We start from the raw sequence: 461,373 nt of genomic DNA on the forward strand, positions 1-461,373 counted from the left end.
GCGATGAACCGGTAGCTCCAGAGAACCCTTATGAGCCAGAAGTGCCAGTGGAAGCCGGACAGATTTCTGTCGACGGTACTCTCTATAACGATATAGCAGCGGCGCAGTCAGCCATTCAGCCCGGCAGTCTGGTGGTACTGGGGAGCGGGGTTTATAGCCAAGGGCTGTACATCGGCCATGATGATGTCACCGTTCAAGGCAGCGAAGGCACCCATTTCAAAGGCGCTGCAATTCAGGGCAAAGGGACGTTCGTGGTTGACGGCAACAACGTCGTGATTGAAGGCATTGAGTGCAGCGGCGTATCTGTGCCGGATCAGAACGGAGCGTGTGTGCGCCAGCAGGGGCAGGATCTGATGCTGAGCAATGTGTATTTCCACGACAGTGAGCAAGGCGTGCTGTCGGCGCAGGGAAGTGGCAAACTGACGATCGAATACAGCCGGTTTGAGCAGTTGGGCAAGGCGGGACGCGCCCATGCGGTATACAGCAATAATGACAGCCTGGAGATTCGCTATAGCCGCTTTTACAGTTCAAAAGATCAGGGACATGAAATCAAATCCCGTGCTCCGCGCACACTGATTGAGTACAGTGAAATCGCTTCGCTGTCGGGCGTTGACAGCCGTCTGGCTGACGTGTCGAACGGTGGCGCACTGACGATTCGAAACAGCGTGCTGGAACAAGGGCCCAATACCTCAAACTATCAGCTGATTGGTTTTGGTCTTGAGGGCATGACCAACAGTGTGGCACCGTCGGTGGTGCTGGAAAACAACATTGTCCTGCTGGAACGTGCCAATGGTAACGTCTTCCTGGGACTGCCAAGTGATAGCAGCGGTATCTCAATCTCTATTACCGGAAATGACTTTATCGGTGAGGCTAAATTCAACGACAAAGATCAGCACAATATTCCGGCCAACAACCGCCTGTTTACAGACCGCACCAGTTACGGGCTAGGGGCTTTCCCTGAGCTGCCGGATATTGGTGTGCAAACGCCGTAAAGGCACAAGCCGGAGCCGATGATGCGGGCTCCGGCTCTTATTCTGCCATGTTCGCTGTGGCGACTTTGTCTATTATGGCAACTGTGGTGATTGTGAACAGTTTGGTTAACATTGATCTTCAGTGTTGTGATGCGTAAATGAACCCGCCGGGCTAACCGCCGCGTTGGGAACGGGTGATCGCTTTCTCAGGCGATGACTTTTTTCATTGGAATGCAGTCCAGACAGACCCCTCGCGGTGTACGGTAGGTGGCGACGTTGTCGCCCACAAAACCGCATGAGCGATAGAAAGGAGCGGCGTTTAACGTGGACTCTAATTGGAGTGAGGTCAGGGCGTTTTCTGCTGCCAGTGTTTCCAGAAATGACAGCATGCTTTTGGCCGCTCCTTTTCCAAAATATGCCGGGTCGACAAAGATGGCGTCGATCATTCCGTTTTGAGTATTCAGTTTACCGCTGCCGACCACTTTTCCGTTAATTTCCGAAACGTAGAAGGTATCAACGATATCTTTGATCAGTGCTGTTGAGATACCGCCGTGGGTCCACAAGTTGAGTTGTTCCGCAGTATAAAAGTCGGAGCACTTTTCAATTATTGCGTTTTTTCTTAGTTCATAAATGGCGTGAACATCCGATTCGACGGCTTTCCTTATTGCAATCATGTTTTTTCCTTAAAACGGTTGGATATGGACGAGCGTTTTTTCTCTTTTATCAATCAATGCGCTTTGATAGCAATAACTGTTTGTTAATAAATCCCATCTTTGCGTAGCAACGAATAGCATCGGCATTGTTCGGCCATACATGGAGCTCAACAGAGGTCGCTTTTTTTGCCCGGGCCCAGCACTCAAAATGTGCGACCAGTTTTTGGGCGATGCCTTGTCGTCTTGTTCTGGGCGCAACGACAATGTCCTCGATGTAGGAGTAACAGCGTGGCGCGGTCCAGCGTCTGCAATCCACTTGCACTACGTTGCCCAGCAAGGTTCCTACTACGGTATCGTGATGTTCTGCGACGAATAAGGCACTGTTGTCGTCGACCAAGATGGCATCAAGCTCCTCAACGGTTAAAACCTCGGTCGTCTCTCGGACGGTATCCGGCGCTAAAGCTGCATTATGTTTGTTTTCTATGATAAAGAGGCTGACAAGGGCCTCCCAATCTTGGCCTCTGGCTTTGCGTATCATGGTTTCTCTAAACAATGGTTTTCCTCGACGATGGTTTTTGCTCAACAAGGGTTTTTCTTAATAAGTTTTTTCTTAACAATGGGTTTTGCTGAACAATGTGTTTCTTCAGCAGAATACTCGCACGCTGCCCATTAATCTGTATGCCCGCATACTGGAGCAGGTTGCCTGATTTTGTCGGCAGTTGTTTGGTTTTAAAGGGTAATCGCACGTATAAAGAGTAATAGTACGTAAAGCGGTGGCGCATACCCAACATAAAAGTCTGCAATTTCGGGCAGATTATCATTTGTTCGTTTGCTTCTTATTGCCGCTGGGTCGGGGCGTTTTTTCGTTAAGCGGCCGGGTTTTGCGTCAAATAGCTCAGTTTGTCGTTAAGTCGCCGAGTTTTCGTTAAGTACACGTGTATAAAGAAGATTCAGCCGTGGTTTGTTCTAATCTGGTAAAGTGCCTCTGCGGTTCGGTGACGCGGTCATATTGCCGTGCAGGCCGAGTGGCGACAGCAGAAATACAAAACGGACAGGCGTGATGAAAATTGATGATTTAAAGTTGTTTGTACTGGTGGTGGAGCTGGGCGGTTTTTCCAGTGCGGCAGATGCCCTGAATTTACCGCGTTCGAATGTCAGCCGCAGGATCAATGATCTGGAGAAAGAGCTGAATATTAACCTGCTGACCCGAACCACCCGTCGCCTGACGCCAACGCCTATCGGACAGGAGTATTACAACAGCCTCAAGGACATTTTGCCTGAACTGGACAGAGCCCATGAATTGGTGAAAACCCAAAGTCAAAGTCCGACCGGTAAAATCAAAGTGGGTCTGCTGCATGAGGCCGACATTCTCTTGCACGATGTCATTCACAGCTTCCTTCATGACCATCCCAATATCAGCCTGGAAACCCATCTGAGTGCGTTGGGGTATCACGATATCCTGACTTATGGTTTGGACGCGTGCGTTCATATTGGTGCTATCAGTGACAGCTCTTTTATTGCCCGTCGGGTAGCGCCTATTAAGGGAAAACTGTACGCCACACCTGAATATGTCAGTAAATACGGTCGGCCAGGCAGCCTGGCGGATCTGGACGAGCATTTCATGGTTTTGCTGCGCCGTCCGGATGGCAGGCTGGATAACCACTGGGTGTTCAATAAAGGGGAAGTCACTGTGAACAGCCGGTTGGTGTCAAACAGTGCCTATTATATCCGTCATGCGGTGTTTCAGGGGGATGGCATCGGCATGTTTGCTGAGCTGATGATGAAACCGTTTGTCGAGCGCGGTGAAATTATCGATCTGCTGCCGGACCATGAAACCTTCTTTGATGAGGTGTCTTTGGTGTACCCGCGACGTAAAGGATTATCTTTCGCCGCTCGGCTATTTATTGACTACGTTCTCGAAGAAGTGGAAAAGATTCAGGGATTGTCCTGAAATTTGAGACAGTGTTAACAAAATCTGCCCGATTATCTCTTTGAGTAGATTATTTAGAATGCAACACCACAATTAATAGCAATGGTTTGTATTCATGAAATCGACTCGTCCAGCGAAACACTGCCTGGCTACTCTGATAATGGGCACTTTGCTCGTTGGCTGCGGCTCTGAAGCCGTCAGCGTAGCGCCTGATACGGCACGTCCTGTCAATATCCTCCAGCTTAATGCCGCCAATCAGCGCGATGTCATGCGTTTCAGTGGGGAGATTGAGTCTCATCAGGCATCGAAGCTGGCCTTTCGGGTTCCCGGGACGGTCGAGCAAATTCTGGTTCGTGAAGGGGAGTGGGTGAAGGCCGGCCAGGTCATCGCCCGGTTAGACCCGCACGACTTCCAGGTCAACGTGAATGAAACGAAAGCCCGGCTGAGTGAGGCGCGGGCAGCCCACAAACTGGCGCAGATTGAACTGAAACGTACCCGCCTGGCGGCGGCTGACAATGCGGTGTCCGGGGTGAACGTCGATCGCGCAATCAGCGCCGAAGCGCGTGCGCGTGCCAACGTCACCATGCTTCAGCAATCTCTAAAAAAAGCCAGTGATGCGCTGCGATACAGCCAGCTGACGGCGCCTTTTGATGGGGTGATCGGCCAGCGGTTCATTGATGAGTTCGAGCAGACGGCACCGGGGCTGTCGGTGGTATCTCTGCATCAGCCAAACCAGCTTGAAGCTGTGGTGGATGTGCCGGAGAACCAGATCGCCATGCTGAAGAAAGGCATGGCGGCGCAGGTGCAATGGTATCAGCAGGACAGCCAGGTCAAGGCTGTGATCACGGAAATCGCCACCCTGCCGGATACCCTGAAACAAACCTACGAGGTCACTCTCGCGCTGACCGAACCTACTTCTTCGCTGTTTCCGGGCAAAACCGTCAATGTCCAGTTTGAGCAGGCTGAACTCAGTGGCGGCTACTGCTTACCGACGGCGGCAGTTAAAGTGAAAAACGGCGTCACGCAGGTGGTGACGGTAAAGCAGGGCAGTGCGGTGCACGTGCCGGTGAACGTGGTCTCCCAGCGTCACGACAGCCTGTGTGTTGAAGGGGCGCTGCAAAGCGGTGACAAGGTGGTGACGGCAGGTAGCATGTTCCTGAAAGAAGGCGATGCCCTGACCCTGCTCAATGACACAGGAGCACAGTCATGACCTTGTCGACGTTCGCCCTCCGGCAGAAAACCTTTGTGATCTTTTTCACCGTACTTTGCACCATCGCCGGTATCTATTCCTACTTCGACCTGGGCAAACTGGAAGACCCGGCCTTTACCGTAAAAAGTGCCGTGGTGATGACCATCTACCCGGGCGCAACGGCGCAGGAGGTGGAAAAACTGGTCACCGATAAAATCGAAACCCGGTTGCAGGAGATGGGCTCGCTGTGGAAGCTGCGCTCCCTGTCCCGTCCCGGCAGTTCGCTGATCTTTGTCGATCTGCAGGAAAAATACAGTTCCGACGAGCTGCCTCAGCAGTGGGACTTGTTGCGCCGTAAGGTGCAGGACGTGAAGCTGGAGCTGCCGCCTCAGGCGCAAATCAGCATCGTGCAGGACGAATTTTCGGAAGTGTACGGCATGGTGTTTGCGGTTTACGGTGATGATATTCCGATGCGTGATCTCAAAGACTACGCCCGTGAACTGCAACGCCGGATTAAAACCGTCGACGGGGTGAAAAAAATTGAGCTGCACGGTGTGCGTGAGCAAGTGGTGAACATCGATATTTCCGATGAGCGCCTGGCAGACAGCCATATTTCACTGGCTCAGTTGATTGAACAACTGAACAGCCAGAATATCCCGGTGACGGCTGGAGACTTTGACCTGGGCAACGAGAACCTGCGGGTTGAGCAGACCGGGGCGTTCCGCAGTGTGGATGACATCAAAAATCTGGTGATCCGAACCGGTGTTCCGGGTATTGGTGACGGTGTGGGTACGATTCGTCTGGGCGATGTGGCTGAGGTGTATCTGGGGTATCAGACTCCGGCACTGACCGAGAGCCGCTATAACGGCCAGCAGGCCATCACATTGGCCGTCAGCCCGGAAAACGGCATCAACGTGGTCAGCATTGGCGACGATCTGAAAGCGGTGCTGAACCAGTTCGAATCTGAGCTGCCGGTGGGTGCCGGTGTCGGTATCGTGGCGTATCAGCCGGATGAAGTGACCAAATCGATTAACAACTTTGTCGCCAACCTGGTGGAAAGTGTAGTGATCGTGGTTGCGGTGCTGCTGGTGTTCATGGGCTGGAAGGAAGCCACCATTGTGGGTGTCAGCCTGCTGCTGACGATTCTGTTTACGCTGGTCTACATGAATGTGGCCAATGTGGATTTGCAGCGGGTTTCGCTCGGCTCCTTCATTCTGGCACTCGGCATGTTGGTGGATAACGCGATTGTGATTGTTGACCTGTTCCAGACCAAGCTGCGCAACGGGGTGGCGCGTTCCGAGGCGGTGAAAGAGTCGATTCAGGAAATGGCCATTCCGCTGCTGGGAGCCACCGTGATTGCGGCACTGGGAACCGCGCCGGTACTGTTTTCTCAAACGGACTCAGCCGAGTTTTCCCTGTCGATCGTGCATGTTCTGTGCAGCTCACTGCTGCTGTCGTGGGTTGTCGCCATGATTGTGACCCCGCTGATGTGCATGGTGTTTTTGAAAGCACCTCAAGGCAATGCCCAACAGGCGCGTGAAAACAAAGCCTATGTGGCTTACCGCCGCGCTGTATTCTGGACCGTCGATAATCCGAAAAAAGCGCTGCTGCTGGTGGCTCCGATGCTGGTGGTGTCCTTGATGGCGGCGCCGCTGCTGCCGGTAAACTTTATGCCGGGTTCGGACCGGGCAATCGTATTTCTAGATTACTGGCTGCCAAACGGCGGACGGATCGACAACGTTTCGCAGGACATGAAGCAGGTTGAGCAATGGCTGCTGAAACAGCCGGAAGTGGAGAGTATTTCCAGCTATGTGGGCGAAAGTGCGCCGCGTTTCTCGGTGACGGTAGAGCCTGAGCCACTGGATGCCAGCTACGGCCAAATCCTGATCAATACCCGTTCATTTGACGATATTGAGTCTCTGGTCGCGCGCGGTGATCAGTGGTTGGCACAAACGTTCCCGCATGCCGAGCCCCGTTTTCGTGACCTGAAACTGGCCACCAAAGACAAGTTCAGTATTGAAGTGCGCTTCGAAGGGCCGGATCCGACGGTACTGCATCAGCTGTCTGATCAGGCACAGGCAATCATGCGCGCCAATCCGCATACCAAATATGTGCGTGATAACTGGCGTCAGGAAAGCAAGGTGCTTGTTCCACTGATCAATCAGGAAGCGGCCCGTCGCGCCGGGGTTAACCGGGCGGATATCGCACTGGCACTCAATCGCGCCACGGAAGGGCTGCCGATTGGCACCCTGCGTAAAGACGATGACCTGATTCCGATCAAGCTCAACAGCACCAACACGTCGCTGGAATTTATCAACAACATTCCGGTGCGTTCTGTACTGGGCGCACACAGTGTTCCGCTAGGACAAGTCGTGGATGATGTTCAGATCAAAGGCGAAGAGAGCATGATCTGGCGCCAGAACCGACTGCCGGCCATTACCACGCAGGCCGGGGTAACGGGAGCGACGGCGTCAGACATTCGCAAACAACTGGCACCTGAGCTGGAGGCCATTGCGCTGCCACCGGGTTACAGCATGAAATGGGGCGGGGAATATTACGATGAGAAGCGCTCGGTCGACGATTTGGTGACGCAGAACCCGAAAGCATCGATTCTGATGTTCGTGATTCTGGTGGCGTTATTTAATGCATATCGCCAGCCGATCATCATCTTTGTCACGCTGCCGCTGGCTTCTATCGGCATCATCTGGAGCCTGCTGCTGCTCAACAAGCCGTTTGGGTTTATGGCGATTGTCGGCATGATTTGCCTGAGCGGGATGATCATCAAAAACGGTATCGTTTTGATGGATCAGATTGAGCTTGAACGCCAGCGCGGACGGAAGATGGCCGATGCGATCAAAGCGGCAACCCTGAACCGGACAATGGCGATCTCAATGGCTGCCCTGACAACGGTACTGGGCATGGTGCCGCTGCTGACCGACCAGCTGTTTGATCAGATGGCTGCCACGATCATCGGTGGTCTGGTGGCGGCATCTGTCCTGTCACTGTTTGTGATGCCGGCGATGTACCGTCTCTGCTTTGCCAAAGAGGAAAAGCAGGAAAATCAACCACAGTTAACGACGCAGCAGGACGCCGCATCACAAGATTACGATTCAGAGGTAAAAGGTCATGAATAAGCGTCAATTAGGGCTGATGATCGGTGCGCTGCTGTTATCCGGCTGTTCCATGGCGCCGGACTACGATGTGCCGACGGTCGCGATGAACGATGTTTACCTCAACCAGGTCGATTCGGCGACACAGCCCGGCAGCCATTTCCACGCGGCCTGGTGGGAAGCGTTTCAGGATGCTCAGCTGAACCGGTTGGTCAGCGATGCCCAGCGACAGAACATCACCCTGAAAATCGCCAGTGAGCGAATTCAGGCCGCGCAGTCATACCACAAGGCGGTGGCTTCACTGAAAGTCCCGACCGTGTCGATCAGCGGCGGGGTGGCGGATATCCGGCTCAGTGAAAATGAGGCCATGATGGGCGGGATGGTGCGTGACCATACCTTGCCATCTGCGCTGGGCGGCGGTCAGGTACGTGTAATGGACCGCGACCAGACGGATTATTTCCTGGGACTGAATGCGTCCTGGGAACTGGATGTGTTTGGTCGGATCGACAGCATGAGCCAGGCTGCAGCGATTCGTGCCGAACAGGCCGCCATCATGAAACAGGCGGTGACGACGCTGATTACTGCTGATGTGATTAATAACTATCTGCAATATCGCGGGGCGCAGGAGCGGATTGCGATTGCCGACGAGAACATTCGTGATCAGGAAGAGATGCTGCGGCTGGTGGAATCCCTCAACCGGCACGGCTACGGCTCTGAGCTGGATGTAGCCAATGCCAAGGCCAACCTGGCGGCAACCCGGGCGATGGTGCCGAAACTGGAAACCGCCAAAAGCGTTCACCTGAACCGGTTGGCCATTTTACTGGGGGAAAACCTGCATAAAACCGAAGCGCGTCTGGCCGGGCAGTCAGCTCAGAGGGTGATGCCGTCAATGCACGGTGTGATTCCGACCGGGCTGCCGTCAGAGCTGCTGACCCGCCGTCCGGATATCGCTCTGGCCGAGCGGGAAATTGCTGCCCGTAATCAGGAAGTTGGTGCCGCGATTGCGAATCAGTATCCGCGCTTTTTCCTGACCGGATCGCCGGGCGTGATGGCCGGTGATTTTGGTGACTTGTTTGATTCCGGCTCTGACACCTGGATGCTGGGTGCCGGGTTCAGCTGGAATATCTTCGATGCCGGTCGTAACAAAGCGATGGTGGACATGCAGGAAGCCGGATTCCGCCAGTCTGTACTGAGCTATCAGGACACCGTGAATGCGGCTTTCAATGAGGTGGAAACTGCCCTTCGTGCCTACGGCAACAGTCAGCAGTTTGAGCACTATCTGAAGGAAGCGGAGCAGCAGGCGGAAACCGCGCTGGGTAAAGCCAACTCGCTGTACCAGTCCGGACTGGTGAACCATCTCTCGGTGCTGGATGCCCAGCGTCAGAAAAATCAGGTGCAGGATGCGGAAGTGCTGGCAAGGCTGAATACCGCCTCTAGTGTGGTGATGCTGCACAAAGCATTGGGTGGTGACTGGAATTCGCCGGCTGCCCGGCTGCCGTCAGTACCGCGCACCTGACACTAAAGGGTGTATGCCAGAAGAGGGCGGCTTGGTTCTGATTACAGATGACTGTGCGTTGTTCCTGCTGCCATTTTTATTGCCGTTTTCGTTGTCACCCTTGTTGCCGCCTTTGTTGTTACTTTGGTTGTTGCCTGAACGGGCAACAACAGCGGCGAGACTTTGCGACAGGCGGCGACGAGGCGACACTCTGCCTGCTTGTTTTCCGTTTCGCATGAATGAATGCGCCCCTACGAAATTTCATGGAGTGATGTTATGACCGTTCCCTTTGGCCTGCTGGGTTTTCTCGGGTTGTTTGGCCTGGTCTGGTATTTGTCGTTTAAACCGAATGCCGCTAAGCCGCCGGATAACCGCCGACCTTGTCATCGCCAGTCCTTCCGCTGGCTGGGTGAGGCGATACTCAGTTTCTTCTGGCTGATTGCCATGCTGGCCTTGGTGGATGCCGGGTTTGACAACCTGCGCCTTGACCTGCGTTTTTAGTGATTATTGTCTGTTTTCGCTTATCCTGGTGCGCCTACTGAGTGTACGTCTGCTGAGTGTATGTCTGCTGAGTGTGTGCCAGTCCAATGCATGCTGGCTGGCGTGAGAAATGTGCCGCTGGACAGAAACAGAACGTGATTTTCACTGCTGTTGTTTGTTATAACGAACGTTTTATGCCTTTAAGGGCATATGTCTGGCCTGTTCCACCGGTCAATACGCCAGCGGACGTTTACTACTCAGCAGAAAGGAAGATTGATGGAAAACCGTGCTACCCCCTCTACCGAAAATACAACCGAGCCCCTGCACCCGGCGGTAAGGTTGCTCAGTACAACGCTGGTCATCGATACTCTGACAGAGCAGGACTGGCCGGTCTTCTTGCGTTTGCATACCGAACCTGCGGTGATTGAAAAATGCTTTGATCCCAAACCTCAAACTGAACTTCGGGCCCGTTTCGCCACGCGTTTACAGGGCTGGCAGCCGGACAGCAACGACTGGCTGACCGTCGCAGTCAGGGAGCGATCGTCGGGGAATATCGTCGGAGTCACCGGTTTTTGTTTTGACGGACAGACTGCAGAAGTCGGTTATCTGTTTCTGCCTGAATATTACGGTCGGGGGTTTGCAACGGAATCACTCAACGCCATCATCGACTGGGCGGTGCAGTGCCATAGCATTACTCGCTTTCAGGCGGTGGTCACTGAAGGTAACGTGGCCTCTGAACGAGTGCTGGAAAAGTGCGGATTTCGCTGTGTCGAGATCGTACCGGATGCCTACAGCATCGGCGGAAAACGCTATGCTGATCATATCTTTAACCTGAATCGCCAGTCTGGGACTGCGTAGTCTCCACTTCCACGTAGTTTCCGTCGCTACGTAGTTTCAACCACGCAGTTTCAGCTAAGACGTCGTCTCAGTTCCCGTGTTGCCTCAGACCTCGTTTCAGCCTCAGCCTAATCTTAACGCTACGTAATTAGCGTCTGGATGTGACCGGTCAGGCCAATCTGTGATGCCGTATTGCGACTATCGTAAACAAGGATGTAAACCATGAAACCAAAGACAGAATCTCAGAAGTCTTCACATCTATCTTCAGCGGTCTCTTCACCCGTTTCTGAGCGGGTGGTGGTCGAAGTGGTGGCTTACCGCCCCGACTGGCAGGCGGATTTCGATCAGGAACAAGCTCTGATCACAGAGCAGTTATCGTCGCACAATGTGGCCGGGATCCACCATATCGGCAGTACATCGGTGCCAGGACTCTGGGCCAAGCCCTTGATTGATGTCCTGCTGGAAGTGCATAGCCTGGCGCTATTGGATCAGGAAACTGAAAGGCTGGTGAGGCTCGGGTATGAAGCGATGGGGGAGTTTGGTATTCCTGAGCGGCGTTTTTTCCGAAAAGGCAGTGCCACTCAACGTACTCACCATCTTCATGCTTTTCTGGCGGGGTCGCCACAAGTGAAGCGGCATCTTGCGTTTCGTGATTATCTCCGGGCTTTTCCCGAAATTCGTGATGAATACGCGGCCGTTAAGCGCGAAGGCGCACGGCTGTGCCAGAATGAAATGGCACGTTATATCGCCCATAAAAATGATTTCATCCTACATCATGAGGCGCAGGCCCTTTGCTGGCAGGCTGCTGAACCGGAAAAAGGAGACATGCCATGACCTCGACTTCACGCGTAGCACTGGTTACCGGGGGCAGTAAAGGTATCGGCTTGGCGATGGTGAAACATCTGGTGGCGCAGGGCTGTCAGGTGATCACTTGCTCAAGGCATGCTGATACCTGGCTAGATTGTGTGGCACAGGAACCGGCGTTGGCCGGGGTGGATTATACCCCGTTGGACATTGCGGAAACGGCGCAAACGGAAGACTGGTTTAAAGCCATTCAGATCCGTTACGGCCAGCTCGATGTTGCGGTGAACAATGCTTCGCCCATGCTGGCTTCCAAGGGAACCTTTGAGCAGGTCGAAACTGCCGATTTGCAGGCCACCTTGCAGCAGGACTTCTGGTCGCACGCCCTGTGTCTTAAGCTTGAATTGGCGCTGATGGCAAAAGGGGGAGCGATTGTGAATATCAGCTCGGTCAATGGACTTCGTCCGACGCCCAATGCCGCCATGTACAGTGCGGCGAAACATGCGCTGGAAGGGCTGACTCGTTCGGTTGCGCTTGAGGCGGTCAAGAAAGGTGTCAGGGTCAATGCGGTCGCGCCAGGTGTCACCTGGACGCCAAGGTGGATTGCCCGCCAGCAGGATGAGCCGGTGATCCGCGAAAGTGTATCCGAGGTGGTACCGATAGGGCGCTTTGCCGAGCCGGAAGAAATAGTGCACGCGGTTGATTTTTTGCTGTCAGACAACGCCCGCTATATTATCGGGCATACGCTGGTGGTGGATGGTGGGTTAAGCCTGACGTAGAATGGCGCCTTGCACATTTACCCGGGGAGCCTGTGATGAAACAGTCCATCATCCATATTGCACTGGTGGTTCGCGATTACGATGAAGCCATTGATTTTTATGTAAATAAGCTTCATTTCGAACTAATTGAAGATACTTATCAGCCTGACCAGGATAAACGCTGGGTCGTGGTGTCGCCGCCAGGTTCGAATGGCGTCGCCTTGCTGTTGGCGCGTGCTTCGAACGAGGAGCAGCAACAGGTCGTAGGCAATCAGACTGCAGGACGCGTTTTCCTGTTTCTCAGCACCGATGATTTCTGGCGCGATTATGAGCGGATGGTCAAAGACGGTATCCACTTTGTCCGCGAGCCGAAAGAGCAGGACTACGGTACGGTCGCTGTTTTTGAAGATCTGTACGGTAATTTATGGGATCTGCTGCAGCTACATCCCGATCACCCTATGGCAGGAAGATAGCGGGGCGATAGCGAGGTGAGCCCGCCGCTAAAACGCCACGGCATACCGTGGCGTTTTGTTGTCGGTTACTGGCAGCCAGCCGCCCCGAGCGACTCCCATACTCCCCATTGACCCGTTGTGCCCGGTTCTTCACCACGAGTCCACCATTTCGCCCGCCACAGTTGACCGTTGTGAATGGCGCGATCGTCAGCAACATAAATGGTGTTGCTGTTCCAGGCATTGCTACAGCCCGGTTGACTGTCGTCGAACACTTCAACGTTGCGTGTGATGCTGAGGCTCTCACCGTTACCGTATACCACTGTATAAGTAAGTGCATACGTACCGGCTTGCCCGGTGTTGACCTGGCCACTCACTGTCGTCTGGCTGGTCAGATCCCCGTCCACAGGATGGGTGACGGTAACCCCGGCCATAGGATCAAACGTACTGTTGAGCGGAATGCGGACATCACTGACGCCATCGAACACCGGTTGGAGGTCATAGACCGTCACTTTTCTGGGTTCACTGGTGCTGTTGCCCTGATTATCAGAGACTTTGTATGTCAGTACATACTCACCGGAAATGCTGGTATTAACCTGACCTTCCACCAGAATATTGCTACTGATGTCAGCGCCGTTGCTGTCTTTGGCCACCACGCCAATCAGTGGCTCAAAGACCTCGCCGCGCAGTACCCGGACATCGGTCAGGCCGGTAAAGATCGGAGACAGATCCGGCAGCGGCGGTTGCTGGTTATGGATAAAGCTGCCGTAGTCTTTGATGAACTGCTCGTGATAAGGCTGGCCAGCAGCATTTTTCCCCATGTCCCAGTTGACGGACCAGGTCATTACACCGCGCAGTGGCTGACCTTGTTGGCTGAGCTGTTCGAATGCGCCGTACAGGGCGTTTGGATCCTCGATAAAACCGTTGGCCGCGCCGTCAATGTTGGCCGGGATGCCGAACACCAGTTTGTCGTGTGGAATGGTCGTGTAACCGCGGGTGCCGTTAATCAGCGAATCAGCCATGTAATAGATAAACTGCTGTTTCTGAGGGCTGTTTTGTGAAAGCCAGCCTACGCCGTCCACATACACACCATCGCCGCCCTGATTATAAAACTGCGGATTGATAAAGTCGTAATAGCCGTTCAGCGCTTGGATATAAGGCAAATATTTTCCGTTCGCTATGGACAGATAAGGGAACTCTGGCGCCATGGTGATCATGAAATGCTTGCCCTGTGCCTGATAGTGATCTTTTACTATTTTCAGTGCCGCCGGAATGACCGTCTGGTTGGCCGCAGCAGTAATGGCCGTTTGTTCAAGATCGATATCAAGCCCGTCGAAGCCGAATTTGTCGGTCAGGCGGATAATTTCATCGGCAAAGGCTTGTTCATCGCCCGCTTGCAGTTCGATGTGCGCATCTGCGCCACCCAGAGCAAGTAACACGCTGCGTCCTTGTGAATTGAGGGTGGCAATCTGATCGATGAATTCGGCTTCAGTCAGGCCGATGGCCGGATCCAGACGGAACGTCGGAATGCGCCCTTCAGCGGTGTTGTACACCTTCATGAAAGAGACATCCACCACGTTGTAGTGCGGGTGAACAGCTGTCAGGTCAACACAGGGCGCCACCCCGCCTTTATAGCCGGCACCGTCGCACCAGTTGTGCCAGTAGCCGACGACTACATTGCCGGTTTGTACCACCATGTCGTTAGCCAGCGCGGTTGTCGGGAGAGCGGAGGTTCCCAGTGCCAGCGCCGCTGAAAGCATACTGAATGTCAGTCCTTTCATGTTCACTCCTGTTTTTAGGGTTAGATTGGGGGAAGTGCTTGTTGGAAAGGCTTGTTGATATAGCCTGCCGATAAAGCTGATTAGTGACGATTTATAAAAATCTTTGTATAAACCACGTGTTAGAAGCCGCCCGGCGATCGCTGCCAAGAGTGTTTCAGCCTTACCGCCTGACTGAAAAATGATGCATTGATTACTGGGCGTTGATGTACGTTAATCTGTTGTCGGAGGCAGGAATATAATTTTGATCGCAAAAAAAGAACTGGATTCAGGAAATGATTTTTGATGGTGTAAGTGATTTTGCTATCAATAAGGTGGCGAGTTACGCCTTGTCACTGTATGTGTTTTTTCTGATGTTTCCGATGTTTATGATGTAGCTAATGTCAGAGCTGCAACTGGAGAGCCTGATCAAACCGGCGGCAACGCGCACCGGATATCCTGCGGCCAGGTTGCGGCCAGAAAATCAATAAACTGACGTACTGCTGGTAACTGATAGCTGCGTGACAGGTAGACGGCCCACAAACTGCTGCCAGGCGTGTGATAGTTCTCCAGTACAGGTACTAATTGTCCGCTTTCAATCAAAGGGTTAGCCAGATCACACGGCAGCCTGATCACCCCATATCCCATTAAGGCCGCCTGGGTCAGGGTTGCCAGCTCATTACCTTTAATATTGCCTTTTACGGCGACCCGCTCAGGGGTGTTGTCTTTGATCAACTCCCATTCACTGGCATCAAGGTGGACGAAGCAGTTGTGCTGCCTCAGGTCTGCCGGGATGGCTGGCTGGCCATATTGCGCCAGATAGGCCGGGGCGGCGCATATCACAGCATCAATAGCCATCAGGCGTCTGGCGATCAGGTTGTCGGCGGGTTGCTGAGTGTAGCGCAGGGCGATATCAACCCGCTCATCCACTAACTGTGAAAAACGATCTGAGGCCAGAATATCTATCGTGACTTGGGGGTGAAGACTCACAAATCGGGTAATGGCCTCGATCAACAGATTTTGTGCCAGGCCAATTGGTGAAGACACCCTGATCGTTCCGGATAGCGACTGGCTGTGGGTCAAGGCATCGGTTTCCAGGGCTGTGGCTTCATTGAGAATGCGTTCGCACCGTATCAGTGCCTCTTCGCCGGCTAAGGTAAGGCTGACCTTGCGGGTCGTTCGATGCAGTAAACGTTGCTGAAGCCAGGATTCGACCTCCTGCACATGGCGGGAAACCTGTAACCGGCTGAGATCGAGGTTCTCGGCGGCTTTGGTAAAACTGGCGGTGTTGGCGACTTCAACAAAACTGCGTAAGGCGGTTAGTCGATCCATGGCAAGCCTCTAATTAGTATCTTTATTTGATACAATGTACATCAATTTCGTGCGTTTATCACAGTATTGCCTCCTATTACACTGGCCCTGTCAGTCACCAACAGGCTTAACGACTTAAGCCTTATCGGTGGGTAACAGTTAATGTCTTACTAAACAGGAGCAGGACAATGAAAGTAGCAGTACTAGGCGCAACAGGCTGGATTGGTCGTCATATCGTTGAAGAAGCTGCATCGCGCGGGCATGAGGTGATTGCACTGGTGCGTGACCTGGCCAGCGCCGATCTAAACGCGGCGGCACTGCGTCGGTTCGACTTGCTGGATGGTTCACAGGAACTGGCTGAGGCCGTAGCGGGTGCCGATGTGGTGATTTCTGCCATTGGTGGGCGTGCCGCGGGTAACCACGATATTGTTGCCCGTACTGCACAACGCCTGCTGGCCGAGTTGCCAACAGCCAGAGTAGATCGCCTGTTGTGGGTGGGTGGCGCAGGTACCCTGGAAGTTGCACCGGGGGTTGAACTGGTGACGTTGCCGGATTTTCCAGAAGAGTACAAACCGGAAGCGGTGGCGATGAGCGAAGCGCTGGCCGTATTTCGTGGGACTGAGTCGACCGTAAACTGGACGTTTGTCAGCCCGGCCGCTGAGATTTTTCCGGGTGAGAAGCTGGGCACTTACCGTATTGGCGGGGACGAATTGCTGGCAGATGAGCAGGGCGCGAGCCGGATTTCGGTCAGTGATTACGCGGCTGCGATGATTGATGAGCTCGAAGCCGGGCACTATCCGAAGCAGCGCATAGGTGTCGCGTACTGATTATGACTGATCTTGTTTGCTAGAGACGTTGTGTGTCATAGAAGCCATGTGTAGCCGAGGTCATGTGTAATCCGGGTAATGTGAAATAGACGTCATGTGAAATAGACGCTATGTGAAATTGACGTCATTGGTTGCAGGTGAAAATGTCAGGGTTGCCTCTGGACGGAGGCGACCTTTCACCGTATTCGAGTGGCACCTTGCGCACTTTGAGAGCACCTTCTTGTATCTTTAGCTATCGATATTTTTATTTTTAGCCATTTCCCATCCATCACGCTTTTGTTAACTACTTGCCATATAGGCATTTTTCTCACATGTCAGAATCAAGACATGCTTATCCCCACTAATGTTGATGATATAGGCAGAATACTAAGAATTTGCTGCTGAGAGTGATATACCCATTGGGCTAGGATGGAGTGTCTGCATGAATGCCTCTCGTTATATCTGGGCGGTCGTGTTATTAGCGACTGTCACCGCTTGCCGCGATGATTCCGGTGATGAGCTTAACCTGGCAAATAACACCGGTAGTGTCGAAGAACCTGTCAACAATGACACGTCGACGCCTGATAATAATCCAGACGGAACCGGCGACCCGACGGCACCGCCTGCGACTGAAAATCCGCCTCCGACGACACCTCCCACCACCGAAGAGCCTGTGCCAGAAGATCCGCCTCCGCCACCAGTGCCGAAACTGGATATTGATGGCCTGCCGCTGCCGGACGTGTCAGTCACTCACGATTATGTGGCTTATCTGGCCGCCCAGCCTCAGTACTACACACGTATCTCGTCACCGTTTGGGGATGTGGCTTCACAGGACAACACACCGTTTGACAACAAGGTCACCAATCCGGCAGCGAATCTGGGGCGGGTGCTGTTTTACGATGTTCGGTTGTCGAAAAATAACAGTGTGTCGTGCGCATCTTGCCACATTCAGGAACACGGTTTTACCGATCCGAAAGTATTGAGTGACGGCTTCGACGGCGGAAAAACCGGTCGCCATTCCATGAGCCTGACCAATGCGACGTATTATCAGAACCGGAAATTTTTCTGGGATGAACGTGCCCGTACGCTTGAGGATCAGGTGCTGATGCCGATTCAGGACGGGATTGAAATGGGCATGAACCTGTTTGATCTGGAAACCAAACTCGGTGAAACCAGTTTTTATGCTGATCTTTTTACTCAGGCGTTCGGCGATGAGGCCATTACCAGCGAGCGGATTTCTAAAGCAATGGCGCAGTTTATCCGCAGTATGGTGAGTTATGAGTCCAAATATGATCAAGCATTTGCTGCCGGAGAATGGAATAACCCAAATTTTGCCTCGGTATTTACCGAGCAGGAAATGTTGGGACTGAAGCTGTTCTCGGGTTTCCCTGGCTCAGAACGTGAATCCCTGGGCTGCATTTCCTGCCATCAAACCTCGGCGCACACCATGGATCAGGCACATGTTAATGGACTGGACGCGAACACCAGTGCCGATCAGGGGGCGGGGAACGGTTTCTTCAAATCGCCGTCGCTGCGCAATATCGGTGTGGGGGCACCTTATATGCACGATGGCCGTTTTGCGACTCTGGATGACGTAGTGGAGTTTTACAACAGCGGGATTCAGCGCCATCCAAGTCTGAGTCCGATTCTTACGACGAACGGGCAGGTCGGCGGCCCACCCGTTAGGATGGAGCTGACGCAGGAAGAAAAGGATGCGCTGGTCGCCTTTATGAATGCCCTGACGGATGAGAATTTCCTGACCAATCCAATGTTTGGCACCCCCTTTACCTTGATGACACAGCCGGATAGCACTGGCTCAGAGTAAAACCCAAGGAGAAAACACCGATCGAAAAAAAGGCCTGCACACATGTGCAGGCTGGCTTAGGTTAGAAACTTAAGTAGAAAATCAGACAAAGTGAACGAGTCACAGCAATACATACGTGCGGGCTGCATCGTTCGATCACTGTTTTTTCGATCACTGTGTTTTTGTGATCACTGCGTTTGAGCGATCTCTGGGGCAGAATCTCCGGTTGGTGATCGTGATGGGTTGCCTTTAGATGAGCTGGATAGGGAGGACAAAAGGTTAAAAGGACGAATGGGCAAGTGGGCGGAGCAGCAACGGCCCATATGGCCTGAGTACGCAGACGAAACATATCGTTGGAATATACAGGCGTAAGCGGCAAACAAAAAAAGAGAGGCGAATGCCTCTCTTTGGTGATGAGTTTTTTACTCATGTCATCTTAGCCGGGGATCGCTCAGGGTGCCGAATCCCGTTCTCCGGTCTTAGCCGGTGCTCACCGTCAGTCGCTAGGGTGAGTACAGCTGGCGAACCGGGTTGGGTTCAATGTACTCAATTGCCGCCTGATTTTCTGCCGTGTGGGCTTCCAGTTTGGCGAGTCCCTGAGAATCGATAGTGACCACCAGAACCTGATGATCAGCCATGACCTCGGTGATTTCTCCTCCTGCTCGGGTAACCAGCGCTTTCGCACTGGCTTCCTGTGTCGGCAGATATTTCACGTAGAAGCTGCCTGTCCCGTGGCTGTCTTCGGTATTACCCGTGACCACAGGGTGTTGAACCGGCCCCACTTTGATCTGCCCCATCGCTGGGACAGAAACCGGGGCAACTGGTTGTGGCTGCTCGTTTTGCGGCAGGCTCTCATCAGCAGAGCAACTGGCGCTGAGCATTACCATCGCAAGCGGAACGCACAGTGTCGGGATTCGGTGCATCATAGTGATTCCCCTGATTAGTTAAAATGAAGACCCCAGCTGTTCAGGGTGCCAGTGTCACGACGGGCATTATCGTAAACTTTCAACTGCCAGGTACCGTTGGCTTCTACGCCGCTGAAGTCAGCCTGGTAAGATTGCACGATATTGTTGGTTGAGCCGCCGCTGTTGCTGTGCAGTACCACATAGTCACCGTTTGGCGCGAGCAGTGTCACATTCAAGTCACCAATGTAAGTGTGTGTGATGTTCAGATCAACGGTCACGACACCGGCATCGCCCTGATGGCTGACAGCCAGCGTGCTGGTGATACCTGTCGTCTGGTTATCAGGAATGCTGACAGACTGGGTATTTTCGTAATCCATACCGGTTCCGGTCTGGCCGCCGTCCGGACCGTTACAGCCTGCATCCAGGTACTCTTTCGCTGCTACCGCATTGATCAGACCATGACCGGTACGGTCATCACGACCGGCAACGTCGATGTCTTTCGCCGTGGCGCGCAGCGCCTGACGCACCTGCTGGGCTGTACATTGAGGGTGGTAACTCCACACCAGGGCTGCAACACCAGTAACGTGTGGCGTCGCCATGGATGTCCCATTGTAGTACTCGTAGTCTTCATTGATCGTACTGGAAACTGTCAGCTGCTGGCCAGCCTGGTTCGCCAGTTCGAGACCCAGCGCGCGGTCTACCGAAACGGAGATCATGTTGTAGCTGTCGTAGCGGTCAACCAGGAATGGGTTCTGCAAGCCTGCCAGCTCATTGTTACTGTATACGACAGCGGCTGATGCGCCGGCGTTGTAACAGGCGGCAACGGCATCAACTTCCGGATAGACGCCAGAGCTCTGGTTGCCGATACGTTCGGTCAGACAGATCTTGCCCGTCATATCGCCACAGTTGAAATTGCCATTGCTGGTGTCACACACGGCCAGCGGTGCTGTCACACTGCCCGGAACCGGTTCAGGGACAAATGAGCCGCCACGGTTAACCAGGCGGTTATGTGGCACAATGCCGCGGTCGAAAAGGCTTTGACCGTTCAGAGTGATATTCGCCAGACGGCCTTCACCCAGTGTGACCGTCGACAGAATGGCTTCACCCGGTGCCGCGATTTCAACCTGGTTTGTGGCCTGAGAGAAGTCAGCGTGATGCTCCTGGTTATCCACGGCGGCAACAGACACGACAGAATCGTATGAAGCTGGGTAGCTGTGTGCGGTATTGCCATCGTTACCCGCTGCTGCAATCAGCAGGACGCCGTTGTTGTAATGGTTGGCCAGTGCATTTTCTTCGGTGCGGCTCGACTGGCTGCCCCCGAGGCTCATGTTGATCACGTTAGCGCCATTGTTCACACAGGTGTCGATGGCTTTCACCAGCCCTGATGAATACCCCCAGCCGGATTCATTGAACACTTTCACGATGTGCAGGTTCACGTTCTGGTTAGGCATTACCCCCACCACGCCTTCATTGTTAGAAATGGCGGCAATCGTGCCCGCAACGTGCGTACCGTGTGCGTTGTTGTTGCCCGGTACTGACCAGCTGCCGGTACCGCTGTCGTTGGTACCGTTCACTCTGTTGCCGCTCAGGTCGTTATGCGCCAGATCGTAACCCGAATCGATAATACAGACGGTACGGTTACCGGTCATTGAATCATCCAGTTGCGTCGCGCCGACAAACGTCTGGCCCCAAGGCAGGGTTTCACTCAGCAGGTAACGAGGTGGATCGACTTCGACGTATTCCACATCCGGATTGTTGCGTAGTTCGGCCACTGACTGAGAATCCAGTTCGGCACTGTACGCGGGATGAGAACCAATCTTTTCAATGCCTTTGGCTTTATGGCGTGTCAGTAGTGCTTCGCCTGCAACCCGAGGACCGGAAAAGAGTGAGCGGAAACTGAATAATCCCGTCTCAGGCTGATCTTTGAATTTGACAATGTATTTCACCGGCATATCCGGTTTGCCAAAATTCGCCAGTTCATCCGCCTGTGCCGCCGTACTCATACTGACAGCCATCGCCACTGCTGATAGTGAACATCCCAGCCAACCTAGGGTGTGTGTCCTTTGCATGTGATTTTATCCTTTTTTGTTGAATATATTTTTCATTTTATAAATGTGTGTTTGTTGCTCGGATAGCGAAATAGTGCTCGCTAAGCAACGGCTTACATATAGTTCAGAGGCGAACGAAAATGGAGTAAGTTTATAAAATACGTTCAAATCTTGGCGATAAGGTCAAATTATCAACTGGATAGGTAAACATTGAAAATGAGAATTAATCTCTTTTGTTGTAATTCGAAAGAAGTTTATGCTGTGAAAATTATGTTTTTGAATTGATTGTTTATGCGGTGTTGGGCGCGATAAGGAATATTATGCAGCGATGTATTCATCTGCCGGGGGATGGCACACAGGTAAGGTGTAAAAAGGTATAAAAAAACCAGCCGGTTGAACCGGCTGGCTTAAAGGTCGTTGGGGGCGGCGTAATGCCACTCCGGGGTGCTGACCGTAACGCGTTATCCGCCCCAGCTCCCTGAAGAGCGGCTACTGCTGCTCCAGCTGGATTTTGCGGCGACAGTTGAGCCAAAGCCACCACGGGAAATTGTACGGGTAACCGTGGGTTTTGGTTTCATATGGTCGCGGCTGACGATTACCTTGGACTTTTTATAACGGCTATTGCCGTAGTCATAACCGTCTGCCGTCGTCCAGCGGTTGTAGAAAGTGCTGCCCGGGTAGTAGGACGAGAACATGGGTTGTGAGTAATACCCGCGGTCCCGGTCCATCATTCGGCCAAACATGAACCCTGCCATTGCAGGCATAAACCAGTTGTTGCTCTGGGACTGCACGCAGGCATTGGCCCCAAATTCTGATTCACAGTCATACCGGCTGTTGTATTTCGGCGCGGTGCGGGCGGCTTCGTCCAGTGCATTCTGGTAGGCCGCTTTACACTCTTGGGTATAACTCGGATTGTCACTTTCACAATCTTTCAGCGTTTCGTAGATGGTTGCTTCCTGGCCGTTGTCACTGCAGCCTGACAGCGCGAAGCTGGCAAAAGCGACGGTAACCGGCACGGCACTGGCTGGACGCCAGTTTTTGCGCATACTGGCCAGTACGACATTTTTACTGCGTTTCATGTCAGCCCCCTTAGTAGGTCATGCACGCTGCATTGAGCAGACCGACTGAAACCGATGTTGCCGCCATCATGATACCGGCCGGAATTTCACCCGCTTCGATACGTTCAACGATACGTGGCATGAAGCCAAAGCGCAGAATCCAGAAAGCCAGCATTTGTGCCAGCAGTGCCACAATACCCCATAGCGCAAAGTCGATGAGACCCACGGAGTTACTGGCAGCACCAGCAATAGCCAGACAGTAGCCGATGATCGAACCTGACAGACCAATCGCCGCCGCGATGTTCTGTTCTTCTTTTACCAGTTTCCATTCGTCATGCGGGGTGAAGCGAACATAGACGAATTTAAACAGCAGCAAGAACACCAGAGACAGTGAAAAATACAGCAGAAATGAGCCAAGGCCAGCAAGAGATTGAGCAATTACTTCCATGTGGATTCCATTTGGTTAAGTTGATTAAGTGGTGTCATTGACAAATTATCCGATTAATCGGAAGTCGGTCGGAGACAGGTCGAAACCGGTGCTCAGCGCGAGGCAACGTTCAGCCTGATTGCGGTAGATTTTCTCTTCTCCGGCAACCATCAGGGATTCAAACTGCCCGTCACCGGTGTCCCGCTCGTAGACCATTACAAATTGATCGGTTTCCGAGACAGTACCGTTTTCCAGCCAGGTTTTTTCCGTCATGGCCACTGGGCGGGTATTTTCCCACACTTTGTCAAAACGATGGCCTTCCAGCTCCCAGTGCGACTGGACAATCTGGTTATCCAGCATCGACTGCCACTGGGACGGCGAATCAATCGGGCGAGATTCATAGAAGTAATACAGTTTCACTTCACTGATATCAGCCTCGCTATCACCATGCGTCAGCACCTGAATGAAGCCGTCGTCATCGGTGTAGTAGCGCAACAGCCGGGTTTGTGCATCCAGCCGGACTTCCCCAACCGCCTTGATCAGCTGAGTGCGCGAGGCACCTTCGATAATGAGTTGAGGCTCAATCAGCTTGAGCTTGAGATCATCCAGTTCGAAAGCGCCACCCAGGCGAAGTCCCATGATCTCCGGACTAGGGTCCGGTTGGGCTTCAGGGGCTTTTTTCTTTTTAAACCAGTCAAACATAACGACTCCGGTCGGTCATGAACTCGCTGTAATGCGAGACCAGTTGAAATGCTCAACCCGCTCGTCAGCGATATAAAAGATTTTTGCACCTGGAGGTACAGAAATATCCAGTGACGGATTCAGCGCCACACCCTGACCACTGTCCACGGCGATAAGAATCGCGTCGTAATCGGTTTTAAAGATGCCGAACAGGGCACCCACTGTAGTGGCCGGCTCGTTCTCGGGATAGTGAACGGAATACTGCGTCATTCCCTTGTGGGTGCTGAGCAGCTCATGATGCAGTTCACTGGATCCCGGATCGATTGCCGATTTTGCCAGCATCTCGACTGCCACAGACGGAATGCACTCCGCATTCGGACAGTGGTGTTTCAGCAGCACGCTGAGCGATTCGTCGTTGAAATAAGCCAGCAGATGCGCCTGCGGATTGCGGTTGGCACAGAATAAGGCGGCCGACAGAGTGATGTCGTCTTCCGGGTTATCGATCAGAATGCAACTGGCGGTGTCAACGCCGGCACGCGCCATGCCATCGCTGTCGGTAAAGCTTGGCACACGGACAAACTCGATTTCACCCGGCAGCGGGTTTTCAATATCGGCACGTACACACAAGACAATCGCTCGGTGGCCTTTCTCTTCGTATTGCAGCATTTTAATTAGGTGCAGGGTGCGCTGCTCGTTCCACCCCAGCAGCAGAATGTGGTTATTCACCGTTACTTTCCTTCTGCCTAACTGGCCTTGTTTCCAATATTCAATGAGGACACTGGCTACCCGACCGAGAGTCAGAGCAAACAGACCCAAGCCGCCTGGTATCACAACCAGCATGACAATCCATTTTCCGGCCGTTGTCGACGGAGACATGTCACCGTAACCGACTGTGGACGCTGTGACGACCAAATAGTACAGGTAATCGGTTACAGGCGAGACAAGCGCCTGCTCACCGGCAAGGGTGAGCAGGAGATAACTGACTACGGTGTAGCCAAGGATCATCAGCAGGAGGTTTCGACCACTCAGGGCGTGAAACTGGGACGCAGCCCAGCGACGGAACACAAGCCACAGAGACATTGTTCCTCCTTAATGGTCTGTTACTGGCCGAGGATACGTTTCAGCTCGTCTTCCGCAGAGGCCGATTTGCCTGAAGTAATCCCCGCATCAGCCAGCTTCTTGTCCAGGCTGCTGCCTGACTGGGCTTCGGCCATTTCTGCCGCGGCTTCCAACTGGGCGGCTTTCTCAGCCTGACGCTGTTTGATGCGTTCCAGTGATTCGACTGCCGTGTGCATTTTGGTGTTAGCACCGACATTGGTGGCTGAAACAGCAGACTGAGCTTTTTGCACGGCTTCGTTGGCTTTCACCACATCAACCTGTTGCTCAAGCTGACGCAATTTGTCTTTTGCCTGGCTGATGTTAGAGCGCATTTTCTGCTCAGAGGCGACAAATTGATCCAGGTAAATCTGTTCAGCTTGCTGTTCATTGCGCAGGTTTGCAACCTTCTGGGCACATTCCAGCGCCAGATCCTGCTGGCCTTTTTCCATGGCAGAACGGGCATGGCCTTCATACTCTTCAATACCTTTGCTGAAGCTGTCGACCTTTTGCTGAGACAACTTACGTTTGGCCACGATGCCGACTAATGCTTCATCAGAGCGGCGCAGCTCGTTTTTCGCTTCACGAATTTCCTGATCCAGAATTCGCAGTGCCTGACTGTCTGCGACCGCTTCGGCTGTTTCGTTGACACCGCCTTTAAGGGCCGAGAACAGTTTTTTCCAAACGCTCATTATGCGATCTCCTGCAAGTGATCCTGATAAAGTTCAATGAAAGCTTCGACGTTGCGGAACAAGGTCGCCACTTCAATCACTACACTTTCGGCTTTTGACTGTGAAGACAAAGAACCAAATGCGACGTAATAGCTGGTGTGATCAATCTCGTTAATCCCGATGGTCGAGAGTGGGAACAGCTTGTGAGTACGCAGGATCTCTTCGTTCAAAGCCGCAACGTCTTTGACCTGATGCTGGGCAAACAGCAGGACTTCAACCAGAATCTGTTCACCGGCAATGGCCAGAAACGCTTCAATGTTGTCTTCGTTGCGGATAATCAGAGTTTGCTCGTTGGCTTCAACCTGCCATCCTTCGTGTTCACTCAGGAGAGTATGAAGCTCAGATAATTGCCATGTCATATTCGATACCTATCCTTTATGGCTTTGTGTCTGTTTGGAATAAAAAACAGATTTCATATTATGAAGTGTGACGGTCTAATTACCATAGTGTGCTACGCATTTGTTGCGATTTTTGTGAGGTAATAAAGAGAACGTAACTTTACTGACTGTAATTCCGGACGTGAGTTCCGAGGCAATTGGAATCGAAGGGGTGTCCTGTGTATGTTTTTTCACCTTCACCATCACCAAAACAGGGCAAGCTTGCTCAGCTTTGGTGAGCAGGGATCCACCAATCGCACTTCTATCCCGCCTCGTTGGCCTCATGTCCCCCCGACTTGAAGCGCTTGCTGCTGGCACGTAACTGTTTTCGACAACCGATGGGTGCTGGTGGCAGCAGCGCTGGGAGGACGGTGAGAATGCCTGATGGCCTCTTAATGGCGGATGTTGGCTTGAATCATGCATTGTCAATCAGGCGAATGAAACATTAACTTTAACCATGTCTTTCGTTTAACCACTATTTCGTTTAACGATGTCATGCGTTCAGTAATGAAGTCACTTGCATAAAGTACATACAATCTCAGGTTATGATTTTCAGGCAATGCGGCCACGCCCTTTACGGGGTGTGGCTTTTTTTTGCCTGTTGGTTGCGTCAAAGGAGTGGTTATGAGCGGGAAGAACATGGAACAGGTAACGCCGCTAACGATTCAGTCTGCCTGTCCCTATTGCGGGGTCGGCTGCGGGGTTAACATCGACGTGGATAAGGGGAGATTACGCGGTGCTGCCGGGTGTACCGAGATCCGTGGGAATGATAATCACCCGGCAAATCAGGGGGCATTATGCGTAAAAGGGGCCACCCTGAAAGAGAGTCTGTCACTACCTAACCGTTTGCTGTATCCGAGGTTGCGTCAGCAGGCAAATGTCCACAACATCAGTTGGGATCAGGCCATCAGTACCATTGCCGAAAAGCTGACTTCGACCATTGCCGAACATGGCCCGGATAGCGTCGCGATGTATGTTTCCGGGCAATTGCTGACGGAAGATTACTACGTGGCCAACAAGCTGATGAAAGGCTTTGTCGGTTCAGCCAATATTGACACCAATTCCCGCCTCTGTATGTCCTCTGCGGTTGCGGCGCACCAGCGTGCGTTTGGCGAAGATCTGGTGCCGGTTCATTACGATGATATTGCGAAAGCGTCGTTGATCGTGATTGTCGGCGCGAATACGGCCTGGACCCATCCAGTGCTGTTTCGCCGGATTCAGCAGGCAAGGGAACGCAACCCGGCGCTGCGCCTGGTTGTGATTGATCCAAGACGGACCATTACCGCTAGGCAGGCTGATTTGCACCTGCCTATTGCTAATGATGGCGATGTCTTGTTGTTTAACGGCTTGTTGCGTTACCTGCATGAACAAAACCAGCTGGATACGACGTTCATTGCTCAGCATTGTGAAGGTATGGCGGCGCTGGAGCAGGAGATTAACCGCAAAGTGTATCAGCTCACGGCGGCGGCCGATGCGCTGGGAATCACCCGCGATACCCTGGAGGCTTTTTATCGGTTGTTTCGGGATAACCCCAATACGCTGACACTGTTCTGTCAGGGCGTGAACCAGTCTGCCTCGGGGACGGATAAAGCCAATGCGATCATTAACTGCCATCTGGCAACGGGGCGGATCGGCAAGCCCGGCACCGGACCGTTTTCGCTGACCGGGCAGCCCAATGCGATGGGGGGGCGAGAGGTAGGCGGGCTAGCCAACCAGCTGGCAGTGCACCGTGGTTTTGACCCGGATTCGGTGGCAGCGGTGCAGACATTCTGGCAGGCGCCGAACATGGCGGAGCGTCCCGGTCTGAAAGCGGTCGATCTGTTTGATGCCATGTATGACGGGCGTATCAAGTTTGTCTGGGTCATCGCAACCAATCCGGTGGTCTCGCTGCCGGACAGCCGAAAAGTGGTGGAGGCTCTGCAGCGCTGCGACTGTGTGGTGGTTTCTGATATTTCACCGGATGCTGACACCGCGGCGTATGCGGACATTTTGCTGCCGGCGGCGGGCTGGGGGGAGAAAGAAGGGATGGTGACAAATTCTGAGCGCATGCTGACCCGCCAGCGGGCATTTTTGCCCGCACCGGGACAGGCTCGCCCGGACTGGTGGGCAATCTGTGAAGTGGCCAAGAGGGCGGGGTTCAGAGGGTTTGATTTTCCCGGCGTTTCCGCCATTTTCCGTGAATTTGCGGCACTGAGTGGCATCAACCGTGACACTTCGTTGCAGTTTGACCTCTCCGAACTGGCGACACTGAGCGATGACGATTATGCCCGCTGGCAGCCACAACGCTGGCCGTTGGGCCGGAAGTGTCATTTGTTCAGTGATGGGCAGTTTCCGACGCAAAGCGGTCGTGCCAACTTGGTGGCAGTGCGGTCTGACGTCCCACCTGTATCTGTTGAGGGTGCTGCGCATGCTACATCGGTTTTTGGGCGCATTATCAGCAACAGCAGCGATGTCAGCACCAGCAGCAATGGTAATAACGTTGGCTCGGAGAGTTGGTGGCTCAATACCGGGCGGCAGCGGGATCAATGGCATACCATGACCCGTACCGGCCATATTGCCCGGCTGGCTGAGAATGAATCTGAGCCCACGGTGTACATGCATCCGCTGAGCGCCCGCCAGTATTATCTCGATGCCGGACAGCTGGTTCAACTGAACCTGAATGACAGCTCGGTGCTCGCTAAGCTGGCCTATGACGAGGGTTTGTCAGCGCGGCAGCTGTATATGTCAATGCACTGGGCTGGTGATTTCGGCTTTGCCAGCCGGGTTAACCAACTGGTGCCACCGGTTGTGGATGTGGTATCCGGCCAACCGGCATTTAAGTCGGCACAGATCAGCCTGTCCGTACCTGAAGTGGCTAGTTATGGCTTGTGGATTGGCGAGCAACCACCGCCATTTGAAACGGATTTCCTCAGTTTTCAGACCGGCTTCAGCGCTAACATCTGGCGCTTCGCCTGTCGCTCGCCATTGACCAAAGCGAGCCTGTATGCCGGATCGCACCACCGTAACCCTTATTCTCAGGCCAGCTCGCATCAGATACTGATACTGGACGGACTTGGGCAAAGTGTCAGTAATCTTGCTGAACCGGCGAGTGAGACAAATCCATCATGTTTAAACAGCCCGGCGAACAAGCAGACGAGTGACAGGAGCTGGGCTGCCTTGTTACTGGCAGAGCAGACACTGAACGCTCTGTGTCTGGTTAGCGCCCGACCGCTGACGGCTGAGCCGCAAGCGTATGCCGCCCTGTTCGATAAAGCGTTTTCGGTGAGTGCGTTTCTGGCGCTGGCTGCGACCGGGCAGGTGCCAGCACAGTTGGTGTGCAGCTGTTTTCGGGTTACCGACCGGCAGATTCAGCAGGCTGTCAGCCGGGAGGGTATCGCCAGTCTGAACGGGCTGCAGGCGAAACTTAAATGTGGATCCAATTGCGGCGCGTGCCTGAGTGAAGTCAAGGCACTGCTCAAACAGGCACTGGATAATCAGCCATTATCAGAATCGGAAGGAGAGAAGTCATGAGCATGGAAAGCAAGCCTCTCGGGGATACTGTCGTTACCGTGACGGTGCAGGAAGCCAGCCCGGCAATCACGGCTGACTCGTTACAAAGAGTGCCCGGCCAAGGGCGGCATTTAGATCCAATGGTCAGTTTGGTCGGTGCCGGTCCCGGCGATCCTGAGCTGCTAACCCTGAAAGCCTATCAGGCCATCCGAAAGGCGGATGTGCTGGTGTATGACCGGCTGGTCAGTGATGAGATTCTGGCAATGGCAAACCCGGCTGCAGAACGGGTGTATGTCGGCAAGCGTTGCGGACAACCAAGTTTGCAGCAGACGGCGATTAATCAGATTCTGATCGATAAAGCCCGCAGCGGACGGTATGTGGTGCGGCTGAAAGGCGGTGATCCGCTGATTTTTGGTCGTGGCGGCGAAGAAGGGCTGGCGTTGTCCGCCGCCGGGATAAGGTTTGAATTCATCCCCGGGATCACGGCCGCTATCGGCTGTGCTGCGTCCGCATCCATTCCGCTGACACATCGGGAAGTTTCCCGCTCGGTCACGCTGGTTACCGGTCATGTGGTGTCCGGCGCATTGCCTGCCTGGGCTCAGCTGATTGGTGCCGGGCAGACCATCGTGTTCTATATGGGGCTGGAGCAGGCTAAGGAGATCCAGAGCGGTCTGACGTTGGGAGGGCTGCCGGGCAGCACCCCGTTGGCCGTGGTGGTGAAAGGCAGCACACCGGACGAGCAGGTGCATGTGTCGTCATTGGGCAATCTCACCAAACTGGGGCAACAGCTGAAGGGGATATCTCCGGCGTTGCTGATTGTGGGTGACGTTGTCTCCTTGCGAGAAAGCTTAAATCAATCAGTTACGTTAGCAAAACAACACCAGCTTACCCCTAAAGAGGTGTTTTTTGCCTCAGTATGAGGAAGTGGCGAACTGCTTGCTTAGATCTCTGTGAAGGCCAAGAGTCAGGGCCGACAGGATAAGTGGTGGTTCATGGCGAAGTCTGAAGCGAAACATATACTGGTGTGCAGTGATTGCACCCGGGAGCAGGCCAGGCTGACCGGTAAACTGGCCGTGGAGTACGACAATGTGATCGGTTGCCGGTTTAGCCAGTTGCCGACGCTGCTCACCCAGTTGCCACACAGCGTGTTGGTGCTCAGCTGGTCACGGGCGGATGCGGAACTGCGACTGCTGGTTGAAGAGGCGGGAGAGCAACGCTGGCCGCTGGTGGTGATGGTGCGCAAGCTGGATCATCACGACATAGATCGGCTTCCCCGGCCAAATGGCTACGTGTTACTGCCTGGCGACTCGGCAACGGCGCTGAGTGTTTGGGTGGAACGGGCCATGCAGGTCAGAGCCGTACAATGTCAGCTGGTCAAAGAGCTGGCAACCGTCACCCGGCGGCTGGAAGAGCGGCGACGGGTAGAGCAGGCCAAGGGACTGTTGATGAAATTACAGGGGCTGGATGAGGCCGAGGCGTATCAGCTGTTACGCCGAACCGCGATGGAAAACAATCAAAGTCTGGGTCAGATCGCGCAAAATATTTTGGTGGCCCTCGGTCAACAATAGTAAGCCGAAGGGTTCCTGAGTGGGACACGCGAAGGCTGGGAATATTAATACTGACTGGCAAAACATGACCGGTAAACGCAGTTTTTCAGGCTGCCCCCGTTTCAGCTAGGCATCATTTCAGTCAGGCAACACACAATTCAAACACATTAAGCGACGCCGCTTCCCCCGCTGGGGAAGCGGCGTTTTTGTTTGCAGTGACGTTGTTTGACCTGTTGGTGGATTTGAGCTTTTAGCGGGTGAGTGGTGAAGCAGGTTTGAATTAACGAGCTAAGGAAGAGGAAAAGGTATGGAAAAGGTGAATGGCTGGATGTTAGCCGGTGTGATCAGCGCCGGGCTGTTTTCACAGCCGGTGCTGGCTAAGGTAGGGCCACCGGAAAAAGACGAGCTGAAGTTCGGCTTTATCAAGTTGACCGACATGGCACCACTTGCGGTGGCCTATGAGAACTTCTATTTCGAAGACGAAGGGCTGTACGTCACGCTGGAGGCGCAGGCGAACTGGAAAGTGCTGCTCGATCGGGTGATTGATGGTGAGCTGGATGGTGCTCACATGCTGGCTGGTCAGCCGATTGGCGCGACCATCGGCATCGGTACCAAAGCCGATGTGATCACGGCATTCAGTATGGATCTGAACGGTAATGCCATCACCGTGGCCAACAGTGTCTGGGACGCGATTAAACCGCAGATTGATAAAGCCGCAGACGGCAAACCCAATCATCCGGTCAAAGCCGATGTGCTCAAACCGGTGATTGAAGCTTATAAGGCTGAGGGTAAGCCGTTCAATATGGGCATGGTCTTTCCGGTCTCAACCCATAACTATGAACTGCGTTACTGGCTGGCGGCCGGTGGCATTCATCCCGGCTATTACGCCCCGCAGCAGGGTGACAACAGCGGCCAGCGTCAGGCGGATGTGTTGCTAAGTGTTACCCCGCCGCCGCAGATGCCCGCCACGTTGGAAGCCGCCACCATTCAGGGGTACTGCGTGGGAGAGCCATGGAATCAGCAGGCCGTGTTCAAAGGCATAGGGGTACCGGTGATCACTGATTACGACATCTGGCCGAATAATCCGGAAAAAGTGTTCGGAGTCAGCAAGGCCTGGGCAGAAGCCAATCCGAATACCCATATCCGGGTGGTGAAAGCGCTGATCCGTGCCGCGTACTGGCTCGACGAGCAGGAAAATGCTAACCGGACAGACGCTGTAAAAATGCTGGCCCGCAGTCAGTATGTCGGAGCGGATGCCAAGGTTATTGCTAACAGCATGACGGGCACCTTCGAATACGAAAAGGGCGACAAGCGCCCGGCCCCCGACTTCAACGTGTTTTTTCGTCACCACGCCACTTATCCCTATTACAGCGATGCGATCTGGACTCTGACGCAGATGCGTCGCTGGGGACAGATTCCCGAAGCTAAGCCTGACGACTGGTACATGTCGATAGCGAAAAAAGTCTACCGACCGGATATCTACCGTCAGGCCGCTGAGGCGCTGATTGATGAGGGCAAAATGAAAGCCGCAGACTTTCCGGATTTTGTCGCCGAAGATGGTTTTCGCGACCCGCAAACGGGCTTTATCGACCGGATCACTTTTGATGGCCGTTATCCGAACGCCTATCTCGATCAATTCACGATTGGGCTGAAAGGCAACGACAAACTGTAAGGAGACTCATCATGGCGTCAATCATTACACTTCCGGCATTGCCGAAACCTGCGCGGATGATTCAGCACAGCCGCGGGATCGCTCTGCCATTACTGGGAATCGCGATTTTCTTACTGGTCTGGCATCTGGCGGCAAGTCAGGTTCAGACCTCGCTCGGGACGTTACCCGGGCCAATCCAGACCTGGCAGCAATTCCGCGGGCTGGTGGAAGAGCATCAGCGAGAGCGGGATCAGGAAGCCGCATTTTATGAACGACAGGAAAAGCGCAACGCAGCGCGACTGGCTCAGGATCCTCAGACGGAAATCCGGGTGCGCGAATACACCGGAAAACCAACATTTTTCGATCAGATTGGCACCAGCTTGCTGACCGTCGCCGCCGGTTTCCTGCTTGCCACGGTGATTGCTATCCCGGCGGGGATCATCCTCGGTCTGAACAAAGGGCTGTATGCCGCGTTCAACCCGGTGATCCAGCTGCTGAAACCGGTCTCACCACTGGCCTGGCTGCCGATTGTCACCATGGTGGTGAGCGCGGTGTATGTCAGTGATGATCCGCTGGTGGCGAAATCGTTTCTGAATTCCCTGTTTACCGTCGCTATGTGCAGCCTTTGGCCAACCCTGATCAATACCGCCGTCGGTGTCACCGGTGTTGATAACGATCTCCACAACGTCAGCCGGGTGCTCAAGCTGTCGCGCTGGCAGCATGTCCGTACCATCGTGCTGCCGTCGGCGGTACCTATGGTGTTTACCGGGCTGCGCCTGTCGCTTGGGGTGGCCTGGATGGTGCTGATCGCAGCGGAAATGCTGGCCCAGAACCCGGGTCTTGGCAAATTCGTCTGGGATGAATTCCAGAACGGCAGTTCGGCGTCGCTCGGGCGCATCATGGTCGCCGTTGTGACCATCGGTTTTATCGGGCTGTTGCTGGATCGCGGCATGCTCAGTCTGCAACGCCATTTTTCCTGGAATAAACAGCTCAGCCTGCGTTAGGCAGCGGAAGTAAGGAGAACACTATGTCACGCGAATATTTGTTACTCAGTTATCTGGGAATGCGCTTTCCGACGCCTGGCGGTGAGTTTGTGGCACTCAAAGACGTCAATTTCACCATCAACCAAGGCGAGTTCATCTCTCTGATTGGCCATTCCGGGTGTGGTAAATCGACCGTGCTGAATCTGGTGGCTGGACTGCTGGAGCCGACAGACGGCGGGGTGATCCTCGAAGGGCGGGAAATCGACGGGCCGGGACCTGAGCGAGCGGTGGTATTTCAAAACCATGCGCTGCTGCCCTGGCTGACCGTGTACCAGAACGTCGAGCTGGCGGTGAAGCAGATTAGTAAAGGCAAGCCCGCTGCGGCGATCCGGGAAGCGGTGATGCACTACCTGACACTGGTGCAGATGGAGCATGCCCATGACAAAAGGCCGGACGAAATTTCCGGCGGGATGAAACAGCGGGTCGGTATTGCTCGGGCACTGGCGATGCAGCCCAAAGTCTTGCTGATGGATGAACCGTTCGGGGCATTGGATGCTCTGACCCGAGCCCATTTGCAGGATGCCCTGATGGCGATTCAGGCCGAACTGAACAACACCGTCATCATGATCACCCACGATGTGGACGAGGCGGTACTGCTGTCTGATCGCATTGTGATGATGAGCAATGGCCCGGCGGCCACCATTGGTGAAGTGTTGGATATCAACCTGCCTAGACCGCGTGAACGGGTCGCGCTGGCGGACGATCCGGTTTATCAGCGCCTGCGCCAGAGCGTGCTTCGCTTTCTTTACGAAAAACAGCGCAAGGTCGAGGCGATTGGCGACAAGGCCGGCAAGCAACGTGTGGCGTAATGACTGCCGATTGGGATACGGAAAATCCGCGTTAAGGCAGAGTGGCTGATGGCAGCCAACAGGCAGGAGAGCAAAATGTTGATGCAAAGAGAAAAATTACTGGTGGTGGGTAACGGCATGGTTGGCCATCACCTGATTGAGCAGTTGGTGGCGAAAAATGCCCAGCAACGTTATCAGATTGTGGTGCTGGGCGAGGAACGCTTTGTCGCGTACGACAGGGTACATATGTCCTCCCTTTTTTCCGGCAATGATCATCACGCGCTGCTGCTGAGCAGCGAAGCCTGGTATCAGGAAAACGGCATTGAACTGCTGCTGGGCGAGCCGGTCGTGGCTATTGATTGTGAGAAAAAGCGGGTCACGCTGGCGGGCGACAGCCAGCTGGCCTATGACAAGCTGGTATTGGCAACAGGATCCTACCCGTTCGTGCCACCTTTAACCGGCAGCGACAGGAATAACTGTTTTGTCTACCGGACTTTAGACGATTTATCGGCAATCAAAACCGCGTGTACCGGTGCCAGAAGCGGCGCTGTCGTAGGGGGCGGGTTGTTGGGGCTGGAAGCGGCCAATGCCCTGCGGTTGCTCGGGCTGGAAACCCATGTGGTAGAGTTCGCGCCGCGCCTGATGCCGGTACAAATTGATGACGCAGGTAGCGCGTTGTTGCGCAGCAAAGTGTCGGAGCTGGGTGTGCAGGTTCACACCAACCGGGCGACCACTTCTATTTCGGATGGGGAGACGGCTTATCACCGAATGAACTTTAAGGAGCACGATCCGCTGGAGGTGGACGTGATTGTGTTCTCGGCCGGGATCCGCCCGCAGGACTCCCTCGCCCGGAAGGGCGGGCTGGCGGTGGGTGAACGCGGCGGTATCGTGATCAATGATGCCTGTCAGACCAGCGATCCCAATATTTACGCAATTGGCGAATGTGCCTTGTGGCAGCAGCGTATTTTCGGCTTGGTCGCCCCGGGGTACAGTATGGCGCGTATTGTGGCAGATCAGATCCTCGGCGGTGATGCGACGTTCGGCGGTGCTGATATGAGCACCAAACTGAAGCTGCTGGGCGTCGATGTGGCAGCTATTGGCAACTCGCTCGGTCAGGGCGACGATTGTCAGGAAATGGTGCTGCAGGACATGCGTGCCGGCGTATACAAAAAGCTGGTGGTCAATGAAACGGGTGATCAGCTGTTGGGGGCTATCCTGATTGGTGATAATCAGGATTACGACGCTTTGCTGCAATGTTACCTGAATCAGATGCCACTGCCTGCTCACCCGGCGGAGCTGCTGTTTGACTGCTCGGTGCTGAAAGGCAAACAGGATCCCGGAGCCATGATCTGTTCCTGCCACAACGTGACCCGGGGTGATATTACGGCGGCGGTGCAGGCCGGGATGCATGAGCTGTCAGAACTGAAAAGTTGCACCAAGGCCGGCACCGGTTGTGGCGGCTGTAGCACCATGGTGAAAACCATTCTCGATGAAGAGTTGGCGGCGCTCGGAATGGAAGTGAACCAGCATCTTTGTGAGCACTTTGCCTTTACCCGTCAGGAATTGTTTCATTTGGCTCGGGTAGAAAAAATCCGCAATTTTGAAACACTGATCAGCCGTTATGGCCAGGGCTCGAATCTGAATCATCACCAAAACACAAGTCATGCGCTGGGCTGTGATATTTGTAAGCCTGCCGCAGCGTCCATCTTTGCCTCATTGTGGAATGAGCATGTGCTGGAACCTCAGCACCAGCCTTTGCAGGACACCAATGATGCATTTTTGGCAAATATGCAAAAAGACGGCAGTTATTCGGTTGTGCCGCGTATCCCCGGCGGGGAAATTACCCCGGACAAACTGATCGTGCTCGGCGAAGTGGCCAAAAAATATGACCTTTACACCAAGATCACCGGCGGTCAGCGGGTCGATCTGTTCGGAGCTCAGCTTGAGCAACTGCCGGATATCTGGCAAGCGCTGATTGATGCCGGTTTTGAAACCGGCCATGCCTACGGCAAATCACTCCGAACGGTGAAATCTTGTGTCGGCTCGACCTGGTGCCGTTACGGGGTCGATGACTCCATCGGCCTCGCCATCATGCTCGAAAACCGCTACAAGGGACTGCGCTCACCCCATAAGCTCAAATTTGCTGTATCGGGCTGTACCCGCGAATGTGCCGAAGCGCAAAGTAAGGACATTGGTGTGATTGCCACAGACAAAGGCTGGAATCTGTATGTCTGTGGTAACGGCGGTATGCGGCCGCGCCATGCGGATTTACTCGCTTCGGATTTGTCGACGGAAGATCTGGTGCGGCTGATTGATCGGGTGCTGATGTTTTATATCCGGACGGCAGATCGTTTACAGCGCACCTCCGTCTGGCTGGAAAGCCTCGACGGCGGGCTGGACTACCTACGTCGCGTGGTGGTGGATGACAGCCTGGGGATTCATGCCGAGCTGGAGCAGCAGATGGCCCATGTGGTGGACACCTACCAGTGTGAGTGGAAAACCACGTTATCTACACCGGATAAATTGGCCCGGTTCCGCCGTTTTGTTAACGCAGAAAGTCAGGAGGCAGACGGGCAATCTCAAGCATTGATTTCCCCCCCAGCGTATCAGCGCGAACGCGGGCAGCGTATCCCTGTCCGGCAGCTAGACCTAAAGACAAAAGGTAGCAAAGCGGCAGACAGTGCGGTTGCAGCGGCTGCCAGGGAGGAAGTATGAGCTGGATAAAAATCTGTGGTTTGGATGCGCTGGTGGCGAACACCGGGATGGGCGCGATTGTAAACGGCCAGCAACTGGCGCTGTTTTACGTACCGACTCAGGATCCTGCTGTTTTCGCGCTGGATAACTGGGACCCTATCGGGAAGGCTTATGTGATGGCGCGGGGAATTGTTGGCGATCTCAAGGGAGAGCTGTGCGTGGCCTCGCCCCTCTACAAACAGCATTTCAATTTGCGCACCGGGCAGTGCCTGGAACAGCCGGCGATCAGTCTTGCAACCTGGTCGGTCAAAGTGGAAGACGGCAGCATCTGGGTGAGGTCGTAGTATCTGGGTGAAGTCGTAGTATCTGGGTGAAATCGTCGCTGTGTTGACACTTGCCCCGCTGCGGTTTGATGGCGAGCGGGGCGAGTGCCATACCTGACTTATCGGTTGGGAGTTTGATCGGCAATGTGAAAGAGGGTGCTCAACCTGACGTTACAGCTTACCCCTCGATAATTGTCAGCTCCGCAGGCCAGGTTTGCCGGAAGTCGTCAGCCTGCTGGCGGATCCATTCGCAAAACTGGATGACTTTCTCGCGGCGGAAATATCCCTCAGGCGCACACAGGTGATAGCGAAAAGCCGGCCTCACGGCAATGTTGCCTATTCTGACCAGTTTCCCTTCTTCCTGATAGCGGTGGGCCAGACTGTGGCGAGCCAGTGCCACTCCCTGAACCGATAATGCCCCTTCAAGCACATAATTGGCACCGTCATAGGCCAATGCTGAGCAGCCGCCTCTGGCACCGACCAGTGACAGCCAGCGCCCCCAGTCCATATCCGGCCAGATATCGCCAATCAGGTGAGCGCGTTGCAAGTCATCGACCGTGTGGAGCTGATGCTGCGCCTGATAAAGCGGGTGGCAAACCGGGTAAAGCAGGTCGTCCATCAGCCATTGACTGGTTAGTCCGGCATACTGGCCTTTCCCGTAGCGAATACAAAGGTCAACGGATGATTTTTCAAAGGAATTCAGCTCATTTTTGGATTCCACCAGAACGGACAGCGACGGGTGTGCTTCCCGGAAACTGGTCATACGCGGAACCAGCCAATGTTGGGAAAAGGAGGGCAGGGTCGAGAGTGCCAGTCTGTGCGGCTCAGGGTCGTTATTTATCAGCCATACGCCATTCTGGATCGAGCTAAATCCTTGTTGCGTGTGCTCGAACAAAATCGCCCCCTCAGGGGTCAGCACCACCTTGCGGTGCTGGCGATAAAACAGGGGCGTTCCCAGCCATTCTTCCAGCAGCCGGATTTGCTGGCTGATGGCCGCCGCCGTCACGAACAGGGCATCCGCTGCGGCTTTAAAGCTGCCAAGGTGCGCCGCCTGATAGAAATAATACAAACCTTGCAACGGGGGCATACGTTTGTGCGGGTCACTCGGTATTGACATAAGTTTTCCTTAACTGAGTGCCAGAATCAATCGTTTGAGCATACGTCGTCGGTGAACAAAAATAAATCATACATTTTAGATGAATAGGCGATTAAAAGATGATGACAATGTATGACCCTGTATTTCCGACCGTTAAGCAAGTGGTTAACTCAGTTAAGCGTGGGTTGTCTTTATTGAAAAGCTGGCGACAGCAGCGCCGAAATTTGCAGTATCTGTCAGATATCCCCGAGCACCTGCGCGATGATCTGGGGCTGGACGGAATTGCTAATGCAGCGCGGCCGACCGCGAGTGAGATGGCGCACAAGCGACCTTAAACCCACTGTCCCAGAGAGTCGTTTCACAGAAGTGCGATCAGAATCGGTATTCGCCAGCAGGGAGCAGAAGATAAAAAGCAGCAAAAATAGATGCAAAGAAATCAGTAACGAAAAAAAATCAGGTGAAATGCCAGAGGGCATAGGAGGGGGAATAAGATGGGTATGAGAAGGAAAGTCGAAAGGGGATAAAACCGGAGGCCCAAACCGCAATGACCCCGCGGCAGAAAAACAAACCCGGCCAGTAGCCGGGTTTGATTCTTTATTTTGAAAGTCGGCGTGCTGACGCCAACCGGGAATTACGCCAGTAGCTCTTTCGCTGTGCTGACGACATTCTCAGTGGTAAAGCCGAACATTTCGAACAGTTGGCCAGCCGGTGCAGATTCACCGAAGCTGGTCATGCCGATGATGCGGCCGTCGAAACCGACGTACTTGTACCAGAAATCTGCGATACCCGCTTCGATAGCGATACGTGCTGTCACGTCTGATGGCAGCACTGTTTCGCGGTATGCCGCGTCTTGCTTGTCGAACGTGTCAGTCGATGGCATAGAGACCACGCGAACCAGCTTGCCTTCGGCAGTCAGTTCCGCTGCTGCGTTCACAGCCAGCTCCACTTCAGAGCCGGTCGCGATCAGGATCAGCTCAGGTTTGCCAGCACAATCTTTCAGGATGTAACCACCCTTCGCGATGTCAGCCACCTGAACCTCAGAGCGCTCTTGCTGCGCCAGGTTCTGACGCGAGAAGATCAGCGCTGATGGCGCGTCTTTACGCTCGATAGCCAGTTTCCAGGCAACCGCAGACTCAACCTGGTCACACGGACGCCATGTGCTCATGTTCGGCGTCAGGCGCAGAGACGCCATTTGCTCAACCGGCTGGTGCGTCGGACCGTCTTCACCCAGACCGATAGAGTCGTGCGTGTACACTTGGATGTTCTGAATTTTCATCAGAGCGGCCATGCGCATTGCGTTACGGGCGTATTCCATGAACATCAGGAAGGTGGCACCGTAAGGCACGAAACCGCCGTGCAGGGCGATACCGTTGATGATCGCAGTCATGCCGAATTCACGTACACCGTAATGGATGTAGTTACCCGAGAAGTCACCCGCTTCCAGAGACTTCGAGCCAGACCACATGGTCAGGTTAGACGGTGCCAGGTCAGCTGAGCCGCCCATGAATTCCGGCAGCAGTTTACCGAACGCTTCCAGCGCGTTTTGAGACGCTTTACGGGATGCGATGTTCGCTGGGTTGGCTTGCAACTCAGCAATGATTGCGCTGGTCGCTTCTTCCCAGTTCGCTGGTAGCTCACCGTTGACACGGCGCTTGTACTCAGCAGCCAGCTCAGGGTAAGCCGCTTGGTACGCCGCGAACTTGTCGTTCCAGGTCGCTTCTTTGGCAGCGCCCGCTTCTTTTGCATCCCACTCAGCGTAGATGTCTGCCGGGATTTCAAACGGACCGTGGTTCCAGCACAGGAATTCACGGGCAGCCGCGATTTCGTCGTGGCCCAGTGGTGCACCGTGACAGTCGTGTGAGCCAGCTTTGTTTGGTGAACCGAAACCGATGATGGTCTTAGTACAAATCAGGGTTGGACGAGGGTCGGCTTTCGCCGCTTCGATTGCCGCGTTGATCGCGTCAGAATCGTGACCGTCAACCGCTGGAATAACGTGCCAGCCGTATGCTTCAAAACGTTTTGGTGTGTCGTCGGAGAACCAGCCTTCCACGTGACCGTCGATAGAAATGCCATTGTCATCCCAAAATGCGATCAGTTTGCCCAGGCCCAGAGTACCGGCCAGTGAGCACGCTTCGTGAGAGATGCCTTCCATCAGACAGCCGTCGCCCATGAACACGTAGGTGAAGTGGTCAACGATGTCATGGCCGTCTTTGTTGAACTGCGCAGCCAGTGCTTTTTCCGCAATCGCCATACCTACGGCATTGGTGATGCCCTGACCCAGCGGACCAGTCGTCGTTTCGATACCCGGTGCGTAACCGTACTCAGGGTGACCCGGGGTTTTCGAGTGCAGCTGACGGAAGTTTTTCAGATCATCGATAGACAGATCGTAACCGGTCAGGTGAAGCAGAGAGTAAATCAGCATCGAGCCGTGGCCGTTCGACAGGACGAAACGGTCGCGATCAGCCCACTGCGGGTTCTGAGGGTTGTGGTTCATGTGTGAACGCCAAAGCACTTCGGCGATGTCAGCCATACCCATTGGGGCACCCGGGTGACCAGAGTTAGCTTGTTGCACACCGTCCATGCTCAGGGCACGGATTGCATTGGCCAGTTCTTTACGTTCCATATTGGTTTCCACTATAGAATTTGAGTCGATAAAAAAGGAAGAAAGCGGCGATGAAGGGCCGCTTTCTGAAATTTCATTAACGCTTACAGGCGCTCAGCAATCATTGCTTCCAGCTTGCCCTGGTCAACCGCGAAGTTGCGGATACCTTCGGCCAGCTTCTCAACCGCCATTGGGTCTTGGTTGTGATCCCACAGGAACTCAGCGTGTGTCATTGCTGCTGGACGCTCTTTAATGTTGGTCGCCGGAGTCAGTTTCTGTACAACGTCGCCTTGAGCTTCTTCCAGCTCTTGCAGCAGTTGCGGGCTGATGGTCAGGCGGTCACAGCCTGCCAGTTCCAGGATTTCACCCGTGTTACGGAAGCTCGCACCCATTACCACAGTGTTGTAACCGTGTTCTTTGTAGTAGTTGTAGATGCTGGTTACAGACAGTACGCCTGGATCTTCTGATGGCTCGAAATCACGGCCTTCTTTGGCTTTGTACCAGTCCATGATACGGCCAACGAATGGCGAGATCAGGAAAACACCGGCTTCTGCACACGCACGTGCCTGGGCAAATGAGAACAGCAGGGTCAGGTTACAGTTGATGCCTTCTTTTTCCAGTACTTCTGCAGCGCGGATACCTTCCCAGGTCGAAGCCAGTTTGATCAGGATGCGGTCATTCGAGATACCGGCATCATTGTACATTTTGATCAGTTGACGGGCTTTCTTGATGCTGCCTTCAGTGTCGTAAGACAGACGAGCATCAACTTCAGTCGAGATACGGCCAGGAATCACGTTCAGGATTTCTTTACCGATGTTTACTGCCAGCATGTCACAGGTATCAGCAATTTGCTGTTGTTTGTCATCGCTTTGTGCTTTTGCGTAAGCAATGGCCTGTTCAATCAGCGGGGCGTACTCTTCGATTTGAGCGGCTTTCAGGATCAGTGAAGGGTTAGTGGTCGCGTCCTGAGGTTTGTACTTGCTAATAGCATCGATGTCGCCGGTGTCAGCAACAACAGTAGTCAGCGCGCGCAGTTGTTCCAATTTAGTGCTCATATCTCTCGACCTTAATCTGTGTGGGCTTGTCTCGACCTAGCCTAAAGTGTAGCTAGTAAATCCGCGATTACGTTTCCTTCATATTCCGCCCCTAACCATCATATCCTGATGTTGAGCAAATGGATCTATGAAGAACAATTGATGCTTCGATAATTAGCATTTTATGAAACTTTGTCAATGAAAATTCCAGATAAACACCGATGGGATCTCATTACAGCCATATAATCCTCAGTGGGTGAACGAAATATGGTGAATTTATGTTGACTGTTTATCGGTGTTCAGGAATTACCGCTGCGAACATATGATCTATCTTGTGATCAAATGCTCACTCTCTGACGGCAGGTTTGGGTGGTGAGCGCCGGGCTGAGAGTTTTCACTACCCGGCGTAATATGCTCAGTACAAGGGCTGGCAGGAGGAAAAACCGATTTGAAGCGCGCGGTGATAGCTGTGCGCACCAGTAACAAAAATAAAGCAGTTACTTCGCCTGAATAGTCGATGGGGCCTGATGTCGGGGATGTCAGGCCATTACTCGATTCAAAGTGTTTTCTTTACCCAGTTTTTAATTAACTGGTTTTCATAGGCAAAAGGCCGATCTCTTGCCGGGCCGATAACGCTATTGAGGTAGTTGATGTCGGAGAGTTTTTCGTCACCCTGCTTGAGCACCTGCTCACCCTTCATCATTTTGTAGCTAAATGTGATGCGGGGAGGCGTCAGGTCATCCAGAATGCGCAATTCGCGAGTGACTCCCGGCCGAAATCGTACATCACCAGCCAGATCCAGGTTGGTGACTTCTATATACAGTGTCTCTTCGCCGGTCAGTTTGGATTTGGCGGCCTCACCGAAAAACGCTGATATTTGTTTAAAGACCCGCTGCTCAAAACGCGACTGCACTTCGTCGACGGCTTCAACATCGCGGTATGTGTCGGTCTGGCTCCAGACAACGACGGCAGGGGGAGATTGAAAGGTGAAATCTGGCTCTGCCCATGCTGAAGAGCTTAACCCGGCGAAGAATGCGCCAGACAATAAACAGGCTGTCAGGTGAATACGTTTGTTCATGGTTGCCTCCCGGAAACTGAAGATGTCCGGCTACTGTTTTATTACCTTAGTGCAGTGCGCCGGCTTCATCGAGTATGCCAGCTTTCAGGACAGTGTGTGATGAAAAAACAGACAAGTTCAGGCGAGATTCAGTCAGAAAACAACCGCACCGTCCTGACAAGGCTGGGACGGTGCGGCGGTGGTGCGTTTTACGTTATTGCGTTAATGCGCTACTGCATAGATGCATAGGCGTGTGGTTTATGCTGTGTGGTACTTTGCCTTTCCAGATAAACTGCCAAGCGACATCAATGCTGGTGCCAAGGCTTCTCTTATTTTAAAGGGTTGCGCCGATTGACAGTACAATACCGTTCAGTACCACGAAGAATGCGACCAATGGACCGATAAACTTCAGCCAGGTGATGTACGGAATTTTGGCAATCGCCAAGCCGCCCATCAGTACCCCGTAAGTGGGGGTGATAAACAGAACAGTCCCGATGCCACTCATGAAGGCAGTCACGACCAAATCACGGCCGGTGTTGGCAAAGTCACTCAGTGGCGCAAGGATTGGCATACTCATCACGGCCAGTCCGGATGTTGACGGCACAATAAACGACAGCAACATTTCAATCCAGTAAACCGTATTGATGAACAGAATACTGCTTTTACCGGCGACCAGCGTTTCCGCGTAGCTCAGAATGGTATCGGTAATATTCCCCGCTTCCATGACCACGACAATCCCGCGGGCAACCCCGACAATCAGTGCCACCCCAATTAGGTCGGCAGCCCCGGCAACAAACGAGTTAATCAATTCGTCTTCTTTCAAACGTCCGACCAGACCGCATAAAATCCCCATGAAAATAAACAGAGTGGCCATTTCTGCCATCCACCATCCTTGGACGGATACCCCGTAAATCATGATGGCGAAGGTCAGAATGAACAGAACAAGTACACCTTTCTGTGCCAGAGTCAGAGGGGCCAGGTTATCGCCAGTAGGTTTGCCCGCCAGAAAGTGGGCTTCATGGTCTTTACGTAGGTGGGCAATCAACGAGGCGTTCGGATCACGCTGCACTTTGCGGGCATAGTGCATGACGTAGGCACAACCCACAAACAGGGCGACAGCCAGAATCACAAAACGCAGTTCGATACCGCTGATAAAATCGACGCTGGCCGCGTTGGACGCGATAACGGTGCCGAACGGGTTGATGGTAGAACCAAGGGTGCCAATCCCTGTCCCGATAAAGATCACGGAGACGGCAACCAGCGGGTCAAAACGCGCGGTCATAAAAATGGGTATGAGCAAACCATAAAAGGCGAGGGATTCTTCGGCCATGCCGTACGAGGTGCCACCTAAAGCGAACAGCACCATCAGGATCGGGATCATATAGATTTCCCGCCCCTTGAGCAGCACCATGATACGGGCAATCCCGGTATCAATTGCCCCGGTTTTGGTGACGATTCCGAGGAAGCCGCCGACCATCAGGACAAACAGGCTGACATCAATCGCGCCGATGACGCCTGACACTGGATCGTAAAAGCCGGAAATAGGTGCCATCAGGGTATCAAATAGCCCCTGCGGGGAACTGTCAATGACATGGTAAGAACCGGGTACCGGCACTTCTCGCCCCAGTTGAGGGTTCATTTCACGAATGTATTTTCCTGCTGGCAGCATGTAGGTCAGCATGGCAAACATGGCGATCAGGAAGAACAGGATAGTAAAGGTATTGGGAAACTTTTTTATTTTTAACATGGTGCTTCCTTAGCAGCCCGTTCCGGGCTGCGGGTTCAGAGGTCAGTTGCTTGGTTTACATCGATTAAGTGACATCGCTTGAGTCTCGGGTTCTGAACAGCGGCTTGGATAAACCGCTTTGTTAGATCATGTGCTTATACACATACTCCGAGGTCATGCACTGCAGCACGGCGCCGTATGACAGGTTGAATTTAACGGTACTGCCGATTTCGTAGTGCTGCTCGCAGTCGTCAATATCCAAAATGAGGTGGTCACTGCTGCCCCCCACAATAATGATCTGGTTATCAACCGGCATCAGTTCATGGATATCAACATCCTGCTTGCCGATGGCACACAGGGCCCGGCGACGCAAGCCGCGGTCGACAAACTCCGGCTTGTTACCGAAAGCATCAAGCGCAGTGGAATTAACCGGTACAGACGGCTTGACTTTGATCTCAATGATCTCGGCCTCAAGTTGAAAGGTGTCTTGACGGGTGTGCGGTACCGGATCGTCATTGAGGCCTATGCCCATCAGCAGGGACGCTCCCAGCCGTAGCTGATTGATGCCGGCGGGCAGTTCGTGGCGCATCATCAGGCCCAGTCCGGCTGAGCTGGCCCCGGAGATATAGCTCAGGTGCAGGCCATTTTCTTTTTCGACCTGACGGGCGAGGGCGAGCAGTTGGTTTTGATTGGCGGTTGTCGGTTCGACCCCCCCATAGCAAGCCAGGTTGGTACCCAGCCCGACGAGTTCAATACCCGGTAAACGGGTGGCCTCCCGGCACAGTGACAGAGTTTCTTCTTCATAGAAACCACCTTCCCGCAGATCCCCGAGGTCATGCATCACGATAACCTGATGGCGTTTTCCCAGAGCCCGTGCTGCCTCGGACAACGCCTGAAGAGTGACGCGTTCAGAGTTCAGGGAAATATCGGCAAATTGCACAACCTCTTCCACTTCGCTCAGGGCCGGCAGGCGCAAAAGCAGGGTCTGGGCACGCAGCGGCTGGAGTTTTTTGAGGTTGCTGAGGCGTGAATCTGCCAGCAGGGTAATGCCACCGGCGAGGATAGCATTACCGACTTCAGGCAGAGCGCAAGCCAGTTTGGTGACACCGGCAGGTGTGACACCATGAGCGGCACATGCGGTGACCATCTGACGGGTATTTTCTGTGATCGTATCTAAATGAATGTTGATTCTAGGGTAAGAGCGCATTGAATCACCTTTTGTTTTCTTTTTGTTCTGGTGGTTATTTAGCGCTTTTCTTGGACGGGGTTAAATGACGGAAATGGCAAGAATACTTTGCCGGATTTTAATGTTAATGGGCAGAAGGCAAAGTACACCCGCGCTGAAACTGGGCAGACCAAGAAAAAAGTGCCGCATAGGTGAAAAAATAGAGAGGGGACAACGTGTAATGACTGATGACCTTGCTGGCGGTGAAAGCTGACAGCTTGCAAATCTGAACCACCAAAAATGAGGTAGAAAAAAAAACGTAAGTGCTTTTGTGAGAACGGATTTTCTTCGGATATGAAAATGAATGTTAGAGTCCTAAATCCTTGTGAGCTGATTCTGACTCGCTAAACGCAAAAAAATATTTACAATACGCATTTTTCAAACACTGAGTAGAGAACCACCTTGAACCAGAGCAACCGATTGAAGCTTAGCAACCGATTGAAACTAGTTGAACAAATGGTAGAGCCTCACTATACCCACATTTGGGATTGTTGCTGTGATCACGGATTTCTTGGTGCTTCCTTGCTGTCTAAACAAGCTGGGGCCAAGGTTCATTTTGTTGATATTGTGCCGGATTTAATCGATTCGCTCGAAAACAAATTGAGCCGTTACTTTACTGATTCAGCGTGGGAAACTCACTGTTTGGATGTCTCACAGCTCCCTTTACAACGTTATGAGGGCAGCCACTTAGTGATCATCGCTGGTGTTGGAGGTGATCTCACCGCTCAGTTTGTTGAGGCTATTTGTACCCAACACCCAACCTTAAACATCGATTTTTTATTGTGTCCGGTACATCACCACTTTTCTCTGCGACAGAAACTCATAGAACTTCAGCTTGATTTAAAGCAAGAAGCTTTAATCAAAGAGAATCATCGCTTCTATGAGGTTATTCTTGTTTCATCGGCAAGCGAGAATACGGAAAGCATTACGCCAGTCGGAAGCCAAATGTGGCGTCCTGGTTCAATCAAACAACTTGAGACAGCCAAAGAGTATTTGAATCAGACGTTAAATCATTACCAACGTGTACAACTGGGTCGGAAAATTGATGTTCAGCACATTATTGACGCCTACAGTGAGGTGAAAATTTCCATGTGTATCTCTAACTGTACTGATTGAGCCTAACACCCGGCGAAGGGGCTGGCAACGCATAGTCTCCAAACTCAATTGTGTCGATCGTAATCACGAAGGTTCAAATTGACTGAAAATGCTGCGTGTTGGTAGCCCCTCTGCATGCCTTTTAACTATCTATGAACTCACTGCTAATTAACCCAAAACACTTTAAATCATGGAACTGATTTTTCCAGTATCCACTCTGACGCCGAATACCTTCTTCTTTAAAGCCTAGTTTGAGCAGTATTGATTCTGAAGCTATGTTGCCTGGTATGGTATCAGCCTGAATCCTATTTAATTTCCCACATGGCAGTGCACCCCAAAACGCTTGATTTACAATCTGTTTAATGGCTTCAGTCGCAATTCCTTTACCCCAGAAAGAGGGTAATAAGTCATAACCAATAACCGCTGATTTCATCCCGATATTCCATGAATTAAAGCCACAAGTGCCAACCAATTCATTGGTGTCTTTCAGCCGAATCCCCCACCGAATACCAGACTTTGATTCAAATCTCTGCTGCATGTGATCAATCAAACGTATCGACTGTGATGAATCGGTAAAGGCTTCAATATCATAGTATTTGACTACATCATTATTGGAAAATAGTAGGAAAATACGCGATACATCCTGAGAAGCTAATTGCGAAAGCGTTAAGCGTTCTGTTTGTAGTTCTGGAAATTTCAATCAGTTTCCTCCATGAAAGTTATCACCGCGATAAAAGGTTATTCGTAAATTTCACGCATGTATACCACACTTGAAAAGTTTAGTTAGGTAAAATGCAACTCCATAATTGTTTCATCGAATTCATCTTGCTAAATGGCGTTGAAATTAAATCGATCGAAAAAATTTTCATTACATCATGACCTTTGATGTAACAATAGAGACTGAGTTAATGCCTTCAACTTTTTGATTTCCGCTAGCACAAGTTTTACAGATTCTGACTAATAGCCTTGTTCTTGAACACTTACGTCAATGAGCAATTGGTCGATGAAAATTTCGTTGTACTTCCCATCATTGTAGTTTCGATGATACTGGATAAAACCAATTGGTTTGTCTCCAAGATAAACACCACGGTTAACGTAGTAGTCATAAAATTTGGATGCTGCAATCGCCTCTGATGGAAGAGCTACGTATTTTTCTTGTTCTGTCGCTATTTCAAGGTCAATCATATCGACCCAATTGTCTTTCGTTATTTCTTGTAAATTCACGTCCACCGCAATCTTTCTATGGCATTGGTTGAACAAAATATAGTTTAAGTATCCCCGGTGAGGAGCACCAAGGCAATGTGTTAATTCACAAAATAATAACACGTTCGAAAGTTCTCCTCACCGATATCCAGCGTACGCAAAACAACCGGGAGCCTATGTAACCGTGTTAGGGGCATCAACGTGTTACAAGCCCGTCTAGCCCTTGTTTTGTTTACAGATGAAACTGAAGCACAATACTGGTTATGCTTTTATGTAAGGGGTTTAAAAATAAGGGGCTCAATAAAGTATTTAGCATCCAGACCCACGATATCGACTTCCTTAGTCTGATGAGTCTTTAAATATTCAGAAACCAAATTAAAACCAATCCAATACCCTGCATATTTCGGATATTCTTCTGGGTGAGAACCTAAAAATAGCTTATCTAACGAGAAGTCACTGACGTCTAACAGGTGGCTCATTTTTTTTAGTCCACGACGCCAATCATAATCTTGCAAATCTTTAAATAGAAAGGATTGTTTGCCATTGGTAACAGTGTGCTCGAAATGACAAGCCAGTCCCTCCATGACCAACTGTTGAGAGAGGGTGACAGAAGGTACATGGAAGCTCATCCTCAAGCAATGATGAAGTTCATGCGCCAGAACCTCCATCAACTCCGCTTCAATCACCCTATCCATATCATCACGATTGCAATCAATGAGTAACTCGACTCTATGTTCGCTTAAAGCATAACCTCCCAAACCGGACGGTGACTCTTCACCTTTCTGGAAGGGAGAAACAGTGATATCAATTTCGGACAATTCAAAAAACTCACCGACCCTGGTTAGCGTTTTATCTATTCCTTGATTTAATGAATCTGTGTATTTACTTAACTTTCCTGAAGAGTTAAGAAATGTCACTTTGATCGTCAAAACAGACTCCTTTTGTTTGACTAAATTTTAAAGAAGGGCAGAACGAATGGTCTGGACGCCCTTCACGAACACTTTGTTATGTATTTTTCAACTAGTGCTTCTGAGCCTTTCATGGGTTTCCCACAAAGCAATTCTGTTTGAGTCGTATTTCAGCAACTTATTGGCTTCTTGGTAACTACACCAACGATATTCTGTATGTTCGTTTGATAATTGAGGTTCGCTAGTGACTTGAACTGAAAAAGAATATTCAGGGATCACATATTGATGGCCTGCCCAGTTTTCGTGTCCGGAATAGAAAACTTTGGGAAGCATGCACATTGAGTCAAGTTGCTGCCAATTACTGCCAACTAACTTAGTTTCTTCGGCTAATTCCCGCTTTGCTGCCTCGACTAATGACTCACTATCTTCACCGCCACCTGAAATGGCTTGCCATACGCCATTATCACTTCTAAGTGCAATTAAAAAACGAGGTACGTTATCGGTCATTTGATAGGGTAAGACTAATACTTGAAATGGTGCCCTCATTGATTTTCCTCCAATGATATAACCCTCTATTAAGGGCGAATAACGCAATACCTAAGCCTCTGAAAAACACCTTACACACAAACTGTGAGGCAAAGTAAAAATGTCCTCGCGTTACGAGTGATTTTAAACAGTTGGTTAAATGCGCTTGACCATGAGTAAACATGGAGTGCCTTTCCCCCAAAAGTCAGGAATTTCCTCAAGCGGGTAAAAACCTAATGCCATATAAAACTGCCGCGTTTTTTCATAGTTAAGATCATTCATTGAGACACCTAAAGTTTTCACTTGAACAAACTTTATTGCTTTAGCCTTTAGGTCAGACTCTACGGCTGAGTATAAGGCACTACCAACACCTTGGCGATGATAGTCCATACTCACAGCTAATACATGTAACTCTGCGGAATGCTCATTATGACAATTTACCGAAAAGAATCCGATTAATTGGCCTTTGAACCACGCTGTATATGTATCTAGCTCGTCAATCTGACCTACATATGTGAGCAAAACGTCCTCTCTACCAAACCAATCAGGTACTGTTCTAAGTACGGTTTCACATTCTTTCCCTAATCCTTTAGCTGGATCTCTCAACTCTACATTTTTCACCATTTCTTCCCTGATCATTAACGCCTTGTCACGGTGTAAGCAATACCATACAGCCCGCAGGAAACGCCATAAACACAATGCATTGCAAACGTCACATGTATTACGAATCCCTCTTGAATAATTTATTAAGCGCTTTGTTCCAATCTCCATGGGGGATTAAGGCGATTTTCTCCAGCCCAATACAATTTAATTTTGTTACCAGAAGGATCACTTAAAACGGCTTCTTTCCAAAGATATGGCTGCATTATCGGTTCTTGTTCGAATTTGATTCCTTTTCTTTTTAAGTCCGCAACAAGCCCATCAAGTTCTTGATGTTCAAAGTAAACAACTCCCCGGCAATCTAACCCCTTTTTGTCTTTATCTAGGTAGATAGAGAAAGTTGATTCTCCCTCTGGAAATGAAAAGCGTGCATAGTGTTCATCTTCAACAATCTGGATTAATCCAAGCTTTTTATAAAAATCAACAGCTAAGTCGATATCATGAACCGCTAAAGTGGCTTGATTAAAGTTCATTCATACTCCCTGTAAACTTATGCTTTGTGCTATTTTTGATGCCTATTGGCTTAATGATATTGAACCACTGTCATTAACATGCGTTTCCAGGCTATTGGGTTTCGCTAAATACTCAATACGCCCCGAACCATTCACCTTCGCATCTAGTTCGGAAACTACATTTATTTTAACTAAACCTGAGCCACTTACATTTATTTTTCCGGATTGTGACTCTAATGATGACGCTTCCACTTGAGCGGCACCATTTAACGAAACAATGAAATGTTCAACATGACCGGATAGTAATGACTGACCAAAGCCATTAATTGCAAGATGAAAGTATTTAGCATCTAACTCAGTAATGTAAGCATTTTGCTTTCCATTAAACGTTAGAGTATTGATTGAACCATTGACAAACTCAAAGATAAAACCTTCTTTTATTTTAATCTTGGTATTAGTGCTGATTTCTAGCTTGTCATTATCACACGTATATTTCAGAGTATCTAACTCTTCACTGACACCTTTGACGCTACCAGACGACACACCTCTGGCAACTACTTTGACAGTTGACGGTACATTAATCATGAGGCTAGTGTAATCGCACATTGGAATTTTTCTTTCAACTAGATCTTCATTTCCGAATGCCCAAGAACTACATGTTAAAAGTATAACTAAAGTACTAATACATCTGAATTTCATCGACTCTACCTTAAATAATTTAACGCTTTATTACGTTTATAAGTTCAGTTTCGCCCCAAAACCCTTTGCTTTCACCTTGAATATTCCAACCACGTTGTTTCAATTCATTCGCAACTAGACGGTTCAAGATACCATGCCCGAAAACTGCATTGTCATATGTTCATGCCAATTGAGATAATTACGTCAACCACGGATATTACACGCCTGCGACCTGCTTTATAAGATTCACTCTTATCAGATAAACCCAGAAACCAACACAATCGCGATATAAAAAGCCAGCGATTAACTGACATCGAAAACGGGAGTTTGCGTCTAGGAATATCCATTTCTCTCAGCCACTCAGAACTAGATCTTCGCCAACACCTAAACAAATGTCTGATAAAAAGTTAGAGGTGGTCGACGATCAGAAAGGCAAATTAATGCTTGTAAGCCCGCCCCCATTTTGCCAAACCAACCGCTGTAACTTTAGGGGTAGAACTCGCTACCGGCTTTCCAGGCCGAACCAACGTAATTTTCACCGAGCCTCCTTGTCCGTAGACAAACTAAACCGATCCAAAAATGCCAAAGTTTAGCCGTCACTTTTAAGCTATTTGTTAGACGCTGCCTGCGGTTTCAACGACTAAAATTCTTGCTTCTCCTTGCGGATGAGCCACGTGTTCAGTACCAACAGAAGCATAGAAAATATCACCTGTCTGTAAGATTGTAGTTTCCTCTTTCCCATCAATGCGATATTGCATTTCTACAACACCATCTAGTACGACAAAAACTTCTTCACCATCATTGATATGCCATTTATACGGTTGATCTGTCCAATGTAAGCGGGTGGTGATGCCATTCATGTTCGCTATGTCTTTAGCACCCCAAGCTCGTGATGCTTTAAATTCCTTACTTCTTATAATTTCCAAAATTCTCATCCTTGACTAAATCGTATAACTCCGCGTTAAGTAGTGATCAACGCCTCCACTTAACTTAAACCATTGCACCGTAAACACGCACATTACCCACACTACACCTGAAAAATGTTTTAATTTAAAGGCTTACCTTGGATTATGACGCCTAGCCCATTCTTGAACAGCATCACCTATTGTCAATCCAGTCGCATTATTTATCCAATTCATAAAGTCACGGTCGAACTTACATTGCTCGAAAAATTTGGATTTGAAATATCTGCGAACATTCTGGGTGGTGTTCTAGGTAGCTATCTGTGATTAGCGTGTTGTCATCAATATGATTTTTATGCTAATCAACCTTTTCCATGGTTTTTAAATTTTCCTTTTGTATAACAATGTATTATTTGGCTCTGTGTATGATTAATCCGTTTTAACGCTGCCGTATAGTTTTCAGTAATATAACACTTTATAAAAACGCCTAAAATTAAACAATGACTTAATTTATTAAGTATCAAGTAACTAGAATGGGTTCACGCTTCTTACCATATAGTCTGATGATTTTTGACGATATCTCTGGCTAGTATTTACAAACGGTGATTTTGTACGGAAGTTACCACTTTGGTGGTCTGCGTGCATAAATTTTGGCGCTATAATTTTCTTCATTTTCGCCTTTTTATTGAGCGAAGATCTTGGTATTAACACTTCGAAATGGCAGAGTTATATTTTATTTTCAAATACCCTGTATATATAGTGTACCTTAAAGGTATTTTTACTTTTTTGATGATTGCTTTTTAGAATATTACGAATGCTGAGTTTAAACCTTGAGTAGTTTGATGTTAATAAGATAACGGGTGATAACTTGTGTGCTGCACTTCTTGGCAATTATGCCTTTTGATTAAAAACTATCTTATCAGTGTCAGACCGAATTTGAGTCGATGCAATTAATGTAAATAGTGGGAGTTGCCAGTCGTTTTGAAAAGAAACCGCTACAAAAATAGCGCGAAAAACGAGCGACTGGAACCGATGGCAGGTCGCGTTGGCCATCCTGTCATCGGTGGAGTCTGAACTAGACGCTATGAGGTTGCCAGGTAAGCTTTGTGGTCGATATGGTTTTCCACAATAGCTTCAATCAGCTTGGTAGCAGCCAGTGAGTGCTCTTTGTTATCCAGCGTAGTGAGATGAAAATCGGCCTTGTATTCCCAATCAGGTGCCACGATTCTGACTAACTCGCCCCGGTTAACCCAGATTGCCGCATAGTGATCCGGCAAATACCCGATGAAGTTGCCGGACAGCAGCAGGTGCGCAGTTGCTTCCATATTGGTGCTACTGGCCAGATGCGGCATAGCTTCACAGTGGCTGAGTGGGGTGATGTGGTGGGATAGACCGCGGTCAACCAGCGGATACAGCATCAGATCGTCTTCGGTGATTGGGCTAGGGTGCTGCAGGATAGGATGGTCGCTGGCGCAGTACAGGCTCTGATGCTCGCTGAACAACGGTGTGTAGGTTAATCCATCTTTTTGTACCTCTGATGAGGTAATGCCCAGCTCTATTTTCCCCTCCAAGAGCATCATCTCAATCTGATAGGAGTCCCATACCACGGTTTCCAGTGTGACTTTTGAGTAGCGGGCACAAAAAGCGCGTATGGCCTGCTGAACGTGACAATCAGGGTTCGTGGCCAGGTTATCGGTCAGTGCCAGCGTAATATGCCCGTGAGACACTTTGCGGATACCGTCGATCTGATTTTCAAAGTGGTTGATGTGCTGAAACAGGGTCTGACACAGTGCGTAGACTTTTTCGCCATCCGGCGTCAGCCGAAAGCCGCGTCGTCCGCGTTGGCATAAGGTCATCCCCAATCGCACTTCCAGGTCATGCATGCGGGTACTAATTGTTGACTGATGCATATTCAGGGCAAACTGGGCCGCAGAAAATCCCCCGGTTTCCACAATGGTGGTAAAAACCTGCAGCAGTTTTAAATCAAAATCACTTAATTTTCGCATGGTGATCGTATCTCTCTTCTTATTGTTATGTTTGTTATTTTTTCCTTATCTTAATGGTATCTGGAAAGAGATTCTGAGAATGGGCTCAAGGGGTGACGAGGAAATATCTGATTCCTGTTTGTGGCAGGAAATAGGAATCATTTTGGGCTGGTTAACAGGATCTGGATTGAAAAAAGATAATTGAAGAAAGGGATGTAGGGTCGCCTTGCTGTACTTATTGATAAGACTGATAAAAACCGGGACTGGTATGCTTTGATCGTTATTGATATTCAGGTAAATTCCTTACCCTTTGTAAGTGATATTGATAATAAAATGAATAAAAACGATGTGGTTGCCGGTCAGGCCATTTACTCAAAAGCGGTGCTGGCTATTTATGATTGGTGGGTGTTAGGGGTTTCCAACCACTATTTATGGAAGTGTCCGACTCATCTTATCAGCAAGCGGTTTGCAGAGCAGGTATCGGCAAACCATCTGGATGTGGGAGTGGGAACCGGGTTTTATTTAAAACACGGGCTGTCTGCAAAGACCCGGCGGGTCGCACTGGTGGACTTGAATGAAAACAGCCTGAGCACAGCCGCCCAGGCGATATCTCACCTTAATCCGGAACAGTATTGCCGAAATGTACTAGAGCCTTTCAACCTGCCGTGTGAAAAGTTTGATTCAGTCAGTATCAACTACCTGCTGCATTGCCTGCCGGGGGATATTGCCGAGAAAGGAATTGTTTTCTCGCATCTTAAAGCGGTGATGAATGATGGTGGCGTGGTCTTCGGCAGCACTATTCTGGGGCAGGGGACGCCAAAAAATGCCTTCGCGAAGAAGCTGATGGCTATCTATAACAAAAAAGGTATTTTCAGTAACGAGCTGGATGACGTCGTGGCGTTGGAGTCGGTCTTAAAAACGCATTTTGCTGAGGTGAAGATTGACGTGATCGGTTGTGTGGCTCTGTTCTCTGGTCGTAAGCCCTGATTGTGCCTGAACGATGGCGCAGCGCTGAAGCGAATGCCTCTAACAACATGAAGCTGCAGTCCAACTGAAAGTCAGACCTCATCTAAAAGATGCCCCAAATGAAAGTCAACACCGCTGAAAGCTTGTTTCGCCTTCAGCGGTGTTGAGTACTCAGAAGCCAAGCCATCCCAGAATTTCAGGATGTATGAATACCGTTCAGTGTTATCAGGGCTGCACGAATTATTGCAGTGTCAGCTGAGTGCGAATCTCGCTTACCAGTCGCTGTAATGCCTGTTCCATAGCCTGGATTTCGTCTTCAGTCGGAATCCGTTGCTTTTTGACAGCCAGCTCAACGGCCTTGGCGGCATTGTGCAATGGCATGGCACAGATACTGCCAGAAGCGCCTTTCAACGAGTGGCTGATTAGTACAGCCAGATCAAAATCCTGTTTTTCAACAGCGTCACGGAAGCGCTTGGCATCATGTTGGTGCTCATCACTGAACATCGTCAGGAAATGCGCCACGATGTCGTGATCGTCATCCATCATATCCAGCACTCCACTGACATCCAGCTCCTGAAAATGCTTATCAGCCAGCGTCACAGGTGGCGACATCTCATCTAGATTGTTATTCATGGCATCCTCTGATGTGTCAGCAGTCAAAGTGCGTGGCTTGTCAGCCAGTGCACATTCACAGTCTGATCCTTCAGGCTCAGATTGCGTTTGGCCGTATGACGGGGAAGACAAGTGTGATCCGGCTGTTGCGGTCGGAAACACAAGTGTTTGGTCGTTAGTTTGCTGCTGGTCTTGCAGCGGCTCGGATGCCGTCTCAGGGGGGAGGTCGGCATAGTGCAGTGTATTGGCCTCAGCATGCAGCGTAGCCATCCGGGTGATTGGGTGTTGGTAACGTTGCAGGGCATCAACCAGCTTACGTTCATCCAGCGGTTTGGTGATAACGCATTCAGCCCCGGCGTTAATCATGTTGCGCTGTGTTTCGGCAAACACATCGGCGGTACAGGCAAAAATTGGGGTCGCGCAGGCCGGAGGCGGCAGTTTTCGGATACGTTGAATCGCTTCAATCCCATCCATGACCGGCATGTGGTTATCCATCAGCACCAGATCAAACGCGTACTGCTGCATGGCATTGAGGGCATCGGCACCGTTTTCGGCGATAGTGGTAATAAAGCCCCGCTGTTTGAGGAAGGTATCGATGATCATGACGTTCAGATGGTTGTCTTCTACTATCAGTACCCGTAACCCGGCAAAAGCCTGGCGATCCAGCTCGATATCTGAGGAGTCTTCTTTGACGTAGTTGCCTTCACGGACCTTGAGTGTGACGGTAAAGCACGAACCGACACCTTGAACACTGCTCACGGTCACGTCACCGTTCATCAGGCTCGCAAGCTGTTTAACAATACTCAGCCCTAATCCGGTGCCGCCGAAACGACGGCTGGTGGATGCCTCTGCCTGCGCAAACGGGTCGAAGATCAGCCCGATCCTGTCTGCCGGAATGCCAATTCCAGTATCCTGCGTGATGATCGTGAGGATCAATTCCTTATCGGTGTCGGTCGGTGCCAGTTGCAACGTGACGTCGACTTTTCCCTTTTCCGTAAATTTGATGGCATTGCTGATCAGGTTGAACAGAATCTGGCGAATACGGGCCTTATCGGCATAGAACCATTGCTGCCGTTTGAATTGACACTGAATGGTAAAGTCGATGCCTTTTTCTTTGGCCAGCGAGAAGTAAGTACTCTCAATGGCACCCACCAGATCGGTAAAGCAGAAATGTGACGGGTCCAGTTTCAGTTGCCCCTGCTCAATTTTGGAGAAGTCCAGAATATCATTGAGCAGGGCCATCATGTGTTTGCCGGAGTCGAGCAGCGTGCGCAGATGTTGCTCCTGCTCTTTGCTCAGCGGTGTTTTGAGCAGTAACTGAGACAGCCCCAGCATACCGTTCATTGGGGTGCGGATCTCATGGGACAGGTTTGCCAGAAACACCGATTTGGCCCGATCAGCCGTTTCTGCTTTATGCAGTGCCTGATTGAGTCGTTGAGTATCCAGCGAGATTTTTTGCGCGCCCTGATTCAGCGCATCGTTCAGTACCTGAAATTCGTGCGGGCCACGGAAATTATCATTACGATCATAATTTCCGAGCTTGAACTGGGCTGCGAAACGGGACAGCCTCGCCAGCGGAACCGTGATGCGGCGGGTCAGTGTCAGGGCGAGAATAATGACCACAACCGCAGTAGCCAACAGTGCCAGCAGGAAGTAATGCTGCAGATAACCGATCACGGCTGTGACGGTATCTCTGGGCGTAATGGAAACCAGCGACCACTGCGGCAGGCCTGTTACACCAGCATGAACGGTGTCTAACGAGGCCAATGACACCACCATGGTTTGTCCTTCCGGCGTCTGGTAGCTCAGGAGTTCCGTCATCTCTTCATGGCGTTGACTCAGGCCATTTTGCTGGTAAAAGGCGGTGAATTGACGGAAAACAGCCAGCTTCTGCCCCTGATGTCGACCGGTCAGTACTGGCTTGCCCTGAGCATCAACCAGCAAGACGTAATCAATGTTTCGGATGTGTTTTTCCAGAAAGTGCAACTGACGATTGATTTCATTCAACTGGTAGCGAAGTACCAGAAAGCGGGAAACCCTGCCCGGGATGGTGTTGGTATCGATCTGCTTAATCGGATGGATCAGGTAAAGGAAGGCGTTGTCTGCATCATATTGGGGGGCAGACACGGCGATGGTCGGGGCAGCGTTCTGGTTATTCTGATTCTGAGTCTGGTTTAGCCCTTGGTTTTCGCTGGCTGGTGCGCTTATGGAGGAGAGCTGAAGCTGCGTGGAATCTGTTCCGGTTACTTGGGCAGATAGCGAAAGGGCATTCAGGGTTGATGTCAGATCAGGAAAGCCTGCCTGGGCCAGTGAGGCAAACAAAGCCTGCTCTGTCTGTTGAGCGCTCTGTGGAATATCGTTTTCGGTGGTGACGGAGCTGGCGGTCAGCGTTGGTTTACCACCTGTGGCCTGTTCCAGCACGTACAACTCACTCAGCGCCGGATCAACCCGGCTTTGCTCCGCAAGGTAAGCTGTAATGAAAGAATTCGGATCTGACATGTGCTTTGGAGCGAGTTCAAACACCGGCGAATGTGCCAGTTTCTGGATACTGATCATACGCCGGGACAGTAAGTCATCAATATGATGACCGGCCAGATTGGTACGGCTGTTCAGCCCCTGAGAAATCTGCTCAGTGGCGACGATTTTAAGTTTTTCACTGCTGACCCAGCTGTAGAGCAGGGCGGGAACAATCCCGATGAATAACATACTGCCCAGTAAGATAGGCTTAATTCGGTTGGGTAGAAAATTTACCAAGGCACACCCCAAAGTCCATTTCTGTGATGACTGTTGTCGTTTTTTTCGCCAAGACAACTCTATGGAGTGTGATACATAGTTCCGCAAAGGATCAATGTAATTTGTTGCTTTAGGGGGAGAAATACGATCTCCCCATCATTATTGTGCGGTCAGTCGTGAAATTAACTGAGCAGCTGCTCAAGAGTAAGGGGGGCGCAGATCAGACCGACTTTCTGGGCCGGAGTCAGGCCGCTTTTGTCCTGATGGCACAGGTTGTGCCAGGCGCGGTAAATATCCATGAGAGGTAACAGGCCGCCCGGTCTGAGTTTACGGCGTGGCTCATTGATCAGCTGGCTGAACTGATCCTGGAAACGTTGCTGGTAATCTGTGATCACATCATGGTGTGCGATAGCCAGCCACTTGGCCTCGTTGTCTTTTTCACCACCCAGATGGCAGATTCCTTTGCTGATATCACCGTGACGGGTAAACGCCCAGCGATCGCGCCACCACCCCATCAGCACGATATCAATTTTACCGGCGGTCTGGCCGTGCTCCCAGTCCGGATCGGTTTCCACATAGACCGGATGAATGGTCTTGTTTTTGACCCGCTCTCGGAAAACTGAAATACAGGCAGAGCGCAGCAGGGGTTCCTGTGGCATGTAGATGGCCAGTTCTTCGTTATCTTCCAGCATTTCCTGCAGGTGCATGTAATGGGCATACACTGTGTATTGCGGACGGATCAGACAGCCTTTGGTCGGGTAGTTCAGGCGGGCTTTGTCTGACAGCGGGTCTTCCAGGTTAGGACGGGACATGACCTCGCGGTAAATGGCATCAATGCGTGCCAGTAGCGCAAGGGGTTTTGGTGTCGGTACAATTGCCAGCCGTGCTGCCGGAGGCGCCATAAAACGCGTTCCGTTGGTGTAAGGGTCATGGTGTTCGCTGCGGCTGTCCGGGTCGGTTGCCTGATAGTTGATGTCCTGCGCCAGCACATAGCCTGAACGCGCTTCACAGCTGGCAATCCACTGCACGCCGTTATCACTTTTGGGCTGCAACTCACTGATATCAGATGCCAGGGAAAGGTGAGCACTATGCTTGCACAGGCGGGCATCAAACATCGCCAGTTGGCGGCGGCAGCGACTGGCAATATGGGAAAGCTGATCGTAAAACGATTTGGGATTAAGGCTCAGGCGGCGACAGATGTCGCGAACGCTGTAGCCGGTAAACAGCATGGCCAGCAGCTTTTGCTGGGTCTGATTTTTGGCGTTAAACCCGGACCAGCGGTCAACGAAGGTTGCCTGGCAGCATTTGCAACGATAACGCTGGCGATCACCGCTGAAACCAAACGCATGATAAAGATGGCGGTGGGTCAGTACCGGGAGACCGAAGTTTTCGCAGTCCGGATGACTGCAGGCTGGCAGGCCGCTGTTCTGCTGCTGTTTAAGGCGCATCACTTCAGCGATAACATCGTGATTATTGATAATTGGCGGAAACGCACCGCATTCCCGGCACACCAGAATCGGCTTGTTGGGATTGTTGCGCTGCAGCACATAATGCTCTGTGTCGGTTGAGCCAAAGTTGACGCAACTTACCGTTTTGCAATGATTCAGCTGGTGCCCGTTACATGATTCAGGCAGCAGGGACGTGTGATTGTTGGTGCGGCACATATTCTTCATGTCTACCTAACTAATTCCTTCAGCTCGAGCAACAGACAAGTGCCTGTTCAGGGTCAGGTGTCGGGGGGAGGTGTCGATCCGGAGTGGGTCCCCGGCTCGACACCATTAGTGCCTACAAGTCGCAGTGGTCATTTCGTCCGCACGGCGGCTGATTGCCACCGTTCAAATTGTGTAAGACGCCACATTTTACAGAATATTGAGCAGCGGAGTCGTGGCCCCTGCATCCTTGTAGAGACTAACTATTCTGCGTTTCAGTCATATCCATACTCACAGAAACACCGCTTCAGCAGCTTCCACGCTTCTATGGTTATGGATATGCCTTCCCAAGGGGAAAATGTGGTCGACGTATCGGGGGGAACGTCGACCACTGGTGAAGACTCTTCGCCGTTAAGCTGTTATCGATAGACTGCTACCGATAAGCATCTTGGTTGGGATTACAGCTTGATCGCTGTTTCCAGTGCGACATTCATCATTTGGGCAAATGATTTCTGACGCTCTTCTGCACTCAGTTTTTCACCACGCTTAATGTGGTCAGATACCGTCAGAATCGTCAGGGCTTTTGCGCCCAGTTCTGCCGCTACGCCGTAGATACCGGCGGCTTCCATATCCACACCCAGGATGCCCAGTTTTTCCATCTTGTCGAACAGATCCGCTTCCGGGCTGTAGAACAGGTCAGCAGAGAAAACGTTACCGACACGCACAGGCACGTTTTGCGCACGTGCTTCGCTCACTGCAGTTTCCAGCAGACCGAAATCTGCAATGGCGGCGAAGTCATGGTCGCTGAAACGGATACGGTTAACTTTGGAGTCTGTAGATGCACCCATACCGATGATGACATCCATCAGCTTCACGTCATCATGCACGGCGCCGCAGCTGCCGATACGAATGATGTTTTTCACACCAAATTCTTTAATCAGTTCGTGAACATAGATTGAGCACGAAGGGATACCCATACCGTGGCCCATAACAGACACTGGCTGGCCTTTGTAAGTGCCGGTGTAACCGAACATGTTGCGCACATCACAAACCAGTTTGACATCATCAAGGTATGTCTCGGCAATGAATTTTGCGCGCAGTGGGTCGCCTGGCATCAGGACCGTTTCTGCAAAATCACCACGTTCAGCATTAATGTGTGGGGTAGCCATAGTTCACTCCAGATTCTGTTGTCTTTTCGTCAGTGACGGAAATTTAAGAGAAAAATCGTTCAACGATTGATTGATACGCGATACCGCCAAGGTAAACACCAACAATGCCCATGATTCCCGGTAGCACAGGAGGTGCAGGAAGAGGCAGCTTAACCGCCGAGAAAAATAGACCAACAATTAATCCTGCAACCATTGCAAGCAGAATCTCGCTCATGTGTTTACCCTCTAGCTTTGTGTCGTACTAAATAGTCGGCTTAGTGTGGCTGCTGTATCGCGCCTTTGTAATGTTCGCCGTTGTTGAGAGAAGTGTAAGCAAGGCTGTCACCCCTTCTCGCGATCACGATCACATTTTGCTGTCCTTTTAAGCAAAAATCACCCATTGATTACTAATTCTGTTGAAAAGGCGAGGGGTATCGTTTGCGCAAAACAGCCTGAAAAACCGCCATCTGGAGGCGGTAAATATTATTATTCTTTTAATTTTCATATCATTAATGATTATTGTGAATCTGGAAAGTAATGTATGAACCTGAATGTAACAAGGATGAAATTTTGTGATCTTGTAATGCATTTCATTTTTCTGAAGCACATGAATTGAGTTAAAACTGCCCATTAATTGACCGGAGGGATAGAGCTATGCCCAGCCGCAGGTGGTTCTGAAGTGTCTGTTTCGGTGGCCTTTTCGGTATCTTTGGCGGGCAGAGCGGTATCAGATATCGCACTGGCCGGGGCGGCGGTACGCTGACTGAAAATGGTTTTTCCTTCCTTTATTGTTTCCAGTACTCGGATCTCCCTCAGCATGCCCGGGGCGATGGTGAGTGGATTGTCGGACAGGATAACCATGTCAGCCAGCTTTCCCGGGCTGAGGGAGCCTTTGGTGTCGTCTTCAAAAAACTGATACGCCGCCTGAATCGTCAGGGCTTTCAGGGCGGTGTCCGGATCAATTCGCTCATCCGGTCCGAGGATCACTCCGCTTTGGCTGAGTCGGTTTACGCTGCTCCAGATCGCCAGCAGGCTGACTGGCAAGTGCTCAGTGGATTGAGGAGCGTTGTTGCTATTGTTATTACCGCTACCGTTACCGTTATCGTTACCGTTACTTTCGCTGTCGCTGTCGCTGTCGCTGTCGCTGTCGCCGTCGCTGCGGGGCGGGTTATTACCGTTTGTGGTGCTGTCTTGTGACTGTGGTGGCAACTGGCAGTGATTAGAAAAAGGGAGGTTCAGGGTTTGCGCTGACTTCATCGGGCTCTGAAACTCACCTGATGCCTGGCCAACGTACTGTAAATCGGCATCGCCCTGCAGGTAAATTTGACTGCTGTTGAAGCAGGGAATGAGCCCCAGTTTGGCAAACTGCTCAAGCTGATTACGCCGCATAAACCGCGAGAACAGCACAACATGGCGCTGGTTTTGCTCGGCGCTGAGTTTTACTTCATAGGCAACCTGAATAATCGCGTCAATGGCAGCGTCACCGACTGCATGGGTAAACACCTGCAAATGACGTTTTATGGCCTGACGGTAAAAGGCGGCGAGTTCACTGAAGGGGATGAGCGGTTCGCCGCGCCAGTTCTCCGGTTTACCGGGTGCGGAATGGTAGGGCAAGGCCAGCCAGGCCGATAGATCTCTGCTGTCACCGTCCAGTACCAGTTTCACGCCTCCCAGTTTCAGCCGGCGTCGGTAACTGCCAAAGGACCAGCTTTTGTCTTTCAGTAAGGCTTCTGCGTCGCTGTACAGTGGCAGTGCGATGAAATCCAGGCTCAGCTTGTCACTCAGTGCCGCATCTTGCAGTTGTTTCACACTGGCGGTATCAGCATAGCCGTCAACCACCGTTGTGAAGCCTTGACTGGCATACGCATTTTGCGCCGCTTCCATTGAACCCATTGTGGCCACTTCTGCTGCGAGCAGGGTGTGGGAGGCATAAAAACCCGGCAGCAGGGTTTGCCCGTTTAAATCGACGACGCGGGTGTGATTGCCCTTGTGCCGCAAAACCCCATCCTGGGTCCCAATGGCTTGGATTTTGCCATCCCGGACGGACAGGGCGTTGGCGGTAGGAGGATCGGCCATGGTCAGAATGGTGCCATTGAGATAAATCGTGTCAGCGTCCGGGGATGGGCCCAGGTCGCAGGCATTGAGTAGAGCAAGAAAACCAAGCAGGCAGGTAAACCTGAAAACTGCGAGCATCAGAGAAGCTACCTCAGGAACCATAATGGTATAAGCATAGGCGATGGTTTCGCAGTGAGCACCGGCAAGGAAATTGTCTGTGAAATTGGTAATTTGGCATGATTGGAACTACCAATTAAGGGGACGAGACGTTCCCGTCAGCGTGGTCTGAACCGTTACCACACTCCTGGCGATATGAAGATATTTTTAGCTTTTCAGCTTGTACCGCAGCATTTCGAGGGAAAGAAATCATGAAACAGTACGCAGCAGGTTTGTTGCTGATCGCGGCGATGCCCGCCTCAGCCGATATTTGGGGATTCAGTGTCGGCGCCAGTGCTGGGGCCGCCAGAATTGAATATCAGGGGAACGACGATTACGGTTACGAATATGGGGTTCACGCTTCGTATCCGTTCAACGATTTTCTCAGCATCAATGCCGGAGTGGTGCAGGGCAGCGCAGAAGTCGATGCCCGGGGGCAGTCGGCTAAAAATGACATTGACTACACCGCTTTTCCTCTCACGCTGCGGGGCGATATTCCTCTACTGATTGGCTCTGTGTACGCCAAAGCTGGCACGAACTACTATGACTACGATGTGGACAACCCGGTCACAGGCAAAAGTGATGACGGCTGGGGCTTTACCGGCGGTGCCGGTGTGGTCTTTACCTTGCTGCCGATTGTCGACATTTCCCTTGGCTATGAGTACCGCGAAATGGGGGCTGTGAAGAACAATGCGATCCTGCTGGGAATTGGTGCGAGCCTGTAATGTCCCGCGCATAGTGAGTATTCCAAGGTTTGGCTGAACTCCTATTATCAGAAAGCGGTTTCAAAAAGCCGGTTCACAACGTTGGAACGGTTGCGAGTTTGTGCCGTTGCAGTTCGCACCGTAAGCGAAGCCGGTCTTTGTGCTGAAGGCCGTTTTCGAACAGTGGCATGGGGTAATGACGAAGAAAATAGTCCGGTTCTACCGCAATAACCCGGAATCCGGCGCGCTGATAAAAGGTCAGCTGGTGGCCGAACGTGCCGGTTCCCAGTTCCAGGTAGCGAATCCCCTGAAGCTTCATGGTTTCCATGATTTTCTGCAGGAATACACTGCCCAGCCCCTGATTCTGAAACGCCGGTTCGATGGCGATGTTCATCAGCTCAGCCTGTTGTGCCGACTGCATTTGGATAGCGCAAACCCCAATCATCACAGTTGGTTTCGCATCTTTTTGCAGTTCCGCTCCCCAAATCAGGCAGTCAGGCAAATACGTCTGAATCATGGCCGTTGAAGGATCGGCTTCCAGCAGTAAGTTCATTGGTGCTTCTGCCGGAGCCAGGGCGCGCAGCTGTAATGATGATACATCCACTGTGGGTGGCTGAGCGTTGTGATTTGGCGTTGCACCTGGCTGCGATACAGCTTTTTCAGCTGAGTCAGAAGAGTCGCGATTAATCGGTGGCATAGTCGTCGTTTCCCGTGCGGTGACATAAAGTATCCGGATTCTGAGCTGACACATCAGAGACAGAGTACGGCGTGTATAATGACAGGTATTCAGGACAGGTTCAGCGAAACGCCGCAATTTGTGACATTGTGACGTAAAGTCATGATGTAAAACAAGGTTTTGATCAATGATGCCCGACACGCACTCTTATACAATAATCAGAAAGAGAAGGCGCTCACCGGAGGAAAGCCATGACCAACTATGAACACTATCAATCCACAGTCGACCAGGTAAACCGGGTGATTCTTGAGGAAGTCAGTCAACCCTGGAAAATCCGGCATCATGATGCGTTAGCTGCGGATGAATGTGTGGTTAGCATGGTGGCACCAACTGGGACGGTTTGCCAGCACCTGAACCTTTCTGCGGAGCAGGCCCAAAGTTGCTGGCCGGATCAATCGGTTGTAGGCAGGCAGGTCATTGAATATATCGTTCGCGGAGCAGCAAGGCTGGCACCACTGCGTCAGAGCGCTTTTCGAAATAACTTCCCTCACTGGCTGGATCATGGCCTGCAACAAATTCACGATTTGACGTCGTCTAAGTCCAAAATTGAAACCTTTCTGGATGATCCCGGTTATCCCTATCCGAGTCAGGTCAATATTGGTGGCAACTACCTGCCTTGTTGGGTGTGGGGCGCTCAGGGTAATGAGCTGGCGATTTCAGTGATTGACCGCCGTACCGGCCATTTTGCCGACCCTAAAAATATTGCGCCGGAATTGCTGATTGATCGTGAAAAATGGTTGGGCGCACAAGTGATCGATTCGGTAGATGAATCCATTGAAACTATCCGTCATTACATTTCAGAGTTAATCCATCAACAACGGGAAAGCTTGCCTGATGAGCCAACGCTGGCAGATGCGATCCAAAACCCGACCACATCAACTCTGAGCCCGGTGCTGAGTGTGGCGTTGTTTATGGCGATCGTCGTCGGCTTTTTTGTGACTTTTAAATGGCTGCTCGGATTCTGAGTCCGCAACGCCGTCATGTGAGTGTGGTGATAATTGGCATTGGTGACAATTGGTATTAGTGACTTTTTTCGCTAAAATCGCCCGGTTATAGAGATTTAATCATGCAGGACATGACTCATGCATAATTTGACACTGCTCTCTGATGCAGAGCGAAACCGGATAGAGTTGGACAAACAAGCCGCTTATGCCGTTTGGCAGGTGAAACAGGCCAAAGTCGGATATGAGGTATTTGCCGAGATCGCGAATAAGATTGACGACGATGACGAACGCGAGTTTTTCGAACAGGCGGTCATGAAATATAAGCAGCAGATGGGGCTGTAAACCGTGTTGCAGCGGTATCGCTAGCTTCGGTGTGAACACTTTCGTACTGCTGCATGGGGGATTGCCGCGTGCAAATCAGTAGATGCTAACCGTGGAATGCAGCTTGTTGAGTATTGTCCATCTGGTTGCATTTACACAGATCATGATATTAAGGCGCTACAGGCGCCTTTTTTGATGCAGTTTGGTATGTTACTGCCAGGGTTTCGATACCATTCCGGTTTTTAGAGCATCAGCCCGAACCGTGTAAACAGGGCAAGGAAAAAAGAATGAGCACAACCAAGAAAGTTCTTGTTGTCGATGACGATCAGGACATCCGCGAACTGCTGGATGAATATCTGACCAAAGCCGGTTTTAATGTGACGACGGCAGCGGAAGGGGAAGAAATGAAACGCCGTCTGGCAATGGGATATCCGGATCTGATTTTACTGGATGTCATGATGCCGGGGGATGACGGTTTCACCCTGTGCCAGTACATTCGCAAAACGTCTGACGTTCCTATCATTATGCTGACAGCCGTCTCTGATGAGATGGATCAGATCATCGGGCTGGAGCTGGGCGCCGATGACTATATTGCTAAACCGTTTAGTCCCCGCCAGCTTATGGCACGTATCAAGGCGTTGTTGCGCCGGGTAAAGCCAACCGAGGCACAGCAGATGCCGACCGCTCCCAAGTCGATCCGTTTTGCCAACTGGCGTCTGGATACGGCGGCACAGCGACTGTATGACCTGGATAAAGGCAAAGATTATGAGCTCAGCGGCGGTGACTTTGCGTTGCTGATGCTGTTTCTGACCCGACCGAATGAGGTGTTGGATCGGGATACCATCTCTTTTGCCACTCGTGGGCGAGAAGCCACACCGTCAGCTCGCGGCATCGACGTGCAACTGAGCCGACTGCGTCAGCGTCTGGGTGACAAAGGCAACCAGCAGCGACTGATCAAAACCATCCGAGGAAACGGCTATTCGTTCAACGCCGAAGTGATTTACGAAGAATAAGTACGGTACAAAGCATTAGCACGACTGTGCCCGCAACGAAGGCCTGAGACGATGAATTTGCGAAAACTGTGGCCAAAATCTCTGTTGGCTCGCACCCTGTGGTTCACCTTATTGGCGGTCTTTCTGGCCCAGATGATCGCCACGATTATCTGGTACGGGCAGTCTAAACAGCGCGATATTGCCGGTCTGGAATCCGCATCGGCCAGCATGGCGAACATGTTTGCCTCGACGGTCACTTTCTTCCAGTCCCTGCCGCTTGAGTACCGTCATATTGTGCTGGATCAGCTGCGTAATATGGGAGGCACGCGCTTTTTCGTCTCCTTTAACGAAGAAGAAATCCGGATTGACCCTATCCCGGATTCGCTGATGAAAACCACGGCAGTCAGGGTGTTCGAAGATGTTTTACATGAAAAACTTCCCCGCCTGGATGTGATTCGGGTGGAGTTCTCTCGTCCGGAAACCTTACATGTCCTGAAAAATGACATTCTGTTGAGCGATCTGCCACGCTCCTGGGCGCACTATACCCTCAGTCTGGAGCCGTTGAATCCACCGATTCTGGTGGTACAGCTTGAGCTGGCTGAAAATGAATGGCTGTATATCGCAGCTTTGTTGCCTGCGCCGTATGTCAGCCTGAAAGATGAGTTTATTACCAGCCAGCAGGTGTTGTTTATGGTGTTTATCACCACCCTGTTGTTGCTGTTTACCTTCTTTATGATTCGTCGCCAGACCCGGCCGCTCAAACGGCTCGCCTATGCTGCCAACGCGATGAGCTTTGATATTTATCAGCCGCCGCTGAAAGAAGAAGGGGCCAGTGAGTTGGTGACGGCGACTCGCGCTTTTAACCGGATGCAGTTGCGTGTTCGTCGATACATTGATGATCGCGAACACCTGTTTTCTTCTATTTCACATGACCTTAAAACCCCCATAACTCGCTTGCGCCTGCGGGCTGAGCTGATTGATGATGAAGCCAAGATCGAGAAATTTAACCGCGATCTGGATGAGCTGGAGATGATGGTGAAAGGGGCGCTGCAAACGGTGAAAGATACTGATTTGCACGAGAACCTGACCGAAGTGGATGTCAACGAGCTGCTCCATAGCATTGCCGAACGTCATAACCGTGGCCATGTCAAAGTGCATCTGCCGGATACTCCGATTGCCCCATTGATGGGTAAACCGCTGGCGCTCAAGCGTTGTTTCAGCAACCTGATTGATAATGGGGTGAAATACGGCCATGAAGTGCACTTGATCATTAAAGACGAGAAAAGCTCGCTGATTCTGATCATTAAGGATAACGGACCGGGTATTCCGGAAAAAATGCTGGAAGCGGTCTTTGAACCCTATGTTCGTCTGGCAAAAGATGACGAGGGGCACGGTCTCGGTATGGGGATTGCGCGTAACATCATCCATGCTCATGGTGGCGATATGGCTATCCACAATGCTGTGGATGGCGGTTTAGAAGTGAAGGTGTTTATCCCGCGCCTGATGAAAGAAGAATAACTGAACATGAAACGACCTCGCACTCTGCTTGCATTGTGGTTGGCGTGTAGCACGACCAGTGTGACTGCCGGTGATGTGGAGATTCTGCACTGGTGGACATCCGGCGGAGAAGCCAATGCCGCAACTTATCTCAAGGACAACATTGAAGCGCGCGGCCATCACTGGAAAAACTTTGCCATTGCCGGTGGTGGCGGTGAAAGTGCCATGACGGTGCTGAAAACCCGTGCGGTATCGGGCAATCCCCCATCGGCAGCCCAGCTGAAAGGGCTGGATATTCAGGAATGGGGACGCTTAGGTTTTCTGAGTGATCTCAGTGTTGTGGCCGACGAGGCGCACTGGCCGGAAGTGGTGCCAGACGTGGCACGCCGGATCATGCTGTACAACGATCAGTATGTGGCTGTCCCGGTCAATATCCACCGGGTTAACTGGTTATGGGCCAATCCGGCCATACTGGCCAAAGTCGGAGTGGAAGTCCCTCGTACCCTGCCTGAGTTTTTTGCTGCGGCAGACAAAATCAAACAAGCGGGATATATTCCGCTTGCGCACGGTGGTCAGCAATGGCAGAACGTGACGCTGTTTGAGACAATTGCATTGGCGGTGCTGGGCGCGGAGGGGTATCAACGGGCCTTTGTGGATTTGGATATGAGTGTGCTTTCCAGCCCGAAAATGGTCGAGGTGTTTCGCCAGTTTCTGCGGCTGAGGGACTATATTGATCCGGGCTATCGTGGGCGGGACTGGAACAGCGCCACTGAAATGGTCAGTCGGGGCGAGGCCGCGATGCAGATTATGGGGGATTGGGCCAAAGGGGAATTTGCCGCAGAAGGGCTAAAGCCGGGGCAGGATTATCTGTGTGTGGCAGCGCCCGGCACTGTAGGACAGTTTACCTACAACATTGACAGTTTTGCCTTTTTCAAGCTGACGAACGAGGCCGATATCAAGGCCCAGCAGGATCTTGCCCGTATCCTGCTCGACAAAACGTTTCAGGTTGGGTTTAACCAGCGCAAAGGGTCGATCCCGGTTCGGATGGATATGGACATGACGCCATTTGACCAGTGTGCCCGAGACTCCATGACAGTGTTCCGGGAGAGCTTAACAAACGGTGGCCTAGTGCCGAGTCTGTCGCAGGGTATGGCCTCGACCAGTTATGTACAGGCCGCGATTTCTGATGTAGTCAGTGATTACTTCAATGCCAAGGCGGCCGATCCGGAGCAAGCGGCACAGCGTTTGGCTCGCGCGGTCAAATCCGCGATGTAGCCAGATTGAGCTGGAACTATTTGGTGGTAATTATTGTAAACAACACACGCTAGTTGCCTATTTTCCTTATACTTATAGCCAGAAGTCGTCAATGAATGCCGTTGCGTTTCCGTTGCGGAGAGTGCCGGGATACTGGCGCGAGTTTGGGGAGAGAAGGCAATGAAACTGTTGTTTTTGCTTCGTCATGCAAAGTCGTCCTGGGATGATCCATCGCTCGAAGACCATGCCCGCCCGTTGAGTAATCGCGGACTGAAAAATATTCCAAAGATGGTACACCGCCTCAATGCATGGCAGTGGGGACCGCAGCTGATCCTGACCAGCTCCGCGCTGCGTGCGAGTGAAACGGCCGGGTTATTTGCCCAGACGCTGTACAGCCGTCCGAAGCTTGAGGCTCGCGAGGAACTTTATACTGAATCGGCGTTTGAGTTGATGGATGTGATCCGTTCCTGTACCAATGTCGCCGATCGGATAATGCTGGTGGGCCACAATCCGGCGATCACCAACTTGGCACAGATGCTCGGGCTCAAAGCCGATTCGATTCCGACGTGTGGTGTGGTGGTGTTTGCGTTTGAAGTTGACTGCTGGAGTGCGATTGATTCCGGGCAGGCGACAGTCCTCTATTTTGACTACCCAAAGCGCGCCCGTCCTCAGCCGGAAGAGCTGATGGGTGACTGATTTTTACCAATCATTGGTGTTATTTGGCTGAAAGTTGCGCAAGCGGTTGGTTTTTCTAAAATTCAGGGTTTACAAGCTAGCCGTCCCCCGTTATTATTCGCCGCAATTACGGAGAGATGGCTGAGTGGTTGAAAGCACCGGTCTTGAAAACCGGCATACGTTAATAGCGTATCTAGGGTTCAAATCCCTATCTCTCCGCCACATTCTGGAAATTGGGCGAAAGCCGAATTTCACAAAGAATTGGAGCGGTAGTTCAGTTGGTTAGAATACCGGCCTGTCACGCCGGGGGTCGCGGGTTCGAGTCCCGTCCGCTCCGCCACTACAACGAAGCCTCGTCAGAAATGACGGGGCTTTTTTGTTTGTGTTGGGGGTTAGGTTTGCCCTGCGGTCAAATGAGTCCCGCTGGATCGCCAGCCCGGCCGTTCCGCCACGACAGCGAAGCCTCGTCAGAAATGATGGGGCTTTTTTGTTTGTGTTGGTTTAGGTTTGTCCTGCGGACAAATGAGTCCCGCTGGAGCGCCAGCCCGGCCGTTCCGTCACGACAACGAAGCCTTGTCAGAAATGACGGGGCTTTTTTGTTTGTGTTGGGTTTAGGTTTGTCCTGCGGTCAAATGAGTCCCGCTGGAGCGCCAGCCCGGCCGTTCCGCCACGACAACGAAGTCTCGTCAGAAATGACGGGGCTTTTTTGTTTGTGGTGAGTTTAGGTTTGTCCTGCGGACAAATGAGTCCCGCTGGAGCGTCCACCCGGCCGTTCCGCTACGACAACGAAGCAGGATCAAGCCGTTTTAAGTTAAGTGGCTTGGTTAGGAGCTGGCTTACCGTTATGATTCGGCCATTCTCCTGGTGGGTGCCGGAATAAGGGTTTGCATGAAATCAACGATGACATTGTTAGGTTTGGGGATGTTGTTGGCCGGTTCAGTGATGGCGGCTGATACAAATGTCTCTGTTGAGTACCTGGCAACAAAAGGTAAAGAAGACAAGGCTGCGCGGCAGCTTATAGAGAAAAGCGGTATCAATGAAACGCTGACTGGGCTTTCTGACGCTTATTTTCCGTTTAAGGAAACGTTGACGGTAAGGTACGGCGGAGAAGAAGGACCGCTGTACGATCCAGAAACACATATTGTTTATATTCCTTACTCATTTGTGACCGAATCACTGCATTATTTTCGGGAAAATGACTACGAAAAACGGTTTGGAAAAGCGCCGAAGCTGGGGGCGATTGATACGGTGCTTCATACTTTACTCCATGAAGCCGGGCATGCATTTGTCGAAGACCACAATATTCCAGTGTTGGGCAAGGAAGAAGATGCTGTCGATAACTTTGCAACCCTGATGCTGATCAATTACGTGGAAGGTGGAGATGACGCCGCCATCAGTGCCGCAGATATGTTTGCGTTTGAGTCTGACGATCGCCCGGATTATTACGAACTCAGCGAATATATTGATGAGCACAGTTTCGACTTACAACGGTATTTTTCAACCTTGTGTCTGGTTTATGGTAGCGACCCTGAGAAACATAAGAATTTGCTGGATGAGGTCGAAAAAGAGGATCTTGCCGAGCGAAAAGAGTTATGTATAGCGCTTTTTCAGCAGTTGGATCACAACTGGCATCGCTATCTTGTCAGCAAATAGCGGCGTTATAGCTGAACATCACAGCCCGTTTAATGACCGTCCCCAAGCGGAGACGGTCTGAGTGCCAACGACTTAGCTTTTCAGAAGCTGCCAGTATTTTTCGTAGATATGGATGGCCGCGCCAATGTCATTGGTGAACTCGCCTTTTTCGATATCTTCGTCAGTTGGGAAAATGGTCTGGTTGTCCCGGACGTCCTGAGGCAGCAGCGCTTCTGCTTTGTCGTTGGAGGCAGGGAAACCGTACTCTTCGACGATTTTCACCTGATTTTCCGGCCGGTAGATAAAGTCGATGAACTTGTGCGCCAGGTCTTTGTTATCGCTGCCTGCCGGGATAATGAAGTTATCCATCCATAGAATCGAACCTTCTTTCGGGTAAATGAAGGCCAGCTCTTTCATCTCTTTCTGCGCCAGATAGGCATTACCGTTCCACTGCATGCCAATGTTGGCTTCACCGGTAATAAACGGGACGTGCGGGGCATCGGAGTTATAAACCACCACATTCGGGCGAAGTTTCAGCAGGTACTCATAGGCGGCTTTGACTTCGGCTTCATTGGTCGAGTTGATACTGTGTCCCTGTGCTTTCAGTGCCATGCCAAAGACATCACGCACATCGTCCAGCAGCATTACCTGCATGGCGAACTCTTTCTTCCACAAATCGTTCCAGCCTGAAACCTGCTCAGGCTTGATTACGTCAGAATTGTAAGCAATACCGGTCACGCCCCAGACGTATGGCAATGAATAGTCGTTGTTCGGGTCGAACTGCTGGCCCAGCAAACCCGGCTTAATGTCTTTCAGGTTTGGCAGTTTGCTCTTGTCAATTTTGGCCAGCATGCCTTCGCGCGACATCTTCTGAATAAAGTAAGTAGAGGCAAACGCCACATCGTAGCCTTTGTTATCCAGCAACTTCAGCTTGGTATACATACTCTCGTTATTTTCGAACGTTGAGTAGTTGATTGTGACGTTGTATTCCTTTTCGAATGCTTTCAGTACCTCAATCGGCATATATTCCGCCCAGTTGTACACATTCAGTACGTTGCTGGCCGCAGAAGCATTCAGTGTGGACAGTGCAAATATAAGTGCAGTCACCCCTTTAATTACTTTATGCATGTTTTCATAGTCCTTTTAACAGGCAGAGTCCGTATTGACGAGGCGAATGATAGGATAGGGGGGATACCTGTCAAAGGCGATAAGTCATTATTTTGAATCTCGTCTCGATAATAAATTGCTTGTCTGGGTAATGAACCCGTGACACCATGCGCGCCAATTTTCATAGGCACAATTTTGCGAGCAGCAGACATGGTTAAAGACAGTCAGTACATTGATAGTTATTATCAGGCGACCGTGACCCCTTTCCCGCAGCAACCTTCTCTGGATCAATCGGTTGAAGCCGATGTCTGCATCATCGGTGGTGGCATGACAGGTCTTTCCGCGGCCATTGAATTGCGCCAAAAAGGCTATTCGGTCGTGGTGCTGGAATCCCGTCGTCTGGCTTGGGGCGGATCTGGCCGAAACGGTGGCCAATGTCTGGTGGGCTATTGTCTGGGGCTGCGTGAAGTGGATGAAACCTATGGTCCGGAATGGGGCAAACAACTGTGGGATTTATCCTGTGAAGCCGTGGATATCGCCCGCGAACGCATCGAAACATTCAAGATTGACTGTGATTTCCAGCAAGGATACATCGAGTTAGCTCTGAATAAGAGTCAGGAAGCGGAACTGCAATCCTGGCTGGAGCTGAAACAGAGCCGGTATGACTATCCAAGCGCCAGCTGGTGGGACAAGGACGACATCAATCAGGTTGCCCACACCGAGCATTATCTCGGGGGATTGTTCGACGCCAATAGTGCGCACTTACATCCTCTAAACTATACCCTGGGTCTGGCTCGTGCAGCGCTGGAACTGGGGGCAACCTTGTACGAAAATACATCGGCGCTAAAAATTGAAAAAGGTCAGCCCCATGTAATTCACACCGATAAAGGCAGGGTAAAAGCCCGTCAGGTGTTACTGGCCTGCAATGCGTATCTGGATGGATTAGACAGAAAAGCGCAGAGTGTGGTGCTGCCGGTGGCGTCCTATATCGCAGTGACGGAGCCGCTGGGTGATCGCCAGCCGATCAGTAACAAGATGGCGATGTCTGATCTGAATAATTGCCTGGATTATTATCGTCCTACCGCGGATGGGCGGATTCTGTTTGGCGGCGTGAACCACCCGTTCAATGGGGAATATGCCGACTCTATGGAGCGACTGCGTCAACGCATGATCAAGGTGTTCCCACAATTGTCAGATGTCAGGATGGACTACCACTGGGGCGGGTTGTTCGCGGTGACCCGTTCGTACATGCCGCAGATCGATCATCTGGGTCACGATATCTACGTTGCACACGGTTACACCGGTCATGGCGTCGGACTCACTAACATTGCCGGTCGGGTTGTGGCCGAAGCGATGTCGGGCACTGCCGAGCGTTTCGATGTGTTTGCCAGAATCAAGCATGGCTGGATTCCGACCCCGAAGGTGCTGCGAACACCAGCGTTAGCACTGGCGGTGTGGAAAGCTAAGCTGGAAGATGCGCTGGAGCGCTGATCATTCCACGGGCACAGAGGGCAGCATGGGCTGCCTTTTGTCTTCTTGTTGCCCGGGTTTGTGCGTTGCCCTAAGTGGCCGGTTACTGGTTATGCGGCGAGTTGGCAATTTCTTCGCTCACCCAGTGCAGCAACTGTTTGATTGCCCGCGAGAGCACCTGATTCTGCCGCACAATATATCCCAGGCTGGTGGTCGGAAAATCCGGCAGTGGCGTAATGGTGCTTTTAAGGTTGAGTTTAGGGTGCAGCGAGAAAGCCGGTACAATCGCAATGCCAAACCCCGCCTCGGCCCAGTCAATCTGAGCATCGACACTTCCGACTTCCATGACCCGGTATTTGGGCAATTTCAGGCTCGGCAGCGCCAGATCGATCAGGTCGCGGGTACGGGTATCGTGCCCCAGCAGAATCAGGGTGGGTCCATCTCCCGAAGTATGGGGCGATTGCCCCCTGGCTTGCTGTTGCCAGTCAGCCAGTCCGTTTCCCAGGGCACACCAGCGTACCTGGCGTAATTCAGTAAAGTGCAGCGGCTGACTTTCTTTCTGAGCGATGACAAACCCCAGATCGGCCCTGGCACTTTTAACCAGCTCAGCAGCCTGACTGGACGTGGTGTTAAACAGCGACAGGTCGATCCCCGGAAACTCCCGCTTAAAAGACTGAAACGGTTTGATCAGCAGCAGGCGTGAAATAATGTCACTGGCGGCAATGGAAAGGGTGCCTCGACACAGGTCATTGATCGCGTTCAGATCGGCCTGACAGATCTGCAACTCCTGCAACGTTGACTGAGCACTTTGTAGTAAGCGCTCACCTGCTTGCGTCAGTCTGAAGGGGTTCCGTTCGATCAGTTTGACCCGGGTCGCCTGCTCCAGTTGTTTGATATGCAGACTGACATTGGGCTGGGTCATGTGCAGTTCGGAAGCGGTTTTACCAAAGTGCTCCAATCGTGCCAACGTCACAAATGTATTTAACCAGTGTAAATCGAGCATGCTTCCTCGCTTAATGTCCGTCGTTAGGCCGTGTACGCCGCCTCCTATTCTACCTTTTGTCCCACAAAATCCCATATGGAATTCTTATTAGCCCAATAACGATTATTAATTTTTCTTATTGGCTGAGCGGGCATAGCATAAGGGCTTCGAGATTAAGGAGAGTTAATTATGTCGTCTATCGTTGTTGTTGGTGCAAACTGGGGTGATGAAGGCAAAGGCCGCATCGTGGATTTTCTGGCTGAGCAGGCATCAGCAAGTATCCGTTTCCAGGGCGGTAACAATGCCGGTCACACCGTTGTGAATGACCTGGGTACGTTCAAGCTGCACCAGCTGCCGAGCGGCGTATTTAACCCTGACTGTCTGGCGGTGCTAGGCCCTGGTATGGTGATCAGCCCTGAGAAGCTGTCTCAAGAACTGGCGGAAGTTGAAGCTGCAGGCGTAAAAGTGAACCTGTGCATCTCTGACCGCGCGACTCTTTGTCTTCCACTCCACGCTTTAGAAGACACCCTTGAAGAAGAGCGTCTTGGTGACGGTGCTTACGGTTCAACACGCCAGGGCATAGCGCCGGCTTACGGTGACCGTGTGATGAAAAAAGGCATTCTGGTTGGCTGGCTGCAGCAACCTGAGGTGCTGAAAGAACGTATTCAGTTCCTGCTGGATTGGAAACTGCCTCAGCTGAAAGCGCTGTACCCAAGCTGTGATTTTAACCAGACTGCAGAAGAGATGACTCAGTGGCTGCTTGAAGTGTCTGAGCCATGGCGTCACGCAATCACTAACGTGACTCTGCCGCTGAAAGCGCTGCAGGCAAAAGGCGAGAACCTGCTGTTCGAAGCTCAGTTGGGTGCCGGTCGTGACCTGGTTTACGGTGAATACCCTTGGACAACGTCTTCGAATGTTGTGTCTATGTATGCTGGTATTGGCGGCGGTCTGCCTGCTCTGCGTCCGGAGCGTGTGATTGCTGTAGCGAAAGCGTTCAGCTCATCAGTAGGTACCGGTACGTTGATCACGGCAATGGAAGAGCAAGATGCCTTCCGTGAAGCGGCTAATGAATTTGGTGCAACCACGGGTCGTCCACGTGACATGGGTTATTTTGATGCTGTTGCAACACGTAACGGTGTTGAACTACAGGCTGCAACTGAAGTGGCGCTGACTAAGCTTGATTGCCTGAGTGGTCTGGAAGATCTGAAGATCTGTGTTGCCTACGACGGTAAGCACAGTGAAAACCCAATCTGGCCTCAAACGGCTGCACTGGCACCAGTTTACGAGAAAATGGAAGGCTGGAGCGAAGACATTACGGGTTGTCGCGCATTTGAAGAACTGCCTAAGGCTGCACAGGCTTATGTACTGCGCGTTGAAGAGCTGATGGGTGTTCCGGTGAAAATGGTTTCTGTTGGTCCAGGCCGTGAACAGATGATCATGCGTTAATAGTCACAGAAACTTATTCTGTTAGACCTAGACATGTTAGACCTGGGTTTGTAAGACGGATTTATTGATAAATAGATTATGTAAGAAACATATTCGTTAGGTATATAGTCCTAAGGCACAAGCCAGTACCGATTTGGTACTGGCTTTTTTTTCGTTCAGTCTGCAGGACAAATGCCACTGGCAGAGTGTTTGCCCCAAAGTATCACGAACCGCGCTTAAATCTGATCAACAACGGCATGAACAGCAGCCAGCACATCCTGACCAAAAGCCACACTGCGTTCCGGAGACCAGCCGTAGACTTCATCCGCATGGCTGATATGATCTTTAAATGGCATTTCAACGGTGTAAGACAGGCACTTAAATTGCTCTGCGACCCAGTTTGAACCAATGGTCAAATTTGCCTGGCCCGGCGCATCTTTGTCGTAACCGTGCTCATCCTGAAACTCTGGTGTAATGGTTAGCAGTGCCTGTTTAAAGGCATTCTCCAGTGCGGCATGACGCTCGTCGTAAGACGGAATGCCCTCGCTGCCTGCAACAAAGTTATACGGAATCGCTTCGTCGCCGTGAATATCCAGGAACATGTCGACTCCGGTTTGCAGCATACGCTCACGGACCAGAAAGACTTCAGGGCTTTTCTCCATTGAAGGCGTTTGCCATTCGCGGTTCAGGTTGACGCCGACCGCATTCGTGCGCAGGTGACCTCGAATACTGCCGTCCGGGTTCATGTTAGGAACCACATGGAATACGGCTTTGTTCAGTAGCGCACGGCCCAGGGTATCGGTGTCATCCAGCAGGCGTTGCAGCATGCCTTCAATGAACCATTCCGCCATGGTTTCGCCCGGATGCTGACGACCGATAATCCAGATGTTCTTTTTCCCTTCCTCCGGCTCACCAATGGTCAGCAGGCTCATATCATTGTTGTCCAGTGTCGCCCCTAGTGTTTCCAGGCGGCAGGCAGGATGCAACTGAGCCTGATGCAACAAATCCTGGTGGCGGTCGTACGAATACGGTGCGAAGTAGGCGAAGTACATCGAGCCATATTCAGGGTAAGCGGTGAAGCTCAGCGTATCACCGTCAAAATCTGCCGGAATACGGAACCACTCTTCACGATCATATGAGGCAACGACATCGTAGTCTTTCCATCCTTCCGGATAGGCAGATTTCGCCAAATTAAGCAGTTTGAAGTGGTGGGGAATTTGCGGCTCGCTTTCCAGGCGAAAGTGAAACCATTGGGCAATGTCAGATTGATTGTCAGCAGGAATGGCAAGTTGGATATCGTCTGGCGTTTCTGCTTTAACGATCTCGATATTCCCGCTTTCGAAGTTACTGAAAATTTTCATTGTTATCATTTTGTGGTTTGAGGTAATGAAGAGGTTAGCAGTAACCCTGATGACTTTAAAGAGCCGTGCAGTCGATGTGGTTTAATCCGATGTCTGAGTTGGGATAGAATCTGGGAAAAAGACAAAACAGGAGAGTCGAGTGAGTTTTCATTACCTGGCGCGGGGGATCATTCGCTCCGAGGGCCATATTCTGCTGGTGCGGGCGATTGGCGATACTATGACCTTTCTGCCTGGCGGCCATATTGAATTTGCGGAGCCTGCGGCATCAGCGCTGGCCCGTGAATTGTGGGAAGAAGCCTCGATCGAGGCCACTGTCGGTCGATTTGTCGGAGCCGCTGAAAATGAGTGGTTTGATCATGGTGTGACACAGTCTGAGATTAACCTGATTTTCGAGGTAAACACGTCTTTGACACATTCTCAGCCAATCACTTCGAATGAATCCCATCTGGAGTTTTTCTGGGTGCGCTGTGAAGATATTGAGCAGTGGAATCTTTACCCTGAAGCGCTGCGGGCATTGGTTAAGCAGGAAAGACTGCCACAGCAGGCGTTCTGGGGTTCTGGCGTTAGTGGCGAAAACACCGTTTCGTGCTGATTTCTGACCGGCAAGTAAGAAAAATCAGAAAATATGGTCGATATGTAACCACTTGAATCATTGAGGGGTTTACAGTTAAATCCTGAATGCGTAATATTCGCCGCACTTACGGAGAGATGGCTGAGTGGTTGAAAGCACCGGTCTTGAAAACCGGCATACGTTAATAGCGTATCTAGGGTTCAAATCCCTATCTCTCCGCCACATTCTGGAAATTGAGCGCAAGCCGGATTTCACAAAGAATTGGAGCGGTAGTTCAGTTGGTTAGAATACCGGCCTGTCACGCCGGGGGTCGCGGGTTCGAGTCCCGTCCGCTCCGCCACTACAACGAAGCCTCGTCAGAAATGACGGGGCTTTTTTGTTTGTGTTGGATTAGGTTTGCCCTGCGGTCAAATGAGTCCCGCTGGAGCGCCAGCCCGGCCGTTCCGCCACTACAACGAAGCCTCGTCAGAAATGACGGGGCTTTTTTGTTTGTGTGGGGTTTAGGTTTGCCCTGCGGTCAAATGAGTCCCGCTGGAGCGCCAGCCCGGCCGTTCCGCCACTACAACGAAGCCTCGTCAGAAATGACGGGGCTTTTTTGTTTGTGTGGGGTTTAGGTTTGCCCTGCGGTCAAATGAGTCCCGCTGGAGCGCCAGCCCGGCCGTTCCGCCACGACAACGAAGTCTCGTCAGAAATGACGGGGCTTTTTTGTTTGTGTTGGGTTTTAGGTTTGTCCTGCGGACAAATGAGTCCCGCTGGAGCGCCAGCCCGGCCGAATACGGTCTTAGCCGTTCCGCCTCGACATCACAGCCTCTGAGTAGAACGTTAGGTGTATCGTCAATACTTGTTGGCAATCATTTTTCAATATTTCTTACCATTTCCCTGCTGAATTCCACCTTTTAAACCATAAGTCCCGGCGGATACTTCGTTAATGATTACACTTATGAAAATGAGTTAGTCAAAGAAGGGAGGGAACATCATGAGTAATGAAGCGCCAACCACTGAGCTGCACTGTGAACGAACGGACAGTTGCGATGAAATCAAGCAGCTGCTGTTTCCGAAGGATAAAGACTTGGGCGACTTTATCGTGCGTCGGGCTTTACCGAGTGCCTTTCTGAAGAAAGTCGGCCCGTGGGTGTTCTTCGACCATATGGGACCCGCTCAGTTTGACGCAAATAACGGGCTGAATGTCCGGCCGCATCCACACATTGGTATTGCAACCGTGACCTATCTGTTTGAGGGGGAAATTTTGCACCGGGATTCGCTGGGGACAGAGCAGACGATTAACCCGGGTGACATTAACCTTATGGTAGCCGGAAAAGGTATTGTTCACTCTGAACGTGAACGCCCGGCTGTGCTTAACCAGGATCGCACACTTCACGCCCTTCAATTGTGGCTGGCTCTGCCGGAAGATGATGAAGATACAGAGCCAATGTTTTACCACTACGAAAGCCAGACCATTCCGGTTGTAAAGCAGGATGATGTGACAGTCAGGGTGATGATGGGGAGCGCCTATGGTGCCACTTCTCCCGTTAAATGTTATTACGACACATTGTATCTTGAGGCGGCCATTCCGGAAGGTCATACGTTAGTCTTGCCCGAGGCGGACGAAAAAGCCGTGTATGTACTGGATGGTGAACTGACGCTGGGTGGAGAAACGCTCCCTCGCTTCGCGTTTGCGGTATTGCCCGGTGACTCGGAATGCCCTTTGCAAGCGGTTAAGGACTCGCGCATCGCTGTGGTTGGAGGGGAAACCATTAGTCATCGGTATATTGAATGGAATTTTGTTTCCAGTGACAAAGAAAAAATCGCCCGTGCCAAACGTGACTGGCAGGATCAGCAATTTGATAAAGTCCCCGGCGACGAAGAAGAGTTTATCCCTTTACCCAAATAAAATAGCCAAATAAAACGATAGATGAATCTGTGAGCCATTCCCCAAGTGACCATGAGGCCTGCAAAGGTGTCATGGTTTTTTATTTGTCTTTGTACGGTATAGCGTTGCGCCGACGTAATGATGAAGTCTCACTTTGTTAATGATGGTAAACTTAGTGCTTATTAAATGGTGGGTTGTCAGGCAACGTATGCCAAGCACAGCTGCCAGGATCGGATTTTCAAAGGGAGAACATTGTGAACCAGAAGTTTTACCTGAATGGGGTTTACTGTGGCCAGATCGCACAGCGGTACGGTCTGGAAACGGCGATTGATAAATCGCTCGTTGTGGAAAAAGTTTACCTCTCTTTGACCGGTCTGGACGGCGATGAATGTGCTGATAAGCGTCATCATGGCGGACCAGAGCGAGCGCTGCATCAATACCCCAGTGAACATTATGCTTACTGGCAACAGCTGCACCATAAGGAGGGAGAACAAGATGCGCCAAAGTGGCAAGCTCCGGGAATGGGAGAGAACATCAGTTCAGAAGGCATGACGGAAGAAACGGTCTGTCTCGGCGATCGCTATCGCTGGGGTGAAGCCGTGATCGAAGTCAGTCAGCCTCGTTCACCCTGCTTTAAACTGAACAAGCGTTGGGGAGTGGAAGAGATCTCGGTCAATATGCAGGCCATCAGCCGTTGTGGCTGGTTATACCGCGTTATTCAACCGGGTTTGGTCAGTGTGACCGATCCACTGGTGCTGATTGAGCGTGAACCCAATGCCATGACTTTGAAGGCTGTGTGCGACATCTTTTTCGGTGACCCGCTAAACCATGAAGGGTTAAAACAATTGCAGCAACAGCGAAAATTGTCCCACAGCTGGATGAGTAAGGTAGAGCAGCGCCTTGAAACCAACCAGGTAGAAAACTGGAATTTCAGGCTGTTAGGCCATGCCTGAAAATAAGCTTTGACAGCGTGAGCTCTGATTGCCCCCGTCAGCAACAACGGGGGAAATCGAAGGGGAACAAAAGAAAAAGGGCTAATGGATCCAACCGGAATCAGTTACCCCAGATCGCAGTGACAAATTCCGGATGGTCCACAAACGGATTTCGGTTGCCCTGAAATTTATATACCGACTGATTGCGGTCGAGCTCTTTTTGGCTGACCGGATCGTTGGTGTGCCAGCGTTTGAGCATGGCCAGTAGCCAAGGCTCAAAGACTGTGGTGTTGGTGCCATCTAGAACGGCATCTGAGTTTGTGGTGTTGCCTTCCCACGACGCGATTTCATTTTCGTAGCGGGTTGCTATATAGAAATAGGCGCGGGCAAAGTCCCCTTTAAACTCGTCTACAGGCTCGAACACTGTCCCGTTAAAGCCGAGTGCAGCTTTTGCCTGCCCAAGCTTTGAACCGTTGCTTGAGGTATACGTCACGGAGCCTACCTCACCAAATGGCCAGTTGCTTCGTTTGGCATTGACGTATCCATCGGTGGCAAAGAGGTGATGACCATCTGAATTCATCGGTTCAACCTTGCCGCCAAACCAGCTTTTCGGGAAGGAATGCTCCCGATTGTAACAATCGCCTTCCTTGCTGTACTGGCCGCACTGGTTCGTGACTTTGGTGAAGGTAACGGCATCTGAATCCGAAGGATTCTCTGAATACATATCCAGAATTGAACCGTCTTTTTCATAGTAGTTATCCAGATCTGCCTGTTTCACCAGCTCCCAAATCGCCGTGTAACCCTGGCTGTTATGCTGACGAATGATATTGTGCAGCGCGGTTTTTAGTGCAAAACCGGTTTTACCTTCTGCGGCCTGATAGTAGGCCTCCAGATCCTCTGTACCGGCTGGCGGATCGACCGGATCGGTAGGCGGCTCAACGGGATCTGTGGGTGGTTGCGGTATTGCCGTGCTGTCCGTCGGACGGAAATGATCAACATACACCACTTCAGTGCCGTCAAACCCGGAAACATCATAAAAGCGCAGGCCGACCTGAATATCTTTCGTGGTGGTGGCGGTATAGTTGAAGCTGATGTCCTGCCATTGCTGTGGTTTGAGATTATCGGAATAGCCCTGATAGCCGTCAGCGACCAGACGGGCTTTCAGGTTCCCTTCGGTATGGAAAACTGAAACGCTGAAATCATAACTTTTGCCTTGCTCGACATGCACGGTTTGCAATAAATCGGTATTGCTCTGTGTGCTGGTGCTTACGAGCACTTCTGCAGCTAATCCACCTGATTTTACCTGGGTTGAAGAGGGAGCGAGGCTGATCCCACTATCAATGACTTGCCAGCCAGCAGGCACATTGCCATTCCATTGCTCAAAGTCGCCATTCACGATTTGAGCAACACTGTTATGAGACATCAGGAGAGCAAGCGCACTCAAAGTAAAAGTTTTACAGTTCAAATAGCCTTTCATATAGCTTTTCATATAGGTCCGTATATAGTCTTCTGATTTTATTGGTATAAAAGTGCCCAAAGCATAATGGTTAACAAAATGTTGTTACTCGTCGAACATCACAAAATCTGATGACCAAACAATGATGTTTGCTGTAAAGCTGAATGACGATCACAGAATGTTGGGCAGGTCGCACCATGGTGGAAAGTGCATCAATCTTAAAAGAGCCATGCCTTAGGTTAAGGGGCATGATCATAACGAGAAGGCAAGAAGCCATTGGCTGGCACCAAACCGGAGGCAACCGTGAAAAGTCTGTTATGGTTGGTAATCATCGTGTATCTGGTCAGTGCAGTGATGTTGTCTGTATTCCAGAGAAAAATGCTCTATTTTCCGCAACCAGCGATGTCGATGTTGGGTGAAAAGAATAGCCGGTTTACCGTAAACGGGGTGACGTTAAGCGGCTGGGTGATCAATCCAGGGCAGCCTGAAGCCTTGATTTACTATGGCGGTAATGCCGAAGCGATCGAGCTGACGATTCCCTTTTTCCGCTTTCTGACGGGGTTCACGCGCCAGATGGAGTGGGCCTTGCCATTCCCGCCATTGTCAGAGCGGCTGACCCATGTCAGTGTTTATCTGATTCCGTATCGGGGTTACGGCGATAATCCGGGGCACCCAACAGAACAGCATTTATACCGTGATGCAGTCGCTCTGTTTGATCAGATTGCGCCCCGCCATCAATCTGTCTCACTGATGGGGCGAAGCCTTGGCTCGGGAGTGGCGACATATGTCGCGGCTGCGCGCCCGGTAGAACATCTGGTGCTGGTGACCCCTTTTGACAGTATTGAGCGGGTTGCCAGAGACTTTTATTGGATGTTTCCCGTTTCTTTATTGCTGAAAGATAAGTTCGCTTCGGTGGCTCGTGTTGAAGCGATTACGGCACCAACGACCGTGATAATTGCTGAACATGACCAGATAATTTCCCGTGCCCGTACTGACGCCTTGATAACACATTTTCCCCTCCGGCAAGTCGCAGTGTTCGTCATTGCAGGTGCTGAACATAATAATCTGCAGCTATTCCCAGACTACGCCACGGCTGTTATCAGCGCATTTCTTTCTCGAACATAGCTTCCCGAACTTAGATTTCTCGAGAATAGCTTAGGTGCAGAAACGTCAACCCGCGATGTCTCATTCGAGCCGATACATAAACATAATAAAAGGTTATAAATACTTCCTGAATGACGGCGGATGATCATTGGATGCTGTCAGGCCAATGTCTCGTTGCAGGTGGCTGTTTATCGGCAAGACACTGAGGGATGCGCGTTTTTCTCGATGGGGTCTGATCCCGATTATCTCCTTATTAAAAAGGGAAAGATGAAAATCCAGGTGCCATTTTAAAACCAGCTTTACCATGATGTTGTCCTTAGTTGGGGTGGCTTGATGGTCTCAGTATGCGTAATATTGCCTATTGTCACGAACGACGATTTATTACACTTACTATAAGCAGGAGTTATGGGCTGAAATGGATTATCGGCTGAGGTGGTTAGCAGGACTGCGTTACTTTGAAGTGGCTGCCAGACTGAGAAGTTACAGTAAAGCTGCGCATGAGCTGTGTGTCAGTCAGGCGGCGGTGAGTCAGAAAATTCGGCAGCTTGAAGAAGGACTCAACTGTAAATTGTTTGCCCGCCAGGGAAGGGAAATGGTGCTGACTACGAAGGGACAAACCCTGTTTGAACAGGTCACTCGCGGGTTCAGCCATATCGTGTCTGGTCTGAACGCTATCCAGGCCGAACCGCTGGAAGGGATGCTGGCCGTTAACACAACGCCGTCCTTTGCTTCTCGCTGGTTGATGCCCAGATTATGGAAGTTCACGATGCAACATCCCGGCATTCCTATTCGGGTATATTCGACCACCGACGATCCGGTGATTCGGTATGGTCACATTGATGTTGCCATTCGTCAGGGGTATGGCAAGCAACTTGGCGAGGGGATATTGTCGACCTTTTTATATGAAGAACCGGTTTACCCAATTTGCTCGCCGGAACTGGCTGCCTCCCTGTCACTGCAACATCCGGAACAGTTACTCAACTGTTGGCTTATTCACGGGGTCGAAACCAGAAATTTTACCTGGCGAAAATGGTTTGAGCTGGCAGGTGTAAATATGGCCGAAGACAAAGTGCAATGGATGGAAGTCAGTACCTTTGATATGGGGTTAAGCGCAGTGATGGCCGGTCATGGTGTGTGTCTCGGGACGGAAAGTCTGGCCGGGGATTTCATTGAGCGCGGGTTGTTGGTGAAGCCCTTTGATATCGGTATGACACCGGGTGTGCGCTATACCCTGCATTCTGATCCGACCTCACCGCGCGCCGAGCGAATCGCCGCATTTACGGATTGGTTGCAACAGGAAGTGGGTCGGCATGAAAAAGCGCGATGACGTCGGTATTTTTACTCGGTAACCAACGTATACATTGTCGTGTGCTGCCCGCTGGTTAACGATCTTGATTGCTGCTGCTTTCGCCTGTACAGGTTGTGCTGTCCAGACGACATGTCTGGCAGTATGAACGGCCCGTCAGCAGATAGGAAAAACGATAACGGTGTTGGGCAAAAAAACGGTATCCGGCATCGGCCAGGAGCCGAATCACGGGTAACCGGAGTAAGCCAATCCAGCGTTTTTGGCCAACCAGAGACCATGCGGCATAGGTCGCATCCAGCCCCAGCAATAGCTGACCGTTGGCGGTTTTACCATGCAGAATTTCCCGCGCTTTGACCGGGTCGATGTCTGGGTACCGTGTGCCGAAACCGTCTTGTTGAATATCTTCCAGACAGAGGCGCTGCAGCTGATCGGCATGGTGCAATCGCTGCATTTCAGCCACGCACAGTGGGCAAAAGCCATCATAAAACAGGGTCAGTGCAGGTGGTGTCATTGTCATATCCCTAAGCGCGGACTGTTATTTGGACTGTTCTGAGTATACGGCCTGCAAGGTAAAAAGAGATCACTGCATTGTAATTGCAAGGCAATCAATTAGTTAAAAAACCCCATTCAAAAAAGGTATTTTTACTTAAAAATTATCATACTATTTGGCATAATCGGCGGGTTGCTTTTTTTTGCTCTTATGTTGAACGCTGTTTTATTTTGTGTAGGTAGGGGTTATGACCAAAATTGTGCTGGTGGAAGATGATGCCAAATTATGTGACTTGCTGGGGGATTACTTTCGGCAACAACAGTTTGAAGTAATAACCGTCACCGATGGCAATGAGGCACCAGCTGTGATTATTCGTGAACAACCGGATTTGGTCATACTGGATTTGATGTTACCCGGCATGGATGGACTGAGTGTCTGCCGGAAAGTGCGTGCGAAAGTGAAGAGTAAAATCATGATGCTGACCGCCAGTGACGATGACATCGATCATGTGGCTGGGCTTGAAGTCGGGGCTGATGATTTCGTTAATAAACCCATTAAACCGCGCGTGTTACTGGCGCGGATTCGAATGTTGTTGCGTCGTGATTTGAATATGCCTTCCCCTGCAGAGTTCAGTGCATCTGGGGCTGGTGTTCAAGTGGCGACGGATCCCCAGTATCGCTATGGTGCGCTGACAATCAATCAGCGTCGTCGTACTTGTGAACTGGCTGGCCAGTCGATCTGTCTGACTGACAGCGAGTTTCGTCTGCTCTGGTTGCTGGCCAGTCAGCCTGATGAGGTCCTCACCCGCGATTACCTGGTAATGGAAACCCGGGGGATTCAGTACGACGGGTTGGATCGCACGATTGATAACAAAATTGTCAGCCTGAGAAAGAAGCTGGACGATAACCCGTCACTGCCGAGAAAAATCATTACCGTACGGGGTAAAGGCTACTTGTTCGTGCCGGATCGCTGGTGACACGGAGCGCAGAAATGAAACGGCTTTACCTGGAGTTTTTTGTTGGCCTGTCCGGGCTGTTTTTCCTTTGTGTGGTCGCTGTTTCCTACGTCACTGAGGAGCTGACACCGGACTATGAAGCCGAAATAGAAATTAGTTATGTCGCCAGTGTAATGCAGATTCTGGGGGATGTGGCGGCGCAGCGGGGGCAGGAGCAGGCTGAGCAGCTTTTTGAGGGCTTTGTTGAGCGAAGCCATCTTAAGGCAGAACGCTATAGTTGGGGGCATCCCACGCTGACTGCCATTGAAGCAGAACAACTGTTCAGACACGGTGCCGTTTTTGAGGATGAAAATCAGTATTGGGCGACATTTGGCAACAAGCAATGGATTTATTATCTAGAGCCAGACCGCACCCAGACGATCTGGCAATACCTTGATTATGAAGTCGGCTTCTTGTGGTTGTCGTTTGTGGCGACCTTTGCCCTTTACAGCGCACTGATGCTGAAAATTCTGGCGCGCCGCTTTCACATGCTGGAAGAAGCAACCATGGCTTTTTCTGACGGTGACTTCAATGTTCGCGCTTCGGAAAAGCCGGGCCATCGGGTCGGGCGGCTGAATGAGCGATTTAATCAGATGGCGGATAAAATCGCTGAGCTGATTGTCAGCCACAAGCAACTGACCAATGCGATCGCTCATGAGCTACGCACTCCGATTTTTCGGGTGCAGTGTCAACTTGAAATGCTGGAAGATACATCGCTGAACACCACTCAGCAGGGGTATGTGGCTGGTATTATGGATGATATGGAAGAGCTGGAGCAGCTGATTGATGAGCTGCTGTATTACGCCCGAATGGAGCGCTCCGGTATTACGTTGGCAATGAAAGAACAGGATGTCGCTGAAGTGCTGGCTCTGACTGTGAATCAGTGCCAGAAAGACACCAATAAGACGTTGCGTCTGGAGTGCCCGACCGACTGTACGTTTACTGTCGATGCGCACCATCTTGGGCGCGCGGTGTCGAATCTGGTGCGCAATGCGTTTCGCTATGCGGAAGACACCATCATCGTCCGCTCATACTGCCGACAAGGCAGGTTATATATCGATGTCGATGACGATGGATGCGGGATTCCGAAGGATGAACGGCAGAAAATTCTCCAACCCTTCTATCGTATAGGTACGGCGCGTGATCGGCAGAGTGGCGGGCACGGCTTGGGGCTGGCGATTGTCAGTCAGGTAGTGTCCATGCACCGTGGCGAATTGCGGGTCGGTGACAGCGATACGGGTGGGGCGAGGTTCACCATTATTTTGCCTGGGGCGTGTTGCTAAAGGGGGAAGCTGGCAAGGCCTGCGGTTTAACTGGCCAGCGCGATCAAATGCAACAGAGCAACGATGCCGGTCAGCCGATTTCGCATCGGCTGGTAGCTGGCGGGCTGCCCTTCTTTTTCAACTTCACGGATCTTTTTTTCGGCAAACCAGATAGCAATGAAGCCAAACAGCAAAGCCAGCAGTGACCAGACATAGTGTTCCGGTGATCGTAGCAGGACTCCCCAGGCGATCACTGCGAACAGAATACTCAAGAGTAAGGTATTTCGGCTCAGGGTGCTTTTGATATGATCAATCGCATTTCCCCACAAAATCCCGGCCAGAAAACTCAAAATAACCGCACTGTAGGCAATAAACACTTGTCTGGCCTCTAGGCCGAACAATGTCTTATCCAGCCAGATGCAGAGCAGGGTAATCACAAAAGGCAGCAGACCAAGGTAGGCCAAGCGGGACATCGTCTGATCGGGAGTCTGGGTCATCAGTGGCTTCCTTCAACGGAACTGGATAACAATGCAGGATGACAAAAAACATCATGTAAAAAAGCATAGTAGATTCTGACGGTTACTTCGTCTTGTTTGGGGGACGTAATGTCGCCCTCAGGTATTACGTTGGCTATGGTACTAGCACAAAATCGCAGTTAGTTCTGATAAACTCAATCATTCAGGCGCGCAAAAACTGACCGATATCAGGCCATTGCCGCCATCAATTTACATGATTATTACCAATTTTTTTTGTGAGGTATTACCATAGGATGTCAGCTGAAAAAGAATGAGAGAAAGAATGAATACGCCTTTACTGACTATTGTGGCCATGCTGCTTTTACCTGTTGGTTATATTCAGGCTGAGACGACGGAGAGCACGCCGGTTGTCTTTCAGTCAATTCCAGAAGTGATGACGGCGTTAGAAAGTGCTCCTGAATACCGAAAAAAAGCCGTCACGCTGGGCCGTTTACCGCATGCAGTCGAGATGGGCAAACCTTTCCCAACCTATGTGGCGGGTGAAGATGGTAAACCTAAACTGGAAACGGAAAATGTGGTTTCCGAAGGTATCGTGATTGCCCGAAACCCGGAACCGGTGATTGGCGCTGTGTATAACGAATGGCTGGTGCCGCAGGATATCTGGACAAAAAACTACGGTGAATTACCGCTGTTTGACAGTTTTATGCCGTTTAAACGAGTGAAAACTATTAAGGCCATCCCGATCACGGAAGAAGTTTTGAATTGGTTGGGCAGTCAGGACGGAAGTACCGCGATCATTGCGGTTGACTGGAATGAGCAGGGCATGACGGTGTACAAAAATGGCTACTTGTCAGATGGCGGGTATGGCATTGCGCCGGATGAAATGGAAAAGACGTACGAGCGTGTTGAATAACCCTGTTTAAAGTCGCTGAGGATTTCATCGCATTACCCGTCAATCAGCGGTCAATACCCTCGAAAATTTCGATAACACAAATTAAGAATTAAAAGACTGCGCGCCATTACGCGATTTTCGTCTGAGCTTAACCCCGATACAGGAAACGAACACATGCACGTTACTCACACCACTTATCATGACCAGAAATTTACCGGTGATGATCTGCAGCAGGCAACTTTTGAGCACTGCATTTTCATCCGGTGTGATTTCAGCCGGGCAGATTTGAGTGAGGCGCAATTTGTGCATTGCCAGTTTATTGAACGGGGTGAGCAGGACGGCTGCTCATTCAGCTATACCAACCTGAAGGAGGCGAGCTTCAAGCACTGTAATCTCAGCATGGCCAGCTTCTATGGCGCTGAATTGTTTGGCGTCGAAATGCGTGACTGCCAGCTTCAGGGGGCATCGTTTCAACGTGGTCGCTTTGCTAACTATCTGACACAAAATACTTATGTGTGCTCGGCGTACATCACGCGCTGCAATCTGTCCTATGCCGACCTGGAAGATGTTGCTTTGGATGAATGCGAGCTGTTTGAAAATCGCTGGACTGGCGCCAACCTGCTGGGGACATCAATGAAAGGGGCGGATTTGACCAACGGGGAGTTCTCTCAGGATGTCTGGGGGCAGTTTGATGTAACGGGGGCAAATCTCAGCCATGTTGATCTGAGCGGACTGGATGTCAGACGGGTCAACCTTGAAAATGTCACTATCTGCGAATGGCAGCAAACTCAGCTATTGGAGAACCTGGGTATTTTAGTGTTGCAGGGGTAGAAAGAGAGCCCACTAAATGAGAGTGGGCTTATTTAAATTAAGCCTGCTTTAAGCAAACAAGTGGAACTGTGAAACCTTGGCTTTTTTCAGCGATCTCAGATGTAGTGACTTTTTTCTTGTTAGTTGAGTTTTGAATTCGTACTTCTGATTCATTCAGGAACAAGTTGATCATAGAGGATTTAATTGCATCCTTATTAATATTAGTTATAATTCCTATTACATCACCATATTCAGAGACAACAGGCCCACCAATGTTTCCATTATTTATCTCATTGGTTGTTTTCATGAAGCGAATATCATTATTTTTACCTAGCGCTGAACTGATAATCCCATCTGTGATCTTTCCTTGATAGGATGGAATTTTTGAGTTTACAACATCGGATAGGTCATACCCAAAGGTGTAGGTTTTATCACCTTGTTTTGTTTTTGTTTGTGAGCTGATTTTTGCATAGTTACTGACAGGCGAGTTTAGCTTTAGCACGGCTAGACCATTGTTTTTGTCTGCTCGTAAGACGGTTGTATCGTGAAGTTGACCATTACGTTCAAAACTTATTTTAGTACATGAGTCAACCATCTGGCTGGTTGTAAGTAGGTGCTCGCTACTGATAAAGAAACCTGATGCTCTCTTATTTAGATCTGGAACATAACTTATGCCTTGGTAGATATAGTTATAATTATTGACTGTGGGTTTATTATAAGGAGCGACATCAAAACTTTGTAGAGCTCCGTTTGACATTGGAATCCCATTTACTTCAGTGACGTTACAATTTTTACCACCAGACTTAATACATGTTTTATTTGCCATCTGAATGGCTTCTTCTTCTGTTTCTGCTCCCCATGCTGCTCCGGCAACATTGTTAGTACCAATTGAATAAGCCTTGTTGTTTGGCTTAGCTCTATATTGATTATATAAAAAATCGGCACTGGTCATTGTTGTTTGACAGCCAGTTAAAAAGAAAGCAGCAGTGATAAACCCAATTGTTATTTTATTTTTATTCACACTTATGTCCCGATAATATAATGAGAAAATAAATAGGGATGACTATTTATTCCTATATTAATGAGAAATTTACTTTTAGAGTATCTCTGAAGATTAAAAATGTTAATTGCTGAACAAAAAAAGAGAAAATAGCGGTCTGGAATCGTCGAATGAAGTCGTTTTTCATTTGATAATTACAGTCCTTATCCTGATGACCTAAAGGACGATGACAATCCCATACATTGTCACAAACTAAAATCTCATACTATTGCGCACTTGATTAAATTGAACGCTGTTCCTATATGTGCATATCAAGGCTGTGGATATGAGATACCGCTTAAGTAGCTCCACGTTTACCCTCATTGTCGCCCTGTATTTTACGCTGTTTCAGAATATTGCCTTGTGGCAACACCTGGCGGTGCTCTTTTATCAGCAGCCGGGGTGGAGCTGGGGTTTTGCACTCAGCTTGCCATTAGTCATTCTGACCCTGATGAATCTGGTTTTTACCGTCTTGATTTGGCCCAGAGGGTATCGCTGGATGCTGATGGTGCTGGTTGTGGCATCTACGGCGGTGACCTATGGCATGAGCCAGTTTGGTGTGGTCTTCGATTACGGCATGATGGTGAACATTTTCGAAACAGACTTCCATGAAGCCACCAGTTATCTGTCCCTGTCTGTATTGTGGTGGTTTTTGGGGCTAGTCGTATTGCCGCTATGGGCGGTACAACGGGCAGAGGTTCGTTTTCCTGAAACAAAACGGCGATTGCTGATATCAAAATGCTTGAGTTTGAGTGCATCGGTGCTGATTCTAGTCGTAATCGCTGGGGTGTATTACAAAGATTATGCTTCGTTGCTGCGTAACCATAGCGAAGTAAAATCATTGATTAACCCGACAAGCTACACCAGTGCCGGATTTCGGGTGCTCAAGAACCGGTGGTATGAATCAAGGGTTCCATTCACTCAAATCGGTACCGATGCGGTGAATCTGAATGCCGGTAACACGTCGCGGAATGTGATGGTACTGGTTGTCGGGGAGACCGCCAGGGCCTCAAATTATGCCCTCAACGGGTATTCACGCAATACCAATCCTTTTTTAATCCACGAAGATGTTCACGCGTTTCGTCAGGTCGCGTCATGCGGGACTGCCACTGCGGCTTCATTGCCTTGCATGTTTTCCAATATGCGCCAAGAGGAGTATAGTGCTGCTCTTGCCCGGCGACAGGAAGGGTTGTTGGATGTACTGCAGCATGCCGGAATTGATGTGCTGTGGAAAGACAACAACAGTGGCAGTAAAGGGGTCTCGGATCGGGTGAGGCATATTCAGATCACACCGGATCAGGATGCTGCCCTCTGTCCTAACGGGATATGCTTTGATGGTATCTTGCTGAAAAATATGGATAAGGAGCTGGCAGCACTGAAAGGTGACGGAATTATTGTTTTGCACCTTTTAGGAAGTCACGGTCCGACTTATTACCAGCGTTATCCGGAGTCGTTTGAAGTGTACAAACCCGTATGTCGAAGCAGCGAAATACAACATTGTTCGGCGGCAGCCCTGCTCAATACCTACGACAATACGTTGGTGTACACCGATTACATTCTGAGCCAGGTCATTATCAAGCTAAAAAGGATGGGCGATACGGTGAACACCGCGATGCTTTATCTGTCTGACCATGGGGAATCGCTGGGTGAAAAGGGCATTTATTTGCATGGAATGCCTTATACTATCGCTCCGGAAACTCAAACCCGAGTGCCGATGATTACCTGGTTTTCAGCGTCGTATCAGCGGCAGCACAAGATAAACAGGGAATGCGTTAGCAGACTGGCCAGAAAAGCAGACTTGTCGCACGATAACCTGTTTCACACTGTGCTGGGCATGATGCAGGTACAAACCCGTGAGTACGATGCTCATTTAGATATTTTTGCTATTTGTAAGGAATAACGTTCATCATGAAACCCGGAGCAACAGGCGTAAAAAGAATTTTTAATGCAGCAGGCTATTCGGCAAAAGGACTGATGGCAGCCTGGCGGCATGAAGAAGCCTTCCGATTGGAAGTGATGATTCTGGTGGCTGCCGTGGTGGTCAGTTGGTGGTTACCGGTGACCCCGATTGAGCGTCTGGCTATGATTGCCAGCGTCGTGCTGGTCATAATTGTGGAGCTGCTGAACTCCGCCATTGAAGCGGTGGTCGATCGCATCAGTGATGAATACCATGAGCTGTCAGGTCGGGCGAAAGATATTGGCTCTGCGGCGGTGATGGTCAGTATGATTCTGTGCGGACTGACCTGGCTGGTGATTTTACTGTTCTGAAGCTGAGAAAGTTAACAGACAGCTTCTCGTTAACTATTCCAGCAATAGCGTTCAACGACAAAAGGCTGCCTTCGGGCAGCCTTTTGTCTCTAAGTGGCTTATACGCTTCGTTTCGCCCAATGGCGTAGTGTGCGCGATATACCTCGCGACTCCCCCCTTAATGAGCGATCACCTTAGTAAACATCATATTAGTAAACGATTCGCAATTAGCTACGAGAGATTGTCCATTGCTCGTCACAATCGCGGCAGACCAACGTGGCATCGCTGATGCTCTTGCTGGTGATATCCGTATTGGCAGAATCACACTTAGGGCAGTGAGTACGGGTCGGCGGACAATTAATGTCGACACACTGATTCTGGTTATCTTTCGTTTTCACCATAGGTTGGTTGCATTCTGGGCACAACATAAATAAACACTCCTTATCAAGCGGCTGACACCTTGTCAGCGATGCTTTTCGTTATGTGTATTTTATTTTCCTGACTGGCGTTGGCAGGATGCTAAGCGACCAAAAGTGCGGAAAATAAAATACAGCGCCTTTATTATCACTCTTCATCCGGTATGACCACTTTCCGGGGGATGTGATTACCGGTTTGTTGATAAGCTTCATAAAAACGACAAAACAGAGGATTATGCTGCTATCCGTCTGGATATGCTTTGAATTTCACGTATTTTGTTCATGGTTAATTTTCCCTTGTGTCATCATAGTGTCTTGCTGATGTAACTTTACTGTCAACTGGTTGCATTACTTTGCCTGTTTTTTAACGAGGGTAAAGGATGTTGCCTCCACTACGTGCACTGGTTGCATTTGAAGCGGTTGCCCGGTTGGGTTCCATTGGTGCAGCGGCGCGCGAACTGCACGTTACCCAGGCCGCTGTCAGCCAACAGTTGAAGAGTCTGGAGCAGTTTCTCGGCTGTGAACTGTTCGAGCGCAGCCAGCGTGGCGTCAGCCTTACGTCGGCCGCTCAACAGTATTTGCCTGCGGTAACGGGATCCCTGCAACACCTCAGATTGCAAACGGAAATGCTCTTCGGTAAACAGCAGCCCGATGTCTTGCGGGTTAAAGCTAATCATTCTATCGGCCATAACTGGCTGATCCCCAAACTGAAAGATTTCACCACCAAGTTTCCTTTTATACGCCTCGATTTGTCGCTGGTGGACTGGCCATCCCGCGAACCGTGTATTGAGGCAGATGTGGAAATTACCAACGGATTTATCGACAGCAAACATACCCGGGCAGAGAAGCTGTTTCAGGAACAATGGCTGATGGTGTGTTCGCCGACCTTTAAAACACAGCACAGTGAGGCGCTGGCTCGTGGTGATGTGTCCAGCCTGCCGGCTATTCAGGTCAAAGGTTATGAAGAAAGTTGGATGCAGTGGCTGACACATCACAAGCGGGTAGCGGTGGTCCCTAACGTGCAGTTGGAGTTGAGCAATTCCCTGCACGGACTGGAAGCCGTCAAACAGGGGATTGGCATGATGCTAGTGCGCTCGTTAGTGGCGGAGCGGGATCTGCTGGCCGGAAGGGTGGTGCTGGCACTCGAAGGGGCAATGCCTTCTGAATCCGGCCATTATCTGATCACCCCTAATAAACGTGCGGCCAAAGTGAATTTTTTCTGTGACTGGCTGCATCAGCAAACCCAGGTCACGGAAGAAGCTCATCCCCTTACTTCGACTTATCTGTCGGGATATACCCCCTAAGAAAAACTTATGGCAGGCAAAGGAAAATATGACGCTGGTTCAAATATACCTGTCACAGAGCCTGCCTAGGATAGCCCTATCTCGACACAGAACGACTCGAATCATGAAACTTACGCTGCAAACATTTCAAAGCAATGCCAGAGTGCTTCATAGCAATGCCAGGGTGCTGCTGTTCATTGCCCCTCTGATGGTACCTTTGCTGGCATTCTGGATCATTCCTTTTGGCTGGAGCGTGTATATCAGCTTTACGGACTGGGATTATATTTCACCTGCCTATGATCTGGTTGGCATCGAAAATTACCAGTACATGCTGGAAGACGGCGACTTTCATCAGGCGCTGATGAACACATTCCTGTTTGCTTTGGGGGTAGTCATTCCGACCGTCGCGTTGGGATTGATGTTTGCCTTGCTGTTGCAGAAGAACTTTTCCGGCAGCCAGCTTTATCGGGCGGTCATTTTTTCTCCCTGGATCACCCCGACTGTCGCTATATCGATTGTCTGGTCGTGGGTGTTTGAGACCAAAGCCGGTCTGGCTAATTTGCTGCTGGCCAAATTGGGCATGGCACCCATTACCTGGCTGGAAAGCGGTGACAGCGCCATGATTGCAGTCATCATTGTCACCGTTTGGCAGGCCATCGGCTGGACCATGCTGTTTTACATTAGTGCGCTGAATAAGATTCCGGTTTCGCTCTATGAAGCGTCGTTGATTGATGGTTGCAGCCCGGTAACCCGTTTTTTCAAAATCACGCTGCCGCTGATTTCCCCCACCACGTTTTTTCTGGTGATCGTCAACATGATCACTGCGATTCAGGCCTTTGATCAGTTCCAGATCCTGACACAAGGTGGGCCGAGCGGCAGTACCCGCACCTTGCTTTATCTCTTCTACCAGCAGGCATTTGAGCAATATGACATGGGGCCGGCGGCGGCTACGTCGTTAATTATCCTGCTGATAACTGGGGTGCTGACACTGGTTAACACCATTATGGGTAAACGCTGGGTGTATTACTGAGGAATTCGCGATGGTTATGCAATCGACATTTGAATCTAAGCCTTTTGAATCTAAGCCTTTTGAAAATAAGCCACTTGAACAGGGCACCCCATCGGCTGACACGGCAGCCACGAAGCGACTGTGCTCATCTTGGCGGGCAGCAGGCATAACAGCGGTAAAGCATGTGTTTCTCTCGTTGTCCGGCATTGTGATGGTTTTTCCCTTCATCTGGATGCTGTCCGGTTCAATGAAATCGAATGACGAGATATTTGCCAATCCTCTCAACATCATTCCGGCTCAGATCCGCTGGGAAACATTTTCCGAAACATTCGCGCTGGCGCCTTTCGGGCAGTACATCTTCAACAGTTTTTCGGTCGCATTGATGACCACTTTACTGGTACTGGTCACCTCTTCGATGTTTGCCTACGCCATTACGCAGTTGCGGTTTCGAGCCCGTGGCGTGCTCTATGTCGTGGTGATGGCCTGCTACATGCTGCCGGGGGCGGTGACATATATCCCATCCTATATCACGCTGGCGCGTATGGGGCTGCTCGACAGCCATACCGGGCTGGTACTGTCCAATGCAGCCAGTGTGTTCGGGGTGTTTTATCTGCGTCAGGTCTTTCTGAAAATTCATCCGTCGCTGGTTGAAGCTGCGCGTATAGACGGTGCCGGGGAGCTGAAAATTCTGTGGGCTATCGTGTTGCCGCAGTGTAAGGCAGCACTCGCGACCTTGTTCCTCATCACGTTTATTACCAACTACAACAGCTACATGTGGCCGAGCTTAGTGATCACCTCGCAGGAGCTTCACCTGATCGCTACAGGTATCCGTCAGTTCTTTATTGCTGAAGGGAACTATGGCCTTAACTGGTCGCAAATTATGGCTGCCAGCACGATTGCGGTGTTGCCGCTGCTGATCCTGTTCATGATTTGTCAAAAAACAATTTTGTCCGGCATTGCCGATAATGGTGTGAAAGAGTAAATGGATATGAAACTAAAAACACTCGCAATTGTATGTGCAGGCTACGCAACCAGTTCATTGACTTTAGCAGGCAGTGCCATGGCGCAAACGGAAGTCAATTTCTGGTACTCCGGTGGAACCAAGCCGCAGCAAATGATGGCCAAGCTGATTGATGAATTTAACAACAGTCAGGATGAATACGTTATCAAAGGTGCGTTACAGGGTAACTACAAAGAGACCTACCAGAAACTACAGGCCGGGATGGCATCAAAAACGGCACCGGAGTTTGTGCTGCTGAACTCGGTGCAGGCGGAATCTATGGCTGGCCGAGAGCTAGTTCGCGATCTGCGCCCGTACATGAATGCTTCATTCAACTTTGAGGATTTCATTCCGGCGTTTCGTCAGCAGGTGACATACCCGGACGGAACGGTCTACGGGCTGCCGGCCTACGGAACGACTCAGGTGTTCTACTACAACAAAGCTAAGCTGGCTGAACATGGCTTTACGGAGGCCGATCTCTCCACTTGGCAGGGCGTAGCTAAAGTTGCGGCTAAAGTGGCTGAGAAAGATGGCAAAGGGAAAACTTCCTACTACGGCTGGGAGCCAATGTGGGGTAAAGACAACCTGATGGATGCCGCTTTTTCTAACGGCGCAAAAGTGATCAGTGATGACGGCAAAACGGTGCTGATTGACTCGCCGGAATGGGTTGAAGTGTGGGAAAGCTTCCGTAAGTGGATTCACGAAGACAAGACCATGCGCATTCATCACGGTGGTCAGGGTTGGGAATACTGGTACAAAACGATCGACGATGTGATGAAAGGCCGCGCGTTGGGCTATACCGGATCTTCCGGTGATCAGGGGGATCTTGATTTCACCCAACTGGCAGCAACCACACAGCCGGGCTGGGGGGCACATCCTGCCGCCCCTCAGGCGGGCGCGCAGATTTTTGTGATGCCGACCGGCACCGATGAGAAAGCCGCAAAGGGGGCGTTTGAGTTTATGAACTTCTACACCAATGCGCTGAATACGGCACGTTGGTCAATGTTTACCGGTTATATCCCGGTACGTGAAAGCGTGAAAAATGTGGATGAATATCAGACCTACACGAAGAAAAATCCGCAGGCGCTGATCCCGCTGAAACAAGCGGCGACAGCCAGCATGGACTTCTTGGATCCGACAAACGGCAAGATCATGGATGCGTTGGCTATCGCGGCTGATCAGGTGCAAATCGAGAATATTCCAGCTGAAAAAGCCCTGAAGCAGGCTGCAAAACGTGCACAGCGTGCGTTGGATCGGGCGAATCGTTCTTAGCCGTAATCACGACCTCTTAATACAAAGAGCTATCCACCACTAACTATCTACAAAGAGCTCTCAAGAAGATCTACCAAACAAACCGGTAGTAAGGCTTGTCTGTTCGAGGCAATGCCTTGCTGCCGGGCGCTCTGTGACCATCCTGTTGAATGAGAAATGATGATGCTGAATTTTTCCGGTGAACTGACCTTTGGCCGCCGTATCGAAACGTTTGAGGTACTTGAAGGTACGACAGCGATTTCCCTCAGAGGAACTACGGTAAAAAAAGGGTTTCTTTACGCCTACCTGTTTGATGCCAACCAGCACCTGCGTGCCGGAATTCTGTGGATGAAGCCAGAAAAAGACGTAGTGATTACCCATGATTCCGCCTCGTTGGGCGGCTTGGCGGGGGAGTTGCCCGCTGGTACCTGGTCACTTCACTTGTACAATCTGGAGGGGGAAGATCGCTCTCATAAACCGATGCAGTACCAGGCCGAAATCCGGTTTGATGTTGCGCCGGTGATGATGGGGTTGCCAACGGTACCGAATTTGCAACCGGATAACCGGATTGCGTTTGATTACAGTGCGCTAAAAAAACCGGCGGCAGGCTGGTACAAAGGGGACTTGCACGCTCATACCCTGCTGTCGGACGGGCACAATACGCTGGAAGCCGCAGCCGCAATCATTGAAACGCAGGAACTGGATTTTATGTTCCTGACCGAGCATAACCTTTGCCACCCGGCGTTGCCGGATAGCGAACACACACTGATTCTGCCGGGTGTCGAAATCACGACGGACAAAGGTCATTTCAATGTGCATGGTCCATGTCGGGGATTGGCGATGTTTGAGGCCAAACACGCCAGTGCTGACTTGATTGAGCAGGGCATTGCCATGGCAGGAAAGAACATCCCAGGCGCGTCCAGCCACCTTGGGAACATCAGCATTAACCATCCGATGATGAAACCCTGGCATTGGCAATATGCCGATATGCCGCTGGCGCAGGTCGATACGATGGAAATTTGTTGCGATCCGACCTGGTCGACTTCACCGGCTTCCACTGAGCAGGCACTTGAAGTGTTAACGGCTATGTGGCAGTGCGGTCACCGGATTTACGGCGTCGGCGGCAGCGATTCACACCTTGAACCACACGAGCGTAACCCCAAAGCGACAGCACCGTCGATTTACGGTGATCCGGCGACATACGTGTTTTCACATGGCCTGAGTGGTGAAGGCATTTTGGCGGGACTGCGTAACGGGCATGTGTACCTGGAACGTCAATGCGGGCTGGTGGTCAGTATTAATCTTGGTAGCGTGCTGCCGGGGCAGGATGTCGGCGACAGCGTCGTGCATTTTCAGCTGACGGTGAAGGACAAGGTGAATGACTATTACGCGGAATTTATCGCGGACGGTGACGTCATCGCCCGCCAGGCATTACAACTGGAAGGGAGCGGGCTCAAGACCGAGGTTGAAGTCGAGATGGCACGCTACCACTGGCTGCGGGTGGATATTCGCCGCGGGACTGTGCCCAGCGATACGCAGCTGAGCCGCGGTGAACGTGGGGAATTTGAAGGGCTGATTAATCCCGTTTTCAACGGGCAGCACGTTCTCTTTGCTGAGCCAGTGGTGACTACCTGGGGGGAACTGATGGCCAGCGACAGCATGGCTGCTATCAAGCAGGCAAATCATCTGGCCACGCAACAGAGTACGCAGAGTAAACAGCAGAAAGTCAAAGGCGTGTTGTTTGATAAAGACGGCACCCTGCTGGAGTTTCATCACATGTGGCTCAAGGTGGCGCAGGGGGTTGTCAACGCGTTGTTGGCGGCGTACCCGGCCCGCAGTGACATAACCGATGAAAAAATCGATGCAGAAACTGATGATGCATCAAGCGACGTGACGGCGCAAAGCCTGCTGACAGCAATCGGCGTGTTCGGTGAACGGGTCGATAACCATGGTTTGCTGGCATCGAACCCGGTTGAAGACACTGCCGATGCCTGGTATGCCATGTTACAACCTTCCTGCTCTCGTGACGCTTTTACGTGTCAGGTGAAAACCTTGTTTAATCAGCAAGTCGAAGCGCAGCCAGAGCTGATCCAGGCTCTGCCGGGGATTGAAGAATCGCTCATTAAACTGAAACAAATGGGCTATAAGCTGGGAATCGCCACCGCTGACACCAAAGCCGCCACGCTGTACTCCTTAGAGCAATCTGGTCTGCTGGGATTGTTTGACTTCATTGGTTACTCCGACGGCGATATTGCCCCGAAACCCGCGCCAGCGTTAATGAATGCGTTTTGTGCCCATTGTGATCTGACGCCGGATCAGGTGGTGATGTTTGGCGATACCGTGTCTGACATGGTATTCGGCCGCAATGCCGGTGCCCGTCGGATTGGCGTGCTGACCGGAACCGCGACTGAGGAAGAATTACGCCCTTACGCCGATTTTGTCCTCCATTCAGTGGCAGACTTTTCACCCAGCCTGCTTGAAACGGCGTAAGCCGTGATGCATCGGCTCCAATGGCCCTATGTGCAAGCCTAGGGCCAGTTGGGGCTGACAACATGAAAAACAGAACAGAGACGGAAAATAAACATGGCTGAAGTAGTGCTTCGGGACGTAGCAAAAACCTACCCGAACGGATTTAAAGCAGTGAAGGGGATCGACCTGACGATCAAAGAAGGTGAGTTTATGGTTTTTGTCGGGCCGTCAGGGTGCGCCAAATCAACCACATTGCGTATGATCGCCGGTCTGGAAGAAATTTCCGGTGGCGATATCCTGATTGGCGACAAACGGGTGAACGATTTGCCGCCAAAAGATCGGGGGATTGCGATGGTGTTTCAGAACTATGCTCTGTATCCGCATATGTCGGTGTACGACAACATGGCCTTTGGCCTGAGGCAGCAAAAGCTGGATAAGCACGACATAGACAGTCGGATCCGAGAGGCTGCAGAGACGTTGGAAATCAGCCATTTGCTGGAAAATAAACCGGGTGAAATGTCTGGTGGCCAGCGACAGCGGGTTGCGCTGGGACGGGCAATGGTTCGCAAACCGGATGTTTTCCTGTTCGACGAACCATTGTCTAATCTTGACGCCAAATTGCGGGTGTCCACTCGGGTCAGTATTGCTCAGTTGCACAATGATCTGAAAGCGGAAGGGCAGACGGCCACCATGATTTATGTCACGCACGATCAGGTGGAAGCCATGACTCTTGGCGATCGTATCTGCGTGCTTAATCAGGGAACAATCATGCAGGTGGACACGCCCATGAACCTGTATCGTTACCCGGCCAACAAGTTTGTCGCCGGGTTCATTGGTTCACCGGCGATGAATCTGGTGAAAGCCAGAGTGCAGGCAGAATCCGGTATGACATTTATCGAGCTGGGAAATGGCATGAAATTGCCGCTTCCTGCGGATAAAGCACAACAAGTTACGCATAAATTAGGGCATCAGATCTGGTTCGGGTTGCGACCGGAGCACATTCATGTCGTCAGTATGTCTGAGAATGATTTGAATGATGCAACGGTGCCGGATGTCAATCCACGCGAAAAGGCGCCCCAGAGCCAGAAATGGCACCGTATCGATGTTGTTGAGTCGATGGGCAATGAACTGTACCTGTATTTTCAGACCGGTGACGATAAGCTGGTGGCCAGGATCCCGTTTGATCCGGCGCAGGACATCCGCCATGGCGACAACAGACTGATGCAATTTGATATGAATCATTGCCATCTGTTTGATATCGACACCGAGCAGGCTTTGTTGCTTGGCTGATAGGCATCTGGCGACCGGCATCTGGCTGATTAACGAATCAGTTCGGTACTTATCTCGTAGGATGATTTCTATCAGGGCGTTTATCGGGTGGTTTCATGTGCCAGATCCGGCTCACCACATTGGGCGAGAATCTCTGCCCGGGCTCGGTTTCTCAGGGTCAGGACGGCATGCCAGTCTTCCCCGTTCGGATAAATCGGTTGGCCGATGATGACGTCGATTGCGCTGCGCCGCGGAAATAATGACTGGTCACGCAGCATGGATCGGGTGCCGCGCAGCGTAACAGGGATCACGGGCAGTTGCTTGTCCACCGCAATCTGAAACGCGCCGAGATGGAAATCATGCAGCCCAGCCATGCGGTAAAGGGTGCCTTCTGGAAAAATGGTCAGGGGGCTGGGGCGCATGGAGGCCTCGGCCAGCTTCTGGCTGTCACTCAGGCTTTTTTCGGTATCAAACCGTTCAACGAAGTGAGTGCCCAGCTTTTCCAGAAAAATACGGGCGAAGGTATTCCCCAGTAATTCCGACTTGGCCACAAACTGTAATTCGCGGTCTGTCGCTGCAATCACCATGATACCGTCGAGATAGCTGGCGTGATTGACCACCAGAATACCGGGTGTACCTTTCGGTGGCAGGTGAGATTTGCCCTGCACCGTAAACGGCGTCGCGGTTAGCCAAAGCAGAGTACGCGCGCCCCAGCGGGTGACCCGCCAAGCGAGGTGGCTTGGCAGCAGGGCAACCAGCAACCACACCGGCGGAGCCAGTAATCCCAGTATCAGCCACATATAGCCGGCAAACAGGTAACTTTTTGCCTGACGAACAAACTGGTTCAGGGTCGGCTGCATACCCGCCACCGCAACCCGAAGGGTCTGCCACCAGACGGCACGCTGTGGGGCATTGAGTGTGCCGGTGTCATACAGATGGCGGCAGGAAGAACGGCGAATTTTACCGCTGGAGGTTTTCGGGACGGTATGGGGCGGGCACAAGGCAATATCGTCAACGGGAATGCCCAGTACCTCCTGAGCCGCGGCCTGAATCCGGTTACGAAGCGCCGTTTTATCCTCTTCCGTGCGCAAGTTCGTTTCGGCCAGCACAATCAGTTGCTCTGTGCCGTTTCGGGTGTTGGTATGAGCAAATGCTGCCACACATCCTTTGCGTACCCCGGGTAGCTGGCTGACGGCAGCCTCCAGCTCATGGGGATAAATGTTACGACCGGCTTTGATGATGATGTCTTTGCAGCGTCCGGTCAGAAACAGTTCTCCGTCGATGGTCAGGCCGCGGTCGCCGGTCCTCAGCCAGTCCTGGTGATATAACTCTTGCGTTTTTTCCGGTGAGCGGTAATAGCCCTGCGTGGATGACAGTCCTTTAAATTCCAGCTCTCCTTCCTGGCGTTCCGGCAGCTCCCGCCCTTGGCTGTCAACAATCCGGATCTGGTGCCCCGGTAACGGATGGCCCAATCCGATTAAGGGCAGGCTATCGGCAAAGGTATGATCGGGGTGAGGGGTCGGGCTGGTGTGAGGCGTTGAGCCAGGTTGGTGTTGAGGCTTCTCTGGTTTGTTGGATGTTACCGCGATGGCTTGCCCGGAGCGAAAAAAGGTATCGCGGTCAATATATTCCACCCGTGGGGCTCGGGGTTGCATCGGGAAGGTCAGCCCGACGGTAGATTCCGCCAGTCCGTAAACCGGCGCCATCGCTTCCGGGCGAAAACCGTACCGGGCAAAGCGTTCGGTAAAACGGGCCATGGTATCGGCACTGATGGGTTCGGCACCGTTCCAGGCCCGGCGCAAACTGCTGAGATCCAGCCCTTGCAGATCACGCTCATCGATTTTGTTGACGCACAGTTCATAGGCAAAATTCGGGGCGGCAGACAGGGTGCCTTTGTGATGGTGGATCGCCCACAACCAGCGCTGCGGTTTGGCCAGGAACAACAGCGGCGACATAATAACCAGCGGAATGGCATGGTAGAGACTGCCAAACCAGGCTCCGATAAGTCCCATGTCGTGATAGACCGGCAGCCAGCTGATAAACACGTCATCAGGCGTCGCGCCGACGGCCTTGCCCATGGCCCGGACGTTGGTCAGCAGGTTGCGATGTGTCAGGGTGACGCCTTTCGGAGTGCCGGTACTGCCGGAGGTATACTGTAAAAACGCGATATCATCTGCTTTGGCTTGCCCGACATGCACATAGTCCTGATCGGGGGCGATTTCATCCGGTGTTACGATGTGCTCAATGCTGGTTGCCTGCATGCGCAGCAGCTGGGATAGCGGTTTGGCTTCGTTGACGGTGATCAGCATACGCGCGTCTGCATTCTGCAAGATTTTAGCATGGCGCATCAGGTGATCTTCCAGCTGAGATGGCCGTGCCGGCGGATATATCGGAACCGGAATTGCCCGTGCGTACAAGATGCCGTAAAAGCAGAAAAAATACTCGTTGCAGGTTGGCAGCATAATGGCAACGGTATGCCCCGGCTCTATCCCCGCCGCCAGCAGCCCCTGCGCGATTTTTCGCGCACGTTCATGAAGCACCTGATAACTGATGATTTCCACGTCATCGGCATTTTGGTAGACATACAGGTGAGGGCGATCCGGATGATGCTGCACATGCCAGTCCAGTAGCTCCTGCAAGGTTTCCACTTGTTCCGGGGCTTTTTCTGCTTTTTCCAGATGAATTTCGCCAATATTGGCTTTTACTGCACTGGGAGCCTGGAGGGCACTGAACACTTCGTTAAGGAGATCGCGCGGGGTTTCTATGGTCGCCAGTGCCTGATCAGACAAAGGTACGGCAAAGCAGACTTCTGTACGCTGGATGAGCTCAGCCCGGATTAAACTGTCAAAACCCAGATCGCTGTCCAACTGACTGTCCAGCTGTATCTCGGGTAAGGCCGATGTGCCTTGATTGGCTTCACTGGCCAGTTGTTCGATGAGTGCCAGCAACTGTTGGGCAGCCTGTTTAGGATCCAGTTCCGCAGTCGAATGGGGGATATGGCTGTCCGGCATCGTGCACACCCTGCTAATGGTATTTGATTTCAATTATCTGCCTACAAGTGTAGACAACAGAAGGGAAAATGCAGGAACGGACGGTGATGGCTACAGAAAGTCGCAATGACAGAGTAGGGATTTTACAGTGTAAAACCCCTACCAACTGCATGTCTGTTGGATAATTACCACGGCAGACATGACATGATAAATGATGCCAAGCGAAGACAAGCGAATGGGTTACAATTTCGCTCTTATGCTTCTTTCACAATGCGGTTACGGCCACTGGATTTGGCACTGTACAGGCAGGCATCAGCACGTTGGATAAGTTCATGAATCCCGGTTTCAGCGTGTACCACACCCAGGCTGATGCTGTAACGGATTGGGTTGCCGAGAATAGTGAGTTCCGTGTTGGCAATGTCTTCGCGCAGAATATCCAGCCGACGCTCAAAAATTTCGGCGGAGTTGCCATATAAAATGCAGAACTCTTCGCCACCGAAGCGGGCGACCAATGCATCCGGGAAATAAGCTTCCAGCCGTTTGGCCAGCTCAATCAGTACCATGTCGCCAATGTGGTGGCCATAGGTGTCGTTAAGACCTTTGAAGTTATCAATATCCAGCAGCGCCAGACAGCGCGGCCCGCTGTGCTTCTTGACCTGCGGGTGTTCAAAGAAATAGCGGCGGTTCCATGTCTGGGTCAGGTAGTCTTTGTTGGCCATCTGGAACAGGTTGCGCTCTGAGTCCATGATGTTCAGCGTACTGTGAAGACGGCAATAGAACTCTTCCTGATTAAAGGGTTTTTTCAGGAAATCATTGGCACCGGCTTTCAGAAATTTAGCGGTCAGGGCATTTTCATCGCTGGCGGATAACCCGATGATGGCCATCTGCCCCGGTCGAAATCTGCGGCGCAGTTCTTTCACCAGGCTGACTCCATCCCGTTCAGGCATGCTGTAATCCGTGATCACCAGCGAGATTCCTTTTTCCTGTTCAATCAGTGCCAGGGCCTGATTGACATTACTTGCTTCCAGCACCGTCAGATATTGGCGCTCAAGCAGACTGCGCGTGTATTTACGGGCGGTAGCGGAATCATCCACGACCAGAGCTTTGTGGCCCGCATTGTGTTCCAGGCGCTTGAGAATTGGAATGATACTGCTGATACAGGTTGGGCTGTCCTTCGGGACATAATCGATGACGGTTTTAGCCAGCACCCGTTCACGCGTCAGTTCGTCCATCATGGCGGTGAGCACGATCACTTTCACGCCGACTGACAGGCAGACGTCAATGATTTCACCGTCCTGACCGTCCGGTAGGCAGTAGTCAAGAATGGCACAGAGAAAGTGGGTGCTTTCGTCAAGAATCCGTTCCGCTTCCGCGATGGTTTCAGCAATCACAGGCGTATAACCGGCTTGTCTTAGTTCGCTTTCAATGACTCGTCGAAATGGGCGGCTATCTTCTACGACTAATACTTTTTGCTCGTTTGCTTCAAAATTTGTCATGCCTGTTTAATATCGCGGATACACGGTCGCATTATTATGATTTATTTTATTTTTAGATACAAATAACAGTTTTGATAAAAGTGATTATTGCGCTGTGAAATGTATTTTCTGCCAATTTTCCTGGAATAAAATAACGGAAGATAATTCGGACAACACTCTCTGCTCTGTGACGTGAGTGATTGTTAGCAGAATAAAAGACCTACTCCGGTTGTTAGGCCGGTCGGTGTTTGCTGACTTTTTCACTACTGGCGTCTTAGTTAAAGTTATGATTTTTATGTTTTATTGTTGGGGTTTGTTTGGATTTTATATGCTTTTGAGGTCCAACATTCTCTGAACTTATTTATTGTCGCAAAGTGAACAAAAGCCGGGTAAATATTCCCCTATATTTTTAGCGTTTTTCTTACGGCAATATTTTTGTCGTGAAAAAATACGGATTAAGAGAAAGATTATTGAGCTCATTCATGTTGATGAAATGCGTCTAATTGAGCGGGATTCATTCACGGCACGGCCTTTTTTCTAAAAAGTGTTGTGTCTGAATGAGAGTCAGAAAAGAGGTAAGCATTTTAGTGCTTGTTATTTTACCCTGTTTTTTCCGTACCTGTTTTTCCGTAACAGTAAATAACGTAAAGCGAACAGGTGCCCTGGAAATGTGGACGGTAGGTACCAAAAAGCCAGCCCGAAGGCTGGCTTTTGTATTATGAATTATAGTGTTGCCAGATTTGTTCGCACTGTTGGCTGCCATCGGCAGGCAGGGGTTTTTCAACCAGCCAGCGAATGGGGGATATAACCGGGCTGGTTGTAAAACGGACGGACGTTTCCAGGATCGCTGACATCGGAACCGAAAAATCAAATTTCTCAAACTTACCGTATACCTTTATCGGCGTTTGCAGACTGAAAATCTGGGCGCGTTTCGATTGTGGTCGCAGGAACAGCGAGAAATCACGGTTTGCGTAACTGGCATCAAATTCCCCCTGAACCTGAATCCGCGAGGTGTCCAGTAACATCTCTTTTTGCTTCAGCGCGCCCTGATTCACATCGATCGCTGCCGCGACACAATTGAGCACTGATGGGTCATTGTTGGTGAAGTTAGGGATGATCGCATCGGTCAGGCTGACTGCCCAAAGGTCAATCAAATCGGCTTCTAACTGTTTTGGCCACGCTGCAACGCCGATGTGTCCGTTGGCATTGTTCATCAGGGTGTCCGGAGAATTGGCCAGACTGCTCAGGCGAAACTGAGTGCTCAGTTTGCCGTACATACCACTGTCCGGCGCCAGACGACGGGCCAGAATACCGTAATCGAAGTTGTCTATGTTGCCATTCAGACGGATGTCAAACATCTCGTCTTTTGCTTTGATTTGACTATCGAGCTGAATATTCCCGCCCGGTAACTGAACGAACATCGGTTTGAGTGTAAACAGGCCATTTTCCAGCGTCCAAGCCAGCTGACCGGCACCCAGCCAGTCTTTTCCGGAACGAACTTCGCCCACATTAAGGTTAAATTGCGCATTGAATTTATCGAGTCCCTCCGGGCTGATGAACGGGGTCGTCATGGCCGTGCCTTCATTGTCTTCAGTGGCGCTGGTATCGCTGGTTTTCCCTTTCGCGGCAGTCTGCTGTGCCGTGTCTTTTTCCGTCACAGGAACCCCGGCTTTTGCCCATGCGGCCCAGTCACCCACTTTAAAGTCATCCAACTGTATAAACGGGGCTTTCAGCGCTAATTCAAGACGCGGACGGGAACCGGCTTTCAGCGGTGGGAGAAAGGCACCCTGACCGGTCAGCGAACTTTCGTTTACCTGTACCAGCAGGTCACGCAGATGGTAACCCACGGCATCCAGATCCAGCTGAGCTGTCACATTGACCGGACCGTAAGGCGGCATGTCGATGCTGGTGAAAGGCTCCAATCTATCCAGATTCGGCAGTGAAGCGTCAAATGTCAGTGACAGATCCCGAGGGTTGATCGGCAGCGCAAGGTGGGAGCGGGCATTGAATGCCATGTCACCCAGCGAAGCGCGTACAGTAACCGGCAGTTTTTCCCGACCATCGTTGACTGCCTTCAGCGACAGCGAATCCAGGCTGAAGCTGGCAACTTGTCCGGCCGCCATGCCACTCAGGGTCAGGCGGGTTTGGGTGTCCGGCCCGGTGACAAAGTGGCCTCGGTCGAGTTTCACCGCCAGCGCTTTACCGGTGTAGCTATCAGCAATGCTTGCGCGACCGCCGCTCAGCTCGGCGCTGACTTGTGCATGCTCCATCAATTCGAGTACGGTGCGGCCTTCCAGGCTGACAGCCAGACGGGCTTGTGCCAGGTGCATATCAAACGAATCAGTGATGTTAAACTGGTGCAGAATGGTACCGATATCCGGATTGTTGACGGCCAGATTGAGCTGGGCATCAATATTGGCGGCATTGATGCCAAAGGCGATGTCCCCTTTATACAGGCTGCCGGCGTAGTGAGCCTGAATCGGCGCCGCTGCCATACGTCCGTTGCGGACTTTGCCACTGAATGACAAGGCGTCCATTTTCTGATTGGCCCATTTTAAGGTATCAACACTGACGTTTAGATCGGCATCAGCAATCACCATCGCCTCTCCCAGCAGGGGAACATCCAGATTGACCCCTTGGGTTGGGACGGTCTGCTCTACTTCAGGCAGGGAATCATCATTTATAAATTGGCCGAATTGGGTAAAATCTAGCTGTCTGAAACGCGCGTCAAGGGCCAGGAAGGGGCGCTGTTCATCCGGTTTCCAGCGCAGATTGACATTGCCCCGGCTTTTGAGCAGGGTCAGATCGGGCATGGCCAGGTTGATCCAGCCTTCACGATAATCCATTTTGCCGCTGAAACGTACCGGGCCGCTGATCTGGGACTGTGTGCCCAACCACGGGCTTAACCGGGCGGCATCCGGGCTGTTGACGTTCAGATTCAGCCAACTGCCGTCACGCCAGCGGGACTGTTTCAGCAAACCGTCTGCCCGTACTGTCACTGCCGGACTGTTGATTTCCAGCTGTGCCGGCCAATCGCGTTCAGCAAGCACATCACCCAGTGTGCCCCCTTGTGCCTGAATGCGAGTGGGCAGTCCCATCAGCTGACCATCAAGCGTTGACGAAAACGGCAGGTTCATACCGGCTTCCAGTCGGGCCGTCGCTATGCTGAAGCTGGCGCTTTCGCCCCATTTGACCAGCGCTTCATCAATAGCCAGACCGACCTTGGCGTTGTCCAGCCATTCGCTCAGTTTGGTGCCTTGAGTGTCAACCGATAACGCGGCATGTTTCAGAATACCGCTGGCGTGCGGGATCCCGGTCAGCCATTGCGCCATTTCCCCCAGCGGAGAATTGTCTGCACCCAGTGTAATTGCCACTGTCGAGGTCCAGTCGGTAGCATCCAGTGTGGCCTGTCCCCGGAACGGCACTTCGGCAATATCCGCGGTCATTGGCGCTGACAAAAGGCCGTCTTTTCCATTCACAGACAGCGACAGGTTTTCGACTGAGGTCCCCAGCCCTTTTACTTCATGGATGTTGAGATCCAGCCGGGTGGAAGTGTTGACCAGCCACTGCTCAAGCGCCCGCTGCAATGGAGATTGCTGAGGGGCCGAAGCATAGGCGCGCATCATCGGCTCTGGCTCCGGGGCCAGCCACGGACGCAGATCAATCAGCGGTACGGTGAGCTCACCGTCAATGGTGGTGTGATCGCCAAGAGTGACAGCCAAAAAGCCCTGTCCCTGCGTGACCGGACTGTCAATGTTCAGGTCGTTGATTGCCAGTCGCTCTGAAGAGCCTTTCAGCGACGCCGTTACGGTCAGCGGTGCGGCTGGTTTGACGTCCAGACCCAGCAATGCGGTAACAGGGCCGGTATCACGCCAGTGCAGGCGGATATCGGCCTGAGAATCTCCGCTGTGCCAAGGTACAATATCGGCATCAACCGTCAGGGAGGCGCCGGCCAACTCACCGTTGACCTGCAACTTGCCTTGCTGCTGATTGAGCAGTTGTAGCAGATCGCCACGCAGATCAAGCTGATATGCTTGTCCCATGACCGCGCCCTGGGCCAGCAGCTGCCATGCGCTATCGTCCTGATTCAGAGAAAGGCTTTCCAGATAGCTGTCATAGAACAGGTTTTCCTGGCGGTCCTGATAAATCAGCGAGATATTTTTGGCTGAAATCTTATCACTCAGGGTGAGATGCAGTCCGGCAGATGCAGAGTCTGGTGTTGTTTGAGGTGCTGGCTGGGATACAGGTTGAGCTGCGGCGATCCCGTTGCCGAGTAACCAGTTCGCATGCCCGTCTGCGTCTTTCCCCAATTGGACCTGGATGTCTTCCAGCTCCAGATAATCTACCGCCAGCGTACCGGTCAGCAGTGGAAGCAAGTTGACCCGGGCGTTGAGCTTGCCCGATTGCAGCAATGGCTGCCATTGAAATGCCTCGGTGTTAGCAACAGAAATGGCTTCGAGCTGTATTTCCGGGCTGAATGAGAGCGCCAGGCGGATATCTCCCTCGATCCGGGTTTCCCGCGCCAGCGTATCGGTCAACCACTGACTGATTCTGGTTTTATGTGGGGTCAGATCGACGTCAATGCCGACGCTCAGCAGCGCAGTCAGCGCCACTGTCGGTGTCAGAACGCCAATACCAGTCCATTTGGCCCATTTCCTTAATTTAAACTTGCGTAAAAGGGTTTGCTTCTCTGGCGAACCGGCGTTGTTGTTCGTTTGAGCGTCAGGAGAAGATACTGGTTTTTTTGATTGCATAATCTTATGAAGGATGACGTTGGGTAAAGGCGCAGCGTTATCGCCGCAGCCGCCTACGAAGGCGTTCCCGAATGCTTGTGACGTTGACGTGAAACGCGTACAGATCACTGCCAATACCGTAATTTGGCGGCACCTTAACACAAATCAACGGGTAGTGGCAGGCAGGCCAACATATCTGACAGACACTTTGCTTTTTAGTTTCAGATGTCGGGAGTTGCATAAGCGATTTTGCCCCTGTTGAGGAAAAAACGCGCTTTTCCGGATCTGCTCGGGCAGTAATTAAAACAGGGTGAAGCAGCCTGACTGCAGAGGATTTAGGCAGTGTGAAGAGGGCTGCGCGATGGGGTGGCTTGGAGATGGCTGATGAAGAATGCGCGCAGCCAGTCAGTGATTGAAGTATGGAATCAGCATGATTGATGTTTGTTATGATTTTCAATCATTTGTGTCTGAGGTTGGGTTTATCTAGACTTGAGTTTTCAGGATCCTTTTCGTCTTGTTAACCTTTCGCTTGTGAAGGGAAGATTAACGTTTGCACCAGCCCTTTGCTCTCCGACTATTGGGTAACAGGAAAATAGTATGACGACACACCCGCCTTCTATTCTGACCATCCACGCTTTAGCCGCCGGGCGAGGGAGCGGAACGCCCGATACGCTGAACGCATCATTGCACCCCGGCCAGCATCTTGTGGTTTCCGGGCCATCGGGGTGTGGCAAAACCAGTCTGTTACAGGTGCTGGTGGGATTGCGTCCCGCACATAGGGGAACCGTAACCTGGCAACAGCAGGTTGTTCAGGAATCCAATCTGCACTGGTGGCGGCAACAATTTTGCTATCTGCCGCAGGACCCGGTGATGGGGGCAATGTCGCTGATTGAAGCGTTGTTACTGCCGTGGCGGTTAGGCGCCTGCAGCCATACGTTGCCTGTGCGCGAGCAGTATCAGCCGTTGCTGCACAAGCTGGGTTTACATCATGATGACGAGACAGCGGTGACTCGCCTTTCCGGCGGTGAAAAACAGCGCCTCGCAATTGCCCGGGCAGTGCTGATGAATCGCCCCTTGTGGTTTATGGATGAGCCGACTTCCGCCCTGGATCCGAATAATCGCGACAACGTGCTGGCATTGTTGGCACAAGAGTCTGTCACGGTTGTATCTGTCTCACATGACCCGGCCTGGATAGCGTGCGCTGACCAGCAGTACACGATGCACGGTAATGATCACAAGGAACCGTAATGATCAAAAGGAGCCGTAAAGATCAAAAGGAACCAATAGATCGGACCGCAAGCCAGGAAGGCACGTCAAGCAAGCTGAACATGAACAGTAAAGAAGAAGCAGTAAACAAAGAGGGCGATAATGGGTAGTGCACTGACACTCAGTCCGTGGGCATTGGCAGGATTTTATCTGCTTTGTCTTTTGCCTTTGGGGCTGTTCTATCGCTGGCAGTTGGGGCTAGGTAAAGACCTGCTGATGGCCTTGCTGAGAATGACGGTGCAACTGTCGGTCGTGGGACTGTATTTGCAGGTTGTGTTCTCTTTTCAGCATCCCGGGCTTAATGCGCTCTGGTTGTCGGCCATGGTGCTGGTGGCCGCGGTAACAATTTGTCGCCGCTCGGGCGTTTCGCTCAGGCGGACGATGCCTGCCGTGATGGCTGGTCAGGTGGTGGCTCTGGGGATTGTACTGCCGCCGTTGCTGATTGGTGTGATCCAGACCAACCCCTGGTGGCAGGCTCAGTACCTGATCCCAATCTCGGGCATGCTGCTGGGTAACTGTCTGGCGGCCAATGTACTGGCGCTGGAGCGGTGGTACAGCCAACTCAGCGAGAATCACCGAGAGTACCAGTTCTATCTCGCGATGGGGGCGCCACACCCGGAACGGCCGTTTCACCGCATAGCCGTGAAAGCGGCACTGGCACCACAGCTGGCGTCTATGACAACCCTGGGTATTGTCAGCTTGCCGGGCATGATGACCGGCCAGATCCTGGGTGGCACCGAGCCGATGCTGGCAGTGAAATATCAGCTGGTCATCATGGTGGCGATCTTCATTTCTGCCACCTTGTCTGTCACAACCACACTGGCAGTTGCGGCGCGGTACGCGTTTGACCAATACGGCGCACTCAGGCTGTAACGTTAGCGGACAATGTATGTTCTTCTGACATTCGTCGACCGGTCTGCCACACTTAAAAATGCAGACTTTATTGACGATTGGTTGTTAAACAACCGGGACATTATTCGCGGAGGCAACCATGAACAGGCGGCGTTTCCTGGCAGTATTCACTCTCGCAGCATGTATGCTGGAATCGGTGGGGAACCGGTTTCGGACTGCCTTGGCGGCCGGTAAACTTCGTTTGACACCCTCGCAAACGGAAGGACCGTTTTATCCGGTGGAGGCTATTCCGCTTCGCGAGAATTTGATCCTGAATGCTGATGCGGTGAATGGTTCACCAATGTGGCTGAGTGGCCGGGTACTGAATACCGAGGGTGAGCCGCAGGCCGATTGTCGGGTGGAGATCTGGCAGTGTGATGGTGCAGGGATTTATCATCATCCGAACCAACCCGGTCAAGCGCGGGTTGACCCGTATTTCGCCGGTTTTGGTGCGGTGGTCACCGATGCGGAGGGAAGATACCGATTTTATGCCCTTTATCCGGTGCCATACACAGGAAGGCCGCCACATATTCACGTCAAAGTCTGGCGTGATGAACGGGAATTACTGACGACACAATTATACCTTCGAGGTCAGACTGGCAACGAATGGTGGGGACGAAACCGCGATGAATTGCAGATGGATCCCAAACCCATTGCTTCCGGCTCACGAGACGCCGGACAAGACATGGCGCAGATGGGTGCCGTGTTCAATTTTGTGGTGTAACGAGGTCAGGGCAGTGCCGGTTTGACTCATTCTTCAAAGGCCGAGGGTGAACAAGTTGCGTGGTTTTGCTTAAGGTATTTTTACGGTATTTAGTACAAGCGTGCAACCTGTTCCTTGCTCTTCCTATCTTCCTTGCTCTTTCTGTGTTCCATGATTTCCCTGCCGCCAGTTCTGTCTTTTAGCTGTTTCGCTCATCCGTATCTCCGGTTACCACATGGTCGGCCGTCAGTCGAAGGGGCGTCTGTTGTTTTGTTTTTCAGTCTATCGCTTCGCAAACCCGTTTTTGGCGATGGCGGCGCAGGTATGTTGACCACCTGACTGGCATCATCGGCACGACAATCAGCACGATGCCCACCAGAGTCAGCACATCCGGTATTTCATCAAACCACATCACTCCCATGACTGTGACAAACACTAGGCCTGAGTATTCGGCCAGAGCAATACGGTTTGCTTCCACACCTTTGTATGCCAGTACCACTAGGGCGTGATAACCGAGCACCAGCAGGTTAATCAACATGATCCAGCCCAGATGCGACCAGGAAAGCGTGCCCCATTCAGGTATCGCCAGAATGAAAGCCAGAGGCAGCGTCATTACCCCGGTCCAGAACAAGGTAGAAATTAACGGCTGATCGGTGGGTAAGCGACGAATCAGGATATTGCCTAATCCCATTGAGAGCGCGCACCCCAGTCCGGCCAGTGCTGCCCAGTGAAACTGCTCAGGTCGCAGGACAACCAGTACGCCGCCGAAGCCAACCAGTGTGGCGATGATCTGTTTCAGAGCCGGTCTCTCTCGTAATAAAACCACTGACAGCGGCAGCATCAGCAGTGGGCCGACGTAAAACATCGCATTAGCGGTCGCCAGCGGCAAATAGGTAATAGTGATCATCGCGCAGGCGCTGCCAAGCAAAATAAGCTGAGCCCGGGAAAATGTGATGAAGCAACGCCCTTGCATCCTTTGTGCGCGGGGAAGTCTCAGCCACAGCGGCAGCAGGATAAGGGTGCTGATAAGCTGCCGAATAAAAACATACTGAAATGTCGGTACTTCTCCGTTGAGAACTTTAAGCGAAACATCGGAAAAAGAGGCCAGCAAATTGGCAAGCACTAAAAGTGCAACCGCTCGGGAAATGGAATTCGACATTAAACTATGCCTGCAGAGGAAACGGCGATGCGCCAATAAACGTGGCGTCATTGTAGTGCAAATCTCAAAGTTGAAAAGGTGTTTTAAAAATTATTTTTCGATTTGGGGTTTTTATGATGGCACGCTAAAAAACAAACCCAGCTGACTCTCATAAGTAATAAGTCTGATTTGCCTGACAGGGTCGCAGCAAGTCACTGACTATACTGTCATTGGCTGACTGATAGGTTGGGGAAAAGGTGAAGGTGAGTTGGGTAAAGCACGTACTTTGTGTCATTGCTCCGCTTAGTTCGGGGATGACGATGGTCCGGAAAAGCGGCAGATTTTTCGGCCGCTCTCTCGTGGGAAGGATCAGGCCGCGGGCTTGGCAGCCTTTTTGGCTGTGGGCTTTGCTACTCCTGTGGCTGATACTTGGTTGGCGACCGCTCACTGCGCATGCGGAGGAGGGCGGTGGCGGGCATTATCAGCCGGGAACCTTAGCATCGGCCATTGACATGTTACCGCTGGTGACACCGGTTACCGCGCCCAGAGCTTCCCCGTTCAGTGTGCGTCTGGACAGCTTCGGCTATGACGGAAACATCGCCAAGCCAGAGCAGGCCGTCCCTGTGGGGGGCATGCTGGCGACCCGTCTCGATATTGATATGAAGGTGCTTGCCCTAAACCTGATGTGGAACCCCGGCCGGGAATTTGGTGATGGATGGGCGTATGCTCTGGGACTGTCACTGCCTTATGTCTCGCTCGATGTCAGCGCGAATGTGGAGGATGACCCGGTTTCCGGGCGTACCGGGTTCCGACATGACAGTGAGGATGGTATCGGCGATGTTCTGTTGCTGCCGGTGATGCTATCGACTTCGCTGGCTGACGACTGGTACAGCGAATGGCGGCTTGGAATTTATGCGCCGACCGGGCGCTATGAGGTGGGCCGTCTTGCCAATCCTGGCCGTAATCACTGGACGTTTTCCCCATCGGCTTCAGTGGTCTACCTGCAGCCAATGACCGGGCAGGAGTTTGTAGTCTCCGCCGGCATCGATGTGAACACGGAAAATGCAGAGACCCACCATCGCTCCGGGGTGCAGGGGCATCTGGAATCAACGCTGATTCAGCATGTGATGTTGCTGGGTGGCTTTACCGGAATCGGCCTGACCGGTTACTGGTATCAGCAACTCAGTGCTGACAGTGGCGACGGTGCCAGATTCGGGGATTTTAAGGGTATGGCGGCCGGAGTGGGACCAGTGCTGACCTATCGAAAGCAGTTTGCCAACTCGGAAATTGTGTCTGAGCTCAAATGGCTGAATGAGTTTACAACCCGTCGGCGGCCGGAAGGTAACACCTTCGCGTGGAAGCTGCGGGTTAATTTCTGAACCAACTTTTTTGCTCACTCTGCGTTAGCGCAAAGAAAAAAGATGTCGCTCAAAAACTATCTATCTCCCAAAATGAAAAAAGCAGGGCTGAGCCCTGCTTGGATTGTTGGCCATTTCGGAGACGTCGGCGGTTTTCACACTTTCGCTAAACGGCTTAGTTAAACGCCTTAGCCAAACGCTTGGTATTGGCCTGATAGCGGCAGCTTCTGCGAGAGATTAGCCCCACACCGCCACGTCTGGCGCAATCACCTGACTGCCCTGATAAATCAGGCCGTTGTCACGGTCTTTGCTGAGCAACAGTGGTCCGTCGATATCGACCCAGCGCGCTTGCTGCGCCAGCAGCATTGCCGGTGCCATTGCCAGCGACGTTCCAATCATGCAGCCGATCATAATGTCAAAACCCAGCGCCTGAGCGTCTTCCAGCAGTGCCAGCGCTTCGGTCATCCCACCGGTTTTATCCAGCTTGATATTGACGATCTGATAGCGTCCGACCAGTTCAGGCAGCGAACTGCGATCAATGCACGACTCATCCGCAGCAATCGGAATGATTGGGTCGATTTGCTCCAGCAAATGATCCTGACCCGGAGGCAGAGGCTGTTCAACCATTTCGACCCCCAGCTCGGCCAGTTTAGGCAGATAGTCTTTCAGTTGCTCCAGACTCCAGCCGGTATTGGCATCAATCACCAGTCGGGTGTTTGGCGCTGCGGCACGCACCGCTGCCACACGCTCGATGTCGCCTTCACGGCCCAGTTTGAGCTTGAGGATCGGACGGTCCTGATTCTGCGCTGCCATTGCGCCCATGTTTTCAGGCGTATCCAGCGACAGGGTGAAGACCGTGGTCACCGGTTGCGGCGCTTCACGGAACCCGGCCATTTGCCAGCCAGTGTGGCCTTTTTGCTTCGCTTCGAGCTCGAACAGGGCACAGTCAACCGCGTTGCGCGCACACCCGGCCGGCATCAGCGACAGGAGATCTTCACGGCTGGCGCCACGTTCTACGGCCTCGCGAGCCGCCTCAATGCCATCGGTGACGTTCGGGTAATCCGGTTCGAACACATCGCTGCGTTCACATTCCCCGCGTCCGACAATGCCGTTTTCCTCTATCTCAACGACCACCACTTCGCCATGCAGCATGGGATCCATTCGAGAGATAACGAAAGGCTGTTTCAGCGGCCACTTTTCAACGGTGACAGTCATCTTGCGCATCATCAGCCCTCCAGCACGTCAACAATTGCTGCCACGCCGGTGCGGACCGGATCCACCACGGGTACCCCAAATTTGGCCTGATAACGTTCAATGGCTTTCAATGCATCGTCTTCAGACAGTGATGACGTGTTGAGCGCGATACCGCCCAAACGGATGTTCGGGTTGGTGATGCGACCCAACGCCAGATTAGTTTCGATCAGCGTGTCAAAATCCGGCACTTCAAAGCCCGGCATTTCGTCCATCTGAATACGGCCTTCTTCGTGACACAGAATAATCACATCGGCTTGTGCACCGTGCAGCAGACCCAGGCTGACACCGGCATAAGCCGGGTGCAGCACCGAGCCCTGACCTTCGATAATATCCCAGTGATCGGCATCGTTGGCCGGGCTCAGTTGTTCAACCGAACCAGCAATAAAGTCAGAGACCACGGCATCGACCGGTACGCCGGAGCCTTCAATCAGGATCCCGGTCTGGCCGGTGGCACGGAAGGTCGCGTTGATGTTACGTGCGGCCATTTCCTTGTGGATCGCCAGTGCGGTAAACATTTTGCCAACACAGCAGTCGCTGCCTACTGTCAGCAGGCGCTTACCGCTGCGAGGCTGGCCTGTACCGCATTGCAGGGTTTTCGGCGGGTTACGGACGTCAAACATCCGGCGTCCGGTGCGGTTGGCCACCGCGACCAGATCTTCGATTTCGTTGAGGCGGATATGCAGGCCGCTGGCAATGTCCATACCGGCTTCCATCGCTTCAATCAGCAGCGGGATCCAGCTCTGGGGCAGGGTGCCGCCCATAGGGGCAAGACCCAGAATCAGGGTTTTGGCTCCGGCTTCTGCCGCGTCACGGATCGACATATCCGGCAGGCCAAGATCGGCTTTGGCATTGTCAAAACGGTTCTGCGCCAGGCATTTTTCCGGACGCCAATGGGCAACACCTTTCGCCACTTTGGCCATCAGCAGATCCTGAGCATCGCCCAGAAAAACCAGATACGGGGTTTTCAGTTCATTCATTGTCATGGTGTTGTCCTTCTGTCATTTATTCGCAGTGTTCCATCAGCATGTTTTCAAACCATGCCAAGGACGGTTGTTTTCAGGCTTCAATACATTCAGTACTGGGAGGATAAAAATCGTTGTAGATGTTCCGATTGCGGGTGGTTGAACAGCTGTTCCGGTGGCCCCTGTTCGGCAATTTTTCCCTGATGGAGGAAGATTACGTGCGTGGAGACATCACAGGCAAAGCGCATCTCGTGCGTCACCATAATCATGGTGCGGCCTTCTTTCGCCAGCTCGCGGATCACGAGCAGGACTTCACTGACCAGCTCCGGGTCCAGTGCCGATGTCGGTTCATCCAGCAAAATCACGTCCGGCTCCATCGCCAGCGCACGAGCAATGGCGACGCGTTGTTTCTGGCCGCCGGACAGTTGATCCGGGTACATATGGCATTTTTCCAGCATGCCGACCCGATCCAGCAGTGACTTGGCCTGCTTCTCGACTTCGTCTTTGTCGCGTTTGAGCACACAGCATGGCCCCAGCATGACATTTTCCAGCACCGTCATGTGGCTCCACAGGTTGAACTGCTGGAACACCATGCCCAGATGGGCACGGGTACGCTCGATCTGGCGTTGCAGTGCCTTGTCGGCCTGACCGGCGGCCGCCTTGGACAGATCCAGCTCCTCGCCGTGTACCTGTAAAGTACCGCTGTCGGGCATCTCCAGCAGGTTCAGACAGCGCAGGAAGGTGCTTTTGCCTGAGCCACTGGAACCAATGATGGTGATGACGTCATGCTTACGAGCTGCCAGCGAGACGCCTTTCAGCACGTCGATATTGCCAAAGGCTTTGTGCAGATTGTCGGCCTGCAAGGCGATTTCAGCGGTATTAACGGACATGGGTAGCCTCCTTGGCTTGCAACGGTTGAGCTGCGACTGATGTGTTCGTTTGTTGCATGCTTGGCTGTTGTGTGGCCGGCCGTGTGTCTGCCTGAGAGCTGGCCGGACGGCTCACAATATTCAGTCGCAAGTGACGCGTTAAGCGGTGTTCAATCCGGCGCCAGACCAGCACAAACAGTGTAGTGATTAGCAGATAGATCAGGGCGGCCCAGACGTAGACGGAAATATCAAATGTCTGTGAAAACGCACGCCGAGTTTGTCCCATCAGATCCAGCAGTGTGATCACACTGGCAATCGCCCCGCCTTTGAGCATCAGGATGATTTCATTCCCGAGCGCCGGAAACGCGATCCGATAGGTGTGGGGCAGAATGATCTTGCGATACAACAGGTGCGGCGGCATGCCCATAGCCACCCCGGCTTCCACTTCTCCGGGTGGAACCGCCTGCAACGCGCCGCGCAGAATCTCAATCTGGTATGCCGTGGAGTTCAGCGCAAAGGTAAACAGGGCGCAGTAAAACGGATCACGGAAAAACCACCACAATCCTGCCTCCATCAGTTCGGGACGAAACTGACCGGAGCCGTAATACACCAGAAACAGTTGCGCCAGCAGTGGGGTGCCGCGGAAAAACGATACATAAAGGCGTACCGGATACTGAAACAAGCCTTTTTTACTGCGGCGCAGCATTGCCAGTGGCAATGACAACAGCAAAGCAATCGCGACCGCAATAAAGGTCAGCTTCAGGGTCATGATGGCGCCATCAAGCAATTTGGGCCCGTAGCTGATTAACATCTCAAACATGGGTATATGTCCTTATCCGGTGCTATGAGGCGCGAATGCCGCGGTTAGCCCGCTGCTCTAGCTTGCCGATACACCAGGCAAAGCACAGGCAGATAATCCAGTACATGACGCAGACCGCGAGGAAAAACAGAAACGGTTTCTTTGTGACCCCAACCGCGACGTTCGCCATGCGCATCAGGTCGTTCAGGGCAATCACGGAAACCAGAGCTGTGTCCTTGACCAGGTTGATCCACAGGTTACCGAGGCCGGGCAGTGCCAGGCGCAGTAGCTGCGGAAGCTCAATGCGAAAAAAGATTTGCCTGCGGTTCAGGCCGATCGCCAGGCCGGCTTCGAGCTGGCCGCGATCCAACGCCTGCCAGGCGCCGCGCAGCACCTCACCGGCATACCCGGCAAACACCAGCCCCAGCGCGACCGTGCCCGCCACAAAAGGGCTGAGTTCAAAAAACTCGGCCTCCGGATTGATGGCTTTCAGCAGGGTGTTAATCAGAAGACCCGCGCCGTGGTAAATCATGAACAGGGTTAGCAGCTCAGGAATCCCGCGGATGGTGGTTGTAAAGGCGGTGGCCACTGCACGAGGCAGCGGTTTGCCCGACACCGAGGCCGCCGCCACTATAAAACCCAGTATCAGGCCAATAGGCAGCGTGACCAGAGCCAGACCCAGAGTCACCCCCAGGCCGCTCAGTAGTTCATCGCCCCAGCCCTGCTGGCCAAAGCTCAGGTAATCAAACCATTGCATAAACATTTCTCCGAAATCACTGCAAGTCGGGATGTCTGCCGGTTTATTCCAGCGTCAGGATGTTCAGAGAAAAGTATTTGTCGTTGATTTTCTGATAGGTGCCGTCAGCCACGAGAGCTGCCAGTGCCTGATTCAGTTGCAGGCGCAGTTTGTCGTCTTCCTGGCGAACGGCAATCCCGACGCCTTCACCGACGTATTTCGGATCGGTAATGAGTTCACCAGCCAGTTTGCAGCAGTTGCCATCCTGCGATTTTTCAACCCAGTTCAGCATTGGAATGATGTCACCGACTTGTGCATCGAGACGGCCGGAAACCAGATCCAGATTGACGGCATCCTGTGTTGGATAGAGGCGGACATCCGAGTCAGGGTACAGTGCCGACAGGAAATCCCCCTGTGTGGTTGCACCCTGTGCACCGATGGTTTTGCCTGCCATGGCAGACGGTGAGAAATCCGTGAGTTTAGACTCTTTCGGCACCACAAACGTCATGGCTGATTTCTGGTACGGTTCGGTGAAGTCTACCTTCTCTTTGCGTTTTTCGGTGATAAACATTGACGCAATCACGGCGTCATACTTGCCAGCCAGCAGCGCCGGAATAATCCCTTCCCAATCCTGTGCCACGAAGGTGCATTTAATGGCCATTTTGTCACACAGTGCGCGACCAATATCGATATCAAAACCTGCCAGCTGACCGTCCGGGGTGTAGTAGTTGAACGGAGGGTAGGCGCCCTCGGTCGCAATTCGCAGGGTTGTGTCTTTAGCCTGTGCCTGATGGACAGGCAGTGACGCAAGCAGTGCTGTCAGTGCCAGCGAGCAGAATGTATTTCGCATTGTGGTGTCCTTTGATTTTTTATTGTGATGTTGTGTTTGCGCGTTGCATCCCTGTCGTGTGGTGACTGGCTTGCTGCCTCCTCTTCTACGTTCAGGCAGTCAGTGCAACACTCTGAGTGTTATTAAGATGTTAAATGTTTACAAATGAAGAATTGCTATGCTATTCATAGCTTCACGCTATGTGTTGCACGTAAAACTTGTAAGGAATGCTGAATGCTGACGTCTCACGAACGGCTGCTGCGGAATCTGGACTGGAATTTGTTGTATACCTTTCTCACGATCGTGGACGAAAGCAGTATTACTGGCGCCGCCCGTAAACTGTCGCTGAGTCAGCCGAGTGTCAGCAATGCCCTCAAGCGACTGGAATGCCATTTGGGGGTAAAGCTCATTACGCGGCGTAAAGGGGTGTTTACCCTGACCAGCCAGGGGCTGAAAGTGTACGAATACGCGTCATCCACCCGTCGGGTACTGGCGGATATGGCGGCACAGTTTTCTGAAGACGAGCACGCTATTCACGGTGAAATCGATATTCAGATCGCCAGCCATATTCACTGCCCGGCGTTTGACCAAACGCTGGCCGACTTTCACCAGCTTTACCCCAATGTGCTTTTCACCATTAATACCCAGCCGAGCGCGGAGATTGTGCGCGCGGTAAAAGACGGTGAGATTCATATTGGGATCTGCAATAAAAAAACCTCGCAGACAGGGCTCAGCTTTGACTTGCTGGGTTATGAGCAAATGGGGTTTTATTGCAGTCGTCGCCACGCGTTATATGGCCATACGGATCTTTCCATTGAAGATCTCAGCGGGCTGTCTTACGTCTCGTTCGAAAGCGACCAGCCGGGTGAGGGTCTGAGCGCCATTGCTCAGCTTCGATCCCAACAGCCGTTCTGGGGAAAACTGGTCGCAGTCTCTTCTAACGAAGAAGAAATCCGGCGTTTCATCCTGGCCGGGGTAGGATTCGGCGCCCTCACCGTTGAAGGTGCAAGGCCCTATGTCGAGCAGGGGGCACTCTGGCAACTGCCGCCGTATCAGCAATTGCCGGTGGCAGATATTTATCTGGTCACACCGGAGAACGTGCCGCTCAGTGATGTCGAATCACGGTTTGTTGCGATGCTGCGTCAGGCCAACAGCCGGGTAGTGGAACAGATACATTTTGCTCATTAAGCATTAAGCACTAAGCACTAAGCACTAAGCACTAAGCACCGAGCATGAGTACTTTGGCACTTGGCACTTGGCTCTGAGAGAGTGAGCCTGTGAGCGTTAAGCCGCTTTGTTTTCGCGGGCAGGGAGCGCTTGTTACCAATGGTTGATGCCGCCATTAGATGCAGCCTATCGGCAGGGGGAAGTGTGTCGAAACGGCATGACAGACTTTTTTCCTGATTGAAACTATCACTCAAACATCACTGAACGGTCGCCGTTTTGAGCTATGTGGCCCGATGCCGCTCTTTCGCTGGCGTCAACGCAGCAATAAAGTGGGAGCAATCTTTAACTTTATGAATTTAAACATTAAAAATGGTTTTTGTTACGTTCTCTTCTAACATGATGTAACTGCCTGAACCGCCATCGTTTTTTTGTCGCACTTGTCTTTTCTTTCCTGAAACTATCACGCTGGTCATGGCCAAATGAGGGTGTACTCACTTTTTATTTTGCGTGGCGAAATTAACATGTCGGTCAGTTGGGACTGCCTCAGTGTTTGAATACTTCACCTTGATGAATCGAAATCAGCAGCAATTAAAACTGAAAGTTAAACGGTGAGTGGTGCAGTCTGAGTGGCATATCTTAAGTGGGATAGTAGCTTAAGTGGAATAGTTTGAGTGGTACAGCAAAGGAAGGGTTATGAAAAAAACGATTTTGCCCGTGATGATGATGGGGATGTGTGCGGCGTCGGCGATGGCTGGCGTGACCGGGAATGCGCCAAATACGGATCTGAACCTGATGCCTTACCCGCAATCGGTGGAACTGCATCAGGGGCGAATTGCCATTACCAGCGATTTTAAGGTGTACATTCAGGGCTACCAGTCTGAGCGCATCACGTTTACTGCGCAGCGTCTCATTGACCGTCTTGCCCGTCAGACCGGGTTGCCGCTGCTGTCGCCTTTCGCCAGCCAGGCATCTGAAGCGACGGTAATCATTGAGGTCAAAGAAGCGGCCAAGACGCCAGTCCAGTCACTGGATACCGATGAATCGTACACGCTTACGGCTGAAAACGGCCGGATTGTTTTATCTTCAGCCCGGCCTTACGGGGCTATTCGGGGTATTGAAACTCTGCTTCAGCTAGTGGAAACCGACCGTGACGGTTACTTTGTACCGCAAGTGACGATCTCTGATGCTCCGCGTTTTCCCTGGCGCGGAGTGTCTTATGACACGTCGCGCCATTTTATTCCCGTCGCGGTGATTAAGCGCCAGCTGGATGCGATGGCATCAGCCAAGCTGAATATTTTCCACTGGCACCTGTGGGACGATCAGGCCATTCGTATCCAGCTCGACAGTTATCCGAAGCTGTGGCAGATGACGGCAGACGGGCACTATTACAGCAAAGACCAAATCCGTGATGTGGTTGCCTACGCCCGTCAGCTGGGCATTCGGGTTATTCCGGAAATCTCCCTGCCTGGCCATGCCTCAGCTGTCGCGCACGCCTATCCGTCGCTGATGTCTGGTGAAGAAGGACAAACCTATCCGCATCAGCGCCATTGGGGCGTTTTTGAGCCGCTGATGGATCCGACCAACCCGGCGCTTTATACCTTCCTGGGGAAAGTGTTTGACGAAGTGGTGGCTTTGTTTCCGGATGAGTACGTGCATATCGGGGGAGATGAACCAGACTACAGTCAGTGGACGAATAATGCGGGCATTCAGGACTTTATCCGGTCACATCAGCTGGACGGCAACCAAGGCCTGCAGTCTTACCTGAACACCAAGGTAGAAACCCTGCTGGCTGAGCGCGGCAAGAAGGTGATGGGCTGGGATGAAATCTGGCACAAAGACCTGCCTAAATCGGTCGTGATTCAGAGTTGGCGTGGACACGACAGTATCGGCCGCGCGGCGCAGGAAGGCTATCAGGGAATTTTGTCTACCGGCTATTATCTGGATCAGCCGCAGCCCACCAGTTACCACTACCGCAACGACCCGATGCCACCCGGCATCCAGGTTGATGACACCCTGCATCCCGGCGAAACCTTTGTGACCTATGAGTGGGTGAAACCCCGAACCAAAGGGGGCCCGCGCAAAGGGTTGCTGACAATTATCGAAGGGAAAGACGGCACGGTGCGGGCTTTTACCGACTATAACGGCAAATCTCGGGCGAAGGTCGAGGTGCTGGACTATGTACCGGGTACCCGCTTCCGGGGCCATTTCGATAACTTTATGTCCTACACCGAGTTTAATTTGCGTTTTGCCGACACTCAGCTGGCTGAAGGCAGCTACCAGCTGATCGGCAATGTGCGCTGGCCGACAACCGGCACGCTGGTGGCGGGCACAGCCATTAAAGGCTCCGAGATTCCGGCCCCGACCGGCGGGTATCCGGCTGAGCTGAACGCCCGGGAGCAGCAACGTATTCTGGGCGGCGAACTGACGGTCTGGGCGGAAAATCTTGATGGTATGACAGTCGAAAACCGGATCTGGCCACGCAGCTATGCCATTGCCGAGCGGCTTTGGTCTGATGCTGCACTCACGGATGAGGCGAGCATGTACCGGCGCATGGCGGTGGTAGATGACTGGGCGGAGCTGTCTGTCGGCCTGCAACATCATGTGAATGCCCGCCTGATGTTGCAGCGGTTGGCTAACGGGCAGGGCCCAAGCAAGGCTGACGGTCAGGTTCAAGGCACTGCCACTATGCAGATACCGGGGACGCTTCAGGCTGTCACGACATTACAAACTCTGGCCCGTTATACGGAACCGGCGCAGTATTATGCCCGCAACTGGGAAAAGTGGATTCAAACCACACCTTCCGGCCAACTGTATAACCAGCACGAACGCCTGAATCGCTTTGTGGATGCCCTGCCGGTCGAAAGCTTGACCGTGTACGGAATGAATGCGCTGGTGCAGCACTATCAGGCGGAGCGTCAACCGGAAACGCTGGTTGCGCTGCGAGCCCATTTTGAACTCGCCGCACAGGCAGCGGAGCAGGCGAAAACGATATTTGCGGAAAATACCGCGTCTGTGGCGACGGTACCGTTGGCCGATGCCACCACTGATGTCGCCGAGATAGCTGGCCATCTTATCACTGCACTTGAGCAGGGGCAGGCGCTAAGCCAGGCTGACAGCGATGCCTACCGTCAGCGACTGAGTCAGGCGGCAGCCATTTATGATGAAGCCATTGTGGCCACGGTGAAACCCGCAGAAAGCTTGCTGGTACTGGTTGAACAAATGCAGCCCAGCACCTGAGGCGAATGTGGCAGAAACGGTATTGCCAACGAAGAGACATTTTTGAATGTCTCTGGGCGTGAAAAAAACCGGCGAAAGTTTCGCCGGTTTTTTGTTGCTGTCAGCTGGTTAACTGTTGTTTGCGCTTCATCAGCAAGAGGCTGATAGTGAGTGCTTAGTGCGCTGTCAGAATGGCCTCGCTGTCACTGACCAAAGGGATGAGAACCGCCACCTCAATACGATTGTGACCCAGCAAACGAATGTTCCACTCGAAATGGTTGGCCCGGCACAGGTTATCGACAATCGCCAGACCCAGTCCGTGCCGGTCACGCTGGCTGCGGGAAGGGTCGGCCTGATACAGCGGTTTGCACAATTGTTCAATATCCTCCTCACTGAGCGGCGAGGAGAGGCTGTTTTTAATGCTCAGCATCAGCAAATCCGGTTCGCGGTGCGCCATTGTGATGTCAACCCTTGACGCCGCGGGGCTGTAAAACAGGCCGTTATCCAGCAGGTTGGTCAGAATGGTGTCCAGACTGAACAGATCGGCATAGACCGTCGGCTCATCATCGTAATGGAGGGCGACCCGCTCCCGGCAGTCATCGTATTTAAACGCCAGCTTGCCCAGCACCTTATCCAGCAGAGGCAGCAAAGGTTGCGGATGACAATCAATATTGAATGCGCCGGTGGCGGAGTGTTGCAACAGCATCAGGTTGTTCACAATCTCTTTCATGCGCAGGGCAATATCCAGCATGTCTTCTTTGTAGCTGGCACCGATACGCTCATCGTGCGGATAGCGAATATAGACTTCACTAAGGCTGATCATCTCGGAGATCGGCGTTTTGAGCTCGTGGGCGATATCCGCGGTCAGGCGTTTTTCGTTGGCCAGCAGCTGGCAGTTAGTCGAAATGAAGTGGTTAAGTTCTTTGCGAATCGGGGTGACTTCCGCGTAATCGACAGCAGGCTCTGGAATATGGGCGTGGGAGGCCGAAATATCCAACGATTTAATGTTTTGGTTTAAGTCCTGTAGTGGCTTCAGCCCTGCATCAACGATGCGGGTGACCAAAACCCGCACCCCAATGATGGCCGCAACAAAGCTGAGGATCAGAGAGATATCTATCAGGATCAGTACGCCACTGATGCTGTCAGTGCTGGCAGCCACAGAGATATAGATGGCATTTTTCTGGTGAATGACATCTGGGTTTTCGTTAGTTTGCGCAGGGGGCAGGTAATACGTGAGAACCGTTTTACCGTCCTGACCATTGGGCAATGTGACCGGCACGATCACCGAAGTGTTGAGCGGAATCTCCGTTTTCAGCAAATTGGTGCCCGGATACGCATCCAGAGAATGGGAACGGGCTATTTCGGTACCTCCCTGCCAGATCTGGAAATAGTCAGAGTCTGAGTGGAGGTCAAACAACATCATGGCATCTTTGTTGTAATTGAACTTGGCGTGCTCATCTTCCTCCTTCAGAAAAGCTCTCAGGTAGTTGGCTTTACTGGTCAGAGACTGATCAAACTGATTGTCTACCCAGTCGTCCACACTTAAGTCGACAATGAGAAAAATGGCAAACAAGATCAACCCGATAACGATGGTGATGGCCTTCACCAACTGGGTACGAATGGACAGCATTAGACACTTCCTGCGATGTAGCCGAAGCCACGTTTGTTTTTCACTGGGAGGTTACCGCCTTTTTCCCTGACTTTCCGTCGGATTGCGGAAAGGTGAGATTCGATGGTGTTTTTCGCCAGCAAATCAAATGATCCGACGACCGCTTCACTGATTTGTTCCGCATTGACTACCCGGCCTTTCGACTGAAACAGGTACTCCACAATTTTATACTCGTTCTTGGTCAACTCGATGAAATTGCCCTGATAGCTCAGGGTTTTGGTCGACAGATCAAGACAGAAACCTTCTATTTCGAGCAGGTTACTGGTTTGTGCGGTTTGACTGCGGCGCAGCAGGGCCAGAATGCGGGCATGCAGTTCTTCAAATGAAAAGGGTTTGGTGAGGTAGTCGTCGGCACCTGACAGCAACCCGTTAACCTTATCTTCGGTTAATGAGCGAGCGGAGAGGATCAGTACCCGTGATTGCTGCCCGGACTGACGAAGACTTTTGAGAATGCTCATGCCATCGACATTGGGCAGCATCAGATCCAGCACAATCAAATCGTAATGGTTTAGCTGCGCCATAGTCAGTCCTTTAGAGCCGTCGCCGGTACTGTCGACCGTAAACCCGAGGTTGTTCAGGCCGATACTTAAACTGCGGCGAAGTGGCTCAGAATCTTCAATGACTAATAATTTCATGGCATACCTGTTTGTCAATCTGTGGTTCAGTGCGCTGCTTACCGCGCTGCCTTACGGACAGTGGGCATGCGGCTGTTTCAGCTCTCCCGAGTTTACCCGATATGGTGAGATCCCCCTCATCATTATTGGTGTATCTGGCCAGTTTACCACTCACTTTAGCGTTCAGATTAGCGTCGGGTTGGGTCCGGTACATACCGGTTAAGTCTGTCCACATGGTGGTTTTTCGAAAAGAAGGCTTCAATTTCGATTAAAACCCCAGGGTTGAGCTTGTGACTGAATTCCCGTGGGGTATCCAGTTGTGGGGTAATCGATAAATATAACCAGTCCTTATAGATTTTTTGCCGCCAGGACGCCGAAATCCAGAAGTTAGTGAGTGGATCGGATTCATTCGTATCAATACTGACACCGGTTGAGTATTCCATCAGATGGTGGTCGTTTAGGCGGTTAAACAACTCAATCTGGTTTACCAACTCCCAGCCGCTTTCATCGAACAGGTACTGGGCGCTGGAGCTGAATTTGTAGATACGGGCTGGATCGTTGTTGTTGCCGTAGTAAAAGTTAAATTCGGTCAGAGAGCCCAGTCCTTTAGAATCGAAATAGAAGAGCTCTTGCTTTAGCTGCGTGGTCCAGTTTTCTGATAAGTTATCGACCCGGCGTAAATTCGCTCGCACAAAGGGATCCAGCGGCAGTTTGAATTTTACCCCGACATCAAAGTGGGTTTTCCACTCGCCCCAATGCGCATTCTGGAGGCGAAACCCGGCAATTGCGTCACTGCCGGACGTTGTGCTGCTACTTTTTGGGGTCAATGCCCGTTGTTTACTCTCCAGCGAGTCATAGTCATCCGGATCCGTTTCCAGGATCAGCTTCCAGTCGCGTTTGGTATGGGGCAGGTCGATTCGCGCAGAAATTTTGAAATCTGAATCAAAATAACCGCGGTGGGTGTATTCCGGTTTGTAGCGAATCCGGACATAACTTTTATTCATTAACTCTTCTTCGTTTTCCTCCTTGGCGAGACTGTGATCAATATAGGTACTGAAATCATGCACGGTGTCAGCCACATAGGTTTCGGTTTCGTCAGCCCAGTAAGTGGTTTGATCCAGCCAGGAGGACTCATCTGAAGGCTCTGTCTCTTCAGCATTAATCGAAAACGGGGAAGGCGGCAGACGAGATTCATACTCCGGCATGACCGGTTCGATATCCGCATCCGTTCCGTTAGCCCATGCCGGGCATACCGATAAACTGGGTAGCAGTAAAAAAATGGCCGGAGGACGCTTGCAATCATGCATGACTGCCAGCGAATACTGCAGAGCTTTGTTCAGCGAGCGATACCGAATGTTCATAAGCGATCCATTGACTATGAAAGCATGGCCACTGTGCAGATATGTTATTTTTATTGTGCTTTTAGTATAGGTAAAAATAAAAATATCACAGAGGTAAAAATAATATTTGTCCGTTTTTATCTAATGACATTGAATATTTAATGTGTAACGAATGAATAAATGTTTCATTCGTTACACAGGTCTTTATTTCACTGATATTTAGGAGATATTCAGTGAATCTTTAGCATTTGTTGATATTAATGTTTTTGGATAACAGCCTCACAATATTCATCCTCTATTTTCAAAACAATTAATATCACTTGCTTAAATATATCCTCTATTGATATATCGCCTCAGGAGTTAGCTGATAACGTTTAATCGTTTTGGGTGGTTCACATTCTGGTAATAACGAATTCTCATCCAACAAAATCCATTCACGGCGGTGAGCAAAGCCCATCACTTGCGATTTACTGGTATCAAAGCAAATTATGTCACCGTCATTCTTAGCCAGAATGAATCGGTTAGGGCCTTCTTTCATCCATAACCAAGCATTTTTATCCTGTTCATGAACATTGCTTAAATAACTGAAATGCGTCATGGGAACGGATGAAAATAACAGAAACTGCTCTTTAAACCGGGTCATGCCCAGCTCGCCATCCTGACCGACAATGGAAGAAACGTCAGCCATGATATCTTTCGCCGGGGTACGAATCGGGTTCAGCAGGGTATAGCCCCAGGTGCTGTACAGCAGCCAGGTCAGAGCTAATGCCAGGCCGTATACCGGCAGGTTTAACCTGAATTTGCGCAGCCATAAAATTCCGCCCCAAATCAATGCCGCAACGGCGAAAAAGGCGGCAAAGGGCAGCAGATTGTCGCCCAGCTCTTTGGTAAGCACCCGGGCGTGGAACAGCGCGAGTACAGTGGCTGCGGCCATGGCGACGGTCACAATACCAGCCACGCCGGTAAACAGACGATTTATCCATTGCGGTATGCCTGATTGTGTTATCAGTGCGCCCATCACCATCGCCAGCATTGGCAGCGCCGGTAAAATATACACGCCACGTTTGCCTGGGCTGATGCTGAAGAAGATAACAACACAGACCACCCAAACCAGAATGGCCTGAATAACCGGTGAGTTGAAGATCTGCTTCCAGTTTTCTTTGTTGAACAGAAAAAAGTAGAGCGGGAACCACAGTACGGGAATCACACTGACAATGAAGTAATGCCAGGGTTTGAGGTGGCCGGTTGGGTTGGCATAGCGCTCAGCGGTTTGCTGGAGCAGGATGTTATTCCGGTACGCGATGTAATCCGGGTTATCTTTGAAGAACGAAAAATAGAGCACGGGCAGTAGCCAGAGAATCAGAACCCCCAGCATGGTAGCCGGGCCGAGCAAGGCTTTGGCTTTCAGTTGTTGCTCGAACCGTTGCCGCCCGGTGAGGTGCAGCACGGCGATAGGAATGAGGACAAAAACCGGCAGGAATCCGACCCCTTTGGTCAGAATCCCCACGGCCATGCATGCCCAGCTGAACAGGTACCAGCGTGGGCTGGGTTGCACGAAGAAATGGCGAATCAGTCCGTACATCGACACGGTTATCCAGCAGGCGACCATGGCATCGATTTGTGCCGCTTTGGCTTGAATCACAAACTGGGGCGTAATCAGCAACAGTACCGCTGCATTACGTGCAGTTTGCACATTCCAGAGCTTGGCGGCCAAGTCAAACACGCACCACACCATGACCAGACCCGCGACCGCGTTAGGGATCATGAAAGTCGACGAGAGACTGCCAGTCAGCTTATACAGCAGCGCCATCAGCCACATGAATACTGGCGGTTTATCCGGATAAAGTTCGCTTCCTCTGAGCGGGAAGAACCAGTTGCCTGATTCCACCATTTCCTTTGCCGCTTCGACAAAGCGAGGTTCGTCTGCTGGCCAGGGATCGCGTAACCCGATACCGGCAAAAATGACAATGAAAGCAATCGCCAAGATGGCGAATAAGTTGGCATAGTAGCTGTTGCTCAAAGAACCGGCGTTACCACTGTGGGGCACTGTGATGTTTTGGTGCTTTTCTATATCGGGGCGCTTTTTGAAAAAGCTGAATCCATTCATGAGTGATTTTCCATTTTCAATGGTGCAATGCGCTGACGGATATGATCGCGATAGATCACACCCGTCAGAATGAAACTGATTAGGGTCAGCAGAATGCTGGCGTAAATCATGGCATCGTTGGCGGCACTGATACCGCTGCCAATCAGGCAAAAGATCAACGTCTGCGGAATGTAGCCAAATAAGCTGGCGGTAATAAAAGGCTTAAACGGCACGCCAATACTGCCTGACAGCAGGTTAGTCAGCACATTATTGCCAACCGGAAATAAACGCAGCATCAAAATTTTCAGGAACGGTGTTTGCCGGACAAATTGCTGAAACTGGTTCATTTTTTTCGGGAAGGTACGGCACAATGTCTGGCTTAATAGGGTGTTGGCAACGAAGTAATTCACACTGGCGGCGAGGATGCAGGTCATTAACGCAATTTGCAGGCCAAAGACAATGCCGTACAAGTAGCCGTTGAGTGCGGCAACAACCTGTCGGGGGCCGCCCAGTCCGACAAACAGAAAGCTGATGCTGAAAATGGCCAGATGGCCAGATAAGCCGTTGGTGAGAACATAGTTATTCAGCCACAGCTTATCCGTCATGTGGGCAAAAACCGGCGTATTAATGCCGGCGATTAATATCAGAAACACGGAGCAGGTTAAGAGAGGCTTCATCACTGTCATAAGCGCTACTCGTCAGACATTTGGCCGGTATGCAAAGTGACCGATGGAGGATACTTCGTGCGTTTGCGCAGCCACAATACCCCCATTAAATCAATGATGCCCGCCCAGGCGCGGTTCCAGGCGTTGTAGTTCGACTGACCAGCTACGCGGTTGCGGTGGTTCACCGGACATACCACAATCTCACCGCTCAGTCGTTTGATCAGGCAGGGCAAAAAGCGATGCATGTGATCAAAATAGGGTAGTGCAAGGAAAGTCTGTTTCGGGAAGAGCTTCAGGCCACAACCTGAATCCGGGACGCCATCGCGCAGAATCGTCTGGCGGATCGCATTGGCAACTTTGGACTGAAAGCGCACCCAGGAGGTGTCTAGGCGTTTCTGGCGGTATCCGGCGATACAAAAATGTGGTGCCTGACACTGGTGTGCCAGTTTGAGCAGTGCAGGTATATCAGCCGGGTCGTTCTGGCCATCTGAATCGGCGGTGACAATCCATTCGCCACGGGCATGGCTGATGCCGGTATGGATGGCGGTACTCTGTCCACAGCTGACAGGATGCGATAAAACGGATACCCGGCTTTTCCGGGATGAGGGTAACGGAGTGTGAGAGCCATGAGCGACTTGATGCTGGCAGAACTCTTCGGCGATGCATGCCTGACCGGCTCGCAGTGCCTCTTCGACGGTGTTGTCTGTGCTGCCGTCATCAATCACCAAGATCTCAAACTCAACGTTCCCTGTTAATGCGACATGTAGCTCTTCAATGAGTTGTCCAATGTTGCCCTGCTCATTTTTAGCTGGCAGGACGACTGAGATCAATGGGTACATACAATCTTTCCCTAAAAGAAAACAGGATATTTGTTCTACTTTTAATTTGTATTGCAGGCAGAAATAAAACTGAGAAGTTTATCCAGCGACATATCCAAGCCCTCTGCGGTTTGAAATTGGCAAGGTCCGGTTAACCTGTTTCAGCTTTCTTCTGACCGTCGATAAATGTGCTTCAATCGAGTTTTTTGAAATTGAAATTCCTTCATTGGTTAAATGTGCTTTGATCTGCTCAACACTTTTTAATTTGCCGTGATCGGTAAACAGGAATTCAATGATGAGAAATTCAGTCTTTGTGAGTTTTATCACGTCACCCTGACAGTACAGGCATTTTTCTGATTTATTCAGCATGCATTCGTCGATCAGAATAAGGGCGTCGTCCATATGGGACTCTCTGCGTCTGAACAATGACTGGATGCGGGCATACAACTCATCAAACGACACCGGCTTCGCAATAATGTCATCGGCACCGGATGTTAAGGTGCTGACGATGACCTCCGGGGTGTACTCCGTGGTCAGAGCCAATAGTCGAACAGAGAGCTCCAACTTTCTGATACTGCTGATAAAACCATGATGCTCAGGGTTATTTTTATCATAGTCCAAAATAATCAGGTCGTAGTGCTCACTCAACAACATTTTGAGGCCATCATGGTGATTCTGTGCAATGTGTACCAGTAATCCCATTTCCACCAGTTTGCTATGGATACGTTTTTGCAAACAATGTGATTGATCGATGATAAGCAGTTTCAGCATGTTGTTTAAATCTCTGTTCTGTTTATTGTTCTGATTTAAAAGGAGTCATTGTTCAGTTTATTGAAAGTATGACCGCCAGCCAGAGAATGCCGGCGATCAGAAAACTGATAAAGACACAGGCTGAGCCAATGTCTTTAGCCAGACCGGATAACGGGTGATAGTCGGTACCGATTCGATCAATCGCGGCCTCGATGGCGGTATTGGCCATTTCGGCAAACAGGACGAACAACAAGCTGCAAATTAGCAGGGCTTTTAGCAGCACAGATATTGGAAGCCACACTGCGACTGCCGTCAGCGGAATAAACAGCATCAGTTCCTGCTGAAAGGCCGCTTCATTTTGTGCCATCCAGCGAATACCGCGATAACTGTTGGCAAAGGTATAAATAATTCGATTCAGGCCTGTGCGCTTTTGTAATGTCTGGGTTGTCATAGGTGGTTAACTCATCGAAGCCTGGCAGCGGCTGATAATATCCATGTCGTTATTTTTATCCTGGGTGGTGACACCAAAGAAACCAATCAGGGTGTGGAAGAAGTTATCGTGCGAGTATTCGCCAGTTTTCGCGCTGGCTGATAAACATTCACGATCAATCTTTCTCTGCTCAGAATATTGATCCGGCAGCCACATCAACCACGGCACCTGAGTTTGCTCTTTCGGCGCGATGGCATACGGTGTGCCGTGCAGATAAATGCCGTTTTCACCCAGCGATTCGCCATGGTCGGAGATATACATCAGGGCAACGTTGTATCGATCCTGATAGGTTTTCAGCTTATTAATCATTTCCGCCAGCACAAAATCGGTGTATGCGATGGTGTTGTCGTAAGTGTTGACGATTTGCTCATCGGTACAGTGCTCGATGTCGCTGCGCGGACAATCCGGCAGAAAACGCGCTTTATCTTTCGGGTAGCGTTTGTAATAGGTCGGGCCGTGGCTACCCATGATGTGGAAGGCGATCAGCTTGTTGCCGTCCGTAGCCTGAATTTGCTGGTCAAGCATTGGTAGCAGTACTTCATCGTAACAAGCGTCATCCTTACACAAATCGGGATTTGCCGTGTGATCAACGCCTAACAGCCGGAAGTTTTTGGCAATGCTTTTGTCACCGCCGTCATTGTCAATCCAGGTGAGGTCTACGCCGGCACGGCCAATGACATTCATGGCATTGTCACGGCTGTTGGCCTGCGCTTTGTTGTAGCCTCCGCGATTCATATTAGAAAACAGGCAGGGAACTGAAACCGCCGTCGCTGTGCCACAGGATGAGACATTCTGAAATGCAATCAGGCCCATTCCTTCGGTATAGGGATTCGTATTACGGCTATAACCGTTGTAGTGATAATTCATTGCGCGCGCGGTTTCACCCACAACCAGTACAACCAGATTCGGTTTTCCGTTAGGAACCGAAACCAGTTTGGCATCTTCTCCCAGTGGCTGATAAACCAGCGGCTCAGTCAGGTAGTTACGCTGAACATATTTGATGGTGTTGTAGGCAAAAGCCGGGTTAATCATCTTGTTCAGGTAGCTGTTATTGCGTCCTACAGAGGCGTAGTCTTTATAAAACAACAGTGCAATGAGGGCGATACCAAGAATCGCTACCAGAACAGCAATGAGTCGTTTCAGAACGGCTTTAAAATGAGACTCAGCTTTTTTGACTGTGATGCTACTGAAAAAAAGGGCCGGCATCAGGCCGAAAACAACAAAATACAGCACGGAACTCAGGCTTAAATAAGAGGTCGCCTCACCAGAGTTTGTTTCGAAAATATTTTCAATCATGCCGTAGTCAAAAATGACGTTATATTTCATCGAGGCATAAAATGCCATTGACGATAATAATGTCAGAATGACGGAGAAGGGCTTTAGCACAAATGGCAAAGAAAAAAGTGTAAAAATAATAATAAAACAGAAGAAAAGCAGTAGCGGGCTACTGGCAACAAAACTCAGCGAACTTTGAGCTGCCAACTGATAGATTTTGCTGGTTACCGGCAAGTTGAGCACCAACGCAAAATAGGCGGCAACCATCACAATGTAAGTAACGGCACTCATTTCCATTTGAAAAGGTTTGCGAAGTGTCGCGGTCAATGTATTCAAGCTAAGAAATCCAGTTTTCATTCAATAACCTGATATTAGAATTCAAGACTTAAGATTTACTTAAGATTGATTGAGGGGAAACTGAAATTTTTGCCACTATGCTTACTTGTGCTTATAAGCTACGTCGTGAAGAAATATAAAACCGTAGGTTAGATGAGAAATGCCTGAAAAATAATACGAATAAAAATCACATTGTATTAACCCGACAATATGTCACTGCGTTAATAACCTTAGAACAATACTTAGACTGTCTTGAAATTGATGCATTAATTTCAGCGTTTCTTAAGAAAAAAGTGCAATCCTTACCCTTGAATAACGACAACATGGGGGAAAGATTATGCCTGTCCCAACCTCAGTCTTTGTGACCGCGTTTCTGACCGTTATGGCAGCGTCCACTCACTCAGATTATTCGTGTTCGACTCAACCGGAAGAGACATGGGTACCGATGGATCAGGCGAGAGAACATTTAATTCAAAGGGGTTATCACATTCGTTCGTTCAGGAAAACACGTTCGAACTGTTACAAACTGTACGGATTTAATCAGGAAGGGAAGAAAGTGGATGTTTACTTTAATCCCGTCGATCTAAGCAAAGTCAAAGAGCGTAAAAATGGATAAACATTACAAATGGGATGTAATTGTACGGATTACACATTGGGCAGTGGCTGGCCTCTTTTTCGCGAATTATTTCGTGACCGAAGAAGGGAGTGAAATTCATGAATGGGTAGGTTATTGCATTATCGGTTCGATTGTTATCAGGCTGGTTTGGGGAATTGTTACCCGTTCCCCGGCCAGGCTGTCTGCTTTCAAGCCGTCGGTGACTCAAGCGGTGACACACTTGAGTGAAGTCATCTCCACTCGGGTCGATGCGTCAGTCGGTCATAACCCGGCCGGCGCGGTGATGATCTGGCTGATGTGGTGTGGCTTGCTGGCAACGGCAGTAACCGGCTGGATGGCGCACGTTGAATTGATGGGTTACAAAGATGGGTTGAAAGAGATCCATGAAGTATTCGCTAACCTGACTTTCATTGCTGTGGCGGTCCACATCTGCGCCGTGATTGTGATGAGCCGTTGGACAAACCGTTCTTATCTCAGCGGAATGCTCAAATAAGCGCTACGAGTGTGTGCCATAGGTAAACGGTGAAGCACCGTCAAAAGCCGTAAAAACCAATAGAGATGCCAAGAGATGCCGGGTATGCAACAGATACCCGGTTTGGTTTACTTGAGGACAGCGCTTCAAGCCAAACCTTCAAGTGGATGATTCAAACAGCCCTGTCAGATAAGCCAGAGCAGTCCGGCGTGCTCAATACGCTTAGAGTTTGTGAACCCGGCGTGTGACAACCAGTAATACTGGCCGTCACTCATGTCCTATGATTAGCGATTCAGGATAAACTGCTCGATCACTTTGGCGACACCGTCGTTGTCGTTGGTATCGGTAATGTGGTTCGCCAGAGCTTTGGTGTCTTCTGTCGCGTTGCCCATAGCCACTCCCAGTCCGGCATAGCGAATCATGTGGTGATCATTTCCGGCATCGCCCATGCAAATGACTTCGCTGGCATCAATGCCCAAATGCTCGGCTAACATTGCGACACCTGTCCCTTTATTGCTGTTTGGGTTAAGCAGTTCCAGGAAGAACGGGGCACTCTGTACGACGGTGTATTGTTCAGTGACGACTTCCGGCAGTTGGCGAATTGCGGCTGACAGTATTTCTGGCTCTGCCACCATCATCACCTTGATAATCTCTTCATCATCCGGCAGGTCGGCAAAATCGATCACGGTGGCACTTACCTGATTGATGTCTGCCTCATGGTCAGTAAAAGCGTTGCTTTGCGGCGTGATCAGGCCGCGAGTCGTTGAAAATGCATGCACAAACGTACCCAAATCGCGAGCCAGGGCAGCGATGTTTTTCGCATCACGGCCTGTCATGATTTGCTTGCGCAAAATCGTCCGGCTTTTCACCTGTTGCACCAGGGATGCGTTGTAGCTCAGTACAAAATCCTTGTCGCTGGTCATGCCCAATTCTTCCAAATAACGGAGCATGCCTTCTAACGGTCGTCCTGATGCCAGAACAACGTGTACGCCTTGGTCACGAGCAGCGGCAATGGCTTGCTTCGTCCGGGGAGAGAGTGTTTTCTGTGAGGTCAGCAGGGTGCCGTCCATGTCGAGAGCAACGAGTTTGTACATCTGAAAATCCACCGTAAAAGTCTTGGGAGCGTCGAGGTCAACGGCGTCTATTGTAATCAACTTTTGTGATCAACTCGACACTCCCATGAAACCTATATGCAGATGGATTAATGTAGACAGGTATGCACCCAGACATCGACGATGCTGATTGGGGAAATACTGAAGAGACAACCTCGTGGCAAAAACCACTTAAGATCTCGCGCAGCCGCCACTGCGCGAGAGGTTATCGTTGCCAGCGCAAGCGATTCAGCCAGCCGGGTTGCTTTAGTTTCCCCTTAAGGGGAATGAGTTCGCTGGCTGCCAGCGCGCCGCAGATGATGCAGCTCATTGCCAGCAGCGTGGTTGTCGATAACGCTTCATGGAATATGGCCGCTGCCAGCAGTGCGGCAACCACAGGGGTAAACGAGCCCAGCGCGGCGCTCATCTCAGCGCCCAGTCGTGAAATGGCAAAGCCATAGCTGAAGTTGGCCAGAACGCCCACAGCCACACCTTGAATTAGCAGATGCACCATAATGTCGCTGAGCGGTGCAGAGAACAGATTGAATGTTACCCAGCCCAGACCATGAAACACAGGTAGCAGCAGGCATGCCGAACCTGCCAGTACCAAGCCGCCGGTGACAGGCGTCAGACCGCTAACCCGCATGGCGACGGTAAACCAGGCCCAACTGAAACTGGCCAGTAACAGCAATCCATGTCCCTGTACGACGTCGGTTTGGCCACTGAACAGTGAATGGGTCACGAATAAGCTGATGCCTACCACAATCAGACCGATACCGGTTTTACGGGAAGCTGAAATGCGTTCTTTATAGCAAAACGCGGCAATGGAGGAGACAAACAATGGCAAGATGCCCGGAATCAGTGATGCGCCATCGGCAACAGGGGCCAGATGCAGGCCATTAGCGGCCAGCATTAAGAAGGGTAAACCGGCTCCCCAGCCGATAGCCAACAGGTAGCGTTTCGGGGTGGTTTGTATTTTTCGCAGAGAATGGCGGCTGAGATAGCCAAAGACGAGAGCTGCCGGTACAAAGCGCAGCAGGGCAATATCCCCAATGGTCAGGTCAGATTCGCTGGATGCGCGCAATGAGATAAAAAAGCTCGACCAAATCAGGAGAGTGGCCAGCATGGCCGTGATACCTAACAAGGTATCCTTAGTGGTTAAACGTTCCATTGTTTAGTCCTGATGTTATTTCTATAAGAAGGTGTCAGGAACTTATTATGGAAAATGTAAACGGGTTAATGTTGGCAAAAAGTCTGCTTTGAACATCTAATATTGATGATGATTACCAAAATAAGATTATTTTTTGATAATTATTGCCAAAATATGAGATGGAACTTAACGATGGTGTCGAAATGGACAAGAAAGACAAACAAATACTGATGGAGTTGCAAAGCGATGTGCGCAAGACGACGGCGGATATTGCCGATGCTGTCGGGCTCTCTGTTTCTCCCTGTGCCCGCCGTATCCGCAAACTGGAATCGGATGGCGTTATCGCAGGCTATCAGGTCAAGCTGGACAGGAAGAAAATGGGGCTGATGATGACCTTTTTTGTCAATGTCCGGCTCAGTAATCACCGGGATCAGGTTATTGATGCGTTTGAAGAAGCAATCGCTGAGATGACAGAGGTGATTAGTTGCCACGTGATTTCCGGCTCATACGATTACCTGTTGGAGGTTGTCAGTAAGGACTTACCTCACTATGAGTCTTTTATGCGTAAGCTGCAAACCCTGAATATGGTGCAGGACATCAATACGAACCTGGCGATTCGGGCCGTAAAGCAGGGGTCGCCACTCACTATCGTTTAATCGTTGCACTCGGAACACGTTGTGATTGTTACCTGCTGGGTTAGCCATGCCGTGGTGGGGAATCCCTGCGTGATTTCAGCGAACAACCTACGCTTAAAAATGGGCGGGTGTTTATTGTTTCTCGGGGCGAGGCCCCGGAATGAGGAGCTTGGTTGTATGCTCTGATTGCTATGTCCTGGATGCCATGCTGAGTTCAAGTACGTCGTGGGTTTGTGTGTGTCAGCGCAGCAATTAGCGGATCAAAGAGTCGAGAGTAAAGAATATGGCAATGCAAAACGAAGATAAGAGCACTTGGGCCATTGGCGGCGGTGTGATCATCGGTTTGGGTGTAGGCTTCTTTTTTCTACCGGAATCCGTTTTTGGATTTGTTGGTTCGCTTTTGGTTGGGCTGGGTGTGGGACTGGTGGTGACGGCAGTGTTATCTGTTATTCGTAAGCCGTAAGCCGTAAGCCGTAAGCCGAGGCCTGATGATGCTCTGTTTGATCAACACGCTTGGCTATTGTGGTTTTACATACCGTTTGAATTTTCATAAGGTTTGAATTTCAGATACAAGGCGAAGGGCACGCCTTTAAACGGGAAAATGACCTACATGGAAACAAGAACGGAATCTTGTCTGGAATGGGAATCACTGGCGGCGAAGTTGCGCCTCGTGCTGGCTCATTGGCCGCAAGTGCCTGAGCACAGCATGCTGGAACCCGTTGCGGTTGGCGCAACGAATCATGTTTTTCGGGTACATGGTGAGCCGGAGGCCGTATTGCCCGTCTGGTATCTTCGGCAATATCGCACTCAGGATGTCTCGAAAATTCAGCGCGAGCACCGGCTTTTGTGTTCCCTTGCCAGTACTCTTGAGACTGTTGTTGTTCCCGTGACGTCGTCTGCGGGCGAAACGCTGGTTTCGCTGGATGGCCATTACTTCGCCTTATTTCCTGAAGCGCGGGGCCAATCAGTGCCTGCTTGTCAGCTGACGCTGGATCATGCCTGTTCAGCTGGGGAAGCGTTGGGACGGTTGCATTACGCATTAAATCAAGCGTGTTCTGAAAGCGAGCTGTCTGAGTATTCGACGATTACTCTGCGCTGGCCGCAGCGGGAATGGGTCCGCCGGCTGGAAAAAGTTATCGAGGCAATCGAACAGCGCTTACCGTCGCGAGCTCTATTCCAAGCGCTCTTTAAACCGCTCTCTCAACCGCTATTGCCAATCCAACCGTTATCGTTAATCCAGCGGCAAGCGCCTATAAAACCGCTGCCGTTAAACCCATTGTACCGCTTACCGCGTGGGACTGATGCTTGGGCGTTACGGCGCGCCATCCGACAGAAAGCGTATTTGGCAAGTTCGCGAAGCTTACACTATCATACCCCGACCTCTCCGCTGAAACTGATTCATGGTGATTATCATCACTACAATGTCTTTTTCGACGGTTCGAATCAGGTATCGGGGATTATCGACTGGGATTTGGTCGGACGAATGCCGCTCGGGTATGAAGTTGTCAGGGCCTGTATGTATATGTTCCAGATGGATGTTGAACGCTCACTGGCTTTCATTCGATCTTATCTGACGGTGATGCCGCTTTCTTTTGCGGAGCTGAGCGATGGGGCTAAGTCCTGGGGGATCTATGCTGATCACCATGTTTGGGCCTTAGAAGAAGTGTATCTGAAAGGTAACCTCTCAGCGAAGAAATTCATTCCGCACCATGACTTTGAAGCCTTTCAGGAACGCTGGAAACCTATCGGAGACCAGCTTTCCTCTTCCATCTGTTTCCAGCACCGCTAATCCGGTCGTTAACTTATAGTAAGTAAGGATGAATTACTGATAAGTCAGATTACTCAGCTCGACATAATTGGTGTTCCAGGGTCGGCATGTGCCGTCCAGTTCAATTTCAAACAGGATTAGCTCGCTGCTGTCGATAGCCCGAATGACGACCCGACTAGGGTTGTCATTAGTGCGATCAACGGCGGAGTAGGTGATCAGATAATTGTCCCCGCTTTTGTATACGCTTGAACAAATATCACTGAAAATACCGGCATCGTATATCCAGGTGGCGTCTGCCGTCATGGACGATTCATCGATGGCAAAGGACATGGCTAAACTGGAGGCTAATGCAATGCCTGTCGGCGCGCCAGCGGGTTGATTGAAACTCAGTTGCCCATTGTTAAACAGCATGAGTTCACCATTGACAATCGATAACGCGTGCTGGCCAATAGGTTTCGTGTCGCTCGAAGTTAGCGACAGAGGCTGCAGTGAAGGATGATTGACGAACCAGTGTTTAGTTTCATCGCCCAGTAACCATTTCATTTTTTTGCTGGCGTAATCGATTTTAACGACAAAGTTTTCCCGGCTGGACACTATAATACTGTCATCGTCAGGGGAATAAATCGCAGAGTTCATGTGAAACCAGTCAATACCATTACGGATGAAATCTGACGGATCTTCGCTGTTTTCTGTCAAATGCGTTGAAATGATTTCGCCAAAATCCCAGTGATCAATTTCATTCCCATTCTGATCGACTTCTAATAACACGGATTCGACCAAATTATTGCCGTTTTTTGTGGTGTCTACATTTAAGAAATAGCCGGTTTTTCCTTTTGAGGTTTCGTGGTGTGGTCTAATCTGTGTCAGTTGACTGGAGGTAATTTTTAACCTTTCTTCATCACCGGTCAGGGAAAGATACACCAGCTCATCATTATCCTGAATGATAAAACGTCCGTTTTCAAATAATGCGTAACGATAATCACTTGTTGGAGTATTGGCTGTCCAGCGCACATTGCCGTCAACATCCACTATGATAGGGCCTTGATCCGTATTATTTTCAAGATGGAGATAGCTAAAAGCGATGTTGTTGGTATCCAGTTTTTTGTTGATTTGCAGATTGTCGTAACTGCCATTGGGATCAATATATTCGCTGGTTGTAATCTGTGTTGACACGGAGCGCGTGGATCCGTCGGTCAATGTAATATCAACAGTGACCTGGTTGTCATAGCCGCTGTAAAGCCCGAAAACAGGCAAAAGAAAGCCACTTTCTGTAGCTGTGAGGGCATCAGGCGTGAAGGTGGCCTTGATGGGTTTGGAAAACGTACCGGGCATGGGCTGAATGGTAAATGAGACGCTGGAAAGGAAATCAATGTCTAACCCGACGTCTAAATCAGAAATAAACACTGATGAGTCGGTATCTTTTTCAGTTACATTAATTGGGGATGTGGTGTCTATTGTGTCATCGGTTGAAGACGTATTCTCAGATGAATTATCTGAGTCGTTACAACCTGTCAATAGCAGCAACAACACAGCAGCAGGATACCTTTTCATAAGCAATAATCAGTTAATTTCGTTATGAAGATTTTAAATGATCAGTCACTCTTATTTGTCTCAGTTTTAATAATAAGGAATGGCGAAATTCTCAATCATATTGGTATAACTTTTTAGTGGTTAAGTATTGTGGTGGATTTATACTTCTATTTTATGGGAATGTTTTTAAATTATTGTAAAGTGACAACTTTAAAATAACGTATCTTGCGTTGGGAAATTTTGATGGTGATGAAAGCAAATAAAGGCATCAATGTTGATGCCTTTATTTATCATTGTTTTTTGTTGTTACTTTTATTTTTTCTAGCGGATACTTTCTGTTTGGCTTAGGGGCGATTTAATTATTCTGACTTGTTTACGATAGTTTATCACTTGTCAGGGTTTCGCTTTATTGGGCTATTAACACTGGGTTTTATCCATTACAGTGAAAACGGTGACAATTTTAACTGATTCAACTGGCTAATGTGTGTGTAATGGCTAATTTTACGCATTGACTTGGCCAGCAGCAGTAAAGACGTCAGCAACTGATAACTTTGATCGGCTTGCGCCGGCGTTAAGGTCAGTTGCAAGACGGAGTGTTTGTCAAAACCTGCCAGATACTGCTGGAGTTTGTCTGACATTGCATCCAGTTTTTGTTCGTGCTCGTTGATGGCACTCGCTTCAGCATGATGAGTGTGCACTGATGATAGATCATGCTGAGATTCATTCAGCAATGGTGTATCCAGCAAACTGGCCAACTCCTCAAGTGTGTGTTTGAGTAATCGCTCGATACCGGTATTGCGGCTATGCGCCAACCATGTCTGGTAACTATCCTGGAATGCGTGAAAGTGAACGCACAAAGTGTAGCTTTCTTCAATCAGCTGGCGAATATTTGCTGGCGCAACATCAGGGAAAGCTGGCCAGTTCACCCGGGTAGAGGCCACTTCAGCCATCGTGGCGGAACGCAACGGAGTCTGACTGAAAGCCAGCCAGGTAGGTTGTGGCTTATCGGCGGCACGGCTCATCACTGTGAGTCGATGCAACAGACCAAGGCGAAACCGTTTCAGTTCCCGTAGCAACACATGCTCCGCGGTGGCTGGAAACAAGGTATGGTTAACCAGAAAAATGACCAACATACTGATTGCAATCAGCATGAGTTGCAGCAGAGCCAGATTAATGTCATAGACCGGATTCAACTGCATGGCACTGCTGGTCATGATCGCCAGAATCTGAGAACCCAGTAAGCGCTGAATAATCTGCTGTGGCTGGTGGAAAACATACCAGATCAGGAAGGCATTCAAAAAGTAGAAGGCACCCAGTTGCCACACCTCTGACATCAATGGCATCAGAAAAACATACTGCGCCAGCATGATTCCAGACCACATCATAATGCTTCTGAGCAGCACGCTGGTGCTGATAAACGGCAGTGTCAGGATCACACTACCCAGAATTCCCCCCAGTAATACGATCAGCGCGCCACCCGGCATCGGGACATACAGCCATAACACGATACATATCCACAAAATCACCGTGATCTTTAATGCATTGATGGCATTTTCAGGCATAAATCGCCATCCGGCAGGCTTTGCTTTTGTCGCTGGTTGCGCTCTTGCCTTATCCAGCATGATGGCTTCAAGGGTGTTTAGCATCTCGTGGTGCAGCCGATCAATTTTGGTCAGGACATTTTCCAGCATTCGCAGTGCCCCGTGATGATGAGACAGCTCCTGTGGCTGCTGGCTAAGGGTACTTTGCTGTGGCAGGGGATTTACGCCTGCGCCGCCGCCAGACAGCAAGCTCTCGGCACGGCGGGTACGTTGCTCAAGCCGTAGCAACAGATCGTGAATATCCGCCTGAGCACTTTCCGGCAATGGCGTAGGCAGAAGTGCTGAAGCTTCGGATAAGTGGCCGCACAGTAAAGCCCATTGGTTCATCTGTGCCAGATAGTGCTGCCAGAGCTGTTTGGTGCTGGCGATATGGTAACTGTCGGCCTGGGCCGCGGAAATCAGATCCTCCAGTCGGGTCAGGCGCTTAATGCTGTCACCGACAGACAGGCTGTGACTGAATGTACCGGTTTCTGCCAATTGCTCTAACGCGGCTTGGAGGTGTGTTGCCTGAGTAGCGTAATACCCTTGCAGCGTACTGGTCAGCACCTGACGGCTGGAGCTAGGCCAGAGCAGACTGTACACCAAGGTAAACGACAGAACCCCCAACACGGTTTCCTGCAGGCGCAGAACCGCAATGTTGAAAGTCTGATCACTGGAAAACTTCCCCATCACCAAAATCAGGGAAGCCACCATAAAGGTCATTGTCCAGACGTAGCCGTTTTTCGGATTGGTCTGATGATAGACACACAGGGCAGTAAACAGTGAATAACTGATCAGAAACGGCAGTTGCTGCTGGGCAAACAGGCCGGCCAGGGTAAAAGCAGCCACCATGCCGAGAACTGTGCCCATAATACGGTGGCGGCCTTTTTGCAGCGAATGGCCGGTTGTTTCCGTTGCCGCCATCACAAAGACGGCAAATGCGGCCCAGTACGGGCGCTCCCAACCGAGCCATAAGGCACTGACAATTGCCAGTGTCAAAGCGGAAGCAACCTTAATCGGCCGCTTGCTGCGTTCGCTGAAAAACATGATAGCTCCTGACGTTAACGCTGAGTCTTAAGGGCGATTTGTTCGATGGTCACCGGTGCCACTTTATGGATGATGATTGAGGCGGAAGTGCCGACCCGTAACTGGATGTTTGGCGGCAGCTGCTCAATCTGCACGCGAACCGGTATCCGCTGGGCCAGACGAATCCATTGAAATGTCGGAGTAACATTTGGCAGTAGCGACACCCCGGTGCTGCCGTCTTTATGGGCAATACCGTAGCCGATACTTTCGACGGTAGCCTGCAGAGGCTGATCCGGGTATGACATCAGAGACACGGTGGCTTTGTCGCCGGTAGAAACGTCACGGATATCTGTTTCTTTGAAAAAGCCTTCAATCCAGAAACTGTGCTGATCCACCAATGCCACCACCGGCTGGTTGGCGACCACCTGAGTACCGACGCGCATGTTCAGATTGGTAATGAAGCCGTCAACCGGTGCCGACACTTTGGTAAAGCCCAGATTCAGACGGGCTTCCTCGACACTGGCCTGAGCCACTTTGACGCCCGCGCGTGCGGCTTCTACACCGTTATTAAGCTGGGTAAGCGTTAACTGGGAGACCGCGCCAGGCTGACGGCGGGCAAGTGAGTGCCCGCGATGGGATTCATCCTGTGCCTTTTTCAGTATTGCGTTGGCCTGAGCCAGGCTGGCTTCCGCTTTTTCCAGCGCAGCCTGATAGGTACGCGGATCTATCTCAAACAGCAGGTCACCGGCTTTGACAACACTGTTGTCTTTAATGTGAATATGGGTGATAGGCCCGGTAACTCGCGGGGTGATCTGGATAACTTGCGCACGAATCTGACCGTCCCGGGTCCAGGGATTGCTGAGGTACTGCTGATATTTCCAGCCAATCGCAGCCAGGGCGGCAAGTAATAAAATAGTTGTCAGGGAAACACGTTTAAGCACAGGCATACTCTCAACAGTCAATCATGAAGGAAAAACAAACGTGCCGAACCAGAGGGTATAAAGCACGGTCAGAGCCAGTTCGACCAGCGGTGGACTGGCAATAAACCGGTGCCATCGCACTTTATTCAGCAGCCGTACGGTGAGGGAAGTGCAGACTAACCCCAAGATGCCAGCTACCATCAGCGGTGGCAGGTACACATCACCAATAGCGACCTCTTTGGGGACTTGGGGTATCGCGAGAAGATCAAACATCACGTCGTACACTCTTAAGCAGAATCAATGGAATTTGACGAGCCGGTCGACTCAGGATTAGATTTCCAAGTGTGATGTTAATCACATGTTGGTAAAGGATAAAGTCGTCAATATGGAAAACACTTGAAACTATTGGTTTCAAATTAGTGTTAAAATTATCCAAATTTTGTTTCCAATCGGGGCTGGGTGTGGATCGGTTAACCAGTATTGAAATCTTTGTCCGGGCGGTCGAACTGGGCTCATTTACCGCTGTTGCCGAGGAAAAAGGCATCAGTTCGCAGATGGTCGGAAAGCATATCCGCGGGCTGGAAGCCTCGCTGGGCACAAAGCTGTTGAATAAATCAACTCGGTTTCAGAGTCAGACCACTGCCGGAGAGCAATACTACCGGCGCTGCAAGAACATCTTGTCGGAGCTGGCCGCCGCAGAGGAAGACATTTACCGGGAAATGCATGAGCCCCATGGTCACCTGAAAATTGTGTCCGGGGTACATTTTGGTATTTCTTTACTCTCCCCGTTACTGGCCCGCTTCCAGATGAAATATCCCTCTCTGACGCTGGATCTTGTCCTTGATAACCAGCCGGTAGATGTGCGCAAGGATGGGGTGGATGTCATTTTTCGTGAGTTTTCCAACAACTACGAGAGTCTGGTGGCAGTAAAAGTCGGGGCGTACCCGGTCATACCGTGCGCCTCGCCGGAATACCTGGCCCGATACGGCAAGCCGAGCCATCCGGAGGAGTTGGTCGGGCATCAGTGTTTTCAGCATAACCAGTTGCATGTGGTTACGCCCTGGAGCTTTAGTGACAAAGGACGCATGATTGAACCGAAAGTGTCATCCCGAATGACGTTTAACAGTACTCAGGCGATGCTGGCGGCGGCACTGGAAGGTGCCGGTATTGCTCTTCAGCCGATTTTCCAGGTTCAGGAACTTCTCGATCGGGGCCGTCTGATACCGTTACTGGAAGAATACCCGATACCCCAGGTAGAAATGTACATGTTCTACCAACCGACGCTGCGGCACACGGCGCGGCTGACCTTGTTACTTGAGCATTTGCGGGAAGAGTTGGTGTCGCACGTATAGCCGGATATTTTCGCCCCAAAGCTGCTCCGCTCCGTATTCCTGAACCCTTGTATCGCTGTATAAAAATTGGGGTTGGAGGTGAGCCATGGGGCAATATTGCTGGGGCAAACAGTCTGGGATTACAGTGAAAGGCCATTAGAAAGACAACGCGATGCCAGCAATATGCCGTCATCGCGTTGGATTTATCGAAGGGGATTACTCGCCGTAAATGTCGAATTTAAAATATTTGCTGGCGATACGGTCGTAAGTGCCGTTTTCACGAATGGCCTGAATGGCCTGATTGAATTTCTCAGCCAGTTGTTTGTCCTGCTTACGCAGTGCCAGGGCAGTGCCTTCGCCGATGTAAGCTGTGTCCGTTACCGGTTCGCCAACAAAGGTGTAATCAGCGCCACGAGGCTTGTCTAAAAACGCAAGGGCAAGTTGATCCGAGTTGCCAAATACGGCATCAAGACGGCCTGACTGGATGTCCATGTACACTTCATCTTGTCCGGTATAGCGCTGAATTTTAGCCACATCCCCGAACATGTCAGTGACGTATCGGTCGTGAATCGTGCCAAGCTGAACACCGATCGTTTTTCCGGTCAGTCCTGCTTTATCAATCACCAGATTTGCGCTTTTGGCCGCGACGAAACGTGCCGGAGTCTGATAGTACTTGTCGGTAAACAAAACGCGCTGTTTACGTTCTTCGGTGATACGCATGGAAGCCATGATCACATCTGCCTTACGGGCCAGCAGCGATGGGATAAGGCCATCCCAGCTCTGGGTGATCCACTCGCACTTCAGCTGAGCTTCGGTACACAGCGCATCGGCAATTTCAATATCAAACCCTTTTGGTGTGCCTGTCTCGTCTTTGTAATTAAAAGGCGGATAGGTAAAGTCCGATGCCAGTCTGACCGGACGCTCGGCGGCCTGGGCATTGGCAAACAGGGTGGTAGCCAGTAACAGGCCCATTCCAACGTATTTTTTCATATTATCCCTCTTCATACCGTACTGTTTGTTGTTATACGTTTATGTCTCGTGATTTGTGCTTCTTCGCCGTTCACGCCGCGTTTTGTGGTGAAGCTGCCTTGAACGCTTTCAGGGCGTTGAGTGTTTCCTGCATGCTTGCCTGAGTACCGACAGAGATCCTGACGCAGCGCTTCAGCTGAGGTTCGTGGGCCTGATTACGTGTCACTATGCCGTGTTCCAGCAGATAGCGATAGAGGCAGTCGTCAGTATTAAATCGGATCAGGACAAAATTGGTCGCTGACGGATAAACCGCTTCCACAAACGGCAGCAAGGCCACTTCGTCGGCAAACCAGTCACGCACTGAAACCAGCGCTTCAGTTTGATTCCGCATCGCTGCAATGCCGCTGTCAGCCAGCGCTTTTTCGGCGATGCGTGCGCTAGGATCCGGAATCGGGTAGGGGGCGATAAGGCGTGATAAATAAGTCATCACGCTGCGATCGGCCAGGATAAATCCAATGCGAGCCGAAGCCAGTCCGAAAGCTTTCGATAAGGTACGGATGACGATAAGGTTCGGGTAGCTGGCAATCAGTTCCGCTACCGTCGTGTGCGGCGCAAATTCAATGTAAGCCTCATCGACCACAATCAGGGTTGTCTCTTTTGCCGCTTCAAGCAACTGGATGATGTGACTGTGCGGGATGACGTTGCCGGTCGGATTGTTCGGTGAGCATAAAAACAGCATTTTGCTGTGTGGCAAATTTTCTTTGATTCCATCCAAATCAAGGCCAAAACCCTCGATCAGCGGCACCTTGATGGTCTTAAGTGCAAATGCATCAGCACAGAATTCGTACATGGCATAGGTTGGCGGACAAACGATGATGCGATCCTTGCCAGGTTCACAAAATGTTCGGATCAGGAGATCAATGCCCTCATCTGCACCTCGAACAGCACGGCTCTGACAACTGAGTGGATTCCCCGAAGGCGTAAAATGGCTGCTATAGTCAAGATAAGCCTGCTCAATAACTTGCGGTAAAAAGTCCGGATATCGATTGTAGCCCTCTGATTCACCGTAAAGCTCGCTTTCTTCCAGCTCATTGGCATTTAGCCAGATGTGTCCATTCCCGCCGATACGACGTGCGGACTGATAGGGTATGAGGTTTTTTACTACCTCTGGCGCTAATTTATCTGCAAGTGACAACACAAACCACCTCGCTAATATGCATGATTATCAATCAGAATCCAATCTTTATGGTTGGATATTCATAATTGGCTTTTTAATATTCCCGTTTACATAAATTAAACAACTTGGATTGAAATAAGAATCGAAAAGTCGGCATACTAGCTATGAGAAAAATGCATGGCTAAAAAGGATGTTTAAATGATGCGGATGCCTTCGACCCGAGAGTTGCAAGCGTTTCTTGTAACGGCAGAGCACCTAAATTTCACCGTGGCGGCAAAACACCTGAATGTGACGCAGGGAGCCGTCAGCCGTCAGATTCTGACGTTGGAAGATCAATTGAAGGTCAAGCTGTTTCACCGGCACGCGCGCGGGTTGAGTTTGACGCGTAAAGGTAATGAGTTTCTGCCTTTGGTGCAGCAGGTAATGATGCAATTGCAAAAAGCGGTGGAGCAGGTCGCCAATGAAAAGTTAAAAATCAAACTGAAGGCACCCAGCTGCGTCACGTCATGGTTGTTGCCAAAGTTAATGTCATTCCAGCAGGCTCACCCGGATATTGATGTGGAACTGACCTCAGCCATTATGCACAGTGTGAATTTTTCGACAGAACCATTTGATGCCGCTATCTGTTATGCAGATCGGGCACCGGGTCGGGAAGGGAAAAACTATTTGCTGTTTGAAGAAGTACTGGCTCCGGTTTGCTCCCCGGTGCTGCTGCAGGAAACCGTAGCGTCAGGTGCGCTATCGCTTACATCGTCTACCCCTACACCTCAGCCCCTGCAACTTGATATTGATGGGCTTACCCAGTTTACCTGGCTGCATGCTACCCCGCAGCAGACTGACTGGCAATTGTGGTTGGAACAGGCCAACGTTACCGGGCGCTTTGCGACTCAGAACCAGCACTTTGCGACGCTGGATTTGGCGGTTAGTGCAGCCATTCAGGGGTTCGGCATTGCAATTGGTGATGTTGAGCTGGCCAGGCAGGATCTGGCGGCAGGACGATTGGTCAGGCCCCATCCTCTGAGTGTGCCTTCGGGGAAGGGATACTACCTGGTGCGTCCTGGCCAGAGCAGTAATCCCTCACTCGATTTATTGTTTGACTGGTTACTGGCCGGCCGCTGAACGCAGGAAATCCAGGCGTTGCTGCTCTTCGGCACTCGGTTGATAGGGAGCCTGCTTCAACAAACGGGTATTGAAGGTACCTAACGGCCAGATTGCCTGACGACTGATTCCGTATTGCGCTTTTTCCCCGGGAAAGCCCGACATCTTTTCAACCTGCATGGTGCGCAGCTCCAATGTATCGTTGTGACCGTTCAAGACACTGTAGTGTGCTTTCAGTGTCAGAGATTGTTTTCCTTCTCCCAATCTCTGTTTCTCGGTCAGCACTGCGATGGGTTGACCACTTTGGGTGAACAAATTGGCACGAATGCGATAGATACCGCTTTGTTCGACCTGAATCTGGACCGGAATGGCTATATCGGAACCGGCTGAGGAAGGTGCTTCAACCTGGGTGATTTCAGCGACTGGCTGGTAATAGTGAAAATCTGCCGTTAACACATCAGTGCCAGAGGTAAAATCAATGGTTGCTTTGACCCTTATTTCCTGCGGCCAGTCTGTTTTACCTGGTAATTCAAGGGATGCTTCGTTAACCCGTTGCTTGAAAAGGATGTGGTGAGTTTCAACATCCAGCAGCTCAATGGTCATGGCCTCCACAGGTAAGGTTCCTGAGACTGAAATAGTGATCGGCTCCGGGTAAATAAAGCGATATTTTTCAAGGCTCAATGCCGCTTGGGCGTCGCCATCCAGTACCGGCAGACTGACAGTGCTGTAGCGTTCGGGCTCAAGCCATTGGGTATCGTGCGGATTTAAAGGCTGAGAGTAAGAGGGGTAGCTAAGCGCATCAGCATAGGCGCTGGATAAGATAGCAAACTGTTCGGTCATAGACTCTGTCATCACATCGTCTGTTACTGCTTCAGAAATGGCCTCTGCTATCGCCGGTTGCTTAGGTGCGCCTTCATTATCCTGACGTGTTTGATTGATATGGGCCGGTTTTTCGTTCAAAGACGTGTTATTACCCAGAGAAGGCGAGTGTTCGGAAGAAGCAACGGTTGCGGATGAAGCCGAAGCGGAAGATTGGCTCGCCAGTTTGTCCTGAACCAACAGCATGCCTGCACCGACAGCCACGCCGGTAAGAAGAATAAGAGGTTTCTTTTTCATAGTTTTCGATGTCCAGCCCTTGGTGAAGGGCTTTGAAAAAACACTTCTGGTGAATGGCGCAAGGTAAAGCGACCGGTAAAAGTGTCACATAAAAGCGAGGGGAGAACAGCATTAGGCAAACGGATTTTATAATTTGTTAACTGTTTCCGATGAAAAATACTGCAGGCTCACCGTACCACTGAAGTTATGTCCGAAAGCTAAATTTTTAGCCGCTTGCATACAGACACGAACAAAGGCTTTGGTCGTAACCAAAGCCTTTGAGATCAGCTCTATCAGCAGAAATTACAAATAGGAATGTGCAATTTCTGATATCGATTGCGACTCAGAACCGTTGACGTAGCGATAGTAACTGCCATTGAGCCAGTACCATTCATCGCTGGTTTCCGGTTTTATCGCCTGACCACTTAGCATGGTGACACTGTCTGTTGCCGTGGTCACCTGACCTTGGTGGGCCTGTTGAATCAGGCTGCTGTGACTGTAGTCCGAGCCCATCAGCAGAGGGTAATGGAAGGGCATGAACTGGCTGACGCCACCGGATTGCGCGGTCAGCTTGCCGTTAAATGCCACTTTTACCGAGCAACTGCTGTAGTCTCCCGCGACACTGGCCCCGCAGGATGAATGGCTGGCGACGACCCCGTCATCGTTGCCTGGCAAAAAGCCGGAGGTCGTTCCCAGGTAGTCAGAACTGTCACCGGCGAAACGGATGCGGGGTACGCGGCTGTCTGGCAAAGCCGCCAGTTGGCGGGCATTGGCAACACGCAAATCGTTGAGCACGCCGGTATTGTCTTTGGTCGGCGTTTCTCCCAGCCACATGGCAATGGCTGACTTCATTAAACTGTTCCAGGTCCCGCTGCCTTCGGCAATATTAACGGCTAAATCGCCCAATTCGGAACCACCGCCAGCACCGGCAAAGTCAAACGTTGCGACAATATTCAGTGGCTGCAGTCCTGCATTTTCCAGCCAGTTAGCTTGATTATCCAGCAGGTATCGGGCAACCAAATCCCCGGTGGAGTGCGTCACTAATACGCAACCCGGCTGGCAGGTACCGTTCTGGGACAGTTCCTTCAGCTTTGGCCAGAGATAATCGGTGGATATTTTATCGGCAATGCGCTCGTGTGACGGCCAGTCAATTCGGGCATCAGCCTGACTGAGCCAATAGTTTTGCCAGTAAGCGGCGCCATCCTGAGTTACCGTTGTGGCATCAGGTTTCGATTGCAGTTGCCCCGGTTGGAAGCCGTGAATAAGCACAACGGCGTAATCCCCGACGTTTGCGTGTACTGCTCCAGACGCCAGAGCAGAGGTAACGAGAAGTGAAATAGCTATCTTTTTCATAATTGATTCTGATTATTGTTGTTGGTTTATTGTCATGGGTTATGTATTTCCGGGTACCGGTTTTGCTCGATACCGGTCATACCATTAACTCATGGTTATGGGTGGTGCATTCGCGAGGCAACGTAACAGGTGAACCTCGTCATGATTGCTGTATGACCACATTCCTTGCCAGTCAGCAATATGCAGTTGGCACAGCCAAACATCTGAAAGTCATCCTATTTTGCGAACGTGACAACCTCGCGAACCTTATTAAAGAAATCACGTAATGGCAAAAAAACGCTATTTGGTGTTGAGATCTGGGCACATCATCACACTTGTTCTGAACGAAATGCGACCAAAGTGATTAATCAGTTAATGGCCAAGGCAATAGCGGTCGAAGAATTCATTTTGATGAGGAAGACCAAGCGATGATGTCTGCCGCTGACATTGCTGATGAGCGTCGCTGTAACGATGTGCTGATGGATTTCCACGGGTTTCATGCGATGTTGAAACCCGTGGGGAGACGAGTCGTGTATAACCGTACGGGAGGTTTTACCCAGAAAGTCTGAGCTGCAAGTTTATTGATAAGTCAGCCACACAGACAGCATCATTTTGAGGGCCAGCAGGCTGAGAATGATTTTTATCAGCAGCAGGACATGTTGGTTCTGGCTGCGGTGGCGTACCCGTGTGCCCAGCCAGGAGCCAAGAATGGCGCAAAGTACTAAGGTGGTCAGCAAGGGCCATTGCGACAGGTAATTAAAGCCCACTAAGCCAAACAGAATCAGCTTTAGTCCGTGGGCAATGGTCATCATCATGGCGGTGGTGGCCACAAGGTGGTTCTTATCGGACAGTTTCTTCATCATCATAGGATGAAAGAGGGGACCCGGCGCACCGACCAACAGTGACAGGCCGCTCAGAATAAACCCGGCCAAAAACATGGATTCAAATCGGCTCACCCATCGCATAAATCCCTGATGCCAGATGTTCATCAATATATAGCTGCCAATAAACAAGGGAAGGTATTCGGTTGCCAGACTAACGGCAGTCAATCCGACGAGAAGAGTACCGGTTATTGCACCTATGAGGTACGACGGAAGCAGTGACCAGCACACCTCGCGCCAGGAAAACATCGCCCGGCTGATGTTGCTGACCATTTGTGTGGCACCGTGTACCGGAATAATGGCAGCAGCCGGCAGGTAGAATGGCATGATCGCGATTAGCAGCATGCCTCCGCCAAATCCTAATACCGCGGCCACGACAGAGGTCATGATGGTGAACGTGCCTAAACTGAGCAGGTCAGTGACAGAAAGGGCAAAATTAGCCAGCATGTGATCTCCGGGGCTTTCATTGAAATTGAAGTGGACAGCCTTACAACGGTTTGAACAGACTGAAATGTGAACAGTGAAGTCTAAATTCACATACACCTGGAAACGTGTCAATGTGACGTGCTTGTTATTTTTTCTGTGAAAGTAAGCGTTGCTGCAGGAGATAGAACAATAAATATTTGTATCACTTAAAGTGATTGGAAATCATTTCCATTAACATATAGCGATTTAATGCTGTTGGTGACTTGGAAGGTGCCGATTACGCAATAAGATATATTTTGTAACAAATATATTGATAACAATTCATTTTATTTTGCATGGTGTTTGTTTTTTGCTCATCGTCTGTTTGATAGACAGTGATTATTGAAACCCACTCAATATATGGAAGAAGAATTACAGAACGTGATAATTTTCTCTAAAAATTATTAATAATTTATTTAATTGGAATTTATCTTTTCAAATAATTGACGTCGTATGATGTTTACAGAATGATGTTCTATGGCTGAAGTATGCTTTATGTGCATGATACGCTTTGCAATTTTATTAGCCTAACATATAATTTTCGTTAATGAATACTTGAGATTATGTATCGCTGCACGTTTGCACAACGCATTTCTTACGTTCTTTTCACTTACAAATCATATTGATATTTAAATTAAACCACCTAAACAAGTAGAGACTTGGGTGGGAATATCTATCTTCAATCAACGCCGACCAGAGAAGCATTCACCTACATTGATTTAAATAAACCGTGGGAAACAATATGAGTTACCCCCTAATGGGTATTTCTGATAAGCAACGTTAATTCAGGATACAGTCAGCCAGAGACATCAGGATGAATAGATTTTTTATTTTATTTCTTATCTCCCTCAGCAGTTTTGTCAGTAATGCTTCCGTTTTTCCGACACCGAAAATGGATGTGATTTTGTCGGTGAGCGGTGCCATTCATCACACGAATCTGAACCGCGCTGCGCAGTTTGATCGTGAGATGCTGGAACAGTTTCCGCAGACCCAGGTAGTCACATTGACGCCCTGGACGGATACCCTGCATCGGTACGATGGCGTATTACTGACCGATCTGCTGGATCAGTTGCAGGCCGAAGGGCACAGGGTTGTGGCAAAAGGGCTGAACGGTTATCAGGCCGAGTTGAACATGGAGGTCCTGGGCAAATACCCGGTCATTATTGCCATTAAAACCGATGGTGAGTACATGAGGGTTCGGGATAAAGGCCCGTTATGGCTGATTCTGCCGTTGTCGGATTACCCTGAATTAGATACGACGCTGTTCCATGAAGATATGGTCTGGCAACTACACGAGCTGGTTGTGTATTGATGTATAAGATAAAGATACTGCTGTTGTCGATGACGGTTGCCATTTTTGCAATCAGCTCTGTGGTCAGCTCTCTGCGCCATCACCATGTCACGGAACTGATCACCGGTTCAATGAAAGCGGTCAATTGGGCGGTGTCGGAACTGGATCGTGAACTCTACCAGTTTATGCACTCGTTGCAGCTGGTTGCGCTGGATTTTGAAGGTGCTGCGGACGTTCAGCTTCGCTTTGACATTCTTTGGAGTCGGATTGATGTACTGGCGGTTGGTGAAGAAAACCGGATGTTCCGAGAACGCCACGGTGCGGTCGAGCTGCTGGAGAACCTAAAACATGAGCTGGAACGGTTTGAACCTGAGGTATTTGCACTAACCGGTGGTGACCCGGCAGCGGAAAGGCTGATGCGTGAGTTTGCTCCGATTCAGAAACAGGTGCGGGAATTTTATGTTAACAATTTTTCAATCAAGTCGACTCGTGACAACCTGACCCGTATCTTTGATGCCCATACAGGAGAAGACTACTACTTATACGGTTTGTTATTGAGTGGTGCAATGCTGATTTTGTTGGTGATTCGGGAAAGCCGGATTAATCGGCGTCAGGCGTTTCGTGACCCTCTGACCGGATTGCCAAACCGTGCCTGTTTCAACGGGTGTCTGCAAGACGCCATCATATCGCTGGAGCCGGGGAAAAATCAGCAAATGGCCCTCTATACCCTGGATCTGGATAACTTTAAGGGCGTGAATGACTACCTTGGGCACGGTGCGGGAGACATCTTTTTAAAAGAAGTGGCCAGACGGCTGTCAGAATTACCTGCACGATGTAAAGTTGCCCGCTTGGGGGGCGATGAGTTTGTCATTCTTCAGCCTGCCGTGCAGGGAAGGGGCGAGTGCCTGCAGCTTATTGAACGAATCAAACAACAGTTTGACGATGAAATTGAGGTTGACGGGCACCGCCAGTTAGCCCAGATGAGCATCGGTATCAGCCTTTATCCGCAAGATGCGGCTGAGGCAGAGCAGTTGATGAGCCATGCAGATACTGCGATGTATACTGCGAAGAAGACCCGCGGAACCTCATACTGCTTTTTTGAGCCGTATATGAATGAGAAGGCCATTCGCCAGCGGGTGCTGACAGATGCGTTAAGCCAGGCGCTGATGCGTGGTGAGGTGAGGCAGGTTTATCAGCCGATTGTGTGCCTGCAAACCCGGGACATCAAGCTGGTTGAGTCACTGGTTCGTTGGCATCATGACATTTACGGCGATATTTCCCCGGCAGAAGTGATCGATATCGCAGAGAAATCCGGGTTGGCGCAAACGCTGAATGAGTGGGCGCTGGAACAGGCTTGCCAGCAGAATGTTCGCTGGCGACAGGCCGGGCTCCCGGCGATCCGGGTGGCAGTGAACATTTCACCGACCATGTATTCGCATTGTGATCTGGCGGAGATAGTCCAGCGCTTGCTGACTAAAACCGGGATGTCGGCGAACGATCTGGTACTGGAAGTCACTGAAGATACGGCATCGCATGATATTGAAAATTCTGCCAATGTGTTGCCAAAGCTGCGGGAGATGGGGGTAGAGCTGGCGCTGGATGATTTTGGTACCGGGTATTCCTCGCTCAGCCATTTACAGGAAATGCCGTTTCAGATCCTGAAAATTGATAAAAGCTTTATCTGGAAAATTCATCAGTCCGGCTACGATATTCGCTTTATCCGCGCCATTATTACCCTGGCGAAAGGACTGGGTATGCGAGTGGTGGCCGAAGGCATTGAACAGCAGGCGCAATACGCTGAAATGTTTGCTGAAGGCTGTGATTACGGTCAGGGCTTTTTGTTCAGCAGGCCAGTATCCGGCGAGGAAATGGTAGTAAAGCTGAGTCATATGCAGCAGCAACGGGTGGGCTCATCCTCGTTGTCCGCCTCGGAACGTTTGGCGGAAACACTGCCGACATCTGTCTAGTAGGCTATGTGGCTGAAGCACACTTTTTTAACAAGCTAAGCGTTAGCGATGACGTTTAACGAAGACATCCCCAAGGCCTCAGTTGAGGCCTTGTTCATCTATAACGGCAGAAACCGGACGTTTGAACAGTTGCTCAGGGATGACAGACAGCCATCCATGACTGCGTGCGTACTCAATCAGAGAGGCGCGGTTAGTAACGCCATAATCAGCAAACTTGGTGATCAAGTTGGCGATTTGCTTTTCCACCGCCTTCGGAGTGCGATGGATCAATTGTGCAATTTGTTTAGTCTGGCGTCCCCTTAACAGCCAGAAGAGCACGATTTCCTGGGATGAGGTTAACTGTACATCCTGTAGCGTCAGGGTACAGAGTGAGGCGTTTGTTTTATCAAGAGCAAACACTTCGGCAAACGTTGCCAGATTTACCCACTTTTTCAGGTTTATGGCATTGAACTGGATCCCCCATGTCTCACCATTAATCACTATCGGACGTTTCTCGAACGTGTAGGCATCAAAGCCATGCGCGTAGTGATGGATGTCAATTGTGGTGATTGTCTTGTTTTGTGCCATTGCCTGTCTGTCTTGTTGGACAAACACGGGCGCAAATTGAGCCGTATCACATGGTAGATCACCGTCTGTCAGCCCTTCGATGTTATCCGGTGCGTTGACCAGAGTGCGGTATGCCTGGTTAGCGTACGCAAACACGCCGTTTTTTGACTTCAGCCCTGCTGGCGTTGGGGTGTTTTCTAGCATGTGAATAAGGACAGATAAATATGTATTCTGATCGATTTTCACAGGCTTATTTTAGCAATTTGTAATTTAAAAAAAGTAGGGGAATTTCCCACTTTTGTTGGGGAAATTCCCCCGAGAGTTGCAGTTTTGATGACTTTGTGACCTTTTTGCGGTTTTAGTTGCATAATTTTGCGTAGCTGGTAGAGCCAGTAATAAAAAACAAATCTATTCAAATGCAGTCTGTTATTATTAGATGTGAGAATGAATACAAAGATAATGACAAAGTCGTAAACACAATATGCTTAAAAAACTTCTCTGCCTGTTGTACTTTCCTGCTGTAGTTCTGGCGAGCCCGAGCGAGTATGCAGAAAAGTTAGCCAAGGATGTGTATCAGTCTGCAAGATTGCAGGGGGTACTGGACTATAGCCTGCTTGAAGAAGGTGTTGACGCCTATCTCAGCCATGGCTCCGGCGCTAATCACCATCTGGTGCTCATCGATTTTAACCGTCCATCCTATCAGCGTCGTTTTTACGTGATAGACCTCTTGGAAAAAAAACTGAAGTATCATACTTTCACCACCCACGGTATTGAAAGTGGTGGCGCTTTCGCGACCAAGTTTTCCAACACGGTCAATTCTCGGCAAACCTCATTGGGCGTGTATAAGACCGCAGAAACCTATTACGGTAAATATGGTTACTCCTTGCGCCTGGACGGTTTGTCGGAAGGGGTGAACGATAATGCTCGTCGACGTCATATCGTGATCCACGGGGCCAATTATGCATCGCCGGACTTTCTGAAAAATAACAATTTTATTGGTTGGAGTTGGGGCTGCCCGGCACTGCCACCGGAAAAAAACCGTGAGATTATCGATGTGATTAAAGGTGGCAGCATTATTCTGGCCTCCCGCTACACTCAGGGACGGCAACTTCCGTTGGCGACAGCTAAACTGGACGCTACTCATTTAGCGGGTAATAAGCCCAACGAACACCAGTCTCAGCTGGCGGCTCAACCGGTGTCGGCCGGGGAAATGCTAGCGCGGGTTGAGCCTGATAGCTTGTAGCGAGCCATGCATTGAATATGCAGTAAGTTGATATTTCGGTGGGGTTGAAACGGCTCCGGATAAAAAACGCCCGAGGCTGATACAGCCTCGGGCGTTTTCATTGAGGTACAGGAGCGTGTTTTTCAGGCACCTAGAGTCCCAGCAAACTGGCGTTTAACCTGTTTCTGTCAGAGTGCGGCTTCCAGAATCGCTCGGCTGTCGTTCAGAGTGATGTTGCCGTGTTCACCCAGTGCTGTCATACCGTGGCTTTCAAGGCTGCTCATCAGCACATCAATATCGCTCTCGCCCAGTTTCACGTCGGCAAGACGAGTTGGCACCTGCATTTCTTTGAAGAAAGCAATGGTTCGCTCAATGGCCGCGTCGATGCGTTCATCAACAGAACCTTCACGGATACCGAAGATACGCTCAGCATATTGCAGCAGTTTTGCTTCTTTGTCGGCACGGCGTTCTTTCATGACCGCAGGCAGCACGATGCTGAGGGTACGGGCATGGTCGATACCATAGTTACCGGTGAGTTCATGGCCAATCATGTGAGTTGCCCAGTCGTGAGGCACCCCCACGCCAATCAGACCGTTTAATGCCTGAGTGGCGGTCCACATGATGTTGGCGCGCACATCCAGATCATCCGGGGTAGCCAGTGCTTTCGGGCCTTCTTCAATCAGATTGAGCAGCAGGCCTTCTGCAAAACGATCCTGTACTTTGGCATTCACCGGGAACGTCAGGTACTGCTCCATGACGTGGACAAAGGCATCGACAACGCCGTTGGCAACCTGGCGCGGAGACAGGCTCAGCGTGGTGGTTGGATCAAGTACCGCAAACAGTGGCTGGACTTTGTCAGTCATGAAAGCCAGTTTGTCTTTACCGCGTGAAACCACTGCACCTTTGTTGCTCTCTGAGCCTGTGGCAGGCAGGGTAAGTACGCAACCCAGTGGCAGCGCAGCTTCTACCGTATGCTGCTTGGCCAGAATGTGCCACGGATCTTCACCTTCATAGCAGGCTGCCGCAGCGATGAACTTGGTACCGTCAATCACAGATCCTCCGCCAACGGCCAGCAGGTAGTCGAATTTCTCATTGCGGATTTTCTCTACTGCTTTCATCAGGGTGTCATATTGCGGGTTAGGCTCAACACCGGCAAATTCAGCCCATTCATGACTAGCAAGTGCTGCGCTGACTTGTTCGTACACGCCATTCTTCTTGATGGAGCCACCACCATAAATCACCAGTACCTTCTTGTCTTTCGGAATGTCATTGGCGATAGCGGCGATTTGGCCTTCACCAAAATGGATGCGAGTTGGGTTCTGGTAGGTGAATTTTTGCATGATACGTCTCCAGGGTAGTGACTGCCTCACTGATAAGGCGAGTGAGGCCTGTTTTAGTACGCCAACAAGTTTACGCCAGTTAAGACTGAAAGGTGATGCTCGATCCTGTTTAATGCTTGCCTATTTCTCTCAAAATAAGTGAGGCGTGTTTGTCAGAAAATACTTGTGGTTTGCCAGATTTCATATTGTCTTGGTTAGGGTCCTGCTTTGTGAGTCACTCAGTCATTTACCTTGTTTTCCGCCCCAACCCTGCCTAAGATGGCGGTGAAACTCAGGTTCAGAGAAAGCATCCAATTTGGGAATACCACGATGAAAAAGTGTCAGGAAAAAGGTGAACAGCTTTGCCATTACTATGGTTTGAGCCATCAGGCCGGAATTGTTGAGACCGAGGTTCCTGGCGTTCGCCTGTTCAGAATCAACAAATACCACAAAGTGACACCTCAGATGTATCAGCAAGGGGTTGTCGTGATCTTACAGGGGAATAAGATTGGTCATCTCAACGATTATCGTTTTGAGTACGATACCGAACATTGCCTGATTGTGGCAACGCCATACCCTATCGCCTGTGAAACTTTTGCATCTGAAGACGCGCCGTTGATTGGCATTGATATTGATTTCGATCGAACCCTATTGCAGGAGCTGGTGGATAGCGTCGAACAGCATGACGATGGTACGCTGTGTTGGCGTGAAGAGTCTGGCCGTGGGGTCGCTGTAACGCCAATCACGTCGGGAATTGAAGACAGTGTCTGTCGACTGCTCAGTTGCCTGGATAAACCGTTGGATGCCAAAGTCCTTGGGCGCCAGTTACTGCGAGAGTTTTATTTTCAGTTACTGAAAAGTGAGCAGGGATACCTGCTGTCACAATATTGTAAGCAGGACAGTGCTCTGTCGAAAGTCTCGCGGGTGATTAACCATGTTCAGGTTCACTTCGATCAGAAATTGTCGATTGAAGAGTTGGCGGAAATGGCAGGGATGAGCGTTTCAGCATTTCACCGAACCTTCAAGCAAGTGGTGACCGATCCACCGTTACAGTACATCAAGAAAATTCGCCTGAACAAAGCAAAAACTCTGATGATTCAGGAAGGGATGCCCGCTAATGTGGCCGCGATAAAAGTCGGTTATGAAAGTCCAACCCAGTTTAGTCGGGAGTTCAAGCGGTATTTTGGCTTGCCGCCGAGCAAGGCGGGACAACTGGCGCTGGCCTGAGGAGTGGGCTCGCTAATGCTGCGCGGTGGCTTTGATCGAAAGCGGTCATTTTGCCTTTTGAGCATCAGATGTCTTGCGCAACGTTTGGTATACCGTTTCGTATGATTCATAAAAGTGGTGGCGAAAAAAATGTGCCGTTCAGCGTGCATTCAGATTAAAAACGATGTTTTATATTTTAAGTTGTGGTTAAGGTTGCAGGTGTAAGGTGTTTAACGAAGACAAACTTTACACACAATTTTTTTTCAACAGGTCGGTCAGGTGTGACCGGGCTGAGTGGAAGAGATAGGAGCAAAAAAGATGAAAAAAATCACTGCAATCTCAACACTGGCACTGGCTGTAATGGCTGCTTCTCCTGCATTTGCTGCTGACACTGAATGGTTTGTTGGTGGCGGTGTTGGTTACCAGAACGACAACGTAAAAGGTCAGTACGAACAAAACGGCGAAGATGCGACTTACCAACTGCGTGGTGGTGCCATCATCAACGATCACCACCGTCTGATGGGTACTTACAGCTATATGGATAAGTCAGAGCAAAACATGTTCTTGGCTTCATACGATTACCTACTGCCAGTTCATCAGAAAGTGAACCTGTTTGCGGGTGTATCTGCCGGTTTTGCTGACAGCGAAATTAACAACGACAGCTCATCTGACTTTGTATGGGGCGGCCAGGTAGGTGCGATGTACAAAATCACCGACAACTGGTCAACAGATCTGACTTACCGTTACCTGGATCAGGATTACAAAGAGAACAACACCAAGATCGACTACTCCCAGCAAGTTGTCTGGTCTGTGGACTACCACTTCTAATCCCATCCCGGATATGAAGACAGGGGAAGCATTGGCTTCCCCTTTTTTGTGGCTTTTGCTTACCACGAATACCTGCTATAACTGATTGTAATCAAATAAATATCAGGAGTTAAACGGATGCGGTTGGGTAAAGCTGTACAGGTGATGGTTTTTCTGTCTGGTTTGGCAGGTTCAGGTATGGCCGGCGCAACCAGTCTGGAAGGCGGCACCTGGCGTTGCCTGCGCCCTGATACGCCTGACAATATCCGGGAATGGACAACGTATCATTTCAATCACGACGGCACGATCCACTCTCAGGAGTGGGTGCAAACCCGCCAGGGTGATGAGATCGCGCTGGATTTTACCATGACGGTGGATTATCAACTGTCTCACAACGGTAAGCAGTATGTGCTGAAACCGGTTTTGTTACAACGTAACATCAAGGTGGACCGCGACAACCTCAACCCTTTTGACGCGGATGCACTACGTGATTTACTGGGATACCGAATTTTCTTTGAACCTGAATTCGGGGATGAAAATCACGCACGCTTTGAAATGCGCCACCATATCACGCCTAACCAGCGGTTTATCCTCCACTGTAGCCGCCAAATCTGAGTGGGTTAGCCTCATCTGAAGAATGTGCAGCCTTTGATTTTGGTCGCGTTCATTTTCTGATTTAACCAAAAGTCAGTCGCTGCCCAATATCTAAATCTAAATCTAAACCTAAACCTAAACCTAAACCTAAACCTCAAATCCTACTCTTAAAGGGGCATGAAACCATGCCTTGGTTGGGTTTTCTGTGTCCAGTTCCTTGCACCTCATTTCTTCTGGCAACGACAGCGCAGAGAGTGATGCAGGCGAGAGGCTTCAGTGGCGCATCCGCTCCAGCAATTTTTCTTTGTACTGGGTTGGTGTCTCTCGCCGCTGACGTTGAAACGCCTTGCTGAAACTTTGCACGTTCGAGTAGCCCAGTTTGGCTGCAATTTCTGCAATGGGGATATCCGCCTGCATATACTGTATAGCCTGATTACACAGCACATAGCTGGTAATTGACGTGAAGTTCCAGCCATAAAGACGCAAACGTCGCTGAAATTGCTGAGGTGACAGCGAGAATTTTCCGGCCACGGTATCCAGTGACGGAAAACCGAAACAGCGCGAATAATTGATCATTTCATAGACCGTTTTTGCGGCATCGTGGGGCTGGGGCATATTGAGAAATTCATCCAGCTCCAGGTTAGACAGCATCATCGGGCGCTGGCTCTGATACAAATGCTGATTACTCTGCTCCAGCACAGAAACATACAGCCAGACTTTGGTTTTAGGGGCATTCCAGCGAATGTCGCAACCGAAAAATGCCCGCAGTGCTTTCTCACCACAGGGAGGACCAGAGATCTCGACATTGAGGGGTTGGTAATTATGACCCAGAAAGTCGCGCAGGGTATTGGTGAACATGATTGCCATGCGCAGGCTGTCATGCAGCCGTCCTCGACCGTGCGAAAAATGGTTGTCGTAGCACCATTTGATGAACTTCCCGGACTGTTCGCCGTAAAACGTCGCTCCGGCCTGCAGACAGCTGGTACCGTAATTGATTCGGCGAAATGATAAGGCCAATTCCGGTGAGGATAAAAACCACTCGCCGAGTCTATCCATCTCTCTAAACGTCAAATCTTCAGCCAGCTTGACCATAAACGCCGGGTCACCGGTTTGTCTTTCCATGTTTTCTAACCAGCGATTGATATCGGAGAACGGAATTAACCGCATCGGTTCACGATACAGGACTTCTGGGATATCCAGTTGAGCCGGCGACAGACTGTAATGGCGGTTCAGTGCTTTCAGTAACGGCTGAAGAAAAATGGCCCGGGTAAAGGCAGCATTGAACAGGGGAGGGGACACAGACATGGTTTGAGTCTTCAGGGCTGATTGGCATGGTTAGATTATTTCATAGATCTGCTTAATTTGAATGAATCTGTCCGTATTTATTACAGCAGCCCACCTGATCTCACAAAATCACCTGCATAAAAACAATGTATTACATCTGACTTTTTGGTTCAGAACAGGAGAAGAAATGAGTCTCGTCAGCATGCCATTTGTTGATACCGGGGTGGATACTACCCTGCATATCGTGGCGGGCGTGGTACTGGTAGGTGCCATTGTTGCCGCTGCATACGGATTTTGGCGCATTCATGAATTACCTATTCAGAAAGCCCACAAAAAAGAGCATCGCCAGCTAGGGCTGATTACAGCCCTGACCTGGATTGGATTTATCTGGCACTGGGTGTGGGTGATGGCGGTGATCATTGCGTTTGTCGATGGTGAAGCGGCGCTGCGCCGGATCCGTGATATCTGGTTCGGTCGCGATGAAGAAGCGGCGAAGCACCCGGTAAAGAGTGATGCGTTGTCAGCAACGGCGGCACATGCACCACACTCTTCGCGTCAGGTGGCGGCGGGAGAAAACGTGTCGACGGAGGCTGATCATGCTTGAAGGATTAGCGGTATGGGCGCTGTTTATTTACCTGTTACGTATGGTCGGCATGCCATGGAACAAATACACCCAGTCATTCGCCTATCTTGGTGGTGGCGGCTGGCTGATTTTTGTCTGGATCGGACTGATTACGTTTGCGCCGATGGACATGTCTGGCGGGTCGGTCGTGCAGTCGCCGTTTATTCAGCTTCGACCAGCCTCCAAAGATATTCGTGGTCATGTGGACCAGATTCTGGTGAAGCCAAATGAGAAAGTGAAGCAAGGGCAGTTGATTTATACCCTAAATAGCGAACCGTACCAGATTGCGCTGAACAAGGCGGAAGCCAAACTGGCGTCGACAGCAGCGACCCTGTCGATTGCTCGTGAGGATGTCCGCATCGCCCATGAGAATAAACTGGCCGCTGAGGAAGACATCGAGATTGCGGAAAACCAGCTCATTGCGGCGAAAGAAGATTTGACGTGGAAACAGACGACGCTACAGCGTTATGTCGAGCAGAACCGTATTGTGCAGCATACCATCACTGAAACTCAGCTAGATGAACAGCGCACGGCCGTTAATGTTGCCAAGGCTGAGCAGGTAACACTGGTCTCCAAAGTTGAGCAAGCGAAGCTGGCAGCGAACCGCGCGACGCTGGCTTGGGAGAAAGCCCAACTGGAAGTCAGCAGCCGGGAAGCGGCTTTGGCAGAAAAGCAGGAATTGGTCGCACAGGCTGAATGGAATCTGGACCATACCCGTATATATGCGCCCGCCGATGGTTATTTGACCAACTTCATCATGCGTGAAGGGCAATATGTTGGTGTGATTCCGCGTATTCAAATGTATACCAACGAAAAATACGTGTTGATGCGGGTAAATCATCAGGCGATTCGCAATGTGAAAGTGGGTCAGCGAGCTGAGTTTGCGTCTGCGGTGTATCCCGGCACTATTTTTAATGCGCAAGTGGAAGGCATTATCGAAGCAACCGGCGAAAGTCAGGGCAACCTGATTGGACGGGATGAATATGTGCGTATGACAACGGGTCAAAATGCTATGAACAAGCACCATTTTGTTCGTCTGAAGCTGGAAGAATCTGCGGGGTATGACATTCCGGTCGGCTCAGCTGGTATCGCATGGATCAGTGCTGAAAAGCCTAACAGTTTCCTGCAGTTTCTGGATGTGCTGCGTGGCATCATCATTCGTATGAAATCTCAGATCTTCTATATCTGGTCCATGTAATCCTGAGGCAGTGGATAATAGACAAACGGATAAAAAGAAAATGTGAGAGAAGAAACCGAGTAGGACTTGGATAGACGCACGCCTTAGCCGCAATCCCGGCTAAGGCCACAAGCGCAGCCAAGTCTGAAAAACACTATTCAACGATTTCTACGTTCATGCTGACCGTAGTTTGCTGCAACCCTTGAGGCTGGGGTTGCAGCTTTTTTTTGTTTAATTCAGCAGGGCGGATCGGCTGAGCCACAAGCGCGGGAGGACACACCCAAGTGAATACCAGTTATCAGGAGGATTCCAGTTATCAGGTGGATTCAAGGTAAGAGCCGATGTAAAGACATCAGTCCTGACGTAACGTTTTGACCGTGGAGATGGGGGTCGGGTAGCGCTTCACGACCCAGTAGGTCGACAGAATAAAGGTGGCCATAGTCGCAAACTGAATGAACAGCGCTGCCTGATTGGACAGCATGCCGGTCTCCATGGCGGCATAAGCGACCAGGAAGGAAAACTCACTTGCCTGACTGAGCCGGGCACTGAGTTCCTGATGCATACTGGGTTTCTCTTTGGCCAGCTGCAAGGCAACTTTAAATCCCCAAAATTTCACACCAACCAGAATAACCCCAAATGCCAGCCCCAGCAGGCTGTAGATATTGGCTTGCTGAATATCTATTCTGGCCCCGATGGCAAAGAAAAACAGGATAAGGAAAAACTCCCGCAGCGGTTTGAGGTGGACGGCAATAGCCTGTGATACCTGACTGACCGCAATGGACAGCCCCGCGATAAATGCGCCGCTTTCGTAAGACAACCCCACCTGATGTGCGAGCTCTGACCAGAAAAAACACCAGGCTAAGGTGGTCACAAAGCTGTATTCCTGAATGACATCGAAACGCCGGAACAGGGGCAAAATCACAAATCTTACCCCCAGAAAAGCCATCACACACATCAGAGCAAACTCGCCCAGCATCATCAGGAAGCTCAATGCCATTGCCTCACCGCTTTCCATGTTGAGGAAAATAATGACGCTGATCGCCAGAATATCCTGTACCAGCAAAATACTGGTAATCACTTCCCCCATACGTTTGTGGTGCAGAGTGGTGGTCGGAATGAGCTTTAGTCCGATGACGGTACTGGAAAACATCAAGGCCGCGGCAATGATTGCAGAATCCAGTAGTGGCAGTCGGATCAGCAGGCAAAATCCGAGGGTCACGGCAAAAAAGAAAGCGCTGGTGCACAGAGTGATAATGGCGCTTTCATGAAACAGACTGAGCAGCTTTTTGGGTTGCAGGTTCAGGCCGATCAAAAACAACAGCAGAATGACCCCCAGATTACCGAACTGAGTAATATTTTCGGCACTGGTGACCAGATTGAGCCCGTGTGGCCCCAGCAGCAGACCGGCCGCAATGTAGGCAAGAATGATGGGCTGGCAGGCATATAGAAACAGGGTGCCCAACAGGGCTGCGCTGATAATGATCACGCAAAGCTCAAAAATCAGGGGAGCTAAGTCAAGGGACATACAGGCAGTACCACAGTCTTTCAGAGGGCAGTCTTTATTGTGGTTCAGAACCTCAGGGTGTGCTTAGGTGCCAGATTGCGTATCATGTCTGGGTTTCTGTATAACGCTGTATGTGCAAGTTGCTGAAATAAAGTGCGGATGCAATGCGTCCATACCAGCAGACCAGAACAGCTTGAGACTGACAACTGACAGAAGACTTGGTTGCCCTGTGGGAGGGTTCAGGCACGTGTTTGACATTAGCTGTGCTTGTCAGATAAGGAGACTGGTTGTTTTTTAGAGCTATTGCTCTAGAATTGGCAGTTTCAATCCGTCTCTATCGTCAACGGTAAACGGCCAGGAATGGTTTATAGGTAAAAAAATGAAGAAGAAGCGAACAGTCTGGTGGCCGGGCTGTGCCTCATTATGGCTCTCGGTTGCCTGCGTAGCCTCACCGGTTTCTCAGGCCTCACCGGCCCAGATAGCAGTATCTGGTGCGTCGGCCACTCAGGGGGCCACGATGACAAGCCGCATCGAGAGCGGACATACACAGCAGACCATCAGTTTTTGGGATGCCTGGCAGAAAGTTATCAGCGAGAACGATGGCCTGGCCGCTGAGCGAGCAAATGTGGACCGGTATCGCCATATGCAGGATGCCGCCAGGGATCTCTACCTGCCGAAAGTCACTGCGTCAGCCAACTACACCCGGCTGGATCAGGCCGTTGAAATTAAGCCATCGGATCTGGCTGCTAGTATGCCGGCTGGCGAGGCGATTCAGGGCATAGCCCAGATGCTGGGGATCAACCCGGCTAATATCGATCGCTTGTTTACTTCGCAACTGACAGACAGGGATGTGTTTACCAGTTCGATCCGAGCGGTTTGGCCGATTTTTACCGGTGGCCGAATTACCGCTGCGCAGGATATTGCCGAAGGACAGACGGTTGAAGCGAAATCCCTTTTGGCGATGAAGCAGCAAGCGACGTTTGAAGACCTGTCCAAGTTTTATTTTGGCGTCGTAATGTCAAAGCAGGTGCTTGATACTCGTATTGATGTAGAGAACGGCCTGAAAAAACATTGGGAGCATGCCCAAAAACTGGAGCAGCAAGGACAGATCGCTCGTGTTGAACGTCTGCAGGCAGAGGCATCCTATGACAAAGCGCGGGTTGATCGCCAAAAAGCCCAACGGGATTTGGAAATTGCCCAGGCAGCATTGTCTCGGTTACTGAAATTCCCGGGTGCCGTGATGCCGTCTACGGCGCTGTTCATCAATCCGTCGCTGCCGCCGATGCACACTTTTATCGACAAGACGCTGGCAGACTACCCGGGTTTACAGATTCTTGACGCCAAACGCCGTCAGGCGCGGGGACTGATTGATGCGGAAAAAGGCAAGTACTACCCGGAAGTGTTCTTGTACGGCAATTACAGCCTGCATGAAGATGACACCTTGGCCGCGAAAACGGCACCTGACTGGGCGGTTGGCGTTGGAGTATCAATTCCGCTGGTGGATAACGGTGGTCGCTCCGGCAAAGTTAAAGCTGCGCACAGTGCCGTGACTCAGGTGAACTATCTGCGGGCCCAGGCTGAGCAGGATCTGTCGGTGCTGGTTGAAAAAACATACCGCGAAGCGATGCAGTCGCTGGAGGAATACCATGGTCTGGCGTCCAGCCTGTCTTTGGCACAGGAAAATCTCAACCTGCGTGAAAAAGCCTTTAGTCAGGGTCTGTCGACATCACTGGATGTGGTCGACGCAGAGTTATACCTTGCCGGTATCCGAACCCAGCGTTCGGCGGCAGCCTATCAGTATGTCATGTCACTGACCAAGTTGTTGGCGGTCAGCAGCGATATCAATCAATTCAGTCAATATCAGCAATACCAGGGGATTAAGGTTCAGTCATGAGTAAGTTGAAAACATTGGCCGCGGTTATACCGGCTGCGGCATTGGTCGGATGGCTGGGTTACTCCTTCTGGCAGGCTTATCAGCCGTCTCCCGTCCGTTTGCAGGGGCAAGTTGAAGCCCAGCAGTACAATATCTCATCCAAAGTGCCGGGACGTATTGAACATGTTCTGGTGCGTAAGGGGGATACGGTTGCGAAGGGTGATCTGATTTTTACTCTGCTGAGCCCGGAGCTGGACGCCAAGCTGGAGCAAGCCCGTGCCGGTGAAGAAGCCGCGGGCGCGCTGGCACAGCAGGCAGAAAACGGTGCGCGTTCTCAGGAAATCGCAGCAGCGAAAGATCAATGGCAAAAAGCTAAAGCCGCCGCCGGATTGATGGAAAAAACCTATCGCCGGGTCGACAACCTGTACAAAGACGGTGTGATGGCCGAGCAAAAACGGGATGAAGCCTTTACCCAGTGGCAGGCAGCGCTTTATACCGAACGCGCCGCTTATCAGATGTATGCTATGGCCACAGAGGGGGCGCGGGAAGAAACCCGTCGTGCCGCGCAGGAAAAAGCCCGCATGGCCGCTGGCGCAGTGGCGGAAGTGGAAGCTTACGCGGCGGATACCCAGATCACCAGTTGGTACAACGGTGAGGTTACCCAAGTTTTGTTGCATGAAGGAGAGCTGGCACCGCAGGGTTTCCCGGTGGTCAGCGTGGTTGACATGCAGGATGCGTGGGCTGTGTTCCATGTCAAAGAAGATCAACTGAACAAGTTTACCCCCGGGGCAGAGTTTAATGCGGTGATTCCGGCGCTGGGTGATAAAGCCCATGCGTTCAAGGTTAGCCATGTGGCGGCCATGGGGGATTTCGCTACCTGGCGTACCACCGATCCGGCGCAGGGTTTTGACATGCGTACGTTTGAGGTGGAAGCGCGCCCGATGAAGCCGATTGAGCATCTCCGTGTCGGGATGAGTGTAATTATCGAGTAATGACAATGGCACATTCCGATTTATCCGTTACGCCACCGACATGGTGCAGACGACAGGCACTGAAACAGGAATGGCAGCTGATCCGGCGTGATGGTTGGCTTTTCGCGATGGTGAGCTGGGTACCGGTGCTGGTGTTCCTCCTGCTGTGGGGCGTATTTTCTGCCGGGATCGCCAGAGATTTACCGATCGGGGTGGTTGATGGCGACCACAGCCGTCTGTCGCGCCAGTTGATCCGTGATTATGACGCCAGCCCGACGCTCAGTGTGACCAGATCGTTCACGTCGGTTGAAGAGGGGGGCGCGGCACTGCGGGGCGGTGATATTTATGCGCTGGTGGTCGTACCGCGGGATCTGGAAAAAGAGACCCTGACCGGCAAAGCGCCCACGGTTACGGTGTTTTACAACAGCCAGTTTATTCTGATTGGCAAACTGGTGAACTCGGCGGTGTTGCAGGCGCAAGGAACACTGAACGCCAAAGTGGAAGCTTTGCAGCATATGGCATCGGGAGCCTCGGTTCCGTTACAGGCGCTGGGGCAGGCCGTGCCGGTGCAAAGTCAGATCACGCCGCTTTATAACAGCAACAGCCACTACGGCCAGTTTCTGGTGGCGGCTGCAATTCCTGCCGCATGGCAGATTGCGATAGTGATCACCACCATCATGGCCCTCGCCGCAGAACAGCGTGGACGGGGGATAAGCTCATGGCTGGAAAGTTATCCGGTTCGCCGCCTGTTGGCGAAATTGTTGCCCTATACCTTGATATTCACGTTGCATGGTGCGCTGTTCCTTTGGGGGGTGTACGGCGTACTGGACTGGCCGATGCACGGTCACTGGGGCGTTCTTTTGTTGGCGCAATGCCTGACGGTTATTGCCTGTCAGGGCATTGCCAGCCTGCTTTTTCTGATGACCTTGGATGCCACCAAAGCAATGAGTCTGGCGGCGGGGTTTACCGCGCCGGCCTTTGCGTTTGTTGGGGTGACGTTTCCGGCGACTGATATGCCGGGGTTTGCTCAGTTCTGGCGTGCGATGCTGCCAGTATCGCACTATCTCGATATACAGTTACATCAGGTTAACCATGGACAGAGCTGGTCACAGGCCATGCCGCAGTTGTTGGTGTTGGCCGTCTTTTCGGTGACGCTGTGCCTGGCCGCCTGGCGGGTGACTCACCTGGCGAAGCCGAACAACCCCACGCCGCCTGGTGTCAGTGACATTAATCGCGTCAATGACATCGGCGCAAGCCAGAGCGAACAGGAGGGGAGTCAATGAGCTGGCGTACCTTGTTTAAGTTTGAGTTGCGCGCCATTTTTACCAATCCGTCCATTCTGTTTACGGTTTTTGGTGGCGTCCTGATTTACTCTTTTCTGTATCCGATGCCTTATGCCAATCAGCTGCCGCGGGAGCAGGCAATTGTGGTCGTCAACCAGGATAAAACCCCGCTCAGCCGTGAACTGGAACGCATGGTGGATGCCACGCCGCAAGTAACCATTGCCGTCAGGGCAGAGTCTCTGGCTGAGGCCCGGCAACGCATCAATGCCGGGCAAGCTGAAGGCTTGTTGGTGATCCCGCCGAATTTTTACCGGGATTTGTTGCTGGGGAAAAGCCCGACACTGGTTTACGCCGGTGATGCGGCTTATTTTCTGGTATATGGCACGGTGGTGGAAGGGTTAGCTTCTGCCGGAGGCACACTGGCCGCCAAAGCCAAGGTCAGCCGTATGGTCATGTCCGGTGAAAACCTGACTCTGGCTGCCCAGCAATTTACCCCGATAAAGCTCAATGCCCAGCCGGTTTTTAATCCGGGGATGGGGTATGTCAATTATGTGGTGCCGGCCGTTTTTGTATTGATTCTGCACCAGACGCTGCTGATTGCGGTCGCCTTGCTTGGAGGCGGGCAGAATGAGTATCGTCTGGCCGGAAAAACCGGCTACTGGCTGCAGTATCCGGCCTGGCAAGTGGTGGTGGTTCGGGGAATCTGCTTTTCGCTGATTTATCTGCCGCTGGTCATGTACTATTTCGGCTTCAGTTTCAGCTATTACCACATCATCCGACTGGCCAATATCTGGGATTTGCTGGCGGTTACGCTGCCGTTTTTACTGGCAGTGATTTTCCTGGGAATGATTCTGGGACAGCTTATTCCGCGCCGGGAACTGGCCACGGTTGTCGTACTGCTCAGTTCGTTACCGTTAGTTTTTTCGGCAGGTTTTATCTGGCCGCCGGAAGCGATACCGGCACCGATAACGGCACTGGCACAGTTGATTCCGTCGACACCTGCGATTAATGCTTTTCTGCGTCTGAATCAGATGGGGGCGGATTTCCATCAGGTCGTTGGCTGGTGGACGCAGTTGTGGTTACAGGTGGCGGTTTATGGGGGCATCGCAGCAGCAATGATGTTGTCTGTTAAACGTCAGCGGAAGCAACAGGTGCGGGTGGCAGGGAGCACTCAGCATAAAAACGAAAACAGCCATTAAGCAGCATTCTGTATTCCTGTCAATAAAAGAGCGATAGGGTTTCCCCTATCGCTCTTTGTCTTATCAGGGCATCAGCCCTATGAGAGGACGCTTCTCATTGACGTTGTTTTTGAATCAGAAGAAACCCAATGCGTTGTCGCTGTAGCTGACCAGCATGTTTTTGGTCTGCTGGTAATGATCAAGCATCATTTTGTGGGTTTCACGGCCAACACCAGACTTCTTGTATCCGCCAAAGGCTGCGTGTGCCGGGTAGTGGTGATAGCAGTTTGTCCATACACGACCGGCCTGAATCGCACGGCCCATGCGGTACGCCAGGTTCATGTCGCGGGTCCAGACCCCGGCACCCAGACCAAACTCAGTATCGTTCGCAATGGCGATGGCTTCCGCTTCGTCTTTGAACGTGGTGACTGCCACAACCGGACCAAAAATCTCTTCCTGGAAAACACGCATCTTGTTGGTGCCTTTCAGCAATGTTGGCTGGATGTAGAAGCCGCTACCCGGCAGACTTGATGTTTGATCGATACCGCCACCGATCAGCACCTGTGCGCCTTCTTCTTTACCGATTTCCAGGTAAGACAGGATTTTGTTGTACTGCAGCTTTGAAGTCTGCGCACCTACCATGGTCTCGGTATCCAGTGGGTTGCCGCGTTTGATTTCCTGGATACGAGTAATGATACGAGCGATGAATGCGTCGTAAATGTCTTCCTGAATCAGCAGGCGCGACGGACAGGTACAGACTTCACCCTGGTTGAAGAAGGCCAGTACGGCACCTTCAACACACTTGTTGATGTAGGCTTCGTCCTGATTCATGACATCAGAGAAATAGATGTTCGGTGACTTACCGCCCAGCTCAACGGTCGACGGAATGATATTTTCCGCGGCACATTTCAGGATGTGGGATCCGGTAGGCGTCGAACCGGTAAAGGCAATTTTTGCAATACGTGTGCTGGTTGCCAGCGCTTCACCGGCTTCGGCACCAAAGCCGTTAACCACATTCAGTACGCCCGGTGGCAGTAGGTCGCCAATGACTTCAACCAGTTTAAGGATAGAAACCGGAGTCTGCTCGGCAGGCTTTAGGATCACACAGTTACCTGTGACCAGTGCCGGCGCCAGTTTCCATGCTGCCATCAGTAGTGGGAAGTTCCAGGGGATGATCTGACCGACAACACCCAGCGGCTCATGGAAGTGATAGGCCACGGTGTTTTCATCGATCTCACCAATCGAGCCTTCCTGGGCACGGATACAACCAGCATAGTAACGGAAATGATCGACGCAAAGCGGCAGGTCGGCAGCCAGAGTTTCACGCACGGCTTTACCGTTATCCCAGGTTTCTGCCACAGCCAGCATTTCAAGATTAGCTTCAATGCGATCAGCAATTTTTAGCAGGATATTGGAGCGGTCTGCGACCGAGGTTTTGCCCCATGCATCTTTTGCATTGTGAGCAGCATCCAGCGCCATTTCGATATCTTTGGCGCAAGAGCGAGGAATTTCACAGATAACTTCGCCATTTACAGGGCTGATGTTCTCAAAATAGGTGCCTTCAATCGGGGCAACCCATTCACCATTGATGTAGTTTCCGTAGCGGGATTTAAACTCAACAATACTGCCTTCTTGTCCAGGGCATGGGTAAATCATATTGTCTTGCTCCTTGTTTCGTTATTATCTGAGAGTGTGGACTGTTGCTGGAGTCACACTGTCGTTGGTAAGCAAGGTTAATTTAGTGTTAAAAGCGTGTGCTTTCTTTCATCAGAGTACAGACTAATTGACTGTGGGTGCATATTTCACCATGATATGAACTCAAACAAATTAACAACTGGTTAACAATGCATGGCAAATATCTCTGTCGCAGTACCCAAAAAACTGGTTGAAAACCGCGTGGCCGTTACCGGAGAGCACTCTCAGGTCTGTATGTACGATACTTATCTGCCGGAGGATGCCGTTGGATTTTCGGTCAGCGAGCTGACACTTTGCGCCATGATTACTGGCACCAAAATCATGCATCATGTTAATGACCAGAAGTTGTTTCGTCCGGGTGAGTCATATGTGCTGGCGGCGGGGGAGTCGGTGAATATTGATTTTCCGGAAGCCAGGCTGGATCAGCCGACTAAGTGCCTGACGATCGAAATTTCCCGTGAGAAAGTGCGCCAGGTGGCGAATCAGTTGTGCCTTGCTGACAGTACGTATGAACAAAGTAGTGATATGCTGCCGATGGCCTGGCATACGCCCAATGCTCCCCAGACTCAGGCGCTGATTCATAAACTCAGCCATGTGTTCGAAGAACACAGTCGAGATCGGATGCTGGTGGCAGACTTAGCCATTACTGAACTGGTGTTGCGTCTGCTGCGCCAGAACACTTGCCATTTTGTGTTGCAGCACAGTCAGGATGAGCCGGATTCGCACGGTCTGAATGCCGCACTGCATTTGGTGCGTAAGAATGTCACCAGCGACCTTGATATCGATATGCTCTGTAAAGCGGCCTGTATGAGCCGCACCAACTTGTATCAGAAGTTCAAGCTACTGCTGAACTGTACTCCGGCGGAATTTATTATCAACACGAAGCTTGAGGCTGCAGCCCGGCTACTCAACGCCGGTGGCAATATTACCGAAGTCAGCTACACCTTGGGATTCCGGCACCCAAGTCATTTTACCCGTCGGTTTAAGCAAAAATTTGGGTTGAGCCCGCGGCAGTACATCGGCCAGTCGGCGGCTAACCACTAATTTAAGATGCATTGAAAAAGGCGCTGTTTTAACAGCGCCTTTTTTGATCGTTGTGGTTCTGCCTGTCACCTTGCAAGCCAAAAGCCAAAAGCCAAAAGCCAAAAGCCAAAAGCCAAAAGCCCAAAAACAGCTAGAGCCTCAATGTGAACTTATTTTTCCGGCGTAGGCTCGATATACGCCTTGGTGCCCCACAATGGCACGGTAGACAGGCTGTGCTTAAAGCTGCCCGAGGTTTCTTTTGTCGAGTACGACAAGTACATCAGCGTCTGGTTCTGTGGATCGTAAATACGGCGAATTTTCATCGACTTGAAGAAAATGCTTTTGGATTTCTTAAAAACAACGTCGCCGGATTTGGATTTGTCGATTCGGGCAATCATTTCCGGCGTAATGTCACCGGTTTGTCGACATGAAATGGAGCTGTCACTCGGGTCAGCCAGGCTCAGGTCGGCTTCAACACTGGCGATGTGGCAGGTTACCCCAGGGACTTCCGGGTCGACCAGCATGTTGAGTTTAATGTCTTTCAAGGTAAACATACCCAGGCTGACGTCGCCCACTTCATCATCGGAACAGCCAGCCAACAACGCTGCGGCGGCCAGCAGAGCGGCAAGAAAGCGTTTTGATTTCATTGTCTTTTTCTCCGTTATTTTTGCTGATGATAGCAGCTATCCGGGGCATACCCTAATTTCATATCCTGCCGGAGCAGGATGTCGCTTTCATTAAACCGTCTTTTTTCTCTCATTGTTCTGCCGTAAAAGTGACACAGATCAGTCATGTCGAACTCTCATAATTTTTCCCACAACAGGTTAGGTTTTGCAGGAAACATTATGGACATAGCGAGCCCTTTTCGATTGCCAAGGAAAACCCCGTTTGGAATGGGAGAGCATGTTGCTGAGTGGGCAACAGGCCTGAAAACACTGAATAAGTTCTATGCCAATCGCCCCGCAGGTGGGGATGTGTCGGCGTTCTTGCGCTTTACCCTGGATGTGCTTGGCATTCAGTATCAGGTGCAGCAAGGTAATATTCAGCATATTCCACAAAGCGGCCCGACGGTAGTGGTGGCAAATCATCCGCTCGGGTGTGTCGAAGGCGTGATACTGGCAGAGATTCTGCGAGCGGTCCGCCATGACGTAAAAATTCTGGCTAACCAGTATCTGAAAACGGTGCCGGAGTTGGATGAGCTGTTTATCGGTGTGGACGTATTCGAAGGGGAAAAAGCGATCAAGGCTAATATCCGCGCCCTGCGGGAAGCCAATCGCCATCTGGCGGAAGGTGGATTGTTGCTGATGTTTCCTGCCGGTGAAGTGTCCGGTTATGACAAGGCGACCCGGCAGATTACAGATAAAACCTGGAGCCATTCGGTTAGCCGTCTGATTTGTAAAAATAAGGCCGTAACGGTGCCGGTGTACATTGATGGTCGTAACAGTCACCGTTTTTACATGGCGGGGCGAATTCACCCGTTGCTGCGTACTCTGATGCTGGGGCGTGAGTTGCTCAACAAACGTGACCGGCAGATTAATCTGGCGATTGGAGAGAACATTGGGTACGGCGAAATAAAAGGGCTGGAAGAACGTCAGCTGGTGAATTATCTGCGCCTGAATACTTATTTGCTGGGGTGCCAGCTTAAAAAAGCCAATCTTCGGGCAGAGACAATATTGGACGCGGGCGAGAAAGAACCGGTTGTTGCACCTATGTCTGTCTCGGATCTCGAAAACGATATCAAACAGTTAACGGCCAGTGAGCACTTGCTCTCTTCCGGTGCGTTTGAGGTATATTGCGCCACCGCAGATCGGATCCCAGCGGTAATGGCCGAACTTGGACGGCTACGGGAAATTAACTTTCGGGCTGTTGGTGAAGGTACCGGAAAAGCGACGGATATTGACGAGTTTGATGCTGCCTATCATCACCTGTTTGTCTGGGATTCTGAAGCAAAATGCCTGGTTGGAGCATACCGCTTGGGGCTGGTGGATCAAATTTTCGCCAAGCAGGGAATCAACGGGCTCTACTCCCGTACACTGTTCCGATACGATGAGCGATTTATTCGTCAGATGGGGCAGTCTATTGAGCTGGGGCGTTCGGTGATTGCCGGTGAGTACCAGAAAAGCCTGAGTGCGCTGATGCTGTTGTGGAAAGGGATTGCCACGTTTGTTTCCCGTCACCCGGGTTACACTCATCTGTTCGGGCCGGTAAGTATCAGCAACGACTACAGCCCGGAAGCGCGTCATCTCCTGGCTGACAGTATGGCGTTTCACCACTATGACACGGCCAATGCCAAACTGGTGGCGCCGAGCAACCCTTTGGACAAAGGTGCCGATACATTTTGGCAACCGGACATGCTGGCGGCTCTGGCGGATATCCAACTGCTGTCACGGGTGATTGGACGCTTGGACGGCGGAAAAGGAGTGCCGGTGTTGTTGCGTCAATATCTGGGACTGAACGGAAAGCTGGTGTGCTTTAACGTTGACCCTGATTTTAATGATGCCCTGGACGGCCTGATTGTCGTGGACTTACGTAATGTGCCTGCTAAAACGCTGGGTCGTTACATGGGGAAAGATGAGGCGGATGCCTACCTGCTTAGTCATCAGGCCTAAGACGGAGCCTGGTACCAAAGCCGGATCGATGATTTGGCTGTGCGGGTATGGAAGAGGGTATTAACGGAACGCGGCAGCCGATAAGGCTGCCGCGTTTTTCGTGGTCAGTTAATCCGCAGAACGGTTTTCACCGCGACGGCTGAGCTGCCATAAGTTTTCGGCTTGAGAGCCAATGACCCAGAAGCTGAGTGCCAAAATGGCAAAAAACAAGGTCTTGTGCATGGCATCCCAGAAGTACTCGAAGTAGCGGGTATAAAGGTTAATCAGTAAGAAGGTGATCCCAAAGCCCCGCGCCAGTTTATCTTCCTGACGAATGCCAAAGACCAGCAGCGCGACGCAAACCACTCCCGACAGGAAAGCCCATGGCAGCATACGCAGCTGAGAAACCTGTGACCACTCGGCTGCATTTTCGTAATTACCGAAGATAGACACTAGCCACAGTGCCGACAACAGGTACAACAGGCCCACAAAGCGTGTTGGTTCGTACAGAGTCACATATTGAGATAAGCGGCCCAGCCACTTTGAACCACCGAGTACGATAAGGGCTATCACAATCATCCAGCAAGGCAGGTTCAGTCCAAGAAAGTAGCCACCGGGTTCAGCCAGAAGGCTGATGAGTTCCAGCCCCCAGGCAGCGAACCCCAGCAAAGCAAACATCCAGATCAACATACTGCTGAGGCGTAGAGCAAGTGCTGCATACAGTACTGTCAGAATGAGCAGGAACCAGACTATATGGAGTGATTCCAAGAGCGAGGTTTCGCGCAGAAAGCCCACAGACACGGCGCTGAGTAATACGCCAAAAAAGTAAATTGCCTCATTACTGATGGCTTTGTCCGGAAAACGCTGGCGGCGCTGAAATCCAAGGCGGAATGCCAGAGCCGCCAGTATTGCGCTGATGACAGCGAGTACGCTGGCAGGGGTATCAATAATTTTGGCCAGCAGCTCCATGAGATAGTCATCAGCCAGTAAAACGGCGATGGAAATAATAAAGCAGGTAATGGCAATCCAGAATGAGTAGACAGCCAGCAGTTTCCAGTCAAAGCCGACAACTTCGTAACTTTGTCGTAATTCACTGGCTTGGTCGGCCTGAATCATCCCTTCGGATTCCCAGTGGGTGAGGGCATGATTGACCGCTTTTGCCTGTCGTTTGGTTAGTTTCATGGTGGTCAGTTTTCCAAAAGCAGCACGCAGCCAAAATGGCTGCGTGTCTGAATAAGAATGAAAAATTAGGACGTTACTGCGTCGCCTTTTCCTCAACAACATTTTCCGGCATGAATGTCAGGATATGCTGTTCTGAAGTGAGCGTAAGAATATTGTTTTCCAGCGCAGCGTTATTCCAGCTTTGCAGGGATTTGGTCATGACGGATTCCACTTTTGCCTGGTCTTCCTGAATGCAGGCCATTTTGGTAGACCCCATCCCCGTCAGGCGAAACTTATTCCCTTCTTTCACTTCAGCCTGACCAAAAAAGCGGTTACAGCCACTGAATCCGGAGACTTTCAAGTTGGCATCAATCGACATGCCCGGTACGGTTCGGGGTTCAGTAATTGTAATTGCTTTACCGTCTACTTTGGTGAGCACCCAGCTTTGTTGCAGTTTTTGTTCCGAAAATCCCTGTTTCATTTCAGTGTCGCAGCCCATCACTAAGAAAGGAACGACGCTGAAAGGGATGAGCCATTTTTTCATATACATCACCTTAGACGGATTTGTCCGTACAGTCAGACATTTGACGGTCGGCGGTTTTGTATAATAGTAGCACTTTGTCGTTCGAATCAGAATCTTAACTATTAGGCTGGAAGTTAACTTTGTTGGCTTCGGAACACGCTGATTTCACCGGGTTTGGAACGAGTGTCACTTTCTTGACTGTGTGCTTGCAGGGCCTTCTGTGCATCGCAATAACTGCCGTGTCTGGCATAAGCATCCCGGCTGGCATCAATTGTCCGTTCAGCATGACGGCGAACCTCTGGATCAGCATGGCGATCACTAAACAGTATCTGCTGTTGACCAAGCAGAGCCTCCACGGACTCGAGGCATATTTTTTCATTATCAGGTAGCACGTTGTTGCCCTGATTCAGGGGAGAGCCTGATGCAGCAAAACTGGTCGTAAGCAGCAAGACAATCATGGAGCGAAGAGAAACCATATGAATACCGGCATTTCCAATTCAAGCGGGGGATTATAGGTGACAGTATTACTAGGCGACAATGTGCATAGATCAATTAAACGTGGCGATGGAGTAAAAAGCCAGCCGTCGAGGGGTGGCATTACTTGAACGTTGATTCGAAGCCAAAGCTGTTAAATGGATCTATGAATCGGAGTCAGGATTAAAGCAAAGGCAGTTTCTCAAGGCATTTTCGGCACAGACAAAGACCAGGTGCAATACCAGACGTATCTCGCTTGGTTAGCTCGAAACACCAACAGGTACTTTTTCCGGCACTGATGTCGCAGTACGCAGGTTCACCACACTGGCTGCAGCGGTGGGTTGAGCAGTTGCCTTGAATTTCGTCAATACGCTGTTCTTGCTGTTCGTCACCCATTTCACGCCAGGCCGTTAGTTCACTCATGGTACGGTGGCATCCGCTACAGATACCTTCATTATTTTTGCATTTAGCGACACAAGGGGTTTTCACAATTTACTCTGCGATACAGTACGACAACGAAGCCGTACAGTACCACAGAGCCTTTTGGCTGTCTTTATGCAAGCCTGATAACTCTTCAGTGACGATATTGGGCTAGCTGTTTCCCTCTCGCTTGCGCCAGATGGTCATTTCCGACACCGTATGCTGAAATTTCCGTTTAGTTTCGCGAATCACGAACGGGATTTCTTTTACCGCAATCAGCTCGAAGTGTGGGATCAGCGTTTCAGTCAGGCCATCCAGCGTCGTAAAGTTCTCCCCATGAACTTTGAATCCGCCCAGCCATTTTTCTTTTGGCGTGTACTCGCTTAGCCAGGTGTAAGGTGAAGCGATGACCAGATAACCGCCATCATTGATTCGCTGGTGGATGGTAGATAAAAACTGTTTCGGATCTCCCAACCGGTCAACCAGATTAGAAGCATAGACAAGGTCATATCCGGTGAATTGTGGTTTGAGGTTACAGGCATCGCCCTGCACAAAATTGATCTTATCGGCGATGGATGTGTACCCCAGATCCTCAAGGGTGATGCTTTTGAACTCGACCAGTTCCCCTTCCGTTTTGATAGTGTAGCGTTTTTCGCCCTGCTCGGTGAGGGAGTAAGCCTGCTGAATAAAACGGGCAGAGAAATCAATAGCATCGACGTGTTTAAAGGTCCGGGCTAATTCAAAGGACGCGCGTCCGACGGAGCAGCCGATGTCTAGGGCCCTGGCGGTATGGCTTAGCTGAATTTCCTGTAAGCATTGCTTCACGCCGTTAACGCAGAAATTAGGCACTGAAAAATACTCGGCACCGTAATGGAATTCCAGATATTGGGAAATCAGCTCATCAGTTTCATAAATGTTGAGCGAGGCCATCGTTTCTGGTGCCTGACGGGACTCTACGTAGCGGAAACCGGCGTGCTGGTAAAAGTGGCGGCGGAAGGCGTAGCGTGACCATTTTATGGACTCATTGCCGGTTGAAATCCACGAGCCTCCTTTGATCAGATTATGCTGGCCGTCAAAGGTGGGGGTGGAGAAATCGTCGTAGAGCGGATGGACCTGAAAGCCGGGGAATCCGTCAATACAGGTTTCTGTCCATTGCCACACATTGCCGACTATGTCGCAAAAGCCCTCATGTTCGAAGCGGTCAACCGGGCAGGAAGAGGCAAAGTAGCTCAACTCAATGTTACCCGGCGGCTCGTCCCAGTCAGGTGAATCAGTTTCTATATTGTGGCGCAATAAATACCATTCCGCTTCTGTCAGTAACCGGATATTGCGTTGAGTTTGCTCTGCTTTCCAGTTACAGAACGCCTTGGCCTCCAGTTGATTGACTTCCACCGGCCAGTTCAATGGCAACGGGATTTCTTCGGTGAGGTTGCGTTGCAGCCATTGGCCGTCATGATAGCGCCAAAAACGCGGCATGGTGGCTTTGGTGTAGGCGAGCCACGCTTTTCCTTCTTCGTTCCAGAATCGCGTATGGCGGTAGCCTTCTGCATTAATAAACTCCAGATATTCCTGATTCGACACCAAATACTTAGAGGCTTTGAAATCTTCAACATGAAAACTTTGCTGGCCATATTCATTGTCCCAGCCGTAGGTTGGTTCGGCATCCGATTTACCAAGGCTGATGTGACCGCCTGATACCGACAGTAAACAGTTGCTCGGAGCCCTGCCTGTGGCGTCACAAGGGGACCACTCAGGGTGGGGGGTGACCTCAGACAACGGCAGCTGACGAATAATAACGGATGAGGTTTCCAGATGAATTCTTTCATGCTCAATACCCATCAGTATTACCCACGCCGGGCAATGCGGGGTAATCGGTAGTTGTAAGGGCATAGTATCAATGAGCTGGTTGATCAGGGCATTGACTTGTTGTCGGTAGTGCCTTACGGCGTCGACTGTCGGCCAGTCATAATTATTCTCATCAAGGTCGTCCCATGACATTTCATCTACGCCGATAGCGAACATGGATTCGAAATGTTCGTTAACACGCTCATCGATCAGTTTGGCGAGTTTGAGTTTGTTGATGTAAAACGTGGCGGTGTGGCCAAAGTAAAAAATGAGGGGATGACGTAATGGTTCTGCTTTGATGAAGTATGCCTGATCGTTATTCATAACATCAAACAGAGATTCATAGAGTTGCCAGGTTTGATTGAAGGCGTTTTTAATGGCGTGCCGTTTGGCGTTGGGATCCTGGCCCGTCAGGGGCACTGTTCGTGTTGCATACTGTCGGTTAGATTCCATGTTGTTCTACTTCCTTCTCATTCGAACCCTGAACTTTAAAGATAGACAGAGTTTATAGGGTTAACCAATAAGGTTTTGTTTCATCTATGAAAATGGGTGATGACAACCGCTTTTTGTTTATACGCACTTAAGCTTGCTACCGATGACTTCTGCCATACTTTAATTAGGTTCTGGATAGGTGATAGTAATGAACAGGTGAGCGAAACTGCGTTGAGGTGTGCCGTGAGCAATCATAGCTGGCCGCCAGAACAAGCAACTAACAGCCGCAGGCAATAAGGCATCACTGATATGAGGGACAAATGGCAAATCGGACTATCGACAGGGGGCGTCGTGTCAGGAGAGGGCGTGTTCCGACCTGGTTGCTGGTTGGATTTGGGTTGTTACTCAATATTATATCCGCGCTACTGACCAATTTTTATATTGATGATGCGACTCGGCAGGCGAATGGCTTGATTCAGCAACAGCAAACTCATGAAAAGCTTATTACTCTTATCTGGACGCAGATCGAAACAGTAGAAAGAAAACGAGAATTGGTATTGGCATTGGTTACGGCCAGTGAGTTGGCCGGACAACCTTTACCGTCTGAAGTACAACAGCAACTGACACATACGCTCACTTACTGGTTGTCCGACTTGCCCGCCGAGCTGACAACCGCCCACGTCCCAGAGCTGATGGCCGCTCTGAATGAGTATCAGGACAGCCAGCGAGAAAGAATTGACCAACTGTATCTGGATAACCTGGAACTGACTGCGGAGTACGGGGAGCAAATGGCGTCAATATCACGGATGCGAAATTTGGCGTTGTTTCTGCAAATGCTGGGGTTGGCATTTGTCCTTGCACGCGATTTGAGTCGCCGTAGTGAACGTTAAACCGTTGAAACATAAGAAAGGCCCTCGTAGAGGGCCTGACTAACTAATTCATACTATTTATTATTGGTCGAATGGAAAGCAAAGCGTGAAGACTGTTTACCGTCTTCAGTTGTTGCTTTGTACTTCACTGAACGAGAGCTTTGTAGTGATAATGGAATGAATACCCTACCGTTCTCATCAGTTTTGTACATTTTACGTTGTTGAGGGACGTTTGCGACGCTCACACTGGCATTGGCAGCAGGTTGACCATTTTCTGTCACTGTTACCCATGCACCATTTTGAGTATCCGCTACACGAATATCCGCCATCGCAGATGATGACATTATCAGTACAGCACTAGCAGTAATTACTTTTAAGCTAGACATAATCTTCACCTCATTATCAGTGGCTTGCTCATTGTTGTATCTGCATATAGTTATGAGTGCATACAGTCCACAATCACATTATAAGACCTGCCATCGAATAATTTATTTCAACAAGATTATCATTATTTGCTTAATCTAATACTAATCAAACGCTTATATAACAATTTACAGTTTTTTCGATTGATAACATCGCTTAATAACAAATTGTATAACGTCATTTGATATCAAGAAGATCACTTATAAGCAGATCTTTCTCTATCACAGTATAGCTATATGTCACTGATAGAAGTGGCACAATTCGTAGTGATATTGATTAAGTAATTAATAAAAAAGGGAAATAAGATTATAATAAATTCAAATAAAGTAGAGATTAATTACACTGAAACGTGATTTAGCGGATTTTGTTATCCAAGTTGGCCTATTCTGTTCATGAATTTATAAAATAATGCATATCAGAGTGCCCAATTTGCCTTCTTATTATGAAACTGACGTTGTCTGGCCGCTGTTATTTCATTCCTATATGGGGCATGTTGCATTGATAACCTGCATTACGAGCAATCAACTCTCAATAACCTCGTTTCTATGAGTCAGGCTCATCTATTGTTAAGGACTATAGGACTATAGGACTATAGGACTATAGGACTCAGGGCTCAGGGCTCAGGGCTCAGGGCTATATGGTTTATGGCTATATCCCTCGGGGCCTCAACAGGCGCTGTACTTCATTTGACGTTGTTCATGAATGGGCTGGCCGCGTTCGCTTAGAACTATGTGTTTGAGCAGTGAAGGTCAACAGGTTGCTTGGTGCAGCACTGAGCAGTCGACATTAGAACGTTAAGGGTCAGAGATAAGCGGTGAATTTAACTCACCGCTTCCGTTTCCGGGCACTTTTTTTCGTAATATTCCACATCTTCTGTGATCATGTTGACCCGGACAGCGTCAGGTTTAGTCATCACATGGGCCATCCCAATTTTTTTCATCACCTTGCCCGGATTTTGCTCGCGGCTAAAGTGCTGCCCGTAAATCGTATGGAGCTTTAAGCGTTTAAAGCCAAATTCGCTGATTCGTTCGGCTGCCTCGGTGCAATACCCATTGCCCCAGTAGGGAACGCCAATCCAATAGCCGAGCTGAGCTTTTCCGTCACAGATATTGCGCAAGCCAATACAGCCCACTAATTCCAGGGTGCTTTTTAGTGTGATGGCATAAATTGCTGACTGCCCGTTGTTCCATTCCGCCAGTAACTTTCCAATCCACTGACCTGCCATACCATCGGCGTATGGATGAGGAATATTGATCGTACCATTGGCGATACGTTCATCACCGGCCAGTTTTTGTACCTTATTTGCATCCGAAAGCTGAAACGGGCGCAAAATCAGGCGGGAAGTTGTCAGTAACGGTTGTTGCATCATCAAAATCCTCATCCAGTATCGAACCGTTCTGTAGTAAATCGTTAACGGAGGCGCTTGACCAGTGCCTAGATCAAAATAACGGATGAATATGAAAGATTTGGTACATAAATATGATGCAATAAAGTCAGGACACGGGAACAGCTACTCTTTATTCCAGGTCGTTTCACTGTATTCAGCTACGTTGCTTAATGCTTTTTTTAATTTAACTTCAAACAGATAGCGTAGGATCCAGCCTGTACCCATAAATTTGGGAGAAAACTTAATACGGTAATGGATCAGACTTTGGTCTGCGTTCAGACTGGTGAATTTTATCCAGCCGCCGTGTTCATTGACCGGGACGCCCTGGATGATTTTATAGTGTAAGTGCTCATTTTCCTTGTAATCAATAATCTGTTCCTGAATGGTGAAAGGTCCGCTATCGACTTCTCTGACAGCGCCGATCCCGTTCTGTTCGGGTTTTCCGGCTTTGATCAGACGATACTTGCCATCGAAGAAACGCCCCAGATTTTGATGATCAGAAAGGAGCTGAAACAGGAGTTTCTTCGGCGCTTTTGCGGTTTGTTCAAGTGTTATAGTGTGAATACCCATAGCAACCACCTCTGGCAAACCATCATGCCATCATATCATTGATCACAATTGTGTCAATAAGATGTTGCATTTGTGTTTTAATTGTGATTTTGATTTTTGGCAAAGGCAAAGGCAAAGGCAAAGGCAAAGGCAAAGGCAAAGGCAAAGGCAAAGGCAAAGGCAAAGGCAAAGGCAAAGGCAAAGGCAAAGGCAAGACAGAAAAAACTGATAGGCGTTGAATGTTTTTTCACCAGGCTTTCAGTGTGATCGTTGTTCAAATTCAGAGGCTTAATCTTGAAATTCATGCGTTGTTACATTTATGAGGTGATGTGAATCACAAAAAAATTGCAAAAATAGTATTGCAAAATGAGAATTAGCCTCTTATATTGAATTTTGTTGTTGATCGAACAGAGGTGCAAACGTAAGCAGAGGATTCCTTAATCCGTCAATTAAGGAGCATACCCATTCACTTCTGTACGATCGCAAGCCTTATACTCCTGAGCACTACCACCTGTAACTTTTCATGTTGGTGACCTAGTGGATTTTTTATCAGAGAGTTGTGACGTTTTTCTTTTACCAAACTGTCATAGGGATGTCACAGGTAATTGGTTAAGTAAAAAATGTTGGTTGAGTAAGCACGGTATTATATAAAAGTTGTGAAATATCAGCCTTACTCGTTTAGGAAAATGAGAGGTGTAAAATGTCTAATAGAAACCGCCGTCAATGGTTTTACTATAAGTCTCAGGCAAACAGTCTGAAAACCAAGTCAAAGTAATATTCTGAAGCTAACTCTAGCTTTGCTTTGAATGGTATATGTGAAAAGCCAGAAGCACACAGTGATCCAGTGTTTCTGGCAATATCTTTTTTCTGGTTTATTTTTCTTGCTAGCTCTTAATTAATCGCTCTTACTGCAAATTTGTTAGCGTATTAATCTCGTTACAGCCATAGCTACCCCAGTTATCGGCCTTGATGAGCTCGAATCCATTTCTGCTGAATAACCCTTTTTAATTTACTAACTCATATATTAATAAATGAGTTTCTCTCAATATTGAGAAATTGATAAAGCGGCCAGCATCTTCGTCAGAGGTGATGCCGTTCACCACAGAAGTATTCGTCTTTATTGGTAAATGGTACCGCCGACTTTGACGCCGTCAGGAATGTCGTGAATAGCCAGTCCGCCTAGATATATATTGCCGCCGACCACCAGAAATGGGGGGAGCGACTGAATCGCGGAATTAGCCAGATAGAGGTTTCCTCCAACATACAAGTAAGGTGGTAGCTCTGTGACGGAGGTGCCCATGAGGCTCAAGTCCCCATTTACTCGCAGGCCATTGTTCAAACGTCTGATTTTAGAGTGGGCCAAGTTAATGTAACCACTCACGTTCAGGTCTTGCGGCAGCTGAGTAACATGGCTGTATGCGAGGTTGAGATTCCCTTCCACTGTTAGTGCACGGGGTAACTGAGTGATTTTACTTTGTTCCAGATTTAAGTTGCCTTCAACGGTCAAGGGATCGGGCAGACGGACGTCAGGGGCATGGCGAAGGGTAATATTGCCGTAAGTATCGGTGTAATTCAGTAGGTTTCTTTGCGACAGGCTTAATTCAAAGGCCTGAGAACCATTGGTGTAACCGGCTACAATGAATACGCTTGCTGCCAATAGAGTTGATTTCAGGGTGCCTGATAAAAAGGCCATATGTACGTATTCTCCGGAAAGAAAGCCGATCTGAAATGGGGATTGGGTGGACTATTTTGGTGCAAGTTAGCGGGTTAATCCAGTCAATGACGATTAAATACTATTATTAGCCTTCATGAAATCGTCATTGAATAAGTGATTCATGCTGAATTATTGCGGACACATTGAGTAAAGATGAAATCTTTTAGGATATTTGGCATGGAAACTGTGATTTTTTTCTTTTTTGAGTTTCTGTCTCAATTGTTGGCCTGCCGGTTGCTATTTAAAGGTTGAGCGATTGAACTGTGCACTGTCCAGACAGTGACCCCCGATGCGATCTCATGAGTGAGGTTATGAAAGGTTCAACCGTTTAATTTGCACACAACTTCCTTTTAGGGCGCTATTTAGGCGCCCATTTTTTTATCTGGTTCTTATTTTTACTCCAAACGTTTAACGCCAAGCCCGGCTTAGTGCATTTCTGAATGAAGAGCAGACGTGCTAAGTGTTCCGGATGTCATAAGAATGTTGATTGCTGCTGTCAGGGCGGGATCATTCCCCTGCGGATCCCGGTCGGCAGATTGAGTCAGTATCGTGGGCCGGTAATCTTCCCGAAAAATACCGTTGATGTGATACAGCCGCTCAAACCCGACTTCCAGCCAGGTCTGGCTTTTCGTTAGCTGAATCGTTTTTATGCCACCCAGTAGTTTAGCCATTGGCGTACCAACCACCGCTTTAGCTCCCAGTGCGTCCAGTCCTATCGTCATCCCTTCACCCATGCTGCCAGTCCAGTGGCCAGCCAGAACGACAAAAGGATGAGGATAGGCTGGCGCTGTGGGTGTCGCATAAGCGGTCTGCATCGTTGCCTGCGAGTATGGCGTTCCTTTCTGTTGTACCTGATAACGTTGATAAGGCGATTTAGCCTGTGCAAAGTGGCCCAGGATCGGTTCCGCCACACCGGTGTTTCCACCGCTTGGGGTATTGCGCAGATCGATGATCAGTGATGTTGATTCGGGTAACTGATTCAGCGCAGCCTTAAATGCATCCGGTGTTTCATTGTTTCCCAGCGAGTTATTGAAACGAATATAGCCGACTTCACCAAACTGTCTGACCGTTACAGTCGCACCATCTTTCAGGGTGTTGATGGCATCGTAGCTTGCTGCCAGTGTTAGTGCCTGTTGATGCTGATCCCGCCGGAGGGTGAGTTGGCGAGGCTGATTACGAAAGCCCCCCAGACTGATATTTGCGCCATAATTGACTTGCGCTGCGGTGAGCTGACCAAAGTGTTCACCAAACACTTTTTCGACCGCGTGTTTTACTGATAAGCCATCAATGGTTAATACTTCCTGGCCAGGCAGGATTCCGGCGATGTCTGCAGCCGAGCCGGCTTTTACATCGAGCACCATTAACTTCAGCGTATCGCTTTTGTTTGTGCTTTCTGCTTGGGAGGTAGGGACAAATTCGGCATAAATGTCTGAACCTGTTGGATACACACTGTAATCTTCGCTGTTGTATGGACCCAGATTTAGGTGAGGATCGGTAAAGTGACGCAGGAATTGCTGGCTGATATCAGCAAACATTTGAGGGGTCGTCGCCTTTGTGGCGCGGGCGCCGAACTCTTGGAAGAGTGCATCGGTGTCCAGATCGGAACGATGCAGATAAGCGTAATGCTGACGCAAAGCTTGTTCCAGCTCCTGCCAGGCTTCCGCACCATTGAAAGGTGCTTGTTTTTGCGCCACCCCACAACCAGAGAGTAAACCGGAAAAGAAGAGTGTTAAAGCCAGAATTTTCTTCATTGGAGAGGCCTGAAAATTAGTCAATGCAATATGTCAAAACAGCACGTTAAAGCAATATCTCACAGCAATGTGTCACACAGTCAGTAAATGGCCAGTCAATAACGAGTCTGAGGTAGGGCAACCCGAAGTACTAGTACTTCCTCTTCATCAGCCGAGGGTTCAATTGTTGTGATTGACGGTTGATCATTCTTTGCACTGTGTAGCACCGCCGATGGTCAAACCATTTGTGCCATAAGAACGGTGGCCATAAATGATTCAGTTTCATCATAAGGTTAGCATCCGCCCGAGGGTTGACTCAGCAACATACTTCGCAGTGATTCGATAAGATGACGGATTTAACCGTAGAGGCAAAAATGTACTTCGTCAGTAGCTGAGTGGCGGGTTTGTGATACAACCTGGAAATTTTGCCTATAAATTAGGCTCGTCGTGTCATAAAAATCCCACAGAAGTGTTAGCGCTCTGTTGGAAAACGATTAAAAACCAGGGCCGTATTGTTTTAAATGTATTCAGTTGGCATTTTGTCATGAAAAAAAATGCTATTACTCTTGATTGTGTGAGACTGATCTCTATATACTCCGCCTCCGGCCAGAACCATCGAGTTCAGCCACCTTAGTTACAAGCTGTCACCATGGATAAGTGAACGACCCACGGAGTTGGACCGGCAATTTTTGAGCTTGTTAATTTAGGTGACTTGTATGTTTTACACTTGGGCGGACACATCTTTCATGCCGACGCTTTCTTGCGTGGCTCCTTCCTTTTTTGCTTTCTCCCCGAAGGCATTGTCCCCCGTTGTATTGCAGGCAGTAACACCTTCATTTTTCGACATCCCAACACAGATTCAAAACAACAGGACGAAATAATGCAGTTGTTGATTAGTTTGGCCGGTATTCTGGTACTGGTATTGTGCGCCTACGCGCTTTCTGAAAACCGTAAAGCCATTAACTGGCGGACGGTAGGCGGTGCGTTATTGTTACAGGCCAGTTTTGCCGCTTTGGTACTGTATATACCGGTTGGGCAAAAAATGCTGGGAGCAATGAGTAGTGGTGTTGCTAGCGTACTCGGCTTTGCCGATGAAGGGATCAAGTTCCTTTTTGGTGATCTTGCTTCTTCTGGTTTTATTTTTGCTGTTCGCGTTCTTCCCCTCGTTATTTTCATTAGTGCCCTCATTTCTCTTCTTTACTACCTAGGTGTCATGCAGTGGATCATTAAAGTGATCGGTGGTGGTATCCAGCGTCTTCTGGGTACCAGCCGTGCAGAATCCCTGGTAGCAACCGGTAATATCTTTCTGTCTCAGGGTGAATCACCACTGCTGGTGAAACCGTTCCTGCCGCAAATGACCCGTTCAGAGCTGTTTGCCGTGATGACTGGTGGTATGGCGTCGGTTGCGGGTAGTGTGCTGGGCGGATACGCCGGTCTGGGTGTGGATTTGAAATACCTGATTGCAGCCAGCTTTATGGCGGCTCCGGGTAGCCTGCTGATGGCAAAACTTCTGGTTCCAGAGCAGAGTGTTGCGGTTGAGCAGACTGACATTGAAATGTCGAAGAGCGATCACAGTAATGCGATTGACGCACTGGCAGCTGGTGCCATGAACGGTATGCGTGTTGCGGTCGCGGTCGGTACTATGCTGATTGCGTTTGTCAGTGTGATTGCCATGACCAATGCGGGCCTGGAATCGCTGGGTGAGCTGGTTGGCATTCAGGGACTGACAATGCAGGCGATGCTGGGTTATCTGTTCTCGCCACTGGCTTTCATTATTGGTGTGCCAGTCAGTGAAATGCTGCAGGCGGGTGCATTTATCGGCCAGAAGATGATTCTGAATGAGTTTGTCGCTTTCCTTGATTTTGTCAGCATCAAAGAGACACTGTCTCAGCACAGCCAGGTGATCATTACCTTTGCGCTGTGTGGTTTTGCTAATATCGGTTCGATTGCTATCCAGATTGGTTCGATTGGTGTGATGGCACCGGAGCGTCGCAGTGAAGTAGCGAGCCTGGGTGTGAAAGCGGTAATCGCGGCAACACTGGCGAACCTGATGAGTGCTGCGCTGGCTGGTATCTTTATCAGCCTGTAAGAACAGTGTGTGGTGCTTTAATCACCACACATTGCCGCTGAAAGTCAGTGTTCATTAGAAAAAAACCGCCGTTTACGGCGGTTTTTTACTTTTCAGCTCAGGCTTTGTCCTGATCAAACTGCTTTATTAAGACTGAAGTATCAGCACGGTTGTAGCCCCGCTGTTGTAGCTCGGCGTATTTTTCGTCAACCTGGCGAGCCAGCGGCAGTTCAACCCCCAGCTTCTCGGCCGCTTCGAAGCAGATTCCCAAGTCCTTGCGCATCCAGTCGATGGCAAAACCAAAATCAAATTTTCCTTCCGCCATTGTGCCGGCGCGGTTTTCCAGCTGCCACGAACCGGCTGCGCCATGTTTGAGTACATCTGTCATTTTCTCAATGTCCAGCCCGGCAGATTTTGCCAGCGTAATGGCTTCTGACAGTCCCTGGAGAATACCGGCAATACAGATTTGGTTGGCCATTTTGGTAATCTGGCCGTACCCGATGTCGCCCATCAGGGTGGTCGCTTTAGCAAAACAGTCAATTACTGGCTTGGCTTTATCAAAAACAGCCTGATTGCCACCCACCATTACGGTCAGACAACCGTTTACAGCGCCAGCTTCGCCACCGGATACAGGGGCATCCAGAAAATCCAGACCTAAGCCAACGGCTTTGGCTGAAATGTCACGAGCAACCTCGGCGGATGCTGTGGTATTGTCAATCAGAATGGCACCGGCTTTGGCCGTTGACAGGATGCCATCCTGGCCGCAATACACCTCGCGCAAATCATCATCATTACCGACACAGCTAAAGATAAAGTCCGCATCTTCAACGGCGGCGGCTGGTGTTTCAGCGTAGTGCCCTTTGTAAGTTTCTACCCACTGCTGTGCTTTTGCAGTGGTACGGTTATAAACGGTCACTTGGTGACCGGCATTAGCAAGGTGACCGGCCATGGGGAAGCCCATGGTGCCAAGTCCAATAAAAGCAATACGATACGATGTCATTGAATGCTTCCCTGTCTGTTATAAAAGTCGGTGTTTGCAGATTCACTATAATGAACCGTTAACCTGCCAGCAACGTAAAAAAGTTCTATTAATCATGTCATCACTGCAAACTGGGTCAAAGTCAATTTGGAGTGAAATAAATGTGGTAGAGCGCAAATAATTTCTTGTTTCTGCACCATACTCCTCCTATTATGCGGAGAGTTGAGAGGAGTCGCTGATTTTATGCTACGAGCACTGTTACGTGTTTTTTTGTTGGTTCTGTGTGTGGGAATGGGATGGTCTAGCCAGGCCGGAGCACTCACGTCTGTACCAGCAGCCAAGGCATTAGTAAACAGTGCATCAGTAAACAGTTTGTCAGCAGACAGTTCACATGTAGCGAATGTCGCATCGGTCATTCATTCTGATTTGACTGCGGTAGCACAGATCCTTCCAAGCGCTGTGACTGATCATGTGGCAGCATCCTCTTCATTGAATACATCCTTTGTTTCCGCCCATCCGGGTGAGACAGCTTTGCACTCAACAGTGGTTGGGGGGCAACCTGGCCAGTTGGTGTGGCACTTCCCTGATTGCAGTCTGACTTCGCGTCTGCCGTCGGATTCGGGTGAAAACCAACACTCTGTCCATGATCGTCAGCTTGACCCGGCAATTACCGGTTCGTCCCGTGCGGCAAATCTGGTGCGTCACGATGCCGACGATTGGGAGCCTCTCTATCAACTTGTGATTGAGTGGCCGATTGAACCTGCCCCAAGTTTTGCCAAAAACTACAGTATCGATTTCCATTCAGTGCTGGACTGGACCCTGCGGGTGATCCCGCCAGCCGGCCGTATTGCCGGTTGGAAAGACAGCAACCAGCTCTATCAGCCCTCCCATTATTCTCTTTCTCTTGTTAGCTGAGCGCATCTGAGTTGATGCGTCGCGGGTGGCTGCCACTGCGCTGCACCTGCATGCCCCACACGCCTTGAGGCCGGTTATCGGTCAGCAGGGCGGGTTGTAGCAATGTTGCTGTGTTTTCAGCAACAGGTTCCGGTTGATCGTCATCTTAGCCGGAGTCTCATAAATGGCGAAAAACAATGAGAAAGAAACAATCACAACGGTTATTGAACCACTATCCGGCCTGGAAATATGTGGTGTTGATTATCACGCTGGTCGTGATGTTGCTAAGTGCAATTCCTACCTGGTACGGTGAAAATGCTGCGGTGCAGATTGCCGCGAAAGGTGGCCCGATGCCCGATGTCGTGCAGATTCAAAAGCAACTGTCTGCCCAGGGCATTGAGGTGAAGCGTATTGATCAGCTGTCTGATAAAACGCTGGTGGTATTGCAGGACGAGGCACAACAGTCGAAAGCCCGTGCGGTTCTGGCTGATCTCATCGGTGCCAAAGCCGGTGATGCGCGTCTGACGCTGGCAATGTCAGCGGCCGCTCCCGAATGGTTACAGGAAATGGGCTTTGCGCCAATCAAGCTGGGGCTGGATCTGCGCGGTGGGGTACAGTTCCTGCTTGATGTCGATGTCGATCAGGTTTTCAAAGCGCAAACCGAGCAACTTCAGGATGATCTGCGCCGGGCATTTCGTGAACAAGGTATTCGTCTGGCCAGAGTGGAAATGACCGACGTTGACAGCGTGATTGTGCGCCTGCCATCTGGCGAGGTAAACAGTCAAATTCGTCAGTATATCCGCAAAGAAGCGCCACAATGGCAGGCCACCAATGAGTCTGGCAACAATCTGCGCCTGCAGCTGAAGCAGGACGAAAAATCACAGCTGCGTAACTTAACGGTGCAGCAGAACCTGCAGACGATGCGCAGTCGTATTGAAGAGCTGGGGATCACCGAAGCGCTGGTTCAGCGTCAGGGTGAGAATCGGATTCGTATTGAGTTGCCTGGGGTACAGGATCCGGCGGCTGCTAAGAGTGTGATTGGTGCGACGGCCAGCCTGGCGTTCTATCCGGTGAGAGAGCAAGGTGTTGGCAGCACCATGGTGATCCCGAATGAGCAGGGGGAGCCGGTACGTGTTGCACGTAAGCCAGTGTTGAGCGGCGACCATATCATTGATGCCCGAGCCAGCTTCGGTGAAATGGGAATGGCAGAAGTAAACATTACGCTCGACAGCGCGGGCGGTAAGATTATGTCTGATTTCTCCCGTCAGAACATCGGTAAACCAATGGCGACTGCGTTCAGCGAGTACAGCCGAAATGCGCAAGGCCAAGCGGTACAGGAAAGCAAAATCATCAGTGTGGCGACTATTCAGAGTCAGCTGGGGAACCGCTTCCGTATCACCGGCGCGGGTTCGATTCAGGATGCCCAGGAGCTGGCTCTGCTGTTGCGCGCCGGGTCGCTGACAGCACCAGTGACCATCGTCGAAGAACGTACAATCGGCCCGACACTGGGGGCAGAGAACATTGAAAACGGTTTTGCGGCACTGGGCTTAGGATTGGGTATGACGCTGGTGTTCATGGCGTTGTGGTACCGCCGTCTTGGCTGGGTCGCGAATGTCGCTCTGGTATGCAACATGGTTATGTTGTTTGGCTTGCTGGCCCTGATTCCGGGCGCGGTACTGACCCTGCCGGGGATGGCTGGTCTGGTGCTGACCGTCGGCATGGCGGTGGATACCAATGTGCTGATTTTCGAACGTATCCGCGACAAGCTTAAAGAAGGACGGAGCATGGCGCAGGCCATTGACCGGGGTTTCAGCAGTGCGTTCAGCACCATCTTCGATGCCAACTTTACCACAATGATCACCGCGGTAGTGTTGTACGCCATTGGTAACGGACCGATTCAGGGGTTCGCGCTGACGTTGGGGTTGGGTCTGCTGACCAGTATGTTTACCGGTATTTTTGCTTCCCGCGCCATTATCAATTTGGTGTGGGGTCGCGATGCACGACGTGAGGTGCGAATTTAATGATGTTTATTACCATGAAAAATGCCACCAAGTGGCGCTACTTCACCAGTGTGATTTCGCTTGTTCTGCTAGTTGCATCGCTGGTGACCATCGGTGTTCGCGGTCTGAACTGGGGGCTGGACTTTACCGGCGGGATTGTGACGGAGGTTTCTCTGAGCAGCTCAGTGACCAGCCACGAACTGGGGACGGCACTGGACACGGCTTTGCATCAGGATGTTAGTGTGATTGCGGCTGGGGAGCCGGGGCGCTGGGTACTGCGATATGCGATTCCTGAGTCAGATACCGCGCCAGATGTGCAAGCCGTGCTGCATCAGCTTGATGCTAATGTTCAGGTGCTCAACACCAGTATGGTAGGACCGCAGGTCGGTCAGGAACTGGCGGATCAGGGGGGGCTGGCGCTGCTGATCGCGGTGCTCTGTATTCTAGGCTACCTCAGCTACCGCTTTGAATGGCGTCTGGCGTCCGGTTCAGTGTTCGCACTGGCTCACGATGTTATCTTTGTGCTTGGCTTCTTCGCGGCAACGCAGATGGAGTTTAACCTGACGGTACTGGCTGCGGTGCTGGCCATTTTGGGTTACTCGCTGAACGACTCCATTATTATTGCCGATCGCATCCGTGAAGTGCTGATTGCTAAACCCAACGCCAGCATTCAGCAAGTCAACAACGAGGCGCTGGCTGCCACGATTTCACGGACGCTGGTGACATCCGGGACCACGCTGATGACCGTTGGGGCGCTGTGGATTATGGGCGGCGGTCCGCTGGAAGGTTTTGCGTTGGCTATGTTTATCGGGATTCTTACCGGTACCTGGTCATCAATTTCAGTCGGTACGGTACTACCGGAACTGCTCAAGCTGAAGTCTGAGCATTACTTGCCAAAACCAATTGCAGAAGAGCCTTAATCCTGTCCCTCGCTCTGCTTCACAAGGAGATGCGTGACCAGGGAAATGTGAGGCGTTATTCCGTAACCAGTAACGTAACGGTTTGCACGCATTTAAACTGAATTTACAAGGCCGCTGTTGCGGCCTTTTTTATGTCTGGCAACCCCTGAATATTTGCAGGTAATGCGAGAGGTTCATTGGTAAGACACTTTCGCAATATTGGTCGCAATTCGCAAAATTGACGGATTTATTAACAATTTTGCAGCGCAAAATGTGATTGGTATTGTTTTGTGGCAGTGTAATCCAGTCATCACTATTGAGTAAGTTATCGAATAATAGGCTGTTTTCACGATTTACGTGAGTGTGCGAAAAGTCAGGCATCAAATTTGCTTCCTCTTACAAGACGCACACATAAGTTGGTCACCGATCACACCGGGGTCAGGAAAACCAGACAAGAGGGCGACATGATGTATGACACTGAAATGAAGCTTAATCACCAAATCGTGCACTTTGTGGAAAGCCAGATGCAGACGCTGGTTGAGTCTATGGCGGAATCTGACCGTGGTGTAACCGGGGTAAATGCACCATACCAGGCTTCGCAACACGCCGACAGCCATGCCATGGCGACCATCCTTACGGCAATGGAAACGTCTTTGCAGCAGTATATGGAAGGGTTAAGGGCAATCAGTTGCCTGTTGCAAAAGGGCTTCGTTTCTCAGACCCGCGGTATTTTTCAGACCCTCGGAGATGATTACGAGGAGATGATATTTCTGAGTTTGCCTTCGCAAAATGGTCAGCTTAGCAATCTCCATCGTCAGTATCTGGAAACCAGAACGGATCAGGACGGATTGTGTGGCTTGAGCCCGCTTTCTCGCTGTGAAATGCGAAGTATGATCCGCAAGGCTACCCATATTAACCACAATGTGTTTCAGCTCTATCCAAAGAAGCAGGCGCTAGAGGTGCTCCGTCCGCATGCGGGCAAACCGTGCCTGGTCGAAGTCGCCATCGAGCTGCACAAGCATTTTGCGTATAAAGGTGTGCTGCTTGCGGTGTTACTGGCGAAAGTGGCCGGTGATGAAGCAATAATGCGGGCTTGTCTTAACTATCGTGCGCACCTTGAAATGATTGATCCGCTAGCTACGAAAATGGAACCTCAGGTGTCTCGTTCGAAGCCGGAATATGTACCTAATCCGACACTTGTGGCCAGTGCGATATAGTGGCGGTAGAAACCTTTTGCGGTGAAAAGCTGGGATAGCTTGAGTGTTCCCGAATATGGGGCTGGTATCGACAATAAAGAGCAAGGAACCACCGGTGTTTATTGGGGAATGGCTTATAACTGGTGATTCTACCTGGTGACTGTTCAAGCTTCTGAAAACTGTGATAACTTCCTACCAACAGGGAGGTAAGTCCTCCAAGGTATTATCTCAGGAGGAAGCGAGAAGCATCATGGGAAAAAAAGCACTGGATACTCAAATTGTCACCGCGGGTCGAAGCAAGAAGTGGACTCAGTCTCTGGTTAATCCACCGGTGAGCCGAGCCTCAACGGTGGTTTTTGACTCGGTTGAGGACATGAAACATGCCACGGCTAATCGTGCGAATAAAACGCTGTTTTACGGACGTCGTGGCACTAATACCCATTTTGCCTTTCAGGATGCCATGGTGGAACTTGAGGGCGGTGTTGGCTGCGCACTGTATCCGTGTGGCACGGCGGCAATTACCAACGCCATCCTTTCTTTTGTCAAAGCGGGTGACCATATTCTGATGGTGGATGGTGCGTATGAACCAACCCGAGACTTCTGTGACAAAGTGCTGGACAAAATGGGAGTCGAAACTACTTATTATGATCCCATGATCGGGGACGGTCTCCGCGATTTAATTCGTCCGAATACCACCGTGCTGTTTCTGGAGTCACCGTGTTCCATCACGATGGAAGTGCAGGATGTTCCGACACTCGCTCGTATCGCACATGAGCATGACATCGTTGTGATGCTGGATAATACCTGGGCTTCACCGATCAACTTTCAGCCGTTTGAGCACGGCGTTGATATTTCTATTCAGGCTGCGACAAAATATATCGTCGGCCACTCTGATGTCATGTTGGGGACCGCAGTAGCCAATGAACGCTGCTGGGATCAATTGCGTGAGCACAGTTACCTGATGGGGCAATGTACGTCACCGGATGATGTGTATCTGGCAATGCGAGGCCTGCGCACCTTGGGAGTTCGCCTGCGCCAGCATGAACAGAATAGCCTTAAAGTGGCACAGTGGCTGGCTGAGCGCCCTGAAGTGGATCATGTTCGCCATCCTGCGTTCCCGAGCTGCGAAGGGCACGAATTCTACAAGCGTGATTTTAAAGGTTGTAACGGACTGTTTTCGGTAGTCCTTAATCGCGGTAATACGGAAGCGCTGACGGCATTACTGGACGGGATGGATCATTTCAGTATGGGATATTCGTGGGGAGGCTTTGAGAGTTTGATTCTGGCGAATGAAAATATTAACAGCCTGAGAACCGCGAAGAAGAAAGAGTTTGCCGGGCCGTTATTGCGGCTGCACATCGGTCTGGAAGATACCGATGATTTGATAGCAGATCTGGAGCGGGGTTTTGAGCGTTTCAACGCAGTTTTAGCTCGCGACTGAGTAGCTATCGGTTTGTCAGAGTTATCGGTTGTCAGAAAGCCGTCTGCCTTATTGGCGTTTGGTATGTAAATGAGAGGCCCCGTCGGGGCCTTTTTTGATCGCTATATCTGCTGTTCACGGGATCAATCGGGATGGAAAGGCACATTGATTTCATGCCCGAGCTGGGCCAGAAAGCCCTTCATATACTCAGTGCGGAGTCGGGCTTCGCGCTTACCAGCCGTTGTGTTCATGGTTGCTTCGAGCCGAAATAGCTTGGTAAAGAAATGGTCGATGCAAAAGGCTTTGTCATCACGTGGCCGATGTTCGCCGAATGGGTCATCGGCTGAATACAAGGCGGCCTGAAACCCGACGCTGACCTGAATACATCTGGCGATACCAATCGCTCCTAGTGCATCAATCCTGTCGGCATCCTGCACGATTGCCGCTTCTAACGTCTGCACCGGAATTTGCGCACTGAAACTGTGCGCTTCAATCGCATGAGTAATGGCCGGGAAGTAGTGAGCAGGGTAGTGGATGCTTTGCAGAAACGCGATTGCAGCCTGAGCGGCCATGGCTGAGGCATGGTGACGTTCAGGGTGGTTTTTCGGCAGCGTGACGCAGTCATGTAGCCATGCAGCGGGTAGCACGACGGCGAGGTTCGCTTTTTCTTCATAACAAAACTGTTTTGCGGCTGCCACCACACGCTGTATGTGGGTGAGATCATGCGCCGGATCGGTTGCGGCCTGGCGTCGGATGAACTGTTCAAATTGCGGAGTGAAAGTATCAGGGGCAAATGATGTCATAAGGCTCTTTCGCTTGGTCTGAGAAATTTGCTGTGGCATGTGATGCCATAGAGGTCACTGAAAATTCAACAGGTTTCTATATGTTGTCTACTATTTAGAAAAGCCACACTCCATACTAAAGGCGTTACTATGAAAAAGATATGGGTAGCCGGGAGCCTGAGTGCTGCATTGGTACTTCTGTCCGGATGCGCCAATGAACCCTGGCCTAAATATGACTATGCGCTAGATGAATACAAACTGGTGCCGGATGATTACGAGTACGATGTCCCTTATAACAGCATTTACCATTATGGGTACAATCAGGGATGCGCCAGCGCCCTTCGTGCGCAGCAAACCGGCAACGGCATGGTGAAGGATGAAACGTTAGATGGTACCAACACCCGTTTTAATGCCGGGTGGGATGCCGGGAACCTGGCTTGTCGTAATGGCTTGCGGGTTATTATGCCAACGTCAAAAATTAATCCGGACAAAGAGTTCAGTTATGCCAAAAGGCTGAATTACGCAGGTCCGCCGCCTTATTCCGGAGCATCACGTTATAGCAGCGCCAGTTATGGTACGGGCGCTGAATATCAGCCAAGGGATATGTCGACGTACGGTGACAGCACTGGGGGCAGCTACCCGAAAATGTAGCACGTTTATGGTTCCATTTGCTGCCGGAAAGCAGGCATAAAAAAACAGACCAGCAATTGGTCTGTTTTGATGTCGAGAGACTGTTATCAGCAAGAATATATGAACCTAGCCGGGTATCATTATTAATCGTTCTTTGCTGTAAACCGAAAATCGACTCAGGCGGTTGGTCGGGTCAACGCATGTACTTGGCCATTACTGAATGACACGGGTACCACGGCATGTACTTCCGGCAAAAGCAGGTAAGCACTATCATCGCTGTTCATTTCGACAATGATCTGCAAATGTTTGTCCAGTGCCCGCTGTAAAGCCGGAGTACGAACTTTTTTGCCTTCTTTGCCAAACTGACTGTATTGACCTTTACTGGAGTAGACCCAAATGTTGAACGGGTCGGTTCCGTTTTCTAACTGCTCGATAAAATCGGCGATATGTCTCATAAAAGTCCTTTTATAAAATCAATAGCAATGTATTGATGAGCCCATTATGGAACGAAGGCTGTATTTTTCAATTTCAAATAAGCTGCTGACTTTGCTAACTGTGATTATGGTTATCTAAAAATGTAAATGTCTTGTATGTCAGTTACATTGTTTCGGTGTGGGTTCCAGTTTGAGAGTCCATCCGATAAGAATACTGTCGGATAAACCAGGCACTGTTTTGCTCGTGACATTCGTTCTTGTTTCCCGAATACTGTTTATTTACCCCTTACTGATCTCTTGAACTGTGCAATGAAACAGCGGCTGGGATAGGCTAGCTCTGAGGCTGCGGCTATCAGTCTTCAATTTTTTAATGGATCAATAGGTCGGGCGTTATTGCTCCGGCCTGGGCTGGACTGAAAGGAGGAAAAATGTCAGAAAAAACAGTATGTGCATGGGCAATGAAACAGCCACTCGAACGTGAATACCACGATGCAGAGTGGGGAAGGGTGAATAAATGTGATAAATATCTGTTTGAATTTCTGACACTGGAAGGCGCGCAGGCGGGTTTGAGCTGGTATACCGTCCTGAAACGCCGGGATGCATACCGTACTGCGTTTGAGCACTATGACTTGGACAAGCTTACCGCCTATGACGATGCCGACCTGGATGAGCGGGTAGAGCAAATTGTTGAGCAATTCGATGTGATTAAACATCGCGGTAAGATCCGCTCGGTTTTTCAGAATGCCCGTGCCGCCAAGGTACTGATTGGTGAATATGGCTCATTGGCTGAGGCACTCTGGCAATTTGTTGATCACCAGCCTGTCATTAATCACTGGCAAGCTATGTCTGAGGTGCCGGCCTCTACTGACACGTCCAAAGCGCTAAGCCGATTTCTGAAAAAACACGGTTTTACCTTTGTCGGTGAAACGATTTGCTACGCATTTATGCAAGCGGTGGGCATGGTGAATGATCATCTTGTTACTTGTTATTGTCACCGTGAGGTACAACAGCCGTAACGTGACTGTAAAATCTCTGTTTTTTACGCCAGCCCTTTGTATCTGCAAGGCATTTGTGCTGGCTGGTGCCGGGTAACGGGCGTATCATGCCAAGATAGATTTGTATGTTTCCGAGTGGAGAACAATGTCCGATACTCCAATTAAAATCATTCATCGTGCAACCTGGATTGGCTCGATTGCCAACGTCGGATTGGCGTTGCTGAAAATCACCGTGGGTAAGATGACCGGAAGCCAGGCACTGGTTGCTGACGGTGTCCACAGTTTTTCTGATCTGGTTACTGATACCGCGATTCTGATTGGTTCCCGTTATTGGACCGCACCGGCCGACAAAGGCCACCCGTATGGGCATGGCCGTTTTGAAACCCTCACCAATATTTTTATCGGTGTTCTCCTGGCCGCGGTCGGGATTGGTATTGGCTGGGATGCGGCGTCAGCACTTGGTCATACCGCGCCAACCATTCCTGGCATGATGGCATTTTGGGCAGCACTGGCATCGATTCTGGTGAAAGAAGCTCTGTATCGCTGGACTGTGGTACAAGCCAAGCGCATCAACAGTCGCTCATTGCATGCGAACGCTTGGCATCATCGGTCCGATGCACTCAGTTCGTTGCCGGTAGCGATCGCTGTGATTGTGAACTGGATGGTGCCGGGGCTGCATTATCTGGATCAGGTGGCCGCACTGATTGTTACCGCCATGATCATGAAAGCAGCGTTTGATATTCTCTGGCCGGCAATTCTGGAACTGACCGAAGCTGAAGCGGATACCGATGTTGAAAGCCAAATACAGAAGTACGCTTCAGAGGTGCCGGAAATCAAAGAAGTACATGCGATCCGCAGTCGCCGTACCGGCAGCACGATTTTGCTCGATTTCCACCTGCTGGTCGACCCGGATATGCGGGTCGAAGATGCCCACACTATTAGTGAAGAGTTCAAATCGCACCTTCTCAATGAAATGGCAGAAGTGGTGGATGTGATTATCCACATTGAGCCATTCACCTGTGCAGAGCGCATTGTGAACCCATGCTGCGACGATAAAAGCTGCGATTAAAACCGGCGAATAGCTGATCACCCTTCAAGTGACCATGAGAAGTGACTTCATGAAAGTGTAAAAAATTTGCACTTTATGTTGTCACTTTTTTGTTTCTGTCTCATTTTTAAGATAATACGTGACCGTTCTTATTAACTATCTTCTTAACAGGTGACATGCAATCGGCTTAATAGTCTCTGCCTGTTGTTGCGACCAATCAGGAGCGACAACAGGCAGGGATTGTGCTTGCCAAAGGCTGTTGTGAGACCAGGCCTGAGGCAGACAAAAGCCAGAGCAGACAGTGGGCGGCTGGTGCCGCATATCAATCGGGGGATGTATGCCGTTAGTCCGTATAAAATCGCTGCCTTTTGCCCAGGAAGTGGATATTCCAACCGTCTTGAGCCAGTTATCTCGTACCCTGGCGGAAGTCAGCGGGATCTCGCTACAGCATGTGATGGCAACCTGGGACTTCCTGACCCCGCATCACTATGCCCATAACGGCAAGGTTGTCGATTGCCAGCCAGCGAAAACGCATCCGATTCTGGTTCATTTGGTGGCTCCCAATTTCAACACGGAGAATGACATTGCCGATATGCTGGAATTGATTGCTGAAAGCCTGTCTGAACAGTTGCCAATTGATAAGAGTAATATTTTCATTAATTACTCACCGGCTTACAGCGATGGGGTGTTTGATGAAGGGCACGTTGTCGAGTGGGATATGTAATTGAATGGGATATGTAGCGGATTCTTCATGAATTTTTCATGATTCTCGATTACACTCCGCGGGTTTCGTTTTCTTCTCACAAGAGTGTAATTGATGCTGAAGTCTCTTGCGTCTATGCCCCCGATGCTGGCGTTATCCATAGCGATTATCTGCGAGGTAATTGCCACATCTATGTTGCCGAAAACCCAGCAATTTACCCAACCTTTACCAACCGTTGTCACCCTGGTGGGCTATGCCGCTGCGTTTTTCCTGCTGTCAGTAACAGTGAAATCGGTACCCATTGGCATTGCTTACGCCATCTGGTGTGGAGCCGGTATTGTCCTGGTCGCGATGATTAGCTGGTTATGGCATGGTCAGCAGCTGGATCTGGCGGCGGTGATAGGTATGTTGCTTATTTTGGCCGGTACGCTGGTGATTAACTTGTTCTCTGGCGCCGTGAGTCACTGAATCCCCGGTTTATTGTGCATGGTTTCACTTGTATTTTTTATCTGGCATAGGGTATCCGTAAAAACGGATGGCTGCTGATGAAAAATGAAAGATCAATGATGAAAGTACCCTGCAGGCGTTCGTAGCCGTACAAAAAAGCAACGTACCTAAGAGGTTCAAAATGCTTGAATCCTGATCCAGAGCACAAAAAAGACAAAAAGCCAGCCTTAAAAAAGCTGGCTTTTTGTGATCTTGAAACGCGTAAATATGTCGCGGCCTGTTCGCGATTGTTTGTAATCAGACAGGAAATTTTCCGGAATTGAGATAAAGATTAAAAGGTCTATCGTGCCGAAAAGGAACCAGTAGACGACATCGGGTTTGACCGGAGAGGTGCATAGTCATGCTCGATGCAGAGATTTCTATCTTAAATATCATGAATTTTAATGCGATGTGCTGAGGTTGTTGGAAATGTAATGGTTTTGTTATTGTGTCGATGTGGAAATTAAACATGGAATGTCTATGAAAGCACTTGAAGCAAATTTTGATGGGTTGGTTGGCCCAACTCATAACTACAGTGGTCTGTCGTTTGGTAACGTAGCCTCGGCAAAAAACCAGGCTAACCCATCGAATCCGAAAGAAGCGGCCAAACAAGGTTTGGCGAAGATGAAAGCGCTGTCGGATCTGGGAATGGTGCAAGGCGTACTCGCGCCGCAAGAGCGTCCGGATGTTTATACTCTGCGTCGCCTTGGCTTCACCGGCAGTGATCAGGATGTGATTACTGCGGCGGCCAAACAAGCGCCTAAAGTATTGGCGGCCTGCTGTTCGGCATCAAGCATGTGGACGGCAAATGCTGCAACCGTATCTCCTTCGGCAGATACCGCTGACGGTAAAGTTCACTTCACGCCAGCAAACCTGACAAACAAATTCCATCGCTCAATTGAGCATGAAGTGACTGGCCGTATTTTGAAAGCGACGTTTGCGGATGAAGGTCACTTTGTCCACCACCCAGCTCTGCCGGGTGTGGAGCACTTTGGTGATGAAGGCGCAGCAAACCATACTCGCTTTTGCCACGAATACGGCGAGCAAGGCGTTGAATTCTTTGTTTTTGGTCGTCACGCGTTCGACAGCCGTTTCCCGGCACCGCAGAAATTCCCGGCTCGTCACACCTTTGAAGCGTGTGAAGCCGTTGCGCGTCTGCACCAACTGCATGATGACAAAGTGGTAATTGCCCAGCAAAATCCATCGGTGATTGATGCCGGCGTTTTCCACAACGACGTTATCGCTGTGGGTAACAAGAATATTCTGTTCTGTCACGAGCAGGCGTTCCTGAATCAACAAGCAGTGTACGATGAACTTGGCCTGAAACTGGGCGGTGATTTCAAAGTGATTGAAGTGCCGACCAGCGCGGTTTCAGTTGATGATGCCGTTACCAGCTACCTGTTTAACTCGCAACTGCTGGCGATGCCTAACGGTGATAATGTTCTGGTTCTGCCGGAAGAATGCCTCAATAACCAGAATGTATGGGCATACATTGAGCAACTGCTGGCAGAAAAACGCGGCATTGACGCAGTGAAGGTCTTTGACCTGAAACAGAGCATGGCAAATGGCGGTGGCCCGGCGTGTCTGCGCCTGCGTGTTGTTCTGAACGAAGCGGAGCAGGCTGCCGTTAACCCGAATACTTTGATGAACGATACCTTGTTCGCAACCCTGAATGATTGGGTGGATCGCAATTACCGCGATCGCCTGGTTGAGGCGGATTTGGCTGATCCACAGCTGTTGGTTGAATCCCGCACGGCACTGGACGAACTGACCCGGATTCTTGGCCTGGGTGCAGTGTACCCGTTCCAGCGCTAGTTCCTTTCTTTGCTTCCTGTTATGCAGCCCCGACGGGTTTTCTGTCGGGGCTTTTTTCATTCTGCTCCGCTTGATTCAATAACGGCTTTAACGGTTTGCTGGCGGGACCATCCCTGTTGTTTCAGAGGCTGTATATCAGCCACCCGGCTGATCAGATAATCTTTGAAGTTTGCACAGCGAGCCGGCATGTATTTGCGTGGTTTGAAATAAAGATTAAGCTCAAACTGGCTACTGACATAGTTTTCCAGAATGGGGGTCAGGCGTTTGAGCTCCAGATCCCGCTTTATCAGGCTGTAGGGCAGGTAAGCAACGCCACCACCGGCAATGGCAATGTTTCGCAGGATTTCACTGTCATCCGCTTCGACCGTCTGGGGTATCTCGACGGAAGAGTATTCTCCGTTTTGCTCGAAGATCCAACGGTTCCCGCCCACCAGAGTTGTCGCATAGAGGCAGTGATGATGTTTCAGATCATCGGGAATGACAGGTTTGCCGAATTTTTCGATGTAGGCCGGGGCGCAGCAAGCCATCAGTGGCTCTTTCAGTAACGCCCGCTTGACCAGTAAACTGTCTTTATCCTGAAATCCGCGGTATGTGGCATTGGCTCGAATGGCGAAATCTACGTCATGCACGTGATCCACTTCAAACGCGGTTTCCAGTACGACGAAATTGAGTGACGGGTGCTGCTGAAGGTATTCACCGATGATTTGGCTGAGGTAATGCTTGGCAAACAGCGGCGTGCTGGCAATTTTGATTGTGCCGCGATCTTCGCTGCTCATGTTCTGAACTTCATTGAATACGTCATCAATTTCGGTATGTAGCAGACTGAACCTGTCATACAGACGCTGACCTGCCTGGGTGGGGGTAATTTTGCGTGTTGTCCGCTTTAGCAGACTGACCCCCATCCCTTCTTCCAGCTCGTTGAGCCAGCGACTGGCGGCCGATGCTGACATATTATTCAGCTTGGCGGCCTCACTGATCGAGCCCGTGCGCACCACATGTAGAAAAAAAACAACCTTGTCCAGCATGATCAATCCTGATTCGCCGCTTCCTTTGTCCTTTTATAGCAAACCTGAAAAAAGAGAACCACGAAAGAACGATGACAGTTGCATATATTCGCAAAGGAGAATTGCAGCAATGTTGGTAATCATTTTGCATGGCTCAACTACAATAGGGACATACAGTGAGTTGTGGTACCCGACGCAACTGTAGTCGCTATTGCAAATACCATTATGTATCTGTTTGGCGTTTTTCAGTTTGGTATTCAGAAAGGGGAAGAAATGATGCTAAATAACAAAGTCTGTATTGTCACCGGTGGGGCGCAGGGAATTGGTCGCTGCATTGTAGAAACATTTGCAAAACACGATGCATTACAGGTGTATGCTTGCGATATGAATGGGGCTGCAATGGCTTCGCTGGAAGCCAAGTATCCGAATGTTACTGTGGTGGAGTTGAATGTCTGCGACCGGGCGTCCATTCAGCAATTTGTTGAAAAGGTAAAAAGCGAACATGGCAGAATTGATGTACTGGTCAATAACGCCGGGGTAACGCGCGATAACCTGATTGAGAAAATGACCGAAGAAGAGTGGGATTTTGTCTGTGATGTGAACCTCAAAGGGGTGTTCAATATGACGCAGGCGGTTGCACCGGTCATGATGGAAAATGGCGCAGGTTCTATTGTTACTATGTCCTCGGTCGTGGGTACTGACGGCAATATTGGTCAAACCAACTACGCGGCGACTAAAGGCGGTGTGATTGCAATGACGAAAGGCTGGGCTAAAGAACTGTCACGTAAAGGGGCGCAGGTCAGGGCGAACTGCATTGCCCCAGGGTTCATCGAAACACCGATGACCGTTGATTTGCCGGAAAAAGTGCTGCACTACATGCGCAGCAAAACGCCTCTGGGGCGTATGGGCAAGCCGGAAGACATCGCTAATGCTGCGCTGTTTCTGGCAAGTGATAACTCGGCGTTCATTACCGGTCAGACGCTGAAAGTCGATGGTGGCCTGGTGATTTAATCGTATTCAATTCATACAGCGATTCTGTTGCATGTTTTGAGTCAGCAAAGCCGATCTCAGCAGGTACCATGTCAAAGGTCATCATTTATGATGGCCTTGCTTATTTTTGTATCATCGCAAATTCTTGCCTTGTCTTGTCTTGTCTTGTCTTGTCTTGTCTTGTCTTGTCTTGTCTTGTCTTGTCTTCTTCCTGAACGACTTCTGGGCTAGTCCATCTTATGGATGATCTGAATATCTCCTCCTGGTTTGGGGGCGGCCTTTTGCGTATTTGATTGCTGTTTTCTATTCTCGGCCCAGAAAGCCATGCCTCGTTGTCAATTTTCTGCTACCTAATTGTCATCCATTCTGTCATTTCCTGTCACATAGCGTCCCTAGTATGGCTTGCGAACCTTGCTGGACTAGTCCAGTAAAAAACGGTCAGTAAGCCTTAAAATAAAAGGATGTAAGAATGTCTACGAAAACAGAGCAGCCCGGCACGATTCTTTATCTCACTATGCCACCCGCAGTGTCTCCCTTCGCTTCCCCCTCGTTTGAAACACTGCCAATGAAAAAAGTCGTCGCTTTACTCATGTCAGCGTTGTTAGTGGCAGGCTGTAACGACAATGATCATGTCGATAACGGTGGTAAAGAAGGCAATACCGATTCAGGCAGTGGTGAAGTGATTGAGCCACCGGCGGTGGTGATACCTGCGCCCGAGTCGGATACCGCTGTCACCTTTACGATCCATCCGTATTTGCAACAACCGTCTGCTGATCATATGGCGGTGTTGTTTGAATCAGAGGAGAGTAAGCTGACCGTCTGGGCACGGCCTGCCGGTAGTCAGGGGGAATTCCAGCTTGCTGAACCTGTTGCCGTGGACCAGACCACACTTTACAGCGCGTCTCTGACCGGGCTGAAGGCAGATACGTTGTATGAGTACTATGTGGTTGCAGGTGAGGGCGGGATTACCGCGGTCTCTCCCCGTTATGCGTTCAAAACGTACCCCGAAGCGGGGCGGACACCGGAAGCGTTTAATGTAATCGCTATCAGCGATACACAAAATAACAATACGCTGGGGGCATTGAGCGATCTGGTCAGCAAAGGGATTGTCGCCCATGTTTGTGCCAACGAGGCTGAGCAGTGTGCATCGAATATTGCCGCGATCACTATCTCTGGTGACATTGTTAATAACGGTGAAAGCTTGTTGCAATGGCGTCGGGATTTCTTCGACCAGCTTAAAGCGATTACGCCGTATGTCCCTTTGGTTGCTGTGCCGGGCAACCACGATTATTACGGCAACCCTGAGCTGTCGAATTACCGCCATTTTTTCCAGCAGCCTGAAAACGGCTCGATGGGATATGAAGAGCAGTGGTATTTCCTGGATTACGGCAACTTGCGGATGATTGGCCTAGATAGCTACCCAATCTCAAAAAATCACGGCAAATTCCAGGCGGAGATTCTTGGGATTCAGCGCCAGTGGTTGCGTGAACAATTGGCGGCCACGGAAACAGATAACAACGTAGACTATGTCGTTAGCATGTTCCACCATCCGTGTTTGTCGGAATTGTGGCTGTCCGGGGAAAGTATTGGTAGCTGTGAAATGGTGGCGGAGATGGAAGATTTCACCCGTCGCAGCGGTAAGATGTCAGGCCACTTCTTCGGTCACACGCATGCGTACTCCCGTGGCCAGTCAATGGATACCAACCACCTGTGGCTGAATGCGGCCACCGCAGCGGGATACAGAGAAAAAATCAACGATGATAACTATTACAACAAAGATACCCGAGATTATGACACCTTTGCCATCAGCCAGAGCGAATTTGGTTTTAACCTGCTGACATTCAATCAGCAACAGGAACCGTCTATTTCACTGACCCGTTACAGTGCGGAAGTGGCGTCGAAAGGAGAGGGACTGGCTAGCCTAAAAGAGACATTCACAGTGTCAGATACGCTGACCATGAAACGTGCCTCGGTGGATGCACCGCAAGTGCTGGAAGGGAACGGTAACGTTGCTTTCAATAATATGAAGTTGGCGATTACTCACCCGCAAAGTGATGGTGTGTATGAAGTGCAGTGGCAGTTGAGCAAAGATCCAAGTTTCGAACAGGATGTGTTTGATATCTGGGGGAATAAGACTCGTCGTCACAACATCTGGCCAATGCAGGATGGCACCATTCAGGGGATGCCAGTGGATACTCAGGCGGGCGTTGATCTGACCCGAATCGACCTGGCCGACTTTTCCGGCAAGGTGATGATGGGGGGGGATGAATCGTATAAATGGCAGAAGCGGGCTTCTGAGTATTCCCATGATTCTTACCGTGATCCGTTCAACGGCAGCTCTGCGCCAGTACTAACACTATTCCCGGGCGAAACCTGGTATTGGCGAGCCCGAGTTCGAGATGAACACCTAAGCTGGTCTGAGTGGAGTGACAAGGCAACGCTGGCCATTGCCGCTGGTTCGACATCATCGCTGAACATGGAAAATGCCGGAGCCGAACTGAATGCCCTGACAGGCTGGTCGGTTGATATGGGATACTGGCGAGTAGCATCAGATATGGACGATATTCTTGCTAGTGAAGGCACCTACTATTTCAGTGCCCGCCCGAATAACAACGCCGCCGGCGGTGATCCTTACGATGAAATGAGCCAGATCATCGATGTCAGCGGTTTCAATGATGCCATTTCCCAGTCGGCAGCTTTTGTCCGACTAACCTTCAGCAGCAATGGCTGGGGCGACGGGGATCATGCGGTTGTTACCCTGCAGCCGCAAGACAGTCAGGGAGCAACTGTCGGAGAGCCTATCGTGGTGAAAACCCTCAGCCGCAAGCAGCAATGGCTCGATAATGAAGCGGTCGGGTTGCTGCCGACAGGCACTGACAACCTAAAGCTAACGGTGCGTGCGGTAAAATTGTCGGGGAACATGGCTGATGTGCACCTGGATAACTTCCGTGTGTCATTGACCACACCATAACCTTGGTGATTAATCACGCTTTTTTGCGCGCAATATGGCCTCAAGTGATTCATATGTATATTGAGCGTTTTATTGACGGCTAGCGTCGCTTATCAGGCCCCCGGTAATTGCCGGGGGCTTTTTGCTGATGACAGTATGCAGATTTCTGTTACTCTCAGAATCTCCCAGATTATTGAATGTGCAATTTTGTACAAAACAAATCGTCATGATTGCGATATGTTGATGACCAGGGAAAATCATCAGAGAGTGCCATATGCAGCCACGAAAAATTCAGGTCAATTATTCAGATGTGGCTGAACTGGAAGGGCTTGAGTTTCTCAATGCGCGCTACATCGAGCAGACATTTTCCAAGCATTCCCACGAAGGTTACACCGTCGGCGTTATCGAACACGGTGCGCAGGGGTTTTACCGAACTGGGGGGAACATACCGCGCCACAGAACACCATTATTTTGGTTAATGCCGATGAAATTCACAGTGGCTATTCGGCCACTGAGGGCGGCTGGGCTTATCGCGCAATGTATCCGCTGCCGGAGCATTTTGTTCAGCTGAGCCGGGATTTAGGGATGCCAGAATATGGCGCACCTTATTTTCCTGAACCTGTCGTGAAAGACGATGTTCTGGCAGCCCATCTCAAGCAGGTGTTTGACGTTCTGGAGGTTTCAGACAACCCCTTACAACGGGAAACGCTGGTGTACTCTGCCCTGAGCAGTCTGATGCTGCGTCACGGTCAATCCCGGTTGTATGCCGCACCTGCCAAGGCTTCTGAACAGGCGTTGTCACAGGTCAAATCCTTTCTCGATGAGTATGCAACCTGGAATGTGACGTTGGCAGAGCTGGCACAATTAGCAGGCATGAGCCCTTTTGGCTTAGTGAGAGCGTTCAGCAAAGCCTTTGGTTTGCCGCCTCATGCGTATCAGATCCAGGTGCGGTTGAAACGCGCAAGAACCATGCTCAAGCATGGCTTGCCGTTGGCGGATGTCGCCGTCGAATCCGGCTTTCATGATCAGAGCCATCTTCATCGCCACTTTAAAAAGGCGATGGGGATAACCCCCGGACAGTATGTAAAAGCGAGCCGTCATTAAAAATTATAAAAGTAAGGAGTTTGTGTGGAAAAAGACGGAATATTAACGATGGAAGTAGGATCGAACCGCTTACAACAAGCAGCGCAGGGCGCATTGGCTATTTCCCCATTGAGTATTGCGGTGGTGCCCTGGGGGATCCTCGCCGGATCTTTTGCTGTGGATGTCGGGCTAAATCCGCTGGAAGGGCAGGCCATGTCTGCCATCTTGTTTGCGGGGGCGGCACAGTTGGTGGCCATGGGGATGATTAAAACCGGTGCGAGTCTGTTCAGTATGCTGGTGGCCATTTTCTTTGTGACGTCGCGCCATTTCTTATATGGGCTGGCGATGCGGGATCGGATCAGTCCGCTGAATGTTCGTTGGCGGGTGGTGCTGGGGTTTCTGCTGACCGATGAGCTATTTGCCGTGTGTGCCAATCAGGATAAAGCGCGGTTTGACCCCTGGTACGCGCTGGGGGCGGGACTGAGTTTTTATTTGATCTGGAACGCGGCCACGTTTGCCGGCATTGTCGCCGGAACCAACATTCCGTCGCTGAATGAATACGGTCTGGAGTTTGCCATCGCATCGACTTTCATCGCCATTGTGATTCCGACGCTGAAGAATGTGCCCATGTTGTGCGCGGCGCTGGTGGCATTGATTCTGTCTGTGATGATGAGCTATTTCGGCATTGAAAGCGGGTTGGTGATTGCCAGCTTGGGAGGAATGCTGACGGGGTATCTGCTGGAAACACGGAGGGTACAGCCATGATTTTTCTGACGATAATTGCGCTAACGGCCGTGGTGTTTCTCAGTCGGTATCTGTTTCTCGAGCCGTCATTACCGCTGAAAATGGGGGCAAATGCCCAGCGGTTTCTGAGTTATGCCAGCCCTGCGGTGCTGACCGCGATCTGGGGGCCGATTGTCTTTATGCCTAAAGGAGAGCTGGTACTAAGCGACAACGCTCCGTATCTGCTGGCTGCCACGTTTGCCATTTTGTTGGCATGGAAAACAAAGAACGTGCTGGCGACGGTATTGACCAGCATGGGGATCTTTCTGGTATTAAAGCTGTGGCTGTTTGCGTCTTGAAATGCGGCGTCTGAGTCGGGGCGAATCACGGAAAAACAGTTGATCCTCGCAAAACCGTTTTTTACGTAAATCAAGGCTGCGAATCCTCGCAGCCTTTTAGTGTGCTCATTGGGTGTGTGCTCAGGTCAAATGATCATGTTGAGCGGTAGCCTGTGCGGGATGGTTGAACAACCGCCACGCTGATCAAATGGTATCCGTAGGGTTGAGGTTGAGCACGCTGTCGCGGACAACAAGGGTCGGCTCCAGCTGGATAACGGTATTGGTCGCACGTTTACTGTGGATCTTATCCAGCAGCGTATCCACGGCTTGTTGCCCCAGCCGATGTTTAGGCTGGTGAATGGTGGTCAGTGACGGCGTGATGTACTTCGCCAGCTTTATGTCATCGTAGCCGACGATAGATAAATCCTCCGGCACCTTGATGCCTTTTTTATTGGCCGTGTTAATCACGCCCATTGCCATCATGTCATTACAGACAAACAGAGCGGTCGGTAATTCGCCCCGCTCAAAGACCTCATTAAAAGCCAGCTCACCACCTTCGCATTCAAAGTTGCCGGAGGCGATCCACTGCTTATTGATTTCCAGCCCGGCTTCTTCCATGGCCTGAATAAATCCGGACAGACGTTGTTGTGCCGGAAGTTTATCCAGCGGGCCGGTCAGGCAGCCGATTCGGGTATGGCCCTGTTCGATCAGGTGGCGGGTCGCCAGATACCCACCATGATGGGAGTTGTCCTGAATTTTGTCGCTCGGAAAATCAACTGGCCCCCAGTCCATTACAACGGTCGGCACCGGCTGATGGCGGGAAAACGGATCAAACACACTGCCTTCCATTTCGCTGCACATCAGCAGCAGGCCATCGACACGCTTTTGCAGCAGGGTATCGAGATTGTCATGCATTCGATCCAGATCTCCTTCGGTGTTACAAAGGATCAGGTTATATCCCTGTTGGTAACAGCGACGTTCAACGCCCTTGACCACTTCACCGAAAAACGGGTTGGTTGAGGTTGTCAGCAACATCCCGAAGGTACGGGTATGGTTGACCTTAAGGCTGCGCGCCAGCGCTGAAGGCGCATAGTTGAGCTCTTCAACCGCCGCCATCACACGTACCGAAATGTCTTCACTGACAAAGCGGGTTTTATTGAGAACGTGGCTGACGGTGGAGGTTGAGACTCCGGCGTATTTTGCTACATCTTTTATGGTCGCCATGGTTTCCCCTGTGTGCTGACTCCCTGAACCGTGCCCGTCAGGCACGGTGACATCCTTGCTGTTACTGGTGTTCCATCAGAAAACGCTCAACTTCGCGACGATGCGGAATTGAGGTCTGCGCGCCGAAACGGGTGACTGAAATAGCCGCGGCCGCATGGGCGAAGCGGATGGCTTCTTCCATCTCACGCCCTTCCTGCAGTGCCGTCAGCAGTGCGCCATTGAAGGTATCACCGGCGGCGGTGGTGTCTTTGGCATCCACCCGAAAGCCCGGTACCTGGCGGCCTTTGCCGTTGTCACTCAGCCAGACGCCTTGGCTGCCAAGCGTGATCATTACCTGTTTGATCCCTTTGGCATGCAACGCATCGGCAGCTTGCTGAGCGGTGGTGACGTTGTCTACCTTAACTCCGGTCAACAACTCTGCTTCCGTTTCGTTAGGCGTAATCATATCAAGGTGTTGCAGTAAGTCATCAGAAAGTGGTTGCGCCGGAGCCGGGTTGAGCACTACGCGTGTGCCTGCCTGCTTGGCAATCTTGGCGGCCGCTTCGATGGTTTCCATCGGCGTTTCCAGCTGCATCAGCAGGGTATCTGCCTGCTCAATCAGATGATGATGGGGAGCCAGACGCTCTGGTGTCAGGCAACCGTTGGCTTCCGCTGAGATACAGATGCTGTTCTCGCCGGTGGCGGCGACTTGAATCATGGCAATGCCGGTTGGCATATTATCTTCAATCATCACTGCTTCGGTATTCATCCCATCGCGGGCGAACGTGTCGCGCATCTGGTGGCCAAAGCTGTCGTCGCCGACACAGGCAATAAACGCAATATCCGCACCCAGACGGGCTGCCGCGACGGCCTGGTTTGCCCCTTTTCCTCCCGGAATCACACAGTAGCTGTGGCCATGCAGTGTTTCGCCCGGACGAGGGAAAGATGCAACCTGAAGAACATGGTCGGCGTTCACACTGCCTAATACGACAAGTTTATTCATTGTGGAACCTTTTGAAATTTAACGGCCAAAATGTATGGCTTAACATCTGCTTGAAGAAGCTGCTAAGCAATGCAGACTGGACAAACGGGCGTTGATACTGAGGGCTTTCAGAGGTTGTCAGCGTTCCGGTGTATCTTCGCAAAAAGTGAGGAGCCTGATATCTGGGGAACTGACTCGTGTTTCTCCCCTGACGAGGGTGCCAGGGGGAAACACGGGTTATCAGGCTCCGGTTTTTTACTTGGTTGATGACTGAATTTATTACTCAGCAATCACTTTCAGTGGTACCGGAATATTCGCTTCCACTTTTTCGCCTTTCAGCATCTTATCTGCAGTTTCCACACCCAGCGCGCCAATCAGATCAGGCTGCTGAGCGATAGTCGCACCCAGTTTGCCGCGTTTTACGGCAGCGATACCGTCATCAGTACCGTCAAAGCCAACGATCAGCACTTGTTTACCTGAAGCCTGTACCGCACGCAGGGCACCCAGAGCCATTTCGTCGTTCTGCGCAAAGACGGCTTGAACATTCGGGTTCGCTGCCAGCATGTTTTCCATCACGTTCAGACCTTTGGTACGGTCGAAGTCAGCAGGCTGACTGGCCAGCAGTTCCATGCCGCTGTTATCTACTGCGTTCATGAAGCCTTGGCCGCGCTCACGGGCTGCTGATGTCCCGGCGATACCTTCCAGCTGGATAACGCGAGCTTTCTCGCCCACTTTTTCCATGATGTATTTACCGGCCATTTCACCACCGGCAACGTTATCAGACGCGATATGGCTGACAACATCACCACGGCTTGCACCACGGTCCAGCGTCAGTACCGGGATGTTAGCACGGTTAGCCATACGGATAGCATTTGACACGGCATCAGAGTCAGTCGGGTTGATCAGGATGGCTTTCACGCCACGCACTGTCAGATCTTCCACGTTCGACAACTCTTTGCTTGGATCGTTTTGTGAATCAAGAACAATCAGGTTATAGCCCAGTTCCTGCGCTTTCGCTTCAGCACCTTCTTTCATGGTTACAAAGAACGGGTTGTTCAGGGTGGAGACGACCATCGCCAACGTATCCTGTGCGGCAGCGGTTGTGCTGAATGAAGCAGACATCACTGCGGCAGAGATCAGGGTTGCTAACTTTTTCATTCTGTATTCCTTTCTACATTTGTCGGGTGTTGGCGGGCAGGGTGATGCCCGCGCTCAGAGGTTTGTTTACTTATTTTTGTTATCTACAAGGACTGCCAGCAGGATAACCACCGCTTTAGCAATCATTTGGTAGTAGGACGATACGTCCAGCAGGTTCAGGGCATTGTTCAGGAAGCCGATAATCAGTGCACCAATTAGGGTACCCATGATGCGACCTTTACCCCCGGCCAGGCTTGTACCACCCAGAACGACAGCGGCAATCGCATCCAGTTCATAGCCCATGCCCGCTGTTGGCTGTGCCGATGACAGGCGTGAGGTGACGATGATGCCTGCCAGCGCGGCCAACAGACCACAGATGGCATACACCCCGATTTTCACGCGGTCAACGTTGATACCAGATAGACGGGTCGCCGATTCGTTACCGCCCAGCGCGTAAATATAGCGACCGAAGCGAGTATGATTCAGTAGATACCAGGCCGCGGCAAACACGATAGCCATCAGCCAGATAGGAACCGGAATACCCAGAGCATAACCAGTACCGAACCAGGCAAAGCTGTCCGCCACATCAGTAAAGCCGGTTGAGATAGGTCGACCATCGGTGTAGACCATAGTGACACCGCGTAGCAGGGTCATGGTAACCAGCGTGGCAATGAAAGCCTGAACTTTACCTTTGGCGATAATCATACCGCTGATGGCACCCAGCGCCGCACCTGCCAGCAGGGCAGTCGGCACGGCCACCAGAACCGGGACTTCCATCGCAATCAGGCTGGCGGCGAATGCACCGCAGAGGGCCAGTACCGAACCGACGCTCAGATCAATCCCGGCGGTCAGAATGACAAGCGTCATCCCCACAGCAATAATGGCGTTGACGGAAGTCTGGCGCAGAATGTTCAGAATATTGTCGACGGTAAAAAAGTTCGGGTTCAGGAATGACACGACAACAATCAGAAAGATCAGAGCGATCAGCGATTTTTGTTCGATTAGCCACTCTTTGCTAAACAGCTTTGCGCTGCCGGAATCTTGTTGTTTGGTCATAGCGTTGCTGCTCATGCTGCTACCTCATTAATGTATTTACCTACCGCGCAGGCCAAGAGTTTTTCCTGATCGGCGTCTTTGGCCTGAAACTCGCCGCTGATTTTCCCTTCATGCATGACCAGAATGCGGTCACTCATACCAAGTACTTCCGGCATTTCGGAAGAGACCAGAATGATGCTCATGCCTTCCTGCTTGAACTGGTTTATCAGCTGGTAGATTTCTTTCTTTGCCCCGACATCCACGCCACGGGTTGGCTCATCCAGAATCAGCACTTTCGGCTTAGTCATCAGGCCTTTGGCAATCGCCACTTTCTGCTGGTTACCACCGGAGAGATTGCCGATGATCTGGTCGCGGCTCGGGGTTTTAATATTAAACAGACGGATAAAGTCTTCGACAGCGGTGACTTCTTCCTGATGATCCAGTTGTACGCCTTTGGACAGTTGTTCAAGCGAACAGATGGACATGTTTTCTTTCACTGACAGCCCCAGAATCAGGCCATCACCTTTACGGTCTTCAGAAATGTAGGCAATCCCATTTGCCAGTCCATCCTGCGGACTGACAGGATTAATTACCTTGCCATCCAGTATCACGTCACCGGATTCACGGTGCAGCGCGCCGTAAATGACTTTCATCAGTTCGGTTCGACCGGCGCCCATCAGGCCTGAAATACCAAGGATCTCGCCGCGATCCAGCTTGAAACTGACGTCGTTGACGCCGCCGCCGGTCAGGTTTTTCACTTCCAGGCAGGTTGTACCGTGTCGGACATCTACGCGTGGGTACTGTTCATCCAGACGACGGCCAACCATCATTTCGATCATGGTGTCTTCATCGATGTCAGCCACTGCACGTTGGCCAATGAACTTACCGTCACGCAGTACGGTGATGTCATCACAGATTTCGAAGATTTCTTTCAGGCGGTGCGAGATATACACGATCCCGGTGCCTTCCGCGCGCAGCTCATTGATCACCTTGAACAGGGATTCCGTTTCTGTATCCGTCAGGGCGTCAGTAGGTTCATCCATGATGATGACCTGAGATTTAAACGAAAGGGCCTTGGCAATTTCGACCATCTGTTGTTCACCCAGGCTCAGTTCGCCCAACAGCTTGCGGGAGCTGTGTCTGACATTCAGGCGCTGGAGCAGCGCATCGGCCTCGCGGTACATTTCTGACCACTTAATGCCGCCAAAAGCATTGGTTTTTTCGCGTCCCAGAAAGATGTTTTCTGCAATTGTCAGCTCCGGAATCAGGTTCAGTTCCTGATGGATTATGCTGATCCCTGCTTCCTGAGAATGGCGAGGGCCCTGAAAGGCAACGGCTTTTCCCTGATAACGGATTTCACCGGCATCGAGCGTGTAAATACCGGTAAGCACTTTCATCAGGGTGGATTTCCCCGCACCGTTTTCGCCCATCAGGGCCATCACTTTGCCTGGGTAGACATTGAGACTGGCCTTATCCAGCGCTTTAACGCCGGGAAACGCTTTCTCAATGTCTTTAAGTTCTAGTATTGGCTGATTCATCGTTGCGCCTGCTTTGTCGACTTGCCTTACACTACCTGAGGGTTAAAACACCACACCGGCCTGGAAAATCACGTTCGCGTAAGGCGTGCACTCACCGGTCCGGATCACCGCTTTGCTGTTTTGGGTGCGCACTTTAAACGCTTCGTGCGAAACATAAGTCAGCTGAATGGTTTTACCCGACTGTTGTTCTTCGGCACGAATGAGCGTTAGCAGTTCATCGTGGTGTTCAGGGCTGACTTGCTTAAATTCTTCAGCCATGACCACCCCTTCAATTTGCATTTCGCCCAGTAACGCTTTTACCGTTTGGATGAAAGTCGGTACGCCTGGAATCAAAGCCAGATCGATGCGTTGCGAAGCGTCTGGAATCGGAAGACCGGCATCACAGACGGTCACTTCATCAGTATGGCCGAGGGTTGCCACCAGATAGGACAGTTCAGCGTTGATTAGTGCGCTTTTTTTCATGCTTGAACCTTGAGTACTTATGCTTTAAGAGCGTTTTCTTGGGAAACCAGGAAATATACCGCCTGGTTGAAATCTGTACATCGAAACGTTTACGCAAACGTTTCGATGGCTGTAAATGTAGAGCGAAACGTTTCGATGCGCACTCGTCAAACCTGTATTTTGTGACTTAGCTCAGATGAAATATGCTTTCAATGAATGAAATGTGACCGGGTCGATACTCTTATCAATAATGCAAGCCTTTTTTATGTAAAGCTGTGCAAAGAGCAGCGATTAGCTTTGAAATCAGGGTGTAAAACAGCGTATTATTCGCCCCCTGTGAACAATAGTTGTTGTAGCGGGAAGCGTTGTGACGGTTTCACTTCTAAATCTTCAGCCTGTTATATTGAGCATCATCCCTGTCTTAGTGATGATGTTAATGTTTGCTTTAAACAGAAAAAAACTCTGGTTAGTAAGGCTGGCACTGGCAGGTATGGTGTTGATGGTCGTTTTTTTAATGCTGTTTCAGTATCTTGACTATAAGCATTTTGAAAACTGCCTGCTGAAGGGGGAGGGTTATAACCCTTTTCACAATATCTGTATTCAGTTTAACTGAGTCCTTCAGCCTGCATCGGTAAAAATCGGGATGACCGTCGTCGCTATGCTGGTAGCCTGTCAGGTTAGGGTTGCAACAATGACCTGAGCCGGAGAGAAGCTTGCATAAGCGGTCATACCGGTTTTGATTGTCGCCGGTGCTTTCGCCTCGTGATCCATCAAGGCATACACTGCATCATTGTCACTGATTTTTATCACTACCTCCGTTGCATCTTCATCGGTGCTTACCGACTCAACGACTCCCTTGAGCTGATTGATAAAGCCCTTTTCCGATGGTAGAGGCTGTGTTGTCACACTCACAGCTGGACCTTTTATCAACGCGACCACATCTTTGCCGATATCCAGTTTGAGCCGTCGTGTGCTGCCACGAGTGATACTGGCCGTCAGTGTTTGTTGGTCGTCGAGAGAAATGGTAACGAGATCATGCAGGGAATGGGGCTGAATATCGGTAATCGTACCAAACAACTGGTTGCGAGCACTGGTTTGCAGCGACATTCTGCTCATGATACCGAGCAGGCTGTGCAGCGGGACATTCTCATCGTTGAGGGCTTGCAACCCCATTGTCTGGATTGTTTCCAGCAGTTCGTACATTTGCACCATGCGCAGCCCGTGTCGGGTCAGTGACGCGCCGCCCCCTCCTTTACCGCCTTTTTCACTGTCAATCAGCGGTGCTTCCGCGCGGCTGTTCATGTCTTTGACGGCATCATGGGCGGCTTTGTAGCTGATTCCGGCCAGCTTTGCTCCCTGACTGATCGAGCCGGTTTGCTGAATGGCTTTCAACAAGGCAATACGCTTGGGATTGGCGAAGAGCTTTCCGTTTTGGGAAAGGGTCAGCTGTGCTTCAACATCCATTCTAAGAATCCTATGAAAACAGGCGGTTAAGCCAGTCTTGGACAAGACGGTAAGTGTGGGAGTATAGCAAAGCGATGAAAGCCTCATAAGAGGCTTTCATCGGAGTTTTACTGTTCAGCGCAAGTTGCGAGAAAAGATTATTGGTTGAAATCGATATCCACCCATACCATGCGATGGTCTGAAGAGACCCCTTTACTGTTACCTAGCGCAGCATCATAGACAAGGTGATAGCCGGTTTCACTGCCCGATGGCCAGAACACGCCTGACGCTTTCACCGCGAGGGTGGCTGACGGAATGACGTAATCAAGGCGCAGGCCGCTGGTACTGGTAATGTTTGCCGGATGCGGCGTATCCTGGTTTCGCTGGCAAATGCCTTCGCTGAGACAGTACTCACCGCCGTTGCTGGCCGGAGCCAAACTACCAAGCGTGCTTTCGACATTCATCTGAGTGTGACTGAGCAGGCCGGCAATGGTGGCGCGATCGCCGTCGCCCATCTGATGATCTGCGTTCAGATCACCGGCAATGACAAAATGGCTGCCAAGCGGTAAGCCGCCGGTCAGCCCATTGTCATCATAGATATAGGTCTGGTTTTCGATGTAGTCCTGCCAGAATTTCAGTTCAGCCCGGTTTCGCTCGGTGTTGTGTTTTGCCGGGTTATCAAAAATCGGTGGTGCCGGGTGCGAGACCAGAAAGTGAACCACCTGCTCGCCGGATTTCGTCGGGATGATCACCGGTACATCCACATGGTTTTTGGAGGAAAGCGGGAACTGCTCCCAGGCTTCATTGCTGTACCAGCTATCGCCGCACGCTTTACCTTCCGGAAGCGCTTTGTCACAGTTGACAATTTTCAGGTTGTTTTCGCCCGGCATATCTTTCCATCTAAAGTCCTGGAAAGTGCGGATATTGGGCTCATCAATCTTGAACCGTGAAAACACGGCAAAGGCGTACTGGCCGTGGTAGAAACCAAATCCCCAAGCATCATCACCCTGGTCTGATTTATTTCCGTCCAGGTTTAAATCCTGACCACTTGGCTTGCCGGTGTTGGTGGCAAAATTCTCGCGATAAGCGAACTCAATGGGTGACTGCCCATTCTGGCTGTGCGACAGGTAGTTATTCTGAAAACCATCCAGAGCCTGCATATCTTCGCCACTACCGTCATTATTAAACTCGGCCAATACAAAAGTATCGGGGCGTACGCGCTGAATAGTCTCGGCAACGTTCCGAATCTGAATAATCCTTTTAGCCGTCTCAGTTTCTTCCGTCGTTAATGTGCTGTCGTTAGCCTGATAACGTTGTAACAGTGCATTTTGTTCACCGTGGGTAAATGACATTTCACTGACCAGCGTTTCGTAGGTCGCGCGGTCAAATGACAGGTTAAACGTGGCAAATCTGGCCTGGGAGTGAGTGATTTCGGCATTATTACTGTTACAACCTGCCAGTGCTGACAAAGCCAGAGTTGCGGCAATCAGAGAATGTTTAAAATGCATGTTTTGTGTTCATGGACTTAAAAAGAGTGACATAGGTTATACAAAAGCAATATTACACTTCTGTTGATAAACAATAGTTTGCGATCAATGTCATGAAAATAGCTTAAACAAAGATGAATGTACTGCCGAGGTAGGTTCGAAAAATGTTTACAACACCAGCAATAAACAAAAAGCCGCCAGAAATGACATAACTGTAATGAAACCAGATATAGGTTGTTGGATATTTAATATTCAATAATGCGGTGAGAATTTCATCAGGATGAAAGCACTAAATTAAAACATCAATGAATGAGTGATGAAAACAGAGAATAACGATCATCACATTGTTTGGGATTGGTCCCAAAAATTCCTGTCAATTTTTTCCCTGACTCAAAATTGACAGGAATTTAATAAAACGGGAACACTTGATCCAGATAATGGCGACAGTGATTGAATAAACATTAAAAGATATGGATGAAATGTGATGCTGGTCTGAGGAGTGTTTTATGACTTCCTTAACTTGGGCGTTAATAATTTTTTCTCTATCGCAAAATAAAAAAGATAAGTGCGAAAAGTCTGTAAATATGTGGATTAATCTTCCCTGTTTACAGTTTTTTACGCCTTGAAATCGCTACTGACCAAGATGTTTTTAAGTAGCGGTGGTTACAACAGGCTAGGTGTATGTGTGAAAAATGTAATGGGCGAATGATTCAGGTTCGTCGTAACTGGTTTCAAAAACTTAAGTATCGCTCTATCTGGAAATGTATCGATTGTGGACAGGAGGTCAAACTATGAGAGATAACCAGCGTGTGAGAAAAATCGTAACTACAGGAAGTATGCGGGCAATTGCCAAAACACGCCAGAAGCATCTTGAGTTGCTGCGAAAGACGCAAATCACCGAAGAAGGAGTCCGTCCTCATTTTTCATAACAGTGATAACTGTTGATGTTCCTCCGTTCACAGGAGATGGTGGCTGTTTTTAACCGGCTTGCTGGAAAATAATATTCTTTTCCGCAAAGAGACCGAGGGTCACATTTTTTGTCATACAACTTTATTACACTCGTGTAGCTTTCTATTGATATTTTACTCTCAACGAAAGCTATCAACGATGAATAAGGCAAAATGCCAAATAATAACAATGACAAATGTGAACGGAGGAATGAATGACGATAGGAAAATACCTACGTTGGAAAGATGAAAAAGGAAATGCCTTTCGTCCGGTTTCCCTGACCGGAACGGCACTACTCAACGATCGTACCCTCAATAAAAGTACAGCCTTCACCTACGAAGAACGAAAAGAATTTGAACTGGATGGGCTGCTGCCGCCTCGAGTCCAGACTTTTGACGATCAGTTAAACCGTGTTTATGACGGTTTCCGTAGCGCTTCAACGGATATTGAGAAGTATCTGTTCCTGCGTGCCCTTCAGGATCGTAACGAAACCCTGTTTTATGCCTTATTATCGCGCCATATCGAAGAAATGACGCCAATCATCTACACCCCGACAGTGGGCAAGGCGTGCCAGGAATTCAGCCACCGTTACCAGAAAGCACGTGGCCTGTATATTACCGCAGACAACGTAGACAAGATGGATGAGATGGCGCGCCAGTTCGCCGGGAAAGACATCAAAATTATCGTGGTGACTGACAGTCAGGGTATCCTGGGACTGGGTGATCAGGGCGTTGGTGGTATGGGTATTCCAATCGGTAAACTGTCACTGTACACGCTGGGAGCCGGTATTCACCCTGCACGCTGCCTACCTATCGCATTGGATGTCGGTACGGATAATCAGGATCTGCTGGATGATCCTATGTATTTGGGTATCCCTCGACGTCGTATGCGTGGTGAGGAATATAAAACCTTTATCAAGAAGTTTGTGACTCAGGTGAAACGTCAGTTCCCGGAAGCGGTGCTGCAATGGGAAGACTTCAGTAAGTCCAATGCTTTTGACAACCTGAGTGACTACGAAGAGTACATCCCGTCTTTCAATGACGACATTCAGGGCACAGGCTCCGTTGTGCTGGCCGGTATTCTGGGTGCAGTGAAGCGCAAAGGCGAGTCGCTGGTTGATCAATCGTATGTGGTCTACGGCGCCGGTGCGGGCGGCGTGGGTGTGGCTGATCAAATCTATGCCGGTCTGCTGAAGGAAGGGTGTTCACATGCCGTAGCTCGTGAGCGCATTTTCATTCTGGATTCGCAAGGGCTGGTTTTTGACGATCGTGATGGCCTGGATGAGTACAAAAAACGCTACGCCAAGCCAAGAGCGATCGCTGAAGGCTGGCAGGTGGCCGAGCAGGGCAAAGTATCACTCAGTGAGCTGATTGATAACTACCCGGTAACTGTACTGCTGGGAACCAGCGGCATTGGCGGTGCCTTCAAAGAATCGCATGTCCAGAAGATGATGGAATACACCAAACATCCGATGATCTTCCCGTTGTCTAACCCGACGGCAAACTGTGAAGCGTTGCCGGAAGATATCTACCGCTGGAGTGACGGTCAGGCAATCGTGGCAACGGGTAGTCCGTTTGACAACGTGACACACAACGGCGAAGAATTCCGCATCGGCCAGGGGAATAACGTTTTCATCTTCCCGGGGGTGGGTCTGGCTGCCATTGTTGCGAAGGTGGAAAAGATCACCATGGACATGTTCACGACCGCGTCGTACGCGCTGGCTGAAATGGTGAGTGAGGAAGACATCGAGCAAGGCTGTGTTTATCCGCGAATCAGTGATTTGAAAGCGGTGTCGCTGCATGTTGCCACGCGAATCCTTGAAAATATTCAGGCCACGGATCCGAACAGCCTGGTTGCAGGTCAGGATATTCGTCAGTCACTGGCAGAGCATATCTGGGAACCGGTTTACCTGCCGTACCGTCGCGTCTGATTTGCTACAGATCTTCACGATCAAATCTGATCTTGTGTTTACAGCCCGGTTCCACCGGGCTGTTTTTATTTGAGTTCAGACATGGCGGTGACGTTGAGCCCAGAGCCCGATCAGCACAAAGACCGCGGTCACGGCGGCTGCCAACCAGAGGGCGGGTAACCGATGAAGCTGTTTGGCGAGGTATGGGGCAACGCTGACAATCATAAAACCATAACCAAATGCATTCAGTAATATGAATGCTAGCGTGCGGACAATGAAATGGGTACTGGCAAGCTGATTGCGCATAAACCGATTGATGTCTGCGCCGAATATCACCAGCAGGCAGGCAATGATCGCCGTTGCTATCTCTCCCAGCCATGGCCGCAGCCAGAGACCGAAATCGGCTATCCACCCTAGAATAATCTCCACTTTCTTGGCTCCTCCCTAATATTCGTCAATGGCTTAAAATACAGTTATGGGCTTGCTCTGCGCCTTGCGAATCAGTACTTACCTGCGTTATGTATGGTCGCTATTGTGAAAAGCGTCTTGGATACATGGCGTTGAACCGACAAGCTCAAACTCGTTGTAGTCAATATGCGGCCGGGAGGCGTGAGTGAATAAATCGGATTTACCGGAAAAAATCTGCCCTGTTTGTCAGCGGCCATTTCGTTGGCGAAGCAAGTGGCGTCGCTGCTGGGAAGATGTTAAATACTGTTCGGAGCGGTGTCGTCGTGCCCGTGTGCGTGACAGGCAGAATCCGAAAGACGCTTTTGAGGCATGAAATGTCCAGAGAGAGGGATGCGAACACGAGGAGTTCGCCTTCAGTGCCTGGGTAGGTATACTGAAGGTGTGTCTCAAGGCACGATAAGTCTGTATCGAAGATAATCTATTCAAGATGTTAACAATTTCAAACACAGTTCAGCTGGGTGACTGGGAAATCGAGCTGACCCCAATCCGTGCCCAGGGTGCCGGTGGGCAAAACGTCAACAAAGTGTCCAGTGCGATTCATCTGCGCTTTGACATCAACCGGTCATCATTACCAGCTTTTTATAAAGAGCGCTTACTGGCACTCAGTGATAGTCGCATAACCAAAGACGGCATCATCATCATCAAGGCGCAACAGTTCCGGACACAAGAGCTAAATCGGGAGGATGCCCTGGCGCGCTTGGTGGCTTTGATCCAGTCTGCGGCGGTGCAACATAAATCGCGGCGGGAAACCAAGCCCACGCGATCCTCTCAGCAGCGCCGAATGGACAAGAAATCGCAACGGGGACAAACCAAAGTGCTGCGCGGAAAAGTGAAGTTTTGAAGCGCTTAACAAATTCTCTTACGGCTGCTGCTCTTTGTTGATATTTAGCGCTACAGTTTGTTTTTACATCGTTTTTTAATTGTGTTTATCGGGGATAGGGATGTCAGAATTGAAGAACAAACACCTACTACAGCTTTTCTATCGTGAGTCTGATCGGGTACGGTTGCTGGAACTGGACACCTTGCCTGAGCCGACAGGAGAAGAGCGAAAGGTGATGCAGGACTGGCTGGCCACCAAGCGCAGCTTTACGGTTGATGAAATTGCTACTCAGGCCTGGGTGAAAACCTGCTGTGCCGGAAATACCACGGAGATTTACCTGCACCCCGATGGTTCACTGGAAGAGTATGCGCTATTCAAACGTACCCGTGCCACCGGAGAGTGGCAACTGAAGGATGGTTTGCTCACGCTGGCCGTCCAGAAAGATGGCGACCGGTACGTTTCTACTGTCGTGGCCAATAAGCTCAGCAGCATTCATTCGGCGATTGAAGCGAAAAATGGCCAGGTATATTCCTATCTGAAAGTGGCACAAACACGTCAGTTGTGATTTTCTATGTGATTTTTCTGGAAAGTTATGCTGCGAGCTGGTATTCATTGGAAGAGTAATATCTACGTCAACAAAGAGTGAGCCCAAGCTGTGACTACAAGGAAGAAAATGAATAAAGTTGCCATTGTTGGTGGTACCCACGGTAACGAATTTAGTGGTATTTATTTACTGAAAAAATGGCGTCAGAACCCGGCGAAGATTCAGCGCGACAGTTTCGAAATTCAGACGGTTTTTGCCAACCCGCAAGCATTTGAAGCCAATAAACGTTACCTGGACTGCGATATGAATCGCCAGTTTGGCCTCAATGATCTGAACAATCCTGAACTGGCCAATTATGAACAAAGTCGGGCGAAAGCGATCAATGCGCAACTGGGGCCGAAAGGGGAGGCGCAAAGTGATTTTATTATTGATTTGCACAATACCACCAGCAATATGGGACCGTCACTGATCCTGCTGAAATCAGATGCTTTCAACCGTCAGATGGCGGCGTATGTCAAATCCAATATGCCTGACGCTGTTATCGTTCTGGAAGATCAGATCGAGATGGTCGAGCATACTTTCCTGTGTTCAATCGCCGAGCAAGGCGTAATCGTGGAAGTCGGGCCTCAGCCGCAGTCTGTTGTGCGTCAGGACGTTCTGGATTGGATGGAAGCGATGACGGGTCATATTCTTGATTTCGTCGACTTGTATAACCGCGATGAGGTGCCTGAACTGCCTAGCAGTTTTGAGGCATACAAGTACCATGAAACACTGAAATTGCCGGAAGATGAAAACGGTGAGCGTATCGGCATGGTACATAAAAATGTTCAGGACGCTGACTTTAAACCGCTGCGTAACGGGGATCCTATCTACACCTTGTTTGACGGTACTGAAGTATGCTGGGACGGGGACTACGAGGCGTATCCGCACTTTATTAATGAAGCGGCGTATTACGATAATAACCTGGCGATGTCGCTGGCAAAGAAGGTACTGGTTGAGGTGTAATTTTTCGTTTTGTATCTGCAACATGGACTTGCAATACGGACTCGCTACATAGCTTTTTAAACGCGACATGGTTTTTTAAAACGCTACATAATAGATTTTTAAAACGCGACATAGATGTTTAAAACAAAGAAACGCCATTCGGAGAAATCCGTGTGGCGTTTTTGATAGGCCGCCGAAAAGAAAATAGCGAGATACGCTCTGAGAAATACAGCGAGAACTGCTACGAGCATCAAGACAGACTGCTTTTTCACAAAACGCCCTGTGTGTGTCCGGCGGAATTACTCCCGATGGGCTAAGCGCAGATTTAAGCGCATTTCTAAGGGGGCAAGTGGCGTAACAGCTCGGTCCCCGCTGCTGCTGGCAGGGGTCATTGGCTGCGTCCTAAAGCCAAAGCGTTGATACAAGTTTCTGGCTGGATTCTCACTGAATACTCGCAATGCCAGCCAATTATGTTGTTTTTCACGTGCGTGACGACAGGCAAATCGTAGGCATTCCGTCCCTATGCCTTTGCCGTGAAATGCCGGTTCGATTTGGAGATCCCGGATGCAGGTTGTGTCTTCCAAATAGGAAAAGCGCAAAACCCCGACGCGGCGCTTATCGTAATAAATTTCATAGTTATCATATGTCAGCCAGCTTTGTGCAAACATCTCCGGTTGCCAGCTTAATTTCCGGCTGGCGTAATAGGGGACCATGTTGGTTTGGGTCAGCCTGGCGGCATAGTCTGCCGCCGCAAGTTCAGGTTTTGCTGCTGTACATACTACTGGCTCTGGTTCTTTACCTTGCTGATTTAATTGGACACTACGCAACTCGATAAGCATTACCACTCCTTATGATGATTATTTGAACCACCGCAGCAGGTTCATAAGCCCGGCAGCCATTCCTCCCGCAACATGCGCATGCGCGTAATCGCCGACAGCATGGGTGAAGTGGGAACGAAATTTATCTGTGGCTTCCTTTGGGGTATCAGCATAGATCACATCGTCATCAACAATGAATCCGGCTTGCAACAGCTGGGCTTTTTCTTCTTGGAAGGTACTGCTGGCCATATCCAGAAAAGTAAAGTTACGTCGTTCTGTTTCTGGCAGACAGAAAAACTGATATTTAGCCATGTTTACAACTCCTGTGATAACCAAAATAGTGTCAGAAACGGGGGGCATCACATTCAATATCCGGTTGGGAAAACAGAGCAAACACACTTTGGGTATTTTATAACTACCTGCTTACCTGCTTACCTGCTTACCTGCTTACCTGCATATCAGCCGCGTAAGTGAATGACGTTGCAAGTAAAAACTTCACGCTGTTCAGTTTGTCGCCTATAAATGAAAATGACTTGGTTACAGATGTGTAAGCGATTTGGTGTTGTTATGATATGGATTGATTATGCGTGAAATGCAGGGCGTGTAAAGAGGAAAGACCGTGAGCCGTGACGAGGCAAATAAATCACTACTGAGGGGAAGGTAACACGATGACAACATGGAAGATTTTGAGCGTGACGGCGCTGGCGATGATGGCTTTTGCAGCTAATTCTCTGCTCAACCGGGAAGCATTACTGAATACCGCCATCGATCCTGCCAGCTTCACCTTCATCCGTCTGGTCTCGGGAGCTGCTATTTTATGGCTCATTGTCAATGCACGTCATCGCAAAACCGGATTTAACAGCAGTCACGGCACGGACAGGCATCACGGCAAGCAAGGTGGGCCGGCATCGCTTGCGGCTAACTGGACATCGGCTTTAGCCTTGTTTGTTTACGCGGCGGCGTTTTCATTTGCGTACGTCAGCCTGACAGCGGCGACCGGTGCTTTACTCTTGTTTGCTGCAGTGCAGGCGACCATGTTGGGCACCGGATTGTGGCGAGGCGAGCGATTGAATACGGCCCAAAGTGCCGGATTGCTGTTGGCGTTGGCTGGGCTGGTGGTGTTGCTGCTGCCAGGTGTGTCCGCGCCGTCATTCTGGGGAGCCGTATTGATGATTGCCGCTGGTATCGCCTGGGGAGTGTATTCGTTGCGTGGTAAGGGCGTGACCCAGCCGATTGAAGCCACCGCAAAGAACTTTTTGTGTGCTGTGCCGTTTACGGTTTTGCTGAGTGTCATGATGTGGAGTCGACAGTCGCTGGATTGGGCTGGGGTGGGGTATGCGCTGGCATCGGGTGCGCTGGCATCTGGCGTGGGTTACGTTCTGTGGTACAGCGTGCTGCCATTTTTACCCGCGACGGCGGCGGCATCGGTACAGCTCAGTGTCCCAGTGATTGCTGCACTCGGCGGTGTTGTCCTGCTTGATGAGACCCTTACGGTCAGGTTGGCACTGGCATCTGTCGCTATCCTGGGGGGCATTGCGCTGGTGCTCAGGCGCGACAGAAAATCCGGTTAGAAGATTTCTTCTTTAATCGGCAGCACTTCACCCAGCCATTTGGCATGCAGGGTGTGGTCGGCCAGTTCATCCGGCGTCACAGGGTGGATCAGGACTGACAGCCCTTCACGGTGCGCATCCAGCCATTCGATGAAGCCATGACGGTTATCGTTAAAATGCACTTCGAACATAGGTTTGGTATGCGGCCCGACCAGTCGGTTCACCAGTGGGAAAATGGCCGTAATATCTGAACGCGAAGTACGGATTAGTTCGTGAATACGAGATGCAAGTGCTTGTTGTTCAAGTTCAAAATAAATATGAGCGTGGTACATAATGTTCCCTCCTTTCATATCGCACAGTGTAATTCACGGTAAAAAAAACGCGAGCAGTAAAGGTCGATTATGTCGTTCAGATAATTTGAATGATGGGATTATGTCCGCTGGTGGTGATCATCTGTACGATGAACTTGGAAACGGTAGTGCTTGATGAACTGAATGATCCAGCGGGTAATCAGCAGATGTTGCGTCGGAGAGGAAAGCGAACGAAGGGCTGTACGAATGGTCGGCTCAGGTAGCTGCGGTGCTCGAAGCCGGATCAGATCCTCCAGGTAGGCCGGGGTAAATTCCGGGTGTCCTTGTATCCCCAGAAAATGCTTGCCGGTCAGACACATTGCATATGGGCAAAATGTGCTGCCTGCCAGCACCTGACTGTCAGAGGGTAATTGACTGATTTGGTCTTGATGGCTGCTGAGAAGAGCTATCTGGCGGCGTGGATTCGTCAGCCAGCTGTGTTCAAGCGCGGCAGCCTGATAGAGCTCGGCATGTTGTACACCCAGTCCCCACCCTGTGGAGGCAGGGGTAACATTCCCCCCGAGCGCCCAAGCGATCATCTGATGGCCGAAGCAGATACCGACCAGCGGACAGCGTTGAGAGTATAGCTGTTGTATAAACCCCTGAAAGACCCGAATCCAGCGCTGGTCATCGTAGACACTAAAACGGCTGCCGCTGGTGAGATACCCGTCGCACTCCGCCAGTTGCGATGGATATTGCTCGTCTGTCACACGGTAGAACACGAGGGTAATCGTCGGGTCGACCTGTGCAAATAGCTTGCTGAACATTTCCGGATAATTACCATGCCTAAGCTGTAATTCTGGCCTGACATCGTCACAGAGCAATACCCCAATTCTCATAGGTCGACTCCAAACGGTGATCTACACATGGTTTATACAGAACGCTTTAGGGCGGGTGAGGTTGCTGAATCCCGGATCCGACAGGGCACAGCCGCGACCGGAATGTTTCACCCCGCTCCAGGCCTGCGCGGGATCCAGAGTATCACAGCGGTTCACGCAGAAGGTGCCTGTGTCAAGGTGTGTGCCGATACCAGTGGCTTTCTGAACGTCGTTGCTGAACACGCTGGCGGTCAGACCATATTCGCTGTCGTTCATCAGTGAAATTGCTTCTTCGTCAGAACCGACTTTCTGAACGGGCAGCACCGGACCAAACGTTTCTTCTGTCATGACCCGCATATGGTGGGTGACATCTGAGAGCAATTGTGGGGCAAGGTATGGTGTCCCTTCCCGGCTCATAGGGAAGTTGGACTCGACAATATGGGCCTTGGCACCCTGATCAATGGCTTCACGGATCTGCTCCCGGACGAAGTCAGCGGCGCTGGTACTTATCATGGGTCCCAGGGTAGTCGCATCATCCAGCGGCGAACCCAGGCGGTAACGGTTGATCAGATTTCTTGCCTTGGCGACAAAAAGATCGTGAACACGGCTATCAACGTACACCCGCTCAATGGCGCAGCATGATTGACCGGAGTTATAAAAGGCACTGTTGACGATAGTGGCGACAGCATGATCCAGATTGGCATCGGCGCGAACGTAAGCCGGATCTTTGCCACCAAGCCCCAGCCCGATGCTGTGAAAGTGCCCCGCAGCGGCCTGTTCGATCATGGCTCCGCCTGCGACTGAACCGGTGAACGAAACATGGTGCAAGCGCTCACTTGCAACCAAGCGGTGCGTTGTAGGGTGATCGAGGTGAAGATATTGAAACACACCGGCAGGCAACTTTGCGGTTTTGAATGCCTGCTGCAGGCGTTCAGCGCAAAGCGGTGTTTGTGAGGAATGCTTCAGGATAACACTGTTCCCTGCCAGCAGTGCCGGAATGATCGCATTAATGGCTGTTAGATAGGGGTAGTTCCAGGGGGAAATCACCAACACAGTGCCGATAGGGGCGCGGGTGATGTATCGGCTGACGCCATTTTTCCGAGATTGAGTCATAGGAGCAAGTGCTTGCTCACTCTGTGTGATTATCCGTTGGGTGCGCGATTCAACGGCACGTAATTCATTGCTACTAAACCGGATAGGGCGTCCCATCATCCAGCTGATCTCGCAGGCAATCATTTCTTTGTGCTCAAGCAGCGCCCTGATAGCATCGCTGCAAAACTGCTGGCGTAAGCTGAGAGGCATCTGTTGCCAGTGCTGCTGGGCACGGTTTGCGATGTCCAGTGAACGATCGACATCCCGCAAGCTGTGAAGAGAGACAGACGCGATAACACTGCCGTCCACTGGCGAACAAGTGTGGCGGAGGGCCGGGGTATCCTGGTGAGAAACAGCCGCGGTATTAATCATAACGAACACCTGTCAGAGAAAGAAACGTCATAGGTGGTGCCGGCCGGAGCAATGGAACGCTCTGGCGCGCTGTTCCCCTAAATAATTTCAAAATAACGACTTAGTTCCCAGTCGGTTACGTGTTTACGAAACTCTCGGTCTTCCCATTCCCGTGAGGCAGAAAAATGCTCAACAAACGCCTCTCCGAACAGAGATTTGGCGATATCAGAGGCTTTGAACGCCTGTGTGGCATCCCACAGGGTACGAGGCAGTGACAGCGCATCATCATGCGGTTGCTGGTAGGCATTCCCGGTTACCGGATCGCTGGGCTCCCAGCCCTGCTCGATGCCGATCAAGCCCGAGCCTAATGCTGCAGCCAGTGCTAGATATGGGTTCGCATCGGCTGCCCCGATGCGGTACTCAACCCGCTGGCTTTTCGCGGAACCGGGAATGACCCGTAATGCGGTGGTACGGTTTTCTACTCCCCAGGTGGCGTCTGTGGGGGCCCAGTAACCTGGAATCATTCGGGTGTAACTGTTGACCGAAGGCGCAACCATGCACAACAGCACGGGCATCAGGCGCTGCTGACCTGCCAGGAAATGGCGTTGGAGAGGGCTCATGGCATGGGGCTGGCTGGCATCATAGAAAGCGCTGCTGCCATCTGCGGCATGGTTGAGGGACAAATGAATATGCCCGCTCTGGCCCGGATAGTCATTGCTCCACTTGGCCATAAATGTCGCCATCAGCTCATTTTTCTGTGCCAGTACCTTCATGTAAGTCTTAAATAATGCGGCTTTATCTGCGGCATCTGCGGCCTGATCAACGGCGATGGCGGCTTCAATGACACCTGGCCCGGTTTCGGAATGAATGCCTTCAATGGGGAAGTCCATGGTTTCCGCCATGCTCAGAATGGCCTTGTATAAACCGGAATAGGTGGAATTTCGGATCATGGAGTAACCGAACCAGTCCGGCGTGATGGTTTCCAGGTTACGGAATCCTTTTTCACGCGCGGAATGGGGCGTTTCCCGAAACAGGAAGAACTCATATTCAAAAGCCGCCTGGGCGTTAAATCCCATTGCTGTCGCTTTGTCGATAACACGGCGGAGGGTCGCGCGAGGGCATACCGTTTCGGCTTCACCGGCAAATTCCGCAATGAACAATAACATGCCGTCTTCATCCAAAACGTCCCGGCAGCTGGAAGGAATAATCCGAACCGGCGCATCAGGATAACCAGTATGCCAGCCGGTGTAACGGGTGTTGTCATAGAGTTGATCTTTCACATCCCACCCCAGAACCACATCACAGAATGCGAAACCGTGTTCCAGGGAAGCAAAGAACTTCGCTTTTGACATGTATTTACCGCGCATAACGCCATCGTTATCAAATAAACCGACTTTGATATGGGTTAGTTTGCGCTCTTCAATGATGCGTTTCGCATCATCAATACTGCGTACCTCTCTCGGAACCATAACGGCAGGTATCCTCAACAACGAGTGTTCAGCTCACATCAAGATGTCGATACGGAATCAACAAAATCACGATTCTGTGATCAACTAGGATTTTTTTGTTATTGATAATAAACGTAGGAAGGAGAGGTGAATTCGTCAACTGTGCGTTAGCGGCAAAAAGCAATGTCCATACAATTGCTCATCGTTGTTTGGGAATAAGCTCGTCAGGAGAGTGAGCGATGCATGAGACACCCTGTTGAAACAATTGATATAAAAAAGTAAAAATAACAGCGGTTGTACCATATGCATTTGGTTTCTAATTTCTGTGCGTTAAATAAAATTAATGCCAGGGTCGCCTTTAAAAACTGCTTTAAGAGGATGGGAGAGAAAATATGCGAAACGTGTTTATGCACAGGGTGGTGCTGGGGATTAGTGTGGCTGCGGCGTTCAGTGCCCCTGCGATAGCGAAGGTAAACGAAGTATCGATGAAGCCACAACCGACAATTACGCTGGAAGGTGAACTGACCCAGCATCGCGCCTGTTTCTATGACGGCAAGAAATATTCCCTGGGAGCCGTAATCAGTGTGGGGGCTGTGCTGCTGGAGTGCGTGCCAGAAAAGTCATTTGAAACGAACGGTAAACTGCGCTGGCAAACGTTGGAAACCAAGGCGAAATAGCCGCTGCGCAGGCTTACCGGCCAGTAGCATTATCGTAAGATAACTCATTGCATTAGCGTGCTGGTTTCTCGGGTCTTCACTCTTTGACTGGCGCTTTGGCTTTGTTGGTATGGCGTTGTAGGTATGGCTCCGTAGGTATAGCTTCGTTGGTATGGTTTGACTGGGATGGCGAGTCACGACGTAAAATGTGATCTTGGTAAACAAAAATGCAGCCACGAGGGCTGCATCAGTACAACGATTAAGAGTGATTTCAGTACCCGGCGAATATGTATGATTCCGATGTCATGCTTTACATTGTTGCTGTGAAAGTGAGTCACACTCAGCCACAAGTTAAAGCCAAAAATCAGTGCACAACCCGGCGCTCAATCACTCCGATGGCGGGATAGTCATGCTTGTACTGGTCAATACTGATTAACATACCAACCAGCGAAGACTTAGGTAACGACTAACGCACCATACGGCCGGAGTTCGGAGCCAGTCTGCCGGTACCACCTTGATGATGCGGAGTGGTTGCGCCCATTTCCTGCATGAGAAACTCTTTCATTGCAGCCGCTTCACGTTCATTGACCGGTTTCCAGTTTGAGATCACTCTTGCTTTATTGCTATTCATAGAACATTTCCTTTTCCTGTCATGATGAGAATTGTCATCATGTGCCCTGTGATTCATACTGAGCTTCATTCTCATACAATTTGTAGGGGAATGCCAGCAATAAATTGGTACAGGGTATAACTGAAATAGCGATTTTATCTATAAAGCAATGGATTACATTGCAGATCTGACCAGAATGGATGCATAAAACTGCATCAGTCCTGTTCAGTAACTCCATCCCTAACCTTAGTCTGTTTTGAGGCGATAAAAAAGCCAATTCTGGCGAAGAATTGGCTTTTCAGGAAAATTCGCAACTTTGATGAGAATGCACTGAATTGGGAGGTATCTCAGTTGCGTGCCAGAGAGCGAGTCTTCAGTTCGAAAATCAGTTTTTCAGCACTGCATTCAAACTGGAAGCGAGCGGTTAACTCGGTACTGTCTTCGCTGAGCTCACTGACTTCATGTTTGACGTTAGCATTGACTGTTTTGGCCAGTGATACGTAATTAGCCAGTTCGGCCTCAAGGGCTGGCTTATCGCCTCCGAAGATGTGTACTTCTGCAACTTCATCACCTTCTTTGATGATGAACCCCATTTCTGCAGACACACCGCAGGCTTCACAGGTCTGGTATTCTTGGCTTTCGTTGGTCATGGCGTTAACTCTATCTCCACTATTGTTATAGGGTCATTCTAAAGCGTTGTGACAGAGATCGCTATATACGAACACGGTTTTCGTATGACAAAAATCAAAGAGAAGATAGATACCCGGCAACCAACATCGAGAATACACGTTGGAGTATGATGACAAATTGGAGTAAGAATAAAAATTGAATAAAGGGGCAAAGGGCAGGGGCAAAGCACTGGAAATGTGCTTTAGTGTCACTTGGAATACGAAAAGCAGGGGAAGAGGCTCTCTTCCCCTGACAGCGGTAATCTGGAGTTCAGCGATTGTCTGACAGATACTTGTCGTAGCTGTAATCCACATTTACGACAGCACGGTATTTGACCTGACCGGAAGCTGTCGAAAATTCATCAATCTTAATACGGGAATCATCCACCTTGATCGTGTTGGTTTTCATGCCGTATTCGTAAATCCCTAATGTTCTTTTTAACCTTGAAGGAGATTCCGATTTGAGGTTGGTGGCAAAATCCTGCCCCTTACGCATAGCGCCTTCACGAGAATCACTGACGCCGGCAACAATGTTGCGACTTTCGTGATTCATATCCCGGGTAAAGGCATTTGCTCCTGTACTGATATCAAGCATAACCAAAGTGATAAGCAGCTTGTTCATGATTGAACCCTCTTGATTGCAGGTCATGCAGGCGTCGCTGTCTGCCTGACTGCCAGTGCTACTGACAGTTGACCCTCATAGGCTGTCGCCACTTTCAATTTTAGCTGTTTTTCCTTAAAAATTATGCAATTAGGTCTATACCAGATGCTAACGCCATGAAAGATGAAACAAACTTAGATGACGTTTTTCTTTCAGCTGGTATGCGGAAACAATGTTCGTACCTGTTCCAGGGTTTTTGCGAAAGGGTGCGCCTCCAGTTTGCCGAAGCCGCTCATTTGCCGCGCTTTAATTTGAGTGTGTAACGGCATGGCCATACCACACAAAAAGCGGGTTATGGCATGTGCGGATGGCGGGGTCGGGCATGCATCAATAAACGGATCACACCAGGTCTTCAGCAAGTTGTCGGATACCGGTTGTAGCGCATTGGGTGCCGGTAATTGGGCGACATTGCCACGGCAAACCGAGCAGTGACCACACTCGGTTGGCGCGTTGTGATCGGCGAAATAACCGGCCAGGGTGTGGCTGAGGCAGTGCTCATTTTCAAACAGGGCCAGCATGTCTGCCAGTCGTTTAATCTCGCTTTGCTCTTTGGTTTTGAACAGTTGATACAAGCGTTCTGTCAGTTGCTCGGGATCAAAGTGCTGTTGGCATACCCGGTACACATCGGTCATTTGTTTACTTTCCAGCGTGATCCAGCCTTTTTCGCTGAAATAATCAATGGCTGCGACAACACGCTTTCGTTCCGCCCTGGCGGTATGCCACAACGCGTCAAAATCGACGGTATGCCAGGTGCGTGCTTTAGGCGAGCAGGCAAAAATCTGGCGGACAAAGGTTTGGCGTTCCCCCTGAAAACTGTTAACGACGAGGGTTTCATCAACCAACAGTTTGAATCGGTAATCTGCAAAATAGGTGTACTGCGGCTCAATGATGCTTTCAATTTCAAGGTAGACCAGCAAGGTTTTCAGCGGCAACAGGCGAATATTGACGGTTTTGGATAACCGGTTGAGCATCACTTCCCATTGCTGGGGGTGAGCCTGAATCTCGTTCAGTACGGCACGGATGGCGGAACGATCCGGGGTGTCACCGTAGACGAAGTTTTCCAGCACATTCATCCCACTCCGATCTGCCAGCAGTACGCACTCAGACCGCAAACCATCCCGGCCGGCACGACCGATTTCCTGGCTGTAATTCTCGATGGATTTAGGCAGATCAAAGTGGATCACTTTGCGGATATCCGCTTTATCTATGCCCATGCCAAACGCGATCGTGGCGATGATGCAGTGATGCCGGCCGGACATGAAATCCTGCTGAATCTGCTGGCGTTGTTCGCTGTCCATACCGGCATGGTAGGCGGAGGCCTCATAGTTGTGTGCTTTTAGCCAGTGAGCGAGATCTTCGGCGGTTTTTTGCAAGGTAACATACACAATTGTAGGTAACCCCGGAGTGTGGTTCAGTACCTCAAGTAGTTGCGGGTTTTTACTCTCGGCTGAGGCCGGGGTAATCGCAATGTCCAGATTGGGGCGGTAAAAACCGGTGATGACAATATGCTGTTTTTCAATGGCAAATTTGGCACACATGTCATCTATCACGGCCGGTGTTGCCGTGGCGGTCAGCAACAGCACCTGCGGAATGTTGAGATCGGCGCGGTGCTGAGGCAGTTTGAGGTAGTCAGGGCGGAAGTTATGTCCCCACTCTGAAATACAGTGTGCCTCATCAACCACCAACAGAGAAATGGGGACTTGTGAGATAAAATGCCGGAAACGCTCGTTATTCAGCCGCTCGACGGAGATCATCAGCACTTTGATCTCTCCGGCTCTGACGGCTTGCATGACGCGCTGGCTGTCTTCCCAGCTCTGGCTGGAATCAATAGATGCCGCCGGAATTCCCTTGCTATGGAGAAAATCGAGCTGATCTTTCATCAGCGCGAGCAAAGGGGAAATGACCAGAGTCAGATGGGGTAATTCCAGTGCCGGGAGCTGATAGCACAATGATTTGCCGGAGCCCGTTGGAAATATGGCTGCTGACGAGTGGCCATCAAGAAGCTGTTTAATCACTGTTTCCTGACCTGGTCGCAGCGAGTCAAAGCCGAAGTAGTGTTTCAGATTGTGCAGATACATAGAGAGCTGTGAGGTAAGTTGCCGTAAGCCGGATCATAGCGAATTCGGACTGAATTACCCAGCCAGAGGGAAAAAATAGCGGATAGATCGCATCCCTCTGCGCCATCAGCGCCTGCTACTGTCTCAAAACGAGAAGTGGCATGCCTGCGCGTAGGCATGCCAGATGATAGCTGAGCGTTAAGACATCTCGGATGGTAAACCGAACTATCGCACCTTATGAAGGCAAGTCTTTGATATTGAAGTGCTCAAATAAACACCAAAGGTTAGCTACGGCTCTCGTTGAAGCGGTACGCCAGATGGTAAAACTCATCGACCCGGGCTTTCAGGATGGCACTGCTGTTTTCCACCTGAGTCACTTCATCCAGATTCTGATGGGAGGTGGCGGCAATCGCATGAACATGCTGACCTGTTTGTTCAGACAAGGTTTCCTGCTCCGCTGCTGATGAGCTCACCTGTTCAATCAGTTGATTGATTTCTAGCATGTTGGTTTCGACTTCCTGAATGGCCCTCACCCCGGCTTCTGCCAGTTCAACACAGGCATTGGTATCATCGCGGTTGCGTTCAATCAGTGATTGCCAGTTTTCAATGGTCGCCAACATATGGTTGATACTGGTTTGAATCTGTTCGGTCGCAGACTGGGTTCTGGATGACAGGGCTCGAACTTCATCGGCAACAACGGCAAAGCCTCGGCCATGCTCTCCGGCGCGGGCAGCTTCAATGGCAGCGTTCAGCGCCAGCAGGTTGGTCTGGTCGGCAATGCCACTGATTTCATACATGACAGAGCTGACTTTCCCGGCTTCCTGGCTTAATTGACGGGTTGCTTCTGTTGCCTGTTCCGCTTGCTCGGCAAGGTGGCACAGGCTGGTTTGCGTGGTATCTAAATGCTGGCGAGTCTGCGCGCAGTGATTGCGCGTTTGGTCCAATAGAATTTGGCTGTTGTTGGCATGTTCAGCTACGGTGCGGGCTGAGCCTGAAATATCGTCCATTGCATTTGCCACGTGCTGGATGTTGTGATTCTGCTCCGTGATCGCGTTGCTGACACGGCTGGCGGAATCATTCAGTTCATCGGCCAGGCCGTTGAGCGGCGCGACAGCATCGGTCATTCGACCCAGCACAGTGCGGATACGCGCGGATGCCATCTTGAGGTGGTAATCAGCCACTGAGAAGGGGGGCTTACCGGAGAAAATGAGGCGGCTGATACTGTCATACTGGGATTTCAGTTTGTTAAGCCGTGTGGGAGTATCCAGTAGTTCGTTACGGAAAAACAGTGCCAGAGCCGTAACCGGCGCGAGAGATAACCAGGTTTGTGCTGTCAATCCATCGTTATTCAGACTGGCGATGAATGGTGCTACGCAGGCCAGAGCCAGTAGGCTGTACTTGAAAGCTGGGGGAATAGAGAGCTGAAGTGAGCTGCTATTTCCTTCTGTTTTCAATAAGTGCTGATACGCCTGCTTGGCAGAATGGACCATTTCTGGGTCAGGTTTCACTCTGACTGACTGATATCCGGTGATCTTACCCTTGTCATAAAGTGGGGTGATATAAGCATCGACCCAGTAAAAACCTCCGTTTTTGGTGCGATTTTTCACCATGCCCCGCCATGCATTGCCAGCTTTAAGGCGTGACCACAAATCGCGGAAGGCGGCTTTTGGCATGTCCGGGTGACGGATAATATTGTGGTGTTGTCCCTGCAGTTCTTCCATGGTGTAGCCGGACACACGACAAAACGAAGGATTACAATAGGTTATAACACCATTTAAATCCGTTGTTGATACCAGTTGTTCACCTTCGGCGAAGGTTACTTCCTTGTCACTTTCTTGAGCAAATATAGAAGTCGGAATATTTTGAGCTGACACGACAATTCCTTTTTTATTGTCTTGTTATTTATGCGCGCATAAAAGCACATTGTTATTATGGATATCAATATGTTAACGGATAATTTGACAGTTTTGTTAAACCTGAAAGTCAAATGTCTAATAAACCATCATATTTGTCGGTGTTTTTTGCGGGTGGTGTCAGAATGTGAACGGGGTGTGTCAGTCTTGGTGTATTCAAGGAGCATTTAAACGATGCGGGAACGGAAATGTTTCGAAATGTTTGGCGATACGTCACCGCTGGTCTGAGCTTGTGTTTCCTGCTGTAAACAGACTGTTTCTGAATGAACTGTGTTTCTTAGAGCCAACAACCGATAAAATTATGCGCAACCGATTACGTCGGAATAATACATTCAAACAGTCAGCCTAAAAGATATCTTGACCATGAAATTGGAAGCAGTCGATTATAACGCCGAAAATGCCGCTGAGCTTTTCGTTGAATCCCTACGTACGACAGGTTTCGGTGTGCTGAAAAACCACCCGATTCAGCAGGAACTGGTTCAGTCTATTTATGACAACTGGCACCGATTCTTTAATACCGAAGAAAAGGAAAACTTCCGTTTTAACGTAGAAACGCAGGACGGTTTCTTCCCATCAGAAGTGTCTGAAGTGGCTAAAGGTCACACCAAGAAAGACATTAAAGAATATTTCCACTATTACCCATGGGGTCAGTGTCCGGCAGAGTTGAAAGACGAGCTGCAACGCTACTACGATGAAGCCAATAAGCTGGCTGGCGAACTGCTGGCATGGGTTGAAAATCATTCTCCAGCTTCTGTGTCTGAAGGCTATTCGCAGTCTCTGTCGAGCATGATCGACGGCAGTGATAAAACGCTGTTGCGCGTGCTGCATTATCCGCCGCTAAACGGTGAAGAAGAGCTGGGAGCGATTCGTGCGGGTGCCCATGAAGATATTAACTTGCTGACTGTTCTGCCATCCGCCAACGAGCCGGGCTTGCAGGTACAGACCAAAGAGGGTGACTGGCTGGATGTTCCTTGTGACTTTGGCAACCTGATCATCAACATTGGCGATATGCTGCAGGAAGCGTCGGGTGGCTATTTCCCGTCGACGACACACCGTGTTGTCAACCCGGAAGGGACGGATAAAACTAAAGCGCGTATTTCGCTGCCGCTGTTCCTGCACCCGAAACCGGAAGTCGTCTTGTCTGAGCGCTACACTGCCGATAGCTACTTGATGGAGCGTCTGCGTGAGCTGGGTGTGATTTAATCTTATCTATAAACTGAAAGAGCCAGCCGGTGTGCTGGCTTTTTTTTTGATGAATATCAATCAACCTGCCACAAATCCGCCGATTCCCCCTCTGCCTCTTCCATTTTCATCTGCCGCATTGGCTATGCCAACTACACTTAACAACGTTGACATAATCATTGCGCTGCCGTCAGGCGGGCAAAAAAGAAGGAGTGGTGTGATGAAATCGGTTCTGACAATCATTGCCTTGAGTTCGCTGTTGCTGACAACAGGCTGTGAGCCAAATCAGCGGGGCAATACCCTTTCTTTTACCTTGCCGCAGGGGAACGCTCAACGTGGCGAACAGCTATTTGAAAAATATCAATGCCTTAGCTGCCATACGATGGAAGGTTATGAACGGCCTGAAGTCCTGGATGAATCCGGTGTAAGTGTTGAGCTGGGCGGGCGTGTACCGAAATTGAAAACGTATGCCGAGCTGGTTACATCGGTCATCAACCCTTCCCACTCCATCGCCCCCGGCTATGATGTTCAGGAAGTCACGCATTCTGGCGAATCCATTATGCCAAGTTATAACGACGTGATGACAGTAACGGATTTGGTCGACCTCATTACTTTCCTCGAAGCGAAGTATGAACTTGAACCGTATGAGTACACCACTTACGGTAAGTACCGTTAATCGCATTGGATACTGACTCGGAATGCGTGCATGCCCATGGCCTGAAGTGCATCAATGTAGCAATTCAGGCGGGTTTGCCCTTCAGGAGGATAAGGATGAGCACGGTCTAGCTGATTCTGCACAGCAATATGATCCAAGTGGATCTGGCTGCCCGTCGTTCTCAGGGCGTGGTTGTCGCTGGTGGCGTATTCAGCGTCCGGTGCCGCAGTCGAGTCACAATCCGAATGCTGCGCCTGCAAAATGTCTCCAACTATCTGAGCTCGATGCACGTGGTCTGCGGTGCTTAGCAATGTCGCATGCCGTATGCCAGCTTGCAGTAACAGCGGTAAACTGAACCGAAGATTCTCTATCGTGTTTGCAGACTGAGATTCTACTAAGAGTCGCTGCGGGCTGACCCCTTGTTGCGACAACCAGTGAGCCATTCGTTCTGCTTCGCTCATCCCTTGCTTGGCCAATCCACCACTGACCAATATCTTACTGGTTGGGTAACGTGTTGCCAGTTGAAGCGCTAATGCAAGCCGATTCAGTAGTCTCGCGGACATCGACCCATCGGCATTAAGTGTGTGTCCCAGAATAACAAACGCATGTGCTGAAGATGCTTCCAATGACGAAGCCCGCCATGATGAATATGACAATGATGAACATGGCAATGATGAAGATGACAACGAACTGATTCTCTGAGAACTATCGGGTGTCTTTTCTGAGATATCCGTCAGGTAGCGGACGGGTTGTGCCAGACATCGATTAAGTATTTCCAGCGAGCGGTTAAGAAGCACAGCAGGTGGGGCGTGATGGTTTGACTGGTACAGCGAACTGGGAGAGTTTTCAGCCAACTGATGCTGATACCATCGGCTCAACATCTGCTGACCGGTTGCATGGTGCCAGACCGCAAGGTAGCACAGTATGTCTTGCCGTTGTTGCCGGGTAGCGAGCGGTAATGCCTCTGCATACAAAGACAGGGCGCTTGAGAGTCGGCCCTGAAACGTTTTGATGTTGGCCAGTGTCAGCAATATATTGCAACGCAGTTTATCATCCAACGGGGTTGGATTGGATTCATTCAGGGCCTGATAAAGATAATAGGTGGCTACGGCCAGGTTCGATTCTGTTTTGTCCTTGAATGGGTATTGAGAACGGTTTGGGCTGTAGAAGGCGGCACTTGCCTGCTCAAGGTACTTGTTCAACATTGCATTGGCGGCAATGGCAGGCATCGAGAAACTTCCTGTTGAATGATAGCGTGAAAGTGTACGGATTATATTCTGGGCGCTGAATATCCTACTGACCGAGGCTAAGTAAAGGAATGCAAATGCCCGGAAAAGTCGACATGTTCGTCACAATATTTGCTTTTTACGTCTTTAGACGGCTCGCCTTGAACTAAGGTTAGAAAACGCTTTTTCATCACGAAAGAGGAACTGACAATGAGCAATGCGTTCGAGCAACACGGTGCCTTCAGTTGGTCTGAACTACTGACCGATGAGCCGGAGAAAGCCGTGGAATTTTATACCAAAGTGATTGGCTGGGAAGCGGAGGCAATGTCGATGCCGGAAGGGACTTATTATGTCCTGAAGGCAAACGGTCAGCCGGTTGGCGGTATCATGGGAAAACCTGACGGTTATCAGGATATACCGAATCACTGGGGGACGTACATTACCGTAGCCGATGTGGATGAAACGCTGGCAAGTATTACGGCTGCTGGGGGGAGTGCCGTGTACGAGCCGATGGAAGTACCGGGAGTCGGGCGAATGTGTGCTGTCAGGGATCCTCAGGGTGCGGTTGTGTCGATTATCACTTACGAAGCCAGGGATTGTGAGTAGTCTTACTCAAGATGAAAAGACCGCCCTGAGGCGGTCTTTTTGTCAGTCCGAATTACTTAATGCTGTGCAGCATGTAATCGATGATAGGGTCGTCATTGGCCTTCATCGCCAATGCTTTTGGCAGATGAGTCGGTTTGTTTAAGATCTCCCGGGTGATTAGCTCATCCAGTAGTGGCTTAAATTCAAAACCGGTTTTGCCGACAAACAGTGAAGTCAGATCTTCCTCGGCGTAACTTTGCAGCGCATCCTTTAGCCCTTTCAGGTAGAGGTAGTCTTTGGTGAAACCACCGCCACGATACGCGCGAGCCGTAATCGTAAAGGCCAGGTTATCACTCAGGTTGTAGTTATGCTTCAGAAGGTGGAACGTTTCGCTGAAGCTCTCACCACGCACCATCATGTCAACCGCAATTACACGCAGCGCCAGAGTTTTCAGACGATGCAGCGGGAAACTGCCGGACAGATGCTCACACAAAATGGCAAGACCTTCCTGAGTATGGGTGTTACCCGGCAGACCCAGTTTCAGTACTTTAAGCGGCTGCAAGTCAGCGTTAGCACTGGTAACCAAGTGGACCCCAAGCTCATGGTGAATCAGCGCATTCAGATCCTTCTGGTTAAACTTGCTGGCAAGGTTAACCTTGATAACTCTGCCGCTGACCATCGCACGGGCAATTAGCTGCTTCGAGCCTGTTACCTTGCACTTCATGCCATACTCATCAGCGGCAACTTTGAAAGCCTGAATGGCTTCTTCAGCACTGATGGTTTCTGCTTCCGGCGTATTGTATTCGCTCGCATGCAGAATAAAGTTGGCATTGGCAATGTCTTGAGCGTCCGGCTGACCGTAGTAACGCAGCGAGTTATACAGGAACTCATCGCGGCCGATGCTGGTCAGCAGGTCAATACGTACTGCCAGCTGATCAATGACCTTACGGTACATCTGCTGAATATCCGCATCACGAATATCTTCTACCGGCAGGCGGTATAGTTGCTCGCGGAACTTATACGGGTCCAGATCCAGCTGACGGTAAGTGAACGTCGGCTCATAATCGTGCGGACGGTGCAAGAACCGGCGCTTTTCCTGCTTCAGGTTCAGCGGGTTGATATAGCTCAGCGTATTGACGCCACGCGCAATTGTGTACAGCTGGCGATCCAGTTTCAGCACTTCTCGTGGCAGACGAGAAGCCAGAACGTGGCTGCTGGTCAGCTTTTTCACTTTGGTGCGACGCAAAATCGTTTCGGCGGCGTGCTCACTCAGCGCGGTTTTCATGGCGGCTTTCAGGGTTTCGATCACCAGCGGGTAACTTTCCCCGCGGCTCTCATCCATGTAAACCTTTTTGATTTCCAGCGGCAGGATCAGGGTATTACGGAAGTTCGCTTTAATGAAACTTGCCTGATAACCCATGCCCATGAACACGTCATTGTTTTTAGCCGTAACATTAATGTTCGGTAACTCAATGGCGTCCAGCCCTTTCAGGAAACTATCAATTTCTTTACGCCAGCGGCGCGTATTGACCTGCTTGGTACCCAAATTGAATACCGGGGTATCGCGTTCAATTCGCTGGTAGTTATAGGAATGAACATCATAAAGCAGGCACAGGCCAAAACGCGTTTCCAGTGTATCAACCAGACACGCCAGAATACGGTAATAACAGTTGTGCTTCGCCAGTGAGGTTGAACGCTCAGAATCTGTCAGAGGCTCGGCCCATACCGGCTTGCCCCAGGCTTCTTCGTAAATACAGTTATCCGGCGCGCGGTTTAGATCGTATTCGTAACGGGAATCTTCACCTTGCAGCACGATTGGCAGAGATGAAATAAAGTCCCCGGTGAATGGATCTTCTTCGTAGTAGCGTTCATCCTCATTGAGCAAGCACTTAGGGATCAGGTCACCGCGCAGGCGGTGACCGTGATGGATGGCAGTTGCAATATAAGGCTGATACTCACTAATCCGAATCGTCAGACTCCCGTCCGGCAGTTGAGCCTCAAACGGGATTTGTTGCTGGATTCTGTCCAGCACTTCTGCTTCAGAAAGTTGTAGCATCGGCAATTACCTGTCGGAATTCGTTTTTACGTGCAATGCTAACTTCTTTAGCAGTGACTACGGTTTCAACAAAATCAATAACCTGAGCCTGAAGTTTTGTACGGTTCAGGCGGTTAATACGGGTGATACCACCAGGGCTGAGTACGTTAACTTCAACCAGTTTACCTTTGATTACGTCCAAGCCGACAAAGTACAGACCATCGCGAACCAGTTTTGGACCAATGTGCTTACACAGACGCAGCTCTTGCTTCGTTAGTGTATGTTTCACTTCTTTACCACCGGCATGGATGTTCGAGCGGACATCACCCTGAGCAGGAACACGGCGCATTGCACCAATGGGTTCGCCGTTCAGCATCATGATACGCACGTCGCCTTCTTCCGCGCCCTCAATGTAATCCTGCAGGATCACATAGTTCTTGTCGTCACCGATGTAGAAGTCCAGCAGAGATTTCACACTTGATTTTGCGCTTTTCTCTACCAGGATCACACCTTTACCACCGTAACCATTCAGCGGTTTCAGGATCATGCGCTCGTTAGGGTTTTCTTCCAGGACACGTTCCAGGTAGTCACGGTTCTTTGATACGTGAGTCGCTGGAATAAATTCGTTACCCGGATCTGGCAGTGAAGTCGTGTACAGTTTGTTGTTTGCAACACGTAGGCCATCAATGTCATTAACAATGAAGGTCTGGTCACGAACAGAATCCAGGAAGTTCAGTGCCATGGTATCCAGTGGCGGGTTGGCACGCATGAAAATTACGTCAAACCCGGCCAGAGGTAGCTGTGCTTTACGGAACTCGGCCTTACGGTAGAAGCTGGGGATGTTCGCGGAAACTTCACCCTGTTTCAGAACGTGGCAGAATGCGATAGCAGTGCTGTGGCGCATGGTCAGGTTATTTGGAGTTGTAATGGCTACCGTGTGACCACGCGATGCGGCTTCATGGATCAGGCGCAAGGTTGAGTCATTTTCTGGCTCAACTTTGCTCCACGGATACATAACAAAACAAATTTTCATAGCTGTTGCCTATTAGCTGTCATCAATTAGACAGGTTATAAAAAAACGTAAGCCATCGCACAACAGTGGATGGCTTACCGGTTTGACTTAATATTAGCTGGTTAAGCTGTGTGGCTTAGATGTCCAGGTCGGAATCGTTATCCACATCGTCATCTTCGTCGAAGCTACTGCTTGCTTTTCGCTGTGATACGCACAGAGTATAGCTTCGAACTTTGTTTGTGGTTTTATTTAGGTATTTCGTCCAGCATTTTGCAAAGCTGGAGGTAATTTCCTGCTTACCGCTGAGTTCGGCCAGGAAGAATTTTTCTTCATCGGATTCTGGCTCGATAGAGCCGTCGATGAGGCCGCGCATGGTACGACCATAGTTTTCAAGGATCTGAGCTTCGCTGACGGTAAAAACACCAGAACGGTTGAAGCCTCGTGGGAAATTTTTATCGTCGTAAAATTTACCTACACTTCTCATTTGATATGCTTCCAGACGAAATTTGCGATGATATTCTTTCAGAGTTGTGCTGTTGTAAAACAAATATTTTTACTTGTTACGATAAGAAACATTGATTAATCTATGTCTCTAAACTGAGATACTATCGCTGTTTTATCTTCTTCTTCGTTATAGAGAACGCTAGTGGATACCGAACTACTCAGAACCTTTCTTGAGGTCACAAAAACCCGCCACTTCGGACGGGCGGCAGACAATCTATTCCTCACGCAGTCTGCTGTCAGTTTCCGCATTCGCCAGCTGGAATCGCAGCTGGGTAATGAGCTTTTTTCTCGTCAACGAGGCAACGTCCATCTGACCGCTGCCGGTGAACGCCTTCAGCCTTATGCAGAAGCGATTCTGCAAACCTGGGGACGGGCGAAGCAGGATGTTGCCCTGAGTAACAGTCTGAACCAACAGATTACGATTGGTGCTTCTGCTTTATTCTGGGAGTTTGATGGCATTTCTGATTGGGTTAGCCGTATCTATCGTCACGTTGAAGGCTTGGCATTGCGCCTTGAGTCTGTTCCTCGTCAGAGTCTGGCCAAACAGCTGCTGGACAAAACCATCGATGTCGCGATTACCAGTGAACCGCCGAAGATTGAAAATCTGCATGTGACAAGAGTGCGCGACTTTCAGTTGCAGTTGATGGCAAGCCACCCGAACTGCACGCTGGAGCAGGTGATGTCGAAGCCATTAGTGTATCTGGACTGGGGCACGCGTTTTTCGATGGAACAAAGCCGTATTACTGAAATGCAGAAAACACCGATCATGCACACTCACTCCAGCCGTATGGCGATGGAGTTTTTACTGAGCAGTGACAGTGTCGGCTATTTACCTTCTCCGGTCGTCGCGCAATGTGTTCAGGAGGGGCGTTTGCATCCTGTCATTGATGCTCCGATCATGGAGCAATCGTTGTACTTAGTTTGGCGAGAGGACAGCGAAAAACTGGACATGTTAGAGGCACTGCTCACCGTGCCGTTTAACCAGATTATCGAAAGTCTGTAAAAAAATAGCCCACCTAATAATCAGTGGGCTATGCTTTTTCTGAACGAGAAGTTTTATTTATCGTAACGAGAAAAATATCTCGTTGTACAGAAAATGCCGATTTCTCCTATGCTCCGAATATCCCCTGTATTAGGGGGATGGGTATAAGAAAAACCTGATGTACATCACAAATGGCATTTTCTTTTTGATAGCAGCCTTACTATCCTGTACCGCTCTTTTGGTCTTTAGTATTTCTGTCATAATCAAAAAATACACTTCAGTTTCAATAGGCAACGGCATTCTGTTTATGTCTGGAATGGTTGCTGTTGTTCAACTAACCTGTATATGTTACTTACTCTGGAATAGTTTCAGGAAACAGCTATGGCTAAGTTAGATCAAAAGTTTTCTAAACGGTCTAAGTCAAAAGACAAATTTGATATTGAAGACGAATTTTCGGACTTCAATCAACAATCAAGGAAGAAGAAACGCCGAACTACACGTCACCGCGACGAATATCCGGAGTATGACGACAGTTATTGATTTTGCTTGAAGTATGAATGCCAAGGGTGCCGACAGGGCACCCTTTTTTGTTTTGGCATTTTTGTGACTGATTTTCCTTCCACGACAGCTGTTCAGGCCTCTGCTCTAGAGTTGCAATGTAAATTGTCTGGAAGCGTTGAGCGGCTGTTGTAGTGTCAAAACAACGGACTGAAGCCAGCGCCTCTTTCAGGATACACATTCTTATACGCTTGCTTTTCTCCTATTGCATATCATTCCTTCTTTTTATTTCGTCTATTATAGCTGCATCTTGTATCGCTACGTCTTGTATAGCTATGTCTTGTACAGCTGCGCCATGTCTGCCGCCGATTGCCTGTAGCTTTTTCTACGTGCAATTCTCGCTAAGGCTGTCTGTGTGAACCAGAAGCTTACGTTGCAAGCTGTCACGGTGTCTGATCAACATTTCTCTATTCTTATGATGTATACTGTGGCCAGTTGTCTGGTTTAGATAAAAGGTAATACCATTTTATGTTTGAGAATCTGAATATCCCTGAGGGGATGGAGAAAGAGCCTGAATTGCCTATTCCTACGTTGGAAGAGCAAAAAGCCATTGTGGCAGAACTCAAGCGCCTGGAAGACGCTGGTGAGCTGACGCCAGAAGTTCTGGAAGCCTTTATGACCGGTAAGAAAACACCGGGTCAGGAAAGCTGATTCTCAGGTTGATAGCGCCTGAGGTGAGTTGGGTTGACGTATGGTTGAATCGTGTATCAGTAAATTGATACTGAAGTGCAGGGTGCGTAGCTGATGAATGTCTTGATGATTACCGTCAAAATAACGTCACGCAATAACTGGTTAGTTCCAACGCGTTAATCTCACTGAGTTTAAAACCTCAAATAAAAAGCGGTGTCTTTAAAGGCGCCGCTTTTTATTTGTCTTTAGGGGGTTGGAATAGCCTTGATTAAGGCTGAGTACTATAAATTTCACTAAATAATGTTAATTAACTGTCATTTTTATTAGGACAAAAAAGTGCAGTCTTCAATTGCGAAGCTATCCTTTTAGCTATACTTATCAGTATCGGTTTTAAGACAGGAGTAATGAATTAACTGATAACGGAGTATTCATAGTTTATCTAATGGAGTGAGATGAATGGTTGAGGAAATTCAATTTTACGAGCCTAACGATGCAAATGGCTTTTTGTCCAATTTTGCGGCAAGCCCTATCGAATTAGGCGGCGTCATTTGGCCTACCAGTGAACATTATTATCAGGCGCAGAAATTCAGTGATCCTGAAATACAACAGCAGATACTTCATGCCGCTACTCCAGATGAAGCTTTTGCCTTGAGCCGCTACTATGAAGACCACGTCAAAGCTGACTGGGTGGACGTTCGTCATGCTGTTATGCGGTATGTGGTCTTTGAAAAATTTCGTCAGAACACTCGCTTGGCGCACTTGTTGGTCAGCACCGGCGATAAGATGCTGACCGAACATTCCCATAAGGATCCTTATTGGGGAGATGGCGGCGACGGGAGCGGGCAAAACGAACTGGGTAAAATTCTGATGGAAGTGAGGGACCATTTTGCTGAGCGCGAACCTTACAATCTGGTGCATTTTGTTGACAGTGCCAAACTGCCGACCCAGTGGGGCACATTTCAGATGTACGGGTTTATCGAACAAGCTACCGGAAAAGAACATCTGGCGTTGGTGTATGGTCAGCTTAAAGAGAATGAACCCCCTCTGATCCGTCTTCACTCTGAGTGTCTGACCGGGGATGCTTTGTTCAGCGCCCGTTGCGACTGTGGCTTCCAACTGGCCCGCGCGATGCAGAATATTGTAGAAGCCGGGAATGGGGTGCTGTTCTATCTGCGACAAGAAGGGCGTGGTATTGGCCTCATCAATAAAATTCGGGCCTATCATTTGCAGGATGAAGGCGCTGATACCGTGGAGGCGAATGAGGCGCTGGGGTTTGCTGCTGATATGCGTGATTACTCTTTCTGCCGCGGTATGCTGAGCTTCCTGAATATCAAATCCGTGAAGCTGATGACGAACAACCCACGAAAAGTTAAAGCATTGGTAAAAGCGGGTATTAATATTTCAGAGCGCGTACCACTGCAAGAAGGAAATAACCCGCATAATCAAGGTTATTTAAAAACCAAAGCGAAGAAGCTGGGACATATGTTCGATTCCTCGTTTATTGATTAGAAAAAAAGCATAACCATCAATGTTGTGGTTATGCTTTTTCTTTTTTGCCCGTCTGGCTAAGGGGGGTTAATAATACTTTTGGATAATATCGTTAATGGTTCCGGCCGTTTTTAATTCTTTCAGGCGCTGATTAATAAAGGTTTCGAGTTTTGGATCCATCAGCGGGTCAAAAGCCAGGTAGATAGGATAATCGGGAATGACGGCACCAAAAGGCTGAATATCATATTGATCGTCATCCAGATGCTGAATATTCATGTTATAGCGAACGCGTGATTCCATTTCGACAAACGTAGCATCGCCGGGCAGTTTGTGAATCACGCGAAAAGCGGCCCCGTAATCTTTAACCCTGAGTTCTTCGACAGTGCCGTTATTGATGTAAGGAAGCAGTTGAGGGTAGTCAAAGCCATGAAGTAGTACTACGACCTTATTTCTGATGTCTTCAATCGTATTGAACTGAAAAGGCTTTTTATGACTGCTGACCAGTACATGGCGAACATTGTAAATTGGCTCTGCCGACAGGTTATCGGCCTGAACGCTGCCCCATTCAGGGCTGCCGTACGTGATCCAGTTGGGTTCGCCTCCGGCTTCGAGCAACGAGATCATGCGATTGAACGGGTAAGTATGATACTCAATTTGATAATCGCTATTACTAAAAACAGCTTTGACAATGTCGGTAACTATACCTGAGTGTTGATTGTGATCTTCGATTTGAAATGGGGCTGCTTGTTTCGCAATCACATAGTAATTGATGACCTTACCGTGCTCGGCCAGTGCAGGGAGAGCGAACAAAGTAAGGAGGGGTAACAGCTTTGTCATTATATTTTCCTTACCAATCATAGAGTAAATCCGTCTACTATTATGGTAGTAAAGGATATTGAAGATGCGAGTTTAAGGATGGACAAAACGCTTCAACCATCACACAAAAAACGGAGCCTCAGCCTGTCAAAACAGCTATTGCTCTGGATCACACTGCTTAGTGTGTTATTTACCGTGCTGACGACCGGATTAAGCCTTTATGTCGATTATCAGCAGGAACTGAATGAAATTCAGAAGCGCTTTGATGAAATCGAAAAAAGCTATCTTTCAAGTCTGACAGCCAGCTTATGGGTTGAAGACCGAGAGCAACTGAAAACCCAGGCTGAAGGGATTATGAAGTTACCGTCAATTTCCTACTTGAGGATCAATGACGGGTTTGATGACATTGTTGAGTTGGGCAAACCTTTTACATCAGCCATGCTTGAGCATGAGTGGAGGATGACTCACACAGCTATCAATCGGACGTATGAATTAGGCAAAATTATCATTCACTCAGATTTGAGTGTGGTGTATCAAAACTTATGGAATAAATTTCTGCTGCTGCTTATTGGGCAAACGTTACAGATTTTTGTGCTGTCGGTGTTTATTCTTTTGGTGACCTACCGGTTAGTGGTGAAGCCTCTGACGGATATGTCCCATGCCGTTACGCAGTTTGACGAAAAAAACGTCCCCACACCGCTGACATTACCTCATCGCTGGTTTAGAGATGAAATCTCTATCCTTGCCCGCCAGTACAACAAATCGGTGAATCAAATTCGTGAGAACTACCAACAACTGGAAGAAGCCCGTAAATATGCAGAAGAGGCCAATCTCAAGAAAAGCGAATTTTTGGCCAATATGAGCCATGAAATTCGAACCCCAATGAATGGCATCATTGGTTTATCCGGCCTGATGCGGGACATGGATATGCCCGCAGAGCAGAAAGAATACATCAATATGCTTCATACCTCTTCGTTATCCTTGCTCGATTTGATTAACGATATCCTCGATTTTTCCAAGATTGAAGCCGGTCGCCTAGAGCTGGAATCCATGCCGCTGAACCTGTTTGAGCTGAACAAGGAAGTGGAATCCCTGTTCAAAGTTCGGGCCGCTGAAAAAGGGCTGGCCCTGCGTTGCACGGTAGACAAGCAGGTTAGCCCGTTACTAATGGGGGATGCCACCAAACTGCGTCAGATCCTGAACAACCTGATCAGTAATGCGGTTAAGTTTACCGCTTCTGGTTACGTTCATCTTCATATACAGCATCTTGAGGAGCTGCAAGACAGTCACCGGATTCAGTTTGAAGTAATTGACAGCGGGATTGGGGTTCCTGAGGAGATGCACGAAGCTATTTTTGAAAAATTCCGTCAGGCCGACGGCAGTACCACCCGCAAATATGGAGGTACGGGGTTAGGGCTGGCAATATGCCGAGAGATGGTCTGGCTGATGGGCGGAGAGCTGAAAATTGTCAGCTCAGCAGGGAAAGGCAGTCGTTTTTATTTTGTGCTGGATTTGGCGAAAAATGTAAGTCATCAGGTAGCCGATGACAGAGATGTTCTGAACGGCTTACGCGTTCTGCTGGTGGATGACAGCATGCTCAATATGCGAATAACGTCGTCTCAGCTCAATGCCTTTGGTGCGACGGCCGTCAGTTGTGACGACGCTGCTTGTGCAGCAGGTATGGTTAATGAGGCTATCGTTGCTAATGCGCCGTTTGATATTGTCATCATTGATAAGGTAATGCCAGAAATGGATGGTTTCCAGCTTGCTCATCAGCTTAAAACGACATTTGGTGAGAATTGCCCGAAAATGATGATGATTTCCGCTGCACCTGATGTCGGCGATGATAAGCGAGCCCGGGAGGTGGGTGTCGGGGGCTTCCTGGCCAGACCGTACAAAGAAAGTAATCTCAAATGGGCAGTGCAGCAACTGGCTGCTTTCCGAACGCAGTCCCTCTCCCCGGCAACACTACATAACGATAACGATAGTGCTACACAGGTTCCGGCTACACCTAAGCCATCGGAAACAACGCCGGAAGGGTATTTCCGTTCATTGCTTAATGAGCCTGGCATGCCCATTCTTACTGAAACCAACCCTCAGGAAAGTCCTGTCCATTCCAGTGCAGGTATAGACAGGGCTGAGAAAACAAACGAGCAGCCAGTGTTGGTGAAAACATCAGTCATGGTTGTCGAAGATACCATGATCAATCAGAAGGTATCGAAAATGATGCTGGAGAAATTGGGCGCTGAAGTCACTATTGCCGAAAATGGCCAGGAGGCGATTGAAGCCTTCAAACGTGCTCATTTTGATCTGATCTTCATGGATTGCCAGATGCCGGTGTTAGACGGTTTTGAGGCGACGAAGGCGATTCGGCTGCTCGAGAAAGAAGGTGAACACATACCGATAGTTGCCTTGACGGCAAATGTTATGAAGGAGGAGCGGGATAAATGCCTGGCGGCTGGTATGGATGATTTTGTTTCAAAGCCTGTCAGCCAGACTACATTAAGGCAAAAACTGATTCAGTACACACCGGGCAAAGTGGTGACAACCGATTAAGATCGCCACCAGCAGTGGCCGTTTATGTTAGGGTTCGATTAAGTGTGCAATCTGCCTTGTTCAGTAAGGCTTTGCAACTATGGTCTTAGCATAAGGATATGCCCTTGCCGTAAGAAGGCATCGCATCCCGGGTGCGTGAATCTGTTTAATCTACTCAGGAAACCTGGAAATCGTCAGCCAGTTCATTATCTGGCAGGTTGTACAGATTGACTGTGACGGTCAGTGTTTCTTCACTGGTGTCTTCGGTAATGTCTTCAATCACGTAAAAATCACTACTTTTATGTTTTAGTGAGTCGTCAACCAGTATCAGCAGACTGTCATTAATATTGCCGGTTATCTCTACCGTTTCGACAAGTTCAAATTGCCCATATTCCAACTCCGTCGGTGCCAGAAGCTCCGGAGTGGCGTGTGCAACAGTGGAGAGGGCCAGAAGGGAAAATGCGGTCAAAGTTTGCTTAATCATAGCTATTTGGATCTTGCTCGTAACAGAGAAAATGAATACGGATCTACTTTGCCATGCGGGTGTTTCTGATTGTCAAATGGACGTCAAAAAGTAAACTTTTCTCCCGCAGTAACGAGAAGAGCCGCCCGAGCATCAAAATCGAAAATGCTGGAAAAGTTGAAGCTTACTATTCCCCGTGTATCACTGACAGCGAAAGCCAGATAGGAATGGCTTAAAACGAAGCGCTACTTACGAGGAACCAAGACATGTGTTCTCAGGTGCGGCAACAAGTGTTTGGGCATCGATAAAAAGGGAAGCTTAGCGGTAGCCGTCGTCTTCCCTTGGAAATGTGTGTCGTGAGAGAAACGGATATTAGGCGCGCTGTGCATCCGGCTGATTAACTTTGATTTTTTCTGCCCCCCTCAGCATGGCGTGAATCAACTCATTGGCTTCAAACTTGGTCAGGGCTTCATGCGCCCCCACCTGGTGCGCCTGAGAGACACTGATCTCACTGGACAACGAAGTGTGCAGAATAATGTAGGCCTGATTCAGGCGCGGGTTGTTTTGAACCTCGAAGGCCAATTCATAGCCATCAAGCCCCGGCATTTCGATATCACTGACCAGAATCTCAAATGGCGCGCCAGCATCAGCTGCGTGCTTGAGCATCTCGAGGGCATCACTGCCGGTTGTGGCTATGAAATAAGGGATTGAAATACTGTCCAGTGCTTGTGACAGTTGGCGCCGGGCAACGGCAGAGTCATCGACCAGCAGAATTTTCAGTGGGCGAAGAATCTCTCGCTCAATGTCAGTCAGTACCGGGTGCAAGCTGCCTGGAGCATCAGGAAAGACTTTTGACAGCAACAGCTCTACGTCCAGCAGTTGAATCAGCTTGTTTTCCACCGTGGTGACCCCGGTGACGAACACATGTTTACCCAGGGAGCTTGGTGGAGCATCAATATTATGCCAGTTACATTCTGTGATTTTATCAATTCCGCGTACCAGGAAACCCACCAGCATCCGGCGGCAGTCGGTGATAATGATGTAACAGTTTTTCAATTCATCCGGCTGTAAGGGAGGATAGCCAACGGCTTTTGCCATATCAATCACTGGAAGCGTTTCACCGCGCAGGCTGGCCGCCCCCAGAACAGTAGGGTGAGAATGAGGAATGACCGTCAGTGGGGTATAGGGAACAATCTCTTTCACTTTTAACGTACCAATCGCAAATGTCTGCAATGGCGTTAAATGAAAAAGCAGCATGCCTTGCGACTGATTGGTGGCTGATTTGATCATTCGGCAGTCCCTTTTTTACGGAAAGTTAAGCTCAGCAGCGCCGCAAAAAATGTCAAAGGCGCTGGATTGGTATCTTTAGCAACTATAGTAGCTTTTTATAGGGGAGGGAGGGAAGGAAGTTATTGAGTTTTAGGTGATTAAATGGACACCCACGCTAAATCGAAGGACAGAAAAGTCGCAATTTACGGCTGCGGCAAGAGTCATTGAGGTGACCGGAAACTTTGAGCCTCTGGCTAACTATCTTGTTACATTTACATACTTTTCACAGAATGCTTTGAGTTGACAGCAAAAAAGTGAATTCACATTTCGCGTGTCAAAAAAACTTCGCTAAGACTTATGGAGTCTTTTTTGGTTGTGCAAAAAATGCCCAACCAATTCTGCCAATAACATGACTTCAACATTAGTGGAGAACAACATGCAAAAGGGATTACGTCTGAGCAAAATCGCCGGGGCGATGGCTGCAATGCTGATGGCTGGTGCCACCGCAAATGCTTTCGCTGCGCCAACTCATGACAAAAACGTCATTGGTTATATTACTCAGTGGGAGGCCTGGAAAGGCGCAGATGCAGGCTTTTCTGTCAAAGGTGAGGCGACCCATCTCAACGTTAATATGGATATTTATTCTATCCTGAACTTCTCCTTCTTTGGTGTCGCAAAAGATGGTTCTTTGCACAGCGGTGATTTACGCAATAAGAACATTTATCAGCCGGGTTCAGTGCAGGAGCCGGGTCCTCTGCTACACCCTGATGTGTACTCAAGCTGGGACTTCCACATTCTTTGGGGTGAGCTGGAGTATGTACACCAATTCCCTGGAAATGAAGCCTGGGAAGCTGAGCAACTGCGCAAGGTGCAGGAGCAGGGCTTCGTGAAAGATGGCAATGGCTGGCTGCACACCCCTTCCGGTGTGAAAGGGCAGATGCCAATTCCACTGAAAAAAGCGGGTGGTGCACCGGGCTTGATTGACCTGGCGCATCAGAAAGGGGTGAAGGTCATGGCTTCTCTGGGTGGTTGGAGCATGTCCAAACACTTCCCTGAAATGGCCGCCGATCCGGTGAAAAAAGCCCGTTTCCTTCAAGATATTGATAAGGTGATGGCACTGGGATTTGATGGTATTGATATTGACTGGGAATACCCAGGTACCGGCGGTATGAACTTCCAGGGCAATCCGGAAGATTATGCGAACTTTGAACAGTTGATGGAAGACATCCGCGAGCGAATTGGCCCTAATAAGCTACTGACTGCCGCATTCTCAGCATCAACGGCGAAACTGGAAGGTTACAACTGGCCTCGTCTGGTTGCGTCAATGGATTACTTCAACATGATGACTTACGACCTTAACGGTGGTTGGTCAAATGTTGCAGGTCACAATGCCCCTCTTTACCCATATCCGGAAGAAGAGTTCCAGGGGTTGAACCTGGATCACCTGAAAAACTGGATGGCAGCCAAGGGGATTCCATCGAACAAGATTAACTTTGGCGCAGCGTTTTACGGACGTGGCGTACAAACCACAGAAGCAACCGCATACGTGGGCGCGCCGACTGACAAACGTACGGTCAATTTCAGTGTTGATGGCCCGACAGAGTCGGCGGTAGATTTGGATAACTGGCAAGTATTTGAAGGCCAGCCAAACTACAACTACATCATGAAAGCACCCGGCTGGCAGCACATGTGGGATGCCAATGCTGAAGTGCCTTACGCAGTGAAAGGAAAGTATTTCCTGAGCTACGACGATGTACCGGCTATTGAGAAAAAGGCTCAGTACATTGTTGATAACAACTTGGGTGGTGTGATTGTCTGGCAGGTACACGGTGACATTCAGTGTGAAGGGACTTTCATCAACTACGGCAGCAAGCTGAAACAATGTACCAAATTGAGTTCACCATTGGCAGAAGCCATTGACCGCGTATTCACTCAGGGTACTACCCCTAATGCGACCCCAGTGCTGATTGCTCCAGGGACTCAGGCGGCAACTTCCGGTCAGGTGATCAGTTTTGAGGTCTCTGCGACCGATGCCGATGGCGATGCGTTAGCATTTAGCGCCACCAATGCAACGATTGTTGACAATGGTAATGGTACTGCGACGGTGACTTACCAGGCCCCCAATACTTCGCTTGATCTGCAAGACAGCATCACCGTAAAAGTATCTGATGGTCGCAAAGCCACGACGTCTGTTGTGGTTGTTAACATTAAGGGCTCAGGGCAGGCAGGCAATACTGCTCCGTTACTGAATGCGCCAGCAACGGCTACTGTTAACAGCGGGGAGTCTGTGGTGATTTCTGTCTCTGCTCAGGACGCGGATGGCGATACGCTGACTTTCACCGCTTCGGCAGGAACAGTTAGTAATACGGCATCAGGGGCTGACATTACATTCGTTGCACCAGTAGTTACGGCGGATACGAACGTTAATTTGATCGTCACCGTTTCTGACGGTCAGTTTGAAGCAACCTCAACAATTGCCGTAACGGTGAAGGCTGGCAGCACCGGTGGTGACACAACTTGGGATGCTAATCAGGTTTATACCGCAGGTGACACGGTTTGGTTTGAAGGCGTACAGTACAAAGCCAAGTGGTGGACGAAAGGTGAAAAACCAGGAACCAGTTCGGTATGGGAAGCGGTAACAGCCGCTGGCGCTAATGAGTGGAGTTCAGCGACAGCCTATACGGGTGGCGAAGAAGTCATTTTCAACGGCCAAAATTACCGTGCCAAATGGTGGACTCAGGGTGATCAACCTGGCAACACCAGTGGTCCTTGGACTCAGCTATAATTTCCGTAATCTGCATCTGTAACTTAGCCCGGCCTTGTGCCGGGCTATTTGCATTCAGGAAAAGTTGGTGTGGCGCCACTATAGTTAAGGGGTGGAGAGGCAATGCGGAGCTAAGGTGATCAAATGGAACTACGTAATAAATCAGGTGAAGTAGCGAAATTGGCTGACAATTTAACGTTGAAAGAAATCGTGGATATGGGCTTCTCGCTGGATATTTGTGATGAAGCTTATGATCCAAATGAACATTGGAAAGTGAAAGGTACTAAGCCAAAAGGCCATCAGGGAGAATATCCTGAAAAGTAGGGTACGATATTCATTCGGACAGCACATCAGCTCATCTGGTCAGGCATAGATATCATGCAGTCGTCGTAAACCCTATGCGACATAAGATACCCTGACGAGTCATATGGCGTTAACCATCCTATCTTTATCAGAAAGCCAGCCTCTGCTGGCTTTTTTGTTACTTCGCGATTTTTTTCCCTGCTTGTGGCGTCTTTCCTCGGTAGTGGAGCGGGCAGTCTCCACATTTTGTCGTCGCCGGGAGCTGGTGGCGAAGGCAGCATGCTATACGGGGTGTTGGTTCCTGGCTTTCCAATTTTATGGTTCGCCATAGTGGGTGCGGGATCGTGCCCAGGTTTGGTGAATTAAAAAGTTGTTGCCGGCAAAAATGTTGTTCATCGTCGGAAAGTGACAGCTGGCCTAAATACCAGTGAATGATGTAACCAGCATGACTCCAGTGCAGTTTCGCCGCCACAGGAGAAAGGGACGCTAGCCTATCAACCATTGGTGCAAGCAAGTCGGTTAATAAAGACTCTATCTGTTTGATCGGAGATTTCAGTTTTTGACAAAGTGAGCCTTGCGAGAAGGTTGTAGTAAGGTTCAGTGGCGCATGCATGTAAACGGGTTGACTGATTTCGATGAAGAAACGTTCTGGCCGCCCGCTGTCATGTGGACGCAGCCAAACCAACTCTGGCGACCAATTCGCCTTTAAATGGGATGCGAAAGACCAGTACATCAATGGGGGAACAAGTAACCCAAAAAACCACTGGCTCCACATGGAATGCAGTGCTTTCGTGTCTACACCATGAACAGTCCCGCGTCGCTCCCGAAGCTTTTCATTGTTATCACTTTGAGCTGCATAGTCTCTTGCAAACTCGTCAATCAGTGAAAAATAAGTGTCTTGCTGCAAGAGTTGCTCAATATTCAACACATTTTCGCCATGCCCGGAAGGTTGAGCGGGAATCGCTGTTAAATGTTGCGCATAAAAAGGGGCATGTTCAGCCAGCTCGGCATTTAAACGATCACACAGCGCCGCTTGAGTGGCTGGTTGGATGAGGTTGATGGCGTTCATTGATTAAGGTCTCACTCATACGCAATTGAACGGCAGAGCCGGTACCAAAGCAGGGAGACAATATCACGGCGAGCAATAAATGGAAATCATTATCATTGCTGTTTGCGTGACTTGAGAAGGCGAGATCTCTGAATAACGTACCTAGCGTCAGGGACTTAAATCTACCTAGAGATTGTCAGACGGATAAAAAATAGGTGTGTAGAACTGTATTTTTGAGCGTTTTTAATACAGGTGAATAATAATTTTGTGATTTTGTTCACAACCTTGCCGCGAATACTTTTATTCATCCAATGATGTGACATTATGAAGCGGTCTTACCGATGCAGAGCGCTTCGCTCAATCATTTGCGGGCATCGTATAATGGCTATTACCTCAGCCTTCCAAGCTGATGATGCGGGTTCGATTCCCGCTGCCCGCTCCAAGTTTTTTCTCTAAGTAAACTTCACATATCTACTTGAAATTAATGCGCTTAATGGCGCTTAATGGCGTGTTTTGGCGTGTTTTGGCGTGTTTTGGCGTGTTTTGGCGTGTTTTGGCGTGTCTAGCGTTATGCTGGTAATGGCTGCAAATTTGCGCTGTGGCCAACTTGTGACCAGAATGGTGTCCACTGTGTGTTGTTTCCATGTGGAAAATGATGGGCTCAGTAAACACCATTAGCCATTCACTCGACTAGTTATCAGCTAAATATGAGTAAAACTAACCATTCCCTTCTTGCTGAAACGCGAACCGTTCATCAACAGAAGCATTAAGGGAGTCTCACGAAGTATTGATTTTTTCTAATGTCAGTGTGAACCAACCTTAAGGTCATGGATTCTTGAGGGATTTTGTGTGAACGATTGTTAATTTTTAAATCATTTTGAATGAAAGCCAATAGTGGCGTTTTTGAATATCATTAAAAAATGAGAGAGCTTCCAGATAGCCCGACGGTTTAGCCGCGCGCAGGGTGCGTCGCGGCCAATATCAAATGACATCAGGCAAATTGCGATACTTTTTTGGGTACCAGCCACACTTCATCAGCCGGTTGAATCAAGTTGATGATTGGGTCATGGCTGGCCAGTTCCACCTCCACCAATTGTTGTGGGGCATGACTGTATGTTTCTAAACGTATGATGTTACCTAACGGAAGCTTACGAACGACGTTGACCGGCATCCCATGTTCTTGAGGCTCGGTATGTACGTTAAAGTCGTGTGGCCGGCAGTACAGCTTATTCAAGGCGTTTTCGTTTCTGGTGAAGGTGTATCCCCGGTCAGCGGCATAAATACGGTTTGATGAACCTACAAACTGGTACACAAATTCTGTTTTTGGTGCATGATAAATTTCTTCCGGTGTACCAATTTGCTCTATTTGTCCTTTGTTCATCACCACAATGTGATCAGCGACCTCCAGTGCTTCTTCCTGATCGTGGGTAACGAACAGGCTGGTAATGTGCAGCTCATCATGCAGTTGGCGCAACCACCTGCGTAATTCCTTACGCACTTTGGCATCCAGAGCACCAAAAGGCTCATCCAGCAGCAATACTTGCGGCTCAATCGCCAGTGCCCTTGCCAATGCCACGCGCTGACGCTGACCACCAGATAGCTGTGCAGGATAGCGATCGGCTAACCATTCCAGCTGCACAAGTTCGAGCAGTCGGTTGACTTTTTGCCTGATGGTTGTTTCATCTGGGCGGGTCGCTTTGGGTTTGGCGCGCAGACCGAAGGCAACATTTTCAAAAATGGTCATATGTCGGAACAGCGCATAATGTTGAAACACAAACCCAACCTGGCGCTGTCGAATGTCCAACCCTGAAACGTCACGCTTATGGATAGTAATGGTGCCAGCATCGGGACGTTGCAGACCGGCGATTACTCTTAATAAACTGGTTTTGCCACAACCGGAAGGGCCAAGCAATGCCACCAGCCCGCCGCTGGGAAACTCGATGCTGACGTTGTTCAATGCGGTGAATTGACCAAAATGTTTGTACAGTCCTGAAACTTGAATGCTCATAAATTACTTCTCCCGGTGCTGGTTTCTTTGCAAAATTTCTTTGATGACAAGGGTGACGATCGCTAATAACGCGAGTAAGGAGGCACAGGCAAATGCCGCGGTGAACTGATATTCGTTGTAGACCACTTCAACATGCAGCGGCAGCGTGTTTGTTAAGCCGCGAATATGGCCGGAAACGACAGAAACCGCACCGAAATCCCCCATCGCACGTGCGTTACACAAAATGACGCCGTAAAGCAGGGCCCATTTGATGTTGGGTAACGTAATACTGTAGAAAATCCGCCAGCCAGAAGCGCCTAATACTCTGGCGGCCTCTTCCTCATCGGTCCCTTGTGATTGCATTAATGGGATCAGTTCACGGGCAATAAACGGGAAAGTGACGAAAACCGTTGCCAGGACAATACCAGGAACAGAAAACACAATCTGAATCCCCGCACTTGCCAGTGCATCGCCAAACCAGCCTTCACTGCCGAACAGCAGAATAAAAATCAGGCCGGCAATGACGGGGCTGACGGAAAATGGCAGATCAATCAATGTCATCAGCAGACGTTTACCTACAAATTCAAACTTGGTTACCGACCAAGCAGCAGCTAAACCAAATATCAGGTTTAAAGGCACAGCAATGGCAGCAACGAGCAGAGTCAGTTTGATGGCTGACAGCGCATCCGGTTCTGTGATTGAGGACAGATAGACATGCCATCCGGAACGGAACGCTTCATACATCACCATCAAAAGGGGCAGAATGAGGGTGGCGGTCACAAACACCAACGCGATGGTCGTTAAAGTTGTTCTTACCCAGTTCTGTTCGGTTATTGCTGACGGGTGCACCTTCATCGTCGGTCTTGGAGAAATAAGAGATTGAGTCGTGTTCTGTGTCATGCCATGACTCCCTGATGTTTTTTATCTCGTCGTTCCAGCCAGCTTTGCAGACTGTTGATGACAAACAGCATCACCAGCGAAAAACTCAACATGGCACAGGCAATAGCTGTTGCGCCGGGGTAATCGAACTGTTCCAGTTTGGTGACGATAAGCAATGGGGTAATCTCGGAGACGAAGGGGAGATTACCGGCGATAAAAATGACCGAGCCATATTCACCCACTCCGCGGGCGAAGGCTAAGGCAAAGCCAGTCAGCAGCGAGGGAAATAAATGAGGAAGAATAACGTGGCGAACGGTATACCAACGATTAGCGCCTAATGCGGCCGCGGCTTCTTCCAGCTCCTGCTCAAAATCTTCCAAAATTGGCTGCACGGTTCTAACCACAAAGGGAAAACCGATGAAGATCAATGCCAGCGTGATCCCCAAAGGTGTGTAGGCAACTTTAATCCCCGCTTGGAGTAAAGGCGCACCGATTGGCCCATTGGGGCCATAAATCGCGACCAATGCAATGCCCGCGACAGCGGTCGGCAGGGCAAAAGGCAGATCAATCAGCGCATCAACAATGCGTTTCCCGCGGAAGGAGTAGCGGACTAATACCCATGCGACTAATGAGCCGAATAACAGGTTGATCAACGCAGCCACAAAAGCCGTGCCGAACGTCAGCTGATATGAAGCAACGACCTGCGGATGAGAGACCACGTCCCAGAATTGTGACCAGCTGAGTGTCATGGTTTTGCTGACCAGAGCGGCCATCGGGAGTAAAACAATCAGCCCCAGATAAAACAGGGTGTACCCCAGGCTCAGAGAAAGCCCGGGAATCACCGAATATTGCTTGAAACCGTTCATTTATTTCTGCCCTGGCTGATAAATTTCATCAAATATCCCACCATCACTGAAATGTGTTTTCTGTGCGTTTTGCCAACCTCCAAATTCGTCATCAATAGTGATGAGATGCACGTCAGGGAAACGGGTTAAATCGTGCTTATCAGCATATTGAGGGTTAACCGGACGGTAGAAATGTGCCGCTGCGAGCTTTTGTGCTTGCGGGCTGTACAGATATTCAAGGTAAGCTTGCGCTTCCTTAGCTACCCCATGTTGCTCGGCATTGCTATCGACAACGGTAACAGGAGGTTGGGCAAGAATACTGATTGACGGCACCACAATCTCAAAGTCACTGGCACCTTGCAGTTTTTCGGTCGTCAGCAGAGCTTCGTTTTCCCAGGTAAGCAGCACATCCCCAATACCGTTACGAACGAATGTATTGGTCGCCCCCCGTGCACCGGAGTCGAGAACTGGCGCTTGTCGGTATAGGTCACCGACAAATTGGCGGATTTTGGTTTCATCCCCTGCATACTGTTTTGCAGCGTATGCCCACGCTGCCAGGTAGTTCCATCGCGCGCCACCCGATGTTTTAGGGTTGGGAGTAACTACGGCGACGCCGGGTTTGATCAAATCATCCCAGTCCCGAATGTTTTTGGGATTGCCTTTACGGACCAGAAAAACAATCGTTGATGTGTAAGGCGCGCTGGCATGAGGTAGTTTGGCCTGCCAGTTTCGCGAGAAGGAATCTGTTCGCTCCTGAACGGCATTAATGTCGTAGGCCAGCGCAAGCGTCAGGATGTCGGCTTTCAGGCCGTCAATCACCGCACGAGCCTGTTTCCCTGAGCCACCGTGAGACTGGCGTATCTGCACATCTATCCCGGTTTTGGCTTTGTAATCCTGGCTGAAGCTCTGGTTAAATTCTCGATAAAATTCCCGGGTTGGGTCGTAAGACACATTCAACAGTGTTTTTGTTTCAGCCCAAAGTTGTCCGCTAAATCCGGTTAACGCAGCAAGTAAAGCAATTCCCACTACTTTTTTCATAACACTTCCTTCTTTTCTAATGATGTGGTGTCGACAATGTCGACACCACACATACAAGACAAGAAATATGCCAAAATTTAAGTTGTTGAAATAAAATGGAAAGTTGAGTGTTATTCTATAAATGCCAAATTTTTATAACTAAAAAACAGTGAGATATCGTAGTTTTTCACTGAGAAAGGAGTGCAGTCGCGTGACTCTACTTAATTGCTGCTGTCTCTGTAGTAGTAATGAGGTTATCGAGCAGGCTTTTGATTTTGGGATATGGACCGTGCCCGGATTCAATATTGATATGTCCCACGTAACCAGCGTTATGGAATCGCACTCCCCACCGAACAGCGAGTTCATGGGCATCCGGATAAGCTAGCCAGGGATCGTTTTGGGAAGCCATGATTAGCCCTGTCACCCCAAGCGGAGAGCCTGGTAGACTTTCTGAAATTGAAGGTGATGTTGGGTAGTGAGTGATATGTCCCTGTTCCGTGAAACGGTGAGGTGACGCTGGGGCAACAAGCAAAGCGGCATTCACCTGTCGCTTATGTTTTGCAATGGCATGCGCAGCAGCAAGACAGCCAAAACTATGGGCCACGAGAGTGACAGGTTCGTTTTGTTGAACCAGAAAGCGCTCAATTTCTTCAGACCAGGTTGAGAGTATGGGTTGATTGACGTTCACTGATTTCAATCTGTCACTATTCGGATAGTGCCCTTCAAGCCATGTTTGCCAGTGGCCTGCAGGGCTTCCTTTATATCCCGGGACGATAAGAATTTTACCTTTCATAAGCCGTATCCTGATAATGAGTTGAGCCTGTTAGCTATCAGAATGTGTGCCACTGATTGAGTATCGCCAAGGTGTGTTTTCAAAGTATTGAAATACAATTAAAATTTTACAACTCAAAAGCGTTCATATAACCATTTATTCAATAAAGTAATAAAAAATCATTTATAAATAACATTTATCCCTTTTAATCTAACTGAAAATCCATGAGTTTTTTTATAAAGGGAAATCATGATTGTCGGCCATGACAAGGGACTAAAACGTGCAATCCGTGAGGTCGATTTAGTTGCACAAACGGACTCTACGGCATTAATACTGGGTGAGACCGGGTCAGGTAAAGAGCTTATCGCCCGTTATATCCACCAACACTCTGCAAGGGTTCACAGCAGTTTTATTCGTGTTAACTGCGGTGCGATTCCGGCCGAATTAATTGATTCTGAGTTATTCGGGCATGAAAAAGGCAGTTTTACGGGGGCGGCATCTCAAAAGAAAGGCTGGTTTGAAAGAGCCACTGGCGGGACACTTTTTTTAGATGAAATCGGTGAGCTGAGCTTAGCAGCGCAAGTTCGTTTACTCAGGGTACTTCAGGAAGGCACGCTGACCCGTGTGGGTGGCGAGAGGGAGATTGACGTTGATGTCAGGATTGTGGCTGCAACGCATCGAAACTTAGAAGAGTCGGTTAAAGAGGGGCAATTTCGTGAAGATCTCTGGTTTCGAATCAATGTATTTCCTATTCGGTTGCCATCGTTGCGGGAAAGAGAAGAAGATATCGCCGATTTAACCGAACACTTTGCCCGAAAAGCCTCAGAAAAGCTCGGTTTACCGTTAGCGTTACCCACGGCGCAGCAAATCAATTACCTGAAAAAATACAATTGGCCCGGTAATGTCCGTGAGCTTCAGGTTATTGTCGAGAGAGCTGCAATACTTGGGCAGGGGAATTTTCTGGCGATTGAAGAATCGTTGGTGCTTCCTCTGCCTTCACTGGACCGTGGCACTTGCGCTGTATCTCAGGTTTACAGCCGAACTCAAGTTTCAACGGAATTTCTGACATTAAATGAAGCATTAAAACTGCATATAACGAAAGCGTTGGTTCATTGTCGTGGGCGTGTTGAGGGGCCATTTGGTGCCGCACAATTATTGGCTATTAACCCAAATACACTGCGTTCAAAAATTAAGGCGTTAGGCATTAATAAGGCAACGATACGGTAGTAAATCTATTCATAAACTCCGGTGTTGATGTGATTGATTAAATTCAGGGTATCTATCAACGGGATAAAAATACTTGGGTTTTAAATAAACGGCATACCATTAAACAGATAAACAGATAAACAGATAAACAGATAAACAGATAAACAGATAAACAGATAAACAGATAAATAGCTCTGTGATCCCTTGGGTGCTTATCGGTGTTAAACAGAAGGGGGCGGAAATGGTTGCCCCCTAATAGCGATGTCGCGACTACATCGCTGTATTTTTAGGCGTCGTTTCTGACTTTTAACCTGTTCTTGTTGTCTCGGTTGGCGATAACTTGCTGGTGGTCATCAACCATACCCGCTGTTTTAGCTAAGCGGTCATACAATAAAACATTGACGGTCGCGGCGAGGTTCATGCAGCCGTTGGTCGGTACGTACACAACATGCGTCGCTTTATCGACAACCTCTTGCGGCAAAGAGCCGTCTTCGGGGCCAAACAGATAGATGGCTTTTTCCGGGTGGGTAAACGAAGGCAGTGCAGTGGCACCGACAACCAGTTCTACACACACGATCTCTACGTCCTCATTAAGTCCGGCAGTGAGATCATCCATCTCAACTAACTCAATGCGTTCATGCGTTTTTTGTGTATCGGTTTGGAATTTTGCTGCGCGGTTGTAGCGCGTGCCGTTATAGCGAACTTGTGTGGCGTCATAACAGCCTGCGGCTCGCATCACGGCTCCAACGTTGGTTGGGCTTTTCGGGTTGTACAGTCCAATAATGACCGTTGACTGTGTTGTCATTGCTGTTGTGCTACTTATGGTTTTCTTTGGTTAGAGTCATAAACTCGCGAGTGACGGTATTATCGCTCTTTTTAACACAAAGACAAAAAAGCCTTTAACTAGGAAGCTTCCAGTTAAAGGCTCTTAAAAGGCGCGGATTAAGCCTGAAGGGTTCGGCTTTGCTGACTAAGCTGCAATCAATAAGCGTCAATAAAGCGCTAGGTTACACACTAAAAAATTGGTCTACATGTTTCACCAACATACTGGTGCACAGAATCGCTCAACAAAACCCTCATAGCGAACAACGAGTCAAACGTTGGCACAGCCTTTCTAAAAGTATGAGCCTCTTCTGAGTGAGGCTCAGTTAGTACGTCATAACTAAACGCACTTCCCCCAGCGCCAACGCTGGGAGAAGTGTGAATAGCCAAGTATACAAACGCTATTTATTACTAGGGAAAGCAAATTGCGCGGTTTCGTTAGATTGTGGCTTTGGCCATTTTTGAGTAATGGATTTACGGCGCGTGTAAAAACGCACACCGTCAGGGCCATAGGCATGCAGATCGCCAAACAACGAACGTTTCCAACCGCCAAAGCTATGGTAAGCCACAGGCACCGGAAGCGGCACATTAACGCCTACCATGCCAGCTTCCACTTCATCACAGAAGATCTCTGCCGTTTCACCATCGCGTGTAAATATACAGGTCCCGTTTCCAAATTCGTGTTCGTTAATGAGCTGAATACCTTCTTCAAGGGACTTCACGCGAACCACACACAGCACAGGGCCAAAAATTTCATCGGTGTAAATCTTCATATCGGGCGTCACTTTATCGAACAAGCTGCCACCAATGAAGTAGCCGGTAGAGAAGTCAGGGACCGACAGGCCTCGGCCATCCACGACTAGTTCAGCGCCTGCCTCAACACCGCCTGCGATATAACCAGAGATCTTCGCCAGATGCTCTTTGGCAATCACTGGACCCATATCAACAGAATCTTGTGTATAAGCACCGACCCGCAGTTCTTGAATCAAAGGCGTCAGTTCCTTCACCAGATTATCTGCCACTTCATCACCCACGCAGACGGCAACAGAAATCGCCATGCAGCGCTCACCACACGAACCAAATGCCGCACCCATGAGGGCATTGACGGTACTCGAGACTTCTGCATCCGGCATGATGATCGCGTGGTTTTTAGCCCCGCCAAGTGCCTGAACACGCTTGCCGCGTTTGGTGCCTTCAGAGTAAATGTATTCAGCAACAGGGGTTGAGCCAACGAAGCTCATCGCTTTTACTTCTGGTGCCTCGATTAAAGCATCGACGACCTCTTTTCCACCATTAACCAGATTCAACACGCCACTTGGCAGCCCTGCTTTATGTAATAGTTCAACAATGAACAGGGTTGATGCTGGAACCTTCTCTGACGGCTTAAGAATGAAACAGTTACCGCAAACAATAGCCAGTGGGTACATCCAAAGCGGGACCATCGCCGGGAAGTTAAATGGCGTGATACCGGCAACAATACCGACAGGCTTGTGGTCACTCCACGCGTTAATACCCGGCCCGGTTCCTCTGGTGTATTCGCCTTTTAGCAGCTCTGGTGCGCCACAGGCGTATTCAACATTCTCAATCCCACGCTGAAGCTCACCCAGCGAATCTTCGATTGCCTTACCGTGTTCTTCACTGATCAAACGCGCGATTTGGTCTTGGTTTTCTTCCAATAGCTGCTTGAATGCAAACATGACTCGCGCTCTTTTCAGCGGTGGCGTTTTGCTCCATGCCGGGTAGGCACGCTTCGCCGCTTCTACCGCCTGCTGAACTGTTTCTGTCGTACCCATTTCAACCTGGCGAATTGACTCGCCCGTCGCAGGGTTATAAACATCGATGGTTGTGCCTGAGTGGGAAACTGTCTCTCCGGCAATAAAATGCGAAATAACGTCCATGATCTGACTTCCTTTGCTTAATTTTTAATTTAGTTGATTCAATGTTTCGTAAACCGCGTCAAATAAACGCTCAAGGTCATCGGCTTTAGCATTAAACGTCGGACCAAATTGAATCGTGTCGCCGCCTGAGCGAACATAAAATCCTTTTTCCCACAGCGACAATGTACATTCGAACGGTCGAACTGTTGGATCATTGTCTCTTGGGGCAATCTGAATTGCGCCGGCGAGGCCACAGTTTCGGATGTCGATAACATGGTTCGCGCCTTGAATGGCGTGCAACTTGTTTTCGAAAATAGGCGCAAGTTCACGCGACTGCTGAATTAGTGCGTCTTTTTCTAACAGATCCAATGTGGCTAAACCTGCGGCACACGCGACCGGATGGGCGGAGTAGGTGTAACCATGTGCAAATTCAATCATGTGAGGCGGTAAATCCTGCTCCATAAAGGCCTGGTAGATTTCATGGGATGTGATCACTGCGCCCATCGGGATTGCACCGTTGGTCAGCTGCTTGGCTGTGTTCATGATATCCGGCGTTACGCCAAAGTACTCAGCACCACTCCAGCAACCCATTCGACCGTAGGCGGTAATGACTTCATCAAAGATCAGCAGGATGTCATGCTGGTCACAAATTTCACGCAGACGTTGTAGGTAACCTGTCGGCGGTACAATTACGCCTGCTGAGCCTGACATGGGTTCAACAATAATGGCTGCGATATTGGATGCGTCATGCAGTTCAATGAGTTTCAAAAACTCATTAGCAAGTTCTACACCACCGGTGTCCGCACAGCCTTTTGTGAAGGCTAAATCAGGCTGCAATGTGTGGGGAATATGATCAGCATCGACTAACTGGCCGAAGGTTTTTCTGTTACCGCCGATACCGCCCAAGCTGGTGCCACCAAAGTTAACGCCATGGTAACCACGCGCCCGGCCGATGAGTTTAGTTTTCGATGCTTTGCCTTTTACACGCCAATAGGCTCTGGCCAGTTTTAATGACGTATCAGCGCATTCCGAGCCTGAACCGGTGAACAGAACATGGTCTAATCCCTCAGGCATTTTCTCGACGATTTTCTCTGCCAGCTTAAAGGAAAGCTCATGGCCAAATTGGAACGCAGGTGAGTAATCCAGTGTGCCCATTTGTTCATAGACCGCCTTTTGAATTTCTTGGCGACCGTGTCCGGCACCACATGTCCATAATCCAGATAGCGAGTCGTAAATATCCCGGCCACTTGCATCTTTCAGCCAAGACCCTTGGGCTTGAGTGATGATGCGTGGGGTTTGGTGAAAGCTGCGATTGGAAGTGAAGGCCATCCAATGAGCAGAAAGATCTGTCTCTAGTCCATCTTGTGCAAATTTATATTTACTCATCGTTATGTCGTCCTTGTATTGACTGGACTTATTTTTATCACATGAGTATGTTTAGAAAATTGTAAATCTACTGTACGTTGGTTATGAAAAAACTCAACAATAGAAGAAAAAGCATCATTAACCAGATCACCGACTTTGACATCAAATTGATCCGCCTTTTTAAAACGGTGGTTGAGTGTGGCAGCTATACCGCAGCAGAACCTGTTCTCGGTATTACTAAGTCGGCGATATCGCTACAAATGAGTGACCTTGAGAAACGCTTGAACATGAAGCTGTGTCATCGAGGCAGAGGGGGCATTACTCTGACCGATGAAGGCGAAGCGGTACTGGAGTCTGCCGACATCCTCCTTGCTTCGATTGAACAGTTCCGAAATGACGTTAACCAAATCAATAATGAACTGCGTGGTGAACTCAATATCGCACTGGTTAACAATCTGGTGACCCAGCCTCATATGAAAATCACCCGCGCACTCAAGCACATCCGCAAGATGAGTGAAAAAATAAACATCAACATCACGATGTCGATGCCGGTAGATATAGAAAAAGGGTTAATCGATGGCCGGTTTCATGTGGGCGCATTCCCGACCAATAACAAAAGTAACAACTTTGACTACCGAGCCTTGTATAGCGAAAACTATTTCCTGTACTGCAGCCATGAGCATCCTTTTTTTTCTGAAAGCGATCAGGAAATTGAACGCCTTAAGCACACCAATGCAGTGATAACGCGACACAGAATGTCTCCAGAAGTCAGCGACCTGTATCAGCAGTTAAAATGCACGGCCACGGCGTCTGACCATGAAGGCATCGCATTTCTCATATTAACAGGCACTTATATTGGCTTTCTTCCGCAACACTATGCTGACTATTGGTGTGCGAAAGGGCAAATGCGTCCCTTGTTTCCTGAGGTTTTTAACTTCAGTTCTGATATTTCACTGGTTACCAAAAGCAGATTAAAGCACAACCAAATCATCAATAAGTTCATAGAACTCATTGAATAATAAAGAATAATAGTGAGAAGCAGAGGGAATGTTTTTAATGAATAACGTCTAGAGGCGTGGCGCGTGTGCTGAATGTCTGAGAAGTTCTGTACCAGCCATGACCAGCACAAACGTTAACTGTCGCCTGTCACCTACTGGCGAAGCAATACTTTCTGTCATTGTATCTGAATTCTTCCATACAAAGCTTTGCATATACCTCTTGGCATCTAAAGCTTTTAATATGAATCGCTACACTTATTTCACTTCCAATCGTCCCCAAAATACTGCCACAAAAATCACACTGGAAACATTTTTATAACAAAAGTGATACATCTTTGTTGTTTTTTGAAATGATGCGAATTACTTTTGTTTTAGGCTGAATGATAATTTTTCTTCTTATGATGCCTTTGTGTACAGGGAGTGCATGGTTTTTAAGAATCATGCTGAAGTCGTTAAATCGGATTCATATGGGATGAAGTAATGCGAAATTTTTCTATGACAATAAATGGTGAACAGGTTTCTGCTGCAGAATCATTGTCTGTGATTAATCCTGCAACAGAAGAGGCATTTGCACGTTGTGCGCTGGGCAGTCGGGAACATGTTGAGCTGGCCGTACAGGCGGCATCTCGCGCGTTTAAGCCGTGGAGTGCTCTGGAAGATAGCGTTCGCGTGGATAAAATTAATGCGCTGGCATCGCTGCTTGAAGCAAATATGGCGGAATTGACACAGCTGGTGACTCAGGAAACGGGTAAACCTGTTAATGGATTGAATGGAATTGGGTCCATCATGGAAGTCGGAGCGTCTGTCGCCTGGACGCAATATACCGGCAGTTTGTCTCTTAGCAATGAAATCATTGAAGATTCTGAAATTGCTAAAGTCGAAGTCGTTCGCCAGCCATTAGGCGTTGTAGCATCGATTACACCTTGGAACTGGCCGTTGATGATTGCTATCTGGCATGTCATTCCTGCATTGCGAGCCGGTAATACCGTGGTGATGAAGCCTTCACCCCTGACGCCAATTGCGACGCTGCGCTTTGTTGAACTGGCTAACTCCATTCTTCCTCCAGGCGTACTAAACGTCATTACTGGTGATGCCGACGTGGGTGAGACACTGGTGACGCATCCTGGTGTCAGCAAAATTGTGTTCACTGGCTCAACCCAAACGGGTAAGCACATCATGCAGTCGGCATCAGCCAGTCTAAAGCGCCTGACACTTGAACTCGGCGGCAATGACGCAGGTATTGTTTTCCCTGATGCGAAGGTCGAGAACATTGCCGAGAAGCTGTTCACTGCGGCTTTTCATAATAATGGCCAGACCTGTGCCTGTTTGAAGCGCTTATATGTGCATGAAAGCCTTTTCGATGACGTTTGTATAGCGCTTACCAAAATGGCACAGGCAGTGAAAGTCGGCGATGGAATGCTTGATGAGGCTCAGTTGGGTCCACTTCAAAATGAAGTTCAATTCAATAAAGTCTGTCAGCTAGTTCAGGAATCCGTTGAGAATGGCGCGACGGTTCTTGCAGGCGGGAAGCCAATCGAAGGGAAAGGCTACTTCTTTGAGCCAACCATTCTTATCGATGTACATAACGGGATGCCAATTGTTGATGAAGAACAGTTTGGTCCTGTATTGCCCATCATCAAATATTCAGATATTGAACAGGCGATTCAGTTTGCCAATGCCTCTCCGTATGGGCTTGGCGCATCACTTTGGACCAGTGATGTGGAGCAGGCTCAACGTGTTGCTCAAGACATTGAAAGTGGTTCCGTTTGGATTAATGACCATGGTGCGATTCAGCCGAATGCGCCATTCGGTGGCGTTAAACAGTCAGGTTTAGGCGTGGAATTTGGTGAGTATGGGTTGCATGAATATGTTTCTTTGAAAACCGTCAAAGTGTGTAAAGCATAATTTTATTCAGGGAAGAATGAAATGAACCAAAGTAATTTACTGAAATGGAGTTTATGTCTTCTTGGGGCTCTGCAACTTGCAGCGTGTAGCAGTAACCAAGAAGTCAGTGCTGGTAGTGACGAAAGTTCGGCTACCCAGCAGGCCACACACCAAGTCACACAACCGGTCACGCCAAATAGCTCCCTGCCTAGCTTACCGATTGAGACGGTCGGTAAAGTAGAAAGGCTGCCAAAAGTCTTTCCGGAGAGCTGGATCTATGTCGACGAAACCAGTTTTTCGAGTATGTTTGGCGGCAAAATGATTTTGATGGACGCCCTTGAGCCAACGCATAGTAAGCGTATTAAAGGGATGGTCGATAAAAGTCTGATTGGTAACTTTCTCACGGCACAGAAAAGAAATGAATTCTACGTGGTGGAAAGTTTCCATGAAAGAGGAAGTCGGGGAAAGAAGACAGACTGGTTAGTTATTTACAATAAAGAGACATTGGCACCGGTGAAAGAAGTGCAATTAACGAAGACGCGTCTGATGGCTCTACCCAGAAGACACGCGATGGCAATGTCGCCTGATGAGCGTTTTCTTTATATCGCAAACTTCAGCCCGGCGGCATCTTTTACCGTCTATGACTTAGAACTGCGCAAAATTGTCGGTTCTATTGATACACCAGGGTGTGTGCTGACTTTTGCTACGGGGCAACGCAGCATTACCTCGCTATGTAGTAATGGCGCATTATTGACAACGGTTTTGAATAAAGACGGCAGTAAACAGCGACAAGAGTTTGTGGCCCCGTTTTTTGACACCGACAAAACGCCTATTTTTGAAAGACCCGCCATTATTGATGGCATCGCTTATTTCCCTGGTTTTAAAGGTGAAGTCCATGAAGTGGACTTATCGGGTGAAGTGGCTCGATACCGAGGAAAGTGGAATCTGGTAACAGAGCAGGGCACCAATTGGCGTCCGGGCGGGTTGGCATTAACCGACTCAGATGACCAGGGCTTGTTTTACGTGATCATGAATCCGGAAGGATTTGACGGTTCTCAAACCCACGGCGGTTCACAAATTTGGGTGTTCGATGTGAATACCAAAGCGCGTATCAGAACGATAGATGCACCTAATTGGGCGGTATCAATGTCAGTTACCCGCGGTGAAAATCCAGCTCTTGTTGTGACGAACGGTGAGATGAATCTTGATGTTATTGACTCCAAAACTGGCGCACTAATCCAAACGCTGTCTGATTTTGGGAATATCACACCGCTCGTTGTGCATAAGGCGTATTAACCATGATTGAAAAAGTGTTATCAGATAGCAGTGCGCTCTTTTTATTTTGGTTGTTTGCCAGTGCGGGCTTAGGAAAATTAAAACCAGAAAATCGACAATATTATTCTTCACTGATATCCGATTATTTTGGTGCAGTGGGTGAGAAGTTTGGTTTCATTGTTTTATTGGTTGGTAGCCTGGAAATAGTATCCGGATTTCTGATGCTATCGCCAGCTACTCGACATATCGGTACGGCTTTCATCTTGATTCTGTTAGCTGCCTATCTGTCATTAATGATTTATCAGATATACCAAGGGAAAGTTAATCAGGATTGTGGTTGTGCAGGACCACATTCCAATATCAAGGTAGGCATTGAAACCATAACAAGGAACGTTGTGTTATGTGGCATAGCGGCGTTATGTGCTTTACCGGCTGTCGGTGATTTTTATTTAACCTTTGGTTTGTCGCTCTGCCTATCACTATTTATGGCGCTGACTTATCTGAGTGCTGAAAAAACAATTTCTAACTTACAAAAATCGAAATTATTACAGGGAAGATAAAATGGACATTATGGATATTTCAATGGTGTTGTTGTGGATTGTTGTTATTGCACAATCCCTGATCATCTACGCATTATTACGTCAGGTGGGTATTTTGTTTGAGCGTGTTGCACCTGCCGGGGCACTGGCAATGAATCAAAAGCTCGAAGTAGGCCAAAAAGCGCCTGAGATGTCATTGCAAACCATCAACAAAAAACTGATTAACATCGGTGGCAGTCAGAGCGGAAAGTCCCAGTTGGTTTTCTTTTTGTCGCCAGATTGCCCTGTCTGTAAAACATTGCTTCCGGCACTGAAGTCGGCGTCTAAGCATGAGTCTGAATGGCTTGATGTGGTACTGGCAAGTGACGGTGACAAAGTAGACCATCAGTCGTTCATTGATAGGGCTCAGCTCAGCGCATTTCCTTACGTGGTGTCAGAACTGCTGGGGAAAAGTTTTGGGGTTTCAAAACTGCCATATGCCGTACTTCTTGACGAAAAAGGGATGATTGCGTCGATGGGTATCATTAATTCCCGAGAGCACTTAGACAGCTTATTTGAAGCAAAAGAACGCCGCGTAGCTTCAATTCAGGACTATATGCAAGGAAAAACGACTGAGAACCAATTTGTGGAGGTGAAATAATGCGTTTCTTTGACAAGTTTTTTGAAAAGTCTGCTCGTAGTGCTGCTCAAACCAGTTCCCGTCGTGGTGCAATGAAAAAGCTGGGAGGAATGCTGGTCGGTGGGGCTGCCATTCCATTGCTTCCTGTCGCCCGGGCGGCCGAAAAGCCGTCAGCACCCACCGAAATCGGGGACCCTTCATCCTGTGATTACTGGCGATATTGCGCCATTGATGGTTTCTTGTGTGACTGCTGTGGTGGATCAGCTAACTCATGTCCTCCCGGCACGGAAATGTCGCCGATCACCTGGATTGGTACCTGCCGTAACCCGGTAGATGGGAGAAATTATGTCATTTCCTACAATGACTGCTGCGGAAAATCACAGTGTGGAACGTGTTTATGTCAGCGTGATCAGGGAGATCGCCCGTTGTACCGCTCTGATAAGTCGAATGACGTGAACTGGTGTTTAGGTGCAAGTAGCTCTGTCTACCACTGCTCAACAGCAATAGTAGTAGGGATGGCTTTCGAATAATGAAGCACATAGTGACAAAGATCTGTGTATTGGCAGCACTTTTCTCAGTAAGCCATCAGTCGATGGCAAGCTCGGCTTTGTCTCCCAACGCGTTACCTAAAATTCGGTTTCAATATCAGATGTTTTGTCAGGGGTGCCATGTTGGTGATGGTCGTGGCGGCAAGGATGTACCTGACATGCGAAATCATATTGGGACATTTTTATCGATTCCGGATGGCCGTCGCTACCTTATCCAGGTTCCTGGCTCTGCTAATGCCGCGATTGGTGATACAGATCTGGCGAATCTTATGAATTGGATTGTCACCGAATTCGGGGGAAGCAGCACACCGGATGATTTTATCCCCTACACCGGTGAAGAGGTGGGTGAGTTGCGAAAATCCCCATTAACCGAAGTGGTTGATTACCGAAAAATGTTGATCCAAAAAATTGCGCTGAACAATGGGAATGTGACGGAAGAGAGGGAATAAATGAATTTTTTACAGCGGAAGTGGCCATTGTTTTTGTTGGGCGGGGTAGTGATTAATTTTAGCGTTGTGGGCTTGGCGTCTGCACAGTTAAAAGCACTGGAGACATGTGAAAGTTGTCATGGTGAAAATATTGTCACTCAGGTGACGACCTACCCAATTTTGCATGGTCAAAAGCAAGGCTACCTTGAGAATCAACTGATCGCCTTTCGTGACGGAAGCCGAACAAACGAGGTGATGTCGGGAATAGTAAAAAATCTGAGTGATCATGAAATTCAAGCGTTAGCGGAGCATTACTCGGAGCAAAAATTTGTAAAAGCTGGGAAGGTGGCATCAGACAGACGCGGTGCTGACGTCAGGGCGCGTTGCGTTTCTTGCCATGGGTTGTCAGGCAATACCGTCAATACAGAATGGCCTAACTTACAGGGTCAGAACAGCGGTTATATTCTTAATCAGCTGAACAACTTTGCAAACGGGGAGCGTAAGTCTGTCATTATGGAGCAGATAGCAAACGAGTTAACACCTGAGCAAAGAAAGTTAGTCGCTGTTTACTATGATCAGCAAAGCAGAACTGAGTAATTATTCTTTCTCATCGAAACAGCTGTCAGGACATGAGTGGTCCTAGACTATTCATGCGGTTCATAGGCACCCTATAGATTACAGGAATGGGTCATATGGGTGCCTATGGCCGATAATGTTTACCCCTTTGTATAAACTGACAGTCATACACAGCCCACACGGATTGCAATGAAAGCAGCATAACTTTTTTATTAAAAATGCTTGTACAGATTCTCCTGCCGAATAAAGGCGTCTTTCCTCAAAGCGCCACAAAACTTGTCTCTTTCTAAATCAAGCCCTGAGCATTGAGCATTGACAACCAGAGCGCTCCTGTCTTGCCATAACAACTCATGGGGGCAAGTGATAGCTGACCCTACAGGGAGAGCTGATTGCACAGACACAGATTAAAGTGGAGCTTTTTCATTCAGCATCCATACTCAAAACCATATCGAGTATTACCTGGTTCATCGTGTAAGGAGAAATCCCATGAAATTAGATGTGATGAGCAAACGTTTCTTGTGGTTGCTGCAATGTCTGATGCTACTTTTCGTCGGAAGTGTAATGGCTGCTGATGATATCCGTACCGAACGGGTACAGTTCAAGAAGGGTGAAAGCAGTGCCGTGGTTGAAGGCAAAATCAAAGGCTATGAAATTGTTGATTATGTCTTGGGTGCCAAAGCTGGCCAGAGCATGAATGTGAGCATGGCCACGAAGCATACCGCGACGTACTTCAACATCATGGCACCGGGTGAGAATGAAGTGGCGATGTTTGTTGGCTCCACCAGTGGTAATCAGTATGAAGGTAAGCTACCGGCATCCGGCGATTACAAAATACGTGTTTATATGATGCGTTCGGCAGCTCGGCGTGATGAGGTCGCGGATTACCGACTGGAGATGATTATCAGCGGTAATTGATAGAATTCTTTGTGAACTTTTTATGACAGTTGCTTGGGGAGATTGACGGCAGATTGGGTAATCGTAATATATGCGGATATTCATATATGTGGCTTGTAACAAGCCCATTGCGTAAGGAACCGTACGATGACCCATCCGACATGGGAACTGCCTGTCAATCAACTTGCTGATAACCAAGAGGAAAAGGGCGCACTTGTTTTAACGCCTTGTCCGGGAACGAAAGGTGTTTCTCTGATAGATACGCTTACGCAGTTTGCATCTCAGGGCGTTAAGGCGATTGTGACTGCCATTAACCACGATGAAATGCAGTCAAAGGGCGTTGAGTCATTGGGTGAGGAAGCCGAAAAGCTGGGTATCCGCTGGTTCTATGCTCCAATTGAAGATGATTGTGCGCCGGGGGCTGAGTTTGCCGCAACCTGGTCGACGTTCAATACGGAGCTTCATGATATTTTGGCTGGTGGCGGTAAGATTGCGCTGCACTGTATGGGCGGTTCTGGCCGCACCGGTTTATTGGCAGCACATGTGCTGATTGAACAGGGTTGGACATTGACGGACATTATTGAACAGGTGCAGGCGCTGCGCCCAGGTGCGTTCACTAAACCTGTCCAGGTTGAATATATTCAGGCTGTTGCGAAATAATCAAAGCCCTGTGATGAGACATGAGAGAGCTGCCTGTGGCAGCTCTTTTTATATTTCTTTCTCGCATGGCTAGACGACTGGTCTAATTGGCGTTAAGATGCGCCCCATGAACGCGAAGACGAATGACACACGCCAACATATTCTGGAAGTCGGTTACGAGCTGATCGTGACCAAAGGCTTTACCAGTGTCGGCTTATCTGAACTGCTTAAATCGGCCAATGTGCCGAAGGGCTCTTTTTATCACTATTTTAAGTCGAAAGAGCACTTTGGTGAATGGCTGATCCAAGACTACTTTACTCACTATCTTGCCAATCTGGCGGAGTTGTTTCACCATCCCGCTCAGACGGGTTATGAATGCCTGATTGCCTATTTTGAGCGCTGGATTGAAGTGAACAACGGGTGCTGTAATGCTAATAAGTGCCTGATTGTAAAGTTGAGTGCAGAAGTGTCGGATCTCTCTGAACCGATGCGTCTCGCGCTAAGAAGCGGAGCAGACAGAATTATTGATGCGATTGCCGGGTGCATTGAAAAAGGCATCACGGATGGATCAATCAAGGTCAATGACAGTCAGAAGGCAGCCCACCAGATTTACTATGTCTGGGTAGGTGCAAGCCTGTTGAATAAACTGTATCAGGATCAGTCCGGGTTGAAACAGTGCCTGGAAAATACAAAACTGCTATTGAAAGGTCAGTAGCACTATCGTGTACAAATTGCCGCCATACTTATTGGCGGTTTTTTTTAAAATTTTACTAGACGACTGGTCTAATGATGAAAGAGGAAGACAACATGACCCCTGCAGAAAAGAGTCAACTGAACCGCCGTATTGTGCTGGCATCTCGTCCGCATGGTGCACCACAGCCAGAGAACTTCCGTCTGGAAAGTGTTGAAAAACCCGAGCCACAGGAAGGTGAGATGTTACTCCGCAGTGTGTATCTGTCATTGGACCCATACATGCGTGGCCGCATGAGTGATGCAAAATCATATGCTGAGCCTGTCGCAATTGATGAGGTGATGGTTGGCGGTACTGTGTGTCAGGTTGAAACAACCCGTCACCCTGATTTCGAAGAAGGTGAGTGGGTGCTGGCATACACAGGCTGGCAGGATTACGGCATTTCCAATGGGGAAGGGCTGATCAAATTGGGCAAAACGCCGGTGCACCCTTCCTATGCGCTGGGCGTCATGGGCATGCCGGGCTTTACCGCTTATATGGGGTTACTGGATATTGGTCAACCTAAAGCCGGTGAAACACTGGTAGTGGCTGCCGCCACCGGACCGGTAGGTGCTACCGTGGGCCAGATTGGCAAAATCAAAGGTTGCCGGGTGATTGGTGTCGCAGGCGGCGTAGAAAAATGTCGCTATGCCAAAGAGGTACTGGGTTTTGATGAGTGTATCGACCATTACGCGGAGGACTTTGCCGAGCAACTGGCGGCTGCCTGTGATAAGGGCATCGATGTCTACTTTGAAAACGTGGGCGGTAAAGTCTTTGATGCCGTCATGCCATTGCTAAATACCAGTGCCCGAATTCCGCTTTGTGGTCTTGTGTCACAGTACAACGCCACCGCATTGCCGGAAGGTCCGGATCGTATGTCGATGCTTATGGGGCAACTGCTGGTGAAGCGCATTAAGATGCAGGGCTTTATTATCTTTGATGATTACGCCCATCGCTATGGTGAGTTTGCGAAAGACATGTCTCAGTGGCTGGCGGAAGGCCGTATCCAATACAAAGAACAGCTGGTAGAGGGTTTAGAAAACGCGCCGGAAGCGTTTATCGGTCTGCTGGAAGGGAAAAACTTCGGTAAGTTGGTCATTAAAACCAACGATCCGCTTTAAGGCATGACAGAAAGGAAGACGGCATGATTAAACTTCATCACCTGAATCAATCGCGATCAAAGCGGATTATCTGGCTACTGGAAGAGCTCGGGCTGGAATACGAGGTTGTTCCCTATCAGCGTGACAGCGTGACATTCCTGGCACCACCTGAGCTGAAAAGTGTGCATCCACTTGGTAAGTCACCAGTGATTGAAGATGACGGTCTGGTGATTACGGAATCCGGCGCAATCACTGAGTATCTGATTGAAAAATACGGTGCTGAAAAGCTGGCACCTCAACGGGGAACTCAGGCATACACTGAGTATCTGCAGTGGCTGCATTTTGCGGAAAGCTCGGCAATTTTGCCGTTGTTGCTGAAGGTGTTCGTCAATAAGGACGGCGCAAAGATGAATTTTCTGGACGTTTATGCCGACTCTGAAACGCAAAAAGTGATGAGTTACTTCGATACCTGCCTGAAAGAAAAGGTGTACCTGGTAGAAGATCGCCTGACCGGGGCTGATATCATGATGTCTTTCATTGTGGAGCTGCTCGGTAAGTTTGGTTTGCTGGATCAGTTCACCCATATTAAGCGCTATGCGGCCCAACTGGCTGAGCATCCGGCTTTCCAGAAAGCCGATGAGCTGGAGGCGAAATTTGACGCGGCTGAGACTGTTTAAATCCGTCTCAACCGATTGTCGTTACCGCTTTCTGTGATGGCGAACAAAGTCATTAAGCCGCTGATTGTTCAGCGGCTTTTTTGTTTTCAGACTCCGAATGCCGAATGCCGAATGCCGAATGCCGAATGCCGAATGCCGAATGTCGGAGTTTGGATAAAACGGAATAACCAGACAAGGAACCACGGTCAGGAACCAGTGGGAACGAAGAAATTTAAGTCACTGAAAATCAGTGGTCATACTTAGTAACAACTGTCCATCACAATGCCTTGCATCCATACAGTTCCAAACAATGTCATGAAGTCATGACATTTATAATTACGGCTTCATTTCATTATCTACTTATCGATAAGGCGTATGAAAAGTCGCATTGTTTTGCCCTGCAAGAAAGTAGTTCAGTTCGCGGAAAGGCCTGTATCGATTGGCATTTTGCCAAGCGGTTTGTCTGGCGTATTACTGGGGATCATTTGTTTAACTCTGCTTGGTATGATCCTTTATCCCCAATTGACAGCGTTACGAAGTGGTAGCCGGGTGGCAGCGCTGGATGGCATGAAAGAAGCCATTGATAACACCAATAAAATGATTTTTACCCGAGCAACAAAGGCCGGTATTGCCACTGAACCCTCTGCGGCTTTGCCTCCGTCTACAACGGGCAAGTTGCCCATCCCATTGAAGTTTGGTTACCCGGACTGGGGAGCGGCATTGTCAGTGCGTGTTATTTCACTGGATGATTCCAGTTGGGTGTGGCGTGTGGTGCAAAGCGATGCTGAGCCACTTATTGGCTCTCATCTGGCCCCTCATCTTGACCAACATGTCACGGAAGTGCGTATCAGCCTGAGAGACCGAGATGAACAAAATGTGGAACAAAATGATTATCGCTGTTTTGTTTCTATTCGTCAGGGAAACGGTGTACCGGAGGTCCGGGTGAATCACCTGGATTGCTAAAGACTGCATGAAGAAAGAATCCAGCCGATGTTCCGCCCGGTTTACCCTATGTCGCAGGCTGATTCACCGGAAACTATGCTACGAAGCCTACATCACTTAAGGCAAAGAGCCGGGATTGGCCAGTTATTGTTTCCCTGTGAAGAGTTCTCAATTGTCTGTGATCAGGCCGCCATATTGCTCAGAATGCTTGAACAAACAGAGGATCACGCAGAGGATAGGCCACCAGTCTGCAAAACGGCCTTTGCAGAGGTTTTCAATGCGATAGTTGGTTGTCAGGAGCAATTGGAAACCTTGCTGTTACTGCGTGATGAAATCGACAAGACAATAGCCCGTCTTCCATCGTAACCGGTTTCCCTCCTGGCATTTTAGCTAATAGCTAACATGCTAATAGCCAATCGCGAAGAAATCGCTGGCCAAGCGCATGACCAATACCAAATGGACATGTTTAAGCCGGCAGACAGCCGTTTATTCTGAGGGGCTTGAACGGATAACGGGCTCTGAGAGTGTTTGTTTTCGCAGCATTTTCATCGCTGGACGCTCAATACAGTGATAGCTCACCGTGGAAACCGAGAACGTCAGCACCAAAAACAGACCTATCGCCATTACGGCCAGCACGATACTTTGCTGGGCGTACCACCAGGTGAGGAGGTCTGGTGCGAGTTGTTGTAAGGCTTCAACGCCGATTAACAGTAAGACGGTATGCCACAGGTACATCGAGTAGGAGATATCGCCAAGATATTGTGTGACGCGATTGTTGAGTAACCGGAAACCAACGCTGTTTCGGGGAGTTTGCCTTGCTCCGGTAATGACCAAAGCTGCGAAGAGAATATAGACCGCAATCAGGCTGGGTATACTGGTTGAATGATGCAGGACTAGTGCGATACAACCCAGCAGAACGGCTAATACCCAGTCCCGGTTGAGATGGCGCTGAACCCTTGCCGACAGAGGCAGTGAAGCGAGCCAGATGCCAAGTACAAAGCCACACATCCCCCGCAGAAACGCTACGACACCACCGGTGATATCCAAATTGCCTTTGTGCTCAATCAATCCGTAGATCACCAGTAAAACCAAGCCGGGTAGCCACAGTGTCTTCTTCGCAGAACGATTCAGCAAGGGAACGATCAGCGGGAAAATCAGGTAGCAAAGCCATTCGATACTCAGTGACCATGAGGAGATGTTCCAGCTGAGCATGCTTTCCGTGAGGCCCTGTAACAGCAATATATTGGGAAGAATGGCATCAGCCCGATTAAACGGCCCGCTAAAAGCGGGGATGTCTTTTAGCCCCCAGCTTTCCAGCAACATACCGCCATAAAACCCAATTTGATGGTGGTATTTAACCAGTTCCCAGATGAGCAAGACCACAAAGGTAATGAAAAACAGCGGATAAATCCGGCTAAAACGCAGCCATACAAAGTGCCGCCATTGAGAAAACGTGCATGGGCGAGAAAACTGCTCACGATACACGTGCAGCATCACAAAGCCACTCAAAATGAAAAACAGATCGACCCAGGCATAGCCATTTTCGATGAACTGTGTCTGACTGGCGAGAAGGGGCTGCCACTGAGGGAACAGTATGAGTCGAGCATGAAATAAAACGACAATCAGAGCCGCGATACCACGCAGAGGCGTCAAGATGGGGAGCGAGCGAACCATGAAGAGATCCTTCTGTCAGTGTGCCACATAGCGCGGTTGAAAAGGCACCTCTGAACGTGAGCAGAGTGAGCGTTGACGATATTTGGAATGGTGGCAACGGAATGACGGATTCTTATCATTTTGGTCTGGAAATCATAGTAAAAACGTCAAGATTCGAACGCCAATGCACAGACTTTTATTGTTATTTCATGAATTACAACCAAGGCTTGAAGCTAAACGACACGAGCAAGGAATCGCACACGTAATTTGTGAAACAATCTTTTACAACTGTCTGTTTGGGCAGAGTGGATCCATACGCATCCGCACAATGTTTCTTCGGGGACGCGAATATACTTTCTCTCACGATTCCAACATAAAAAGAAGTGCGTATGAAAGTTCGTGGTTTTACATTAATAGAAATGGTGGTGGTGATTGTTATATTGGGAATACTCTCAGTCACAGCGTATCCAAAATTTATGTCGCTCCAGAGCGATAGCCGGAAAGCAACATTGCAAGCCATGAAAGGGGCCATCAACAGTGCAAATGGCATGGTTTATGGTAAAGCAACGCTGGCGGGTGTTGAAAACCAGAAAGATGCCATATTGCCTCTCTATGCCGGTGATACAGCACCCCTTCCGGTGAAGTACGGCTATCCTGCTTGGTCTTCGGACAGCATGAAACGCCTTGTTACCTTGGATGATGATGAGTGGACGACTTATACCCTGGGCGGCAATGAATACCGAATTGGCCTGAAGGGGTATTATCGTGATGCTTTTCCGCAAGAAAGTGGTATTCGACAGTGTTTCATCGGCGTTTCGTTTATGGAAAAAGCACCCGTAGTAAAAATATATGATCGGGACTGCTGATTTCTCTGATTCTTAATACATAAACAGACGTGATAAACTGCTGTCATTATTAATTGTTGTCATCACAAAAAGCTCTCATTGTTAATACCAGTCATTGTTAATAGCAGTCATCGTTAATACCTATTATTGTTAAAAACAGCCATCGTTAATAACTGGCATTGTTCAAAATAGTGTCATGACGAATGTATGGCTGTTATTGACTTACATATCGAGCGAATGGTTGTTTGTTTTAACGTTATTTGTGAAAGATGGTTATCATAAAACTGTAAACCAACCGACCTGGCTAAATGATTCGAGGGCTGCTTCTCTGTGGGACGAAAGCCATTTGGCAGGTCGGTGTCGTGGACTGTTTCCCTTTTACTGTCTTCGGAAAACAATGGCCTCATTGTTTGGTGATTATTTAGTCAGGCTACATTTTTTCTTGAGTCCCAAAAGGGAATATTGGCTCCACTTATTTGTCATTTTGCCTAACTTTTTGTCTAATTCAGTATAAATGCCTATTTATATGGGTTTTCTTCATTTTTGGCTTTCTGTAAGCAATAAATTGCCATCATACTCAGATCACACTTTTCTATATTTGTGATCCATTGCCAATATTTACAACTTTATCGGTAAAAATATTTGCTGATAAAGTCAGCAATAACGTGCTTGCAACTTATTATCATTATCTTCTCTATTTTCTCAAACAGTTCTGCAATAACAATGCCTTGAAGGTATTATCCTTTGTTTTTAAATGGTTTTTTAATTGACCATTATCTCATTTATGAAACGTAAGATTTCATTTAGAGCTAGTGAGCTTCCTTTTTAAGATCCGCATAATGCGCTGCTTGTAACAATTTGTTTCTAAATGTAACCGTAATGATTGTGTGGATAAGAGAGTGTTTCTGCTCTGTTTGCCAGGCAGCAATTTCGCTACACCGGGAACAATTGTGCAATGCTCAACACCTAAAACGCTTATTAGAACTAACAGCAACAGCCTGAAAGTGCCGACTTTTGTATAGGAATGTTGCAAAACAATCGAGAAAGTAAATGGAAGCCTCAAGATATAAAAACATCTTGTCGAGGGTAGGGTTGTTTACGGCAATTTTACTGCTCTCCGGGTGTAAATCTGCGCTGCTGGATCCTAAAGGGGTTGTTGGCGTTCAGGAAAAGGAGCTGATCATTACAGCTTTGCTCCTGATGCTAATTGTCGTCATCCCAGTGATCCTGATGACAATCTATTTTGCCTACAAGTACCGTTCTGATAACACCCAGGAAGAATACGCGCCGGAATGGGCCCACTCGACCAAAATCGAAGTCGTGGTGTGGACAATTCCAATCATCATTATCGCTATTCTGGGTGTGATCACCTGGCGTTCTACGCACGAATTGGAACCATCCAAACCACTCGTGAGTGATGTGAAGCCGGTTGAGATCCAGGTGGTGTCACTGGACTGGAAATGGCTGTTCATTTATCCGGAACAGAACATCGCCACAGTGAACTATGTCGCCTTCCCGAAAGATGTACCGGTGAACTTCAAAATCACGTCTGACAACATCATGAACTCCTTCTTTATCCCACGTTTAGGAAGTCAGATCTATGCCATGCCTGGCATGGTGACGCGCCTTCACCTGATTGCGAACCATGAGGGTGAGTATAAGGGGATTGCAGCCAGCTATAGCGGTGAAGGTTTCTCCCACATGAAGTTTAAGGCGGTTGCCCTGTCAGATCGTGACAGCTTTAACCAGTGGGTTGAGCAGGTGAAAGCGGAGCCACAGGTGATTCGTGACTTCAGCGACTACCGTACACTGGCGAAGCCAAGTATTGATGCACCTGTTACCTACTTCTCAGAAGTTCCGCACACCCTGTTCTCCGACATTGTGACCCAATTCGAGGGTGGCATGCACTCGCCGATGTCTGAGGAAGGCCATATGGCCCATGGTGAGATGCACCACGGTCAAATGCACATGGCTGAACACGAAGGTTAATGAAATTATGTTTGGAAGACTAACGTTAGAGTCCATTCCTTACCATGAGCCCATCATTATGGTGACGCTTGGGGTGATCGCTCTGGTCGGTATCGCTGTTGCAGCGATGATCACCCGCGCTGGGAAATGGCAATACCTCTGGAATGAGTGGTTTACTTCCGTAGACCACAAGAAAATCGGTTTTATGTACATCGCTGTGGCGATGATTATGCTGCTGCGCGGCTTTGCGGATGCCGTAATGATGCGAAGCCAGCAGCTGTTTTCTGCTGCGGGTGAAGCCGGTTACCTGCCACCGCATCACTACGATCAGATCTTTACCGCGCACGGCGTGATCATGATCTTCTTCGTAGCCATGCCGCTGATCATCGGTCTGATGAATATCATCGTTCCGCTGCAGATTGGTGCGCGTGATGTGGCGTTCCCGTTCCTGAACAACCTGAGCTTCTGGCTGTTTGTTGTGGGTGTGATCCTGACCAACATGTCACTGGCTGTGGGTGAATTCGGTCGTACCGGTTGGCTGGCGTACCCGCCGCTGTCCGGCATTGACGCGAGCCCGGGGGTAGGGGTCGATTACTGGATCTGGGCACTGCAGATCTCTGGTGTGGGTACCACGCTGTCTGGTGTGAACTTCTTTACCACCATTCTGCGTATGCGTACGCCGTCGATGCCTCTGATGAAGATGCCGGTATTTACCTGGGCGTCTCTGTGCTCGAACATCCTGATCATTATCTCGTTCCCGATTCTGACCGTGACCATCGCGTTGCTGACGCTGGACCGTTACGTTGGTACACACTTCTTCACCAATGACATGGGTGGCAACATGATGATGTATGTCAACCTGATTTGGGCATGGGGTCACCCGGAAGTGTACATTCTGGTGCTGCCGGTATTCGGTGTGTTCTCAGAAGTAACGGCAACGTTTGCACGTAAGAAGCTGTTTGGTTACACCTCACTGGTTTGGGCAACGATTGTTATCACCATTCTGGCGTTCGTGGTATGGCTGCACCACTTCTTTACCATGGGCGGCGGCGCGAATGTAAACGCCTTCTTCGGTATTGCGACCATGATTATCTCTATCCCGACCGGGGTGAAGATCTTCAACTGGCTGTTTACCATGTACAAAGGCCGAATCACGTTCACCACGCCAATGCTGTGGACCATCGGCTTCCTGATTTCCTTCTCTATCGGCGGGATGACAGGCGTACTGATGGCGGTTCCGGGGGCAGACTTTGTACTGCATAACTCAGTGTTCCTGATCGCGCACTTCCACAACGTCATCATCGGTGGTGTGGTATTCGGTTGTTTCGCGGGCCTGACTTACTGGTTCCCGAAAATGACGGGTTACACCCTGAATGAAACCTGGGGTAAGCGCGCATTCTGGTGCTGGATCATCGGCTTCATTCTGGCGTTTGTTCCACTGTACGCACTGGGCTTCATGGGCATGACCCGTCGTCTGAGCCAGGATATCAACCCTGAGTTCTTCCCACTTCTGGCTGTGGCTGCTTGTGGTACGGCTGTTATTGCTGCGGGTGTACTGTGTCAGTTCATCCAGATCTTCGTGAGTATCCGTGACCGTCACCAGAATGTTGACCTGAGCGGTGACCCATGGGATGGCCGTACTCTTGAGTGGGCAACGTCTTCACCACCGCCGTTCTACAACTTTGCCGTGCTGCCAAAAGGCGACGAGCTGGATGCTTTCTGGTACCAGAAAGAGCGCGGCGAGCACAACAAAGATCAGGAAGCAGAATATCAGCCTATCCATATGCCGAAAAACACCCCAACCGGGATGTATGTTTCAGCATGGTCTCTGGTGTTTGGTTTCGCCATGATTTGGTACATCTGGTGGCTGGCAGCGATCGGCTTTGTAGGCATGATCGTGACTTGTATTCGCCACAGCTTCAACGAAGACGTGGACTACTACGTGACAGTTGAAGAAATCAAAGCGATTGAAGCAGCGCACAAAGCGAAGCTGAAGCAAGCGAAAGGGCAAGTGACGTCCGGTAACGAAGATAACGACGATGATCTGGAGGTGACGTATGCAAACTAATGCCATTTCGCATGATCATGGTCATGATCACCACGACACGGCAGGTAACAAGCTGTTTGGCTTCTGGATTTACCTGATGAGTGACTGCATTTTGTTTGCAAGCCTGTTTGCAACTTATGCAGTATTGGTCACCGGCACTGCCGGTGGCCCAGGCGGTAAAGACATTTTCGAGCTGCCGTTCGTATTTACTGAAACCATGATGCTGCTGTTCAGTAGTATCACTTTCGGCTTCGGTATCATTGCGATGAAGCGCAAAGATATTGCTGGTCTGAAACGCTGGATGGGGATTACCTTCCTGCTGGGCCTTGGCTTTATCATCATGGAAATCTACGAGTTCCATCACCTGATTGAAGAAGGCTTTGGTCCTCAGCGCAGTGCTTTCCTGTCAGCGTTCTTTGCGCTGGTTGGTACCCACGGTCTGCACGTGACCTTTGGCCTGATTTGGCTGGCGGTGTGTTACTGGCAGCTGAACACTAAAGGCCTGAACGAGATGATGGAAACCCGTTTCCACTGTCTGAGCCTGTTCTGGCACTTCCTGGACATCGTCTGGATTTGTGTATTCACCATTGTGTATCTGCTGGGGGTAATGTAATGAGCCAACAACACGCTGATACCGGAGTACAGGATTACATCAAAGGCTTCGTTGCTTCACTGATCCTGACGATTATTCCGTTTTACTTCGTGGCGACGCAGAGCCTGCCAGACACCATTACCTACGCGCTGATGTTTGGCTGTGCCATTGTTCAGCTGGTGGTGCATCTGGTGTACTTCCTGCACATGGAAATTCGCACTGAAGATGGCCAGTGGAACATGATTTCCCTGGTGTTTACTGCCCTTGTGGTATTTATCGTGATTGCCGGTTCCATCTGGATTATGTGGAACCTGAACGTCAATATGATGATGTAGGGCGTCATGATCAAAAGCTACATTTCCATTACCAAGCCGGGCATCATCATTGGTAACCTGATTTCTGTGGCGGCGGGGTTTTTCCTCGCTGCCAAAACAGAAGCAGCCAGTGCCTCGTTGCTGGCTTACACCCTGTTGGGTGTGGCCTGTGTGATTGCCTCCGGCTGTGTGGTGAACAATATTTTTGATCGTGATATCGACAGCAAAATGGACCGTACCCGTAACCGGGTACTGGTTCAGGATGGGTTGAATATCGATCATGTGTTCATCTACGCGGTTGCGTTGCTGCTGGGCGGTACGGCAGTGCTGTACCGTATGGCAAACCCGTTGTCGGCAGTCGTTGTACTGCTGGGTTACGTGTTTTACGTGTTCTTTTACACCATGTGGTACAAACGTACGTCGGTGTACGGCACACTGGTGGGCAGTGTATCCGGCGCAGTACCGCCCTTGGTTGGTTACCTGGCGGTGACAAACTACATCAGCCTGGATGCGGTGCTGTTGTTTGCGCTGTTCTGCCTGTGGCAAATGCCGCATTCCTATGCGATTGCCATGTTCCGTATGCAAGACTACCGCGAGGCCGGCATCCCGGTTCTGCCGGTGGTGGAAGGCATCAACAAGGCACGCAAGCACATGCAAGCTTATGTGGTGGCCTTCAGCGTTGTCGCGTTGGGCTTGTTCCTGCTGGGCAACGGTGGGGTTGAGTACCTGGCGGTCGCTTCGGCTGTCTGCCTGATGTGGACCCGAGTGACATTCCGCAAAATGACGGCTGACAATTATGTTGATTGGTCGAAAGCGGTATTCAAAACGTCACTGCTGGTGGTAATGGGAATTAGCACCGTGCTGGGTGTCGAGCTGATTCCGCTGACAATCTGACCCGGCGCAAAGTAACAAACTTGGCTCAATGAAAAGGCATCCTTCGGGATGCCTTTTTTTGTTCCTTTGTATCAACATGTGTTGAGGCATGCTCCTTTGATGAAGCGTGCTCCTTTGATAAAGCATGCCCCTTTGAAGATGCTTAACGGCTACCATCTGGCGAACCCAGCACTCCGTTCGCCTGTCGTAACGTTGTGCTTTTGGATACTGAGCAGGCTTAAGGGCTGTCTGGCTTATCAAAGTGTTCAGTAACACAACCAGCCATCGTACTCGCCACCTCAGAGGATTCCATTCTCAACCCTTTGACCACGCCTTGATTATCTTCCTTGTTTTTATTCTGGCTGACTTTCCAGGTTCCTTGTAACGCGGTGATTTCGACTTCAATCCCGATGATTCCCCTCAGTTGGCGAGCGATGAAATCGTCAGGCGCATCAGCGATCTTCCAGGGTTCTTTTCGTCCCGATTCGTTTCGGTTGGTGAGTTCATTCAGATGTGAAAGAATCCAGTTTTCGTCATGGTGAAGTGTGATCTTGCCGCGGGCATGGACAACAACATAGTTCCACGTCGGTACGACTTTATCGTGCTCCTCTTTTGATGGATACCATGACGGCGTAATGTAGTGATGAGGTCCTTGAAACATGACAAGTACCGGGATTGTGTCGTCCAGCTTCTTTCCTATTGGGTTGCCGCGTGCCACATGTCCACGCAGGATTCCTCGCTCAGATAATTCAGGATGAATGACCATGGGAAGATGATCGGCGATGATTTCACCTTCTTGCATGGAGACCAAACTCGCAAAGGGATTCATGCGAATCATTTCCTGCAAAACGGCTATACGTTCTTCGCGAAAAATGGATGGTTGAAACATGCCTCAGCTCCTTTTCGGCAACTTAATTGATTTGAATTTATCCTGTTATATTCCCAGCTCGACGTTCCCTTTAGGGCGGGCGCAACACCGGAGGTCTTGTTTTCAGACACCGGTTTTAATGATTCCTCGCTATATTCAACATAGCCTTCACGTAGCTCGCAAATACAGATCCCACATATGCCTGAACGGCGGCCTGGCTTTAATCTGACCCGGCGAAAAGCAACAAACTTCAGTGAAAAGGCATCCTCTAAGGATGTTGTGTTGTTCGTTGGGGGTATTGGCAACACTCAACACGGTTTTGGACAAAAATGAGTCAGTGATTTTGCTAAATTAGTATTTAACGGATAATCAGAGATATGGCAAATCCTCTTATCCTTTGGCCAAATCAACTCATCCACAACACCTCATGTAATGCAACCATGCGCTTTGCAGACATAATAGTGGCTAATTTCACTTAACCACAGTGTTTAGGTGTTTTGGGGATGTTCTCAAGTTAAAGGATTATGCCTCTGATAGACAGAGGCTTAGTTGTTAGAGGTTAGTCATCAACACTGATGTCGGGGATAGGTAGGGCAGCGTTTAATACTCCTGTTAATGCGGCTTCTAGCGCATTCCAAATAGTGTTCACGATAGCATTCCAGACAGCCTCAAACAGGGCGATAGCACTACCAATAATCACGTATGCAGATGCTGTTACCATCTCTTCTAGTCTATCGAGATAAACTTTTGCTTCCGATTCTTGGATATTGCCATTCACAAGGTGTTCGGCAATTTCCGCTGCGTATTCAACAGAACCTCGTGCTTGCGAGCGTATAAAAGCCTTTAGCTTCGGTTGATTAGAATCAAATAGAGATCTGACGTTTGTTGCCACATCACCTACGACCTCGTCAATATTAAATTCACTCATCTATTCTTCTCCCTTCAAATCAAATAGTAACTGTTCATAAAAAGTCACAGCTTGCATGCTTACAGTGAAACCTTTCTTGGCTATTGCTACATGACCGGCTGTCGGGCACATGCCATTTTTAGGGGCTGGTTTAACCTCTACTTTTTCGCCTTTTGAATTTGTCCAAGATATGATTGTAGGTTTAATGCCTTCCTCTGCATTAGCCATACTTGAGCATGCTTTATCAATGGCCTGTAAGTAAGTGATCTCGCCAAGCGCATTCAGGCTTGCTTTGTGATCGGCTTTCTCTAGTGCTTCGGTAAGTTCAAGAGCGGGCAAATTACTGCTTGAACTTTCTATGATCTTTTTTACGGCATCTGATTCGAGATCCGCTGGTGGAAGTCTTACTTCTATAAGGGTAGCTACAGACTCAAGCTTACCTATTAAAGCGGAGTAGGTGTCTTTTCTGGAGTCATACGAGCCATTTGGTGCGCCAAACTTCATGGAATCTAAGAGAGTCAAACCATCAATTAATGATGATTGTGATTCTTCTAAAATCTTATCTGATGGAGCAGGAGCAAGCTGTATCGTGCAGCCAATTAGCCCAATGCCTAACAAGCACGCAAAGCTCTTACTGACGGTTTTATTTAACATAAGTAGTCCTTACTTTAGTCTATTTTTTATTGCAGTATGAATATAGAAGTTAAACCTTGATTACGCTGAGGTATTGTGCAAAAAAACAAATACAGGATGTAAATCAAAAGCACCAAGGCTTTGTTTATACCGAAGAAGACCAAGCATTCAGACTTAAAACAGATACAAGCTACTATTTGGCGGTGACATCGGAAACACAAAAAGCCGGCTCGTGGGTAAAGCGACCACTTCAACTGATTCAGTGTGACGAAGCAGAACAAAGCCTAATGAAGTGGACTGTTGTTTCTGAGTAACACGTACTGATTAGCTAATCTTTTTGTTTCGCTACGCATCATTCATCATTGATTGTGGTGTGTAGTGTTGCCCAGAGATCTGACGATTGTTGAATTGCTTGATAGGCGGAGTTTAGTCAATAATCTGGTGACCAAATTATTCTTATGAAGGTTTACTGATATCTAAACACTTTTTGGGGCATAAACGTGCTAGCGGTGATCGTGCTGGTACGTCTCTGGACAAAACCTTGCCAGCGAGATCACTAATTTAGCCAGCGCTAAATTACATCAGGTATGGCAAAGACGCCTCTCTTCGAAGCTTTGTATGAGCATGATACACCTCCATTTAGTTCACTAAATTCAGTTTTCCACTACAAACTAAATTCATTGCAATTCCTTAAGATTTTTTAGCTTTAGGCTAAACCGGTTCGATAACAGCTAAGAGCTTTGCCCAAAGAAGAATCGCATCCATCCGGGACAGAAAGATTTCCTTACGAGTCTGACTTCGTGCTTACAGGAGAATTCGCTATCGGCCAACGAAAGTTAATGCCCCATAAGCAGATCTGTTCCTTGGCAAACTGGATGAATACATGATTTCACATCAGCGACTTATTCGCAGCATTCTTAGAAACAACGCCTCTAGCAAACTAAAATTATTATTCCCCATAGCGGCTACTACTGCTTTCTAAAAAGCCGCTCGGGGAGCATCATATCAATTCCACTCGTTAGCCTTGTCCCACAACTCCAAAGCTTTCAAGTTGCAAAAATTTTGAATTGAAGACATCGGTAGGAATCTTACGCTTGAGTAAACCAAAGAAGTTTTCATCATGTGTGGAAATAATGATTTGCTTATTAAATCTTTCCGAGACGTTTCGCAACAAATCAATAGTAGCCAGAACATTAATGGAGTCCATTGACTGAATTGGGTCATCAATCATTATCACGTCCAGAGGTGTTCCAGATTTGTCCGTCGCGTGTAAAGCGTTAGCAAGAAAAACGCTCAGGCTAAGAATATTGAGCTGAGCGGCACTGAAATATAGCATTGGAGAAATTATGTCACCTCTCTCATCTTGCAATACAATATTCAATCCCGGCTTTTCATAAGATTCAAAGTCAACTATAAATTGAACAGTTTTGAATGACGGATGCGGATCAATTTTGCTGTAAATGGCATTAATCAAGTCGGTAAAAAAGAACTCTTTAACCCTCTCCTTCAGCTTCGATACAACGCTCTCTCTTTCAGCTGTGAGCTTACTTTCTACTAATCTATGTAGAGAAAGATCATGCTCGACCACTTTTAACTGGTCTCGCAACTTTAAACCATCAAAGTAAGGTTTGAACGTCTTAAGCTGCTCCGTCAGTAAATCAAATGATTGGATTTTGGCGGCCAGTACATTATCACGACGAAGTAGCTCTGGTGTCAGTTCATTGATTTCCCGTTCGATTAGATCAGGATCCTTTCCGAGAGGCTTTCCGGCTAGCCGATCAACAGTTTGAACAAACGTAGTGATAGCAGCCTCAGTATCATTCAGATGCCTGACTGCTTCGTCTTTATTAGACGCTAAAACCGCAAAATCAATCCAATTACCTTCCGAATTCATTATGCTTTGAAGTTCGTTACACTCGCCTAATAGTTGGGCAAGTTGTTCACCCAGCTCATTAATTTTTTTTGTTAGTTCAGTTTTTTTTCTATCGCAGCTTAAGGCAAGGGTCCTGCTCTCAGCAACAGCTTCTTTGGAGATAAAGGCTTTAACTTTTTCATACGAGGTTTTGTTCGTTATCTCGTGTATCAGGTTTACTAATCCCAATATCTGATTTTCGAGAATTTGAATTTGGGTACGGAGCGAAGTAACCGAATGTTCGACTGAGGCCAGTTGCTGCGACAAAAAAGGTCGTCGCTCCGATGCAACAGCTAACTCCGCGTCGACGCGTTTTCTCAATTCTTGCGAGTCAACATCCCAAACCCTCTCTTTCAATGACTTAAGCGTACGCTCAGCTGTATCAACACTTGCTGCAAGACGTGTTCTTTGACTCTCTAACTCAGTGACCCGTGAACTAAAATCATTGAGCTTCTGTCGTAACGACGATAAGTGTTCTGAATGTTTCTTCTGGGCCTCATCAACATGAGAATCAATTTCTGCTGAAAGCGACTGGATACGAAGTGCGATATTCTCTAACTCTTGTGCATTCTGCTTTGCAACTAACGTTAGCAAGTCATTATTCTTAACCGCTGCGATTAAGGCATCAGATGTTGGGTGGGGTAGTCGGCACAGTGGACACTTAGCGCTGGGCCATTTTGAGAGGTAAGAGATACCGAGTGAAACAAGGCTCTCGACAGCTTCCATTTGCTGAGTAAGAGCTACTTGAGTCGTTTTAATCGACTGGTCGTGTAAGCGTAATGCAGCTAATTCTTCATGAGCAACCTGAACTTTGACGATGAAGTCATCGGGCAAGCCTAGGTAGCTGGTATCACCATATAGCAGGGTATCAGCAGTGATTGGCAAGGAGGGGATCTTGTTAAGTTGCGAAGCAACGGCGTCCAGCTCCGCTACAGTGAGCTGGAGGGAAGTGAGCTTGGCACTTAAGTCAACTTTCAGCCCAATCAGGCCGGCTTCTCTGGCAGCAATTTCGGAGTAAATAGCTGGACTAGTTGCGATCAATGACTGAAGCTCCAACGCCCTTTGATCGAGATCTGCAATTGATTTCTTGGTGCCAACGGCAGATGTTTCGGCCGTTTTAAGCTCCGCGGTTAATCGGTTTTTTTCTGCGGTTAGTGCAGGCAATTGACCAACAGATTGTACTCTAACCTCTTCATCAGCAATAAACGAAGGAACCTGGGCAATAACCTCCTCCAGAACTTTCAACTCATCACTAATTGACTGCCATTCAGTAAGGCCGCGACTATGTGCTGCAGTGAGCTGTTGATATTTGACTGAATCCTGCAAGCCTTTCGATAGACTGTTGACATATGAATTCTGCTGCGGCAATAACTCTAGATTACGCTTAAAGCCAGGAAGCCCTGATAATTGTAGCAATAACGCAGCATGTCGTTGTTGAGTCGCAGCCCGCTCAGCATTAAGCGCTTGCGTCCGAGTGACGATCGATAACAGTATTTGGTGTTCAGCAAGCGTATCAAAGTTCTCATCGACAAAGACAATTGCTTCACCTTGAGAGTTAAGGGCGGCTGCAAGAGTATTAAAGTCTTCGAATATTCGGGAGTCGACCGGATTATTTAGCTGAGACTCGATTCTTGATCGCTCGGCCAGCAGCGTAACGATTTTCGATTCGTTCTCATTGATTAGCAAGGTCATTTCTTGGCGTAGAGTTTCAGCACTTCCACCAAAAAAACCCATGAAAAGATCATATCTTTCCTGAGGTTTTGCCTCGCGAAGGAAACGGTCGATTGCGTCTTGGGATAGTATAACTCTCTTGTAGACTTCTACATCTTCACTTTTCTTAGTTGCCTTAAAAGTGAGATCGCTTGAGTTCGACCTTGGCTTTTTCAGCTTTCGTTCGAATTTTTTCGTGGTTGTGATTACAGATACGTACGTAGGCACGTCATCCAACACCTCCGTATTTCGAAGTATCTTTTGAGGAACCTGAAGTTGCTTTGTGCCTTTTGCCGCCAGCTCATTATTTTTCTTATTGTGACTATTGGTATACCTCTCAAGATTATCAGTGAAAGCCCATTCTACGGCATCGTAAAAAGAGCTCTTGCCGAATCCATTAGGGGCATAAATAGCAACAAAATTCGACGGCTCACCACTCTCATTTGTAAAATCAAAGGTCCCGTCTTTTTTGTACTTGTAAGCGCGGAAGCCCTCGATCTCAACTTTTTTTATTTTCATTTTCTGACAAAAACTCGATTAGTTTGTTGATCATTTCACTGCGCGCTTCTTTCGCACCAACACTGGAACCTGAGGGTACACCTTTTACAATTGCTGCAATGGGTGTTTCTAAGTCATCTTTGGAATTATACGAAACTGGTGCTAGCTCGAGATCCGTTCCCAATAACGCTACGTTTACCAATTTTTCAACATCCGGAGAATCAGGTAACTCACCGAGCCCATCCAATATGATCTTCCTTGCCGCGTAGCGGTCATTTTGAATTACATATTTATCCCGAATCTCAAGGCTATCTGGGCACATCAAAATCAAATACACATTCCATTTTGAATGCCCTCCTTCTGGCTTAAACCTAACTGATACTATGCTTTGAATTGCCTGCCAGTTCATCATGACGTCAGTTGACGACTCAAACCAACAAACGATACAAGTTAAAAAGGATTGGCTAGAAGCAAACAACTCAAACCTGACCCCATCGACTTCGGAGGTCAGAAAGTTAAAGTCGTGCTCCCTACTTAATAACTTCATTATAATAATCCCTGAATATTTTCAGTTGCTCGCTCGGACGGGCAAGCCCATACTCGCGATGCTTTTTCAGCACATACTTATTGCGCAACCCTTTCATATGCGCGACCGTGTAAGTCTTATATACTTGGCTGTGCACATCATCAATTCTTCCACCAGTTCCTGGTGTAGGGGCTGAGGCAATATCGTCAATAACCTCTTCCAAGTCTTCCTCGTCTGGAAGACAGGGAGCCTCCTCTTGAGGAGAGCTAATAATCATAATTCCATGTTCGTCCAACGTGGACCTTGCTGCTTTCAAAATCTCCGAAAGATGTCTAATCCAGTGAGCATTACTGCCAGAGTAGACAAACCTGCGTCGCTTCTCCAAACCCTTTATGTAGTCCTCATCAATATTTGTTGGCTCATCAATCAAAGCGCAAACGATTGCAAATTCAAAATATGCAATCCACAGATCTCTATCCAACACAGCAGCTTGAGTTTCATGACCCACCAGCAACTTTTTGTTGTAGCGCGTCATCAGTTCATGCGGAGGTGGCAGCCCCAGAGCTATCAGTGCATCGGCATACTCATGCAGCTTTTTGTTAAGTTTCACTAGATTGTCTGGATTTGCGGCATTGAAATAAAAAAGATCATCCTTAAGCTGTGAAAAGCACGCCATGAAGCTAGGAGCCATTAAGGCAAGATCATACTGAGCAATGATTTCTTCGAAGATGTCCACGGAAAAGCAACGTATGCGGCCCCATCGCAGATTCTCGTCTTCATCATCCATTCGAGACTCAACACCCACCAGGTAAGGGTAACCGTTGCACACGTGATACAGACCGCCACCAGACATGCCAACAATCGCATCTTGCGCTGGACTGTTGTTGAGATTACAAACCACTACATTATTAAGCATGCTATTTTGGACGCCTGTATAAATCTTGTAGGGTATATCGGTATTGGTGTTAGTGTCAGGAAATCCCACAAATGAAAGCGCAGCCCCTGATGGCAAATTTCCTAACCAATTACGCTGCTTTACATTCTGTTGAAATTCAACCTTTATTACTGCGCAATCAAGTGTTGGGTGCAGATATGGCTCATCAATTATTTGAAGCGAAACTCCACTTCGGGTGACTTTATTGGTCGCGCTCAATACATGCTTGGCTGTGAATACATAAGTGTAGTCCTGCGAGAGCGCACCAACGAGAACTCCGCTTCCGCCGTTTATTTTTACAGCATAAGAAATTATCAGCTCATCAGGCGTCATGTTCAAACTCTATCTGACCAACAACATCCAAGCGTCCAGCATATTGATGCTGCTCATTGGGAAGCAACATTGAAGCAGCGACTTCAGGGTAGTTGAAACAAATTTTTCCATCCCCAGCAGCGAGAATTCTTGCAATTGTTCTTTTATTGGGCAGTCCGTGCCTTGCCCCGTTAGTGGAGATAACGTAATGCGTAGCAGAAATCATACTCAAAAAATCAGAACTGGTATTGTATTGACTTCCGTGATGCGAAATTTTCACTAAGCTCAGCTGCAACTTGTTCTGCTCGTTATAACCTAGTTGCTTTAAGCTTTCGACAATGCAGGTATCATAGGCATCCCCCAAGAATAACATTCTCTGATCGTCTGCCTGTAGCATGAAAGCGATTGAGCTTCCATTGGCTATTGAGGTGTCGCTCTCGAAACTGTCGTCCACCCAGAGCTGTTCCAAACTCAGAGAGTAGTCGGTCACATCCGCGGATGTGTTAGGTGAGGTTTTTTCTACTGGCCAAATACACAGGAGCTTTCGAAGCTGAGTTTCATTTGGTGATAATATTTTAAACGTAAAAGGGCCTTTGACTATTTTCTGCCCAGCCATAATTATATGGCTACGTTCTACTCCTAGCTCATCTAGGAGATCTTCAAATTTTTTCCCTTGTCGAACACTCGTGTCAGGAGATGAATCTGGCAAATAAATGTCATTCGCTGGAATTTCAGGGAAACTGAAGTGATCCGTAATTAATCTTGACGAATTAAACCAAACACTTTTTACAAGCTGACCGTAACCAGGAGATTTTAAAGCCTTGAGAAGCCCACCGATGTGATCATCATCAATATGAGTCAAAATAACTAAGTCAATATGCTGATTCAGTGCTTTGATCTCGTCGAGCAACTTGCACAATTCGCCTTTCATACGGTCCTGCTGGCCGTATTTGAAAGTTCCGGCATTTCCACCATCGATAAGAAGGTTGAATGTACCGTGAGGCCCTTTATGGGTTACCAGAATGCAATCCCCATGATTCGCCTTCAAAACGCGTACACTGATAGCCATTAAACCTCCTTTTCGAAACGGTGATCTGATCAATAGTGGACACTCTGTATCATTACTAAAAGTTGTTCAACTAATACAGCTCAATCTGCCTGTAAAGCAACGTTGTAACACGGAATGGAGCAAATGTGAGTTAGAACAAACAATGCATAAGAAGCGATCTTCTTGGCATAGGTGAAGTGACTTTTTGGCGAATGGTGAGGTATCTCAGTAAAGTAGTGAAAATGCGTTGTATTGTTGGCAAAGGGCGGGAGAAAAGGCATCCAGAATGGATGCCTTGGAAAGATTGATGTGATCAAAATTTGGTCTTTGATATGAATTTACTGAACTCAATACCCAATAACGTGCTTAGTAGGCTGTTTCTGTGTTTGTCGCTTTCATTGTTTGGTATTGGGTAATGGCGATGATGGTTAGGCTGGCGGTAATAAATCCAGGCACAACACCAAACAAATCAAAGATTCCGCCCTGATTCTGATTCCAGATAAGCGCCACGACAGAACCGACAATCAACCCTGAAATGGCGGCCAGACTCGTCATTTTTTTCCAGAACAGGCTGAACAGGATGACTGGCCCGAAAGAAGCACCGAAACCACCCCAGGCATAAGCGACCATGCTCAATAGCGTAGAGTCTGCTTTCTGATAGGCCAGATAGAACCCGATTAGCGCCACAACCAGTACCGCCATGCGTGCCACATTCAGCACTTCTTTGTCTGATGCGTTTGGTCGGGCATAAGCGCGATAGAAATCTTCCGATAATGTCGACGAGCATACCAGCAGTTGTGAGTCGATTGTGCTCATGATTGATGCCAGTACACCAGCGATAATCAGTCCTGCAACAAACGGATGGAAGATAGCCTGAGACAGCGCAATAAAAATGGTTTCTCCGTTTTCCAGCGGATCGGCAAAGTAACTGCGTCCCCAAAAGCCCACCAGTACTGCGGAAATCATCGTAATGCTGGTCCAAATTACCGCAATTCGACGGGAGATTTTAATATCTTCGACACTGCGGACACTCATAAAGCGCACCAGCACGTGAGGTTGTCCCAGATAGCCGATACACCAACCGCTGAGTGACAGCAGTCCCCAGAACCAACCTTGATCCGGACGAAGATCGCTGAGGGTAATGGCATTTACCATGGCTGCCGATGTTGCCGCCGATGAAGCGGTTCCCGAATCACCATTGGATACAAAAAACAGTGCCAGGGCGACAACCAGTAAAGACAACGCCATCATCAACCCTTGGAAAAAGTCGGTCCAGCAGACCGCTAGATAACCGCCCAGGAAGGTGTAAGACACGATCACTATTCCGCCGACGAGCAGTGCGGTGTGGTAATCAATCCCGAAGGTGTTTTCAAACAATACCGCGCCACCACTCAGCCCGGCAGCGACATAAAAGGTAAAGAACACCAGAGTGACGGCCGACGAAGTCAGGCGCAGAATATTGGACTGGTCATTGAATCGGTTTTGAAGGTACTCCGGAATCGTCTGGGCATCGCCCAGTTTTTCAGTCATTACCCGCAGTTTAGGCGCAATGAATTTCCAGTTTACGTAAACGCCCATCAGCGTAAACAGTACAATCCAGAGGTTACTCAGGCCACCGATATAGATAGCCCCCGGCAGGCCCATCAAGGCCCAGCCGCTTAAATCTGAGGCGCCGGCACTGAGTGCAGCAACGCTGGGGGGCAGGTTACGCGATCCTAAGATATAGTCTGAGGTGCTGGTGGTGCGTCTGTAAAAATAGAAACCAATCAGCAACATACTGAGCAAATATAGTAAGAAAGATCCATGAAGATAAAACATAACCTGCCTCCTTTTCCTTGGGCTAAGTGACCCTGTGCGGCTCACCTTCTTCGTTATTAGTAAGCGGATGAATCGCCGTTATTTAGGTTGTGGGTTTCCGTTCCCTTCAATGGGGGATTGAACACGCTGACCAGAATCAGATCTTTGTCTTCACTGGCACGTAGATAGTGTTTGTCATGCTCATCAAGAACATAAATGGTTCCCGGAACAATGCGGAATCGCTCACCAGCCATGGTTTCAACTTCGCCCTCGCCACCAATGCAGTAGCAGGCTTCCAGATGGTTTTTGTATTCAAGCAGCGACTCAGTGCCGCGGGTCACAACGGTGTGGCACACGGTAAAGCCCATCTTGTCCGCAAGCGTAAGCAGGCGATGGCTCGTACCATTGCCCCAGTTCACGTAATGCTCAGAGCCTTCGACATCATTCAACGATCTGATAAACATAAAAATATCCTTCAAAAAAACACGTTCATCGAAATCTCTGTTAGCGCTAATCAGAGTCCCTGAATGATAGGTTTGTTGCTTATTGGTTAACAACTCATTAAATCTCACATAGAATGTAAGAAAAACTTACACCTGAAAGATGCTGACTATGAAAATGCCTTTGAAATCAATTTATTACTTTGAAGCTGTGGCGCGTTTGGGCAGCTACTCTGAGGCGGCTAAAGAGATGTTCGTGACACATGCGGCAGTGATTAGTCAAATCAAAGGCTTAGAGCAATGGATGGGTAAAAAGCTGGTTTATCGCAAGCAAAACCGGGTGACCTTAACCGAAGACGGGATCAAGTTTGCGGCGCAGCTGACTGACCCTTTTGCCCAGTTGCGCGCGGCAGTGGCGGACAATAGGAAGCGTCCGGTCAGGAATAAACTGGTGATTTACAGCCTGCCATCACTGGCTACCTGTTTTTTGCTGCCCAATATACATGCCTTCAAAGACCGTTTTCCCCAGATAGAACTGGAACTGCACTACCAGTTGTCAGGGCGGGATGATCACGCAGATATTGTGCTGGGTTTTACTGATCACGCGTTGGCGGACTCTGAGCGCGTCTTGTTCAGTGGTTCGACCGTGCCGGTCTGTGGCCGGGGATATGCGGCGAAGATCAGCCACTTTTCGCCAGACCAGTTGAATCAGTATGAGCTCCTGCATGACGGTGACTCACAGGCGTGGCAGCGTTGGTATGACCGATACGCCAGCCAGCTTGTTGCGGGTGTGTCGAAAGTAAATCGCGGGACAGTATTTAGCGATTTCAATATGATGCGTATCGCGGCGATGAACAACAATGGTATCGCCTTATGCCCTAAAGCGCTGATCGCCAAAGAGTTGGATTCGGGGGAGCTGGTACAGCTCTCGCCTTTGGCCGGAAACCGACAGCGCCAGTATTACTTACGTATGAATGGCGTTCGTGACGAAGGGGAGCACGTTTTTACGGACTGGATTCTGGAACTGGCTCAGGCTACCGTTAATTCCATGTCGTTATCCGAGTAATTAGCCCATTTACCCTGTTTTCAAATCAGGCCTCAGAATCCGCTTCTCACCCGTAGCCTAGCTTGTCTGCATGAACTGGCTGACGGGAGAGACATTTCTCGCTGATAGCTTTTCTCACTGACGGTTACTTGATGACAGATTCTCACTGATCTAAGGTGCGATTCACGCCAGAGCGTCATTTCGCGCTTTATCATGCGTCGTCAGTTTACGGTACAGCCATTGCTTGAACAGCTTGATTGCAACCTGATCCGGATTGCTACTTTTGGTCAGCAGGTAGTGATGACCGCGACTAGGCATGGTGACCGGGTGAACAATGCGCAGCCTCCCGGCATCCAGTGAAGACTGCACCAGAATGCGTTTTGCCAGCAGAAAACCCGCTCCGGATTCAGCCATTTGAATGGCTAGTGATGTGCTGAAGGCTTCCAGTTGTGGCGGAGTCAACTGGCCATCGAATTCAACGGCGTGTGTATGATCCACAGCATCTGCTTCACTTTGTGTGACGTTTGTTTTCCTGCCAGTACTGTCGCCAGTTTCGGCTGCGAACGAGAACCAGTCTTGCCAGCTTTCCCGATAGCCTATCGAGGCAATTTTCGGATACTGGGCAAACTGCCCCAAAGGGGCCGGCATCGGGTAATGGGTAAGCAGGGTATTGCTGGCGACCACAACCCACTCATCTTCCGTGATTTGCTCGACTTGTTTATTCAGCCAATTGCCATAGCCATTAAGAATTTCTAAATCAGGCTCATTGTGGTCGGTTTCCGGCACCGGTGTATTTGACGGTATCACCCGCAACCGAATTGTCGGATATTGCCGGACAAAATCGCCCAGCCTTGGTGTCAGCCAGCATTGGGCAAAACTGTAAGTACAGCGCAGGCGCAACACCGTGGTATTGCCGCGGCCAAACAGCTCGTGAGTCTGAGCCGCCAGAGCGTCAAACGCGGTGTTTAAAACCGGCAGATACTGGCGACCTTCATCAGTCAGACGGATATGCCGACCATTTCGGTGCAGCAGTTGCCGCTCAAGATGCGCTTCGAGTAATTTGACCTGCTGGCTGACTGCGGCTTGCGTGACGCACAACTCCTCGGCTGCTTTGGTAATACTTTGGTGTCTGGCGGTAGCTTCAAATGCCTTCAGAGCATTGAGCGGGGGCAGGCGGCGGTTCTTTTTCACAATTTCTCTCATTCTTTTTAGATAACCTTTTCTAACTGAAGATTGTTTCTAACTGAAGATTGTGACAATTGTGTTTACTCTGACGGTAAAAACGCCGGGTTTCACTAAGAAAAACTAAGGTAAAGCGGAAGTTCTTCTCGATATTTCTGAGTGTTGCTGATGGGTAAAGTGAACCTATCAATTGGTTATCTCAGGAACCTAGCATGACAACTCCGGAACCTATGTCTGCCCCGGCTTTTAGTCGCCAGGACAGACAGCGTTGGATGAAAACGCTGGCGCTGGCCAGCGGTGAACAGTTACAGCAACTTTGGACTCAGTTTCCCGACAAACCCGATTTTTCTTATCTGCGTCCGACCGAAAGCGGGCTGGTGCAGGTGCGTGGCCGTCTGGGTAATACCGGTGATCGCTTCAATATCGGCGATATGACCGTTACCCGCGCGTCGGTTGTGTTGGAGAGCGGGTTGAATGGCTTCGCCTACATTCAGGGTCGCGATAAAACCCATGCCGACATCGCCGCTGTGGTGGACGCCTTAATGCAAAGTGAGCGGGCTGCCGCGACAGACGATCAGATTTTGCAGCCATTGGTCGCCACTCAGCAGGCGAAACGCGCGGCTGCCACCGCAGAAACCCTGAAAACCAAGGTGGATTTTTTCACCTTAGTCCGTGGGGAGGATGACTGATGGCACCAGCTCAACTGATTGCCGGTCTTTCATCGCCGGTATTTGACAGTCAACAGAACTTTCGTGTCCTGATGGATGCCATGGCGCGTCCGGGTACGATTGCCAGCCTGCCACATTGTGTGCCGCTCGATGGCATGCATCCTGCCAGTTTTGGTGTGCTGCTGACACTATTGGACGCCAAATCTTCACTGTATCTGGCGGAATCATTCCGTCATGAAACCATCATGCGCAATATCGCTTTTCACTGTCAGTGCAATACGCAGTATCACAGTCTGCCTGCGCAGGCAGAGTTTGCGTTACTTGACGGTCATCAGCCATTTAACGGGCTGTTGTTTAATGGTGGCACCAATGAAAACCCGCATCACAGCACCACGTTACTGATTGAGGTTGAGCAGCTAGAGGACACTCTGGCAGCAAACGATGGGCAGACGACTGTTTCGTCACAAGATGCTGGTCAAGAGATTAAAAGGGGAGCTGAACACCCGGTGACCTTATTACTGTCTGGGCCGGGAATCGCCACCGAAACCCGGGTTCGGGTTACAGGACTGCATCCCAGCGCGCTGGATTATCTTACCAACCGTCAGCATGTGTTCCCTGCCGGGCTGGATATGGTGTTCATCACCCGGAACAAAGTGATGGCGTTACCCCGTACCGCCCAAGTGAAGGAGGCCTGAGTATGTACGTTGCCGTAAAAGGCGGTGAAACCGCCATCAATGCCGCGCATGACTTGCTGGCGAAAAAACGCCGAGGGGACATTACGGTTGCCGGGCTGTCTGTGGCACAAATTGCCGGGCAATTGCCGCTGGTGGTAGACCGCATCATGAATGAAGGGGGGATTTATGATCGCGAACTGGCAGGGTTGGCATTTAAGCAGGCCAGTGGCGATTTGATTGAGGCGATTTTCCTGTTGCGTGCCTTTCGCACGACGTTACCGCGATTTGGCATCGCAAACCCGGTTGATACGGCGACGATGCAGATTGAGCGTCGGGTGTCGGCGACATTCAAAGACCTGCCTGGCGGGCAGATTCTGGGGCCGACGTATGACTACACCCACCGTTTGCTGGATTTCTCACTGCTGGCGGGCTGCCCTGAGGTGGCAGCTAATCTGGCAGCGACAGGAGCCAAGGGCGGTAAACAGAACCGCAATCAGGACAGCCAGTTTCAGGAGAGCCAATATCAGGACAGCAAGCAACCGGTAAACGAACCGACAGAACATGTTGAAGCAAGCTCGTTAACCTGCGGCAATGCCTTTGACTGGATCGCCAAAGCGGGCTTGCTGGTGGAAGAGCATGACAGTGGTGCAGAACCTTATGATTTGACCGAATCACCGCTGGCTTTTCCGGCAACGCGCCCGACGCGTCTGCAAAACCTGATCCGAGGTGACGAGGGTTTCCTGATAGGGATTGCCTATTCCATCATCCGTGGTTACGGCGACTCACACCCGTTTTGCGGCGAAATGCGCACCGGACAGACAGAAATCCGGTTTGAACCGGAAGAGCTGGGATTTGAGATCTGCATTGGCGAACTTCAGTTGACTGAATGCCAGATGATCAACGGTTATTCTCCGGCTCAGCGAACACCTCAGTTTACCCGAGGTTACGGGCTGACCTTTGGCCGTGCCGAAACCAAAGCCATGGCCGTCGCGTTGGTTGATCGTGCCTTGCAGGCCGAGGAATACGGCGAAGAGCAAAGCTCTCCGGCACAGGATCCGGAATTCATTCTGTATCACAGCGACATCGTGGATGCGGTCGGATTTGTTTCTCACTTCCGCCTGCCGCACTACGTGGATTTCCAGTCAGAACTGCATATGCTGCGTCAGATGCGGGCAGCGAAATAAGGATCGGGCACCATGAATCAAACCTATAACTACGGCTATCTGGATGAGTCCACCAAGCGCATGATTCGCCGCACGCTGCTCAAAGCCATTGCCATTCCCGGCTATCAGGTGCCTTTCGGGGGGCGGGAAATGCCGATGCCTTACGGCTGGGGAACCGGCGGAATTCAGCTCACGGCCGCGTTGATTGGCCCGGACGATACCCTGAAAGTGATTGATCAGGGAGCGGATGACACCACGAATGCAGTGAGTATCCGCCAGTTTTTCCGCAAAGTGGCGGAGGCTAACACCACGGAAGTGACCTCAGAAGCGACACTGATCCAGACCCGGCACCGTATTCCGGAAACGCCGCTGGCGGAAAATCAGATCCTGATTTATCAGGTGCCGATTCCAGAGCCGATGCGATACATCGAGCCGAGCGAGGTTGAAACACGCACCATGCACGCCTTAGAGGAATATGGTGTGATGCACGTGAAATTATATGAAGATATTGCACGATATGGCCAGATCGCGACCAGTTACGACTATCCGGTTATCGTTAATGGACGCTATCTGACCAGTCCGTCGCCCATTCCGAAATTTGACAACCCGAAAATGCACATGAGTCCGGCACTGCAACTGTTCGGTGCGGGACGCGAGAAACGCATTTATGCGATTCCGCCTTACACCAAGGTTGAGAGTCTGGACTTTGACGACCACCCGTTCGAGGTGCAGCAGTGGGAAGAATCCTGTGCGATTTGCGGCTCTGGAAACAGCTTCCTGGATGAAGTGGTGGTGGATGAAGCGGGAAACCGTACTTTTATCTGCTCAGATACCGATTACTGCCGTCAGAGTTTGGCTCAACAAGGCAAAGCGGAGGTGGACTTCGTGACGTTTCAGGGCCACCAGATCAGCACAGACAGGCCTGAACAGCCAGTCCAAGTCGCCCATCGACACAGTCCGTCACACAATCAGGCCGGGAGTGAGTAAGTATGATACTTCTTGATGAAAAACCGCTTTTGCAGGTGAACAATGTCACCCGGTTGTATGCCGAAAACAAAGGCTGCCAGAACATTAACTTTGATCTGTTTGCCGGTGAGGTGCTGGGTATTGTCGGTGAGTCCGGTTCGGGTAAATCGACGTTGCTAAAGCTGCTTTCAGGGCAAATTGCCGCTGATGGTGGCGAGGTTCTGTATATCGACCGCGCAGCCAAGCTGCATTCTTTGTTTGAAATGCCGGTCAGTGAGCAGCGTAAATTGCTGCGCACTGAGTGGGGGGTAGTGCATCAGCATCCGCAAGATGGTTTGCGCATGAACATTTCAGCCGGTGGCAACATCGGAGAGCGCCTGATGGCCATTGGTGAACGTCATTACGGCAATATTCGTGACGAAAGCCTGACCTGGATGGAAGCCGTTGAGCTGGCAGCCGATCGTATTGACGATAAGCCTAAACAGTTTTCCGGCGGCATGCAGCAGCGCCTGCAGATTGCCCGTAATTTGGTGACTCGTCCGCGTCTGGTGTTTATGGATGAGCCGACTGGCGGACTGGATGTCTCGGTGCAGGCTAAATTCCTGGATTTGCTGCGCCGTCTGGTGATGGAGCTGAATATCGCGGTGATTTTCGTTACCCACGATTTGGGAGTGGCACGGCTGCTGGCTGATCGCCTGCTGGTTATGCGCCGCAGCGAAGTGGTAGAGCAGGGGCTGACTGATCAGATCCTTGACGATCCGCAACACGCCTATACCCAGCTTCTTGTTTCATCGATCGTGAGGTAACCGAGATGGAAATGATCAAAGCCAGCAATGTCTGTAAAACCTTTATTCTGCATAACCAAAATGGCGTGAAACTGCCTGTGCTGCAAGGGGCTAACCTGATCGTAAACAGTGGTGAGTGCGTTATTTTGCACGGTCATTCGGGATCGGGGAAAAGTACCTTGCTGCGCTCGCTGTACGGTAACTACAAAATCGACAACGGTGCGATTGAAATCCGCTATGGTCGGGGCGAAACCGACTGGGTGGATCTGGCACAGGCTTCACCGCGTCAGATTGTCCGCCTGCGGCAGCAAACGATGGGGTATGTCAGTCAGTTTCTGTCGGTTATTCCACGTGTGTCAGCAATTGATGTGGTGATGGAGCCACTGCTGAATACCGGCGTGTGCCCGACGACTTGTTATGAAAAAGCCGCTCAATTGCTGACTCGTTTAAATGTTCCAGAACACCTCTGGCAGCTGGCGCCAGCGACTTTTTCCGGCGGGGAGCAGCAACGAGTCAACATTGCCCGGAGTTTTATGCTGGACTACCCGATTCTATTGCTCGATGAGCCGACCGCGTCACTGGATAAACAAAACAGCGATGTGGTGATTGATTTGATTCATCAGGCCAAACAACGCGGCGCTGCCATTGTGGGCATTTTCCATGACCCTTACGCCCGTGACGCAGTGGCCGATCGCCTTCATACCCTGTCAGCCGGCAAGTAATGATTCGAATTTAATGTATTGATATAGATTGGTTTTTATACAAACACATTGCGAAAAACAGCGACTAGACAAATTGAGACTCAGGTGTACTAAGTGATGATTCTGACAAACGCAAAACTGGTTCTGCTCAACGAAGTAATGGATGGCACGCTGTATATTGAAGACGGCAAGATTTCCCGCATTGAAGCGGGGCGGTGTGAACGTGACGCGGCCATCGACTGCCGGGGGGATTATCTTATCCCCGGTCTGGTCGAACTGCATACGGATCATATGGAGAAGTTCTTCAACCCACGTCCGAATGCTGAATGGCCGGCGCGCTCAGCATTAACGTCATTCGATGCTGTGTGTGCAGCCAGTGGCATCACCACAGTATTGGATGCGGTGACTGTGGGTTATGTGAATGATGGCGGCACCCGACTGGCCAACCTGTCGCGCATGGTGGAGGCGGTAAAACATGCCGCAGACTACCGTTGCCGGGTCGATCATTTGCTGCATTTGCGCTGTGAAGTGCCGAATGTCAGTACCGTCGAGCTGTTCGAATCCTTGTTTGATCCGGACATCGTGAAACTGGTGTCGATCATGGATCATTCTCCGGGGCAGCGTCAGTTTGCCACCTTAGCTCAATACCGTGCCTACTATCAGAAGAAATACGGCTGGGATGACAGCACGATGGCAAAATTTGAAGCTGAGCAAACGGAAAGCGCGCGTCTTTATTCGGCGGTCAATCGCCAAGCTATCGTGGCAAAATGCCGTGAGGCGGGGGTACCGATGGCCTCCCATGACGATGGCCTCGAAAGCCACGTGATGGAGTCTAAACAGGACGGTATGGTGGTGGCCGAGTTTCCGACCACGCTGGACGCCGCCCGGACATCCCATCAACAGGGGCTGAAGGTGCTGATGGGCGCGCCAAATGTAGTGCGTGGTGGTTCGCATTCCGGCAATATTGCTGCCTACAAACTGGCAGCGCTGGGAGTGCTGGATATTCTTTCATCCGACTATTATCCGGCAAGCTTGCTTCAGGCGGCCTTCCAGATTGCAGACATGGAAAATGGCTACGATCTTGCAGGTGCTATTGCACTGGTTACGGCCAATCCGGCAGAAGCGCTGGGTATGCGGGACCGTGGTCAGCTGGAGGCAGGCCGGATGGCTGACGTCGTGCGTGTTGAACTGGATCAGGGATTTCCTATGGTTAAGCAAGTCTATAAAAACGGCCAGCAGATATACTGATTTTATTATTCCGCGACAGTCTATTTGCTAATTATAAGAGTGGAAAATAATGGCAAAGTTATTTTATGTGACGGGTCCATCAGGTGCCGGTAAAGACAGCGTGATGAGTTTGATTCGGGTACAGCAACCAGAAAGTCTGCTGGTGGCCCACCGTTATATTACCCGGCCGGCACATGCCGGGGGAGAAAACTACATTGAACTGACGCCGGAGGAATTCGAGGTGCGTAAGTCCATGGCACTGTTTGCCATGGACTGGGAAGCCAACGGATTTCAGTACGGTATAGGCGCTGAAGTCGATGACTGGCTGACGAAAGGTATCAATGTGATGGTCAACGGGTCGCGGGAATATCTGCCTCAGGCACTGGAAAAATACGGTAAGCAACTGGTGCCGGTCGTGATTTATGTACCAGAGGAGGTACTGGCACAGCGACTTCGGGCGCGAGGCCGTGAAAACGATGCCATGATTCAGCAGCGGCTGGCTAGGGCGAAAACTTTTCTGGGGGCTTGTCCGCAAAACAGTATCGTGCTGGATAACAGTGGCTCACTCCGTCAGACTGTGAATCAGTTTACTCAGGTAGCAGAACAGCTGATATGAAATTTACACTTTTAGGGACAGGTAACAGCGCGATGTTGCCGGTGTACGGTTGTGAGTGTACCGCTTGCCGCCGGGCGATGGATGAACCGAAGTATCGTCGTAACAAAACCTCGGCGATGGTGCAGAACAATGGAAAAACGCTGATTATTGACGCCAATTTACCGAATTTACTGGAACGTTTTCCACCAAAGTCGATTGATAGAATCCTGCTGACTCACTATCACATGGATCATGTACACAGCTTGTTTGACCTTAGGTTTGGCTTTTTCCGCACACAGGAAGAGCGGATTCCGGTCAATGGCCCCCATGACTCACTGGGGTGTGACGACCTCTACAAACATCCCGGTTTATTGGCCTTTCAGCCGCCATTTAAACCGTTTGAGACTTTTGAATGGGAAGGCATCCGTATCACCACACTGCCTTTGAATCATTCCAAGCCATGTCTGGGTTATGTCTTTGAATGGCAGGGACGACGACTGGCCTATCTGACTGATACATTTGGGCTAAGCGAACTGGCTCAAAACTGGTTGAAAATGAATCCGGTAGAATGGATGTTTATTGATTGTGGGTATCCGCCGCAAGCATTTCGGGGTGATGGTGCAGTGAGAAATCACAGTACCGTCGAACAAATACTGGCGATTAAAAAAGAGTGCCAGCCTGTAAAAGTTGGGCTGATTCACATCGGACATGAGCTGGAAAACTGGGCGCTTAGCCAGCCTGATTGTTTCAGTGAAAACCTGTTTCTGGCTCAAGATGGACTGTGTGTGACGTTACAATCTGATAATCAATCCGGTATATGTTCTGTGATCTAATCAGACATGTTCTAAACCGATATGTTCTGAACTGATTGGGAAAGGGACGCACCTGAACATCAGAGTCAGAGACAGGTATTTATCGGATATTACAATTTGTCACTGCCCAGGCAGCGCACACTTCTGACTGGGCAGATCTTATCCTACAGAGATAATGTTTATCTGAAGGCTTTATTTCTCTATTTTGGCGCTATTTTTTTGCCTATGGTTCGCAGGATCAGGAGAATCGGCAGATAGACAACGATAAGCAGCAGGGTATCCAGCAGGAAAGAGATCTGCTGCTGTTCGAAGAACATATTAACGAGATAATTCTTCAGGGTAATTGCTAGAAAGACGGCTAAAAAGATAACCGCGAAATCGATAACTTTTCTGTTCATAGTTCACTTCACATTATGGCTATCATGGATAGCAACAATAAGGCTTTTTATTAGGTCTGAACAATATATTGCATTTGATAGCATAGGCAAAAACGTCAGCCTGATAAGCAAACTTGGAAAATACCTTAAATTCAAACCTAAAACCAACCGGATCCTCATACTTTAGGTACTTAGGGAATGGTTGCTCTCGTGGGTATATGTTTTTAACAACATGTCTCTTTGCGCGATGCGTTGGAAATTCGCTACCGAACCGGACAACCGGTATTACTCGGAACGAAAGAACGCCTTGAAGGGGGGGAGCCTGATAATGACTTTTACCATGCGCTGCTCGGGAAACACTTGGCGGCAAACCCTTTGCGGCAGACTTGGCCTAGTCAGGCTAGATTGCGTGCGTGAGCCAAGCTCTAAAAAAGACGGCGACCAGTAAGGTCGCCGTTTTCATGTTTATCTGTTTAGCGCATACGATCAGTGATTGGGCTCAGCCGGTATTATTCGCAAGGAATGATTTCCAGTGTGTAGCCTGCATTAGCACTTTCCGGGTGCTGATAACGGATGTAGCAGTTATCACGAATCATCAGCGGGGGACGTTGCTGAGCAGCATAATCCAGATTGTTCTTTTCAGTAATAATGAGTGCGTTGTCATTATCAATCCGAGTAATGCCCCAATCTTTATCCTGATAATAGTGTTTATTAATCCCATCAACGAGCGTTGTTAGTGTGTAAAAATCTGATTCCGGATAGCCATATCGGAAAATACAGCGCTCAGCTCCGCCTTTTTCACAACCAGGAATTGGAATTGATTCTGCCTTATAGTTACCGTCATCAGTCGCTTTATTCGTGATATATGCGACACTTTCCAGCCCAGCAACGGCCATTTTACCGTAACCCACGCTAAGACCTGCGTGAATGGCACCTTTAAGACCCTCCAGGGCCGCATTTCGGGCATCATTCTGCACATTGAGAAATCGAGGGGCGGCTGTTACGGCAATAATACCCAGAATGACAATCACGACTACCAGTTCAATCAGGGTAAAACCATTTCTATTCATATTGTTGGCATTCCGTCGAGTAATTATTCCATTGGCGTCAATTTAATGGCGGGAGGGTGTGCCGTCAACGCAATTTTGGAACGGAGAGCAAAAATGTGAAGGTAGAACAATATTAAGATGGAATCCGCCTCTGATAATGCTCTAAAGGTATTTGTCACTGGGATAGTAATATCTCTTTAGTGTTAAATATCAATAGTGAGAAGGAGGTTAGGTATATGGACTCAGTTCGAAACTAAGGCGGAAAAACCATTACTCACAGCTAATTTTGAGACTCTGAGGATATTCGTAGGCCGTCACTGTGTCATGGTCAAAGCGAAACAGCCAGGAAGCGGAGTCCGTTAGAGAAACCTGCCAGCCTGTTGTGGCTGTTTGCTGTATTTTTAGCAAAGGTGGCTGGCTGTTTTCCAGCACAAAGGGATGGGTAGGGTGAAAAATGGTTTTTAATGGCGCAAGATCCTTCTCGGCACTGTTGATAAGGATTGTCAGCTTTTCTTTTAACGATTCATGCGATAGCTGACAACCCTGGGATTGCGAAATTAAATACACGCTACCCAGAGCATCATCTTCAAAAAGGAGACGTTCTTCTGCGCTGCAGGCTACCAGCGAACAGACCCAACCCGGAATAAACCAGTGCAGAAAAGCGTGCCTTTTTTTCATATGATGCTCCTGGGCGTCAGTGATTATTCGACCGTGATGTCATCAACCAGTATGGCGGTATCGTAAATACTGTCACCTTTATCGGAAGAGTAAACCGACAGTTTGACGCGCTGACCTGCCAGTTCCGATATATCGATAGATTCATTCTTCCATTCTGTTTTATAAACATCCCCTTGATCAAAGTGGATGTCAGAAGGAAGCAGCCCGCCTTCGGTGCAAAGCTGGTTTACACTGGTTTTGAAGCTTTTACATGTCGTGGAATCTTCATTGCATACGGTAACGCTGAAGGAATCATCATACTCGGTATGACAGTATTCACGGAATTCTTCAGAGAACATTTTCCAGTTAAACCGCAGCGTTTTTGCGCTTGATACCAGACAGGCTGTTTGTTCGATGGTCCCTGATGTGGTGGTGAAACCCAGTCCGGTTGACACAATGCCCATAAAATTGCCACCAGTGGGTTTCGTCACGCCTAACTGTGTCACGACCCTGCCATCGCCGTCTTTAGACCATACGCCAAGCACACCGTCTTCAAAGTCCAGGTTAGTGAGCGAGCCGTACGGCAGTTTCAGGTTATCTGCGCCCGTAGTGACAAGCTTGGCATCCGTTGCGCTGCCGTCGCTGGCACCGTATGTGGATTTGGCCACTGTCACTGCTTCGCCGAAGGTAGAATCATTGTTTAGCATTTCCTGCAAAATGGTATTTGTGGTGTTTTGAGCGTAAGTCGATAACACGTAGTCATCGTATCCAAGAATGGCTCCGGCCCCTTTTGCCATAAGGACATTGGCCAGGGAGTTGTTATGCATAGATCGACAAGCTGACAGTGCCACCAAGCTATTTGGCAATGTCGTTAAATAATGATCAAAGAAAGACGGCAGTACAACCAGCAAGCCACCAGGGCCAATAGCCAGTCGCTTCATGTGCAGGTCTTCTTCATATCCGCTGATGTTATAAGAACCGTCGTCATTTTGCGGCAACGCAATACCGGTATAAATAGCGACCAGTGAGAGTGCTCCTTTCAGAAAATCATTTGGGCCCCATTCATCTTTCCATAAGCTGAGTAGGCCGTTGTAATAATTGTCCCCATGCGTGGAAAGGTGAATATATCCATACAGGCTGAAATCTTTGTAGCTGTCCAGGGTTACGTTGACAGTCCCATCGTTGATCAGCTCTTTATCCGCAGATAACTGGCAGGAATTTGCAGATTTCAATGTTTGCCACACTGAATGGTAATCATCGGTAGAGCCAAAGTTATTGGCTGGACTGACATTCGGGTTATTGATGAAAGGGCTGACAATGACGGCACGGGAGCTTTTAATCCGGTTATCTTCTGCCGCTTTTAAGCCAGAGATAGCGCTCTTAGATTGGTTGATACTGGTATGAATTGCTGTAACGGATTGGCTGTGACGTGCCTGATCGTCATAGCTGTAATATTGTGTGGTGAAAGTGGCCTTCAAAACCGGAGGTTGTCCCTCATTTCTGCGAAGCTCCACCCCGGATTTTGAGCCGGCAATCACCGGATGGTACAGGCCCAATATCCCTTTGTCATCGACCCACCACAACCCGCTGTCAGGCGATAAGCCCGAAGCTCCAATCGCCGGGTTGGTCTGCATTTTTTCATAAGCGGCTTGTGCGGCGGCTTTGACATCACTGCCGGCTTCAAGACTGTTATCAATTAGCAGTTTGACGGAATCTGCCAACATGACTGCACTGGTTACATCCGCATTATCATAGCTGTCTGCACCCCAGAGGCACAGCTTTTCAGACTGGTAGCTGACAGCGTTTGTGTCCGTCAGTTTGGCGCGATAACAGATGCTGCCAACATTCGTCGCCTGTGCGTCAAATTTCGCAGTAAAGATACCGTCACCCTGGATTTCATCGGGTAAAACACCATCGTCAGAAAGAGTCGCAATCTCCTGATTGGCGCTATCGACCAACGTAATGGTCGGGTTGTTCGGATTATTCGTACCAATCGTGACAATGACAGATTTCGGATTTTGCCCTAAGTAAAGAGTGGTCGTATCAAACTGTAGGGGCGTAATAAAATCAATGTTCGGGTAATAAGTGATGTCTGTGGAGATGGAAAGGGATGTATCGTCGTCAGAGATCGCTGAGACATCGATGGTATTATCACCTTCTGCTAGAGCGATTTCTGCTTGCCAGCTATCTGCAATACCGGCGTCATAAGTGATACCTGTGGTCATGTTAATGACCTTAATGGATTTAAGCGGATGATCTGAAGTCACAGAGCCGCCAATCACGACCAGGTGTTGATCCGTTATTTTAATGCTTTGCCCTAACCCTTGCAGAGCCAGTGACAGCGAATGCTCAGCCGGGATCAGTGTCACCTCAATGTCGTCGCTGCTGCTTGTCCCGTCGGAAAATGCAGCGGTCACCGTAAAGTGCAACGTAACCTTGTCGTAGATATCCGGGGCGATAAAGGAGGCATTATTCTCGCTGTCAGTCTTGATGGAAACTTGCAGTGGGTCGCTTTCAGCCTGAGTCCACCTGACGGAGGAGAGGTTGCTAACGTCAGTTGAAAACGTCGGTGTTAACTGAACAGATTTTTTGCCGTAAGCAGACACGTCTGCACCAGCGTAGATATTGGGCTTGTTGTCTGTGGGAGAGGATTTCGCATCATCACCGCCACAGGCCGACAACATAAACAGGCAAGCCGCAAGGTAGGCTTTTTCACGCATTCAAACACTCCATTGTCAGTTTGTGATTTTAATATTCATCGGGTTGCATTTTAAGTACGTAACTATATGTGATAGTGATGAGTTTGGGGAGGTTATGCTTTTCGATGCAGTGATACTTTTAACATATTGATTTCAGGAATTAATCATGCGTTTGCTCATGTTTTTTGTGCATAAAACTGCCTCATAAAAATCATGATATGGAAGTGGCGTCACAAAAATGCTTTGCCTGAGGGGTGAAAATATTTGAATGAAATCGATTTTATTGAGCGATATTGCGCTCAGGGCTGAACATTTATTTGTACAGGGAATCGATTCCTGGCAACAGCCCGCAATATTTCCGAACTGCCTCGCGTCTAATCGTCCGACTAAATAAGCGGGAAAATAATGGGTCCAGTTATAGGATCAGGAATGAGGGTCAATCCCTAAGGTAATGGCGTGCTGATTACGCTGTAAGTACACGATGTCGTCGAGATAACTCAGATGATGCCCCTCGGCAATATGCGCCTGAAATTGTGGATTGCCACTGTCTGCTTCAGCTTGCATAAAATCGACCAGCGCTTGGAGGCGGATAATCATAGTCTCAACCAACTGTGAACGCTGCTGAAGGTCTGCACCGTACCCGTCGCAGAAGCACAAGGCCCGTTGTATCTGATCCTGTAAGTTGCCCATTTTGTCATTTTTATGGGTCTTAAAGGGAGCCCAGCAATAGATCGAATAGGCTAAATCCCACAGACGCGGAGCGGGATGGGCAGTATCGAAATCAAAAATGCCAACCACTTTGTTGCCTTTCAAAACCACGTTATACGGCGTGAAATCACCATGACAGATGACCTCGGGTGGTGTGCGACCAGGTAGCATCCACTGGCACGAAAAGTCGGGATAGGCGCTCAGGAATGTTGTACTGGCGTCATGGAGCTGCCGCAATAGCCGAGCTGCAGAAAACAGCGCTTCTTCAGTTGCAATGGCGCCTCGAAGCGGGTAATTGAATGTATCGCCTTCAAGGTAACTGAGTACCTCATTACTTTCATCTATCCCCACTACAGCAGGGCATTGATGAAAACCTTGGCTATGCAGGTGGGTAAGCAGTAAATGGACGGTGTGAGACCATGGATTCATCGGTCGAATCACAGTGTTTTGTTTACGAAATATGACGCCATCTCGGCCGCCCTGGAGTGCCTTTGGTGTGTGCCTGGTCAATGAATCACTCCTTGTTCATTCAACTATTCATCATTGGAAGACACGAATTCTGTCGTTTTAATTAAACAAAAGAAAGGCAACTGCTGGTGTTTATAAACACTGTTTGCTGCGGTTTAGAGCGACGTCAACTTTTATGAAGTCACTGCTACTTAAATACACCATACCTATATACATGCCCAGAAACATGAGAGCGAACGATATATATGATCAGGCCATTGCAGGATTCAGCTTCATCCATCCCAGAAGCAAAACGAAGGCGCAGCACAACCAGGTGACTGTTGCCAGCGATAGCGTCCAGGTTAAGCTAAAGCGATAACTCAAGTAATACACGGCTATCAGGTAGGCTGCGTAGGGAATCAAGGAATAAAGACCAAACAATGCAGTCGTTCTGAGCTCCTCCATGGTGCGTTCTACTCCCACAATATAATGGGCAATCAACGCGAAAGTGGGGAACAGGGGGACAAGCCCGGCAATGAAGAAGCTTTTGCTTTTCGACAATAATGCAATCAGGAGCACGGCCGCTGCGCCCAGTAAGCATTTAAGAAATAATGCAACCACGATTTTCTCTCCCTGAAAAATCTGTTGAATGTCCCTGACGTGATGCTCTCTTCGAATGAGATAGTCGCTTGATATTTATCCCCGCGTACGTTTTTGAACCGCTGATATGGTGTTGAGCACGGTTCTAATGCGAGGTCATGCTTGGATTATTACGGTCATTGCGGGGTAGACAAGGGCTTTTCTGGCTTTGAGATAATTAACCCAGTGAGTTCTTATATGGTGAGATTTTATATGGGTGGCTGTTGGCGGTTTTGAACTTTAACATCAGAATGCAGAGAAGCTGGAATCTTCTGAAAATTCAAACTTCTCTGTCGTTTGGCGGTTAGCATGTTGTATGACAGTTGGTTTCCAGTTCTTCGCTTGCATAATCACCAATCACCAATCACCAATCACCAAGAACTAAGACACATCGAGCCTTAACGTCATCACTGTTTGAGGTACACCACTAATAAATCAGCTTCTACAGCATTGGCCAATTTGGGGACGGAGGAGAATAATCGGCTCAAGAAATTATGGTGATGACCGCACACGACCAGATCGATCCCCATCTTTTTAACGACTCCGGAGAGTTTGATGTGGAGGTCACCCATAACGACCAAAGTATCTGTAATCGGATAACCACTTTTTTTTGCCAGTACTTGCAGCTCATGTTCTATTTTATGTTCTTCTCTGGGGGCAATAAAAACGCTATTTACGTCCACAAACACAAAAGAAACTTTACAGTTGGTGCCTTTCGCTAATGAAATCGCTTTATCTATGACTACCTGGCTCGATGGCGTGAGATCGACCGCCACTAATATATGCTGATAGTTCATTTCAGTCCTCCCATTAATGGCTAAGTGCCTATCGTAAAGTCTAGCACCGGAGAACCTGACTTGAGTGGAGTCAATGACTCGGCGAAAATAAATAACTTTATTTTTCAGATTATTAAGAGAGATATTCATTGTGCCCATCGTTTTCTGTGTTCATACAATGGGAAATCTGGCAACAGGGCGTGAGGAGTGGTCTTTAACGTATTGAAGAGTAATTATAAATCGCGTATTTGGATTTTGAACTTGGGTCATTGGATTTTGAACATGATAGAAACAGTTTCATGCTGTTCTGGTTTTCTGGCGATATCGCGTTAAGATGAAATGTATTTTCTCCTGCGGGATTAACCCGTACCCAATGACTATAACAGGTGTCAGGTCGAGGTCACTAAGTCAGCATCTAAACTGAAAGGGATTTTTAATAATGGTTGAGCAGTACCTCTTTGTGTTGCCGATGGTTTCCTTGTTACTCTTTGGGGCGATGACACCGGGTCCGTCTTTTGTTTTAGTTGCCCAAACAGCCATGTCGAAGTCGAGAATAGAAGCGGTATCGATAGCCCTGGGTTTAGGTCTTGGGGCGACGATCTTTGCCTTTTTGGCTTCATCGGGTCTCATCACTTTATTTAAGGTGGTCCCCGAACTGTACATGACATTTAAGGTGTTAGGTGGCCTGTACCTTTGCTACCTGGGTGCGAAAATGTGGCGTACCAGCAAAGACTCTCTGTCCGCCAACACAGCTACGGAGCCCGGTCGCCCTAAGCCTCTGAAAGCGATGTCGCTGGGCCTAATTACGCAACTGAGCAATCCCAAAACAGCCATTGTCTTTAGCAGCGTATTTGCCGCGTTGTTACCTGCTGACGTGCCAGAACACACAACCTGGATATTAGCATTCAGTGTGTTTTTACTGAACTTTTCATGGTATGCCTTTGTGGCGACTCTGCTTTCCAGCGCGAAAGCACAAAGAGGATATTTACGCTTTAAGTCCTATATCAATAAAGGGGCGGGCTTGTTAATGGGATCGATAGGAAGCAAATTTGTCATGGATGGCTTCAGGCCATAACAGTGGCAGGGCCAATGTTATGGCCGTCATGTATCTATAGCTCGACATTTAAGACGGTTATGGTCTTTGGTATCGGTTGATCACATTTTCCAGCGTCATGATGCCAAACATGATTTTTCGGACAAAAGATTCTGAGCTGCCAACGAAATAGAACTGGGGATGTCTGGACCAAATTTTTTGCAGTTTGACGTCTATCAGGGCCGCCTGCTCAGACGACTCGTTTCTGACAGGGTTATTGCTGCTGATATCGTGCCCGGTGGCGCCCGCTGATTCAAAAAAAATCACCGCGTCATAACGCGCGATTTCTTCTTCAAACGTTGAGTTTACTTCTTTAAAAAAATCACTTTCCGTTCCGGGCCAGTATGCCAAACCGTCGAGTGACCCTCGGTCGCAGACCAGCAGCCTCTCCGGGTATTGTACTTTGTAGATGTTTTCCAAATTCTTCTGAAGATGAAAAATGGTTTTCTGGACCATTTTTATCAACTGTTCATTGTCCGAGCGTGTTATGCCACTGGAAAAGAGTACTGTGGCGGCCTCGGGAACCACCGCAATTTTATGGCACAGTTCTCTGCGAAAGAGATCCAGTGCGGTGGTTTTGCCGCCACCGGGGCCGCCTGTTACGACAACTTGCAACTGCTTTTTCATCTCGGCCTCTGACTGACTGTTATTAACAAAGCTTAGCCAAAAAAGAAAAAGGAGCTTGTTCGAGCTGAGTTAAGGTAGGTGTTAGGCTGGCTGGCGAATTGTGTGCCGGGATTTAATCTTTGGCGATTTGGCGATTTGGCGATTTGGCGATTTGGCGATTTGGCGATAGGGGCAATACTTTGGGTGAACTTGGTGATGGCAACCGTAGCGCGGGGAGATGAAAAAGCCCCTTCCCAGGGAAGAGGCTTTGGTAAGCTCAGGTCGTGCCGTTATTTGTCGGCTTTTCTGACGGCTTGTCTGCTGTCTTTTCTGCCGTCAGTCCTATTGCCTGTGTTAGGTTTGGCTTTTGAGGCAGAACGAGGTTTTCGGTTATTTGTGTTGTTGCGGTTAGATCGATTACCTGGGTTCGCACGCTTTTGCGGTTTGTCCGTTGGGTCTTGATCGACATGCTTAGTTTTCGGCACGTAGTTCAGAATCGTTACCGGGACAGGCTTTTTCGGCGCAAAGCCTTCCACTTCACGGCGCTCAATCAGGTGGCCCAGGCGGCTTTCGATCATGCACAGGTTCTTGAAGTTGTCTTTCGATACAAACGAAATCGCTTCACCCGTGGCATTGGCTCGGCCTGTACGGCCTATACGGTGTACATATTCGTCAGCCGGGAAAGGCAGATCATAGTTCACTACGCGCGACAGGTCTTCAATGTCGATACCACGTGCTGCCACACCTGTTGCGATCAGGTATTTGATCGATCCGGCTTTGAAATCTTCCAGCAGCTGCGCGCGAATCGCCTGGCTGCGACCGCTGTGGAATGCTTCGGCTGCAATGCCGCGTTTTTCCAGCTGAGAAACCAGTTTGGCTGCACCATGCTTGGTTTCGATGAAAATCAGTGCCTGATCCCACTGGTTTTCCTGAATCAAATGGCTCAGTAGCGCGGATTTTTTGTCTTTGTCGACGGTGATCAGCCATTGTTCAATGTTTGATTTTGACGCCTGATTTGCCGCAATGGTGATCTCATGCGGGTTTTCGACCACGGATTTTGCCAAATCACGGACTTTACGTGACAGAGTTGCAGAGAACAGCAGGAACTGAATGTTTTCAGGCAAACGATCAAGAATCTTTTCGATGTCATCAATGAAGCCCATATCCAGCATGCGGTCGGCTTCATCCAGCACCACCATTTCCACTTCTTCGAAGTAGACAGCGCGGCGACCATACATATCAATCAATCGGCCCGGGGTGGCAACCAGTACATCAACGCCTTCGATCAAGCGTTGTTTCTGCTGTTGTTCATCCACACCACCGTACATCGCCAGAGACGTCAACCCGGTGTGTTTACCGTACTGGGTGATTTTCTCTTCCACCTGAATGGCCAGCTCACGGGTCGGTACCAGAATCAGAGCACGAATACGTTTCTTGCGCTTGGTTTCGCCTTTGCTCAGTTTTTCAAGAATCGGCAGGACAAAGCTAGCGGTTTTACCAGTACCGGTTTGCGCCGCAGCGATAAGGTTTTGTCCCTGCAGAACAACAGGAATCGCTTTCGCCTGAATGGTGGTCGGTTCGCTGTATCCGAGCTCATTCACTGCTTTAGTCAGTGATTCGCTTAATCCAAGTTTAGAGAATGGCATGAATCGTCTCTGTATGTACTGAATGCGATAAGGCAGAGTTATCTCTGCCTTACATGAAGCGCGCGATTCTATCACGAACCTTTGCCATAAGAGACATTAAATGTGAGGTAAATCGACTTATACAACCATCGAGGATACCGGAATTTATCGGCAGGAAATCATGACGACTGGGTTTTTTAAGCGAACGCACTGGTATTTTACAGCCCCAGCTTACTGCCGCAGCCAACTAAAAATCCTATTCGCTTGTGGACCAGACGTTTTTGATGTCAGGCCAGCCCCAGTTGGTCAGCTCCACATCTTTCAGCACACCCTTAAATCGTAGCGTCTGGCGATGATGAAACAGGGGCGTTAGCCAGTACTCGGTGATCAACGTTGAGGCAATGGGCTCCAGTGCATCCAGATAGTGTTCCAGTGGTGTGCTGGCTCGTAGTTGTCGCAGGGAATGCTGGAACCATTGGCTGGCTTGCTCGCCGATACAGTGATGCAGCACCGCATTGTTAAACAGGTTGCTGAATGCGGAGGCGTGGCGGTTATCATCAAGATTGATATTGGTCACCACCATATCTTCCGTTAGCAAATGCTGCTGGCAACGTTCAATTAGGTCACGATATGCGTAGACATTGACTTTGACACGGATCCCTTCCGGCTCCAGCAATGCCTGAATACCATAGGCGCAGTTTTTCAGGGCGGTATAATCGTACACTGCGATCGAAAGCTGTTTCGGCAGTTTGCTGAACGGGGCTTGAGGCCGGGTAATAACGTGCCAGTGCGAAAGCAGGTTGCCCGCCAGCACTGAACCAAACTGCGCGCCACGCTGATTTAGGTGCTCGGCCAGCTTGTCTGCAGACAGAAAGCTGGAAAGATAACGTCGCTGAGCGCTGGTGAGGGCATGGGCGCTTTGCTGGTTGAACAAAATGAACATGCAGCCGTCTTCGACCTGAGAATGCAGGTTTTCCTCGCAGGTTGGGTCACTCAGTTTAGGGGCAAGATAGTAGTTGCAGGCCGCCTCACTATTGGCTGAGTCAGCCCATGGTTGAGGTGTGTTTTTGGTTGTGTTTCCTGATGTGCTGTCCAGTGAGCCAGGCATCCCGATAGGGGCTGTTCCTGCGAGCTCTTTGCATGTTTCAGCCGGAGGGATATTCGCATCTGGATAGGGGATATCCGGGTGGTTTGTCCGGATGTGGGGTTGCCGTTGATCCTGCTCGTCGATCAGCCAGATAGTGACCTGATCCGTCAATGCCCGGCAGCCATAATAGCGATCAAACGCCTGCAGGCGGAGCTGAGTCGCGGTATGTTCAATAACCTCAAATGGGCCACATCCTACAACGGCGGGTGTTTGTGCATGATTCACCTGCCCCGGCGGCTGAATGGAATAGCGCACGCCAGAGATCATGCCACCAAATCCCAGATCCGGCTCTGACAGGGTAAAGACCACAGTTTGAGGCTGTGGCGCACTGACACTGATCACATGCGCCATCTCAGTCTGGTATTCCGTCAGGCAGCTCAGACGGGTAAACAGCGTCGCAATGGTATCGGCATCAATGGGCGTCCCGTTATGGAAAACCAGCCCCGGCCTCAGATAAAAGGTCCACTGCAAATTGTCGGCATCATAATGCCAGTGATGGGCCAGTTCGGGTTTAAGGTGACCCTCACGATCGCTGGACACCAGGCAGCAGTATATCTGGCGCAGGAAAAATCGTTCACTGGAGCGCTGTATCTGATGCGGAACAAGGCGCTCAAAGGGGCGCTTGTAGGTCAGTTGGATATGCAGCCGCCCCTCGCGCATAGAGGCACCGGAGGTATTTTGCAGTAAACGGCTAAAGGCCAGATTGTCATCATCCAGGATTGCCCGCGCTTTTTCGTATTTGCCTTCCCGTATCCGTTCGGCCGCCAGTTCTTGTTTGAGATCACCCAAATCCCGGTTCAGTAATAGGGTAGAGCGTTGGTTTCGGCCAACTTTGGGTTGCCAGAGCAGCCATCCGGCCTCTTGCATCTGGGCAAGCAGGCTTCGGGCATGGCGCAAGCTGGTAAACAGGCTGTCAGAAATGTCAGGCAACGATGTTTTAATGGCTTCCCCCACACCCATGGGAGTCAGCCGCGCATAGTAGCGCAATAAATTGAGGTCAGACACAGCGTTAAATTATCACAGGCCCAGTGGCGTGTAAGTTTGGTGAATAGATTGAGTGGTACCGCTTTAGTTACCTAGCGTTATTTTCATCGCTCATTTGCAGAGCTTTATTCATATAGCTTCGTCCACTTAGTTTCATGATAGCGAAATTCCTGAAACAAAAAGAAGCAATGTTTCATTCTATCTGTTCCGTATTTCCTTTTTTATCGCTGTTTCAGGCGAGTTTTTTGTGTCAGAAGGCAGTTATGCGGCAAGGTTTTTCCGTATTTGCTCTCTTTTTACTTTCCGGTTTCGGCGCGACACTGATGACGAGAAAAGGGAGATAAAATGATGAAAAATCCAGATAAAACCCAACAAAAACAGCAGAGTGTCTTCTGTAACGACGCCAGAACTGACGCCAGAACTATGACAGTCTACTTTCGCCAGCAATTAATGCGCAGTAATAGTCGGTTAGAAAAAATCGCCCTGTCAGCGATGCTTGATTTGCTGAACGGGTAATCAACATAGCGATGTCTGGCAGGGTAAACGGCTTACAGTCATGCTCCTGATACCCCCACGAGCTTTCTGTCAGATATCGCTTCTTTCTGAAACGTCGTTTCCTGTTGCAATGTCGATTTTTACGAAGAGGCCAGTCTGTTGAGGATAAGCCTGACCAACGTTAAAAGCCCGCTATCTGGCCGTAAATCATGCCAAATAGCGGGCTTTGTTCATATCAGGCGTTTTTTATTACAGTGCCTGTTTGGCTATAAGGTATACGCTTAATACCCTTTTTTCAGAAGTCGGGATTCGGACTGAACCGACTTGTAATGCCGCCCCAACTGTTTTGATTTCGCACGTTCACGTTGCTTGTTGAGTGACTCACTGTTTCTTGCCTGCTCGCGGAGCAGCTTGAAATAGTTCTTCACCCGTCGAGGATCGAGCTCGCCACTGTCAATCGCCTGAAGTACCGCGCAGCCCGGTTCGCTCTGGTGCTGACAATCACTGAAGCGACATTGTTCTGCCAGTCTGTCGATATCAGCAAACAGTGCATTTAACCCGGATTCACAGTCTGCAATTTGCAGCTCGCGCATTCCGGGAGTGTCGATCAGAATCGCGCCGCTTGGCATAAAATGCAGCGAGCGGGATGTCGTGGTATGCCGACCCTTGCTGTCATCTTCGCGAATGCCGCCGGTTTGCTGAATGTCATCTCCCATCAGGGTGTTCACCAAGGTGGATTTCCCCACACCGGACGACCCCATGAAAGCCACGGTTTTGCCCGTACCGCACCAGTTATTAAGGACGTCACAACTGGTCGGATCCAGCCCATTGACTGTTTCTACCATCAGAAGCGGATTCAGGCGCTGAACCTCCGCCCGTTTCTTGTCATGGTCATCACATAAGTCTTGTTTTGTCAGGACGATCACCGGTTCAACACCGGTTTCACGTGCTAACGCCAGGTAGCGCTCAATCCGGCTGAGATTGAAGTCATTATTCAGCGAACTGACGATAAACAGGGTATCCACATTGGCGGCGATAAATTGCTCGGCCACTTTGCTCCCGGCTGCCTTGCGGCTGAACAGCGACGAGCGTTCCAGCAGGCGGACGAATTGTTGATTCAGATCCAGCAGCAACCAGTCACCCACAGTCATGGGCGGCATGGCATGGTGCATCGGCAAGTGAACGTCACCCTGTTCGGTTTGGACACTATATCCGCTGCGATGATGCGCCAGTATTCGGCCAATGCGGGTCTGTTCTAAGTCTTCAAGTGTCAGTTGTTGTTGAAATACAGGCTGCCAACCCAGTTGGCTGAGTGTAATTTTGGAATTCATTACTTTTCCCTAAGCATGCAGAATCGCTCTGTATGCAGAAACAAAATATTGAGGGTCAAATGAATACAGATGAACCCCGGTTAAGAGCACCGGGCAAAGAGAAGGGCGTTGAGGGAAGTCAGAAAGTTATATTGGAAAAACGTCCGCTCAGCGATTCATCGTTGCCGGGTGGGTTTTGAATACAATCATCGTGTTCTCCTTATGTTGTAATGAGATAGTGCTGTAGTGAAATAGTGCTGTTGTCAATACGTGTTTTGGTGGTTTAAAACACGAATGTGATGAAGATACTAGCACAGAAAATATTCGGCGCCAGAGGAAAAATAGGCGTTTTGGCTCTGAGTCGTGTTTTTAGAGTTGGTCTCGCTTCACATACGGCGAAAGACCATGGTCACTTCTTCGTGTACCAAGTTGTGTGTCATGTTGTGTGAATCGGCCATCAATTTCGTATATGCACTCACATTAATAGTGGAATCTCACCCTATACAATGAATCTGTCTTACTCTGATAAAGAATCCTTCTCAGTAATACGTTTCAGCAATTCGTTTCAGCGATACGTTGCGTTCGTGCCGTTGTATTCGCGCAGTGTAATGCCGTGACTTGTGTTTTTCATTATCTGGAGACCCCTTATGAGAATTGCTCCCATTGTTATCTCCTTGCTAGCAGCCAGTTCCGCTTATGCTGTCAGTCCTCCGAAGCCCACAGCACAAACCATCTATCTCGGCGGTGATATTGTCACTGTCAACGATAGCGCGCCATCAGTGCAGGCACTGGCGATTAAAAATGGCCGAATATTGGCGCTTGGTAGTGAAGCTGACGTGATGAAGTTACAAGATGAAGAAACTAAAATCGTCGATTTGCATGGAAAAACACTGATTCCGGGATTCATTGATGCCCATGGCCACGTCTTTAATACCGGGATTCAGGCTTTATCCGCGAATCTGCTGGCTGAGCCTGATGGGTCTGTAGACAGCATATCTGCGTTGCAGGAATCATTGAACGCATGGGCATCAAAACCGCAAAACAAGCAGCATGGCATCATTCTGGGCTTTGGATATGACGACTCACAACTTAAAGAAGGGCGTCATCCTACCCGGCAAGAACTGGATGCGGTGTCAGCAGATCTCCCTGTGATCATCATCCATCAGTCGGGTCACTTGGCCACACTCAATAGCAAGGCGTTAGCCTTGGCAGGTATTGGGCCTGACAGCCAAGATCCTGAAGGGGGAAAAATCCGTCGGGAAGCTGACGGTAAAACACCTAATGGTGTTTTAGAAGAAACGGCTTTCTTTGGCTCATTACTTCCCATGTTTGCCAAGCTGAGTCCGACAGAAAACGAGGCTATCTTCAAAGCGGGCATGGCGCTGTACGCCAGCTTTGGTTACACCACCGCTCAGGAGGGACGTGCCTCTACTTCTGCCGTTAAAACCATGTATGAGCTGGCACAAAAAGCCAAGTTGCCAATTGATGTGGCAGCCTATGCCGATATTCAGATAGCCCGTGATGTTATTGTTCCACCCTATTACGCCAGCGAATACATGAACGGTTTTCGCGTTGCAGGGGCCAAGCTTAATCTCGATGGCTCTCCTCAGGGTAAGACTGCCTGGCTGACCGAGCCGTATCTGGTTCCGCCAGAAGGACAAGAGGCGGGTTACAAAGGCTATTCCAGTATGAGTGATGAACAGGCCGGAAAATACATCGAACTCGCTCAAAGTAAGGGGTGGCAGTTGCTTACTCATGTCAACGGTGATGCGGCGATTGACCAGTTGATCAAAGGAGTCGAAGCCAGTGAAGAAAAACATGGCAAGCCGGACCGTGGTTTTGTGGCTATCCATGCTCAGACTGCCCGAAAAGATCAGGTGGGGGCGTTTAAACGCCTGGGTATTTTCCCGGCATTTTTCCCGATGCATACCTTTTACTGGGGAGACTGGCACAGTGATTCCGTGCTGGGTAAAGAGCGGGCGCAGAACATTTCTCCGACCGGGTGGGCGCGTGAATTAGGCATGATCTTTACCTCTCACCACGATTCTCCGGTGGCGTTACCTGACTCAATGCGAGTTTATTATGCTACGGTCAACCGTGTGAGCCGGACAGGTCGCCTTATCGGGCCGGATCAGCGGGTGTCATCGCTTGAAGGGCTGAAATCACAAACTCTGTGGGCGGCGACTCAATACAAGGAAGAGCAAAACAAAGGTTCACTTGAGGTCGGTAAATTGGCGGATCTGGTTGTTCTTTCTGCCAATCCGCTGAAAGTGGAACCTGAAAAACTGGCCGATATCCGTGTTGAAGAGACCATCAAAGAAGGGGTCACCGTCTATCGCAGCGATGAGCAAGCCAATAACGGAGGATGTATAGAATCCGCGCGGTGCAGTGCTGTTGCCACTACCGCGATGGTTGAATCTGGTTTGATGCATCATGCGCATTAGGTCGATGGTCTAAAGGCTTTGGTTAACAATACCTATCCTCAAGGGCAAGCTATTGCCCTTGTTTTTTTCGGTTTTGCTTTTTGTTTTTTTGGGAGGGGGTAATTTGGATATTCTGTGAAAGCCGCTTATTGGATAATGGAATGAGTTATGAAAATAATATTTAGATGACTCATTTGCGAGTTATTTTCCCATTCATGCCGTGGTATTCGAGCATCGTCTTTCTGTAAATTTCGGCAGCCCTGTTGATATAACAAGACGAAAATTTAACGCTTTATTAGCCTTTCAAATCATAAAGTAAGCGTAATGGTTTCGATTTTTCCCTAACATTTTTTAGGGGAAGTGCTTGTTGATAAATATTTAATTATTAAGGCTTAATTTATTTTAAACCTGATGATGTTTGCGCCCGGCCTGATTTCAAAGCTGGTTGTTTAAATGATTGTGGATTGGATGCCGGTGATCGTTGTCCTTAGAAAAACTTTTGCTGGCTGCAATAAAAACGTAAAAAAAGATTGGTTAACTAGCGCCGCATTTATACATTAGGAACCAAGATGAAACACTTAGTTAAACCTCTCGCTTTCGCTGTAGCCACTTCTACTATTTCCTTTTCAGCACTGTCGGCAGAGATAAAAAACGTTATCTTGATGATCGGTGATGGCATGGGCCCGCAGCAAGTTGGTCTGCTGGAAGCCTACGCAAAGAATGCTCCGCATTCAATCTACAAAGGCGACACTACCGCACTGTATAAACTCGCTCAGGATGGCGTGATCGGCTCATCCATGACGAACCCGGAAGAGTCGATTGTTGTCGATTCAGCCTGTTCAGCAACCATGCTGGCTACGGGCTTACCTACGGCTTCTGAAGTGATTGGCATTAACTCGAACGGCGATCATGTTGAAACCGTTCTTGAAAAAGCCAAACGTGTCGGCAAAGCCACTGGTCTGGTTTCCGATACCCGTTTGACCCACGCGACACCTGCGGCGTTTGCCGCACACCAGCCGCACCGTTCACTGGAAAACGACATTGCATCGGACATGCTGACTACGGGCGCGGATGTCATGTTGTCAGGTGGTCTTCGTCACTGGATTCCACAATCAACCAACGAGAAAGGCGACACTTATAAAGCGCTTGCAACACTGACTCACGGTGATGTGAAGCTGACGTCGAAGCGTAAGGATGAGCGCAATCTGCTGACTGAAGCAAAAAATGATGGCTATAGTCTGGCATTCAACAAAGAGATGCTGGAACAGGCACAAGGTAATAAGTTACTGGGGCTGTTCTCTGATTCAGGCATGAATGACGGTATTGCCTACAGCAATACGAAAAATGACCCGGAACGTACTCAACCATCACTGAAAGAGATGACTGAGAAGGCTATTAACGTACTTTCAAAAGACGAAGATGGTTTCTTCCTGATGGTTGAAGGTGGTCAGATTGATTGGGCTGGTCACAGCAACGATGCAGGCACAATGCTGCATGAAATGCTTAAGTTCGATGAAGCTGTAAATGCCGTTTATAACTGGGCGAAAGATCGTGACGACACGCTAATCATCGTTACGGCTGACCATGAAACCGGTTCCTTCGGCTTCAGCTATTCATCGGCTGATCTGCCAAAACCGGAAAAACGTTCAGGTGAAGCGTTTCAGAAGCAGAATTATGAGCCTAACTTCAACTTCGGTAAGTTTGATATTTTAGATGGTCTTTACAACCAGAAGCTCAGTTATGCTGCGATGTTCGGCGAATTCGATAAGCTGGATAAAAAACAGCAAACGCCTGAAAAACTCGCTGAAATCGTAAATGCCAACAGCGATTTTCCAATCACAGTGGCTCAGGCTGCTGACGTTTTGAAGATGAAAAAGAATCCTTACCATGCAGATAACCACAGTTACCTGTCTGCTGAGGACGTACCAGCCATCAATGATTTTGATGCTTTCTTCCCGTACAACGATCGCGGCAACGTACTGGCGCGCCAGCATGCAACCGGTCAGAACACAGTTTGGGGAACGGGCACCCACACGCATACTCCTGTCAATGTCTTTGCCTGGGGACCGTTGAAAGAGATTGTGCCGGTTTCAAAAATTATGCACCACTCAGAATTGGGTGAATACATCAAGGGCATGGTGAAATAAGCGTTTGTCGTTTGTTTGTCACTTGTTTGCCACTTAGGCGAGCTTTGAATTAAGCCTGATGATGTAGAATTTAGCCTGATGATGTAATCGTGGCTAAGACTAACAGCCCTGAGCGTTTGCTCAGGGCTGTTTTGTTTGTGGCAAGTGCATGAGTTTTTCAGTGTGTATTCTTTTTCCTTTGTCTTTGTCTCTTCTGTTTACCCAGCAGCCAACACTAATCTGTTGCTCACGTTAACTCTCTGATAAGCCTTTCAATGCTGTTGACCACTTGCTTTACCTTGTCATCGTTAAGCGCCTGACCGTGTGGTTCAGTAAATCGTTCTAGATCATTATCAAAGTACAAGCCATGCGCATGGGCAAACTCTTCAGACAGGGTTGCTCGAACCAGAATATCAGCGCCGAGTCTGAGATCGCCGCCTGCGATGCCAAAGGCTGATTTGACCATCTTGCTGCCCAGTAATGATTTAGGGTTAACGGACACAATCACGGGCCCTTCCGGTTTGTATTTCTGTCCCAGATAGCGAGACCACATTGTCAGGGCCAGCTTGCTCTGCGCATAAGCATCGCTGTCACTCAATGCGCCAGTTTTGTTGGATGACTCTGTCTTAGTTAGACCAGCCCGGCCATCCAGTGCCTCGATGTTGACTGGCGCCTGAGCCGCAGACGAAAGATTTATCACTCGGCCTGTCTTGGGCAGCAGAGGCAGTAATGCAGTAGTAAGCAGATACGGCGCAATGGTATTTACAACAAAGCGAATGTCCAAACCATCCGGAGTGATCGTCTGAGGCGCATTGAATACCCCAGCGTTGTTTATCAGTACATCTATTTTGCTAAAGCGCTGTGCGATTTCCTCAATCATCGCGGTCACGGTTTTCAGATCAGAAAGGTCTGCTATGACCGATTCTGCTTTGCCTTCCCCTGCTATGTTGTTCAACTGATTAATCACAGCCGCAACTTTTGAAGGGTTGCGCCCATGAGCGATGACATGGTGACCGAGTGCTATCAGCATTTTTGCAGTCTCAAAACCAATGCCATCCGTCGCGCCAGTAATCAAAATAACGTTTTGCATAACAGAAATTCCTTATCGATTCTGGTTAACGGTTAACGGTTAACGGTTAACGGTTAACAGATAGCCCAGATCGTCTTTACCTTCAATCAAAGCGTGATGGCTGACAGAGCCCGCAGTCCGTGCTTTCAAATGGGGGGTATATTCCGGGTCATTCATAAAGTCTATCGCTGCCTTATGGGAAGGCCACTCGATAATAATACGCACTGCAGGAGATTTAGTGTCGCCCTCAAGACGTTCATAACTGTTGGTACGAGCTAAGTATTTCCCGCCATATTTTGCAACTAGTCGGCTGGCAGGGCCAATGTATTCTGGAATCCAGTCCTGCACTGTCGGGGTGACCTCTAGCCCGGAATAATAGGTAGACATAGTTGCTCTCCCTATTGTTGAGGCTGTTAGATAACGTAACTACAGTCTACTTCATGGCTGAGAAATGATAATGAGGCCCATGCTGGAATGAGTTTTTAGATCTTGTTGATAATACTCATACGAATTAGAGAGAACGTAGCATTGGGTTAGTGAGTTTACGTTATTAAGCTGGTGCAGGTGCTTGGTTACTTTGACATCGCTACGTTGGCACATTTTTATAGTCTGGACCGCGACATTAACGCGGTAACTTCTCACACCGTATCCACTGATTTTGACACTTCTCTGCCAGAAACTCCCTTAATATCCGTAACTCGGGGGTGAGCTGCCGCCTGTCCGGGCATACCAGATACAAAGGGGCCGGCTCGCCATGCCAGTCAGTCAGCAGACGAATCAATTTTCCGGCCAATAACTCTTCGCTGACATCCAGCAGAGATTTATAACCAATGCCTTTCCCGGCAACAACCCAGCGCTTTACGACATCCCCATCATTTGCTTTACGGTTTCCGCTAACTTTGACTTCTGTCCAGTCTTGCCCCTGAAAAAAACGCCAGCGCGAATGGTTAGCACTGAATAACATGAAGCTAAGGCAATTCAGGGCTTCCAGATCGGTAGGGTGGCGGATATCTCTGCTGGTTTGCAGGAAATGAGGTGACGCACAAACGACGCGTTGGTTTTCCTGACAAATCGGCAGAGCCACCATGGTGGAATCACCAGGAATACCATAACGGATTGCGGCGTCTACCGGTTCGGTATACATGTTGGTGAGTGAGTCTGACAGCACGACGGAAATGCTGATCTGAGGATGCTGATCCATAAATTCGTCGATCCAGGGAAGGATCAGATTGCGTCCAATGTCGGATGGCATCGACAGCTTGATGTCACCTTGCAGCACATCTTCTTTTTGGTTCAGTAATTGAATGCCTTCTTCAATGGCGTCGACCGCGATCTGACATTTTTCCCGGAATCGCTCACCTTCAGCGGTAATTCGTAAGTTACGTGTCGAGCGCACAAACAGCATGGTATCGAGCTGGGTTTCTAAGCGTTTAATGGTGGCGCTGACAGCGGCTGGCGTCAGATCCAATACATTGGCGGCTTTAGAAAAACTGCCTTGCTTGGCTGTCTCCAGAAACACGTAAAAATCTTGCATGGTTTTCATTGGCAGTTACAGCAGCTGTTCGTGATGATTTTGACGTAAGGGTAGCATTTAGCCGATAAAACGTAAGTAGCTGAGTGTTGATTGTTTCACGAGATTATTTCGGGTGATAAGCTGCCGAAACGCTTCAAGGTGAGGGCTTTTCTGATGAGCATCAAGAGATGCTTGTGAGCACCAAACCTCTTGCATCAAAAACCGATCCGGTGCCTGAGTGTCCTGGTAGAGCTCGTACTGGCAGCAGCCCTCTTCTTGTCGTGTCGGCTCGAGCAGGTTTTGAAGGGCTATCTGCAAAGCGTCTCGTTTATCCGGGTTGGCAATAATTTCTGCGTGTAAATTGATCATGGTAGTGGCCTTTTTGTTATTGGCGTTCATTCTGGTGCTCGTCTTTTTGAATGGAAAGTGGCTGTGCTTATCCGAGTGTTTATTACTCACGCTGTTGTACATGCATGTGTTCCGTACTCACACCCGCCACTTTCCTGTCCTGTCCTGGTTTTGGTGTTTAATGTTTATGAATAAGCATTAAAAGCCTTCAAGAACAATTTTTCCTTTGGCCGTTTGAGATTCGATCAGCTGGTGGGCTTTGCGAAGGTTATCTGCATTAATCGCCCCCAAGTTGTTACCCAGCGTGGTTTTCAGTTCACCGTTGTCGATAAGGCGAGCGACTTCGCCCAGTAGTTGATGCTGCTTAATCATATCGTGAGTTTGGAACAGCGAGCGGGTAAACATCAGCTCCCAGTGCAGTGATAGGCTTTTTAGTTTCAGCGGCATCGCATCCAGATTTTTGGGGTCATCAATCAGCCCGAATTTGCCCTGAGGCTTGAGCGATTTGATGATTTCCGAATAGTGTTCATCGGTATTGTTCAGGATAACCACGTAATCAACGTTATCAAAGCCGATGGTTTGCAGTTCTTCGCTCAGCGGGTTGCGGTGATTAATAACATGGTGCGCACCAAGCTGTTCCAGCCACGCGGTGGTTTCAGGGCGGGAAGCCGTACCAATAACAGTCAGATCTGTCAGCTGACGAGCCAGTTGCACCATGATGGAGCCGACACCGCCGGCAGCGCCGATGATCAGAATCGCGGGCTTGTTACCTTCGATGTGTTCTGAACGTTGCACTTCCAGGCGATCAAACAACATTTCCCAGGCGGTAATTGTCGTCAGCGGTAATGCCGCAGCTTCAGCATCGCTAAGGCTAACCGGAGCCAGACTGGTGATACGCTCATCAACCAGCTGGTACTGAGCATTACTGCCGGAGCGAGATAAATCACCGGCATACCAGACACGATCACCGACTGAAAATAGGCTGACCTCATCGCCTACGGCTTTGACAGTGCCAACTGCATCCCAACCCAGCACTTTCCATTCGCCGTCTTGAGCGGACTGATGCTGGCGTATTTTTGTATCAACCGGGTTGACCGAAATCGCTTTCACTTCCACCAAAATATCGTGGCCGATAGCCGTTGGCATCGGCAGAGTGATGCCCTGAAGTGACCCCGCAGGATCTGAGACTTGATTGTTTGCTAAAACATCTGGCAGTGCGTGGGCGTGTTGGTAACCAATGGCTTTCATGGTGCTTTTCTCGTTTGCAGGTGATGGTACAGACATGGCTAATTCTCTCTAAAGCTGGTGTTAATAGTGTGGACAGAAAGAAGTGTAACCATCTGGTGATTTTGATAAATACGGCAAAGCAAACAAGACTTTCAACGAAAAATTGAAAATCATGGAATGGCTTTCAGCTGAGGTAAAGTATCAAGGCGAATTTAGCGTGACTTTGCTGTTTGCAAATAGGCGATCTGGCTTATTGTTACTGTTGTTAATAGCCTCTGGTTTTGTTGCTTTGTGGAAGATGCACGATGTTTTTTACAATGAATATGCATCTTGTGGTCTATGTTCAACTATAACTATTACAGAAACTTAGCTTTAAGAGTGGGTGACACTTTTATCGCGGCAATCAATGGAGTTGAATATGGCCAAACCTTATCGTTTCACTGTTTTAACCGTGGCTTTGTTATGCTTGTCCTCTAATAGTTTCTCTGCGAGTGTCAGCGGTACCATTAATGTCAATATATCACTGGAAGCCGGGTGTGTTATTAATGGAAACAACACACTGGACGGTGACTCAGCTATTGACTTTGGTACGCTCGATTTTGGTAGTGTACCTACTGTTTTTGTCCAGCAAGATTCTGCCGTAACTGGTGGGGCCGCTAATGGAATCGCGGTGGTGTGTAGCAGTGGTGTTACGCCATCATTTGCAATTGCAAGCGGGAACAATGATGGCAGTATTGTTGGTGGTGTTGGAAATGGAAATCATACAATGAGTGATAGCTCTGGTAATTACGTTGATTACGCTATTTTTAGCGATCCCGCTCGAAGTAACAGAATCGAAAACAATACCTCAATTCTAATGGCAGAGTTTACGGATACAACACCACAAACCATTGAATTATATGGGCGTGCATATGGAACCAGCAATGTTGCCGGCAGTTATTCTGATACATTGAATGTGACGTTAAGCTGGTAGGCTGTGAAAATTAGTCATGCCGTATCCATCATTGCACTGTTTGTTTTTTCTGCACCAATGGTTACTGCCTCCTCGGATTCATTTAAGGTAACAGCAACCATTGATACCGGGTGTCTGGTGAATGGTTCAGTTAGTGGCTCGTCAACGACAGTCGGGCAAATGGGGGCGCTTGATTTTGGAAGAGTGGCAACTCTCTCTGCGACACAACTAGAGAGCACGGTGACCTACAATTCGTCTCTCATGTTAAGTTGTACTCCGGGAGTGGCAATGAATGTCGCATTGAATGGGGGCTTGTATCAAGAAGATGGGTTGCGGCAAATGAAGCATGTCAGCGAAGATGCCAAGGTGACCTATTTATTGTTTCAGGACTTAGCCAGAACAACAATTTTTGATATTGACGTTCTTTATCCGGTGAATACCACTGATTCACCAAATGATATTCAGGTTCCCATCTGGGGGCTGGCTACAATAACCGGTAATGAAACCACCGGCTTTTATTCGGATACTTTCACACTCACTTTAGAGTGGTAATGCATCAAAAGGAGAGTTTCGATGCGTACTATAGTAACAAGGATGTTACTTTCGACGGTCTTGTCTTTTGTTCTTATAGCCCCCTGTGTGGCTGCAAATTCATTATTACTTTGGCCAATCTATCCAACGATTACAGCAGATAAAAAAGCGACATCAGTTTGGATAGAAAATAAAGGCCGGGATGATGCCTATCTTCAAGTGCGGATATTTCGTTGGGAACAACATAATGGGCAGGATACGTATACCGTTCAAAACCAAGTCATCGCAACCCCACCTTTTGTTCAAATTCCAGGTGGGCAGAAACAATTAGTGAGGGTGCTGGTACAGGCCAATATCCCGGCTGGTCAGGAATCCGCATATCGAATCATCATTGATGAATTACCTCCTGCTCAACCACCAATGCAAGTTGAAGAAACAATGGCAATGGCCGTAAAAATCCGAATGAGATACTCACTGCCGTTATTTATTTACGGTAACGGTTTAGCGGCAAAACCGACCATGAATGCAGACGAAGATCACTGGAAAGATCTCCAGGCACAGTTTGTTACTGAGAATAAAAAGGTATTCATAAGGATTACAAATCGTGGTTTACGTACGGTGAGGCTGGTTGATGTTCAGCTCGAAACGCCGGGGCTACAAACAAAACCATTAATGCCGGGGCTAGCGGGTTATATCATGCCGGGCCAGTTTAAACAGTGGCCGGTATCGCGTCCCATTTCCGCTAAACCCAGTATTAGTGCCAGCATTGAAGGGAAACGCTCTGCCATAGCTTTGTTATAAAATGGCTGAATATTTTTTGATTTTGAAGAACAGCCTAAGCACCAGTCTGAAGCTCATTATTAAGGTCAGTTCGGGGGTAATTCTTAGCTTTTTTCACGCATCGGGTCACTGTGAACAAATGGCACTGCCGCTACAGAATTTGCCTGAACCGGAACACTACTCCGCAGAGTATTTTCAAAAGATGAATCTTAAATTGGAGCTGGTAATTAATCAGGTTGAAACAGGCGTGATCGTGGATGTGAAACGTAACGGACGCTCATATTTTATTGCTTCAGACGATTTGATTGCTGTCGGTGTTCTTGAGCAAGCTTTGCCTGATTCAGCGGGGATGAGATCGGCACTGCTGGACGTATCTAATTTGCCGGGAGTAAGTGTGAACTATCTTCAGCTCACACAGCAGTTAGCGATCAATGTGCCTGCTCACTGGTTACCGGTTCAGAATGTCTCGGCGCATGATGCTAATCGGTTCCGTCCTGCACAATATGGCCGGGGAGGGCTGCTGAATTACTCTGTTTTTGGTTTGAGCGGCAATGAGACGCACCAAACAAATTTTTCCCTGAATCATGATTTGCGAGCATTCTCAGAGCTGGGGGTGTTGACGACCACAGGGTTGTATCAATTTGTTGTTAATCACAATTCTACAGAGTTATCCGACAGTCAATATACCCGTTTTGAGACACGCTATGAGTATGCGGATCAGGGGAGATTACTGCGTTTAGAGGCCGGTGACTTTATCGTCAGGCCACTGTCCTGGACGCAGCCTGCCCGCATGGCAGGGGTTCAGTTGTCACATGATTTTTCTATGAGACCTGATGTGGTAACCGCTCCGTTACCCGCGTTTTATGGGGAAACCACCGTTCCTACCACGCTGGACTTGTTTGTGAACGGTCAGAAAACGGATTCGATAATGGTCGGAGCCGGGCCGTACGTTATCAATAATATTCCGATGATCTCCGGTGCTGGAGAAGCAACCGTGATTGTGACGGATGCCCAAGGGCGTCAAACGGCCATTACCACACCATTCTTTCTGTCCCCCCAGTTATTGAAGCCGGGTTATGCCTCTTACAACATTAGTCTTGGCGTACTGAGGGAAAATTATGGCAATGACTCAAATGACTACGGCGATGGTGCCCTGACGGCTGCATTGCGATTCGGATTAACAGAGCGTCTGACTGTTGAAACGCAAACGGAAATCACTGATAACCTGATGGTGTCTGGTGCAGGTGTGGTGATGAATGTTTTTGATTTGGGTACGGTCGATGCATCGGTACGAGTGAGCAATGCTCATGACCGCGCTTATGCACATTCAATCGGTTATAGCTATCAATCCCGACGTTACAGCTTTGGTATTCGCACCCAGCAGGAAGAAGCCAGTTTCTCGACATTAGCGAGCACTGTTTTGCCAGCAGGTAACAATAAACCTGACTCTTTTCCCGATAAGCCAAAACGTGTCACTCAGGTCAATGCGGGTGTTCGCCTAGGGGTGTGGGGATCGGTTTCTGGAGGTTACTTTGATATTCAGCAGCCTGATGCTCGCTCACGAACCCTGAATATCACTTACAGTTATCCCCTGCCGTTTAATATCAATATGTCACTGTCATTTAATCGTGATTTCGACGGTGAATCTGTTTCATTTGCGCAGTTTTCATTACCGCTCGGGACTGAAAACGGAAGTGTCGGGCTTACGGTTCGCAGGGAAGAAAAAGGCAATGTGAATGGCCGGTTAGGCTATAGTCGACTTGCGCCGTTAGATGGCGGCTGGGGGATTAGTCTTGCCCATGATCTCAATGAAAAACCTGACAATCGAAAGCAGGCCGACCTTACCTATCGAGCCTCCTGGGCTCAGTTTCGTACCGGGCTATCCGGAGTCAACGGTGAGTATGATAAGTATGCAGAATTCACGGGCTCGATTGCCCTAATGGACGGGACGTTATTTCCTGCTAATCAGGTGAGTGACAGCTTTGTCGTAATCAGTACCGATGGTTTCAGTGATATTCCGGTTAAGTATGAAAATCAGGTGGTTGGGTTGACTAATGATAATGGCTATTTACTCATTCCCTGGACAACGGCCTATTACACCGCGAAGTATGAAATTGATCCCCTTAATTTGCCGGCCAATGCTCGGATTACAACCACAGAGCAGTTTGCATCTGTCTATGCCGGCTATGGTTACCTGATGCGCTTCCCCGTTAGTTTGCAGGTTGCGCTGAGCATGGTAGTTTTGGATTCACACGGCCAGTACCTCCCGCTAGGTACATATGGCGTTTCTGATACGGGGCTGTCCAGCCAAATTGGGTGGGATGGCTTTTCCTATTTCGAAGGGAGCAATCCCGGAGAGTTTATTACTTTTTATCCCCAGGATAGCTTACCTTGCCGAGTGGCCATCCAGTCTCTTTATCAACAATCAGGCCATGAGATACAAATGCTTGGTGAGCAAACCTGCGTAACTGAACATGGAGAGCGTTTGCAATGACAGCTAGCCGAGTGTGTTGTGTTTGGTTATTACTGTTAATGGCAATGCCTGGCATAGCCTGTGAATTGACAGCTCCAACACCCCTTGTTCAGTTTGGTAGTGTCTCGTCACTGACAGTAAATACGGCACCGCAGCAAAGCTCCGCGCAGCCTCATGCGGGGATCACCTGTGATTTTGTTTCTGTTTTGTCGGTATTAAGCGGGGATAAAGTTTCAGTTAGGTTTACCAGTAATGGTGCCGGACAAATGAAAACTAAGGCGGACTCTGAATCGAGCCTTGCTTATCAGATTTTTGCGGACTCAGCCCTGAGCTTTAAGTACGAGTTTGATCAGACTTATAATTTCTTCGACGCTGGTTTGATCGAGCTATTTGATCTTTTTGGCAAATCGGCAGAGTTTCCGTTATATGTTCGCACCCAAGCAAACAGCAACCTGTCAGCAGGCGTATATACCGACCACATCACTGTTTCATGGGTGTGGGCCTACTGCGTGGTGAGTGTAGGCGAAATATGTATCGGTAGTAATAGCGGTTCGGCACAAAGTACCATTACCCTGGAACTGACAGTAACGCCTGATTGTATTATTACAGCACCAGACCTTAATTTTGGTACTGCCCCACTTGTAGCCGGCTTTGATCCTGTTAACCAAACCATTTCGTTAACTTGTACTAAAGGCAGCGTGTATACCGTTGGACTAAGCGATGGGCAGAACAGTGTCAGTGGTCAACGCCGAATGGCTTTTGGCAGCGATTACCTGGCCTATGAAATTTATAAGTCTTCAGGGACGGATAGATGGGGAAGTACAAACGGTGAACGGCGTGGTTCTGGTGATGCCGATGGTGGGGCGGGTTCCCCTGATGGAATAACACCACAGACATTTAATTACTCCGCTACCATTTTAACTGATCAAGCTACTCCACCTCCTGGTATTTATACGGATTCCATTGTGGTTGATGTTCAGTTTTAAGGCCCTTTATGACAACACAGCTGACTTTTGTTTGAATTTAAAGTGAGTGCAGCTGTACCTGAAGTGTTGAATGTTTGCTTTTTCGTGCAAAAGTTATCCTTCGATTCTTAAAACTGTGAGGTCGAGCGTTTTAAGAACTTTTCCGAATGTTAAAAATGTGAATAATAGCTGCGAGGCTTGTTGCATATTAGGTTGTTATGTAATGGCTTGAGTTTATTTTTAGAGTCTATTTCATGACAATTTAGGATGTGATGAATGAAAAAGTTTACGGCTGTATCTGCACTGCTGTTTCTAATGTCTGGTTGTGCCAGCAATGATATTGAGACTGTTGTGAATGATGGTATTAATGGCGCAATTAACGGTGTATTTGGATCATCACAAAAAGCAATAACAGCGAAAACGAATCTACCAAGCTCGGGAACGGAAAAATCGTATTCTGTCAACTCTGAGAGAATAAATATTCTAGCGGCGGAAAAAACCTCCCGTGATTATGGTGCGATCAAAGTTGTCAAACAGGGAAAAAACCCCAAAGGACAGACCAGGCTAGCGATGGATTACTGCGCGCATCCAGGGGTTGGAAAAGTTGCATGTGGTGGGTATTTATATCAGGTATCTCCGGATGGTTGGTTAGTCTCCAAGAGCATCAGTTTTGGCTCGGCTGATTACCATAATGAAATCGTAATCCCGGCGGGGAGCTACTATATGAAAGTTTCCAGTAATGGGATGGGGAAAGAATCATATACGACAGGGGTTTTCACAATATCGCCTTACAAAACCTCATATGTGCAGCTTGAACTGGAATAATCCAATCGTCTGAGTTTTATCTGGCAATGGATATAACAAGCCCGCTAATACAATAAACCGGCGGGCTTTTTATTGGTTTGTTACCCAGAAGTGACGGTCACTTCGTTTTTGTTTGTTCCTTCTTGTAGTCTGCTACCAATTTATCGAGAAAATCACCAAGTAGCTGATTCATGCGTGTCGTGTCGTAAGCCAGTATTTCTGCCGGCATCTGGACAAAACGTGCCGGAGAGCGGGCGGTTTCCTGCTGACAAAAAACTGGTGCGTCGTGCTCAATCAGTGGCTGCAGCTGTTCCTGCAGAAATTCCAGATGACACTGAAAGCCATAAACCAGGTTGGAGTAGCGAACAATCTGTCGTGGGCAGCCTTCGCTGGTGGCCAGTATCTGGCTGTCAGCAGTCAGCCCCGGCATGTCGTTGTGCCAGTGGCCGACTAATTCTTCTGCCTTGAAGGTGGAGAGCTTGGGATCTGATTGCCCTTGATCCGACAGTCTGACAGGGAAGTAGCCGATTTCTTTCTCCGGGCTGGCTGAGTACGTTGCGCCAAGCGCTTCACCGATCAGTTGCGCGCCTAAACAAACGCCCACGACAGCTTTTTGCCTGCTGATTGCGTCACGAATCAGTCGCTGTTCGGCGTAAGTGTCAAAGTGTGGGCATTCATCTTGGGATGTGGCAGGGTTTTGAGGTCCTCCCAGGACGATTAACAGATCAAAACGACTTTGAGTCTCGTTATCTAAATCTGGCAGCGGCTCACTCAGATAGACCCGACTGGTAGACACGGTGTACTGGTGCTTCTGCGCCCACAGGCTAAAATAGCCTGGCCCTTCAAATGACTCGTGAATGATAAAATGAATGTGCATATTGGCCTCTCTGCTTTGAAAACAAAGACATGTTACAATTTGCACTTGATGTCCGTATAAGGCTGTAAAGACACTAAACCATGCTAACCCGCCAAGATGTGCCCGCGAATGAATTTATAGCCAGCCAACCCGATCAGGTTGTGTGGGCCAAAGTGATAGGGATGCCGAAAGGCTGGGTAGACAGTTGGCATCACCATACCTGGCATCAATTGATTTTTCCGGTAAAAGGGGTCGTGCAGACTCAAGCAACAGATGTAACCTCAGTTATAAAATCAGCACAAATAACAGAAGCAACAAAAGCGACTGAAGCCGCCGGGTGCTATTCACCTTTATCTTCATATCTGCAACAGAAACGGCAATTTCTGGTGCCGCATACGTCGGCGCTGTTTGTTCCGGCAGGGGTTCGTCATGAGTCAGTGGCGCTGACAGAAACACGCTTTATTGGCTTGTATATTAATCCGTCGTTTGGTCGCCGCTACAGTGATCGACTAAAACCAGTTTCGATGACGCCGTTTTTGAAGTCGCTGATTCTGCTATTACATCAGGAATGCCAGAAGTGGGACAACGGGTTACACTCTCAGAACGATGAAGAACGCGATAAGCGGCTGCGTTTACTGGATGTGCTGTATGATCAGGTTCATCAGGAAGAGTCATATTCCTACAGTTTGCTCATCCCCCAAGACAGGCGAATCAGACAGATTTTTGACCAGTTAACTGACGCCCCTTCTCTGGACTGGTCGTTGGCCAAATGGGGGGCGGTTGTTGGCGCCTCAGAGCGGACACTGTCTCGTCTTTTTGTTAAAGAATTCAATACTTCTTTTGCCCTGTGGCGACAGCAGCTGCGTCTGATTTATTCCTTATCCTTGCTAGATGCCGGTGTGCCGGTACAGGCTGTTGCACATCAGGTCGGGTATCAGAATGACTCATCCTACATCAAAGCATTTAAGATCCGATTTGGAATAACCCCCGGCCAGTTTTGTCAGTCGTCTGAGGTAATGTGACGTCGAATAATCGCGATCAGTGTCTGCAATTCTTCTTTGACCGCCTCATTGAGCGGATATCCGATATTAATCCGGAGACAATCCTGATAGAGCGAGAGCGAAGTAAACAACGGCCCAAGGCGAATGTCGACCTTGTGTTTTTGGAGATCCTGCTCCATTGCCTTTACATCCAGCCCCGGGATTTGTAACCAGAGTACAATGCCGCCTTGCGGTTGGCTGATACGGCTGTTTTTCGGCAGGTGCTGGCGAAGGAAGTCGCTGTATCGCTGCTTTTGGCCTAAAAGCTGAATCTGTTTTTTCCTGAGCAGACGAGTGTAGGCCCCGGTTTCGATAGCATCTGCAATCGCCAGCTGGATTTGAGTGGCAACGCCAAACGATCCGGCAGAAAATTTAGCCAGATATATTTCAAGATACCTTCCCGGCAGACACCAGCCCAACCGGTAGCTAGGTGACAAGGTTTTAGACACCGACCCACACCACAGAATATACCCCTCGTCGTCATAATATTTGGCTGGCAGAACAAACTCACCCATGTGCGATAACTCTAGGTAGACATCGTCTTCAATAATGGGGGTTTGGTAGTGATTCGCGAGTTTTGCTAGGTGCTTTTTTTGCTCAACGGACATGGTAATGCCCTGCGGATTCATAAATGTTGTGCTGAACAGCCCCGCCTGAACATTTCCCGCTTTCAGATGAAATTCCAACTGTGCCAAGTCAATGCCTTCGTCCAATGACGGGATTTCGACAATGTTCAGTGACATTTGCGCCAGCAACTCCAGCAGGCCATTGAAACAGGGGGAGTTGATGGCTACGGCATCACCAGGCCGGGTACAGGTTTCCAGCGCGGCTTTGATTGCCGACAGACAGCCATGGCTGATGACCAGCTCTCCAGCCTGAAAAGGAAAGCCTTGCTGGGTAAAGTGGTTGGCCAGTGCCTGACGCAGTGAGATTTCGCCCTGATAGTCGGGGTAGCGGGACAATCGGTCGCCGATCCGTCTTATCGCACGGCGAAAGCTGGTTTCCATTTCACGTACCGCCTGCTCATCCAGTGGAGAAAACGAGACGCCGAGAGGACCATGTTCAAAGACGGTTTGTGCCGGTTTTGGGGTGGAGACCTGGCTGACAAACTGGCTCCATTGCGGATAGGGATGCGACGAATCTTGGGGTAATTCGGCTGAGGAGATGTAAAAGCCAGACTGAGGACGGGCTGAAATCCAACCCAATGACTTGAGTTCTTCATAACAGCTGACAGCCGTCGAGATGCTGACCTGCTGTTGTCGGGCAAACTGACGAAGCGAGGGCATGCGGGTTCCCGGCTTTAAGCGTCCGGCATGAATATCGGCAACAAACTTGTTAGCTAACTGCTTGTATCTCGGTGACTTTGCGCCTGATTGTTCATTCATTACGTCACTCATCACGTGTTTTATCCCTATCTCATCATGCTTGCTTTGGCGTGTTTTTTGCCGCGTGCCTGGTAGCGGCAACCAGTGTGCTGCCCGTTTGTTGTCATGGAAGTACATCCTGGTTTTAGTTCACGGTTTAGCAACTGTACTGGTTTTGTTTTTAAAAATTGTATCTGTACCGGTTGATATGAACAAGCCACACTACCGTTATTCCAACAATAAAAATGCAGAGAAAGGGAGGGAGTATGGCTCGTAAAGATTTAGGTTTGGTGGTGTTGGTAATGCTGATATGGGGGTTCAACTTCTCCATGATCAAAATGGGGGTGACAGATGTTGATCCTTTACTGGTGGTGGCCGCGCGTTTTTCGTTGGCCGTGTTTCCAATCATCTTTTTTATTCCCAAGCCAGATGTCTCGTGGCGGTATTTATTCAGCTACGGTGTGGTGTTTGGTGTGGGTGTCTGGGGAATGGCGTCGTGGTCAATCACGGCCGGCGTTTCTTCTGGCATGACATCGGTACTTCTTCAGTCCAACGTGCTGTTCAGTATTTTGGTTGGGGTTCTCGTCTACAAAGAGTCCATGAGTCGTAACAAGGCGATTGGAAGCGTATTGGCGATGGCGGGATTGGTGATATCCATTATCGGGACTCAGGGGAATATCACCCCATTTGGTCTGGCACTGGTATTAATGGCCAGTATCTCCTGGCCCATCGTCAGCATGATAGTGAAGAAAGCCAATGTGAAACAGGTTTTTGCTTTTAATGTGTGGGGGATGCTGTTTGCGCCGCTGCCGTTGGTCGGGCTCAGCATCGGATTAAACGGTACTGACGTTCTGGTTCAAGCCTACCAGGCGTGGGATGGTTCGACGACAGTGGCTGTGTTGTTTCAGGCTTACCCGACCACCTTGTTTGGTTACTGGTTGTGGAACAGGATGCTGCTGAAATATCCGATGAGCACAGTGGTACCGCTGAACTTATTGGTGCCGGTGTTTGGTGTGCTCAGTGGCTGGCTGATCTATGACGAGGTGTTGTCGGTAACACAAATTGCGGCGTCGTGCGTGTTCCTGGCCGGTATTCTGTTGATCACCCTTAAGCCAAAAGCAGCAAGGACTGTTCCGGCTAAAACGGATGACGACATGGCTACTTATAACAAGGCTAGTTATGACAGAGCTAGTTATGACAAAGTCAGTTGCGACAAGACCAGCCTGGCGCAAGCCATCGCCCGTGATTAAGCAATGTATAACTGAGCGTTTCCCGGTGTCTTTGCCGATGCCGGGAAACTGGACGTAAGACGCTGCGAACACGACGGATTTGAACATTACCCTGTGAGCATCGGGTAATGGATAAAAACAATGATGATAATGAACAAATGCTATTTTCGAAGCGTCGTGACTCAGTAGGAAATCGGCATCAAGGCAGATAAGACAGGGAAGAAAAGATGAAAGTATACGGTGCGTTACTGGCGGTGCTGGCGGCCATATTGAATGGCACAGTGGGTTTGTTCAGTGTCAGTTTGTTCCAAATGGGGATGCCGTCCGAAGCGGTGGCCTTTTATAAATGCTTGATTGCATTGATAACCATCGGGTGTCTGTTGTTGGTCACCGGTCAATTCCGAGCTTGGTTACGGTACATCAGACAATACTGGAAGCACACGGCGATCTGCGCGTTTTTTGGATTTTTTGTACTCTACTACTTTGAAACGTCCGCCTACCAGTACATCAACGTCGCGGTAGTCGTGTTCTGTTTATTTGGCGCGTCTACAGTTGCAACCTTCTTGCTTAATGCTGCGCTGGAACGTCGTTGGATTAACCGACATGAAATGATAGCGATGTTACTGGCAATTTTGGGGCTGTATCTTGTGTTTGTTGATACTCGTGCGCTGGCAGAGCATGGGGAATATGGGTTATTTCTCGCGGTAGTCGCGGGGCTGGGGTATGCCTGTTTTCTGGTTCTGACCAAAAAACTTGGCTTAGGCGGTGGCCTGATACCGGTAGGTACGTTACTGATTTTCGGTGTGGTGTACCTGTTTGTTCCTTTTACGTTGCAAGGCTGGAGTCTTCCGACAGGTTTAGGGTTGTATTTCCTGATGATGCTTGCACTGCTACCGACGATTGGCGGCTTTTGGTGTACCACGCAATCCCTAACGTTGATCGGCAGTCAGTCTGTTCAGCTGATTGAACTAACTGAGCCTATTTTTGCACTAATCATTGGTTTTATTTTTCTGGGACAACTGGTCACCGGACCACAAATGTTGGGAGGCGGGTTGATTCTTTTATCGATTGTCATCCATGAATGTAAAGTGCTCGATATCTGGCGAAGTACCCGGGCAAGTCAGCTCTAAACCAGAAAGAAAGGGCACTGAATACCGTGGGTTATACCGTGGTTGCCCTTTCTGATAAATACGGTGAGCGCGTTGCTTTCGGCTCGGGATATGAAGCTGTTGGTACTGTTAAAGCCGTTACTACTCTGAAGTTGACAGGAATTCTTCGAGCAACTGCTTATAGACCTCAACCGGCTGCGCGCCAGTCAGGGCATCGGTTTGATTAAATACCACAGTCGGGACTGAAGAAACACCAAGTTGACGGAGCTGCTCCACAGTGGCCTCCAGCTCATTGATACTCTGTGGGTCATCCAGCTTTGAAAGAGCCGAAAGGGTATCCAGACCAACAGCGGTGAGTGCTTCGCTTAAAACTGAGCGGTTAGAGATATCTTTGCGCTCGGAAAAGAAGGCCGAAAACAGGCGCATTGCCAGCTCCGTCTGTTTGCCTAACTCGCTGGCATAGCCCAGCAGGATATGTGCGTCGCGAGTATTCACCGTTTTCATTTCATCAAAGTAATCAAACTGAAAACCGATTTCTGCTCCCAGTTGGGTTAGGTGACTACGGGCATGCACACTTTCCGCCGTGCTGGCCCCATATTTTTTGGCCAGGTGTTCACGCAAGTTTTCCCCTTCCGGCGGAATATGCGGATTAAGCTGAAAAGGTTGCCAGACGATGGTGACCTTATCCTCAGCCCCCAGCTCTTCTATAGCCCGTGTCAGGCGTTGAAAGCCGATGATGCACCAAGGGCAAACGACATCGGAAATGATGTCTATCCGGAGTTTTTCAGCCATTTAATACGATTCCTTTATCTTATTGGGAAGGGGGCAGGGGCTCGGTGACCTGTACGTGCTCGCAACATAATCGCTACGCGGATAAGTGGGACCCCTTTGGCTTTGCCATATTAGTTTTTCTGTTTTGGCGTTGAAATACGGGTGTTGCCATATTGTTACACCATCATGCCTGCAACGACATAAAATTGAAAGGATCACTTGATGTAGGCGAATGGATTCTGGGCGGCCTAAAGAGGTTCAAAAAACAAATAAATTGTTCAGCTTAGGTTAAGATTTTATCTTATTAATCCCATTTTATATTAGGGTTAATTGCGCCTTTTCATCCATGAAAAGGCATATTTACAGGCGCTAACATCATGATTATTTTTTATTTACGCTATGGAAAGCCGTTCGGGTATATTCATTACCATCTGTGGTCACAGCTTTAAATTTCACTGAGCTTGAGTGGTTCATGGCAAGTGGAATAAATACGCGACCCGTTTCATCGGTATTGAATGATGAAAGACTTTGTGGTTGGTTTTCTACCGAAATCACTGAATTTGCAGCAGGTTTTCCATTTTCGGTGACTTTAATCCAGGCGCCGTTTTCGCTATCTGTCACCTGAATGTCAGCATAAGACAGTGATGAAACAGACAGTAATACAGCAGCAAGAGTTAGGCTAACTTTTTTCATAATAATTTCTCCAATATTGCTTTAGGTTATTATATTCAGCGAGTGTTCAGAATGGTTGAGTTTATTCATTCTCATATCGCTGTCTGAAATTTATATTATTCCTGTTTGTCGCTGTGATAAAGGTCAATATTTGAATCAAGTCGTTCTGAATTTTTGAACAATAATATTGAACGTAGGGTTAATCACGTTTCATAATTTCATATAAAAATCATTTAATCGTTGTGAATCTGATAGTTAGAGAAAAATAAAGGTTCACGGAAAAATGCCGGTTACGCCGTAAGCACAATGTGACCGGAAAGTAGGGGCAGCACCTCGTTAAGGTTTAAGCGGACAGATATCCTGTGTGTCAGCAGTAGATCCCTGATAAGCTTACGATTAGTCATTTCGGCACGGAGAAAACCAATGAAAGTGGTTGCCCGTTTTTCATTTCCTCATGAAGCCCACCTCGCAAAGACGAATCTGGAGGCGGCTGGCATAGAAAGTACCCTGGCAGATGAGCATACGGTTAATATGCAATGGCTTTATTCTGACGCCATTGGCGGGGTTCGCTTGTTGGTGGAAGATTCTGACGCCGAAGCGGCATTGACCATCTTGCAGGCTGACTTTTCTGAATGTCTGGATGATGGAGCCAATGTGTTTGAGGTTGATGCGTTTGAGGCTGATGCATCTGGTGTTATGGCGGCCGGGGTAAGAGCTTCAGGGCAGAGGGTGTCAGATGAACGTGACAGCTGCCCCTGTTGTGGCAGCACTCAGCTTGTTCCATACACTAAAGGTAAAAAAACGGCCTTTGTCGTTTTTCTGTTGTTAGGATTTCCGCTTTTCTTCTATCAGCACGGTTATCAATGCAAGTCTTGCGGGGCGTTCTCAAAGGTCTTGGATAAGTCATAAAAAAGCCGCTCTCTATGGAGAGCGGCTCTGCAACGTGAGTTCTGCCCTATATCTGCATGTAATACTGCAATCCATCGACATCTGCCAAATTCGGTGGCTACCCGAGCGATATCCAGCCAAATACCGCAAAGCAGAGGGTAGCGGCCATACCGGTCAACAGCACATAGGGGAATTGAGTTCTGATGTGGTCGACATGGTCATTACCGGTCGCCATGGATGAAACAATCCCGGTGTCACTGATAGGGGATGTCATGTCACCAAAAATGGAGCCTGAAATCGCCGCGCCTATCATCAGATGCGGGTCGATACCGGTTGCAGCACTGATCTGCACGCCGATAGGGATCATGATCGCGAACGTACCCCATGACGTGCCAGTTGCCAGCGACATCAGTGCAGCAATCAGGAATACAAAGCTGGCCGAAAAGCCGGCGGGTAGTACTCCCTCTATGCTCTGAGTGATGTATTGCCCGGTGTGCAGTTCGGCTGACAGATTACCCATCAGAAAGGCCAGTGTCATGATCGCACCCAGTGGCATCATCGAGGAGTATCCGGCCAGCAGGTGTGTGAAAAACTCATCCACAGTCAGGATGTTACGGCAGAGAAAGTAGACAAAAGATACTGCCGTGCCAGCCATGACTGCCCAGAAAACCGCCGTTGAACCTGAACCATGGGCAATATTACCATCACCGGTGATATATAACCCAATGGGTACCATGATGACGGTGGTGGCCAGTGGAATGACAAAGTTCAGTGGATGGCCACGGCTGTCTGACGTTATAAGTTCCACGTCATCGTGCCCGGCAATCGGAAATGCACCATCCCGCAGGGCTTTGCCGCTGGCAGCACGGCGGTCGGCCACGGCCATTGGCCCCCAGGATTTCTGACTGAAAATGTAAAACAGAACGCTGGCCAGTGAAAACCACGCCATCAGGTTATACGGGATGGAATGCAGGAGAATGTTGAAAGGTTCACCTTGCAGGAAACCGTTGCTGATCTGCACCCCGATAATGGCCATCATAGCGGCACCCCAGCCATTCATCATGACACTGGAGCAGCTCGATACACAGGATGACTGAATGATATACGCCATTTTCTCTCGGGAAATGTTATATCGGCTGGCGAGATCCCGCGTAACTGTGCCTGCTGACATCAGTGATATGGAGCTTTCAATGAAGATCAGCATTGTGGTGATCATTGCCAGTAGCTGGACAGCGTAGCGGTTATTGATGACATTGGCCTTCTCTGTCAGCCAGTGCACCATGCCTTGTGTACCACCGGTTACCTGAACCAGCCGAATAATGCCGCCAACCATGAAACAGAACAATATGGAGCGTGTATTTCCGGCAGATGCAAACACATCAATGATATTGTCCAGGGTATGCTGAACGCCAACCAGCGGATTAAAGTCCGCCATGACGGTATAGCCGACCAATGCCCCCGCCAATAACGAGAGAATGACCTGACGGGTTAACACTGCCAGGGTAATGGTTACCAGTGGGGTGATAACGGTCCAGATTCCGTAATCTTGCATGACTTACCCTCAGCGCAGTGCGCTTTCAAGATCAGCCAGCAGATCCTGAATATCTTCAATGCCGACCGACAGGCGCAGAGTGGTGTCATAAACGCCAATGGCTTCTCGCTCTTCCGGTGTCATTGAGCCATGGGACATGGAAGCTGAATGGTTCAGCATGCTTTCCACACCTCCGAGTGACTCTGCCAGCACGAAATACTGCAGTTTACCAATAAAGTGTTTAGTTGTTTCCACATCGCCTTTCAGGCGTACTGTGACTACGGCACCACCGGATCGCATTTGTTTCTTGCACAGTGCATGCTGAGGATGGCTTTCCAGACCCGGATAATGTACATCCGCCACCTTTGGGTGAGACTCCAGAAAACGAGCAACCTCCAGCGCATTGCTGCATTGACGCTCCATACGCAATGCCAGGGTTTTCATACCACGCAGTGCCAGATAGGCATCAAACGGTGAGGCAATGGCCCCGACGGTGGTTTTGATGAAGTCTAGTTCTTTCGCCAGATCGTCGCGGTTGGTAATCAGGGCACCGCCAATCAAATCCGAATGTCCGCCAATGTACTTGCTGGTGGAAAGCATCACGATATCCGCACCCAGCGTCAGTGGAGTTTGGTTCCAGGCACTGGCAAAGGTGTTGTCGACGCAGGTCAGCAGATCATGCTGTTTAGCCAACTGGCATACAGCTTCAATATCAACCAGCTCTAGTAGTGGGTTGGTCGGGGTTTCAATCCAGATCATTTTTGTTTCAGGGCGAATGGATTGTTTGACCTGATCCAGATCATTCAGGTCAATATAGTCAACACTGAGCTGATTATTCTGTTTACGCAGTCGCTCAAACAAACGATAGGTGCCACCATAAACTCCTTTCATTGCAATAATGTGGGAACCATGAGGCAGGAGTTCGATGGCCAGCGCGGTTGCTGCCATCCCTGAAGCCGTAGCCGTGGCATAGCAGCCTTGCTCTAAATCAGCCAGCGCAGTTTCGTAGGCATGACGGGTCGGGTTACTGACACGAGAATAGGCGAACTCTCCCCCTTCGTGCAGGTTTGGCTGAATGAAGCTGCTGGCTGTATAAATGGGTGAGAATAAAGCGTTATGACCAGCGTCTTGTTGATGGCCACCATGGACCGCGAGGGTAGAAATATGTTTACTTTTCATGACTGGGAAACCTGTGTGTCTGAATCTTAATCGATTGCGAAAACGGAGTTGTCGCCGCGGACAACGATAAGCAGTTAGGTGAGATATTCAATCATATTATTTTGAACATCAAGGGCTTAAATAGCATTTTGTTCTAATATAGAAAGTAATCAGTATGCGTTCAATTATCACACAAATATGGGGTTTTATGAACGTAAGGGAGTATCAATTCCGTTCTGAGAATGTGATGTTAAGCCACTTCTGAATTAAGAAAAGCAGGTGCAGAAACTATCAACTTGAATTTTGTCCATCAGAATGTCTGAGTTCAATAGGGAAAGCACTTGTTTTTTCCTTTGAACGATGGTGTTTTTCTGGGGCTTCATTCAGCATGTAAGCGAAAGTGAACTCCGCAAATTTTATTCCATGCAGACTTTGTATAGCTCAACTGACATCAAGGAGCATCTGCAGTAGTTCGGAACCGACGCATCAAGTCATTTAATTGGGAAGGCGATGGAATCCATTGTGTCCTGAACAAAGAGAAACGGTTCAACGGCAACGTGAGAAGATCACACATTAATAGTTCAGAGAATAATGAAAAAATAATGGGGAAATTTAATTAACGGTGAAATGAAAAAGATAATAGTCGTCAGAGTGAACTATCGTTATAATACCATTTTCCTTTCTGAAAGAATTAATAATAATGAGCGACGTTATCCAAACATTGTTAAACCTGCGTTCCCTTCGTGCGACCGCTCGTGAAATGACCTTAGAAGAGTTACAAGAGGGCCTACAGAAGCTTCAGTCTGTTGTCGCTGAGCGTGAAGAAGCGGAAGCGGAAGAGCGCGCAAAAAATAAAGAGCGCGAGCAGAAACTGCAAGCGTACCGCGATATGCTGGCTGCTGAAGGTATTTCTCCTGAAGAGCTTCTGGCAATGCTGGACGAAGCACCAAAATCAAAGCGTGCGCCACGCCCTGCAAAATACAAATTTATGGTTGATGGCGAAGAGCGTACCTGGACTGGCCAGGGTCGTATGCCAGCACCACTGAAAGAAGCAATCGAAAAAGAAGGTAAGTCGCTGGACGATTTCCTGATCTAATTTCATAAAGCCCCTTTCGCAGGGGCTTTATTCTATTATCTCGTTGCATATACTTTAGTACCTACACAGGTAGTAGACGGTGCAATCACGCCTTTTTAAAACTTGATTGTTTTTCTATTTGAATGTTGTCCTTAGCGTATTAAGGAGAATCATGATCCCTTCAGCTTTATTAATTCATGTTCCGGATGTTCAGGTCGGATTAGTCTGGTATCAACAGGCGTTTCCCGAAGCAGAAATGATTTATTTACCCGAATTTGACTTTACGGTACTCAACCTGGGCGGGTTTTCTTTGGAAATTGTGCAGGCGGATGAAAAAGTGGGGAATGGAAAAATGGGAACCGTACTCTATTGGCGCGTTTCTTCACTCAATGAGGCGATTGCACATTTTACGTCGTTGGGGGCGACTGTGTATCGGGGACCAATGTGTATTGAAAACGGATTGTCGATGTGTCAGGTGCTGGATCCATTCGGGAATTTGATTGGTTTACGTGGAACACTCAGCTGATTTAGTGCCTTAGTTTTACTCTCTTCGTTGGTCATCATGCGTTTTGAAACGGCGGACGAGAAGGGAAAGAGAGATGAAAGATAAGAAGTAATACTGAGAATAGGGAAAGGTGAATAGAGAAACCGGCGGATAATAAAAACAAATGAAAATAAACACCGCAGTTAAGGCGATGCTTGATATGGCAGTAAAGTAAAACAGGGAACCTATGTCCCCTGTTTGAACGTGATCAGCTTTGCTACCCCTGACGCTTGTTTTCATAGCCAATAATGGCTTCGCGGTATAGGTTTAACAGCGCTGGTTCATTGACTCCAACGCCTACGTTCTGACTCGGCATGTCTTTCCAATCATCGGTTTGATAACGGCGGCCATCAAATTTTTGCAGCGTCATTCCTTCGCCCGGACCTTCTGTCATCACCCGAATCGGTCCTTTGCGTAACGTGAAAAGATCAGGCTGAATCACATAGGCAATCGCCGAAGGGTCGTGCACGTGGCAGCCATTGAGCCCCAGTTTATTGGCGTAGAAACGCAGGTAATAACGGCTGACATCCCAGATAAATTGACCCACCTCACCGCCTTCATCCCTGAGTGCATCCAGGTACTCAGCGGAGAAAAAGCTTTCTTCGGTGACATCCAGCCCCAACACGACCACTGGCCAGTCAGCTGTCATCACTTTATCCGCAGCATGCGGGTCATCGTGAATATTGGCTTCAGCGAACGGGGTGACATTACCACGGTGATCGTTCATTCCAAAAGCCCCACCCATAATGACTACTTCTTTAACCAGGGTGGTGATTTCAGGCGCGGCATCCAGTGCTAAGGCGAAGTTGGTCAAAGGGCCGACTGCGACCAGCGTGATTTCTCCCGGGGACGCTTTTACGGTATCAATGATGTACTGATATGCCGGACGAGGATCGGCCTTGGTATGTTGAGGCTCGCTGGCATTCAGATCCCCAAATCCTGTTTCACCATGAACCACAACTGTCGGACCCACAGGTGGACGAACTAAAGCTTTTTCTGCGCCTTTGGCGACATCGCAACGGAAACCAAAGCGTTCTTTCAGGTACAACGCATTACGGGTGCCGTTTTCGATAGTAGCATTACCGTAAACCGTTGTAATACCTACTAAATCAATATCAGGATGCGCTTCGGCAAACAGGATGGCCATTGCATCGTCGATACCCGGATCGGTATCTAGAATAATTTTCTTACTCATAGGAGATGTTAGCTTTTATGTTCAGGTACAGAGAACGGCATGGTATCGCGTTTATCGGGGTTATCCTGTGATGATGGTCACGTGGCTGTGATAATTTGTGAAAATTGGTGTGGGGATTTGTGAAGCTGTCGATGAGATAAACGCAGTATCTTCTGTTATCTATCAGAGTGACGCCGGGTTAGATTTGGCATGAATCATGGTTACAAAGGCTCTGGCATACCAATTAAAGGCTGCCAGAGCGCAGATTTGTGTTTAAGGCTGTTGTTTCGTTGGTGCCAGTGCTATCTCACGGATACAGACATTTTGTGGCTGCTGATAAGCAAACAAGACAGCTCGAGCCACGTCATCGGCCGCTAAAACGCCCCCCATTTCTTCCTTCCACGCATCATAGTCGTCTTTGATCGACTGTGAGGATGTATGTGACAGCAACTCGGTTTCAACTGCGCCTGGGGCGATTGTTGTTACGCGCACATTGCTGGCGGCGACTTCTTCCCGAACGTTTTCTGAAATGGCATGAACAGCGAACTTCGTGCCGCAGTAGGCAGCATGATCTGGGAAGGTTTTCTTACCGGCAATGGAACTGATATTGATGATGGTCCCTCTGTTGCGGGCTTTCATAGGAGCAAGCACCGCCTGCATACCGTTCAACAGACCCAGGACATTGACATCAAACATGCGTTTCCATTCAGATGCGTCCTGTGAATCAATCTGGCCAAGTAACATCACGCCAGCGTTGTTGATTAAGGCATCTGCCGGGCCATACTGCGCTTCTGCCTTTTGAATAGCAACCTCGAAACTGGCTTGGTCAGTGACATCTACCTGCTCGCAGAGGGTATGTGGCAAGCCCATGGCCTGAAGCCGTTCAACACGACGAGCCAGCAGCAGCAATGGGTGCCCCTGTGTGCTGAAGTGGCGAGCGATAGCTTCACCAATACCTGAACTTGCGCCGGTGATAACGATCAATGCTTTCATTTAGTGTCCTTAATCATTTTGATGATTTGTCAGCCTGAACAGCATGTTGGCTGCAATAAATGAAGTGTAGATAAATCATCATTGTTGATATATATCGCATAGGTTGAAACACTGTTGTTCAGCTGCAACAATCAGAGCAGTTAGGGAGTATCTTGAGATGATCAATCACATTAATCTGGCGGACATTCGATCCTTTGTGCTTATTGCACAATTGGGGAACTTTACTAAGGCGGCAGAAGTGCTGAATGTTTCCCGGTCGCATGTTTCCCGGCAAATCAGTCAGCTGGAAACAGAGATGGGGGTGACATTACTTATCCGGACAACACGTACCCTCAAACTGACTGATGCAGGACGGCATTTTTATCAGCAATGCGAAGGGGCGCTGAACAACATTGATCAGGCACTCTTGGCTGCGGTTGATGATGTCAACGAAGTTAAAGGTAAAATCCGAATCAACTGTGTCGGGGGGTATCTCGGAGAAGATGTCATCGCGCACATTGTGTCAGAGTTTATGCTGCTGCACCCGGATGTGGATATTCATCTGGATTTCAGCAGTCATCGCGTAGATTTGATTGAAGATGATTTCGACATTGCGTTTCGGATGGGAAAACTCGACGACGCCGGTTTTGTTGCCAGAAAATTACTGGATGTGAGTATGAACACGCTCGCTAGTCCCGAATATATCAGCCAATATGGTCGACCAACGCACCCTAAAGATTTGATACATCATCGTTGCCTGACCGGTACCGTAAAGCGATGGAGCTACGTTAGCCTCGATACAGGACAGCAAACTGAAGTGACGGTCAATGGTCCGCTATTGTGCCGGAACGGGCGCGTCCTGGTGAAAGGAGCATTAGCCGGTAATGGGATTATCCGTGTCCCGAGTTGCTATTGCCAGCAGGAGATTGATGCAGGAAAGCTGGTGGAAGTGTTTGATAAATGGACGATTCCGACGGTAGAGTTTTCTGCTATTTATCATCAGGACAAATATCAGCCTACACGGTTGCGGGCATTTATTGCGTTTACCAAGTCGTACTTTGAACGCCATCCCCTCTTGTAATGCCACTTTTAGGAGACCAGCAAAAAGAAACCGAGAACACGAGGTCAGGCTATACTCTCAGGCATCAGGAGAAAAAACAGAGGGTTGCCCTTTGATGCCGGAAGACAGCCTCGCGGTGCTTTATCAACATGCGCGTCAGGCGCTGGATGATGAGCTGAAATACCAACTGCACCTGGACAAGAAAGCCGCAGGATTGTTGGGGGTGCACTCCGCCGTTATTGCAGGTTTCACTGTGCTGGTGTTTTTGGCTGCAGCGGTCTTCTTTCCTCCATCTGACGTATTAAGTTGGGTGGCCACCATTACAGTTGTTTTTACCTATGCGGCACTGCTTTCAGCATGGAGCTTTTTGTTTCGCACGCTCAGGCCGAGATGTGATTATGGGTTAGATCTACCACCAACCTGGCTGAACGAAATTAAGCAATATGGTTATGAGGCCAATGCTGAGTTAGCGTTGGCTCGTTGCTATGAAGTTTGGCAGCAAACCCGGAAAGGCAATGCAGCACGCATGCAATTGCTGAATATGGCGTATCACGAAATTGTTTTTTCAGCATGGCTGATTGCTATCTCACTACTGTTTTTGCTGGTGACCAATTTCTTTGACCCGTTTATATCTTCGGGTCAGTGAGTGATATAGCTACCTATTCATACTTTTTTTCAGTGGATTTTTATTTTATCAGCATGCAGTCATGGCCGGTTCCCTCAGCAAGGGAAAACTTGCGATGGCTTTGTTTACTCACCGGCACATACTCAGAGTCTTAGTCTATTCTCATGGTTTTTCTGTTCTGTATCGAACATATTCTTCCCTGTTAAATATGGTTGTTAATGGTAAGTAACTGCTGTGATGGATAGAAATAGGTGTTGTGTGAAGAACAAATTTAAATTTACCCCATAGGAAAAATTAAAAGGCGGTAGTGTAGAACTATTATCGGATAATTTTTGCCCGTTTATTTAATGATGAATCGTAAAATATTAGACATTTTCTTAAAGCATCTTACTTAAGCTGTACTTTATTTGAACTTTTGAATGATGTTTTTTTGATTAAAGTAAATTTAGATCACAAAAATGATTTATTCAATAATAAGCCTATACCCTAAGTGGTATTCATAAAGTTGCGATTAACTTTTAATGAACATAGTTTTTATTGTCACGATGAAATATCACTTAAAGCCGCTTTTACTCTGTGCTGAGAGATGTGAATGACGTGGTTTGACCTCTTGGTTATGGGAGCGATGTCAAACTTTTGGCGTTTGTTGGTGAATGATTATGCTGATTATCTATTGATAATCATGAAGATAGTTGTTTGCAGTGTCGTTGAATATTAGGTACATTTTTCTGCGGCTATCTCCTTGAGTAATAATAATTGTGAAGCATTTAATAAAGCGGCTATTTCTGCCGTTAATTTCTTTATGCCTCCTGGGTACGAATACACCGGTGATCGCAGATGACTATTTGTTCGTGAAAGGTATAGGGGAAAATGAGAAAGAAGCTATATCAGATGCAAGGGAGCAATTAGCTCTTCAGGTCTATAGCCAAGTTGAAGTTGCAGAGCGAAATACTCAGGTGAAACTGAACGATGTGGTTGAAAGCAGTTATGCTTTCGAATCCAGTGTGAAGTCATTGCCTGTCCAAATTGGTTTAATGCAAGTTATTAATAAGGAATGCGATAACTTGGGTTGTGAGTACCAATATAAAGTTAATAAGACGCAGTGGATAAATGCCTTAGAGCATGAAGTTGCCGCAAACCATGTGTTAATCCGAGACTTTTTAACTGTAAATGACAACCAGTTATGGTCGTCATTATTGCGTATTAAACATGCACAGGAAAAGTTACAGCAAACTAAAATGTGGTTGAAAGTACTGGGGTCGCTGTCGGGGAATACTTCTTCGCCGCTTCTATCCGACCAGTCGGAACTGACTCAGCTTTCTTATGAATTAGAAAAACGAATTCCGGTCGAAATTCGTTCCTCAGCAGATTTATTATCTGTACAGGCAGCAGAAACACTGTCGCAGCTATTGGAAGCTACAGGCAAAGGAAAACTGATTGTTTACATTAAAAGTAAGCAAAAGCAAGGGCATAAAAATAATAAATACATGGCCAAGCTAGCGCTGACTTTTCAAGTTTTTGAAGCCAATAACCCTGGAGTGGTTGTTGGGCAAAAAACGCTGACGGAGATAGGTGACTCTCCGCAGAGTGTTGAGCATGCCATTCGCCATGCCCGACAAAAACTGATGATACAAATAAAAAATAACTCAATATATTCACTGTTACACAAAGGATAAAGGTAATGTTCAAAAAGACATTAGTGGCTGGTTTTATGGTTTCGGTTCTGGCGGGTTGTTCTTCAATCCCGGGTTTTGAAACAGCAACGGTAGACCGCACAAAGCTGAATCAGGAACTGAAAACAAACTGTAAAGAGCTGGGTAAAGATTTCACTAAAGTCTCTTATGCCGTAGATAATGTCTCTAAAGTCATGGTGTCTATTCAGGAGCGCCAGTGTGATGTGCTGTCTGACTACCGCACTATGGCGAACAAGCACGGTGATGTAGCGGGTTTCCTTGAAGTGAATGCAGATAAATCTGATGAAGAACTGCGTGTAGCAATGGATGAGTTCGACAAAGGTAAACCTCAGCGTAAGAAAATCCGTCCGCAGGTTGAAGCATACAAAAAAGCTTCCGATGGTATCTTCAGAAAGAACGTAAAACTGGCGGCAGATATTGCCCTTCAGGCTGGTGAAATTGCGTTGATCGCAAAAGATCACGCGACGCTGATTGCAAAAGAGTCAGGTACAAGTGTTATTACGAACCTGATGTCAGCAGCAGAAGAGGCCGAAGTTGTTCCTGTAGTCGAAGCTTACAATGAAATGAAAGCGCGTATGGATCTGGTTGTTGATGCTAACAAACTGATCATGATGGATAAGAGCACTATCGATCAACTTGAGAAACTGGATAGCGTGGTAGCTGACAAAGCGAGATCGTAATGAAAGTGACCAAACTAGCAGGTTTGATGACAGTAGCGCTCGCTTTGGCCGGCTGTCAGACTAACCAGGGAAGCCAGAGTTATTCGGTCGAAAGTAATGCTGGTAATTCTTCGTTGATCATTGGTAAATCTGCGCACGACTTTACTGACAGCGATATTGAAGTCCCTGCTTTTTTCAACACGCAGGGGCTGCAGTTCTGCACGTATGAGGCGACTGAAAAAGACAGTCGCTGCCCGTTAGCCAAGAAAACTATCCGTATGTATTTCGGTGATGTGAAAACAGACGTGAGCGCAAGTTTGCGCGGCAAGTCTGCTGATGTGTTTAATAGTATGCACTCAAACATTGCCAAATTCAGTTCAAAGGCGCTGGAAAATACACTGGAAAACCAGTTTGCTGGCGTGAACCGTTTTCGAATTGTGACGCGTGACAACGATGCGGTAAATCTGGCTATGGAAGAAATTCTGGCTGATGAAGGGGCGGTGAATGTTGCTCGGAAAAAGTCAGCTCTCGGGCGCTTGTCGACAGATTATTTAATAAAAGTGGATGTGCTGAAAACCGGTGATATGTTGTTTGGTTCGACTCAATCACTGTTTCAGACATCCATGGAAATGTCGACGGGTGTGATTGATCCTTATACCAAAGAGAAGGTTAGTTACCCGAACCTTGGCAAAATCCGCGTTTCTAACTTTGACGTTCGCGATCGTGACAGCTATACCACCGTCATTGCAAATGGTAGTTACTATCGCGGCTTCAACTACGAAAGCGGTAAGGACGTCAACGCGGTGATGAATGAAATGGCCTCTCGTGGCTTTGATATCATGCTAACGCGTTTGCTTAAAGAGATGCCGGCTACTGCACAGGTTATGGGCGTGAAAGGGGATCGTATTTCTCTGGATCGTGGTCAGAATGCGGGTGTACTGCCAAATGAAACCATGGTTGTGTTTGAATACAGCGCCGGTTTTGTTGAACCTATTGGTGTGGCAACTGTTAATCCGAGCAAGCAAAGTGCCCAAGGCAAAATGGTGCGTTGGAAAGACAGTGATACCGCTGATGATGTTCGGGACTCAGCAGAAAAAGGCATCTATCGCCCAGATCGTCAGCGTCGATTGTTCGCTGTCAGCGTGGGTGTTCCAATGGAATTCATGAAGGAACGTAGTACATGGGCACCAAAAAGCTGACGCAAGGCTTTGCCCTGAGTAGCTTATTTGTGTGCATGAGTACCTCTGCGATTGAACTTGATAAGAGCCAGTCTACACTGGCTCTTATTGAAACGGGCTGTGCCTATGGGCGCGGCGCGGCGGCGGTTGAAGCCGCAAAAGCAGATGGCCTAAACCAATTACGGCTGTTTCTTCAGGGTGAATCTTCCCTCTCTCTATCATCTTCTGATAATGAACTGTTTAATGACAGTTACAGCGAATCTCAGCGCGAAACACTGGTCTCTGGAATTTCTCAGGGTCTTGTTAAGGCGGACTTTGGTCAACCTGAAATTCAGGGCGATGATACTTGCGTGACCGTTCGTATTGCACCGACAGCGTCTAATAATGAGGATGATTTTGGCGATGATGTTGAATGGTCTGACGCACCAACGATGTCAGTTGTTGTTACCGGCGAAGGGCAGCATGATGCCCAGACTGGACTGACAGCAAGGCAAGTGGCAGAGCAGGATGCTTTTCGGCGCGCGATTAGTCAGGTGCTGGGCGTTATGGTGAAGTCCGGGTACTTACAACAGTCTTATTCCGAGATGTCGGCCACATCTGCTAGTGATGATTTCAACCTTGTTGAAGTGGCGCGCCAGTCTTTGTCAATGCAGTCGCAGGGAATGATCACTGGGTGGAGCGAGATTTCACAACAGCGTTTAGCGAATGGAACGGTCACTGTAACGCTGGATGTGACTGTGGAACGTGAACAGGTTGAGAGTCGTATCGCTCGGTTGATCAGTAGCCTTGGGCGTCCGTCAGTCTACATTAATGCTCGGCTGCCGGTGGTGAAAACGACCTTTAGCACAGCGTTAGCCGATATGGGTTTTAACCTGTCGTCACAGCCTGCTCAGGCCAGCATTATTCTCAATGTGAGAGAGCAGGAGAAAGTCACCCCTTCAGGTTTACAGCTCGAAATGGCTGCGTCTGTCGTAGACAGGGCCGGTAATCAGTACAGTTCCTGGCGAAATGATCCGACATTTATGACCTTGCCCAATAAGCCCGGCATGCTCAATGAACTGGCAGCAATTCATCTTGCAGTGGAAGACAATCAGCATGCGCTTAAAGCACAGTTGCATCAGGCAGTGCAAAAAATGGCTATGCAAGGTGGGCCTGTACGTGAGTTGATTTTCTCTCAAAAGGCTGCTGGTCAGCAAGGTAGGCTCTACAGCTTGTTAAGTGCGATTCATGGTGTGTCTGATGTGAAGCTAAAAAGTCAGTCCGGAAAGGTGGTGGTTCAGTTGCGTTCAATGAGCGATGCCGGAGACTTGGCTCAATATATAGAACCGTCATTACAAACCCATCAGCCTGGTTACCAATCCCGAATGACCGTTCTGAATGAATATCAACTCAGTGTGCTGTGATGTAATCACACAGGATTAATCATGTTTAAAAAAACGTTTTTGTCACTGGTAGTGGCAAGTTCAATGAACTTTGCCAATGCCAGTGTAGATTTTGATCTCGACGATTTGGTACCGGCGACAGCTTCAGCAGAAGCTACTCAGGCGGTTGATACCAGTGACGTAAAAGACGTTGCTGGGGTGATTGTTGCTGAAAATCCTAAGGCTGCTGTTTTATTGGCGCACCAGAGCCTAATCGAAGATGAGGAAGACGGTGTGAAAATGATCGCTGTCAGCTCAGGTGTGGGCATTTTGTCAACCGGTTCTGCCAGTTACGAAACGTATGAAAACCGTAATGCGACTTTGTTGTCAAAACGTGCCGCATATATGAAGGCATTTCAAATTGCGAAGAAGCAACTGGTAGAGAACATGGATGGCATGAACAACGCATGTGCGACTGCCATGACTGAAGTTACTGATGCCATTGATACGGCGACTGAAAGTGTTGCAAATACCACCAGCCTGTCCAGCGATAATTGTGCTGAATCGGTGCAAGGGGCACTGGCCGGATATGTCACGTTTGATGTTTATGACGATCCCACTGAAAAATTGGTACGAGTCAGTTTGATTTCGACACCAAAAACTCGGGAGCAAACAAAGCGGAAGGTTGGAGCATTAACGCAGACTACTGAGCCGAATGCCATCTTCAAACAAATCATTGCTGATCTGCAGGCTGGAGTGATGCCACCTGTTGGTGCCAAAGTTATTACTAATATGGAAACTGGTGAGTCTTTTGTGCTTGGGTTTGGCTCATCCATTATTCGCGAAAACAAGAACAAGTCCGTACAACGTAAGCTGCTGGGGGTTGCGAAATCTCAAGCGCAGGCAAAAGCCCGAAATGGCCTGATTGCGGTGATGAAAGGTGAGCAAATTTATTGGGAGGGTGGGTTTACGGAAAATCAACTGGAGCAGAATGAACAGTTTGAATATCCGGTAGACAGCGTTAACCCTGCTGATGCCAAAGTGCTTGCGGAAGACAAACACACGTTCATGAATAACCTAAAACATGCAGAATCTTACAAGTCATTTGCCGCCGGTAAAGTGCCGCCGGGTGTTTCGGTGAAAACCTTTAAAAGTACTGATGGTGACTGGATGCTGGCGGTTGCTGTGTATGCGCCATCACTGGAGGCTGTTGCAAAAAAAGCGGCGGCAGAAAATGACCAGCGAGTCCGCGAAGGTAAAACCGTTGGCACGACCCACCGTATTCAATCATCCGGTGGTTTAACAGAAGATGGAAACCATTCTCAAGGGCCATCAGGTCAGGTTAGTCGTGTAAATGATCTGTAATCCCCGAATCATGTTGGTAGGCATTTTGTGCCTGCCAACATGGCTTAGCGCTTCGCCTGATTTAAGTGAATCCTCTTGGCAGTTTGCGGGTACCCGTTACCGTGTTTTGAGCAGCAATGAAAAGGTGTCTGTGATTGCGCAACGAGAGTTCGGTTTAGCGATTGATCAAATGAAATCGTTGTGCCGGAAAGGGTTAGGGTTAACGCTCAGGCAACGGTATGAAGCGCAATTACTGGCAAAGGGATTAATCACTGAAACGCTAAGCGATTGGCCAATGGCGAATCTCCGTTACCGCATCTCCGACATTCACTATCAGCAGGTATCAACCCAAATGGCGGGCTGTTCTGCGACGGTAGCGGATACCGGCGAAGGGGTAAATTTGCACCTGACGGCACTGAACTATGCTTTTGTGTATTTTCAGAGCCATCAATCTGAATCTTTATACCGATTGCTGCCTTATCTGATGGAACAACCTGATGTCTCAATGGATGCGGCTAGCTTGGTAGCACTGGCACTAAGCAAACATGATCAGCCGAAAGCCGTTCACTACTTTGAAAAATATGTTGACGTTTCTGCTATGAAAGATGACCGGATACAGCTTGAGCTGGCATCCTGGCTTTTTCGGAATGAGAACTATGATGTTGCACTGGAGATTACAGAGCAATGTCAAAGCACGCATTGTCGAGAACTGTCGTTGGATATCGAAGAACGGCTACTCGAAAAAGAACAGGCATCAGCGGCTGATCTGTCTTCTTATTTTTGACATTGAACTGGCGGGTGAACGATAAGTTCAGCCATGCCTGCTTTCTAACGATTTACTGACGGCGTATTACTTTTAGGAACACAATATGAACAAAACAAACGTATTTGCCACAGCGGTACTGGCGATGACTCTGGCAGGCTGTGCTTCAAATGATGCTAATCAGGCAAATAACAGTAACATCACGAATATGCCTGAATGGGTGATGAACCCGGTATCGGCTAATGGCTTTGCCGCTTCGAACTGTGTCGTAAGTTCTGGTAACTTTTCTATTGATCGTAACCATGCGATTTCGTTGGCTCGTAATACCCTGGCGCAGAATATGCAGTTGAAAGCCAGCATACTTGAAAAGTCATACCAGAAGATGGAAAGTGCATCTGGCATGACAACATCCGGTACTTCGTTTGAGCAAGTTGCGAAACAAGTGGCAAGTGTTTCACTGACAAAAAGCCAGGTTGAGAAAGTCGCTATCGTGAACATTGCTGGCAAAGATCAGGTTTGTGCTCTGGTGACAATTCCGAAAGTAGAAGCTGAACAACAGTTTAAAGCTGCAATGATGAAAGTTCCAGGCATGAATCCAATGACTCAGGATCATTTGTATAAAGAGTTTGTCAGCCAGAAAACAGCAAAAGAGCTGGAAGCTCAAGTAAAATCACTGTCCAGTGAACAGGCAGTTTCTGCAGTACAAAATATGTCAGCTGAAGGGTAATGACATTACTTAGTAAGAAAAAACCGCTCTAATGAGCGGTCTTTTTCTATGCAACACCTGATTATCATGACGCATTAGACGATTTGTTTTTAATGTGTCCAACGTCTGGTATGCAGCGTTATTTGATGAACATGTTGTAAAGCGTATACAGGCTCATGGCGGCCATCATTGCTGTAATCAACCAGCCCACAACCGACATCCAGACGGGGTGTTCATAGTTGCCGATGATGGCTTTCTTACGAGCGGCAACCAGCATAGTGCCAAGGGTAACGGGCAGAATGAAACCGTTCAGCGCACCAGCAATAATCAGTAGCGCGACCGGTTTGCCCACAAAACAGAAGATCATGGTGGAAGTCACAATAAAACCGATGATGCAGGCGCTTGAGTGTTTTTCAATAGCCGGGTGCAGGGTCTTGAGGAAAGATACAGATGTATACGCCGCCCCGATAACCGAGGTGATGGCTGCCGCCCAAAGCACCAGACCAAACAGTTTGTACCCGACATTACCTGCAGCATGCTGGAACATAGAAGCCGGTGGATTGCTTGGATCCAGTGTCACGCCCTGGCTGATGACGCCCAGCGCGGCCAGAAACAGGACGATACGAACCAGAGAGGCGAGGCTGATTGCTGAAATCGAGCCACGGTTGACCTGTGGCAGGGCTTCCTGACCGGTGACTCCGGCATCAATCAGGCGGTGTGCGCCGGCAAAAGTGATATATCCACCAACCGTACCACCCACTAGTGTAACAATAGCAATCACATCCACATTTTCTGGCCAGACAGAGCGATACAGCGCTTCACCCACAGGCGGTTCGGTGGAGAATAGCACGTACAGTGTCATGGCAATCAGTGCACCACCCATCAGAATGGTAAAGCGGTCCATGATTTTACCGGCGTCTTTCAGCAGGAAGATAGTTACCGCAATAACAGCACTGATTGCAGCGCCGACAATCGGTGACAGGGAAGGGAATAGCACATTCATGCCCATTCCTGCACCGCCAACGTTACCGATGTTGAATGCCAGTCCACCCAGGGCAACGGCACCTGCAATAGCAAAACCCAGTCCCGGTAGCAGCTCATTGGCAATATCCTGAGCCCGTTTTCTGGCCACAACGATTACCCGCCAGATGTTAAGTTGTGCACCAATATCGAGCAGGATGGAAACTAAAATGACGAAGGCAAAACTGGCCCCAAGGGTTTGGGTAAAGACGGTAGTTTGGGTCAGAAAGCCGGGGCCAACGGCAGAGGTTGCCATCAGGAAAGCGGCGCCCATGATGAGCGACCAGTTAAAACCGGAACGTGATTCTGAACTTGATCCTGAACGTGGTTTGGCAGTGGCAGACATCGCTGATGCTGACGATCCGCCTGTCTGAGTGATCACTTTTTCTGATGCCATAAGTCTACTCCTGTATTGAAAAGCCCGTATCCGCTGGGCAATGTATGTCTTGTTGATATGATTGTTATGATGTTTATCTTTGCGTGCGTCTCCCTGTGGTAAGTGATCTCACTTACCACTGACAGTTAGGGGATTCTTTTACTTCGCTTGATTCAGTAGTTGTTCGGCATGTTTTTTACCGACGTATCCGCGAAAAAAATGATGCTCAATCATGCGCTCGGCTTCGGCTTGATAGAGATCCTTTTCAATAAAACGAACGGTCGCTCCCGGCTGGCACTGGGCAAGCTTGCTCAGATCCCTTGCCGTGACACAGCCGATTTTGGGATAGCCTCCGATCGTCTGACGATCCCTCATCAGGATGATCGGCTGTCCGTCGGCGGGGATCTGGATTGCACCCAGCGCGATCCCTTCAGAGATCAAACTGGTGGTTTGGCATGCAATGGCAGCCCCGGACAGGCGATAACCCATGCGATCAATCTGCGGCGTTACTGTAAATTCACTGCTGAAAAAACGCTCGCGCTCGGCTTGGTCAAACAGATCGTATTGGTAGCCGGGAATGACGCTAAGGGTAATTAACTGACCATAGTCGGGAATGAATTGCTCCGGTACCCTGCGCGTTGGCATTGGGGTAGTCACGTTATACCGCAGGCGATCCTGCGCCATCAGCTTGTCACCTTGTCGGCTGAAACCGCCCAGCCCGTCACGCATAACCGTTGCACAGCTGTCGAGAACGCCAGTGACTTTAAATCCCTCTTTAACGGCCAGGTACGAACGAATACCGTTTCGTGCGCCGCGCAATGACAGCTGATCACCGGATCGAACGCGGAGGCTTTGCCAAGAGGCAACAGGTTTTCCGTTAAGGCGGGCATTCATATCTGCTCCGGTCAATGCAATTGTCGTATCAGCATGAAACTCGCAACTGAATTGCCCCATTGCAATCTCGATTTGTGCTGCATTTAACGGGTTATCCAGCAAACGGTTTGCCCATAAAAAAGCATGTTCATCCATTGGCCCGCCAGGGCTGACGCCAATATGCTGATGACCGTGGCGACCCAAATCCTGCACCAGACTCAATGGCCCCGGTGTTAATATACGTAATGTCATGCCACCTCCCTGACCGGTTCAGCCGCTGCGCGCATTTCTGCGCGGCGATATTCTTCCTCTTCAATGACCCCACCCAATGCCAGAAACTCATCTCGGGTAATCGGGGTAAACTTGACCTTGGCACCCATCTCGAACACGGTCAGATTTTCCCGCTGAAAATCGATCAAATCGATTGGGGTACGACCTATGATCTGCCAGCCGCCCGGGGAGGCTTTCGGATAGATTGCAGTTTGTTGATCAGCCAGTGCCAGGCTGCCTTTGGGAACCTTGGCGCGTGGCGTTTGCTTGCGCGGTATATGAATGCGTGAGTCCGTATTGCCGAGATAAGCAAATCCTGGTGCAAAACCGATCGCATAGACTCGGTAAATCGTGTTGGCATGGATCGAGATGATCTGATCAAAATCCAGTCCGGTGTGGCGGCAGATCTCATCGGCATCAAGTGAAACTTCCGGCCCATAGTAAACAGGCAGCTCGATCATGGGGCTTAATTCGGTCTCGGAATGCCGCTGTTCAGCGGTTGACAGCACCTGTTTGAGAAGGGCTGTGAAATCACGCTGGCCAATAGCCATCAGATCGAATGTCACCAGGATGGAGGTATACGAAGGGACAAGATCAACCAGATATTGTCCTAACTCTGCACGTAACACTGGCAGCACTGCGGCGATATGATCAGCGGTTTCCGGACTGGCCTGATTGGCAAAGTACACCATCAAAGAGCTTTCATTAACTGGCGTGATAGTGATTGAGGTGATAGCCATCGAGATAGTCATAAGGCGCCTCCGTATGGGTTACTTGGCGGTAATAAATCGCGAAGCAGCTGGGCGGTGGGCAGTGCCAATGGACCATCCCCATGGATACACAAGGTGTCGGCATGTACAGGGATAACCTGACCATCAAGGGTGGTAACGCTTCTTTCCTCGATCATCTGGCGAGCCTGACGGCGGATCTGGTTCAGTTCGTGATAACTTGAGCCCGGCACAGTACGTGGTACCAGTCGCCCATCCTGATCATAAGCACGATCCACAAAGGCTTCAAACCACAGCTGAATGCCGTAATCAGCGGCAAGGGCTTGGTATTTCTCATGATTGGGTACCGCCATAACAACCAGTGGCAGAGACGGAGCGACTTTACTCATCGCTTCAACCAGAGTGATAAAAACCTCATCGTTTTTCATCATGGTGTTATAAAGTGCACCGTGAGGCTTTACGTAATCGAGAGAGACAGATTCACCTTGGCAAATGGCTGCCAGAGCTCCAACCTGATAGATGAACAGGGCAGACAACTCATCTTGGCTCATTGCAATTTGACGGCGACCAAACCCTTGCAGGTCAGCATAACCGGGATGCGCCCCCACACTGACCTGATGTTGCTTGGCCAGCCTGACGGTATTGAGCATTACCGTGGGATCAGATGCATGCATACCGCACGCAATATTCGCCATATCCAGATAAGGCATGACTTGCTCATCGCTGCCCATTTTCCAGATGCCAAAGCTCTCGCCCATATCACAATTGATTTTCATGCGGTTTCCTCCCTGAATTGACTGTTTGACGTGTGTTAAAGCACTGACAGTGCATTATTCAGCAAATCAGTAATCAGCATTTTGCCCGGCGCATGAGTGATGCAGATCGGTGGTTTACTTTGGCGAATGACATTCTGTGGCGTTACTCCACAAGCCCAGAACACCGGTACTTCACCGTCGAAGATATCAACCGCTTCCCCGTAATTTGGCGTGTTGATGTCTCTGATACCAATGGCTGTCGGGTCGCCGAAGTGAACAGGCGCACCGTGTGCCTTCGGATAACGGCTAGTGATTTGAATCGCTCGGATCGCGTCTTTAGGCGTGAACGGGCGCATAGAGACCACCATGTTGCCCGAAAAACGACCGGCAGGCTGGCAGGCGATCTGGGTGTCATACATTGATACATTGCGACCCTGTTCGATGTTACGAACGGTCAGGCCAGACTGAATAAGGGCTTCTTCGAAAGAGAATGAGCAGCCAAGAACAAAAATTACCAGATCATCACGCCAGTGCTCGCTCAGATCCGAAACCGAGGTTTCAAACTGGCCGTTATAAAACACATGGTATTCCGGTACGTCACGGCTGATATCGATATCGGCTCCGATTTCGGCCAAAAACGGACTGCCGGGTTCTGTGACACCAATTAGTGGACAAGCAACCGGGTTTTTCTGGCAAAACAGCAGAAAATCATTCGCCCAGTCAGCTGGCAGCATGACCAGGTTGGCCTGCAGGTAGCCGGGCGCCAACCCGCTGGTTGAGCCGGTATAAGCATTCACGCGTATTTTCTGGCGCAGCTCGGCCAGGGAAAGCGTTTGCAGGGTAACGGACTCTTTTTCTCCTGAGATTAACATCTGGACCACTCCTTGGTTCTTATTATGTAAATACTTGGTAACAATAAGGCTTCCTGCGATAATGTCTATTCTTGATTTTTTGGCTTACCTGATAAATAAAATTTATAGGTCAGAGATTTATTCTGTATTTACTTGTTACTGATAGGGATTTTACGCGAAGGAGAAGCGGCTATGTTGAACCTGAAACAGCTAGAAACATTTGTATGGATTGCAAATCTCGGCAGTTTTCGACAGGCGGCGGAGCATCTGTGTACCACACAACCGGCCATTTCTACCCGGATTGCGAATTTGGAGCAGGCGCTGAATACCACGCTGTTTTATCGTGAAGGAGGAGTGGTGTCGCTGACAGCAAAAGGAAGAGAGTTGCTGCCTCTGGCAGAGAAAATCCTCGCCAACACTGAAAAGCTGAAATACAAAGCTGACTCGGCAAAAGCGTTATCCGGTATGCTGCGTATTGGTGTGTCCGAGACGCTGGTTCATACCTGGTTGCCGGATTGCCTGAAGCTAATACAACAGCAGTTACCGGATGTGGAAGTCGAGCTGATTGTCGATGCAACGGTGAATTTGCGCAAAGAATTGCTGGCACGCAATGTGGATATTGCGCTGTTACTTGGGCCCATAGCGGAGCCTTCTGTTATCAATCAGGTGATTTGTGATTATCCGCTTTACTGGGTGGCCAACCCTGATTTACTGACTAGCCAGCAGGCTAAAGCAGAAGATTTTGCTCAGTGGCCAATTATTACCTACGCCCGTAATACTGCCCCGTACCATGAAATATCGCGTCATTTTAAGCAAGATGAGGGGCTAGCTGTGCGTTTTTACTCTGCCAGCTCGTTGTCAGCCAGCGTACGGCTGGTCGAAAAAGGGGTCGGTATTGCTTCACTGCCTAAAGAAGTGATCTGCGATCAACTGGCCAGTGGTCACTTAGTGCTGCTTGACGCTGACTGGCAACCCAGTCCGTTGCGATTTACGGTATCGTATATCAATGCCCCTGCCAGTTTGCTGATTGAGCAGGCTGTAAATCTGGTTATTCAGGCGCGCGATGAGTATGAGCAAACCTGCTCGGGCTAATGGTTTTGTTGGTTTTTATCTGTATAAATTTCAGGCATGTACCGTGATGCTGATAACCGGTCAGGCAGGCAGCCAGAGAGGCGATGATATTGCCATTGGTATTTTAAGCCATTAAAATCAATGGTTTGTTTTTCTTTGTGTGGGCGGTGACGCCGAGCGCCATAACTCCCGCGACAAAAGTGGGGAATATTCCCTAAACTTTTGTGCCAAACAGTGATAAGTTTTGTCACACAAAATGTATCCAATGGGAAAGACGTCCATGACAACCCTTCCAACTCCGTTTAAGCGCCTGCGTCGCTTACGTCATACAGCAAACATGCGCGAACTGGTCCGTGAGCATGATTTCAAACTCACCGATTTAATCCATCCGTTGTTTATCGAAGAAGGCATCACGGCACCGGTTGAAATTTCGACCATGCCGGGTATTGTCCGCTTACCGGAAAGCCAGTTGGCTGAAGAAGCAAAAGCTCTGTATGAATTAGGCATTCGTTACGTGATGCCATTTGGTATTTCTCACCACAAGGATGAGGAAGGGAGCGATACCTGGAGCGACAATGGTCTATTGGCGCGGATGATTCGAACGATTAAAGAAGCCTGCCCGGATATGATGGTCATTCCTGATATCTGTTTCTGTGAATACACCTCGCACGGCCATTGCGGCATTGTCCACGACAACTGTGTCGATAACGATGCAACACTGGAAAATCTGGTGAAGCAGAGTGTTACCGCTGCGAAAGCCGGCGCTGATATGCTGGCACCTTCCGCGATGATGGATGGTCAGGTGAAGGCTATTCGTACCGGCTTGGATGCCGCTGGTTTTGAGCACGTGGCGATTCTGGCGCACGCCGTAAAATTTGCTTCTTCATTTTATGGCCCTTTCCGCGCGGCTGTTGACAGTGAACTGGACGGCGATCGTAAAGGCTATCAAATGGATTACGCGAACGGCCGTCAGGCGCTGGTGGAAGCGCTGCTGGACGAAGAAGAAGGCGCCGATATTTTGATGGTAAAACCGGGTACACCTTATCTGGATGTATTGGCTAACCTGAAAAAAGAAACTAACCTGCCGCTGGCGGCCTATCAGGTCGGGGGCGAGTATGCGTCCATCAAATTTGCGGCAATGGCCGGTGCGCTGGATGAGAAAGCGGTCGTATTTGAAACTCTTACCGGCTTTAAACGTGCTGGTGCCAATCTGGTTGTCAGTTATTACACCAAACAGGTGGCACAATGGCTGTCTGAAAGCCGCTAACTCCCTACCTTAAAGTCGCAGTGTTTTTGTTGGCAGTGTTTTTGTCGGTTTAGAAACTGCGTGTGAAAAACCATTTTCAGCCCAGCCGTTCGGATGGGCTGATTTGTTTGGTGTTAAGGCATGCTGAAGCAGACAAAAAAGCCCTGCTTGAGTGAGGTCAAACAGGGCAATATTATCCAATAAAGACAAAGAGAACTCGGTTAACGGTGTTTTGCTGCGTACTCTTCGCTGTTTATCCAGCTATGTTCTTCTTCCCAGGTAAATAACCATTTACGGGTCGGGCCGGCCATAACATTTAAGTAGTAGTTGTCATACCCAGCCATGGTTGCTACCGGATGATAGCCTTTAGGAGCCATGACCACATCTTTGTTATAAACGGCCATCGACTCATCCAGTGAGCGGTCATCGGTATACACGCGTTGTAGGCAGAAGCCTTGAGGCGGGTTCAGACGGTGGTAATAGGTTTCTTCCAGATAAGTTTCATGTGGCTCATTATCTTGATCGTGCTTATGACTTGGATAGGAACTCGTGTTCCCCTCATTGGTATACACCTCAACAACCAGCAGACTGTCAGCCTCTTTATCATCTGGCAATATATTGTGGACATAGCGTTGGTTATTCCCGTTACCACGGTGTTCTGCATTAATATCTGCCGGAGCAATCAGTCGGGTCGGGTAATTCCCTTTTCCCGGAGCCTGACAAATGGCGAGCTCAAGTGCGGTGTTTGCCACCACGCAGTAGCTTTCTCCTTGGGTAACGTAAACGGCATAAGGTTTCTTGCGTTCAAAAGGATCCATACGATCGCCAATGTTTTCGAACGTGGCTGTTGGCGTTGAGACGGTGGCTTTACCGGCGACTAATACCAGACAAACTTCATTTTCAGAGGCTGGCATTTCAACACGCTGACCAGCTTCCAGTTCAACGACCTGAAAACCCACATACTTCCAACCGGCTGATTCCGGTGTGATCTGCTGTGTACGGTGATGTGCGTCAGGCGCATGATATTTTGAGAGTAGCTTTGACATCCTAGACCTCTGCTTATGATGACACCCGCCGGTGTCTTGCATCCTGTGAAGTAAAACTCTATTGATTTTTAACTTTCATTAAATCTATCACGTGAAATTTTTATTTCAATAGTTTCATTCTGCTTGTTCCTCTTTTCGTGTTTTGTGATGACAGGGGTTATTGGCGGCAGGGCTCTTCTATATAGATTGGTCTATCTATATGATTTTAATTAATTAAAAAGGATGTCAGGATAATTGGCGCTGTTTATGAAGCGCTGTGGATTTATACCAAGATCACAAAAGACCATATCGTTTCATAATTGTCTTGAAATGAAAAAAATGTTCCATATATTATTTTGTAAGACTAAAACCCCTTAGGGTGGGGCAGATATAAAGCGACACATTCAATAAGAATGGATTCTGCAACGGCCTGCTTGATTGGAGAGACAGTGGTTATGAGCACCTTACGAATGACAACCGCCCAGGCGCTGGTGAAGTTTATGAACCAGCAATACGTCGACGTCGATGGTGAACAGCAAAAATTTATTCATGGTGTGTTTACTATTTTTGGACATGGCAATGTGGTTGGTTTGGGTCAGGCTCTGGAGCAGGATGCTGGTGACTTGGTGGTTCATCAGGGGTGTAATGAACAGGGAATGGCTCACATTGCCATGGGTTACGCCAAGCAGCAAAAGCGAAAAAAAATCTACGCGGTCACATCTTCCGTTGGTCCTGGCGCGGCAAATATGGTGACAGCGGCTGCTACCGCCACTGCTAATCGTATCCCTGTTCTCTTTTTGCCTGGTGATGTATTTGCCTCGCGTCAGCCCGATCCTGTGTTGCAGCAGGTTGAGCAGTATCATGATTGTTCTATCAGTACGAATGACTGTTTTCGTCCGGTATCCCGTTACTGGGATAGAGTTTCCCGTCCTGAGCAACTGATGAGTGCGATGATTAATGCCATGCGTGTGCTCACCGATCCGGCTGACACTGGTGCTGTCACAATCTGTTTGCCTCAAGATGTGCAGGGCGAAGCGTACGATTTCCCAGACTATTTTTTTCAAAAACGAGTACATCGGATTGAACGTCGTCCGGCTTCCGCAGCCATGATTGAAGACGCCGTGAGGCTGATTCGCAGCAAGAAAAAGCCAATGTTGGTGTGTGGTGGTGGGGTTCGTTACAGTGAAGCTCATGAAATGTTTCGTCTGTTTGCTGAACGCTTCAATATCCCGTTTGGGGAAACACAAGCGGGTAAAAGCGCTGTTGTTTATGACCATGTATTGAATCTGGGGGGTGTCGGCACCACGGGTTGTCTGGCTGCTAACCTGATTGCCAAAGAAGCGGATCTCGTGATTGGGGTTGGTACCCGCTTTACCGACTTTACGACGGCCTCGAAATCCTTATTCCAGCATCCGGATGTTGAGTTTCTGACGATCAATGTTGCTGAGTTTGATGCTTATAAACTGGATGCTTCTGCGGTCGTTGCTGATGCCAAAGAGGCATTGATTGCGATTGGCGATCAATTGGAACAGGTGGGATACCGCAGCGGGTATGTTGATGAAATCAGGCTCGCGAAGTCAGCATGGAAAACAGAGCTGGAGCGACTGTTTGCAATTGAATATCAGGACGGATTCTCACCTGAAATTGCTGGTCATCTCGATGATAAGTTGTCGGAGTACAGCGACGCACTTCAAACTCGTCTGACTCAGACTCGCGTATTGGGGCTGTTGGATGAGCACCTTGAAGATCATGCTATCGTGGTTGGTGCCGCTGGCTCGTTACCGGGGGATTTGCAACGTGTGTGGCAGCCAAAGCAGCCTGATACTTATCATATGGAATATGGTTACTCTTGTATGGGTTACGAAGTGGCGGCGGCAGTCGGAGCGAAGCTTGCCTGCCCTGAGCAACCGGTGTACGCGATGGTCGGAGACGGCTCTTATATGATGCTGCACTCGGAACTGCAGACCGCTATTCAGGAAGGGCTGAAGATAACGGTGCTCTTATTTGATAATGCCGGATTTGGCTGTATCAACAATTTACAGATGAGCCAGGGGATGGGAAGTTATGGTACAGAGAATCGCTATCGAGACCCTGCGACAGGCGGGATGACCGGTAACTTAGTGAAAGTCGACTTTGCCAAGAACGCAGAAAGTTATGGTTGCAAGGGGTACACGGTACACACCGAAGCGGAACTACTCGCCGCATTGGAAGATGCTCGTAAGCAGGCGGTTTCCTCGCTTATCGATATCAAAGTATTGCCGAAGACAATGACTCATGGTTACGAGGCATGGTGGCGTACCGGTACTGCGCAGGTTGCTGATGATCCAAGAATTGTTGAAGCGGCTGACGATATTAAGCGAGTGCTTTCCGAGCAGGCAAGACAGTACTAGCGGTCAATTACTCCAGAACTCGCAAGATTCTTACTTTCAAAGCGACAGCCCTGTATGCATTGTACAGGGCTGTTTTTTTGAAATGAAAATTTCATTTCAGTTTTAACTCATATCAATGAAACTCATTTCTCCTCCCTGTTCACATTTGATGACAGGCAATATTGCTCAACGAGCTGTGGCGCTATTCCCCTGTCTTTAAAAGGAAACTCTGCGGAGATCACATAATGAAATACTTGTTTTTATATTAATTGAAAATAAAACAAATATTTCGTATAAATGAGTTATCGAAACAAATGGTGCTTTGCAGTCACCCAGCGTGAAACAGAGGCAACTTCATTGCTTGTTCTGATAGGCATTCAATATTTCACATCGCTGGTGTAAGGCAGGAGCTGGTAAGGAGCTATGGAAGTGAATACTGAAAAGAAATTTGATGTGATATGCATGGGTCGTATCGCGGTCGATTTATATGGCCAGCAAATCGGTGCTCGTCTGGAAGATATGGGATCATTCCGTAAATATCTGGGTGGCTCATCAGGGAATGTTGCTTACGGAACAGCGCGTCAGGGATTGAAGTCTTCAATGCTGGCAAGAGTTGGTGATGAGCATATGGGGCGCTTTTTGCGTGAAGAGCTGACTCGTGTTGGCTGTGATACCACTCATTTGATCACCGATAAAGATCGTCTGACCGGATTAGTCATTCTGGGTATTAAAGATGAAGAGACTTTCCCACTGATCTTCTATCGCGACAACTGCGCGGATATGGCGATAACCGGAGATGACTTTTCTGAAGAATATATTGCATCGGCACGCTGCCTGGCGATTACAGGTACTCATCTTTCACATCCGAAAACACGCGAAGCTGTACTCACTGCTCTGAAATATGCCCGTCGAAATGGTGTGAAAACAGCCCTTGATATTGACTACCGTCCGGTGCTTTGGGGACTAACGTCGTTGGGTGATGGCGAAACCCGTTTCATCGAGTCTGACAGCGTCACCGAACAGTTGCAGGAGGTTCTGGGGTTGTTCGATCTGATTGTTGGGACAGAAGAAGAGTTCCATATTGCTGGTGGTTCGACGGATACCGTCGAAGCACTGCGTAATGTGCGTAAAATTTCTCAGGCGGAATTTGTTTGTAAGCGTGGGCCGTTGGGTTGCTCTGTCTTTACTGATGAGATCCCGGAAACACTGGATGAAGGTATCACTGTTCACGGAGTGAGAGTCGATGTACTTAACGTACTAGGCGCCGGGGATGCCTTTATGTCCGGTCTGTTGCGCGGCTACCTTAATGGTGATTCCTGGGAGCAGTCATGCGCGTACGCCAACGCTTGTGGTGCACTGGTGGTCTCTCGCCATGGGTGTGCACCTGCAATGCCGACAAAAGTTGAACTGGATAATTATCTGGCTCGAGCGAACGTTGTACCTCGCCCAGATGTGGATTCAGAGTTGAACCATCTGCATCGAGTGACAACGCGTAATAACGTGTGGGAAGAACTATGTGTGCTGGCCTTCGATCATCGCATCCAGTTTGTCGATATGGCACGAGCCGCAGGGGCGGATATATCCAGAATCAAACCACTGAAGAAACTTATTCTCAAAGCCAGCCAGGAAGTGGCGGAAGAAGCGGCCCTGAACGGCAAAGTTGGTTTGCTGTGCGACAGTACGTTTGGTCAGGATGTACTGAATGAAATTACCGGGCAGGGGTGGTGGATTGGACGCCCTATTGAGCAGCCAGGCTCACGCCCGTTGGAGCTTGAACATGGCAATATCGGCTCACAGTTGATCGACTGGCCGTTGGAACACATTGTGAAATGTCTGGTTTTCTTCCATCCGGAAGATGACCACCCGACACGTCTGCGCCAGGAAGCGAAGGTCAAAGAAGTTTACGAGGCATGCTGTAAGTCAGGTCATGAACTGTTACTTGAAATTATTCTTCCTGCCGACATGGAGATTAGTGATGCCCTGTATCTTCGTGCCATGAAACGTTTCTATAACTTGGGCGTGAAACCCGACTGGTGGAAACTGCCGCCACTATCAAGCCAGAGCTGGAGCCAAGCGGCGGCGTTGATTGAAGAGCGCGATCCTTATTGTCGGGGAGTTGTTCTGCTTGGGCTCGATGCTCCACAGGAAGAATTGGAAGCTGGATTCGCAGCGGCAGCAACCCAATCCATTGTCAAAGGTTTTGCTGTCGGTCGTACCCTGTTTGGCCAGCCATCCCGAGAGTGGCTAGCCGGAAAAATAGATGATGAAACATTAGTGAAGCACATCAAGGTCAACTACCACAATCTGATTACCTTATGGCGTCAGCGCGGCTAGTACCAACACTATTTATGGATTAAGGAGTATCACAATGGCTGTTCAACTTGGAATCAATCCTCTTACCTGGACTAACGATGATCTGCCAACTCTGGGCGCGGAAACACCGTTGGAAACTTGCCTGACGGAAGGTAAACAAGCCGGTTTCGCTGGCTTTGAGTTAGGTAATAAATTTCCGCGTGAAGCAAGTGTGTTGGGACCAATTCTGGCAAAGCATGATTTGAAACTGGTATCGGGCTGGTATTCGCTGGAATTGCTGACACGATCTGTAGAAGAGGAAATTGAGGCAGTACAAAGCCACTTGACCCTGTTGCGTGAATTGGGTGCGACCGTCATGGTGGCTTGCGAAGTGACCAACTGTATTCATGGGGCACAGGAGACACCCGTGCACCTGCGTCCTGAGTTTCCGGCAGAGCGCTGGGAGGAGTACGGTAAGAAACTGACAGAGTTTGCTCGTTACACACAAAGCCAGGGAGTGCAAATTGCCTATCACCACCACATGGGAACAGTGATTGAAACGGAACAAGACGTTGATAACCTGATGAAGCACACTGGTCCGGAAGTGGGATTGTTGTTAGACACGGGGCACCTGACGTTTGCTGGCGCTGATCCGATTGCGGTCGCTGAACGTTGGGCAGATCGTATCAATCACGTTCACTGTAAAGATATCCGGGCGGATGTATTGGCCGACTGTAAGAACCGTAAGTTGAGCTTCTTAAATTCTGTCTTAAATGGTGTGTATACCGTGCCTGGTGATGGTTGCATTGACTATCCAGCGGTGTTCAAAGTGCTGAAAGCGGCTAACTACAGTGGGTGGTTAGTTGTAGAAGCTGAGCAAGACCCAGCTGTGGCTCACCCGCTTACATACGCCACAATGGGGTATAACAACCTGCATAAATTTGCCTCAGATGCTGGTCTGCTGTAAAAGGGCGACAATTTGAACTGTGCATGAAAGCGCCCGTATGGGCGCTTTTTTATTATTTCTGAACGTTGAACAATCTGTATATCCGGTGAGGGAAAAATGATAGTGACTGACCCATGGTTTTATGTCGCAGCGGTTCCCGCGGTATTGATTTATGGTATCGGAAAAGGTGGGTTGGGTGGGGCTCTGGGCATTGTGGCCGTCCCTCTGATGGCGTTGACCATTCCCCCTGTACAGGCCGCTGCCATCATGATGCCCATTTTGTGTGTGATGGATTTTTTCGCCGTGCGGGAGCACTTTCATCATGCCGATCGTCGTCAACTCAAACTCATGCTGCCGGGATCAATCATTGGCGTTACACTGGCTGGGCTACTGATGGGGTATGCATCTGAAAATGTGCTGAAGCTGCTGATTGGCTCTTTATCACTTTTGTTTTGCCTGCAGTACCTCCTGAATCGTGAAAGTAAACCAACTCGCTCTAGCGGCTGGAGAGGTTTTGGTCGCGCTGGATTCTGGAGTCTATTGTGCGGGTTCTCCAGTACCACCATTCATGCCGGAGGAGGACCCGCCAGTATATATTTGCTGCCACTGAGGTTGGAGAAAGTGACGTTGATAGCCACTATGGCAGTGCTGTTTGGCTTGATTAACCTGGCAAAATTAATCCCTTTCACTGTATTAGGTAAGTTTGACACAACGAATATGCTTACTGCTCTGGTCCTGATCCCCCTCGCTCCTATAGGTGTCAAACTTGGGATCTGGTTACTGCACCGGGTGAGCCAAATCTGGGTATATCGACTGTGTTACGTATTTCTTTTTTTATCCGGCGTGAAATTGTTCGCTGATGGCATGATAAGCGGGCTGTAACCTTCAGTGTTCTCGGTGAAATACATTTTTACGTTGTACTTCTCTTCTCATCTCTTCTTATCTTTACCTCGCTTATTATATTTTGAAACGTATGATTCAGTTAGGCGAACTTATTGTTGTTTTTGTTCGTCGATAAACGGTTCTTCGGTATCCAAATTTCCCTCTACTCTCAATGTTTTTGTGATGTTTCACATTGATTTATTTTCATTCTCTGAATTTATTGAGAATTTTGTTACACAGTGAGCAAAAATGAATATTTCGTTTTTGTTTTTCATGAAATAAAAATTTCTTGTGGTATATTTTTTCTATCAACTGATGCATCACCAGCATTCATATGTAATGAAGTGAGTTCAGCGCGGTTCAGCCTATGGCATAGCTGTCTGGCACTGAGAGGAGCCGGTGATGAAACGGACAACACAAACTGGGTTCTGTTTAAAAGGAGTAGTTATGTACAACATCGCATTGTTCGGCGCAGGGCGTATTGGGCAGGTTCATGCTGTGAATATCGCAGATCATAAGGAAACTCAACTGTATTCTGTCATTGACCCATTCTCTCAAGGAACCGCAGCGCTTGCAGAAAAATACGGCGCCAAACAACAGAGTACTGAAGAGGCTTTGGCTGATCCAAATGTACACGGTGTGCTGATTGCGTCAGCAACGGATACACATGCTGAATTGATTGAATTAGCTGCGAAAGCCGGTAAAGCCATCTTCTGTGAAAAACCTGTTCATCTGGACATTGAGCGAGTTCGCAGTTGTCTGGCCATCGTCGAACAGTATCAGGTTCCGTTGTTTGTCGGGTTTAACCGTCGTTATGACCCTCAATTCAGAAAAGTACGTGAGATGCTGAGTGCGGGTAGTATCGGCAAAGCAGAATCGTTACTGATCACCTCTCGTGACCCATCTCCACCACCTGCCGAATATGTAAAAGTATCTGGTGGCATGTTCCGAGACATGACTATCCATGATTTTGATATGGCGCGTTTCATTATGGGGGAAGATCCTGTCTCCATTTATGCTCAGGGTAGTAATTTGGTTGACCCTGCAATTGGCCAGGCCGGTGACATTGATACCGCATTTATTGTGATGAAGTTCCCTTCTGGTGCAATGGCGACAATCACCAATAGTCGACGTTCTGGTTACGGTTATGACCAGCGTATTGAACTGCATGGTGAAAAAGGGCTGCTGACTGCGAAGAACATTCACGAAAATGCTGTTGAGCAATGGGGCGAAGCTGGCTGTGTGGCTGCCAAACCAGAGCATTTCTTCCTGCAGCGCTATGATGCTGCATATAAAGCAGAATGGACACATTTCGTCGATGTGTTGGCTGGCCGCGCACAACCAGAATGCAGTGGGTACGATGGTGAACTTGCGTTATTGATGGCTGATAAAGCCCTTGAATCGCTGAAGACCGGTAAAGAAGTCAAATTATAACTCTATCAAGCGGGCTGCTTTGCGTAGCTCGCTTTTTATTTTGCTATCCAATAACACCAGTGCCAACGGATTCTGGCTCTGGAAAAGCGTGTAATACAAAGTTTGGAGGTATCATGCTAGCTTTTCTTTCGTTTGTTGGGTTTACCTTGTTTGTGGCAGGGTTTGCCTACTATAAAACACGAAATGCGCACCTTACGGATTCAGCCGAAGGTTATTTTCTGGGAGGTCGTTCTCTGACGGGCGTATACATTGGTGGCTCTATGCTTCTGATGAACCTGTCAACTGAACACTTGGTGGGGTTGAATGGGCTGTCATTCCGAACCGGTTTTATAGTGATGGCGTGGGAGGTAATGGCTGCGATGACCATCGTGCTGTTTGCGATGTTCTTTCTGCCGCGTTACCTGAAATTAGGTATTTCCACTATACCGGAATACCTTGAAAGACGTTTTGATAAGCAGACTCTGACCATTACTTCCATCCTTTTCCTGAGTATGTATGTCATCTCGCTGTTACCTATCGTGCTCTATACCGGTGCAATTGCACTGGAGAGCTTGTTCCAGGTTTCTCATGTATTCAACGTCGATAAAGATACGGCAATGTGGATCATGGTATGGGGTGTTGGTGGTATGGGGGCGCTGTATGCCGTCTTTGGTGGGATCAAGGCGATCGCTGTAGCTGATACGATCAACGGGGTAGGGCTGATTACCGGTGGTTTGATGGTGACGCTGTTTGCGCTGGCCTACGTCGGTGATGGAAATGTATGGTCTGGCCTTCTCGAGGTGTATGAAAGTAATCCTGACAAGTTTAACTCGATTGGTGACAAAGACTCATTGGTTCCTTTCTCGACGCTGTTTACCGGGCTGATCATTTCCAATATGTTTTTCTGGTGTACTAACCAGTCGATTGTACAAAAAGCGCTGGGAGCGAAAAACCTGGCGGAAGGCCAGAAAGGGGTATTGCTGTGTGCGTTCTTCAAGCTGATGATACCTTCCATTATCATCCTGCCCGGCATTATCGCGTTCCATGTGTTTCAGGGACAAATTGATAACCCTGATCATGCTTATCCGAACTTGGTACAACTGGTTCTGCCTGAAGTACTGGTGGGTTTCTTCGCCGCTGTGGTTGTGGGGGCGGTTTTCTCTACATTCAGTGGTGGCCTGAATTCATCCGTCACGCTATTTACGGTCAATATTTTCAAAAAATCACTAAAGCCTGACGCAACAGAGGCACAAACCGTGAAAGTCGGTAAGTTCCTTGGATTGGGATTAGCTCTGGTATCAATGATTGTTGCTCCATTGGTAGCAAATGCCCCGGATGGCCTGTTCTATCTCATTCAACAGCTACAGGGTATTTTCAACTCGCCAATTCTCAGCGTGGTGCTTGTCGGCCTGTTAACGAAGCGTGTGCCAGCAATTGCTGCCAAGCTGGGTCTGGTCTTTGGTATGTCAGCGTATATTCTGTTCAATTTTGTCATCAAGATTGATATTCACTTCTTCCATTTGGTCGGGATGCTGTTTGTCATCAACGTTGTCTTCATGTTGGTCGTTGGCTACTTCTATCCACAAGAAGCGTATCAAGAGGTGTATACCGAGCAAGTTAATATTGAACCTTGGTCTATGTCCCTGCCTGTGTCGGTTCTTATCACGCTTGGTTCTGTCTCAATGTACATTTACCTTGCGCACAATGTTCCGGGGTGGCTAATGACGGGTTACTACGTGTTGGCAGCTTCTGCTCTCGGCTATGTGTTCTGGTCAATCGGTCGAGAATTGATGAAAAGCCCGCGTCTTGCTGCTCGAGCACAAGCCGATTAAATCGCGCTCAAAACATGACACAACCATGAAACTGAAACCCCGGTGAGCTCTGCTGGGGTTATACCGAAATGACCTTGTGCTGAATTGTCTGCCGAACCAGGCTCGATGAGAAAGCAAAGGTCATTTCGGTATATGCGAATGGAAATAATATGGAACAGTCACTTTTACCAAATATATTTGATTACCTTTCCACTGTAGATCCTTTTGACCACCTCACCCCTGCAGCACGTGATGCTCTCGCGGCATCAGTCGATATTCTTTACCTTATGAAAGGCGATGAGCTGGCAGGGCAAAAAATCGTCGGGCAGGGGCTTTTTATTGTCCGTCTTGGGGCCGTAGAGCAATGTAACCCCGATCGGTCACTCAGAGCCCGGCTGGCCGATGGTGATCTCTTTGGTTTTAGCCAGTTACATAAAAGCGAGCACTGTGACTATACCCTGACCGCAATTGAAAATACTTTGCTGTACCGAATTCCAAAGCAAGTCTTGATGCAGCTGATTGAGGAAATACCAGCTGTTCGGGATCATTTTGCTTCGCAGGAATCAGTGCGGTTGGCAACGACCGCGACAATGGCGGAAGCTGCAGATGAAGCGTTGTATCTAAAGCCAGTCAGAGACGTTGCAAACACAAATATGGCCTTGGTTTCGGCGTCTACTTCCATTCATGAGGTGGCGAAAACCATGGTTGAAAAGCACCGTTCAAGTGCCTTAGTGATGGATGGCGATAAGCTGCTGGGTATAGTGACTGATCGGGATATGACCAAGCGAGTCATTGTTGAAAACATTCCTCCAACCTCACCGGTTGCTGTGGTGATGACACGTGATCCACAGGTAATCGATGGGGAATCGTCGATGATCGAAGCCATTGAATCTATGATGCAGCATAACGTTCGCAGCTTACCGGTGATGGATAAAGGGAACGTCATCGGGGTATTGACTGCGACCAGCCTTGTGGAAAAAAGTCAGGTTCAGGCCGTTTTTCTTATTAGCCGTATATACCGTCAGGAAAGCCTGGAAGACCTTAAAGCGTTGATCCCGCAACGACATGCTGTATTTGAAACCCTGGTGGATACGGGTATGCACTCCCGATCAGTACAGCAATTAATGACGTTGGTGGCGGATGCGTTTAATAAGCGGCTGTTGCAATTGGCCGAGCGTGAACTGGGGCCTGCACCAATACCCTATGCCTGGTTTGTTGCAGGTTCTCAGGCTCGAAATGAAATCCACAACCTGTCTGATCAGGACAATGGCTTAATTCTTGCGCGACAGCCTGATTCGGAAGAAAAAGAGTATTTTCGTCGTCTGACTGAGTTCGTCTGTTATGGTTTGGCAGAGTGTGGCTATATTCTTTGTCCGGGACATATGATGGCGACCAATCCCAAGTGGTGCGTCTCTTTGGAGCAATGGTTGGAGTATTATCGAGACTGGATCATTCACCCGGATTCTCAGGGGCTGTTAAATATATCGGTATTTCTAGATGTTCGTTTTCTGTTTGGCCAACAGGAGCTGGTAGAAGCGCTTCAGCACAAGCTAACAGCTTATATGCGGGGGAATCAGCGTTTTTTGGCGATGTTGGTTGCCAACTCGTTGCGGGTACATCCTCCTCTGGGAATGTTTCGACAATTTGTGTTAGCAAAAGATGGCGAAAACCGCAGTGTCTTTAATATAAAGAAGCAGGCTGTAAATTTATTGGTTGAACTGACTCGAATTTATGCGTTGGCTGCGGAGAGTCAGGAAACAGAAATGTCGAAACGTCTTGAGGCAGCAGTTAAAGGGGGAATAATCAGCGCTGCCAGTCAGCAAGAGCTGATTGAGGCGTGTAATTTTATTAACCAAGTTCGTTTTCGCCATCAACGCTTAGCACATGAGCGTGGTGAGCCAGCCAGTAATAATATCGCTCCGTCCCTGCTTACGCAGTTCGAGAGAAACCACCTTAAAGATGCATTCAGAATTATTTCTCGTTATCAGGAAGCGGCACAACAGCGGTTTCATGCGAAAGGAGTGTTACGATGATAAAACGATTATTTCAGTCCTTTCATCCACTGGAGCAGTTGGAGAAGCAACGCATGTCTGAATGGTCGAAAGGAACCGTCCCAGATCACCTGAAGCCTCTGTATCAAACGCCGATCCCTCCCCCTGATATACCATTTGAAGACCTGGAACTGGTGGTGTTGGATTTCGAAACGTCTGGTCTTGACCCTGATACTGACGCGATTTTGTCCGTAGGGATGGTAGAGATACGTCAGCAAATATTGTCGTTGTCGACAGGCAAACATTACTATTTGCTAGCCGCTGATGCGGTTAAACCGGAAACGGCGGTGATAAACCATATTGTACCGGAAACGTTGGCTGGGGGAATGACCGAGCAAGAATGTGTCAGTACTGTGGTGGCTAACTTAGCGGGTAAAGTGGTTGTTGCACATGGCGCTGCCATAGAGCAAGCCTTCTTACGACGAGCATTTCGATTACCGCAAGACGTGCCGCTTCCCCTTGTCTGGCTTGATACCCTTATGCTGGAAAAGTCACTCTCTGTTAACAGAGGGAAAAGCAATCCAGACCTCAGGTTATGCCATATTCGTGAAGAAAAAGGGCTGCCGCCATATTTGGCCCATAATGCTCTGGCTGATGCTGTGGCGACCGGTGAATTATTGCTGGTACTGGTCAGGGAAGTCTTTGCCGGAAAAACCCCAGTGCTGGGGCCTTTGGTACAGCGTTCGCTGAAAGGTTATGCCTGAGCGGGCAGTTTGTCGTGATTGGCTTGTTGCTTGAATATCAGCGCAACGGCTAATGCCTGAACCAGGCATTGTGTGGCCGACAAAGAACGAAATGCATCAACCTGAGCCTCTTTGACCACAAAGCACACATCACTGAAGGAAGCCAATGGACTGATCTGGCTATCTGTCAGAACAATTTGTTGAGCTCCTTTCGTTGCTGCTATGGTGCTGGTGAGTATCGTTTCTTCCGCATAGGGAGAGTAGCTAATTGCAATGACGGCATCATTGGCGTCAATCATACTAATCTGCTCTTTGAACATGCCACCGGTCCCGTCGACCAGTGATGCTTTTCGGTCGAGGTGGCGTAATGCGTAAGTGAGATAAGAAGCGATCCCAAACGAACGTCCTAATCCAACAACATAGATATGTTTTGCTTCACTCAGAATATCTACAGCTTTTTGTAGGTCTTTGGGGGGAATGTGGGTTGCGAGTCGTTCCATTGCCAAGGTATTGGCTCGGGTAAACTCATACAGAATATTTTCGGGACGCTCGTTAACCGTTTGATCTCCCTCAAGCTGACGGAAAAGACTGGCTCTTTCTGAGTAGCTTGACGTTTCTTCAATCAGGTTTAGCTGAAAAATTTGTTTTATTTCGTTAAAGCCACTGAAGCCAAATGCATTGGCAAAACGAATTAATGTTGAAGGAGGCACGTTAGCCTCTTTGGCGATAGCCGCTACGGTGTCAAACGCCACACTATTCGGGTTATCAAGAACAAATCCTGCGACTTCTTGCAGCCGTTTGCTCAAGCTGGGGTAACGCTGCCTGATCGTATTTTGAAGCTGACTGAGGTTTGACACGTTACTCATACATGACTCCATTGAAACTTTTATTTCATTTATTATCGTTAAAGTGAAGGTTGGAAGCAATTGTGTGAAATGAAAATTCCATCAAGGTTCACGATTGTATGAATAATTTAAGTTGTATGTCGCCCAATTATTACAATAAGTCAGTATGTAGACGCAGTGAAGCGTTCAGAGCTCTCAGAAGCAATACCCAGTTGCTTGAGAATAAAAACGTTATTTGAATGACAAATAGCAACATGTCTTGAACATAGAAACCTTTCTATCAGTATTTATAAGAAGTAAGGAAAAAATGTATCAAGCCGTCTATGGATAATTCCCCGCTTAGGTATGCCGGTGGTGCGGCAGTAAAGGGTTGAATGTTTACATTACTTGCGACCTATATCTGGAAAAATCATTTCATATAAGAATGAAAAGTTAATACAATGAGTCAGGTACGCCTATTGGGGAGCTTTATATGGATGCTGCTAACAGTCTGACTGAACTGCAAGAGCAAATTCGTGAAAAATATGACGATTTAAGTAAGCGGTTACAGCAAGTTGCTGGCTATGTTCTTGATAACACGAACAGTGTAGCCTTTGATACCGTTGCGGTTATTGCACAACATGCTGAAGTACCGCCCTCGACATTAATCCGTTTTGCGAATGCGTTTGGATTTAGCGGATTCAATGAAATGAAACAACTATTTCGCCAAAACTTGCTCGAGGAAACTGCAAATTACACAGATCGTATACGTCTTCTGAAAGAGCTGGATGATGATACCACCCCTCCAGAGCAACCTATTGATATCCTTCAGGCTTTTTCCAGGGCAAATGCTCAGGCGATGCAGCAACTCGCCGCACAGACGGAGCCTAAAAAGCTAGATTTGGCTGTAGATATTCTCAGTCATGCAGAGAATATCTACCTGATTGGTCTGGGCCGCTCGTTCAGTGTGGCTTCTTATTTGACGTATGCGCTGCGTCACCTGAATCGTCGCGCTTTTTTGATTGATGGCCTTGGCGGTATGTTTAAAGAGCAAATCAGCATGATTGGCTCTAATGATGCTGTCATTGCTGTCAGCTTCTCCCCATATGCCAAAGAAACGTTAATGCTTAGCGAGGTGGCGTCACAGCTGGGAACCAAGCAAATCATTATTACTGATAGTCAGATAAGTCCACTGGCCTCATTCAGTGATGTGTGCTTTGTGGTTAAAGAAGCACAGGTTGATGCTTTTCGATCGCAGGCTGCTTCTTTATGTCTGGCGCAAACATTGGCGGTGTCGCTGGCGTTCAGAGATGGGAACAGTGAATAAGTCTACTGACTGAGGTAATGCTTGCTGGTTGAACACTGCCAGGCTTCTGGGGGAGAGACGATCAGGTTTTTCACTCCAGTGGGTGGAATAATAGAAAAAAGCGCCTGACATAGTCAGGCGTTTCTGTATTCGGGTACTTTGCTAAGGCTGATTTAACATTCCCATGCAACGACCCACTCACTCAGAGAAAAACGAAAGGACTTTAAAGATAGAGCCAGCAAGGACTGAATTGTATAGTCAGGCTTGCCTGAGGTTTGGATATACTGCCGCTTTCGGGGGAACCGGTGGTATCTCCGGATTGAGTCTTCAGTGCAGCGTTGAGCGAAACTTAAAAGTTAACCCAAGCTGAGTGATTGTCTGCAGACTCAACACACTTCTCGCATAAGCGTACACCGTTAATGCCGGCATCAATCCCTGGTATCCAGACATTGTCGACTGTGGCATGATCGTTACGCTCAGTGGCGTTAAACACAAGTGCGAACCGGTGATACAGGTTCGCCCAAGATTCAAAATATCCTTCTGCATGCCCACCACCAATATGGCTGGCCGCAACGCCTTCGTTATCTTGATACAGGTAGCCCATGCCACGATCCAGAATACGTGGTGCCTCTCCCTGAATTTCGTAACGCAACTGGTTAGGGTGCTCATCCCACCACTCAATAGATGCTTTTGAGCCAACAACGCGAATTTTTTGTTGATGCATTGAGCCCGCATTAACCGCTGAGGCCCATAGCGTTCCAACTGCGCCGCCTTCAAACTCCATCATGACGTGTGCATTGTCTTCTAATGGTGCGCGAGACGGAATAAAACTTTGACGCATACAAGACAGGCGGCTGACCTGCATGCCGGTGATCATCTCGCAAAGATAAAAAGCATGCGTGCCAATGTCGCCAATCACATAAGTGGGGCCTGAAACTTCAGGACTAACACGCCATTTAAGGCCCGGCTCTTTTTCTTCATAGGCTTCATTATGAAAACCGTGAGCAAATTGCATATTAACGACGCGAATGTCTCCCAAATCACCCCGGGCAACCATTTCTCTGGCCTGATGGATCATTGGAAATCCGGTGTAACCATACATTACGCCAATGACACGCTGCTTTTCTGCTGCCAATGTTTTTAACTCTTCAGCTTCAGCAGAGGTGAATGTTATAGGCTTTTCACAAACAACATGCAGCCCTGCCTTTAACGCAGCTTTACAGATCTCATAATGAGTAGAGTTCGGTGTTGCGATTGAGACTGCTTGAATACCGTCTTCACGTTGTGCCTCGGCTTCAAACATCGCTTGGTAGTTTGGGTAACAACGCTGTTCCTCAAGGCCAATATTGATCCCAAACTCCTGACAGCGGGCAGGATCTAAATCAAAGGCACCAGCCACTAATTTGAACAAGCCATCACGCTGAGCGGCATTGCGATGAGAATAACCAATCTGGCTGCCTCTGCCACCACCAACCATGCCCCAGCGGATAGGTTGCTCGAATCGACGTTCTTCATTAAACATATTGAAATCTCCGTGACTGTACCGTGTGTTCGAATGTGTTCACAACATTGCTTTTGGCATTTAAAGCTGGTTGTAACGGTATCGATAAGATGGTTGCAATATAGCCTTCCAATCTATTTTTGTGAAATGAATATTTCATTTAATGTGATTTTGGAATGGTTTTGTATTGGAGAGATGGAGAAAAGTTGGCTGGGAAAGGTGACTAAAGTGGATTCTCCCTTACTCGTGAGTTCTTGTTTTGTTGTTTGTTTATCAGTTAGTTATATCTGTTTTAGTGTGATCATTAAACGATGCGGAGCCAAGTCACATTTGCGTGGGTGATTACAGCTCAAACAGTAAGGTATTTTTGTGGAATTTATCTTTCACAAAGTGACTTTCTGGTGGTTGCACAGTTTGATGTTCCTGTTGAGGGTTATCCCTCATAGTATCGTTGATTTCAGAACAGATGTTTCGTGTTTTGTGAAGTTAATTGAATATTGGTTGCTTTATTTGTTTTGTTTTATGTTGATTATGAAATAAATATTTCGTATATTGATTTCAGGTTGTGGCCTGAGACGGTTTGTCTTTGTCGCAGAGTGAATGAAGTGAGTATTCAAACAGCTTACGGTTTGGTAACCACAATGGCTCAAGGTCATGCTGGGCTGCTTGGAAGCTAGAATAGTGAATTAGGAGCGAATAAATGGAAACAGTTCAGAACTTTATCAACGGTCGAATCAGCGAAAGCCATACCCAGCGTTTTGCTCCGGTATTCAATCCTGCGACCGGAGAGCAGACCCGCCAGGTTGTGCTAAGTTCTGCTGAAGAGACAGCGGAAGCCGTTACTGCTGCGGATAAAGCTTTTCCGACTTGGGCAAAAACCTCACCGCTTAAGCGCGCACGTATCATGTTTAAGTTTAAAGCGCTGCTGGAAACGAATATGGACAAGTTGGCTCGCTTGATCTCAAGTGAGCACGGTAAAGTCTATTCTGATGCGGTGGGCGAATTGACTCGTGGCCTGGAAGTTGTTGAGTTTGCTTGTGGTATTCCTCATCTGCAAAAGGGAGAGCATTCTGCCAATGTCGGTACTGGTGTTGATAGTCATTCATTAATGCAACCGCTGGGTGTGTGTGTGGGAATTACCCCCTTTAATTTCCCTGCAATGGTACCGATGTGGATGTTCCCAATTGCGCTGGCAACCGGGAATACCTTCGTTTTGAAACCTTCTGAGAAGGATCCATCTCTGGGTATTGTTCTGGGTGAGTTGCTGAAAGAAGCCGGCCTGCCAGATGGTGTTTTCAATGTGGTAAATGGCGACAAAGAAGCGGTCGATGTGCTTCTGACTGATTCCCGTGTACAGGCCGTCAGTTTTGTTGGCTCTACACCGATTGCGGAATACATCTACTCAACGGCTTCTGCGCACGGAAAACGGTGTCAGGCTCTGGGTGGCGCAAAAAACCACTGTATTCTGATGCCGGATGCCGATTTGGACATGGCTGCTAATGCGATCATGGGTGCAGCCTTCGGTGCGGCAGGTGAGCGTTGTATGGCATTGTCAGTAGCCGTCGCTGTTGGTGATGAAACCGGAGACAAGCTTATTGCGAAACTCCGCAAACATATTGATGCCATGCGTGTTGGGCCAGGAATCGTCGATGGTTCGGAAAATGATATGGGACCGGTGATTTCAGCTCCGCATAAGGCGAAAATTTGTGATTACATTCAATCGGGTATCGAGCAAGGTGCCACTCTGCTGGTCGATGGTCGCAGCTTGTCTGTGCCCGGGTATGAGAACGGGTATTTTGTGGGGCCGACCCTGTTTGACAATGTTTCCCCAGCGATGACGATCTACAAAGAAGAGATCTTTGGACCAGTGTTGGCTGTTGTACGTGTACCTGACTACCAAACTGCGCTGGAGCTTATCAATCATCACGAATATGGTAATGGCACGGCCATTTTTACACGTGATGGTGAAACCGCACGTCAGTTTAGCGAAGATGTGTGGGCAGGCATGGTAGGTATTAACGTGCCAATTCCTGTACCAATGGCGTTTCATAGTTTTGGTGGCTGGAAACGCTCTGTATTTGGCCCGCTCAATGTTCACGGTAATGACGGTGTACGTTTCTACACGCGCATGAAAACCGTGACCAGTCGCTGGCCAGCAAGTGTTCGTTTGGAGCAGCACACCAGCTCATTTACCATGCCGACCATGGATTGAGCAGAGACAAATTCATCGCGTCTCGCATGGTCCTGTTACCCCAGTCAAATGACTGGGGTTTTTCTATGTGCAAGATAATATGCTGTGTATCCAAGAAAGCTCTTGGTTGCCTGTTTATCAGTTGCGAAGCCTCGGTTGCAACGTTCGAAAACCTAAATCACCTTCACAATGAACGGTTGCTGTAATAGCATGTCCAAGGATAAAAATGCCATTAGTTATCTGATTTATAAGATGAAGTAACAGATTATTCTGGTGGGTATATTATTTTCCAATAGGGAATAAATAAGGGGTGTTATTTCCCAATAAGGAATGGCATGGAATGTTATGACAGACATGAATAAAAAAGTATTAGCCGCCACTGCGGCTGCATTGGCAGTGACGGCTGGTGCAGCGCAGGCAGTAGAGTCAACAGATCCGTTTCTGTGGCTTGAAGATGTTGAAGGCAAGCAGGCTCTGGAGTGGGTAAAAGCCCAGAACGACAAGACTATCGACTACCTGAAAAAAGTGCCTTCTTATAATGAGTTTTATCAGGATAGCCTGACGATACTGAATTCTCAGGATCGCCTTGCGTATCCAACCCGCCGCGGAAATTACTATTACAACTTCTGGCAGGATGGTACTCACGTTAAAGGGGTATATCGTCGAACCAGCCCGGAATCCTACCGTAAAGCCGACCCTGAATGGGAAACCGTGATTGATGTCGATGCCCTGGCAAAAGCAGAGAATCAGGATTGGGTCTTCAAAGGACTGGATTGCTACGCACCCGATTATAAACGTTGTATGGTGGCGTTGTCGCGAGGTGGGGCTGATGCAACGGTTCAGCGCGAATTCGACCTTGATACTAAACAATTTGTCACTGGTGGATTTGAACTGCCGGAAGCGAAAAGTGGTGTCACCTGGCTGGATGAAAATCACCTGCTGGTTGGCACCGATTTTGGGGAAGGTAGCCTGACCGATTCCGGTTATCCTCGAGTACTGAAGCTATGGAAGCGCGATACGCCACTGTCAGAGGCGAAAACACTGTATGAGGGCGAACAATCGTCTGTTTCTGTGGGCGCATACATCCTGCGAGACAAGCAGCAACGCATTACGTTAGTGCGTGAAGGACTCACTTTTTACACCAATAAAACCTTCCTGTTGGAAAGCGGGACGTTAAAACCCTTATCGTTGCCTGAAGACAGCGATATTGGGGGGTATTTTAATGGTGATCTGTTTATTCAGCTAAAAACCGATTTGCAACAACAAGGCCAGGTGCTAAAGCAGGGGAGTATTATTTATGCGCCCGTTGCTGCGTTGGTTAAGGGTAATCCAGTATTTCAGGTGCTGGCGACGCCAACTGAACACGCCAGCATCGAGTGGCTTAACTTTACCGCCAATCATGTGGTTGTGAGCTGGCTCAAGGACGTTGTCAGTCAGGTGGAAGTGTTCTCGTTGACACCAGAGAAAACCTGGCAATCTAAAGTGATTGAGATTAAAGACAACGGCAGTTTGTCGGTATTCAACACGTCGGCTGAACACGATGACTTTTTTGTCGATTTTTCAGGTTTTCTGACACCGCCGTCTATTTATCAGGTGGATGCAGTGACCCATAAGGTGACGGCGCTGAAATCGACGCCAGCGAAGTTTGATAACCGCGATATGTTGGTGGAACAGCATTTTGCGACATCGACTGACGGGACGAAAGTGCCGTACTTTGTTGTGCGCAAAAAATCTCTGGCTCTCAATGGTAAAAACCCGACCCTGTTGTATGGCTACGGCGGATTTGAAGTTAGTCTGAACCCTTATTACAGCGCACTTACCGGGAAAAACTGGTTGGAAAAAGGCGGTGTGTATGTGCTGGCGAATATCCGTGGGGGCGGTGAGTATGGCCCTGGCTGGCATTTGGCCGCATTAAAACAAAATCGCCATAAAGCTTATGAAGATTTTGAAGCGGTTGCGGAAGATCTGATTGCCCGGAAAATCACCTCTTCAGCGCATTTGGGTATTCAGGGCGGCAGTAATGGCGGTCTTCTGGTTGGTGCTGCTGTGACTCGTCGCCCGGCGCTTTACAACGCGGTGGTATGTCAGGTTCCGTTGCTGGATATGAAACGTTTTAACAAACTGCTGGCTGGTGCAAGTTGGATGGCAGAATACGGGAACCCGGATATTGATAATGAGTGGGAATATATCCGAACATATTCGCCATATCACAATGTGGAGAAAGACGTGTCATACCCGAAAGTCTTCTTTACGACTTCAACCCGTGATGATCGGGTGCATCCGGCGCATGCCCGTAAGATGGTTGCACTGATGCAATCTCAGGGACATGACGTGATCTACTTTGAAAACATGGAAGGCGGTCATGCCGGAGCGTCCAATAATAACAGCCGTGCCGATATGTATGCACAAATCTACAGTTATCTGGCCGATCGTCTGATGTAATGTAGCGCATGTTTAAAAATCGGGTGCGGTTATCGCAAAAAGAGAAGACGCTGAACGGTGATACGTCCAGCATGAGAAGGCCTGTCAATACAGGCCTTTTTTTATTGCATTTGACCCGTCAAACAGAAGGCCGTTTTACATCGTTATTGCTGCACCTGAGTGCCAGTTTGATGCCTGACTTGGTTACGCCGCTATTGGTAACAACCGCAGTTCACTGAGGCTTAGGTGCAGACAAACCACGAATTGGCAGATGCTGTGATATAGGCCTTGTCATACCAGGGAACATTTTCCATTGCCGGTGCACTGCGAATGTCTCCCTTCAGTTTTTGCTGTACCAGCACTTTTATCATCCCGTCTTTTACACTGTAAACCTGACCCCGATAGGTGAAACCGCTCAGTTCAGATGGCTGCTGACTATAGAGGCAGACAGTTGTGCCGACATTGGACGAAATGTACTGACTCTCTTCTCCTGAGGCGTGAGAAGCATTCATTACTCTGGGGGTTTGTTGTAATGGTGTGGCGACTTCGGTACGGGGCACCAGTAAACGGACTGCACTGTATGGTTCATAACCCAGCACCTGGGCTGACTCGTACCATTCCTGTGTTGGTGCGGTGGTGTTTTCAATCAGTTTCAGCGTCACGAATGGGCCATCCAGACACAAATCTGCCCATAACTCAGTGCTGGAGATCCGCGCGTAAAAAATGGGTCTTTCATCGTGTGTATTGGGTCTGGCCACGCACCAGGTACCTGTGTCCTGATGAATGAGCTGTCCGTTGTTGACGTCGCACACCCGTTTGGCGAGCGTTTGATATTCAGCGATATCCTTGGCTGCACTGGCTTCACCAGATGAACAGTATCGGTAGGAAAAAGAGTAGGTGTTTTTGGGATAAAACAACCCTTTATCCACCACTGCACCGTTACGTCGAGTGTCTGTCAGGGCAATAAAGCTCTGGGTTGAATCGTAAATACTGTATTCCCCGGTCTTCCTGGCAGTATCTGACATTGTGCTGCAACCTGCCAGCGTAGTGACCAGGAAAATCAGGACGGGTTTCATGGGCATTGGTCGCATATTCAATCTGATATTCACACTTCGAATAACCATAAGTATATAAGCCGGCTTTGGTATAAACGGAAAGTTCGCTGCCAGTAGCAGAGTTGAAACAATCGCGCTTTGTCTCAGGAGACAGTGAGGTTATCGTGTCGGCTTACAGTGCATCCAGATTAGCCAGCAGATGTTCAGCATGGCGCAAAATGGCTTGCCGTTCATCTTCACTGCGATTGTCCCAACTGCGGTAAATCATGCCGACCCTTGGGTTTCGGGTAAGCCTGCTTTGGTGCCGTTCCAGAAAGTACCAGTATAAACTGTTGAGTGGACAGGCGTTTTTATCGGTTTTGGTTTTTACATCGTAGTGACAGTTTTTGCAGTGATCGCTCATTTTATTGATGTAATTGCCGCTGGCAGCGTACGGTTTTGTGGCCACAATACCGTTGTCAGCAAATTGCGTCATACCACGGGTATTTGGCATTTCGACCCATTCAATGGCATCCACATATATGCCCAGATACCAGTTGTCGACCTCATCCGGTTCAATGCCAGCCAGTAGGCAGAAGTTTCCGGTCACCATCAGGCGCTGTATATGATGGGCGTAAGCAAAATCCAGGGATTGTCGGATAGCGGCGCGCAGGCAAGCCATGCGTGTATTACCCGTCCAGAAGAAATCCGGTAGTTTTCGCTGGGCATTCAGGGCATTTTGGGTTTTGTAACCCGGCATATTGCCCCAGTAAATTCCCCGTACAAATTCTCGCCAGCCGAGGATCTGGCGCACAAAGCCCTCTGCCTGAGCGATATCAATGGCGTTATTTGCCTCGAAGGCCTCCAGCGCGGCCCGAATGACCTGCATCGGGTGTAACATTTTGGTATTCATGGCAAAAGAGAGCCGAGAGTGATACAGGCTCCACGCGTGGGGTGACTGTTCTGTCATCGCATCCTGAAAACGGCCGAAAAAGGGCAGCCCGGCCTCACAAAAGTGGGTCAGCAGTTGTTTGGCCTGACGGCGATTTACCGGCCAGAGCAGTGTATCGCCGCAGGTGCCGATTGTTCGCACCTGATGTCGTTGCAGGCGTGCGAGTATCTCCGTGACCGGGTTGTGAAAGACCATCGGGGTCGGTATCGCTTCGATGTCACGGGGTTTCAGGGATTGGCGGTTCTGTTGATCATAATTCCATTTGCCACCAATTGGTCTGTCGCCATCCATCAGAATATTGAAGCGTTTGCGCATCCGACGATAGAAGTGTTCCATCAGAACGGATTTTCCCTGAGGAAAGGCATCAGCAATGTCCGAAAATGGCAGCAGGAAATGCTCTGAGTCGTATTCCCGGCAGGTGATACCCAGTTGACTGAGTTCCCCGGCAAACGTATGTAGCTGATCATAGAGGCGATATTCATCAGGTCGCTGAAATTCAAACGTGGAAATGTTGTGCTGCCTGATGAGTCGCAATAACAGATCCGGCAGATCGTTATCCTCCTTTGTTTCATCCAACGTAAGATGACAAACCTGATGTCCGGCGCGTTGTAAGGCTCCGGCAAATGCTTGCATTGCTGCAAAGAATGCACAGACTTTCTGGATATGATGGGTAACATACCCGGTTTCCTGATGCAGCTCGGCAATCAGATAGAGAACCGTCTCGTCTTTGGTCTGGAACCAACTGTGGCGGGCATTGAGCTGATCGCCCAAAATCAGACGAAGTGTTTGGTAATGCGGTGTTGTCATGTCAATCCTTAAGCGGGCGAGCTTTCAGCCATTCAGCTATTCAGCCTTTGAACCTTTCAGTGAATGGCCCTATAGCGCGGTGAGGCTAAATGACCGGCCAGTCAGCAGCATCAACAGAGTCAATATTGCCATCGTGATTGTTGCCGCCCCACTTACGGATGAAGATCCCGTCGGGATCAAACAACTCGGTTTGTTTTTCAATATTGAAATGGCGGGGTCCCTTAGGATCGGCCCCGACGCCCGCCAGATACTGCCAGTTCCCCCAGTTTGAGGCGATGTCATAATCAAGCAGGTGCTCTTCAAAATAGCCGGCTCCGTAGCGCCAGTCGAGGCTCAGTTCATTCACCAGACAGCTGGCGACTATCTGGCGTCCCCGATTGGACATATAACCGGTTTGCCGGAGTTGATTCATGAGGGCATTCACCAGAGGAAACGGCGTGTTGCCTTCGCACCAGCGCCGAAATCTTTCGGGATAAAAAGCGGTTTTCGGGCCATGAGGCTTAATGCCTTTGAACTGGAACAACTTCACGCCATGACAATGGGCGTACCACTGGAAATATTCCCGCCATAATAGCTCAAACAAAATCCACTCGGTTGACATGTTTTTTTCGATGGTTTGTTCATAGTATTCAAGCTGGGCCACAATCTTTTTCGGCGATAAGCAACCCAGAGCCAGCCAGGGCGAGAATTTGGTCGACGAATCCCAGCCGTCCAGGCTGTCGCGGGTCTCTTTGTAAGAGCCTGGCGCCCGTGACAGAAAATATCCTTTCAGGTGAGACAGCCCTTCAGTTTCCCCGCCGCGAAACAGGGAGGCCATCCGTCGGTTGATTAAAGGTTTGAGCACATCAAACCGCGCGACCATGCCGGGTTGCGGAGGCAGGTAACTGATGGTATCAACCGGCGGGTTGATCTCGGTGTCGCTCACCAGTTTACGAAACTGGGAAAACGTTGAAGGAAGCTCCGTCACCGGAAAGGGCAGCTCAGTTTTATCAAACAGAGTATGCGTGGCCACTTCGGTGAAACGAATGTAGGGGTAGCGACCTTTGAGGGTTTGCCAGATTCTTCGCTCGTAAACACCGGTATGCTCACTGCGATACACATTACTGATGTTGTATCGGGTGATCAGGGTGGGAAGCACATTCAGTGGGTGCTCAAGTAAAACGTGCAGATGTTGTTTGTGCCGCTCAAGTTGTTGCGACAGATCTTCCAGCGATTGCAACAGGAACTGCGTGCGGTAGTAACCGGGGCGGTGAATGGTGTAAGGGTATTGATTGGCGCGATCAGGCGGCAGGCAATATACACAAATAAGACGATCAACGTCTTCGGCAGCCAGTTTTAGCGCTGCGTTGTCATGCAATCGAAGATCGTTCTGAAACAGAAACAGGCCGACGGTCATTACAAGCCCCAATCAATAATTGTCTTTGATTAACTATAGGTAATCTGTGGGGAAATCAAAAAGTTCAGTCGTCAGCCTGTGATGTCAGAGCCAATAATCGTTACGCGCTGGAGGGCTTTTCTCCCGGAAGGAGTGCTCGTATGACTTTGGCTGGCGAGCCACCGACCAGCGTGTCAGGCGGGACATCGTGTGTGACGGTTGAATTCGCTGCGACAACGGAACGCGCTCCTATGGTCACTCCCTGGCAGATAACCACCTGACCGCCGATCCAGACATCATCTTCCACCGTGATGGGCCGGCTGAAGGTTTCCCATTTTCGGCGGCTGCGGTAATCCAGTGAGTGACTTGGCGTGTAGAACTGTACGTTGGGGCCAATCAAAACGTTGTCACCGATTCGGATTTCAGCATTATCCAGCATAGTGACGCCCATGTTGAGGAAGGTGTGATGGCCGATGTGAATGGTTTTGCCAAACTCACACAAAAATGGTGGTGTGATAAAGCTGTCTTCGCCAATGCTGCCTAATAACTCGGACAGGTATTCCCTAGGCGCTTCTCCGGGGTACTGATTTATTAGCTGTTTGAGTCGGTAGGCATTGTCCCGAATACTGACAATATCCGGCGAGCTGGGATCAAAGTCTTGTCCGTTGCACATTTTTTCGAATTCTGTCACGGCGAGCCGTCCTCTGTGTTGGAATGACAGGCCATTGTAAGGTAAATCGTAAGACAAATCGCCTGAAGTGACAGCGAACAAAAAATCACACCGGATAAATACCGGTGTGATTTATTTGGGTTTACTTGAGTAGCAGGCTCAATGAAAACTGTCTCAGTGATTTAATTTACCCTGATTCCTGCCACTATTTAACCGTGACAATCTGGAAGGCTTGTATATCACTGATACTGTCCGTTGCTACCAGGCTGATCTGAAAGCGGTCACCGGATTGGGCGGTATGCCCTCGCTGGGCGAGCAGCGTACCGAGACTCGGTAGCTGGGTATTACCCTCCGTGACGCCTTGCGCAGGCACTGACTGCCAGAGTGACAGCGAATCAGCCGGTGATAAATCATCTCTTGCGTATACCCATCCCCAGGATGCTCCGGAGACTTGACCTTCAGGATAAATGGCGATCCATTGGGACGGGTGAGTCGTACCGTTTTGCCACTGTAGGGTGATCGGCATGCCCGAATCAAGGTGGTCGGCATCGGCAATGGCTAACTGAGTAGAAGGTGCAGCGTCAGGGATGTTGATAACGTGCTCGATTTCCTCAATAGAAATTGTTTTAACGGCAAACTGTTTCCACCAGCCGTGGATTCTGGCAACCGTGCGAAGTTGAAGACCATGATGAAGAGGGGCTTCCTGTTTTAATTTCGCCAGTACTTCAGGGGGAACGGTCACTGTCATTCGGGTGTTGTCAGGCTGGCTGGAAAGAGGTTGATTTTGCCAACCAAGAGTACGTGAGCTGGTGGAATCACCGGCAATCACCAGTTGATAGTCAAGTGCCTCGTCCCACAGTGGCCAGTTGCCCAGAGTGAAACTGATCACCAGATTGTCGCCATCGGCGGCCAGAGTGACATCACTGAATGCCGGGTTGAGATCTAAACTGGTGGAGGTCGGTGCTTCAGACGTCGTCTTCAGGCGGTAAGTGGTCTTGTACCACAGATGATCGGAGACAAAATCACGTTCTCCGTATGTCGGTTCGCCCAACTCATTCACCATCAGGCCAGAGTGTGGATCGCCCCAAGTGTAAGTGTTGTCTTCGCCATGTGGGCTGTCGAAGTAGGTTGTCGGGCGGGGCCCGATAACAGATGCGTTCAGGAGTTCAACACCATCGACCGGAGCATGATAGATGAAGTCAATACGATCCCTGTCATCCAGCCCGCGCCCGCATTCAGTTTGGTAAGAAGTTCCCCGAGTCCATGAATCGTCAGCATGAAACGGCCAGGTAATTCCCGGGTGAGTAACCGGGTTAGGGTATAAAACGCGGTATGAATCAACATACCCGGCATTTCGAATTAAACGGTGGGTCAGAAAATCATGAATGGTACCGCGGTGATCAAACATATTGGCGGTGTCGGCCGTCCAGTCTAACCCTGATGCTTCGTTGAAGTCACCACCGATAAATGTGGCCGTCTGCTGGGTCTGATATGGCGTCAGCTGGTTCAGCATAAACTGTGCCTGAGCCGGGCGCTGACTTTGTTGGTTAAGCGCTTCAAGTTCGGAGCTGTCACTGAGAGGTTGGCAGTTATTCCTGGCTTGCCAGGTGACACCATCACCGCCTCGCGCATCGTAGACGTGGTAATGGGTGTAGTCGAGATGGTTAACCCACAGGACCACATCACGGCCATTGATGTCAACAACGACACCGATGCCACCGGTGTTATTGTTCTCAGCCTCTGTGTTTTTTTCTGCATTCAGAACGGATTTAATCGGATAGCGCGACACAATCCCAGTGGTAGTATTGGCATCGTAACCTTGCCAGTAATACATGTTCAGTGCTTCTGCGATCCGGGCGGTAATGCCTGACGCCTCGGATAACAATAAAATATCTGCATTGGCGTGTTTGAACTCTTCAATTGCGCGATGAAAGTCGCTGCCGCCACTTAAATTCTGCGACAGGCTCAGCCAGAGGTTGGCCGAAATAATGGTGACATCAGTTGTGCGGGTTTCCGGTGTTTCCGGTATCTGTGGTTGCTCTGGTTGCTTGGGGATGTCGACTGTTGCATCGTCGTCGTTACAGCCAAACAACAAACCTGATGCAAGCAGGGTAATAGCAGTCCTTTTTAACATGATATTTCCTTAATTGTCGGGGAAAGTCGATGGTCGATATCATGCTTAAAAAATGTGTCTCTTTGATTCGTCTTGACCAAACATTAACTTATGGCGGTGTTTAGAAAATCTTTGTCCACCTTCATTACTTTCTCTATCTCTACCTCCTTCTTTTCCTTCCCTATCTTCTTTTTCGTGGTTAACCGATTAAACGTTATGGCAATGAGATTGGAGTGAGAAGGGAAAGATAGCCAGTACGCAAATCAACCACTGCACCCCAATAAATTCACATCTGCATAAACAATGCAGACACATTTCATTATCCGTGATTTAACGCTGGTTCTTAAAAACTGTCTTAGATCATTAAGGTGGTTATTAGTGCTGATGTTTTGCTTTTATGTTGAGTAAATTAACCATGCTACCCATTAAGAGGTGGATTTTTATTTTGTCGGGTTTCCCGCAAATGTGCGCGTATGTAGAGGAATTACTATGCTGGAGTTACTCATTGGTCTTGCCGTGACACTTGTCGTCGGCTACTTCATTATTAAAGGATATAAAGCAGCCGGAGTGCTGCTGACTGCAGGGTTATTACTGCTGCTTCTGACCGGCATTATCGGTCATCAGGTGTTACCCGACAGTATTAAGTCAACCGGCAATTTTGTCACTGACTCAATGGAATATATCAAATTTATGCTGCAAAACCGTGGCGGTGGTCTGGGTATGCAAATCATGCTTTTGTGCGGGTTTGCTTCGTACATGACTCATATCGGCGCTAACAATGTTGTGGTGAAGCAGTTTTCCAAACCCCTTTCTGTCGTTAAATCCCCGTATATTTTATTGGTTGCTGCTTACATTGTTGCCTGTCTGATGTCGTTGGCGGTGAGTTCAGCGACGGGCCTTGGGGTATTGCTGATGGCAACCCTGTTCCCGATGATGACGGCGATGGGTATTTCCCGCCCGGCCGCTGTTGCTGTCTGTGCGTCTCCGGCGGCGATTATTCTCTCCCCGACGTCAGGCGATGTCATTGTTGCCGCTGAAAAATCCGGGCTGCCGCTGCATGTATTTGCGGTCGAGACTGTTTTGCCGGTATCTATTTGTGCCATTTTAGTGATGGCTGCTGCCGCTTTTTTCTGGAACAAGTATTTGGATCAGAAAGAAAACATTGCCATGGAAAAAGTTGATCTTTCCGAAATCGACGTGAAAGCACCCGCTTATTACGCTTTTCTGCCTTTTCTACCGATTGTCGGGGTGTTCGTGTTTAACGGCGAAACCATCCCGGGGTTAACGTTGGATATTTATACCATTGTGGTGATGTCAATTGTGGCTGGTGCTGCGGTTGATTTCGCAACCAAAGGGTTCAAGGGCAAGGAAACGCTAGAAGATTTAGAGTCATGTTATCAGGGAATGGCAGATGCCTTTAAAGGGGTTGTCATGCTGCTGGTCGCTGCCGGGGTTTTTGCTCAGGGTCTGATGTCAATTGGCGCGATTGATAACCTGATCGGTTTGGCTGAATCTGCCGGGGCTGGTGGCTTTGCTCTGATGATGTTGCTGACAGGTCTGACGGTTGCTGCAGCGGTTGCCACCGGTTCTGGTAACGCGCCATTTTACGCTTTTGTTGAGCTGGCACCTATGCTGGCCGGTAAGATGGGTATCAGTCCGGCATTCCTGATCATCCCTATGCTGCAGGCGTCTAACCTTGGACGCACCATTTCTCCGGTATCTGGCGTTATTGTGGCGACATCCGGTATGGGGCAGGTGAGTCCGTTTGAAGTCGTGAAACGGACCTCCGTCCCTGTATTTTGCGGTCTGATAACTGTGATCTTAGGTACCGTCGTTCTGGTGCCTATGTACAGTTAACGGCGATTTTTTAAAACCGCATAAAACTGGCACCGCTTTGAGCCGATGGTGCCAGACCCATTTCTGACCAAACCACCATTTAAGCGATAAATCGCCGGCTCAATAAGAAAGTGTGACTTTACCGACAACCGAAGAGAGCCAGGTTGGTTGTCAGTACATGAGGTTTTCAATCGAATGCGAAGGAATGATTCATGGAAATAATGCTGTTTAGCAATGGTAAGGTAGCAGGCAACACGGAGCTACTGGAATACGGGTACGAATGGATTGAGTCGGCGATGGAGCGGACCAAAGCCAAAAAGCTGCTGTTCATACCGTATGCAATGATTCGGAGCAGTTATGATGAGCGAGCCAGTCAGTTGCGCGAAGCGTTTGCCCGTTTTGGATGTGACGTCACCAGCATTGACACTGTGAGTGATCCGGTACGAGCCATCGAAGAGGCAGACGGTTTTCTGGTGAGCGGTGGTAATACCTGGGTACTCAATAAAATGCTGCATGATCTTGGCTTGGTACGCCCCCTGCGAAAAGCAATTCTGATGCACAATAAACTGTATATCGGTTGGAGTGCAGGAACGAATATTGCCGCGCCGACAATTCGAACTACGAACGACATGCCGATTGTCACTGCGGCTATCCTGCCTTCGCTTAACCTGGTTCCTTTCCAGATAAATCCTCACTATATTGAGGCGACAATTGAAGGACACATGGGTGAAACCCGTGATGAGCGAATCGAGGAGTTTCTCGTCGTGAACCCGCACGAAGTGGTTGCAGGTATCCCTGAAGGCACGATGTTGCAGGTCAGCGGTCGTACACTGCGTTACTTCTCGGCGAACGGTAAACCGATGAAGCTGTTCCGTGCCGCGCAAGAACCTTGTTATTACCGGCAAGATGAATCGATCCAGTTTTTGATGGAGCACGGTTGCTGATGCGCTAACTAATCAGGCTTTTTTATTCTGTCAGCGTCACCGCATGTCAATAAACTGGCATCGAGTGATTCTTTGACCGGTCACAGGGCGCTACGTGTCTATCGTAGCGCCTTTTTTGTGAATTGTAGTGCCGCATATCTTTGGGGTATGTGGCTTTGGAAAACATAGCCTGTTAAATATGGCTTTGTGATGTGAAGCTTTTCCTAATCCGTTTTTGTCAATGCCAGCGTTGGCATACTGGGGAAATGTAAAACCACACTGATTTAAGAATGCGCTGGCGAGGTTTCCTTGCCTTGATTCAGCCAGCGAGGGACAAAGGTGTTGATCAGTGTCGCCAGAACTATCAGGCTAATGCCCCATATTTTATGAGCAGCCAGCGACTCATCAAAAAGCCACACCTGCCAGATGACCGCAAAGAGTAGGTTCGTGAAGATGAGCGGTGCTAATTCCGAACCGGTTTTTGCTAAACGGTATGCCTTTGAGCGAAACATTTGGGTTGATACCGTGCTGCAAGCCAAGGTGAGCAGCAGTACCAGTGTGGTTTGTGGTACGTTCAGGTTTGCGAAAGTCAGCGCTTGTGCTGCCGTATCATCAGGAAGAAAACCGTATTGCATCATGTTTAGCGCTGCCACAGGCATCAGGATAACGGCGGCCAGCATAAAGCACCAACCGTTGAATGCCGCAGATGGCAGGTCTGATTTAGCTCCCCGAAACATCGTAACCTGCGAAGCGGCATTAAACAGACCCGCAGCCAGGCCAAAAAGCAGCTCAGGGCGAAGATCAATACCCGTTGGGCTGCCAGCCTGTAACACGACTCCCACAAAGGTTAATCCCAGATTAAAGACCGTCAGCGAATTAAAAGGGGTTTTATCTATCAACTTTTCTAACACCGGAATGAATAAAGGTCCGGTGCTGAACAGCACAATGCTTTCAACCAGTGACAGTTTGCTTAATGAAGTAAGAAAGCAGATTTGACTGCCAACTATACATAATGCCCGAATAATAACAGGTCTCAGAGTTCGACCGGTTGGAAACACCCAGCCGGTGAATGTGAGCATGCCAAGCATGATAGTTGCAGGAAGCAAAAAGCGTAAAAAGGCCAGCATTTCAATGCTCAGAACGTCGCTTAATACTTTGGCTAACATTCCGCTGGCGGATAAGCTAAATGTTGAGACAAGCATAAATAGAACAGGTCTGAGGTCGCTGGGCATAGAAAGGCTCCTAAATTGCGGTAGAAAAAGTATGTTCTGATGGCAATGTACAGAACTAGAGGATGATTGTTTGTTTCCTGACAAGGTTGAGTCTAGGGAGTTTGCTACTGAGAAAAAAGCGAATAATATTAACCAAACTTGTAAGAAAAACTTACCAATGAGAAAGCTCGTACCCCTAAAATCAATTTATGCGTTTGTTGCCGTGGCGGAGACCGGCAGCATGACCGAAGCGGCTGAAGTACTGAATGTCAGCCATTCGGCAGTGAGCCAGGCCATAAAGTCTCTGGAATCACAACTGAATGTGACCTTATTCCGGCGGGTGGGCAGGCGTGTGGAGCTGAATCAGGACGGTCGGCGGTATTATCGTAAAGTCGCGCCTGCCCTGATGCAGATTGTGGAAGCCAGCGAGTCAATTGCGCGTTCGCCGCTCAGCAACCGGTTGACGCTGAACATGGTGAATTCCCTGGCATTGCATTGGTGGATCCCTCGTGTCACTGAATTTCAGGCGTATGCACCGCATATTGATATTCGTATCTCCAACATTGCTCATATCTTTGATTTTGAACAAGAAGGTGTTGACGTGGCGTTGTTGCATGGGAAGGCTGACGAGTGGCCCGATTATTATTGTGAAAAGCTGGGGGATGATGAGCTGATCATGGTGTGTAGCCCTCAGTTACTCGAAAATCTGAATGCGGTTGACGCTGTATCTAGGATTGACGACGGGAAAATTAACAGCGTCAGTACGATGATTGAAGATGAGAGTGGGGTGATAGCGGCCCGTTTGCTGAAAGCGTATCCGGCGATTTTTGTCAGTAATCCCCGCCGCCAAGCCGACTGGCAGGTTTGGTGTGACGAGAAAGGAATGGCGGTTCCTCGGCAACAGAAAAACTTAACGTTTGCAGCTTCTGTGCATGCCGTGCAGGCGGCCATACGGCGGTTGGGAGTGCTAATCAGTCATAAACAGTTTGTGAGGGATGACATTAAGCATGGCATGTTGGTGCAGGTGGGTCAGCCAGTGCTGAATCCTCATCAAGCATTTTACTTTGTCTCTTCACCAGACAAGCTGAAACATGAGAGTGTGATGACGTTGCGGAATTGGCTGAAAACGCAATTTTCTGAACTTTAGACCTTACCGGCACCAAGAGAAAACTGTGCGATGCCAATGTCTACAGCCTGCGATAAGCTGAGGCGGTTGTTCACCAGTTCATGTAGCGTCGCTTCACTCAGCAGTAGCACCTGGCTGCCTGTTGGCGCTGGGTCACTATGAATCTGCGGGTGACGAAGATCGGGTGAGACTCGGGACCAAAGGTGGCTATCAACGAGATAGACATAGATGTCTGCTGAATAGTGTTCGCTCAGCTCTCTGGCCAATAAATTTAACCACCAGCTTGCCCGACGCAGCCCTGGTTGCCCGCGGAGTGATTCAGGAGGAGTCAGTGTACCGTTTTCAATCGCTGCACGGGTGGCGAGCGCTATGTTTAGTGAGCCCGGATAACTTTGAGTAAACGGATTATTCATCTGCCCGTCGTAGGAGCAAGCCAGAGTCTGGCCTGCTCCTGACAGTAAGGCGATAGTAAGCACTGCGGTCAGTGTTTTCATTGTCGCGCTTCTGTTGCCAATAGAGATGGGTTGGTCATTGAATTTCTCACGGTGTCACAATGTTGAACCAGAAATCGAACTTATCCAACATGCCCACAAAGTCCTGGAATACCTGGCTGTCACCGTTCACTTTAACATCCCCATCTGCGATGGCTTTTTCGAGGGTGATATTGCCTAGCTGAATATCATCCAGGGTCGACTTCGACAGGGTGAGGCTGGCATCGGCTTTATCTGCGACTTTGCTGGTATAGTTCAGCACTGAGTTTTCCATACTGAGTGTATATTTCTCTTTCAAATCGGTGAAATCGATATTGATGGAGAATGTTTTACCGGCGGCTTTTTCCGGATTGATTCGCACAGACAGGTAATCAAACAGCATGGTAGGTGGCATGTTTTTGATAACGTCTGGTGAAGCGGTAACGACCCCACCGGTGCTAGGAACACCGTTGCGAAGCTCAAAGGCCCCTTGTAGGTATTCGGAGCGCCATGGGCCGGATTCAGCCTGATAACCAAGCTGTTCATAGGTGTCAGCCAATAAGGCTTTGCCTTTCTCACTGTCAGGGTTGGCGAACACGACCTGTTTAAGCGCTTCGGCTACCCAGCGGTATTCACCTTTATCAAAGTCACTTTGGGCTTTTTGTAAGACCGCGTCTTCTCCTCCCATGTATTCAACGTATTTTTTGGCCGCATCGGCAGGAGGCAGGTTATTCAAATCAGAGGGATTACCGTTATACCAGCCCATGTACCGTTGATACACGGCGCGACTGTTGTGGCGAAGCGTGCCGTAATAACCCCGGGTACTCCAATTTTTGTCTAATGATTCCGGGAAGGCGATCATTTCCGAAATTTCAGAACCGATATACCCCATGTTCATCAGTCGTACGGTCTGATCATGGGTATATTTGTACATGTCGCGCTGTTTTTTGAAGTAGTTAACAATGTCTTCCTTACCCCACATAGGCCAGTGGTGGCTCTGGAATTTGACTTCAACCTGATCGCCCCACTTTTCGATGGTTTCGTTCAGGAATGAGGACCAAATCAGGGCATCACGAACTTGCGCGCCACGCAGCGTCAGAATGTTATGCATCGTATTAGTGGTATTCTCTGCCATCCATAGTGCTTTTTTATCTGGGAACCAGGTATTCATTTCGGTGGGAGCTTCAGTTCCCGGGGTGTACTGGAATACCATTTTGATGCCATCAATTGTTCGTTCATCTCCGGTTTTGGTGATGGTATCAGTGGGCTTTATCAGAGTGGCGAGGCCGGTTGAGGTGGTTTGCCCTAGACCGCCGTTGACACCACCGAATTCGTTACGGGGTAACAATGCGCCGTACATGTAAATCGCCCGTCGCCCCATGGCATTACCCGCGATAACGTTCTCTGATACCGCATGTTCAGTGAAATGGTCGGGGGCAAGAATCTGCACTTTACCGGCTGCGACATCTTCTTCGTTCACGATACCCCGCACGCCGCCAAAGTGGTCGATATGACTGTGACTGTAAATGACGGCAACGACCGGACGCTCGCCGAGTTGCTCATTGACGAAATCGAGTGCGGCTTTGGCGGTTTCCTGAGAAATCAGGGGATCAAACACAATCCACCCGGTTTCGCCTTTAATGAAGGTGATGTTTGATAAGTCGTAGCCACGAACCTGATAAATGCCATCGGTGACTTCGAACAGGCCATTAATCATGTTGAGCTGGGCATTACGCCACAAACTGGGATTGACGCTGTCCGGGGCAGGTTTATCCAGACTGATGTATTTTTTGTAGGCTTCTAAATCCCAGACTACATCACCTTTGTCATTTTTAATTGTGACTGTATCTTGCTTGGCGATTAAGCCTTTTTGGGCATTCTCAAAATCCTTTTTATCACTGAACGGAAGTGACTCAAGTAACGACTGATTAACCTGTTTTGTAGTGTCTGTTGCAGGCTTGGGGTCGGCGGCGTAAAGGCTTGTTGATATAGCCGTTACCAAGGTCGCCACTAGGAATCGTTTCATTATCAAAACTCCTTTAAAAGAGGGAGAGCTTTAACGCTGTTTATTAAACCTAGTCGAAAATTGAAATTGTGTACCCAGAACGTATTATTTGTTTCTGATAAGTGTCTGGAATAATTACGTTGATACTTCGCGATTCAGTCTGTGTTGTGGCAGCTTTAAACAAGCTGAAACTTCCCGAGAAAACGTTTGTGGGGATGTTCTGTTGGTGAGGATGCTTTTTGATGAGTGTGCGCTTTGAGGTCGTCTTATCCCTCGTTTACTTTACTGCCGTTCACGCACTGGGGGGCATTTTATTACAGCCCAAAGCGCTATCTGTTAGGAATCTGACTGTTAGGAACCTGATTGGCTCAGATATTGCTAGCTCAGAGCTCAGTTGACATAGAGCTTTGTCATCTTAGGGCTTTGTCATTTTAGAACTTTGTCGGCTCAAAACGTAGTCAGTTAAGAACGTAGTCGGATCAGAGCAGGAACGGCCAACATTATCCTTTTGTCGGAGCGAACTTTTGCCTGTACTGCTCCGGTGTGCATTGGGCATGTTTCTTAAAAAGCGTAATGAAAGGGGAGGCCTGATGATAGCCCAGCGTCAGTGCAATTTCTTTTACAGACAACCCTTTGCGTAATAGCTGTAGCGAATAAAGAAACTTGCGCCGTTGACGCCACTCAGTAAAACTCATTCCCAATTTATCCTTGCAATGGCGAGCCAGAGTGCGTTCGGTCGTATGAAGCTCATCTGCCCAGTCTTTCAGGTTTTTATCCGTGGTCGGGTGACGTTCCAGTTCGTTCAAAATGGGTTGGAGTAATTTATCGTCACTGGTAGGTAAAAACTGCTCGTGTTCTTTCGCCTGATAAACCTGATCTAACAGCACACTCACCAAGCGCTTGTCTTGTTCTGTTTCCGGCACTCGGATACGTCGGTTGCTCAAATCGGTAATAATGGCTTCCATAATCGGGCTGACTTCCAGCAGGCAGGTATATGACGGCATGGGAGCTGACAGAGCTTCACAAATATTCATCGAGCAGTAATTCAGGCTGCGTCGCATGTAGCTTTCATGCGGAATACCCGCAGGCACCCAAACGGCATACTGAGAAGGTGAAAGAAAGCGTTTGCTCTCAGCTTTTAGTTCTAGAATGCCGCCGTTGATGATCTGCAATTGTCCCCACGGATGGCTGTGGTTCGGCGTTGATGTGTTAGGTAAAAACACCTCATGGCCGAAGAAGACTTCTCCGGGCGGGCAATGATTATCGTAAAGTGGCTGGTAAACGTTGCTCATAATGAACCAAAGATGAGAGGAAACACTGGTACGTTACTGCTCGAATATGAGGTTGGCAAGTGCATTTTATTATGCGCTTTTGGTCTTTGCGGCTGGTTGAATAAGCGGTGAGTCAGTTGCTTTCTTCAATGTGCATTTTTTGCCAGAGATATCACTTATTGTGTCATTTGTTTGTTAATTCAATCTGGCGTATTTGAAAACGGAAACAGAGAGCCTTTAGACTTTCATCATAAAAGGAGATTGATTGATGAATATCTACAAAACAGTACCTGTGTTTGCAACGGCCCTTCTGCTTTCAGCGTGTGGCAGTGATGGTGGCGATGGCGCGACCGCGGCTGGGGGTTCAACCGCTAAAGTGTCTTTTAGTGTCTCAGATGCCCCGGTTGACTCGCTATGGGATGTGACTATCGCGTTTGACCAGCTAGAACTCAAACATGAAAATGGCCAGTCCTATTTCATCGATGTTGACACGGACAGCGATGGCAACGATTACCAGCAGTTGAATCTTTTGGATTACCAGGGGACAGACTCTAAGCTGATTATTACCTCTCAAGAACTGCCGGTTGGTACTTACAAAGAGCTGATTATTCATACCAAACCAGGAAATATGAACTGGGTTGATGGTGGCGATGGCCACTATGATTTAAAAATTCCGAGTAATAAGCTTCGTCTGGGTGGGTTTGAAGTTGATGCCGAAGCTGTTCAGAGCTTCACGATTGAATTTGATCTGCGCAAATCTCTGGTGTTACGTGGCAACGAGTCAAACAACAACGGCTTTAACCTGAAACCACATGGCGTGACTATTATTGATAATCAGGCGGCGGCTTCCTTGTGGGGTAAAGTCGATGTTAACCTGTTTTCTATGGGGGAATGTCTGGCGGAGTCCGGTAACTACGTTTACCTGTACGAAGGGCATGGTCATACTGATAGCATGCTGAGCGACAATATGGATCCTAACGATGAGTATTTCGATTCAGCCCGTCCGTTGCCTGACAACGCTGTAATGCCATATGCGTCGGCCAGCGTTGATGTGGATGGTTCTTATGCCTTCGGTTATCTGCCGGGCGGTAACTACACCGTCGCATTCACTTGTAATGCCGAAGATGATGATCCGGTGAATTATGACGAAAACATCATCATTGAGAATCCGCAAGGGCAACGTAAAGAAATCACGCTGGATCCGATGAAGGAAACCGAGCTGAACTTTGTGGAATCGGACAGCCTGCTGTAACGGATGCAGGGTCACGCAGTGGATTTTGGACTCGTTTGACGGTAGCCGGTAAAACGTCGGCAGCCAATTCAAACGGCTTGAAACATGTAAAAAAGCGCCTTCGGGCGCTTTTGTGCTTTGTAGGGTAGAAGAGTAAATGCGGGCCTTAACAATAACTCGTTACACCTTTAACCAGCTGAAAGAGTGTTTTAAAAACGCGGTGGCATTATCTAGGATGATCTCGCCGTGGGCCAGGACAATACGTTTCGGCTGCCAGGCCAGAATGTGCAGCATATGAGCACGGGCTTCCTGTTTTCGACACATAAAACTGAGCCGCCAGTCGATGGGCATTTTACCGTTTGGGGCCAAAATACCCGTGCCTTTTGCCAGTATTCGCTGCCAGGCATTAAACGCGTCTGGTGAGAAGTTTTCAATGAGGTCGGTAACGATAAGGGTTTGACTGGGGGAGTGAAAAAACACGCACTCTTGCATGACAGGGGAGCCGGTAAACAGCACTTGGTGGATTTCCTGTGACCACGGGTACGTTTCCTTGGTGACCAGTTCTCCGGTGAAAGAAAGATCCTGCCGTTTTGCTATCACTTCCTGTGTGCCATAGGTGTCGGCTTGAGGAAAAGCCGTTTGCCACTCCTCCAGGAAAAGGTGATGTAAATGGTTGGGCGCAATCAGATATCGAACGTCTCCCAGCTCATTCAGAGCCTGATACAGGTCTGCGGACAGCTTGATGGGGCTGTGAATCCAGAGACTGCCGTCGTCGAGCTTCACTACTGTCATGCGAGTGGAGTAGGGAAGCGTAAAAAACGGCACTGTTCCGCCGTCTGCGATCCATATTCGTTCGTCGAGCGCTTCCATGTCTTCTCTCCTGCTACCGGATGTTACCCTTCCGGCTGTCACATCCTGTTTGTCTCACCGAGTCTGATACTGACGCGTTGCTTTCATCAGGTTTTATGCTTCCATCGGACTTTATGTTTCCATCAGACAATAATGAGCCCATCTGTACAATGCCGGTCTCATGAAAGGAAGCGGTTAGTCCAGGGCAGCTCGCAGCTGATGTGTTTCCAGCCAGAATGTTTCCTGACAACGGTTATAAAAAGTTTTGCGTTTAGGCGAAACCAGGTTTAGGTTGTCGAGCACTTCATAGGTGACCCAGCATTCATCACAGGATTGCTCCGTTAATTCTGTGCTGTTTTCAATGGTGTAGCGAATGACAACCCCGTTCTCGAAGGTGTAAACAGTCTCCTGCTCTTCGACTTCAATGTCTGCCTCTTTTTCCATTCGGGTATGAGAAACAGCGTTGGTGATCGCGAAGCGCGCGTCTGGCTGATGAATGGCAAGGATGTAACTTGATAAGTTTTCCATAAAGGGACCCTTCTATTGTCATTAATATGTGAAGCGTCAGTTTCTGGTGTCTTCTGTGGTCAGGGACAGGCACTACGCTAGGTGGTTACTTATTGTTGCTTGTATCAGTCTGTTTCAGGGTATAGCTGACGTTGCCATTGTCATAAATAGTAAACGTCCAGATATCATTATTGATAAAATACTGAAAGCTTTTACCGTTGTTGCTCGTTTGCGGTGACGCGTCAGATGCTGCTTGATCCGCGACCGGTGTTAACCGGCTGATGAATTCAGTTAAAGCCTGTTCAGGAAGATGAAAATACCCTTCCGCAGTATTCTTATCGAGCTGATTGGACGCATGTATCTCTGTCGCACTGTCAGGCAAAATGCCAGGTAACCAACCCCGTTCAAATAAGCCAGCCTGAACCGCGTCGGTGTAGTTGTCATAGTGCTCGTTAACAACGTCGCTGCAGCCAATAATAAGAGCCATGCACAACCAGCATAAAGTGCGTATTGCCACGCCCACTATTTTTCTATCGTCTCGCTGACTAAAAAGTTGTTTTCTCACCGATAACTCTTAAATTTTCAATGGTATGCCTGTCTTCACACGTAGCCTCTTCCATTGTGAGCGTCAACGCGAAACACTAGATTCAGCTAGTTGGTACCTAGTCATCAGCAAGTCGGCATCGAAATCGACTGCTAGCTCACTTCATGGCGGAGTCCTGAGCCTCTTTTCATGAATATGTCGTAAACACCGTGTTTTCGCTATACCGTTACAACTACATTTCGTTTTTCTGTCAAAAAATTGACAAATGGCATCTGACGCCGCTCGTTTGTGCTGCGGCTACCTTCATGTAGCCAGCGATTTTTAGGTTGGTCAGGACACCTATATGTCGCGTGAGATCTCCGCTTTTCCTGGCCGCTTTAATCAGTTGCTTTTTTAGTTACTTCAATCAACCGCATCAACTAAGGAAATCTGGTATTTACCCAATTTTGTTGGTGACTCATCGTATCCGGTGAAGCGGGCTCCTGCATGCAGGGCAACGGCAATGCTGGCCTTGTTTTCATCATGGCAGCGCAGCTCTACGATTTTTGCCGTTGTCTGTTGAGTCAGATACGCAATAGCCTCTTTCAAAATCTGGCGGACAATGCCTTTCCCTCTGGCTTCGATAGTCAACCAATAACCTATTTCAGCGACCTTTTTCACCGGGTGAATCCCTTTAATACCGAAAACTCCGCAAAATGTCTGACCATCATAAATAGCAAACCAAAGTGCACCCGCGGTATTCGAATGTGTTCTGGCCAGAATGTAGGCTTGAGCCTGATAGGGGGCTTTGACGGTATTTACCCAAGGCAGAAACTTGCCAAGATCTTCTCGACTGGCGTTGACCGCAGCCAGCAAGGGTTGAGCATGGCGGAGATTTAATGGCTGTAATGTCAGTGTCTGAGAAATCGAGAGTTTCATGTCGTCCTGTCAGGTATGGCGGCATCCAGCCGGTTCCCATCATTTGTGTGCTGATTTCCAGTTGACGTCCGTTACGGCGTCATCGTTGTTAGTGCCTTTGGCTGTGCATGCCTAAATGCTGGTTAGCTGGTGTGTGTCTGATGGCTCAGTGCGCCACTGTCGGAGATCAATGGTCAGTTTCATCGGTATATCCACCATGCCGTGACGATGGCGAATGCCCTCGGTGCGAGCAAAGCCCAACTTGCGATATAGCCCTTCAGCGTGCAGGGCAGAGTTCACGGTGAATTCACCGTTATGCTCAGAAGTCAGCGTTTCATGGAGTATGGCTTGCCAGAGTTGACGGGCAATACCCTGTTTACCGAAATTTTCGTGAACAAAAAGGTGATATAGGTGCGAGCGATCTCTGAGTCCCGCAGTGGCAATAAGCTGTTGATCAGGGCCGTCTATTACCAGGTATAAAAAACCGTCTTGGAGATTCTGTTGGATGGCCTGTTCAGACATGGAGGCTAAAAGGTGAGCGTGCACTTGCGGTTCACACGTTGGAAGGATGAACTTTTTAGCTAAGGATTGGAGTAACTCACTGATCCTGCTGGCATCTTCGGGTATCGCTTTTCTTATATCCATCTTTCCGTGAACCGATTGCGGATAAAGCCGCTATTGATAAATCAGACCAAAAAGCATCCACTTTTTGGCATTTTTTATTGTTACCTTACTGATTACAAAATAAAAAATAAGGTAATTGTCACTATAAAAAACCAGTCCGAAGACCTGCAATGACTAAGTTATGACACCGGCAGCATAGTTTGGCAAGCGCAATTGTTGATTGTGACCATTAATTTAATTGAAGGGGAAAAATCCATACAAAAAGTTACTCGACTTTTGGCATAAGGGTAAGATAATGCTCTTATTTGAACGGTGTTTAAAATTTTGTGGTCACAAGTTTGTCACCACCATGTCTTCAAGGAGCCTCATGAAATTTTCACCAAGGCGAGGAGCTTGCCTCCTCCTCATCGTTTCTTCACTGTTTGGCGGAATCACTCAGGCCGCTGCTGAGTCTCAATCGCCGCTTTGGTATACCCAGACTGATTTGAAGCTGGACAAAAAAGTACAAAGTTATGTGTTGTCCAATGGCATGCGTATTGTGCTGGTGCCAAACCGCAAGCCCAAGCAGTCAGTTGTGATGCGTTTATGGGTCAATGCCGGTTCATTACAGGAAAACGGGAATGTACCGGGCGTGGCTCATTTCCTTGAACATATGGCGTTCAATGGCTCAACCAATGTGCCGGAAGGTCAGATGATCGAAATGCTGGAGCGACACGGGTTGGCATTTGGTGCCGATACCAACGCAACCACTGATTTGTTTTACACCGTTTATAAATTAGAACTGCCGAAAAATGACCAAGAAAGCCTGAATACAGCGTTGTTTTTACTGCGTGAAACCGCGTCCGAACTGACCCTGAGTCCTGAAGCCATTGAACGTGAGAAGCCGGTTATTCTGGCCGAACACCGGGAAAGCAACACGGCTGGTCTGGCGAATTTGGTGGAGTGGGGACAGTATATTTATCAGGACGCGGGATTATACGATCGCCTGCCGATTGGCACGGAGGCAGGCATTCGCAGTACCACTCAGAAAAACCTGCGTGACTTTTACGCGCAAAATTATCACCCGAAAAATATGACGCTGGTTATTGCCGGTGATTTCGACGAAAAGGCCCTGCAAGCGCGTATTCGCCATTATTTTTCGGGTTGGGTGCCTGAACAGCCGTTCCAGCATAGCAGTTCACTGCAAGCCGCTATGCTGCCTGAAAACGTTGAAGCATTGGCATTTCTGGATTCGGCTGTCACACCGCGAATCGGTATCAACCTGATACAGCCGGGCACGGCTGACTCAGCACGCTCCGTTACCGATGACACCGAGCGTCGGGTCAATGAATTTGTTCGTTTTATCGGGATGAATGCACTGATGTACCGGTTGGAAACTCAAACATTGACCAGTCAGGGGCGTCTGATGGACCCGGATGTCAGCAACATGACAGAGCTGACCATGAATGATGTGTTTTCCGTCTCGGTCGGCACGCGTCCCGGCGAATGGGCCGCCGGTCTGCAATTGCTGGAGCAGACAATCCGCCAGGTGGTACAGCATGGTTTTACGCAACAGGAAATCGCCCGACAGATCACCAGCCTACAGCAGGACTTGAAAAACAACGTCAGTCAGTCAGACGATTTTTCCAGCCTGAGTTATGCGGAACAAATTGTTAACGGTTTGAATAATCGCCGGGTGATTATCAGTACTGAGGATGAACTGGCACTGTTTGAGCAGCATCAGGATCGTATCACGACGGAAGCCGTGAACCAGATGATGCGCCAGATGCTGACGGCATCACCGGCCCGTCTTCACCTTGCTGATTCCGTCGCGGGAGAAATACAGGAAGGTCAGGACCCGAGAGACGCGTTGGAAAAGGCAATGCTTGCCGCTTATGAGCACAGTCAGGCTCAGCCAGTCACCTCGTTCAGCGAAAAGCAGACCACTGAATTTGCCTACCAGTATTTCGGTAAGCCCGGTAAAGCCAAGCAGGTAAAACAGTCGGCATTCGGAGACATCGTGTCGTATCGTTTCGACAATGGTGTGGTGCTGAATGTGAAGCCAACGGATCTGGAAAAGAACGTGGTTTACCTGAATGTTCGGGTTGGCCGAGGGTGGCAGGAATTGCCACCGGAGCAAGCTGCATTGATCACCTTGTTCAATACCGGTTTTGTTACCGGGGGCTTACAGGCACATGATATGAATGAGTTAAGGGGAATGCTGACGGGTAAGTCGTTAGGCATGAACCTGAATCTCAATGAGGATGCGATTGTCGGTAGCTACCGTTCAACGCGAGAAGCGATTAGTGAGCAACTGAAACTCTACGCGGCTTTCTTTACTCACCCGGCGTATCGCCAGGAGGGGATGGATTTTGCGGAGCAGCATGTTAGTGCTTACTGGCAGGGACTGTATCAGTCCCCTGAGTCTCTGGAGATGGCGGCGATCAGCCAGCTGATGCGCCAGAATGATCCGAGAATTGGCGTGGCGACGCCGCAAGAACTTGAAGGTAAGCAACTCTCTGATCTGCAAGAGTTTGTCAGTCGTTCGCTAACTGAAGGGCCGATTGAAATCGCGCTGGTCGGTGATATTACTCCAGCCTGTGCGGTGAAGCTGGTTGGGGAAACATTTGGTGCGCTCAAGGTGAAGGCGCAGGAACCTAAACATCAGGTGAATCAAACGCTTCGTCCTTATCTGGTCGATGAGCAGCGATTGTACCATCAGGGAGAAAGCCATACTGCGCTGGCTTCGGCTTACTGGCCAATTCCGGATGCAATGGATTTCCAGCAATTGTTGGTGTTCCAGGCTCTGCAGGAAGTGGCGCAGCTAAAACTCAATAAAACCGTCCGAGAGCAGGCGGGGGCGTCTTACTCACCGTGGGTCGAACGCTTTCAGTCTGGCTCCATTAAAAACTTTGGTTACCTGGCATTGCACAGCAATACTGAGCTAAGCCGGGTTGATGATATTCTCTCTGCGTATCCGACGATTTTGCAGGACATTCGTCAGGGTAAGGTGTCGGAAGATGAGCTGACCCGTGCTCTGGGTCCATTGCTGGAGAAGTTTGCTCTGATGCAGCAGGATAATGGCTACTGGCTAAGTGTTGCCTCAACGGCTTACAGTGCGCCTGACGAAGTGGAAAATGAGAAGCTGGTGATGCCTGCACTGAAAGCATTGACGGTGAAGGATATTCAGGCGGCAGCACAGATCATTCCGCTGGAGGCAATGATGAAAGTAAAAGTTCTGCCTGAAGGATAATATCTGAGCATTAGGGGCGGTCACCTTTGGCGAAAACGCCCCTAAATGCTATCCTTCGTGCCAGTTTTTGTCTGATGTCCGGAAGTAAGATGAATTTTAACCGTATTGTCTGTTTTGACCTCGAAATGTGTTGTTGGAATGATGGCCGCGAGTCGAGAACAGGAGAGATAATAGAGATCGGTGTTGCCGAACTGGATCTGTCGAGCGGTGAGATTGTCCGGCGAGCTCAACATTTCGTTTTACCAGAACATGATGAAATTTCGCCATTCTGCACCGAGCTGACAGGTATTAAACCGGAAGTCGTTGCAAAAAATGGTAAGCCACTGGCAACAATTCTGAAGTCGGTTGAGCAGAAGTTTGGTGGCCGACATAAGATTTATGCTGCCTGGGGACGGGATGATTTGATCTTGCGTCAGGAGTGCGAGGAAAAAGGGCTAAATGTTCCATTCCATGAGTACATCAATCTGGCCACTATGTTCAGGTTACAGCGCCATGTCACCAATCGCCGTTGTGGTCAGCGCGCTGCGATGAAAATGGCCGGCCTGGAGTGGGAAGGGCGTCAGCATTCGGGTTATGACGATGCCTATAACCTGGCAAGGCTGGCAAGAACCATGTTCCTGCCCGATCAGAACCCATCAGCGAACAAATAATACCTCAACTGTGATGGTAAGGACTCACTTCTGCCAAGCAATGTGATACCTGTTTTTTGTTTGCCCATCGAGGAATTCCTACGAAACAGGCACTTGTGACAGCCAGATGACAAATTCGGAAAATTAGGTTTAACAATTGACATTATTTATCAAGTGCATAACACTTCTAACAAAATAAAAATATGCATTTGGTTGGCTATGGAATTTACCACAAACCGTATTCCGGTGAAGAATAAGGAAACCGAACCCGAATTTCCCTGTCACGACAGGTTGAATGAACAACGTTCAAAAGAAGAACTTAAACGCTGGTGGAACGTACCCTACATAGACGAACTTTATTATGAAGAAACCGGTGCCATCGGCGTGTTCGTGCTTGATGGCTCCACCTGGGATAATCCGCGTAAAATCTCTGAGCATGACTCGTTTGATGAGGCGGTATCGGCCGCTGGATTTTATGTCAAACACTCTCCGCTTTGGCGCAAGTTTGACGAGCCCTATGAGCCGACAGCCCGCATTGAACATTTGATGGATATGAGTCCGCTGATTCATGGCAAACTGAAAAAGCCGTCAAAAGAAGAACTGTTTTCTCACATGTTTTCATGGTTGCCGGAGTCTGACGCGAAAGACAAAGTCAAAATCGTCGGCTAAATAGTAGGTCTACCGACGAACCCCACTCGATTTTAATGCGTGTTATACAGATTCGCACCATGTAAAAGTCTGTTTTCTGCCGGGGTGCTAAACCCCGGGCAGTAACTCTTCCTGAAAGATACGTTTCTCGTGTTAATGTCTGACGTTCATCGTAATTTCAGCGCGAAAAACCATTTCTCCGTTTTGGTCTCTGACTTCGACTGGCACAATTTTATCACCCTCAGTCTCCCAGTTAATATGTTCGCCCTGAGCGTGAGCTGTCAGATCGCTTTTGGTTTTTTTCAGGTATTCCACCGTCATACCGACCGGAATCCAGCGGCTTTTTATCGGGACGGAAACATCCGTCATCATCCCTCCGGCTAGTTCCGCCATATTACACATCGCAATTGCATGAACCGTGTTGATGTGGTTGGTCACTCGGCGGCGTTTTTTGATTTGTACCTCTGCGAATCCGGGACGCAGCGACGTGATTTGAGGGCGAATGCTGGCAAAATAAGGGGCGACACGACAGACGATGAATGAAAACAATTGTTTCCCCATGGGGAGCCGGGAAAGTCGTTGATAAGTTTTCAGGTTTTTACGCATTGAAATATCCTTTTTCAGTGAGGTACAGCTCATGGCCGGTAGGGAGATGCGTTAATATGCACTCTGGTCAGACCAGGTTGAAAGTTAGAAGGATATAAGGGACGGGTCAATTGCGGGATGCTGAAAGTGTGATCCTGTAATCTTTGTCAAATTTCCCGTTAGAAGGCGCACTCTTTCTTTTGCGGAATGAATGTGTTCAATGGTCTGCCAGTGCTCTGTATATATTCTTTACTCCACTATAAATCAGACGGTTATGACTCTTCACAAACTCCTTTCGGTTTTTCCTAAGAGGATGTGCTGGGCACTGTTATGTGGCAATGTCCGACCATCAATTCATGATGTCTTTTTACCGATATTTATTTCTAAACTGACGTGTAACAATAAGTGTCAGTTGATGATTTCATCACACAATTCTCCATAATAAGGCAAACCATGTTTTACATTTTTCCGCTTGTTACTGTCTTTATATGGTCAGGGAATGCCATCGTAAACAAATTATCTTCCAGTGTGATTGATCCGGGAGCGATCTCTTTTTATCGCTGGTTTTTTGCCATGCTGGCGTTGACTCCGTTTGTTCTACCATCAGTATGGCGGATGCGTCATGTGATTAAACCTCATTTGAGCAAGCTGGCATTTCTGGCTTTACTGGGCATGGTGTTGAACCAGTCTCTGGGCTATTTTGCCGCATCGACAACCACAGCCACGAACATGGCGTTGATTGTTTCACTGGTACCGCTGATGAGTATGTTTCTGAGTGTACCCTTGCTCGCACAACGCTTGCTGCCAATGGCGATTGTCGGCGCCGTGCTGTCGCTGGCTGGGCTGGTGTTCATGCTAAGTCATGGTGAGATAAGTAATCTTGCAGATCAGGGAATCAGCCAGGGTGACGGATTGCTTCTGCTCGCAGCCTTTGTCTATGCGCTATACAGTGTGTTGCTAAAACGCTGGCGAATGCCGATCAATAACTGGCAATCTGTCTATGTTCAGGGATTGTTTGCGGTCATGATGCTGACGCCGATGCTGCTCAGCAGTGAGCGAATCGCCATTACGGGCGAGAGTTTGCCACTGATCATGTACGCTGCTCTACCTGCTTCGGTGCTGGCACCATGGGGGTGGTTAAAAGGGATTGAGCTGCTTGGCGCGGATCGCTGTGCAATGTTCATGAACCTGATGCCGGTCTTAACGGCGTTGATCGCAAGTGTCATGCTCAGCGAACAACTCCAGGCGTATCATTATGTCGGTGGGCTTATGGTGCTGGCCGGTGTGGCACTCGCTCAGCGTAAACCCAAACCTCTCACAACCGAATCGGTCGCTACCGCATGAGTGCGATAGCCTGAGGCTTTGTAACGTATCCTTAGATGATATCGATTCTAAGCGTATGGGACTAAACGAATGTTGGTGCACTGTATTACAGCCAGTGAAGCCGTAAAGCGGAAGACAGGAGTGACTGTCTTTCGCTTTTTTTATCCTCTATTTTTCCCTGTATTGCTATTTTCCTATCTCATTCATAGCTACTTTTCCATTTCCATTTCCATTTCCATTTTAGTCTTCCTATTTCGCCTTTTGGATACGTTCAATGTATTCATTGTTTCAGTCATCATTCGCGAACCTTTGGGCTTTGCAGTAAGGCTAAGGGCAGTTTTACTGCGCGCCGCCTACTTATCGCTTGTCATCTTATATCCTTTCTTTTGAGCGGCAATGAAACGAATCTAATCTGGTTACATTTCAACCTACTGATTAGATCACATTGTCGACAATGCAGACTAAGGTCTAGTGCCAATTGTAAACAATATGCTTGTTTGTGGTCGTAGTTTGGACTAAATTTGAGACTAAGTTAACCAATTGTTGACAATAATGATGAGCCTACTTAGTCAAAAACTACAAAGTGTCGACAACCTAGCGACTGAGAAAGAAGGCACCAAGTCTGCCAGTCTGACCGAACAGCTAATCGACTTGATCGTTAAAGGGGAGTATCCGGCTGGCTGTAAAATTTCTGAAGCCGATGTCGCAAAGCGTTTTGGCGTAAGCCGCGGTCCGCTGCGTGAGGCCATGATGCGGGTTGAAGCTCTGGGTTTGGTTGAGCGTATTCCTCATGTAGGGGCACGCGTTGTCGAACTCAGTCAGGAAAAGCTGATTGATATCTATGCAGTGCGTGAAGCGCTGGAAGGAATGGCAGCGCGGCTTGCGTGCCTGCACATTTCAGATGAAGAAATTCTGGCATTAGAGAAGCTGCTGGAAACGCACCAGCAACATATCGAAGAGGTCGATGGGGAATCCTATTTTCACCAGCAGGGAGATTTTGATTTTCACTACCGCATCATTAAGGCAAGTCGAAACAGTAAGCTCATCAGCCTGCTGTGTGGTGAATTGTACCATTTGCTACGAATGTATCGCTATCAGTCACAACGTTCACATTCCCGCCCGCAACAAGCACTTCAAGAGCATTTCCATTTGCTCAACGCCCTGAAAGAGCGGGACGGAGAGTTGGCTGAATTACTTATGCGGCGCCACATTATGCGCAGCCGCCAATTGATTGAACAAAAACTCACTCAGGATAAGGAGAAAGTCTCATGAGCCCAGGGAAACGCTTTCGCGAGGCCGTTGCCAAAAATCATCCGCTACAGATCGTCGGAACGATCAACCCATATTGCGCCATGATGGCTGAGCAGGTTGGCCATCAGGCCATTTACCTGTCTGGTGGCGGTATCGCTAATGCTTCGTATGGGTTACCGGATCTGGGTATCACGACCTTGAATGACGTCATCGAAGATGTACGCCGCATTACAGCCGCTTCGTCACTACCATTGCTGGTTGATATTGATACTGGTTTCGGTGGGGCTTTCAACATTGCCCGTACCATTAAAGAGATGGAACGCAGTGGTGCAGCAGCGGTACACATGGAAGATCAGGTGGCACAAAAGCGTTGTGGACACCGTCCAAACAAAGCCATTGTCAGTCAGCAGGAAATGGTGGATCGCATTAAAGCCGCTGTGGATGCGCGAATTGATGAGAACTTCGTCATTATGGCTCGTACCGATGCGCTGGCTGTTGAAGGCATGGATGCAGCAATCGAACGTGCCATCGCCTGTGTTGAAGCCGGGGCTGACATGATTTTTCCAGAGGCGATCAACACCCTGGAGCAATATAAGCAATTCTCGGAAGCCGTGAAGGTGCCAATTCTCGCCAACATTACGGAGTTCGGCAAAACACCGTTATTCAGTGGTGAAGAGCTGGCTGAATGCGGTGTTGATATGGTGTTGTACCCATTGTCGGCGTTCCGCGCGATGAACAAAGCCGCATTGAATGTGTATGAGCATCTGCTCAAAGATGGCCATCAGCGTAATGTTGTGGATCAAATGCAGACTCGTGAAGATCTGTATCACTATTTGGGCTACCACGATTACGAGCAAAAACTGGATCAGCTGTTTAAACAAGAAAAATAACCCAGTGCATCTTGCACATTTTAACTGTCATACCGGCGGCAATGAGGCGGGCGGATTCTGAATAAACCATCGCCTCATTGGTGAGCGAACTGGTGAACGAACTGGTGAACGAACTGGTGTACGAACCGGAATACGAACTGATGGACAAAAAATCGTCGAACAAGATACCGGGCATTAAACAGCAGAGCAGTAAACAGACCAGCAAAAACAGGCGTTAACTAAGAAACGACACAGAATAGTAGAAACGCAGAACGAACACCGAAACGCAAAAGTATTTCCCCTAAGCAGAGGTCTTTCCGCTGAAGCAAAGGGCAGCCCAGGAAAATTATTACTATAAAGATAACGGGTTGGAGATGGTCGGCAGGACTCGTCCTGCAGGTGCCAGAAGTTGTTCCAATCTGAATCATTCAATAACGTGAAACTCAAAATAAGGAGTCTGCTATGACTGCGATAGCCGTAGCTGATGTTAAGAAGGATCAGAAGAACAAAACCCTAAGCGGCGCTGGACTGCGCGGACAAAGCGCCGGCAGCACCGCGTTGTGTACAGTAGGTAAAACCGGTACCGGCCTAACGTACCGTGGTTATGATATTACTGACTTGGCGAACCACGCTGAGTTTGAAGAAGTGGCTTACCTGCTGCTGAAAGGCAAATTGCCGACCCAAGCTGAACTTGATGGCTATAAAGCAACACTGAAACAGGCACGTGGATTGCCACAGGCGCTGCGTCTGGTACTGGAAGCCATTCCGGCGGATGCACATCCGATGGATGTGATGCGTACCGGTTGTTCAATGCTGGGTAATCTGGACCAAGAGCGTGATTTCTCACAACAGGCCGAGAAAACCGATACCTTGCTGGCCATGCTGCCCGCGATTATCTGTTACTGGTATCGCTATTCTCACGATGGTGTATGTATTGATACCGCCAGCAGTGAAGAGGACAGCATTGGCGGCTATTTCCTGGAAATGCTGACCGATAAAGCACCGTCTGAACTGCATAAGAAAGTGATGCACTGCTCGCTGATTCTTTACGCAGAACATGAATTCAATGCCTCAACCTTTACTGCTCGCGTGTGTGCGTCGACCCTGTCTGATCTGCATTCTTGTGTTACCGCGGCTATCGGTAGCTTGCGTGGTCCGCTGCACGGCGGGGCAAACGAAGCCGCGATGGAAATGATCGAGCAATGGCAGTCTCCGGACGAAGCGGAAGCCGGCATCATGAAAATGCTGGAGAACAAAGAGAAGATCATGGGGTTTGGTCACGCCATCTACCGTGAGTCTGATCCACGTAATGCCCTGATCAAAGCCTGGTCGAAGAAGCTGTCTGAAGATGTTGGTGATACTCATCTGTATGCGGTGTCAGAACGTGTCGAAGCGGTGATGAAACGGGAAAAAGATCTGTTCTGTAATGCCGATTTCTTCCATGCCTCGGCATATCACTTTATGGACATCCCGACCAAGCTGTTTACGCCAATTTTTGTGATGAGTCGCGTAACAGGCTGGGCTGCACACGTATTTGAGCAGCGTGCGAATAACCGAATCATTCGTCCGAGTGCGGATTACACCGGTCCTGAGCATCAGGAATGGGTGCCGATCGAACAGCGCGATTAAGCGTTAATAACAGCAGACTCCGAACCAAAGGAGTCCCTCCTTTCACTCCCCCTGTTTATGGGGGGAGATTTAATTGCCGAATAGGGTCTGTGAGCGGAAGTTTCACGGAGGGAAGCAATGAGCATAAACACACTATACCGCAAGCCTCTGGCTGGAAGCGGACTTGATTATTTTGATACCCAAAAAGCCGTTAATGATATTTCACCTGGTGCGTATGAAACGCTCCCTTACACCTCTCGTGTACTCGCAGAGCAGTTGGTCAGACGCTGTGACCCAGACGCATTAACTGATTGTTTACGACAGATTATCGAACGCAAGCGGGATCTGGACTTTCCGTGGTACCCGGCGCGTGTTGTGTGTCACGACATTCTGGGCCAAACCGCGCTGGTCGATTTGGCCGGTTTGCGGGATGCTATCGCAGATCAAGGCGGTGACCCGGCCAAAGTGAACCCAGTGGTGGAAACTCAACTGATTGTTGACCATTCATTGGCGGTGGAACACGGCGGCTTTGACCCGGACGCCTTTGATAAAAACCGAGCCATTGAAGAACGTCGTAACGAAGACCGGTTTCACTTTATTAACTGGTGCAAAACTGCTTTTGAGAACGTGAGCGTGATTCCCGCAGGGAATGGCATCATGCACCAGATTAACCTGGAAAAAATGTCGCCTGTGGTTCAGGCCAAAGACGGTATTGCTTACCCTGATACTTGTGTCGGTACCGACAGCCACACGCCGCATGTTGATGCTCTGGGCGTTATCGCTATTGGCGTGGGTGGGCTGGAAGCGGAAACAGTCATGTTGGGACGGCCGTCGATGATGCGCCTGCCGGATATTGTCGGGGTGAAACTCACCGGCCAACGCCAACCGGGCATTACCGCTACCGATATTGTGCTGGCATTGACTGAGTTCCTGCGCAACGAGCGCGTGGTGTCGTCCTATCTGGAATTCTTTGGCGAAGGGACCAAAGATCTGACGATTGGCGACCGCGCCACTATCTCTAACATGACGCCGGAATACGGCGCGACGGCGGGGATGTTCTACATCGATGAGCAGACTATCAACTATCTGAAGTTGACTGGCCGTGATGATGCTCAGGTTAAGTTGGTTGAACAATATGCCAAACAGACCGGCTTGTGGGCAGATGCTCTGGATAATGCGGTGTACGAGCGAGTACTGGAGTTTGATATCTCCCAAGTGTCGCGCAATATGGCGGGCCCTTCGAATCCGCATCGTCGCTTACCAACGTCAGAATTGGCTTCTCGTGGTATCTCTGGCAAGTGGGAAGAGAAAGCGGGCGAACTGCCGGATGGCGCGGTAATCATTGCTGCTATCACCTCTTGTACTAATACCAGTAACCCTCGCAACGTGGTGGCTGCCGGCTTGTTTGCCAAGAAAGCCAATGAATTGGGCCTGGTTCGCAAACCTTGGGTGAAATCGTCGTTTGCTCCGGGATCCAAAGTCGCCAGATTGTATCTGGAAGAGGCCGGTTTGTTGCCTGAACTGGAAAAGCTGGGCTTCGGCATTGTGGGTTACGCCTGTACTACCTGTAACGGGATGAGTGGGGCGCTTGATCCTGCTATCCAGCAAGAAATCATCGACCGTGATCTCTACACAACCGCTGTACTGTCCGGCAACCGTAACTTCGATGGTCGTATTCACCCATACGCCAAACAGGCTTTCCTGGCGTCACCGCCGCTGGTGGTTGCCTATGCCATTGCAGGAACCATCCGCTTTGATATTGAACGTGACGTACTGGGCACGGACAGTCAGGGCAATCCGGTTTACCTCAATGATTTGTGGCCAAGTGACGAAGAAATTGATGCGGTTGTCGGCAAGTATGTGAAGCCGGAGCAGTTCAATCAGGTTTACATTCAAATGTTCAAACTGAATGACGAAGCCCGAAACAGCAATCCGCTTTACGACTGGCGTCCGATGAGTACTTACATTCGCCGTCCTCCTTATTGGGAAGGGGCGTTAGCCGGTGAGCGAACGCTATCGGGAATGCGCCCGTTGGCAATCCTTGGCGACAACATAACTACTGACCATTTATCGCCATCTAATGCGATTCTGGCCTCCAGTGCTGCCGGGGAGTATCTGGCGAAGATGGGCGTACCGGAAGAGGATTTCAACTCTTACGCGACTCACCGCGGTGACCACCTGACTGCGCAACGCGCGACTCTCGCGAACCCGAAACTGTTCAATGAGATGGTGAAAGAGAATGGCGACGTGGTGCAGGGCTCTCTGGCACGAGTCGAGCCAGAAGGTAAGGTCACTCGTATGTGGGAAGCCATTGAGACCTATATGGATCGCAAACAGCCGCTGATTGTGGTGGCCGGGGCCGATTATGGGCAGGGTTCTTCCCGCGACTGGGCTGCCAAAGGCGTCCGGCTGGCAGGGGTTGAAGCCATTGTGGCGGAAGGCTTCGAGCGTATCCACCGTACCAATCTGGTAGGGATGGGCGTATTGCCGTTGCAGTTCAAAAATGGCGTGAATCGCAATACTTTAGGGCTGGATGGGACTGAGCTGTACGACGTCGTCGGTGAAATCAAACCGGGGGCCGAGTTAGCTCTGGTGATTACCCGCGCCAATGGTGAAAAAGTCGATGTACCGGTGACATGTCGTCTAGATACCGCAGATGAAGTGCATGTGTACGCCGCAGGCGGTGTCCTGCAGCGATTTGCGCAAGACTTTCTGGCTCAGTAAGGGGAGGAACCATGACAGGGATAATGTCTCAGTCGCAGATGAAAGTGCCGGCCACGTATATGCGTGGCGGCACCAGTAAAGGCGTATTTTTTAATCTGGCTGATTTGCCACCTCAGGCTCAGATTCCCGGTAAAGATAGGGACAACCTGCTGTTGCGGGTCATTGGCAGTCCGGATCCTTATGGCAAGCAGATCGACGGGATGGGGGGAGCCACATCGAGCACCAGCAAAACGGTGATCGTCTCTAAAAGCCAGAAAGCCGATCATGATGTCGACTACCTGTTTGGTCAGGTGTCGATTGATAAGCCGTTTGTGGATTGGAGTGGAAATTGTGGCAACCTCTCTGCGGCTGTGGGGCCCTTTGCAATTCATGCCGGTCTGATACCCCAGGAACGGTTGCCGGAAAATGGCGTTGTTACCGTCCGGGTCTGGCAGGTCAATATCGGGAAAACCATTCTTATTCATGTTCCTATCGTAAATGGCTTTGTACAGGAAACCGGTGAATTTGAGCTGGATGGCGTGACGTTTTCGGCCGCGGAGATTCAGGTGGATTTCATGGATCCCGCTGATGGCGAAGGCGCTATGTTTCCGACCGGTAACCTGATTGATGATCTTGACGTACCGGGTGTTGGCACCTTCAATGCCACTTTGATCAATGCCGGTATCCCGACCATTTTTGTTGAGGCTGAAGCCATTGGCTTTACCGGTACTGAGCGTCAGGATGATATTAATAATGATGAAAACGTCCTGGCCATGTTCGAAAAGATCCGTGCTTATGGCGCCCTGAAAATGGGGCTGATTCAACATCTGGAAGAGGCAGAAACGCGTCAGCACACACCGAAAGTCGCCTTTGTTTCCAAACCTAAAACTTATCAGTCTTCCAGTGGCAAAATCATTGCTGAGAACGAAGTGGATCTGCTGGTTCGTGCGCTGTCAATGGGTAAGCTGCACCATGCCATGATGGGGACGGCTGCGGTGGCAATCGCCTCTGCTGCTTGTGTGCCGGGGACACTGGTCAATCTGGCGGCCGGAGGCGGCGCAAAAGAGTCAGTGACGTTCGGCCATCCTTCAGGGACGTTAAAAGTCGGAGCCCAGGCTAAACAGACCGGACAGGACTGGGTGATAGAGAAAGCAATCATGAGCCGCAGTGCTCGTATCTTGATGGAGGGCTTTGTCCGTGTTCCCTCCACTGTCTTTGCGTAGCGCTTTTAAATAAGCAATGTCAGGACATACTGGAGGAAGCAATATGTCTTCATATCAGGAAGCATTTACCACTTCGGTGGAACAACCGGAGCTTTTCTGGAAACAACAAGCCGAAAAACTCGCTTGGTACCAATTTCCGCACACCATTCTGAGTAAAGATGAACACGGTATTGATCGTTGGTTTGCTGATGGAGAACTCAATACCTGTTATCTGGCGTTGGATCATCATGTTGAGCAGGGGCGAGGTGATCAGACCGCGTTGATCTATGACTCGCCGGTTACGGGTCAGAAAGCCCGCTATACCTATCAGGTGTTACGTGATCAAGTCGCGAAAACCGCTGGCATGTTGGCATCGCTGGGTGTTGTAAAAGGGGACCGGGTGGTGATTTACATGCCAATGATCCCTGAAGCGGCGATGGCGATGTTAGCCTGTGCGCGTTTAGGGGCTATTCACTCGGTGGTGTTTGGTGGCTTTGCACCCAACGAACTGGCCGTTCGCATTGAAGATGCGGAGCCCAAAGTGGTACTGACGGCCAGTTGCGGCGTCGAAGTCAATAAAGTCATCCCCTACAAGCCGATGGTGGATCAGGCTGTAATGGACAGCCGCTGGAAACCCGATTATGTGGTGGTTTATCAGCGCAAGCAATGTCTGGCTGATTTGCACCATGAGCGGGATAGAGACTGGAGTTCAATGCTGAAATCGGCTCAACCTCATGAGTGCGTGCCGGTTCAAGCAACGGATCCACTGTATATTTTGTACACGTCGGGTACAACCGGAAAGCCCAAAGGGGTGGTACGAGATAACGGTGGTCATGCCGTAGCAATGCGCTACAGTATGGAAGCCATTTATGACGTCAGCCCGGGAGATGTGTATTGGGCGGCATCAGATGTGGGTTGGGTGGTCGGACATTCTTACATCGTATATGCACCTTTAATCCATGGCTGTACGACGATCATGTACGAAGGCAAACCTGTAAGAACGCCGGATCCGGGCGCTTTTTGGCGAGTGTGTGATGAGTACAAGGTGAAAATTCTGTTCTCTGCCCCGACCGCGTTTCGTGCCATCAAAAAAGAGGATCCTCAGGGGAGCCATCTGAAGGATTATCCGATGGCATCGCTGAAAACGATCTTCATGGCCGGAGAGCGACTGGATCCGCCCACTCTGGAATGGGTGAAAGAGAAAACCGGTCGCCCGGTGGTGGATCACTGGTGGCAGACTGAAACCGGTTGGGCGATTGCCGGTAATCCACTTGGCATCGAAACCTTTAAGGTGAAACCCGGCTCATCAACAAAACCGATTCCCGGCTATCAGGTTGAAGTGCTCAACGAAGTGGGATTACCCCTTGGGGCGAATCAACAAGGGTATATAGCCATTAAACGGCCTTTACCTCCTGGCTGTCTGCCTACTGTGTGGCGTAACCACGATCGGTTTGAAACCGGCTATCTGAGCCAGTTCCCGGGTTATTACGTTTCAGGGGACGGGGGATATCTGGATGAAGACGGTTATCTGTTTGTCATGGGGCGTATCGACGACGTCATTAATGTGGCTGGGCATCGTTTATCGACGGGTGAAATGGAAGAAGTGGTCGGTGCCCATGAAGCCGTTGCGGAATGTGCTGTGATCGGTATTCATGATGAACTGAAAGGGCAGTTGCCACTCGGGCTGGTTGTTCTTAAAGATGGCTACTTCTCCGAAAACGGGGAGATTGAAGCCCAGCTGCTGCAAAAAGTGCGTCAGGAAATCGGTGCTGTGGCCTGTTTTAACAAGGCACTGATCGTAGATCGATTACCGAAAACCCGATCAGGTAAGATCTTGCGCCGTGTGATCCGTCAGATTGCGGATGGCGAACAATACGTAGTGCCATCCACTATTGATGATCCATCCAGTCTGCAGGAAATCGAACGTGTGCTGCGTTAAGTTCGGGTACTGAGGCTAAGTATCACGTTTAAGTACGACGGATTGGGTGAACTGTGACGCGGACGACCTACAAACTGAAAATAAAAATTAACATTAAAGGAGGCTTAGCCTCCTTTTTTTTATTTTGTGATCTTGCTCAAAACCAGGACATGCACTATCAATGAAAGCGCGTAGAGGCAAAAAAGGAGGATGCCATGCGATTGAATGTATTGGTGGTCACGCTGGCGGTACTGGCGCTGGTGTTCGATAAATTCAACCTGATAGGAAATGATACGCATGCCTACGTGAATGCGCCGGTTTGGTCGTCAGAGAGAGCAGGTGTAACCGTCGTGTCTGATTCAATCTCACAGGGAGCAGAGGCTAATATTACGCAAAGAAACGAGACTGATAAGCCTGTCTTAGTCGCCACCTTGCCGGGAGAAACAAATAGTAGCGACTTATTCGAGCAGCGGATGTTTCCAAACATGAACAGGGTTGTGCTGGGCGGCGTTGTGATTGAAAACGAATCACCCTAATGTCAGGGCGAAGTTGTGGGGTGTTCCGCGAAGGTGCGTGTTCAAACAATTGTTTTGACGTTTCGTCACTGAGTGGCGCTTGAGTGGCGCTTGAGTGGCGCTTGAGTGGCGCAGGGGGTCTTTGGATGACACGTATGTCTTTCTTTAGACGATAATTCATGTTACTCAACAGTGAACCCACATAAAACGTAAAAGCCGCATCATGCGGCTTTATTATACGTTTTAAGGAAAGCAACCTTTGTCCGAAGCAGTACTGTACGGCTTTCTGCTTTGAGCTTATACCTAACCTGTTTAGTGTCTTTACTCATTGTAACGACCCTGTACTCCATTCTTATTGTTCTTGATGGATAATTGTATGACTATTTAGTGTGATTCTACTCCCAGAATTCACCTTTTTAATATATCGTATTGACAAAAGAGTTCATACGAGTGACCGGAATTTTTTTATAAAACCAATCTCTTATGTGAAATGTGTCACAAAGGGAATATTGGCTCCCTGACAAATTGAGAAATTATTAATCAATCGCCGGGCGCGAAGAGCCTCTGTGAGAACCTCTGTTTAGGACTGGTGTTTTTAAACGCTACTTCGAGCCGCTACTTCAGATCATGATTTCGGTATTAGTGCTAGTCAGGTCTTGTCGGGAGTGGATCGAGCTCGACGGGAGTAATCAGGCTGCTCAGACTGTTTTCCAAATCGATCAATGGCTGCTGGCTAATCACGATAATGCTGCGATTAGGTCGATCCAGCTCCACGATCAACGTCAGTACCAGGGAAAAGGCTAAAGCAAACGGGATGGCGGCAACCATTGCCCGGCCTCTGTGTTGAGCACCAACCTGAATCCCATTCAGTGAAATAGTCAGGAATGTCAGTAATCCTAACGTGAACCAGATACTGGCGGGTATACGCCCTCGCATCCCTTTGTTAACACGCTCTGAGTGAATATCTATCATGTCATTGAGTGAGTTGATGTAGAGCAGCAGCAGTTCGGGTGCCGTCGTTTTATGCGCCGCGACGGCTTGTTGCCATAACGCGACTTGCAGCTGTTCGCTGCGTTGAATTGCCTTTGGCACGTAGGCCTGGCCTTCTTTTGTATTTTTGACGATACGCAATGAAACGTATTCACGTAATAATTCGCGGCTGCGAGTGCGGTAAGGTTCAGCAAGGAGCGATGTGCGCAGAACGGTAGTACCTATGGTATTCGCTTCCGTCAAAATGATTTGTTTGCGGTCGGCAGATTTGCCTGCCGCCATACTGAATGTAATAGCCAATATAAAAGCTAGCAGGCTGGCTAACCCTGTTGCCATAGGGCCAATCGACTCATGAAAAGTCTTGTCGGAGAGTTTCCCCGCTACGCGATAGCCGATTTCAAAGATCAGACAGATCACAAAAAAGATCAGGAGCAGAACGAGGAATATAGACAACGAGTCAAGTCGGGAAGACAGAGACATATACCCTCCGGGGACATTATTTTCTATAAGTATGGAACTGAATTCTATTGTTTGATCGACCTTTTCAAGACTATCTGCTGCAACGGAAATCATCGTAAAAATCCGCCATTGATTTCGAACTCATCTATATTGATTAGACATAAATTGATTCCCATAAACAGCCTGATGACCTGACGAGGAGTAAACATGAAATACAAACACGTCATGTTAGCGGTCAATTTTGATCGGAATGCCGAATACCTGGTGACCAAGGCGGCGGAGCAGGCCAAAATCAATCATGCATTGTTCAGTGTGATTCATGTAGATCCGGATTTTTCAGAACTGTATGAGGGGGTTCGAGAGTTTGAGCCGGAAGACTTTGATGAAGAAAATCAAAGTCCGTCGATAAAAACCATGCTGAGTTTACTGCAAGGTGCCAATTATCCGATCTACAAGCATGTGTTCTATGCCGGTTATGTGGAAGACCAGATCATCAGGGCCATCAACGAGTTTGATGTGGATCTACTGATTATTGGTCACCACGAATCCAGCGTTTTTCGTCAACTGGCTTTATCAGCCAGTGAACCGCTACTGAGAAAAATGCCCTGTGACATCTTGTTTATGCGAGTTGAACGTGATCCTAAACCGCGTGAGTCGTGAAGAGTTACAAGCCTCTTTAGTTATCGCGTCATGGCATATTGCTGGTTGTCATCGAACTGCGTTCAAACATCGCCAAGCATAGTGAGGCGTGCCACTACCTAAACCGTGTCCTGCTCGGGCATGCTACTTCTTAAAACAGCCGCTTGATAAAACGCGTTAACGTATCGAGTAGGGATGCGTTGTGCTTATCGTCATGAATTTTCTCGGCAGATTGAGACTTTCTCGCTTCAAGGCCCACATAATAGGCTTTCATGAGCTGCTGACGGAGAGCATGCTGCTCGGGAGTTAGCCCTGTTGACTGTGAGTCGGCATCGGTTTCGTTGCTGGTGATTTCGGTATGGGATTTTTGGTTGCAGACGGCTAGTCCTGAAACTGTTGATGCTTGCTCGTTCGCGTAGCTGAAATCAATGCCATGGTAACCCTGAGCTAATAACCATAATTTAGTGATCACAATCAGCCCCAACTCATCATTACTTTTAAATTTCTCAGCATGTTGACTCCCAACGTGGGCAGAAAAAAGCGACTTCATTTCAGCAGTTTTGGTTTGCGTTGAGATAAAGACTTCCAGCCATTGCTGGTAAGATTGGGTCAGTAAACCCAGCGCAATGTCTTCCTGCGGTTTTTGTCTCTGTGTACACGCTTGAGAGAAGAATGCCGATCGTTGGTTAATGAACTGCTGGGCAAAGTCTCTTTCTTCTTCTGACAGTGGAAGTTGAGGCAGACCGAACAGGTTAAGCGTTGAATGTAGTGATGTCATGGTAACTGGTGTCTTAAAGAGTTTTTGAGAGTGTACGTGAATTAGAAGCAGGTTTCTAAAAGAATGGCTTACACTAATGGCAGGTCAGAGTCTGGTGTAAAATGAGTGCTTAGGGAACGACGCCGGACAGAACAGAGTAAATGGAGAAAGACATGGCTGCTTTTTACGAATTGTCTGCCAGGAAAATTAATGGCGAAGATGTATCAATGGCTGATTTTGCCGGTAAGGTGGTCTTGGTGGTGAATACCGCCAGTGATTGTGGTTTTACCCCGCAGTACAAAGGGTTGCAGGAACTGTACGAAAAATATCACGATCAAGGATTGGTCATTCTGGGCTTTCCCTGCAATCAGTTTGGTGGTCAGGAACCGGGCGAGAATGCGGAAATAGCCGAAAGTTGTCAGCTAAACTTTGGGGTGTCATTCCCGATGTTTGAAAAAGTGGACGTCAAAGGGCCGGAAAGCCATGACGTATTTCGTTTTCTTACCAGAGCGTTGCCCGGATTATTAGGTAACCAGGTGAAGTGGAATTTCACGAAATTTCTGATTGGCCGGGACGGAAAGCCGATAAAACGGTTTGCGCCGACAAAAAAACCGCAAGTGTTGGAACGAGACATTATTCGGGCCTTGAGAGCCTGACATACATCAGAAAAAGACAAACCCTGAATAAGAGAGGAGCCCCTTGAACGATTGACCCGGTGGATCTCAGCAGCACTTCCGGCCTTTTACTTCATTGTTAAGGTAAGGCTCAGGTAAATGGCCGGATGGGATTGTTCTCTTGAAGACTGTTCCGCGGTGGGGCAGTCTGAGGGCAATGAGTGAATCGGTGTTCGTTTTGTTCACACATTGCCCCAAGAAGGTCATGCTCTGCGGAATTGCCTGACCAGCTTACCCTGAGAAGTTAGATTGCTGACAAGCCCATTGCATTCAGTCAGTACATCATTTGCCAGATGGTTCGTTTCAATACAGGCTTCAGTGATTGACTGAACATTCATGTTCATGCTTTCGGAAACCCTTGCCATTTCCTCGACGGCTACGGCAATTTCTCCGTTACGATCGGAAATGTCGTTAATCTGATGCAATAAGGCATTGAGTTTATCGCCGGATAATTCGGCACTGCTGACACAATGTTCCGACAATTTTGTGCCCTCCTGCATCGAATGCACAGCATGGGTGGTGCTGGTCTGGATTTGCTCAATCGCGGTCTGAATCTCCAGCGTTGCAGTCTGACTGCGTTGTGCCAGTGCGCGTACCTCGTCGGCGACCACAGCAAAGCCTCGACCTTGCTCACCGGCTCGTGCAGCCTCAATCGCCGCATTGAGTGCCAGTAAATTGGTTTGGTCGGCAACACTTTGAATGATCGCCAGGATTTCACCGATGGTTTTACCGTGTCCTTCAAGCTGAGAGATGATATTTGCGGCATCATCAAGTTGAGTGGCAAGCATCTGAATCGATTCGACCGTACTGTTAACTGACTGCATGCCTTCGATCGCCGCTTGTTTAGCCTGGTCGGTTACCCCTGAGGTATTCTGGGCATTATGCGCAATTTGATTCGCAGTAGAATGCATTTCATTGATAGCTGCGGCCAACTGCTCGGTCTCTGCCGTTTGTCGCTCTAGATTGCCGGATGTTGCGTGACTGTTTTCAGAAATCGAACGGGCAGTACGCGCAATCTCATCATTTGAGTCCTGAATGCGGCCTACAACGGCATTGAGTTCTGACTGGCGCATTTTCATTGCCAGTTTAATCTCGGACAGGTCGTCCACATGCTTGTTATACACTCGCTCCATCAGGGGATTATCAAAGATCTCGCGGGCATCTTTGGACAACGATTCCAGTCGCCGAGTCAGGCCATATACTGTCGCTACGGAGCCCACCAGAAAAATCCAGACGCCAGTGCCTGGCAGCCAAAACCCGTCAATGGCACTGGAGAGTGCGGCGATCGGCAACAACGCAAATGTGATGCGCTGCCATAACCTACTGCGAACACCGGTCAGGCTACGCAAGGACTTTCCAGCACGAATCTGAGCATAGATTTTGTCGGCGTGTTCGACATGCTGACGTTCAGGGAGAAATCTGACCGACTGGTACTCAGTGATGGTGCCGTTTTCAATAATAGGGGAAGCAAACGCATCGACCCAGTAATAGTCACCGTTTTTACACTGATTTTTGACAAGTCCCATCCAGGATTTGCCCTTTTTAATATGCGTCCATAAATCTTTAAATGCCTCAGGCGGCATGTCCGGATGCCGAATTACATTGTGTGGTTGGTCAATCAGTTCTTCTTTTGTATAACCGGCAACCTCACAAAATTCGTTACTTACATAAGTGATATGACTACTGAGTTCGGTAACGGAAAGGAGGTTATATGTATTCGGATAAGTAACTTCTTTTGCGGTTGAAGGCGAATCTTTACGCATGAATACCTCAAATGTAATTCTTTTAATAAATTTTTCTTATAGCTGTTCGGGAGATGAAATTCAGGCGTCATCCCTCATGGCTTTTGTTAAGTTGTTGTTGTCGCAGAGTGTAAAGCAAACAACCGACAGCGCATATTTCCCTTTATAATAATTGTGCAGGGTATAACACGTTGCTATGTGCAATATTACATTTTAAAATGAAATCAGATCATGATCAGGAATAACTTTGAAGAATTAATTGAAATAATTTTCAAGTTAATCTGACACATAGTGTCAACATGAGGAAGGAATGGGAAATACTGGCTTTTAATGTGTAATAAGTCAGTAATAGAGGCTAACTCTAAAGTGGTATTTTCTTCTGGGCTAACGGTGATATTGATCTCATCATCATGCTGTTGGCTAACTGGCTGTCGTTAGTGCGTGAGTCAATGTTAGTAAGTTGGTCGGTGTGTGCAGTCATGAATGCGTGAATATCAAGATAGTTACAATGTTGAATTGAGAATCTGGGAGAGTGGAGCCGGAGCGGTTTAAGTACACACTGACGATAGCAAAGACGTTTAAAACACAGGCTGTGTTTAATTAGAGCTGTGTGAATAAAGCTACGTGTAAATAAAGATACGTTTAAATAAAACCGAGTGCAAACAAAGCCCAGTACAAATCCCAGAGCAAAAAAGCTATGTACAGCTAGGTTGGCTGTTGATGTAAGCATCAGTTATTTGATAAAAGGAAAAAAGGATTATCTCGGTAACCATTGTGACTAAAGAATCATTTCAACCGTAAAATAGTTTTGACAGAAACACACGATACGGTGAGTTAGGATTTGAAATTGACACCCTAACCATTGCGTGCCAAATAAGTCGTTCTCCAGAAGTAACGTGTATGACGAAATATGCGAAGCGACAGCTAAATGAACTGAAATTTACTTCTTGTGTTTTTCGTACAGCTGGTAGAAAAGGTCGAGATTTTTGGATTTACGAAAAATATTAATCTGTTCAATGGTTTCCTTTTTATCATGCTGGTGTTTGCTTTCCGTTTCCCGGATTAGTTCGTCGATGGCCTTGTGCTGAAATGCCGGTGATTTCTGGCTGCGGTTATAATGCTGTAAAAAAGCCAGCTGTACTGAGGAATCATTGAAATTGCCTAACGTATCCTGCAGTGATTTTAAATGGGTAATTTGTTGTTTCGCGGCCTTCTTTGGCAGAACTGGGGCAAAATACTCCAGCAAATAGCGCAGCTTTTTACATTCAATGCGTAAAGCATGAATGTTGGTATCCGGTGACTTTGGCGTTATCTCCAGGCAATAACTTTCGACCTGCTTAAAGTGCAGCCACAGAGTGTCGTGGGCAATGGTGTGGGTTTCGACTTTTCCGGCGTCACGGGGCTGCTCTTTCATTTCTTTCAGCAGTCCAATAATTAGCTGACATTGTTGTTCATAATTTTCTGACTGCAACCATACTTTGAGCTCTGTCAGGCTGTTCAGACGTTTATCCTGTAGGCCGTCAAAAAAGCTAATCAAACCTTTATGATACTTATGATCTAACAGGAAAAAATAGTTTTCCATGTTAAGCAGGAAAACATCCAGGTCGCGGATCAAGTTAGTGCGCAGCATCAGCGTTTTCAGTTCGTTTTTCAGCATATCGCGTTGCGGCTTGTAAAACAGTGGTTTCAGTAAGCTGATCAGAGCCCGGCAGCGGCGCAAAGCAATCCGGTACTGATGGATAAACTCCTCATCACTGTCTTCCAGAATGCCTTTTTCGTGGCGACGGGCGTGCTGAAATTCATTCAATAAAAAGTGATAGGTAGGCAGGTAAATTTCCGCCGAAGGGGTAAGAGGAGTGGCGGGCTTTTTCTGTTTGGGAAGCCGAAGTTGATCGCGCTTTTTGACTGACATTGCTGACCTCGTATGTTCGCCTGTCGGATACTGAAAAAGAACAGGTACCTATAAATTTAGATGGTTTTGTTAACAAGTGGAAAGGCAAACTGTGAGAGAGAATGAACAGGATGATTGTTTTGTGATCAGGCAGTTATTTACAACGCCGTACGTGGAATAGCGCTGAGTCCAGATTATTTGGCAAGGTGGGTTTACGAAAGGTGTTTACAAATAATTAACATCATTTGCGGGCTCAGATTTCTCTTCCAATTGGGTTGCTGCTAATCCTATAGGAGAAGAAGGGCAGTTAAAGCCCGTAGCATTAACTCTGAAAAGGATGAATGAGATGATCGAGAACCCACTAGGAACGGACGGCTTTGAGTTTGTGGAATACACAGCACCAACTCCTGAAGGAATTGCAAACCTTAAACATCTGTTTTCGCAAATGGGGTTCGCTGAAGTCGCCAAGCACAAACATAAATCGGTATGGCTTTACCGTCAGGGAGACATCAACTTCATCATCAATGGTGAAGAGCAGTCTCAGGCGTCAGGTTTTGCTGGTGTGCATGGTGCAAGCGTCAACGCAATGGCTTTCCGGGTTGCTGATTCTCAGGCTGCGCTTGAATACGCAGTTGTTCAGGGTGCAACGCCTTGTGCAGCACAAGCAGGTCCGATGGAACTGAACATCCCTGCGATTTACGGTATTGGTGAATCGTTGATCTATCTGGTTGATCGTTATGGTCAACATGATATCTATGAAATTGACTTTGATTATTACCCGGATTACCAAGAACGTTTACAGGCGGTTGGCGCAGGGCTTCAGACAATTGATCACCTGACCCATAACGTGAAACGCGGCAACATGGATTTGTGGGCAAGCTTTTACGAGCGCATTGCTAACTTCCGTGAAATTCGCCACTTTGACATTAAAGGTAAGGTGACGGGCTTGCTGTCGCGTGCTATGACGGCACCATGTGGAAAAATTCGTATTCCAATCAACGAATCAAGTGACGACAAATCGCAGATTGCAGAGTATCTGGATCAATACAATGGTGAGGGCATTCAGCATATTGCACTGAGCACTGACGATATTTTTGCGACAGTATCCAAGCTGAAAGAGGGCGGAATGCTCTTTATGGATACACCTGATACTTACTATGAGTCTGTGAATAAGCGCATCCCTGGTCATCATGAAGATCTGGCTAAACTGAAAAACCTGAAAATCCTGATTGATGGTGATGAAACCGGTATCTTGTTGCAAATCTTCACTGATACCGTTATCGGCCCTGTCTTCTTTGAGATTATCCAGCGTAAAGGTAACGAAGGCTTTGGTGAAGGTAACTTCCAGGCACTGTTTGAATCGATCGAACTGGATCAGATTCGTCGTGGTGTACTGGATGTGGAAAGTAAATAAGCCGCTTATCCATAGCCACAAGATAAGCGGTAAAGCCAACGCTTAATGTCATAAGATAAAAACTCATCTAACAAAGCAGGTGTTATTGAAATGCCTGCTTTTTTATTTGGGCTGTTTCTGTATTTTATGGGGTCTGCGCTATCTTCGTTGTTCGCGCTGGCAGAGGAGGGGGAGGGGCTTCGCAGGCATTGCGAGCCTGTAAATAATTGCGTGTAATGCACTTCGATTTATAAATCATATTCTATGCTTCGTAATCTAGTCTGAATTTCTTCCTGAATCATGTCCCGTCCTTTCATGTAATAAATTTACATATCGTCACTCTCTGATAAGAGTATCAATTACTTCGAGCCGTGAAATAATCATTGATAGTGATAACGATCACTTTATTGGTTTCTGTAAGGGTGTTGAAATTCAGTTAATGTGATTTACATCACTAGGTGATTAATGTGTGTACTTTCATTAAGTGTGATCTATGTTTTTAATTTAATGTTGACATTTTTGATTGGTTTTAAATGTATGAAAGTTTCATTTCGGATTTGTAAGTGTGGTCGCTAAAAAATGGCTTGGAGAGGGTGAAAGTGAGGCGGGTGTCACGAAAAACCCGTTATCAGTTCCGCTTTGAAATTCTGTGGTAGATTGGGTGTGTTCGAAGCAACCGACGGTTTTGGCGAACCGTTTCCTACAACAGAAGACAAAACAGAACATCAAACGGGGGGTTCACTATGATATCACCAGATGCCAAGATCAAAATACAAAATTTTGGTCGATTCCTATCTAACATGGTCATGCCCAATATCGGGGCATTCATTGCATGGGGCTTTATCACCGCCCTATTTATTCCTACCGGCTGGCTGCCGAATGAAACGTTAGCCAAACTTGTCGGTCCGATGATTACCTATTTACTGCCCCTGCTGATCGGCTATACCGGTGGTAAACTCGTGGGTGGCGAACGGGGCGCTGTTGTCGGTGCCGTAACCACCATGGGGGTGATTGTCGGAACAGACATCCCTATGTTCATGGGAGCCATGATTGTCGGCCCGATGGGCGGTTGGGCCATCAAACGATTTGACCGAGCTATTGAAGGGAAGGTCAGAAGCGGTTTCGAAATGCTGGTGAACAACTTCTCTGCGGGTCTGATAGGGATGATTTGCGCCATTGTTGCGTTTTTCATGATTGGCCCGTTCGTGAAAGTGTTGTCAGGCGGGTTGGCGGCCAGTGTTAATTTCCTGGTTGATGCCGGATTATTACCACTGACCTCCATTTTTGTTGAGCCGGCAAAAATCCTTTTCCTGAATAATGCCATCAATCACGGAATTTTCTCTCCACTTGGTATCCAGCAAGCCAATGAGATGGGCCAGTCTATCTTCTTCCTGATTGAGGCAAATCCGGGGCCTGGTCTGGGTGTGTTACTGGCTTACATGGTATTTGGTCGTGGCACGGCGAAGCAAACCGCTGGCGGTGCATCCATCATCCACTTCTTTGGTGGTATTCATGAGATTTACTTTCCGTACATTCTGATGAATCCACGTCTGATTCTGGCGGTTATTGCGGGCGGGATGACGGGTGTGTTTACCCTGACAATGTTCAACGCCGGTATCGTGTCACCGGCATCACCGGGCTCTATTTTTGCGGTACTGCTGATGACACCCAAGGCCTCATTCGTGGGAGTGATTGCGTCAATTATTGCCGCTACCACTGTGTCTTTCACTGTTGCATCGGTACTGCTGAAAACGCAACGTGAGTCTGAAGAAGATGACGGGACGTCACTGGCGAAAGCCACCTCACAAATGAAGGGCATGAAAGAAAGTGCTAAAGGACAACCAGCCGATGTAACGGCTAATCGAAAAGACGATATCAATCTGGCTCATGTGCGCAGCATTATTGTAGCGTGTGATGCCGGGATGGGCTCCAGCGCGATGGGGGCAAGCCTGCTACGTAAAAAAGTGCAGGAAGCCGGTTTGAACATCAGCGTTACTAACTGTGCCATTAATAGCTTACCGCAAGAGGTAGATATCGTGATTACTCATAAAGATCTGACGGATCGCGCGCGTAAGCATGCGGCCCATGCCAAACACCTTTCTTTGACAAACTTCCTGGACAGCCAGGTATACAATGACCTAGTGACCAGCATTCTGGCTGCTACCAGACCAGAAGCGGCGAATGATGCCAATATGGTGAATGTTTCACCGGTCGCCGCCAATGATGATTGCTTTAACAAGGATGACGGCTTTAACGCTGACAGCGCTGAGCAACATAGCGGCAATGAGGCACAACAGCCGCAGGTCTTCCAGATTCAGGCGGAAAACATCCACCTTGGGTTGCAGGCTGGCAACAAGGAAGACGCGATTCGCTATGCCGGTGAGCAACTGGTTCGGTTAGGCTACGCGGAACCAGAGTATGTGGACGCGATGTTCGAACGAGAAAAAATGGTGCCGACTTACCTTGGCGAGTCCATTGCCGTGCCACACGGTACCGTCGAAGCTAAAGACCGTGTCATTAAAACCGGTATTGTAATTTGCCAGTACCCATCAGGTGTGTGCTTCACCGAGGATGAAGACGACGTCGCCAAACTGGTTATTGGTATTGCCGCAAAAAATGATGAACATATTCAAGTTATTACCACCATCACCAATGCTCTGGACGACCCAGATGCCATCGAGAGGCTGACTCAGACCCGTGATGCCAGTGAAGTACTGCGCATTCTTGCGGGTGAGCAGGCTGCCTGATCGGCTGTTGACGGTTAATTGAGTAAATCTGAGGTCGGCCCCTGTTGCTGTCCGACCTCACTCACTCTCTAGCAGATTGAGAGTGATGACAAATGCATTGATGTGGAAGGATTTGAATATGAAAGCAGTACATTTTGGCGCAGGTAACATTGGTCGAGGTTTCATCGGTAAATTATTGGCAGATGCGGATGTCGCGGTCACCTTTGCTGACGTGAATGAGCCGCTGGTGGATCAACTTTCTCACCAGCAATCCTATAAAGTGAAAGTAGTAGGCAGTGAATGTAAAATTGACACGGTTACCCATGTAACCGCGGTCAACTCGGCCAGTCCGGCTGTGATTGAGCAGATCATTCACACCGATCTGGTGACCACCGCCGTCGGCCCAAACGTATTGGATCTGATTGCAAAAACCATTGCGACGGGATTGACCCATAGGTTTGAGGCCGGTAACAACCAGCCGCTGAACATTATTGCCTGCGAGAATATGGTTCGTGGCACCAGCCATCTCAAGCTGGAGGTGTACAAGCATCTCAATAAGATCTATCACCAGCAGGCCGATGAGTGTGTTGGGTTCGTAGATTCAGCGGTTGATCGTATTGTTCCGCCTGCTGAAGCGGCCAATGATGACCCGCTGGAGGTGACTGTAGAAAGCTTCAGCGAGTGGATTGTCGATAAAGATCAGTTTAAAGGCGAGATTCCGGCCATTGAGGGCATGGAAACCACGAATAACCTGATGGCTTTTGTCGAACGTAAGCTGTTTACCCTCAATACCGGTCATATTATTACCGCCTACCTCGGTGCATTGAAAGGGCATCAGACAATACGTGATGCTATCGAAGATGCTGAGATCAGAGCTGAAGTAAAAACAGCCATGCAGGAGAGCGGAGAAGTGCTGATTCGTCGCTACGGTTTTGACCGAGCACTGCACCATGCTTATATCGAAAAAATCTTGTCCCGTTTTGCCAATCCTTACTTGCGAGATGAAATTGATCGGGTCGGTCGTCAACCTATTCGTAAACTCGGAGAAAATGATAGATTAATCAAACCATTACTCGGTACAATTGAATACGGTACGGAAAACGGTACGTTGCTGAAAGGCATTGCTGCCGCGCTGAAATACACCAATAACACCGATCCGCAAGCAGTAGAGCTTCAGACGGTTATTCGGGAAAAAGGGTTGCGAGCCGCACTGGCACAGTACACGGGATTGTCTGCTGACAGTCAGGAGGCAGAAAAAATCGAAGCGATTTACCAGACCTTGTAATTAACTGCCTTGGTAGTTAACTGCTTGGTAGATAACCGCGTTCGATATTTCACCCTGATTTGTCAACGTGACATTGAAACGCATCAGGAAGGCCGGGAAGGGCGCAGGTCCTTCCCCTGTTACCCTCCTGATTTATTTAGAGAAGACAGTTGTTATGGCACAGAGTGACCAGGAATCAGACATTCTTGAAAGGCTAAGTGAGGCGCCGACAGCTCGGGGATTTTTCATTTCTACGGTGGAAATTTTCGAAGAAGCTGTTGATGCCCTTGTGCAGCGCATTTTTCGGAAGGATGATTTCGCGGTGAAATCTGTCGTCGAACCGTTGCTCGGGAGTGCAGGGCCGTTAGGGGAATTGACCGTCAGACTGAAACTGTTGTTTGGTCTTGGCGTCGTTTCCCATGATGTCTACGATGACATGGATGCAATCATCCGCTTGCGGGATTTCCTCAATAAGGAAAGTCAGGACTACGGATTTACTGATCCGGCTATTCTGGAGCCGATTAAAACGCTCAAAGTGGTACATAAGATGGGCGTGGTGCAGCTCGATATTCTGCCGCCGGATGATGATACTGATATTGCGTTTTATCAGATGCAACTGGCACGACAAGAGCAAGTTATCCGCTCGGCGCTGGCGTTGGCCGTATCCAGTATTTGTACTGAGCTCGACAAAGACAGTCCGTTCTGATCGGCGAAAACGGTGTTACAATCTCTTTTCTTCAATGGCTCTGAAGCCTGCATCCCGTCGTATCTTGTGCGCTTAGCACAAAGACGGATGACTCCCTCAGATATCAATCAGGAAGTATGAACCAGGTAGTGTTTCTCATCAGCCATCAGCCCGGCGAGTAACGCCGGACTGATGTTTTGAGGGACTTGACGACATCAGAGCAGGAACAGGCTTCTTTTGTGTCAGCTTGCTCTGTTTGATACCGTTTTACCGCACATCTCCATCAGGTGTCTATTGAAGCAGATTGCCGACAAAGTATCGTCATCGAATGGGCGCTTTGCATATAGGTGGTTTGAATCTCCCGGCTGCACACTGCCAGTTCAGAGGTATCACAAATAATTTTCCAACGGCTGTTTTCGGGCAGACGATACCGGGTCGGAATCTCAGAGCCATTAAACAGAAACATCAATTCATCACCGTGTTTATCCAGTCCTAGGGTTAATGCAAACGCTTCGATGTGTTGCCAGTCATCGGCATTCATTGGCGTTCCGTTTGAACGCAACCAGTTCACCCGGTGACGACCGCGATCGTGGCCGCTGAAGGCTTGTATAAACGGTGTCATGTAGGTTTGTCGGGCGTCAACCATGCACGACAACCAACGCTTGAAGTCTTCTTTGTCCTCACCCGGTGTCCAGTCAGCCCAACTGATGTCATTGTCCTGACAGTATGCGTTGTTGTTCCCTTTTTGGGTATGCGACAAGGCATCAACCGCCAGAATATGGGGAATCCCAAAACTGAAGAGCAGGGTGGCCATCAGGTTTCGTTTTTGGCGTTCACGGCGAAAGCGTACGGCATAGTTATCGGTGTCACCTTCAATGCCGTGGTTCCAGGAGCGGTTATCACCGTGGCCGTCACGGTTGTGTTCACCATTTGCCATGTTGTGTTTATGGTTGTAAGACACCAGATCTTGCAGGGTAAAACCATCATGGTAGGCAATATAATTGACTGGCAGTTTATGCGGCCAGAGCCCCGCACTGACCAGATCACGGGAACCCATGATTCGCGTAGCCAGCTCTCTGACATTATTGTCACGACGGAGCCAGTAGCTTTTCACGGTATCTCGGAATTTGTCGTTACATTCATTCCACGGTGACGGAAAATGGCCAAGCTGGTAGCCGTCTGGGCCAATATCCCAGGGTTCGGCGACCAGCTTGATACGCTTAAGCACCGGATCCTGCGCTATTGTTTTAAAAAACGCGCTGTCGGGTGCGAAGTAATGGCCATGACGTCCCAGTGTGGCCGCTAAATCGAAGCGGAAGCCGTCAATCTGGAACTCATTTACCCAGTACCGGAGGTTATCCAACACGATGTTCAGGCTGGGCTGATAGGTAAGATCGACCGTATTCCCGCAGCCGGTATAGTTGATGAAAGACTTGTCATGGTTCAGCAGGTAATACTTCTTGTCCAGCAACTTCAGGTGGAAGGCCGGCCCCTCTTCGCCGCCTTCAGCCGTATGGTTGAAGACCACATCAAGAATGATTTCAATGTTGTGCTCATGGTAGGTTTTCACCAGCTGTTTCAGCTCAGCAATCGGGTCTTCTGATGCGAAGCGGGCATCTGGTGCAAACCAGCTGAGTGGGTTGTATCCCCAGAAATTAGTCAGCCCTTTTTCCTGTAAATGCGGCTCGTCGTAACTGGTCGCAATCGGCAGAAGTTGCAGTGTAGTCACCCCGAGTGTTTTGAAATGCGCCAGAATGCTCGGGTGACAGAGGCCAAGGTATGTCCCACGAATATGTTCAGGAATACCAGGGTGCGATTGGGTGAAGCCTCTGACATGGACTTCATTGATGATGGTGCTGGCACGCGGAATGCGTGGATGGCGACTATTGCCCCAGTCAAAGGGTTGATAATAGGTCACGGCAGCCGGTACTTGCGTACTGAATGGATTCTCTGCCAGGCGAGTGGCGTACGAATCCAGAATCCAGACGATGTCATTGCCTTGTTTGCCCTGGTACGCGTATTTCACGCCATTGCCAAGGTCATGGATAAAGACAGAGTGAACACCGTGATTATGTGCAAATAGTGGGATAGTGCAGGGCTGGTCGTCGTGATCAAAAATAATCAGATTCAGGTGGAGGTGTGAAGGCGCGTGAATAGCAAAATTACAGCCTTCTTCCGATAGGGTCACACCTAAATCATGTGGTGAACCTGTTTCGAATTGCCAGTTCATGTTTCCCTCGAACAACGAATAAAGGCTGCCAAAGCAGCCTTTTATTACAGCAAAGACATCGCTTAGTGCTTCTCAACTGCCTTGATGAAGGTAGAACGGGCGTCTTTAATGCCCAGGCGTTCAGCCTCATCCAGCAGCTTCATTGCCTTATCTATATCTCCATTAATGACAGCGTTTTCGATCGAATTCAAGTAATAGCCGCGACTCTCTTCCATCGCCGGAGCCTGATCGGGGATGGGTTTGTTGAAGGTTACGGCTGCATTATCGAGCTGTGGCGAGGAGATACGCATGGCAAACCGTCCATATGGACTGTGTTGTGCGTAGGGATTCGGGATATCCGGCTCAACGGTGTGGCGCGCACGGGCATAGGCTTTAGCCGGGTGCAGCATCTCAGTCGACTGCTGAACATCTTGCGGGGTGGTGTACACCAAAATACGGACTTCATCGGTATTGTAGGCAGGCACAAAACTGAAATCGCCTTCTACACGGTCGCCGTCGAGCAACTTGGCTGGCTGGTAAGCGAACTGGTCAAAGCGATAGTTCTCCAGTTCCTTGTTGTTCTGATCAAGAATCTTGATGTTCGGAGCATAAATGGTGTTGTTAGCAAAGCTCTTTAGCTTCAGGGTGATAGCCCCACGGTTGGCGGGCACCTTGAAGGCCGCTATCGGGCCGGCACTGTCAGCGGCGTAGTAGGTCTGGCTCTTGGTATTAAGTTCAAAAGCGACATCTGATGGCAGCGATAGAGGTTTCCAGTCAATTTGTGCCAGTGAGGCATTGCGTTGCGCAGCTTGGGCCGCAGACGCTGAAGTATCAACAATATTCTCATTGCTGGCACAGCCACCTAGCAGAGCGGCAGCAATACAGAGGGGAAGCAGTTTTTTCATATTATCTTTACACCTTTTATGTGGCTGTATTTGAGCTCATGCGGTGAAATAGAGCATGAAATCAAATACAGCCAGTCTCGGGAGAGACTGGCTGTGGTATTACGTGTCGTGGTCAGTTATCACAAGATGGTGACCACCAGACAGTCGATTACCACCAAGCTTCAGCCTGGATACCTACGTTGTACTCAGTGTCGTTACCGGCACCGAACGCATTGTCGTTGTCGTAGTCAGACAGGTAGCTAGCGTAAACACGGATTTCAGGACGTGCCCAGAAGCTGTCGCCGGCAGACCATGCCTGAGCGATAGTGAACTTGCTGCCAGACTTGTCTTCACCTGATTTATCTTCGTCGTAGTAACCGGCTTCGAAGATAGTCTTCATGCTGTCATCCCATTTGTACATTGGACGAACCACAGCACTGAAGATGGAGTGGTCTTTAGCGTTATCAAATGAGGTATTTGCGTAAACCAGCTGGTGGCCGATTTCCCAGCTCTTAGCTGGCGCAATCACACCCCAGTTGATGATACGGTAGCCTTCTGCATCGTCGTTAGACGAAGCATTGAAGTAGTGACCGGCACCCAGGCCTGCCATTTGCTCACCAAAGCCTTCTGTGCCGTACTGCAGAACAGTTTTGTTGAAACCACCCAGGAAGTTACCTTGAGTCATTTCTGCTGTCAGCATCACACCATCGTTGTAGTTGTTGCCGACTTTCTGAGCGTCTGTTTCGTTAACCATGGCGTAGTTGACGCCCAGTTCCAGACTGGCATCAGACCACAGACCGATGCCGGCGTAACGCACGTCGAAATTGTTGACGTTCACATCGCCAGAATCGTCACGAAGCCATGCAACAGACAGTTTACCTGCGCCAAGAGAAAGGTTTTCTACACCGGCACCTGCACCAGACGTATCCCAGTAGTAGAAGTCAGAAATGTGGATATCATGACGTTGGTAGTAGCGCTTACCTGCCCACAGAACCGCCTCTTTGTCGCCGCTGAACAGGCCTTTCGCCTGAACATTGAACTGACGCAGTGCAACGCCCAGGTCGTCTTTACAGTTGATGGTGGAGTTTGATGATTCGAACTCACACGTTGAGCCAGTGCCTTCCCAGTCGTTTGAACCGTTTGATGTTACAGCCAGCATAGAGTCAACGTAGAAAGACTTACCATTCTGGTTGTACACTTCTTTGCCCAGACCAATTTCGCCGTAGACGTCGTTTTCGTTACCCAGACGGCCAACTTTGGCTTTCTCGTAAGAAAGGTTTGCGCCGTTTTCACCGCTGATCCCAACACCTGCACGCATGTAACCATGGAAATCTACACCGCTTTCAGCAAATGTCGCAGTGGACATCAGTGCAGCAGACACTGCCGCGGCAGTCAGACAAATCTTGTTCAATTTCATTACTGAAACTCCTTCATGGAACGTTATATTTTTTTATTTGCTTATAAAAGGTGGTGGGCTTCTTACGGATACAACCCGCCGCCTGAAATCCATTTGTAAAATGGGCGGGTTGTGTTCAAACCCGCCGGACCAGTAGGGTCACGTTCTCAAATAAACCGAGATAAGCGTGAATTCGACAGTGAAACTCATAGTGTTTACCTGATGCGTTTATATTGAGCCTCATCTGACGCATAAACATCCTCCTCCTCCCTCCTCCCTATGAGGATAGGAGGGAGGAGGAGTGTCCAGATCACGTTTTGTAGCCTTGGTATGGGGTGGAGGCATAAATTAGGGTTAAGTTGTGGTGCAGATCAAAATTTGAAACCTTTTGAGGCGGGCTGAAAGAAATTTAACATGACGATTATCACAGGTTTAGAGGCGTAGAAAGTGGCGTAAGGCGCCGTCTGATAAGGGCTCATTGTCACAAACTGCAAATTATCGTGATGAAAATCGCATAAAAATTTTGTGGTTCAATGTGTGGAAACTTGATGTTCATCACGATCAAATACGGGATAAATCAGGCGTGTTTTCAGAGGGAAACCCAGACTTATATTCATCATGCCGCTCTTTTGTCGGATAAAGGGGATTTTCAGCAAGTCTGCGAATCGAGCATCTAAGATGAGTATGAAAGAGGAGCATGAAACTGAGAGAAAAACGTTAAAGCATGATTGCCGTGATCACATCAGACACCACGTTTATTAAGAACAGAGAAAAGTGCCCCTGATTGTTGAACCGATGAATATCTCTGAGAAGAGTAAGAGCGAAAAAAGTCGATGAAAAGGCGAAGAGACACAGAAACAGTCAGACAGTCCCAGTAAGACTTTTCCCCGATTATCGAATGGTAAAAATATGCGCGAAATTAGTTGTTTTTTAACAGGTTGAAATGATTATTTGGTCTATTTCTTTGCCGGAAATTAACACTATTAGCATATACTAGTGCAAATACTTTCCTTGGCTAGGAGAACTCTATTGACCTTACAAATTGCATTTGTACTTATGGCTTGTCTGGTGGCGTTAGGCATCCTGCTGCATCAGCCATCTAAAACACTGGGTATCCCCTCGTTGCTGATTTTCATTGGTGTCGGACTGATGTTCGGTAACGGGGAATTTAACTTTATTTACGATAATCTTGCACTGACCTCACTGATAGGCTCAATTGCCCTGAATGTAATTGTATTTGTGGGTGGCCTGAATACTTCGACCAGCGCGATTCGGGTGGCGTTTAAAGAAGGCGGTATTCTGTCCACCATTGGCGTGCTGCTAACGACAGTGCTGCTTGGCGGCATGCTGTACTTTATTACGGATTTCAATTTCCTGGCCTGTTTGTTATTTGCTGCCGTGGTTTCATCAACTGACGCGGCGGCGGTATTTTCGATTCTTGAATCCAAAAAGCTCAAGCTGAAGCACAACACAGACACTGTACTTGAGTTCGAATCTGCGACGAATGACCCGGTGGCGTTGCTGATGGTGACTATCCTGACCGGTATTCTGGCGATGTCTGGTGATCCTGTTACCGTCGGATCCATCACGGTCACGCTACTGCAGCAAGTCGTGGTTGGATTGCTGGTGGGCTACGCTGTCGGAAAAATCTGTGTCGGCCTGCTAAATGCGATCAAACTTGAAGAATACGGTCTTATACCGGTGTTTGTGATGGCCTGCTTCTTTATTGCTACTTATGGCGGCGAGTTGCTGGGCGGCAACATCCTGATCGCGTCGTACGTATCAGGCGTGATGATTGGCAATAATTTGCAAAGGGGTCGGGAAGTCAGCCGACACTTCTTCAACAGCGTGTCGTGGCTGGCTCAGGCTCTGATGTTCATCATTCTGGGTTTGCAGTTCTTTCCGAAGGAGCTGTTCAGTGATGCCCTGGCGTCAATTTTGCCTGCGATAGCACTGATTTTTGTGGCTCGTCCGGCCGCGGTATTCCTGAGTTATCTGCCGTTTCGTAAGGTTGAGCGCAATAAGAAGCTGTTTATTTCCGCAATTGGCCTGAAAGGCGCAACGCCTATTGTGTTTGCGTTGATTCCGGCTGCGGCGGGTGTAGAAGGCGCACAACAAATGGCGCATATGGTGTTCTTTATTGTTCTGATTTCTGTTGTCTTGCAGGGCGCAGCATTGGAGCCTCTGGCAGACAAGCTGGGGCTACGTCAGGATGAGGAAACCTCAGCCTGAGCTTCTGTCCCTGTTGGCAGTGGCGGGAGACGGCGAGGTAAAACACGCTTTGCAGATCGTTGACTGTTCGGCCATTAAGGTAAAGTCAGATAAGACGTTAGATAAACAGAAAGCAAAACGCTGAAAAAACGGGCACGTTTGAACGTGCCCGTTTTTTTGTACCTATAACGCGGGTAGCGCTATCTGGGGAGGATCATTATTCGTCAGGGTAAATCCTTCCTTCAATTGAGTACGGCTCTCTGCTATCAAACAGACTTTTTTGACCTTTAAGCTTTTTCACTTCATTTTCCAGCATTTTTGCCTGCTGATAGTCGCCTTCCTGGTAGGCGAAATAGATACGCTGTTCAAGATCTTCGATTCTGTCACGATGGTTCATAGCTCGCTCCTCAATCAAAGTGACCAACATCAGGGGGGCTCAGCCCGGGTGTAAAATGGTGACACGGGCAGACCCATTATCCTAAGTGGGTACGTATTAAGTGTAGAATTGGTTCACTGTACGCTCCATGTTGATCCTGTATTGGGGACTCGATAGGGGAAGAGGTAAACCTGACGGAGTGACTCTGCCAAGGTGAACGAAACAAAAACGGCCGGTTAGAAAAACGGCCGTTTGGATTATTTATCTCTTGGAGTATTGAGGTCTAGGACTATTAAGGCCTAGCATATTAGGTCTTAGTTGCTTAATTAAAGACCCGACAGCTTAAAGCACTCAGTGTTCAACGATAAATGCCTGCTACCCGAGTGCTTGCAAGGCATCTACCATAAAGGCTGCTCTAGCTGCGTTAGACACCATCTTCCTGATACAGGCGACGGCAGGCAGTGCCATCACGATGGAACAGATGGCAGCGATGCGCAGGAATACCAACCGAAAAACGTGCGCCGGAATCGATAGATAGAGTGTCTGACTGACGGTAGATGAAGTCTGCATCCACACCTTCCAGTTCCAGGTAAACCTGTGTCTCGTGGCCCAGTTTCTCGACAACCAAAACGCGGCCTTCAATGCAGGCATCACCGTCGTCGCAAGGCACCAGGTGTTCAGGGCGAACCCCTAAAGACATGCGGTCACCTTTGGTCACCGTCGTGCCATCAACCTGAATCCAGAATGCCTTGCCGTTCGCCATTTGTACCATCACTCGGTCACTTTCCACTTCTTCAATGAATACGCTCATGAAGTTCATCTTCGGTGAACCGATGAAACCTGCGACGAAACGGTTTTGCGGATAATGGTATAGTTCCAGTGGTTTTCCGACCTGAGACACAAATCCGCCATCAAGTACCACAATCTTGTCTGCCAGAGTCATGGCTTCAACCTGATCGTGGGTAACGTAAATCATGGTGCAGCCCAGCTGCTTGTGTAGCTTGGCCAGTTCGATACGCATCTGCACACGCAGGGCAGCGTCGAGGTTAGAGAGTGGTTCATCAAGCAGGAAGACGTTAGGTTGTGCAACCAGTGTACGACCGATGGCCACACGCTGACGTTGGCCGCCAGACAAGGCTTTTGGCTTGCGCTCTAGCAGATGTCCGAGTTGAAGAATTTCTGCCGCGTGGTCAACACGACGTTTGATTTCAGCCTTATCGGCTTTGGCCAGTTTCATCCCGAATGACATGTTGTCAAACAGGTTGAGGTGAGGATACAAAGCGTAAGACTGGAAAACCATGCCGACTCCGCGCTGAGAGGGCGGCACGTCGTTCATGCGTTCTTCACCAATAAACAGGTCACCTGATGTGATGTCTTCCAGACCGGCGATACAACGTAGCAGGGTTGATTTACCGCAGCCCGATGGACCAACAAATACCACAAATTCCCCTTCAGCGATGTCAAGATCGACATTCTTGGAAATCAGGTTATCTCCATACGCTTTACAAACGTTTCGTAAAGTCACACTCGTCATCGAGCTTATCCTCTAAGTTTGTTGTTGCCTGCAAGGTGCAATGATATTCAGCTTGCACCTTACCGGTAAAGAATCCTGAACGGCAGTTGAAAAAAGGGGTAGCGTCATCACACATCGCTGACGTGAAATGAAGCGCTACCCTGACTCAATCTACTCCATTTACTTCCCCAAGAAATAAAGTAGCCCTGTCGTCTCCAATAAAGTGGTCACAGTGAAAACAAAAATAAATCGTCAAAAGCGTCTTCAACTACCCCGATGAGTATGGAACCAATTTTACCCAGACGGGCAAGCTGAACATCCTCCTTATTGATAAATAAAAAGGGGGATGAGGGGGGGAGGAGTACATGGATCACACTTTATAAACCTGTACACCGATAATGAAAAAACGGCAGGTTACCATGTGCGCATAATCACAAATGCACCTCATAATTAGATCTGCGTCACCATCCGAGATGACCAAGATCACGCTTTCAACTTAGAGGGGATGGGGGCGTAGGGCACAGGATGATGTTCAGTGCCTTTTGAATATGGATGATAGACCCTGACAATTTTGTTGCAGTCAGGTTCTGCAACATTGCAAATAACAATCACGAAGGATGTTAATAATGAAGAAAGTCCTCAGCACAGTCACTTTATGTACCCTTGCTGCTCTTGGCTCCGTTCAGGCGCACGCTGCGATTGAAGAAGGTCAACTGACCATCTGGATTAATGGTGATAAAGGCTATAACGGCCTGGCAGAAGTGGGTAAAAAGTTTGAAGCGGACACGGGTATTAAAGTAACCGTGTCACACCCTGATGCGCTGGAAGAGAAATTCCCGCAAATGGCTTCTACAGGTGACGGCCCAGACATCATTTTCTGGGCACATGACCGTTTTGGCGGTTATGCGCAGGCTGGCCTGCTGGCTGAAATCAAACCTTCTGATGATTTCAAAGCTAAGTTTGTTGATTTCACCTGGGATGCCGTTTCTTACAGTGGTAAGTACGTGGGTTACCCGGTTGCAGTTGAAGCACTTTCTCTGATTTACAACAAGGATCTGGTTGCCAACCCACCGAAGAACTGGGAAGACATTGCTGCTCTGGACAAAGAACTTCAGAAAAAAGGCAAGCGCGCCATTATGTGGAACCTTCAAGAACCGTTCTTCACATGGCCAATTCTGGCAGCTGATGGTGGTTACGCGTTCAAGTTCACAGCGAATGGCTATGATGCCAAAGACGTGGGCGTGAATAACGAAGGTGCCAAACGTGCCATGAACTTCGTGAAAAACCTGGTCGACAAAGGTGTGATTGCAGCAGATGTTGACTATTCTATTGCTGAGTCTGGCTTCAATCAGGGCAATGTGGCAATGACCATCAACGGTCCTTGGTCCTGGTCAAACATTGATAAAGCCGGTATCAACTACGGCGTAACGCTGCTGCCTAAGTTGAACGGTAATCCGTCCAAGCCTTTCGTTGGCGTACTGACTGCGGGCATCAGCACGGCGTCGCCAAATCAGGATCTGGCTGTTGAGTTCCTGGAAAACTACCTGCTGACTAACGAAGGTCTGGCTAAAGTGAACAGTGACACCCCTCTGGGTGCGGTCGCTCTGAAATCCTTCCAGCAAGAACTGAGCTCTGACAAGCGTATTGCTGCAACTATGGATAACGCAATGAACGGTGAGGTAATGCCAAACATTCCTCAGATGTCTGCCTTCTGGTATGCCGAAAAAGCGGCAATCACCAACGTAGTAACAGGTCGTCAGTCAGTGGATGATGCACTGAATACTGTTGCCGAGCGTATGACGAAGTAATTGCTTCCATAGTTATACCGTCACAAAGGGGGAGGGGACTCCCCCTGTTCAGAAGTACTGTGAGGATCTCTAATGCAGTCTCATCAAGCGGCCGATATGTCAGTTGTGAAGACCGATATGGCAAATCAATCAAAGCCAAAATTAAGTGCCAGCCATAAATCCTGGTTGAAGTGGGCTTCGTTAGGGTTAGTCAGTTTTATAAACGGCTACGCTACCATTCTTATGTATGCTCGCGGTGAGTATGCATTCGCCCTGTTAACGCTCGTTTTGACTTCACTGGGCGTGTATATTTTTGCCCGTAAGCAAACCTACGCTCACCGTTATATCTTTCCTGGCGTGGCCGGGATGATTTTGTTCATCATTTTCCCGCTGTTATATACCGTCGGCTTGTCATTCACCAACTACAGCGGCAGTAACCAGCTGAACCTGGAGCGTGCGCAGAATGTACTGATGCAGCGCACTTACCAGAGCGGCGACAGCTATAACTTCTCCCTGTATGAGCAGAATGGCAATTTCAGCATCGCCCTGAAAGATGGCGATCAGTGGTACAGCACTGATTTCTATGATTTGAAAGCACTGCCGACTGATGAAGATGTGGCACTGCGCCCGGTGGATGTGCCAGCTGGCGAACAAGCACCACTGAAGACCGTGATTCAGAACCGGACCGGTATCAGTGGCCTGGTGCTTGCCACGCCGGGTGGTACAGAGCTGAAAATGTCTGGTCTGCGTCAGTTTGCGGAAATCCAGCCGCTGTATGTGTTGCAAGAAGATGGCGAGACGCTATACAACACCCGTGAAGACAAGACACTGAAACCAAACTACGAGATTGGTTTCTACCAGCAGGTTGATGATAACGGTAACTTTGTCGGTGAACCGATCGCACCGGGCTTTATTGTGAATATCGGTATGGATAACTTCGCCCGCATTATGTCGGACCCGGGTATCCAGCAACCATTCTTCAAGATTTTCATCTGGACCGTTATTTTCTCGGCGCTGACCGTTGTGCTGACACTGGCTGTTGGTGTGATTCTGGCTCAGATTGTTTCATGGGAAGCATTGAAAGGGCGTGGTGTTTATCGTGTCTTGCTTATTCTGCCTTATGCGGTACCGGCCTTTATTTCGATTCTGATTTTCAAGGGGCTGTTCAACCAGAGCTTCGGTGAAATTAACCAGCTACTGCAAGGACTGTTCGGGTTGAGCCCGGCGTGGTTTACGGACCCGTTCCTGGCGAAAACTATGATCATCATCGTGAACACCTGGCTGGGTTACCCGTACATGATGATTTTGGCCATGGGTATGCTTAAGGCGATACCGGATGACTTGTACGAAGCCTCTGCGATGGATGGTGCCGGCCCGCTGGATAACTTCTTCAAGATTACGTTGCCATTGCTGGTCAAGCCGATGATTCCTCTACTGATTGCCAGTTTCGCATTTAACTTTAACAACTTCGTGCTTATCCAACTGCTGACCAATGGTGCGCCGGATATGATTGGTACCAGTGTTCCTGCTGGTCACACAGACCTGCTGGTAAGCTACACCTACCGTATCGCATTCGAAGGTGCAGGCGGTCAGGACTTTGGTCTGGCCGGGGCAATCGCGACAATTATCTTCCTGCTGGTTGGTGGTCTGTCACTGCTCAACATGAAGTTCACCAAGCTGGAATCAGAGTAAGGAGTGCTGAAAAATGGCTATGGTTCAACCTAAATCGCTTAAATATCGTATTTGGGCAACCCATATTGGTATGTGGTGTTTCCTGGCGCTGATTATGTTCCCGCTGCTGATGGTGATTGCGATTTCTTTCCGGGAAGGTAACTACGCATCCGGTGAGCTGATCCCAAGCAATCCATCTCTGGAGCACTGGAAACTGGCGCTGGGTATCGCTGTACAAAATGCTGATGGCTCTGTAACGCCACCCCCGTTCCCGGTACTGACCTGGCTGTGGAACTCGGTGAAAGTGGCTGGCTTGACCGCAATTGGTATTGTGGCGCTGTCTACCACGTGTGCTTATGCATTTGCCCGCATGAAATTTGCAGGTAAAACCATGATTTTGCGCTCGATGCTGATTTTCCAGATGTTCCCGGCTGTACTGGCTCTGGTTGCTCTGTACGCGCTGTTCGACCGTCTCGGCGCCTACGTGCCGTTCCTGGGTATGAATACACATGGTGGGGTGGTATTTGCATATATGGGCGGGATAGCCCTTCACGTTTGGACAATCAAAGGTTACTTTGAGTCGATTGATAACTCTTTGGAAGAAGCCGCTGCGCTGGATGGGGCAACCCCATGGCAGGCATTCCGTCTGGTGCTGCTACCGTTGTCAGTGCCTATTCTGGCGGTGGTCTTTATCCTATCGTTCATTGCTGCGGTAACGGAAGTGCCGGTTGCATCGCTGCTGTTGCGTGAAGTCGACACCTACACGCTGGCTGTTGGTATGCAACAGTATCTGTACCC

General features: G+C 49.3%; 405 protein-coding genes, 5 tRNA genes and 5 pseudogenes (2 of these 415 running past the window's edge). 217 read left to right on the forward strand and 198 right to left on the reverse strand.

Translation table 11 applies throughout. The features are described 5' to 3' along the window. Positions 1-992, forward strand: partial view of a right-handed parallel beta-helix repeat-containing protein gene (locus C9I92_RS07140; protein ID WP_047884921.1) — the 3' portion only. It extends 226 nt beyond the left edge of the window; 992 of the gene's 1,218 nt are visible here — the last part of the coding sequence; its start codon lies off the left edge, out of view; the stop codon is at positions 990-992. A gap of 185 nt (positions 993-1,177) precedes the next feature. On the opposite strand, the gene C9I92_RS07145 is transcribed toward C9I92_RS07140, so the two are convergent. After that, the gene (locus tag C9I92_RS07145; RefSeq protein WP_047884920.1) at positions 1,178-1,645 is read right to left on the reverse strand and encodes a GNAT family N-acetyltransferase; all 468 of its coding nucleotides are present in this window, start codon (positions 1,643-1,645) and stop codon (positions 1,178-1,180) included. 49 nt (positions 1,646-1,694) lie between these two features. Beyond that, on the reverse strand, positions 1,695-2,177 hold the full coding sequence (locus tag C9I92_RS07150) for a GNAT family N-acetyltransferase (protein WP_242551935.1): 483 nt from the start codon (positions 2,175-2,177) through the stop codon (positions 1,695-1,697). A gap of 507 nt (positions 2,178-2,684) precedes the next feature. Between C9I92_RS07150 and C9I92_RS07160 the strand changes: the two genes are divergently transcribed. The 9 genes from C9I92_RS07160 (at position 2,685) to C9I92_RS07200 (ending at position 12,697) form a co-directional block, all read left to right on the forward strand. After that, a complete protein-coding gene (locus C9I92_RS07160; protein WP_047884917.1) occupies positions 2,685-3,575 on the forward strand; it encodes a LysR family transcriptional regulator in 891 nt (296 codons plus the stop codon). Positions 3,576-3,669: 94 nt separating this feature from the next. Next, positions 3,670-4,764 carry an efflux RND transporter periplasmic adaptor subunit gene (locus C9I92_RS07165; RefSeq protein WP_053061796.1) on the forward strand — a complete coding sequence of 365 codons (1,095 nt, stop codon included), beginning with the start codon at positions 3,670-3,672 and terminating at the stop codon, positions 4,762-4,764. After that, on the forward strand, positions 4,761-7,877 hold the full coding sequence (locus C9I92_RS07170; protein WP_047884916.1) for an efflux RND transporter permease subunit: 3,117 nt from the start codon (positions 4,761-4,763) through the stop codon (positions 7,875-7,877). Before C9I92_RS07165 ends, C9I92_RS07170 begins: the two co-directional genes overlap by 4 nt. After that, on the forward strand, positions 7,870-9,369 hold the full coding sequence (locus tag C9I92_RS07175) for an efflux transporter outer membrane subunit (RefSeq protein ID WP_047884915.1): 1,500 nt from the start codon (positions 7,870-7,872) through the stop codon (positions 9,367-9,369). Before C9I92_RS07170 ends, C9I92_RS07175 begins: the two co-directional genes overlap by 8 nt. A gap of 255 nt (positions 9,370-9,624) precedes the next feature. After that, complete coding sequence (locus tag C9I92_RS07180) at positions 9,625-9,849, forward strand: hypothetical protein (RefSeq protein WP_047884914.1); 225 nt, start codon at positions 9,625-9,627, stop codon at positions 9,847-9,849. A gap of 255 nt (positions 9,850-10,104) precedes the next feature. Then, positions 10,105-10,686 (forward strand): GNAT family N-acetyltransferase, encoded by a 582-nt coding sequence (locus tag C9I92_RS07185; RefSeq protein ID WP_211263832.1) that lies wholly within the window; start codon positions 10,105-10,107, stop codon positions 10,684-10,686. Between the two features lie 201 nt (positions 10,687-10,887). Then, entirely contained in the window at positions 10,888-11,499 is a 612-nt protein-coding gene (locus tag C9I92_RS07190; RefSeq protein WP_047884913.1) for a GrpB family protein, read from the forward strand. Next, positions 11,496-12,245: an SDR family NAD(P)-dependent oxidoreductase gene (locus C9I92_RS07195; protein WP_047884912.1), complete on the forward strand. Its 750-nt coding sequence runs from the start codon at positions 11,496-11,498 to the stop codon at positions 12,243-12,245. Before C9I92_RS07190 ends, C9I92_RS07195 begins: the two co-directional genes overlap by 4 nt. Before the next feature lie 35 nt (positions 12,246-12,280). Then, positions 12,281-12,697 carry a VOC family protein gene (locus C9I92_RS07200; RefSeq protein WP_047884911.1) on the forward strand — a complete coding sequence of 139 codons (417 nt, stop codon included), beginning with the start codon at positions 12,281-12,283 and terminating at the stop codon, positions 12,695-12,697. A 65-nt stretch (positions 12,698-12,762) separates the two neighbouring features. Here the strand turns inward: C9I92_RS07200 and C9I92_RS07205 are convergent, their stop codons facing one another. Both C9I92_RS07205 and C9I92_RS07210 read right to left on the reverse strand, forming a co-directional pair. Further along, positions 12,763-14,454 (reverse strand): immunoglobulin-like domain-containing protein, encoded by a 1,692-nt coding sequence (locus C9I92_RS07205; protein ID WP_047884910.1) that lies wholly within the window; start codon positions 14,452-14,454, stop codon positions 12,763-12,765. 405 nt (positions 14,455-14,859) lie between these two features. Further along, positions 14,860-15,762, reverse strand: coding sequence for a LysR family transcriptional regulator (locus tag C9I92_RS07210; RefSeq protein ID WP_047884909.1), 903 nt, complete (start codon positions 15,760-15,762; stop codon positions 14,860-14,862). A gap of 167 nt (positions 15,763-15,929) precedes the next feature. Between C9I92_RS07210 and C9I92_RS07215 the strand changes: the two genes are divergently transcribed. Next, positions 15,930-16,568, forward strand: a complete 639-nt coding sequence (locus C9I92_RS07215) for an NAD(P)-dependent oxidoreductase (RefSeq protein WP_047884908.1) — start codon at positions 15,930-15,932, stop codon at positions 16,566-16,568. A 421-nt stretch (positions 16,569-16,989) separates the two neighbouring features. Continuing rightward, complete coding sequence (locus tag C9I92_RS07220; protein WP_053061795.1) at positions 16,990-18,372, forward strand: cytochrome-c peroxidase; 1,383 nt, start codon at positions 16,990-16,992, stop codon at positions 18,370-18,372. A 482-nt stretch (positions 18,373-18,854) separates the two neighbouring features. Here the strand turns inward: C9I92_RS07220 and C9I92_RS07225 are convergent, their stop codons facing one another. From C9I92_RS07225 to C9I92_RS07260, 8 genes are all read right to left on the reverse strand, one after another. Then, positions 18,855-19,277, reverse strand: a complete 423-nt coding sequence (locus tag C9I92_RS07225) for a S8 family serine peptidase (RefSeq protein WP_047884907.1) — start codon at positions 19,275-19,277, stop codon at positions 18,855-18,857. 14 nt (positions 19,278-19,291) lie between these two features. Next, the gene (locus C9I92_RS07230) at positions 19,292-21,325 is read right to left on the reverse strand and encodes a S8 family serine peptidase (RefSeq protein ID WP_047884906.1); all 2,034 of its coding nucleotides are present in this window, start codon (positions 21,323-21,325) and stop codon (positions 19,292-19,294) included. A 440-nt stretch (positions 21,326-21,765) separates the two neighbouring features. Further along, a complete protein-coding gene (locus C9I92_RS07235; RefSeq protein ID WP_047884905.1) occupies positions 21,766-22,383 on the reverse strand; it encodes a DUF1190 family protein in 618 nt (205 codons plus the stop codon). A 10-nt stretch (positions 22,384-22,393) separates the two neighbouring features. After that, the gene (locus tag C9I92_RS07240) at positions 22,394-22,810 is read right to left on the reverse strand and encodes a DUF350 domain-containing protein (protein WP_047884904.1); all 417 of its coding nucleotides are present in this window, start codon (positions 22,808-22,810) and stop codon (positions 22,394-22,396) included. 45 nt (positions 22,811-22,855) lie between these two features. Continuing rightward, positions 22,856-23,491 (reverse strand): YjfK family protein, encoded by a 636-nt coding sequence (locus tag C9I92_RS07245; protein ID WP_047884903.1) that lies wholly within the window; start codon positions 23,489-23,491, stop codon positions 22,856-22,858. A gap of 15 nt (positions 23,492-23,506) precedes the next feature. Next, entirely contained in the window at positions 23,507-24,550 is a 1,044-nt protein-coding gene (locus tag C9I92_RS07250; protein WP_047884902.1) for a potassium channel family protein, read from the reverse strand. Between the two features lie 20 nt (positions 24,551-24,570). Beyond that, on the reverse strand, positions 24,571-25,257 hold the full coding sequence (locus C9I92_RS07255; RefSeq protein WP_047884901.1) for a PspA/IM30 family protein: 687 nt from the start codon (positions 25,255-25,257) through the stop codon (positions 24,571-24,573). Continuing rightward, on the reverse strand, positions 25,257-25,655 hold the full coding sequence (locus tag C9I92_RS07260) for a DUF2170 family protein (RefSeq protein ID WP_047884900.1): 399 nt from the start codon (positions 25,653-25,655) through the stop codon (positions 25,257-25,259). The genes C9I92_RS07255 and C9I92_RS07260 overlap by 1 nt, the downstream gene beginning before the upstream one ends. A gap of 642 nt (positions 25,656-26,297) precedes the next feature. Here C9I92_RS07260 and C9I92_RS07265 point away from each other — a divergent pair. From C9I92_RS07265 to nirD, 8 genes are all read left to right on the forward strand, one after another. Continuing rightward, positions 26,298-29,183 carry a nitrate reductase gene (locus C9I92_RS07265; RefSeq protein WP_242551936.1) on the forward strand — a complete coding sequence of 962 codons (2,886 nt, stop codon included), beginning with the start codon at positions 26,298-26,300 and terminating at the stop codon, positions 29,181-29,183. Continuing rightward, on the forward strand, positions 29,180-30,082 hold the full coding sequence (gene cobA, locus C9I92_RS07270; RefSeq protein WP_053061794.1) for a uroporphyrinogen-III C-methyltransferase: 903 nt from the start codon (positions 29,180-29,182) through the stop codon (positions 30,080-30,082). Before C9I92_RS07265 ends, cobA begins: the two co-directional genes overlap by 4 nt. A gap of 72 nt (positions 30,083-30,154) precedes the next feature. Next, entirely contained in the window at positions 30,155-30,730 is a 576-nt protein-coding gene (locus C9I92_RS07275; RefSeq protein WP_047884899.1) for an ANTAR domain-containing protein, read from the forward strand. Positions 30,731-31,037: 307 nt separating this feature from the next. Beyond that, positions 31,038-32,381: a CmpA/NrtA family ABC transporter substrate-binding protein gene (locus tag C9I92_RS07280; RefSeq protein WP_242551990.1), complete on the forward strand. Its 1,344-nt coding sequence runs from the start codon at positions 31,038-31,040 to the stop codon at positions 32,379-32,381. A 56-nt stretch (positions 32,382-32,437) separates the two neighbouring features. Next, positions 32,438-33,364 carry an ABC transporter permease gene (locus C9I92_RS07285; RefSeq protein ID WP_415722080.1) on the forward strand — a complete coding sequence of 309 codons (927 nt, stop codon included), beginning with the start codon at positions 32,438-32,440 and terminating at the stop codon, positions 33,362-33,364. Between the two features lie 23 nt (positions 33,365-33,387). Then, positions 33,388-34,212 (forward strand): ABC transporter ATP-binding protein, encoded by an 825-nt coding sequence (locus tag C9I92_RS07290; RefSeq protein WP_047884896.1) that lies wholly within the window; start codon positions 33,388-33,390, stop codon positions 34,210-34,212. Positions 34,213-34,293: 81 nt separating this feature from the next. After that, complete coding sequence (gene nirB, locus C9I92_RS07295; RefSeq protein ID WP_047885139.1) at positions 34,294-36,906, forward strand: nitrite reductase large subunit NirB; 2,613 nt, start codon at positions 34,294-34,296, stop codon at positions 36,904-36,906. Further along, a complete protein-coding gene (gene nirD, locus C9I92_RS07300) occupies positions 36,903-37,229 on the forward strand; it encodes a nitrite reductase small subunit NirD (RefSeq protein ID WP_047884895.1) in 327 nt (108 codons plus the stop codon). The genes nirB and nirD overlap by 4 nt, the downstream gene beginning before the upstream one ends. 157 nt (positions 37,230-37,386) lie before the next feature. Here the strand turns inward: nirD and C9I92_RS07305 are convergent, their stop codons facing one another. After that, a complete protein-coding gene (locus C9I92_RS07305; RefSeq protein WP_047884894.1) occupies positions 37,387-38,325 on the reverse strand; it encodes a LysR substrate-binding domain-containing protein in 939 nt (312 codons plus the stop codon). 98 nt (positions 38,326-38,423) lie between these two features. On the opposite strand from C9I92_RS07305, the gene C9I92_RS07310 reads away from it, so the two are divergent. Further along, entirely contained in the window at positions 38,424-38,639 is a 216-nt protein-coding gene (locus C9I92_RS07310; RefSeq protein ID WP_146149671.1) for a DUF1127 domain-containing protein, read from the forward strand. Between the two features lie 296 nt (positions 38,640-38,935). Here C9I92_RS07310 and tkt read toward each other — a convergent pair whose 3' ends face one another. The 3 genes from tkt to C9I92_RS07325 form a co-directional block, all read right to left on the reverse strand. Further along, entirely contained in the window at positions 38,936-40,927 is a 1,992-nt protein-coding gene (tkt, locus tag C9I92_RS07315; protein ID WP_107193829.1) for a transketolase, read from the reverse strand. Between the two features lie 83 nt (positions 40,928-41,010). Next, the gene (tal, locus tag C9I92_RS07320) at positions 41,011-41,961 is read right to left on the reverse strand and encodes a transaldolase (RefSeq protein ID WP_047885204.1); all 951 of its coding nucleotides are present in this window, start codon (positions 41,959-41,961) and stop codon (positions 41,011-41,013) included. A 535-nt stretch (positions 41,962-42,496) separates the two neighbouring features. Next, positions 42,497-43,018: a DUF3016 domain-containing protein gene (locus C9I92_RS07325; RefSeq protein WP_047885203.1), complete on the reverse strand. Its 522-nt coding sequence runs from the start codon at positions 43,016-43,018 to the stop codon at positions 42,497-42,499. Between the two features lie 99 nt (positions 43,019-43,117). On the opposite strand from C9I92_RS07325, the gene C9I92_RS25765 reads away from it, so the two are divergent. Next, positions 43,118-43,246 (forward strand): hypothetical protein, encoded by a 129-nt coding sequence (locus C9I92_RS25765; RefSeq protein ID WP_273860170.1) that lies wholly within the window; start codon positions 43,118-43,120, stop codon positions 43,244-43,246. 85 nt (positions 43,247-43,331) lie between these two features. Here C9I92_RS25765 and C9I92_RS07330 read toward each other — a convergent pair whose 3' ends face one another. Next, positions 43,332-44,744 (reverse strand): YfcC family protein, encoded by a 1,413-nt coding sequence (locus tag C9I92_RS07330; RefSeq protein WP_047885202.1) that lies wholly within the window; start codon positions 44,742-44,744, stop codon positions 43,332-43,334. Positions 44,745-44,865: 121 nt separating this feature from the next. Beyond that, the gene (locus tag C9I92_RS07335) at positions 44,866-45,930 is read right to left on the reverse strand and encodes an alanine/ornithine racemase family PLP-dependent enzyme (RefSeq protein WP_047885201.1); all 1,065 of its coding nucleotides are present in this window, start codon (positions 45,928-45,930) and stop codon (positions 44,866-44,868) included. Positions 45,931-46,350: 420 nt separating this feature from the next. Here C9I92_RS07335 and C9I92_RS07340 point away from each other — a divergent pair, with 420 nt between their 5' ends. Next, entirely contained in the window at positions 46,351-47,064 is a 714-nt protein-coding gene (locus C9I92_RS07340) for a tRNA (adenine(22)-N(1))-methyltransferase (protein WP_242551937.1), read from the forward strand. Between the two features lie 121 nt (positions 47,065-47,185). Here the strand turns inward: C9I92_RS07340 and C9I92_RS07345 are convergent, their stop codons facing one another. From C9I92_RS07345 to C9I92_RS07395, 10 genes and pseudogenes are all read right to left on the reverse strand, one after another. Next, positions 47,186-47,743 carry a GNAT family N-acetyltransferase gene (locus C9I92_RS07345; protein ID WP_047885199.1) on the reverse strand — a complete coding sequence of 186 codons (558 nt, stop codon included), beginning with the start codon at positions 47,741-47,743 and terminating at the stop codon, positions 47,186-47,188. 257 nt (positions 47,744-48,000) lie between these two features. After that, complete coding sequence (locus C9I92_RS07350) at positions 48,001-48,267, reverse strand: hypothetical protein (RefSeq protein ID WP_211320520.1); 267 nt, start codon at positions 48,265-48,267, stop codon at positions 48,001-48,003. 248 nt (positions 48,268-48,515) lie between these two features. Next, positions 48,516-49,175: a DUF2268 domain-containing putative Zn-dependent protease gene (locus tag C9I92_RS07355; RefSeq protein ID WP_047885198.1), complete on the reverse strand. Its 660-nt coding sequence runs from the start codon at positions 49,173-49,175 to the stop codon at positions 48,516-48,518. An 87-nt stretch (positions 49,176-49,262) separates the two neighbouring features. Continuing rightward, positions 49,263-49,700 (reverse strand): NUDIX hydrolase, encoded by a 438-nt coding sequence (locus tag C9I92_RS07360; RefSeq protein WP_047885197.1) that lies wholly within the window; start codon positions 49,698-49,700, stop codon positions 49,263-49,265. A 135-nt stretch (positions 49,701-49,835) separates the two neighbouring features. Then, positions 49,836-50,318, reverse strand: coding sequence for a GNAT family N-acetyltransferase (locus C9I92_RS07370; protein WP_242551938.1), 483 nt, complete (start codon positions 50,316-50,318; stop codon positions 49,836-49,838). 107 nt (positions 50,319-50,425) lie between these two features. Then, positions 50,426-50,812 (reverse strand): VOC family protein, encoded by a 387-nt coding sequence (locus C9I92_RS07375; RefSeq protein WP_047885196.1) that lies wholly within the window; start codon positions 50,810-50,812, stop codon positions 50,426-50,428. A 42-nt stretch (positions 50,813-50,854) separates the two neighbouring features. Then, a complete protein-coding gene (locus tag C9I92_RS07380) occupies positions 50,855-51,490 on the reverse strand; it encodes a GIN domain-containing protein (RefSeq protein WP_242551939.1) in 636 nt (211 codons plus the stop codon). A 593-nt stretch (positions 51,491-52,083) separates the two neighbouring features. After that, entirely contained in the window at positions 52,084-52,395 is a 312-nt protein-coding gene (locus C9I92_RS07385; RefSeq protein WP_047885195.1) for a cupin domain-containing protein, read from the reverse strand. Positions 52,396-52,527: 132 nt separating this feature from the next. Then, a pseudogene (locus tag C9I92_RS25660) lies at positions 52,528-52,717 on the reverse strand (DUF6434 domain-containing protein). A gap of 736 nt (positions 52,718-53,453) precedes the next feature. After that, positions 53,454-54,377, reverse strand: a complete 924-nt coding sequence (locus C9I92_RS07395; RefSeq protein ID WP_047885194.1) for a LysR family transcriptional regulator — start codon at positions 54,375-54,377, stop codon at positions 53,454-53,456. 312 nt (positions 54,378-54,689) lie between these two features. On the opposite strand from C9I92_RS07395, the gene C9I92_RS07400 reads away from it, so the two are divergent. After that, positions 54,690-55,343, forward strand: a complete 654-nt coding sequence (locus C9I92_RS07400) for a class I SAM-dependent methyltransferase (RefSeq protein ID WP_047885193.1) — start codon at positions 54,690-54,692, stop codon at positions 55,341-55,343. Between the two features lie 219 nt (positions 55,344-55,562). Here C9I92_RS07400 and C9I92_RS07405 read toward each other — a convergent pair whose 3' ends face one another. From C9I92_RS07405 to C9I92_RS25575, 5 genes are all read right to left on the reverse strand, one after another. Continuing rightward, complete coding sequence (locus C9I92_RS07405) at positions 55,563-58,688, reverse strand: ATP-binding protein (protein ID WP_146149672.1); 3,126 nt, start codon at positions 58,686-58,688, stop codon at positions 55,563-55,565. Between the two features lie 161 nt (positions 58,689-58,849). Further along, on the reverse strand, positions 58,850-60,340 hold the full coding sequence (locus C9I92_RS07410; protein WP_047885191.1) for a lactate dehydrogenase: 1,491 nt from the start codon (positions 60,338-60,340) through the stop codon (positions 58,850-58,852). Between the two features lie 434 nt (positions 60,341-60,774). Then, positions 60,775-61,485: a purine-nucleoside phosphorylase gene (deoD, locus tag C9I92_RS07415; protein ID WP_047885190.1), complete on the reverse strand. Its 711-nt coding sequence runs from the start codon at positions 61,483-61,485 to the stop codon at positions 60,775-60,777. 43 nt (positions 61,486-61,528) lie between these two features. After that, on the reverse strand, positions 61,529-61,699 hold the full coding sequence (locus C9I92_RS07420; protein ID WP_047885189.1) for a XapX domain-containing protein: 171 nt from the start codon (positions 61,697-61,699) through the stop codon (positions 61,529-61,531). A 395-nt stretch (positions 61,700-62,094) separates the two neighbouring features. Beyond that, positions 62,095-63,657 carry an amidohydrolase gene (locus tag C9I92_RS25575; protein WP_047885188.1) on the reverse strand — a complete coding sequence of 521 codons (1,563 nt, stop codon included), beginning with the start codon at positions 63,655-63,657 and terminating at the stop codon, positions 62,095-62,097. A 230-nt stretch (positions 63,658-63,887) separates the two neighbouring features. On the opposite strand from C9I92_RS25575, the gene C9I92_RS07430 reads away from it, so the two are divergent. Further along, the gene (locus tag C9I92_RS07430) at positions 63,888-64,400 is read left to right on the forward strand and encodes a porin family protein (protein WP_047885187.1); all 513 of its coding nucleotides are present in this window, start codon (positions 63,888-63,890) and stop codon (positions 64,398-64,400) included. A gap of 73 nt (positions 64,401-64,473) precedes the next feature. Here C9I92_RS07430 and C9I92_RS07435 read toward each other — a convergent pair whose 3' ends face one another. After that, positions 64,474-65,076, reverse strand: coding sequence for a GNAT family N-acetyltransferase (locus C9I92_RS07435; RefSeq protein WP_084712551.1), 603 nt, complete (start codon positions 65,074-65,076; stop codon positions 64,474-64,476). Between the two features lie 230 nt (positions 65,077-65,306). Between C9I92_RS07435 and C9I92_RS07440 the strand changes: the two genes are divergently transcribed. From C9I92_RS07440 to C9I92_RS07480, 9 genes are all read left to right on the forward strand, one after another. Continuing rightward, positions 65,307-66,080, forward strand: coding sequence for a hypothetical protein (locus C9I92_RS07440; RefSeq protein WP_047885186.1), 774 nt, complete (start codon positions 65,307-65,309; stop codon positions 66,078-66,080). Between the two features lie 117 nt (positions 66,081-66,197). After that, a complete protein-coding gene (locus C9I92_RS07445; protein ID WP_047885185.1) occupies positions 66,198-66,401 on the forward strand; it encodes a DUF3283 family protein in 204 nt (67 codons plus the stop codon). A gap of 266 nt (positions 66,402-66,667) precedes the next feature. Further along, positions 66,668-67,393 carry a response regulator gene (locus tag C9I92_RS07450; protein WP_047885184.1) on the forward strand — a complete coding sequence of 242 codons (726 nt, stop codon included), beginning with the start codon at positions 66,668-66,670 and terminating at the stop codon, positions 67,391-67,393. A 51-nt stretch (positions 67,394-67,444) separates the two neighbouring features. Continuing rightward, the gene (locus tag C9I92_RS07455) at positions 67,445-68,890 is read left to right on the forward strand and encodes an ATP-binding protein (protein WP_047885183.1); all 1,446 of its coding nucleotides are present in this window, start codon (positions 67,445-67,447) and stop codon (positions 68,888-68,890) included. A 6-nt stretch (positions 68,891-68,896) separates the two neighbouring features. Then, on the forward strand, positions 68,897-70,144 hold the full coding sequence (locus tag C9I92_RS07460; RefSeq protein WP_047885182.1) for an ABC transporter substrate-binding protein: 1,248 nt from the start codon (positions 68,897-68,899) through the stop codon (positions 70,142-70,144). Positions 70,145-70,303: 159 nt separating this feature from the next. After that, entirely contained in the window at positions 70,304-70,819 is a 516-nt protein-coding gene (locus C9I92_RS07465) for a SixA phosphatase family protein (RefSeq protein ID WP_047885181.1), read from the forward strand. A gap of 110 nt (positions 70,820-70,929) precedes the next feature. Beyond that, a tRNA-Ser gene (locus tag C9I92_RS07470) sits at positions 70,930-71,020 on the forward strand. Positions 71,021-71,061: 41 nt separating this feature from the next. Beyond that, a tRNA-Asp gene (locus C9I92_RS07475) sits at positions 71,062-71,138 on the forward strand. Between the two features lie 548 nt (positions 71,139-71,686). Then, positions 71,687-72,451 carry a DUF4344 domain-containing metallopeptidase gene (locus C9I92_RS07480; RefSeq protein WP_084712714.1) on the forward strand — a complete coding sequence of 255 codons (765 nt, stop codon included), beginning with the start codon at positions 71,687-71,689 and terminating at the stop codon, positions 72,449-72,451. 72 nt (positions 72,452-72,523) lie between these two features. On the opposite strand, the gene C9I92_RS07485 is transcribed toward C9I92_RS07480, so the two are convergent. Further along, positions 72,524-73,558, reverse strand: coding sequence for an ABC transporter substrate-binding protein (locus tag C9I92_RS07485; protein ID WP_047887850.1), 1,035 nt, complete (start codon positions 73,556-73,558; stop codon positions 72,524-72,526). Between the two features lie 189 nt (positions 73,559-73,747). Here C9I92_RS07485 and C9I92_RS07490 point away from each other — a divergent pair, with 189 nt between their 5' ends. Beyond that, a complete protein-coding gene (locus tag C9I92_RS07490) occupies positions 73,748-75,028 on the forward strand; it encodes an NAD(P)/FAD-dependent oxidoreductase (protein WP_047887851.1) in 1,281 nt (426 codons plus the stop codon). Positions 75,029-75,110: 82 nt separating this feature from the next. Here C9I92_RS07490 and C9I92_RS07495 read toward each other — a convergent pair whose 3' ends face one another. Further along, a complete protein-coding gene (locus C9I92_RS07495) occupies positions 75,111-76,010 on the reverse strand; it encodes a LysR family transcriptional regulator (protein ID WP_047887852.1) in 900 nt (299 codons plus the stop codon). A gap of 168 nt (positions 76,011-76,178) precedes the next feature. Here C9I92_RS07495 and C9I92_RS07500 point away from each other — a divergent pair, with 168 nt between their 5' ends. Beyond that, a complete protein-coding gene (locus tag C9I92_RS07500; protein WP_047887853.1) occupies positions 76,179-77,435 on the forward strand; it encodes an adenylosuccinate synthase in 1,257 nt (418 codons plus the stop codon). 215 nt (positions 77,436-77,650) lie between these two features. Here C9I92_RS07500 and C9I92_RS07505 read toward each other — a convergent pair whose 3' ends face one another. Beyond that, complete coding sequence (locus tag C9I92_RS07505; protein ID WP_047887854.1) at positions 77,651-78,775, reverse strand: M14 family metallopeptidase; 1,125 nt, start codon at positions 78,773-78,775, stop codon at positions 77,651-77,653. Positions 78,776-78,914: 139 nt separating this feature from the next. On the opposite strand from C9I92_RS07505, the gene C9I92_RS07510 reads away from it, so the two are divergent. The 5 genes from C9I92_RS07510 (at position 78,915) to C9I92_RS07530 (ending at position 82,169) form a co-directional block, all read left to right on the forward strand. Beyond that, positions 78,915-79,367 (forward strand): NUDIX domain-containing protein, encoded by a 453-nt coding sequence (locus C9I92_RS07510; RefSeq protein WP_047887855.1) that lies wholly within the window; start codon positions 78,915-78,917, stop codon positions 79,365-79,367. A 110-nt stretch (positions 79,368-79,477) separates the two neighbouring features. Continuing rightward, positions 79,478-79,568, forward strand: a tRNA-Ser gene (locus C9I92_RS07515). 41 nt (positions 79,569-79,609) lie between these two features. Next, positions 79,610-79,686: transfer RNA gene (locus C9I92_RS07520), tRNA-Asp, on the forward strand. 636 nt (positions 79,687-80,322) lie between these two features. Further along, positions 80,323-81,237 (forward strand): pirin family protein, encoded by a 915-nt coding sequence (locus tag C9I92_RS07525; RefSeq protein ID WP_047887659.1) that lies wholly within the window; start codon positions 80,323-80,325, stop codon positions 81,235-81,237. 230 nt (positions 81,238-81,467) lie between these two features. Next, the gene (locus tag C9I92_RS07530) at positions 81,468-82,169 is read left to right on the forward strand and encodes an MOSC domain-containing protein (protein WP_422894370.1); all 702 of its coding nucleotides are present in this window, start codon (positions 81,468-81,470) and stop codon (positions 82,167-82,169) included. A gap of 100 nt (positions 82,170-82,269) precedes the next feature. On the opposite strand, the gene C9I92_RS07535 is transcribed toward C9I92_RS07530, so the two are convergent. Continuing rightward, positions 82,270-83,571 carry an endonuclease gene (locus C9I92_RS07535; protein ID WP_242551940.1) on the reverse strand — a complete coding sequence of 434 codons (1,302 nt, stop codon included), beginning with the start codon at positions 83,569-83,571 and terminating at the stop codon, positions 82,270-82,272. A 336-nt stretch (positions 83,572-83,907) separates the two neighbouring features. Here C9I92_RS07535 and C9I92_RS07540 point away from each other — a divergent pair, with 336 nt between their 5' ends. Together C9I92_RS07540 and C9I92_RS07545 are read left to right on the forward strand one after the other, a co-directional pair. Beyond that, entirely contained in the window at positions 83,908-84,729 is an 822-nt protein-coding gene (locus tag C9I92_RS07540; protein ID WP_047887727.1) for an alpha/beta hydrolase, read from the forward strand. 394 nt (positions 84,730-85,123) lie between these two features. Beyond that, the gene (locus C9I92_RS07545) at positions 85,124-86,035 is read left to right on the forward strand and encodes a LysR substrate-binding domain-containing protein (RefSeq protein ID WP_047887661.1); all 912 of its coding nucleotides are present in this window, start codon (positions 85,124-85,126) and stop codon (positions 86,033-86,035) included. A gap of 55 nt (positions 86,036-86,090) precedes the next feature. On the opposite strand, the gene C9I92_RS07550 is transcribed toward C9I92_RS07545, so the two are convergent. Further along, on the reverse strand, positions 86,091-86,525 hold the full coding sequence (locus C9I92_RS07550; protein ID WP_047887662.1) for a thiol-disulfide oxidoreductase DCC family protein: 435 nt from the start codon (positions 86,523-86,525) through the stop codon (positions 86,091-86,093). 226 nt (positions 86,526-86,751) lie between these two features. Here C9I92_RS07550 and C9I92_RS07555 point away from each other — a divergent pair, with 226 nt between their 5' ends. Next, positions 86,752-87,480, forward strand: coding sequence for a response regulator (locus tag C9I92_RS07555; protein WP_047887663.1), 729 nt, complete (start codon positions 86,752-86,754; stop codon positions 87,478-87,480). A gap of 14 nt (positions 87,481-87,494) precedes the next feature. Next, complete coding sequence (locus tag C9I92_RS07560) at positions 87,495-88,781, forward strand: ATP-binding protein (RefSeq protein ID WP_047887664.1); 1,287 nt, start codon at positions 87,495-87,497, stop codon at positions 88,779-88,781. 26 nt (positions 88,782-88,807) lie between these two features. On the opposite strand, the gene C9I92_RS07565 is transcribed toward C9I92_RS07560, so the two are convergent. Next, on the reverse strand, positions 88,808-89,257 hold the full coding sequence (locus tag C9I92_RS07565) for a DUF3429 domain-containing protein (protein WP_047887665.1): 450 nt from the start codon (positions 89,255-89,257) through the stop codon (positions 88,808-88,810). Between the two features lie 301 nt (positions 89,258-89,558). Between C9I92_RS07565 and C9I92_RS07570 the strand changes: the two genes are divergently transcribed. Beyond that, entirely contained in the window at positions 89,559-90,149 is a 591-nt protein-coding gene (locus C9I92_RS07570) for a hypothetical protein (RefSeq protein ID WP_053061942.1), read from the forward strand. Between the two features lie 153 nt (positions 90,150-90,302). Continuing rightward, complete coding sequence (locus tag C9I92_RS07575) at positions 90,303-90,959, forward strand: Qnr family pentapeptide repeat protein (protein WP_047887666.1); 657 nt, start codon at positions 90,303-90,305, stop codon at positions 90,957-90,959. Positions 90,960-90,996: 37 nt separating this feature from the next. Here C9I92_RS07575 and C9I92_RS07580 read toward each other — a convergent pair whose 3' ends face one another. Then, the gene (locus C9I92_RS07580) at positions 90,997-91,959 is read right to left on the reverse strand and encodes a trypsin-like peptidase domain-containing protein (protein ID WP_053061943.1); all 963 of its coding nucleotides are present in this window, start codon (positions 91,957-91,959) and stop codon (positions 90,997-90,999) included. 304 nt (positions 91,960-92,263) lie between these two features. On the opposite strand from C9I92_RS07580, the gene C9I92_RS07585 reads away from it, so the two are divergent. Beyond that, entirely contained in the window at positions 92,264-93,877 is a 1,614-nt protein-coding gene (locus C9I92_RS07585) for a phosphoethanolamine transferase (protein ID WP_047887667.1), read from the forward strand. An 8-nt stretch (positions 93,878-93,885) separates the two neighbouring features. Next, the gene (locus C9I92_RS07590) at positions 93,886-94,245 is read left to right on the forward strand and encodes a diacylglycerol kinase (RefSeq protein ID WP_047887668.1); all 360 of its coding nucleotides are present in this window, start codon (positions 93,886-93,888) and stop codon (positions 94,243-94,245) included. A 206-nt stretch (positions 94,246-94,451) separates the two neighbouring features. Here the strand turns inward: C9I92_RS07590 and C9I92_RS25255 are convergent, their stop codons facing one another. Next, on the reverse strand, positions 94,452-94,652 hold the full coding sequence (locus C9I92_RS25255; RefSeq protein ID WP_146149673.1) for a hypothetical protein: 201 nt from the start codon (positions 94,650-94,652) through the stop codon (positions 94,452-94,454). Positions 94,653-95,020: 368 nt separating this feature from the next. Between C9I92_RS25255 and C9I92_RS07595 the strand changes: the two genes are divergently transcribed. The 6 genes from C9I92_RS07595 (at position 95,021) to C9I92_RS07625 (ending at position 102,942) form a co-directional block, all read left to right on the forward strand. Further along, entirely contained in the window at positions 95,021-95,944 is a 924-nt protein-coding gene (locus tag C9I92_RS07595; RefSeq protein WP_047887669.1) for a LysR substrate-binding domain-containing protein, read from the forward strand. A gap of 103 nt (positions 95,945-96,047) precedes the next feature. Further along, the gene (locus C9I92_RS07600; RefSeq protein ID WP_047887670.1) at positions 96,048-96,953 is read left to right on the forward strand and encodes a carbohydrate ABC transporter permease; all 906 of its coding nucleotides are present in this window, start codon (positions 96,048-96,050) and stop codon (positions 96,951-96,953) included. Between the two features lie 16 nt (positions 96,954-96,969). Beyond that, positions 96,970-97,914, forward strand: coding sequence for a carbohydrate ABC transporter permease (locus C9I92_RS07605; protein WP_047887730.1), 945 nt, complete (start codon positions 96,970-96,972; stop codon positions 97,912-97,914). Positions 97,915-97,920: 6 nt separating this feature from the next. After that, a complete protein-coding gene (locus C9I92_RS07610) occupies positions 97,921-99,204 on the forward strand; it encodes an extracellular solute-binding protein (RefSeq protein WP_047887731.1) in 1,284 nt (427 codons plus the stop codon). 159 nt (positions 99,205-99,363) lie between these two features. Continuing rightward, on the forward strand, positions 99,364-101,673 hold the full coding sequence (locus C9I92_RS25665) for an HAD-IA family hydrolase (RefSeq protein WP_242551941.1): 2,310 nt from the start codon (positions 99,364-99,366) through the stop codon (positions 101,671-101,673). 93 nt (positions 101,674-101,766) lie between these two features. Then, positions 101,767-102,942: an ABC transporter ATP-binding protein gene (locus tag C9I92_RS07625; RefSeq protein WP_047887671.1), complete on the forward strand. Its 1,176-nt coding sequence runs from the start codon at positions 101,767-101,769 to the stop codon at positions 102,940-102,942. 80 nt (positions 102,943-103,022) lie between these two features. Here the strand turns inward: C9I92_RS07625 and C9I92_RS07630 are convergent, their stop codons facing one another. The 3 genes from C9I92_RS07630 to C9I92_RS07640 all read right to left on the reverse strand — a co-directional run bounded on the left by C9I92_RS07630 (position 103,023) and on the right by C9I92_RS07640 (position 112,140). Then, on the reverse strand, positions 103,023-105,932 hold the full coding sequence (locus C9I92_RS07630) for an AMP-binding protein (protein WP_047887672.1): 2,910 nt from the start codon (positions 105,930-105,932) through the stop codon (positions 103,023-103,025). Positions 105,933-106,165: 233 nt separating this feature from the next. Continuing rightward, positions 106,166-107,407, reverse strand: a complete 1,242-nt coding sequence (locus C9I92_RS07635) for a response regulator (RefSeq protein WP_047887673.1) — start codon at positions 107,405-107,407, stop codon at positions 106,166-106,168. A gap of 695 nt (positions 107,408-108,102) precedes the next feature. Beyond that, the gene (locus C9I92_RS07640) at positions 108,103-112,140 is read right to left on the reverse strand and encodes an AsmA family protein (RefSeq protein WP_047887674.1); all 4,038 of its coding nucleotides are present in this window, start codon (positions 112,138-112,140) and stop codon (positions 108,103-108,105) included. A 576-nt stretch (positions 112,141-112,716) separates the two neighbouring features. Here C9I92_RS07640 and C9I92_RS07645 point away from each other — a divergent pair. The 3 genes from C9I92_RS07645 to C9I92_RS07655 all read left to right on the forward strand — a co-directional run bounded on the left by C9I92_RS07645 (position 112,717) and on the right by C9I92_RS07655 (position 115,000). Further along, positions 112,717-113,367, forward strand: a complete 651-nt coding sequence (locus C9I92_RS07645; RefSeq protein ID WP_047887675.1) for an ABC transporter ATP-binding protein — start codon at positions 112,717-112,719, stop codon at positions 113,365-113,367. Positions 113,368-113,487: 120 nt separating this feature from the next. Next, positions 113,488-114,258, forward strand: coding sequence for an ABC transporter permease (locus C9I92_RS07650; RefSeq protein WP_047887676.1), 771 nt, complete (start codon positions 113,488-113,490; stop codon positions 114,256-114,258). 118 nt (positions 114,259-114,376) lie between these two features. Beyond that, a complete protein-coding gene (locus C9I92_RS07655; protein WP_084712697.1) occupies positions 114,377-115,000 on the forward strand; it encodes a dioxygenase family protein in 624 nt (207 codons plus the stop codon). A 256-nt stretch (positions 115,001-115,256) separates the two neighbouring features. Here the strand turns inward: C9I92_RS07655 and C9I92_RS07660 are convergent, their stop codons facing one another. Continuing rightward, on the reverse strand, positions 115,257-116,138 hold the full coding sequence (locus tag C9I92_RS07660) for a DMT family transporter (protein WP_047887678.1): 882 nt from the start codon (positions 116,136-116,138) through the stop codon (positions 115,257-115,259). A 491-nt stretch (positions 116,139-116,629) separates the two neighbouring features. Here C9I92_RS07660 and C9I92_RS07665 point away from each other — a divergent pair, with 491 nt between their 5' ends. Then, a complete protein-coding gene (locus C9I92_RS07665; RefSeq protein WP_169776057.1) occupies positions 116,630-117,496 on the forward strand; it encodes a SphA family protein in 867 nt (288 codons plus the stop codon). A 216-nt stretch (positions 117,497-117,712) separates the two neighbouring features. On the opposite strand, the gene dgcA is transcribed toward C9I92_RS07665, so the two are convergent. The 6 genes from dgcA to C9I92_RS07695 form a co-directional block, all read right to left on the reverse strand. Next, the gene (dgcA, locus tag C9I92_RS07670) at positions 117,713-118,702 is read right to left on the reverse strand and encodes an N-acetyl-D-Glu racemase DgcA (protein WP_248827403.1); all 990 of its coding nucleotides are present in this window, start codon (positions 118,700-118,702) and stop codon (positions 117,713-117,715) included. Next, complete coding sequence (dgcN, locus tag C9I92_RS07675; protein ID WP_047887679.1) at positions 118,702-119,712, reverse strand: N-acetyltransferase DgcN; 1,011 nt, start codon at positions 119,710-119,712, stop codon at positions 118,702-118,704. The genes dgcA and dgcN overlap by 1 nt, the downstream gene beginning before the upstream one ends. 89 nt (positions 119,713-119,801) lie before the next feature. After that, the gene (locus C9I92_RS07680; RefSeq protein ID WP_047887680.1) at positions 119,802-120,581 is read right to left on the reverse strand and encodes an ABC transporter ATP-binding protein; all 780 of its coding nucleotides are present in this window, start codon (positions 120,579-120,581) and stop codon (positions 119,802-119,804) included. Further along, positions 120,571-121,380, reverse strand: coding sequence for an ABC transporter permease (locus tag C9I92_RS07685; RefSeq protein WP_047887681.1), 810 nt, complete (start codon positions 121,378-121,380; stop codon positions 120,571-120,573). The genes C9I92_RS07680 and C9I92_RS07685 overlap by 11 nt, the downstream gene beginning before the upstream one ends. 22 nt (positions 121,381-121,402) lie before the next feature. Beyond that, positions 121,403-122,116, reverse strand: coding sequence for an ABC transporter permease (locus tag C9I92_RS07690; RefSeq protein WP_047887682.1), 714 nt, complete (start codon positions 122,114-122,116; stop codon positions 121,403-121,405). Positions 122,117-122,159: 43 nt separating this feature from the next. Continuing rightward, positions 122,160-122,945: an ABC transporter substrate-binding protein gene (locus C9I92_RS07695; protein WP_053061945.1), complete on the reverse strand. Its 786-nt coding sequence runs from the start codon at positions 122,943-122,945 to the stop codon at positions 122,160-122,162. Positions 122,946-123,158: 213 nt separating this feature from the next. Between C9I92_RS07695 and C9I92_RS07700 the strand changes: the two genes are divergently transcribed. Together C9I92_RS07700 and C9I92_RS07705 are read left to right on the forward strand one after the other, a co-directional pair. After that, positions 123,159-124,112, forward strand: coding sequence for a LysR family transcriptional regulator (locus tag C9I92_RS07700; protein ID WP_047887683.1), 954 nt, complete (start codon positions 123,159-123,161; stop codon positions 124,110-124,112). A 672-nt stretch (positions 124,113-124,784) separates the two neighbouring features. Then, the gene (locus C9I92_RS07705; protein WP_047887684.1) at positions 124,785-127,328 is read left to right on the forward strand and encodes a family 20 glycosylhydrolase; all 2,544 of its coding nucleotides are present in this window, start codon (positions 124,785-124,787) and stop codon (positions 127,326-127,328) included. A gap of 154 nt (positions 127,329-127,482) precedes the next feature. Here C9I92_RS07705 and C9I92_RS07710 read toward each other — a convergent pair whose 3' ends face one another. Beyond that, complete coding sequence (locus tag C9I92_RS07710) at positions 127,483-128,937, reverse strand: sensor histidine kinase (protein WP_047887685.1); 1,455 nt, start codon at positions 128,935-128,937, stop codon at positions 127,483-127,485. Next, the gene (locus C9I92_RS07715) at positions 128,937-129,611 is read right to left on the reverse strand and encodes a response regulator transcription factor (RefSeq protein ID WP_047887686.1); all 675 of its coding nucleotides are present in this window, start codon (positions 129,609-129,611) and stop codon (positions 128,937-128,939) included. Before C9I92_RS07715 ends, C9I92_RS07710 begins: the two co-directional genes overlap by 1 nt. Between C9I92_RS07715 and C9I92_RS25260 the strand changes: the two genes are divergently transcribed. Continuing rightward, positions 129,595-129,813, forward strand: coding sequence for a hypothetical protein (locus C9I92_RS25260; RefSeq protein WP_146149675.1), 219 nt, complete (start codon positions 129,595-129,597; stop codon positions 129,811-129,813). The two genes, C9I92_RS07715 and C9I92_RS25260, sit on opposite strands and share 17 nt — an antisense overlap. Here the strand turns inward: C9I92_RS25260 and C9I92_RS07720 are convergent. The 7 genes from C9I92_RS07720 to C9I92_RS07750 form a co-directional block, all read right to left on the reverse strand. After that, positions 129,779-130,951 (reverse strand): hypothetical protein, encoded by a 1,173-nt coding sequence (locus C9I92_RS07720; protein WP_053061946.1) that lies wholly within the window; start codon positions 130,949-130,951, stop codon positions 129,779-129,781. The two genes, C9I92_RS25260 and C9I92_RS07720, sit on opposite strands and share 35 nt — an antisense overlap. Positions 130,952-131,267: 316 nt before the next feature. Beyond that, positions 131,268-133,037 (reverse strand): ArnT family glycosyltransferase, encoded by a 1,770-nt coding sequence (locus C9I92_RS07725; RefSeq protein WP_084712699.1) that lies wholly within the window; start codon positions 133,035-133,037, stop codon positions 131,268-131,270. Beyond that, positions 133,034-133,702, reverse strand: coding sequence for a TVP38/TMEM64 family protein (locus C9I92_RS07730; protein WP_047887688.1), 669 nt, complete (start codon positions 133,700-133,702; stop codon positions 133,034-133,036). Before C9I92_RS07730 ends, C9I92_RS07725 begins: the two co-directional genes overlap by 4 nt. Before the next feature lie 5 nt (positions 133,703-133,707). Beyond that, positions 133,708-134,520 carry a glycosyltransferase family 2 protein gene (locus C9I92_RS07735; RefSeq protein ID WP_047887689.1) on the reverse strand — a complete coding sequence of 271 codons (813 nt, stop codon included), beginning with the start codon at positions 134,518-134,520 and terminating at the stop codon, positions 133,708-133,710. 78 nt (positions 134,521-134,598) lie between these two features. Further along, positions 134,599-135,270 carry a response regulator transcription factor gene (locus C9I92_RS07740; RefSeq protein ID WP_047887690.1) on the reverse strand — a complete coding sequence of 224 codons (672 nt, stop codon included), beginning with the start codon at positions 135,268-135,270 and terminating at the stop codon, positions 134,599-134,601. Positions 135,271-135,322: 52 nt separating this feature from the next. Further along, on the reverse strand, positions 135,323-135,700 hold the full coding sequence (locus C9I92_RS07745) for a diacylglycerol kinase (protein ID WP_047887691.1): 378 nt from the start codon (positions 135,698-135,700) through the stop codon (positions 135,323-135,325). A 6-nt stretch (positions 135,701-135,706) separates the two neighbouring features. Beyond that, complete coding sequence (locus C9I92_RS07750) at positions 135,707-137,371, reverse strand: phosphoethanolamine transferase (protein WP_047887692.1); 1,665 nt, start codon at positions 137,369-137,371, stop codon at positions 135,707-135,709. A gap of 316 nt (positions 137,372-137,687) precedes the next feature. Here C9I92_RS07750 and C9I92_RS07755 point away from each other — a divergent pair, with 316 nt between their 5' ends. Both C9I92_RS07755 and C9I92_RS07760 read left to right on the forward strand, forming a co-directional pair. Further along, complete coding sequence (locus tag C9I92_RS07755; protein WP_047887693.1) at positions 137,688-137,966, forward strand: PepSY domain-containing protein; 279 nt, start codon at positions 137,688-137,690, stop codon at positions 137,964-137,966. Beyond that, positions 137,959-138,459, forward strand: a complete 501-nt coding sequence (locus C9I92_RS07760) for a cytochrome b/b6 domain-containing protein (RefSeq protein WP_047887694.1) — start codon at positions 137,959-137,961, stop codon at positions 138,457-138,459. Before C9I92_RS07755 ends, C9I92_RS07760 begins: the two co-directional genes overlap by 8 nt. A 263-nt stretch (positions 138,460-138,722) precedes the next feature. Here C9I92_RS07760 and yidA read toward each other — a convergent pair whose 3' ends face one another. Both yidA and C9I92_RS07770 read right to left on the reverse strand, forming a co-directional pair. After that, entirely contained in the window at positions 138,723-139,532 is an 810-nt protein-coding gene (gene yidA / locus C9I92_RS07765; RefSeq protein WP_047887695.1) for a sugar-phosphatase, read from the reverse strand. Positions 139,533-139,755: 223 nt separating this feature from the next. Beyond that, positions 139,756-140,700 (reverse strand): DMT family transporter, encoded by a 945-nt coding sequence (locus C9I92_RS07770; protein ID WP_047887696.1) that lies wholly within the window; start codon positions 140,698-140,700, stop codon positions 139,756-139,758. Between the two features lie 182 nt (positions 140,701-140,882). Between C9I92_RS07770 and C9I92_RS07775 the strand changes: the two genes are divergently transcribed. The 3 genes from C9I92_RS07775 (at position 140,883) to C9I92_RS07780 (ending at position 143,103) form a co-directional block, all read left to right on the forward strand. Then, positions 140,883-141,335, forward strand: coding sequence for an Lrp/AsnC family transcriptional regulator (locus C9I92_RS07775; RefSeq protein ID WP_047887738.1), 453 nt, complete (start codon positions 140,883-140,885; stop codon positions 141,333-141,335). Between the two features lie 268 nt (positions 141,336-141,603). Continuing rightward, positions 141,604-141,777: a hypothetical protein gene (locus tag C9I92_RS25380; RefSeq protein ID WP_169776058.1), complete on the forward strand. Its 174-nt coding sequence runs from the start codon at positions 141,604-141,606 to the stop codon at positions 141,775-141,777. Between the two features lie 147 nt (positions 141,778-141,924). Further along, positions 141,925-143,103 carry a phosphotransferase enzyme family protein gene (locus tag C9I92_RS07780; RefSeq protein ID WP_169776059.1) on the forward strand — a complete coding sequence of 393 codons (1,179 nt, stop codon included), beginning with the start codon at positions 141,925-141,927 and terminating at the stop codon, positions 143,101-143,103. Between the two features lie 33 nt (positions 143,104-143,136). Here C9I92_RS07780 and C9I92_RS07785 read toward each other — a convergent pair whose 3' ends face one another. The 4 genes from C9I92_RS07785 to C9I92_RS07800 all read right to left on the reverse strand — a co-directional run bounded on the left by C9I92_RS07785 (position 143,137) and on the right by C9I92_RS07800 (position 148,411). After that, the gene (locus C9I92_RS07785; RefSeq protein ID WP_053061948.1) at positions 143,137-144,633 is read right to left on the reverse strand and encodes an aryl-sulfate sulfotransferase; all 1,497 of its coding nucleotides are present in this window, start codon (positions 144,631-144,633) and stop codon (positions 143,137-143,139) included. Between the two features lie 416 nt (positions 144,634-145,049). Continuing rightward, positions 145,050-147,239: an FUSC family protein gene (locus tag C9I92_RS07790; protein ID WP_047887697.1), complete on the reverse strand. Its 2,190-nt coding sequence runs from the start codon at positions 147,237-147,239 to the stop codon at positions 145,050-145,052. 14 nt (positions 147,240-147,253) lie between these two features. Then, positions 147,254-148,159, reverse strand: a complete 906-nt coding sequence (locus tag C9I92_RS07795) for an HlyD family secretion protein (protein WP_047887741.1) — start codon at positions 148,157-148,159, stop codon at positions 147,254-147,256. A gap of 21 nt (positions 148,160-148,180) precedes the next feature. Next, the gene (locus tag C9I92_RS07800; protein WP_047887698.1) at positions 148,181-148,411 is read right to left on the reverse strand and encodes a DUF1656 domain-containing protein; all 231 of its coding nucleotides are present in this window, start codon (positions 148,409-148,411) and stop codon (positions 148,181-148,183) included. 188 nt (positions 148,412-148,599) lie between these two features. Here C9I92_RS07800 and C9I92_RS07805 point away from each other — a divergent pair, with 188 nt between their 5' ends. Continuing rightward, the gene (locus tag C9I92_RS07805; RefSeq protein WP_047887742.1) at positions 148,600-149,490 is read left to right on the forward strand and encodes a LysR family transcriptional regulator; all 891 of its coding nucleotides are present in this window, start codon (positions 148,600-148,602) and stop codon (positions 149,488-149,490) included. Positions 149,491-149,685: 195 nt separating this feature from the next. Here the strand turns inward: C9I92_RS07805 and C9I92_RS07810 are convergent, their stop codons facing one another. Continuing rightward, entirely contained in the window at positions 149,686-150,459 is a 774-nt protein-coding gene (locus C9I92_RS07810) for an ABC transporter substrate-binding protein (protein WP_047887699.1), read from the reverse strand. 70 nt (positions 150,460-150,529) lie between these two features. Continuing rightward, entirely contained in the window at positions 150,530-151,636 is a 1,107-nt protein-coding gene (gene hisC, locus C9I92_RS07815; protein ID WP_047887700.1) for a histidinol-phosphate transaminase, read from the reverse strand. A 180-nt stretch (positions 151,637-151,816) separates the two neighbouring features. Here hisC and C9I92_RS07820 point away from each other — a divergent pair, with 180 nt between their 5' ends. Continuing rightward, the gene (locus tag C9I92_RS07820; RefSeq protein ID WP_422894371.1) at positions 151,817-152,734 is read left to right on the forward strand and encodes a LysR family transcriptional regulator; all 918 of its coding nucleotides are present in this window, start codon (positions 151,817-151,819) and stop codon (positions 152,732-152,734) included. Here C9I92_RS07820 and C9I92_RS07825 read toward each other — a convergent pair. Further along, positions 152,717-153,829, reverse strand: a complete 1,113-nt coding sequence (locus C9I92_RS07825) for a hypothetical protein (RefSeq protein ID WP_053061949.1) — start codon at positions 153,827-153,829, stop codon at positions 152,717-152,719. The genes C9I92_RS07820 and C9I92_RS07825 overlap by 18 nt on opposite strands. 282 nt (positions 153,830-154,111) lie before the next feature. Further along, entirely contained in the window at positions 154,112-155,161 is a 1,050-nt protein-coding gene (locus C9I92_RS07830; protein WP_047887702.1) for a hypothetical protein, read from the reverse strand. Between the two features lie 407 nt (positions 155,162-155,568). Here C9I92_RS07830 and C9I92_RS25385 point away from each other — a divergent pair, with 407 nt between their 5' ends. Next, positions 155,569-155,709 (forward strand): hypothetical protein, encoded by a 141-nt coding sequence (locus tag C9I92_RS25385; RefSeq protein WP_157038334.1) that lies wholly within the window; start codon positions 155,569-155,571, stop codon positions 155,707-155,709. Positions 155,710-155,718: 9 nt separating this feature from the next. On the opposite strand, the gene C9I92_RS07840 is transcribed toward C9I92_RS25385, so the two are convergent. Then, a complete protein-coding gene (locus C9I92_RS07840; RefSeq protein ID WP_047887704.1) occupies positions 155,719-156,468 on the reverse strand; it encodes a sulfite exporter TauE/SafE family protein in 750 nt (249 codons plus the stop codon). Between the two features lie 832 nt (positions 156,469-157,300). Between C9I92_RS07840 and C9I92_RS07845 the strand changes: the two genes are divergently transcribed. Together C9I92_RS07845 and C9I92_RS07850 are read left to right on the forward strand one after the other, a co-directional pair. After that, positions 157,301-157,798: a putative pterin-binding protein gene (locus C9I92_RS07845; RefSeq protein ID WP_047887705.1), complete on the forward strand. Its 498-nt coding sequence runs from the start codon at positions 157,301-157,303 to the stop codon at positions 157,796-157,798. Next, complete coding sequence (locus tag C9I92_RS07850; protein ID WP_084712701.1) at positions 157,798-159,744, forward strand: putative bifunctional diguanylate cyclase/phosphodiesterase; 1,947 nt, start codon at positions 157,798-157,800, stop codon at positions 159,742-159,744. Before C9I92_RS07845 ends, C9I92_RS07850 begins: the two co-directional genes overlap by 1 nt. Positions 159,745-159,822: 78 nt before the next feature. Here the strand turns inward: C9I92_RS07850 and C9I92_RS07855 are convergent, their stop codons facing one another. Continuing rightward, positions 159,823-160,494, reverse strand: a complete 672-nt coding sequence (locus tag C9I92_RS07855; protein ID WP_047887706.1) for a PAS domain-containing protein — start codon at positions 160,492-160,494, stop codon at positions 159,823-159,825. 277 nt (positions 160,495-160,771) lie between these two features. On the opposite strand from C9I92_RS07855, the pseudogene C9I92_RS07860 reads away from it, so the two are divergent. Further along, positions 160,772-161,380 (forward strand): annotated as a pseudogene (locus C9I92_RS07860) (murein L,D-transpeptidase catalytic domain family protein); the annotation flags it as partial. 320 nt (positions 161,381-161,700) lie between these two features. Here the strand turns inward: C9I92_RS07860 and C9I92_RS07865 are convergent. After that, positions 161,701-162,852, reverse strand: coding sequence for an iron-containing alcohol dehydrogenase (locus tag C9I92_RS07865; protein ID WP_047887707.1), 1,152 nt, complete (start codon positions 162,850-162,852; stop codon positions 161,701-161,703). A gap of 309 nt (positions 162,853-163,161) precedes the next feature. Between C9I92_RS07865 and C9I92_RS07870 the strand changes: the two genes are divergently transcribed. The 3 genes from C9I92_RS07870 to C9I92_RS07880 all read left to right on the forward strand — a co-directional run bounded on the left by C9I92_RS07870 (position 163,162) and on the right by C9I92_RS07880 (position 165,459). Beyond that, positions 163,162-164,058, forward strand: a complete 897-nt coding sequence (locus C9I92_RS07870; protein ID WP_053061952.1) for an AraC family transcriptional regulator — start codon at positions 163,162-163,164, stop codon at positions 164,056-164,058. A gap of 297 nt (positions 164,059-164,355) precedes the next feature. Beyond that, complete coding sequence (locus tag C9I92_RS07875) at positions 164,356-164,865, forward strand: porin family protein (protein ID WP_047887708.1); 510 nt, start codon at positions 164,356-164,358, stop codon at positions 164,863-164,865. A 117-nt stretch (positions 164,866-164,982) separates the two neighbouring features. Further along, the gene (locus C9I92_RS07880) at positions 164,983-165,459 is read left to right on the forward strand and encodes a hypothetical protein (protein WP_084712703.1); all 477 of its coding nucleotides are present in this window, start codon (positions 164,983-164,985) and stop codon (positions 165,457-165,459) included. Between the two features lie 252 nt (positions 165,460-165,711). Here the strand turns inward: C9I92_RS07880 and C9I92_RS07885 are convergent, their stop codons facing one another. After that, positions 165,712-166,743 carry an AraC family transcriptional regulator gene (locus C9I92_RS07885; protein WP_047887709.1) on the reverse strand — a complete coding sequence of 344 codons (1,032 nt, stop codon included), beginning with the start codon at positions 166,741-166,743 and terminating at the stop codon, positions 165,712-165,714. A gap of 166 nt (positions 166,744-166,909) precedes the next feature. On the opposite strand from C9I92_RS07885, the gene C9I92_RS07890 reads away from it, so the two are divergent. Next, complete coding sequence (locus C9I92_RS07890; protein WP_242551943.1) at positions 166,910-167,326, forward strand: MFS transporter; 417 nt, start codon at positions 166,910-166,912, stop codon at positions 167,324-167,326. Next, a complete protein-coding gene (locus C9I92_RS07895) occupies positions 167,319-168,542 on the forward strand; it encodes an HlyD family secretion protein (RefSeq protein ID WP_047887710.1) in 1,224 nt (407 codons plus the stop codon). The genes C9I92_RS07890 and C9I92_RS07895 overlap by 8 nt, the downstream gene beginning before the upstream one ends. A 331-nt stretch (positions 168,543-168,873) precedes the next feature. Here C9I92_RS07895 and C9I92_RS07900 read toward each other — a convergent pair whose 3' ends face one another. Continuing rightward, positions 168,874-170,046 carry a cation:proton antiporter gene (locus C9I92_RS07900; protein WP_047887711.1) on the reverse strand — a complete coding sequence of 391 codons (1,173 nt, stop codon included), beginning with the start codon at positions 170,044-170,046 and terminating at the stop codon, positions 168,874-168,876. Positions 170,047-170,542: 496 nt separating this feature from the next. Between C9I92_RS07900 and C9I92_RS07905 the strand changes: the two genes are divergently transcribed. The 4 genes from C9I92_RS07905 to C9I92_RS07920 are packed head-to-tail and all read left to right on the forward strand — an operon-like array spanning position 170,543 to position 175,351. Next, positions 170,543-171,919, forward strand: coding sequence for a TolC family protein (locus tag C9I92_RS07905; protein WP_047887749.1), 1,377 nt, complete (start codon positions 170,543-170,545; stop codon positions 171,917-171,919). Further along, entirely contained in the window at positions 171,916-172,890 is a 975-nt protein-coding gene (locus C9I92_RS07910) for an HlyD family secretion protein (RefSeq protein ID WP_047887712.1), read from the forward strand. The genes C9I92_RS07905 and C9I92_RS07910 overlap by 4 nt, the downstream gene beginning before the upstream one ends. A gap of 5 nt (positions 172,891-172,895) precedes the next feature. Beyond that, positions 172,896-174,152: an ABC transporter permease gene (locus C9I92_RS07915; RefSeq protein ID WP_084712707.1), complete on the forward strand. Its 1,257-nt coding sequence runs from the start codon at positions 172,896-172,898 to the stop codon at positions 174,150-174,152. Next, positions 174,149-175,351 (forward strand): ABC transporter permease, encoded by a 1,203-nt coding sequence (locus C9I92_RS07920; RefSeq protein ID WP_047887713.1) that lies wholly within the window; start codon positions 174,149-174,151, stop codon positions 175,349-175,351. The genes C9I92_RS07915 and C9I92_RS07920 overlap by 4 nt, the downstream gene beginning before the upstream one ends. 114 nt (positions 175,352-175,465) lie before the next feature. Here the strand turns inward: C9I92_RS07920 and exaC are convergent, their stop codons facing one another. Continuing rightward, positions 175,466-176,986: an acetaldehyde dehydrogenase ExaC gene (gene exaC / locus C9I92_RS07925; RefSeq protein WP_047887714.1), complete on the reverse strand. Its 1,521-nt coding sequence runs from the start codon at positions 176,984-176,986 to the stop codon at positions 175,466-175,468. A gap of 192 nt (positions 176,987-177,178) precedes the next feature. Here exaC and C9I92_RS07930 point away from each other — a divergent pair, with 192 nt between their 5' ends. After that, positions 177,179-178,069, forward strand: coding sequence for an AraC family transcriptional regulator (locus tag C9I92_RS07930; protein WP_047887715.1), 891 nt, complete (start codon positions 177,179-177,181; stop codon positions 178,067-178,069). 149 nt (positions 178,070-178,218) lie between these two features. On the opposite strand, the gene C9I92_RS07935 is transcribed toward C9I92_RS07930, so the two are convergent. Beyond that, a complete protein-coding gene (locus C9I92_RS07935; RefSeq protein WP_047887716.1) occupies positions 178,219-178,695 on the reverse strand; it encodes a CreA family protein in 477 nt (158 codons plus the stop codon). A 198-nt stretch (positions 178,696-178,893) separates the two neighbouring features. On the opposite strand from C9I92_RS07935, the gene C9I92_RS07940 reads away from it, so the two are divergent. Beyond that, on the forward strand, positions 178,894-180,657 hold the full coding sequence (locus C9I92_RS07940; protein WP_047887717.1) for a bifunctional lysophospholipid acyltransferase family protein/GNAT family N-acetyltransferase: 1,764 nt from the start codon (positions 178,894-178,896) through the stop codon (positions 180,655-180,657). 108 nt (positions 180,658-180,765) lie between these two features. On the opposite strand, the gene C9I92_RS07945 is transcribed toward C9I92_RS07940, so the two are convergent. From C9I92_RS07945 to ovoA, 5 genes are all read right to left on the reverse strand, one after another. Beyond that, complete coding sequence (locus C9I92_RS07945; protein WP_047887718.1) at positions 180,766-181,818, reverse strand: hypothetical protein; 1,053 nt, start codon at positions 181,816-181,818, stop codon at positions 180,766-180,768. 73 nt (positions 181,819-181,891) lie between these two features. Further along, the gene (locus C9I92_RS07950; protein WP_047887719.1) at positions 181,892-182,341 is read right to left on the reverse strand and encodes an META domain-containing protein; all 450 of its coding nucleotides are present in this window, start codon (positions 182,339-182,341) and stop codon (positions 181,892-181,894) included. 113 nt (positions 182,342-182,454) lie between these two features. Continuing rightward, a complete protein-coding gene (locus tag C9I92_RS07955; RefSeq protein WP_146149676.1) occupies positions 182,455-182,796 on the reverse strand; it encodes a hypothetical protein in 342 nt (113 codons plus the stop codon). Positions 182,797-182,977: 181 nt separating this feature from the next. Next, entirely contained in the window at positions 182,978-183,283 is a 306-nt protein-coding gene (locus tag C9I92_RS07960) for a DUF1289 domain-containing protein (RefSeq protein WP_047887720.1), read from the reverse strand. Between the two features lie 102 nt (positions 183,284-183,385). Beyond that, a complete protein-coding gene (gene ovoA, locus C9I92_RS07965) occupies positions 183,386-185,512 on the reverse strand; it encodes a 5-histidylcysteine sulfoxide synthase (protein ID WP_047887721.1) in 2,127 nt (708 codons plus the stop codon). Positions 185,513-185,811: 299 nt separating this feature from the next. On the opposite strand from ovoA, the gene C9I92_RS07970 reads away from it, so the two are divergent. Then, on the forward strand, positions 185,812-186,381 hold the full coding sequence (locus C9I92_RS07970) for a hypothetical protein (protein WP_047887722.1): 570 nt from the start codon (positions 185,812-185,814) through the stop codon (positions 186,379-186,381). Positions 186,382-186,434: 53 nt separating this feature from the next. Here C9I92_RS07970 and C9I92_RS07975 read toward each other — a convergent pair whose 3' ends face one another. The 6 genes from C9I92_RS07975 to C9I92_RS07995 all read right to left on the reverse strand — a co-directional run bounded on the left by C9I92_RS07975 (position 186,435) and on the right by C9I92_RS07995 (position 192,184). Beyond that, positions 186,435-186,746 (reverse strand): hypothetical protein, encoded by a 312-nt coding sequence (locus tag C9I92_RS07975; RefSeq protein ID WP_047887723.1) that lies wholly within the window; start codon positions 186,744-186,746, stop codon positions 186,435-186,437. An 857-nt stretch (positions 186,747-187,603) separates the two neighbouring features. Then, positions 187,604-188,149, reverse strand: a complete 546-nt coding sequence (locus C9I92_RS07980; RefSeq protein ID WP_242551945.1) for a GNAT family N-acetyltransferase — start codon at positions 188,147-188,149, stop codon at positions 187,604-187,606. 144 nt (positions 188,150-188,293) lie between these two features. Further along, on the reverse strand, positions 188,294-188,740 hold the full coding sequence (locus C9I92_RS07985) for an SRPBCC family protein (protein ID WP_047887725.1): 447 nt from the start codon (positions 188,738-188,740) through the stop codon (positions 188,294-188,296). A 77-nt stretch (positions 188,741-188,817) separates the two neighbouring features. Continuing rightward, a complete protein-coding gene (locus tag C9I92_RS25390; protein WP_170108373.1) occupies positions 188,818-189,024 on the reverse strand; it encodes a hypothetical protein in 207 nt (68 codons plus the stop codon). An 812-nt stretch (positions 189,025-189,836) separates the two neighbouring features. Beyond that, positions 189,837-190,412, reverse strand: coding sequence for a hypothetical protein (locus C9I92_RS07990; RefSeq protein WP_242551946.1), 576 nt, complete (start codon positions 190,410-190,412; stop codon positions 189,837-189,839). A gap of 446 nt (positions 190,413-190,858) precedes the next feature. After that, positions 190,859-192,184: a S41 family peptidase gene (locus C9I92_RS07995; RefSeq protein WP_047884786.1), complete on the reverse strand. Its 1,326-nt coding sequence runs from the start codon at positions 192,182-192,184 to the stop codon at positions 190,859-190,861. Between the two features lie 859 nt (positions 192,185-193,043). Between C9I92_RS07995 and C9I92_RS08000 the strand changes: the two genes are divergently transcribed. Then, positions 193,044-194,252, forward strand: coding sequence for a NupC/NupG family nucleoside CNT transporter (locus C9I92_RS08000; RefSeq protein WP_047884785.1), 1,209 nt, complete (start codon positions 193,044-193,046; stop codon positions 194,250-194,252). 97 nt (positions 194,253-194,349) lie between these two features. Here C9I92_RS08000 and C9I92_RS08005 read toward each other — a convergent pair whose 3' ends face one another. Continuing rightward, positions 194,350-195,231 carry an NAD(P)-dependent oxidoreductase gene (locus C9I92_RS08005; RefSeq protein WP_047884784.1) on the reverse strand — a complete coding sequence of 294 codons (882 nt, stop codon included), beginning with the start codon at positions 195,229-195,231 and terminating at the stop codon, positions 194,350-194,352. Positions 195,232-195,453: 222 nt separating this feature from the next. Between C9I92_RS08005 and C9I92_RS08010 the strand changes: the two genes are divergently transcribed. The 5 genes from C9I92_RS08010 (at position 195,454) to C9I92_RS08030 (ending at position 201,640) form a co-directional block, all read left to right on the forward strand. Beyond that, positions 195,454-196,125 (forward strand): hypothetical protein, encoded by a 672-nt coding sequence (locus tag C9I92_RS08010; protein ID WP_053061783.1) that lies wholly within the window; start codon positions 195,454-195,456, stop codon positions 196,123-196,125. Between the two features lie 176 nt (positions 196,126-196,301). Beyond that, complete coding sequence (gene secD / locus C9I92_RS08015) at positions 196,302-198,125, forward strand: protein translocase subunit SecD (RefSeq protein WP_047884783.1); 1,824 nt, start codon at positions 196,302-196,304, stop codon at positions 198,123-198,125. Beyond that, complete coding sequence (gene secF, locus C9I92_RS08020) at positions 198,125-199,024, forward strand: protein translocase subunit SecF (protein WP_207103973.1); 900 nt, start codon at positions 198,125-198,127, stop codon at positions 199,022-199,024. Before secD ends, secF begins: the two co-directional genes overlap by 1 nt. 443 nt (positions 199,025-199,467) lie before the next feature. Next, positions 199,468-200,220 (forward strand): hypothetical protein, encoded by a 753-nt coding sequence (locus C9I92_RS08025; RefSeq protein ID WP_047884782.1) that lies wholly within the window; start codon positions 199,468-199,470, stop codon positions 200,218-200,220. A 229-nt stretch (positions 200,221-200,449) separates the two neighbouring features. After that, complete coding sequence (locus C9I92_RS08030) at positions 200,450-201,640, forward strand: cystathionine beta-lyase (RefSeq protein WP_047884781.1); 1,191 nt, start codon at positions 200,450-200,452, stop codon at positions 201,638-201,640. Between the two features lie 122 nt (positions 201,641-201,762). Here C9I92_RS08030 and C9I92_RS08035 read toward each other — a convergent pair whose 3' ends face one another. Next, positions 201,763-202,422 (reverse strand): HD domain-containing protein, encoded by a 660-nt coding sequence (locus tag C9I92_RS08035; protein WP_047884780.1) that lies wholly within the window; start codon positions 202,420-202,422, stop codon positions 201,763-201,765. Positions 202,423-202,551: 129 nt separating this feature from the next. Here C9I92_RS08035 and C9I92_RS08040 point away from each other — a divergent pair, with 129 nt between their 5' ends. After that, positions 202,552-203,052: a hypothetical protein gene (locus C9I92_RS08040; protein WP_107193830.1), complete on the forward strand. Its 501-nt coding sequence runs from the start codon at positions 202,552-202,554 to the stop codon at positions 203,050-203,052. A 155-nt stretch (positions 203,053-203,207) separates the two neighbouring features. Here the strand turns inward: C9I92_RS08040 and C9I92_RS08045 are convergent, their stop codons facing one another. Further along, a complete protein-coding gene (locus C9I92_RS08045; RefSeq protein ID WP_047884779.1) occupies positions 203,208-203,486 on the reverse strand; it encodes a hypothetical protein in 279 nt (92 codons plus the stop codon). A gap of 407 nt (positions 203,487-203,893) precedes the next feature. Here C9I92_RS08045 and C9I92_RS08050 point away from each other — a divergent pair, with 407 nt between their 5' ends. The 5 genes from C9I92_RS08050 to astB all read left to right on the forward strand — a co-directional run bounded on the left by C9I92_RS08050 (position 203,894) and on the right by astB (position 208,512). Then, on the forward strand, positions 203,894-204,481 hold the full coding sequence (locus C9I92_RS08050) for a DNA-3-methyladenine glycosylase I (protein WP_047884778.1): 588 nt from the start codon (positions 203,894-203,896) through the stop codon (positions 204,479-204,481). A gap of 124 nt (positions 204,482-204,605) precedes the next feature. Next, the gene (locus C9I92_RS08055) at positions 204,606-205,529 is read left to right on the forward strand and encodes a cation diffusion facilitator family transporter (RefSeq protein WP_047884777.1); all 924 of its coding nucleotides are present in this window, start codon (positions 204,606-204,608) and stop codon (positions 205,527-205,529) included. Between the two features lie 316 nt (positions 205,530-205,845). Next, positions 205,846-206,232: a hypothetical protein gene (locus C9I92_RS08060; RefSeq protein WP_047884776.1), complete on the forward strand. Its 387-nt coding sequence runs from the start codon at positions 205,846-205,848 to the stop codon at positions 206,230-206,232. Between the two features lie 114 nt (positions 206,233-206,346). Then, positions 206,347-206,679, forward strand: coding sequence for an SMR family transporter (locus tag C9I92_RS08065; RefSeq protein WP_373689507.1), 333 nt, complete (start codon positions 206,347-206,349; stop codon positions 206,677-206,679). 498 nt (positions 206,680-207,177) lie between these two features. Next, positions 207,178-208,512 carry an N-succinylarginine dihydrolase gene (gene astB, locus C9I92_RS08070; protein WP_047884774.1) on the forward strand — a complete coding sequence of 445 codons (1,335 nt, stop codon included), beginning with the start codon at positions 207,178-207,180 and terminating at the stop codon, positions 208,510-208,512. 56 nt (positions 208,513-208,568) lie between these two features. Here the strand turns inward: astB and C9I92_RS08075 are convergent, their stop codons facing one another. Further along, complete coding sequence (locus C9I92_RS08075) at positions 208,569-209,537, reverse strand: LysR family transcriptional regulator (protein WP_047884773.1); 969 nt, start codon at positions 209,535-209,537, stop codon at positions 208,569-208,571. A 255-nt stretch (positions 209,538-209,792) separates the two neighbouring features. Here C9I92_RS08075 and C9I92_RS08080 point away from each other — a divergent pair, with 255 nt between their 5' ends. From C9I92_RS08080 to C9I92_RS08100, 5 genes and pseudogenes are all read left to right on the forward strand, one after another. Beyond that, positions 209,793-210,527 (forward strand): beta-ketoacyl-ACP reductase, encoded by a 735-nt coding sequence (locus C9I92_RS08080; RefSeq protein WP_047884888.1) that lies wholly within the window; start codon positions 209,793-209,795, stop codon positions 210,525-210,527. 448 nt (positions 210,528-210,975) lie between these two features. After that, complete coding sequence (locus C9I92_RS08085; protein WP_053061782.1) at positions 210,976-213,477, forward strand: purple acid phosphatase family protein; 2,502 nt, start codon at positions 210,976-210,978, stop codon at positions 213,475-213,477. A gap of 253 nt (positions 213,478-213,730) precedes the next feature. Continuing rightward, positions 213,731-214,560: pseudogene (locus tag C9I92_RS08090) on the forward strand (helix-turn-helix transcriptional regulator). A 48-nt stretch (positions 214,561-214,608) separates the two neighbouring features. Further along, on the forward strand, positions 214,609-215,304 hold the full coding sequence (locus tag C9I92_RS08095) for an AzlC family ABC transporter permease (protein ID WP_047884772.1): 696 nt from the start codon (positions 214,609-214,611) through the stop codon (positions 215,302-215,304). After that, positions 215,301-215,621: an AzlD domain-containing protein gene (locus tag C9I92_RS08100; RefSeq protein WP_047884771.1), complete on the forward strand. Its 321-nt coding sequence runs from the start codon at positions 215,301-215,303 to the stop codon at positions 215,619-215,621. The genes C9I92_RS08095 and C9I92_RS08100 overlap by 4 nt, the downstream gene beginning before the upstream one ends. A gap of 183 nt (positions 215,622-215,804) precedes the next feature. Here the strand turns inward: C9I92_RS08100 and C9I92_RS08105 are convergent, their stop codons facing one another. The 6 genes from C9I92_RS08105 to rbsD all read right to left on the reverse strand — a co-directional run bounded on the left by C9I92_RS08105 (position 215,805) and on the right by rbsD (position 221,957). Beyond that, positions 215,805-216,824 (reverse strand): substrate-binding domain-containing protein, encoded by a 1,020-nt coding sequence (locus C9I92_RS08105; protein WP_047884886.1) that lies wholly within the window; start codon positions 216,822-216,824, stop codon positions 215,805-215,807. A 61-nt stretch (positions 216,825-216,885) separates the two neighbouring features. Next, a complete protein-coding gene (rbsK, locus tag C9I92_RS08110) occupies positions 216,886-217,806 on the reverse strand; it encodes a ribokinase (protein ID WP_047884770.1) in 921 nt (306 codons plus the stop codon). A gap of 258 nt (positions 217,807-218,064) precedes the next feature. Further along, positions 218,065-218,943, reverse strand: coding sequence for a ribose ABC transporter substrate-binding protein RbsB (gene rbsB, locus C9I92_RS08115; RefSeq protein WP_047884769.1), 879 nt, complete (start codon positions 218,941-218,943; stop codon positions 218,065-218,067). A 66-nt stretch (positions 218,944-219,009) separates the two neighbouring features. After that, complete coding sequence (gene rbsC, locus C9I92_RS08120) at positions 219,010-219,993, reverse strand: ribose ABC transporter permease (RefSeq protein WP_047884768.1); 984 nt, start codon at positions 219,991-219,993, stop codon at positions 219,010-219,012. After that, positions 219,990-221,495 (reverse strand): ribose ABC transporter ATP-binding protein RbsA, encoded by a 1,506-nt coding sequence (gene rbsA, locus C9I92_RS08125; RefSeq protein ID WP_047884767.1) that lies wholly within the window; start codon positions 221,493-221,495, stop codon positions 219,990-219,992. The genes rbsC and rbsA overlap by 4 nt, the downstream gene beginning before the upstream one ends. Positions 221,496-221,537: 42 nt before the next feature. Continuing rightward, the gene (gene rbsD / locus C9I92_RS08130) at positions 221,538-221,957 is read right to left on the reverse strand and encodes a D-ribose pyranase (protein WP_047884766.1); all 420 of its coding nucleotides are present in this window, start codon (positions 221,955-221,957) and stop codon (positions 221,538-221,540) included. Positions 221,958-222,303: 346 nt separating this feature from the next. On the opposite strand from rbsD, the gene C9I92_RS25265 reads away from it, so the two are divergent. After that, positions 222,304-222,549 (forward strand): hypothetical protein, encoded by a 246-nt coding sequence (locus C9I92_RS25265; protein WP_146149677.1) that lies wholly within the window; start codon positions 222,304-222,306, stop codon positions 222,547-222,549. Positions 222,550-222,608: 59 nt separating this feature from the next. On the opposite strand, the gene C9I92_RS08135 is transcribed toward C9I92_RS25265, so the two are convergent. Both C9I92_RS08135 and C9I92_RS08140 read right to left on the reverse strand, forming a co-directional pair. After that, positions 222,609-223,400 (reverse strand): TOBE domain-containing protein, encoded by a 792-nt coding sequence (locus C9I92_RS08135; protein ID WP_047884765.1) that lies wholly within the window; start codon positions 223,398-223,400, stop codon positions 222,609-222,611. Positions 223,401-223,537: 137 nt separating this feature from the next. After that, the gene (locus tag C9I92_RS08140; protein ID WP_047884764.1) at positions 223,538-224,887 is read right to left on the reverse strand and encodes an endonuclease/exonuclease/phosphatase family protein; all 1,350 of its coding nucleotides are present in this window, start codon (positions 224,885-224,887) and stop codon (positions 223,538-223,540) included. Positions 224,888-226,028: 1,141 nt separating this feature from the next. Between C9I92_RS08140 and C9I92_RS08145 the strand changes: the two genes are divergently transcribed. Then, the gene (locus tag C9I92_RS08145; RefSeq protein WP_047884763.1) at positions 226,029-227,744 is read left to right on the forward strand and encodes an NAD-dependent malic enzyme; all 1,716 of its coding nucleotides are present in this window, start codon (positions 226,029-226,031) and stop codon (positions 227,742-227,744) included. Positions 227,745-227,819: 75 nt separating this feature from the next. Here C9I92_RS08145 and C9I92_RS08150 read toward each other — a convergent pair whose 3' ends face one another. After that, positions 227,820-228,152 (reverse strand): DUF3392 domain-containing protein, encoded by a 333-nt coding sequence (locus C9I92_RS08150; RefSeq protein ID WP_047884762.1) that lies wholly within the window; start codon positions 228,150-228,152, stop codon positions 227,820-227,822. Between the two features lie 184 nt (positions 228,153-228,336). Between C9I92_RS08150 and C9I92_RS08155 the strand changes: the two genes are divergently transcribed. The 4 genes from C9I92_RS08155 to C9I92_RS08170 all read left to right on the forward strand — a co-directional run bounded on the left by C9I92_RS08155 (position 228,337) and on the right by C9I92_RS08170 (position 230,560). After that, complete coding sequence (locus tag C9I92_RS08155; protein WP_084712525.1) at positions 228,337-228,504, forward strand: DUF2256 domain-containing protein; 168 nt, start codon at positions 228,337-228,339, stop codon at positions 228,502-228,504. Between the two features lie 114 nt (positions 228,505-228,618). Beyond that, positions 228,619-229,032 carry an alternative ribosome rescue aminoacyl-tRNA hydrolase ArfB gene (gene arfB, locus C9I92_RS08160; RefSeq protein ID WP_047884761.1) on the forward strand — a complete coding sequence of 138 codons (414 nt, stop codon included), beginning with the start codon at positions 228,619-228,621 and terminating at the stop codon, positions 229,030-229,032. Positions 229,033-229,132: 100 nt separating this feature from the next. Then, a complete protein-coding gene (locus tag C9I92_RS08165) occupies positions 229,133-229,576 on the forward strand; it encodes a hypothetical protein (protein WP_047884760.1) in 444 nt (147 codons plus the stop codon). Positions 229,577-229,684: 108 nt separating this feature from the next. After that, entirely contained in the window at positions 229,685-230,560 is an 876-nt protein-coding gene (locus tag C9I92_RS08170; RefSeq protein ID WP_047884759.1) for an aspartoacylase, read from the forward strand. A gap of 278 nt (positions 230,561-230,838) precedes the next feature. On the opposite strand, the gene C9I92_RS08175 is transcribed toward C9I92_RS08170, so the two are convergent. Together C9I92_RS08175 and C9I92_RS08180 are read right to left on the reverse strand one after the other, a co-directional pair. Next, the gene (locus tag C9I92_RS08175) at positions 230,839-231,378 is read right to left on the reverse strand and encodes a GNAT family N-acetyltransferase (RefSeq protein WP_084712524.1); all 540 of its coding nucleotides are present in this window, start codon (positions 231,376-231,378) and stop codon (positions 230,839-230,841) included. 18 nt (positions 231,379-231,396) lie between these two features. Further along, positions 231,397-231,669, reverse strand: coding sequence for a hypothetical protein (locus tag C9I92_RS08180; protein ID WP_047884758.1), 273 nt, complete (start codon positions 231,667-231,669; stop codon positions 231,397-231,399). 356 nt (positions 231,670-232,025) lie between these two features. On the opposite strand from C9I92_RS08180, the gene C9I92_RS08185 reads away from it, so the two are divergent. Next, the gene (locus C9I92_RS08185; RefSeq protein WP_047884757.1) at positions 232,026-232,928 is read left to right on the forward strand and encodes a DMT family transporter; all 903 of its coding nucleotides are present in this window, start codon (positions 232,026-232,028) and stop codon (positions 232,926-232,928) included. Here the strand turns inward: C9I92_RS08185 and C9I92_RS08190 are convergent. From C9I92_RS08190 to C9I92_RS08205, 4 genes are all read right to left on the reverse strand, one after another. Next, on the reverse strand, positions 232,925-233,239 hold the full coding sequence (locus C9I92_RS08190) for a DOPA 4,5-dioxygenase family protein (protein WP_047884756.1): 315 nt from the start codon (positions 233,237-233,239) through the stop codon (positions 232,925-232,927). The genes C9I92_RS08185 and C9I92_RS08190 overlap by 4 nt on opposite strands. 98 nt (positions 233,240-233,337) lie before the next feature. Beyond that, a complete protein-coding gene (locus C9I92_RS08195; RefSeq protein ID WP_047884755.1) occupies positions 233,338-234,096 on the reverse strand; it encodes a glutamine amidotransferase-related protein in 759 nt (252 codons plus the stop codon). 21 nt (positions 234,097-234,117) lie between these two features. After that, the gene (locus C9I92_RS08200; protein WP_047884754.1) at positions 234,118-235,539 is read right to left on the reverse strand and encodes an aldehyde dehydrogenase family protein; all 1,422 of its coding nucleotides are present in this window, start codon (positions 235,537-235,539) and stop codon (positions 234,118-234,120) included. A 77-nt stretch (positions 235,540-235,616) separates the two neighbouring features. Then, positions 235,617-236,987 carry a glutamine synthetase family protein gene (locus C9I92_RS08205; RefSeq protein WP_047884753.1) on the reverse strand — a complete coding sequence of 457 codons (1,371 nt, stop codon included), beginning with the start codon at positions 236,985-236,987 and terminating at the stop codon, positions 235,617-235,619. 371 nt (positions 236,988-237,358) lie between these two features. Here C9I92_RS08205 and C9I92_RS08210 point away from each other — a divergent pair, with 371 nt between their 5' ends. Then, complete coding sequence (locus tag C9I92_RS08210) at positions 237,359-237,643, forward strand: DUF1496 domain-containing protein (protein WP_053061781.1); 285 nt, start codon at positions 237,359-237,361, stop codon at positions 237,641-237,643. Positions 237,644-238,088: 445 nt separating this feature from the next. Here C9I92_RS08210 and C9I92_RS25395 read toward each other — a convergent pair whose 3' ends face one another. From C9I92_RS25395 to C9I92_RS08230, 5 genes are all read right to left on the reverse strand, one after another. Next, entirely contained in the window at positions 238,089-238,253 is a 165-nt protein-coding gene (locus C9I92_RS25395; protein ID WP_169776020.1) for a hypothetical protein, read from the reverse strand. Between the two features lie 326 nt (positions 238,254-238,579). After that, entirely contained in the window at positions 238,580-238,882 is a 303-nt protein-coding gene (locus C9I92_RS08215) for a YfcZ/YiiS family protein (protein ID WP_047884752.1), read from the reverse strand. A 289-nt stretch (positions 238,883-239,171) separates the two neighbouring features. After that, the gene (locus C9I92_RS08220; protein WP_047884751.1) at positions 239,172-239,522 is read right to left on the reverse strand and encodes a DUF3316 domain-containing protein; all 351 of its coding nucleotides are present in this window, start codon (positions 239,520-239,522) and stop codon (positions 239,172-239,174) included. Positions 239,523-239,713: 191 nt separating this feature from the next. Beyond that, positions 239,714-241,639, reverse strand: a complete 1,926-nt coding sequence (locus C9I92_RS08225; protein ID WP_047884750.1) for a RecQ family ATP-dependent DNA helicase — start codon at positions 241,637-241,639, stop codon at positions 239,714-239,716. Positions 241,640-241,902: 263 nt separating this feature from the next. Beyond that, a complete protein-coding gene (locus C9I92_RS08230) occupies positions 241,903-243,492 on the reverse strand; it encodes a methyl-accepting chemotaxis protein (RefSeq protein WP_428838598.1) in 1,590 nt (529 codons plus the stop codon). Between the two features lie 402 nt (positions 243,493-243,894). On the opposite strand from C9I92_RS08230, the gene C9I92_RS08235 reads away from it, so the two are divergent. Continuing rightward, entirely contained in the window at positions 243,895-244,734 is an 840-nt protein-coding gene (locus tag C9I92_RS08235) for an isopenicillin N synthase family dioxygenase (RefSeq protein WP_047884749.1), read from the forward strand. 199 nt (positions 244,735-244,933) lie between these two features. Continuing rightward, positions 244,934-245,389 (forward strand): c-type cytochrome, encoded by a 456-nt coding sequence (locus tag C9I92_RS08240; protein WP_047884748.1) that lies wholly within the window; start codon positions 244,934-244,936, stop codon positions 245,387-245,389. Here C9I92_RS08240 and C9I92_RS08245 read toward each other — a convergent pair. Next, complete coding sequence (locus C9I92_RS08245) at positions 245,386-246,597, reverse strand: YdcF family protein (RefSeq protein WP_053061780.1); 1,212 nt, start codon at positions 246,595-246,597, stop codon at positions 245,386-245,388. The genes C9I92_RS08240 and C9I92_RS08245 overlap by 4 nt on opposite strands. 207 nt (positions 246,598-246,804) lie before the next feature. Between C9I92_RS08245 and C9I92_RS08250 the strand changes: the two genes are divergently transcribed. After that, positions 246,805-247,200, forward strand: coding sequence for a VOC family protein (locus C9I92_RS08250; RefSeq protein ID WP_047884747.1), 396 nt, complete (start codon positions 246,805-246,807; stop codon positions 247,198-247,200). Positions 247,201-247,252: 52 nt separating this feature from the next. Here C9I92_RS08250 and C9I92_RS08255 read toward each other — a convergent pair whose 3' ends face one another. From C9I92_RS08255 to C9I92_RS08265, 3 genes are all read right to left on the reverse strand, one after another. Further along, complete coding sequence (locus C9I92_RS08255; protein ID WP_047884746.1) at positions 247,253-249,235, reverse strand: flavohemoglobin expression-modulating QEGLA motif protein; 1,983 nt, start codon at positions 249,233-249,235, stop codon at positions 247,253-247,255. Continuing rightward, positions 249,219-250,247 (reverse strand): glutathione synthase, encoded by a 1,029-nt coding sequence (gene gshB / locus C9I92_RS08260; RefSeq protein ID WP_047884745.1) that lies wholly within the window; start codon positions 250,245-250,247, stop codon positions 249,219-249,221. The genes C9I92_RS08255 and gshB overlap by 17 nt, the downstream gene beginning before the upstream one ends. A 115-nt stretch (positions 250,248-250,362) precedes the next feature. Next, a complete protein-coding gene (locus C9I92_RS08265; protein ID WP_047884881.1) occupies positions 250,363-250,710 on the reverse strand; it encodes a MaoP family protein in 348 nt (115 codons plus the stop codon). A gap of 162 nt (positions 250,711-250,872) precedes the next feature. Between C9I92_RS08265 and hdfR the strand changes: the two genes are divergently transcribed. From hdfR to ribA, 4 genes are all read left to right on the forward strand, one after another. Continuing rightward, positions 250,873-251,733: an HTH-type transcriptional regulator HdfR gene (gene hdfR / locus C9I92_RS08270; RefSeq protein WP_047884744.1), complete on the forward strand. Its 861-nt coding sequence runs from the start codon at positions 250,873-250,875 to the stop codon at positions 251,731-251,733. 360 nt (positions 251,734-252,093) lie between these two features. Continuing rightward, positions 252,094-252,252: a hypothetical protein gene (locus C9I92_RS25400; protein WP_169776019.1), complete on the forward strand. Its 159-nt coding sequence runs from the start codon at positions 252,094-252,096 to the stop codon at positions 252,250-252,252. Between the two features lie 516 nt (positions 252,253-252,768). Further along, entirely contained in the window at positions 252,769-252,921 is a 153-nt protein-coding gene (locus tag C9I92_RS08275) for a restriction endonuclease subunit S domain-containing protein (protein ID WP_373689519.1), read from the forward strand. 435 nt (positions 252,922-253,356) lie between these two features. Beyond that, positions 253,357-254,409, forward strand: a complete 1,053-nt coding sequence (gene ribA / locus C9I92_RS08280; RefSeq protein WP_084712523.1) for a GTP cyclohydrolase II — start codon at positions 253,357-253,359, stop codon at positions 254,407-254,409. A 66-nt stretch (positions 254,410-254,475) separates the two neighbouring features. Here the strand turns inward: ribA and C9I92_RS08285 are convergent, their stop codons facing one another. Further along, complete coding sequence (locus tag C9I92_RS08285; RefSeq protein ID WP_207104217.1) at positions 254,476-255,225, reverse strand: substrate-binding periplasmic protein; 750 nt, start codon at positions 255,223-255,225, stop codon at positions 254,476-254,478. A 78-nt stretch (positions 255,226-255,303) separates the two neighbouring features. On the opposite strand from C9I92_RS08285, the gene C9I92_RS08290 reads away from it, so the two are divergent. After that, positions 255,304-257,760 carry a response regulator gene (locus C9I92_RS08290; RefSeq protein WP_047884741.1) on the forward strand — a complete coding sequence of 819 codons (2,457 nt, stop codon included), beginning with the start codon at positions 255,304-255,306 and terminating at the stop codon, positions 257,758-257,760. A gap of 154 nt (positions 257,761-257,914) precedes the next feature. On the opposite strand, the gene C9I92_RS08295 is transcribed toward C9I92_RS08290, so the two are convergent. Both C9I92_RS08295 and C9I92_RS08300 read right to left on the reverse strand, forming a co-directional pair. Continuing rightward, complete coding sequence (locus C9I92_RS08295; protein ID WP_047884740.1) at positions 257,915-258,223, reverse strand: hypothetical protein; 309 nt, start codon at positions 258,221-258,223, stop codon at positions 257,915-257,917. 351 nt (positions 258,224-258,574) lie between these two features. Next, the gene (locus C9I92_RS08300; RefSeq protein ID WP_107193831.1) at positions 258,575-259,492 is read right to left on the reverse strand and encodes a chemotaxis protein; all 918 of its coding nucleotides are present in this window, start codon (positions 259,490-259,492) and stop codon (positions 258,575-258,577) included. A 415-nt stretch (positions 259,493-259,907) separates the two neighbouring features. Between C9I92_RS08300 and C9I92_RS08305 the strand changes: the two genes are divergently transcribed. Next, entirely contained in the window at positions 259,908-262,256 is a 2,349-nt protein-coding gene (locus C9I92_RS08305; protein ID WP_047884739.1) for a glycosyl hydrolase family 18 protein, read from the forward strand. 123 nt (positions 262,257-262,379) lie between these two features. Then, positions 262,380-262,559, forward strand: a complete 180-nt coding sequence (locus C9I92_RS08310) for a hypothetical protein (protein ID WP_047884738.1) — start codon at positions 262,380-262,382, stop codon at positions 262,557-262,559. 157 nt (positions 262,560-262,716) lie between these two features. On the opposite strand, the gene fhuF is transcribed toward C9I92_RS08310, so the two are convergent. After that, a complete protein-coding gene (fhuF, locus tag C9I92_RS08315; RefSeq protein ID WP_047884737.1) occupies positions 262,717-263,607 on the reverse strand; it encodes a siderophore-iron reductase FhuF in 891 nt (296 codons plus the stop codon). A 346-nt stretch (positions 263,608-263,953) separates the two neighbouring features. On the opposite strand from fhuF, the gene C9I92_RS08320 reads away from it, so the two are divergent. Then, positions 263,954-264,028: transfer RNA gene (locus C9I92_RS08320), tRNA-Gly, on the forward strand. Positions 264,029-264,577: 549 nt separating this feature from the next. Here C9I92_RS08320 and C9I92_RS08325 read toward each other — a convergent pair. The 5 genes from C9I92_RS08325 to C9I92_RS08345 all read right to left on the reverse strand — a co-directional run bounded on the left by C9I92_RS08325 (position 264,578) and on the right by C9I92_RS08345 (position 269,107). Next, complete coding sequence (locus C9I92_RS08325) at positions 264,578-265,594, reverse strand: sulfate/molybdate ABC transporter ATP-binding protein (protein ID WP_047884736.1); 1,017 nt, start codon at positions 265,592-265,594, stop codon at positions 264,578-264,580. A 3-nt stretch (positions 265,595-265,597) separates the two neighbouring features. Further along, positions 265,598-266,428: a sulfate ABC transporter permease subunit CysW gene (cysW, locus tag C9I92_RS08330; RefSeq protein ID WP_211263830.1), complete on the reverse strand. Its 831-nt coding sequence runs from the start codon at positions 266,426-266,428 to the stop codon at positions 265,598-265,600. A gap of 41 nt (positions 266,429-266,469) precedes the next feature. Beyond that, the gene (gene cysT / locus C9I92_RS08335) at positions 266,470-267,318 is read right to left on the reverse strand and encodes a sulfate ABC transporter permease subunit CysT (protein ID WP_047884734.1); all 849 of its coding nucleotides are present in this window, start codon (positions 267,316-267,318) and stop codon (positions 266,470-266,472) included. Continuing rightward, on the reverse strand, positions 267,319-268,335 hold the full coding sequence (locus C9I92_RS08340; RefSeq protein ID WP_047884733.1) for a sulfate ABC transporter substrate-binding protein: 1,017 nt from the start codon (positions 268,333-268,335) through the stop codon (positions 267,319-267,321). 196 nt (positions 268,336-268,531) lie between these two features. After that, positions 268,532-269,107, reverse strand: coding sequence for an RBBP9/YdeN family alpha/beta hydrolase (locus C9I92_RS08345; RefSeq protein ID WP_047884732.1), 576 nt, complete (start codon positions 269,105-269,107; stop codon positions 268,532-268,534). A 228-nt stretch (positions 269,108-269,335) separates the two neighbouring features. Here C9I92_RS08345 and C9I92_RS08350 point away from each other — a divergent pair, with 228 nt between their 5' ends. After that, positions 269,336-270,313 carry a sigma-54 interaction domain-containing protein gene (locus tag C9I92_RS08350; protein ID WP_053061779.1) on the forward strand — a complete coding sequence of 326 codons (978 nt, stop codon included), beginning with the start codon at positions 269,336-269,338 and terminating at the stop codon, positions 270,311-270,313. Between the two features lie 265 nt (positions 270,314-270,578). On the opposite strand, the gene C9I92_RS08355 is transcribed toward C9I92_RS08350, so the two are convergent. The 3 genes from C9I92_RS08355 to aptA form a co-directional block, all read right to left on the reverse strand. Further along, positions 270,579-271,097, reverse strand: coding sequence for an RNA methyltransferase (locus C9I92_RS08355; protein ID WP_047884731.1), 519 nt, complete (start codon positions 271,095-271,097; stop codon positions 270,579-270,581). A gap of 418 nt (positions 271,098-271,515) precedes the next feature. After that, on the reverse strand, positions 271,516-273,012 hold the full coding sequence (locus tag C9I92_RS08360; RefSeq protein ID WP_047884730.1) for a CoA-acylating methylmalonate-semialdehyde dehydrogenase: 1,497 nt from the start codon (positions 273,010-273,012) through the stop codon (positions 271,516-271,518). 24 nt (positions 273,013-273,036) lie between these two features. Continuing rightward, a complete protein-coding gene (aptA, locus tag C9I92_RS08365; RefSeq protein WP_047884729.1) occupies positions 273,037-274,377 on the reverse strand; it encodes an omega-aminotransferase AptA in 1,341 nt (446 codons plus the stop codon). 83 nt (positions 274,378-274,460) lie between these two features. On the opposite strand from aptA, the gene C9I92_RS08370 reads away from it, so the two are divergent. The 14 genes from C9I92_RS08370 to C9I92_RS08435 all read left to right on the forward strand — a co-directional run bounded on the left by C9I92_RS08370 (position 274,461) and on the right by C9I92_RS08435 (position 286,205). Next, the gene (locus C9I92_RS08370; RefSeq protein ID WP_047884728.1) at positions 274,461-275,375 is read left to right on the forward strand and encodes a LysR family transcriptional regulator; all 915 of its coding nucleotides are present in this window, start codon (positions 274,461-274,463) and stop codon (positions 275,373-275,375) included. Between the two features lie 459 nt (positions 275,376-275,834). Continuing rightward, complete coding sequence (locus tag C9I92_RS08375) at positions 275,835-277,259, forward strand: aldehyde dehydrogenase family protein (protein ID WP_047884727.1); 1,425 nt, start codon at positions 275,835-275,837, stop codon at positions 277,257-277,259. Positions 277,260-277,280: 21 nt separating this feature from the next. Then, the gene (locus C9I92_RS08380) at positions 277,281-278,534 is read left to right on the forward strand and encodes an amine dehydrogenase large subunit (RefSeq protein ID WP_047884726.1); all 1,254 of its coding nucleotides are present in this window, start codon (positions 277,281-277,283) and stop codon (positions 278,532-278,534) included. 2 nt (positions 278,535-278,536) lie between these two features. Further along, positions 278,537-279,073, forward strand: a complete 537-nt coding sequence (locus C9I92_RS08385) for a MauE/DoxX family redox-associated membrane protein (protein WP_047884725.1) — start codon at positions 278,537-278,539, stop codon at positions 279,071-279,073. A 1-nt stretch (position 279,074) separates the two neighbouring features. After that, positions 279,075-279,692: a redoxin domain-containing protein gene (locus C9I92_RS08390; protein ID WP_047884724.1), complete on the forward strand. Its 618-nt coding sequence runs from the start codon at positions 279,075-279,077 to the stop codon at positions 279,690-279,692. Further along, entirely contained in the window at positions 279,692-280,201 is a 510-nt protein-coding gene (locus tag C9I92_RS08395; RefSeq protein ID WP_047884723.1) for a methylamine dehydrogenase light chain, read from the forward strand. Before C9I92_RS08390 ends, C9I92_RS08395 begins: the two co-directional genes overlap by 1 nt. Next, on the forward strand, positions 280,201-280,668 hold the full coding sequence (locus C9I92_RS08400) for a cytochrome c family protein (protein WP_211263829.1): 468 nt from the start codon (positions 280,201-280,203) through the stop codon (positions 280,666-280,668). The genes C9I92_RS08395 and C9I92_RS08400 overlap by 1 nt, the downstream gene beginning before the upstream one ends. Continuing rightward, the gene (locus C9I92_RS08405) at positions 280,669-281,244 is read left to right on the forward strand and encodes a c-type cytochrome (protein ID WP_053061778.1); all 576 of its coding nucleotides are present in this window, start codon (positions 280,669-280,671) and stop codon (positions 281,242-281,244) included. Positions 281,245-281,709: 465 nt separating this feature from the next. Continuing rightward, entirely contained in the window at positions 281,710-282,138 is a 429-nt protein-coding gene (locus C9I92_RS08410; RefSeq protein WP_211263828.1) for a hypothetical protein, read from the forward strand. A 126-nt stretch (positions 282,139-282,264) separates the two neighbouring features. Further along, a complete protein-coding gene (locus C9I92_RS08415; protein ID WP_047884722.1) occupies positions 282,265-282,777 on the forward strand; it encodes a cyclin-dependent kinase inhibitor 3 family protein in 513 nt (170 codons plus the stop codon). Positions 282,778-282,883: 106 nt separating this feature from the next. Beyond that, positions 282,884-283,471, forward strand: coding sequence for a TetR/AcrR family transcriptional regulator (locus tag C9I92_RS08420; RefSeq protein ID WP_047884721.1), 588 nt, complete (start codon positions 282,884-282,886; stop codon positions 283,469-283,471). A 92-nt stretch (positions 283,472-283,563) separates the two neighbouring features. After that, positions 283,564-284,607 carry an NADP-dependent oxidoreductase gene (locus tag C9I92_RS08425; protein WP_047884720.1) on the forward strand — a complete coding sequence of 348 codons (1,044 nt, stop codon included), beginning with the start codon at positions 283,564-283,566 and terminating at the stop codon, positions 284,605-284,607. 23 nt (positions 284,608-284,630) lie between these two features. Beyond that, the gene (locus C9I92_RS08430) at positions 284,631-285,263 is read left to right on the forward strand and encodes a glutathione S-transferase family protein (protein ID WP_047884719.1); all 633 of its coding nucleotides are present in this window, start codon (positions 284,631-284,633) and stop codon (positions 285,261-285,263) included. 354 nt (positions 285,264-285,617) lie between these two features. Next, positions 285,618-286,205 (forward strand): hypothetical protein, encoded by a 588-nt coding sequence (locus tag C9I92_RS08435; protein ID WP_047884718.1) that lies wholly within the window; start codon positions 285,618-285,620, stop codon positions 286,203-286,205. 465 nt (positions 286,206-286,670) lie between these two features. Here the strand turns inward: C9I92_RS08435 and C9I92_RS08445 are convergent, their stop codons facing one another. Beyond that, positions 286,671-287,858 carry an acyltransferase family protein gene (locus tag C9I92_RS08445; RefSeq protein ID WP_047884716.1) on the reverse strand — a complete coding sequence of 396 codons (1,188 nt, stop codon included), beginning with the start codon at positions 287,856-287,858 and terminating at the stop codon, positions 286,671-286,673. Positions 287,859-288,226: 368 nt separating this feature from the next. Here C9I92_RS08445 and C9I92_RS08450 point away from each other — a divergent pair, with 368 nt between their 5' ends. From C9I92_RS08450 to cyoE, 6 genes are all read left to right on the forward strand, one after another. After that, positions 288,227-288,703 carry a type II secretion system protein gene (locus C9I92_RS08450; protein ID WP_047884715.1) on the forward strand — a complete coding sequence of 159 codons (477 nt, stop codon included), beginning with the start codon at positions 288,227-288,229 and terminating at the stop codon, positions 288,701-288,703. A 1,029-nt stretch (positions 288,704-289,732) separates the two neighbouring features. Beyond that, entirely contained in the window at positions 289,733-290,671 is a 939-nt protein-coding gene (cyoA, locus tag C9I92_RS08455; protein WP_047884714.1) for a ubiquinol oxidase subunit II, read from the forward strand. A gap of 7 nt (positions 290,672-290,678) precedes the next feature. After that, positions 290,679-292,718, forward strand: a complete 2,040-nt coding sequence (gene cyoB, locus C9I92_RS08460; protein ID WP_047884713.1) for a cytochrome o ubiquinol oxidase subunit I — start codon at positions 290,679-290,681, stop codon at positions 292,716-292,718. Further along, positions 292,708-293,310 (forward strand): cytochrome o ubiquinol oxidase subunit III, encoded by a 603-nt coding sequence (gene cyoC, locus C9I92_RS08465; protein ID WP_047884712.1) that lies wholly within the window; start codon positions 292,708-292,710, stop codon positions 293,308-293,310. Before cyoB ends, cyoC begins: the two co-directional genes overlap by 11 nt. Next, a complete protein-coding gene (gene cyoD, locus C9I92_RS08470; RefSeq protein ID WP_047884711.1) occupies positions 293,310-293,624 on the forward strand; it encodes a cytochrome o ubiquinol oxidase subunit IV in 315 nt (104 codons plus the stop codon). Before cyoC ends, cyoD begins: the two co-directional genes overlap by 1 nt. Positions 293,625-293,630: 6 nt before the next feature. Beyond that, positions 293,631-294,497: a heme o synthase gene (cyoE, locus tag C9I92_RS08475; RefSeq protein ID WP_047884710.1), complete on the forward strand. Its 867-nt coding sequence runs from the start codon at positions 293,631-293,633 to the stop codon at positions 294,495-294,497. Between the two features lie 217 nt (positions 294,498-294,714). Here the strand turns inward: cyoE and C9I92_RS08480 are convergent, their stop codons facing one another. From C9I92_RS08480 to C9I92_RS08490, 3 genes are all read right to left on the reverse strand, one after another. Then, a complete protein-coding gene (locus tag C9I92_RS08480; protein WP_047884709.1) occupies positions 294,715-295,365 on the reverse strand; it encodes an FMN-binding negative transcriptional regulator in 651 nt (216 codons plus the stop codon). Between the two features lie 538 nt (positions 295,366-295,903). Next, positions 295,904-296,272, reverse strand: coding sequence for a hypothetical protein (locus tag C9I92_RS08485; RefSeq protein ID WP_047884708.1), 369 nt, complete (start codon positions 296,270-296,272; stop codon positions 295,904-295,906). Further along, positions 296,273-296,905, reverse strand: a complete 633-nt coding sequence (locus tag C9I92_RS08490) for a hypothetical protein (RefSeq protein WP_047884707.1) — start codon at positions 296,903-296,905, stop codon at positions 296,273-296,275. 107 nt (positions 296,906-297,012) lie between these two features. Between C9I92_RS08490 and C9I92_RS25865 the strand changes: the two are divergent. Further along, a pseudogene (locus C9I92_RS25865) lies at positions 297,013-297,198 on the forward strand (ricin-type beta-trefoil lectin domain protein); the annotation flags it as partial. 403 nt (positions 297,199-297,601) lie between these two features. On the opposite strand, the pseudogene C9I92_RS25670 reads toward C9I92_RS25865, so the two are convergent. The 7 genes and pseudogenes from C9I92_RS25670 to C9I92_RS08530 all read right to left on the reverse strand — a co-directional run. Continuing rightward, positions 297,602-297,714, reverse strand: a pseudogene (locus tag C9I92_RS25670) (IS5/IS1182 family transposase); the annotation flags it as partial. Between the two features lie 188 nt (positions 297,715-297,902). Continuing rightward, positions 297,903-301,025, reverse strand: coding sequence for an AAA family ATPase (locus C9I92_RS08505; RefSeq protein WP_047884705.1), 3,123 nt, complete (start codon positions 301,023-301,025; stop codon positions 297,903-297,905). Continuing rightward, positions 301,006-301,551 (reverse strand): ABC-three component system middle component 1, encoded by a 546-nt coding sequence (locus tag C9I92_RS08510; protein ID WP_047884704.1) that lies wholly within the window; start codon positions 301,549-301,551, stop codon positions 301,006-301,008. Before C9I92_RS08510 ends, C9I92_RS08505 begins: the two co-directional genes overlap by 20 nt. Continuing rightward, on the reverse strand, positions 301,535-302,797 hold the full coding sequence (locus C9I92_RS08515; RefSeq protein ID WP_047884703.1) for an ABC-three component system protein: 1,263 nt from the start codon (positions 302,795-302,797) through the stop codon (positions 301,535-301,537). The genes C9I92_RS08510 and C9I92_RS08515 overlap by 17 nt, the downstream gene beginning before the upstream one ends. After that, entirely contained in the window at positions 302,787-303,845 is a 1,059-nt protein-coding gene (locus tag C9I92_RS08520) for a ComEC/Rec2 family competence protein (RefSeq protein ID WP_047884702.1), read from the reverse strand. The genes C9I92_RS08515 and C9I92_RS08520 overlap by 11 nt, the downstream gene beginning before the upstream one ends. Positions 303,846-304,190: 345 nt before the next feature. Further along, positions 304,191-305,642, reverse strand: a complete 1,452-nt coding sequence (gene putP / locus C9I92_RS08525) for a sodium/proline symporter PutP (RefSeq protein ID WP_047884701.1) — start codon at positions 305,640-305,642, stop codon at positions 304,191-304,193. 56 nt (positions 305,643-305,698) lie between these two features. Beyond that, positions 305,699-306,085: an ectoine synthase gene (locus C9I92_RS08530; protein ID WP_047884700.1), complete on the reverse strand. Its 387-nt coding sequence runs from the start codon at positions 306,083-306,085 to the stop codon at positions 305,699-305,701. A 148-nt stretch (positions 306,086-306,233) separates the two neighbouring features. Here C9I92_RS08530 and C9I92_RS08535 point away from each other — a divergent pair, with 148 nt between their 5' ends. After that, positions 306,234-307,127 carry a LysR substrate-binding domain-containing protein gene (locus C9I92_RS08535; RefSeq protein ID WP_047884699.1) on the forward strand — a complete coding sequence of 298 codons (894 nt, stop codon included), beginning with the start codon at positions 306,234-306,236 and terminating at the stop codon, positions 307,125-307,127. 162 nt (positions 307,128-307,289) lie between these two features. On the opposite strand, the gene C9I92_RS08540 is transcribed toward C9I92_RS08535, so the two are convergent. Next, the gene (locus C9I92_RS08540) at positions 307,290-308,297 is read right to left on the reverse strand and encodes a LysR substrate-binding domain-containing protein (protein WP_053061777.1); all 1,008 of its coding nucleotides are present in this window, start codon (positions 308,295-308,297) and stop codon (positions 307,290-307,292) included. A gap of 203 nt (positions 308,298-308,500) precedes the next feature. On the opposite strand from C9I92_RS08540, the gene phnG reads away from it, so the two are divergent. From phnG to phnP, 9 genes are all read left to right on the forward strand, one after another. After that, a complete protein-coding gene (gene phnG, locus C9I92_RS08545; protein ID WP_211263827.1) occupies positions 308,501-308,977 on the forward strand; it encodes a phosphonate C-P lyase system protein PhnG in 477 nt (158 codons plus the stop codon). Then, positions 308,977-309,651, forward strand: a complete 675-nt coding sequence (phnH, locus tag C9I92_RS08550) for a phosphonate C-P lyase system protein PhnH (protein ID WP_047884697.1) — start codon at positions 308,977-308,979, stop codon at positions 309,649-309,651. The genes phnG and phnH overlap by 1 nt, the downstream gene beginning before the upstream one ends. A gap of 2 nt (positions 309,652-309,653) precedes the next feature. Beyond that, on the forward strand, positions 309,654-310,814 hold the full coding sequence (locus C9I92_RS08555) for a carbon-phosphorus lyase complex subunit (protein ID WP_047884696.1): 1,161 nt from the start codon (positions 309,654-309,656) through the stop codon (positions 310,812-310,814). 12 nt (positions 310,815-310,826) lie between these two features. After that, the gene (locus C9I92_RS08560; RefSeq protein ID WP_084712521.1) at positions 310,827-311,780 is read left to right on the forward strand and encodes an alpha-D-ribose 1-methylphosphonate 5-phosphate C-P-lyase PhnJ; all 954 of its coding nucleotides are present in this window, start codon (positions 310,827-310,829) and stop codon (positions 311,778-311,780) included. Positions 311,781-311,782: 2 nt separating this feature from the next. Beyond that, positions 311,783-312,565: a phosphonate C-P lyase system protein PhnK gene (gene phnK, locus C9I92_RS08565; RefSeq protein WP_047884695.1), complete on the forward strand. Its 783-nt coding sequence runs from the start codon at positions 311,783-311,785 to the stop codon at positions 312,563-312,565. Between the two features lie 11 nt (positions 312,566-312,576). Beyond that, entirely contained in the window at positions 312,577-313,266 is a 690-nt protein-coding gene (gene phnL / locus C9I92_RS08570; protein WP_047884871.1) for a phosphonate C-P lyase system protein PhnL, read from the forward strand. Between the two features lie 96 nt (positions 313,267-313,362). Further along, entirely contained in the window at positions 313,363-314,493 is a 1,131-nt protein-coding gene (gene phnM, locus C9I92_RS08575; protein WP_047884694.1) for an alpha-D-ribose 1-methylphosphonate 5-triphosphate diphosphatase, read from the forward strand. A gap of 49 nt (positions 314,494-314,542) precedes the next feature. Further along, positions 314,543-315,088 (forward strand): ribose 1,5-bisphosphokinase, encoded by a 546-nt coding sequence (gene phnN / locus C9I92_RS08580; protein WP_047884693.1) that lies wholly within the window; start codon positions 314,543-314,545, stop codon positions 315,086-315,088. Continuing rightward, positions 315,085-315,900 (forward strand): phosphonate metabolism protein PhnP, encoded by an 816-nt coding sequence (gene phnP / locus C9I92_RS08585; protein ID WP_047884692.1) that lies wholly within the window; start codon positions 315,085-315,087, stop codon positions 315,898-315,900. Before phnN ends, phnP begins: the two co-directional genes overlap by 4 nt. 179 nt (positions 315,901-316,079) lie before the next feature. On the opposite strand, the gene C9I92_RS08590 is transcribed toward phnP, so the two are convergent. From C9I92_RS08590 to C9I92_RS08620, 7 genes are all read right to left on the reverse strand, one after another. After that, entirely contained in the window at positions 316,080-316,277 is a 198-nt protein-coding gene (locus C9I92_RS08590) for a hypothetical protein (protein WP_047884691.1), read from the reverse strand. A 488-nt stretch (positions 316,278-316,765) separates the two neighbouring features. Then, positions 316,766-317,326, reverse strand: a complete 561-nt coding sequence (locus tag C9I92_RS08595) for a prepilin-type N-terminal cleavage/methylation domain-containing protein (RefSeq protein WP_047884690.1) — start codon at positions 317,324-317,326, stop codon at positions 316,766-316,768. Between the two features lie 249 nt (positions 317,327-317,575). Further along, entirely contained in the window at positions 317,576-317,983 is a 408-nt protein-coding gene (locus C9I92_RS08600) for a hypothetical protein (protein WP_047884689.1), read from the reverse strand. 23 nt (positions 317,984-318,006) lie between these two features. Then, entirely contained in the window at positions 318,007-320,682 is a 2,676-nt protein-coding gene (locus tag C9I92_RS08605; RefSeq protein WP_053061776.1) for a PKD domain-containing protein, read from the reverse strand. Between the two features lie 402 nt (positions 320,683-321,084). Continuing rightward, positions 321,085-321,879 (reverse strand): phosphotransferase enzyme family protein, encoded by a 795-nt coding sequence (locus tag C9I92_RS08610; protein ID WP_047884688.1) that lies wholly within the window; start codon positions 321,877-321,879, stop codon positions 321,085-321,087. Positions 321,880-322,086: 207 nt separating this feature from the next. Next, positions 322,087-322,437: a GlpM family protein gene (locus C9I92_RS08615; protein ID WP_047884687.1), complete on the reverse strand. Its 351-nt coding sequence runs from the start codon at positions 322,435-322,437 to the stop codon at positions 322,087-322,089. Positions 322,438-322,862: 425 nt separating this feature from the next. Further along, entirely contained in the window at positions 322,863-323,252 is a 390-nt protein-coding gene (locus C9I92_RS08620; protein WP_047884869.1) for a universal stress protein, read from the reverse strand. A gap of 418 nt (positions 323,253-323,670) precedes the next feature. On the opposite strand from C9I92_RS08620, the gene C9I92_RS08625 reads away from it, so the two are divergent. After that, entirely contained in the window at positions 323,671-324,306 is a 636-nt protein-coding gene (locus C9I92_RS08625) for a LysE family translocator (RefSeq protein WP_047884686.1), read from the forward strand. A gap of 57 nt (positions 324,307-324,363) precedes the next feature. Here the strand turns inward: C9I92_RS08625 and C9I92_RS08630 are convergent, their stop codons facing one another. The 3 genes from C9I92_RS08630 to C9I92_RS25675 form a co-directional block, all read right to left on the reverse strand. Further along, positions 324,364-324,951 carry an AAA family ATPase gene (locus tag C9I92_RS08630; RefSeq protein ID WP_047884685.1) on the reverse strand — a complete coding sequence of 196 codons (588 nt, stop codon included), beginning with the start codon at positions 324,949-324,951 and terminating at the stop codon, positions 324,364-324,366. A 269-nt stretch (positions 324,952-325,220) separates the two neighbouring features. After that, positions 325,221-326,576, reverse strand: a complete 1,356-nt coding sequence (locus tag C9I92_RS08635; protein ID WP_084712520.1) for a DEAD/DEAH box helicase — start codon at positions 326,574-326,576, stop codon at positions 325,221-325,223. Between the two features lie 235 nt (positions 326,577-326,811). Continuing rightward, the gene (locus C9I92_RS25675; protein WP_047884684.1) at positions 326,812-328,707 is read right to left on the reverse strand and encodes an SgrR family transcriptional regulator; all 1,896 of its coding nucleotides are present in this window, start codon (positions 328,705-328,707) and stop codon (positions 326,812-326,814) included. Between the two features lie 324 nt (positions 328,708-329,031). On the opposite strand from C9I92_RS25675, the gene C9I92_RS25405 reads away from it, so the two are divergent. Further along, entirely contained in the window at positions 329,032-329,202 is a 171-nt protein-coding gene (locus tag C9I92_RS25405; RefSeq protein ID WP_157038317.1) for a hypothetical protein, read from the forward strand. Between the two features lie 260 nt (positions 329,203-329,462). On the opposite strand, the gene rsgA is transcribed toward C9I92_RS25405, so the two are convergent. Continuing rightward, positions 329,463-330,512, reverse strand: a complete 1,050-nt coding sequence (rsgA, locus tag C9I92_RS08645) for a ribosome small subunit-dependent GTPase A (protein WP_047884683.1) — start codon at positions 330,510-330,512, stop codon at positions 329,463-329,465. Positions 330,513-331,138: 626 nt separating this feature from the next. On the opposite strand from rsgA, the gene C9I92_RS08650 reads away from it, so the two are divergent. Then, positions 331,139-332,935 (forward strand): amidohydrolase, encoded by a 1,797-nt coding sequence (locus C9I92_RS08650; protein ID WP_047884682.1) that lies wholly within the window; start codon positions 331,139-331,141, stop codon positions 332,933-332,935. Between the two features lie 548 nt (positions 332,936-333,483). Beyond that, positions 333,484-335,061: an alkaline phosphatase gene (locus C9I92_RS08655; protein WP_047884681.1), complete on the forward strand. Its 1,578-nt coding sequence runs from the start codon at positions 333,484-333,486 to the stop codon at positions 335,059-335,061. A gap of 226 nt (positions 335,062-335,287) precedes the next feature. On the opposite strand, the gene C9I92_RS08660 is transcribed toward C9I92_RS08655, so the two are convergent. From C9I92_RS08660 to C9I92_RS08680, 5 genes are all read right to left on the reverse strand, one after another. Continuing rightward, complete coding sequence (locus tag C9I92_RS08660) at positions 335,288-336,130, reverse strand: SDR family NAD(P)-dependent oxidoreductase (protein WP_047884680.1); 843 nt, start codon at positions 336,128-336,130, stop codon at positions 335,288-335,290. Positions 336,131-336,169: 39 nt separating this feature from the next. Continuing rightward, positions 336,170-336,496, reverse strand: a complete 327-nt coding sequence (locus tag C9I92_RS08665) for a DUF1330 domain-containing protein (protein WP_047884679.1) — start codon at positions 336,494-336,496, stop codon at positions 336,170-336,172. Positions 336,497-336,731: 235 nt separating this feature from the next. Further along, the gene (locus tag C9I92_RS08670) at positions 336,732-337,643 is read right to left on the reverse strand and encodes a LysR family transcriptional regulator (RefSeq protein ID WP_242551950.1); all 912 of its coding nucleotides are present in this window, start codon (positions 337,641-337,643) and stop codon (positions 336,732-336,734) included. A gap of 57 nt (positions 337,644-337,700) precedes the next feature. Next, positions 337,701-338,093, reverse strand: a complete 393-nt coding sequence (locus tag C9I92_RS08675; protein WP_242551951.1) for a putative quinol monooxygenase — start codon at positions 338,091-338,093, stop codon at positions 337,701-337,703. Positions 338,094-338,168: 75 nt separating this feature from the next. Then, positions 338,169-339,254 (reverse strand): zinc-binding alcohol dehydrogenase family protein, encoded by a 1,086-nt coding sequence (locus C9I92_RS08680; RefSeq protein ID WP_211263826.1) that lies wholly within the window; start codon positions 339,252-339,254, stop codon positions 338,169-338,171. Between the two features lie 361 nt (positions 339,255-339,615). On the opposite strand from C9I92_RS08680, the gene C9I92_RS08685 reads away from it, so the two are divergent. From C9I92_RS08685 to C9I92_RS08710, 6 genes are all read left to right on the forward strand, one after another. Continuing rightward, positions 339,616-340,170 (forward strand): Csu type fimbrial protein, encoded by a 555-nt coding sequence (locus tag C9I92_RS08685; protein WP_242551952.1) that lies wholly within the window; start codon positions 339,616-339,618, stop codon positions 340,168-340,170. Between the two features lie 3 nt (positions 340,171-340,173). Further along, positions 340,174-340,701 carry a Csu type fimbrial protein gene (locus C9I92_RS08690; RefSeq protein ID WP_242551953.1) on the forward strand — a complete coding sequence of 176 codons (528 nt, stop codon included), beginning with the start codon at positions 340,174-340,176 and terminating at the stop codon, positions 340,699-340,701. 21 nt (positions 340,702-340,722) lie between these two features. Beyond that, entirely contained in the window at positions 340,723-341,481 is a 759-nt protein-coding gene (locus C9I92_RS08695) for a fimbrial biogenesis chaperone (protein ID WP_047884676.1), read from the forward strand. A gap of 118 nt (positions 341,482-341,599) precedes the next feature. Beyond that, positions 341,600-343,954 (forward strand): fimbria/pilus outer membrane usher protein, encoded by a 2,355-nt coding sequence (locus C9I92_RS08700; RefSeq protein ID WP_053061790.1) that lies wholly within the window; start codon positions 341,600-341,602, stop codon positions 343,952-343,954. Then, complete coding sequence (locus C9I92_RS08705; protein ID WP_053061775.1) at positions 343,951-344,919, forward strand: Csu type fimbrial protein; 969 nt, start codon at positions 343,951-343,953, stop codon at positions 344,917-344,919. The genes C9I92_RS08700 and C9I92_RS08705 overlap by 4 nt, the downstream gene beginning before the upstream one ends. Before the next feature lie 255 nt (positions 344,920-345,174). Continuing rightward, a complete protein-coding gene (locus tag C9I92_RS08710; protein WP_047884675.1) occupies positions 345,175-345,723 on the forward strand; it encodes an META domain-containing protein in 549 nt (182 codons plus the stop codon). Positions 345,724-345,820: 97 nt separating this feature from the next. Here C9I92_RS08710 and C9I92_RS08715 read toward each other — a convergent pair whose 3' ends face one another. Beyond that, positions 345,821-346,579, reverse strand: coding sequence for a glutamine amidotransferase-related protein (locus C9I92_RS08715; protein ID WP_047884674.1), 759 nt, complete (start codon positions 346,577-346,579; stop codon positions 345,821-345,823). A gap of 80 nt (positions 346,580-346,659) precedes the next feature. On the opposite strand from C9I92_RS08715, the gene C9I92_RS08720 reads away from it, so the two are divergent. After that, entirely contained in the window at positions 346,660-347,580 is a 921-nt protein-coding gene (locus tag C9I92_RS08720; protein ID WP_047884673.1) for an AraC family transcriptional regulator, read from the forward strand. On the opposite strand, the gene C9I92_RS08725 is transcribed toward C9I92_RS08720, so the two are convergent. After that, positions 347,559-348,995: an aminotransferase-like domain-containing protein gene (locus C9I92_RS08725; RefSeq protein WP_249037522.1), complete on the reverse strand. Its 1,437-nt coding sequence runs from the start codon at positions 348,993-348,995 to the stop codon at positions 347,559-347,561. The two genes, C9I92_RS08720 and C9I92_RS08725, sit on opposite strands and share 22 nt — an antisense overlap. 233 nt (positions 348,996-349,228) lie before the next feature. Here C9I92_RS08725 and C9I92_RS08730 point away from each other — a divergent pair, with 233 nt between their 5' ends. Both C9I92_RS08730 and C9I92_RS08735 read left to right on the forward strand, forming a co-directional pair. Beyond that, on the forward strand, positions 349,229-350,212 hold the full coding sequence (locus C9I92_RS08730; RefSeq protein WP_084712519.1) for an EamA family transporter: 984 nt from the start codon (positions 349,229-349,231) through the stop codon (positions 350,210-350,212). 206 nt (positions 350,213-350,418) lie between these two features. Further along, positions 350,419-351,321, forward strand: a complete 903-nt coding sequence (locus C9I92_RS08735) for a DMT family transporter (RefSeq protein ID WP_047884671.1) — start codon at positions 350,419-350,421, stop codon at positions 351,319-351,321. Between the two features lie 120 nt (positions 351,322-351,441). Here the strand turns inward: C9I92_RS08735 and C9I92_RS08740 are convergent, their stop codons facing one another. After that, positions 351,442-352,092, reverse strand: coding sequence for a DsbA family oxidoreductase (locus C9I92_RS08740; protein ID WP_047884670.1), 651 nt, complete (start codon positions 352,090-352,092; stop codon positions 351,442-351,444). Between the two features lie 360 nt (positions 352,093-352,452). Further along, positions 352,453-352,764, reverse strand: a complete 312-nt coding sequence (locus tag C9I92_RS08745) for a hypothetical protein (protein ID WP_047884669.1) — start codon at positions 352,762-352,764, stop codon at positions 352,453-352,455. A gap of 402 nt (positions 352,765-353,166) precedes the next feature. Between C9I92_RS08745 and C9I92_RS08750 the strand changes: the two genes are divergently transcribed. Further along, positions 353,167-353,652 (forward strand): putative signal transducing protein, encoded by a 486-nt coding sequence (locus tag C9I92_RS08750; protein ID WP_047884668.1) that lies wholly within the window; start codon positions 353,167-353,169, stop codon positions 353,650-353,652. Between the two features lie 97 nt (positions 353,653-353,749). Here C9I92_RS08750 and C9I92_RS08755 read toward each other — a convergent pair whose 3' ends face one another. Next, positions 353,750-355,183 carry a Na+/H+ antiporter NhaC family protein gene (locus C9I92_RS08755; protein WP_047884667.1) on the reverse strand — a complete coding sequence of 478 codons (1,434 nt, stop codon included), beginning with the start codon at positions 355,181-355,183 and terminating at the stop codon, positions 353,750-353,752. A gap of 9 nt (positions 355,184-355,192) precedes the next feature. After that, a complete protein-coding gene (locus C9I92_RS08760; RefSeq protein ID WP_047884666.1) occupies positions 355,193-356,341 on the reverse strand; it encodes a trans-sulfuration enzyme family protein in 1,149 nt (382 codons plus the stop codon). 679 nt (positions 356,342-357,020) lie between these two features. Here C9I92_RS08760 and C9I92_RS08765 point away from each other — a divergent pair. Together C9I92_RS08765 and C9I92_RS08770 are read left to right on the forward strand one after the other, a co-directional pair. Next, positions 357,021-357,416: an H-NS family histone-like protein gene (locus C9I92_RS08765; RefSeq protein ID WP_047884665.1), complete on the forward strand. Its 396-nt coding sequence runs from the start codon at positions 357,021-357,023 to the stop codon at positions 357,414-357,416. 151 nt (positions 357,417-357,567) lie between these two features. Further along, positions 357,568-357,921, forward strand: coding sequence for a VOC family protein (locus C9I92_RS08770; protein WP_047884664.1), 354 nt, complete (start codon positions 357,568-357,570; stop codon positions 357,919-357,921). Positions 357,922-358,156: 235 nt separating this feature from the next. Here the strand turns inward: C9I92_RS08770 and C9I92_RS08775 are convergent, their stop codons facing one another. Both C9I92_RS08775 and C9I92_RS08780 read right to left on the reverse strand, forming a co-directional pair. Continuing rightward, positions 358,157-359,134, reverse strand: a complete 978-nt coding sequence (locus C9I92_RS08775) for a nucleoside hydrolase (protein ID WP_047884663.1) — start codon at positions 359,132-359,134, stop codon at positions 358,157-358,159. A 252-nt stretch (positions 359,135-359,386) separates the two neighbouring features. Then, the gene (locus C9I92_RS08780) at positions 359,387-360,106 is read right to left on the reverse strand and encodes an SDR family oxidoreductase (RefSeq protein WP_047884662.1); all 720 of its coding nucleotides are present in this window, start codon (positions 360,104-360,106) and stop codon (positions 359,387-359,389) included. Between the two features lie 157 nt (positions 360,107-360,263). Between C9I92_RS08780 and C9I92_RS08785 the strand changes: the two genes are divergently transcribed. The 9 genes from C9I92_RS08785 (at position 360,264) to C9I92_RS08825 (ending at position 369,496) form a co-directional block, all read left to right on the forward strand. Next, positions 360,264-361,166 (forward strand): LysR family transcriptional regulator, encoded by a 903-nt coding sequence (locus C9I92_RS08785; RefSeq protein WP_047884661.1) that lies wholly within the window; start codon positions 360,264-360,266, stop codon positions 361,164-361,166. 94 nt (positions 361,167-361,260) lie between these two features. Then, positions 361,261-361,791, forward strand: a complete 531-nt coding sequence (locus tag C9I92_RS08790) for a hypothetical protein (protein ID WP_047884660.1) — start codon at positions 361,261-361,263, stop codon at positions 361,789-361,791. A gap of 806 nt (positions 361,792-362,597) precedes the next feature. Further along, entirely contained in the window at positions 362,598-363,446 is an 849-nt protein-coding gene (locus C9I92_RS08795; RefSeq protein ID WP_146149678.1) for a hypothetical protein, read from the forward strand. Positions 363,447-363,451: 5 nt separating this feature from the next. Further along, positions 363,452-364,144, forward strand: coding sequence for a hypothetical protein (locus C9I92_RS08800; RefSeq protein ID WP_047884658.1), 693 nt, complete (start codon positions 363,452-363,454; stop codon positions 364,142-364,144). Then, positions 364,144-365,322: a hypothetical protein gene (locus C9I92_RS08805; protein ID WP_047884657.1), complete on the forward strand. Its 1,179-nt coding sequence runs from the start codon at positions 364,144-364,146 to the stop codon at positions 365,320-365,322. Before C9I92_RS08800 ends, C9I92_RS08805 begins: the two co-directional genes overlap by 1 nt. Then, a complete protein-coding gene (locus C9I92_RS08810; RefSeq protein ID WP_047884656.1) occupies positions 365,304-366,704 on the forward strand; it encodes a hypothetical protein in 1,401 nt (466 codons plus the stop codon). Before C9I92_RS08805 ends, C9I92_RS08810 begins: the two co-directional genes overlap by 19 nt. Positions 366,705-366,725: 21 nt before the next feature. Beyond that, positions 366,726-368,027 (forward strand): hypothetical protein, encoded by a 1,302-nt coding sequence (locus tag C9I92_RS08815; RefSeq protein WP_047884655.1) that lies wholly within the window; start codon positions 366,726-366,728, stop codon positions 368,025-368,027. 130 nt (positions 368,028-368,157) lie between these two features. After that, the gene (locus C9I92_RS08820; RefSeq protein WP_146149679.1) at positions 368,158-368,790 is read left to right on the forward strand and encodes a hypothetical protein; all 633 of its coding nucleotides are present in this window, start codon (positions 368,158-368,160) and stop codon (positions 368,788-368,790) included. An 85-nt stretch (positions 368,791-368,875) separates the two neighbouring features. After that, positions 368,876-369,496: a hypothetical protein gene (locus tag C9I92_RS08825; protein WP_047884653.1), complete on the forward strand. Its 621-nt coding sequence runs from the start codon at positions 368,876-368,878 to the stop codon at positions 369,494-369,496. A gap of 118 nt (positions 369,497-369,614) precedes the next feature. On the opposite strand, the gene C9I92_RS08830 is transcribed toward C9I92_RS08825, so the two are convergent. The 5 genes from C9I92_RS08830 to C9I92_RS08850 form a co-directional block, all read right to left on the reverse strand. Continuing rightward, positions 369,615-370,892: an NRAMP family divalent metal transporter gene (locus C9I92_RS08830; protein ID WP_084712518.1), complete on the reverse strand. Its 1,278-nt coding sequence runs from the start codon at positions 370,890-370,892 to the stop codon at positions 369,615-369,617. Positions 370,893-371,030: 138 nt separating this feature from the next. Beyond that, a complete protein-coding gene (locus C9I92_RS08835) occupies positions 371,031-371,996 on the reverse strand; it encodes a 5-oxoprolinase subunit C family protein (RefSeq protein WP_047884652.1) in 966 nt (321 codons plus the stop codon). Next, complete coding sequence (gene pxpB / locus C9I92_RS08840) at positions 371,993-372,766, reverse strand: 5-oxoprolinase subunit PxpB (protein ID WP_242551954.1); 774 nt, start codon at positions 372,764-372,766, stop codon at positions 371,993-371,995. Before pxpB ends, C9I92_RS08835 begins: the two co-directional genes overlap by 4 nt. Then, positions 372,763-373,518, reverse strand: coding sequence for a 5-oxoprolinase subunit PxpA (locus tag C9I92_RS08845; RefSeq protein ID WP_047884651.1), 756 nt, complete (start codon positions 373,516-373,518; stop codon positions 372,763-372,765). Before C9I92_RS08845 ends, pxpB begins: the two co-directional genes overlap by 4 nt. Positions 373,519-373,553: 35 nt before the next feature. Then, positions 373,554-374,369 carry a putative hydro-lyase gene (locus tag C9I92_RS08850; RefSeq protein WP_047884650.1) on the reverse strand — a complete coding sequence of 272 codons (816 nt, stop codon included), beginning with the start codon at positions 374,367-374,369 and terminating at the stop codon, positions 373,554-373,556. A gap of 171 nt (positions 374,370-374,540) precedes the next feature. Between C9I92_RS08850 and C9I92_RS08855 the strand changes: the two genes are divergently transcribed. Then, positions 374,541-375,440, forward strand: coding sequence for a LysR family transcriptional regulator (locus tag C9I92_RS08855; RefSeq protein WP_053061773.1), 900 nt, complete (start codon positions 374,541-374,543; stop codon positions 375,438-375,440). A 259-nt stretch (positions 375,441-375,699) separates the two neighbouring features. Beyond that, positions 375,700-376,686: a porphobilinogen synthase gene (hemB, locus tag C9I92_RS08860; protein WP_047884649.1), complete on the forward strand. Its 987-nt coding sequence runs from the start codon at positions 375,700-375,702 to the stop codon at positions 376,684-376,686. A gap of 9 nt (positions 376,687-376,695) precedes the next feature. Here hemB and C9I92_RS25270 read toward each other — a convergent pair whose 3' ends face one another. Further along, a complete protein-coding gene (locus C9I92_RS25270; RefSeq protein ID WP_146149680.1) occupies positions 376,696-376,875 on the reverse strand; it encodes a hypothetical protein in 180 nt (59 codons plus the stop codon). 11 nt (positions 376,876-376,886) lie between these two features. After that, positions 376,887-377,711 carry a 5-deoxy-glucuronate isomerase gene (gene iolB / locus C9I92_RS08865; protein ID WP_047884648.1) on the reverse strand — a complete coding sequence of 275 codons (825 nt, stop codon included), beginning with the start codon at positions 377,709-377,711 and terminating at the stop codon, positions 376,887-376,889. Between the two features lie 434 nt (positions 377,712-378,145). On the opposite strand from iolB, the gene iolD reads away from it, so the two are divergent. The 8 genes from iolD to C9I92_RS08905 all read left to right on the forward strand — a co-directional run bounded on the left by iolD (position 378,146) and on the right by C9I92_RS08905 (position 390,158). Next, positions 378,146-380,080, forward strand: coding sequence for a 3D-(3,5/4)-trihydroxycyclohexane-1,2-dione acylhydrolase (decyclizing) (iolD, locus tag C9I92_RS08870; RefSeq protein WP_084712517.1), 1,935 nt, complete (start codon positions 378,146-378,148; stop codon positions 380,078-380,080). Positions 380,081-380,482: 402 nt separating this feature from the next. Further along, on the forward strand, positions 380,483-382,393 hold the full coding sequence (locus C9I92_RS08875) for a bifunctional 5-dehydro-2-deoxygluconokinase/5-dehydro-2-deoxyphosphogluconate aldolase (RefSeq protein ID WP_207104048.1): 1,911 nt from the start codon (positions 380,483-380,485) through the stop codon (positions 382,391-382,393). A 34-nt stretch (positions 382,394-382,427) separates the two neighbouring features. Beyond that, the gene (iolE, locus tag C9I92_RS08880) at positions 382,428-383,318 is read left to right on the forward strand and encodes a myo-inosose-2 dehydratase (RefSeq protein WP_047884646.1); all 891 of its coding nucleotides are present in this window, start codon (positions 382,428-382,430) and stop codon (positions 383,316-383,318) included. Between the two features lie 96 nt (positions 383,319-383,414). Next, a complete protein-coding gene (locus C9I92_RS08885) occupies positions 383,415-384,179 on the forward strand; it encodes a sulfite exporter TauE/SafE family protein (protein ID WP_084712516.1) in 765 nt (254 codons plus the stop codon). Between the two features lie 447 nt (positions 384,180-384,626). Further along, positions 384,627-385,613, forward strand: a complete 987-nt coding sequence (gene iolG / locus C9I92_RS08890; protein ID WP_047884645.1) for an inositol 2-dehydrogenase — start codon at positions 384,627-384,629, stop codon at positions 385,611-385,613. A gap of 113 nt (positions 385,614-385,726) precedes the next feature. Further along, the gene (locus C9I92_RS08895; protein WP_047884644.1) at positions 385,727-387,424 is read left to right on the forward strand and encodes a solute:sodium symporter family transporter; all 1,698 of its coding nucleotides are present in this window, start codon (positions 385,727-385,729) and stop codon (positions 387,422-387,424) included. Positions 387,425-387,573: 149 nt separating this feature from the next. After that, positions 387,574-389,436, forward strand: a complete 1,863-nt coding sequence (locus C9I92_RS08900) for a DUF294 nucleotidyltransferase-like domain-containing protein (RefSeq protein WP_047884643.1) — start codon at positions 387,574-387,576, stop codon at positions 389,434-389,436. Next, on the forward strand, positions 389,433-390,158 hold the full coding sequence (locus C9I92_RS08905) for an exonuclease domain-containing protein (protein WP_047884642.1): 726 nt from the start codon (positions 389,433-389,435) through the stop codon (positions 390,156-390,158). Before C9I92_RS08900 ends, C9I92_RS08905 begins: the two co-directional genes overlap by 4 nt. On the opposite strand, the gene C9I92_RS08910 is transcribed toward C9I92_RS08905, so the two are convergent. Next, a complete protein-coding gene (locus tag C9I92_RS08910; RefSeq protein WP_047884641.1) occupies positions 390,149-391,003 on the reverse strand; it encodes a MurR/RpiR family transcriptional regulator in 855 nt (284 codons plus the stop codon). The genes C9I92_RS08905 and C9I92_RS08910 overlap by 10 nt on opposite strands. Positions 391,004-391,454: 451 nt before the next feature. On the opposite strand from C9I92_RS08910, the gene C9I92_RS08915 reads away from it, so the two are divergent. Next, a complete protein-coding gene (locus C9I92_RS08915) occupies positions 391,455-392,288 on the forward strand; it encodes a MurR/RpiR family transcriptional regulator (protein ID WP_047884640.1) in 834 nt (277 codons plus the stop codon). 328 nt (positions 392,289-392,616) lie between these two features. Here C9I92_RS08915 and C9I92_RS08920 read toward each other — a convergent pair whose 3' ends face one another. Further along, a complete protein-coding gene (locus C9I92_RS08920; protein ID WP_047884639.1) occupies positions 392,617-393,789 on the reverse strand; it encodes a Gfo/Idh/MocA family protein in 1,173 nt (390 codons plus the stop codon). A 679-nt stretch (positions 393,790-394,468) separates the two neighbouring features. On the opposite strand from C9I92_RS08920, the gene C9I92_RS08925 reads away from it, so the two are divergent. Both C9I92_RS08925 and C9I92_RS08930 read left to right on the forward strand, forming a co-directional pair. Beyond that, positions 394,469-395,980 (forward strand): CoA-acylating methylmalonate-semialdehyde dehydrogenase, encoded by a 1,512-nt coding sequence (locus C9I92_RS08925; protein ID WP_047884638.1) that lies wholly within the window; start codon positions 394,469-394,471, stop codon positions 395,978-395,980. A 324-nt stretch (positions 395,981-396,304) separates the two neighbouring features. Beyond that, complete coding sequence (locus C9I92_RS08930; protein WP_207104051.1) at positions 396,305-398,401, forward strand: prolyl oligopeptidase family serine peptidase; 2,097 nt, start codon at positions 396,305-396,307, stop codon at positions 398,399-398,401. A 221-nt stretch (positions 398,402-398,622) separates the two neighbouring features. On the opposite strand, the gene C9I92_RS08935 is transcribed toward C9I92_RS08930, so the two are convergent. From C9I92_RS08935 to C9I92_RS08955, 5 genes are all read right to left on the reverse strand, one after another. After that, entirely contained in the window at positions 398,623-399,405 is a 783-nt protein-coding gene (locus tag C9I92_RS08935; RefSeq protein ID WP_249037523.1) for a hypothetical protein, read from the reverse strand. 202 nt (positions 399,406-399,607) lie between these two features. After that, positions 399,608-401,173: a cryptochrome/photolyase family protein gene (locus C9I92_RS08940; protein WP_047884636.1), complete on the reverse strand. Its 1,566-nt coding sequence runs from the start codon at positions 401,171-401,173 to the stop codon at positions 399,608-399,610. Between the two features lie 85 nt (positions 401,174-401,258). Continuing rightward, positions 401,259-402,569, reverse strand: coding sequence for a DASH family cryptochrome (locus C9I92_RS08945; protein ID WP_047884635.1), 1,311 nt, complete (start codon positions 402,567-402,569; stop codon positions 401,259-401,261). Between the two features lie 100 nt (positions 402,570-402,669). Further along, entirely contained in the window at positions 402,670-403,239 is a 570-nt protein-coding gene (locus C9I92_RS08950; protein ID WP_047884634.1) for a sugar O-acetyltransferase, read from the reverse strand. A gap of 184 nt (positions 403,240-403,423) precedes the next feature. Then, positions 403,424-405,352, reverse strand: a complete 1,929-nt coding sequence (locus C9I92_RS08955) for an endonuclease/exonuclease/phosphatase family protein (protein WP_047884633.1) — start codon at positions 405,350-405,352, stop codon at positions 403,424-403,426. A 468-nt stretch (positions 405,353-405,820) separates the two neighbouring features. Between C9I92_RS08955 and dcuC the strand changes: the two genes are divergently transcribed. Both dcuC and pepE read left to right on the forward strand, forming a co-directional pair. Next, positions 405,821-407,188: an anaerobic C4-dicarboxylate transporter DcuC gene (dcuC, locus tag C9I92_RS08960; RefSeq protein WP_047884632.1), complete on the forward strand. Its 1,368-nt coding sequence runs from the start codon at positions 405,821-405,823 to the stop codon at positions 407,186-407,188. 191 nt (positions 407,189-407,379) lie between these two features. Then, positions 407,380-408,111 carry a dipeptidase PepE gene (pepE, locus tag C9I92_RS08965; RefSeq protein ID WP_047884631.1) on the forward strand — a complete coding sequence of 244 codons (732 nt, stop codon included), beginning with the start codon at positions 407,380-407,382 and terminating at the stop codon, positions 408,109-408,111. Between the two features lie 263 nt (positions 408,112-408,374). Here pepE and C9I92_RS08970 read toward each other — a convergent pair whose 3' ends face one another. Further along, positions 408,375-409,406 (reverse strand): DMT family transporter, encoded by a 1,032-nt coding sequence (locus tag C9I92_RS08970; RefSeq protein ID WP_242551955.1) that lies wholly within the window; start codon positions 409,404-409,406, stop codon positions 408,375-408,377. 73 nt (positions 409,407-409,479) lie between these two features. Between C9I92_RS08970 and C9I92_RS08975 the strand changes: the two genes are divergently transcribed. After that, positions 409,480-410,448, forward strand: coding sequence for a LysR family transcriptional regulator (locus C9I92_RS08975; RefSeq protein ID WP_047884629.1), 969 nt, complete (start codon positions 409,480-409,482; stop codon positions 410,446-410,448). Here the strand turns inward: C9I92_RS08975 and C9I92_RS08980 are convergent. The 3 genes from C9I92_RS08980 to C9I92_RS08990 all read right to left on the reverse strand — a co-directional run bounded on the left by C9I92_RS08980 (position 410,445) and on the right by C9I92_RS08990 (position 414,194). Beyond that, positions 410,445-410,921, reverse strand: a complete 477-nt coding sequence (locus tag C9I92_RS08980) for a hypothetical protein (protein ID WP_047884628.1) — start codon at positions 410,919-410,921, stop codon at positions 410,445-410,447. The genes C9I92_RS08975 and C9I92_RS08980 overlap by 4 nt on opposite strands. 46 nt (positions 410,922-410,967) lie before the next feature. Continuing rightward, the gene (locus C9I92_RS08985) at positions 410,968-412,923 is read right to left on the reverse strand and encodes an alkyl/aryl-sulfatase (RefSeq protein ID WP_047884627.1); all 1,956 of its coding nucleotides are present in this window, start codon (positions 412,921-412,923) and stop codon (positions 410,968-410,970) included. 479 nt (positions 412,924-413,402) lie between these two features. Further along, positions 413,403-414,194 (reverse strand): AraC family transcriptional regulator, encoded by a 792-nt coding sequence (locus tag C9I92_RS08990; protein ID WP_047884626.1) that lies wholly within the window; start codon positions 414,192-414,194, stop codon positions 413,403-413,405. 247 nt (positions 414,195-414,441) lie between these two features. Between C9I92_RS08990 and C9I92_RS08995 the strand changes: the two genes are divergently transcribed. After that, positions 414,442-415,425 (forward strand): DUF4382 domain-containing protein, encoded by a 984-nt coding sequence (locus C9I92_RS08995; protein ID WP_047884625.1) that lies wholly within the window; start codon positions 414,442-414,444, stop codon positions 415,423-415,425. Between the two features lie 159 nt (positions 415,426-415,584). Here C9I92_RS08995 and C9I92_RS09000 read toward each other — a convergent pair whose 3' ends face one another. From C9I92_RS09000 to C9I92_RS09020, 5 genes are all read right to left on the reverse strand, one after another. Next, a complete protein-coding gene (locus C9I92_RS09000) occupies positions 415,585-416,274 on the reverse strand; it encodes a DUF4336 domain-containing protein (RefSeq protein WP_047884624.1) in 690 nt (229 codons plus the stop codon). A gap of 174 nt (positions 416,275-416,448) precedes the next feature. Then, the gene (locus C9I92_RS09005; protein WP_047884623.1) at positions 416,449-416,781 is read right to left on the reverse strand and encodes a hypothetical protein; all 333 of its coding nucleotides are present in this window, start codon (positions 416,779-416,781) and stop codon (positions 416,449-416,451) included. An 85-nt stretch (positions 416,782-416,866) separates the two neighbouring features. Beyond that, positions 416,867-417,325, reverse strand: coding sequence for a YbbD-related protein (locus C9I92_RS09010; protein WP_157038314.1), 459 nt, complete (start codon positions 417,323-417,325; stop codon positions 416,867-416,869). A gap of 381 nt (positions 417,326-417,706) precedes the next feature. Then, positions 417,707-418,222, reverse strand: coding sequence for a GNAT family N-acetyltransferase (locus tag C9I92_RS09015; protein ID WP_053061772.1), 516 nt, complete (start codon positions 418,220-418,222; stop codon positions 417,707-417,709). Positions 418,223-418,333: 111 nt separating this feature from the next. After that, on the reverse strand, positions 418,334-418,846 hold the full coding sequence (locus tag C9I92_RS09020; RefSeq protein ID WP_047884621.1) for a GNAT family N-acetyltransferase: 513 nt from the start codon (positions 418,844-418,846) through the stop codon (positions 418,334-418,336). A gap of 346 nt (positions 418,847-419,192) precedes the next feature. Here C9I92_RS09020 and C9I92_RS09025 point away from each other — a divergent pair, with 346 nt between their 5' ends. The 3 genes from C9I92_RS09025 (at position 419,193) to C9I92_RS09035 (ending at position 423,355) form a co-directional block, all read left to right on the forward strand. Then, positions 419,193-422,057, forward strand: a complete 2,865-nt coding sequence (locus C9I92_RS09025; RefSeq protein WP_047884620.1) for a M16 family metallopeptidase — start codon at positions 419,193-419,195, stop codon at positions 422,055-422,057. Positions 422,058-422,146: 89 nt separating this feature from the next. Beyond that, the gene (locus C9I92_RS09030; RefSeq protein WP_047884619.1) at positions 422,147-422,707 is read left to right on the forward strand and encodes a 3'-5' exonuclease; all 561 of its coding nucleotides are present in this window, start codon (positions 422,147-422,149) and stop codon (positions 422,705-422,707) included. Positions 422,708-422,905: 198 nt separating this feature from the next. Further along, a complete protein-coding gene (locus C9I92_RS09035; RefSeq protein WP_047884618.1) occupies positions 422,906-423,355 on the forward strand; it encodes a hypothetical protein in 450 nt (149 codons plus the stop codon). Positions 423,356-423,487: 132 nt separating this feature from the next. On the opposite strand, the gene C9I92_RS09040 is transcribed toward C9I92_RS09035, so the two are convergent. Further along, on the reverse strand, positions 423,488-423,940 hold the full coding sequence (locus tag C9I92_RS09040; protein WP_084712514.1) for a hotdog fold domain-containing protein: 453 nt from the start codon (positions 423,938-423,940) through the stop codon (positions 423,488-423,490). A gap of 432 nt (positions 423,941-424,372) precedes the next feature. Here C9I92_RS09040 and C9I92_RS09045 point away from each other — a divergent pair, with 432 nt between their 5' ends. The 9 genes from C9I92_RS09045 (at position 424,373) to C9I92_RS09080 (ending at position 435,329) form a co-directional block, all read left to right on the forward strand. Continuing rightward, a complete protein-coding gene (locus C9I92_RS09045) occupies positions 424,373-425,263 on the forward strand; it encodes a DMT family transporter (RefSeq protein ID WP_047884617.1) in 891 nt (296 codons plus the stop codon). A gap of 534 nt (positions 425,264-425,797) precedes the next feature. Continuing rightward, the gene (locus C9I92_RS09050; protein WP_047884853.1) at positions 425,798-426,514 is read left to right on the forward strand and encodes a GntR family transcriptional regulator; all 717 of its coding nucleotides are present in this window, start codon (positions 425,798-425,800) and stop codon (positions 426,512-426,514) included. Next, positions 426,511-427,383, forward strand: coding sequence for a methylisocitrate lyase (prpB, locus tag C9I92_RS09055; RefSeq protein WP_047884616.1), 873 nt, complete (start codon positions 426,511-426,513; stop codon positions 427,381-427,383). Before C9I92_RS09050 ends, prpB begins: the two co-directional genes overlap by 4 nt. 92 nt (positions 427,384-427,475) lie before the next feature. Beyond that, positions 427,476-427,601, forward strand: a complete 126-nt coding sequence (locus C9I92_RS25770) for a hypothetical protein (protein ID WP_273860389.1) — start codon at positions 427,476-427,478, stop codon at positions 427,599-427,601. 223 nt (positions 427,602-427,824) lie between these two features. Continuing rightward, positions 427,825-428,991: a bifunctional 2-methylcitrate synthase/citrate synthase gene (prpC, locus tag C9I92_RS09060; RefSeq protein WP_047884615.1), complete on the forward strand. Its 1,167-nt coding sequence runs from the start codon at positions 427,825-427,827 to the stop codon at positions 428,989-428,991. A 117-nt stretch (positions 428,992-429,108) separates the two neighbouring features. Continuing rightward, positions 429,109-431,694 carry a Fe/S-dependent 2-methylisocitrate dehydratase AcnD gene (gene acnD, locus C9I92_RS09065; protein ID WP_047884614.1) on the forward strand — a complete coding sequence of 862 codons (2,586 nt, stop codon included), beginning with the start codon at positions 429,109-429,111 and terminating at the stop codon, positions 431,692-431,694. Positions 431,695-431,705: 11 nt separating this feature from the next. Further along, entirely contained in the window at positions 431,706-432,896 is a 1,191-nt protein-coding gene (gene prpF / locus C9I92_RS09070) for a 2-methylaconitate cis-trans isomerase PrpF (RefSeq protein WP_047884613.1), read from the forward strand. A gap of 43 nt (positions 432,897-432,939) precedes the next feature. Further along, the gene (locus tag C9I92_RS09075) at positions 432,940-434,814 is read left to right on the forward strand and encodes a propionyl-CoA synthetase (protein ID WP_047884612.1); all 1,875 of its coding nucleotides are present in this window, start codon (positions 432,940-432,942) and stop codon (positions 434,812-434,814) included. Positions 434,815-435,008: 194 nt separating this feature from the next. Further along, positions 435,009-435,329: a hypothetical protein gene (locus C9I92_RS09080; RefSeq protein ID WP_047884611.1), complete on the forward strand. Its 321-nt coding sequence runs from the start codon at positions 435,009-435,011 to the stop codon at positions 435,327-435,329. 624 nt (positions 435,330-435,953) lie between these two features. On the opposite strand, the gene C9I92_RS09085 is transcribed toward C9I92_RS09080, so the two are convergent. After that, positions 435,954-436,778 carry a bestrophin-like domain gene (locus C9I92_RS09085; protein WP_047884610.1) on the reverse strand — a complete coding sequence of 275 codons (825 nt, stop codon included), beginning with the start codon at positions 436,776-436,778 and terminating at the stop codon, positions 435,954-435,956. Positions 436,779-436,964: 186 nt separating this feature from the next. On the opposite strand from C9I92_RS09085, the gene C9I92_RS09090 reads away from it, so the two are divergent. Then, positions 436,965-437,417 carry a universal stress protein gene (locus C9I92_RS09090; RefSeq protein WP_047884609.1) on the forward strand — a complete coding sequence of 151 codons (453 nt, stop codon included), beginning with the start codon at positions 436,965-436,967 and terminating at the stop codon, positions 437,415-437,417. Positions 437,418-437,547: 130 nt separating this feature from the next. Here C9I92_RS09090 and C9I92_RS09095 read toward each other — a convergent pair whose 3' ends face one another. Continuing rightward, entirely contained in the window at positions 437,548-438,174 is a 627-nt protein-coding gene (locus tag C9I92_RS09095; protein WP_053061771.1) for a hypothetical protein, read from the reverse strand. Between the two features lie 152 nt (positions 438,175-438,326). Between C9I92_RS09095 and C9I92_RS09100 the strand changes: the two genes are divergently transcribed. Next, positions 438,327-438,809: a glutathione peroxidase gene (locus C9I92_RS09100; RefSeq protein ID WP_047884608.1), complete on the forward strand. Its 483-nt coding sequence runs from the start codon at positions 438,327-438,329 to the stop codon at positions 438,807-438,809. Between the two features lie 221 nt (positions 438,810-439,030). On the opposite strand, the gene C9I92_RS09105 is transcribed toward C9I92_RS09100, so the two are convergent. Together C9I92_RS09105 and C9I92_RS09110 are read right to left on the reverse strand one after the other, a co-directional pair. Beyond that, positions 439,031-440,590, reverse strand: a complete 1,560-nt coding sequence (locus C9I92_RS09105; RefSeq protein WP_047884607.1) for a methyl-accepting chemotaxis protein — start codon at positions 440,588-440,590, stop codon at positions 439,031-439,033. Positions 440,591-441,509: 919 nt separating this feature from the next. Further along, on the reverse strand, positions 441,510-442,481 hold the full coding sequence (locus tag C9I92_RS09110) for a CHAD domain-containing protein (RefSeq protein ID WP_047884606.1): 972 nt from the start codon (positions 442,479-442,481) through the stop codon (positions 441,510-441,512). A gap of 316 nt (positions 442,482-442,797) precedes the next feature. Here C9I92_RS09110 and hppD point away from each other — a divergent pair, with 316 nt between their 5' ends. The 4 genes from hppD (at position 442,798) to C9I92_RS09130 (ending at position 448,549) form a co-directional block, all read left to right on the forward strand. After that, positions 442,798-443,874 carry a 4-hydroxyphenylpyruvate dioxygenase gene (hppD, locus tag C9I92_RS09115; protein WP_047884605.1) on the forward strand — a complete coding sequence of 359 codons (1,077 nt, stop codon included), beginning with the start codon at positions 442,798-442,800 and terminating at the stop codon, positions 443,872-443,874. Positions 443,875-444,596: 722 nt separating this feature from the next. After that, positions 444,597-446,600, forward strand: a complete 2,004-nt coding sequence (locus tag C9I92_RS09120) for a PTS mannitol transporter subunit IICBA (protein ID WP_047884604.1) — start codon at positions 444,597-444,599, stop codon at positions 446,598-446,600. Positions 446,601-446,718: 118 nt separating this feature from the next. Beyond that, positions 446,719-447,864, forward strand: coding sequence for a mannitol-1-phosphate 5-dehydrogenase (locus C9I92_RS09125; RefSeq protein WP_047884603.1), 1,146 nt, complete (start codon positions 446,719-446,721; stop codon positions 447,862-447,864). A gap of 154 nt (positions 447,865-448,018) precedes the next feature. Continuing rightward, positions 448,019-448,549 carry an MltR family transcriptional regulator gene (locus C9I92_RS09130; RefSeq protein WP_047884602.1) on the forward strand — a complete coding sequence of 177 codons (531 nt, stop codon included), beginning with the start codon at positions 448,019-448,021 and terminating at the stop codon, positions 448,547-448,549. Positions 448,550-448,811: 262 nt separating this feature from the next. Here C9I92_RS09130 and C9I92_RS09135 read toward each other — a convergent pair whose 3' ends face one another. The 3 genes from C9I92_RS09135 to C9I92_RS09145 form a co-directional block, all read right to left on the reverse strand. Then, positions 448,812-450,758 carry a glycogen debranching protein gene (locus tag C9I92_RS09135; RefSeq protein ID WP_047884601.1) on the reverse strand — a complete coding sequence of 649 codons (1,947 nt, stop codon included), beginning with the start codon at positions 450,756-450,758 and terminating at the stop codon, positions 448,812-448,814. A 62-nt stretch (positions 450,759-450,820) separates the two neighbouring features. Then, positions 450,821-451,642 carry a MalM family protein gene (locus tag C9I92_RS09140; RefSeq protein WP_047884600.1) on the reverse strand — a complete coding sequence of 274 codons (822 nt, stop codon included), beginning with the start codon at positions 451,640-451,642 and terminating at the stop codon, positions 450,821-450,823. Positions 451,643-451,790: 148 nt separating this feature from the next. Beyond that, positions 451,791-453,032, reverse strand: coding sequence for a maltoporin (locus C9I92_RS09145; protein WP_047884851.1), 1,242 nt, complete (start codon positions 453,030-453,032; stop codon positions 451,791-451,793). A gap of 1,014 nt (positions 453,033-454,046) precedes the next feature. Between C9I92_RS09145 and C9I92_RS09150 the strand changes: the two genes are divergently transcribed. Beyond that, positions 454,047-455,249: a potassium/proton antiporter gene (locus C9I92_RS09150; protein ID WP_047884599.1), complete on the forward strand. Its 1,203-nt coding sequence runs from the start codon at positions 454,047-454,049 to the stop codon at positions 455,247-455,249. A gap of 196 nt (positions 455,250-455,445) precedes the next feature. Here the strand turns inward: C9I92_RS09150 and C9I92_RS09155 are convergent, their stop codons facing one another. Together C9I92_RS09155 and malK are read right to left on the reverse strand one after the other, a co-directional pair. Further along, the gene (locus C9I92_RS09155) at positions 455,446-455,625 is read right to left on the reverse strand and encodes a hypothetical protein (protein ID WP_047884598.1); all 180 of its coding nucleotides are present in this window, start codon (positions 455,623-455,625) and stop codon (positions 455,446-455,448) included. 403 nt (positions 455,626-456,028) lie between these two features. After that, entirely contained in the window at positions 456,029-457,138 is a 1,110-nt protein-coding gene (malK, locus tag C9I92_RS09160) for a maltose/maltodextrin ABC transporter ATP-binding protein MalK (RefSeq protein ID WP_047884597.1), read from the reverse strand. Between the two features lie 605 nt (positions 457,139-457,743). Between malK and malE the strand changes: the two genes are divergently transcribed. The 3 genes from malE to malG all read left to right on the forward strand — a co-directional run. Beyond that, the gene (malE, locus tag C9I92_RS09165; RefSeq protein ID WP_047884596.1) at positions 457,744-458,925 is read left to right on the forward strand and encodes a maltose/maltodextrin ABC transporter substrate-binding protein MalE; all 1,182 of its coding nucleotides are present in this window, start codon (positions 457,744-457,746) and stop codon (positions 458,923-458,925) included. Positions 458,926-459,042: 117 nt separating this feature from the next. Further along, positions 459,043-460,596, forward strand: a complete 1,554-nt coding sequence (malF, locus tag C9I92_RS09170; protein WP_242551992.1) for a maltose ABC transporter permease MalF — start codon at positions 459,043-459,045, stop codon at positions 460,594-460,596. Positions 460,597-460,609: 13 nt separating this feature from the next. Beyond that, positions 460,610-461,373 carry the 5' portion of a maltose ABC transporter permease MalG gene (malG, locus tag C9I92_RS09175; RefSeq protein ID WP_047884595.1) on the forward strand. 127 nt of this gene lie beyond the right edge of the window, so the window shows 764 of its 891 coding nt (coding positions 1-764); it begins with the start codon at positions 460,610-460,612; the stop codon falls past the right edge of the window.

Source organism: Photobacterium ganghwense (assembly GCF_003025595.1).
Lineage (GTDB): Bacteria > Pseudomonadota > Gammaproteobacteria > Enterobacterales > Vibrionaceae > Photobacterium > Photobacterium ganghwense.

Coding starts and splice junctions, on each gene's coding strand:
- C9I92_RS07145 (WP_047884920.1), bottom strand. CDS start 1,645: ATGATTGCAATAAGGAAAGCCGTCGAATCGGATGTTCACGCCATTTAT.
- C9I92_RS07160 (WP_047884917.1), top strand. CDS start 2,685: ATGAAAATTGATGATTTAAAGTTGTTTGTACTGGTGGTGGAGCTGGGC.
- C9I92_RS07165 (WP_053061796.1), top strand. CDS start 3,670: ATGAAATCGACTCGTCCAGCGAAACACTGCCTGGCTACTCTGATAATG.
- C9I92_RS07170 (WP_047884916.1), top strand. CDS start 4,761: ATGACCTTGTCGACGTTCGCCCTCCGGCAGAAAACCTTTGTGATCTTT.
- C9I92_RS07175 (WP_047884915.1), top strand. CDS start 7,870: ATGAATAAGCGTCAATTAGGGCTGATGATCGGTGCGCTGCTGTTATCC.
- C9I92_RS07180 (WP_047884914.1), top strand. CDS start 9,625: ATGACCGTTCCCTTTGGCCTGCTGGGTTTTCTCGGGTTGTTTGGCCTG.
- C9I92_RS07185 (WP_211263832.1), top strand. CDS start 10,105: ATGGAAAACCGTGCTACCCCCTCTACCGAAAATACAACCGAGCCCCTG.
- C9I92_RS07190 (WP_047884913.1), top strand. CDS start 10,888: ATGAAACCAAAGACAGAATCTCAGAAGTCTTCACATCTATCTTCAGCG.
- C9I92_RS07195 (WP_047884912.1), top strand. CDS start 11,496: ATGACCTCGACTTCACGCGTAGCACTGGTTACCGGGGGCAGTAAAGGT.
- C9I92_RS07200 (WP_047884911.1), top strand. CDS start 12,281: ATGAAACAGTCCATCATCCATATTGCACTGGTGGTTCGCGATTACGAT.
- C9I92_RS07205 (WP_047884910.1), bottom strand. CDS start 14,454: ATGAAAGGACTGACATTCAGTATGCTTTCAGCGGCGCTGGCACTGGGA.
- C9I92_RS07210 (WP_047884909.1), bottom strand. CDS start 15,762: ATGGATCGACTAACCGCCTTACGCAGTTTTGTTGAAGTCGCCAACACC.
- C9I92_RS07215 (WP_047884908.1), top strand. CDS start 15,930: ATGAAAGTAGCAGTACTAGGCGCAACAGGCTGGATTGGTCGTCATATC.
- C9I92_RS07220 (WP_053061795.1), top strand. CDS start 16,990: ATGAATGCCTCTCGTTATATCTGGGCGGTCGTGTTATTAGCGACTGTC.
- C9I92_RS07225 (WP_047884907.1), bottom strand. CDS start 19,277: ATGATGCACCGAATCCCGACACTGTGCGTTCCGCTTGCGATGGTAATG.
- C9I92_RS07230 (WP_047884906.1), bottom strand. CDS start 21,325: ATGCAAAGGACACACACCCTAGGTTGGCTGGGATGTTCACTATCAGCA.
- C9I92_RS07235 (WP_047884905.1), bottom strand. CDS start 22,383: ATGAAACGCAGTAAAAATGTCGTACTGGCCAGTATGCGCAAAAACTGG.
- C9I92_RS07240 (WP_047884904.1), bottom strand. CDS start 22,810: ATGGAAGTAATTGCTCAATCTCTTGCTGGCCTTGGCTCATTTCTGCTG.
- C9I92_RS07245 (WP_047884903.1), bottom strand. CDS start 23,491: ATGTTTGACTGGTTTAAAAAGAAAAAAGCCCCTGAAGCCCAACCGGAC.
- C9I92_RS07250 (WP_047884902.1), bottom strand. CDS start 24,550: ATGTCTCTGTGGCTTGTGTTCCGTCGCTGGGCTGCGTCCCAGTTTCAC.
- C9I92_RS07255 (WP_047884901.1), bottom strand. CDS start 25,257: ATGAGCGTTTGGAAAAAACTGTTCTCGGCCCTTAAAGGCGGTGTCAAC.
- C9I92_RS07260 (WP_047884900.1), bottom strand. CDS start 25,655: ATGACATGGCAATTATCTGAGCTTCATACTCTCCTGAGTGAACACGAA.
- C9I92_RS07265 (WP_242551936.1), top strand. CDS start 26,298: ATGAGCGGGAAGAACATGGAACAGGTAACGCCGCTAACGATTCAGTCT.
- cobA (WP_053061794.1), top strand. CDS start 29,180: ATGAGCATGGAAAGCAAGCCTCTCGGGGATACTGTCGTTACCGTGACG.
- C9I92_RS07275 (WP_047884899.1), top strand. CDS start 30,155: ATGGCGAAGTCTGAAGCGAAACATATACTGGTGTGCAGTGATTGCACC.
- C9I92_RS07280 (WP_242551990.1), top strand. CDS start 31,038: ATGTTAGCCGGTGTGATCAGCGCCGGGCTGTTTTCACAGCCGGTGCTG.
- C9I92_RS07285 (WP_415722080.1), top strand. CDS start 32,438: ATGATTCAGCACAGCCGCGGGATCGCTCTGCCATTACTGGGAATCGCG.
- C9I92_RS07290 (WP_047884896.1), top strand. CDS start 33,388: ATGTCACGCGAATATTTGTTACTCAGTTATCTGGGAATGCGCTTTCCG.
- nirB (WP_047885139.1), top strand. CDS start 34,294: ATGCAAAGAGAAAAATTACTGGTGGTGGGTAACGGCATGGTTGGCCAT.
- nirD (WP_047884895.1), top strand. CDS start 36,903: ATGAGCTGGATAAAAATCTGTGGTTTGGATGCGCTGGTGGCGAACACC.
- C9I92_RS07305 (WP_047884894.1), bottom strand. CDS start 38,325: ATGTCAATACCGAGTGACCCGCACAAACGTATGCCCCCGTTGCAAGGT.
- C9I92_RS07310 (WP_146149671.1), top strand. CDS start 38,424: ATGATGACAATGTATGACCCTGTATTTCCGACCGTTAAGCAAGTGGTT.
- tkt (WP_107193829.1), bottom strand. CDS start 40,927: ATGGAACGTAAAGAACTGGCCAATGCAATCCGTGCCCTGAGCATGGAC.
- tal (WP_047885204.1), bottom strand. CDS start 41,961: ATGAGCACTAAATTGGAACAACTGCGCGCGCTGACTACTGTTGTTGCT.
- C9I92_RS07325 (WP_047885203.1), bottom strand. CDS start 43,018: ATGAACAAACGTATTCACCTGACAGCCTGTTTATTGTCTGGCGCATTC.
- C9I92_RS25765 (WP_273860170.1), top strand. CDS start 43,118: ATGAAAAAACAGACAAGTTCAGGCGAGATTCAGTCAGAAAACAACCGC.
- C9I92_RS07330 (WP_047885202.1), bottom strand. CDS start 44,744: ATGTTAAAAATAAAAAAGTTTCCCAATACCTTTACTATCCTGTTCTTC.
- C9I92_RS07335 (WP_047885201.1), bottom strand. CDS start 45,930: ATGCGCTCTTACCCTAGAATCAACATTCATTTAGATACGATCACAGAA.
- C9I92_RS07360 (WP_047885197.1), bottom strand. CDS start 49,700: ATGAGGGCACCATTTCAAGTATTAGTCTTACCCTATCAAATGACCGAT.
- C9I92_RS07370 (WP_242551938.1), bottom strand. CDS start 50,318: ATGATCAGGGAAGAAATGGTGAAAAATGTAGAGTTGAGAGATCCAGCT.
- C9I92_RS07375 (WP_047885196.1), bottom strand. CDS start 50,812: ATGAACTTTAATCAAGCCACTTTAGCGGTTCATGATATCGACTTAGCT.
- C9I92_RS07380 (WP_242551939.1), bottom strand. CDS start 51,490: ATGAAATTCAGATGTATTAGTACTTTAGTTATACTTTTAACATGTAGT.
- C9I92_RS07395 (WP_047885194.1), bottom strand. CDS start 54,377: ATGCGAAAATTAAGTGATTTTGATTTAAAACTGCTGCAGGTTTTTACC.
- C9I92_RS07400 (WP_047885193.1), top strand. CDS start 54,690: ATGAATAAAAACGATGTGGTTGCCGGTCAGGCCATTTACTCAAAAGCG.
- C9I92_RS07410 (WP_047885191.1), bottom strand. CDS start 60,340: ATGAAGAATATGTGCCGCACCAACAATCACACGTCCCTGCTGCCTGAA.
- deoD (WP_047885190.1), bottom strand. CDS start 61,485: ATGGCTACCCCACACATTAATGCTGAACGTGGTGATTTTGCAGAAACG.
- C9I92_RS07420 (WP_047885189.1), bottom strand. CDS start 61,699: ATGAGCGAGATTCTGCTTGCAATGGTTGCAGGATTAATTGTTGGTCTA.
- C9I92_RS25575 (WP_047885188.1), bottom strand. CDS start 63,657: ATGCTCGCAGTTTTCAGGTTTACCTGCCTGCTTGGTTTTCTTGCTCTA.
- C9I92_RS07430 (WP_047885187.1), top strand. CDS start 63,888: ATGAAACAGTACGCAGCAGGTTTGTTGCTGATCGCGGCGATGCCCGCC.
- C9I92_RS07435 (WP_084712551.1), bottom strand. CDS start 65,076: ATGCCACCGATTAATCGCGACTCTTCTGACTCAGCTGAAAAAGCTGTA.
- C9I92_RS07440 (WP_047885186.1), top strand. CDS start 65,307: ATGACCAACTATGAACACTATCAATCCACAGTCGACCAGGTAAACCGG.
- C9I92_RS07445 (WP_047885185.1), top strand. CDS start 66,198: ATGCATAATTTGACACTGCTCTCTGATGCAGAGCGAAACCGGATAGAG.
- C9I92_RS07450 (WP_047885184.1), top strand. CDS start 66,668: ATGAGCACAACCAAGAAAGTTCTTGTTGTCGATGACGATCAGGACATC.
- C9I92_RS07455 (WP_047885183.1), top strand. CDS start 67,445: ATGAATTTGCGAAAACTGTGGCCAAAATCTCTGTTGGCTCGCACCCTG.
- C9I92_RS07460 (WP_047885182.1), top strand. CDS start 68,897: ATGAAACGACCTCGCACTCTGCTTGCATTGTGGTTGGCGTGTAGCACG.
- C9I92_RS07465 (WP_047885181.1), top strand. CDS start 70,304: ATGAAACTGTTGTTTTTGCTTCGTCATGCAAAGTCGTCCTGGGATGAT.
- C9I92_RS07480 (WP_084712714.1), top strand. CDS start 71,687: ATGAAATCAACGATGACATTGTTAGGTTTGGGGATGTTGTTGGCCGGT.
- C9I92_RS07485 (WP_047887850.1), bottom strand. CDS start 73,558: ATGCATAAAGTAATTAAAGGGGTGACTGCACTTATATTTGCACTGTCC.
- C9I92_RS07490 (WP_047887851.1), top strand. CDS start 73,748: ATGGTTAAAGACAGTCAGTACATTGATAGTTATTATCAGGCGACCGTG.
- C9I92_RS07495 (WP_047887852.1), bottom strand. CDS start 76,010: ATGCTCGATTTACACTGGTTAAATACATTTGTGACGTTGGCACGATTG.
- C9I92_RS07500 (WP_047887853.1), top strand. CDS start 76,179: ATGTCGTCTATCGTTGTTGTTGGTGCAAACTGGGGTGATGAAGGCAAA.
- C9I92_RS07505 (WP_047887854.1), bottom strand. CDS start 78,775: ATGAAAATTTTCAGTAACTTCGAAAGCGGGAATATCGAGATCGTTAAA.
- C9I92_RS07525 (WP_047887659.1), top strand. CDS start 80,323: ATGAGTAATGAAGCGCCAACCACTGAGCTGCACTGTGAACGAACGGAC.
- C9I92_RS07535 (WP_242551940.1), bottom strand. CDS start 83,571: ATGTCTCATAACAGTGTTGCTCAAATCGTGAATGGCGACTTTGAGCAA.
- C9I92_RS07545 (WP_047887661.1), top strand. CDS start 85,124: ATGGATTATCGGCTGAGGTGGTTAGCAGGACTGCGTTACTTTGAAGTG.
- C9I92_RS07550 (WP_047887662.1), bottom strand. CDS start 86,525: ATGACACCACCTGCACTGACCCTGTTTTATGATGGCTTTTGCCCACTG.
- C9I92_RS07555 (WP_047887663.1), top strand. CDS start 86,752: ATGACCAAAATTGTGCTGGTGGAAGATGATGCCAAATTATGTGACTTG.
- C9I92_RS07560 (WP_047887664.1), top strand. CDS start 87,495: ATGAAACGGCTTTACCTGGAGTTTTTTGTTGGCCTGTCCGGGCTGTTT.
- C9I92_RS07565 (WP_047887665.1), bottom strand. CDS start 89,257: ATGACCCAGACTCCCGATCAGACGATGTCCCGCTTGGCCTACCTTGGT.
- C9I92_RS07570 (WP_053061942.1), top strand. CDS start 89,559: ATGAATACGCCTTTACTGACTATTGTGGCCATGCTGCTTTTACCTGTT.
- C9I92_RS07575 (WP_047887666.1), top strand. CDS start 90,303: ATGCACGTTACTCACACCACTTATCATGACCAGAAATTTACCGGTGAT.
- C9I92_RS07585 (WP_047887667.1), top strand. CDS start 92,264: ATGAGATACCGCTTAAGTAGCTCCACGTTTACCCTCATTGTCGCCCTG.
- C9I92_RS07590 (WP_047887668.1), top strand. CDS start 93,886: ATGAAACCCGGAGCAACAGGCGTAAAAAGAATTTTTAATGCAGCAGGC.
- C9I92_RS25255 (WP_146149673.1), bottom strand. CDS start 94,652: ATGTTGTGCCCAGAATGCAACCAACCTATGGTGAAAACGAAAGATAAC.
- C9I92_RS07595 (WP_047887669.1), top strand. CDS start 95,021: ATGTTGCCTCCACTACGTGCACTGGTTGCATTTGAAGCGGTTGCCCGG.
- C9I92_RS07600 (WP_047887670.1), top strand. CDS start 96,048: ATGAAACTTACGCTGCAAACATTTCAAAGCAATGCCAGAGTGCTTCAT.
- C9I92_RS07605 (WP_047887730.1), top strand. CDS start 96,970: ATGCAATCGACATTTGAATCTAAGCCTTTTGAATCTAAGCCTTTTGAA.
- C9I92_RS07610 (WP_047887731.1), top strand. CDS start 97,921: ATGAAACTAAAAACACTCGCAATTGTATGTGCAGGCTACGCAACCAGT.
- C9I92_RS25665 (WP_242551941.1), top strand. CDS start 99,364: ATGATGCTGAATTTTTCCGGTGAACTGACCTTTGGCCGCCGTATCGAA.
- C9I92_RS07625 (WP_047887671.1), top strand. CDS start 101,767: ATGGCTGAAGTAGTGCTTCGGGACGTAGCAAAAACCTACCCGAACGGA.
- C9I92_RS07630 (WP_047887672.1), bottom strand. CDS start 105,932: ATGCCGGACAGCCATATCCCCCATTCGACTGCGGAACTGGATCCTAAA.
- C9I92_RS07635 (WP_047887673.1), bottom strand. CDS start 107,407: ATGACAAATTTTGAAGCAAACGAGCAAAAAGTATTAGTCGTAGAAGAT.
- C9I92_RS07640 (WP_047887674.1), bottom strand. CDS start 112,140: ATGCAATCAAAAAAACCAGTATCTTCTCCTGACGCTCAAACGAACAAC.
- C9I92_RS07645 (WP_047887675.1), top strand. CDS start 112,717: ATGACGACACACCCGCCTTCTATTCTGACCATCCACGCTTTAGCCGCC.
- C9I92_RS07650 (WP_047887676.1), top strand. CDS start 113,488: ATGGGTAGTGCACTGACACTCAGTCCGTGGGCATTGGCAGGATTTTAT.
- C9I92_RS07655 (WP_084712697.1), top strand. CDS start 114,377: ATGAACAGGCGGCGTTTCCTGGCAGTATTCACTCTCGCAGCATGTATG.
- C9I92_RS07660 (WP_047887678.1), bottom strand. CDS start 116,138: ATGTCGAATTCCATTTCCCGAGCGGTTGCACTTTTAGTGCTTGCCAAT.
- C9I92_RS07665 (WP_169776057.1), top strand. CDS start 116,630: ATGTTACCGCTGGTGACACCGGTTACCGCGCCCAGAGCTTCCCCGTTC.
- dgcA (WP_248827403.1), bottom strand. CDS start 118,702: ATGATGCGCAAGATGACTGTCACCGTTGAAAAGTGGCCGCTGAAACAG.
- dgcN (WP_047887679.1), bottom strand. CDS start 119,712: ATGACAATGAATGAACTGAAAACCCCGTATCTGGTTTTTCTGGGCGAT.
- C9I92_RS07680 (WP_047887680.1), bottom strand. CDS start 120,581: ATGTCCGTTAATACCGCTGAAATCGCCTTGCAGGCCGACAATCTGCAC.
- C9I92_RS07685 (WP_047887681.1), bottom strand. CDS start 121,380: ATGTTTGAGATGTTAATCAGCTACGGGCCCAAATTGCTTGATGGCGCC.
- C9I92_RS07690 (WP_047887682.1), bottom strand. CDS start 122,116: ATGCAATGGTTTGATTACCTGAGCTTTGGCCAGCAGGGCTGGGGCGAT.
- C9I92_RS07695 (WP_053061945.1), bottom strand. CDS start 122,945: ATGCGAAATACATTCTGCTCGCTGGCACTGACAGCACTGCTTGCGTCA.
- C9I92_RS07700 (WP_047887683.1), top strand. CDS start 123,159: ATGCTGACGTCTCACGAACGGCTGCTGCGGAATCTGGACTGGAATTTG.
- C9I92_RS07705 (WP_047887684.1), top strand. CDS start 124,785: ATGAAAAAAACGATTTTGCCCGTGATGATGATGGGGATGTGTGCGGCG.
- C9I92_RS07710 (WP_047887685.1), bottom strand. CDS start 128,937: ATGCTGTCCATTCGTACCCAGTTGGTGAAGGCCATCACCATCGTTATC.
- C9I92_RS25260 (WP_146149675.1), top strand. CDS start 129,595: ATGACTAATAATTTCATGGCATACCTGTTTGTCAATCTGTGGTTCAGT.
- C9I92_RS07715 (WP_047887686.1), bottom strand. CDS start 129,611: ATGAAATTATTAGTCATTGAAGATTCTGAGCCACTTCGCCGCAGTTTA.
- C9I92_RS07720 (WP_053061946.1), bottom strand. CDS start 130,951: ATGAACATTCGGTATCGCTCGCTGAACAAAGCTCTGCAGTATTCGCTG.
- C9I92_RS07725 (WP_084712699.1), bottom strand. CDS start 133,037: ATGAATGGATTCAGCTTTTTCAAAAAGCGCCCCGATATAGAAAAGCAC.
- C9I92_RS07730 (WP_047887688.1), bottom strand. CDS start 133,702: ATGACAGTGATGAAGCCTCTCTTAACCTGCTCCGTGTTTCTGATATTA.
- C9I92_RS07735 (WP_047887689.1), bottom strand. CDS start 134,520: ATGTACCCATTGATCTCAGTCGTCCTGCCAGCTAAAAATGAGCAGGGC.
- C9I92_RS07740 (WP_047887690.1), bottom strand. CDS start 135,270: ATGCTGAAACTGCTTATCATCGATCAATCACATTGTTTGCAAAAACGT.
- C9I92_RS07745 (WP_047887691.1), bottom strand. CDS start 135,700: ATGACAACCCAGACATTACAAAAGCGCACAGGCCTGAATCGAATTATT.
- C9I92_RS07750 (WP_047887692.1), bottom strand. CDS start 137,371: ATGAAAACTGGATTTCTTAGCTTGAATACATTGACCGCGACACTTCGC.
- C9I92_RS07755 (WP_047887693.1), top strand. CDS start 137,688: ATGCCTGTCCCAACCTCAGTCTTTGTGACCGCGTTTCTGACCGTTATG.
- C9I92_RS07760 (WP_047887694.1), top strand. CDS start 137,959: ATGGATAAACATTACAAATGGGATGTAATTGTACGGATTACACATTGG.
- yidA (WP_047887695.1), bottom strand. CDS start 139,532: ATGTACAAACTCGTTGCTCTCGACATGGACGGCACCCTGCTGACCTCA.
- C9I92_RS07770 (WP_047887696.1), bottom strand. CDS start 140,700: ATGGAACGTTTAACCACTAAGGATACCTTGTTAGGTATCACGGCCATG.
- C9I92_RS07775 (WP_047887738.1), top strand. CDS start 140,883: ATGGACAAGAAAGACAAACAAATACTGATGGAGTTGCAAAGCGATGTG.
- C9I92_RS25380 (WP_169776058.1), top strand. CDS start 141,604: ATGCAAAACGAAGATAAGAGCACTTGGGCCATTGGCGGCGGTGTGATC.
- C9I92_RS07780 (WP_169776059.1), top strand. CDS start 141,925: ATGGAAACAAGAACGGAATCTTGTCTGGAATGGGAATCACTGGCGGCG.
- C9I92_RS07785 (WP_053061948.1), bottom strand. CDS start 144,633: ATGAAAAGGTATCCTGCTGCTGTGTTGTTGCTGCTATTGACAGGTTGT.
- C9I92_RS07790 (WP_047887697.1), bottom strand. CDS start 147,239: ATGTTTTTCAGCGAACGCAGCAAGCGGCCGATTAAGGTTGCTTCCGCT.
- C9I92_RS07800 (WP_047887698.1), bottom strand. CDS start 148,411: ATGTTTGATCTTCTCGCGATACCCCAAGTCCCCAAAGAGGTCGCTATT.
- C9I92_RS07810 (WP_047887699.1), bottom strand. CDS start 150,459: ATGAAAAAATACGTTGGAATGGGCCTGTTACTGGCTACCACCCTGTTT.
- C9I92_RS07820 (WP_422894371.1), top strand. CDS start 151,817: ATGCGGATGCCTTCGACCCGAGAGTTGCAAGCGTTTCTTGTAACGGCA.
- C9I92_RS07825 (WP_053061949.1), bottom strand. CDS start 153,829: ATGAAAAAGAAACCTCTTATTCTTCTTACCGGCGTGGCTGTCGGTGCA.
- C9I92_RS07830 (WP_047887702.1), bottom strand. CDS start 155,161: ATGAAAAAGATAGCTATTTCACTTCTCGTTACCTCTGCTCTGGCGTCT.
- C9I92_RS25385 (WP_157038334.1), top strand. CDS start 155,569: ATGATGTCTGCCGCTGACATTGCTGATGAGCGTCGCTGTAACGATGTG.
- C9I92_RS07840 (WP_047887704.1), bottom strand. CDS start 156,468: ATGCTGGCTAATTTTGCCCTTTCTGTCACTGACCTGCTCAGTTTAGGC.
- C9I92_RS07845 (WP_047887705.1), top strand. CDS start 157,301: ATGAATAGATTTTTTATTTTATTTCTTATCTCCCTCAGCAGTTTTGTC.
- C9I92_RS07850 (WP_084712701.1), top strand. CDS start 157,798: ATGTATAAGATAAAGATACTGCTGTTGTCGATGACGGTTGCCATTTTT.
- C9I92_RS07855 (WP_047887706.1), bottom strand. CDS start 160,494: ATGCTAGAAAACACCCCAACGCCAGCAGGGCTGAAGTCAAAAAACGGC.
- C9I92_RS07865 (WP_047887707.1), bottom strand. CDS start 162,852: ATGCAAAAATTCACCTACCAGAACCCAACTCGCATCCATTTTGGTGAA.
- C9I92_RS07870 (WP_053061952.1), top strand. CDS start 163,162: ATGAAAAAGTGTCAGGAAAAAGGTGAACAGCTTTGCCATTACTATGGT.
- C9I92_RS07875 (WP_047887708.1), top strand. CDS start 164,356: ATGAAAAAAATCACTGCAATCTCAACACTGGCACTGGCTGTAATGGCT.
- C9I92_RS07880 (WP_084712703.1), top strand. CDS start 164,983: ATGCGGTTGGGTAAAGCTGTACAGGTGATGGTTTTTCTGTCTGGTTTG.
- C9I92_RS07885 (WP_047887709.1), bottom strand. CDS start 166,743: ATGTCTGTGTCCCCTCCCCTGTTCAATGCTGCCTTTACCCGGGCCATT.
- C9I92_RS07890 (WP_242551943.1), top strand. CDS start 166,910: ATGAGTCTCGTCAGCATGCCATTTGTTGATACCGGGGTGGATACTACC.
- C9I92_RS07895 (WP_047887710.1), top strand. CDS start 167,319: ATGCTTGAAGGATTAGCGGTATGGGCGCTGTTTATTTACCTGTTACGT.
- C9I92_RS07900 (WP_047887711.1), bottom strand. CDS start 170,046: ATGTCCCTTGACTTAGCTCCCCTGATTTTTGAGCTTTGCGTGATCATT.
- C9I92_RS07905 (WP_047887749.1), top strand. CDS start 170,543: ATGACAAGCCGCATCGAGAGCGGACATACACAGCAGACCATCAGTTTT.
- C9I92_RS07910 (WP_047887712.1), top strand. CDS start 171,916: ATGAGTAAGTTGAAAACATTGGCCGCGGTTATACCGGCTGCGGCATTG.
- C9I92_RS07915 (WP_084712707.1), top strand. CDS start 172,896: ATGGCACATTCCGATTTATCCGTTACGCCACCGACATGGTGCAGACGA.
- C9I92_RS07920 (WP_047887713.1), top strand. CDS start 174,149: ATGAGCTGGCGTACCTTGTTTAAGTTTGAGTTGCGCGCCATTTTTACC.
- exaC (WP_047887714.1), bottom strand. CDS start 176,986: ATGATTTACCCATGCCCTGGACAAGAAGGCAGTATTGTTGAGTTTAAA.
- C9I92_RS07930 (WP_047887715.1), top strand. CDS start 177,179: ATGGCAAATATCTCTGTCGCAGTACCCAAAAAACTGGTTGAAAACCGC.
- C9I92_RS07935 (WP_047887716.1), bottom strand. CDS start 178,695: ATGAAATCAAAACGCTTTCTTGCCGCTCTGCTGGCCGCCGCAGCGTTG.
- C9I92_RS07940 (WP_047887717.1), top strand. CDS start 178,894: ATGGACATAGCGAGCCCTTTTCGATTGCCAAGGAAAACCCCGTTTGGA.
- C9I92_RS07945 (WP_047887718.1), bottom strand. CDS start 181,818: ATGAAACTAACCAAACGACAGGCAAAAGCGGTCAATCATGCCCTCACC.
- C9I92_RS07950 (WP_047887719.1), bottom strand. CDS start 182,341: ATGAAAAAATGGCTCATCCCTTTCAGCGTCGTTCCTTTCTTAGTGATG.
- C9I92_RS07955 (WP_146149676.1), bottom strand. CDS start 182,796: ATGGTTTCTCTTCGCTCCATGATTGTCTTGCTGCTTACGACCAGTTTT.
- ovoA (WP_047887721.1), bottom strand. CDS start 185,512: ATGGAATCTAACCGACAGTATGCAACACGAACAGTGCCCCTGACGGGC.
- C9I92_RS07970 (WP_047887722.1), top strand. CDS start 185,812: ATGGCAAATCGGACTATCGACAGGGGGCGTCGTGTCAGGAGAGGGCGT.
- C9I92_RS07975 (WP_047887723.1), bottom strand. CDS start 186,746: ATGTCTAGCTTAAAAGTAATTACTGCTAGTGCTGTACTGATAATGTCA.
- C9I92_RS07980 (WP_242551945.1), bottom strand. CDS start 188,149: ATGCAACAACCGTTACTGACAACTTCCCGCCTGATTTTGCGCCCGTTT.
- C9I92_RS07985 (WP_047887725.1), bottom strand. CDS start 188,740: ATGGGTATTCACACTATAACACTTGAACAAACCGCAAAAGCGCCGAAG.
- C9I92_RS25390 (WP_170108373.1), bottom strand. CDS start 189,024: ATGAATTTCAAGATTAAGCCTCTGAATTTGAACAACGATCACACTGAA.
- C9I92_RS07990 (WP_242551946.1), bottom strand. CDS start 190,412: ATGGCCTTTTTATCAGGCACCCTGAAATCAACTCTATTGGCAGCAAGC.
- C9I92_RS07995 (WP_047884786.1), bottom strand. CDS start 192,184: ATGAAGAAAATTCTGGCTTTAACACTCTTCTTTTCCGGTTTACTCTCT.
- C9I92_RS08000 (WP_047884785.1), top strand. CDS start 193,044: ATGCAGTTGTTGATTAGTTTGGCCGGTATTCTGGTACTGGTATTGTGC.
- C9I92_RS08005 (WP_047884784.1), bottom strand. CDS start 195,231: ATGACATCGTATCGTATTGCTTTTATTGGACTTGGCACCATGGGCTTC.
- C9I92_RS08010 (WP_053061783.1), top strand. CDS start 195,454: ATGCTACGAGCACTGTTACGTGTTTTTTTGTTGGTTCTGTGTGTGGGA.
- secD (WP_047884783.1), top strand. CDS start 196,302: ATGAGAAAGAAACAATCACAACGGTTATTGAACCACTATCCGGCCTGG.
- secF (WP_207103973.1), top strand. CDS start 198,125: ATGATGTTTATTACCATGAAAAATGCCACCAAGTGGCGCTACTTCACC.
- C9I92_RS08025 (WP_047884782.1), top strand. CDS start 199,468: ATGATGTATGACACTGAAATGAAGCTTAATCACCAAATCGTGCACTTT.
- C9I92_RS08030 (WP_047884781.1), top strand. CDS start 200,450: ATGGGAAAAAAAGCACTGGATACTCAAATTGTCACCGCGGGTCGAAGC.
- C9I92_RS08035 (WP_047884780.1), bottom strand. CDS start 202,422: ATGACATCATTTGCCCCTGATACTTTCACTCCGCAATTTGAACAGTTC.
- C9I92_RS08040 (WP_107193830.1), top strand. CDS start 202,552: ATGAAAAAGATATGGGTAGCCGGGAGCCTGAGTGCTGCATTGGTACTT.
- C9I92_RS08045 (WP_047884779.1), bottom strand. CDS start 203,486: ATGAGACATATCGCCGATTTTATCGAGCAGTTAGAAAACGGAACCGAC.
- C9I92_RS08050 (WP_047884778.1), top strand. CDS start 203,894: ATGTCAGAAAAAACAGTATGTGCATGGGCAATGAAACAGCCACTCGAA.
- C9I92_RS08055 (WP_047884777.1), top strand. CDS start 204,606: ATGTCCGATACTCCAATTAAAATCATTCATCGTGCAACCTGGATTGGC.
- C9I92_RS08060 (WP_047884776.1), top strand. CDS start 205,846: ATGCCGTTAGTCCGTATAAAATCGCTGCCTTTTGCCCAGGAAGTGGAT.
- C9I92_RS08065 (WP_373689507.1), top strand. CDS start 206,347: ATGCCCCCGATGCTGGCGTTATCCATAGCGATTATCTGCGAGGTAATT.
- astB (WP_047884774.1), top strand. CDS start 207,178: ATGAAAGCACTTGAAGCAAATTTTGATGGGTTGGTTGGCCCAACTCAT.
- C9I92_RS08075 (WP_047884773.1), bottom strand. CDS start 209,537: ATGCTGGACAAGGTTGTTTTTTTTCTACATGTGGTGCGCACGGGCTCG.
- C9I92_RS08080 (WP_047884888.1), top strand. CDS start 209,793: ATGCTAAATAACAAAGTCTGTATTGTCACCGGTGGGGCGCAGGGAATT.
- C9I92_RS08085 (WP_053061782.1), top strand. CDS start 210,976: ATGTCTACGAAAACAGAGCAGCCCGGCACGATTCTTTATCTCACTATG.
- C9I92_RS08095 (WP_047884772.1), top strand. CDS start 214,609: ATGGAAGTAGGATCGAACCGCTTACAACAAGCAGCGCAGGGCGCATTG.
- C9I92_RS08100 (WP_047884771.1), top strand. CDS start 215,301: ATGATTTTTCTGACGATAATTGCGCTAACGGCCGTGGTGTTTCTCAGT.
- C9I92_RS08105 (WP_047884886.1), bottom strand. CDS start 216,824: ATGGCGACCATAAAAGATGTAGCAAAATACGCCGGAGTCTCAACCTCC.
- rbsK (WP_047884770.1), bottom strand. CDS start 217,806: ATGAATAAACTTGTCGTATTAGGCAGTGTGAACGCCGACCATGTTCTT.
- rbsB (WP_047884769.1), bottom strand. CDS start 218,943: ATGAAAAAGTTAGCAACCCTGATCTCTGCCGCAGTGATGTCTGCTTCA.
- rbsC (WP_047884768.1), bottom strand. CDS start 219,993: ATGAGCAGCAACGCTATGACCAAACAACAAGATTCCGGCAGCGCAAAG.
- rbsA (WP_047884767.1), bottom strand. CDS start 221,495: ATGAATCAGCCAATACTAGAACTTAAAGACATTGAGAAAGCGTTTCCC.
- rbsD (WP_047884766.1), bottom strand. CDS start 221,957: ATGAAAAAAAGCGCACTAATCAACGCTGAACTGTCCTATCTGGTGGCA.
- C9I92_RS08135 (WP_047884765.1), bottom strand. CDS start 223,400: ATGGATGTTGAAGCACAGCTGACCCTTTCCCAAAACGGAAAGCTCTTC.
- C9I92_RS08140 (WP_047884764.1), bottom strand. CDS start 224,887: ATGCATTTTAAACATTCTCTGATTGCCGCAACTCTGGCTTTGTCAGCA.
- C9I92_RS08145 (WP_047884763.1), top strand. CDS start 226,029: ATGACGATAGGAAAATACCTACGTTGGAAAGATGAAAAAGGAAATGCC.
- arfB (WP_047884761.1), top strand. CDS start 228,619: ATGTTAACAATTTCAAACACAGTTCAGCTGGGTGACTGGGAAATCGAG.
- C9I92_RS08165 (WP_047884760.1), top strand. CDS start 229,133: ATGTCAGAATTGAAGAACAAACACCTACTACAGCTTTTCTATCGTGAG.
- C9I92_RS08170 (WP_047884759.1), top strand. CDS start 229,685: ATGAATAAAGTTGCCATTGTTGGTGGTACCCACGGTAACGAATTTAGT.
- C9I92_RS08175 (WP_084712524.1), bottom strand. CDS start 231,378: ATGCTTATCGAGTTGCGTAGTGTCCAATTAAATCAGCAAGGTAAAGAA.
- C9I92_RS08180 (WP_047884758.1), bottom strand. CDS start 231,669: ATGGCTAAATATCAGTTTTTCTGTCTGCCAGAAACAGAACGACGTAAC.
- C9I92_RS08185 (WP_047884757.1), top strand. CDS start 232,026: ATGACAACATGGAAGATTTTGAGCGTGACGGCGCTGGCGATGATGGCT.
- C9I92_RS08190 (WP_047884756.1), bottom strand. CDS start 233,239: ATGTACCACGCTCATATTTATTTTGAACTTGAACAACAAGCACTTGCA.
- C9I92_RS08195 (WP_047884755.1), bottom strand. CDS start 234,096: ATGAGAATTGGGGTATTGCTCTGTGACGATGTCAGGCCAGAATTACAG.
- C9I92_RS08200 (WP_047884754.1), bottom strand. CDS start 235,539: ATGATTAATACCGCGGCTGTTTCTCACCAGGATACCCCGGCCCTCCGC.
- C9I92_RS08205 (WP_047884753.1), bottom strand. CDS start 236,987: ATGGTTCCGAGAGAGGTACGCAGTATTGATGATGCGAAACGCATCATT.
- C9I92_RS08210 (WP_053061781.1), top strand. CDS start 237,359: ATGCGAAACGTGTTTATGCACAGGGTGGTGCTGGGGATTAGTGTGGCT.
- C9I92_RS25395 (WP_169776020.1), bottom strand. CDS start 238,253: ATGAATAGCAATAAAGCAAGAGTGATCTCAAACTGGAAACCGGTCAAT.
- C9I92_RS08215 (WP_047884752.1), bottom strand. CDS start 238,882: ATGACCAACGAAAGCCAAGAATACCAGACCTGTGAAGCCTGCGGTGTG.
- C9I92_RS08220 (WP_047884751.1), bottom strand. CDS start 239,522: ATGAACAAGCTGCTTATCACTTTGGTTATGCTTGATATCAGTACAGGA.
- C9I92_RS08225 (WP_047884750.1), bottom strand. CDS start 241,639: ATGTATCTGCACAATCTGAAACACTACTTCGGCTTTGACTCGCTGCGA.
- C9I92_RS08235 (WP_047884749.1), top strand. CDS start 243,895: ATGAAATTGGAAGCAGTCGATTATAACGCCGAAAATGCCGCTGAGCTT.
- C9I92_RS08240 (WP_047884748.1), top strand. CDS start 244,934: ATGAAATCGGTTCTGACAATCATTGCCTTGAGTTCGCTGTTGCTGACA.
- C9I92_RS08245 (WP_053061780.1), bottom strand. CDS start 246,597: ATGCCTGCCATTGCCGCCAATGCAATGTTGAACAAGTACCTTGAGCAG.
- C9I92_RS08250 (WP_047884747.1), top strand. CDS start 246,805: ATGAGCAATGCGTTCGAGCAACACGGTGCCTTCAGTTGGTCTGAACTA.
- C9I92_RS08255 (WP_047884746.1), bottom strand. CDS start 249,235: ATGCTACAACTTTCTGAAGCAGAAGTGCTGGACAGAATCCAGCAACAA.
- gshB (WP_047884745.1), bottom strand. CDS start 250,247: ATGAAAATTTGTTTTGTTATGTATCCGTGGAGCAAAGTTGAGCCAGAA.
- C9I92_RS08265 (WP_047884881.1), bottom strand. CDS start 250,710: ATGAGAAGTGTAGGTAAATTTTACGACGATAAAAATTTCCCACGAGGC.
- C9I92_RS25400 (WP_169776019.1), top strand. CDS start 252,094: ATGGCTAAGTTAGATCAAAAGTTTTCTAAACGGTCTAAGTCAAAAGAC.
- C9I92_RS08275 (WP_373689519.1), top strand. CDS start 252,769: ATGGAGAAAGAGCCTGAATTGCCTATTCCTACGTTGGAAGAGCAAAAA.
- ribA (WP_084712523.1), top strand. CDS start 253,357: ATGGTTGAGGAAATTCAATTTTACGAGCCTAACGATGCAAATGGCTTT.
- C9I92_RS08285 (WP_207104217.1), bottom strand. CDS start 255,225: ATGACAAAGCTGTTACCCCTCCTTACTTTGTTCGCTCTCCCTGCACTG.
- C9I92_RS08290 (WP_047884741.1), top strand. CDS start 255,304: ATGGACAAAACGCTTCAACCATCACACAAAAAACGGAGCCTCAGCCTG.
- C9I92_RS08295 (WP_047884740.1), bottom strand. CDS start 258,223: ATGATTAAGCAAACTTTGACCGCATTTTCCCTTCTGGCCCTCTCCACT.
- C9I92_RS08300 (WP_107193831.1), bottom strand. CDS start 259,492: ATGATCAAATCAGCCACCAATCAGTCGCAAGGCATGCTGCTTTTTCAT.
- C9I92_RS08305 (WP_047884739.1), top strand. CDS start 259,908: ATGCAAAAGGGATTACGTCTGAGCAAAATCGCCGGGGCGATGGCTGCA.
- C9I92_RS08310 (WP_047884738.1), top strand. CDS start 262,380: ATGGAACTACGTAATAAATCAGGTGAAGTAGCGAAATTGGCTGACAAT.
- fhuF (WP_047884737.1), bottom strand. CDS start 263,607: ATGAACGCCATCAACCTCATCCAACCAGCCACTCAAGCGGCGCTGTGT.
- C9I92_RS08325 (WP_047884736.1), bottom strand. CDS start 265,594: ATGAGCATTCAAGTTTCAGGACTGTACAAACATTTTGGTCAATTCACC.
- cysW (WP_211263830.1), bottom strand. CDS start 266,428: ATGAAGGTGCACCCGTCAGCAATAACCGAACAGAACTGGGTAAGAACA.
- cysT (WP_047884734.1), bottom strand. CDS start 267,318: ATGAACGGTTTCAAGCAATATTCGGTGATTCCCGGGCTTTCTCTGAGC.
- C9I92_RS08340 (WP_047884733.1), bottom strand. CDS start 268,335: ATGAAAAAAGTAGTGGGAATTGCTTTACTTGCTGCGTTAACCGGATTT.
- C9I92_RS08345 (WP_047884732.1), bottom strand. CDS start 269,107: ATGAAAGGTAAAATTCTTATCGTCCCGGGATATAAAGGAAGCCCTGCA.
- C9I92_RS08350 (WP_053061779.1), top strand. CDS start 269,336: ATGATTGTCGGCCATGACAAGGGACTAAAACGTGCAATCCGTGAGGTC.
- C9I92_RS08355 (WP_047884731.1), bottom strand. CDS start 271,097: ATGACAACACAGTCAACGGTCATTATTGGACTGTACAACCCGAAAAGC.
- C9I92_RS08360 (WP_047884730.1), bottom strand. CDS start 273,012: ATGGACGTTATTTCGCATTTTATTGCCGGAGAGACAGTTTCCCACTCA.
- aptA (WP_047884729.1), bottom strand. CDS start 274,377: ATGAGTAAATATAAATTTGCACAAGATGGACTAGAGACAGATCTTTCT.
- C9I92_RS08370 (WP_047884728.1), top strand. CDS start 274,461: ATGAAAAAACTCAACAATAGAAGAAAAAGCATCATTAACCAGATCACC.
- C9I92_RS08375 (WP_047884727.1), top strand. CDS start 275,835: ATGCGAAATTTTTCTATGACAATAAATGGTGAACAGGTTTCTGCTGCA.
- C9I92_RS08380 (WP_047884726.1), top strand. CDS start 277,281: ATGAACCAAAGTAATTTACTGAAATGGAGTTTATGTCTTCTTGGGGCT.
- C9I92_RS08385 (WP_047884725.1), top strand. CDS start 278,537: ATGATTGAAAAAGTGTTATCAGATAGCAGTGCGCTCTTTTTATTTTGG.
- C9I92_RS08390 (WP_047884724.1), top strand. CDS start 279,075: ATGGACATTATGGATATTTCAATGGTGTTGTTGTGGATTGTTGTTATT.
- C9I92_RS08395 (WP_047884723.1), top strand. CDS start 279,692: ATGCGTTTCTTTGACAAGTTTTTTGAAAAGTCTGCTCGTAGTGCTGCT.
- C9I92_RS08400 (WP_211263829.1), top strand. CDS start 280,201: ATGAAGCACATAGTGACAAAGATCTGTGTATTGGCAGCACTTTTCTCA.
- C9I92_RS08405 (WP_053061778.1), top strand. CDS start 280,669: ATGAATTTTTTACAGCGGAAGTGGCCATTGTTTTTGTTGGGCGGGGTA.
- C9I92_RS08410 (WP_211263828.1), top strand. CDS start 281,710: ATGAAATTAGATGTGATGAGCAAACGTTTCTTGTGGTTGCTGCAATGT.
- C9I92_RS08415 (WP_047884722.1), top strand. CDS start 282,265: ATGACCCATCCGACATGGGAACTGCCTGTCAATCAACTTGCTGATAAC.
- C9I92_RS08420 (WP_047884721.1), top strand. CDS start 282,884: ATGAACGCGAAGACGAATGACACACGCCAACATATTCTGGAAGTCGGT.
- C9I92_RS08425 (WP_047884720.1), top strand. CDS start 283,564: ATGACCCCTGCAGAAAAGAGTCAACTGAACCGCCGTATTGTGCTGGCA.
- C9I92_RS08430 (WP_047884719.1), top strand. CDS start 284,631: ATGATTAAACTTCATCACCTGAATCAATCGCGATCAAAGCGGATTATC.
- C9I92_RS08435 (WP_047884718.1), top strand. CDS start 285,618: ATGAAAAGTCGCATTGTTTTGCCCTGCAAGAAAGTAGTTCAGTTCGCG.
- C9I92_RS08445 (WP_047884716.1), bottom strand. CDS start 287,858: ATGGTTCGCTCGCTCCCCATCTTGACGCCTCTGCGTGGTATCGCGGCT.
- C9I92_RS08450 (WP_047884715.1), top strand. CDS start 288,227: ATGAAAGTTCGTGGTTTTACATTAATAGAAATGGTGGTGGTGATTGTT.
- cyoA (WP_047884714.1), top strand. CDS start 289,733: ATGGAAGCCTCAAGATATAAAAACATCTTGTCGAGGGTAGGGTTGTTT.
- cyoB (WP_047884713.1), top strand. CDS start 290,679: ATGTTTGGAAGACTAACGTTAGAGTCCATTCCTTACCATGAGCCCATC.
- cyoC (WP_047884712.1), top strand. CDS start 292,708: ATGCAAACTAATGCCATTTCGCATGATCATGGTCATGATCACCACGAC.
- cyoD (WP_047884711.1), top strand. CDS start 293,310: ATGAGCCAACAACACGCTGATACCGGAGTACAGGATTACATCAAAGGC.
- cyoE (WP_047884710.1), top strand. CDS start 293,631: ATGATCAAAAGCTACATTTCCATTACCAAGCCGGGCATCATCATTGGT.
- C9I92_RS08480 (WP_047884709.1), bottom strand. CDS start 295,365: ATGTTTCAACCATCCATTTTTCGCGAAGAACGTATAGCCGTTTTGCAG.
- C9I92_RS08485 (WP_047884708.1), bottom strand. CDS start 296,272: ATGAGTGAATTTAATATTGACGAGGTCGTAGGTGATGTGGCAACAAAC.
- C9I92_RS08490 (WP_047884707.1), bottom strand. CDS start 296,905: ATGTTAAATAAAACCGTCAGTAAGAGCTTTGCGTGCTTGTTAGGCATT.
- C9I92_RS08505 (WP_047884705.1), bottom strand. CDS start 301,025: ATGAAAATAAAAAAAGTTGAGATCGAGGGCTTCCGCGCTTACAAGTAC.
- C9I92_RS08510 (WP_047884704.1), bottom strand. CDS start 301,551: ATGAAGTTATTAAGTAGGGAGCACGACTTTAACTTTCTGACCTCCGAA.
- C9I92_RS08515 (WP_047884703.1), bottom strand. CDS start 302,797: ATGACGCCTGATGAGCTGATAATTTCTTATGCTGTAAAAATAAACGGC.
- C9I92_RS08520 (WP_047884702.1), bottom strand. CDS start 303,845: ATGGCTATCAGTGTACGCGTTTTGAAGGCGAATCATGGGGATTGCATT.
- putP (WP_047884701.1), bottom strand. CDS start 305,642: ATGTTTTATCTTCATGGATCTTTCTTACTATATTTGCTCAGTATGTTG.
- C9I92_RS08530 (WP_047884700.1), bottom strand. CDS start 306,085: ATGTTTATCAGATCGTTGAATGATGTCGAAGGCTCTGAGCATTACGTG.
- C9I92_RS08535 (WP_047884699.1), top strand. CDS start 306,234: ATGAAAATGCCTTTGAAATCAATTTATTACTTTGAAGCTGTGGCGCGT.
- phnG (WP_211263827.1), top strand. CDS start 308,501: ATGACAACTCCGGAACCTATGTCTGCCCCGGCTTTTAGTCGCCAGGAC.
- phnH (WP_047884697.1), top strand. CDS start 308,977: ATGGCACCAGCTCAACTGATTGCCGGTCTTTCATCGCCGGTATTTGAC.
- C9I92_RS08555 (WP_047884696.1), top strand. CDS start 309,654: ATGTACGTTGCCGTAAAAGGCGGTGAAACCGCCATCAATGCCGCGCAT.
- C9I92_RS08560 (WP_084712521.1), top strand. CDS start 310,827: ATGAATCAAACCTATAACTACGGCTATCTGGATGAGTCCACCAAGCGC.
- phnK (WP_047884695.1), top strand. CDS start 311,783: ATGATACTTCTTGATGAAAAACCGCTTTTGCAGGTGAACAATGTCACC.
- phnL (WP_047884871.1), top strand. CDS start 312,577: ATGATCAAAGCCAGCAATGTCTGTAAAACCTTTATTCTGCATAACCAA.
- phnM (WP_047884694.1), top strand. CDS start 313,363: ATGATTCTGACAAACGCAAAACTGGTTCTGCTCAACGAAGTAATGGAT.
- phnN (WP_047884693.1), top strand. CDS start 314,543: ATGGCAAAGTTATTTTATGTGACGGGTCCATCAGGTGCCGGTAAAGAC.
- phnP (WP_047884692.1), top strand. CDS start 315,085: ATGAAATTTACACTTTTAGGGACAGGTAACAGCGCGATGTTGCCGGTG.
- C9I92_RS08590 (WP_047884691.1), bottom strand. CDS start 316,277: ATGAACAGAAAAGTTATCGATTTCGCGGTTATCTTTTTAGCCGTCTTT.
- C9I92_RS08595 (WP_047884690.1), bottom strand. CDS start 317,326: ATGAATAGAAATGGTTTTACCCTGATTGAACTGGTAGTCGTGATTGTC.
- C9I92_RS08600 (WP_047884689.1), bottom strand. CDS start 317,983: ATGAAAAAAAGGCACGCTTTTCTGCACTGGTTTATTCCGGGTTGGGTC.
- C9I92_RS08605 (WP_053061776.1), bottom strand. CDS start 320,682: ATGCGTGAAAAAGCCTACCTTGCGGCTTGCCTGTTTATGTTGTCGGCC.
- C9I92_RS08620 (WP_047884869.1), bottom strand. CDS start 323,252: ATGAACTATCAGCATATATTAGTGGCGGTCGATCTCACGCCATCGAGC.
- C9I92_RS08625 (WP_047884686.1), top strand. CDS start 323,671: ATGGTTGAGCAGTACCTCTTTGTGTTGCCGATGGTTTCCTTGTTACTC.
- C9I92_RS08630 (WP_047884685.1), bottom strand. CDS start 324,951: ATGAAAAAGCAGTTGCAAGTTGTCGTAACAGGCGGCCCCGGTGGCGGC.
- C9I92_RS08635 (WP_084712520.1), bottom strand. CDS start 326,576: ATGCCATTCTCTAAACTTGGATTAAGCGAATCACTGACTAAAGCAGTG.
- C9I92_RS25405 (WP_157038317.1), top strand. CDS start 329,032: ATGATGAAAAATCCAGATAAAACCCAACAAAAACAGCAGAGTGTCTTC.
- rsgA (WP_047884683.1), bottom strand. CDS start 330,512: ATGAATTCCAAAATTACACTCAGCCAACTGGGTTGGCAGCCTGTATTT.
- C9I92_RS08650 (WP_047884682.1), top strand. CDS start 331,139: ATGAGAATTGCTCCCATTGTTATCTCCTTGCTAGCAGCCAGTTCCGCT.
- C9I92_RS08655 (WP_047884681.1), top strand. CDS start 333,484: ATGAAACACTTAGTTAAACCTCTCGCTTTCGCTGTAGCCACTTCTACT.
- C9I92_RS08660 (WP_047884680.1), bottom strand. CDS start 336,130: ATGCAAAACGTTATTTTGATTACTGGCGCGACGGATGGCATTGGTTTT.
- C9I92_RS08665 (WP_047884679.1), bottom strand. CDS start 336,496: ATGTCTACCTATTATTCCGGGCTAGAGGTCACCCCGACAGTGCAGGAC.
- C9I92_RS08670 (WP_242551950.1), bottom strand. CDS start 337,643: ATGCAAGATTTTTACGTGTTTCTGGAGACAGCCAAGCAAGGCAGTTTT.
- C9I92_RS08675 (WP_242551951.1), bottom strand. CDS start 338,093: ATGTACAACAGCGTGAGTAATAAACACTCGGATAAGCACAGCCACTTT.
- C9I92_RS08680 (WP_211263826.1), bottom strand. CDS start 339,254: ATGTCTGTACCATCACCTGCAAACGAGAAAAGCACCATGAAAGCCATT.
- C9I92_RS08685 (WP_242551952.1), top strand. CDS start 339,616: ATGGCCAAACCTTATCGTTTCACTGTTTTAACCGTGGCTTTGTTATGC.
- C9I92_RS08695 (WP_047884676.1), top strand. CDS start 340,723: ATGCGTACTATAGTAACAAGGATGTTACTTTCGACGGTCTTGTCTTTT.
- C9I92_RS08700 (WP_053061790.1), top strand. CDS start 341,600: ATGGCACTGCCGCTACAGAATTTGCCTGAACCGGAACACTACTCCGCA.
- C9I92_RS08705 (WP_053061775.1), top strand. CDS start 343,951: ATGACAGCTAGCCGAGTGTGTTGTGTTTGGTTATTACTGTTAATGGCA.
- C9I92_RS08710 (WP_047884675.1), top strand. CDS start 345,175: ATGAAAAAGTTTACGGCTGTATCTGCACTGCTGTTTCTAATGTCTGGT.
- C9I92_RS08715 (WP_047884674.1), bottom strand. CDS start 346,579: ATGCACATTCATTTTATCATTCACGAGTCATTTGAAGGGCCAGGCTAT.
- C9I92_RS08720 (WP_047884673.1), top strand. CDS start 346,660: ATGCTAACCCGCCAAGATGTGCCCGCGAATGAATTTATAGCCAGCCAA.
- C9I92_RS08725 (WP_249037522.1), bottom strand. CDS start 348,995: ATGAGTGACGTAATGAATGAACAATCAGGCGCAAAGTCACCGAGATAC.
- C9I92_RS08730 (WP_084712519.1), top strand. CDS start 349,229: ATGGCTCGTAAAGATTTAGGTTTGGTGGTGTTGGTAATGCTGATATGG.
- C9I92_RS08735 (WP_047884671.1), top strand. CDS start 350,419: ATGAAAGTATACGGTGCGTTACTGGCGGTGCTGGCGGCCATATTGAAT.
- C9I92_RS08740 (WP_047884670.1), bottom strand. CDS start 352,092: ATGGCTGAAAAACTCCGGATAGACATCATTTCCGATGTCGTTTGCCCT.
- C9I92_RS08745 (WP_047884669.1), bottom strand. CDS start 352,764: ATGAAAAAAGTTAGCCTAACTCTTGCTGCTGTATTACTGTCTGTTTCA.
- C9I92_RS08750 (WP_047884668.1), top strand. CDS start 353,167: ATGAAAGTGGTTGCCCGTTTTTCATTTCCTCATGAAGCCCACCTCGCA.
- C9I92_RS08755 (WP_047884667.1), bottom strand. CDS start 355,183: ATGCAAGATTACGGAATCTGGACCGTTATCACCCCACTGGTAACCATT.
- C9I92_RS08760 (WP_047884666.1), bottom strand. CDS start 356,341: ATGAAAAGTAAACATATTTCTACCCTCGCGGTCCATGGTGGCCATCAA.
- C9I92_RS08765 (WP_047884665.1), top strand. CDS start 357,021: ATGAGCGACGTTATCCAAACATTGTTAAACCTGCGTTCCCTTCGTGCG.
- C9I92_RS08770 (WP_047884664.1), top strand. CDS start 357,568: ATGATCCCTTCAGCTTTATTAATTCATGTTCCGGATGTTCAGGTCGGA.
- C9I92_RS08775 (WP_047884663.1), bottom strand. CDS start 359,134: ATGAGTAAGAAAATTATTCTAGATACCGATCCGGGTATCGACGATGCA.
- C9I92_RS08780 (WP_047884662.1), bottom strand. CDS start 360,106: ATGAAAGCATTGATCGTTATCACCGGCGCAAGTTCAGGTATTGGTGAA.
- C9I92_RS08785 (WP_047884661.1), top strand. CDS start 360,264: ATGATCAATCACATTAATCTGGCGGACATTCGATCCTTTGTGCTTATT.
- C9I92_RS08790 (WP_047884660.1), top strand. CDS start 361,261: ATGCCGGAAGACAGCCTCGCGGTGCTTTATCAACATGCGCGTCAGGCG.
- C9I92_RS08800 (WP_047884658.1), top strand. CDS start 363,452: ATGTTCAAAAAGACATTAGTGGCTGGTTTTATGGTTTCGGTTCTGGCG.
- C9I92_RS08805 (WP_047884657.1), top strand. CDS start 364,144: ATGAAAGTGACCAAACTAGCAGGTTTGATGACAGTAGCGCTCGCTTTG.
- C9I92_RS08810 (WP_047884656.1), top strand. CDS start 365,304: ATGGGCACCAAAAAGCTGACGCAAGGCTTTGCCCTGAGTAGCTTATTT.
- C9I92_RS08815 (WP_047884655.1), top strand. CDS start 366,726: ATGTTTAAAAAAACGTTTTTGTCACTGGTAGTGGCAAGTTCAATGAAC.
- C9I92_RS08825 (WP_047884653.1), top strand. CDS start 368,876: ATGAACAAAACAAACGTATTTGCCACAGCGGTACTGGCGATGACTCTG.
- C9I92_RS08830 (WP_084712518.1), bottom strand. CDS start 370,892: ATGGCATCAGAAAAAGTGATCACTCAGACAGGCGGATCGTCAGCATCA.
- C9I92_RS08835 (WP_047884652.1), bottom strand. CDS start 371,996: ATGACATTACGTATATTAACACCGGGGCCATTGAGTCTGGTGCAGGAT.
- pxpB (WP_242551954.1), bottom strand. CDS start 372,766: ATGACTATCTCGATGGCTATCACCTCAATCACTATCACGCCAGTTAAT.
- C9I92_RS08845 (WP_047884651.1), bottom strand. CDS start 373,518: ATGAAAATCAATTGTGATATGGGCGAGAGCTTTGGCATCTGGAAAATG.
- C9I92_RS08850 (WP_047884650.1), bottom strand. CDS start 374,369: ATGTTAATCTCAGGAGAAAAAGAGTCCGTTACCCTGCAAACGCTTTCC.
- C9I92_RS08855 (WP_053061773.1), top strand. CDS start 374,541: ATGTTGAACCTGAAACAGCTAGAAACATTTGTATGGATTGCAAATCTC.
- hemB (WP_047884649.1), top strand. CDS start 375,700: ATGACAACCCTTCCAACTCCGTTTAAGCGCCTGCGTCGCTTACGTCAT.
- iolB (WP_047884648.1), bottom strand. CDS start 377,711: ATGTCAAAGCTACTCTCAAAATATCATGCGCCTGACGCACATCACCGT.
- iolD (WP_084712517.1), top strand. CDS start 378,146: ATGAGCACCTTACGAATGACAACCGCCCAGGCGCTGGTGAAGTTTATG.
- C9I92_RS08875 (WP_207104048.1), top strand. CDS start 380,483: ATGGAAGTGAATACTGAAAAGAAATTTGATGTGATATGCATGGGTCGT.
- iolE (WP_047884646.1), top strand. CDS start 382,428: ATGGCTGTTCAACTTGGAATCAATCCTCTTACCTGGACTAACGATGAT.
- C9I92_RS08885 (WP_084712516.1), top strand. CDS start 383,415: ATGATAGTGACTGACCCATGGTTTTATGTCGCAGCGGTTCCCGCGGTA.
- iolG (WP_047884645.1), top strand. CDS start 384,627: ATGTACAACATCGCATTGTTCGGCGCAGGGCGTATTGGGCAGGTTCAT.
- C9I92_RS08895 (WP_047884644.1), top strand. CDS start 385,727: ATGCTAGCTTTTCTTTCGTTTGTTGGGTTTACCTTGTTTGTGGCAGGG.
- C9I92_RS08900 (WP_047884643.1), top strand. CDS start 387,574: ATGGAACAGTCACTTTTACCAAATATATTTGATTACCTTTCCACTGTA.
- C9I92_RS08905 (WP_047884642.1), top strand. CDS start 389,433: ATGATAAAACGATTATTTCAGTCCTTTCATCCACTGGAGCAGTTGGAG.
- C9I92_RS08910 (WP_047884641.1), bottom strand. CDS start 391,003: ATGAGTAACGTGTCAAACCTCAGTCAGCTTCAAAATACGATCAGGCAG.
- C9I92_RS08915 (WP_047884640.1), top strand. CDS start 391,455: ATGGATGCTGCTAACAGTCTGACTGAACTGCAAGAGCAAATTCGTGAA.
- C9I92_RS08920 (WP_047884639.1), bottom strand. CDS start 393,789: ATGTTTAATGAAGAACGTCGATTCGAGCAACCTATCCGCTGGGGCATG.
- C9I92_RS08925 (WP_047884638.1), top strand. CDS start 394,469: ATGGAAACAGTTCAGAACTTTATCAACGGTCGAATCAGCGAAAGCCAT.
- C9I92_RS08930 (WP_207104051.1), top strand. CDS start 396,305: ATGACAGACATGAATAAAAAAGTATTAGCCGCCACTGCGGCTGCATTG.
- C9I92_RS08935 (WP_249037523.1), bottom strand. CDS start 399,405: ATGTCAGATACTGCCAGGAAGACCGGGGAATACAGTATTTACGATTCA.
- C9I92_RS08940 (WP_047884636.1), bottom strand. CDS start 401,173: ATGACAACACCGCATTACCAAACACTTCGTCTGATTTTGGGCGATCAG.
- C9I92_RS08945 (WP_047884635.1), bottom strand. CDS start 402,569: ATGACCGTCGGCCTGTTTCTGTTTCAGAACGATCTTCGATTGCATGAC.
- C9I92_RS08955 (WP_047884633.1), bottom strand. CDS start 405,352: ATGTTAAAAAGGACTGCTATTACCCTGCTTGCATCAGGTTTGTTGTTT.
- dcuC (WP_047884632.1), top strand. CDS start 405,821: ATGCTGGAGTTACTCATTGGTCTTGCCGTGACACTTGTCGTCGGCTAC.
- pepE (WP_047884631.1), top strand. CDS start 407,380: ATGGAAATAATGCTGTTTAGCAATGGTAAGGTAGCAGGCAACACGGAG.
- C9I92_RS08975 (WP_047884629.1), top strand. CDS start 409,480: ATGAGAAAGCTCGTACCCCTAAAATCAATTTATGCGTTTGTTGCCGTG.
- C9I92_RS08980 (WP_047884628.1), bottom strand. CDS start 410,921: ATGAAAACACTGACCGCAGTGCTTACTATCGCCTTACTGTCAGGAGCA.
- C9I92_RS08985 (WP_047884627.1), bottom strand. CDS start 412,923: ATGAAACGATTCCTAGTGGCGACCTTGGTAACGGCTATATCAACAAGC.
- C9I92_RS08990 (WP_047884626.1), bottom strand. CDS start 414,194: ATGAGCAACGTTTACCAGCCACTTTACGATAATCATTGCCCGCCCGGA.
- C9I92_RS08995 (WP_047884625.1), top strand. CDS start 414,442: ATGAATATCTACAAAACAGTACCTGTGTTTGCAACGGCCCTTCTGCTT.
- C9I92_RS09000 (WP_047884624.1), bottom strand. CDS start 416,274: ATGGAAGCGCTCGACGAACGAATATGGATCGCAGACGGCGGAACAGTG.
- C9I92_RS09005 (WP_047884623.1), bottom strand. CDS start 416,781: ATGGAAAACTTATCAAGTTACATCCTTGCCATTCATCAGCCAGACGCG.
- C9I92_RS09015 (WP_053061772.1), bottom strand. CDS start 418,222: ATGAAACTCTCGATTTCTCAGACACTGACATTACAGCCATTAAATCTC.
- C9I92_RS09020 (WP_047884621.1), bottom strand. CDS start 418,846: ATGGATATAAGAAAAGCGATACCCGAAGATGCCAGCAGGATCAGTGAG.
- C9I92_RS09025 (WP_047884620.1), top strand. CDS start 419,193: ATGAAATTTTCACCAAGGCGAGGAGCTTGCCTCCTCCTCATCGTTTCT.
- C9I92_RS09030 (WP_047884619.1), top strand. CDS start 422,147: ATGAATTTTAACCGTATTGTCTGTTTTGACCTCGAAATGTGTTGTTGG.
- C9I92_RS09035 (WP_047884618.1), top strand. CDS start 422,906: ATGGAATTTACCACAAACCGTATTCCGGTGAAGAATAAGGAAACCGAA.
- C9I92_RS09040 (WP_084712514.1), bottom strand. CDS start 423,940: ATGCGTAAAAACCTGAAAACTTATCAACGACTTTCCCGGCTCCCCATG.
- C9I92_RS09045 (WP_047884617.1), top strand. CDS start 424,373: ATGTTTTACATTTTTCCGCTTGTTACTGTCTTTATATGGTCAGGGAAT.
- C9I92_RS09050 (WP_047884853.1), top strand. CDS start 425,798: ATGAGCCTACTTAGTCAAAAACTACAAAGTGTCGACAACCTAGCGACT.
- prpB (WP_047884616.1), top strand. CDS start 426,511: ATGAGCCCAGGGAAACGCTTTCGCGAGGCCGTTGCCAAAAATCATCCG.
- prpC (WP_047884615.1), top strand. CDS start 427,825: ATGACTGCGATAGCCGTAGCTGATGTTAAGAAGGATCAGAAGAACAAA.
- acnD (WP_047884614.1), top strand. CDS start 429,109: ATGAGCATAAACACACTATACCGCAAGCCTCTGGCTGGAAGCGGACTT.
- prpF (WP_047884613.1), top strand. CDS start 431,706: ATGACAGGGATAATGTCTCAGTCGCAGATGAAAGTGCCGGCCACGTAT.
- C9I92_RS09075 (WP_047884612.1), top strand. CDS start 432,940: ATGTCTTCATATCAGGAAGCATTTACCACTTCGGTGGAACAACCGGAG.
- C9I92_RS09080 (WP_047884611.1), top strand. CDS start 435,009: ATGCGATTGAATGTATTGGTGGTCACGCTGGCGGTACTGGCGCTGGTG.
- C9I92_RS09085 (WP_047884610.1), bottom strand. CDS start 436,778: ATGTCTCTGTCTTCCCGACTTGACTCGTTGTCTATATTCCTCGTTCTG.
- C9I92_RS09090 (WP_047884609.1), top strand. CDS start 436,965: ATGAAATACAAACACGTCATGTTAGCGGTCAATTTTGATCGGAATGCC.
- C9I92_RS09095 (WP_053061771.1), bottom strand. CDS start 438,174: ATGACATCACTACATTCAACGCTTAACCTGTTCGGTCTGCCTCAACTT.
- C9I92_RS09100 (WP_047884608.1), top strand. CDS start 438,327: ATGGCTGCTTTTTACGAATTGTCTGCCAGGAAAATTAATGGCGAAGAT.
- C9I92_RS09105 (WP_047884607.1), bottom strand. CDS start 440,590: ATGCGTAAAGATTCGCCTTCAACCGCAAAAGAAGTTACTTATCCGAAT.
- C9I92_RS09110 (WP_047884606.1), bottom strand. CDS start 442,481: ATGTCAGTCAAAAAGCGCGATCAACTTCGGCTTCCCAAACAGAAAAAG.
- hppD (WP_047884605.1), top strand. CDS start 442,798: ATGAATGAGATGATCGAGAACCCACTAGGAACGGACGGCTTTGAGTTT.
- C9I92_RS09120 (WP_047884604.1), top strand. CDS start 444,597: ATGATATCACCAGATGCCAAGATCAAAATACAAAATTTTGGTCGATTC.
- C9I92_RS09125 (WP_047884603.1), top strand. CDS start 446,719: ATGAAAGCAGTACATTTTGGCGCAGGTAACATTGGTCGAGGTTTCATC.
- C9I92_RS09130 (WP_047884602.1), top strand. CDS start 448,019: ATGGCACAGAGTGACCAGGAATCAGACATTCTTGAAAGGCTAAGTGAG.
- C9I92_RS09135 (WP_047884601.1), bottom strand. CDS start 450,758: ATGAACTGGCAATTCGAAACAGGTTCACCACATGATTTAGGTGTGACC.
- C9I92_RS09140 (WP_047884600.1), bottom strand. CDS start 451,642: ATGAAAAAACTGCTTCCCCTCTGTATTGCTGCCGCTCTGCTAGGTGGC.
- C9I92_RS09155 (WP_047884598.1), bottom strand. CDS start 455,625: ATGAACCATCGTGACAGAATCGAAGATCTTGAACAGCGTATCTATTTC.
- malK (WP_047884597.1), bottom strand. CDS start 457,138: ATGACGAGTGTGACTTTACGAAACGTTTGTAAAGCGTATGGAGATAAC.
- malE (WP_047884596.1), top strand. CDS start 457,744: ATGAAGAAAGTCCTCAGCACAGTCACTTTATGTACCCTTGCTGCTCTT.
- malF (WP_242551992.1), top strand. CDS start 459,043: ATGGCAAATCAATCAAAGCCAAAATTAAGTGCCAGCCATAAATCCTGG.